Annotated in this window: 380 protein-coding genes, 1 tRNA gene, 4 pseudogenes and 4 riboswitches (2 of these 389 only partly in view); of the genes and pseudogenes, 177 read left to right on the forward strand and 208 right to left on the reverse strand. The window is 69.5% G+C overall.

The features are described 5' to 3' along the window. The 7 genes from A176_RS01430 to A176_RS01460 form a co-directional block, all read right to left on the reverse strand. Nucleotides 1-742, reverse strand: the 5' end (the start) of a protein-coding gene (locus A176_RS01430) for a peptidase MA family metallohydrolase (protein ID WP_044890522.1). 1,028 nt of this gene lie to the left of the window's left edge; 742 of the gene's 1,770 nt are visible here — the first part of the coding sequence; its start codon is at nt 740-742; the stop codon falls past the left edge of the window. Between the two features lie 11 nt (nt 743-753). Next, complete coding sequence (locus A176_RS01435) at nt 754-3,891, reverse strand: DUF4175 family protein (protein WP_002633262.1); 3,138 nt, start codon at nt 3,889-3,891, stop codon at nt 754-756. A gap of 250 nt (nt 3,892-4,141) precedes the next feature. Continuing rightward, nucleotides 4,142-4,705: a MarR family winged helix-turn-helix transcriptional regulator gene (locus A176_RS01440; RefSeq protein ID WP_002633261.1), complete on the reverse strand. Its 564-nt coding sequence runs from the start codon at nt 4,703-4,705 to the stop codon at nt 4,142-4,144. A 285-nt stretch (nt 4,706-4,990) separates the two neighbouring features. Beyond that, nucleotides 4,991-6,187, reverse strand: a complete 1,197-nt coding sequence (locus A176_RS39540) for an ADP-ribosyltransferase domain-containing protein (RefSeq protein ID WP_002633260.1) — start codon at nt 6,185-6,187, stop codon at nt 4,991-4,993. A gap of 182 nt (nt 6,188-6,369) precedes the next feature. After that, nucleotides 6,370-8,070 carry a dipeptidase gene (locus A176_RS01450; protein WP_044890521.1) on the reverse strand — a complete coding sequence of 567 codons (1,701 nt, stop codon included), beginning with the start codon at nt 8,068-8,070 and terminating at the stop codon, nt 6,370-6,372. Nucleotides 8,071-8,224: 154 nt separating this feature from the next. Further along, the gene (locus A176_RS01455) at nt 8,225-8,575 is read right to left on the reverse strand and encodes a ComEA family DNA-binding protein (protein ID WP_002633258.1); all 351 of its coding nucleotides are present in this window, start codon (nt 8,573-8,575) and stop codon (nt 8,225-8,227) included. Further along, on the reverse strand, nt 8,572-8,820 hold the full coding sequence (locus A176_RS01460; protein ID WP_002633257.1) for a hypothetical protein: 249 nt from the start codon (nt 8,818-8,820) through the stop codon (nt 8,572-8,574). The genes A176_RS01455 and A176_RS01460 overlap by 4 nt, the downstream gene beginning before the upstream one ends. A gap of 280 nt (nt 8,821-9,100) precedes the next feature. On the opposite strand from A176_RS01460, the gene A176_RS01465 reads away from it, so the two are divergent. From A176_RS01465 to A176_RS01535, 15 genes are all read left to right on the forward strand, one after another. Continuing rightward, complete coding sequence (locus A176_RS01465) at nt 9,101-10,351, forward strand: dipeptidase (protein ID WP_002633256.1); 1,251 nt, start codon at nt 9,101-9,103, stop codon at nt 10,349-10,351. 54 nt (nt 10,352-10,405) lie between these two features. Beyond that, complete coding sequence (locus A176_RS01470; protein ID WP_002633255.1) at nt 10,406-11,062, forward strand: hypothetical protein; 657 nt, start codon at nt 10,406-10,408, stop codon at nt 11,060-11,062. Between the two features lie 13 nt (nt 11,063-11,075). Then, on the forward strand, nt 11,076-11,372 hold the full coding sequence (locus A176_RS01475; protein WP_044890518.1) for a hypothetical protein: 297 nt from the start codon (nt 11,076-11,078) through the stop codon (nt 11,370-11,372). Between the two features lie 115 nt (nt 11,373-11,487). Next, complete coding sequence (locus A176_RS01480) at nt 11,488-11,955, forward strand: FHA domain-containing protein (protein ID WP_226994150.1); 468 nt, start codon at nt 11,488-11,490, stop codon at nt 11,953-11,955. Between the two features lie 6 nt (nt 11,956-11,961). After that, nucleotides 11,962-12,196: riboswitch (cobalamin riboswitch) on the forward strand. 59 nt (nt 12,197-12,255) lie between these two features. Further along, entirely contained in the window at nt 12,256-14,388 is a 2,133-nt protein-coding gene (locus A176_RS01485; protein ID WP_002633252.1) for a TonB-dependent receptor plug domain-containing protein, read from the forward strand. Continuing rightward, complete coding sequence (locus A176_RS01490) at nt 14,360-15,976, forward strand: MXAN_6577-like cysteine-rich protein (protein WP_002633251.1); 1,617 nt, start codon at nt 14,360-14,362, stop codon at nt 15,974-15,976. The genes A176_RS01485 and A176_RS01490 overlap by 29 nt, the downstream gene beginning before the upstream one ends. 14 nt (nt 15,977-15,990) lie before the next feature. Further along, nucleotides 15,991-16,896 carry an ABC transporter substrate-binding protein gene (locus A176_RS01495; RefSeq protein ID WP_002633250.1) on the forward strand — a complete coding sequence of 302 codons (906 nt, stop codon included), beginning with the start codon at nt 15,991-15,993 and terminating at the stop codon, nt 16,894-16,896. Continuing rightward, entirely contained in the window at nt 16,893-17,978 is a 1,086-nt protein-coding gene (locus A176_RS01500; protein ID WP_044890517.1) for a FecCD family ABC transporter permease, read from the forward strand. The genes A176_RS01495 and A176_RS01500 overlap by 4 nt, the downstream gene beginning before the upstream one ends. 20 nt (nt 17,979-17,998) lie before the next feature. Beyond that, nucleotides 17,999-18,210, forward strand: a riboswitch (cobalamin riboswitch). 145 nt (nt 18,211-18,355) lie between these two features. Beyond that, the gene (locus A176_RS01505; protein ID WP_021781423.1) at nt 18,356-19,738 is read left to right on the forward strand and encodes a hypothetical protein; all 1,383 of its coding nucleotides are present in this window, start codon (nt 18,356-18,358) and stop codon (nt 19,736-19,738) included. Next, nucleotides 19,735-20,499, forward strand: a complete 765-nt coding sequence (locus A176_RS01510) for a hypothetical protein (RefSeq protein WP_002633247.1) — start codon at nt 19,735-19,737, stop codon at nt 20,497-20,499. The genes A176_RS01505 and A176_RS01510 overlap by 4 nt, the downstream gene beginning before the upstream one ends. A gap of 44 nt (nt 20,500-20,543) precedes the next feature. Further along, complete coding sequence (locus A176_RS01515) at nt 20,544-21,035, forward strand: QcrA and Rieske domain-containing protein (RefSeq protein WP_002633246.1); 492 nt, start codon at nt 20,544-20,546, stop codon at nt 21,033-21,035. 143 nt (nt 21,036-21,178) lie between these two features. Beyond that, on the forward strand, nt 21,179-22,870 hold the full coding sequence (locus A176_RS01520; RefSeq protein WP_002633245.1) for an FHA domain-containing protein: 1,692 nt from the start codon (nt 21,179-21,181) through the stop codon (nt 22,868-22,870). 178 nt (nt 22,871-23,048) lie between these two features. Continuing rightward, on the forward strand, nt 23,049-27,059 hold the full coding sequence (locus tag A176_RS37575) for a protein kinase domain-containing protein (RefSeq protein ID WP_002633243.1): 4,011 nt from the start codon (nt 23,049-23,051) through the stop codon (nt 27,057-27,059). A 3-nt stretch (nt 27,060-27,062) separates the two neighbouring features. After that, nucleotides 27,063-27,845 carry an ABC transporter ATP-binding protein gene (locus A176_RS01530; protein WP_002633242.1) on the forward strand — a complete coding sequence of 261 codons (783 nt, stop codon included), beginning with the start codon at nt 27,063-27,065 and terminating at the stop codon, nt 27,843-27,845. A 74-nt stretch (nt 27,846-27,919) separates the two neighbouring features. Continuing rightward, nucleotides 27,920-30,169: a fused MFS/spermidine synthase gene (locus tag A176_RS01535; protein ID WP_002633241.1), complete on the forward strand. Its 2,250-nt coding sequence runs from the start codon at nt 27,920-27,922 to the stop codon at nt 30,167-30,169. 12 nt (nt 30,170-30,181) lie between these two features. Here A176_RS01535 and A176_RS01540 read toward each other — a convergent pair whose 3' ends face one another. Further along, nucleotides 30,182-30,532 (reverse strand): histidine triad nucleotide-binding protein, encoded by a 351-nt coding sequence (locus A176_RS01540; protein WP_002633240.1) that lies wholly within the window; start codon nt 30,530-30,532, stop codon nt 30,182-30,184. Nucleotides 30,533-30,693: 161 nt separating this feature from the next. On the opposite strand from A176_RS01540, the gene hprK reads away from it, so the two are divergent. The 4 genes from hprK to A176_RS01560 all read left to right on the forward strand — a co-directional run bounded on the left by hprK (nt 30,694) and on the right by A176_RS01560 (nt 34,019). Next, nucleotides 30,694-31,659: an HPr(Ser) kinase/phosphatase gene (hprK, locus tag A176_RS01545; protein WP_044890515.1), complete on the forward strand. Its 966-nt coding sequence runs from the start codon at nt 30,694-30,696 to the stop codon at nt 31,657-31,659. Further along, nucleotides 31,656-32,519 carry an RNase adapter RapZ gene (rapZ, locus tag A176_RS01550; RefSeq protein WP_002633238.1) on the forward strand — a complete coding sequence of 288 codons (864 nt, stop codon included), beginning with the start codon at nt 31,656-31,658 and terminating at the stop codon, nt 32,517-32,519. Before hprK ends, rapZ begins: the two co-directional genes overlap by 4 nt. A gap of 122 nt (nt 32,520-32,641) precedes the next feature. Further along, nucleotides 32,642-33,247 (forward strand): hypothetical protein, encoded by a 606-nt coding sequence (locus A176_RS01555; RefSeq protein WP_002633237.1) that lies wholly within the window; start codon nt 32,642-32,644, stop codon nt 33,245-33,247. A gap of 169 nt (nt 33,248-33,416) precedes the next feature. Beyond that, nucleotides 33,417-34,019 (forward strand): hypothetical protein, encoded by a 603-nt coding sequence (locus A176_RS01560; protein WP_002633236.1) that lies wholly within the window; start codon nt 33,417-33,419, stop codon nt 34,017-34,019. 23 nt (nt 34,020-34,042) lie between these two features. On the opposite strand, the gene A176_RS01565 is transcribed toward A176_RS01560, so the two are convergent. Continuing rightward, on the reverse strand, nt 34,043-35,050 hold the full coding sequence (locus A176_RS01565; protein WP_002633235.1) for a hypothetical protein: 1,008 nt from the start codon (nt 35,048-35,050) through the stop codon (nt 34,043-34,045). A 118-nt stretch (nt 35,051-35,168) separates the two neighbouring features. Between A176_RS01565 and A176_RS40845 the strand changes: the two genes are divergently transcribed. After that, entirely contained in the window at nt 35,169-37,916 is a 2,748-nt protein-coding gene (locus A176_RS40845) for a serine/threonine-protein kinase (protein WP_002633234.1), read from the forward strand. Nucleotides 37,917-37,985: 69 nt separating this feature from the next. On the opposite strand, the gene A176_RS01575 is transcribed toward A176_RS40845, so the two are convergent. From A176_RS01575 to A176_RS01655, 17 genes are all read right to left on the reverse strand, one after another. Beyond that, the gene (locus tag A176_RS01575; protein ID WP_226994151.1) at nt 37,986-39,443 is read right to left on the reverse strand and encodes a hypothetical protein; all 1,458 of its coding nucleotides are present in this window, start codon (nt 39,441-39,443) and stop codon (nt 37,986-37,988) included. A 314-nt stretch (nt 39,444-39,757) separates the two neighbouring features. Beyond that, on the reverse strand, nt 39,758-41,356 hold the full coding sequence (locus A176_RS01580) for a fibronectin type III domain-containing protein (protein WP_021781422.1): 1,599 nt from the start codon (nt 41,354-41,356) through the stop codon (nt 39,758-39,760). 219 nt (nt 41,357-41,575) lie between these two features. Next, the gene (locus A176_RS01585; RefSeq protein ID WP_226994152.1) at nt 41,576-43,123 is read right to left on the reverse strand and encodes a hypothetical protein; all 1,548 of its coding nucleotides are present in this window, start codon (nt 43,121-43,123) and stop codon (nt 41,576-41,578) included. Between the two features lie 232 nt (nt 43,124-43,355). Further along, nucleotides 43,356-44,720, reverse strand: coding sequence for a hypothetical protein (locus A176_RS01590; RefSeq protein WP_002633229.1), 1,365 nt, complete (start codon nt 44,718-44,720; stop codon nt 43,356-43,358). 184 nt (nt 44,721-44,904) lie between these two features. Further along, complete coding sequence (locus A176_RS01595) at nt 44,905-45,552, reverse strand: hypothetical protein (protein ID WP_044890512.1); 648 nt, start codon at nt 45,550-45,552, stop codon at nt 44,905-44,907. Beyond that, nucleotides 45,549-46,103: a hypothetical protein gene (locus tag A176_RS01600; RefSeq protein ID WP_002633228.1), complete on the reverse strand. Its 555-nt coding sequence runs from the start codon at nt 46,101-46,103 to the stop codon at nt 45,549-45,551. Before A176_RS01600 ends, A176_RS01595 begins: the two co-directional genes overlap by 4 nt. Nucleotides 46,104-46,113: 10 nt before the next feature. Next, nucleotides 46,114-49,440 carry a glycoside hydrolase family 2 TIM barrel-domain containing protein gene (locus A176_RS01605; protein ID WP_002633227.1) on the reverse strand — a complete coding sequence of 1,109 codons (3,327 nt, stop codon included), beginning with the start codon at nt 49,438-49,440 and terminating at the stop codon, nt 46,114-46,116. After that, entirely contained in the window at nt 49,437-50,807 is a 1,371-nt protein-coding gene (locus A176_RS01610; RefSeq protein WP_002633226.1) for a GH1 family beta-glucosidase, read from the reverse strand. The genes A176_RS01605 and A176_RS01610 overlap by 4 nt, the downstream gene beginning before the upstream one ends. Beyond that, on the reverse strand, nt 50,788-51,783 hold the full coding sequence (locus tag A176_RS01615; protein ID WP_002633225.1) for an ABC transporter ATP-binding protein: 996 nt from the start codon (nt 51,781-51,783) through the stop codon (nt 50,788-50,790). The genes A176_RS01610 and A176_RS01615 overlap by 20 nt, the downstream gene beginning before the upstream one ends. A gap of 301 nt (nt 51,784-52,084) precedes the next feature. Continuing rightward, nucleotides 52,085-53,839: a dipeptide/oligopeptide/nickel ABC transporter permease/ATP-binding protein gene (locus tag A176_RS01620; protein ID WP_002633224.1), complete on the reverse strand. Its 1,755-nt coding sequence runs from the start codon at nt 53,837-53,839 to the stop codon at nt 52,085-52,087. Then, nucleotides 53,832-54,812 carry an ABC transporter permease gene (locus tag A176_RS01625; protein WP_002633223.1) on the reverse strand — a complete coding sequence of 327 codons (981 nt, stop codon included), beginning with the start codon at nt 54,810-54,812 and terminating at the stop codon, nt 53,832-53,834. Before A176_RS01625 ends, A176_RS01620 begins: the two co-directional genes overlap by 8 nt. Nucleotides 54,813-54,815: 3 nt before the next feature. Continuing rightward, nucleotides 54,816-56,456 (reverse strand): ABC transporter substrate-binding protein, encoded by a 1,641-nt coding sequence (locus A176_RS01630; RefSeq protein WP_002633222.1) that lies wholly within the window; start codon nt 56,454-56,456, stop codon nt 54,816-54,818. Beyond that, nucleotides 56,453-57,304 carry a glycoside hydrolase family 16 protein gene (locus A176_RS01635; RefSeq protein WP_002633221.1) on the reverse strand — a complete coding sequence of 284 codons (852 nt, stop codon included), beginning with the start codon at nt 57,302-57,304 and terminating at the stop codon, nt 56,453-56,455. Before A176_RS01635 ends, A176_RS01630 begins: the two co-directional genes overlap by 4 nt. Continuing rightward, nucleotides 57,301-58,527, reverse strand: coding sequence for an ROK family transcriptional regulator (locus A176_RS01640; RefSeq protein WP_002633220.1), 1,227 nt, complete (start codon nt 58,525-58,527; stop codon nt 57,301-57,303). The genes A176_RS01635 and A176_RS01640 overlap by 4 nt, the downstream gene beginning before the upstream one ends. A 41-nt stretch (nt 58,528-58,568) precedes the next feature. After that, a complete protein-coding gene (locus tag A176_RS01645; protein ID WP_226994153.1) occupies nt 58,569-59,318 on the reverse strand; it encodes a hypothetical protein in 750 nt (249 codons plus the stop codon). Nucleotides 59,319-59,698: 380 nt separating this feature from the next. After that, complete coding sequence (locus A176_RS01650; RefSeq protein WP_021781420.1) at nt 59,699-60,418, reverse strand: imm11 family protein; 720 nt, start codon at nt 60,416-60,418, stop codon at nt 59,699-59,701. 184 nt (nt 60,419-60,602) lie between these two features. Then, entirely contained in the window at nt 60,603-61,310 is a 708-nt protein-coding gene (locus tag A176_RS01655) for a metallophosphoesterase family protein (protein ID WP_002633217.1), read from the reverse strand. Nucleotides 61,311-61,614: 304 nt separating this feature from the next. On the opposite strand from A176_RS01655, the gene A176_RS01660 reads away from it, so the two are divergent. Both A176_RS01660 and A176_RS01665 read left to right on the forward strand, forming a co-directional pair. Next, complete coding sequence (locus A176_RS01660; RefSeq protein WP_002633216.1) at nt 61,615-62,604, forward strand: SPFH domain-containing protein; 990 nt, start codon at nt 61,615-61,617, stop codon at nt 62,602-62,604. 20 nt (nt 62,605-62,624) lie between these two features. Then, nucleotides 62,625-63,545, forward strand: a complete 921-nt coding sequence (locus A176_RS01665; protein ID WP_002633215.1) for a diacylglycerol kinase catalytic domain-containing protein — start codon at nt 62,625-62,627, stop codon at nt 63,543-63,545. 48 nt (nt 63,546-63,593) lie between these two features. Here A176_RS01665 and A176_RS01670 read toward each other — a convergent pair whose 3' ends face one another. Then, nucleotides 63,594-64,187, reverse strand: a complete 594-nt coding sequence (locus A176_RS01670) for a hypothetical protein (RefSeq protein WP_002633214.1) — start codon at nt 64,185-64,187, stop codon at nt 63,594-63,596. 489 nt (nt 64,188-64,676) lie between these two features. Beyond that, entirely contained in the window at nt 64,677-65,171 is a 495-nt protein-coding gene (locus A176_RS01675) for a peroxiredoxin (RefSeq protein ID WP_002633210.1), read from the reverse strand. Between the two features lie 530 nt (nt 65,172-65,701). On the opposite strand from A176_RS01675, the gene A176_RS01680 reads away from it, so the two are divergent. From A176_RS01680 to A176_RS01710, 7 genes are all read left to right on the forward strand, one after another. Continuing rightward, a complete protein-coding gene (locus A176_RS01680) occupies nt 65,702-66,124 on the forward strand; it encodes a PTS sugar transporter subunit IIA (protein WP_002633208.1) in 423 nt (140 codons plus the stop codon). A 33-nt stretch (nt 66,125-66,157) separates the two neighbouring features. After that, on the forward strand, nt 66,158-66,643 hold the full coding sequence (locus A176_RS01685) for a PTS sugar transporter subunit IIB (protein ID WP_002633206.1): 486 nt from the start codon (nt 66,158-66,160) through the stop codon (nt 66,641-66,643). 4 nt (nt 66,644-66,647) lie between these two features. Then, the gene (locus A176_RS01690) at nt 66,648-67,364 is read left to right on the forward strand and encodes a PTS sugar transporter subunit IIC (protein WP_002633204.1); all 717 of its coding nucleotides are present in this window, start codon (nt 66,648-66,650) and stop codon (nt 67,362-67,364) included. After that, nucleotides 67,361-68,128 carry a PTS system mannose/fructose/sorbose family transporter subunit IID gene (locus A176_RS01695; protein ID WP_002633203.1) on the forward strand — a complete coding sequence of 256 codons (768 nt, stop codon included), beginning with the start codon at nt 67,361-67,363 and terminating at the stop codon, nt 68,126-68,128. The genes A176_RS01690 and A176_RS01695 overlap by 4 nt, the downstream gene beginning before the upstream one ends. Nucleotides 68,129-68,145: 17 nt before the next feature. After that, nucleotides 68,146-68,424: an HPr family phosphocarrier protein gene (locus A176_RS01700; RefSeq protein ID WP_002633201.1), complete on the forward strand. Its 279-nt coding sequence runs from the start codon at nt 68,146-68,148 to the stop codon at nt 68,422-68,424. A 46-nt stretch (nt 68,425-68,470) separates the two neighbouring features. Then, nucleotides 68,471-70,324 (forward strand): phosphoenolpyruvate--protein phosphotransferase, encoded by a 1,854-nt coding sequence (ptsP, locus tag A176_RS01705; RefSeq protein WP_044890510.1) that lies wholly within the window; start codon nt 68,471-68,473, stop codon nt 70,322-70,324. Between the two features lie 134 nt (nt 70,325-70,458). Further along, nucleotides 70,459-70,902: a hypothetical protein gene (locus tag A176_RS01710; protein ID WP_002633197.1), complete on the forward strand. Its 444-nt coding sequence runs from the start codon at nt 70,459-70,461 to the stop codon at nt 70,900-70,902. A 12-nt stretch (nt 70,903-70,914) separates the two neighbouring features. On the opposite strand, the gene rpsN is transcribed toward A176_RS01710, so the two are convergent. The 11 genes from rpsN to A176_RS01765 form a co-directional block, all read right to left on the reverse strand. After that, nucleotides 70,915-71,220 (reverse strand): 30S ribosomal protein S14, encoded by a 306-nt coding sequence (gene rpsN / locus A176_RS01715; protein ID WP_002633196.1) that lies wholly within the window; start codon nt 71,218-71,220, stop codon nt 70,915-70,917. Between the two features lie 32 nt (nt 71,221-71,252). Next, nucleotides 71,253-71,447 carry a hypothetical protein gene (locus tag A176_RS01720; protein ID WP_002633195.1) on the reverse strand — a complete coding sequence of 65 codons (195 nt, stop codon included), beginning with the start codon at nt 71,445-71,447 and terminating at the stop codon, nt 71,253-71,255. After that, nucleotides 71,447-71,683, reverse strand: a complete 237-nt coding sequence (rpmB, locus tag A176_RS01725) for a 50S ribosomal protein L28 (RefSeq protein WP_002633194.1) — start codon at nt 71,681-71,683, stop codon at nt 71,447-71,449. Before rpmB ends, A176_RS01720 begins: the two co-directional genes overlap by 1 nt. A gap of 11 nt (nt 71,684-71,694) precedes the next feature. After that, complete coding sequence (locus A176_RS01730) at nt 71,695-72,324, reverse strand: DUF1826 domain-containing protein (RefSeq protein WP_002633193.1); 630 nt, start codon at nt 72,322-72,324, stop codon at nt 71,695-71,697. Further along, nucleotides 72,324-73,565, reverse strand: coding sequence for a zinc metallochaperone GTPase ZigA (zigA, locus tag A176_RS01735; protein WP_002633192.1), 1,242 nt, complete (start codon nt 73,563-73,565; stop codon nt 72,324-72,326). Before zigA ends, A176_RS01730 begins: the two co-directional genes overlap by 1 nt. Next, nucleotides 73,562-73,726, reverse strand: a complete 165-nt coding sequence (gene rpmG, locus A176_RS01740) for a 50S ribosomal protein L33 (RefSeq protein WP_002633191.1) — start codon at nt 73,724-73,726, stop codon at nt 73,562-73,564. The genes zigA and rpmG overlap by 4 nt, the downstream gene beginning before the upstream one ends. 162 nt (nt 73,727-73,888) lie before the next feature. Then, nucleotides 73,889-74,377 carry an MgtC/SapB family protein gene (locus A176_RS01745; RefSeq protein WP_021781415.1) on the reverse strand — a complete coding sequence of 163 codons (489 nt, stop codon included), beginning with the start codon at nt 74,375-74,377 and terminating at the stop codon, nt 73,889-73,891. Between the two features lie 11 nt (nt 74,378-74,388). Next, entirely contained in the window at nt 74,389-74,985 is a 597-nt protein-coding gene (locus tag A176_RS01750) for an MXAN_6521/LA_1396 family lipoprotein (RefSeq protein WP_002633189.1), read from the reverse strand. 69 nt (nt 74,986-75,054) lie between these two features. After that, nucleotides 75,055-77,739, reverse strand: a complete 2,685-nt coding sequence (locus tag A176_RS01755) for an efflux RND transporter permease subunit (protein WP_002633188.1) — start codon at nt 77,737-77,739, stop codon at nt 75,055-75,057. 115 nt (nt 77,740-77,854) lie between these two features. Then, nucleotides 77,855-79,993 (reverse strand): site-specific recombinase, encoded by a 2,139-nt coding sequence (locus tag A176_RS01760; protein WP_044890509.1) that lies wholly within the window; start codon nt 79,991-79,993, stop codon nt 77,855-77,857. Nucleotides 79,994-80,095: 102 nt separating this feature from the next. Beyond that, complete coding sequence (locus A176_RS01765) at nt 80,096-80,671, reverse strand: Tgt2/MlaC family protein (protein ID WP_002633185.1); 576 nt, start codon at nt 80,669-80,671, stop codon at nt 80,096-80,098. A 238-nt stretch (nt 80,672-80,909) separates the two neighbouring features. Here A176_RS01765 and metK point away from each other — a divergent pair, with 238 nt between their 5' ends. Next, nucleotides 80,910-82,100 (forward strand): methionine adenosyltransferase, encoded by a 1,191-nt coding sequence (gene metK / locus A176_RS01770; protein ID WP_002633184.1) that lies wholly within the window; start codon nt 80,910-80,912, stop codon nt 82,098-82,100. 238 nt (nt 82,101-82,338) lie between these two features. On the opposite strand, the gene ahcY is transcribed toward metK, so the two are convergent. Together ahcY and A176_RS01780 are read right to left on the reverse strand one after the other, a co-directional pair. Beyond that, nucleotides 82,339-83,769, reverse strand: coding sequence for an adenosylhomocysteinase (gene ahcY, locus A176_RS01775; protein WP_002633183.1), 1,431 nt, complete (start codon nt 83,767-83,769; stop codon nt 82,339-82,341). A gap of 90 nt (nt 83,770-83,859) precedes the next feature. Next, a riboswitch (S-adenosyl-L-homocysteine riboswitch) is annotated at nt 83,860-83,930 on the reverse strand. Between the two features lie 88 nt (nt 83,931-84,018). Next, the gene (locus A176_RS01780; protein ID WP_002633182.1) at nt 84,019-84,501 is read right to left on the reverse strand and encodes a YchJ family protein; all 483 of its coding nucleotides are present in this window, start codon (nt 84,499-84,501) and stop codon (nt 84,019-84,021) included. 114 nt (nt 84,502-84,615) lie between these two features. On the opposite strand from A176_RS01780, the gene A176_RS01785 reads away from it, so the two are divergent. Next, entirely contained in the window at nt 84,616-85,509 is an 894-nt protein-coding gene (locus A176_RS01785) for an undecaprenyl-diphosphate phosphatase (protein ID WP_002633181.1), read from the forward strand. Nucleotides 85,510-85,527: 18 nt separating this feature from the next. Continuing rightward, a complete protein-coding gene (locus A176_RS01790; protein ID WP_002633180.1) occupies nt 85,528-86,121 on the forward strand; it encodes a CoA pyrophosphatase in 594 nt (197 codons plus the stop codon). Here the strand turns inward: A176_RS01790 and A176_RS39555 are convergent. From A176_RS39555 to A176_RS01810, 4 genes are all read right to left on the reverse strand, one after another. After that, a complete protein-coding gene (locus tag A176_RS39555) occupies nt 86,118-86,675 on the reverse strand; it encodes a hypothetical protein (protein WP_002633179.1) in 558 nt (185 codons plus the stop codon). The genes A176_RS01790 and A176_RS39555 overlap by 4 nt on opposite strands. Before the next feature lie 11 nt (nt 86,676-86,686). After that, nucleotides 86,687-88,051: a SitA5 family polymorphic toxin gene (gene sitA5 / locus A176_RS01800; RefSeq protein ID WP_021781414.1), complete on the reverse strand. Its 1,365-nt coding sequence runs from the start codon at nt 88,049-88,051 to the stop codon at nt 86,687-86,689. Between the two features lie 189 nt (nt 88,052-88,240). Beyond that, entirely contained in the window at nt 88,241-88,639 is a 399-nt protein-coding gene (locus A176_RS01805) for a YciI family protein (protein ID WP_002633177.1), read from the reverse strand. 32 nt (nt 88,640-88,671) lie between these two features. Beyond that, nucleotides 88,672-89,106: a YciI family protein gene (locus tag A176_RS01810; protein ID WP_002633176.1), complete on the reverse strand. Its 435-nt coding sequence runs from the start codon at nt 89,104-89,106 to the stop codon at nt 88,672-88,674. A 286-nt stretch (nt 89,107-89,392) separates the two neighbouring features. Between A176_RS01810 and A176_RS01815 the strand changes: the two genes are divergently transcribed. Beyond that, entirely contained in the window at nt 89,393-90,409 is a 1,017-nt protein-coding gene (locus tag A176_RS01815; RefSeq protein WP_002633175.1) for an HAD family hydrolase, read from the forward strand. Next, a complete protein-coding gene (locus A176_RS01820; RefSeq protein WP_002633174.1) occupies nt 90,372-91,652 on the forward strand; it encodes a threonine/serine exporter family protein in 1,281 nt (426 codons plus the stop codon). The genes A176_RS01815 and A176_RS01820 overlap by 38 nt, the downstream gene beginning before the upstream one ends. Before the next feature lie 61 nt (nt 91,653-91,713). Here the strand turns inward: A176_RS01820 and A176_RS01825 are convergent, their stop codons facing one another. Next, complete coding sequence (locus A176_RS01825; RefSeq protein WP_002633173.1) at nt 91,714-93,378, reverse strand: arylsulfatase; 1,665 nt, start codon at nt 93,376-93,378, stop codon at nt 91,714-91,716. Between the two features lie 43 nt (nt 93,379-93,421). Next, complete coding sequence (locus A176_RS01830) at nt 93,422-95,197, reverse strand: SulP family inorganic anion transporter (RefSeq protein WP_002633172.1); 1,776 nt, start codon at nt 95,195-95,197, stop codon at nt 93,422-93,424. A gap of 253 nt (nt 95,198-95,450) precedes the next feature. Here A176_RS01830 and A176_RS01835 point away from each other — a divergent pair, with 253 nt between their 5' ends. After that, nucleotides 95,451-97,328 (forward strand): SulP family inorganic anion transporter, encoded by a 1,878-nt coding sequence (locus A176_RS01835; protein ID WP_002633170.1) that lies wholly within the window; start codon nt 95,451-95,453, stop codon nt 97,326-97,328. 134 nt (nt 97,329-97,462) lie between these two features. Then, nucleotides 97,463-98,599 (forward strand): chemotaxis protein, encoded by a 1,137-nt coding sequence (locus A176_RS01840; RefSeq protein ID WP_144429482.1) that lies wholly within the window; start codon nt 97,463-97,465, stop codon nt 98,597-98,599. A gap of 4 nt (nt 98,600-98,603) precedes the next feature. Here the strand turns inward: A176_RS01840 and A176_RS01845 are convergent, their stop codons facing one another. The 3 genes from A176_RS01845 to A176_RS01855 form a co-directional block, all read right to left on the reverse strand. After that, entirely contained in the window at nt 98,604-100,028 is a 1,425-nt protein-coding gene (locus tag A176_RS01845; protein ID WP_226994156.1) for a DUF2254 domain-containing protein, read from the reverse strand. Between the two features lie 162 nt (nt 100,029-100,190). Further along, the gene (locus A176_RS01850; protein ID WP_002633167.1) at nt 100,191-101,606 is read right to left on the reverse strand and encodes an MBOAT family O-acyltransferase; all 1,416 of its coding nucleotides are present in this window, start codon (nt 101,604-101,606) and stop codon (nt 100,191-100,193) included. 1 nt (nt 101,607) lies between these two features. Beyond that, complete coding sequence (locus tag A176_RS01855) at nt 101,608-104,481, reverse strand: GDSL-type esterase/lipase family protein (protein WP_044890507.1); 2,874 nt, start codon at nt 104,479-104,481, stop codon at nt 101,608-101,610. 46 nt (nt 104,482-104,527) lie between these two features. Here A176_RS01855 and A176_RS01860 point away from each other — a divergent pair, with 46 nt between their 5' ends. The 6 genes from A176_RS01860 to tpx all read left to right on the forward strand — a co-directional run bounded on the left by A176_RS01860 (nt 104,528) and on the right by tpx (nt 111,410). Next, nucleotides 104,528-105,592 (forward strand): mannose-1-phosphate guanylyltransferase, encoded by a 1,065-nt coding sequence (locus A176_RS01860; protein ID WP_002633165.1) that lies wholly within the window; start codon nt 104,528-104,530, stop codon nt 105,590-105,592. A 201-nt stretch (nt 105,593-105,793) separates the two neighbouring features. Beyond that, nucleotides 105,794-107,851 carry a serine/threonine-protein kinase gene (locus A176_RS01865; RefSeq protein WP_044890506.1) on the forward strand — a complete coding sequence of 686 codons (2,058 nt, stop codon included), beginning with the start codon at nt 105,794-105,796 and terminating at the stop codon, nt 107,849-107,851. Between the two features lie 141 nt (nt 107,852-107,992). Further along, the gene (locus tag A176_RS01870; RefSeq protein ID WP_002633162.1) at nt 107,993-109,363 is read left to right on the forward strand and encodes a phosphomannomutase/phosphoglucomutase; all 1,371 of its coding nucleotides are present in this window, start codon (nt 107,993-107,995) and stop codon (nt 109,361-109,363) included. A gap of 1 nt (nt 109,364) precedes the next feature. Continuing rightward, the gene (locus A176_RS01875; RefSeq protein ID WP_002633161.1) at nt 109,365-109,916 is read left to right on the forward strand and encodes an NADPH-dependent FMN reductase; all 552 of its coding nucleotides are present in this window, start codon (nt 109,365-109,367) and stop codon (nt 109,914-109,916) included. A gap of 13 nt (nt 109,917-109,929) precedes the next feature. Continuing rightward, the gene (locus A176_RS01880; protein WP_002633160.1) at nt 109,930-110,862 is read left to right on the forward strand and encodes an ROK family protein; all 933 of its coding nucleotides are present in this window, start codon (nt 109,930-109,932) and stop codon (nt 110,860-110,862) included. A 32-nt stretch (nt 110,863-110,894) separates the two neighbouring features. Continuing rightward, complete coding sequence (gene tpx / locus A176_RS01885; RefSeq protein ID WP_002633159.1) at nt 110,895-111,410, forward strand: thiol peroxidase; 516 nt, start codon at nt 110,895-110,897, stop codon at nt 111,408-111,410. Between the two features lie 7 nt (nt 111,411-111,417). On the opposite strand, the gene A176_RS01890 is transcribed toward tpx, so the two are convergent. The 4 genes from A176_RS01890 to A176_RS01905 form a co-directional block, all read right to left on the reverse strand. Beyond that, nucleotides 111,418-111,954 (reverse strand): VOC family protein, encoded by a 537-nt coding sequence (locus tag A176_RS01890; RefSeq protein WP_002633158.1) that lies wholly within the window; start codon nt 111,952-111,954, stop codon nt 111,418-111,420. 200 nt (nt 111,955-112,154) lie between these two features. Further along, on the reverse strand, nt 112,155-112,703 hold the full coding sequence (locus A176_RS01895) for a M23 family metallopeptidase (RefSeq protein WP_002633157.1): 549 nt from the start codon (nt 112,701-112,703) through the stop codon (nt 112,155-112,157). Between the two features lie 50 nt (nt 112,704-112,753). Next, nucleotides 112,754-113,740: a HEAT repeat domain-containing protein gene (locus tag A176_RS01900; protein ID WP_002633156.1), complete on the reverse strand. Its 987-nt coding sequence runs from the start codon at nt 113,738-113,740 to the stop codon at nt 112,754-112,756. After that, entirely contained in the window at nt 113,740-114,912 is a 1,173-nt protein-coding gene (locus A176_RS01905; RefSeq protein WP_021781412.1) for a HEAT repeat domain-containing protein, read from the reverse strand. The genes A176_RS01900 and A176_RS01905 overlap by 1 nt, the downstream gene beginning before the upstream one ends. A gap of 124 nt (nt 114,913-115,036) precedes the next feature. On the opposite strand from A176_RS01905, the gene A176_RS01910 reads away from it, so the two are divergent. Continuing rightward, nucleotides 115,037-116,122 (forward strand): Gfo/Idh/MocA family protein, encoded by a 1,086-nt coding sequence (locus tag A176_RS01910; protein WP_002633154.1) that lies wholly within the window; start codon nt 115,037-115,039, stop codon nt 116,120-116,122. Nucleotides 116,123-116,157: 35 nt separating this feature from the next. On the opposite strand, the gene A176_RS01915 is transcribed toward A176_RS01910, so the two are convergent. Then, entirely contained in the window at nt 116,158-118,089 is a 1,932-nt protein-coding gene (locus A176_RS01915) for a CBM96 family carbohydrate-binding protein (protein ID WP_002633153.1), read from the reverse strand. 271 nt (nt 118,090-118,360) lie between these two features. On the opposite strand from A176_RS01915, the gene A176_RS01920 reads away from it, so the two are divergent. Next, the gene (locus A176_RS01920) at nt 118,361-121,189 is read left to right on the forward strand and encodes a cation-translocating P-type ATPase (RefSeq protein WP_002633152.1); all 2,829 of its coding nucleotides are present in this window, start codon (nt 118,361-118,363) and stop codon (nt 121,187-121,189) included. A 6-nt stretch (nt 121,190-121,195) separates the two neighbouring features. Here the strand turns inward: A176_RS01920 and A176_RS01925 are convergent, their stop codons facing one another. Beyond that, on the reverse strand, nt 121,196-122,092 hold the full coding sequence (locus A176_RS01925; protein WP_226994157.1) for a DUF547 domain-containing protein: 897 nt from the start codon (nt 122,090-122,092) through the stop codon (nt 121,196-121,198). A 111-nt stretch (nt 122,093-122,203) separates the two neighbouring features. Here A176_RS01925 and A176_RS01930 point away from each other — a divergent pair, with 111 nt between their 5' ends. Then, nucleotides 122,204-123,250, forward strand: a complete 1,047-nt coding sequence (locus A176_RS01930) for a Rieske 2Fe-2S domain-containing protein (protein ID WP_002633150.1) — start codon at nt 122,204-122,206, stop codon at nt 123,248-123,250. A gap of 30 nt (nt 123,251-123,280) precedes the next feature. Here the strand turns inward: A176_RS01930 and A176_RS01935 are convergent, their stop codons facing one another. After that, the gene (locus A176_RS01935) at nt 123,281-123,490 is read right to left on the reverse strand and encodes a hypothetical protein (protein ID WP_002633149.1); all 210 of its coding nucleotides are present in this window, start codon (nt 123,488-123,490) and stop codon (nt 123,281-123,283) included. A 123-nt stretch (nt 123,491-123,613) separates the two neighbouring features. After that, the gene (locus A176_RS01940) at nt 123,614-125,014 is read right to left on the reverse strand and encodes a TolC family protein (protein ID WP_002633148.1); all 1,401 of its coding nucleotides are present in this window, start codon (nt 125,012-125,014) and stop codon (nt 123,614-123,616) included. 184 nt (nt 125,015-125,198) lie between these two features. Here A176_RS01940 and A176_RS01945 point away from each other — a divergent pair, with 184 nt between their 5' ends. Then, entirely contained in the window at nt 125,199-125,684 is a 486-nt protein-coding gene (locus A176_RS01945) for a MarR family winged helix-turn-helix transcriptional regulator (RefSeq protein ID WP_044890505.1), read from the forward strand. A gap of 34 nt (nt 125,685-125,718) precedes the next feature. On the opposite strand, the gene A176_RS01950 is transcribed toward A176_RS01945, so the two are convergent. The 5 genes from A176_RS01950 to A176_RS01970 form a co-directional block, all read right to left on the reverse strand. Continuing rightward, entirely contained in the window at nt 125,719-126,525 is an 807-nt protein-coding gene (locus A176_RS01950; RefSeq protein WP_021781410.1) for an energy transducer TonB, read from the reverse strand. A 13-nt stretch (nt 126,526-126,538) separates the two neighbouring features. Next, nucleotides 126,539-126,973, reverse strand: coding sequence for an ExbD/TolR family protein (locus A176_RS01955; RefSeq protein WP_049872218.1), 435 nt, complete (start codon nt 126,971-126,973; stop codon nt 126,539-126,541). Between the two features lie 3 nt (nt 126,974-126,976). Further along, a complete protein-coding gene (locus A176_RS01960; RefSeq protein WP_021781170.1) occupies nt 126,977-127,696 on the reverse strand; it encodes a MotA/TolQ/ExbB proton channel family protein in 720 nt (239 codons plus the stop codon). Nucleotides 127,697-127,911: 215 nt separating this feature from the next. Further along, nucleotides 127,912-128,910, reverse strand: a complete 999-nt coding sequence (locus tag A176_RS01965) for an aldo/keto reductase family protein (RefSeq protein WP_002638709.1) — start codon at nt 128,908-128,910, stop codon at nt 127,912-127,914. 14 nt (nt 128,911-128,924) lie between these two features. Then, the gene (locus A176_RS01970) at nt 128,925-129,407 is read right to left on the reverse strand and encodes a DoxX family protein (protein ID WP_002638710.1); all 483 of its coding nucleotides are present in this window, start codon (nt 129,405-129,407) and stop codon (nt 128,925-128,927) included. Between the two features lie 177 nt (nt 129,408-129,584). Between A176_RS01970 and A176_RS01975 the strand changes: the two genes are divergently transcribed. Both A176_RS01975 and A176_RS01980 read left to right on the forward strand, forming a co-directional pair. Beyond that, nucleotides 129,585-129,884, forward strand: coding sequence for a hypothetical protein (locus tag A176_RS01975; RefSeq protein WP_002638711.1), 300 nt, complete (start codon nt 129,585-129,587; stop codon nt 129,882-129,884). 52 nt (nt 129,885-129,936) lie between these two features. Continuing rightward, the gene (locus tag A176_RS01980; protein ID WP_002638712.1) at nt 129,937-130,122 is read left to right on the forward strand and encodes a hypothetical protein; all 186 of its coding nucleotides are present in this window, start codon (nt 129,937-129,939) and stop codon (nt 130,120-130,122) included. Between the two features lie 26 nt (nt 130,123-130,148). Here A176_RS01980 and A176_RS01985 read toward each other — a convergent pair whose 3' ends face one another. Beyond that, entirely contained in the window at nt 130,149-130,973 is an 825-nt protein-coding gene (locus A176_RS01985; RefSeq protein ID WP_144429483.1) for a helix-turn-helix transcriptional regulator, read from the reverse strand. A gap of 362 nt (nt 130,974-131,335) precedes the next feature. Between A176_RS01985 and A176_RS01990 the strand changes: the two genes are divergently transcribed. The 9 genes from A176_RS01990 to A176_RS02030 all read left to right on the forward strand — a co-directional run bounded on the left by A176_RS01990 (nt 131,336) and on the right by A176_RS02030 (nt 145,745). Further along, a complete protein-coding gene (locus A176_RS01990; RefSeq protein ID WP_021781169.1) occupies nt 131,336-133,009 on the forward strand; it encodes a hypothetical protein in 1,674 nt (557 codons plus the stop codon). Between the two features lies 1 nt (nt 133,010). After that, a complete protein-coding gene (locus A176_RS01995) occupies nt 133,011-134,009 on the forward strand; it encodes an AAA family ATPase (protein ID WP_002637052.1) in 999 nt (332 codons plus the stop codon). Beyond that, entirely contained in the window at nt 134,002-135,747 is a 1,746-nt protein-coding gene (locus A176_RS02000) for a hypothetical protein (RefSeq protein ID WP_002637051.1), read from the forward strand. Before A176_RS01995 ends, A176_RS02000 begins: the two co-directional genes overlap by 8 nt. Beyond that, nucleotides 135,744-136,730 (forward strand): ABC transporter ATP-binding protein, encoded by a 987-nt coding sequence (locus A176_RS02005; protein WP_002637050.1) that lies wholly within the window; start codon nt 135,744-135,746, stop codon nt 136,728-136,730. The genes A176_RS02000 and A176_RS02005 overlap by 4 nt, the downstream gene beginning before the upstream one ends. After that, nucleotides 136,727-138,256, forward strand: coding sequence for an ABC transporter permease (locus tag A176_RS02010; RefSeq protein WP_002637049.1), 1,530 nt, complete (start codon nt 136,727-136,729; stop codon nt 138,254-138,256). The genes A176_RS02005 and A176_RS02010 overlap by 4 nt, the downstream gene beginning before the upstream one ends. A gap of 8 nt (nt 138,257-138,264) precedes the next feature. Next, nucleotides 138,265-139,113, forward strand: a complete 849-nt coding sequence (locus tag A176_RS02015; RefSeq protein ID WP_002637048.1) for a DUF58 domain-containing protein — start codon at nt 138,265-138,267, stop codon at nt 139,111-139,113. 37 nt (nt 139,114-139,150) lie between these two features. Next, nucleotides 139,151-140,917: a vWA domain-containing protein gene (locus tag A176_RS02020; protein WP_002637047.1), complete on the forward strand. Its 1,767-nt coding sequence runs from the start codon at nt 139,151-139,153 to the stop codon at nt 140,915-140,917. A gap of 133 nt (nt 140,918-141,050) precedes the next feature. Continuing rightward, complete coding sequence (locus tag A176_RS02025) at nt 141,051-143,807, forward strand: VWA domain-containing protein (RefSeq protein WP_002637046.1); 2,757 nt, start codon at nt 141,051-141,053, stop codon at nt 143,805-143,807. A gap of 627 nt (nt 143,808-144,434) precedes the next feature. Further along, the gene (locus A176_RS02030) at nt 144,435-145,745 is read left to right on the forward strand and encodes a PQQ-dependent sugar dehydrogenase (RefSeq protein ID WP_002637044.1); all 1,311 of its coding nucleotides are present in this window, start codon (nt 144,435-144,437) and stop codon (nt 145,743-145,745) included. 6 nt (nt 145,746-145,751) lie between these two features. Here A176_RS02030 and A176_RS02035 read toward each other — a convergent pair whose 3' ends face one another. Together A176_RS02035 and A176_RS02040 are read right to left on the reverse strand one after the other, a co-directional pair. Continuing rightward, complete coding sequence (locus A176_RS02035; protein ID WP_002637043.1) at nt 145,752-146,822, reverse strand: hypothetical protein; 1,071 nt, start codon at nt 146,820-146,822, stop codon at nt 145,752-145,754. 83 nt (nt 146,823-146,905) lie between these two features. Next, nucleotides 146,906-148,237, reverse strand: a complete 1,332-nt coding sequence (locus A176_RS02040) for a hypothetical protein (protein ID WP_044889781.1) — start codon at nt 148,235-148,237, stop codon at nt 146,906-146,908. Between the two features lie 176 nt (nt 148,238-148,413). Here A176_RS02040 and A176_RS02045 point away from each other — a divergent pair, with 176 nt between their 5' ends. Then, nucleotides 148,414-149,460 carry a hypothetical protein gene (locus A176_RS02045; protein ID WP_021781168.1) on the forward strand — a complete coding sequence of 349 codons (1,047 nt, stop codon included), beginning with the start codon at nt 148,414-148,416 and terminating at the stop codon, nt 149,458-149,460. A gap of 64 nt (nt 149,461-149,524) precedes the next feature. On the opposite strand, the gene A176_RS02050 is transcribed toward A176_RS02045, so the two are convergent. Beyond that, nucleotides 149,525-154,264 carry a translocation/assembly module TamB gene (locus A176_RS02050; protein WP_002637040.1) on the reverse strand — a complete coding sequence of 1,580 codons (4,740 nt, stop codon included), beginning with the start codon at nt 154,262-154,264 and terminating at the stop codon, nt 149,525-149,527. Beyond that, nucleotides 154,261-156,408, reverse strand: a complete 2,148-nt coding sequence (locus tag A176_RS02055; RefSeq protein ID WP_044889780.1) for a BamA/OMP85 family outer membrane protein — start codon at nt 156,406-156,408, stop codon at nt 154,261-154,263. The genes A176_RS02050 and A176_RS02055 overlap by 4 nt, the downstream gene beginning before the upstream one ends. Before the next feature lie 154 nt (nt 156,409-156,562). Between A176_RS02055 and A176_RS02060 the strand changes: the two genes are divergently transcribed. Continuing rightward, on the forward strand, nt 156,563-156,871 hold the full coding sequence (locus tag A176_RS02060; RefSeq protein ID WP_044889779.1) for a hypothetical protein: 309 nt from the start codon (nt 156,563-156,565) through the stop codon (nt 156,869-156,871). A 67-nt stretch (nt 156,872-156,938) separates the two neighbouring features. Here A176_RS02060 and A176_RS02065 read toward each other — a convergent pair whose 3' ends face one another. Next, on the reverse strand, nt 156,939-158,489 hold the full coding sequence (locus A176_RS02065; RefSeq protein ID WP_002637037.1) for a 4-alpha-glucanotransferase: 1,551 nt from the start codon (nt 158,487-158,489) through the stop codon (nt 156,939-156,941). A 58-nt stretch (nt 158,490-158,547) separates the two neighbouring features. On the opposite strand from A176_RS02065, the gene A176_RS02070 reads away from it, so the two are divergent. From A176_RS02070 to A176_RS39270, 6 genes are all read left to right on the forward strand, one after another. Next, on the forward strand, nt 158,548-159,132 hold the full coding sequence (locus A176_RS02070) for a DNA-3-methyladenine glycosylase (protein WP_002637036.1): 585 nt from the start codon (nt 158,548-158,550) through the stop codon (nt 159,130-159,132). 35 nt (nt 159,133-159,167) lie between these two features. Beyond that, nucleotides 159,168-159,782, forward strand: coding sequence for an RNA polymerase sigma factor (locus A176_RS02075; protein ID WP_002637035.1), 615 nt, complete (start codon nt 159,168-159,170; stop codon nt 159,780-159,782). Beyond that, on the forward strand, nt 159,779-160,087 hold the full coding sequence (locus A176_RS02080; protein ID WP_021781167.1) for an anti-sigma factor family protein: 309 nt from the start codon (nt 159,779-159,781) through the stop codon (nt 160,085-160,087). Before A176_RS02075 ends, A176_RS02080 begins: the two co-directional genes overlap by 4 nt. Beyond that, nucleotides 160,084-161,151: a radical SAM protein gene (locus tag A176_RS02085; protein ID WP_002637033.1), complete on the forward strand. Its 1,068-nt coding sequence runs from the start codon at nt 160,084-160,086 to the stop codon at nt 161,149-161,151. Before A176_RS02080 ends, A176_RS02085 begins: the two co-directional genes overlap by 4 nt. A 106-nt stretch (nt 161,152-161,257) precedes the next feature. Continuing rightward, complete coding sequence (locus A176_RS02090) at nt 161,258-161,878, forward strand: DedA family protein (protein WP_002637032.1); 621 nt, start codon at nt 161,258-161,260, stop codon at nt 161,876-161,878. A gap of 113 nt (nt 161,879-161,991) precedes the next feature. After that, nucleotides 161,992-164,436 (forward strand): hypothetical protein, encoded by a 2,445-nt coding sequence (locus A176_RS39270; protein WP_226994367.1) that lies wholly within the window; start codon nt 161,992-161,994, stop codon nt 164,434-164,436. Nucleotides 164,437-164,457: 21 nt separating this feature from the next. On the opposite strand, the gene A176_RS02100 is transcribed toward A176_RS39270, so the two are convergent. Next, nucleotides 164,458-167,604, reverse strand: a complete 3,147-nt coding sequence (locus A176_RS02100) for an ABC transporter substrate-binding protein (RefSeq protein WP_002637030.1) — start codon at nt 167,602-167,604, stop codon at nt 164,458-164,460. A 62-nt stretch (nt 167,605-167,666) separates the two neighbouring features. On the opposite strand from A176_RS02100, the gene A176_RS02105 reads away from it, so the two are divergent. Beyond that, entirely contained in the window at nt 167,667-168,689 is a 1,023-nt protein-coding gene (locus A176_RS02105) for a lasso peptide biosynthesis protein (RefSeq protein ID WP_044889857.1), read from the forward strand. A 9-nt stretch (nt 168,690-168,698) separates the two neighbouring features. On the opposite strand, the gene A176_RS02110 is transcribed toward A176_RS02105, so the two are convergent. Beyond that, nucleotides 168,699-169,724: an arginine N-succinyltransferase gene (locus A176_RS02110; RefSeq protein ID WP_002637028.1), complete on the reverse strand. Its 1,026-nt coding sequence runs from the start codon at nt 169,722-169,724 to the stop codon at nt 168,699-168,701. 433 nt (nt 169,725-170,157) lie between these two features. On the opposite strand from A176_RS02110, the pseudogene A176_RS41115 reads away from it, so the two are divergent. The 11 genes and pseudogenes from A176_RS41115 to A176_RS02155 all read left to right on the forward strand — a co-directional run. After that, nucleotides 170,158-170,643, forward strand: a pseudogene (locus A176_RS41115) (polysaccharide lyase family 20 protein); the annotation flags it as partial. Between the two features lie 314 nt (nt 170,644-170,957). Next, complete coding sequence (locus tag A176_RS41120) at nt 170,958-171,095, forward strand: MYXO-CTERM sorting domain-containing protein (protein ID WP_420811425.1); 138 nt, start codon at nt 170,958-170,960, stop codon at nt 171,093-171,095. Between the two features lie 797 nt (nt 171,096-171,892). Next, nucleotides 171,893-172,471 (forward strand): hypothetical protein, encoded by a 579-nt coding sequence (locus tag A176_RS02120; RefSeq protein ID WP_002637025.1) that lies wholly within the window; start codon nt 171,893-171,895, stop codon nt 172,469-172,471. A 142-nt stretch (nt 172,472-172,613) separates the two neighbouring features. Continuing rightward, on the forward strand, nt 172,614-174,209 hold the full coding sequence (locus A176_RS02125; RefSeq protein ID WP_044889777.1) for a serine hydrolase domain-containing protein: 1,596 nt from the start codon (nt 172,614-172,616) through the stop codon (nt 174,207-174,209). Nucleotides 174,210-174,284: 75 nt separating this feature from the next. After that, entirely contained in the window at nt 174,285-175,568 is a 1,284-nt protein-coding gene (locus A176_RS02130; protein ID WP_002637022.1) for a TIGR04013 family B12-binding domain/radical SAM domain-containing protein, read from the forward strand. 54 nt (nt 175,569-175,622) lie between these two features. Beyond that, entirely contained in the window at nt 175,623-176,294 is a 672-nt protein-coding gene (gene sitA6 / locus A176_RS02135) for a SitA6 family polymorphic toxin lipoprotein (protein WP_044889776.1), read from the forward strand. Nucleotides 176,295-176,300: 6 nt separating this feature from the next. After that, complete coding sequence (sitI6, locus tag A176_RS02140) at nt 176,301-177,026, forward strand: SitI6 family double-CXXCG motif immunity protein (protein ID WP_002637021.1); 726 nt, start codon at nt 176,301-176,303, stop codon at nt 177,024-177,026. Nucleotides 177,027-177,100: 74 nt separating this feature from the next. After that, nucleotides 177,101-177,772 (forward strand): SitA6 family polymorphic toxin lipoprotein, encoded by a 672-nt coding sequence (gene sitA6 / locus A176_RS37750; protein WP_082282667.1) that lies wholly within the window; start codon nt 177,101-177,103, stop codon nt 177,770-177,772. After that, nucleotides 177,769-178,497: a SitI6 family double-CXXCG motif immunity protein gene (gene sitI6, locus A176_RS02145; protein ID WP_044889775.1), complete on the forward strand. Its 729-nt coding sequence runs from the start codon at nt 177,769-177,771 to the stop codon at nt 178,495-178,497. Before sitA6 (A176_RS37750) ends, sitI6 (A176_RS02145) begins: the two co-directional genes overlap by 4 nt. A 59-nt stretch (nt 178,498-178,556) precedes the next feature. Next, nucleotides 178,557-178,898 carry a hypothetical protein gene (locus tag A176_RS02150; RefSeq protein WP_002637019.1) on the forward strand — a complete coding sequence of 114 codons (342 nt, stop codon included), beginning with the start codon at nt 178,557-178,559 and terminating at the stop codon, nt 178,896-178,898. Nucleotides 178,899-178,966: 68 nt separating this feature from the next. Then, complete coding sequence (locus tag A176_RS02155) at nt 178,967-179,209, forward strand: hypothetical protein (RefSeq protein WP_002637018.1); 243 nt, start codon at nt 178,967-178,969, stop codon at nt 179,207-179,209. Between the two features lie 12 nt (nt 179,210-179,221). On the opposite strand, the gene A176_RS02160 is transcribed toward A176_RS02155, so the two are convergent. From A176_RS02160 to aceB, 3 genes are all read right to left on the reverse strand, one after another. After that, nucleotides 179,222-179,629 carry a hypothetical protein gene (locus A176_RS02160; protein ID WP_002637017.1) on the reverse strand — a complete coding sequence of 136 codons (408 nt, stop codon included), beginning with the start codon at nt 179,627-179,629 and terminating at the stop codon, nt 179,222-179,224. Nucleotides 179,630-179,807: 178 nt separating this feature from the next. Next, nucleotides 179,808-181,094 (reverse strand): isocitrate lyase, encoded by a 1,287-nt coding sequence (gene aceA, locus A176_RS02165; RefSeq protein WP_002637016.1) that lies wholly within the window; start codon nt 181,092-181,094, stop codon nt 179,808-179,810. Between the two features lie 59 nt (nt 181,095-181,153). Continuing rightward, the gene (gene aceB, locus A176_RS02170; RefSeq protein ID WP_002637015.1) at nt 181,154-182,779 is read right to left on the reverse strand and encodes a malate synthase A; all 1,626 of its coding nucleotides are present in this window, start codon (nt 182,777-182,779) and stop codon (nt 181,154-181,156) included. Nucleotides 182,780-183,027: 248 nt separating this feature from the next. Between aceB and A176_RS02175 the strand changes: the two genes are divergently transcribed. The 4 genes from A176_RS02175 to A176_RS02190 all read left to right on the forward strand — a co-directional run bounded on the left by A176_RS02175 (nt 183,028) and on the right by A176_RS02190 (nt 186,168). Next, nucleotides 183,028-183,381: a PspC domain-containing protein gene (locus A176_RS02175; RefSeq protein WP_002637014.1), complete on the forward strand. Its 354-nt coding sequence runs from the start codon at nt 183,028-183,030 to the stop codon at nt 183,379-183,381. Between the two features lie 99 nt (nt 183,382-183,480). Continuing rightward, nucleotides 183,481-184,881 carry a class II fumarate hydratase gene (fumC, locus tag A176_RS02180; RefSeq protein ID WP_002637013.1) on the forward strand — a complete coding sequence of 467 codons (1,401 nt, stop codon included), beginning with the start codon at nt 183,481-183,483 and terminating at the stop codon, nt 184,879-184,881. Nucleotides 184,882-184,987: 106 nt separating this feature from the next. Then, nucleotides 184,988-185,599: an ATP-dependent Clp endopeptidase proteolytic subunit ClpP gene (gene clpP / locus A176_RS02185; protein ID WP_002637012.1), complete on the forward strand. Its 612-nt coding sequence runs from the start codon at nt 184,988-184,990 to the stop codon at nt 185,597-185,599. Nucleotides 185,600-185,745: 146 nt separating this feature from the next. Further along, the gene (locus A176_RS02190) at nt 185,746-186,168 is read left to right on the forward strand and encodes a hypothetical protein (RefSeq protein ID WP_002637011.1); all 423 of its coding nucleotides are present in this window, start codon (nt 185,746-185,748) and stop codon (nt 186,166-186,168) included. Nucleotides 186,169-186,258: 90 nt separating this feature from the next. Here the strand turns inward: A176_RS02190 and A176_RS02195 are convergent, their stop codons facing one another. Further along, nucleotides 186,259-186,714, reverse strand: coding sequence for a DUF3293 domain-containing protein (locus A176_RS02195; protein ID WP_002637010.1), 456 nt, complete (start codon nt 186,712-186,714; stop codon nt 186,259-186,261). A gap of 268 nt (nt 186,715-186,982) precedes the next feature. Here A176_RS02195 and A176_RS02200 point away from each other — a divergent pair, with 268 nt between their 5' ends. After that, nucleotides 186,983-187,690: a hypothetical protein gene (locus A176_RS02200; protein ID WP_226994159.1), complete on the forward strand. Its 708-nt coding sequence runs from the start codon at nt 186,983-186,985 to the stop codon at nt 187,688-187,690. A 40-nt stretch (nt 187,691-187,730) separates the two neighbouring features. On the opposite strand, the gene A176_RS02205 is transcribed toward A176_RS02200, so the two are convergent. Beyond that, on the reverse strand, nt 187,731-189,167 hold the full coding sequence (locus tag A176_RS02205) for a M48 family metalloprotease (RefSeq protein WP_044889855.1): 1,437 nt from the start codon (nt 189,165-189,167) through the stop codon (nt 187,731-187,733). Between the two features lie 150 nt (nt 189,168-189,317). Between A176_RS02205 and A176_RS02210 the strand changes: the two genes are divergently transcribed. Further along, the gene (locus A176_RS02210; protein ID WP_002637007.1) at nt 189,318-189,941 is read left to right on the forward strand and encodes a hypothetical protein; all 624 of its coding nucleotides are present in this window, start codon (nt 189,318-189,320) and stop codon (nt 189,939-189,941) included. A gap of 3 nt (nt 189,942-189,944) precedes the next feature. Here the strand turns inward: A176_RS02210 and A176_RS02215 are convergent, their stop codons facing one another. After that, entirely contained in the window at nt 189,945-190,457 is a 513-nt protein-coding gene (locus A176_RS02215; RefSeq protein ID WP_044889854.1) for an ester cyclase, read from the reverse strand. Nucleotides 190,458-190,521: 64 nt separating this feature from the next. Then, nucleotides 190,522-192,855 carry an acyl-CoA dehydrogenase family protein gene (locus A176_RS02220; protein ID WP_002637005.1) on the reverse strand — a complete coding sequence of 778 codons (2,334 nt, stop codon included), beginning with the start codon at nt 192,853-192,855 and terminating at the stop codon, nt 190,522-190,524. Between the two features lie 140 nt (nt 192,856-192,995). Here A176_RS02220 and A176_RS02225 point away from each other — a divergent pair, with 140 nt between their 5' ends. After that, a complete protein-coding gene (locus tag A176_RS02225; RefSeq protein ID WP_002637004.1) occupies nt 192,996-194,270 on the forward strand; it encodes a phospholipase D-like domain-containing protein in 1,275 nt (424 codons plus the stop codon). Nucleotides 194,271-194,272: 2 nt separating this feature from the next. On the opposite strand, the gene A176_RS02230 is transcribed toward A176_RS02225, so the two are convergent. Next, on the reverse strand, nt 194,273-194,956 hold the full coding sequence (locus A176_RS02230; protein ID WP_002637003.1) for an endonuclease III domain-containing protein: 684 nt from the start codon (nt 194,954-194,956) through the stop codon (nt 194,273-194,275). 201 nt (nt 194,957-195,157) lie between these two features. Further along, a complete protein-coding gene (locus A176_RS02235) occupies nt 195,158-195,664 on the reverse strand; it encodes a GNAT family N-acetyltransferase (protein ID WP_002637002.1) in 507 nt (168 codons plus the stop codon). 211 nt (nt 195,665-195,875) lie between these two features. Here A176_RS02235 and A176_RS02240 point away from each other — a divergent pair, with 211 nt between their 5' ends. From A176_RS02240 to A176_RS02250, 4 genes are all read left to right on the forward strand, one after another. Then, nucleotides 195,876-201,242 carry a hypothetical protein gene (locus A176_RS02240; protein WP_226994160.1) on the forward strand — a complete coding sequence of 1,789 codons (5,367 nt, stop codon included), beginning with the start codon at nt 195,876-195,878 and terminating at the stop codon, nt 201,240-201,242. Further along, nucleotides 201,179-201,421, forward strand: coding sequence for a hypothetical protein (locus tag A176_RS39565; RefSeq protein WP_226994161.1), 243 nt, complete (start codon nt 201,179-201,181; stop codon nt 201,419-201,421). Before A176_RS02240 ends, A176_RS39565 begins: the two co-directional genes overlap by 64 nt. Before the next feature lie 41 nt (nt 201,422-201,462). Continuing rightward, complete coding sequence (locus A176_RS02245; protein ID WP_044889772.1) at nt 201,463-202,299, forward strand: CHAP domain-containing protein; 837 nt, start codon at nt 201,463-201,465, stop codon at nt 202,297-202,299. A gap of 166 nt (nt 202,300-202,465) precedes the next feature. After that, the gene (locus tag A176_RS02250) at nt 202,466-202,747 is read left to right on the forward strand and encodes a hypothetical protein (protein WP_226994162.1); all 282 of its coding nucleotides are present in this window, start codon (nt 202,466-202,468) and stop codon (nt 202,745-202,747) included. 9 nt (nt 202,748-202,756) lie between these two features. On the opposite strand, the gene A176_RS02255 is transcribed toward A176_RS02250, so the two are convergent. Further along, nucleotides 202,757-205,249 carry a protein kinase domain-containing protein gene (locus tag A176_RS02255; protein WP_044889771.1) on the reverse strand — a complete coding sequence of 831 codons (2,493 nt, stop codon included), beginning with the start codon at nt 205,247-205,249 and terminating at the stop codon, nt 202,757-202,759. A 154-nt stretch (nt 205,250-205,403) separates the two neighbouring features. On the opposite strand from A176_RS02255, the gene A176_RS02260 reads away from it, so the two are divergent. The 7 genes from A176_RS02260 to A176_RS02290 all read left to right on the forward strand — a co-directional run bounded on the left by A176_RS02260 (nt 205,404) and on the right by A176_RS02290 (nt 220,884). Further along, a complete protein-coding gene (locus A176_RS02260) occupies nt 205,404-214,955 on the forward strand; it encodes a tetratricopeptide repeat protein (RefSeq protein ID WP_002636997.1) in 9,552 nt (3,183 codons plus the stop codon). Between the two features lie 20 nt (nt 214,956-214,975). Further along, nucleotides 214,976-215,581 carry a hypothetical protein gene (locus A176_RS02265; RefSeq protein ID WP_002636996.1) on the forward strand — a complete coding sequence of 202 codons (606 nt, stop codon included), beginning with the start codon at nt 214,976-214,978 and terminating at the stop codon, nt 215,579-215,581. Continuing rightward, nucleotides 215,581-216,273, forward strand: a complete 693-nt coding sequence (gene queC, locus A176_RS02270; protein ID WP_002636995.1) for a 7-cyano-7-deazaguanine synthase QueC — start codon at nt 215,581-215,583, stop codon at nt 216,271-216,273. The genes A176_RS02265 and queC overlap by 1 nt, the downstream gene beginning before the upstream one ends. Continuing rightward, nucleotides 216,270-216,908, forward strand: a complete 639-nt coding sequence (locus A176_RS02275; RefSeq protein ID WP_002636994.1) for a M15 family metallopeptidase — start codon at nt 216,270-216,272, stop codon at nt 216,906-216,908. Before queC ends, A176_RS02275 begins: the two co-directional genes overlap by 4 nt. A gap of 98 nt (nt 216,909-217,006) precedes the next feature. Continuing rightward, a complete protein-coding gene (locus A176_RS02280) occupies nt 217,007-218,353 on the forward strand; it encodes a YfbK domain-containing protein (RefSeq protein ID WP_226994163.1) in 1,347 nt (448 codons plus the stop codon). Nucleotides 218,354-218,362: 9 nt separating this feature from the next. Continuing rightward, nucleotides 218,363-220,186, forward strand: coding sequence for a sensor histidine kinase (locus A176_RS02285; protein ID WP_002636992.1), 1,824 nt, complete (start codon nt 218,363-218,365; stop codon nt 220,184-220,186). Beyond that, nucleotides 220,183-220,884, forward strand: coding sequence for a response regulator transcription factor (locus A176_RS02290; protein WP_002636991.1), 702 nt, complete (start codon nt 220,183-220,185; stop codon nt 220,882-220,884). The genes A176_RS02285 and A176_RS02290 overlap by 4 nt, the downstream gene beginning before the upstream one ends. Before the next feature lie 2 nt (nt 220,885-220,886). Here A176_RS02290 and A176_RS02295 read toward each other — a convergent pair whose 3' ends face one another. Together A176_RS02295 and A176_RS02300 are read right to left on the reverse strand one after the other, a co-directional pair. Then, nucleotides 220,887-221,810, reverse strand: coding sequence for a HEAT repeat domain-containing protein (locus tag A176_RS02295; RefSeq protein WP_002636990.1), 924 nt, complete (start codon nt 221,808-221,810; stop codon nt 220,887-220,889). Beyond that, nucleotides 221,807-223,657: a protein-arginine deiminase family protein gene (locus A176_RS02300; RefSeq protein WP_044889770.1), complete on the reverse strand. Its 1,851-nt coding sequence runs from the start codon at nt 223,655-223,657 to the stop codon at nt 221,807-221,809. The genes A176_RS02295 and A176_RS02300 overlap by 4 nt, the downstream gene beginning before the upstream one ends. Before the next feature lie 159 nt (nt 223,658-223,816). Here A176_RS02300 and A176_RS02305 point away from each other — a divergent pair, with 159 nt between their 5' ends. From A176_RS02305 to A176_RS02330, 6 genes are all read left to right on the forward strand, one after another. Then, on the forward strand, nt 223,817-225,421 hold the full coding sequence (locus A176_RS02305) for a DUF1800 domain-containing protein (protein WP_002636988.1): 1,605 nt from the start codon (nt 223,817-223,819) through the stop codon (nt 225,419-225,421). Nucleotides 225,422-225,620: 199 nt separating this feature from the next. After that, nucleotides 225,621-226,418, forward strand: a complete 798-nt coding sequence (locus tag A176_RS02310; protein ID WP_226994164.1) for an endonuclease/exonuclease/phosphatase family protein — start codon at nt 225,621-225,623, stop codon at nt 226,416-226,418. Then, complete coding sequence (locus tag A176_RS02315) at nt 226,415-227,077, forward strand: hypothetical protein (RefSeq protein ID WP_226994165.1); 663 nt, start codon at nt 226,415-226,417, stop codon at nt 227,075-227,077. The genes A176_RS02310 and A176_RS02315 overlap by 4 nt, the downstream gene beginning before the upstream one ends. A 173-nt stretch (nt 227,078-227,250) precedes the next feature. Beyond that, a complete protein-coding gene (locus A176_RS02320) occupies nt 227,251-228,870 on the forward strand; it encodes a Na+/H+ antiporter (RefSeq protein ID WP_002636985.1) in 1,620 nt (539 codons plus the stop codon). A gap of 42 nt (nt 228,871-228,912) precedes the next feature. Continuing rightward, the gene (locus A176_RS02325) at nt 228,913-230,487 is read left to right on the forward strand and encodes a serine hydrolase domain-containing protein (protein WP_044889768.1); all 1,575 of its coding nucleotides are present in this window, start codon (nt 228,913-228,915) and stop codon (nt 230,485-230,487) included. A gap of 83 nt (nt 230,488-230,570) precedes the next feature. Then, entirely contained in the window at nt 230,571-232,013 is a 1,443-nt protein-coding gene (locus A176_RS02330; protein ID WP_002636983.1) for a serine hydrolase domain-containing protein, read from the forward strand. Nucleotides 232,014-232,224: 211 nt separating this feature from the next. On the opposite strand, the gene A176_RS39025 is transcribed toward A176_RS02330, so the two are convergent. The 16 genes from A176_RS39025 to A176_RS02410 form a co-directional block, all read right to left on the reverse strand. Then, nucleotides 232,225-232,458 carry a hypothetical protein gene (locus tag A176_RS39025; RefSeq protein ID WP_049872219.1) on the reverse strand — a complete coding sequence of 78 codons (234 nt, stop codon included), beginning with the start codon at nt 232,456-232,458 and terminating at the stop codon, nt 232,225-232,227. Continuing rightward, nucleotides 232,407-233,864: a carboxylesterase/lipase family protein gene (locus tag A176_RS02340; RefSeq protein WP_049872220.1), complete on the reverse strand. Its 1,458-nt coding sequence runs from the start codon at nt 233,862-233,864 to the stop codon at nt 232,407-232,409. Before A176_RS02340 ends, A176_RS39025 begins: the two co-directional genes overlap by 52 nt. Nucleotides 233,865-234,021: 157 nt before the next feature. Further along, on the reverse strand, nt 234,022-235,353 hold the full coding sequence (locus A176_RS02345) for a hypothetical protein (RefSeq protein WP_021781162.1): 1,332 nt from the start codon (nt 235,351-235,353) through the stop codon (nt 234,022-234,024). Nucleotides 235,354-235,358: 5 nt separating this feature from the next. After that, the gene (locus A176_RS02350) at nt 235,359-236,102 is read right to left on the reverse strand and encodes an outer membrane lipoprotein-sorting protein (RefSeq protein ID WP_002636980.1); all 744 of its coding nucleotides are present in this window, start codon (nt 236,100-236,102) and stop codon (nt 235,359-235,361) included. 19 nt (nt 236,103-236,121) lie between these two features. Next, nucleotides 236,122-237,348: an ABC transporter permease gene (locus A176_RS02355; protein ID WP_002636979.1), complete on the reverse strand. Its 1,227-nt coding sequence runs from the start codon at nt 237,346-237,348 to the stop codon at nt 236,122-236,124. Further along, nucleotides 237,345-238,073, reverse strand: a complete 729-nt coding sequence (locus tag A176_RS02360; protein ID WP_002636978.1) for an ABC transporter ATP-binding protein — start codon at nt 238,071-238,073, stop codon at nt 237,345-237,347. Before A176_RS02360 ends, A176_RS02355 begins: the two co-directional genes overlap by 4 nt. A 5-nt stretch (nt 238,074-238,078) precedes the next feature. Then, entirely contained in the window at nt 238,079-239,308 is a 1,230-nt protein-coding gene (locus A176_RS02365) for a beta-ketoacyl-[acyl-carrier-protein] synthase family protein (protein ID WP_044889849.1), read from the reverse strand. A 26-nt stretch (nt 239,309-239,334) separates the two neighbouring features. Further along, nucleotides 239,335-240,570, reverse strand: a complete 1,236-nt coding sequence (locus A176_RS02370; protein WP_002636977.1) for a beta-ketoacyl-[acyl-carrier-protein] synthase family protein — start codon at nt 240,568-240,570, stop codon at nt 239,335-239,337. Between the two features lie 57 nt (nt 240,571-240,627). Continuing rightward, on the reverse strand, nt 240,628-241,401 hold the full coding sequence (locus A176_RS02375; protein ID WP_044889766.1) for an SDR family NAD(P)-dependent oxidoreductase: 774 nt from the start codon (nt 241,399-241,401) through the stop codon (nt 240,628-240,630). Continuing rightward, a complete protein-coding gene (locus A176_RS02380) occupies nt 241,398-242,147 on the reverse strand; it encodes an SDR family oxidoreductase (protein WP_021781161.1) in 750 nt (249 codons plus the stop codon). Before A176_RS02380 ends, A176_RS02375 begins: the two co-directional genes overlap by 4 nt. Then, nucleotides 242,134-242,583 (reverse strand): 3-hydroxyacyl-ACP dehydratase FabZ family protein, encoded by a 450-nt coding sequence (locus A176_RS02385; protein WP_002636975.1) that lies wholly within the window; start codon nt 242,581-242,583, stop codon nt 242,134-242,136. Before A176_RS02385 ends, A176_RS02380 begins: the two co-directional genes overlap by 14 nt. Next, nucleotides 242,576-243,580, reverse strand: a complete 1,005-nt coding sequence (locus A176_RS02390; RefSeq protein ID WP_044889765.1) for a beta-ketoacyl synthase N-terminal-like domain-containing protein — start codon at nt 243,578-243,580, stop codon at nt 242,576-242,578. Before A176_RS02390 ends, A176_RS02385 begins: the two co-directional genes overlap by 8 nt. After that, the gene (locus A176_RS02395) at nt 243,577-244,782 is read right to left on the reverse strand and encodes a beta-ketoacyl-[acyl-carrier-protein] synthase family protein (protein ID WP_002636974.1); all 1,206 of its coding nucleotides are present in this window, start codon (nt 244,780-244,782) and stop codon (nt 243,577-243,579) included. The genes A176_RS02390 and A176_RS02395 overlap by 4 nt, the downstream gene beginning before the upstream one ends. Then, nucleotides 244,779-245,549 carry an MBL fold metallo-hydrolase gene (locus A176_RS02400; protein ID WP_002636973.1) on the reverse strand — a complete coding sequence of 257 codons (771 nt, stop codon included), beginning with the start codon at nt 245,547-245,549 and terminating at the stop codon, nt 244,779-244,781. Before A176_RS02400 ends, A176_RS02395 begins: the two co-directional genes overlap by 4 nt. Before the next feature lie 20 nt (nt 245,550-245,569). Continuing rightward, the gene (gene fabZ, locus A176_RS02405) at nt 245,570-246,055 is read right to left on the reverse strand and encodes a 3-hydroxyacyl-ACP dehydratase FabZ (protein WP_002636972.1); all 486 of its coding nucleotides are present in this window, start codon (nt 246,053-246,055) and stop codon (nt 245,570-245,572) included. Continuing rightward, the gene (locus A176_RS02410; RefSeq protein ID WP_002636971.1) at nt 246,048-246,359 is read right to left on the reverse strand and encodes an acyl carrier protein; all 312 of its coding nucleotides are present in this window, start codon (nt 246,357-246,359) and stop codon (nt 246,048-246,050) included. Before A176_RS02410 ends, fabZ begins: the two co-directional genes overlap by 8 nt. A 256-nt stretch (nt 246,360-246,615) precedes the next feature. Here A176_RS02410 and A176_RS39570 point away from each other — a divergent pair, with 256 nt between their 5' ends. Genes A176_RS39570 through A176_RS02425 form a run of 3 tightly spaced genes read left to right on the forward strand, consistent with a single transcriptional unit; the run spans nt 246,616 to nt 248,777 of the window. Continuing rightward, nucleotides 246,616-247,413, forward strand: coding sequence for a cupin domain-containing protein (locus tag A176_RS39570; protein WP_002636970.1), 798 nt, complete (start codon nt 246,616-246,618; stop codon nt 247,411-247,413). 54 nt (nt 247,414-247,467) lie between these two features. After that, nucleotides 247,468-247,845 (forward strand): MerR family transcriptional regulator, encoded by a 378-nt coding sequence (locus A176_RS02420; RefSeq protein WP_002636969.1) that lies wholly within the window; start codon nt 247,468-247,470, stop codon nt 247,843-247,845. Continuing rightward, a complete protein-coding gene (locus tag A176_RS02425; RefSeq protein ID WP_002636968.1) occupies nt 247,842-248,777 on the forward strand; it encodes an alpha/beta fold hydrolase in 936 nt (311 codons plus the stop codon). Before A176_RS02420 ends, A176_RS02425 begins: the two co-directional genes overlap by 4 nt. A 9-nt stretch (nt 248,778-248,786) precedes the next feature. Here A176_RS02425 and A176_RS02430 read toward each other — a convergent pair whose 3' ends face one another. From A176_RS02430 to A176_RS02465, 8 genes are read right to left on the reverse strand one after another with little or no spacing between them, the layout of a single operon-like run. After that, a complete protein-coding gene (locus tag A176_RS02430) occupies nt 248,787-249,245 on the reverse strand; it encodes an acyl-CoA thioesterase (RefSeq protein ID WP_002636967.1) in 459 nt (152 codons plus the stop codon). Nucleotides 249,246-249,251: 6 nt separating this feature from the next. Beyond that, a complete protein-coding gene (locus A176_RS02435) occupies nt 249,252-249,560 on the reverse strand; it encodes a hypothetical protein (protein ID WP_002636966.1) in 309 nt (102 codons plus the stop codon). Continuing rightward, nucleotides 249,557-250,759, reverse strand: a complete 1,203-nt coding sequence (locus tag A176_RS02440) for a thiolase family protein (RefSeq protein WP_002636965.1) — start codon at nt 250,757-250,759, stop codon at nt 249,557-249,559. Before A176_RS02440 ends, A176_RS02435 begins: the two co-directional genes overlap by 4 nt. 22 nt (nt 250,760-250,781) lie before the next feature. Next, nucleotides 250,782-251,555, reverse strand: a complete 774-nt coding sequence (locus tag A176_RS02445) for a CoA-transferase subunit beta (protein WP_044889763.1) — start codon at nt 251,553-251,555, stop codon at nt 250,782-250,784. Next, nucleotides 251,545-252,453 carry a CoA transferase subunit A gene (locus A176_RS02450; protein ID WP_002636963.1) on the reverse strand — a complete coding sequence of 303 codons (909 nt, stop codon included), beginning with the start codon at nt 252,451-252,453 and terminating at the stop codon, nt 251,545-251,547. Before A176_RS02450 ends, A176_RS02445 begins: the two co-directional genes overlap by 11 nt. 17 nt (nt 252,454-252,470) lie before the next feature. Beyond that, nucleotides 252,471-253,850 carry an acetyl ornithine aminotransferase family protein gene (locus A176_RS02455; RefSeq protein WP_002636962.1) on the reverse strand — a complete coding sequence of 460 codons (1,380 nt, stop codon included), beginning with the start codon at nt 253,848-253,850 and terminating at the stop codon, nt 252,471-252,473. A gap of 20 nt (nt 253,851-253,870) precedes the next feature. Beyond that, complete coding sequence (locus A176_RS02460) at nt 253,871-255,430, reverse strand: aldehyde dehydrogenase family protein (RefSeq protein WP_002636961.1); 1,560 nt, start codon at nt 255,428-255,430, stop codon at nt 253,871-253,873. Next, a complete protein-coding gene (locus tag A176_RS02465) occupies nt 255,427-256,791 on the reverse strand; it encodes an aminotransferase family protein (protein WP_002636960.1) in 1,365 nt (454 codons plus the stop codon). The genes A176_RS02460 and A176_RS02465 overlap by 4 nt, the downstream gene beginning before the upstream one ends. A gap of 265 nt (nt 256,792-257,056) precedes the next feature. Continuing rightward, nucleotides 257,057-257,271: riboswitch (cobalamin riboswitch) on the reverse strand. Between the two features lie 371 nt (nt 257,272-257,642). On the opposite strand from A176_RS02465, the gene A176_RS02470 reads away from it, so the two are divergent. The 4 genes from A176_RS02470 (at nt 257,643) to A176_RS02485 (ending at nt 261,652) form a co-directional block, all read left to right on the forward strand. Further along, a complete protein-coding gene (locus tag A176_RS02470; protein ID WP_237076907.1) occupies nt 257,643-258,722 on the forward strand; it encodes a DUF1501 domain-containing protein in 1,080 nt (359 codons plus the stop codon). 202 nt (nt 258,723-258,924) lie between these two features. Next, complete coding sequence (locus A176_RS02475) at nt 258,925-259,749, forward strand: hypothetical protein (protein WP_044889762.1); 825 nt, start codon at nt 258,925-258,927, stop codon at nt 259,747-259,749. A gap of 173 nt (nt 259,750-259,922) precedes the next feature. Continuing rightward, the gene (locus A176_RS02480) at nt 259,923-261,344 is read left to right on the forward strand and encodes a hypothetical protein (protein WP_002636957.1); all 1,422 of its coding nucleotides are present in this window, start codon (nt 259,923-259,925) and stop codon (nt 261,342-261,344) included. A gap of 8 nt (nt 261,345-261,352) precedes the next feature. Then, nucleotides 261,353-261,652, forward strand: a complete 300-nt coding sequence (locus A176_RS02485; RefSeq protein ID WP_044889761.1) for a hypothetical protein — start codon at nt 261,353-261,355, stop codon at nt 261,650-261,652. 94 nt (nt 261,653-261,746) lie between these two features. Here A176_RS02485 and A176_RS02490 read toward each other — a convergent pair whose 3' ends face one another. Then, nucleotides 261,747-261,989 (reverse strand): mersacidin/lichenicidin family type 2 lantibiotic, encoded by a 243-nt coding sequence (locus A176_RS02490; protein WP_002636956.1) that lies wholly within the window; start codon nt 261,987-261,989, stop codon nt 261,747-261,749. Between the two features lie 85 nt (nt 261,990-262,074). Continuing rightward, nucleotides 262,075-265,266 (reverse strand): type 2 lanthipeptide synthetase LanM family protein, encoded by a 3,192-nt coding sequence (locus A176_RS02495; protein WP_002636955.1) that lies wholly within the window; start codon nt 265,264-265,266, stop codon nt 262,075-262,077. Between the two features lie 194 nt (nt 265,267-265,460). Between A176_RS02495 and A176_RS02500 the strand changes: the two genes are divergently transcribed. The 6 genes from A176_RS02500 (at nt 265,461) to A176_RS02530 (ending at nt 269,800) form a co-directional block, all read left to right on the forward strand. Next, nucleotides 265,461-266,270: an alpha/beta hydrolase gene (locus A176_RS02500; protein ID WP_002636954.1), complete on the forward strand. Its 810-nt coding sequence runs from the start codon at nt 265,461-265,463 to the stop codon at nt 266,268-266,270. Between the two features lie 115 nt (nt 266,271-266,385). Further along, nucleotides 266,386-266,613, forward strand: coding sequence for a hypothetical protein (locus tag A176_RS02505; RefSeq protein WP_144429486.1), 228 nt, complete (start codon nt 266,386-266,388; stop codon nt 266,611-266,613). Nucleotides 266,614-266,781: 168 nt separating this feature from the next. Continuing rightward, nucleotides 266,782-267,039, forward strand: coding sequence for a hypothetical protein (locus tag A176_RS02515; RefSeq protein WP_002636951.1), 258 nt, complete (start codon nt 266,782-266,784; stop codon nt 267,037-267,039). A gap of 105 nt (nt 267,040-267,144) precedes the next feature. Continuing rightward, nucleotides 267,145-268,029, forward strand: coding sequence for an S-methyl-5'-thioadenosine phosphorylase (locus A176_RS02520; RefSeq protein ID WP_002636950.1), 885 nt, complete (start codon nt 267,145-267,147; stop codon nt 268,027-268,029). Further along, the gene (gene mtnA, locus A176_RS02525; protein ID WP_002636949.1) at nt 268,026-269,132 is read left to right on the forward strand and encodes an S-methyl-5-thioribose-1-phosphate isomerase; all 1,107 of its coding nucleotides are present in this window, start codon (nt 268,026-268,028) and stop codon (nt 269,130-269,132) included. Before A176_RS02520 ends, mtnA begins: the two co-directional genes overlap by 4 nt. Next, nucleotides 269,129-269,800: a class II aldolase/adducin family protein gene (locus A176_RS02530; RefSeq protein ID WP_002636948.1), complete on the forward strand. Its 672-nt coding sequence runs from the start codon at nt 269,129-269,131 to the stop codon at nt 269,798-269,800. Before mtnA ends, A176_RS02530 begins: the two co-directional genes overlap by 4 nt. On the opposite strand, the gene A176_RS02535 is transcribed toward A176_RS02530, so the two are convergent. Then, complete coding sequence (locus A176_RS02535) at nt 269,754-270,977, reverse strand: metallophosphoesterase (RefSeq protein WP_002636947.1); 1,224 nt, start codon at nt 270,975-270,977, stop codon at nt 269,754-269,756. The two genes, A176_RS02530 and A176_RS02535, sit on opposite strands and share 47 nt — an antisense overlap. A gap of 159 nt (nt 270,978-271,136) precedes the next feature. Then, nucleotides 271,137-271,670: an FHA domain-containing protein gene (locus A176_RS02540; RefSeq protein ID WP_002636946.1), complete on the reverse strand. Its 534-nt coding sequence runs from the start codon at nt 271,668-271,670 to the stop codon at nt 271,137-271,139. Nucleotides 271,671-271,867: 197 nt separating this feature from the next. On the opposite strand from A176_RS02540, the gene A176_RS02545 reads away from it, so the two are divergent. Next, nucleotides 271,868-273,922, forward strand: coding sequence for a hypothetical protein (locus tag A176_RS02545; RefSeq protein ID WP_002636945.1), 2,055 nt, complete (start codon nt 271,868-271,870; stop codon nt 273,920-273,922). A gap of 96 nt (nt 273,923-274,018) precedes the next feature. On the opposite strand, the gene A176_RS02550 is transcribed toward A176_RS02545, so the two are convergent. From A176_RS02550 to A176_RS02580, 7 genes are all read right to left on the reverse strand, one after another. Then, complete coding sequence (locus tag A176_RS02550) at nt 274,019-274,801, reverse strand: Imm49 family immunity protein (protein WP_002636944.1); 783 nt, start codon at nt 274,799-274,801, stop codon at nt 274,019-274,021. Then, nucleotides 274,798-275,388: an imm11 family protein gene (locus A176_RS02555; protein ID WP_002636943.1), complete on the reverse strand. Its 591-nt coding sequence runs from the start codon at nt 275,386-275,388 to the stop codon at nt 274,798-274,800. The genes A176_RS02550 and A176_RS02555 overlap by 4 nt, the downstream gene beginning before the upstream one ends. A gap of 23 nt (nt 275,389-275,411) precedes the next feature. Further along, on the reverse strand, nt 275,412-276,254 hold the full coding sequence (locus tag A176_RS02560; protein ID WP_021781156.1) for an AHH domain-containing protein: 843 nt from the start codon (nt 276,252-276,254) through the stop codon (nt 275,412-275,414). Nucleotides 276,255-276,263: 9 nt separating this feature from the next. Then, complete coding sequence (locus tag A176_RS02565) at nt 276,264-278,768, reverse strand: TIGR02270 family protein (protein WP_049872221.1); 2,505 nt, start codon at nt 278,766-278,768, stop codon at nt 276,264-276,266. Next, nucleotides 278,765-279,235: a DUF4150 domain-containing protein gene (locus A176_RS02570; protein WP_044889758.1), complete on the reverse strand. Its 471-nt coding sequence runs from the start codon at nt 279,233-279,235 to the stop codon at nt 278,765-278,767. Before A176_RS02570 ends, A176_RS02565 begins: the two co-directional genes overlap by 4 nt. Nucleotides 279,236-279,453: 218 nt before the next feature. Further along, nucleotides 279,454-281,097 (reverse strand): long-chain fatty acid--CoA ligase, encoded by a 1,644-nt coding sequence (locus A176_RS02575; RefSeq protein ID WP_002636939.1) that lies wholly within the window; start codon nt 281,095-281,097, stop codon nt 279,454-279,456. A gap of 90 nt (nt 281,098-281,187) precedes the next feature. Next, nucleotides 281,188-282,225, reverse strand: coding sequence for a 6-phosphofructokinase (locus A176_RS02580; protein ID WP_044889757.1), 1,038 nt, complete (start codon nt 282,223-282,225; stop codon nt 281,188-281,190). A 302-nt stretch (nt 282,226-282,527) separates the two neighbouring features. Between A176_RS02580 and nagB the strand changes: the two genes are divergently transcribed. Next, entirely contained in the window at nt 282,528-283,256 is a 729-nt protein-coding gene (gene nagB, locus A176_RS02585; protein WP_002636937.1) for a glucosamine-6-phosphate deaminase, read from the forward strand. Nucleotides 283,257-283,723: 467 nt separating this feature from the next. Here nagB and A176_RS02590 read toward each other — a convergent pair whose 3' ends face one another. After that, nucleotides 283,724-284,458 (reverse strand): transglycosylase SLT domain-containing protein, encoded by a 735-nt coding sequence (locus tag A176_RS02590; protein WP_044889756.1) that lies wholly within the window; start codon nt 284,456-284,458, stop codon nt 283,724-283,726. A 10-nt stretch (nt 284,459-284,468) separates the two neighbouring features. Then, on the reverse strand, nt 284,469-285,200 hold the full coding sequence (locus A176_RS02595; protein WP_002636935.1) for a TetR/AcrR family transcriptional regulator: 732 nt from the start codon (nt 285,198-285,200) through the stop codon (nt 284,469-284,471). A 98-nt stretch (nt 285,201-285,298) separates the two neighbouring features. On the opposite strand from A176_RS02595, the gene A176_RS02600 reads away from it, so the two are divergent. Next, entirely contained in the window at nt 285,299-285,853 is a 555-nt protein-coding gene (locus A176_RS02600; protein ID WP_002636934.1) for a sterol desaturase family protein, read from the forward strand. A 20-nt stretch (nt 285,854-285,873) separates the two neighbouring features. Here the strand turns inward: A176_RS02600 and A176_RS02605 are convergent, their stop codons facing one another. From A176_RS02605 to A176_RS02615, 3 genes are all read right to left on the reverse strand, one after another. Next, nucleotides 285,874-286,419, reverse strand: coding sequence for a hypothetical protein (locus A176_RS02605; RefSeq protein WP_002636933.1), 546 nt, complete (start codon nt 286,417-286,419; stop codon nt 285,874-285,876). Nucleotides 286,420-286,436: 17 nt separating this feature from the next. After that, nucleotides 286,437-287,063 (reverse strand): autotransporter domain-containing protein, encoded by a 627-nt coding sequence (locus tag A176_RS02610; protein ID WP_002636932.1) that lies wholly within the window; start codon nt 287,061-287,063, stop codon nt 286,437-286,439. A gap of 143 nt (nt 287,064-287,206) precedes the next feature. After that, nucleotides 287,207-288,583 (reverse strand): M28 family metallopeptidase, encoded by a 1,377-nt coding sequence (locus tag A176_RS02615; RefSeq protein WP_044889843.1) that lies wholly within the window; start codon nt 288,581-288,583, stop codon nt 287,207-287,209. A 246-nt stretch (nt 288,584-288,829) separates the two neighbouring features. On the opposite strand from A176_RS02615, the gene A176_RS02620 reads away from it, so the two are divergent. The 3 genes from A176_RS02620 (at nt 288,830) to A176_RS02630 (ending at nt 291,131) form a co-directional block, all read left to right on the forward strand. Then, nucleotides 288,830-289,522: a hypothetical protein gene (locus tag A176_RS02620; RefSeq protein WP_002636930.1), complete on the forward strand. Its 693-nt coding sequence runs from the start codon at nt 288,830-288,832 to the stop codon at nt 289,520-289,522. Beyond that, complete coding sequence (locus tag A176_RS02625) at nt 289,522-289,926, forward strand: hypothetical protein (RefSeq protein WP_002636929.1); 405 nt, start codon at nt 289,522-289,524, stop codon at nt 289,924-289,926. The genes A176_RS02620 and A176_RS02625 overlap by 1 nt, the downstream gene beginning before the upstream one ends. A 113-nt stretch (nt 289,927-290,039) precedes the next feature. Beyond that, a complete protein-coding gene (locus A176_RS02630; protein WP_002636928.1) occupies nt 290,040-291,131 on the forward strand; it encodes a hypothetical protein in 1,092 nt (363 codons plus the stop codon). 12 nt (nt 291,132-291,143) lie between these two features. On the opposite strand, the gene A176_RS02635 is transcribed toward A176_RS02630, so the two are convergent. From A176_RS02635 to A176_RS02645, 3 genes are all read right to left on the reverse strand, one after another. Next, entirely contained in the window at nt 291,144-291,602 is a 459-nt protein-coding gene (locus A176_RS02635) for a hypothetical protein (protein WP_002636927.1), read from the reverse strand. A gap of 165 nt (nt 291,603-291,767) precedes the next feature. Then, on the reverse strand, nt 291,768-295,418 hold the full coding sequence (locus tag A176_RS37755) for a carboxypeptidase regulatory-like domain-containing protein (protein WP_002636926.1): 3,651 nt from the start codon (nt 295,416-295,418) through the stop codon (nt 291,768-291,770). 174 nt (nt 295,419-295,592) lie between these two features. Continuing rightward, a complete protein-coding gene (locus A176_RS02645) occupies nt 295,593-298,742 on the reverse strand; it encodes a carboxypeptidase regulatory-like domain-containing protein (protein WP_002636925.1) in 3,150 nt (1,049 codons plus the stop codon). A gap of 181 nt (nt 298,743-298,923) precedes the next feature. Between A176_RS02645 and A176_RS02650 the strand changes: the two genes are divergently transcribed. Beyond that, nucleotides 298,924-300,330 (forward strand): FAD-binding oxidoreductase, encoded by a 1,407-nt coding sequence (locus A176_RS02650; RefSeq protein WP_002636924.1) that lies wholly within the window; start codon nt 298,924-298,926, stop codon nt 300,328-300,330. Between the two features lie 12 nt (nt 300,331-300,342). Here A176_RS02650 and serA read toward each other — a convergent pair whose 3' ends face one another. The 5 genes from serA to A176_RS02675 all read right to left on the reverse strand — a co-directional run bounded on the left by serA (nt 300,343) and on the right by A176_RS02675 (nt 307,585). Further along, entirely contained in the window at nt 300,343-301,596 is a 1,254-nt protein-coding gene (gene serA / locus A176_RS02655) for a phosphoglycerate dehydrogenase (protein ID WP_002636923.1), read from the reverse strand. Between the two features lie 122 nt (nt 301,597-301,718). Beyond that, complete coding sequence (locus A176_RS02660; RefSeq protein WP_002636922.1) at nt 301,719-304,928, reverse strand: hypothetical protein; 3,210 nt, start codon at nt 304,926-304,928, stop codon at nt 301,719-301,721. Between the two features lie 2 nt (nt 304,929-304,930). Next, nucleotides 304,931-305,302 carry a hypothetical protein gene (locus tag A176_RS02665; RefSeq protein WP_021781153.1) on the reverse strand — a complete coding sequence of 124 codons (372 nt, stop codon included), beginning with the start codon at nt 305,300-305,302 and terminating at the stop codon, nt 304,931-304,933. A 155-nt stretch (nt 305,303-305,457) separates the two neighbouring features. Beyond that, entirely contained in the window at nt 305,458-307,092 is a 1,635-nt protein-coding gene (locus A176_RS02670) for a trypsin-like peptidase domain-containing protein (protein ID WP_044889753.1), read from the reverse strand. A gap of 115 nt (nt 307,093-307,207) precedes the next feature. Further along, complete coding sequence (locus A176_RS02675) at nt 307,208-307,585, reverse strand: SpoIIAA family protein (RefSeq protein ID WP_002636918.1); 378 nt, start codon at nt 307,583-307,585, stop codon at nt 307,208-307,210. Between the two features lie 216 nt (nt 307,586-307,801). Here A176_RS02675 and A176_RS02680 point away from each other — a divergent pair, with 216 nt between their 5' ends. The 3 genes from A176_RS02680 (at nt 307,802) to maiA (ending at nt 310,006) form a co-directional block, all read left to right on the forward strand. Beyond that, nucleotides 307,802-308,182, forward strand: a complete 381-nt coding sequence (locus A176_RS02680) for a hypothetical protein (RefSeq protein ID WP_002636917.1) — start codon at nt 307,802-307,804, stop codon at nt 308,180-308,182. 187 nt (nt 308,183-308,369) lie between these two features. Beyond that, nucleotides 308,370-309,350 (forward strand): fumarylacetoacetate hydrolase family protein, encoded by a 981-nt coding sequence (locus tag A176_RS02685; RefSeq protein WP_002636916.1) that lies wholly within the window; start codon nt 308,370-308,372, stop codon nt 309,348-309,350. After that, nucleotides 309,347-310,006, forward strand: a complete 660-nt coding sequence (gene maiA / locus A176_RS02690; protein ID WP_002636915.1) for a maleylacetoacetate isomerase — start codon at nt 309,347-309,349, stop codon at nt 310,004-310,006. Before A176_RS02685 ends, maiA begins: the two co-directional genes overlap by 4 nt. Nucleotides 310,007-310,085: 79 nt before the next feature. On the opposite strand, the gene A176_RS02695 is transcribed toward maiA, so the two are convergent. From A176_RS02695 to ygfZ, 5 genes are all read right to left on the reverse strand, one after another. Next, entirely contained in the window at nt 310,086-310,565 is a 480-nt protein-coding gene (locus tag A176_RS02695) for a hypothetical protein (RefSeq protein ID WP_002636914.1), read from the reverse strand. Continuing rightward, nucleotides 310,562-311,008 carry a hypothetical protein gene (locus A176_RS02700; protein WP_002636913.1) on the reverse strand — a complete coding sequence of 149 codons (447 nt, stop codon included), beginning with the start codon at nt 311,006-311,008 and terminating at the stop codon, nt 310,562-310,564. Before A176_RS02700 ends, A176_RS02695 begins: the two co-directional genes overlap by 4 nt. Then, entirely contained in the window at nt 311,005-312,501 is a 1,497-nt protein-coding gene (locus A176_RS02705; RefSeq protein WP_002636912.1) for a spermidine synthase, read from the reverse strand. Before A176_RS02705 ends, A176_RS02700 begins: the two co-directional genes overlap by 4 nt. 112 nt (nt 312,502-312,613) lie before the next feature. After that, a complete protein-coding gene (locus A176_RS02710; RefSeq protein ID WP_002636911.1) occupies nt 312,614-313,435 on the reverse strand; it encodes a hypothetical protein in 822 nt (273 codons plus the stop codon). 25 nt (nt 313,436-313,460) lie between these two features. After that, nucleotides 313,461-314,531 carry a CAF17-like 4Fe-4S cluster assembly/insertion protein YgfZ gene (ygfZ, locus tag A176_RS02715; protein ID WP_002636910.1) on the reverse strand — a complete coding sequence of 357 codons (1,071 nt, stop codon included), beginning with the start codon at nt 314,529-314,531 and terminating at the stop codon, nt 313,461-313,463. Between the two features lie 38 nt (nt 314,532-314,569). Here ygfZ and A176_RS02720 point away from each other — a divergent pair, with 38 nt between their 5' ends. The 5 genes from A176_RS02720 to A176_RS02740 all read left to right on the forward strand — a co-directional run bounded on the left by A176_RS02720 (nt 314,570) and on the right by A176_RS02740 (nt 318,780). Next, nucleotides 314,570-314,896: a cupin domain-containing protein gene (locus A176_RS02720; RefSeq protein WP_002636909.1), complete on the forward strand. Its 327-nt coding sequence runs from the start codon at nt 314,570-314,572 to the stop codon at nt 314,894-314,896. After that, nucleotides 314,893-316,299 carry a vitamin K epoxide reductase/DsbA family protein gene (locus A176_RS02725; RefSeq protein ID WP_002636908.1) on the forward strand — a complete coding sequence of 469 codons (1,407 nt, stop codon included), beginning with the start codon at nt 314,893-314,895 and terminating at the stop codon, nt 316,297-316,299. The genes A176_RS02720 and A176_RS02725 overlap by 4 nt, the downstream gene beginning before the upstream one ends. Nucleotides 316,300-316,317: 18 nt before the next feature. Next, nucleotides 316,318-316,707: a translation initiation factor gene (locus A176_RS02730; protein WP_002636907.1), complete on the forward strand. Its 390-nt coding sequence runs from the start codon at nt 316,318-316,320 to the stop codon at nt 316,705-316,707. A gap of 146 nt (nt 316,708-316,853) precedes the next feature. After that, nucleotides 316,854-318,197, forward strand: a complete 1,344-nt coding sequence (locus tag A176_RS02735; protein WP_002636906.1) for an AHH domain-containing protein — start codon at nt 316,854-316,856, stop codon at nt 318,195-318,197. A 16-nt stretch (nt 318,198-318,213) separates the two neighbouring features. Then, on the forward strand, nt 318,214-318,780 hold the full coding sequence (locus A176_RS02740; RefSeq protein ID WP_021781151.1) for an imm11 family protein: 567 nt from the start codon (nt 318,214-318,216) through the stop codon (nt 318,778-318,780). 79 nt (nt 318,781-318,859) lie between these two features. Here the strand turns inward: A176_RS02740 and A176_RS02745 are convergent, their stop codons facing one another. Both A176_RS02745 and A176_RS02750 read right to left on the reverse strand, forming a co-directional pair. After that, nucleotides 318,860-319,864 (reverse strand): isocitrate/isopropylmalate dehydrogenase family protein, encoded by a 1,005-nt coding sequence (locus A176_RS02745; protein ID WP_002636904.1) that lies wholly within the window; start codon nt 319,862-319,864, stop codon nt 318,860-318,862. A gap of 146 nt (nt 319,865-320,010) precedes the next feature. Further along, complete coding sequence (locus A176_RS02750) at nt 320,011-320,781, reverse strand: DUF2270 domain-containing protein (RefSeq protein ID WP_002636903.1); 771 nt, start codon at nt 320,779-320,781, stop codon at nt 320,011-320,013. 125 nt (nt 320,782-320,906) lie between these two features. Between A176_RS02750 and A176_RS02755 the strand changes: the two genes are divergently transcribed. The 4 genes from A176_RS02755 (at nt 320,907) to A176_RS02770 (ending at nt 326,910) form a co-directional block, all read left to right on the forward strand. Beyond that, nucleotides 320,907-322,955, forward strand: a complete 2,049-nt coding sequence (locus A176_RS02755) for a response regulator (protein WP_193409830.1) — start codon at nt 320,907-320,909, stop codon at nt 322,953-322,955. A gap of 684 nt (nt 322,956-323,639) precedes the next feature. Beyond that, complete coding sequence (locus tag A176_RS02760) at nt 323,640-325,232, forward strand: hypothetical protein (protein WP_002636901.1); 1,593 nt, start codon at nt 323,640-323,642, stop codon at nt 325,230-325,232. A 101-nt stretch (nt 325,233-325,333) separates the two neighbouring features. Next, the gene (locus tag A176_RS02765; RefSeq protein WP_002636900.1) at nt 325,334-325,576 is read left to right on the forward strand and encodes a DUF1059 domain-containing protein; all 243 of its coding nucleotides are present in this window, start codon (nt 325,334-325,336) and stop codon (nt 325,574-325,576) included. A 74-nt stretch (nt 325,577-325,650) separates the two neighbouring features. Then, entirely contained in the window at nt 325,651-326,910 is a 1,260-nt protein-coding gene (locus A176_RS02770; RefSeq protein WP_002636899.1) for a tetratricopeptide repeat protein, read from the forward strand. Between the two features lie 7 nt (nt 326,911-326,917). Here A176_RS02770 and A176_RS02775 read toward each other — a convergent pair whose 3' ends face one another. Continuing rightward, entirely contained in the window at nt 326,918-327,532 is a 615-nt protein-coding gene (locus A176_RS02775; RefSeq protein WP_002636898.1) for a DUF4230 domain-containing protein, read from the reverse strand. A 41-nt stretch (nt 327,533-327,573) separates the two neighbouring features. After that, nucleotides 327,574-328,131: a helix-turn-helix domain-containing protein gene (locus A176_RS02780; protein ID WP_002636897.1), complete on the reverse strand. Its 558-nt coding sequence runs from the start codon at nt 328,129-328,131 to the stop codon at nt 327,574-327,576. An 85-nt stretch (nt 328,132-328,216) separates the two neighbouring features. Between A176_RS02780 and A176_RS02785 the strand changes: the two genes are divergently transcribed. Both A176_RS02785 and A176_RS02790 read left to right on the forward strand, forming a co-directional pair. Continuing rightward, nucleotides 328,217-328,945 carry an SDR family NAD(P)-dependent oxidoreductase gene (locus A176_RS02785; protein ID WP_002636896.1) on the forward strand — a complete coding sequence of 243 codons (729 nt, stop codon included), beginning with the start codon at nt 328,217-328,219 and terminating at the stop codon, nt 328,943-328,945. Continuing rightward, entirely contained in the window at nt 328,942-329,967 is a 1,026-nt protein-coding gene (locus tag A176_RS02790; protein ID WP_002636895.1) for an S-adenosylmethionine:tRNA ribosyltransferase-isomerase, read from the forward strand. The genes A176_RS02785 and A176_RS02790 overlap by 4 nt, the downstream gene beginning before the upstream one ends. 7 nt (nt 329,968-329,974) lie before the next feature. Here A176_RS02790 and A176_RS02795 read toward each other — a convergent pair whose 3' ends face one another. The 6 genes from A176_RS02795 to A176_RS02820 all read right to left on the reverse strand — a co-directional run bounded on the left by A176_RS02795 (nt 329,975) and on the right by A176_RS02820 (nt 336,142). Next, nucleotides 329,975-331,195 (reverse strand): zinc-dependent alcohol dehydrogenase, encoded by a 1,221-nt coding sequence (locus A176_RS02795; RefSeq protein WP_002636894.1) that lies wholly within the window; start codon nt 331,193-331,195, stop codon nt 329,975-329,977. Between the two features lie 147 nt (nt 331,196-331,342). Next, entirely contained in the window at nt 331,343-332,860 is a 1,518-nt protein-coding gene (locus tag A176_RS02800) for a Ppx/GppA phosphatase family protein (protein WP_002636893.1), read from the reverse strand. 98 nt (nt 332,861-332,958) lie between these two features. Continuing rightward, nucleotides 332,959-333,858 (reverse strand): type VI immunity family protein, encoded by a 900-nt coding sequence (locus tag A176_RS02805; RefSeq protein ID WP_021781149.1) that lies wholly within the window; start codon nt 333,856-333,858, stop codon nt 332,959-332,961. After that, nucleotides 333,855-334,526, reverse strand: a complete 672-nt coding sequence (locus A176_RS02810) for a hypothetical protein (RefSeq protein WP_226994166.1) — start codon at nt 334,524-334,526, stop codon at nt 333,855-333,857. Before A176_RS02810 ends, A176_RS02805 begins: the two co-directional genes overlap by 4 nt. Before the next feature lie 176 nt (nt 334,527-334,702). Beyond that, the gene (locus A176_RS02815; protein WP_002636890.1) at nt 334,703-335,836 is read right to left on the reverse strand and encodes a phospholipase D-like domain-containing protein; all 1,134 of its coding nucleotides are present in this window, start codon (nt 335,834-335,836) and stop codon (nt 334,703-334,705) included. Between the two features lie 84 nt (nt 335,837-335,920). Continuing rightward, nucleotides 335,921-336,142, reverse strand: a complete 222-nt coding sequence (locus A176_RS02820) for a hypothetical protein (RefSeq protein WP_044889748.1) — start codon at nt 336,140-336,142, stop codon at nt 335,921-335,923. Between the two features lie 156 nt (nt 336,143-336,298). Here A176_RS02820 and A176_RS02825 point away from each other — a divergent pair, with 156 nt between their 5' ends. Further along, nucleotides 336,299-337,312: a serine/threonine-protein kinase gene (locus tag A176_RS02825; protein ID WP_044889747.1), complete on the forward strand. Its 1,014-nt coding sequence runs from the start codon at nt 336,299-336,301 to the stop codon at nt 337,310-337,312. A gap of 14 nt (nt 337,313-337,326) precedes the next feature. Here the strand turns inward: A176_RS02825 and queF are convergent, their stop codons facing one another. After that, nucleotides 337,327-337,695, reverse strand: a complete 369-nt coding sequence (gene queF / locus A176_RS02830) for a preQ(1) synthase (RefSeq protein WP_002636888.1) — start codon at nt 337,693-337,695, stop codon at nt 337,327-337,329. 162 nt (nt 337,696-337,857) lie between these two features. Here queF and A176_RS02835 point away from each other — a divergent pair, with 162 nt between their 5' ends. Then, a complete protein-coding gene (locus A176_RS02835) occupies nt 337,858-339,753 on the forward strand; it encodes a hybrid sensor histidine kinase/response regulator (protein ID WP_002636887.1) in 1,896 nt (631 codons plus the stop codon). On the opposite strand, the gene A176_RS02840 is transcribed toward A176_RS02835, so the two are convergent. The 3 genes from A176_RS02840 to A176_RS02850 form a co-directional block, all read right to left on the reverse strand. Next, the gene (locus tag A176_RS02840) at nt 339,737-340,486 is read right to left on the reverse strand and encodes a carbohydrate deacetylase (RefSeq protein WP_002636886.1); all 750 of its coding nucleotides are present in this window, start codon (nt 340,484-340,486) and stop codon (nt 339,737-339,739) included. The two genes, A176_RS02835 and A176_RS02840, sit on opposite strands and share 17 nt — an antisense overlap. Before the next feature lie 21 nt (nt 340,487-340,507). Continuing rightward, complete coding sequence (locus A176_RS02845; protein WP_044889837.1) at nt 340,508-341,527, reverse strand: extracellular catalytic domain type 1 short-chain-length polyhydroxyalkanoate depolymerase; 1,020 nt, start codon at nt 341,525-341,527, stop codon at nt 340,508-340,510. A 68-nt stretch (nt 341,528-341,595) separates the two neighbouring features. Further along, on the reverse strand, nt 341,596-344,088 hold the full coding sequence (locus tag A176_RS02850; RefSeq protein WP_144429487.1) for a protein kinase domain-containing protein: 2,493 nt from the start codon (nt 344,086-344,088) through the stop codon (nt 341,596-341,598). A 179-nt stretch (nt 344,089-344,267) separates the two neighbouring features. Between A176_RS02850 and A176_RS02855 the strand changes: the two genes are divergently transcribed. Both A176_RS02855 and A176_RS02860 read left to right on the forward strand, forming a co-directional pair. Then, complete coding sequence (locus A176_RS02855) at nt 344,268-345,557, forward strand: amidohydrolase family protein (protein ID WP_002636883.1); 1,290 nt, start codon at nt 344,268-344,270, stop codon at nt 345,555-345,557. A 43-nt stretch (nt 345,558-345,600) separates the two neighbouring features. After that, entirely contained in the window at nt 345,601-346,134 is a 534-nt protein-coding gene (locus tag A176_RS02860) for a peroxiredoxin (RefSeq protein WP_002636882.1), read from the forward strand. Nucleotides 346,135-346,156: 22 nt separating this feature from the next. Here A176_RS02860 and A176_RS02865 read toward each other — a convergent pair whose 3' ends face one another. Further along, a complete protein-coding gene (locus A176_RS02865; RefSeq protein ID WP_002636881.1) occupies nt 346,157-346,669 on the reverse strand; it encodes a GNAT family N-acetyltransferase in 513 nt (170 codons plus the stop codon). Between the two features lie 227 nt (nt 346,670-346,896). On the opposite strand from A176_RS02865, the gene A176_RS02870 reads away from it, so the two are divergent. Beyond that, nucleotides 346,897-348,117 carry a glycosyltransferase family 4 protein gene (locus A176_RS02870; protein WP_002636880.1) on the forward strand — a complete coding sequence of 407 codons (1,221 nt, stop codon included), beginning with the start codon at nt 346,897-346,899 and terminating at the stop codon, nt 348,115-348,117. An 80-nt stretch (nt 348,118-348,197) separates the two neighbouring features. On the opposite strand, the gene A176_RS02875 is transcribed toward A176_RS02870, so the two are convergent. The 5 genes from A176_RS02875 to A176_RS02895 form a co-directional block, all read right to left on the reverse strand. Further along, nucleotides 348,198-348,641, reverse strand: coding sequence for a hypothetical protein (locus A176_RS02875; RefSeq protein ID WP_144429488.1), 444 nt, complete (start codon nt 348,639-348,641; stop codon nt 348,198-348,200). A 65-nt stretch (nt 348,642-348,706) separates the two neighbouring features. Then, a complete protein-coding gene (locus tag A176_RS02880; RefSeq protein ID WP_002636878.1) occupies nt 348,707-348,886 on the reverse strand; it encodes a YjzC family protein in 180 nt (59 codons plus the stop codon). A gap of 396 nt (nt 348,887-349,282) precedes the next feature. Next, nucleotides 349,283-351,388: a chloride channel protein gene (locus A176_RS02885; RefSeq protein WP_002636876.1), complete on the reverse strand. Its 2,106-nt coding sequence runs from the start codon at nt 351,386-351,388 to the stop codon at nt 349,283-349,285. A gap of 179 nt (nt 351,389-351,567) precedes the next feature. After that, nucleotides 351,568-352,632, reverse strand: a complete 1,065-nt coding sequence (locus tag A176_RS02890; RefSeq protein WP_002636875.1) for an acyl-CoA desaturase — start codon at nt 352,630-352,632, stop codon at nt 351,568-351,570. An 82-nt stretch (nt 352,633-352,714) separates the two neighbouring features. Then, nucleotides 352,715-354,145, reverse strand: coding sequence for a M50 family metallopeptidase (locus A176_RS02895; RefSeq protein WP_002636874.1), 1,431 nt, complete (start codon nt 354,143-354,145; stop codon nt 352,715-352,717). 95 nt (nt 354,146-354,240) lie between these two features. Here A176_RS02895 and dusB point away from each other — a divergent pair, with 95 nt between their 5' ends. Beyond that, nucleotides 354,241-355,254, forward strand: coding sequence for a tRNA dihydrouridine synthase DusB (dusB, locus tag A176_RS02900; protein ID WP_002636873.1), 1,014 nt, complete (start codon nt 354,241-354,243; stop codon nt 355,252-355,254). Nucleotides 355,255-355,324: 70 nt separating this feature from the next. Here dusB and A176_RS02905 read toward each other — a convergent pair whose 3' ends face one another. After that, entirely contained in the window at nt 355,325-356,632 is a 1,308-nt protein-coding gene (locus A176_RS02905; protein WP_002636872.1) for a glycoside hydrolase family 1 protein, read from the reverse strand. 354 nt (nt 356,633-356,986) lie between these two features. Between A176_RS02905 and A176_RS02910 the strand changes: the two genes are divergently transcribed. The 4 genes from A176_RS02910 (at nt 356,987) to pyk (ending at nt 361,346) form a co-directional block, all read left to right on the forward strand. Continuing rightward, entirely contained in the window at nt 356,987-357,220 is a 234-nt protein-coding gene (locus A176_RS02910; protein WP_002636870.1) for a hypothetical protein, read from the forward strand. 96 nt (nt 357,221-357,316) lie between these two features. Further along, entirely contained in the window at nt 357,317-358,774 is a 1,458-nt protein-coding gene (locus tag A176_RS02915) for an NFACT RNA binding domain-containing protein (RefSeq protein ID WP_002636869.1), read from the forward strand. Between the two features lie 116 nt (nt 358,775-358,890). Next, nucleotides 358,891-359,811 (forward strand): hypothetical protein, encoded by a 921-nt coding sequence (locus A176_RS02920; RefSeq protein ID WP_044889746.1) that lies wholly within the window; start codon nt 358,891-358,893, stop codon nt 359,809-359,811. Between the two features lie 101 nt (nt 359,812-359,912). Continuing rightward, nucleotides 359,913-361,346: a pyruvate kinase gene (gene pyk, locus A176_RS02925; protein WP_002636867.1), complete on the forward strand. Its 1,434-nt coding sequence runs from the start codon at nt 359,913-359,915 to the stop codon at nt 361,344-361,346. A gap of 21 nt (nt 361,347-361,367) precedes the next feature. On the opposite strand, the gene A176_RS02930 is transcribed toward pyk, so the two are convergent. Then, the gene (locus A176_RS02930) at nt 361,368-362,870 is read right to left on the reverse strand and encodes a GAF and HD-GYP domain-containing protein (RefSeq protein WP_002636866.1); all 1,503 of its coding nucleotides are present in this window, start codon (nt 362,868-362,870) and stop codon (nt 361,368-361,370) included. A 174-nt stretch (nt 362,871-363,044) separates the two neighbouring features. Between A176_RS02930 and rpe the strand changes: the two genes are divergently transcribed. Then, complete coding sequence (rpe, locus tag A176_RS02935; protein WP_002636865.1) at nt 363,045-363,704, forward strand: ribulose-phosphate 3-epimerase; 660 nt, start codon at nt 363,045-363,047, stop codon at nt 363,702-363,704. 16 nt (nt 363,705-363,720) lie between these two features. Here rpe and A176_RS02940 read toward each other — a convergent pair whose 3' ends face one another. Continuing rightward, entirely contained in the window at nt 363,721-364,107 is a 387-nt protein-coding gene (locus A176_RS02940) for a response regulator (RefSeq protein WP_002636864.1), read from the reverse strand. A 258-nt stretch (nt 364,108-364,365) separates the two neighbouring features. Between A176_RS02940 and A176_RS02945 the strand changes: the two genes are divergently transcribed. Then, a tRNA-Pro gene (locus tag A176_RS02945) sits at nt 364,366-364,442 on the forward strand. Between the two features lie 279 nt (nt 364,443-364,721). Here the strand turns inward: A176_RS02945 and A176_RS02950 are convergent. Next, entirely contained in the window at nt 364,722-365,399 is a 678-nt protein-coding gene (locus tag A176_RS02950) for a beta propeller repeat protein (protein WP_002636863.1), read from the reverse strand. A 994-nt stretch (nt 365,400-366,393) separates the two neighbouring features. On the opposite strand from A176_RS02950, the gene A176_RS02955 reads away from it, so the two are divergent. Then, nucleotides 366,394-369,354, forward strand: a complete 2,961-nt coding sequence (locus tag A176_RS02955) for a S8 family peptidase (protein ID WP_021781145.1) — start codon at nt 366,394-366,396, stop codon at nt 369,352-369,354. Nucleotides 369,355-369,429: 75 nt separating this feature from the next. Next, nucleotides 369,430-369,672 carry a helix-hairpin-helix domain-containing protein gene (locus A176_RS02960; RefSeq protein ID WP_002636861.1) on the forward strand — a complete coding sequence of 81 codons (243 nt, stop codon included), beginning with the start codon at nt 369,430-369,432 and terminating at the stop codon, nt 369,670-369,672. A gap of 430 nt (nt 369,673-370,102) precedes the next feature. Here A176_RS02960 and A176_RS39575 read toward each other — a convergent pair whose 3' ends face one another. Together A176_RS39575 and A176_RS02970 are read right to left on the reverse strand one after the other, a co-directional pair. Beyond that, nucleotides 370,103-370,702, reverse strand: a complete 600-nt coding sequence (locus A176_RS39575) for a hypothetical protein (RefSeq protein WP_002636859.1) — start codon at nt 370,700-370,702, stop codon at nt 370,103-370,105. Between the two features lie 64 nt (nt 370,703-370,766). Beyond that, nucleotides 370,767-371,282 carry a MarR family winged helix-turn-helix transcriptional regulator gene (locus A176_RS02970; protein ID WP_002636858.1) on the reverse strand — a complete coding sequence of 172 codons (516 nt, stop codon included), beginning with the start codon at nt 371,280-371,282 and terminating at the stop codon, nt 370,767-370,769. Nucleotides 371,283-371,357: 75 nt separating this feature from the next. Between A176_RS02970 and A176_RS02975 the strand changes: the two genes are divergently transcribed. Continuing rightward, nucleotides 371,358-371,768, forward strand: coding sequence for a VOC family protein (locus tag A176_RS02975; RefSeq protein WP_002636857.1), 411 nt, complete (start codon nt 371,358-371,360; stop codon nt 371,766-371,768). Between the two features lie 29 nt (nt 371,769-371,797). On the opposite strand, the gene A176_RS02980 is transcribed toward A176_RS02975, so the two are convergent. The 5 genes and pseudogenes from A176_RS02980 to A176_RS40955 form a co-directional block, all read right to left on the reverse strand. Further along, a complete protein-coding gene (locus A176_RS02980; protein WP_002636856.1) occupies nt 371,798-372,361 on the reverse strand; it encodes a DUF1579 family protein in 564 nt (187 codons plus the stop codon). A 173-nt stretch (nt 372,362-372,534) separates the two neighbouring features. After that, nucleotides 372,535-372,684, reverse strand: a pseudogene (locus A176_RS40745) (hypothetical protein); the annotation flags it as partial. 395 nt (nt 372,685-373,079) lie between these two features. Continuing rightward, nucleotides 373,080-373,958: a hypothetical protein gene (locus A176_RS02985; protein WP_226994446.1), complete on the reverse strand. Its 879-nt coding sequence runs from the start codon at nt 373,956-373,958 to the stop codon at nt 373,080-373,082. Nucleotides 373,959-374,255: 297 nt separating this feature from the next. Beyond that, nucleotides 374,256-374,411, reverse strand: a pseudogene (locus tag A176_RS41125) (DUF4236 domain-containing protein); the annotation flags it as partial. Between the two features lie 537 nt (nt 374,412-374,948). Continuing rightward, nucleotides 374,949-376,247 carry a M57 family metalloprotease gene (locus A176_RS40955; RefSeq protein WP_021781143.1) on the reverse strand — a complete coding sequence of 433 codons (1,299 nt, stop codon included), beginning with the start codon at nt 376,245-376,247 and terminating at the stop codon, nt 374,949-374,951. 926 nt (nt 376,248-377,173) lie between these two features. Here A176_RS40955 and A176_RS37765 point away from each other — a divergent pair. Then, the gene (locus tag A176_RS37765; protein WP_226994369.1) at nt 377,174-377,662 is read left to right on the forward strand and encodes a GNAT family N-acetyltransferase; all 489 of its coding nucleotides are present in this window, start codon (nt 377,174-377,176) and stop codon (nt 377,660-377,662) included. A gap of 70 nt (nt 377,663-377,732) precedes the next feature. On the opposite strand, the pseudogene A176_RS41130 reads toward A176_RS37765, so the two are convergent. Further along, nucleotides 377,733-378,152 (reverse strand): annotated as a pseudogene (locus tag A176_RS41130) (DUF4304 domain-containing protein); the annotation flags it as partial. Between the two features lie 121 nt (nt 378,153-378,273). Further along, nucleotides 378,274-379,083, reverse strand: coding sequence for a hypothetical protein (locus A176_RS03000; RefSeq protein WP_002636852.1), 810 nt, complete (start codon nt 379,081-379,083; stop codon nt 378,274-378,276). 656 nt (nt 379,084-379,739) lie between these two features. On the opposite strand from A176_RS03000, the gene A176_RS03005 reads away from it, so the two are divergent. Both A176_RS03005 and A176_RS03010 read left to right on the forward strand, forming a co-directional pair. Then, the gene (locus tag A176_RS03005) at nt 379,740-380,801 is read left to right on the forward strand and encodes an endonuclease NucS domain-containing protein (RefSeq protein WP_226994370.1); all 1,062 of its coding nucleotides are present in this window, start codon (nt 379,740-379,742) and stop codon (nt 380,799-380,801) included. Nucleotides 380,802-380,923: 122 nt separating this feature from the next. Beyond that, nucleotides 380,924-381,760: a DNA alkylation repair protein gene (locus A176_RS03010; protein WP_002636850.1), complete on the forward strand. Its 837-nt coding sequence runs from the start codon at nt 380,924-380,926 to the stop codon at nt 381,758-381,760. An 86-nt stretch (nt 381,761-381,846) separates the two neighbouring features. Here A176_RS03010 and A176_RS03015 read toward each other — a convergent pair whose 3' ends face one another. After that, nucleotides 381,847-382,467, reverse strand: coding sequence for a tetratricopeptide repeat protein (locus A176_RS03015; RefSeq protein WP_049872224.1), 621 nt, complete (start codon nt 382,465-382,467; stop codon nt 381,847-381,849). A 408-nt stretch (nt 382,468-382,875) separates the two neighbouring features. Between A176_RS03015 and A176_RS03020 the strand changes: the two genes are divergently transcribed. Then, nucleotides 382,876-383,133: a hypothetical protein gene (locus A176_RS03020; protein WP_144429491.1), complete on the forward strand. Its 258-nt coding sequence runs from the start codon at nt 382,876-382,878 to the stop codon at nt 383,131-383,133. A 454-nt stretch (nt 383,134-383,587) separates the two neighbouring features. After that, the gene (locus A176_RS03025) at nt 383,588-385,078 is read left to right on the forward strand and encodes an endo alpha-1,4 polygalactosaminidase (protein ID WP_021781142.1); all 1,491 of its coding nucleotides are present in this window, start codon (nt 383,588-383,590) and stop codon (nt 385,076-385,078) included. A gap of 277 nt (nt 385,079-385,355) precedes the next feature. Here A176_RS03025 and pru read toward each other — a convergent pair whose 3' ends face one another. Continuing rightward, on the reverse strand, nt 385,356-385,895 hold the full coding sequence (pru, locus tag A176_RS03030) for a fruiting body development fimbrial-like coat protein PRU (protein ID WP_002636847.1): 540 nt from the start codon (nt 385,893-385,895) through the stop codon (nt 385,356-385,358). A 739-nt stretch (nt 385,896-386,634) separates the two neighbouring features. On the opposite strand from pru, the gene A176_RS03035 reads away from it, so the two are divergent. Beyond that, nucleotides 386,635-387,501, forward strand: a complete 867-nt coding sequence (locus tag A176_RS03035) for an MSCRAMM family protein (protein ID WP_002636846.1) — start codon at nt 386,635-386,637, stop codon at nt 387,499-387,501. 161 nt (nt 387,502-387,662) lie between these two features. Here the strand turns inward: A176_RS03035 and A176_RS03040 are convergent, their stop codons facing one another. The 3 genes from A176_RS03040 to A176_RS03050 form a co-directional block, all read right to left on the reverse strand. Then, the gene (locus A176_RS03040) at nt 387,663-388,289 is read right to left on the reverse strand and encodes a hypothetical protein (RefSeq protein WP_044889741.1); all 627 of its coding nucleotides are present in this window, start codon (nt 388,287-388,289) and stop codon (nt 387,663-387,665) included. Between the two features lie 33 nt (nt 388,290-388,322). Then, a complete protein-coding gene (locus A176_RS03045) occupies nt 388,323-389,819 on the reverse strand; it encodes a hypothetical protein (RefSeq protein WP_002636844.1) in 1,497 nt (498 codons plus the stop codon). Nucleotides 389,820-390,167: 348 nt separating this feature from the next. Then, nucleotides 390,168-390,944, reverse strand: coding sequence for a hypothetical protein (locus A176_RS03050; protein ID WP_002636843.1), 777 nt, complete (start codon nt 390,942-390,944; stop codon nt 390,168-390,170). Nucleotides 390,945-391,154: 210 nt separating this feature from the next. Here A176_RS03050 and A176_RS03055 point away from each other — a divergent pair, with 210 nt between their 5' ends. From A176_RS03055 to A176_RS03065, 3 genes are all read left to right on the forward strand, one after another. After that, complete coding sequence (locus A176_RS03055) at nt 391,155-391,586, forward strand: hypothetical protein (protein ID WP_044889829.1); 432 nt, start codon at nt 391,155-391,157, stop codon at nt 391,584-391,586. A 158-nt stretch (nt 391,587-391,744) separates the two neighbouring features. Next, nucleotides 391,745-393,553, forward strand: a complete 1,809-nt coding sequence (locus A176_RS03060; protein ID WP_021781141.1) for an RCC1 domain-containing protein — start codon at nt 391,745-391,747, stop codon at nt 393,551-393,553. Between the two features lie 355 nt (nt 393,554-393,908). Then, entirely contained in the window at nt 393,909-395,924 is a 2,016-nt protein-coding gene (locus A176_RS03065) for a serine hydrolase (RefSeq protein ID WP_226994168.1), read from the forward strand. Between the two features lie 87 nt (nt 395,925-396,011). On the opposite strand, the gene A176_RS03070 is transcribed toward A176_RS03065, so the two are convergent. Further along, entirely contained in the window at nt 396,012-397,739 is a 1,728-nt protein-coding gene (locus A176_RS03070) for a hypothetical protein (RefSeq protein ID WP_002636837.1), read from the reverse strand. Between the two features lie 168 nt (nt 397,740-397,907). After that, nucleotides 397,908-398,651, reverse strand: coding sequence for a hypothetical protein (locus A176_RS03075; RefSeq protein ID WP_002636836.1), 744 nt, complete (start codon nt 398,649-398,651; stop codon nt 397,908-397,910). Between the two features lie 156 nt (nt 398,652-398,807). Here A176_RS03075 and A176_RS03080 point away from each other — a divergent pair, with 156 nt between their 5' ends. Further along, nucleotides 398,808-399,281, forward strand: coding sequence for a hypothetical protein (locus A176_RS03080; RefSeq protein WP_002636835.1), 474 nt, complete (start codon nt 398,808-398,810; stop codon nt 399,279-399,281). Between the two features lie 30 nt (nt 399,282-399,311). Here the strand turns inward: A176_RS03080 and A176_RS03085 are convergent, their stop codons facing one another. The 3 genes from A176_RS03085 to A176_RS03095 all read right to left on the reverse strand — a co-directional run bounded on the left by A176_RS03085 (nt 399,312) and on the right by A176_RS03095 (nt 403,171). Next, nucleotides 399,312-400,490 carry a serine hydrolase domain-containing protein gene (locus tag A176_RS03085; RefSeq protein WP_002636834.1) on the reverse strand — a complete coding sequence of 393 codons (1,179 nt, stop codon included), beginning with the start codon at nt 400,488-400,490 and terminating at the stop codon, nt 399,312-399,314. A 165-nt stretch (nt 400,491-400,655) separates the two neighbouring features. Then, nucleotides 400,656-402,179 (reverse strand): PKD domain-containing protein, encoded by a 1,524-nt coding sequence (locus A176_RS03090; RefSeq protein ID WP_002636833.1) that lies wholly within the window; start codon nt 402,177-402,179, stop codon nt 400,656-400,658. 215 nt (nt 402,180-402,394) lie between these two features. Then, complete coding sequence (locus tag A176_RS03095) at nt 402,395-403,171, reverse strand: carbonic anhydrase (protein WP_226994169.1); 777 nt, start codon at nt 403,169-403,171, stop codon at nt 402,395-402,397. 398 nt (nt 403,172-403,569) lie between these two features. Between A176_RS03095 and A176_RS03100 the strand changes: the two genes are divergently transcribed. Further along, nucleotides 403,570-404,805, forward strand: a complete 1,236-nt coding sequence (locus A176_RS03100; RefSeq protein WP_002636831.1) for an FAD-dependent oxidoreductase — start codon at nt 403,570-403,572, stop codon at nt 404,803-404,805. A gap of 13 nt (nt 404,806-404,818) precedes the next feature. On the opposite strand, the gene A176_RS03105 is transcribed toward A176_RS03100, so the two are convergent. After that, nucleotides 404,819-405,121 (reverse strand): Mpo1-like protein, encoded by a 303-nt coding sequence (locus tag A176_RS03105; protein WP_002636830.1) that lies wholly within the window; start codon nt 405,119-405,121, stop codon nt 404,819-404,821. Between the two features lie 123 nt (nt 405,122-405,244). Further along, nucleotides 405,245-406,564 (reverse strand): KamA family radical SAM protein, encoded by a 1,320-nt coding sequence (locus A176_RS03110; protein WP_044889740.1) that lies wholly within the window; start codon nt 406,562-406,564, stop codon nt 405,245-405,247. Nucleotides 406,565-406,886: 322 nt separating this feature from the next. On the opposite strand from A176_RS03110, the gene A176_RS03115 reads away from it, so the two are divergent. After that, the gene (locus A176_RS03115) at nt 406,887-408,788 is read left to right on the forward strand and encodes a propionyl-CoA synthetase (RefSeq protein WP_002636828.1); all 1,902 of its coding nucleotides are present in this window, start codon (nt 406,887-406,889) and stop codon (nt 408,786-408,788) included. Between the two features lie 27 nt (nt 408,789-408,815). Here A176_RS03115 and A176_RS03120 read toward each other — a convergent pair whose 3' ends face one another. The 4 genes from A176_RS03120 to A176_RS03135 all read right to left on the reverse strand — a co-directional run bounded on the left by A176_RS03120 (nt 408,816) and on the right by A176_RS03135 (nt 412,285). Continuing rightward, on the reverse strand, nt 408,816-409,322 hold the full coding sequence (locus A176_RS03120) for a hypothetical protein (protein WP_002636827.1): 507 nt from the start codon (nt 409,320-409,322) through the stop codon (nt 408,816-408,818). Nucleotides 409,323-409,487: 165 nt separating this feature from the next. Next, on the reverse strand, nt 409,488-410,723 hold the full coding sequence (locus A176_RS03125; RefSeq protein ID WP_002636826.1) for a GAF domain-containing sensor histidine kinase: 1,236 nt from the start codon (nt 410,721-410,723) through the stop codon (nt 409,488-409,490). A 252-nt stretch (nt 410,724-410,975) separates the two neighbouring features. After that, nucleotides 410,976-411,494: a hypothetical protein gene (locus A176_RS03130; protein WP_002636825.1), complete on the reverse strand. Its 519-nt coding sequence runs from the start codon at nt 411,492-411,494 to the stop codon at nt 410,976-410,978. 29 nt (nt 411,495-411,523) lie between these two features. Beyond that, nucleotides 411,524-412,285 carry a DUF6585 family protein gene (locus A176_RS03135; protein ID WP_002636824.1) on the reverse strand — a complete coding sequence of 254 codons (762 nt, stop codon included), beginning with the start codon at nt 412,283-412,285 and terminating at the stop codon, nt 411,524-411,526. A 954-nt stretch (nt 412,286-413,239) separates the two neighbouring features. Between A176_RS03135 and A176_RS03140 the strand changes: the two genes are divergently transcribed. Next, on the forward strand, nt 413,240-415,330 hold the full coding sequence (locus A176_RS03140) for a TadE/TadG family type IV pilus assembly protein (protein WP_002636823.1): 2,091 nt from the start codon (nt 413,240-413,242) through the stop codon (nt 415,328-415,330). 28 nt (nt 415,331-415,358) lie between these two features. Here A176_RS03140 and A176_RS03145 read toward each other — a convergent pair whose 3' ends face one another. Beyond that, the gene (locus A176_RS03145) at nt 415,359-415,790 is read right to left on the reverse strand and encodes a VOC family protein (protein ID WP_002636822.1); all 432 of its coding nucleotides are present in this window, start codon (nt 415,788-415,790) and stop codon (nt 415,359-415,361) included. A gap of 53 nt (nt 415,791-415,843) precedes the next feature. Between A176_RS03145 and A176_RS03150 the strand changes: the two genes are divergently transcribed. Beyond that, nucleotides 415,844-416,431: a TetR/AcrR family transcriptional regulator gene (locus tag A176_RS03150; RefSeq protein WP_002636821.1), complete on the forward strand. Its 588-nt coding sequence runs from the start codon at nt 415,844-415,846 to the stop codon at nt 416,429-416,431. 194 nt (nt 416,432-416,625) lie between these two features. Here the strand turns inward: A176_RS03150 and A176_RS03155 are convergent, their stop codons facing one another. The 5 genes from A176_RS03155 to A176_RS03175 all read right to left on the reverse strand — a co-directional run bounded on the left by A176_RS03155 (nt 416,626) and on the right by A176_RS03175 (nt 427,540). Next, a complete protein-coding gene (locus A176_RS03155) occupies nt 416,626-418,026 on the reverse strand; it encodes a family 2B encapsulin nanocompartment shell protein (protein WP_002636819.1) in 1,401 nt (466 codons plus the stop codon). A gap of 36 nt (nt 418,027-418,062) precedes the next feature. Continuing rightward, complete coding sequence (locus A176_RS03160; RefSeq protein WP_002636818.1) at nt 418,063-419,472, reverse strand: family 2B encapsulin nanocompartment shell protein; 1,410 nt, start codon at nt 419,470-419,472, stop codon at nt 418,063-418,065. Nucleotides 419,473-419,498: 26 nt separating this feature from the next. Then, nucleotides 419,499-421,766 carry a family 2 encapsulin nanocompartment cargo protein terpene cyclase gene (locus A176_RS03165; protein ID WP_002636817.1) on the reverse strand — a complete coding sequence of 756 codons (2,268 nt, stop codon included), beginning with the start codon at nt 421,764-421,766 and terminating at the stop codon, nt 419,499-419,501. Between the two features lie 164 nt (nt 421,767-421,930). Continuing rightward, a complete protein-coding gene (locus A176_RS39590; protein WP_226994170.1) occupies nt 421,931-423,553 on the reverse strand; it encodes an OmpA family protein in 1,623 nt (540 codons plus the stop codon). A 36-nt stretch (nt 423,554-423,589) separates the two neighbouring features. Further along, the gene (locus tag A176_RS03175) at nt 423,590-427,540 is read right to left on the reverse strand and encodes an HYR domain-containing protein (RefSeq protein ID WP_226994171.1); all 3,951 of its coding nucleotides are present in this window, start codon (nt 427,538-427,540) and stop codon (nt 423,590-423,592) included. 252 nt (nt 427,541-427,792) lie between these two features. On the opposite strand from A176_RS03175, the gene A176_RS37580 reads away from it, so the two are divergent. From A176_RS37580 to A176_RS37775, 3 genes are read left to right on the forward strand one after another with little or no spacing between them, the layout of a single operon-like run. Next, nucleotides 427,793-428,443, forward strand: coding sequence for a TetR/AcrR family transcriptional regulator (locus A176_RS37580; protein WP_002636814.1), 651 nt, complete (start codon nt 427,793-427,795; stop codon nt 428,441-428,443). 42 nt (nt 428,444-428,485) lie between these two features. Continuing rightward, complete coding sequence (locus A176_RS03185; RefSeq protein WP_044889823.1) at nt 428,486-428,962, forward strand: VOC family protein; 477 nt, start codon at nt 428,486-428,488, stop codon at nt 428,960-428,962. A 59-nt stretch (nt 428,963-429,021) separates the two neighbouring features. Next, on the forward strand, nt 429,022-430,335 hold the full coding sequence (locus tag A176_RS37775) for a DUF2185 domain-containing protein (protein ID WP_002636812.1): 1,314 nt from the start codon (nt 429,022-429,024) through the stop codon (nt 430,333-430,335). On the opposite strand, the gene A176_RS03195 is transcribed toward A176_RS37775, so the two are convergent. The 7 genes from A176_RS03195 to bla form a co-directional block, all read right to left on the reverse strand. Continuing rightward, entirely contained in the window at nt 430,332-431,180 is an 849-nt protein-coding gene (locus A176_RS03195; protein WP_002636811.1) for a spermidine synthase, read from the reverse strand. The genes A176_RS37775 and A176_RS03195 overlap by 4 nt on opposite strands. Before the next feature lie 115 nt (nt 431,181-431,295). Continuing rightward, nucleotides 431,296-431,787, reverse strand: coding sequence for a hypothetical protein (locus A176_RS03200; RefSeq protein ID WP_002636810.1), 492 nt, complete (start codon nt 431,785-431,787; stop codon nt 431,296-431,298). A gap of 114 nt (nt 431,788-431,901) precedes the next feature. Continuing rightward, nucleotides 431,902-433,545 (reverse strand): right-handed parallel beta-helix repeat-containing protein, encoded by a 1,644-nt coding sequence (locus tag A176_RS03205; protein WP_002636809.1) that lies wholly within the window; start codon nt 433,543-433,545, stop codon nt 431,902-431,904. 109 nt (nt 433,546-433,654) lie between these two features. Next, complete coding sequence (locus A176_RS03210; protein ID WP_002636808.1) at nt 433,655-434,398, reverse strand: hypothetical protein; 744 nt, start codon at nt 434,396-434,398, stop codon at nt 433,655-433,657. Then, nucleotides 434,395-435,519: a hypothetical protein gene (locus A176_RS03215; RefSeq protein WP_002636807.1), complete on the reverse strand. Its 1,125-nt coding sequence runs from the start codon at nt 435,517-435,519 to the stop codon at nt 434,395-434,397. Before A176_RS03215 ends, A176_RS03210 begins: the two co-directional genes overlap by 4 nt. A gap of 177 nt (nt 435,520-435,696) precedes the next feature. Further along, nucleotides 435,697-436,935, reverse strand: coding sequence for an MFS transporter (locus A176_RS03220; protein ID WP_002636806.1), 1,239 nt, complete (start codon nt 436,933-436,935; stop codon nt 435,697-435,699). Between the two features lie 127 nt (nt 436,936-437,062). Beyond that, nucleotides 437,063-437,938 carry a subclass B3 metallo-beta-lactamase gene (bla, locus tag A176_RS03225; RefSeq protein WP_044889820.1) on the reverse strand — a complete coding sequence of 292 codons (876 nt, stop codon included), beginning with the start codon at nt 437,936-437,938 and terminating at the stop codon, nt 437,063-437,065. A gap of 373 nt (nt 437,939-438,311) precedes the next feature. Between bla and A176_RS03230 the strand changes: the two genes are divergently transcribed. The 3 genes from A176_RS03230 (at nt 438,312) to A176_RS03240 (ending at nt 442,595) form a co-directional block, all read left to right on the forward strand. Further along, nucleotides 438,312-438,596 (forward strand): hypothetical protein, encoded by a 285-nt coding sequence (locus A176_RS03230; RefSeq protein WP_044889737.1) that lies wholly within the window; start codon nt 438,312-438,314, stop codon nt 438,594-438,596. 99 nt (nt 438,597-438,695) lie between these two features. Continuing rightward, complete coding sequence (locus tag A176_RS03235) at nt 438,696-439,868, forward strand: sialidase family protein (protein WP_021781140.1); 1,173 nt, start codon at nt 438,696-438,698, stop codon at nt 439,866-439,868. A 120-nt stretch (nt 439,869-439,988) separates the two neighbouring features. After that, nucleotides 439,989-442,595, forward strand: coding sequence for an MXAN_6230/SCO0854 family RING domain-containing protein (locus tag A176_RS03240; RefSeq protein WP_002636802.1), 2,607 nt, complete (start codon nt 439,989-439,991; stop codon nt 442,593-442,595). A 28-nt stretch (nt 442,596-442,623) separates the two neighbouring features. Here the strand turns inward: A176_RS03240 and A176_RS03245 are convergent, their stop codons facing one another. Beyond that, nucleotides 442,624-442,992 carry a VOC family protein gene (locus A176_RS03245; RefSeq protein WP_002636801.1) on the reverse strand — a complete coding sequence of 123 codons (369 nt, stop codon included), beginning with the start codon at nt 442,990-442,992 and terminating at the stop codon, nt 442,624-442,626. Nucleotides 442,993-443,124: 132 nt separating this feature from the next. Between A176_RS03245 and A176_RS03250 the strand changes: the two genes are divergently transcribed. Then, a complete protein-coding gene (locus tag A176_RS03250) occupies nt 443,125-443,763 on the forward strand; it encodes a glutathione S-transferase family protein (protein WP_002636800.1) in 639 nt (212 codons plus the stop codon). 43 nt (nt 443,764-443,806) lie between these two features. Here the strand turns inward: A176_RS03250 and A176_RS03255 are convergent, their stop codons facing one another. The 6 genes from A176_RS03255 to A176_RS03280 all read right to left on the reverse strand — a co-directional run bounded on the left by A176_RS03255 (nt 443,807) and on the right by A176_RS03280 (nt 448,808). Then, nucleotides 443,807-444,268, reverse strand: coding sequence for a hypothetical protein (locus A176_RS03255; RefSeq protein WP_226994172.1), 462 nt, complete (start codon nt 444,266-444,268; stop codon nt 443,807-443,809). Nucleotides 444,269-444,294: 26 nt separating this feature from the next. Further along, a complete protein-coding gene (locus A176_RS03260) occupies nt 444,295-444,762 on the reverse strand; it encodes a hypothetical protein (protein ID WP_002636798.1) in 468 nt (155 codons plus the stop codon). A 4-nt stretch (nt 444,763-444,766) separates the two neighbouring features. Continuing rightward, nucleotides 444,767-445,819 carry a hypothetical protein gene (locus tag A176_RS03265; RefSeq protein ID WP_002636797.1) on the reverse strand — a complete coding sequence of 351 codons (1,053 nt, stop codon included), beginning with the start codon at nt 445,817-445,819 and terminating at the stop codon, nt 444,767-444,769. A gap of 76 nt (nt 445,820-445,895) precedes the next feature. Then, nucleotides 445,896-446,450 carry a response regulator transcription factor gene (locus A176_RS03270; protein WP_002636796.1) on the reverse strand — a complete coding sequence of 185 codons (555 nt, stop codon included), beginning with the start codon at nt 446,448-446,450 and terminating at the stop codon, nt 445,896-445,898. Further along, a complete protein-coding gene (locus tag A176_RS03275) occupies nt 446,437-447,786 on the reverse strand; it encodes an ATP-binding protein (protein ID WP_021781139.1) in 1,350 nt (449 codons plus the stop codon). Before A176_RS03275 ends, A176_RS03270 begins: the two co-directional genes overlap by 14 nt. A gap of 71 nt (nt 447,787-447,857) precedes the next feature. Then, the gene (locus A176_RS03280; RefSeq protein ID WP_226994173.1) at nt 447,858-448,808 is read right to left on the reverse strand and encodes an AraC family transcriptional regulator; all 951 of its coding nucleotides are present in this window, start codon (nt 448,806-448,808) and stop codon (nt 447,858-447,860) included. 131 nt (nt 448,809-448,939) lie between these two features. Here A176_RS03280 and A176_RS03285 point away from each other — a divergent pair, with 131 nt between their 5' ends. From A176_RS03285 to A176_RS03305, 5 genes are all read left to right on the forward strand, one after another. Then, the gene (locus A176_RS03285; RefSeq protein WP_044889818.1) at nt 448,940-449,677 is read left to right on the forward strand and encodes an SDR family oxidoreductase; all 738 of its coding nucleotides are present in this window, start codon (nt 448,940-448,942) and stop codon (nt 449,675-449,677) included. A 178-nt stretch (nt 449,678-449,855) separates the two neighbouring features. Next, the gene (locus tag A176_RS03290; protein ID WP_002636792.1) at nt 449,856-450,167 is read left to right on the forward strand and encodes a hypothetical protein; all 312 of its coding nucleotides are present in this window, start codon (nt 449,856-449,858) and stop codon (nt 450,165-450,167) included. After that, a complete protein-coding gene (locus A176_RS03295; RefSeq protein ID WP_002636791.1) occupies nt 450,167-450,430 on the forward strand; it encodes a hypothetical protein in 264 nt (87 codons plus the stop codon). The genes A176_RS03290 and A176_RS03295 overlap by 1 nt, the downstream gene beginning before the upstream one ends. Continuing rightward, nucleotides 450,427-451,953 carry a PepSY-associated TM helix domain-containing protein gene (locus A176_RS03300; RefSeq protein ID WP_002636790.1) on the forward strand — a complete coding sequence of 509 codons (1,527 nt, stop codon included), beginning with the start codon at nt 450,427-450,429 and terminating at the stop codon, nt 451,951-451,953. The genes A176_RS03295 and A176_RS03300 overlap by 4 nt, the downstream gene beginning before the upstream one ends. Before the next feature lie 31 nt (nt 451,954-451,984). Then, the gene (locus A176_RS03305; protein ID WP_002636789.1) at nt 451,985-453,214 is read left to right on the forward strand and encodes a hypothetical protein; all 1,230 of its coding nucleotides are present in this window, start codon (nt 451,985-451,987) and stop codon (nt 453,212-453,214) included. Between the two features lie 57 nt (nt 453,215-453,271). Here the strand turns inward: A176_RS03305 and mxcH are convergent, their stop codons facing one another. Continuing rightward, nucleotides 453,272-455,767 (reverse strand): TonB-dependent siderophore myxochelin receptor MxcH, encoded by a 2,496-nt coding sequence (mxcH, locus tag A176_RS03310; protein WP_002636788.1) that lies wholly within the window; start codon nt 455,765-455,767, stop codon nt 453,272-453,274. A 209-nt stretch (nt 455,768-455,976) separates the two neighbouring features. Here mxcH and A176_RS03315 point away from each other — a divergent pair, with 209 nt between their 5' ends. Next, on the forward strand, nt 455,977-457,347 hold the full coding sequence (locus tag A176_RS03315; protein ID WP_002636786.1) for a glycoside hydrolase family 26 protein: 1,371 nt from the start codon (nt 455,977-455,979) through the stop codon (nt 457,345-457,347). 113 nt (nt 457,348-457,460) lie between these two features. Here the strand turns inward: A176_RS03315 and ileS are convergent, their stop codons facing one another. Further along, complete coding sequence (ileS, locus tag A176_RS03320) at nt 457,461-461,204, reverse strand: isoleucine--tRNA ligase (protein WP_002636785.1); 3,744 nt, start codon at nt 461,202-461,204, stop codon at nt 457,461-457,463. A gap of 54 nt (nt 461,205-461,258) precedes the next feature. Next, nucleotides 461,259-461,373, reverse strand: partial view of a hypothetical protein gene (locus tag A176_RS03325; protein ID WP_002636784.1) — the 3' portion only. The gene runs 167 nt beyond the window's last position; the window shows 115 of its 282 coding nt (coding positions 168-282); its start codon lies beyond the right edge, outside the window — the gene reads right to left on this strand; the stop codon is at nt 461,259-461,261.

The raw sequence follows: 461,373 nt of genomic DNA on the forward strand, positions 1-461,373 counted from the left end.
CCAGGCCCTCGTGCAACCAGATGGGCACGGTGTTGCGGCTCATCTGACTGATGACCAGGTGGATGTACTCGTGCGCCAGCGTGTCCTGCCAGTCGTAGCCGCGCGCCACCGCCTTGGGACTGGTCACCATCAGCTTGTTGAACTTGCAGATGGCGATGGTGCCCGTGGTGCCAATCTGCTTCTCCGTCAGCGTGCTCACCTTCGACAGCTCACGCGCGTTGCTCACCACCTCCACGCGAATCTTGCCGCCCGGCGGCGTCCAGCCGAGGTCCTCCTTCATCGCCCGGTGGATGCCCTCCAGCGTCTCCAGCGCATAGGGCACCAGCACCTCTTCCTTCCCCTTGGGGTACTGGAAGATGAAGTGCTCGCTCTCCGCGCGCAGGTGCGACTTCGTGATGTCGCGCGTGTCCTTGGCCAGCCGGAGGTAGCTGCCCGGCTTGTCCTCGATTTGAGCGCCCTCCAGCAGCGCCACCGCGTCGTCGTAGCGGCCCTCCTCGAAGGCCACGCGGCCCTGGTAGTACTTCAGCGGCTCCACGTCGGAGGGGAGCAGCTTCTCCACCTCGGACAGCTCGCGGCGGGCGCCGGGGACGTCCCAGTCGTCCAGCTCCGTCTCCACGCGGCCCAGCCGCTCCTTCACCTCGTCCTTGAGCGAGCTGCTCTGAGCCCACGCCGCGGACGGCGCGCACAGCAGCGCCACGGCCAGCGCCGCGAGGAGCGCCCGGACTCCGGAAGCGTGTGTCATCGGATGGCGGCTCACTTCACCAGCTCCTCGTAGTAGCGCTTCACCTGCTCCCGGTACTTCTCCGGAGCGCCCTGCTTCATCGCGTCCAGCAGGTCCTTGCGGAACTCCTTCGGCGCCTGGAACGCGTCCTCGTCCGGCAGCTCCACCTTCTGCTTCGGGTCACGGCCATTGCCCTGCTGGCGCCGGCCCATGCCCATGGGCATGGGGAGCCCGCCCTTGCCGCCGCGCTGGCCTTCCTGCATCTGCTGCTGGAACTGACGCAGGCCCTCCAGCGCCGCCTGCTGCTCACCGTAGCCGCGGCCCGGGTCCTTGCCCTGCATCCGCTTGGCGGCCTCGCCCATGCGCTGACCCGCGCCCTCCATCTGCTGCGTGGCCTCCTCGCCGAAGATGGGCGCCATCTGCTGCATCTCGTCCATCTGCTGGCGCAGGCCCTGGGCGCGCTCCTCCAACTGCGACTGCTGCTGGCCGAGCTGCTGGAGCTGCTGCTTCTCCTGCTGCGACAACTGCGAGCCCGGAGGCGGGAAGAGGGACTGGAGCTGCCGGTTCACCTCCGACACGTTGCGCGCGTCGCGGCCCAGGCGCTGCGCCAGCTCGGTGGACTGCTTCACCACCTCTTCGGGGTTGCCGAACATCTCGTCCAGGTGGCGCTGCTGCTCGCCCATCATGGAGAGCTGCCGGGCCGCGTCCTCCGCGCGGGCCGCCGACTCCGCCGCCAGGTCGTAGTCATTCACCTTCAGCGCGTTCTCCACGTTCTGGAGCTCCGACTGGGCCTCCTCCAGCGGACGCGCGGCGCGGCTGTTGAGCTGGCTGGGCTCCAGCGCCTTGTAGCTCTCCTGGGCCTGCTGCACCTTGCGCAGCAGGTTGTCCTTCATGGACTCGCCCTTCTCCGCCAGCCGGTCGCGGTTCTGCGCGCGGGCCTGGTCGCGAAGCTGCTTCGTCTGGTCCGCGACGCGCTGCTGCTCCTGCACGGTGCTCTGCAGCTCCTCCATGAACTTGCCGAACTTCTCGGCCAGCTCCGGGTGCTGCTCGCCGCCGAACTCGTCGCCCGCCTGGTCCAGGTTCTGGAGCATCTCGTCCATCTGCATGCCCAGCTCCTGGAGCTTCGCCAGGGCCTCGTCCGCCTTGCCCTCGCGCATGAGCTTCTCCACGTCGTCGAGCGCGCTGCGCATGTCCTGGTCCTTCATCATCTCGGACAGGGCCTCGGCGTTGAGGTGCTCGTCGCGGATGCCCTTGCGCATCTCCGACATGCGCTGCATCAGCTCCTGGATGCGGGACTTGAGCTGCTGAATCTGCTCCATCACCGCCTGGCGCGAGGCCTCGTCCGGGTTGGATTTGTACTGCTCGATGAGGTTCGCCAATTCGCGCCGCTCGTTGGAGAGCTGCTTGGCCATCTCCTGGAGCGCCTCCAGCTTCTGCCGGTCGAGCAGCGACTCCAGGTAGAGGATGTCCTTCTCCAGCTCCGTGATTTCCTCGTTCACCACGGCGGTGAGGCGGTTGCCGGTGCCCCAGTCCTCGCCCCGGGCGCGCTGGGTGCGCAGGTACAGGCGGCGCAGCTCGGCGGTGCCGCGGATGTGGCTGCCCAGGGACTCGGAGATGTTGCTCAGCGCGGAGACGAGTTCGCTCGGCACGTCGCGCTCGCGCGCCAGCTCCTGCGCCAGCGTCTTCATGTCGGAGACGAGGCTCTCCCCGCTGGTGTCCACGGTGGCCCCGGCGGTGATGGCCTGCGGGTCCTTCTGCTTCGCGCGCTCCGGGCCTTCCAGCCGGTCCGCGAGGTGGTCCACCATCCGGCCCCAGAGCTGCTCCGCCTTCTCCAAGGCGGCGCGGCGGTGCTCGGCGGCCGAGTAGACGCGAAGTACCTGCGTGCGGCTCGCGCCCTTCTTGGGGCCCTCCACCGCGTCGTTGTCCTGCGCCTCCACGTAGTAGGTGATGCGGTCACCCGGGTCGAGCTTGAGGTTGCCCAGGTTCCAGTTGAACGTGCCCCGGTGGCGGCGGCCGTCCTCGCGCGGCAGCGGCACCCGCGTCTCCTGCTGGGCGCCGGGCGTGCGGAACACCAGCGCCATGCCGGACAGGCCGTAGTCGTCCGAGGCCTCGTACTTGAGCGCCACCTGGTCGCCGGGGTCGATTTCCAGCTCCACCGTGGGCGTGAGCAGCGACACCTCGGGCGCCTTGTCCGCCTCCACGTTGAGGGCGATCTCCGGCCCCACCGCGAGCTCCTTGCCGCGCGCGCCGTAGAAGGCGAAGCGGTAGTGGCCGGACTGCTTCGCCACGAAGCTGCCTTCGAGGTCGCGCTGGTCCGTCACCTTCAGCGGCAGCGCCTGTCCGTTGACCACGAGGTCCGCGCGCTCCACCGGGCGGTCCGAGCGCGTCTTCAGCAGGACCTCCGTCCCAGCGGGCACGCTCACGTCGCCGTTCGTCCCCGGCACCGTGCGCGGCGCCAGCCCCGTGTATGCGGGGTAGCGGAACGTCAGCTCGATGTCCCCGGTGATGGGCTCCACCTGGGCCTGGGCCTTGGGCGTCGCCGCCACCTCGCGGATGCGTGCCATGCCCGCGGACCAGCGATCGCCGAGCACGGCCATCACCACCACCAGCGCCACCAGCGCGCCGCCCGCGCCCAGCGCGAACTGACGCACGGGCTTGCTGTCCACCACCGACCGCGCGTCCACCGTGCGGGCGCGCGCGTCCATCTGCTCCAGGAAGGCGCCGGCCAGCTCCGGGGAGCCGTTGCCCGGCGCGTTCGGCTCGCGCATCAGCTCCACCGCGGCGAGCACGTCCAGGGACAGCTCCGGGCGCTTGTCGCCAATGAGCCGCGCCGTGAGGACGTCATCGCCCACGCGGCGCCTGGCCAGCCACAGGCCGAAGACACACGCCGCGGCCACGCCCAGGGGCAGCGACAGCCACAGCAGCGTGGCGCCCGTGCGCGGGGCCACCAGCGCGACGAAGCCACCGGCCACCAGCAGCAGCGCCAGCAGCGCCGCGCCCAACATGCCGCCCTGCAGCCACAGGTAGCGGCGCTGACGGCCGCGGACGGCGGCGAGCAGGGCCTCCACGCCCGGGGCTTCGGTGGTGGGTCGGATCCGCGAGGCGGAGGGCGGCGGAGGGGGCGGGGGCGGTCGCTCGGGGCCTGGGGTCTGCGGGGTGTCGAGGTTCACGCTGTCCTGTCCGCTCAGTGGCGAGGCAACCCGTGGTGGGGCGGCCTATTTCCCGATTTTCTCGCAGTCAGCCCCATCCTGCGAAACATAACGGCCCCAGGAGCCCATTCGAGGGGCTCCGGTGTCCGGCGCTGGAAGAAGGCGCGAGGGCGAGGGTCCGAGAGGTAACGCGGGAAATCGGACCCGCCCCGTCTACGTGCTCCGCCTCGAGCGTCCCCCATGGCGGCAGGGGAGCGGGCGGGCGGCGGGCTCAGCGAACTGCGGGCTTGGGGGCGTCCTGTTGGTCGAACTCGACCTCGGGCATGGGAACGCCACCCAGCTCCTGCGCGAGGATGGTCAGCACGTCCTGCGTGGCGAGGATGCGGGGGCGTGACAGGCGAGACAGGACGCGCTGCACCGCCGACTCCACGGTGCCCTCGGAAGGGATGTCGAGCGAGCGCCCTTCATCCGTCAGCGAGAACAGCGCCTTGCGCCCGTCGAGCGGATCCGCCTTGCGCTCCAGCAGGCCCCGCTTCTCCAGGCGCTTGAGCACGCCCGTCAGGGTGCTGGGATGCACGTGGAGAATCTGCGCGAGCATGCCCGCGGTGATGCCGGGAAAGCGCCCCACCAGGCGGATGACCAGTCGCTGCGGACCGGTGAGTCCGAGCGTGGACTCCATGCGCTTCGACGTGGACTGAAGTCCGTGGTCCACGGCCCAGAGCAGCCGCATGAACTCGAGCACCTCGCCGAGAGGAGGGCCCTTGTGGGCCCGCTCGCCTTCGTGGGGCTCCAGCGCCGCTTCTGCCGGGTCCTTCGTGGATTCTTCTGCCGTCACCTGCTGCCTCCGTGTCTCAACCGAAAGGTTTGAGTCGCAGCAGGTCTATCGCGTCGCGGTCCGGGCTGCTGGGGAAAAACCGTTGGCTGTTGACCGCCCCAGAGCTGGCCGCCAGGCCGGGTTCCGCGCGACGGGGCGGGCCGGACCCTGGCGGCGTTCAGGCCGTCCCGGGACACCGGTCCGTCTCAATCCATGACGCTGGAAGTCACCCGTTCCTCGGGGCGGTCGGGGGGAGGCCCGTCCGCACTCGGTGCCGTGTCGCCCGGGTGCGGGGCGGGCAGGCGCTCAAATCTCCTCGAGCTTCAGCCGGAGGATGGGGCCCTTGTCGTCACGCTCCAGGACCTTGAAGGTGGCGCCCGGCGGGATGAGGACCTCTTCCTCACCCGGCTTGAGCGAGGCGCCCTGGATGTCGCGGCCCGTCTTGGTCTTGATTTCGAGGATGGCGTCGCCGTCGAACTTCGAGTCCGGGTTCTTCGCCGTGCTGGTGAAGGCGTCCCGGGTGATGACGGCGTCCTTCGTGTACGCGTCGTAGTACTTCTTGCTGTCGCCGCGGAACACGGTGCCTTCGAACTTGGGCAGCTCGTTGAGCGCCGCGCGGGTGACGGCGATGCCATCCACGTTGTTGCGCAGCGCGGAACTCGTGGGGCCCGAGCCGCTCTGCGCCAACGGGAAGAGGACCTGTCCGTTGTACGGCTTGAACTTCTCCTGCGTGTATTTGTAGACGGACACCTTGCCCTCGTCGGAGAGCTTGTTGATGTCCGCCACGCTGGTGGCCGCCTTGGGGTACTCCGTCTTGTTCTGCGTCAGGTGGGTGTTCGCCATCTCCACGTAGGGCTCGAACTTCCCATCCGTGAGCGCGCTCATCTGCTTGCGGTAGCTCTGCACCGTGGCGTTGTCCACGGTGGAGCCCTCGTTGAGCGCGCCGGCCAGCTTGACGCGCTCGGCGTCACCGCTCTTCACGTGAGGGCCGCCCTGGGCGAACACCGCGCGGATGAGGTCAGCCTTGGGGCCGATTTCCTTCTTCAGGGTGTCGAACTCCGGGGAACTCGCGTCGCCCTGGTTGCGCTGCAGGCCCTGGAGCGCGGAGAAGCTCGCATCGCTGATGTTCTTGATGGCGCCGCGGGGAACGCCCTGGGCCACGAAGGGCGCGATGGCCGAGTCAGCCCGGAGGACGGCGGGGCCGGTGACGACCGTGTTCTTCGCGACCGTGGTGGTGACGGGCGCGGTGGTGCCGCCCACCACCGTCGGCTTTGGCCCACCCAGGGAGGGCGGCTTCGGCGGGGGCGGCGGCGCGAGGTTCGGCGTGCGCAGCGTGTTGGTGGGCTTGCCCGACACGAAGATGTCCGGCGGCTTCGGTGGCACCGGCGGCGGCGACTTGGCGGTGGTCGGAGGGGGCGGAGGCGGCGGCGGGCCACCCGTCGTCTTCGGAGGCGTGGTGGTGGTGCCCGTCGGCTTCGGCGTGACGTTCGTGATGCGACCCATGGTGGTCCCCCTCAACCTGGTAAGTCCCAGGAGGTTGATGTGCGCTTATTCCCCATTCTCGGCGCCGGTGGGGCCGAGGTTGTGTCCCATGGGGGGTGGAGCCGGAATCATCAGCCTGATGACGGATGCCGGGGGCTGCGGGGAGCGGGGAGGGGACTCCCCGCTCCAAGGACGTCGCGGGGTTACGGCGCGGGGGCCACGGTGGGCTTGGGCGCCGGCTTCTGCGCGGGCGGCTGCGCCGGAGCCGGAGCCGGAGCCTCGGCGGGCTTGGCGGGCATCGCCAGCGCCTTGCCGTTCTCCTGCACGATGCGGCGGTACCAGGCCTCCTGGTACTTGGGGTGGTTCACCTTGCCCAAGTCGTCGCGCACGTTGCCGTCGATGTACTTCACGAGCAGCGTCTCCCCGAGCTTGCGCCAGCGGGTGTGGACCTTCTCGCCCTGCTGGAGCGAGTAGTCCGTCAGGTACTGACGCGCCTCCTCCGGGCTGCGCTTGAACTGCTCCTGGGCGCGCTTCTCGACGTCGGCCTGGTCCGCGAGGAACTGGCCTTCCAGGTGGCCCTGCTCGCGCTGGACGTCCTGCACGATGTCGCTCCAGCGCGCGTAGGCCTGGTTCGACACCCAGTTGAAGACCCAGAAGGACGAGTCCCAGGAGAACTCGCCGCGGCTGGCCACGCCCTGCGCGAAGTTGCGCGGCACCTGCCGGATGCCGGCGTACATGGGCGTGTAGACGGTGGTGAAGGTGTCATCCACGCCGAACCAGAGCACGCCGCCAATGGGGGCCGGCAGCCAGTCCCGCATCTGCGCGACGAAGGAGAAGCCGGTCTGCTGCGTGGAGATGGCGCGCTCGTGGACGTACTGCTTGCCGTCCACCTCCCACGTCATGGGCCGCCAGCGGTAGGGCACCGCGTAGGGGCCCGCGCCCACGTCCTTCGTCATGTCCAGCGGGGTGCCCTCGAAGTGGTCGCGCATCAGCGCCATGGTGTCCTGCACGGACAGCTTCTTGTCCGGCTTCACCCACAGCGGCAGCCGCTTCTCCGGCGTGGCGCCGTTCGCGTACTCCGCGCCCAGCTTCATGGACGGCGCCGCGCGGCGGAAGATGCTCCACACGCGCGCCTCGGAGAAGCGCTGCCCGCCGAAGTCGATGGGGTTGTACGTCTCCGCGAAGTTGAAGTCCTTGTCGGCGCCCTTGAACCAGCCCTTCGCCCGGGCGAAGGAGATGACGTCCGGCGAGTAGAGCGTCGTCTGCTTGTCATTGAGCGGGAACGTGCCGATGCGCGCCTGGTTGGCGTGCGCGGAGAGGTACCCGTCCGGCAGCTTGCGGGCCACCCACACCGCGCCCTTCTCGCCCTTGCCCTTGCCAATCATCTCCAGCAGCCAGGCCTCCTTCGGGTCGGCGATGGAGAACGACTCGCCGCTGGAGGCATAGCCGTGCTCGGCGACCAGCGTCGTCATGACCTGGATGGCCTCACGCGCCGTCTTCGCGCGCTCCAGCGTGGTGTAGATGAGCGAGCCGTAGTCGACGATGCCCGCGGGGCCCGCCAGCTCCTCGCGTCCGCCGAACGTGGACTCGCCGATGGAGAGCTGGTGCTCGTTCATGTTGCCCACCACCGAGTACGTCACGGCGGGCTGGGGGATGCGGCCCAGGAACTTGCCGGTGTCCCACTCGATGATGTCGCGCATGGCGCCGGGCGCGTGGTGGCGCGCGGGGGTGTAGTACAGCTCGCCGTACAGCTCGTGCGCGTCCGCCGCGTAGGTGACGAAGGTGGCACCGTCCGTCGTGGCCCCCTTGGAGACCAGCATGCTGGTACAGGCGAGCACGGGCGGGGCAACCAGCGCGGCCGTGACGGGCACCGCGGTCAGCAGGTTCATGAGGCGTCGGTTCATGGCGGCGGATGGTACCAATCCACTCCCGGTTGGCTACCGCTCGCAGGGGGTGCCTTCCTGGTTGCCCCTCATGGGCCCGTTCACGAACCACGGGCCGCCGCCTGGGCCACGAGAGAAATCCCGAGCGGCGGCCCTCGTTCCGGAAGTCGCGTTCTCAGTCGTTCGTCGTGCTCACCTCCTTTCCCTCGGAGGGCACGGGCACCTGTTCGACTCGCAGCGTCGTGGGCCCGCTCAGCGCCAGATGCGCCTTGAGCTTGAGGAACTTCTTCTTGCCGAAGCCCTTCACGCGCACCAGCTCCTCCACGCGCTTGAAGGGCCGCTTCTGCCGATGCTCGATGATGCGCTGCGCCGCTTTCTCACCGACGCCCGGCAGCAAATCCAGCTCCGCCGCGGTGGCCTCGTTCAGGTTCACGGTGCCCGTGTGCTGCGTGCGCAGCTTCGCCGCCACCGCCACCCCGGGCCCGCACAGCAGCAGGCCCATCACCACCGCGCACAGGGCCCTCACGAGTGGCCGCCCACGGGGGCGTCCAGTCCCAGCTCGCCGGCGTAGCGGCCCCCGCTCATCCCCGGCGTGTCGCGCTTCTCCGCCGCCTCGCGCACGTGCAGCTTCCCGTCCAGCGGCAGCACGTCCAGCAACACATTGAGCGAGCCGTCCTTGTTCACGAACGCGCTCCCCGCCCGCACCCAGATGCTCCCGCCCTTGCCCTCGCGAATGGAGAAGACCGCCAGTCGCTTACCCGCCGTCAGCATCAACCACCTCCACGCTCCGCATCGCGCCACCACGGCGCGGCTGCCTCGTCGGCTTGACCGCCTGAGGTCGTGGGGAGCTTGAGCAGCCGGCGTGCCAACGGTGTTCTCCTCTGGGCCATCTCCACACACCGTGCGCGGATGTGAGAACCGTCCCGCCGCGAGGACGGACAGCGGGACTCCAGTGGCTTCTCAGGGGGCGAGAGGCCGCGGGCACCGCGGCTTCATGGGCTTCCGAGCCCATGGGAGAGTGCCCCCTGTCTGCCCATGCGGAGGTGTCCGAGTGAATCGCTTCGTCCTTGCCGCGGTGAGTCTGCTGGGGGCGCCCGTGCTCGCCGCCGAGCCTTCGGAGGTGTCCGCGAAGGCCCGCGCCATCCACGAGTCCGCGCTCATCATCGACACGCACCTGGACACGCCCTTGCGGATGCTGGACGAGGGCTTCGACCTGGGCTCGACATCACCCGAAGGCGTGGGCCACGTGGACCTTGCCCGGGCGCGCGCGGGCAACCTGGGCGCGGGGTTCTTCTCCATCTGGGTTTCGCCCCAGGAGCCCGCGGGTCGGTATACGCACCGCGCGCTGCGCCTCATCGACGCGGTGCTTCAGCAGGTGGAGCGTCATCCGGAGGAGATGGTGCTCGCGCTGTCCTCCAAGGACATCGTCGCCGCGCGCTCTGGAAAGAAGAAGCGGCTGGCCACCTTGATGGGCGTCGAGGGTGGGCACGCGATTGAAGATGACCTGGGCGTGCTCCGCCTCTTCTATCGGCTGGGCGTGCGGTACATGACGTTGACGTGGTCCAACTCCACCGGCTGGGCCGACTCCTCCGGGGACCTGGATGACCCGAAGGTGAAGCGCCATGGCGGCCTCACGGACTTCGGACGCGACGTCGTCCGGGAGATGAACCGGCTGGGCATGCTGGTGGACGTGTCCCACGTCGCGGATGCGACCTTCTTCGACGTGATGAAGGTGACGCGGGCGCCGGTCATCGCCTCGCATTCCTCCGCGCGCGCGTTGGCGAACCATCCGCGCAACATGACGGATGACATGTTGAAGGCGGTGGCGGCCAACGGCGGCGTGGTGATGGTGAACTTCTACGCCGCGTTCATCGATGACGACTTCCGAAAGGCCTCCGCCGCGATGGCCCCTGAACGAAAGGCCGCCTTCGACGCCGTCGAGGCCCGGCATGCGAACGCCGACGCCGCCACCCGCTTCCGCGCCACCTTCCTGGAGAACGCGGCGTGGGTCGAGAAGGCGAAGCGGCCTCCGTTGGAGGTCCTCATCAACCACATCGACCACATCGCCAAGGTGGCGGGTGTCGCGCATGTGGGGCTCGGCTCGGACTTCGATGGCATCGACGCCACGCCGCAGGGCATCGACTCGGTGGCGGACCTGCCGCGCATCACCGAGGCGCTGGTGGCCCGAGGCTACACCCGTGAGCAGCTTCACAAGATTCTCGGAGGCAACCTGCTGCGCGTCTTTCAAGAGGCGGAGCGTGTCAGTCGTGAGCTGCGCGCGGCTTCCGCAACGAACCGTTGAGTGGCCGGGCGGGGGGCTTCCGTCTCACCCAGCGTGGGCGGTAGCGTCCGCGCCATGGCAACGGGCACGGGTTGGCTGCGTCTCGGCGTGTTGGGAGGACTCCTCGCGGGCTCCGCCTCGTTCGCGGAGGACGTCGCGGATGCGCCTCGGGCCAGGGAGCGGCCACCGGCGTACGAGACGGAGTCCGTGCAGTGGCAGCTCCTGGCGGGCGGCATGGCGTCGCTCGATGGGTATAGCACCCTGGGCTATCAGGGGTGGATGCTCGGGTCCGGGTGGGAGTTCCCCCGGCTGCGCTTCCGCTTCCAGTTCATGGCGGACCTCCCGCGAAGCCTGGTGGACGACCGCACCGAGGTGCAGTTGGAGCAGTACGCCTTGGGCTTCTGGCTCGACACGCCGCTGCTGCGTTCCGGGGAGTGGCGGTGGAGCGTCGGCGCCGGGGCGGGACTGCTCGTCTTCCTGCGGTCCGCCTACGCGCTCGTGGGGGGCGTGGAGCCGGCGGGCCCTCGCATCCACCCCACGCTCATGGCCGGGCCCGACACCTCCCTGCGCTGGCGCTTCTCGCGGTACCTGGGCCTGGAGGGCACTCTGTCGATGGACGTCGTCGTCGGCCGTCCCATCTTCGGCTTCGTGGATTCGAGCGGGTTCGATCCACTTCGCGCGGGCTGGGTCGTCCGCCCCCGTTTGAACGTCACGCTGATGGTCTTCCCGTGAGAGGTGGATGCCGATGAGCCGCACCGTGTTCGCAGCACAGGCCCTGCGCGGCGGCGCCCGCTGGAGCGTGAAGCAACTGCTCGTCGTCTCACTGGCGGCCTGGGGCGGCGGCTGCGCTGTCGAGGACCCGGTGGCGAGGCTCCGGGGCGCGGACGCGGGGACGGGCTCCTTCTCCGACGAGGACGAAGAAGCGCAAGGTGTGTGGCTGGAGTCCGGAGATGTTCCTCCGGATTGCGTGCCCCCGGACGCGGAGCCCGACTCGGGCGTGGTGTGTGAAGACGCGGGGACACCCGACGTGCCGTCGCCCTGAGTGGGTGTTCGTCCCACGCGCCCCGCATCGAATTCGAGCGACCGAGGGACTGGCGGGACTGGAACCGCATGCCCATGTTGCGCGCGTCCATCCGGACTCGACGGGGAGGGTGCGCGTGTCCAAGACAGCGCAGTGCGACACGCGAACTCGTGAGGTGAGCTGGCCGGTGTTGTTGTGGGAGCTGGGGGCCTCCGCATCCCGCGCGGGAGGGGCGAAGCCTCGCGTCACGGACCCCATCGTGTTGGAGCTTCGCCCGCGCCTGGGTGCCACGGCATCCGAGGTGACGCTGGGCCGCGGCGCCGAATGCGACATCGTCCTGGCCGAGCCCTCCGTGTCGCGCCTGCATGCCCGTTTCCGTCGGGAGCCGCACACGGGGCTGTGGAGCGTGACGGACCTGGAGAGTGAGCGCGGGACGTACCAGGACGGCGTGTTGATTCTGCCGGGCCGCCCCGCGCTGCTGCTGTGCCGTTCGCGGCTCACGCTGGGCAACGTGGAGCTCCTGTTCCTCCAGACGTATGCCGCCGAGCAGTCCGTGCGTGCGTCCTGGACGCCGTCCCCGGTGCGCTTGACCCGCCGGAGGTGACCTCCTACAAAGGGCGCGCCCTTGGGTGCCCATGTCGGGCTTTCAAGAGGGAAGCCGGTGCGAGTCCGGCGCGGTCCCGCCACTGTGAACGGGCAGCCCTGAGGTCAGGGCCGGGGGCTTCAGTCTGTCGCCACTCCGGCCGCGGCCGGGGGAAGGTGGAAGTCCTCTTCTGGCATGACGCAGCGTGTGTCAGCCGCCGGAGTCCGTCAGCCAGGAGACCTGCCCAGGGGTGCGGCCGAGCCTTTCGCGGGCCCGGGCGGTGGGCCTTCTCTCTTCGTCGGAGGGAGCGGAAGGCGGAGCATGCGGTGGACCTTCCTCGCCGGGCCTGTCGTGTGCCTGGCGCTCAGCCTCCCACGTCCCGCAGGGGCGCAGCCTTCCGAGGCCGAGGCCACGCCTCCGTCGGTGGACGCCGCCGAGGAAGCGCCCAAGCCTCCGACGCAGGCTGGGACGTCGGCGGAGGACTCGCCAGCGCCCGAGGCCACGCCCGCCGTCGATACCTCCAGCGCTGACGCCACACCCGCGCGCACCACCGTGGTTCGCGGCCGGACACCCCCTCCGCCCGAGTCGCCCGAGCGCAGGGACCCCACGGGCGCCATCACCGTCATCGACGCGCGCGAGCGGGCGGGTGAGGCACGCGACACCGCGGAGCTGCTCGTGGGCTCGGTGGGGCTCGCGGTGCAGGACTCCGGCGGGTACGGACAGAGCAAGAGCCTGGTGGTGCGAGGCGCGTCATCCAACGGCGTGCTCGTGTTCCTGGATGGCATTCCGCTCAACGGCGCGGGCGGCCTGTCGGACCTGTCGCTCATCCCCGCCGCGTTGGTGGAGCGCTTCGAGGTCCTCCGGGGCGGCGCGGGCGCGCGGTATGGCTCGGGAGGACTTGGCGGCGCGGTGAACATCATCACCCGCGCGCCTGGACCGAACCTGCGCACCAGCGGCGAAGTCACCTATGGGAGCTGGAACACGGCGCTGGGCCACGTGGCCGCCACGGGGCCGCTGCTCGGTGGACAGGCGCTGGTGCTGGTGCACGGGGGCCGGTCGGATGGTGACTTCGCCTACGACGTGGATGACCTCCCTGCGGTGGATGGCAATCCTCCAGTCACCGAGCGCCGCGCGCGCAACAACGCGCAGGGCGGTGGCGCGCTGCTGCGTTACCGGCGACGGCTGGCGGGGGGCTCGCGGTTGGATGCGCTCGCGGAGCTGTCCGTGGAGAACCGCGCCATCCCGGGCACGGTGCAGAACCCCCAGTCCACCGGAGACCAGGAGCTGGGCCGGTTGGCCTTGGGGCTGCGCTGGTTCGGTGTGCTCGACGGGCTGGGGCAGGGCAGTGCGCGAGGGTTCTTCCGGCGTGACGCGTTGGAGGTGACGGGCCGCATTCCCGGCGCGGGCGGCGCGCAGCGGCACTCGGTGGGCGGCGTGGAGTTGGAGGGCCGCCGGCCGCTGGGCGAGCACCAGTCGCTGACCGTGACCGTGGCGACGTCGGGCGAGAGCGTCACGCAGGCGGAGAACGCACAGGCCGCCGCGTGGTGGCGCGCGAGCGTCATGGCCATGGACGAGCTGAGGCTCTTCGACGGCGTGTTGGACGTGGTGCCCTCGATGCGGCTGGAGCGGGTGGGGCCCTACTGGCTGTTGTCTCCGAAGCTGGGCGCCTCCGTGGAGTTGGGGCGCGGCTTCGGGCTGCGCGCCAACGCGGGCCAATCCCACCGCGCGCCTTCCTTCCTGGAGCTGTACATCCGCCAGGGCACGTTGCTGCCCAATCCGGGGCTGAAGCCGGAGCGCGCGCTCTACGCGGACGCGGCGGCGATGTGGCGTTCGGGGCGGGTGAGCCGCGAGGACGAGACGCCTCGCTGGAGCGTCACCGCCGGTGGCTTCGCGGCGCTGTATGAGAATCTCATCGCCTATGAGCTGTACCCGCCGTTGATGGCGCGGCCCTACAACTTCGACACGGCCCGGGTGTGGGGGCTGGAGCTGGAGGGGGAGGCGCGGCCCTTCCCGTGGCTTCTGGCCAGCACCGGCTACACGTGGTTGCGCACGGAGAACCGCTACGGGGATCCGCGCTTCTTCGGCAAGGACCTGCCGAACCGTCCCCGGCACAAGTGGGTGGGGCGCGTGCGCGCGGGGCCCGACTGGCTCAACGGCCGCGCGGAGGTGCTCTATCAGTCCGCGCAGCTCATCAATCGCACGGGCTCGTTGGATTTGCCGTCGCGCACGCTGGTGAGCGCGGGCGCGTCCAGCACCTTCCTCCACAAACCCGAGGTCACCGTGTCCGTCGAGCTGAAGAACCTCCTCGATGTGCGGACCTTCGACTTCACCGGCTTTCCACTGCCCGGGCGCGCTGTCTACGTGACGCTCGCGATGGCGCTCGAGCCGGGCGCTTCCTCCACCGCCACACCCCCTCATGAGCCCCATGCCTCGCCCGCATCCCCTGTCCCCTGAGTCGTTCCTTCCCACGCTGTTGCTGGCGGCCACCGCGGCGCTGTTCTTCACCGGATGCCCGGAGGAAGGCGCGGTGTGCACCTCGGGCCTCTCCGTCTGCGGTGAGGCTTGCGTGGACCTGCGCGGCGACGCCGCGAACTGTGGCGCCTGTGGCACGACCTGTGGCGACGGGCAGACGTGTGAGGCCGGTGCCTGCGGGTGTCGTCCCGGGACGGAGTCGTGCGGTGGCGCCTGTGTGGCCACGGCGAACGACGTCGCGAACTGTGGTGCGTGTGGCAACGCCTGTGACGCCGGGCTCGTGTGTGAATCGGGCGTGTGCCGCGAAGGGTGCTCCGAGGGGAGCCTGCGCTGCGGCGACTCCTGCGTGGACGTCCGCTCGGACGTGCTCAACTGCGGCGCCTGCGGCACCGTGTGCCCGGACGTGCAGTCGTGCCACGAGGGCCGCTGTGGCTACGACGTGGTGGCGGCCTGCTACACGAACGGGCAGCTCGTGGGCATCCAGGCGGGGACGGACCGGCTCGGGCCTCGCCGTCAGTTCGGCTCGGGCGTGCAGACGCTCGCTTCGTGGGACGGTTACGTGCTCGCGGCGGATGCGACCGCGTCCAAGCTGCTCCAGGCGTCCGCCGGCGCGCTGGGCACGGTGGTGGAAGAGGGCTCCCTGGGCGGCGTGGCGGGCTCGCCCAACGACATCCTGGTGGATCCGCCCTATGTCTACGTCGTGGACTCGGTGAACAACACCTTGCAGGTGCTCAAGCGGGAAGGCCCCACGCAGGGCGCGGGCCTGGGGCTGCGCACCGTGACGCAGGTGAACCTGGGGGCGAACACCAGTCCGCAGGCGCTCGCGAAGTGGGGCACCACGCTGTATGTCCCCTTGTTCGGCACGGGCGGGTCCATGTTCCAGTTCGGCAATGCCGTGGCCCGCGTGGACATCTCCAACCCCGAACAGCCGCGCAAGGTGGACACGATTTCCCTCACCGGCCTGGACCTGAAGCCCTTCGACGGGGGCACGGTGTTGCCGTTGCCGTACTCCGTCGCGGCGACCTCCACGGGCGTCTACGTGGCCCTCACCAACCTGAACCCCTACAACGGCTACCGGCCCAACGGCCCGGGCATGCTCGCGAAAATCAACCCGGCGGATGGGAGCGTGAGCGCCATCGACCTGGGGGCGACGGACTGCCTCAACGCGGGCTACGTGGAGGCGGTGGGTGACCAGCTCGTGGTGGCGTGTCTCGGGGAGTCCGAATACGACGAGGCCAACGGCCACAGCGCCAGCTCGGTGCGCGCCACGGGGCTGGTGCTGGTGAAGGATGACGCGCCCGTGGCCGCGTATGCGCTCCGGGTGGGCTGCGAGCCCGGGACGCCGGGGTGCCACATCTCCGTGGCCAGCCGCTTCGCCGTGTCGGAAGGCGCGGTGTATCTGGCGGACACGAACGCGGGCCGCGTCTTCGTGGTGGCGGTCGAGGACGGGCGGTTGGTGGAGCGGCGCGGCTTCTCCTCACCGCAGGCCGTGGGCCCCGCGCTGGAGGCGTGCCCGGTGGACCCCCGCCGGCCCGTGTCCAACGCCATTGACGTGACCGCCCTGAACTGAGGATGAGCGCACCCATGCCGATGACCACCATGACTTCCCGCTCGCGCTCCGGCGTCCCCGTGCTGCTCGTCGCGGTGCTGTGTTTGTTCGCTGGACCCGTGGAGGCGGCGGAGCAGGCCACCAGTTCGAGCCTTCGGACGTTGGGGCCGCCCGCGCCGGCCAAGGTCCGGCGGGTGGTGACGCTGGCGCCTTCGTTGTCGGAGATGGTGCTGGCGCTGGGCGCCGGGGGCACGCTGGTGGGCGTGTCCCGCTTCGACGAGGCGAAGGCGGTGGCGAAGCTGCCGCGCGTGGGCGGTTTCACGGACCCCTCGGTCGAGGCGGTGGTGGCGCTCAAGCCGGACCTGCTCCTGGTGCAGCCCGGACCGGGCAATCAGCGACCGGTGGAGAAGATGGCGGAGCTGGGCGTGCCCGTGCTGCTCCTTCCGTTGCACTCCGTGCAGGACGTCCTCGCGGCCCTCCGCGCGGTGGGGCAGGCGCTCGGCAAGCAGACGGAAGCCGACGCCATCGTGTCTGGCATCGAGGCGACGCGCGCGCGCATCCGTGAGGCGGCGAAGAAGCTGCCCGCGCCGCGCGTGTTGTTCGTCTATGGCTTCGAGCCGCTCGTGGTGGCGGGGCCCGGCTCCTTCGCGGACGAGCTGCTGCGGGACGCGGGCGGCATCAACGTGGCCGCGGACGCGGGCTCCGCGTATCCGGTGTACTCGGTGGAGCGCGTGGTGCGTGCCCGGGCCACCGTCGTGGTGGACGCGGCGGACGTGGACGTGGGCAAGGACAAGCTGCGGGCACTGCCTGGGGTGTCCGGCGCGCGCTGGGTGGACCTGCCATCGCTGGCGCTGCTGCAACCAGGGCCGTCGCTGGGCCAGGGGTTGGAGGAGCTCTTCCGGCTGCTGCACCCGGAGGGAGCGGGGAAGGGCGCGCCGTGAGCGAGCCCGCTGCATCGCGACGGACACACGGCGGCGCGGGAGGGTTTCGGGCCTCGCGGGCGGCGATGTTGTTCGGAGGGTTCTTCGTGCTGGCGGTGGGCTGTCTGGCCGTGGCGATGCGCTTCGGCGAGCAGTCCATCTCCCTGGCCGCCGCGTTGACGGAGCCGGACTCCACCGACGCCGTCATCTTCTGGTCGCTGCGGCTTCCGCGAGCGCTCCTGGGCGCCATCGTGGGCGCGGGGCTGGCGGCGTCGGGCGCGACGCTTCAGGGGCTCTTGCGCAATCCGCTCGCGGATCCGTTCGTGCTCGGTGTGTCCGGCGGCGCCGCGCTGGGCGCGACGTTGGCGCTGGCGGTGGGGCTCGCCACCGTGGGCGAGGTGGCGCCCGGCTTGGGAGGCGCCATGGCCCGGCTCTCAGCGCCCGCGCTGTGCTCCTTCCTGGGCGCGGGGGCGGCCATCCTCTTCGTCCTGTCCGCCAGCCGGGGGCCCGCGTCGCGCGCGCCCTACGCGGCGCTGCTCACGGGCGTGGTGTTCAACGCGTTCGCATCCGCGGCCATCACCTTGGTGAAGACGCTGTCCGACCCCGACCGGCTGGGAGAAATCCTGTACTGGCTCGCGGGCGCGCTGGGCTACGAGCGCGGCGCCACGCTGGTGCTCTCCGCGCTGCTCCAGGCCGTCGCGATTGGCGTCATGTGGGCCCTCTCCGCACGGTTGAACCTGTTGTCGTTGGGCGACGATGACGCGGCGTCCCTGGGCGTGCCGGTGGCGGCGACCCGCCGGTGGTTGCTCCTGGCCTCCAGCGCGAGCGTCGCGGGCGCGGTGGCGCTGACGGGCTTGATTGGCTTTGTGGGCCTCATCGTGCCGCACCTCCTGCGGCTGGCGTTTGGCCCGGACCAGCGCCTGCTGGTGCCGTTGTCCGCGCTGGGGGGCGCGGCTTTCCTCGTGCTGTCGGACTTGCTGGCGCGGCTGGCTTTCCCCCTCTTTGGCGCCGAGCCTCCCGTGGGCGTCGTCACCGCGCTGCTCGGGGGACCGTTGTTCCTCGCGCTGCTGCGGCGGCGTGTGCGCCTGGGTACCAGTCATTGACAATGGCTTGCACCCGCCATATCCCCGCCGGCGTCCTCGGTGTCGCCGTGATTCCACGGCGACTCAAGGGAACCCGGTGTGAATCCGGGACTGCCCCGCAGCGGTGAGCAGGAACGAAAGCCGTCACGAAAAGCACTGGCCCTGGGTGGGCTGGGAAGCGACGGCGAGTAGGTGGGTGCCCTGGGCACCCGCGCCTGCGAGTCCGAAAACCTGCCGAAGACCCGTGCCTTGCGCACGGACATCACCGAGGCCTCCGAGGGGAGGCGGCGGGGGCGGTGTCATCCGGCGTGCGTGTGGTGCGCCCGGGCTCTGCCTTCGGCCGTGTCCTCCTGGAAGCCCATCTGCCCGTGGGGGCGGAAGAGGGAGTGAGGACACCGATGAAGTACGCCGATGTGAAGCGTGTGGGCGCCCGCTCGAAGTCCCTGATGTTCGCCACGGCCAGCCTCGTGCTGGCGGTCGCCACCACGGGCTGCGGCTCCGAGTGCGTGGACGCCTTCGACTGCCGCAGTGAGAACGGCGCCGCGCCTGAGGGCCAGCAGTGGTCGTGCGTCGCGGAGAAGTGTGAGACGCGGCCCATCCAGCAGGTCCCGGAGGAGGACGCGGGCACGGAGCCCGAGCCGGATTCCGGCACGGAGCCGGAGCCCGACGCGGGCACGGAGCCGGATGCGGGTACCGAGCCGGACGCGGGCACGGAGCCGGACGCGGGCACCGAGCCTGAGCCTGACGCGGGCACGGGGCTCCCGTGCGAGGTGGCGACCCACGACCCCGTGCTCGGTACGCTTCAGCTCGGGGCGAGCTTCGTGGCGGCTGGCTCCGCGGCGCTTCCGGAAGACGTGCTCGCGCTCGCGACGTCGCCGGGTCCCGTCTACACGGTCTACGCGGTGCGTGGCAGCAGCATGGGTGTCGACCTCGGCATGTTCTCGCTGGGCATCTGGCCCGAGTTGCAGACGGACGGCACGAAGCTCTTCGACGTCGTCTCCCCCGCGGACCGCGCAGGCACGGCGACGGTGTTCTCGAACGGCTACCTGGTGAATGACGGCCAGCGCCTCTTCGCGGGCTACACCACGTCCGCGACGGGCGCGCCGGGTTCGGTGGCGATGTACGACCTCGCCACTCCCGCATCGTCTTCCTACCTCTCGTCGCAGGCCAACTACAGCGCGGCGTCCTTCGTCTCGGGCGCGACCCGCATGGTGCTCGTCAACGGCTTCTCGCTGGAGTCCACGACGGACGGCATGGGCATCTATGGCCTGGTGACTTCCGAGGAGCCTTTCCAGACGGCGCGGTTGGCGCAGTTCCCGGCGGGCGAGGCGGGGGCCAGCGGCTTCACCGCGGTGGCCGACAACGGCATCGCCTTCCTGGGCTACTCCAGCAGCGTGGACTACTCCAACAAGGGCCGCGTGGTGGCGCCCGTGGTGCTGACGGCGGCGCTGAGCAGCGGCACGCCCGTCGACCTGGGGACGCAGCCGGAGGTTGTCGTGGGCAGTGACTTCAACGCGACCTCTGGCTTCGGCAACGGTGTCGTCGTCAAGCGCGGTGGTTACGACGAGAACTGGGCCTTCGTCTCGACCGACGTGTCGCGCTACGCCCTGTCCCTGGGCGGCGAGCCGTCCGAGGTCGCCATTGGCGAGCGGACGCCGGTGCTGACGTTCGCGGACCAGTGCACCTCCGTGAAGCAGTTGTCCAACATGGGCCCTGACCTGCTGGTGGCCATCGAGGACAAGAACGGCCAGCGGCTGGTGCGCATCCAGGAGGCGCAGTGAGCCGTCGTCTCGGCCAGCGCTTCCCTTGGGGCACGGCGCTCGCCGTGCTCCTAGGCACCGCTGCCTGCGGTGACGGGGCCTCCATCGTCGACGAGGACGCGGGCACGGACCCGGTGCAAGACGACGCCGGTCAGCCGGATGGCTCCACGACGTTGGAGCCCGACGCCGGACTGAAGCCCGCGGACCCGTACGCCGACGAGGTCGTCTCCTTCACCCCCGGCCCCAGCGCGGGTTTCGGGCAGGACCGCTTCCCGGACGTCGTGCTCGGACCTCCCTCGGGATTGGGAGCGGACACCGGCTCGCTGGATGTGCTCTCACTGGGCCGTGGCGGCAGCATCGTCCTGCGCTTCACCGACATCGCCGTGGTGGATGGGCCGGGCGTGGACCTGCTCGTGTTCGAGAACCCCTTCCACATCGCGGGCGGACCGAACGTGTATTCGGAGAGGGGCATCGTCTCCGTGAGCGACGACGGCGTCACCTGGTTCGCGTTCCCGTGCGCAACCACTGACGCGGCGGGCGGCTATCCGGGGTGCGCGGGCGTCGCCCCCGTCTTCGCCAATCCGGCCAACGGCATCAGCGCCACGGATCCGGCGGTGGCGGGCGGTGACGGCTTCGACCTGGCGACGGTGGGCCTGAGCCGCGCGCGGTACGTGCGCATCGTCGACGCGGGGAACAACCGCTACGGCGGTACGTCCGGGGGCTTCGACCTGGACGCCGTCGCGGTGGTGAACGGCGTGTCCCTGGGAAGCGCCACCCCGTGAAAGGGCTCCCGCCACGGCCATGTCCCCTGTCGCTGAAGGGGGAGGTGGACCGCCGCGCCGCGCTCCGAACGCTGCTCGAGGGCACCTGTGCCTTGGCGGTGCTCGGGACGGGGTGCGGCGACGGGTGGCGGGAAGCCATCGTGCTCGACCCTCCCGACGCGGGAGGGCCGGGCGCGTCGTGTGATGACGCCCCGGTCCCTGGTGGGCCCGAGGACGGCTGGGTGGAAGTTCCCCTGGCGGACCATCCGGCGCTCCAGGTCCCTGGAGGCGCCGCGGCGGTGCGCATCCCCCAGGCGCTGCTGGACGTGGTCATCGTCCACACGTCACAGGGCTGTTACGCCGCGCTGTGGCGCATCTGCACGCACGGTGACTGCGCCGTGGATTGGGTGCCCGAGGACAGGGTGATGGAGTGCCCCTGCCATGGCTCCCGCTTCAGCCAGGACGGGCAGGTGCTGAATGGCCCCGCGACGCGTCCGCTCGCCACCTTCCAGGTGGTGCGGCGGGGAGCGTCCCTGTTCCTCCGCCGCCCGCGCTGAGCGAGCGTTCCGGGTTCGTTCATACCGCCGGTGAAATGACGCGGTGCGGGGGGCCCTCCAAGCGCCGGGTGGCCGCCAACCCGTACTGAGTCGCAGTCTCCTTCTCTCAACGCGCGGGAGACTCGTGTAAGGTCCGGCATTCGATGTGGCAGATCATCATCAACGGGCCCGGCTACTTCGATACGTCGTACGATCTGCCTGAGGGCGTGACGAGCCTCGGCCGTGCGGACGAGAACGACATCGTCCTGGGCGGCGACCTCGTGTCGCGCCGTCATGCACGGCTGTACGTCGACGGCGACGTGCTGCGAATCGAAGACCTGGGCAGCCGCAACGGCAGCCGCATCAACGGCGCGCCCTTGCAGGGTTCGAAGCAGCTCGTCGCTGGCGACTCGGTCGCGCTGGGCGAGAACACGCTGTCCGTCCGCCAACCCAACACCGTGGAGAACGCGGCCACGGAGATGGTGGACCTGAGCGCGGGCGGCGTCGTGCGCTTCGGGCATGGTCAGGACGTGGGCGGCTCCGTGCTGCTGGCGAAGAACGTGAGGGACGCCGACGTCCTGCGGCTCCTGGACAACGTGGGGCCCGTCTCCTTCGACGACAGCTTCTCCTCGGCCACGTCCGCGCCGCTGCCCGCGGCGAGCCCGCGCGTGGGGCAGGAGACGCTGGTGCTGTTGTTCCGCATCGCGGAGGCGCTCTCGTCGGCCACCACGCTGTCGTCCTTCCTGGACACCACCATGGACCGGCTGCTGGAGCGCACGGAGGCGACCACCGCGGTGGTGCTGCTCCGGCACTCCGTGGGCGCGCTGGTGCCCGCCGCCGTGCGCCACCGAGGGCGGCTGGCCCAGGGCGAGGTCCCTGTCTCGGACGCCATCGTCGAGGAGTCCCTGCGCCAGGGGCGCGCCATCGCCGTGGGCGACGTGCGCGATGACCGCCGCTTCGCGAGCCGCGAGAGCGTCATCCTCTACGGCGTGGACCGGGTGCTGTGCATTCCCATTGGCACCGAGCCGCCGTACGCGGGCGTGCTCTACGTCAACACCTCCGCCAAGGGCGACTCCAGCGTGGAGGTGATGCTGGATGCCTGCACCGCGGTGGCGCACCTGGTGGCCACCGGCGTGCAGAAGTTCGCGCCGCGCGAGACGGGCACCGTGGCGGACCGGCTGCGCCGCGACCTGGAGCGCTTCCACCCGCCCGACGTGGCCGAGCGCCGCGCCGCCGAGGCCCAGCGCCAGGGCGGAAAGCTGCCCGGGCTGGAAGAACGCAACCTCACCATCCTTCACGCGGAGCTGGTGGGCTTCTCCGTGCTGGCCATGCGCATTGGCGCGGCGCGGGCCACGCAGATGCTCAATGACTTCCACGCGCGGATGAGTGGCATCGTCTACAGCTTCGAGGCGACGGTGGAGGGCTTCCGGGGTGAATCCCTGCGGGCCCTCTTCGGTGTCCCGTACGCGAAGGGCGAGGACTCCGTGCAGGCCGTCCGCGCGGCGCTGGCCCTGCGGGCGGACTGGGAGCGGGCCATGAGCCGCCGGCCCCTGGATGAGCGCTGCGAATTGCGCATTGCGTTGCACAGCACGCGGGCCCTGGTGGGGATGATCGGCGCCGAGTCGCGCTCCGACTACACCGTGGTGGGAGAGGGCGTTAGCGTCGCGAGCTGGCTCGCCGGGACGGCCAGCCCGGGCCAGGTGCTCATCACCGGCAAGGTCCTGGCCACGGTGGGCGCCCGCTTCGACGTCCAGCCGCTGGGCGAGCGTCTCCTCCGCCCCCCGAAGGACAAGGTGGCGGCCTTCGAGGTCATCGAGGAGGATGTCGGCCAGTTGACCAACCCGGGGCTGCGCTGAAACCCTCGCGGCCGGTTGACGGGTTGCTGCGACGTACCGGGAAAGGGTTCAATACGGACCCCGTCGTGGTGAACCCCCGCACCGCATGAACTCGTCGAGCCAACCCGCCCGGTTGAGACCCTTCCGGCCCCAGCCCTTTGGTCGGTACACGCTCCTGTCGCATCTGGCGACGGGGGGCATGGGAGAGATCTACCTCGCGCGCCTGGAGGGAGCGCAGGGCTTCGAGAAGCTCTGCGTCATCAAGAAAATCCTCCCGCAGCTCGCCGCGGACACGGAGTTCGTCGAGCGCTTCGTGGGCGAGGCGCGCACCCTGGTCCGCCTGAGCCATGGCTCCATCGCCCAGGTGCTGGACATGGGGCTCCACGAGGACGAGGCCTACATGGCGCTCGAACACGTGGACGGCAAGGACCTGCGCAAGGTGGCCGCGCGCGTCAGGGACCGGCAGGTGCCGCTGCCCGTCACGTTCATCCTCTACACCATGGGCCGCGTGCTGGACGCGCTGGCCTATGCGCACCGCAAGAAGGACGACGACGGGGAGGACCTGAAGCTCGTCCACCGGGACATCTCGCCGCAGAACATCCTCATCTCCTACGAAGGGGAGGTGAAGGTCATCGACTTCGGGCTCGCGAAGAGCCGGCTGTCGGCGGCGAAGACGAACCCCAGCATCATCCTGGGGAAGTTCCTCTACATGTCGCCGGAGCAGGCGCGGCACCAGCCGGTGGACCGCCGGAGCGACCTGTACGCGGTGGGCTTGTGTCTCTACGAGCTCATCTGCGGGAAGAACCCCTTCGATGGGGTCCACCCGGGCGAGCTGATGTCCCTGGTGGCGAATCCGCGCATCGCGCCGTTGGACCAGGTGGAGCCGCTCACGCCGCCCGCGGTGACGGCGCTGGTGGCCAAGGCGCTGGCGGTGGATCCGTCGCAGCGCTTCCAGACGGCGGAGGAGTTCCGCGGGCGGCTTCAGTCCTGCCTGATGGAGATTGACGCGAGCGCGGGTCCGGAGAGCGTCAGCCGCTTCATGCGCGAGCTCTTCTCGTCGGACTTCCAGTCCGAGCGCCGGCTGCTCGCGAGCCTCAAGGACGTGCCCCGGTTGTCCACGGAAGAGGTCCGGGCCCTGGCCTCGATGCCGGATGACCCGCTGGCGCCGAAGATGGCGCACGCGATGCTGCCGGCGAAGACCATCCGCCTGGACGGTCCGGTGGAGCCGCTGTCGTTCTTCCCCACGCCGCGCAGCCGCGATGGCGGCGGGCCGGTGTCGGACGGAGAGACGCGTCCTGGCGTGCCCATCGACGAGTCCACGCGTCCCGGGTTCCCCATCGAGGAACTGGAGGAAGAGGCGCGGGCACGGGGCGTGCGTCAGGACACGGCCCCGTCCGTGGAGGTGGAGCCCGAGGCCTTCTCGCGTTCCGAGGCTGCCAGGCCAGGGGTGCTGCCCCGCGCGCCCGCGCTGACGCGGGAAGTCCAGATGACGGTGATGCCGCCGGAGGCGGTGCCGCCGGGCGTGGCCGCCGCGCGAGCGCTGTTGCCGCCGCACCTGCGGCCCACCGAGCTGGCGCTGCCGAGCCTGGGCGAATCATCCGAGACCGAGTCGCGCCCCGCTGATTCGACGGATCCCAAAATCTGGGCGCCGCGGAGTGGTGCGTCGTCGGCGCGGCATGAGGAGCTGGGGGCGCCTTCTATTGGAGCGCCGACGCCCGCGGTGCCGCCGCGTCCGCCCGCCGCTCTGGCGAATGCCCGCGCGGTGCAGGAGTCGGGGCCAGAGCCACAGACGGGTGGCGGGTCGTTTCCTCGCACCGGCGTGGTGGTGATGCCGGCGGTGTCGGTGCCTGCTCCCGCGGTCGATGCAGGTGCTTCGCAGTCCACGGCCTCCGCCGCTCACGGGGACTCGACAGCGCCGCGATGGTCGGAGTCGGACGACGACGCTTCGTTCGAGGAAGAGGACTTCGAGGAGCAGGCTGCTGCCTCCGATGCGGTTGGGGCGGACAGCGAGCCTTCGGTCGAGGTGGCCTCCTGGGCGAATGACGCGGATGCGCCCGCGGAGGATTCAGCCGAGCTGGACGCCGATGTGTTGCCCGCTTCGGGGATGACGCTGCCTCGAACGTCCGCGACCATGATGGCGGCCCTGCCCGCGCCTCCAGCACCTGAGCTGGAGATGCAGCACGACGCGTCGTCGCCCGTGGACAGTGAGGCGGCGTCGCACGCAGAGGACTTCTCGCACGGCGCGTCGACGGACGGTGCATCGCAAAGCCACTCATCGATGTCGGGAGCATCGCAGGCAGAGGGCTTTTCACGCGGCGCATCGACGGACGGTGCAGCTCGCAGCCCCTCATCGATGGCGGAAGCATCGCAGGCAGAGGGCTTTCCACGCGGCTCGTCGACGGACGGTGCGTCGCGAAGCCTCTCATCGATGGCGGCAGCATCGCAGGCAGAAGGCTCTTCACGCGGCTCGTTGACGCCCTCTTCGGATGACGGTGCATCGCGACGCCTGTCATCGCCAGGGGTGGCGGCGGTGCCGCAGGCAGAGGGATTCCCGTCGCGAAGCCTCTCATCCCAAGGGATGCCCGCGGTGCCTGCTTCCAGCGGAACGCCGTCGCGAACGGCCTCCGCCGTGATTCCCGCCGCGCCGCCGCCGCCGCCCGGTGCTACCCCTTCGCGGGCCGTGCCCTCCATCGGCGCTGCCTCGCCGAGGTCGAGCTCCGGGATGATGGCCGCCGTGTCCCCGCCGTCCGGAGCGACACCTTCCCGGTCGACCTCCTCGGTGGCGACGCCCGCCGCTTCACAGAGCCCCCGTGGCGTGCCGGCCGTCCCCGCTTGGACGGCCCCACACGACGACGCGCCCCTCGCGGACGCGACGCCCGCGCACGGCGGACAGGCTCTCTCGCCGGACGAAGAGGCCGCCGCTTTCTCCGAAGCTGAACCCTCCGCCCAGGGCGACGAAGCCGAGCACGAGGCTCACGCCGCCGAGTCCTCCGCGGACATGCCCGTCCTCTCCACCGACGACGTGGGCCACGAAGCCCCGGTGGCGAACATCGCTGACGTGGACACGCACCCGCGCATCCACCGCCCGTCGCGGACCGAGCGAAACGACGACACGCAACCTCGCGTCTCGCACTACAGCGACACCGACCCGCGCGTCACCCGCCACGACGACACGCATCCCCGAGTGGTGTTGGACGCCGGGCTCTTGAGTGACGAAGGGAGCGCCGACGACGACGACGAGCGGTCTGGCGTCTCGCGTCCCAAGACGCAATCACGCCGCGCGCGAACGTCTTCGCCAGGCATGACGTCCGCCGGGGCTCGGAGGACGGGTTCGGTCTCCGCGGTACGCCCCGCTCCCGCGCCCGTCGAGCCGGCCGAGGAGGATGATGAGGACGAGGATGTCCGCGTCTCCATCCCCGCGAGCGAGGAGACCCGCCGCACGACGATGCCCGTGCGGCCGGAGACGCGTTCGGCCGAGCGCCTCGCCAAGGAAGACACCCGCCGCACGACGATGCCCGAGCCTCCCGCGCGGCGTGGCAAGGGGCCTTTGTTCGCCGTGTTGACCCTGCTGCTCCTCGCGGTGGCCGCGGGAGGGGCGTTCTTCCTCGGCCCTCCCGAGCTGCGCGCGCAGGTGCTCAGCCTCGTGACAGGTCAGACGCCACGGGAAGGGCCGCCGCCCGCCGAGCCCATCACCCCCACGAAGCCGGCGCTCGCGGCCGACGGCGCGAACGCGAAGGGTGAGCCCGGCACGGGTGAGCCCTCGGCACCGCCTCCCGCCGGCACGGGGAGTCCCGCCCAGGCGGACGCGAAGTCTCCAGGCGCCACCGCGCCCTCGGCCCCGGGGGCCGAGGCCTCCGCTCCGAAGGGCACGCAGCCTCCGGAGGATGACGGGCTCGACGACTCCTTCCTCGCGCCGCTGGATGCGCCTCCAGGCACGGACACGTCCGCGAAGCGCTCGGTCGTCCGCAAGGTGCGAGCCGCCCGGAACCGGACGCTCACCACGCTGGAGAAGGAGTGGCGCGAGACGAACGCGCTCTTCAACAAGCTCAACTCCGAGCACTCGTGCGTGGTGCTGGGGCTCTGGTGCACGCGGTACGCCGAGGTGAAGAGCGAAGTGGAGGCCGCGGGCACCACGGACGACCCGGAGGCCCTGCGCAAGGTGCGCGCGATGAAGCGCTACCTGCTGCAGAAGCAGAAGGAGCTGTACTAGTCCGTGGAGCCGCTGCTCTCCACCCGGGCGCTGGTCGCGGGCTACGGGACGCGCCCCATCCTGCATGGGGTGGAGTGCGAGGTACGTCCCGGCGAGCTGTGGGCGGTGCTGGGCCCCAACGGCACGGGAAAGAGCACGCTGCTGCGCGCGGTGCTCGGCATGGGGCCGTGGACGCGCGGCGAGGTCCGTCTCCTGGGGCAAGCGCGAGGCGACTGGGCGCCGCGCGCGTTGGCGCAGAAGGTCGCCTGGGTGCCGCAGACGTTCGAGTCCGCCGAGGGCTTCAGTGGCCTGGAGCTGGTGCTGATGGGCCGCAGCCCGCACCTGGGCTTGTGGGGCCTGCCGTCCGCGGGAGACGTGGCGCTGGCGCACGAGGTGATGTCGGAGCTCGGCATCGCGCACCTGGCGGAGCGGTCCGCCGAGGCGCTGTCGGGCGGCGAGCGCCGCATGTTGATGCTGGCTCGGGGGCTGGTGCAGCGGCCCGAGCTGCTCCTGCTCGACGAGCCCACGGCCTTCCTGGACGTGGCCCACCAGGTGGGGGCGTTGGACCGCGTGCGCGCGCGCGTCGACGCGGGCCTGGGGGCGGTGGCGGTGCTGCACGACGTGAATCTGGCCGCGGCCTTCGCCACCCACGTGTTGCTGCTGCGCGACGGGCGCGTGCTCGCGCGGGGCCCCTCGGTCGAGGTGCTGGAGCGCGATGCCTTGGAGACGCTCTACGGCCTGCCCATGGAGACCGCGCTCGCTCCGTCGGGCGCCCGGCTCTTCGCGCCGCGAGCGCCGCCGCGCTGAGCGAAAACCTTCTTCACCTCCCGGCGCCGGAGAGTTGACCGGACCCGCCGAGCGCGAAAGCCTGAAGCCACGCCATGTCTCGCTACGCCATCGCCATCTTCGCCAGCGCTTTCCTCCTGTTCGGCGTGCAACCCCTGGTGGGGCGCTACTCGCTGCCGTGGTACGGCGGAACGCCGGGGGTGTGGACGGCGTGCATGCTGTTCTTCCAGGCGGTGCTGCTGGGCGGCTACGCGTACTCGCATGGGCTCGCATCCCGGCTGGCGCCCCGCACCCAGGCGCGCGTCCACCTGGGCCTGCTCGCGGTGGCGGTGGCGGTGCTGGGCGCCCGCGCGCTGCTGTCGGGCTCACCGGTGGCGCCGGGGCCCGAGTGGCGGCCGGAGGGCACCGCGTTCGCCGTGCCCCGCTTGCTGGCGATGCTCGCGGCCACCATTGGCTTGCCCTTCTTCGTGCTCAGCACCACCGGCCCGCTGCTGCAGTCCTGGTTCGCCCGTGCGCGGCCGGGCCGCTCGCCCTATCCCCTGTATGCGTTGTCCAACGCGGGCTCGCTGCTGGCGCTCCTGGGCTACCCGTTCCTCCTCGAGCCCTGGGTGGGGCGCGGCGCGCAGGCCTGGGCATGGAGCGTGGGCTTCGTCTTCTTCGCCGGCGCCTGCGCGGTGTGCGCGCTGGAGGTGATGAAGCAGCCCGCGGAGGCGCCCGCGCCCGCCACGGCGGCCACGCCCGTCACCGCCACGCCCGTGACGGAAGACGCCGGACGCGGCGAGAGCTTCGCCTCGGGAGCGCCCCCCACGGTGCGCGCCACGATGAAGTGGCTGGGGCTGAGCACCTGCGCCTCGGTGCTGCTGCTGGCGACGACGAACCAGCTCACCCAGGACGTGGCCGCGGGGCCCTTCCTCTGGGTGCTGCCGCTGGCCGTGTACCTGCTGACCTTCATCCTCGCCTTCTCGCGGGAGTCCTTCTACTCGCGCACCGTCTACGCCGTGCTGCTCATCGCCTCGGGAGCGGGCGTGGCGCACGCGCAGACGCAAGGGCCCCAGTCCTCGCTGGTGCTCCAGCTCGTGGCCTACTCAGGGGCGCTCTTCGCCGGAAGCATGGTGTGCCACGGCGAGCTGTACCGGCTGCGTCCCGCGCCCCGGTACCTCAGCGCCTTCTACCTGTGGGTCTCCGTGGGCGGCGTGCTGGGCGGGCTGCTCATCAGCGTGCTCGCGCCCGCGCTCTTCACGGCCTATTGGGAGTACCCGCTGGCCCTGGGCGCCTGCTGCGTCGTGGCGCTGGCGGGCATGGCGAAGCAGGCGGGGGAAGACGCGACGCGGACGCAGCGGCTGCAGCAAGTCCTTCGCGGCGCCATGTTGCTGCTGGTGGCCGGACACCTCACGTACACCATGGCCCGCGAGCAGGGCCGCGCGCGCTTCGCCTCGCGCAACTTCTTCGGTGTCGTCCGGGTGATGGAGCAGAGCGTGGGGGACCCGGAGCACCACCGCTTCAGCCTGCTCCACGGCGCCATCACCCACGGCTTCCAGCACGTGGCGCCGGAGCGAAAGTCCGTGGCCACCACGTACTACACGCCGGAGGCGGGACTGGGCCTCGCCATCGCCGAGCAACGCCGCCTGCGCGAGGCCCTGGGCCAGCCGCCGGGGCTGAACGTGGGCGTGTTGGGGCTGGGCATCGGCACGAGCGCGGCGCTGCTCCAGGCCGGGGACACCGGCCGCTTCTACGAAATCGACCCCGCGGTCATCGCCCTGGCGCGAGGGGAGGGCGGCTACTTCTCCTACCTGCGAGACACGCCCGCGAAGGTGGAGCTGGTGGAGGGGGACGCGCGCATCTCCCTGGAGCGGGAGCTGGAGGCAGGGGTGCGAGGCTTCGACGTGCTCGCGCTGGACACCTTCTCCTCGGACGCCGTGCCAGTGCACCTGCTCACGCGGGAGGCCGTGGCGCTCTACCGCGCGCACCTGGCGCCGCACGGCGTGCTGGTGATGCACATCAGCAACGTCCACCTGGACCTGGTGCCGCTGACGCTGTCGCACGCGCGGGCGCTGGGGCTGCACGCGGCCCTGGTCGTCAACGAAACGAAAGGCGACGCGCTTCGCAGCAACTGGATGGTGCTGAGCCCGGACCGCGAGTTCTCCTGGGGGCCCACCTTCACGCAGGCCACCTCGCGCGTGCGCAGGCTGGGCCTGCGGAGCGAGCCGGACTTCACCTGGACGGACGAGAAGAGCAGCGTGCTGCACGTGCTCCGCCGAGGCACCGGGCCGGCGGCGAGCGTGAAGGACGTGGAGGCCTCTTCCGGCCCCTCCGCCCCCGTCACCGCCGAGCCCGCCGCGGAGTGAGCCCGGGACGTCCTAGCCCGGCGGCCAGCCGAGCGGGCGTCCCGCCAGCAGGTGCAGGTGGATGTGGAACACCGTCTGGCCAGCGTGGGCGTGGGTGTTCATCACCAACCGGTAGCCACTGCTCGGGGCCGCGTGGCCGCGCTCCTCGGCCACCTTGGCGGCGGCGGTGAAGAGGTGGCCCACGACGGTCCGGTCCTCCGGCGAGATGTCGTTCACCGTCGCGATGTGCTTGCGGGGGATGAACAGCACGTGGGTGGGCGCCTGGGGGTTGATGTCCTCGAACGCCAGGCACTCGTCGTCGCGGTAGACGACCTTGGCGGGGATGAGCCCGTCGCGAATCTTGCAGAAGAGACAGTCGGACATGATTTCCGGCTTAGCAGCCACTGCGGGCCTGGGGAATGGGTTCGGTGGGCTTCCGTTGCCTGCCCGAAGCCCTGGGCCTCCCGCTGGCCCTCCCTATCGTTGAGACGCCAAGGAAGGCGGTCCCCGCAAAGGGGCCCACCGGTGATATCCACGGGCTGACGATGAAATCCATCCGCATCTCCCAGCTCCTCGAGGACCACGACTACGACCTGCGGCTGGTGCTCGTCGCCGGCCGGACCGGGTTGCCGCGGACCGTGGTGTCCTCGCGCATCCAGAAGCCGGGGCTGGCGCTGGCGGGCTTCACCGAGCACCTCCATCCGCACCGGGTGCAGGTCTTCGGCAACACGGAAATTTCGTACCTGGCCACCCTGCCGGAGCAGCGTCAGGTCGAGGCGCTGGCGCAGCTCTTCTCCGAAGAGGAGCTCGCGTGCGTGGTGGTGACCAAGGACCTGGAGATTCCCCAGGCCCTCGTCTCCGCGTGTGAAGGCGCGGGCCTGGCGCTGATGAAGACGCCGCTCTTGTCCAGCGAGTTCATCATGCGGGTGCAGACCTTCCTGGAAGAGGCCCTCACCGAGTCCAGCAGCCTTCACGGGGTGTTGATGGATGTGTTCGGCGTGGGCATCTTGCTGCTGGGCAAGAGTGGCATCGGCAAGAGTGAGATTGCCCTGGACCTGGTGATGCGGGCCCACCGCCTGGTGGCGGACGACATCGTGGACGTCACCCGCCGCAAGGGGGCCGTCTACGGTGCTGGCAACCCCGTCATCAAACATCACATGGAGATTCGCGGCCTGGGCATCATCAACATCAAGGACCTGTTCGGCGTCGCCGCGGTCCGCGAACAAAAGAAAATCGAGCTGGTCATCGAGCTCCAGGAGTGGGACCCCCACCAGGAGTATGACCGGCTGGGCGTCGAGGACCGGCACCTGCAGATTGTGGGGGTGGACATCCCCCTGTCGGTGGTGCCCGTTCGTCCGGGCCGCAACATGGCGACCATCATTGAAGTCGCAGCCCGCAACCAGTTGCTAAAGCTACAGGGACACCACTCGGCGAGAGAGTTCGCCGAGCGGCTCAATCGGGCCATCGCCGAAGGGGCGATGCGCCGCACCCTGGGAGAAGAGGTCGAGTGACCGCCCCCGCGAAACAGATCGTCATCATCACCGGCATGTCCGGCTCCGGAAAGTCCACTGCCATCCGCGCGCTGGAGGATTCCGGCTTCTTCTGCATCGACAACCTGCCGGTGCTGCTGCTGCCCAAGCTCACGGAGCTGGCGGGCGGTGGGCACTTCGAGCGCATGGCGTTGGTGGTGGACGTCCGCGAGGGCGTCTTCCTCAAGGACGCGCCGCGCATCCTCGCGGAGGTCCGCCGCGCCGGGCACCAGGTGGAGGTCCTCTTCCTGGACTCCAGCGATGACAGCCTCATCCGCCGCTTCAGCGAGACGCGCCGCCGCCACCCGCTGGCGCCCAACGGCACCGTCGCCGAGGGCATCAAGGCGGAGCGTCAGGCGCTGAGGGACTTGCGCGAGCTGGCCGACCAGGTCATCGACTCGTCCACGCTCAACGTGCACGACTTGAAGCGCATGGTGCAGGCCCGCTTCAGCCCGGAGCCCGCCGCCGGCCCCAGCCTGTCCCTGATGTCCTTCGGCTACCGCTACGGCGTGCCGCCGCAGGCGGACCTCGTGCTGGACGTGCGCTTCCTGCCCAACCCGTACTTCGTCCCGGAGCTGAAGGGACTGACGGGCAAGGTGCCGAAGGTGGCCGCCTACGTGCTGGACCGCGAGGAGACGCAGCAGTTCCTCGACAAGGTCGTGGACCTCTGCCGCTTCCTCTTCCCCCGCTACCAGAAGGAGGGGAAGGCGTACCTCACGGTGGCCCTGGGCTGCACCGGCGGCAAGCACCGCTCCGTCGCCATCGCCGCCGAGCTCACCCGGCGCCTGACGGACGAAGACACCCGCGTCCAGCTCTGGGACCGGGATATCGAGAAGGAGTAGCGCTGCGAAATTGCAATGCACTTGCATGGCAATCTGCTCCAGTTGAATGACAGACAGAAAGTCTGTCGGGTTCTGAAAGGGATGGGGTTGAATCCCCATCCCCTTCGAACTGGAGCCTCTCCATGCAAGTCTTCAAGTCCGTCGTCTGGTTTTGCGCCGCCGTGTCCCTGGCCGCCTGCGGTGCCCCCGAGGAGTCCGCTGGGGAGGAGGCGCTGGCGCAGCAGGACGCCGCGCTGACCACCGGCACCACGCAGGGCTGCACGTACTCCATCAACGCCGCGACCCTCCCGGGCACCGTGCCGCCGCGGTACAACGTGTCGCTGACGCGCGCGGCGTCCGCCACGTGTCCCTGGCCGGAGGCGACCGTGACGCTGGACTCGGGCTCCTACCTCTTCCCCGCCCGCGCGCTCCTGGCGAACAGCTTCGGCATCGCGGTGACGTACACCGGCAAGTACTCGCCCAGCGGCAGCTCACCCGTCTCCTGCGGCGTGCGGCAAATCGACCCGGAGACCCTGGCGGTGGTCCGCAGCTCGGGCATCGCGGTGTTCCTGGGCTCGGGCAACATCAATAGCTGCCACCTGGACCAGACGGACGGCGGCGCGACGCTCGTCGTCTACGGGACGAAGAATGGCCGCATCTACGGTGAGACGGGCAGCGGCAACAACTACGTCGCCACCTACTACGACTTCTTCACCAGCACGACGGCGCCTGTCTTCTTCGCCTACTGAGTCAAGGCATACGCGGTTGAACTGGACCCAGGCTGTGACAGGGAGCCGCGCTGCGAAATTGCGCTGCCAATGTGTTGCAGTTTGCTTCAGTTGAATGGCGGACAAGGACTCTGTCAGCTTTTGGGGAGGTGGGGACGCGTCCCCATCCTCTCCGTCCTGGAGTCCCATCATGCAAGTCTTCAAGTCCGCCGTTGGGTTGTGCGCTGTCGTGTCCCTGGCTGCTTGTGGCGCCCCCGAGGAGCCCGTCGAGCAGGAGGCGCTGGCGCAGCAGTCGTCCACGCTCGTGACGGGCACCACGCAAGGCTGCACGTTCACCATCTCCGCGGTGCCGGTGCCCGGTGCCATGCCGCCGCGCGACGAGCTCGTCGTGACGCGCGCCGCGTCCAGCACGTGTGCCTATGGCGCGGGCAGTGTGACGCTGGGCACGTCGTACGGCACCATGCACCGCGCGCTCCTGGCCAACAGCCACGGCGTGGCCACGGCCTACTCCTACAAGCCCACGATGAGCGGCAGCTCGATGAATCGCTGTCAGGTGAACCACATCGACCCGGCGACGCTCAGCATCGTCCGCACGCATGAAATCGCCGTCATGTACGGGACCCAGCACGTGCAGTCCTGCTCGCTGGACCAGACGGACGCCGGCGCCACGCTGGTCGTCTACGGCACGAAGGGTGGCCCGTTGCCGGGCGAGGTGGGCAACCGCCCCAACTACGTGGCCACCTATTACAACTTCTTCACCGGCACCACGCCGCCTGTCTATTACACCTACTGACGCGGGCTGCTGGCGGAGGCGCCTCAGCTCGACTCGCCCAGGCTGAGGCGCTTGCTGCCCACGCCGTTCTTGTCCGCGAAGGACGCCGTGCGCTCGCGGTTGAGCTGGGCCAGCGCGTCGCGCTCCGACGTGCTGCCCACGTCGGTCCGGTTCTCCAGCGCGAAGATGCCGCCGCTGCCGTGGTGCTGCTGGGCGGACTGGACGGCCTTCTCCAAGTCCCGAGCGGACACCCAGTACTCGCCGTTGACGGGGTCCTTCACGCGGAACAGGTCGTCCGACGTGTCCGCCGTCCCGTTGCTGTTGATGCCGTCGATGGTGACCCAGTGGAGCTGTCCGGGGCCGTCGCGCCGCTGCTCGGGCGAGAGCGCGCCGTTGAGGATGGCGTTGGAGTCCACCAGCGCCATGCCGAACTGGCCCGCCTTCAGCGCCTGGCTCGTCGCGTGCGCGCCGAAGTCGGCGAAGCCGCCGGTGATTTCGATGCCCAGTCCGCCCAGCGCCGTGGACATCTCCTCCGGCGTGGCGCCGTCATCCAGGTTCACCTCCACCTTCGCGCTCGTGGACCTGGGGCCGGTGACGGCCGCCGTGCTCGCGCGGACGGATGCTCGCTCCTGCTGCTCGCACAGCGAGCCCTTCGTCACGCTGCGGCTCGCCCGGCTCAGGAAGGCCAGCGTGGCCTCGCCGCAGCCCGTGTCCGAGTTCTGCGCGATGACGGACGCGGTGGGCGCCCATCCCTTGTCCGCCTGGGCCTGCGCCGCTTCGTTCTCGGGCGCCAGGTCCCGCATGAAAGGAAGCTCACTGACGCCCGTGGCGTCCGGCACCGTGAGCCGGGGCACGCCCTTGGGCGCGGGCCGCGTCTCCTGGAAGGAGTCGCGTTCCGGACGCGAAGCCGGAGCGCTCGCCGGACGGGCCAGCTCGGTGGGCGGCCGGGCGTCCTTCGGGATGGGCGCGGCTTGGATGGGTTGGGTCAGCGATTGGAACTTCGAGAGTGCCTGACGCACTGAGTTGAGCGTGGTGTTGTCATTCACGGTCATGGCGGACCCCCGTCCGGACTGCATTCGCCTGATTCCATTATCGGCGGCGTGTATGTGCGGTTGCGTGTGAATCCTTCATCCGCGCAGGAAGTGGCTCGTTTCCCGGTACACTCGCGCCATGGCCAACACCGATGACCGGGGCTCGGGTGCCGATGATTCGCCGGAGCTGTCGACGCAGGTCGTGTCCGAGGACGCGCACGGCGCGCCGCACACGGCGGAGCCCTCCTCCGCGCGCGCGGCGCCGGGACAGGCGTCATCGCGCAGTCCGCTGGGCCAGCGGGTGGGCCGCTTCATCCCGCTGAAGCTGCTGGGGCAGGGCGGCATGGGCGCGGTGTACGCGGCCTATGACCCGGACCTGGACCGGAAGGTGGCGCTCAAGCTGCTGAGCGTCGAGGCGCGGCACCTCGACGAGGAGGGCGGGCGCGTCCGGTTGTTGCGCGAGGCGCAGGCCATGGCGCGCGTCTCCCATCCCAACGTCATCCCCATCTACGAGGTGGGCACGTGGGACGGGCAGGTCTTCTTCACCATGGAGCTGGTGTCTGGCGGCACGCTGGCGGACTGGCGGCGGGAGAAGGTCCGCTCCTGGCGCGAGGTGCTGGCGACGTACCTGCAAGCGGGGCGTGGACTCGAGGCCGCGCACGCGGCGGGGCTGGTGCACCGGGACTTCAAGCCCGCCAACGTGCTGGTGGGCCGTGACGGCCGTGTCTGCGTCACCGACTTCGGGCTGGCCCGCCCCGTGGACAACCTGCCCCTGGACGAGCACCCCACGGTGGCGCGCGTGCCCATGTGCTCTGAGATTTCACGTCCGCTGAACGAGCCGCTCACCGAGACGGGCGTCGTCCTGGGGACGCCGCCCTTCATGTCTCCCGAGCAGTTCCGGGGCGAGGCGTTGGACGCGCGCTCGGACCAGTTCAGCTTCTGCGCGACGCTGTACCGGGCGCTCTACAACCAGCGTCCGTTCGATCCGGACGAACTCTCGCGGGCCGCGAAGGCGTTGCGCGCTGGCGCTTCCCTGGATGCGGCGTCGCTCATCCACGCGCCGCCCGCGGAGCCCCGTGTCCCCGCGTGGGTGAGCCGCGCGGTGATGCGCGGGTTGTCGCTGGAGCCCGACGCGCGCTTCCCCTCCATGGGGGCCTTGTTGGAGGCGCTGTCCCAGGACCAGCACCGCGCCAGGGCTCGTAAGGTGGGCGGCATGGCCGTGGCCACCGCGGCGTTGGTGGGCGTGGTGGGGGGCGCGCTGTGGTGGCAGTCCCGCGTCTGCGCGGGCGCGGAGGGGCTCTTGGCGAACAGTTGGGGGCCCGCGGCGAAGGCGCGCGTGTCCACGGTCTTCACGGCCACGGGGAGCCCCCTGGCGGGCGACATGGCGGCGCGCGTGGGGCAGGTGCTGGATGGCTACGTGAGCAGTTGGGCGCGGCAGCACACCGAGGCGTGCGAGGCCACGCGGGTGCACGAGGTGCAACCCGAGGCGCTGTACACCCAGCGCGTCGTCTGTCTGGAGCGGCGGCGCAAGGACCTGCACGCGCTGGTGGACGCGCTGGGTCGCGTGGAGGCGGCGGGCGTGGAGAAGGCGCTGGATGCGGCGTATGCGCTGCCCTCGCCCGACGACTGCGCGGACGTGGAGGCGCTGGCGGGTCAGCAACCCCGGCCCTCGGACCCGGTGCTGCGCGCGGAGCTGGAGTCGTTGGAGGGCGGGCTGTCGGAGGTGAAGGCGCTGGTGGACACCAGCCGCCATCCCCAGGCGCTGGCGACGGCGAATGCGCTGGAGTCCCGGGTGCTGGCCGCACGCAATCCACCGCTGACGGCGGAGCTGCGCTTCCATCAGGGGTGGCTCCAGGCCGTGCTGGGCGAGAAGGAGAAGGGCGCGGGCATCCTGGAGTTGGCCGTCTACGACGCCACGGTGGGACGGGCGGACCGGCTGGAGGTCCTGGTTCTCAACAAGTTGCTCTATGTCGAAGGGGAGCGCGAACGCTTCGAGCACGCCGCGCGGTGGGCACGGCTGGGGAAGGCGACGCTCGAACGGCTGGGCGGCGACGCGGTGTTGAAGGGCGACCTGCTGGTGAACGAGGCCAACCTCGCGCTGATGCAGGGGAAGACCGCGGACGCCCGCGCCTTGTTGGAGGAGGCCGCCGCGGTGCTGACGGAGGCGCTGCCACCTGGACACCCCAAGCGCGCGCGGGTGACCTTCTCACTGGGGCGCGTGCTGCTGGAGGACGGCGCCTTCGCGGAGGCCGTGCGGGTCATGGAGGAGGCGCTGCGGCAGACGGAGGCGGCGGTGGGGCCTCGTCATCTGGACGTGGCGCGGCGTCACCAGGGCCTGTCCATGGCGCTGCGGGAGCTGCGGCAATTCACGCGGGCGCTGGAGCACGCGCGTGCCTCGGTGGCGCTGCATCGCGAGCTGCTGGGCGCCAGCCATCTGAAGCTGGCGGAGGCGCTCGATGAGGAGGGCATGAGCCTGCTCGCGCTGGACCGCCACGAGGAGGCGCTGAAAGTCTACGAAGCCGCGCTGTCGGTGAAGCTCACTCAGCTCGCCCCCGACGACGAGGACCTCCAGTACTCCTACGACGGCGTGGGGCAGGCGCTGCTGGGGCTCGGGCGCACGCGCGAGGCACTGGTCCCCCTGCGCAAGGCGGTGGCCTTCACGGGGGCTCAGGAGGACTCGCTGGGCGAGTCCGGCTTCGCGCTCGCCCGCGCGCTGTGGAAGGAAGGGCAGGGCGTGGAGGCGAGGGCCGAGGCGGCGAAGGCCCGGGAGCGCTTCGCGGCGTCAGGCCGTACGTCCCAGGCCGACGCGGTTCGGGCCTGGTTGGAGGCGCTGCCGCCGGAGGTGAAGGCGAAGCCCGTCCGCGGCGCTCCGCGTCGGCGCCGTTAGCCGTGGCCGGCGCCAAGAACTCCCCGTTCCCAGCAGTGAGGAAGCTGCTGGGAACGGGCAGTGCGTTGTTTACGGCGTGGTGAAGAACGAGCTGAGGGTGTCCGCCATGTGGAGGGGCAACTGCTCGACCACGGTGAACGGCTCACGCGTCACGTCCGAGTTGGGACTGTCGATGGCCGTCACCGTCAATGCGTAGACGGCGCCGGGCGCCAGCACACCCGCGGGAAGGCGCAGCTCCGAGGCCGTGCCCGGCAGGTAGAACTGGTTCTGGATCCACAGCGAGGCATTGCTGACATTGTAGCGATTGAGGAGCACCCGATAGGCATTGGGGGCCCCCGTCACAGGCGGCGTCCAGGTGATGATGGGGCTGCTGTTGCTCACCTGTCGCTGCGTCGTCGCGGCGATGCCGTCGATGGCCAGGGCGCCGGCTGGCGTCAGCTTGGGCTCGATGGGGCTGGCGACCAGGTTGTCCAGGGTGTCCCAGCTCGCAATGGCGCCGCTTCGGGTCCGCGCACGGCTGGCACCAGGCGCGGTCTCGGAGAGGGAGAACGGATAATGGGCGCTACCCACCATCTGCCACGAAGCGGGGTAGGGATTGCCGTACGCCAACTGGTCCGTCAGGGTGAAGTTCGCTCCCGCGGGCAGCGTGAAGTTGAGGACCTCCCCCGCGTAGCCCACCGAGGATGACGCCGGGCTGTGCGGCGCGGGACTGATGGTGAAGCTGGGGGCGCGGGCCGTCGCATTCGGGTGGATGGCCAGGGCCTGCGCGGGGTAGCTCCCCATCCGCCACTCCAGGGAGAAGCTCTCCGAGGGGACGGACTGCATGGCGCCGCTGAGGGTGAAGACCGACGAGATGCCCGGGTCGAAGTCGAAGAAGGGCAGCTCCAGGCTCCGGGAGATGGTTTCGCCAACCAGGGGGGCTCCCGTCGGGAGCTGGGCCCCCTGGAAGCTCGAGAACTGGTTCACATACAGGCCATCCTGCTTCAAGCCGTCGAAGGTCGGGAAGGTGTTCGACAGGTTGTAGGCAAGGCCATAGCCATTCAGGTGTGTCATGCCGGGGGTCGTGGCGCTCCAGAGATACGTCTCCGCCACGAAGTCGAGTTGCCCGGAGACGAGTTGGAGTCGACTGCCCAGGAAGCTCCCGTCGGGGTCCTCCCAAGGCGCGACGTTCGTGAGGTTCACGGCCATTTCCGCGTCGAAGGCGGATGAGAAGACGGTGTCTTCCCGTCCCCGGAAATTCTGTCCCACCTCCACGTGTCGTTCATCGGTGACGACGAAGCTGCTCCCTCGCTTCAGGTAGAACTCCCCCTGGGGGACGCCCAGGAAGCGATACCCCCCCGCGTGCGGAGCCCCGGTGAACTGGGTGAATCCGCTGCTCGTGCGCACGAGGAGTTCGGGGGGATTGGACGACAAATCCAGGCTGCGGATGGCGATGCCCACGGAAGTGTGGAACCGCTCAGTGTGGGTGACGAGCACTGCGTCCGGTCCGTCGACTTCGTGACTGCCGGAGGTTTCGCTCACACTCACGGGTCCCTGGTTGTCTTGCAATGACTCACCGTTTTTCGGTTCGCCATCGGCGCAGCCAGAGAGAACGACAGACATCGAGACACACGCCAACCCAAGGCGATGCATTCGCATGGTGTTTCCGTACGGGGTACTGCGGTGTTGCCGGCCCGCGCGGATAGTCTGACAGCCAGGTTGCTTCTGCAACCTCTCATCTTCTTGTGGGGAGGGTACTTCTTAAATGAAGGGTATCTCTTTGTCAGGACCTGGGCCTGAAGCCTGACGGAGCCAACCCGCTCCTGGCGCGGACACTCCGCCAGGAGCGGATGGCTGTTCTGTTACGGCGTGTTGAAGAAGGAGGTGATCGCGGACGCAGTGGTCATGGGCAGCGAGTCATACGACCGGTGCGGCTCGCGCGTGACCTCTGCGTTGGGGCCGTCGATCGCCACCACCCGCACGTTGTAGACGGTGCCGGACTCCAGGGTTCCCGCAGGGATCCGCACCTCGGACTCCGTGCCCGACAGGTAGAAGGTCCCCTTGATAATCCCCGAATGAGTGCTGGTGTGCGAGATGAGGTCAACCCGATACGCGGTGGGGGCACCGTTCGCGGGCGGCTGCCAGGAGATGACAGGGCTGGAGTTGCCCACCACGCGCTGAGACGTCGCCGGAATGCCGTCGATGGCCAGGCTGCGCGGCGGCGTCAACGTCGGGGCGATGGGGCTGATGACCAGGTTGTCCAGGTAGTCGGTCACGGAGATGGCGCCGCTCATGGAGCGCGGGGCCCCCCCGATGACAGGCAGCACTTCCGCGGTGCTGTACGTGTAGTTGGCCGAGCCAAGCAGGCGCCAGTGGGACGGATACGGGTTCCCGTACTTCAGGTTCTGCGCCAGGGTGAAGGACGCGCCCTGCGGGAGTTGGGCGGTGAAGACTTCACCTGAATAGCCCACCCAGCCTTCGTCGGGACCATGGGCCGAAACCTCAATGGAGAACGTGGGCGTGCGCGGCGCCGCGTTGGGGTGGACGGCCGAGGCGTGGGCCGCATAGGCGCCCAGACGCCACTCGAGTGAGACGTTGGACAGGGGGACTTCCTGCATGGCCCCATTGATGATGAGGGGCGTCGCGCCGTTGGCGGTGAAGTCCAGGGCGGGGAACTCCAGACTCCGCACGATGGTGGCGGCGGTCAGGGCCTGACCATTCGCCATCATCCCCTGCGAGACCCCGGAGAGTTGCGTCACATACAGTTCGTCTCCCTTCGCTGCTTCGAAGACAGGGAGGGTGTCCCCCGCGTAATGATACATCTCCGCGTTGGTGGTGCTCATGCTCGTCGCTCCCTGCGCGACGAGGTCGTAGAGGGTGGCTGCGCCCGCGACACCCAGATTGCCTGAAACGAAGTGCAGGCGAGAGTTCTGGGCGTACGTCCCGCCCTGACGCCACGGCGCCAGGTTCGTGAGGTCGAGCTCCAGCGGGGTTTCGAAGTAGTCGGTGCGGACGGTATCCGCCCGCCCCAGGCGATTCGAGCCCAACTCCACGTGGCGCTCATCCGTGACGATGTAGGTATGCCACGACTTCAAATAGTACTCACGCTCGGGGACGTTGAGGAAACGGTAGCCGCCTCCGTACGGTGTCCCCGTGATACGCGTGAAGGTGTTTCCATTGGGGACGAGGATTTCCGGAGGGTTGTCCGACATGTCCCGGCCCCGGACGGCGACGCCCACCGAGGTGAAGTATCGCATGGTGTTCATGACAAACACCGTGCTGGTGCCCGCGATGTCGCGTTCCTCCGCGGGCGCCACGTCTTCTGAAGGGGTGGAGTCGTTCTGGTTGACGGGGGTTCGCTGGTCCTGTGCGTCGTGAAGGGTGTCGAGACCCTCATCGGCGCAGCCCGTCAAAACGGCACACATCGAGACACACGCCAATCCAAGGCGATGCAGTCGCATGATATTTTCCAAGGGTTGATTGCTGGCACGGACGTCCCTGGGGGGACGTTGGCTCAAGATATTGGGGAAGTCATGTGCAGGCCGCAACCCGGTTGCGGCAGCCCTTGGGAAATGCTTTTCAAATGAGGTGTATCTCTCCACCAATGATTTTGCGTGTCCCACCGCGCGCCTCCCATCCCCGGTGATGCATTCGTCGCCGGGGACGGGGGCTGTGCGGGGTTACGGCGTGGAGAAGAAGGAGCTGATGGCCTCGGCCTGGGTGCTGGGCAGCTTTTCGTACGAGGAGAACGGCTCGCGTGTCACTTCGTAGTGAGGGCTGTCGATGGCCGCCACCTTCATGAAGTAGACGGAACCCGGCGTGAGGAATCCGGGGGGCAGCCGCACGTCCGTCGTGGTGCCCGCGACGTAGAAGGCGCCGTGCGGCAACAGGTTTTGATATTCGGGGTAGAAGCGTTGGATTTGCACCCGGTAGGCGGTGGGCGCGCCGTTCGCGGGAGGCTGCCAGGAGATGACAGGACTGGAGTTGCCCACCACCCGCTGCGAGGTCGCGGCGATACCATCAATGGCCAGGCTTCGCGGCGGCGTCAGCGTCGGGGTGATGGGGCTGGAGACCAGGTCCTCCAGGTAGTCCACGGTGGAGATGCCGCCTCTGAGCGTACGGGGCGGTCCCCCCACGCCCGGCAGGGCCTCCGCGGTGGTGTACGAGTGGTAGACGGTGCCGACCAGCCTCCAGTGGGAGGGGAACGGATTTCCGTAGGTCAGGTTCTGCGCCAGGGTGAACGACGCGCGCTGCGGCAGCGAGGCGAAGAACACCTCCCCCGCATAACCCACCCAGCCTTCCTCGGGGCCATGGGCCGAGGCGTCGATGTAGATGGAGGCGGCGCGAGGTTCCGCGGCCGGGTGAACGGCCGAGGCGAGCGGCGTGTACGTGCCCAGCCGCCACTCCAGTGAGACGTTCGACAGCGGGACTTCCTGCATGGCGCCGCTGATGGACAGAGGCGTCATCCCGTCAGGGGCGAAGTCAAAAGCAGGCACTTCCAGGCTCCGCACGATGGTGCTCGCCGTCAGGAGTTGGCCCGAGGGCAGGTACCCCTGATTGACGGCTGTGAGTTGATTCACATACATCCTGTCGCCCTTCGCCGCCTCGAAGACAGGGATTTCCCCTACGAAGCTGTCGAAGGAGGCGTTCTGGGTGTTCAGGCTCGTTTCACCGTTGGGGACGGTGTCGAAGATGTTCGCCTCCCCGAAGAATTCCACCTCGGCCGAGGTGAGCTGCAGCCGCGAGTTGTTCGGGTACGGGTTGCTGGCGTTCCACGGGGCCAGGTTCGTGAGGTTCAGGTGCAGCGGGCTGGAGTACAGATCCGAGAAGACGGTGTCCTCCCGGCCCAGCCGGTTCCTGCCAATCTCCACATGCCGCTCGTCCGTGACGACGTAGGTCGTGGCGCCGGTCTTCAGGTAGTACTCCCCCTCCGGGACGTTGAGGAACCGGTATCCACCCGCATAGGGGGCGCCCCTGATGCGCGTGAAGGTGCTGCCACTGCGGACGAGGATGTCCGGAGGGTTGGCGGACATGTCCTTGCCGCGGACGGCGACACCCACCGCGGTGAAGAAGCGCTCGGTGTTCATGACGAACACCGTGCGGGTCCCCGCGATGTCGCGCTCCTCCGCGTCGGTCCCGTCTCCGGTGGAGTCGTTCTGGTCGACGGGGGTTCGTTGGTCCTGTTCGTCATGAAGCGGGCCGGCTTCATCTTCGGCACAACCCGTCAAGACAATGCACATTGAAACACACGCCAATCCAAGGCGATGCAGTCGCATGGTTTCTCCCAAGGGTTTGATTGCGGGCACGGACGTCCCTGGGGGGGACGTTGGCGTGTCAGTCTGGGGAGCCTTCGCGGGTGCTGCAACTGATTGGCGTGGTTGTCTTGGAATGCTTTTCAAATGAACGTCATCTCTCCGCCAGGACCTCGGTACGATGTCCTGGCGGAAAGTGAAAGCCTGACTAGCTGTCGTAGCCGTAGTTGCCCTCGAGCACGAGGACCTTGCCGCTCGCGGGATAGAACAGCACCACCCACGCCTTGTTGTCCGTGCAGTTGTGGCAGGAGATGGGGTACGTCGTGGTCCAGGCCTGGACCTCACCGCCGCCGGCAAAGACATCCATCGCGGCCAGCAGCGCGTCGCCGTCCCGCCACGGGCTGAAGAACAGCACCTGCGCCAGGTCCGCACGGCCAATGTAGCTGCCCTCGGACGGCTGCGAGAGCGCGGGGTACTGCGTGCCCAGCTTCGCCATGACGGACTGAATCGTCTTCGGCTCGGTGGGGCACTCCGGGATGCTGTACGCATCCACGGGCTCCAGGTGGTGCCAGCTCATGCCCGTGGAGGTGGAGTTCCACTGGAGGCGCTCGGGCTCCAGGACGGTGGAGTCAATGGCCGTGAGCGCCAGGGGCGTGGTCGCGCCGCCTTCGCAGACGCCCGCGTACATGCAGCGCGACACCTGCCGGTAGGTGCCACACGCGGAGAAGTCCGACGCGCCCTGCGGCTGCGAGGTGATGCAGGCGTGCACGGAGGGCAGGCACGGCTGGCTCGGCCAGGTCTCGTAGGCGTCGCCGGACGTGAGCGCCAGCTCGGTGACGCGCGCGACCAGCCGGGCCGTCTTACGCGCCATGCCGCCCCCGTGGAGGGCCGCGTCGAAGACCAGCGGCACGGTGTGCGGGTCCATGGCCTGCTGCACGCTGGGGTAGCGCCAGTCGAGCACGAACCGGCCCGCGCCCGCGGACGTCACCTGCGGGATGCCGTCCGGCGCCGTCACCGTGAACGAGCTGGCCGCGGCGTTCGCGTAGCCCCGGTAGACGAGGGCGTTATCACCGGAGCTCGCCCAGACGGGGTTGACGTCCGTCTCCACGAAGATGCCGCTGGCGCCACGGAAGTCAAAGAAGCGCGGCGCCACCACGATGCGCGCGGTGTACTGGTTCGGCACGCCCGTGAAGGTGTTGACGGTGATGAAGAGCGGCAGGCCGGAGAGCACCGTGTTCAGCTCGTACCCTTCCTTGAGCACGACCTCGAAGCGGCGCTCGCTGATGATGGTCGACGTGCCGAACGCGTCATCCGGAACGAAGCTGAACACGTGCTGCAGGTAGCGGTTCGCCGTGGCGCGCAGGACGAGCGCGCGGACGCCGTCACGCTCCTCGAACGTGCCCAGCGTCTCGAAGCTCAAATCGAGCGCGCCCTCGCTGGCGTAGATGCGCGTGGCGGTCGTCGCCTCCGCGGTGTGGGTGCCGATGTCCTGCGCGGACTCAGACTCCGTGTTGGAACAGCCCGGCGCCGCGATGGCGGTGAAACATGCGAGTGCAAGACCTCGAAACGTCATGAGTGCCTCCAAGGGTGAAATCCTTGGATAGCATGACGGTCTGATAGCCTCGGGAAACCTGTGTATCAGGTATGTGACGACAATCACGCCCGGCGCGGGTGCTCCGAGCTTGGATACACCCCGCGTCCTAGCCGGACCTCCACCGCCGCGGGCCGCCGTGCGCGGCCACGCGGCGGGGACGGTGTCAGTCCGCGGTGAAGTAGACGTTGTCGAGCAGCAGCGTGTCCGCGGCCGCGCCAGCACCGGCGAGGAAGACGAACGGCGCCCGCACCGCGCTGAGCTGCACCCCGCCCGCGGCGAAGTCCGCCAGGGGGATGGCCAGGTGGTGCCACTGCCCGTCATTCACGTAGCCATACCGCGCCGCGGGCAGCTCGACGGTCGCATCGTCGCTCATGGCGATGACCACGCTGGAGAAGCCCGGGTCGGCGGAGTTGAGGCTCACGTGCAGCGTCTTCCAGCCGTCCAGGTTGCGCGGCGTGTTCCAGTGCACGCCGAAGCCCAGCCACGCCTTGCCCGCGTGGACCACCAGCTCGGACTGGCGTCCTTCGACGCGCGTGCTGGAGGGCTCCAGCGTGAGGGTGCCTTCGTAGAGATAGATGTGCGTGTTGACGCCATCCACCGCCACGTCCTCGGAGCGGCCTCCCTCGTAGAAGCCCACGGCGAGCCGCCGCTGCCCTGCCTCGAACGGGAAGGGGCCGGGGAGCACCTCGTTGTCGGGGTCCACGCCCGAGTCGGGCCTGTCATAGCCCTGGTCCGAGTAGTCCGGCACACCCGGGTCGGGACGGCAGCCCGCCGCCAGGAACATGCACATCGCGAGTCCCGCGCGCTTCATGGCCGCACCGCCCTTTCCGTGCCGTTGGCTGTCTGCATCAGCACCCAGCCGCCCTGCACCATCCCGCCCATCTCGACGATGCCCTTGTAGGCGGGCGTCGCCAGGTCGTAGGCGTAGGTGCCGGTGGCGTCGTACGTCACCGCGGTCGGGAACAGGTCGAGCATGTTCTGGTACGCGCGAATGGCTTGCAGCCGGACCTGGGGCAGGTCCTCCTGCCGGGCCGTGCCGTTCTGGTAGATGCCGAGCAGGTTGCTGCCCACGTAGAACTGGGCCTCGCCTCCAGGCTCCCTCGCGAGCACGGTGGCCCACGAGTAGAACGCGGCCACGCTGCCCGCCTGGGCCTGGATGTCCCACTTCGTCTCCGCGCCCAGCGCGCTGCTGCGGAAGGGGTTGTTCGGGTCATCCAGCACGGACGTGTCGGGGTAGATGCCGACGTCCGGGCTGTAGAGCTGGAGCGTGAGCCCGTCCAAGGATTCGCCATACACGAAGCTGGCGGGGTCGTAGCAACCGGTGACAGCCCCGGCGCAGGCCAGCAGGAGCCACGTCTTCATACGTCCTCCACTAGAGAGACAGGATGGCATAGGCGCCCATTTCGAATTCACGGCCTTCGAGTCCGTCCGCGATGGCCATGGTGCTGAGGCCTTCCGAGTACTGGTCCAGCATGCGCACCAGCCCGCGCACGCCGAAGCGCGTCGTCACCATGCCCATGACCGGGCGCTTGAGGCCGTAGGACAGGTCTCCGCCGAGCTGGATGGGATAGGTGAGGTTGAAGACGCGGTGGTAGTCGTACGGACCCCAGTTGTTGAAGTGGAGCTGCGTCGTCAGCATCACCGTGTCCCACAGCACGGAGGCGTCCACGCCGAAGCGTTTCACCTGCCGTGAGTCTTCACCCGAGGACTGGTTGCTGCCCGCGAAGGCGGCGCCGAAGATCTTCAGCCGCGACATCGGGTTGGTGACGACGCGCAGCGTGGCCTCCCACTCGTCACGGGCGATGGGCGCGTTGCCGAAGGCCACCATGCTGCCGTCCGCGAGGATGGCGATGCCCGCGTCGCGAGACGTCGGCTGCCGCCGGTACACGATGTCCAGGCCCGCCGCGAAGGGCGCGTCCTCGCGCATGTCGCGGTCCCACTGCCAGAACCAGGTTCCGGGCGTGGGGTCGAAGGTGAGCAGCAGCTCGGCGCCCAGCGTCTCGCGGTTGTCGAGCACGGTGAAGGCATCCACCAGCACGTTGCGCGGACGCACGCCGGCGAAGTACCGGCCCGTCTCCGCGTCGTACCCGTCCTGGATGGTCGGGTTCGGCCCGATGAGGGGCTTCTGGTACAGCAGGTTGGGGGACACCTGGAACGAGCTGCCGACCTGGATGACGGCGCCCGCCTGTCCACCGAAGTGGTTGCCACGGCCGCTCTCGCGCAGGCTCCAGCCCGTCAGCAGGATGCCCTGCTCCGGACCGCCGTCCGCCACGAGGCCGCGGTAGGAGCCCTGGAGGAACGTGCGCACCGCGCCCAGGTCGTAGGTGAGCCGCGCCTTGGCGCCCAACGTGTCGAGCATCTGGACTTCGTCCCGCATCACCTCGTAGCCGCTGTTGAGGTAGCTGGGGCCATTGGTGGGCCGCGACCAGGTGAATTCCTCGCCCACGCGCTGCGGGGCCGCGAGGATGCCGCCGACCTCCAGGGACATGGGGCCCTTCGTCCAGCCGAGCGACAGCGTGGACCTGCGGGCCACGCGCTCGCGGATGACGGAGGCGGTGAGCTGGGTGGCGCCGCGGGCGATGTCCTCCTGGTGCATCAGCGTCAGGGTGACGGGGCCCACGTCGCGGCGGTACTTGGCGACGATGGACGGGTTGGCGCCCCAGTACAGCTCGGGGCCCAGGGCGACCTTGAGGCCCTCCAGGCCATTCTTGCCGGTGAAGACGACGCCGAAGGGCGCGTTGCCCTTGTAGATGTCCAGCGCGGGGCCGTAGTTCGCCTCGCGGTACAGGCCGAAGAAGTCGCCCTCCTCGCCCCAGTGGAAGTGGGCGGTGCGGTAGAAGCCCTCCAACTGGAAGTCCGCGCGGTCGAGCTTGAACTCGGCCTGGTACAGCGCGAGCCGGTCCAGGCCCAGCGGTTGCTGCTGCTGGCCGGGGATGCCGCCGACGCCGGGCACCGGTGCCTGTCCACCCACGGCCGGATTGCCGGCCGAGCCGGGCGCGGAGGGGATGCCGCGGTTCTCGTAGAAGATGTTGTTGAGGCGGTTCTGCGCCACGTTGCCCACGACGTTGAACGACGCGCGCCCGTACACGCCGGAGGTCGGCTGGAGCGCCAGGTCGAAGAAGACGGACTCCGTGTGGTCCACCGACACCTGGTTGGGCCGCACCGTGGCGATGCTGCCGCGCGACAGGGAGCTGTCCATCAGCAGCCGCAGGTTGGAGACGCGCACCGCGCTCAGCTCATCCGCGCGGGCCAGGGCGATGGAGGACTCGTAGCCGCGCGACATCTCCGTGGGGCGGATGGAAGCGAAGTGCTCGCGGATGGTGTCGGGGTTCGTCGTGGAGGCGTACGGGTCCATGCGGAAGGCCGCCTGGAGCACGTAGTAGGCCGTGCGCGGTTGGATGCGGGCGATGCCGGCTTCGTCCTCCGGCCCCAGCGCGCAGATGCCGAACCACTCCTCGTTCATGTTGTTCTGGCCGGGCACGTAGTCGGACGGGTAGCCGGCGTTGGGCCAGGACGCGGTGGTGTCGTGGATGGAGAGGTTGGCCTCCTGGTTGTACTTCCACCAGCCGTCCACCCACTGGAACACGAAGCCGCCCAGCGCGTTCTGCGCGCGGCCCTGTCCGTAGGCCTGGGAGTAGATCTCCTCCCACTGCTTGCGCAGGTACTCGGCCTGCGCCAGGTGGTCCTCGCGGCCCGCCTTGGCGTCGTAGGCGTCCGCGCCGAACTCGGTGAACATGACGGGCTTGTTCAGCTTGCGCAGCACCTCGTCGAACAGGTCGCGCGCGGACGGGCCGCGGTAGACGTTGGAGCCCAGGATGTCCAGCTCCGGCATCAATCGCGCGATGAGGTCGATGTACTGCAGGTCACCGTTGGCGATGGAGACGGGGTGCAGCGTGTCGCGCTGCTTGATGAGGCGGACGGCCTCGCCCATCATCGAATACAGGTGCTCGGCGCGGGCGGTGTCCTCCTGACCGGGCAGCGCCTCGATTTCGAAGCTGGTCCAGTGCAGGCCGTAGTTGTTCTCGTTGCCCAGCATCCACATCAGCACGCCGGGCACGTCCCGGTACTTCTCCACCTTCTGCGCCAGGTCGTTGAGCAGCGCCCGGCGGTGGTTGGGGTTGGAGTAGTCCGTGTTCGGCACCATGACGCCGTCCACGTTGGTGCCGTAGCGGCCCATCAGCGGGTTCACCACGGTGTAGATGCCGTAGTTCTTGTGGATGTACGTCACCCACTGCGGCGGGATGTCGTCGAACTGCCGGATGGCGTTGACGCCCATGTCGCGCAGGAGCGTCATCTCGCGGTGCAGCACCGCGCGGATGAAGTCCTCCTTCTGCGTCCACAGCGAGTACCGGTAGTTCTCGCCAATGGGCGTGTAGCCCCAGTTCATGCCGAAGATGGGGAAGTCCCGGCCGTTGACCTGGAGCTTGAAGCCGCGCTCGTCGCGGTAGACGCGGACGGCCTGGGCCTCCGCGTTGACGTTGACGGGCGGCACCCTCACCACCGGCGCGTCGGCGGGGGGCGGCGGCGTCTCCGGCACCAGGGGCTTGTCGGTGACGGGCTCGGTGGCGGTGGGTTCGGTGGGGCTGGGGCCCGCCACCGTGGGTGACTGGGCGGGAGGAACCGCTGTCTCCGGCCCGACGGGCGGCGGCACCTGCGTCAGCGCGACCGCGAGGCTGGTGATGAGGGCGAGCGAATTCACGCTGCGAGCTCCACGTCCAGCCCGTTCTTCTCGACCAGGGCCTTGTAGAGGTGGGCGCTGTCCTTCGGGATGCGGCGCTGCGAGTCGTAGTCCACGTAGACCATGCCGAAGCGCTTCTGGTACCCGAAGGCCCACTCGAAGTTGTCCATCAGGGACCAGGCGAAGTAGCCCGCCAGCGGCACGCCCTGGTGGATGGCCTCCAGCGACGCCTCCAGGTGCGAGCGCAGGTACGCCACGCGCTTCTCGTCATGCACCTTGCCGTCCTCACTGGGGCCGGTGGCGTAGGCGCAGCCGTTCTCCGTGATGTAGAGGGGGCCGGGCTGGTAGTGCGTGTGCAGGTGCTGGAGCAGGCGCGTGAGGGCGGGGGCGTACACCTCCCAGTCCATGTCGGTGCGCTCCGGCTCCGGGTGCACGGTGCGCGGCGCGTTCTTGGACTCGGGGATGCGGTCGCTGCGCATGATGGCGCGCGAGTAGTAATTGATGCCCAGGAAGTCGGTGGGGACGGCGATGGTCTCCATGTCGCCGTCGCGCACGAAGGGCAGCGTGGACGAGGCGAGGTGGCCATCCTTCACGTAGTCCTCCACGACGTCCGTCGGGTAGCCACGGCCGTAGAGCGGGTCGAGGTACCAGCGGTTGAAGCTGCCGTCATGACGGCGGCAGGCCTCGGCGTCCTCGGCGCTGGGGGACGCGGGCTCGGCGGGCGACAGGTTGAGGGTGATGCCCACCGACGCGTTCTTCACGTTGGCGCGGATGACGGGCACCGCCTGGCCATGAGACAGCAGCAGGTGGTGCGCGGTGGCCAGCATCTCGCCCCAGTTCTTGTGACCGGGGGCGTGCTCGCCGTTGCAGTAGCCCAGGAAGCTGATGCACCAGGGCTCGTTGTGGGTAATCCAGCGCGACACGCGGTCGCCGAGCTTGCGGCTCATCACGTCGGCGTATTCGACGAAGGCGCTCGCGGTGTCGCGGTTCGGCCAGCCGCCCAGGTCCTGGAGCACCTGCGGCATGTCCCAGTGGTAGAGCGTGACGAAGGGCTCGATGCCCGCCTCGAGCAGCCCGTCCACCAGCCGCGAATAGAAGTCGAGGCCCGCGGCATTCACGGCGCCGCGCCCGGTGGGAATCACGCGGGGCCAGGCGACGGAGAAGCGGTAGGACTTCACGCCCAGCCAGCGCATCAGCGCCACGTCTTCGCGCCAGCGGTGGTAGTGGTCGCAGGCGACCTTGCCGTCCGAGCCGTCGCTGATTTTGCCCGGCGTGGCGGCGAAGCGGTCCCAGATGGACTCACCGCGCCCATCTGCGTGGGTGGCACCCTCAATCTGGAAGGCGGAGGTGGCCACACCCCACAGGAAGTCATTGGGGAACTGCCGCATTGTCGGAGGCTCCTTTCGGGGATTCGAAATGGCAGCGGACCGTGTGGTCCGCGGGATGGACGTGAGACGGGGGAACGGTGTCGTGGCAGCGCGCGTCCGCGTGGGGACAGCGGGGCGCGAAGGGGCAACCGCCCACGGGCATCGGGCCGGTCGCCGGACGCACGGGGAGCGGGGTGTTCAGGAAGTCCGCGCCATCCGGCACGGCGGACAGGAGCAGGCGCGTGTACGGGTGCCGAGGCGCCGCGAGCACGTCGGCCGTCCGGCCCGACTCCACGACGCTGCCCGCGTAGAGGACGAGGACGCGGTCGGCCAGATGCCGGGCGCTGGCGAGGTCGTGTGTGATGAAGAGGATGCCGATGCCGCGCTCACGCGTCAGGCCGCGCAGGAGCTGGAGCACGCCCCGGCGCGTGGACACGTCCAGCATGGAGGTGGGCTCGTCCGCGATGATGACGTCCGGCTCCACCGCCAGCGCGCGCGCCACGGCCACGCGCTGGCGCTGGCCTCCGGAGAGCTCGTGCGGATGGCGTTGGGCCATCTGGTCCGCGGGCGTGAGGCCCACCGATTCGAGCAGGGCGTGGATGCGCGCCTTCACGTCGGCGCGCGTGGCCCGGCCGTGGCGCAGCAGCGGGCGCTCCAGGTGGTGGGCCACGGTGTGGACGGGGTTGAGCGAGGCGAAGGGGTCCTGGAACACCATCTGCACCCGGCCGCGGTAGGCGAGCGACGCGCCGCCGCGCTCCTGCGCGAGCACGTCCTCGCCGCCCAGCCGCAGGGTGCCCGCGTCAGGCGTGTCCAGGCGGGCCAGCACGCGGGCCAGCGTGGACTTGCCGCTGCCGGACTCGCCCACCAGCGCGACGATTTCACCGCGCTCCAGCGTGAAGGAGACGTGGTTGAGGAGGGTGCGGCGCTCGCGGGACAGGAAGCCGCCCACGGGCACCGTGCGCAGCAGGCCGGTGGCCTCCAGCAGGGGCTGGCTCATGGGTGCCTCCCAGTGAGGATGCTCGCGCGATTGCGTGTGGCGACGCCTTGGCGCGCACAGTGGCGGGGCGCGGTTGCTGCCTGAAGGGGAAGCGTCATCGTCCACCGCACTGGACCGTGGGCCTCGCCACCGAGCGCCCCGACTTGAGGGGCTCCTGTGCGCCCTCCGCACTGGGGCGCGGTTGCTGCCTGCGGGAGCAGCATCATCTTCAACTTCGCTTCGCCGTGGTCTGTGCCACCGAGCGACTCGTCTTGGGGGGCACCTCCGCGCCGGGGCGCGGTTGCTGCCTGAAGGGGAAGCGTCATCGTCCACCTCCCTGCGCCGTGGCCTGTGCCACCGCGTGCTCCGGCGCCACGTTGGCGGGCACCTGCTGCGCATCCGCCGCGCTCAGGTGCGGGAAGGCGGACAGCAGCAGGCGTGTGTACGGGTGGCGCGCGTCCGTGCGCAGGCGCTCGGCGGTGTCCACCTCCACCAGCTTGCCGCCTTGAAGCACGCCCACGCGGTCCGACAGCGCGAGCAGCAGCGGCAGGTCGTGGGTGATGAACAGCACCGCGAAGCCCAGCCGCTGCTTCAACTCCAGTACACGCTGGAGCAGCTCCTTCTGCACCACGACGTCCAGCGCCGTGGTCGGCTCGTCCATCACCACCAGCTTCGGCTCCAGGGCCAGCGCCAGCGCGATGCCCACGCGTTGCCGCATGCCACCAGAGAGCTGGTGCGGCCACGCGTCCACCAACTGCGGCGCCAGCCCCACCATGGCCAGCAGCTCCCTGGCGCGGGCATACGCCGCCGCGCGCGTCGTGCGCCCGTGCGCCGCGAGCGTGTCGTGGAACTGGTCTCCCAGCGTGAGCACGGGGTTGAGCGCGCTCATCGCGCTCTGGAAGACCATGGACACCTTGCTCCAGCGGTACGCGCGCACGGAGTCCTCGTCGAGCGCCGTGACGTCCGTGCCATCCAGCACGATGCGTCCCTGGGTGATGCTGGCGGCCGGAGGCAACAGGCGCAGCAGCGCGTAGCCCAGCGTGGACTTGCCGCTGCCGGACTCACCCGCGAGGCCGAACACCTCGCCTGGGGCGATGTCGAAGGACACGGAGTCCACGACCCGCGCCGGGCCGCGCTCCGTGGCGTACTCGATGCACACGTCACGGATGCTCAGCAGGGCGCCCGACGGAGCCGGCGCTTCCTCCGGCGCGGGTTGCGCCGAGCGCACCGCCGTGGTCGTCACCGGAGGCGCCTTCAGCGCCGGGTTGGTCACCTCGTCGATGGCGGAGCTCAGCAGCGTCAGCGAGAAGCCCACCAGCGCGATGCACATGCCCGTGGGCACGAAGACCCACCACGAGCGCGTCAGCAGCGCGGCGTCATTGCCCGCCCAGTACAGGTTGGTGCCCCACGTCACCGAGCCCACGTCGCCCAGCCCCAGGAACTCCAGGCCCACCTGTGCGCCCACCGCGTAGAGCGTGTTCCCGATGAACGACGAGCCCAGCAGCGACGCCATGTTGGGCAGCAGTTGCTGGACGACGATGCGCGAGCGGCTCTCACCCGAGACGAGCGCGGCGGAGACGAAGTCCCGGTTGCGCAGCGCCATGGCCTCGGCGCGGAAGACGCGCGCGTTCCAGGCCCAGCCCGCCAGGGACAGCACCACCACCATGCGGAAGGGGCCGGAGGGCAGGTAGGCGCCCAGGACGATGGCCAGCGGCAGGCCCGGGATGACGAGGAAGACGTTGGTGGTGAGCGTCAACACGTCATCCACGCGCCGGCCCAGGTACCCGGACGTCACGCCGATGAGCGCGCCCATCAGCGTGACAAGCGCTCCCACCGCGAAGCCGATGGCCAGCGTCTCGCGCGCGCCCACCACCGTCTGCGCCAGCACGTCCTGGCCCTGGCCCGTGGTGCCGAACCAGTGCGCGGAGGACGGGGGCTGGTGGGGACGGCCCGCCAGCTCCGTGGGGTCCATCACCAGCCACGGTCCGATGAGGGCCAGGACGATGAAGCCCAGGAGGATGCTTCCGCCCACCGCCGCCTTGCGCTGGCGCAGCAGCCGTCGAAGAAGGTCACGCATGGGCGCGGGTCCTCGGGTCCAGCCACAGACACAGCAGGTCCACGGCGAAGTTCGCGGCGAGCACGGCGAAGGTGATGGTCAGGAAGAGCCCCTGCATCAGGGGGTAGTCCTGGTTGCGCACGGCGAGGATGAGCAGGTAGCCGGTGCCGGGGTACGAGAAGACAATCTCCGTCAGCAGCGAGCCGCTCAGCACGAAGCCCAGCGCCATTCCGAAGCCGGTGACGTTGGGCAGCAGCGCGTTGCGCGCGGCGTAGCGCAGCATCACCTGCCGGGGCGGCAGGCCCTTGGCGTGGGCCAGCCGGAGCGTGTCGGTGCCCAGCGTGGCCACCATGGTGTTGCGCATGCTCAGCATCCACCCGCCCAGCGTCGCCATGACGATGGAGGCCCCGGGCAGGAAGGCGTGCCGCGCCACGTCCGCCGCGAAGGTGAAGGACAGCGCGGGTTCCAGGTCGTGCGAGTACGCGTGCCGCAGCGGGAACCAGCCCAGCCCGAACCCGAAGAGGTACAGGGCCAGCATGGCCAGCCAGAAGTAGGGGAAGGCCCCCAGGAAGGCGAGCGCTGGCGCCACTGTCGCGTCCAGCCACCCGCCGCGGTTCCACGCGGCGAGCACGCCCAGCATGCAGCCCACCGTGAAGCTGATGATGACCGCGCAGCCCGCCAGTCCCAGCGTCCACACGAGGCCGGTGCCAATCACCTCCGACACGCGCGCCGGGTAGTACGCGTACGACAGGCCCAGGTCGCCGCGGAACAGGTGCTTCAGGTACGTGCCGTACTGGATGTACCAGGGGGCGTCCGTGAAGCCGAAGGCGGCGCGCAGCGCCACCATGGCCTCGGGCTGCACGCGGCCCTCGAAGCGCGCGAACATGGCGGACGCCGGGTCACCGGGCGCCAGCCGGGGAATGACGAAGTTGAGCGTCAGCGACGCCCAGGCCGCCAGCAGGTAGAAGCCCAACCTCCGCAGGACGTAGGCCATGACTCAGGGTTCCCGGGGCGTGAGCGCCGTCAGCACCAGCAGGCTGTCGGGCTCGGCATGGGGGGACAGGCGCGCGTACGGGTTCTGCGCCGTGGGGAAGCCGGTGAAGCGCTTCGTGTTGGACTCGCCCCAGGAGGGGTTGGGGAAGAGCGGAATGGACGGCGCCGTTTCGGAGTAACGCCGCTGCACCGCCGCCATCAGCGCGCGCTGCTCCTCCTCGGAGTCCGCGCGCTCGAAGCGCGTGAGCAGCTCGTCCGCCTCCGCGTCACCGAAGCGGTGCCAGTTGGCCGCGGCCACCTCGCCCACCGGGCGCACCGTGCGCGGGGAAATCTGCCACTTGTAGAAGGTGTACGGCGTGGGGCCGTCCAGGGACCAGGAGATGGCCAACTGGAACTCGCCCTTCTGGAGCCGTGCGTACCACGCGCCGAACTCGTAGGTGCGAAGCTGCGACTGCACGCCCAGCTTCCGCAAATCCCTGGCCACCACCTGTCCGGCGCGCACCCAGTCGGACCACCCGCCGACGACCTCGATGTCCAGCGTGAGCGGCTGTCCATCCGCCTTGCGCCGCAGGCCGTCCGGGCCTTCCTTCAGGCCCGCCTCGTCCAGGAGCCGCTTCGCCGCCTCCAGGTCGTGCTTCACCCAAGCGCCCTGGGCCGCCTCCGCGTCGCGCCAGGCGGTGTACGCGTCGTTGAGCGCCGTGGCGTCCGCCGGCCGCGTGTAGCCGTACATGGCGATTTCGACGAGCCGCTCGCGGTCCAGCGCCATGCTCAGCGCCTTGCGCACGCGCACGTCATTCAGCGGGGGCAGGGTGGTGTTGGGGTAGAGGAAGACGGTGCTGCCGTAGAGCGGGAACCAGCGGCCGTGGTGCTCCGGGTCGCGGGCCACGAAGGTGCGGTCCACCGCGGGGACGAAGTTGCCCGCCCAGTCCACCTCGCCCTCCACCAGCGCCAGGTTGGCCTGGTCGTTGGTGGGGAAGGCCAGGAAGCGCAGCGCGGACACCGCGGGCTTGCCGGGCTGCCAGTAGTGCGGGTTGCGGCCCAGCTCGTAGACCTGGTTGCGGAAGAGGGTGACCTCCGTGAAGGGCCCGGTGCCCACCGGCTCCGGGTTGGTGAACGTCACCGGGTCAGCGACCTTCTCCCAGACGTGGCGGGCGACGATGGGCTGCTGCGCCAGCTCCGCGAAGCCGGGGATGTAGACGCGGGAGAACTGGAAGGCCACCGTGTGCGCGTCCTCCGCGCGCACGTCCTCCACGAAGCGCCACACGCCGCCCGCGTCCAGCGCGGCGTGCTGCTTGAGGAGCTGGAAGGTGAAGGCCACGTCGTGCGCGGAGAAGGGCTTCCCGTCCGACCAGCGCACGCCTTCGCGCAGCGTGAAGCGCAGCGTGCGGCGGTCCTCGGACCACGCGTGGCCGGTGGCCAGCCACGGCGTCCACTGGCCCACCGCGGGGCTGAAGATTTCAAGGCACTCGTACACGCCCGCGCGCGTGGGCCAGCGGGAGCCCGCGCCCGCGAACAGCGGGTTGAAGTTGCGCACCCAGGCGCTCTGTTGCTCCACGGAGACAAACAGCACTCCGGGCGGCCGCGGGCGGGGTTCCACCTTGCAGGCCACCAGCAGGAGTGTCAGCGCCCAGAGCGCGGCCTTCACGTGGGCCTCGCGTAGACGCGCACGTAGTCCACCTTCATCTGCTGGGGGAACACGGTGTCGCGGCCCACGGGGCCCACGAAGGTGCCGCCCACGGCGACGTTGAGGATGATGAACTGGGGGCTGTCGAAGACCCAGCGGGCGCCCGCGGGCAGGCGCGCGGGCGTCACCTCCATGTACATGGTGTCGTCGAGGAACCAGCGGATGCGGTCCGGCTCCCACTCCACCGCGTAGATGTGGAAGCCCTCGTTCAGCCGCTTGCCGCTGACGACGTACTCCTGCCCGATGTTGTTGCCGGCGGAGTAGCCCGGGCCGTGCAGCGAGCCCCGGAGGATGGAGGGGAGCTGTCCCCGGTACTCCATGATGTCGATTTCGCCGCACTCCGGCCAATCGACGGCGGCGATGTTGGCGCCCAGCATCCAGAAGGCGGGCCAGATGCCGCGGCCCACGGGGAGCTGGATGCGCGCCTCGATGCGGCCGTACAGGGGCTCATAGCGGCCCTGCGTCCGGATGCGCCCGGAGGTGTAGTCCCGGTTGCCGTAGCGCTCCTGGCGCGCGGTGATGACCAGGTGGCCCTCGCCGTCATGCGCCGTGTTCTCCGTCCGGTCGGTGTTGAACTCGAGCTGCTCGTTGCCCCAGCCATGTCCTCCCACGTCGTGCACCCACCGGTCCGAGGAGGGTGGGGTTCCCGCCGCGCCATCGAACTCGTCCTGCCAAACCAGCTCCCAGTCCGTGTTGGGTTGATGGGGCGTGGGGGGCGGCGTGTTGGGGCGGTTCACCCGGTTGGCGGCCGGGTCACAGGCGAGGCCCAGCAGGGCCACGGCCACGGGGAGGAGGCGGGGGAGCGTCATGCAGATTTGCCTATGTGTTGAAGGGGGAAGAGGGTTCGGTCACGCAGCGCCGCCTGGAGCACCAGGGTGGCCGCGCCCACGGCGATGGCGCGGTCTCCCAGCGCGGAGGTGACGATGCGCGTCTCCGCCATGGAGGTGGACAACGCCCGCTTGCGCACCGATGCGCGGAGCGGGTCCAGCAGCAGGTCTCCGACCGACGAGATTTCACCGCCCAGCACGACGATGGCGGGGTTGAGCAGGTTCAGCAGGCCGGCCACGGCGATGCCCAGGTAGTGCCCGAGCCCGTCGATGACCTGGCGCGCGGCCGACTCTCCCGCCCGGGCGCCTTCCACCAGCTCGCGCACCGTGAGCAGCCGCGAGTCCTTCCGGTCCATCAACTGCCGCGCGCGCTCCAGGAGCGCCGCCGAGCCGATGAGGGTGACGAGGCAGCCGCGCAGGCCGCACACGCACTGCGGCCCCGAGGAGTCCACCGCCATGTGGCTGATTTCGCCGGCGGTGCCTCCCGCGCCACGGTAGACGTCGCCGTGGATGATGTGGCCGGAGCCGATGCCCGTGGCCAGCTTGATGTACGCCAGGTCCTCGCCGTTGATGCCCGCGCCCCAGTAGCACTCCGACAGCGCGCCCAGGTTCGCGTCGTTGTCCACCAACACCGGCAGGCCGAAGGCGCCGCGCATCGACTCCTGGACGTCGTAGTCGCGCCACGCGGGCACGAGCAGCGGCGACAGCTTCCCCGGCGAGGCCGGGTGGACCGGGCTGGGCACGGCGATGCCCATGCCCACCACGGACCGGCGCGGCACGCGCTCGGCGTCCAGGACTTCCTGCACCAGCTCCCGCACCTTCTGGAGCGTGCCCTTGGGGTCCTCGCGGACGGCGTGGTCCTCGCTCCGGTTCGCCCGCACCCGGCCGCGAAGGTCGGTGAGGACGGCCGTCACGTGGGAGGCGCCCATCTCCACGCCGATGATGCTGAACGCGTCATCGCAGAAGCCGATGAGGGTGGGGCGGCGGCCGCCCCGGGACACCCCGGCGCCAATGCTGCGCACCAGGCCGGAGCGTTCCAGGTCCGCCACGATGGCGGAGACGGTGGACGGACTGAGCTCTGTCCGCCGGGCGATTTCCGCCCGGGAAATCTGGCGCTCACGCCAGATCATGTTGAGCAGCAGGCTGCTGTTCTGCGCGCGCATGCCTGCCGCGTCGACCGTCGTCACCGCCGTTCCCACTCGCATCGTTCTCTCGCTCCGTTCCGCCGCGAGGATGGAAGTGGGTGTCAGTGCCAGTGGATGTCGTCGATGAAGAAGACGAGCGGAGTCGTCCTTCCACCGGCACTCCATCCGAAGCCACCCACCACCAGCCCGTATTGGATGCTGCTGATGTCGATTGTGTACCGGGTCGGGGCGGTGGTGAGCGCGACATCCCGAAGCGGAACCTCGAATCCGTCAGCAGCGTTCATTCCCGCCATGAACGAGACGACTTCGCCGCCCTCGGTGCCCCAGGCGTAGAAGGACACGGAGGTGGCGCCAGCCGGGACCGCGAAGCCATCACGGTCACCCCAGTTGCCTTCCGGGTACTGCCAGAAGACGCCCGCCCAGCCCTCGCCGCCGGGCGTCCAGGTGAACCGGTGGCAGGCGCCCAGGCCCGTGCCGGCCCGGCTCGTACAGTCCGTGCCGCTGTACGTCACGCCGCCGCTGGAGCCGTCGCCCATGTAGCCGCTGGGAATCCAGCTACCGTCCACCGCCAGGGGCAGCGTCGGGGTGGTGCCCGCGTCCTCCTCGGTGCCGGCGTCGGGCTCGGTGCCCGCGTCTTCGTCGTTACCAGCGTCGGGCGTGTTGCCCGCATCCGGCGTTCCGGAGTCCGTCGTCCCCGAGTCAGGCCGCGTCCCGGAGTCCGGGTTCTGCTGCCCGGCGTCCGGTGTCGGCGTGGGATTCTCCTCGGGGTCGCACGCGGCGACCAGACCAGACACCGCGAAGACGCCCGCCGCCACCCACCCCACGCGAAACGCTTGTTCGGATGCATACACTCCCCTCCAAGGCTGGAAAACTTCGTTCTTACGGCGAAGAAACCAGAGAGCTTTGAGAGCCTTCGTCCAGATGGCGCGGCGCGTTGTGACGTGCTGGCGGCCGTGAATGGCGAAAAGTTCTTTCGGGCGGCGAAGAAAGTACCAGCGAGTTTCCGGAGATTGCAAGTCTGTGACTGTCCATGGCGCGTGACGCATTGCTTCAATGACTTGCGTCAGAGGCGTTGAGACGGCGTCGCCGCGGCCCGTCAGGCCTGGCTTGGAGGGGGGCAATTCCAGTCGGGGCCGGGTTTTCCCCGCGCGAGGAATTGGAGGCGCACGCGGGCGTGGAGCCCCACGTGGGCTCCGGCATGCCTGCGATGGGCGGAGGGGAGTCCGGCGCGTCAGCGGCGCTTGGGCCGGGACTTCTTCGCGGCGGTCTTCTTGCGACGGGGCTTCCGGGGTGGCTCCGTCACTTCGGCGAAGCGCGCGCCGGTGATGCCGGCGTGCTCCAGGGCTTCCTTGATGCCTTCGGACACGATGAAGCTCACCGGCCAGCCCCACGTGCGGAACACGCGGGCGCCGTTCGTCTTCGACGGGTCCACCCGCAGCCCCTGCACGTTGCGGTAGTGGCCCACGCGTTCGGGCGGGCTGTCCTCGGCCGTGTAGTGGACGACCTCGGCGCAGGCCCGCTCGTCGATGCAGCGCACCAGCCGGGTGGCGACGAGGATGAAGTACGGCTCGCGGCGATCCTCCACCTCCACCGGCAGCACCTGGACGTCATCCGGCGCCAGCTCGCGGAAGACAGAGGCCACGCGCGCGGAGACCACCGGCGTGAGCCCGGCGCCCGCCAGCGAGAAGTCGAGCGGCGGTCCAGGGGGCTTCACGGACAGGCGCAGCTTTCCCGCGCTCCGCACCCGGGCGCCGGAGGTGAAGAGCCAGACGGAGTCCAGCTTCTGGCGCGCGTCCACGGGCACGGGGTCGCTCAGCTCGGGCCGCCCGGGGATGCGGAAGTCATCGTGAAGGTCGAAGTAGCGCGTGGCCCGGGTCGTGCGCGGCGAGGCCCTGCGGGCGGCCGTCTTCGTCCGGGACCGCGGGTCCGCGGTCACGTCGGAGAGGAGCATCTGCCGGGGGGCATCCGGCAAGGGACCGGAGCCGCTTCTCGGGGTGCGTCGCGTCAGGACGCGGAGCGCCTCGGTGAGCCGCCTGAACATCCGCCAATGTTATGTCCCCGCCCCCGGTTTGGGGCGAGGAAGTAGCAGCGGACCGGGCTCCCCGCCGCCTTCCTGCCCGCTCGCGGGCCCAGGGCTACCAGGTGGTGTGCAGGGAGTAGTTCCCGGCGCGCGTATCCAGGCTGAGGAAGGAGAACTGCCCCTCCGAGCACGTCCCGCTGTTGAGGAACAGCTTGCTGCCGTGTTCCACGCGCAGGCCCAGGTGGGTGTGGCCGGTGACGACGATGTCCGCGTTGTTCGCGTTGGCGCGCGACACCGCCCAGCGCTGGAAGGTGCAGCGCTCCGGGTCCGGAAGCGCGTTGGTGATTTTCAGGTCCAACTCCTGGAACCAGCGGAACATCGCCCGCAGCCGCATCCGCCGCAGCCACGCGCCGGCCCACACCGCCGCTTCCGACAGGAGACGCGCCTTGCGAATCATCCAGTCGTGGTGGTGTCCGTGGGTGAACAGCATTCGCACCCCGTCCGCCTCCAGAATCATCTGCTCGGGGGCGCCCAGCACGGTGCCGGCCACCAGGTCGTGGTTGCCGTGGATGTAGTGGTAGCGGGGCAGCTCGAAGCGCCGGACGATTTCCGGGTGCGCCGCGCGAGCCGCCATCAGCTCCGCCACCTTCATCCCAGGCGCGCGGGGCGTGAGCGTCTCGAAGATGTCGCCCAGGAGCACGATTCGCTCGAAGTTACCTTCCAAGAAACGAAGGAACCGCAGGAAGCCGGAGTCGTCGTGCCCGAAGTGGTCGGCGGCGTCGCGCCGCCCGAGATGGAGGTCCGAAATCACCGCGATCCGCATGCGCTCTCCTGAAGTGCGAAGGAAAGGTAGGGATGGCGCGCGGCGGATGAATGGTCGGCGCGCGAAAATCTCGCTGCATCCAGATGCCATTCGTGTGTCGTCACCGTACGCCCTTTCCTCGTGGCCCGGCATCGCTGCTGTCTGATCCGGGGTTGTTCCCACGGTGCGCACGAGAGGCGATTTCGTCCATGCGACCCGCGTGCCTCGTGTCGCAACGCGGATGAATCCCGATTCGTTATCGGACATCTTGAAATCGTGTCGAAAGGACACTAAGAATGTGTCCAACAGACACGAAGAGGGGGCTATGGTCATCGGATACATGAAGGCGGCGCCGACGACGTACGTGATGCAGTTCGAGGGGGGAAAGGTGGTCCGGGAGGGGGCGGGGCTCTCGTTCTTCTATTGGAAGCCGTCGGCGACGCTGGTGTCGGTGCCGCTGTCGAGCGCGGACGTGCCCTTCGTCTTCAACGAGGTGACGCGGGACTTCCAGGCGGTGACGCTTCAGGGACAGCTCACGTGGCGGGTGACGGACCCGCGGCGGCTGTCCTCGCTGCTGGACTACTCGCTGGGGGCCACGGGGCGTTACCGCTCGGAGGACCCGGAGAAGCTCGAGGAGCGGCTCGTGCAGGTGGCGCAGGTGCGGGCGCGCACGGTGGTGCAGGGGCTCACGCTGCGCGAGGTGTTGGTGCGCTCGGATGCCATCGAGGCGCAGGTGCTGGCGGCCCTGGCGGAGGCGGAGCCGGTGAAGGCGCTGGGCGTGGAGGTCATGGCCTTCTCGCTGCTGTCGGTGAAGCCGTCGCCGGAGATGGCGCGGGCGCTGGAGGCCGAGGCGCGCGAGGCGTTGCAGCGCGGCGCGGACGAGGCCATCTACGCGCGCCGCAACGCCGCGGTGGAACAGGAGCGACGCATCAAGGAGAGCGAGCTGGCCACGGAGCTGGCGGTGGAGGCACGGCAGCGCCAGATTCGCGAGGCGAAGATGGCGGCGGACATCGCGGTGGAGGAGCAGCGCGCCGAGCTGATGACCCGCTGGGGCGAGAACGAGCGGCAGGCCGCGGACGCCCGTGCGTACGCGCTGGAGAAGACGCTGGCCCCCGTGCGCGGCGTGGACTGGAAGACGTTGATGGCCACGTCGGCGAGCGGCGGCGACCCGGCGCTCAACATCGCGCTGGCGTTCCGGGAGATGGCGGAGAACGCGCAGCGCATCGGTGAGCTGAATGTGTCGCCGGACCTGCTGCGCTCGCTGGTGGGGGCGTCGGGCTACCACGGCCAGGGCTCGGGGACGAAGGGCCGCTAGCGCTGCGCGGGGAGGGCGTCATGTACGAGAAGATCGTGCTCGTCACCCGCCGCACGCGGATGGCGGGCCTGGTGGAGCGCTTCAACACGAAGAAGCAGGCGAAGTTCTACGTGGAGCACGCCGGCCAGGACTTCGACGAGTTCTCCCGCGAGGACGAGGCGTACCGGCGCAACGTGGACACGCTGCGGGACTCGCTGTCCGTCGGTCTGCCGGTGCAGCAGGTGGACCGGAGCCTGGTGCCCACCTTCCTCTTCACGGGCAAGGAGGTCGTCGTTGTCGCGGGGCAGGACGGGCTGGTGGCCAACGTGGCGAAGTACGTGGGGGAGCAGCCCCTGGTGGGCGTGAACCCGGACCCGGAGCGCTTCGACGGCGTGCTGTTGCCCCATGCGGTGGCGGGCGCGCGCCGAGCGGTGCGACGGGTGCTGGACGGACATGCGGTCTACAAGCGCGTGACGCTGGCGGAGGCGCGGCTGGAGGACGGACAGCGGCTCTTGGCCTTCAACGACTTGTTCATTGGCGCCCGCTCCCACGTGTCCGCGCGCTACCGGCTGCGCACGGGGGACCAGGAGGAGTCGCAGTCCTCCAGCGGAGTGGTGGTGTCCACGGGCGCGGGCGCCACCGGGTGGCTGTCCTCCATCTTCAACCTGGCGCGAGGCGTGACGGCGCGCTCGGGCGGCGTGCCGGGCCCGGCCCTGCAGTTGGGGTGGGAGGACCCGCGGCTGGTCTTCGTGGTGCGCGAGCCCTTCGCCAGCCGTCACTCGGGCGCGAACCTGGTGATGGGCGATGTGACGGAGGCGTGTGAGCTGGTGCTGGAGTCGCGGATGGCGTCGGAGGGCATCATCTTCAGCGACGGCGTGGAGGAGGATTTCCTCCGCTTCGGAGCGGGGGCCACCGCGCGCATCCGCCCCGCGCAGCAGCGCGCGAGGCTGGTGGTGGGCTGAGCCCGGGGCCCCGCGCGGAGGTCTTCCGCCCGGGGCCCGGCCCGTGTTTCAGGGCGTGATGGTGATTTGCACCGTCGGGCACGACACGTCCGTCGCGCGGTATTCACCGTTGGGGGCGGGGACCGGCTGGCCCTCCTGCGCGACGTCCATCAGCGGGCCGCGGAAGGCGATGCGGTACGTGCCGGGCGCCCGCAAGTCGTAGTAGCGCGCCGCGTCCACCTTGCCCTCCGCGGACGCGCCGGGCTCCAGCGTGATGTAGCTGCTCGCCGTGGGCGGCGCGCGCTTCGCCATGGGCCCGCGGTATTCGAGCGCCGTGTTGTCACGGGACACGTCGAAGATTTTGTTGAGCACGCCCTCCAGGGGCGTGTGCCAGGTGAGCACGCGCACGGGCTTGGCCGTGGGGTTGCTCAACTGGAAGACCAGCTCCACCGGCTCGCCCGTGCGCACCAGGGCGGGGCCGCTCAGCGTACACGTCAGCTTCGTGGCCACCGCGGAGGCCTCCTGTTGCGTGTCGTCTTGGGGCGCGGGTGCGCCTTCCACCGGCGAGGATGGAGGTGTTTCCTGCCGCGCCGCACAGGCGCCCGTCATCATTCCCAGGCACAGCACCGCGACGCCAAACCGCCTACCACGTGAGAACACCATGGGCTCCCTTCCCGGAATCGGACGCGGGCCCGAAGGCCGCGTTCCTGGTCCGTTGCATGTTAACGCGTGGGTTTCGTGCGCACGGTGACGTTTTCGGTGGCGTTCAGGGGCGCGCATTTCCTGCACGGGCAGACCGGCGCGTGAATCAGAACGGGCGCACGTAGGCGGTGAGCAGCAGCACCACGCCCACCACCTTCATGGCCATCAACGGCCCCAGGTTGAGCACCACTTCGTCGAACAGGTTCTCGTCCGGAAAACGCATGACGCCGTTCCTTTCGCTCCGCGTGTATCGCGAAGTCGAAAGGGCATTGAGCAAGGCGCGGGCCAGCATGCGCGCACGGGCGGCGGCGCAGGCTCCCGAGTGCGTTTCTTGCGCGCGAGGCGCGCGGGGCCCTCGCGGACCGTTCGTGAATGGGACGGGCGCGTGCGGTGCTGGCACTCGCGTTCCTCCGCGCGCACGTGCCGCGCGCCCGTCTGGACAGCAAGCAGCTACTTCGCCGCGGACGCGCCTTCTTGCGCCAGCGTGCGCACCAAGTCCAGCGCGCGCCGCACGTGCTCGCCGACGCGAATCTGCGACTCGAAGCTGTCGCGCACGATGCCCGAGCGGTCCACCACGAAGGTGACGCGTCCGGGGAGCAGGCCCAGGAACGACGTGGACACGCCGAACGCCTCGCGGGCCTCGCCGCGCTCGTCGCTGAGCAGCTTGAAGGGCAGCCGGTGCTTCGTCGCGAAGCCCTCGTGCGATTCCGACGAGTCTCCGCTGATGCCCACCACGTCCGCGCCGGCGGCGACGAAATCCTCGTATTGGTCCCGCAAGCTGCACGCCTGCGCGGTGCAGCCCGGCGAGTCATCCTTCGGGTAGAAGTAGACGACGAGCACCTTCTGTCCCACCAGCTCGCGCAGCCGCACCGGCTGGCGGTTCGCGCCCGTGAGGGTGATGTCGGGTACCGCGTCGCCTTGCTTCAGCAGCTTCGTCTTGGCCATGCCGTCCTCGCGTCGCCCCGGAGTCGGCCGGTGCGTTCAACGCCGGGCACATCCCATCTGGCCCGCCGTGCGCCCACAAGTAATCCGCCAGTCGCCGCGCCACATGCCTCCCGCGCGGGGAATGCACGCGGGGATGCGTCACCCCAGGGAGGGGCGTCATCGTCGACCCGGGAACGCTTGCCTGCCTTCCGGGCAGACCACCCACCAGGACACATGTCGCAACGCCTGAACGGTGCATCAACTCGGATTGATACGGCGCCTAATATTTGATGCCGCGCCCTTTTGAATCTTCAGGGCGCGCGGCGCATCTCTAGAGTGTGGGGGATGCGATGGCGCTCCCCCGTCCGGCAGGCGACAGCCCTGTGCGCGGCCGGACCCGAAATTTCGGGCACCACCGCTGTGGTCGCCTTAGTTTTCGTTGCAGGCAGAGACAGCTTAGGTCAGAGGTCAGGGCGGAAACTTTCGCCGGAGTTGCGCTGCGCTTCGTTCAGGCGTAGGACGCAGCTTCGGGGGGTTGGTCAGGAGCGGACATGGTCGGCCTCGTCGTCGCAGCGCACGGACGTCTGGCGGAGGAGCTGGTCTCCACCGCTGAGCAGATCGTGGGAGAGCTTCCCGCGGTGGCAACCTGTAACATCGAGCCTGGGACTCCCGTCGAGGAACTCCGGGCGAAGATGAAGCAGGCGGTTGCCCGCGTGGATGAGGGCTCCGGTGTCATCATTCTGGCCGACCTCTTCGGAGGTACGCCCTGTAAGGAGTCGCTGATGATGTGTCAGCGAATGAATGTGGAGGTCCTTGCTGGCGTCAACCTGCCCATGCTGCTGAAGGCGAACTCGCTCCGTTCGGAGGAGTTGTCGCTACCGGAGATGGCCAACCAGCTGGCTTCCCATGGCCAGCGCAACATCACCTGCGCATCCGCCCTGCTTCGCGAGGCCCAGCAGCAGCCGCGAACTTGACGGACCCGCGCGGGTCGGCGATTCGAGACTGCCGTGATCACCCTGGTCCGCGTCGACAACCGCCTCATCCATGGTCAGGTCGTCGAGGCCTGGCTCCCGTTTCTCAAAGTCTCCCGGGTCGTCGTGGCGGATGACGAGGCGGCGTCGAGCCCGCTCATCCGCGCGGCCATGGCGCTGGCCGTCCAGAGCGCCATCGAGGTGCAGATTCTGCCCTTGTCCCAGGTGGACTTCGCCGCCCTGTCCAAGGACGGCGTGCGCACCCTGGTGCTGCTGCGGGACGTGGCCTCGGTGCCCTTCGCGCACGCGCACGGGCTCGCCATGGATGAGCTGAATCTGGGCAACGTGCACTTCGGCACCGGCCGCAGGCAGGTGTCTCCGTCCGTCTTCCTGGCGGAGGCGGAGCTGAAGACGCTCCAGCAGCTCTCCGACCAGGGCGTCCGCGTGGCGGCCCGCGCGGTACCGGCGGAGAAGCCCGTGGACCTGCCGGACCTCCACGAGCGGTGGGCAAAGGCCGGGTGAGCGCGTGAGCGTCGTCTGGACCCAGGTGGCGCTCGCGGGACTGTGGGGCGGACTGGTGGCGCTGGAGCGCAAGGCGTTCCTCCAGGCCATGCTGTCCCGGCCCCTGGTCGCCGCCACCGTCATGGGCGTTCTCCTGGATGACGTGGCCTCGGGGCTTGCCATTGGCATGCTCCTGGAGCTGTTCTTCCTGGGCACCGCCAACCTGGGCGCGGCCCTGCCGGAGAACGACACCCTGGCGGCCACGGGCGCCAGCGCCGCCGCGGCCACGTTGTCGGCGGCCACGGGCGCGGGCTCCACGCCGGCCATCTGGTCCCTGGCGGTGCTGCTCTTCATTGGCCTGGGGCGCGTGGGCCGCCGCGGTGACCGCTTGCTGGAGGGCTACACGGCGCGCCTGGCGCGGGTGGCGTTGGCCTCCGCGGAGGCGGGCGACCTGACGCGCGCGATGCGGCAGAACCTGTGGGGGATGTGGCCCCACTTCGGGGTGTACGGCGCGCTCACCGCGCTCTGCGCGCTCTTGGGCTTCTACATCGAGCCGCTGCTCCAGGCGCTTCCGCCGGTGGTGGTGCGCGGGCTGGCGTGGGCCTGGCCGGCCATGGCGTCCGTGGCGGCGGCCATCGCGGCCCAGGGCAGCCACGCCCGGCGCGCGCCGCTCTACGCGGGGCTGGGCGCGGCGGTGGTGACGGTGTCCGTCGTCAGCGTCCTGCTCCTGGAGGCCCGATGAGCACGGCCCCCGCGACGCTGGGCTTCGGGGTGCTGCTGCGCGTCTTCCTGCGCTCGCTCTTCCTGCAGGCGTCGTGGAACCCCAAGGGCATGCAGAACCTGGGGCTGGCCTACGCCGTCTACCCTGCCCTGGCCGCGCTGTACCCGGCGGGCGCCGCGCGCGAGGAGGCGGTGCGCCGGCACCTGGTCTTCTTCAACACGCACCCCTACGTGGCGGCGGCCATCGTCGGCGGCGTCATCAACCACGAGCAGCGCATCGCCCAGGGCGAGGAGACGCCGGACAAGGTGGTGGCCTTCAAGGCCGCGCTCATGGGCCCGCTGGCGGCGCTGGGGGACGGCTTCTTCTGGCTGTCGCTCAAGCCCGCGACGGGCGCGGTGAGCGCCGCGCTGGTGCCGCTCCTGGGCGTGTGGGCGGTGCCGCTGTTCCTGGTCCTCTACAACCTGGTCCACGTGCTGCTGCGGGTGCGCCTGTACTGGCTGGGCCTGACGCTGGGAGACCAACTGGTGGAGGCGGTGGCGCGCGCGAATCTCCCCGCCCGGGGCGCGCGGCTGCGGGCGGTGGCGGCGACCAGCGCGGGCGGTGTGGCCGCCTGGCTGGCGGTTTCGTTCGGGACCAACGCGGGTGGCCTGTATGCGCCCCTGCTGGCGGCCGGGTGCCTGGCCTTGGGGGTGGCGTCCTACGTGCTAGTGAGTCGTCGGGTGCCGAACTACGTGGTGCTCTATGTCGCGGCGGGCCTGGCCTGCGTGGCGGGAGCATTCCTTTAAGGAGAGTGGGAGTCGAGATGGCAAGCGTGGTCGAAGGGACGTACGAGATCATCAACGCGCTGGGGCTCCACGCCCGGGCCGCGGCGCAGATGGTCAAGGTGGCCAACCGGTTCAAGAGCGAGGTCACCATCGAAGCCCAGGGACAGCGGGCCAATGCCAAATCCATCATGGGCGTGCTGATGCTCGCCGCCGCGCAGGGCACCCAGGTGAAGCTCACCTGCAAGGGCGACGACGCGGATGCATGTCTCCAGGAGCTGGCGAAGCTCATTGGAGACCGTTTCGGCGAGGCGCAGTGACGGGCTGTTGGGATAACGCGGTAGCGGGACAGGAGCGGAAGGAATCGTGAGCAGCCAGGCCACCCCCACTCTGAGGTTGTTGGGCATCGGCGCCTCTCCCGGCATCGCGGTGGGGCATGCCTTCATCCTGGACCGCAAGCGCATCCGCACGCCCAAGTTGCGTCTGGCGGAGGCGGAGGTCGAGCCCGAGCGGATGCGGATGAAGACCGCCATCGACCTGTCGGACCGGCAGCTCGCCGAGCTGAAGGACCAGATTACGCGCACCGAGGGCAGCGACCACGCCCTCATCCTGGAAGCGCACCGGTTGATGCTCCACGACCCCATGCTCGTGGACGAGGTGAACCGGCTCATCATCGAGGACCGCATCAACGCCGAGTGGGCCGTCCGGCGCGTGGCGCGCAAAATCAAGCACCTGTTCGACAACATCCCGGACGAGTACTTCCGCGAGCGCCGCTCGGACGTCGACTATGTCGCCGACCGCATCATCCGCAACCTGATGGGGCAGGTGGTGGACGAGGAGGTGGAGGTCCCCGCCGAGGCCATCGTCGTCGCGCATGACTTGTCCCCCGCGGACGCCGCGCTGATGGCGCGCAGTGGCCGGGTGGCGGGCTTCGTGACGGACCTGGGCGGCCAGACGAGCCACACCGCCATCGTCGCCCGCGCGCGGGAGACGCCCGCGGTGGTGGGCGCCGGCCGGGCCAGCGAGCAGATTTCCCCGGGCGACCTGGTGGCCATGGATGGCATCCGGGGCGTGGTGCTGGTGAACCCCTCGGAGGAGCAGCTCGCCGTCTTCCGCGAGGAGCAGCGCCGCTATCAAGAGAGCGAGCGGCTGGCGCTCGCCACCAAGGATTTGCCCGCCGTCAGCACGGACGGCTTCCAGATTCGCCTCAACGGCAACATCGAGTTCCTGGAGGAGATCCCCTCGCTGCTGGCGCACGGCGCGGAGGGCATTGGCCTGTACCGCACCGAGTTCATGTTCCTGGACCGGAAGACGGCGCCCACCGAGGAGGAGCACTACCGCGCCTACCGGCAGGTGCTCGAGGCCATGGGCGGGCGTCCCGTCACCATCCGCACGTTGGATTTGGGCGGCGACAAGGTGCCGGGCAAGACGAAGCACGAGAAGGAACCCAACCCGGCCATGGGCCTGCGGGCCATCCGCTACTGCCTGTCCAACCGGGAGCTGTTCCGCACGCAGCTTCGCGCGCTCCTGCGCGCCAGCGTGCACGGCAACCTGCGGCTGATGTTCCCCCTCATCTGTGGCGTGAGCGAGCTGCGCGAGGCCCGCAGCGAGCTGGAGGCCTGCCGCACGGAGCTGGGCCGCGCGGGCGTGCCCATCGGCAAGCGTTTCCCCGTGGGCATCATGGTGGAGACGCCCAGCGCGGCCACCATCGCGGACCGCCTGGCCCAGGAGGCCGACTTCTTCTCGGTGGGGACCAACGACCTCATCCAGTACTCGCTGGCCATCGACCGCCAGAACCGCGAGGTGGCCTACCTCTACCGCCCCCTCCACCTGTCCGTGCTCCGGCAGTTGCGCGGCATCATCGACGCGGCGCGGGCGGCTAACATCCCCGTGGCCATGTGTGGGGAAATGGCGGGAGATCCGCTCTACACGTTGGTGTTGCTGGCGCTGGGCTTCGACGAGCTGTCCATGACGTCGGGGCAGATTCCGGTGGTGAAGCGTCTGCTTCGCCGGGTCAGCCGCACGGACGCCATGGAGCTCCTGCAGAACGCCATGGAGCTGACCACCGCGGAGGAAATCGAGCGGTACGTGCGCACGGAGATGGACCGCCGCTTCAGCGAGACGATGGAGCCGGAGGCCCCGGGTGTAGGGAACCCGGAGCCCGCCGACCATGAGCCGCGGGAGCACGGGGCACCGCCTTCCGGGCGCAACACGGCCTGAGCCCCCGCCCCCATGAGGGCGGGGTGTACGGCGATGGCTTGCCAACACGCCTACCGGACCCGAAGGGGATTCCGGTTGCGGACGGGCATGTGCAACTTGCTGGGACGGGCATACGGCTCGCCCCAGGAGCAAGCATGTTCAATCCCGCGAACATCCAGATGGGCATGACAGCGAGAGACCGGGATGGTGAGAAGGTGGGCACCATCATCGCCGCGGATGCGGCCGGGTTCTTCATTGGCAGAGGGCGCCTCTTCACGCGCGACTGCCGCTTGGCCTTCTCGGATGTGACGGACATCGACGGCGACGACGTCTACTTGCGCGGAGAGCTCTCGGAGCTGCCGGACCTGCGTCCCGAGGCGCTGGCGCCCTCGCGGCGCACCTCCACCACCGCGGGGCTGCCGCTCCAGCATGACCTCACGGGCGGGCTGGGTTGGGCGGACGAGGACGCCGACGAGGAGCCTTCGTCGCCCTCCGTGCGCCAGGCGTCCGGGATGGCGCAGCACTGGGCGGGCGGCGGTGATGACGCGGCGCCTCGCCGTGAGGCGCCGACGGATTCACGCCGGCACACGCGCCACTGAGCCGCGCCAGGCTCACCAGCTTGATTTGATGACGCCGGGAATCTCTCCCCGGAGGGCCTTCTCGCGCAGCGCGATGCGCGAGAGGCCGAAGCGCCGCAGGTTGCCGCGGGGCCGGCCGGTGAGCGCGCAGCGATTCGTCACACGGTTGGGGTTCGAGTCGCGGGGCAGGGACGCCAGGGCGTCCTGGGCCTCGCGGCGCTCTTCGTAGGACAGGGAGACGTCGCGGACGCGCGCCTTCAGCGCCGCGCGGCGCTTCGCGTACTTCGCCACCAGGGCCTTGCGCTGCTCGTTGCGCGCGACCTTGCTCTTCTTCGCCATGACGGTGTCTTTCTCGGTGCGAGGCCTCGTCGTCAGGAGACGGACTCGCTCAGGGGTTCGGGGGAGGGCACGACGTTGAGGTGGGCGGGCGGCGCTGGCGCTTCGTCCGAGTCGTCCCCGGCGACGTCCACCATCAGGGGCGGCGCGTACTCACGGCCATGCGGCCGGTGCCGCGCGGCGCACCGGAGCCTCGGCGCGCGGGTGGGACGCCCATCACGGCGGCGCATCAGAGCTTCACGCCTTCCGCGAGGAGCTCCCGCACGACGCGGTCGATGCCGCGCTGGTTGATGATGCGGATGCCGTGCGCGCTCACCCGCAGCTTCACGAAGCGGTTCATGCTGGGCACCCAGAAGCGGTGCCACTGGAGGTTGGGCAGCGAGCGCCGCTTGTGCCGGTTGTTGGCGTGAGACACGGTGTTGCCGACGAGCGGCCGCTTTCCGGTGACCTGGCAGACCTTGGACATGGTGGGGGCCTCTAGAGTGCTTCGATGGAGAGGAAGAGCCGCCGTCGGCCACTGCCGGCGATGGCGGGGGAGCGATGCACGGCGCCGTTGCCCCGGTTGTCGGGCCACGACTCGCCCTTGAGGAGCGCCACGTCGAAGCGCTCCAGCGCCCGCACGGGCGCCCCTGGCCTCGCGGTGGGACCCCGCGCGCCGCGCAGGACATGGGCGTTCTCCAGCCATTCGGTGGGCGGGCCCGCGTAGGTGCACAGCAGCCGGACGCCCACGCGGTCCACGTGGAAGCTCGGGCATATGTCTTCGCCGAGGATTTGGAGGCGCACTCCCAGCTCCGCCGCGCCGAACAGGTCCGCGTAGAGCCGCGCCAGGAAGTGCACGCCCGCGAGCCAGGCCTCGAACAAGGGCCCCTGGGGCAGCCCTTCGAGCCGGGGTCGCAGGTCCGGGGCGTCGCCGCGCACGCGCGCGATGACGTTCAATGCGTGCGTGGCCGTCACCTCGTTGAGCCAATGTGTCAGCGGTGCGTCGAAGCCCCTGCGCCAGACGCAGAGGTTGAGCCCTTCACGGTAGATGTCCGTGAGCGCCTCGGGCGTCCACACGAAGGCCTGGGTCTCCTCGGGGTGGGCGGGGAGGGCGTGCGCGGGTGGCATCAGGCGCCCTCCGCTTCCCGTGACGGTTCGGCCTCGTCGGTCCGCAGCACCACCCATTCAGGGAACGGGTCTTGGAGTTGCGCCCACTGCGCCGAGTCCCGCGCCAGCTCCTCGGGCGTGAGCAGGCAGGCCTCGAGCAGCCGCGCCATCTCCTCGTGGTCCGCGTCCTGGGTGATGAAGACGATTTCCTGCCGCCGGTCACCGTGGGGCCCCACGCACTCGCGCTCGATGTCGGCGCGGGACGCGGCGTCCTCTGGCCACTCCGCGCGGGGCATCGCGTCCCACCACATGCCGCCGGGCTCGAAGCTGCACGCGCCGCCCGCCTGGGCCCAGACGCCCGCGATGTCCATCCGCGACGCGAGCCAGAAGAAGCCCTTGGAGCGCAGCACGCCCCGCCAGCTCCCGTGGATGAAGTCCCACAGCCGGGAGGGATGGAAGGGCACGCGGCTGCGGAAGACGAAGCTGCGGATGCCGTACGTCTCGGTCTCCGGCGTGTGCTCGCCCCGCAGCTCCCGGAGCCAGCCGGGCGAGCGGCGCGCGCGTTCAAAGTCGAAGCGGCCGGTGTTGAGCACCGCCGTCAGCGGGACGCGCCCGCGCTCCGCGGGGACAAGCGCCGCGCCGGGGTTGAGCTTGCGCAGGATGTCCCGGAGCCGGGCGGCCTCCGCCTCTGGAACCAGGTCCAGCTTGTTGAGCACGAGCACGTCCGCGAACTCCACCTGCTCCACGAGCAGGTCCACCACGGTGCGTTCGTCCTCGTCCGCGGCGGCCAGTCCTCGCGCGGCGAGGTCATCCGCGGCGTTCCAGTCCCGCAGGAAGTGCAGGGCGTCCACCACCGTCACCAGCGTGTCCAGCCTCGCCACGTCCGACAGGCTCTGTCCGGATTCGTCCGCGAAGGTGAACGTCTCCGCGACGGGCAGGGGCTCGGAGATGCCGGTGGACTCGATGAGCAGGTAGTCGAAGCGGCTTTCCCGCGCGAGCCGGGAGACCTCCAGGAGCAGGTCCTCGCGCAGCGTGCAGCAGATGCAGCCGTTGGACAGCTCCACGAGCTTCTCGTCCACGCGGCTCAGCGCCCCGCCGCCCGCCTTCACCAGCCGGGCGTCGATGTTCACCTCGCTCATGTCGTTGACGATGACCGCCACCCGCAGGCCCTCGCGGTTCTGGAGGACGTGGTTGAGCAGCGTCGTCTTGCCCGCGCCCAGGAAGCCGGAGAGCACGGTGACGGGCAGCCGGGGTGCCGTCACGGTTTGCCCTCCACGAACAGCACGTGCTTGCGCACGCGCGGGTCGTACTTCCTAAGGTGGAGCTTCTCCTGCGACTTCCGCTTGTTCTTCGTCGTCGTGTAGACGAAGCCCGTCCCGGCCGACGACACGAGCTGGATGATGGTTCGGTTTCCCTTGGGCATGGTGGGCTCCGGTTGTGCGGACATGACGGGGCATGCCGCGGCCAGGGGCCGCCGCGATGACACGCCAGAATTCGATTTGGTGTCCGGAGTGTTGTTGTAACTAAGTTGCGTTATTGGCGCAAGGCTCGCTGCAGGCGGGCGTGCGCGGAAGCGTGCGCGCCGTCAGGCGGGGTCGTCCTCGTCCTGCTCGCGGGTGAGGCCCCGGCGGGCGCGGTACCGCTTGATGGCGCGCTCCAGCGGGCGCAGGCCCGCGAGGCACATCAAGGCGATGGCGGTGGTGGTGAGGGCGGCGAAGGGAAAGCCGAGTCCGGCGGCCAGGCCCACGGAGGCGGTGAGCCAGAGGTTGGCCGCCGTCGTCAGGCCCTTCACCTGTCCGTTCTGGCGGAGGATGACGCCCGCGCCCAGGAAGCCGATGCCCACCACCACCTGGCTGGCGATGCGGCTGATGTCGCCCCGGGTCCCCTCGGGCGTGTGCGGGCCCAGCGCCACTTCAATGAAGACGCTGGCCAGCGTGAAACAACAGGCGCCCAGGGAGACGAGGATGTGGGTGCGCAGCCCCGCGGCCTGGCCGCGCACCTCACGCTCCAGTCCCAGCACGCCACCCAACAGGGCGGCCAGGACCAATCTCAGGGCGACTGTTTGCTCATCCACGAAGGATGAACCTACTCACCCAGCTCGATTTTCTCGTCCTTGTCGGCGTCGTTCAGTTCGGGATTGGGCAGGGTGTCCAGCGTGGCCGTCAGCAGCTTGCTGGTGGGCACGACGTAGGGGGCCACCTCTTCGCCCAGCTCCTGGACGTACTGGCCAATGCGCTGCTCGTAGTCCGCGTCCTTGGAGTTCCAGCTCCCGGCGGCCTCGGCGGACCAGACCTCTTCGCCGTCGCGGCAGCGCACGAGCTTCGCCACCACGGCGGCCTCGGCGCCGCTGCCCCTGAGCGCGATTTGCGGCGACAGCCACAGCACGCCCTCGAGGCCCTCCACGCACAGCGCCTTGAAGGTGGCGTCGGTGGGGACGTCGGGGAGCGCCGCGCTCTCCTTCACCAGGAAGTCCCGGTTCTGGTTCACCCACTGGCGGGCGATGAGGCTCCACAGCTCGCCCACGGCGACCTTGCCGTCGGGCAGCGGCTGCGTCACCACCACCAGCCGCTTCACCTGGTGCTTGTCCACCGTGTCGTAGTCGGGGCGGAGCCGCTGGCTCTTCACCGCGGAGCATCCGGACAGCAGGCCCAGCCCGAGCACGGGCAACAGTCGCTTCATCATGATGTCCCTCTCCCGGCCCCCTTCTTTGGGAAGGGGGCCTCCGTCAGATGCACGCCCGGGCCAGACGGCTCAGGCCGCCTTCGGCTCGGAGTCCTTGCCACCGCCAGCCGAGCCGCCCTCACCCGAGGGCTTGCCCGACTCGCGCTGACGCCGGTCGTACATGAGCTGCATCACCGCGGCCAGCACGGTGAAGGACACCACCAGCGTGGTGATGAGGCCAATGCACGCTACCAGACCCATGGAGCGCAGGCCGTTGTGGGCCGCGGCCAGCAGCGCCGCGAAGGCCACCACGGCCGTCAGCGTGGAGGACGCCACGGCCGCGCCCACGCTGCGCAGTGCCACCAGGGGGGATGTGCCCTCCAGGAAGCGATGGAGCAGGTAGAGGCCGTGACTCACGCCGAAGCCCAGGAGGATGGGCAGGATGATGATGTTCATGAAGTTCAGGCGCAGCCCTGTCAGCGCCATGATTCCGAGCATCATCGCCACGCCCACGCCCAGCGGAATCACCGACGCCAGCGCCAGCTTCACGTTGCGGAAGTCCAGGAAGTGCATGGCCAGGATCCACAGCGCGGTGAGCACCACGGTGAGCTTGCCGTCCCAGAGGACGATGCGCGCCAGCCGCGCGTAGAGCTGCGTGGCGCCCGCGGCGCGGAACTCCTTCTCCACCGTGGGGGCCTTCGGGTCCCACGCGTCCTGGTCGAACTTGCCCGGGGTGTACGAGGCCTTGATGACCCGCGTCTCGTCGGAGAACGCCAGCATCTTCTGGCCGTCCATCAGGTCCACGCTGGCGTAGATGTACGTCAGGTAGCCGTGGTTCTCCGGCTTGGCGGAGGGCAGGTTGCGGAACTGGGCGGTGTAGTTGGCCGGCACGCCGTGGACGTCGAAGGGCTTGGCGTCCAGCACCTTCTGGAAGAACTCCGCGTTGGCCTGCATCTCCGGCGGCAGCGCGGCGACGGAGAAGCCGTCCGCCTCGAGCTGCGCCATCTCCGCCTTCCACTCCTCCAGCACCTTGGCGTTGGCCGCGGCCGTCTCCGCCGGAGGCACGAAGGTGAAGATGCTCACCACCTGGTCGATGGAGGGGTACTTCTCCGGATTCTGCGTCAGCTCCCGGTACACACCTTCGGCCTCGTCCAGGTCCTTGGTGTAGATGGCCATCGGGTCGCTGGAGATGTTGAAGCGCTCGTTGATTTCGTCCTGGAGCAGCACGGACGACATGCCGTCGGGGATGAGCGCGCGGGTGTTGTAGTTGAAGCTGACGCCGTACTTGAGGCGCTCGAAGAAGCCCAGCTCCACGCCTTTGGGCGGCTCCTCCGAACCGGCCCAGGGCACCGCGGCGGCGCAGATGAGCGCGACGATGGCCGTGCTGACGCCCAGCACCAGCTTCGGCTTGGGGATGCGCAGCTCCTTGCCCGTGGTGGCGGAGTTGGTGGGCGGCGGCTTCATGATGCCGATGAGCTTCTGCGGCAGCTCCGGGTTGATGCGGCCGGCCAGCGCCAGGATGGACGCGCTCCAGCAGAACAGCGTCAGGCCCAGGATGAGGGTGCCCGCGCCGGCCAGGAAGCCGAACTGGCTGAAGCCGCGGAACTCGCTGACCATCAGCACGAAGAAGGAGCCGGCGGTCACCACCGCGGCCACCGCGGCCGGACGGCCCGCGTTCATCACCGCGTCCCGGATGGCCACGTCGTACGGCTTGCCCGCGCCCAGCTCCAGCCGCGTGCGGAAGATGAAGTGGATGCCGTAGTCGATGCCGAAGCCGAGCAGGATGCCGCCCAGGATGGACGTAATCATGTTCAGCTCGCCCACCGTCGCGTAGGTGAAGCCGAGCGTGTAGAGCGTTCCCACCACCGTGCCGATGACGACCAGGAAGGTCGGCGCCAGCTTGCGGAAGAAGATGATGGTGATGAGGAAGATGGAGCCCAGCGCGATGAGCGTCACCGGCTCCAGCGAATCTTCAATCGCGTAGGAGTCATCCACCGTCGTCTTGTAGGAGCCGGTGAAGCCGTAGGCGATGGTCTTGTCATCGCCCATCAGCTTGTAGTCCTCGACCAGCTTCACCTTGCCGGGCTGCGCGGAGTACGCGTCAATCTGGCCCTTGAGCCGCTCCAGGTACTCCTTCGTCTTGCCAATCTCGGTGTTGTCCCACATCGGCTTGACGAGCAGCATCAACATCTTCTTGTCGTTGGAGATGTTGTAGTCGTCGCGGATGCTCTTCTTGCCAATGGAAGAGTACTTGTCGACCAGGTCCTGCATGTTCAGCTCGACGGGCTTGGAGCCGCCCAGGTCGATGAAGAACGGGTTGCTGCGCTTCAGCTTGTCGCGCAGGAACTCCATGATGCGGCGCTTGCCCTCGACCAGGTCCTCCGTCTTCACGAAGAGGACCATGTTCTGCTGGATGAACTCGACGGGCAGCTTGTAGGAGACGTTGCGCACGTTCTCCTTGTCCGCCTGGAGGATGGCCGCGAGGTCGTCCGCGGTGCGCTTCATCGCGGCTTCGTCCGACGAGCGCAGGGCGACCATGAGGAAGCCGCTGCCGCCCACCATGTCGATGACCTGCTTGACGTCCTTCACCTCTTCCAGGTCCTGGGAGATGAGGTCGAGCTGGTTGGAGTTGATGTGCAGCTTCGACGTTCCCCACAGGGATACGGCCAGCAGGGCCAGCATCACGAGGAGGACGGAGCCTGCCCGCTGGACCAACAGTCCGGCGAAGGCGTGGGCGAAACGGGAGTGGGAGTTCGAATTTCTATCGCCGCTCATGCGGCGGGGACCCTACCGGCAAAAGCCCTGGCCCGAAAGGCAAAGCCAAGCCGCCAGGCCGCTGCCCGGCCCCGGGCCCCCGGGGGCGAAAGCCGCGCCCCTTGGGGAATAAAACTCAGTTCGCGGGCGGCGCGGACACGCGCAGCACGTCGTTTTCCGGCTCCTTGGGAGGCAAGACGAACGAGCGTGGGTCCCGCGCCAGGTGGGTGAGCACGGCGCGGAGGAAGGGCAGGGCCTCGCGGCTGGGCACGTCCCGGGCGCGCGCGGCCACCCCCAGCGCCAGGGAGAAGGACACCCCGAAGTTGATGGCGCCCGTCAGGACCATGCCCGCCAGCGCCCACAGGAACGCGGGTTGGAGCACCACGTCGGCGCCCAGGGACGTGCCGGCCAGGGCGAGCGAACCGAGCACGAAGGTGACGTGTCGCACATCCAGCGTCAGCCCGAAGAAGCGGCCCACCACCGGTCCCAGCGCCAGCAGGAAGCCCAGCGCCACGTTGGCGCCCAGGCCCGAGGCCGCGTGCTGGAAGCCATCCGCCAGTCGTCGCGCGCGCTCCTCGCCCAGCAGCCGGCGCAGCATCGGGTGGTGGGCGAGCGCCTCCGGCAGCCGCCGGTACACGACGAAGTTCTCCAGCCAGCCTCCGGCCACGCTGCTCATCCACAGCATGACGCCGGTCATGGCCGCGAAGAGCAGCGTGCCGCTCTTCCAGGGGTGGAGCGAGGCCACCGTGGCCTGTGCCTTGGCGGGGCTCATGAACCCGTGGCCGGTGAGGAACTGGTACCCCAGCGCGAAGACGACGGCCGTGGGCGCCACCACGCCCAGGTTGCCCGCGAAGGCCGCGAGCTGGGAGCGGGTGATGCGGGGAATGAGCTCCACCAGGCTGGCCAGCCGCTCGCCCCGGGCGCCCTCGCCCACCGCGCCCGCCAGGGTGGCGGCCGTGACGGAGGGCTGCTTCGTGGCCAGCGTGAAGCCCAGGAGCTGGATGAGCAAGAAGGCCGCGGCGTAGTTCAGCCCCACGGCCATGAAGGTGAAGAAGGGCGCCAGCAGCAGGCCGGACAGGAACGTCTTGTTCGCCACCGCGACCGCGGTCACCAGGCCACCGCCCGCCGCGGAGTGCACCATGGCGTGGAAGCCCTCGCGGGTGCTGGTGATGTAGTGCTCGCCGGAGTGGCCCGCGCGCTCGATGATTTTGCGCGCCAGCATCCGCACGTTGCGCTTCACCAGCTCCACCACGGAGCGGTCCTCGTGCGCGCGCCGCAGCAGGTCCGACACGAGCGTCATCGCCTCGCGCCAGCGCGCCTCGCCCCGGGGGGAGCCCAGCACCCGGGCAATGGCCTCCATGCGCTTCAAGCCCCGGCGGATGCGCTCCAGCCGGTAGACGAGGTCCACGCTGACGCCCCGGTCCTCCAGGTGGCGCGACACGCTGGCCACCACCTGCCGGCAGTCCGCCACGCACGTGCTCAAATCCCGCAGGGTGTCTGGCGCGCCGTCTCGCGCGAGAACCGAGTCGCACAACATCCGCAGCCTCAGGAAGGGCGAGGCGCGGAAGGCCGTCTCCGGGCTGCGGTCCCGCACGTCTTCGGCCATGCCCAGCGCCGCCAACTGCACCGCCAGCAGCAGCAGGGCATCCATCAGGTCGGCGCGGACGCGGGCGGCGGGCGCGGGCTCGGGGGGCTTGGGCTCTCCCACCAGGGCCGCCAACTGCGCCAGGCGCGCGGGCGGCAACCGGGCGAGCCACTTCGCGTCGTCCGGGTGTGGGAACAGGCGCAGCAGCAGCTCCGACAACTTGCCGGGTTCGGGCACCGCGGGAAGCACGGTCCGGGCGAACCGGTCCGAGGCCTCGGCGAAGAAGCCCTGTCCGGCGGGCAGGCCCACCTGGGCGAAGAGCGTGAGTCCCCGGCAGCCTTCACAGACGGCGGCCACCAGCCGGGTGACGGCGGCGCGCATCGCGGGCTCGCCCTCGAGCACGCGCACCAGCAGGGCCAGGCGGCTGTCGGCGGGAGAGATTTCCGGCTCGGCGGCGTCCACCAGCCCGTGGGCGGGGATGCGCTCGCGCAGCCACTGCATCCAGCGTTCCACCCACTGGAGCCGCTGCTCCAGGGGGCCTTCGGGCACGTCGCACAGCAGCCGGTACAGGTCGCGCACGGCGGAGTGGCCGGGCGCCCGAGGCGCGTACTGCATGCAGAAGGCGTCCACCTCACGGGCGGAGGGCTGCGGCTTGGTCGCGGCGGGGTGGACGGGGGTGGGGTCGGTCATCGGCCAGGCAGGGGGGAGTTCGACTCTACGTGATGCGCCGCCGTCGCGAAAACCGCGGGGCGGCCGGGATGCCTGGTGGCCCGGCCGCCGGGCAGGTGCGGGCTACTTCTTCTTCACCTTCGCCAGCTCCGTGCGCATGCGCTCCAGCAGCAGATCCCAGCCGCCCTGCGCCACCAGCGGCTTGACCTGCGTGTCGCGGATGTCCTGCAGCATGGACGAGCCCAGCACCGTCACGTCCACGACCTTCCACGCGGCGGCCTCCTTCACCAGCCGGTACTTCAGCTTCATCTCCTGGGTCTTCAGCGGGTGCTTGATGAAGACGGTGGAGGCCACGGTCGCCTCGTTGCCCTGCACCTGCGCGGGCTCGTAGGTGATGGAGTCCAGGTTCTTGAAGTTGTCCCGCACGCGAGGGAAGGCGATGTTCGCGAACAGGTCCTGGAACAGCGTGACGAACTCCTTGCGCTGCGCATCGGTGCCCTTGGCCCAGTCTTCGCCGAGCAGGAACTTGCCCTGCTCCTCGCTGCCGAAGTGCTTGAGGGCCAGCGCGTCACGCTCGTAGCGCACGGACTGCACCACGGTCTTCACCGGCTTGGCGACGGCGTCGTCCTTCGCGGCGAGCGCGGGCATGGCGAAAGCGAGGGTGGCCAGGAAGGTGAGGGTACGGAAGCGGGCGTTCATGTCAGGGGTTCCTCCAGAGCGAATGCCGGACGTCTGTTAGCCCAAGGGAACGTCCGGCGCCTCGCGAAATTCACGCCTGTGGGGATGGCGGCCGTTCGGCCGAACCCGCCCGGTTGGTGGGCCCTGCCAGATTCCGAAAAGATGAATGATGGAGCCCTCTTGCGCGTTTGACTCCTCTAGGACGCGACGTTTAGTGTCCGCCCCCTGCGCGCACTCTCAGCGCAGCTTCTGAGACGACATGCCTACCGACTTCCTGTTCACGTCCGAATCCGTCACTGAAGGCCACCCGGACAAGATCGCCGATCAGATCTCCGACGGTGTGCTGGATGCCATCATCGCCAAGGACCCCCAGGCGCGCGTCGCCGTGGAGACGCTCGTCAAGACGGGCCTCGCCATCGTCGCTGGAGAGGTGACGACGAATTGTTACGTGGACATCCCGAAGATCGTCCGCAGCACCATCTGCCGCATCGGCTACACCGATAGCGCCATGGGCTACGACGGCAACACGTGCGGCGTCATGGTGGCCATCGAGGGCCAGAGCCAGGACATCGCCCGGGGCGTCGACAACAAGAAGGACCAGGGCGCCGGCGACCAGGGCATGATGTTCGGCTTCGCGTGCGACGAGACGCCGGAGCTGATGCCCGCGCCCATCCACTACGCGCACGCCATCACCCGCCGCCTGGCGGACGCGCGCCGCAAGGCGCACCCGTGGATTCGCCCGGACGGCAAGAGCCAGGTGACGGTGGAGTACCGCGACGGCCGCCCCGCCCGCATCGACGCGGTGGTGGTGTCCACGCAGCACTCCGACGAGGTCTCCAACAAGAAGATCCAGGAGGCCATCCGCGAGGACGTCATCGCGAAGGCGCTGCCCAAGAAGCTTATCGACAACAAGACGAAGTTCTTCATCAACCCCACCGGCCGTTTCGTGGTGGGTGGCCCCATGGGTGACTCCGGCCTGACGGGCCGGAAGATCATCGTGGACACCTACGGCGGCATGGGTCGTCACGGTGGCGGCGCGTTCAGCGGCAAGGACCCGTCCAAGGTGGACCGCTCCGCCGCGTACATGGGCCGTCACATCGCCAAGACGGTGGTGGCCGCGGGCCTGGCCCGCCGCTGTGAGGTGCAGGTGTCCTACGCCATCGGCGTGGCCGAGCCCGTCAGCGTGATGGTGGAGACCTTCGGCACCGCCACGGTTCCGGAAGAGCGCATCGCCCTGGCCGTCCGCAAGACGTTCGGCCTGCGCCCGCGCGAAATCACCGAGTACCTGGACCTGCTGCGGCCCATCTACCAGAAGACCGCCGCCTACGGTCACTTCGGCCGCACCGAGAAGGAGTTCACCTGGGAGCGCATCGAGGAGAAGAAGGACGCGCTCCGCGACGCCGCCAAGAGCGCCGCGCCCACGGGTGGCCGCCGCCTGAAGGCCGTCTGAGTCCGGCTGCCTGACGCCAGGCCCCGTGCTTCCTCCACGAAGCGCGGGGCCCGCAAGCACACGGGCCGTCTCCCACATGGGGAGGCGGCCCGTTGTGTTTCAGCGGATGTTTCACGCCGGTGCGCCCGCTTCCCGTCGCGGCTCAGCCGCGCATGCGGTGCTGGCCGGCCCGCGACTCTTCGGAACGGCACCGCGGGCCCTCACCCCGCGGCAGGCGGGCGAGGGCTGGTGCATCCGCTTAGTAGCGGTAGGTGTCCGGCTTGTACGGGCCGGCGGTCTTCACGCCGATGTAGTCGGCCTGCTCCTGGCTCAGCTCGGTGAGCTGCGCGTTGAGCTTCTTGAGCTGGAGGCGGGCGACCTTCTCGTCCAGGTGCTTGGGCAGCACGTAGACCTTGCCGACCTCGTAGTTGGCGCTCTGCGAGTACAGCTCGATCTGCGCGATGGTCTGGTTCGCGAACGAGCTGGACATCACGTAGCTGGGGTGGCCGGTGCCGCAGCCCAGGTTCACCAGCCGGCCCTTGGCCAGCAGGATGATGCGCTTGTTGTCCGGGAAGATGACGTGGTCGACCTGCGGCTTGATCTCCTCCCACTGGTACTTCTCCAGGGAGGCGACCTCGATTTCGTTGTCGAAGTGGCCGATGTTGCAGACGATGGCCTGGTCCTTCATCTTCGCCATGTGGTCATGGGTGATGACACCCTTGTTGCCCGTGGCGGTGACGAAGATGTCGGCCTTGTCCGCGGCGTAGTCCATGGTGACGACGCGGTAGCCTTCCATGGCGGCCTGGAGCGCGCAGATGGGGTCGATTTCGGTGACCCACACCTGGGCGGACAGCGCGCGCAGCGCCTGCGCCGAGCCCTTGCCGACATCGCCGTAGCCCGCGACGACGGCGATCTTGCCGGCGACCATCACGTCGGTGGCGCGCTTGATGCCGTCCACCAGCGACTCGCGGCAGCCGTACAGGTTGTCGAACTTGCTCTTCGTCACGCTGTCGTTGACGTTGATGGCGCGGAACAGGAGCGTGCCCTTGACGGACATCTCCTGGAGGCGGTGCACGCCCGTGGTGGTCTCCTCGGTGACGCCGAGAATCTTCGCGCTCTTGCGCGTGTACCAGGTCGCGTCCTCGGCCAGCTTCGCCTTGATGGCGGCGTACAGCTCGCGCTCTTCCTCGCTCTGGGGGTTGGCCAGGAGGCTGGCGTCCTTCTCCGCGCGCTTGCCCAGGTGCATGAGCAGCGTGGCGTCACCGCCGTCGTCCAGAATCATGTTCGGACCTTCGTGCTCGCTGCCCGCGGGGCCGAACTCGAAGATGCGGTGGGTGAAGTCCCAGTACTCCTTGAGCGACTCGCCCTTGTGCGCGAACACGGGCGTGCCCGTCTTCACCAGCGCGGCGGCGGCGTGGTCCTGCGTGGAGTAGATGTTGCACGACGCCCAGCGCACCTCGGCGCCCAGCGCCTGGAGCGTCTCCACCAGCACGGCCGTCTGGATGGTCATGTGCAGCGAGCCCGTCACGCGCGCGCCCTTGAGGGGCTGCGTCTTGGCGTACTCCTCGCGGATGGCCATGAGCGCGGGCATCTCGCTCTCGGCGATGCGGATTTCCTTGCGGCCCCAGTCGGCGAGCGACAGGTCGGCGATGGCGTAATCCTGCTTCTGGGACTTGGTTGCAGCGGTCATGGCAATGGCTCCTGGTCCAGCGGGCGCGGCGTCCGGGCGCGGGAAGTTCGGGTTGGCTTGCTGCGACGACTCACCCTCGCGAGAGACGCGGACAGGTGAGCGCCGTTGGGTGATTCCCTTCGAGCCTGGGGCCGTGTCCGGCCTCGCAGCGCTCCTCGAAGTCGTGCGGGAACCTATGAGAAGGGCCCCATCATTTCAACGAGAGACTGCCGCCCCCCAGGGCAGGCGGACAGCCTGCTTCATCCACTTTCAGACGCCCACCTGGCGGGGGAACGTGGCCAGGGTGAGGGACTCGGGCGGGACGGACAGCGCCTTGGGCTCCAGGGGGACACCGGACAGATAGCGCCAGCCGGTGCCGTCATGCCGGAAGTCGGAGCGCTCGACGAAGGAGCGGTCCTTTCCCTTCTCGAACACCTTCGCGAAGAAGAGCACCTGCGCCAGGCCGCTTTCATCCGGGGCCGCGCGGTCCATCACCACCAGCTTCGGGTACTGGTGCGCCTGGGCGAAGGCGCGCAGCTCGCGCAGCACCTCGTCCTGGGGCCGCGCGCGGTCCGGGTGGCTGGGGTGCAGCGTGTGCCACAGCCAGGTCACCTCGCGCAGGGCGAAGGCGCTGTAGCGGCTGCGCATGAGGCGCTCGGCGTCGGGCGGCTCGGCCTCGCCGCGGTGGAAGGGCGCGCAGCACTCGCGGTAGCGCTGGCCGGAGGAGCAGGGACAGAGGGGGGCAGGGGGCATGGTGCGGTCCGAGCCTACCCGTCCCGCGAGGGCCGTGGGTGTCCGTGCGTACAGAGACGGAGGAACACCCTTGCTGGAGCAAGGGAGCGGGCATACATCCGGGGGCCGCACCCTATGAGCCTCCTCGAAGCCATTGTCCTGGGTCTGGTCCAGGGTCTCACGGAGTTCCTCCCCATCAGCTCCACGGCGCACCTGCGCATCGCGCCGGAGCTGTTCGGCTGGAGGGACCCGGGCGCGGCGTACTCGGCGGTCATCCAGTTGGGCACGGTGGCCGCGGTGCTCATCTACTTCCGCAAGGACATCGTCTCGTTGGTGACGGCGTTCTTCCGCGGGCTGGCGCGGCGGGAGCCCTTCGGCACGCTGGAGGCGCGGCTGGCGTGGTTCGTCCTGGTGGGCACGCTGCCGGTGGGCATCGCCGGGCTGACGTTGAAGAAGTTCATCGAGAACGAGTTCCGCTCGCTCTACGTCATCTCGGGCAGCCTCATCGTGTTGGCCCTCATCCTCCTCGTGGTGGAGAAGCGGGCCTCGCACCAACGGACGCTGGCGGACATGCGGTGGAAGGATGGCATCCTCATTGGCATGTGGCAGGCGCTGGCACTGATTCCGGGCGCGTCCCGCTCCGGCACCACGCTGACGGGCGGCCTGTCGCTGGGGCTCAAGCGCGAGGACGCGGCGCGCTACTCGTTCCTGCTGTCCATTCCAGCCACCACGCTGGCGGGCGTCTTCGAGCTCAAGCACCTGTTGGAGGCGGAGACGCGGCCCTCCGCGATGGCGCTGTGGGTGGGGACGCTGGTGGCCTTCGCGTCGGGCATGGCGGCCATCGCATGGCTGCTGCGCTTTTTGCGCACGCGGACGACGCTGGTGTTCGTGGTGTACCGCGTGGCGTTGGGCTTGCTGCTGCTGGTGTTGCTGCAGACGGGGAAGCTGAGCCCGCTGTCGGGCACGGAGAACGTGGAGGTTCCGGGGCAGCCGGGGACGCCGCCGGTGGAGAAGCAGATTACCGACTAGCGTGAGAGGACGTGGGCCGTGAGTGTGGAGTCGCTGTTCCAGGCACTGGAGTCACGGTTGTCCTCGCGGCCCGCGCGTGAGGTGTACCTGCCGGGGTGGACCCTGCGGGAGGCCTCGGTGCTGGTGCCGGTGTTCGAGCGGGACGGCGTGCCCCATGTGCTCTTCACGCGCAGGCCCGCGACGCTGCGGACGCACGCGGACCAGTACAGCTTTCCGGGCGGCGGCCGCGAGCCGGAGGACGCGACGCCGTTGCACACGGCGCTGCGCGAGACGGAAGAGGAGCTGGGCATCGACCGGCGCGGCGTGCGGGTGCTGGGCATGCTGGACGAGGTGCCCACGATTTCGCAGTACCGGGTGCGGCCCTTCGTGGGCGTGATTCCGGGTGACGGGAAGTACGACCCGAGCGCGGAGGAGGTGGCCTTCATCCTGGAGGTGCCGCTGGCCGGCTTGCTGGACCCGGCCATCTTCCGCGTGGAGCGGAAGGAGATTCTCGGCGCGGAGCGGGACCTGTACTTCTACACGTATGGGACGCACGTCATCTGGGGCGCCACGGCGCGCATCCTTCGCGACTTCCTGAACCACGTGACGCAGGTTCCTGGCGGGTTGGGTTAGGGCAGGCGGGTTCGGAGCTGGAGCCAGGGCGTGAGCTCAGGGTGCTTCTGCTCCGCCTTCGTTTGGGGCAGGGCGTGGGCCAGGGTGTTGAGCCCGTGCTTGATTCTCCGCAGGACGCGGAGCTTCTCGACGGGGACGGCGCGGAAGTCTTCTTCCACCAGCGCCAACCATCGTGACGCCTCCTCCAGCGAAATGGTCGTGAGTCGTTGGATCCACGCGACGATGGGCTCCGAGTCGAGGACCGGGTCGCCTTCGCGCTCGCCCAGTTCGGAAATCAATCCTGCTCGCAGGTTCATTTCCGAGAGCTTGTAGGTATGGGCATCCGCGCCTGATGGAGGGTTTCGAGCGAGCGCCTCGTAGACGCGAAGCGCGATGTACGCCCAGTCCGGGCTCTGCTCTCTACGGGCCCGTGCGGCGATGGTGAAGGCGAAGACGTCCCAGTTGAAGGCGTCGCCTTCGACGGCCTCGCCAATGATGAGCCCATCGAGCCACTTCTTTACGTCCGCGAGAGACCACTCCAGGGTCGCATCCAGAAGGTCGCGAGTCGTAGCCATGCACCACAAGCTTAAGGGAAGATGATGCCTGCGCGGGCGAATGCCTGCTTGCCAATTTCGAGTGCGTTGGCGCTCACCGCAGCGGATGCCCTGTGGAGGTAGTGGCCGCTGTGCGACGTAATATTGAGTCCCGCACGAGTAGAGCCATACACGGCGATGTCCGCTTGGCCAGCGGCTAGAACGGGGTGCCCCTTGCTGGCAACCGCGTGCGAGATTTCTTTGGTGCGCCACGTGTGAGGAAGAATCAGCAACTCTCCCTCCGCGGTGACGACCCACTTGAGTTGCCCCTCGTTTGCGTAACGAACGAAGGCGGCATCTGTCACTCGCACTGGCTGAACTCCGAGTTGGCGTGCAGCCTCGAGTTCGAGCAAGAGCGCATCGGGCTTTTGGTTTTCGAGGAGTGTGGGGCGCTTGTTTGTCGCGGAATGTGCCGCGTCCTCACCTCGTGAGCCGCGCGCCGCCATGGCGACCGCGTTGGGGGCAAGGCCCACGGTCATGACGCCTTCGGCGACGGAGATGGAGCGAACGCCTCCTGCCATCGCCGCGGAGAGGCGGAAGCCCGCCTGGGTCTCCGCCGCGAGCGCCGCGCTGGCGAAGCCGGGCAGCATGGGCCCCTTGGAGGCCATGTTCGCGGCCCCTCCGCTCAACGCCGCCGTCAGCGCGAGGATGAGGACCCTGGCGCCGTTCTCCCCCATGACACGCCCGAAGCGGTGCCCCGCGTTCTCCAGCTCCTGGAACGACACGGCGCGCTCGGAGTCAGCGGAGAGTCGCTGCCAGCCCTGAACGAGATTCATGAAGGTGTCGACGCCGAGGTAGGCGACCACGTAGGCCGTCAGCGCGACAGCGACGAGCTTGGTGATGGGCTCCGGGGCGACGACGAGGAGCATGTACGCGGCCATCGCCGAGGTAATCATCGCCTTGAGCGCGAGTGGGTTGATGACTTCATGCACCGCGACCTGAGCGCCTTCCCAGACACCATCCCATGCGAAGGAGAGCGCCATCTTCCGCCGCGCGCTGGCGTCCATGAAGGAGAAGCCGTCCTCCAGGAGGGCGAGGCACTCGCCGGGGTCGCCCTGGCGGGAGCACCATGCGCCGTAGTCGCGTGCGGAGTCTGGGGGCGCCGCTGAACCCCATGACGCGTGCCGGACCCTTGGGCGCTCAGGCTCCCTGGCATCGAGAGAGAAGCGCATGTCCAGCACGAGCTGGGTCAGCACCTTTCGGAACGCGTCCTCGTCAATCTCGACGGGCTTCGCGTTCCTCGGGGGGAGGTAGACAAGGGGGTCGCCCTGTCCCGTGTCCAGGCGCACGGCCCGGGGCGTTGCGCAGCCGGCGAGGAGAACTGCCAGGAGCACTGCACCCGCGAAGCGCGATGTCATGCCACCCTCCGGAAGTGCCCGCCGCATGCGTGGGGGCACCTGTCAGGAGGTACCACCCGCCTCTGACGGCCTCGGGCCTCTTGCGTGGCCGTGGGTGGACGACACCTGCGACACCATCGAGCAGTCTGGCGGACTCCTCACGCCAAACTGTCTCGATGGCATCGCGGGCGGGTTGAAACCCGCGGCGGGTCACGTCTTCTGCTCAGGCTGCTCCGGCGTGACGTCCGTGCAGAACTCCTCTTCATCGAAGATGGGACGAAGCTCGAGTTCCGCCTCTTCGCCGGGCAACGGGGCCGGGCAACGGCGGGCCCACGTCACCGCCTCCTCCATCGACGTCACCTGCCAGAGCCAGTAGCCCGCGATGAGCTCCTTCGTCTCCGCGAACGGGCCGTCGATGACCGTCTCTCGCCCGCCCTGGAACCGCACGCGCTTGCCACGATTGCTCGGGTGGAGCCCCTCTCCGCCCACCATGATGCCGGCCTTCACCAGCTCCTCGTTGTACCTGCCCATCGCCGCCAGCGTCTGCTCGCTGGGTGCCGCCTGGGCCTCGGAGTACTTCGTCGCCTTCGCAATCACCATGACGCGCATCGCGTCCTCCTGTCGGTGCGGTCGAGCGCGGACTACGCCTTCTGCTTCCGCTCCATCTCCGCGCGCAGCTTCTCTTCCTGCGCGCGCAGCTCCGGCGTGAACTCGGCGCCGAAGTCCTCGGCTTCGAACACGGGGCGAATCTCGAGCTCGGACTCCTCGCCGGGCATCGGGTCCGGGCAGCGGCTCGCCCACTCCACCGCCTCTTCCATCGACTTCACCTGCCAGAGCCAGAAGCCCGCGATGAGCTCCTTCGTCTCCGCGAACGGGCCGTCGATGACCGACTTCTTGCCGCCGCCGAAGCGCACGCGCTTGCCACGGTTGCTCGGGTGGAGTCCCTCGCCGGCCTGCATGATGCCGGCCTTCACCAGCTCCTCGTTGTACTTGCCCATCTCCGCGAGCAGCTTCTCGCTGGGCATCACGTTGGCCTCGGAGTTCTTCGTCGCCTTCACAATGACCATGACGCGCATCGGTTCTTCCTTTGGGTTGGGGGAGGCGCTGCGTCCTCGTTCAAAATGGCGACGAATAAGCTCGGAACGGATCGACACGCGGCGAAAAAATCACGTGGCGAACCCGGCTGGGACCCCGGAAGTTTCAGCGAAACCCAGTGATATCCGCATGTTGAGGCCCGCCTGGCGCGGCGGCCGAGCCCAGCAGGCCCTCTCTGCATGCCCTCCAGGCGGCCTTGTGACGCGAGGGGGGAGCCATCACCGTCGTGGGAGTCGGGTTGGGTGCGCGGCGCGCCAGGAGGCGGACATGGTTCGTGGAGCACTGCATGAAGGGGGCCGGCTCCTCGCCGCGCTCGCGCGCTGGATGGAGGTGCCGCTCCAGGCGTTGGCGGCGGATCCGCTGCCGTCGTGGAACGAGGGGACGGTGAAGCACGCCATCATCGACTTCGTCACCCGCGCCACGACCGAGGGAGACGCCGGCTTCGTTCCCGTCGAGGCGCGCATCGCGACCTTCGACAACGATGGGACGCTCTGGCCGGAGCAGCCGCTCGTGCAGGGGGCCTTCCTTCTGAAGCCGCTCCGCTCCCGCGTGAAGGAGGACCCGACGCTGTCGAAGCGGCAGCCGTTCAAGGCCATCCTGGAGGGGGACCTCTCCGAGCTCTCCCTCATGGACAAGGCCCGGTTGACGAAGCTGCTCGGGGAGACCCATGCCGGCATGACGGAGGAGGCGTTCATCCGTGACGTCCGCACCTTCTTCCAGAACGCCCGCCATCCGAGATGGGATGTCCCGTACAACCAGCTCGCCTATGCGCCCATGCTGGAGTTGCTCCGGTATCTGCGCGCGAACGGTTTCCAGACGTGGCTTGCCTCGGCGGGAGGCATCGACTTCATGCGCGTCATCTCCGAGGCCACCTACGGCATCCCGCCCCAGCAGGTGATTGGCAGCCAACTGAAGAAGTCGCTCGACGAGGCGCACGCTCCCTCGGTGCTGCGCCGTGAGGCGCGCGTGTCCCACGTCAATGACAAGGCGGGCAAGCCGGTGGGCATCGACGAGCATATCGGCCGGCGGCCCGTCTTCGCGGCGGGCAACGTGCGCTCCGGTGGGGACATCCAGATGCTCCAGTACACGCGCAAGCGCGGTTGCCCGGGCTTCGCCTTGCTCATCCACCACGACGATGCGGTGCGCGAGTTCGCCTACGAGGAGAACGACGGCGCGTCGTTGAAGGCCGCGCGCCAGGGCGGTTGGACCGTGGTCAGCATGCAGCGGGATTGGAGGCGCATCTTCGATGGAACGCGAGTGCCCGATGAGAACGGAGGGGGATGACGAGGCGTCGTCCCGCTTTCTTCTGGACCTGGCCAAGGCCCTACATCTGGCCTACCAGCCATCGTTCCTCGTGGAGGCGCGCGTGCGCCGGGCCGCGAAGGCCTGGGGGCTGAAGACGGAGGTCTTCACGGTCCAGAGCCTGGCCATGACGCAGGTGGTGGCACCGCGACGCGCGCCCGCGGACTTCGCGCGGCTGCCCTTCAACCCGCACTGGAACCTGGGCCGCGCGGCGGCGCTCCTCCAATTGACGGATGACATCGCGGGCGGCGGCGTGGGCCTGCCCGAGGCCCGGACGAAGTTGGATCGCATCGTGGCCACGCGCTCGCCCTTCCCGAAGTGGCTCGTGCTCCTGGCTTATGGCGTGTATGGCGCGGCGGTCGCGGCGCGCGTGGGGGGCGGGTGGTGGGAGATGTTCGCGGCCCTCCTCGTGGGGGGCATCGCGGGCGTCATCCACTTCGGCACGTTGCGCTCGCAGCGGGTGGACCTGCAGAAGAGCTTCCTCGCGGCGTTCCTGGGAACGCTGGTGGCGTTCGGGCTCCGGTTCGTCTTGCCTCCCTTCGACGTGGTCCAGGCGTTGTTTGGCGGGGCCGTGCTGCTGGTGCCCGCAATGGTGGTCACGCTCGGATCGGTGGAGTTGGCGACGGAGTCCGTGGAGGCCGGCATGACGCGGCTGGTCTATGGCCTGCTGCGCTTCCTGATGCTGGGCGTGGGCATCATGGCGGCCTCGACGTTGTGGCGCTTTGTCGGTCCGCTGCCGGCATCCAGCGGCGCGCACGGATTTCCGCCTTGGGTCACCTTCTTGCTGCTGGCGGTCGGCGGCTTGGCGCTGGTGGTCTGCATGGCGGGCCGGCCGCGCGACGTGGTGGGCATCGTCGGTGGTGTGCTGCTCGCTTACGGAACGCAGGCGGGGATGAAGGCGGTGCTGGGGGAGCAGGGGAGCCCGATGGTGGCCGCGTTCGTGCTGGGCGTGGCCGGGTTGCTCTACGGCCGGGGCGGGCGGCGGATGCCGATGACCGTCATCATGCCGGGCTTGTTGCAGCTCGCGCCGGGCTTCATGGGGACGCAGGCCATCATCGCGTTGCTCGGCATGGGACGCCCGGGCACGGATGACGCCCGGTTGTTCGACGTGCTGCTGGTGGCGCTCCAGTTGGTGATGGGGCTGGTGTTCGCGACGCTGGTGGTGCCGCCGCGCACCCCCGTGGACGGCGACGGCACCGTGGCGTCGGGCTCCGGGAGCGCGTAGCGCGGCATGGAGCGCCTCGCCCGGGCGGCGGCGGTGCTCCGCCGCCCGGCGCCTCGCGTGACTACGCGTGCGACTGCTGGGAGCGGCGGACGAGCTGCTCCACCTGGTCAGCCAAGGCCATGACCTGGTCGCCGATGGCCGTCTCCTCCTGGCGCTCGCTCGCCTCCAACAACTGCCGCTTCACGCGCTCCTTGATGGGCCCGATGCTCAAGCTGCCCGGGGCCTGGCTGGGGTGGAAGTCGAGCAGGCTCTGCGCGAACTTCTGGACCAGCGCCTGCACGGGCACGAACGTGAACATCCGCTCCCCGTACCATCTCAGGTACTGGCCGGCATGGGGGCCGTACTCGAAGGGGTCCGAGCGCAGGTTGATGAGGTACGGCCACGCCGGGTCGAAGCGCTTGCCGCTGAACCACATGTCGGCGCCTTCGCCGTCCTGGTAGCTGAAGATGAGCTTCCAGTTGTCATACCGGACAGCCGCGAGGTTGCCGCTGTCGAGCACGTAGATGAACTCATGCCGGGCTCCCTGCTCCTTGCCCGCGAGCAGCCCCGTCTGGTCATACCCATCCAGGTAGACCCGGAAGGTCTTGTCGCCCACCTTGTAGCCGCGCTGGCACTGCGCCGCGAGGTCCTTGGGGCCGCCCGCCGCGGAGACCAGCGTGGGCATCCAGTCCTCGTGCGCGAAGATGTCGTTGATGACGCGCCCGGGCTCCACCACGCCCGGCCAGCGCACCATGCAGGGGACGCGCACGCCGCCCTCCCAGGTGGAGCCCTTCTCGCCACGGAACGGGCTGTTGCCGCCGTCCGGCCAGCCCATCTTCTCCACGCCGTTGTCGGTGGAGAACACCACCAGCGTGTTGTCCGCGATGCCCAGCTCATCCAGCTTGGCCAGCAGCACGCCGACGATGTCGTCCAGCTCCCGCATGGCGTCCGCGTAGAGGCCGTAGCCGGTGGCGTTCCGGTACTTCTCCTGGAGGTAGGTCCAGACGTGGGTGCGCGTGGTGTTGTGCCAGAGGAAGAACGGCTTGCCGTCCTTCACGGCGCGCTCCATGAAGTCCAGCGTCCCCTGGAGGAACTCCCCGTCCACCGTCTCCATGCGCTTGCGGGTGAGCGCGCCGGTGTCCTCGATGCGCTGCTTGCCCACCACACCCCATCGCTTGTCCTCGGTGGGGTCATGGCGGTCCGTGGCCCAGGTTCGCAGGACGCCGCGCGGGCCGAAGCGCTGCTTGAAGGTCGGGTCCTTGGGGTAGTCCGGGCACTCCGGCTCATTCTCGGCGTTGAGGTGGTAGAGGTTGCCGAAGAACTCGTCGAAGCCGTGCACGGTGGGCAGGTAGGGATTGGAGTCCCCCACGTGGTTCTTGCCGAAGTGGCCGCAGGTGTAGCCCAGCGGCTTCAGCATCTCCGCGATGGTGGGGTCGGAGTCCTGGAGCCCATACTTCGCCCCGGGCATGCCGATGGTGGTGAGCCCCGTGCGGAGCGGGTTCATGCCGGTGATGAAGGCCGCGCGGCCCGCGGTGCAGCTCTGCTGGCCGTAGCAGTCCGTCATCATCGCGCCCTCCTTCGCGATGCGGTCGATGTTGGGCGTCAGGTAGCCCATCATCCCGTGGTTGTAGGCGCTGACGTTCCACAGCCCGATGTCATCTCCCCAGATGACCAGGATGTTGGGCTTGCGCTGCGTCTGCTTGCCGTTGCCGTTTCCATTGCCCGTGGGTTTCGCCTTGCTTGCCATGTGTCGCCTCCTGGACAGGAGGTGTGCATGCGGAGCCGTGGTGTCATGGTCTGGGAGGAGGGGGCGTTCCAGCGCCGGGTCGCGGGTGTTCGGGATGGGCGCCACCGCTGTCCGTGTCTCTCAGGAAATGACGGACCGCTGCTCCCACGGTGGCGTGCACGTTCTCCGGGCCCAGCCGCTCCAGCAGTCCGGTGCGCCGCAGCAGCGCGCGCAGCGGCGCCCGGGCTTCGGCGATGCCCAGCACCACGCCTTCTTCCTTGAATTCGCGGCGCAGCTTCTCCAGCCCCTCCGCCGCGGTGACGTCCATGTCGAACACGGCGGACGCGTCCATCACGAACCACCGCACGGGTACGTCCGCGTTGGAGACCAAGGCCCGGGCTTGCTCCCGCAGATGTCGCGCGTTGGCGAAGAACAGCGGTGCATCGAAGCGGTAGATGATGAGCCCGGGCACCGTCTCCGCGTTCTCGGCCCGCTCGATGTCGTGGTAACCGGGGACGCCCTCGCGCTCGCCGAGCACCGCGTCGTGGGGCCTGGCGGCCCGGCGGATGAGGTCCGCCAGCGCGAGCGCCACCGCGACGAGGATGCCCTGGAGGATGCCCAACACCAGCACGCCCACCATCGTCACGCACGCGAGCACCGCCTCCACGCGCCGCACTCGCCACAGGTCGATGATGGCTTGGACTTCCAGCAGGTACACCGCGGCCACGAAGACGATGGCGCCGAGCGTCACCATGGGCAGGTCGTGCAGCAGGGGCGTGAGGAACAGGGCGAACACCAGCACCACGCCGGAAGCGAGCACGCCCACCAACTGGGTCTGCCCACCCATGGAGACGTTGACGGCCGTGCGCGAGTCGCTTCCCGTCACGGGGAACCCCTGGCTGAAGGCATTGGCGAGGTTGGCGGCGGCCTGCCCGAGGAACTCCTGATTGCTGTCCAGCCGGTAGCGAAACTTGTCGGCGTAGAGCCGGCCTGTCAGCACGGAGCTGGCGTAGTTGACGAGCGCCAGGCTGAAGGCGGCGGGGAGCAGCGCCCGCACGTCCTCGAAGCGCAGGGATGGCAGGCCCGGAGCGGGGGGCTCCGCTTCGAGAGGCCCCACGACCTTGATGCCCCCGTGCTCCAGTTGGAACAGCGCCCCCGCCGCCGTGGTGAGGACCACCAGGATGAGCGGACCGGGCGCCTTGGGAAGAAGCCGCCGCAGCAGCACGAGCGTGGTGATGACGCCCAACCCCAACAGGAGCGTTGGGACGTGGGTCTGGTGGAGGTGGGTGGCCACCTCGAACACCTGGCCCGAGAACGTGTCGGCGTGGCGTTCCAGCCCAAAGAGCCGCGCGAGCTGGCTGCCGATGATGATGAGCGCGGCGCCATTGATGTAGCCGATGAGAATGGGCTTGGACAGGAAGTCCGCGAGCGCGCCGACCTTGAGCAGTCCTCCGAGCAGGCTCAACACGCCGACCAGCAGCGCCAGCAGCGCCGCCAATGATGCGTAGCGAGCGGCGTTCGCCCCCGCCACCACCGGGGCGAGCGCCGCGGCGGTGAGGATGGCGGCACCGGCCTCCGGGCCGACGATGAGGTGCCGCGACGGGCCGAACAGCGCATAGGCCAGCATGCCCACCACACCCGCGTAGAGCCCCGCCGCCGGACGCACGCCCACGAGCTGCGCATAGGCCAGCCCCTGGGGGATGAGCATCGCGCCGATGGTGAGTGCCGAGAGCAGGTCCGCGCGGAACCAACGGCGCTGATAGCCGCGCGCCTGTCGCAAGCCCGGTGGACCCCGCCGCACCGTCCGCCATGTCCGCGCCACCAGGTCGCTCGCCACCATCCCCCCTTCGCGCGGGTGTCCCCGTGACACGCTGCGAACGCTGGGGCCGCTTCGCAATTCACGGCGTCGCGCGGGCGGCTCCTGGCATGGCCGCTCGCCCCTGGGGATTTGCGCGCTGGAAGCACCATCCCCATCTCCCAGGCGCGAGCACCGATGGCCCGGCTCGGACCGAAGGCCCAGGGAAGGAGCCGGACAGCCGCACCCTTCGCTCAAGGCCACCCGCCTTGACGCCCGTCCTGGGAGGAGCCTCCACATGCCAACGTCCGCGGTCTCCTGGCTCTCGCGCGCTGTCCCCTTCATCGCTTCGGTGCGCGGCTACCGCGCCGCGTGGCTGAAGCGGGACGCGGTGGGGGCGCTCACCGTCACCGCCCTGCTCATCCCGGAGGGGATGGCCTACGCGGAGCTGGCGGGCCTGCCCCCGACGGCCGCCTTCTACGCGGCGCCAGCGGGACTGGTGCTCTACGCGCTCTTCGGCAGCTCGCGCCAGCTCATCGTGGCGGTGTCTGCGGCGGTGGCGGTGCTGTCCGCCGCGACCGTGGGTGCGCTGGCACAGGTGGGGTCGCCCCGCTTCGTCGTCCTGACGGCGGCCCTGGCCATGCTGGCGGGGCTCATCTCGCTGCTGGCGGGCGTGCTGCGGCTGGGCCGAATCGCCCAGTTCTTCTCCGCTTCCGTGCTCACCGGCTTCGTCTTCGGCCTCGCGCTCATCATCGCCATCAAGCAGGTGCCCAAGCTCTTCGGCATCGAGGGCGGTGACGGAAACTTCTTCGAGCGGTCGTGGTTTCTCCTCACGCACCTGGGCGCCACACATCGCGTCACGCTGCTCGTGGGCGCTGGCAGCCTCATCGCGCTGTTTGCGCTGGGGCGCGTGTCGAAGCGCCTGCCCGCGGCGCTGGTGGTGCTGGCGCTGTCCATCGCGGTGACGGCGCTGTTGGGGCTGGACTCGCGTGGGGTGAAGGTGGTGGGCAAGGTGACGGCGGGCCTCGTTCCTCCCCAGGTGCCGCAGGTGGGTTTGGGAGATTTGCTGCGCCTGCTGCCCGGCGCGTGCGGTATCGCGCTGGTGGCCTTCGCCGAGGCCATTGGCCCGGCGCGGATGCTCGCCGCGCGTCATGGCTACGAGGTGGATGCCAATCGCGAGCTCGTGGGGCTGGGCGCCGCCAATGTGGGCGCCGGGCTCTTTCGGGGCTTCTCCATCGGGTGCAGCCTGTCCAAGTCCGCCGCCAACGACGCCGCCGGGGCGCGCACCGAGGTCTCGGCGATGCTTGCCTCGGGCTTCACGCTGCTCGTCGCCCTGTTCCTCACGCCGCTCTTCCGCCTGTTGCCGGAGGCCACGCTGGGCGCCATCGTGGTGGTCGCCGTGTCGGGAATGATGGACGTGCGGGAGGTTCGGCGGCTGTACCAGGTTCGGCGGGCCGACTTCCTCGGGGCCTTCGTGGCGCTCCTCGGCGTGCTCGCCCTGGACGTCCTGCCGGGACTGCTGCTGGCGGTGGGGGTGTCGCTCTTCCTCACGGTGTACCGCGCGAGCCTGCCGCGGCTGAGTGAGCTGGGCCGTGTCCCGGGGGCGCTTGCCTTTGGAGACGTGCGGCGGACGCCGCGCCCGCTGACGGTTCCGGGCATGCTCATCCTTCGCCCCAACGAGGGCATCTTCTTCGCCAACGCCACGTCGCTGCGCGATGAAATCATGACACGCGTGCGACAGGCCGGTCCCCACCTGCAAGCGGTGCTGTTGGATTTGGAGGTGACCGCGGACCTGGATGTCCCTGGCGCGGACATGCTCGCGGCGCTTCATGACGACCTGGCCCGGCGGCGGTCGACGCTGATGCTGACCCGGGTGATGGCCCCCACGGGCCGGATGCTGGAGCGCGCCGGGGTGACGGCGAAGGTGGGCGCGGAGAACCTCTACCCGCAGGTCCTGGACGCGGTGGTGGAGCACCTGGCTCGCGCTCCCGCGGTGACCCCCCAAGGGAAGGGGCTGTTGCGAGACGGCCTTCACCGATTGCGCCTGCTGGTGGATGAGGCCAGCGCCACGCTCGACTCGGACGAGGGCGCTGACCGCGAGCGGCTCCTGACGTTGGGGCGGCGCCTGAGCCGGGCGGAATCCGCGCTGGGAGCGATGCGGCCCGGGCAGCACTGAAGCGTCGCCCGCCGCGCTGGGAGAAGGCGCGCCCTGACCCAGGCGCTGGACCGGCGTCAGCGATGCAACGCGCGTTCGGACTTCCAGGGGGCTTGGTGGACGACGGGGGACGGCACACTGTCTGCCGCTGTCCCATGTCCCCCGCTCTCGCTCGCCCGTGGCGCCTGGTCGCGGCGGGCCTGATGTGCTGCCTCGTCATGGCGTGCGCCGCGGCGCCGCCTCGCTCGCCCTTGCTCGAGCGCGTCGGCCGGTCGGACCTGAGCGTCGCCGCGCTGCGGGTCCAGGTGAGGGATTTGGCGCGCCGCCTGCCTGGGATGCTGGAAGCGGCGGCGGACGGCATCGCCGCGGACTCGGACTCGCGGGAGGTCCACCGGGCGATGCTGGCGTTCAAGAGCAACGGCGTGCCCATCCTCCAGGCGACGCTGCTCCAGCCCGACCCGGTGGCGGGGCTGGTGGATGCCTGGGCGCTGCTCGCCCAGCTCCAGGACGCGCTGCCCCGGCGGGCCGCCCGCGCGCCGCCCGCGCAGGTGCGGCAAGCCCAGCGCGAACTGGAGGCCATGGAGTCGGAGGTCATGGCGCTCTGGGAGGACCTCTCCGGCCACGAGGACATCTCGCATGCGCGCGCGCTCATCCACCAGTGGGCCACCGAGCACCCCTTGACCGGCTCGCTCACCGCGCGCGAGTCCACCGCGCCGCTGCTGGCCACCGTCTCCACGCGCTCTGGTGTCAGCCCGCTGGGCGCGGCGGCGGTGCTGCTGGAGGACGCCCGCGACCTCACCACCCGGATGGACCTCTATGCCGCCAGCCTTCCCCGGCAGGCGCGGTGGCAGGCGGAGCTCGCGGCGAGCGATGCGGCGGACCTCCCCGTCCTGGGCGTCGCCCTGGGCGAGTTGAAGCGCGCGGTGGACCTCCTCGGTCAGCTCGACGCCCTGGCCGCCGGCGTCCCGGCGCTGGTGTCCCGCGAGCGGGCCGCCGTGCTGTCGGAGCTGGAGCAGGAGCGGCGGTCCCTCCAGGCGTTCGTCTCCGCTGAACGCCAGGCGCTCATGGGGGATGTGGACCGCGAGCGCGCGGCGGTGATGGCGGACCTGCGCGCGGAGCGCGTCGCCGCGCTCCAGCAACTGGATGGGCTGGCGCGAGGCTGGGTGGACCACGCCTTCGGACGGGCGGCGCGACTTCTGGGCCTCGTCTGTCTGGCGGTGTTCGTCCTGTTGCTGGGGGTGGGCGTGGTGCTCGCGGTCGCGCGAGGGCGGTGGGGGCGCGCCGCCGGGTGACGCCTCAGAACCCTATCGCGGGCAGCGGAGGAAGGGGCTTCCCCTCCAGCGCTGGCTCCACGTCCCGTGCGTAACGTCGGATGCCCGCGAGCCACGAGGCACCCTGCTGTCCCTGCTCCGTGGCCGCCAGGATGCGGTGCAGCGTCTCACGCGCTGTCCGGCGCGCCTCCGCCTTCGTCGCATGCTGGCCCACGGCGCCCGCTAGCCGCAGCAGCCGCAGCACGACGGCGGGCTCGGAGGCGCCGTAGCGCAGCGTCTGGTCCGTGACCAGGTCCAGGTAGTCGCGTAGCGACGGCGCACGAAGGAAGACGCGCGGGCGCCCGGACGTGTCCGCCACCACGCGGAGGCCCAGCCTCAGTTGGCTCAGCTCGCACATCAAGAAGGTGAGCTGGTCCAACGCCTCCACCACGGTGTAGGGGTCGTTGATGCCCGGAGAGAGCGCCTTGACGGCCACGTCCACCAGTTGGCGCACGCCCAACGCGACGTCCACGTCCTCGTCCCGCCAGCGGTCCGTGCGGATGGCGCGGAGCAGGAGGGGCTCGGCTTCCTCCCACGACGCGGTGGACTTGCCCTCATCCGGCGCGAACCAGCCCACCTCGCCGGCTTGAATCACCGGCTCTCCGATGGCGCGCTCCAGATGGACGACGAGCCGCCGTGTCGTCGCCACCTCCAGCAGCGCCCGCGCATCCACGGAGACGACGAAGCCGTGCCGCGGGGCGCGCAGCGGCCAACGCACGCCCATGGGCGCTGGCACCTCGGCGGGTGTCTCCAGGTCTCCTGTGCGCAGCCGCTCCATCCTGTGCGCGACGCGCAGCGTGTCCACGCGCACCCGCTGAACGATGTTCTCCACGCGCATGGCCTGGAGCGTATGGAGCACCTGGAAGACGAGCGCTCCCTCGCAGACGACGAGCAGCAACATGGCCAGACTGAGCGCCGGGCGTGGCGCGCGCTCGGCGCCCGCGACGAGCCCGAACTCGTGAGCGGCCACGAGGCAGAAGACGCTGGTGGCGATGAACACCGGGATGACCACGCGGATGCCCGCGCCCTGCACGAAATGGCGCAGCAGGCGGGGTGAGAACTGCCCGGCGGCGTTCTGCACCACGAGCATGGAGAGGGACAGGACGATGCTCAGGGAGGTCAGCGCGATTCCCAGCGCGGTGAAGAGCATGTCCCGCGCCTCGGCGGCGGTGGCCTGCCAGGCGACGCCGCGCAGGACCCTGGCCGCGAACGCCGGTGGCTCCACGAACACCACGCCCAGGCACGCCCCCGTCACCGCGCCCACCACGGGCGAGAGCCACAGCCGATGCCGCAGCCACCAACGGAGCGGTCGGGCACCGCGGGGAGGACCGGACCTGGGGACGCCACGTCCCATGGCCGTGCGGGAGAGTGTCTGGATGCCCGCCACGCGCAAGTCCCTCCGCCACGGCAAGGGCCCCGCGCCAGCGCGCTCAGGCCGACCGAGCACCGCCGTCGGGCCGGGTGCTCGGACCTGGGCGACGGGGTTGCCCCCAGAGACTGGGAACGCTCCCGCCTGGCGGCAAGGCGCAGGCGAGGGCCCGGGGACCTGGGGCCCGACAGCCTCTGTGCCCGCTCAGAACTGCAGGTACACGTACGGCCGCGTCTCCACGGCGGACAGGTGGCGGATGCCCAGGCCGAGCAGCACCAGCGCCGTGGCGCGCACCGGCACCGGCATGCGGACGAACAGCTCCGACGACACGGTGTAGAGCTTCATCGGCACCGCGTGGAAGAACACCGCCGCCGCCAGCATGCCCCACACCAGCGGGCTCACGTTGGCGATACCCGGCACGCCCGCCATCATCCGCTCGTAGAACTCCCCCGCGTGCGCCATGTCCGCGGCCCGGAACACCACGCGCGTCAGCACGACGATGGTGAACGTGGCCAACATCCCCAGCGCCAGGCGCGGGATGCCTGGGGACTCGGGCTTGCCCACGGACCACTCCCAGCAGCGGGAGATGCACAGCGCGACGCCGTGCACCAGGCCCCACACGGCGAAGCGCCAGTCCGCGCCGTGCCACAGGCCGCCCAGCACCATCACCGTCATCAGGTTGAACAGCACGCGCGGCTTGGACACGCGGTTGCCGCCCAGCGGCCGGTACAGGTAGTCGCGCAGCCACGTGGACAGGCTCAGGTGCCACCGGTTCCAGAACTCACCGATGTTCTTCGCCAGGTACGGCCGGTTGAAGTTCTCCGGGAACTTGAAGCCGAACAGCGCCGCCACGCCAATGGCGATGTCCGAGTACCCCGAGAAGTCGTAGTAGAGCTCGAAGGTGTAGGCCACCGCCGCGACGATGCACTCGGCGGAGGCGTACTTCTCCGGCGCGGCGAAGACGGGGTCCACCAGTCCCGCGCCCAGCACGTCCGCGATGACCAGCTTCTTCACCAGGCCCACCGCGATGCGGAAGAGGGCATGGCCGCCGGCCTCGGGCGTGAGGCTGGGCGTCTGGCGGAAGTGCACCATCAGCTCCGACGCGCGGACGATGGGGCCGCTCACCACGCGCGGGAAGAACATCAGGTACAGCAGGTGCTCCAGGAACGAGTGCTCCGCGCTCGCCTTCCCGCGGTACACGTCCACCGTGTAGCTGATGGCCTGGAACACGAAGAAGGACAGGCCCACCGGCATCAGCAGGTTGAAGGGCTCGGCGCGGACCTCGATGCCCCACGGCGCCAGCAGCGACAGCGCCGTCTGCCGCAGCATCTCCAGGTACTTGAAGCCCGCGAGCAGGCTCAGGTTGGAGACCACCGACACCGTGACGAGCGCCTTGCGCAGCCCCGGTGACTGCGCGCGGGCCATGCCCTTCACGCACAGGTGGTCCACCGTGACGCCCACCAGGAAGATGAGGATGGGGAAGGGCGTGAACGCCGCGTAGAAGAAGAGGCTGGCCACCAGCAGCACGCCCAGTCGCGGCCAGTAGTGCCGGTGCACCGCCCAGTAGAGGGCGAACACCGCGATGACGAAGACGAGGTACTGGACGCTGTGCGACAGCACGTCAGTTGTCCTCCACGCGCGAGGTGGGGCCCGCCTTGCGGTGGGCCTCGTACGCGGTGAGCAGCTCCCGGGCGAAGGCGCCCGCCAGCCGCGCGTAGCCTTCCGCGGTCAGGTGGACGCCGTCCGCGTGGCCCAGCGCCGGCTGCGCGCGTTGCCAGCGCAGCATGGAGCGCTCGCCGCCCATGGCCGCGCGCGGCGACCAGTACGCGCAGCCCGCGTCCTTCGCCACCTGCGGCAGCGTGTTGAGCACGGAGACCAGTGACGGCGCTTCCCGCCACGGGCCGCCCGCGTCCTGTTCCAGCCGGTCCGTGGGGCCCAGGAGCAGGCACTCCGCGTTGGTGGCCTGGCGCAGCCGCTTCAGCAGCGCGGTGTAGTCCCGGCGCAGCGCGGCGCTGTCCAGGTCGGGCCGGCTCGCCTCGTTGGTGCCGTACCAGAACACGAGCAGGTCCGGCCGCCGCGAGGCGAGCTGCGCGTCCACCGCCGCCGCGTCCATGTTCTTCAGCGCGAAGGACGTGGCGCCGGGCAGCCCCAGCGCGTCGTACACGATGCCCGGTGTGTCGTACTCCAGCGACGCCCCCAGCACCGTGACGTTGCCGTCCTTCGGCGCGGTGACCTCCACGGTGTGCGAGGGCCCGGTGACGGGGAAGGAGCGGATGCGCACGGTGGGCGCGGTGAGCGGCTCGGGCGGCGGGGCCTCGGGCGGCATGGCCTCGCTGTCCACCGTGATGTCTGGGGCGCGCGTGTCCGGCACGTCCAGGGCGTACAGGTCCAACCGGCCGGAGGGCTGCTTCGCGTCCGGGCAGTCCTTGCAGAACTGGATGCGCAGCTTCGCGCCCGGGCCCCCCACGGCGCGGACGCCCGTGAGGCCCCACGGTCCGCCGTGCGGAGAGGACAGCGCGTCCTCGATGCGCCATTCGCCTTCCAGCGCGCGCGTGACACCCGAGGGCTCCAGGCGGGGGGACGCCTTGCCCGCGGCGATGAAGCCCCGGCCGGCGTCACCGAAGCGCTTCGACAGCACGTCGCGCACCGCGTCCGTGAAGTAGTGCGAGGCCGTGTGCGAGCCGCCGAGCTGCGTGATGCCCACGCGCAGGGACTCGCCGGACTCGCGGCGTTGCAGCTTGTCGAACGTCCGGGTCAGCGCGGTGTCCGCGTGCTGCAAGCCCGTCGGGTCCGCCACGGTCAGCAGGGGCGCGCGGCTCTTGGCGAAGGCGCGCTGGACGGACATGTCGAAGAGGTGGCCCAGCAGGTCCGAGCCCCGGGCGCGCGGGTGGACGAGGTCGTCCAGCATCAGCCCTTCCGCGAACCAGCGCGCCGCGGATCCGTCGCCCCCCATGGCGGCGTAGGCGTCCCAGAAGGCGCACCCGGCCGCGCGGGCCTCTTCCCGGTAGATGTCGCCAATCTCCTGGGTGCCCCGCCGCGCCACCACCTCGCCGCTCATGGTGCGCACGCCCGCGTCGATGGGGGCCATGAGCAGGCACGCGGCGGACGGCACGTTGGCGCGGACGCGGGACATCAGCTCGCGAATCTGCTCGCGCACCGTCTCCAGCGTGATGCGGTCCCTCGAGTAGAAGAAGGCCTCGTTGCCGCCCACCATCATCACCACCAGCGACGGCTTGCGCTGACGGAGCTGCGCGCGGAACGCGGCGGGCTGGGCGCGCAGATACACCTCCGCCATGCCACCCAGCAGGCCCACCGTGTCGTAGACGACGCCCGGCGTGCCCGTCTCCAGCGTCATGCCGTGCAGCTCCACCTTGCCGGAGGTGGTGAGCGTCAGCGTCTTCGCGCCCTGGGGCAGCGTCACGCGGGCGAAGGCCGCCTCCGACTTGTTCTTGGAGAAGCCGCGCGTCTGGATGCGCTGGAGCGGCTTGCCGTCCACGGAGAACTGCACCGAGCCGCTCGTGGGCTGGGCCAGGAAGAAGAGCTCCGCCACGCGCGAGCCCTCCACGTCATAACGCGTGCTCTGCGGACCCTTGTCCGTGCTGAAGGCCACGCCCGTCCAGCCCACGCGGTCCCGGGGCCACTTGGAGTCCACCAGCCGCTCGATTTCCCAGCCGTCCGTGCCCCGTCCGGAGCGCGTCCAGCGGCCGGCGCTGGCGGGGCGGGTGATGAACAGGAAGCCCTTGCCGCCGGCGCCGAAGCGCTCCTGGAGCCGGTCCCGGACCAGGTCGGTGATGTGGTCGGACGCGACCAGTGAATCCCCCAGGTGCACCACGCGCACCGGCGCGCGGCGGGCGTCCGTGCGCAGCTCGGACAGCGCCCGGGTGAAGGGGGCCAGCCCATCCTCCAGGCAGTCTCCGTCCGGGCCTTCCTTGCGGCAGTTCAGCTCGACGTCCACGTGCTGGGCGCCCATGCGCTCACGCAGGGCCTCCAGCTCCTTCGCGCGGGCCAGGGTGGGGGCGCTCAGCTCTTCCAGGCCGATGCCCGGCGTGGTGGGCACCGCGGGCAGGGGGGCGGCCGCGAGTGAGCCGGCGTCGAGCTCCTGCTCCACCTCTTCGGTCTCCTCTGGCGGGCGCTGGGCGGCGCTGGCTCCCGCCGTCATCACCTCGCCGGGCGGACGGGTGGCGCGGCCTCCCGACATCGACGTCGGCAGGACGAGCGCCACCAGCTTCTCGTGCAGCGGGCCTCTTTGGAGACTCGGGAGCGGCCGGAAGGCGTCTGGAACCGGTGCAAGCGAGAGCCCCAACGCCAGTGCGACGGTGAGGATGAGCGTCAGCCCGGTGGATCTGGCCTTGAGGAAGTCCAACAGCGCGGCATGAGACTGGCTTTTTGGTGGCGGGTCAAAACTCTCACCACCCTTCATGGCCTCGCCGTCTGGAGGGCGGGCGGGCGAGTCCCCCTTTCCCGCCCAGGCCGAAACGGTATGGTGCGCCGCCATATGGCCGCCGGCTCGGTCCGGGGTCTTCAGGAGTGCAACACCCGAAATGGCCCTCTACCCCGTCATCATGGCCGGTGGTTCCGGCACCCGCTTCTGGCCGCTGTCTCGTCAGGCCCGGCCCAAGCAGTTCCTCCCGCTGGCGTCCAAGCTGCCGCTCATCACCGACACGTCCGCGCGCCTCAAGGGGCTCGCCTCCGTGAAGGACACCTTCATCGTCTGCGGCCCGCTGCACGCGAAGGCCGCGGCGAAGCTGGTGAAGGGTCTGCCCAAGGCGAACCTGCTGGTGGAGCCGGTGGCCCGCAACACCGCGCCGGCCATCGCCCTGGCGGCGGTGCAGGTGGCCGCCAGGGACCCGAAGGGCGTCATGGTGGTGCTGCCCTCGGACCACCACGTCGCGGACGTCGCGGGCTTCAAGCGCACGCTCGCGGACGCGGCGGACCTGGCGGAGGCGGGGCACATCGTCACGCTGGGCATCAAGCCGTCGCGCCCGGAGACGGGCTACGGCTACATCCAGGTGGGCGCGGCGCTGGAGGGCGGCGGCCGCAAGGTTCGGGCCTTCAAGGAGAAGCCGGACCTGGACACGGCGCGCGGCTACGTGAAGTCCGGTGACTACCTGTGGAACGGCGGCATCTTCGTCTTCCGCGTGGACGTCATCCTGGAGGCGTTCGCCAAGCACATGCCGGAGATGCAGAAGGGCCTGGACGCCCTGCGCAAGGCCGCGGGCAAGCGGACCTTCGGCGGGGTGTTGAAGAAGGTGTTCCCCAAGCTGCCCTCCATCTCCATCGACTACGGCGTCATGGAGAAGGCGGCGAACATCGCGGTGCTGCCCGGGGACTTCGGCTGGTCCGACGTGGGCTCGTTCGCGGCCATCCCGGAGGTGCGCCCCGCGGACGCGAACGGCAACGTGGTGTCCGGCGCGCAGGCGGTGGTGGTGGACTGCCACAACTGCGTGGTGCTGGCCGACAAGCGTCCGCTGTCCGTGGTGGGTCTCACCGACATGGTGGTGGTGGACTCCGGTGACGCGGTGCTCGTGGTGCCCAAGGACAAGAGCCAGGACGTCCGCAAGGTCGTCGAGGCGCTCAAGGCCCGCAAGCTGACGAAGTACCTCTAGGCGTCCAGGTGCGCCCGGGTGCGCTGGAAAAACGCCCGGGCGCGGCCCTGAAAGAATTACGGGACGCCCAACCCTGATTCACGGGCGACCTCGGCCACCTGGGGGCTTGCTCTGTCCAGGAGTGCACAAGGGTCCTCTGCACGCCGGTTGCAAGGGCCCCCACCGCCTGCCCCGCTCCGGGGCGATAGAGGGTGGTGGGGTATGGCGTGCGCTCAGTGTGACGTGAACCATCCGGCCGGCACGGCGTGCCTGGCCAGCGCCCGCGGTGGTGCGGTGTCCGCGAGCTGTCTGGAGGGGCAGCGGCACGGGCCGCTCGTCCTCCGTCGCTGGTTGGGCGCCGGTGCGCTGGGCACGGTGTACCTCGCCGAGTACCCGCCCACGGGCCACCGCTTCGCGGTGAAGGTGCTGCACCCGAACCTGGCCGCGCAGCCGGAGATGCAGCGCCGCTTCTACGCGGAGGCGCACGCGCTGCGCGCGCTGGTGCACCCGCATGTGGCCCGCGTGTTGGATGCGCGCCCGGGGCCCGGTGGCCTGCCGTGCCTGTTGATGGAGTACGCGGACGGCGAGTCCTTCTCCCGCCTTCCCATGCCGCTGGCGCCCGTGGAGGCGGTGGAGCTGCTGGCGCAGGCGTTGGAGGCCGTGGAGGCCGCGCACGCGCGGGGGCTGCTGCACTGCGACTTGTCCGCGGACAACCTGGTCCTCACCCGCGACGCGAAGGGGGAGCGGCGGGTGAAGGTGCTCGACTTCGGCGCCAGCGCGATTCTCAGCTCCAGCCTGTCTCCGCAGGCGCGCGAGCGCGGCATGGTGGTGGGCTCGCCGGCCTTCATCGCGCCCGAGCAGTGGTCGGGTGACGCGGTGGATGGCCGCGCGGACGTGTACGCGCTGGGCGTGGTGGGGTACCTGCTGCTCACGGGGCGGTTGCCCTTCGGCATTGGCCGCGCGGGGGAGCTGGCTCCGCCCGAGCCGCATGTCCTCAACCCCTGCGTGCCGCCGGCGCTGTCCTCGGTGCTGCTGCGGGCCCTGGCGTCGCGTCCGGGCGAGCGCTTCGCGAATGCCCGCGCGTTCCGTGAGGCCCTGGCGCACTGCATGGACCCGCGGGCCCGGGCGGCCGAGCGCGCGGCGGCGCTGGTGGACGACGTGGAGATGCTGTTGGACATCGACATCGTGCTGGACGAGGACGCGCCCGCGCCCGAGGTGCCCATCCTGCTGCTGCCGGAGATGCGGGTGCCCCAAGGCAACGTCACCATCTTCGGCCAGGCGATTCCGGAGGACGGCGCCACGCCGCTGCACCTGGCGCTGCGGGCGGCGGCCCACGCGGCGCCGGTGCTGGAGGCGCCCGCGCCCCGCGTCGCCGCGCCCGTGGGGCTCGAGGTGCGGCTGCTGCTCGAGGGCGAATGGGTGTCCGTGACGCCTGGCGACGTGTCGGTGGACGGCCTCTTCGCGGCCTGGGCCGGCGCGCTGCCGCCGCTGGCCGCGAGGCTGGAGGTGGCGCTGGCCTTCAACGGGCGCACCCTGACGTGCGTGGGCGACGTCGTCCGGCACGTGACGGGAGACGAGGCGCGGACGTGGGGCGTGGCCGCGGGCGCCTTCCTCCACTTCGCCGAGCCGGGCCCCGCGCTGCGCCCCTGGATGACGTGGATGCTGCAAGAGGGCTCGCGGCCGGAGCCGCTGCCGGACGGGGAGCTGGCGCGGCTGCTCGCGCGGGCCGCCGAGGCCGCGCAGGACCCGTACGCCTTGCTCGGCGCGCGCCCGGACGCCGACTTCGAGGAGATTCGCCGCCGCGCCAGCGCCGCCCAGCGCCGCCTGGAGGGCTTCCGCGCCCGCTCGCTGCCCTTCTCGCAGCGCCGGGCCTTGGACGCCCTGCGAGGCCGGGTGGAGTCCGCGCGCCGCACCCTGGGCGAGCCGTTCAGCCGCGCCGGCTTCGACGCCGTGCGGGGCAACCTCTCCGGGCTGGCCCGGTGCGTGGAAGCGGGGCTGCCGGACGAGGAGGTGGAGCCGCTGCGTCACGCGTTCCTGGCGGCGCGGCCCGGCTCGGAGGCCCGGGCTCGGGCGCTCTTCACCCAGGGGCACGCGCTGGAGGCGCAGCGGGCCCTGCGGGCGGCTTTGTCACGATATGCCAACGCCCTGGCCCTGGACCCGCTCAACGTCTCCTGGCTGCGGCACTACCAGGAGCTTCGCCAGCGGGCGCAGGGGCTGGTTCCCTCCATGCCCCCCGTGCTGCACGAGGGCCCTCGGGCCGCTGCGTCCCCGCTTCCGTAGCGAGGCTGGGTCCTTCCTGTCCCCTTGGCCCTCCAACGGGCCGGGGGCGTCCTCTGGCCGGGTGCCCCCCTGGCCCGCGCTCGTGTAGAGTCCGCCGCCCTCTGCCATGCCCTCCGCAGTCACGGGGGCGGGGACACCTTCATGAACGCGCACATCTTCCGCGAATACGATATCCGAGGCCTGGTCGATAAGGACCTCACCACCGAGGTGGTGGAGCTGCTGGGCAAGGGCCTGGGCACCATCATCCGCCGCCAGGGCGGGCGCTCCATCGCGGTGGGCCGCGACTGCCGCGAGTCCTCCACCCGCTTCCGTGACTCGCTCTGCGCGGGGCTCACGTCCACCGGCCTCAACGTGTTCGACGTGGGCGTGGTGCCGACGCCGCTGACGTACTTCGCCGCCAACACCCTGCCGGTGGACGGCCTGGCGATGATTACCGGCAGCCACAACCCGCCCGAGTACAACGGCTTCAAGATTGGCGCGGGGAAGACGACCTTCCACAGCCACGAAATCCAGGCCCTGCGCAAGCTCATCGAGGCCCAGGACTTCGAGGTGGGCCCCAAGCCGGGCACGGTGACGCCCTACGACATCATCACCCCGTACAACCACTTCGTCCGGCAGACGGTGAAGGTGGGCCGCAAGGGGATGCGCATCGTCATCGACGCCGGCAACGGCACGGGCGGCGCCATCGCGGTGCCGCTGTTCGAGAGCATGGGCTTCGACGTGGTGCCCCTGTTCTGTGAGATGGACGCGACGTTCCCCAACCACCACCCGGACCCGACGGTGGTGGAGAACCTGCAGGACCTCATCGCGGCGGTGAAGCGCGAGAAGGCCGAGGTGGGCATCGCCTACGACGGCGACAGCGACCGCATTGGCGTCATCGACGACCAGGGCAACATCCTCTGGGGCGACCAGTTGATGGTCCTCTTCAGCCGCTACGTGCTGAAGGAGAGCCCGGGCGCGGCCATCGTCGGCGAGGTGAAGTGCAGCTACACGCTGTACGACGACATCGCGAAGCGCGGCGGCAAGCCCGTCATGTGGAAGGCCGGTCACTCGCTCATCAAGTCGAAGATGAAGGAGACGCAGGCGGAGTTGGCCGGAGAGATGAGCGGCCACATCTTCTTCAAGAACCGCTACTTCGGCTTCGACGACGCCATCTACTCCACCGCGCGGCTGCTCGAAATCCTGACGCACGAGAAGGCGACCATGTCGGAGCTCCTGTCCGACGTGCCGAAGACGTACGCCAGCCCGGAGCTGCGCTTCGACACGAAGGAGGAGAAGAAGTTCGAGATGGTCAAGCGCGCCACCGAGACGCTGCGCGACGCGGGCCACGACATCATCGACGTGGACGGCGTGCGCGTGACGTTCCCGGACGGCTGGGGCCTCATCCGCGCCTCCAACACGCAGCCCATCCTGGTGCTGCGCTTCGAGGCGAACACGCCTGAGCGCCTCAAGGAAATCCAGGCCCTCATCGAGGGCACCGTGGAGAAGGTGAAGGTCGAGGTCGGGGGCTGACATGACGACGCCGCGCATTCTCGCCATCAGTGGCAGCCTCCGGACCGGGAGCTTCAACCGGAAGCTCCTGGACATCGCCGTCGCCCACGCCCGCTCGCTCGGAGCGGAGGTGGACGTGGTGGACCTGAAGACGCTGGATCTGCCCATCTACGATGGCGATGTGGAGGCCAAGGCCCTGCCCGCGCCGGTGGAGGCGCTGCGCGAGCGGCTGGGCAAGGCCCAGGGCCTGCTCATCGCCAGCCCGGAGTACAACTCCTCCATTCCCGGGGGCCTGAAGAACGCCATCGACTGGGTGTCCCGCCCGCCCGGTGGCCTCTTCAAGGAGAAGTGGGTGGCGATGATGGGCGCCACGCCCGGTGGCTTCGGCACCGCGCGCATGCAGCCGCACCTGCGTCAGGTGATGTCCTCCGTGGGGGCGAACGTGCTGCCCACGCAGGTGCACATGGCCCGGGTGTCGGACGCCTTCACCCCGGAAGGGAAGCTCAAGGACGAGGCGCGCCAGAAGGAAGTAGAAGCCCTGGCCGCCGCGTTGGTTTCCAAGCTGAAGGCCTGAGAAAGGACGCACCATGCCAACGCTTGGAATCGACCTGGGTGGCACCTTCGCCCGCGCCGCCGTCGTGGACGCGGGGGGGACCCTGATTGCCGCCTCGAAGGTGGCGCTGGTCGAGCGCAGCCCCGCGGGCGTCGTGGAGACCATCGCCCAGGCGGCCTCGGACGCCGTGAAGTCCGCGGGCGTGCCCTTGGGCGCGTGCGGGGTCGCCGCCGCCGGGCAGATTCACAAGGACTCGGGCGTGCTGTCCGTTGCTCCCAACCTGGGCTGGCGCAACGTGCCGCTGGGCGCGCTGCTCAAGGACCGGCTGGGCCAGCCCGTGCGCGTGGTGAATGACCTGGCCGCGGCGGCGTGGGGTGAGCTGCACGCCGGCGCGGGCCGGGGCGCCCAGGACATGCTGGTGGCGTTCGTGGGCTCGGGCGTGGGCAGCGCCATCATCGCCGGAGGCCACCTGGTGGATGGCGGCGGCGGCGTGGCGGGCGAGCTGGGCCACATCAAGGTGGTTCCCGGTGGACGACGCTGCGGCTGCGGCGAGCTGGGGTGCCTGGAGGCCTACGTCGGCGGTCACAACCTCATCGCGCAGACGCGCGAGCTGCTCGCCAGCGGGAACGCGCCCGAGGTGCAGCGGCTGACGGGCGGGGACCCGTCACGCATCACCCCGGTGACGCTGGAGACGGCGGCGGAGGCGGGGGACGCGGCCGCGGTGGAAGTCTATGAGCGCGCGGCGCGCTTCCTGGCGCTGTCCGTGGCCAACATGGTGACGATGCTCAACCCGGCGAGGCTGGTGCTGGGCGGCGGCGTGCTGATGCATTGTCCGGGCCTCCGTCGCCACGTGGAGGAGGGCGTGCGCCAGTGGTCCTCCATGACGTCGCGCGAGGGCTTGCTCATCGCCGACGCGGAGCTGGGCGACGACAGCGGTCTGATTGGCGCGGCGTTGCTGGTGAAGTAGGCCGCGCGCTACTCGAAGCGGGGAGGCATTCCATGGCCGAGCACAAGGGCATCGTCACGTTCAAGGGTCAGCCGGTGACGCTGGTGGGGGAGGAGGTGAAGCTGGGGGATACGGCCCCGGACTTCACCGCGTACAAGGGGCTCAACGACGCGCTGAAGTTGTCGGACACGAAGGGCAGCGTGGTGGTGTTGAGCGTGGCGCCCAGCGTGGACACGCGGGTGTGCGCGGCGCAGCTTCGCGCGTTCAACAAGGAAGCCACCGCGTTGGGGCCGGACGTGAAGGTCTGGTTCGTCACGCTGGATTTGCCCTTCGCGCTGGGGCGCTTCTCCGCGGCCGAGGGCATCCAGAACGTCACGGTGCTGTCGGACTACAAGGACCGCGAGTTCGGTGAGAAGTACGGCTTGTACATGAAGGAGCTGGGCCTGCTGGCGCGCAGCACCTTCGTGCTGAACCGCGAGGGCAAGGTCGTGTTCCGGGAGATCGTGAAGGAGATGACGCACGAGCCGGATTACGACGGCGCGCTGAAGGCGGTCCGCGAGTCGCTGTGACGGTGATTCAGTCGCGCTGGGGCGGTTTCCATCGCCGCAGCGCCGTCTGGTTTTCGTAGGGCTGGGGCGACGGGTAGCTGATGAACTCGATGACGGTGCCCCAGGGGGCCCGGGCGTAGCAGAAGGCGTTGCCTGGGCCCTGTTCCAACGGCGGTAGTTCGTGAGGGCGGGAGAAGACCTCGCCTCCGGCCGCCTGGAAGCGCGCGAGCGCCGCGTCCATGTCCTCCACGTAGACGGCGAAGTGTTGGAGGCCGAAGTCATTGGGCCGGGCCGGCGGGCGCTGCTCGGGGGCCGCGTACTCGAAGAGCTCGAGGCTGGGGCCGTTGCCCAGGCGGAGCAGCCGCATGGCGCGGATGCTGGAGCCACGGAGGAAGCGCAGGCGCCGTTCGAGGTCCTCGCCCTCCTGTGGCGGTTGTCCCTTCGCGAGCGTGTCGTAGAGCACCTTCGCACCGAGCGCCTGGACGAAGAAGGCGGTGGCTGCTTCGAGGTCGGGCACGGTGATGCCGACATGGTCGATGCCGCGGACGGGCGAGTCGGACGTCATGGCGCGTACGCTCCTGGGCCGAAGAGAACGCTGACTGCTGAGCCCACTCACGGTGCCGCCGGGCAAGGTGTCCCGTCAACCCAGGGGCCCCGGGGGATGGGATGGTGTTCACTCGTGGGCGGGCAGGGCTCCGGACACGAGAAGCCCCGTCCCGATGCGCCATCGCGCGCCAGGACGGGGCGGGGTGTGGGGACGGCGAATCAGAGCGTGGGCGTGCCGAGGCGGTTGCTGCAGTTGGCGTTGGTGCCGCAGGTGGTGCCGACGCTGGTGTACCAGGCCGTCTTGCGCGTGCCGTACTGGCGGTTGTCCGCGTGCACGTGCGCACCCGTGGAGTTGCCCGTGGAGCCCACGAGGCCCAGCGCGCAGCGGTCACACGTCTGGGAACGCGACGAGCCGTTCGAGTTCAGGTGGAGCTGGCGGAAGTCCCAGCCGCTGCCACCGGTGACGACGTAGTAGTTGCCCGCGCCGCCGTTGCAGCTCGTGCCGCCGCTGCAGTTGTTCGCACAGCCGCCGTAGTAGGCGTAGTGGCGGCTCACGTTGATCATCCCGCGGTGGTTCCACTCGCTGCACGTGCCGTTGCTGATATCGAGCGCGTTGTGGCTGCTACCCGAGCACGAGTAATACGTCGTGGAACCCACACGCGCGGCGGCATCACAGATGGGGCCCACGGCCGTGGCGGCCGTGACACTGGTGCCCCAGCCCGTGGCGGCGAGTACGGCCGCCGCCAGGGTCAGCTTCATCGTCTTCATCAAGAGACTCCCTCGTTGGTGTTGCGCTGCGTACTGCGGTGAAGCAGGCGTTACCTCCGGAGGCGCTGCTTCTCGCGCAGCACGAGCTCCCACTCCTGGAGGTTGAGCTTCAGGACCTTCAGCCAGGCGCCGATCTCCGCATCCATGGAGCGGTCCACGCCGCGCAGCGACTCCAGCACGGACGCCGCCTGGGATTGCCCCAGCCGGGCGATGCCCTGGAGCGCCGCCTTGCGCACCGCCGGGTCCTTGTCGTCCCGGTACAGGTCCACCAGCGAGCCGCGCGCCCCCGTCGCCTCGCCGCCGGGCACGCCGCCCAGCGCCGTGGCCGCCGCCGCGCGCAGCTCCGGGTTCTCCGAGCGGAGCTGGCGCGTCACCTGCTCCACCGCCTCGTGGCCCACGGCCTCCATGGAGACCTCGCGCAAGAGCTTCGCCGCCACCGCCGGGTCTTCCGACGCCGCCGCCGCGGACACCGCCGCCTCCGACACACCCCGGTCATGGCCGCTGTAGACGTCCGCGCTCTCCGCGACGAGGTTCTCCGCCACCGCCGCGCGGACCTCGGGAGACGCGTCGCGCACCAACTGTTCGTACGTCACCACGCCGCCGTTCTTCTCCATGAACTCGACGGAGGGCACGCCGCGCAGCCCGCGCACCGCCGCGGCGCGCAGGGCCGGGTCCGCGTCACCCACGGCCCGCGCCAGCAGCGGCTGAATCAAGCCCGGCGCGCCCGTGTTGCTGGCCTTGGTGGCCAGGGCCGCGCCCAGGGCCTCGAGCACCTCCGGGTCGCGCTCTCCCTGCCACGCCGCCAGCAGGGACTCCGCGGACATGGCGAGCGCGGCCTCCTTCAGCCGCAGCTTCACGTAGCGCTTCAGCGAGGGCGACCCATGTTTCATCGCCTGCCGCACGTCTTCCAGCATGCCCTGCACCGTGCACTGCGCGGGGCGGAGCGAGGCCTCGGCGCGCGCGGACAGGGGCGACAGGGACGTGAGGGCCATCAGGAGCGCCGCGCGCCCCGTCTGCTTCATCGACGCGGAGAACATCAGTGCGGCGCTCCTTCCTCGACGAGGCAGTTGTGGTGCTCGCGCTTGCCCAGCCAGATGCGGGCGAAGTCCACCGTGCCGGACGCGTAGAGCGCGCGGAACTCCAGGTAGTCCTGCGTGAAGCGCGGGTCCTTCGCGGCGAACTGCTCCAGCAGCGGCAGGGCCTTCTCGCCGGACGCGCGCACGGCGAAGCGGAAGATGGCCCAGCGCACGCACAGGTCGTGCTCCTTCTCGAAGGCGTCGCGGAAGATGTCCAGCGCCTGTTCCGGCTTCGTCGTGAGGCCCAGGCGGAAGGCCGCCATCTCCCGCACGTCCCGCTCGCGGTCGTTGGCGAGGATGCGCTTGAGCGAGTCGAAGGACTCCTCGCCGATGACGGGGTTCGAGTACGACGGCATCTCCAGCGCGAGCAGCCGCACGGCCATGTCGTCGGACGTCGAGCCGATGTCGAGCAGCTCCTTCCAATACGGCGCGTAGTTGCCGGTGAGGGCGAAGTCCTCCTTCATCACCCGGCCCAACGTGCGCGTGGCCACCCAGGCGGTGGAGTCCAGCGTCTCGTCCAGCGCCAGGGTCTTCAGCCGTTGGATGTCCCCGGCCGTCAGCTTGCGCTGCGTCTCCAGGGCATCCAGCGCGGCGGAGCGTTGTTGCAGGGTGGCACCCGGGTCCTCGCCCATCTTCAACAGGCGCTGCGCCACCTGCGAGGTGTGCACCGCGGGCGCGGCCTTCAGCGCGTCCATGTAGATGCCCAGCTCTGGCCCGCTGGCGCTCCGGGCCCACTCCAGCACCTGCAACGCGCGCGCGGGGTCCGTGCCCACCAGCTCCGTCAACCGCTCCTGCAGGTACGTCGCGAGGTAGTGGTCGCCGCTGCCAATGGCCGCCGCCAGCGCCTGCCGGAACGTGTCCATGGACACGGAGGCATCGAAGGCGTGGAGGCCGTCCCAGCAGCCGGGCATGGGCAGTTGCTCCACCGCGGGCTCACGCTCCGCGGGCGCCGAGGCACCCGCGCCGGCGCCGGGGGTGCCCCGTGGCGTCTGGGGCGCCGCGCCGCCGACAGCGAGCGGGGCGGTGTCCCCGGGAGATGGTGGTGGGGCGAGACGTGACCACAGCAGCGCCACGGCCACCGCGACCAGCAACGCGCCTACGGCCGCGGTCCAACGAAGCTTTTGGGAAGTCATCAGGGAGAATGTCCAACCGGTGATTCCTGCTAATTCTCGGATACTCTGAATTCGATGCTGTTGGCAATGGGGGTGGCCTCAAACACAACCTGCGCGTCGCGTCATCGGTTCAGAGGAGGCAGAAATGTCCACGGAGCGCAGGGTCCGGATGGGTGTCATTGGCGCGGGCTTCGCACGCACGACGCAGGTTCCCGCGCTGCGCACGTTGCCCGGTGTCGAGGTGGTGAGCCTCGCGAGCGCCCGGCCGGAGACGGCGGAGTCCGCGGGGCGTCAGCTCGGCATTCCGCACGTGACGACGGACTGGCGCGACGTGGTGTCACGGCCCGACGTGGACTGCGTCTGCATCTCCGCGCCGCCCGCGTTGCACCGGCCCATCACCCTGGCCGCGCTGGAGGCGGGCAAGGCGGTGCTGTGCGAGAAGCCCACCGCGTTGGACGCGGAGGAGGCCCGCGCCATGTGGCAGATGGCCCGTGAGCGCCGCGTCCTGGCGTTGATGGACCACGAGCTGCGTTTCCTGCCCGCGCGGCGGAGGATGCGCGACTTGCTGCGCTCCGGTGAGCTGGGGGCGGTGCGCAGCGCGCGCGTCGACTACCGAAACGACAACCGCGCCTCGCCGGAGCGGCCGTGGGACTGGTGGTCGGACGCGGCGCAGGGCGGCGGACTCCTGGGGGCCATCGGCTCGCACGCGGTGGACACGCTGCGCTTCGTGTTGGGGCGTGAGCCCAGCGCGGTGCTGGGCGAGCTGGCCACGCACACCGCCGAGCGCCTGGAGTCCCGCACCAGGAAGCCCCGCGTGGTGACGAGCGACGATGAATCCCGGCTGCTGCTGCGGTTCGGCGCGGCGACGGCGGCCATCGAAATGTCGATGGTGGCCCCCGGCAAGCCCGTGCACGGCGTCGAGGTGTCGTGCGAGCGCGGAGGACTGCGCGTGGAGGGCCGCGAGCTGTGGCGCTCCACCGTGGGCGCCCGTGCATGGGAGCGCGTGGCGCTTCCCGAGGAGCCGCCGCTGCCACCCGGGCTTCCCGACAACGAGTGGGCACGCGGCTTCCTGTTGTTCGCGCGCGCGTTCACCGACGCCCTGCGCGAAGGCCGCGCCTCGGTGGAGGACGCGGCCACGCTGGAGGACGGCTGGCGCAACCAGCAGGTGCTGGACGCGGCCCGGCGCTCCCATGCGGAGCGCCGGTGGATTCACCTGTCCTCCGGGCGTTGAGGTGATGCCAGCCCTCCCGGAGGACACGGCGTGTTTCAGGGCGACAGCCTCAAGAGGAGGGTCGTGCCACCGGCGGCGGAGTACTCCGTCTGGTCCACGCGGATGACCTCCGAGTCCAGGAGGGCGCCGCCGAAGAGCACCTCGCCGGAGGGCGTCAGTCCCAGCATCGACGGCACCAGCCCTTGGCCCATGGCGCGAGACCAGCGGTGGTTGCCGTCGGGCCCATGGCTGGCCACGTAGGGATTCACCTCGCCGGCCCGATAGGGGTTCAAGATGCCGCCGCCCAGGTCCGTCATGTCGTTGAAGAGGCCCATCGTCACCAGGTTGCCTTGCGCGTCCACGACGAGGCCGCGGCCGTACTCTCCCTCGACGCCGCCGTACAGGCGCGCCCAGCGGTCCGTGGAGGAGGACTCCAACACGCCCAGCACCATGTCGGGCCAGTGGCCGGGGCTCGTCAGCGGAGCGCCCGCGAAGGTGAAGGTGTTGCGGACATGGCCGCTGAACGCCACGGCGTCACCCGGCATCGCCGCCACGCCCATGATGGCGCCCCGCGCCCCGTCGAGCCGGCGCACCCAGTGGCGCTCGCCCGTGGGAAGGAAGCGCGCGATGAAGGGCGTCTGCGACGGGGCGGAGCCCAGGGGATTGGTGCCGCTCGTGGTACCGCCCACCAGGATGTTCCCCAGGCTGTCGGTCGAGAGGGCCTGTCCCTGCGTGTTGCCTTCCGCGCCCGCGGCGAAGGCGTGGGACCACAGGTGCGTTCCTTCCCAGGAGAACTTCGCGAGGAACATTCCCCAGCGTCCGCCGGAGGGATGTGTGGAGGGCCCCGCGTCCAGGGGGCTTCCTCCCAGCGTCATGCGGCCCTGGAACTCACCGGTGAGGATGAGGCTGCCGTTGGCATCGGTGGCGATGTCCACGGCCCTGAGCTGGCCCGGCGAAGTCGTGCCCTGGTCATGGACGACGGAACGGAAGGACCTGGCCCAGACGAACTGCCCCGTGGGGCTGAACTTCGCGATGAAGAGGCTGTGCGGTGTGCCAGCGTCCGTCCCGGGGATGGGGCCCGTGCCGAAGTCCAGCGCGCCCGAGTGGTGTCCGTACACGAGCAGATTGCCCAACGGGGTGTGCACGAGCCCTCCGAGCGTCAGCGACATCCCGGACGAGGGATGGGTCCTCGTCCACTGGATGGTGCCATTCGCGTCGGAGTGGGTCAGGTGCAGGCTCGAGCCGTAGGGCGGGGCGTCATGGAAGCGCGTGCTCAGGGTGGTGAAGCCGCCGCTGCCGTCCACGGCCAGGTCATTCGCCTGGTGGGGGCCTCGGAGGACCTGGGTGACGGCGCCGCCCGTCCCGAAGTGCTGACACCGGGGCCGGGTCTCTCGCACCCGCAGGCGCAGCTCCGGGCGCAGGGTGGAGTTGGGATGCCGGTCGGCGGCGAAGTCCGTGCCGTCTCCCACTTCAGGGAGGAGGACGAAGCCGTACAGCCCACTCGCCGTGACGTGCGCCGTGACGTCGTACTCCACGAAGGTCCCGGAGGCGATGGCGCCCACGTTGGCCAGGGGAGGACCCATGGGCGGGGGACGGGTGTTCCAGGTCAGCGAGTGCTCGTCCCAGTCCGGGCTGGTGGCATACAGGGCGGGGCCGTTGCTGGAGCCATCCTGCGCATAGAGCCGCAGCGTCGCTTGGATGACCGTGGACTCCGAGAGGCCATCGACCCTGAAGCGCAGATAGGCTTCCTGCCGGGGATTGCCGTCCGAGATGATGACTTCGGATGCGGGATTCGGCGTATCCGGTGCCTCCTGCGTGACGTAGGTGTCTCCGGCGGGGCGCCCGGTGGCGTTGAACTCCGTGCCCAGGACTTCGCAGCCGGGTGGAGGCGTCGCTGCTTCCATCTCCGCTGCCTGGGGCCGCCGCGCTCCGGCCTCCTCCGTCACCGCGCCGCCGCACCCCACCGTCATCCCCAGGAGCGGCAGCAAGCCCCAGCCCTTTCTCCAATGCCTCACACTCACTCGCGCCTCCCGGACCCATTGTCCGTCGCGAAGTGATTGCACCCCTGGTGCCAATGAAAGACGTCCCGTGGGTGCGGAAAACCGTGAGGGATTCAGCGGACCCACGCGTGTGCCGAGCGCCGCTATTTCCCAGCCGTGCCGGAACAATGGCCCTGGAGGGCAATGCGCTGTCCACCTGCACTCCGCCCAGGTGGAGATGCGCGCGACCGTTGCCAGATTGCAGGGAAGGAGCCCACGGATGAAAGACCAGCCCTCTTCGCCGTCACAGCCGGATGCACCAGCGCCCGCCAGGTTGCCTGCCGGTTCGAGGCACCCGTGGCATGCGCTGTCGCCGGACAAGGTGCTGACGGAGCTCGGCAGCACGGCCGAGGGGCTGACGGACGAGGAGGCACGCGAGCGGCTGGCCCGTCATGGGCCCAACGTGCTGGAGCGCGCGAAGCGGGACGGGCCGCTGACGCTGCTGTGGCGGCAGGTGAACAGCCCGTTCATCTGGGTGCTCATCGCGTCCGCGGTGCTGGCCGTCATCATGGGGAAGGTGACGGACGGGTTGGTGGTGGCGGCGGTGGTGGTGCTCAACACGTTGATTGGCTTCGTGCAGGAGTACCGCGCGGGGAAGGCGATTGAGTCCCTCAGCCGCATGGTGCCGGAGACCGCCACGGTGATTCGCGCGGGCCGCAAGCTGCGGGTGCCCGCGGCGCAGGGGGTGCCCGGTGACGTGATGGAGCTGGCGCCTGGCGACAAGGTCCCCGCGGACATGCGGCTCTTGTCGGCGCGCAACCTCTCGGTGGAGGAGGCCGCGCTCACCGGTGAGTCCGTGCCCGCGCAGAAGGCGGTGGCGCCGGTGCCGGAAGAGGCCGAGCTGGGCGACCGCGCCAGTCTGCTCTTCGGCGGGACGCTGGTGACCTCCGGCTCGGCGCAGGCGGTGGTGGTGGCCACGGGGCAGGCCACGGAGCTGGGGCGCATCTCCACGCTGCTGCGCGAGGCCACCGACCTCCAGACGCCGCTCACCCAGGCCCTGGCCGTCATCGGCAAGTACATCACCGTGGGCATCCTGCTGATTTCCGTCGCGCTGCTGGGCGTGGGGCTGGTGCGCGGCTACGCGTTGAGCGAGGCCGTCGTCGTGGCCATCACCCTGGCAGTGGCGGCGATTCCAGAGGGACTGCCCGCCATCGTCACCATCGCCCTGGCCATTGGCGTGCAACGCATGGCCGCTCGGCGCGCCGTCATCCGCAAGCTGCCCGCGGTGGAGACGCTGGGGAGCACCACCGTCATCTGCTCGGACAAGACGGGGACGCTCACCCGCAACGAGATGACGGTGCAGGCGCTGTGGACGTCCGCCGGGACGTACGCGCTCAGCGGCGTGGGGTACACGCCCAAGGGCGAGCTGACGCGAGACGGACAGCGCGTGGAGACGCCGCCGCAGGATGTCCAGGCGCTGCTGCTGGCGGGCGCGCTGTGCAACGACGCGGCGCTTCAGCATCGGGACGGTCAGTGGGAGATGACGGGCGACCCGACCGAAGCCGCGCTGCTGGTGGCGGCGGAGAAGGCGGGGATGTCCATGGAGGCGGTGCGCGAGGCGCATCCGCGCCTGGATGCCATCCCCTTCGAGTCCGAGAACCAGTTCATGGCCACGCTGCACGCGGCCGGAAATGCAGGCCACCGCATCCTGCTCAAGGGCGCGCCAGAAGTCGTCCTGCGCCGCTGCGGGGGGGAGGAGGACCACGTCACCTCCAGCAGCGTCCTGGCGGAGGTGGAGCAGATGGCGCGGCGGGGCATGCGCGTGCTCGCGGTGGCGTACCGGGAGGTGTCCAGCGCACACACCGCGTTGCGGATGGAGGACGTCGAGAGCGGGCTGCGGCTGCTCGGCCTGCAGGGGATGATTGACCCGCCGCGCGAGGAGGCGAAGGCGGCGGTGCGCGCCTGTCACGAAGCGGGCATCACGGTGAAGATGATTACGGGTGACCACCCCGCGACGGCGGTGGCCATCGGCGCGCAGCTCGGGTTGCTGCAACCCGACGAGGAGGGTGTCACCGGCGCGAAGCTGGCGGCCACGGATGACGCGGCGCTGGAGGCGGTGGCCCACCGCTCGAACGTCTTCGCGCGCGTGGCGCCCGAGCACAAGCTGCGGCTGGTGCGCGCGCTCCAGCGCCAGCAGCACGTGGTGGCCATGACGGGGGACGGGGTGAACGACGCGCCCGCGCTCAAGCAGGCCAACATCGGCGTGGCCATGGGCATCACCGGCACGGCGGTGGCCAAGGACGCGGCGGACATCGTGCTGACGGACGACAACTTCGCCTCCATCGTCGCGGCGGTGGAGGAGGGGCGGCGCGTCTACGACAACCTCATCAAGTCGCTGGCCTTCGTGTTGCCCACCAACCTGGGCCTGGCGCTCATCCTGCTTTTCGGCGTCTCGCTGTTCCCCATCCAGGACGTGGGCGGACGGCTGGTGCCGCTGATGGCCATGCTCCCCACGCAGTTGCTGTGGATCAACCTGGTGGCCACGGTGTCCCTGGCGTTGCCGTTGGCCTTCGAGGCCCGCGAACCGGATGTCATGCGCAGGGCGCCCCGGGCCCCTGGGGCACCGGTGCTCAGTCACTTCGTGGTGATGCGCACCGGCCTGGTGGCGCTGCTCATGGCCGCGGGCGCCATCGGTCTCTTCTGGTGGGAGTACCACCGGGACCTCACCGGCAGCGGACACACGCAGGCGCTGGCCGAGGCCCAGACGATGGCGGTGAACACCGTCATCAGCTTCCAGATGTTCTACCTGTTCATGTGCCGCAGCCTCATGGGCTCGGTGCGCAAGGTCGGCCTCTTCAGCAACCGCTCGGTTTTCGTGGGCATGGGTCTGCTGGTGCTGCTCCAGGTGGCCTTCATGTACCTGCCCTTCATGCAGCGCGTGTTCGGCACCGCGCCGCTGGGCTTGAAGGACGTGGGGCTGTCCATCCTGATGGGCGCGGTGGTGCTGCCGGTGGTGGGACTGGAGAAGTGGCTGCGGCAGCGCAAGAAGGACTCGGACACCCCGTCGAGACGCGGCGCCGCGCGGCTGGGCGAGCGCGTGCCGGCGTGAGGTCCTTCAGGGGCGCGCCGCGCGCGCGGCGGCGTCCGGCAGCGTCCAGTCCCGCGCCATGAAGGCGATGCGGCACTTGTCCAGGCGGGGGCCGCAGGCGCGGTCCAGGTCGCTCCGGGTGTCGCAGCCCGGGCGCTCCTCGCAGGTGTCCGGCAGGAAGGCCCAGACGAACTGGAGCACGTTGCCGCCGCGGCCCTCGGGCAACGCGGCGAGGAAGTCCTCCCGGCGCTCCTCGAACAGCGACGCCAGGTAGACGGTGTCCCGCTCCAGCCTCACGTTGCGCCGGTCTCCCACGAAGCGGCGGCCCGCCTCGTTGAGCTGTGAGTCGAGGAACTCCGGCTGGAAGTGCGAGCCATCCAGCCGCGCACCGCCGCGCGCGGCCTGGAAGAGGGCCAGGTGGATGCGCGGGTCGGCGAACTCGCGGCGCAGCACGCGGTGCTCCAACGCCCACAGCGTGAGCCGCTCGCCGCCCACCGGCCAGGAGCGGCCCCAGAAGAAGCGCCCCAGCCAGGGCTGCTGCACCGTCTCCAGATAGGGGTAGCCGTCCACGACCTGCTGCAACACCAGCGCGTTGTAGGTGTTGAGCCAGTACGCCAGCGCGTCCTCCGGCGTGGGGAAGACGTCCGGCCGGTTGTGCGGGGAGAACGACGCCAGCGAGTCGATGAACGCGTCCAACGTCTTGCGCTCACGCCCCATGGACGCGAAGTCCACGTCACCGTTGGCGCGCACGTGCCGCAGCGCCTTCGCGTAGTCGTGGTAGTCGAAGGGCGTGGACGGCGAGGGCACCCCTGCGGGAAGCAGGCCCTGCACGTGGAGTGCGCCCCCCGCGCCCGCCAGTGCGGCGACGACGAGCAACACGGCGGTCACCGGCAGGCGACGGCGAGGAGCGGAAGGGGTGTCCACGGGCGGGCAGCATAACCCAGCGGGAAGGGGGCTGCCCGGCCCTCGGGTTCACCCCGCGTAACGTGGAGGCCACTGCAAACGGGGATAGCCACCGATTTATACTGGGCGCACATGGAGCCTACCCCCAAGGTCATCCGTCACTTCCATCCCGTTCTTCCCGCCCGCTCCCTGGGCACCTCACCTGTCCGTGTGGAACTCGCGGGCCGCGCCTATGCGCTGTTCCGGGATGCCGCGGGACAACCGGCCGCGCTCGCGGATGCGTGTCCCCACCGCTTCGCGCCGCTGTCCAAGGGCAAGGTGCGTCCGGACGGGCGGCTCCAGTGCCCGTACCACGGCTGGCGCTTCGACGCGCAGGGCAAGGGCAGCAACCCCAGTCAGCCGGAGCTGCGTCACTGCGACGCGCGCAGCTTCCAGGTGGTGGAGCGCTACGGCTACCTCTGGCTGGCCGAGCGGGACACGCCGCTCTCCGCGATGCCCGACATGGGCGACGAGGGCTACGTCTTCGGCGGCGCGTTCTCCACGCACTTCCCCGCGCCCCTGCACGTGTCGCTCGACAACTTCAGCGAGGACGAGCACACGCCCTACGTCCACACCCGGCTGGGCTGGGATGACGCGAACGCGAGCCGCGTGGACTTCGAGGCGCAGAACCTGGAGGACCGCACGGTGATTCGCTACCGCGCCCCGCAGCGGCCCGCGCCGATGATGGTGGTGCTGGGCGTGCGCGACGGCGACTTCTTCCAGAACGAATGGGTGACGCGCTTCGACCCGGTGCGCAGCCAGTACACCATTCAATGGACGGCGCCCGACGGACGTCCGCGTCCCTTCATCACCCGCGCGAACATCTTCTTCGTGCCGGAGACGGCGCGCACCACGCGCCTGCACGTGTTCTCATTCCTGCGGACGGAGCAGCCGCTGCTGCGCCCGCTGCTCCCCGTGGCGGCGCGGGCCGCCATGGCGCTGACGTGGTGGGAGGTCCGCGACGACGCGCAGTTCATCGCCACCGTGGCGGACACGCCGTACAGCCACAAGGGCATGCGGTTGGACCGCTTCGACACGCCGCTGGTGCACCAGCGCCGGCTCCTGGAGCGCATCTACTACGGCGCTGGCGCGAAGCCGGCGGCGGTGGTGCCGCTCACGCGCGAGGCCCCGGGCCTGTGACAGTGTGAAGGCGCGGGACGGGGTCCGCGCTCAGTGCATCGACGGTGAGGGCTCCTCGTAGACGGGGGTGCCCACGCTGGCGCGGGCCTCGTAGGCGTTGCAGCCGCTTTCGCCAGAGACCTCCAGCTCGAACTCGGACAGCTCCGGCTGCATGCAGCGGTGCGTCTCGCTCGCGCTCTGGGGGTTCTGGTTGGCGAAGTAACGGCAACCCTTGCAGTTGCCAAACTGTCCTTCCGCCATGACGTCCTCCTCGGGAATGGGTGTGATGCCTCCCCTCGAGGGTGCTGCCGGGTTGGGACGTCCACAACCGGCGCTCGGCCCGGCGCCCGGAGAACAGACGGGCGCCGAGCGGAGGCGCTGGGATTACTGCTGACGGGGCGCGTCCTGCGGCCCTGGCTGCGCGGGCTGCGTCGGCTGCGTCTGCGCCGGCAGCGGCTGGAGGAACGGCGCCGCCGACTGCTCCACCATCAGGTCCGAGGTCAGCGGCCGGGCGCCGAAGGCACCCACGGCGCGCATCAGCTTCAGCGCGGCGAGCGAAGCCTGGAGCCGCTCGGCCACCAGGCCAATCTCCGCCTGGGTGAGGGCGGTGTTCGCGTCCGCCACTTCCAGGTAGGTGGCCACGTCCGCCCGGAAGGCGGCCTCCGTGAGGCGCTGGGATTCACGGGCCAGCTCCACGGCCTGCGCGGCCTTGAAGCGGTTGGCCAGGGCGCTCTCGAGGTCGAGCTGCGCGGTGTTCACTTCCTGCCGCGCGGTGAGCTCCGCCTTGCGCTGCAGGGCCCGGTTCTCCGCGATGACGGCGGAGGCCTCCGCCAGGTTGGCCTCGCGCAGACCGCCGTCCCACAGCGTCCAGCTCGCGCCCAGCGTGATGAGCCAGATGCGGTTGGAGCCGACGAGGCCCGCCGCGTTGTTGATGTTGTACGTGCCGCTCAACTGCACGTTGGGCAGGTAGCTGAACCACACGCCGCGCTTGTTGGTCTGCGACAGCTCCACCCGCTCACGCGCCGCGGCCACGTCCGCGCGCTGCTCGAGCGAGCGCTCCACCAGCACGTCGGTGTCCGTCTTCTCCGGCACCTGCGGCTCCGGCGGCATGGCGACGTTGAAGTTCGGGTCGTCCAGCGCCAGCAGGGTGGACAGCACCAGCTTGGCCGAGGCCTCCGCGTTGCGCGCGCGGATGAGGTCCTGCTCGGCCCGGGCCAGGTCCTGCTCGGCGCGCAGCAGCGCCACGCGCGTCACCGTGCCCGCATCGAAGCGGACCTTCGTGTCCTTGGCGCGCGCGGTGTTGAGCTCCACCAGCCGCTCCTGCACCGTCACCGCCTGGGCCTGCGCCGCGGTGCCGTAGAACGCCTGCGCCACGCCGAAGAAGATTTCGCGCCGGGCCTGCTCCACGTTGAGGGCGGCCACGCGCTCCGCCTGGTAGGCGGCCTGGATGCCGGCCCACAACTGCGGCGCGATGAGGGCCTGCCGCACCTGGCCCTGGGCCTGGATCTGCACGCGCGGCTGGATGACGATTTCGACCGGCGCGAGCGGACCCGCGGGGATGACGGCCTCGATGGAGTTACGGATGATGGCGCCGCTGACGCTGACCTGGGGCAGGTAGTTCGACCAGGCCTTGCGGGACGCGGTGTCCGCCTGGGCAAGGCGGGCCTGCGCGGCCTTGAGGTCCAGGTTCTCCTGGCGGGCGCGGTTGAGCGCGTCTTCCAATGTCAGCGTGGGCGGTGCCGCGGCCAGGGTGGCCGCCAGGGACAGCGCCAGGAATGAACTCATGACCGCCTCTACCTCCTGAAGGGCCCGCGCCGGCGCGGGGCCACTGCGTCCGGAATGGACTTGCTACGGGTTGAGCCTCGGGTCGGGAGCCATAGTCCATGACGTCCGAATTTGGAAGCTCCGGAATGTAGTAACCCTCAATAGTTGATGAAGTCAATTGTTTAGGTGGCTCAGGTGAATTACCATGTCGGGTATGAACGGGAGCAGCGAGCACCTGGAGAAGAAGCCCGCGGATGTGCGCGGGCGGGCCGAGCCCGCGGGAGACCTGCCACGCCAGGCATGGACGCTCCTCTTCGAGCTGATGCACACCCACATGCGGAACTTCCCCGCGCTGGCGGCGGAGTTCGACCTGTCACCGGTGCAGGCACACGTGCTGCGGCAGCTCGGTGAAGGCCCGCTGGCCATGAGTACGCTGGCCGCCTACCTGTCGTGTGACGCGTCCAACGTGACGGGGTTGGTGGACCGGATGGAGGCGCGCGGGCTGGTGGTGCGGCGCAGCTCCGAGCAGGACCGGCGGGTGAAGCGGCTGGTGCTGACGGAGGAGGGCGCGGCGCTGCGCGAGCGGCTCTTGCAGCGCATGTCCGAGCCGCCGGAGGCCATCGCCGGCATGGCGGACGAGGACTTGTGCGCCCTGCGCGACATCATGCGCCGGGCGCTGTGCTCGCAGTAGGCGGGCCGTGCGGGGCCCGCCAGCGGCGAGGCCCTCAGTCCAGCAGGAAGGTGTAGGAGTACTTCATCTCCGTGGCGACGGGCTCGCCGCCCTTGATGGCGGGCTTGAAGCGGAAGCGGCGGATGGCGTCCCGCGCGGCTTCGTTGAGGCCGTAGCCGGGGCCCTTGAGAATCTTCACCGAGGACACCTTGCCCTCGTGGTCGATGGCGATGGACAGCGTGACGGTGCCCTCGACGCCCGCGCGCCGCGCCTCCTCCGGGTAGGGAATCTTCACCTCGGAGGCCACGGTGGGCTCGGAGTCCACCTGGTAGATGGGCGCGTACTTGGGCGCGCTGTACCCCTTCACGTCCTTGGGGTCCTTGGCGGTGTTGCCCGTGCGGCCGTAGGCGGTGTTGCCCACGGGCGCGGCGAACGAGCCCGCGCTGGTGGTGGACGACATCGTCATGCCCACCACGAGCGGCGGCGGCTTGGCAGACGGCTCCGGCGGCGGCGTGTCGTTGGGCGGCGGGGGCGCGTCCACGGGAGGCGGGGGCACCGGCTTGGGGGCCTCGGCGACCTTCACGGGGGGCGGCTTCACCGCCTTGGGCTTGGGCGGCGGCGGCTTGGGCGGCTCCGGCTTGGGCTCCTCGGGAGGCGGCGGGGGCGGGGGCGGCTTCTGCACCTCCACCATCACCATCTCCACCGGCTTCACCGCGGGCGGACGGGCGCGCGAGGCGCTGTCGCCCAGCGCCCAGAAGCCGCCGACGTGAATCCCCAGCGAGACGAACAAGAAGACGCCCACCACGGCCAGCGAGCGGTCGCGTCGGGGTGTCGGAGCGTTGTCGAGGGCCGCCTGACTCATGAACGGACTCGCTTCAGGGCGCGGCGGGCGCGGCCGCGGGGGCTGCGTCCTTCTCGATGTTGAGCGCGAACTTCGCGATGCCCTGGCCCTTCACCACGTCGATGAGCCGCATCACGCGGCCGTAGGGCAGGGACTGGTCGGCGCTGATGATGGCGCGCGTCTCCTTGTCCTTGGCGATGGCCTCCACGACCTTGGCCTCCAGCTCCTTCTCCGTCACCTCGGTGCCGTCGAAGAAGAGCTTGCCCTCCTTGTCCAGCACCACGTTGACCAGGCCCTGCACCGTCTCACCGCCATTGGCGGCGCGGGGCAGGTCCACCTCCACCGTCTCGCGGACGATGAAGTTGGCCGTCACCATGAAGATGATGAGCAGCACCAGCACCACGTCCACCAGCGGGGTGACGTTGATGCCCGTGATTTCCTCGTCGTTGTCCTGCGCGCCGCCGGCCATGGACTAGCGGGCCTCCGCCGCGCGCGCGGCCGAGGCGCCGGACGCGGGACGTTCGGCGCGCATGCTGCCCACCAGGGCGTAGCCCAGGGCGTTGGCGCGGCTGGTGAGCGTCTTGAGCTGCCGGTTGAAGACGTTGAAGGCCACCACGGCGGGAATCGCCACCGCCAGACCCACGGCCGTGGCGACCAGCGCCTCGGAGATGCCGGCCATGACCGTCTGCTGCATGCCGCCGCCACCGCCCTGGGCGTTCATCTGCCCCAGGTCGTGGAAGGCCTTGATGATGCCGAGCACCGTGCCGAACAGCCCGATGAAGGGCGCGTTGTTGCCCAGCGTGCCCAGGTACGACAGGAAGCGCTCGTACTGGGGGCGCTCGCGCGACAGGGTGGAGGCAATCACCTGCTCCACGGTGTCCGCGCCCTGGTCGGCGGAGGCGAGCGCCTCGCGGATGATGGCGGCCTCCATGCCCGTCTTGCCCTCGATGGCCTTGCGCGCGATGTCGTACTCACCGCGGGCGAGCCGCACCGCCAGGGCCTCCGAGTCCGGCAGCCGGTGGCGGGCGAAGTACACCGTGCGCTCCAGCATGATGGCGATGGAGAGCACCGAGAGGACGACGAGCACCCAGAGCACCCACTCGGCGGAGGTGAGCGTCACGCTCAGGAGCTTGGTGCTGAGCCAGCCAAGCTCGGAGTGACCCATCTGGGCCAGGGATAGGAAGGGCATCATGAGGGGAAGCCTGGGTAAAGGTGGGTTACGGGTTACTCGCAACCCGGTTGCCAACTCGCGGGCCCATCTGTTGTTCCCTTGGCGCAGAAAGTCAAATGGAACGGCTGGGACCGCCGGTTACCCTCCCCCTACGGTTCAAGCCCCAAAGTGTTTCCAGGGGGCGCTCCCGGAAGCGGACGGTTTCCCGCCCGCCCGGGTCGGCGCGCTGGCCGGGCTCAGGGGCGCCGGGCTGGGACTTCGGTGAGGGCGGGGTTGCGCTCGATGACAGGGCCCAGCACCGCGTCGATGTGCCGCAGCAGCTCGGGGTCGAGCTTCACGCCCGCGGCCTTCACGTTGTCGTGCACCTGCTCCGGGCGGGAGGCGCCGACGATGGCGGAGGCGACGTTGGGATGCTGGAGAACCCACGCGACGGCGAGCTGGGCCATGGAGAGCCCGGCCTGCTTCGCCAGCGGGACGAGCTGCTGCACGCGGGTGAGCACGTCATCCGTCATGAAGCGGTTGATGCCGTAGCGCGCGCCGTTGGCGTCGGTGGCGCGGCTGCCCTCGGGCGGTTTGTGGCCCGGCAGGTATTTGCCCGTCAGCACGCCCTGGGCGATGGGCGACCAGACAATCTGCCCCAGCCCTGCTTCCTCCGAGGCGGGGATGACCTGGGCCTCGATGACGCGGTGGAGCATGGAGTACTGCGGCTGATTGGAGATGAAGGGCACGCGCAGCTCGCGGGCCAGCGCGGCGCCCTGGCGAATCTGGTCGCCCGTCCATTCGGACACGCCGATGTAGAGCGCCTTGCCCTGGCGGACGATGTCGGCGAACGCGAGCATCGTCTCCTCCAGCGGCGTCTCCACGTCGAAGCGATGCGCCTGGTACAGGTCCACGTAGTCCGTCTGGAGCCGGCGCAGGGAGCCGTCGATGCTCTCGAAGATGTGCTTTCGCGACAGGCCCCGGTCGTTCTTTCCGGAGCCGGTGGGGAAGTACACCTTGGTGAAGAGCTCGTAGCCCGCGCGGCGCTGACCCTTCAGGGCGCGGCCGAGCACCTCCTCGGCCCGGGTGCCCGCATAGACGTCGGCGGTGTCGAAGGTGGTGATGCCCACGTCCAGGGCCGCGCTCACGCAGGCGAACGCGGTCTCCTCTTCCACCTGGGAGCCGTGGGTGAGCCAGTTGCCGTAGGAAATCTCACTGACGACGAGGCCGCTGCGGCCGAGATGACGGAAGTTCATAGGTGCGCGCGAGCCTAACCGTGGGCTACCACGCGCGCACGGCCTCCGACTCGCCACGGACCGCCGGCCCAGGCCACCCACGCGATGTAGACGAGCTGGAACGGGAGGCGCAGCCAGAAGTACCCGTCCGGGAAGGGCAGGACGTGGGAGGCGGTGTTCGCCTGGGCCTCGTGGAGGTTGGCGGGCAGGATGGCCAGCAACAGGACGATGAGCCCCAGCGCGGCGAGGCGGCGGGTGCGCGGCAGCAGCAGGCCCAGCCCTCCCGCGACCTCCGCGACGCCGGAGAGGAAGACCCAGAAGTCCGGAGACGGAAGTTGGGGCGGAATCATCGCCGCGTACTTCGCGGGCATGACGAAGTGCATGACACCGGCGCCCACGAAGAAGAGTCCCGCGGCCACGGCGGCGCGGTCCCGAGGCGACGACAGCGCGGGCCGCCGGCGCAGCGGAGGTAGGTGGAGCAGCGCGAAGAAGGACACCAGGATGATGGCGAAGGACATGGGGGCTCCTCGAAAGCGGCGCGGGACTCGGTGGCCCCGGCGCCGTGACGCTCAAGATGGAGCGCCGAGTCGGCCGCGCGCTTGAACGAACTGGCTGTGTCGTTGAGGCGCCGCGCGAGGGCCTTTGTCGCCTGGCTCGGTTTGACAGACCCCGATGAATGGCCATGCTGAGCGCGAATGCGTGACCGGCCGCATCCCTTCCTGCGCTGGCTGAGGCTCGTCCTCACCTGCCTGACGCTCGCGAGCAGCGGTGCCTCGGCGCTGCCTGTCGCGGAGGCGGCTGTCGTCTGCAGGGTGGAGGCCCAGGCGCCACGCCCGCCTCGGGCCGTGCTCGATGTCACCGTGGCCTGGTCCTCGGTGGCGGGGGCTTTTGATGCGGCCCCGCTGTCGTCCTCGGCGCCGGAGGTTTGCGCCGCGGCGGATGCGCCGGCCCCGGCTCGCCGTCTCTATCTGCTCCATCGAGTGCTGCTCCACTGAGTCGGCCGGAAGCCCCTCCTTCCGGTCCTTCACTCAAATCTTGGAGCAACCCATGCCCTCTTTCTTCAGGCGCATGAGCGACGTCGCGTGGACGCTGACGCGCTTCATCGTGCGTGCCTTTCGTTTCCTGCTCATCCTGGTCCTCGTCTCCCTCCCGATTCCCGTCGCCCCCGCCGTGGCGGCGTTGCTGCGGCCCTTCCGGAAGAACCTGCCCTCGGAGGTGCTCCGCAAGGACTGAGCGCGCGCGTGGGTCCTCGGGCTGCGTCAGCGTGTGGCGCGGCTTCGCGCCTGGGCTTGCATGTCGGGGCCTCGCCGCTGAAGTGACGAAGGCGTCGTGCCGAACATCCGCCGGAAGGTGCGCGTCAGGTGGGCCGCGTCCGAGAACCCCGCCGCGTGGGCTGCTTCCCCCAACGTGCGGCCCGCCGCGATGGCACCCGATGCGCGCTGGAGCCGGAGCCAGAGGAGATAGGGGCGCAAGGGAACGCCGAGCGATTCACTGAACACGTGCATCAGCCTGCTCGGTGACAGGCCCACGAGCTGGGCGAGCGCCTCCAGTGAGGTGTCCTCCGGCGCGGGCTCGGCGCGCAAGTGGCGCAGGAGTTTGCGCACGCGGGGGTGGATGCGGCGGGGCGTCTCAGGCGTGCCGGAGAGGGATTCGAGTGTGCGCTCCATCCACTGTCCGACGGCCTCGTGTCCCAGGGGCGCGGACGCGGGAAGGTGGGCGAGGAGTGTGTCGCGCCGCGCGCTGTCGAACAGGCGCATCGGTCCGTCGAGCGCGGCCATCAGCCGCTCACCGTCGTGGCTTTCGGGCTCGACGAAGAGGATGAGGACGTCGGTGCCTCGCGCGTCGAGTGCATGGGGCGCATCGGGGGCCACGAGCACTCCGGCTGCCTGCTCGGCGGCCTTCATGCCGGGTGCGCGGATAGCGAGCGTGCCTGTTCGGCAGAGCACCAGGTGCATGGCGTGGTGGGCATGCCGGGTGGTCGCGTCACCGGGGCCCCACATCGCGATCGCCGTGGGCCACACCACCAACGGCATGTCGGGCCACGGTGCCTGAGGCGCGAGTTCTGGCGGACGCGCGAGGAGCATTCTCGAAACGGGTTCTATCAGGGCGCCAAGCGGTGGTGGCGGGGGCCTCGCGGACCGTTCTTGGCGCGACGGTGCTGGGGACGGGAACGCCGGGATGCGGCCCCGCGCGAATGTGCCGGATGGCACCCGAGGACGGTGCGCGGGCTGCATGTCCCGCTCATTCCGACACTTCGGGCAGCCTCGCGCAGAGGTGGTGGCGTGGGCACTTCCTGCCGGGGCGGGATGCGGATGGGGGCGAGCTGGGCCGCGAAGGGAGGCGACACCCATGGCTGACCGAAGTCGACCGCTCGCCCTCGTGCTTCGACGGGTGGGGCTCACGTCGCTTGTGGGGAGTGGGCCTCGTAGTCGACACTCATCGTTCCATGGCTGCCAGTGAAGAACGCCGCTTCCAGGCTCTCGTGCTCGCGCCCATCCGGCGCGTTCAACGGCGGCTCAACGCGGTGGCCTGGGCGGAGGCCGGCATCGTTCCGGTGTGGGCCACCGCCACCGCCTGCGTGCTGGCGCGGTTCCTCCTGCGCGAAGCCTTCGTGTGGGCGTTGCCTCCGTTGCTCGTCGTGGGGCTCGGAGTGTGGTTCTGGCGTGCCCGCTCCCGGGGCGTCTCGCTGGAGCATGCCGCGGTGCTCGCGGACCGCTCGGCGAACGCGGGGGGCTTGCTGCTCACCCGGCTGGAACGCCCGGTGGGCGCGTGGGAGCTGTCCGTCAACCAGCTCGCGAGCGCGGTCACGCTGCCCGAGGTGAACTGGCGGCGTCCCGGCGGTGCGCTCGCGTGTGCGGTGCTGTTCGCGTGTGTCGGCCTCCTGCTGCCCTTGCCCACGCCACGGAGCCGACCGGTGAACGCGGCGGCGGCCGCGAAGGTGGCCTCGGTGCAGGCGCAGGCGGAGGCGCTCTCCCAGGAAGAGGCCCTGGAAGAGTCGGTCGCGGATGAGCTGCGCAGGCTGGCCGAGGAGGTCGCGGAGGGGCGCTTCGACTCGGGCGACTGGGAGGCCGCCGATGCGCTGGAGAACCGGCTGGCGGAGAAGGCCGCGGAAGCCGCCGCGCAACTGGCCAACGCTTCCGAGGCCGCGCGCGCCTTGGAAGAGGCGCTGGGCGCGGCGGGGGGCGCGGAGTCCGCCACGCGCGAGCGCGAGGAGCTGGAGCGCGCGCTGATGGCCCTGGACGGCTCGGAGGCGCGAGAGGGCGGCGAACAGCCCGAGGGCTCGTCACCGTCCGACGAGGATGGACCGTCGGCACAGACGGGCGACTCGCAGCAGGGACAGCAGGACGCTCAGGGTTCGCAATCGCAGCAGGGCGCGCAGGGTTCGCAATCGCAGCAGGGCGCTCAAGCACAGCAAGGCACTCAGTCGCAGCAAGGCGCGCAGGCGCAGCAGGGCGCACAGGCGCAGCAGGGCCAACAGGGCGCTCAAGCGCAACAGGGCGCCCAAGGCACGCAGCAAGGTGACGCGCGGGCGCGAGCCCGTGGACAGGCCGCTGGCTCACCGGACCAGATCGCCGACTTGCGCAAGTCCCTGGATCGGCGACGTCAATCGCTGGAGAACCGCTTCGACACGAACGGCCAGAACGGCTCCCAGGCCCAGGCTCGCCGTCCCAATGGGGGACGTGATGGCCAGGGCGGCCAGGGCCGGAGCGGCGCATTGCGTGGCGGCTCCGGCGAAGGTGGGGCCGAGGGCGACAGTCAGGGCGGCGACGGCGAGGGGACGCGAGGCCACGCGAGTCGGGGTGTGGGGGAGGGCGCGGGCGTGTCGCGAGGGGGCGGCAGTCGGCCGCTCGTCTTCGGGGACGAGGCGGAGATGGACCCGGAGCGGCTCGCCTTCGAGCCGTTGCCGCCAGGTCAGGGTGGTGATGAGGGGGACGAACTCTGGGGGCTCAAGGCCGCGGACCCGAAGCGGCACGCAGGAGCCGCCGGGGCGGGGGGCTCGCAGGGCACGCAGGCTCGGGGCGCGGCGACAGAGGGGGCTGGCGCGGCGCCGCTGCTTCCTCGCAACCGGGACATGGTGAAGCGGTACTTTGGTGGCGAGTCGTCTGGAAGGGGGCAATGACGTGGCAGCGGAGCTTCTCAGTCCCGCCGAGGCACAGGGAGCGGCGGAGGTGGCGGCACGGCTCAAGGATGGGCTGAACACCGTCATGCTGGACCAGGAGTCGGTCGTCGAGCAGGTCGTGGTGGCCGTGCTCGCGCGCGGACACGTGTTGCTGGAGGGCCTGCCGGGCCTGGGCAAGACGGAGCTGTGCAAGGCCCTGGGGCGGCTCTTGTCGCTGCCTTTCCGCCGCATCCAGTTCACCCCGGACCTGCTCCCCGGCGACATCACCGGCACCTACGTGTTGGAGGGCGAGGGCCGCCGAGACTTCGTGTTCCGCGAGGGGCCTCTCTTCGCCAGCCTCGTGCTCGCGGACGAAATCAACCGCTCCAGTCCGAAGACGCAGTCCGCGCTGCTGGAGGCGATGCAGGAGCGCAGCGTCACCGTGCTCGGACAGACGCGGCGGCTGCCGGACCCGTTCTTCGTGCTCGCCACGCAGAACCCCATCGAACTCGAAGGCACGTATCCCTTGCCGGAGGCGCAGCTCGACCGCTTCCTCTTCCGCATCCAGGTGCCGCCCGTGGGCGCGAAGACGCTGCGCACGCTGCTCACCACGCGCGTGCGCGGCACGCCGCCAGACCTGACGCCCGTGCTGGACGCGGAAGGGCTGGGGCAGCTCTTCGCCGCAGCGGACCGGGTGCACCTGCCCGGACCCGTGGCGGACTTCATCGGCCGGCTGGTGGAAGCCACCGACCCTCGCCAGCCCTCGGCGCCCGACGCCGTGCGCCGCTTCGTTCGGTATGGCGCCAGTCCTCGCGCGGCGCTCGCGCTCGCGGCCTCCGGGCGCGCCCTGGCCCTGCTGCATGGCCGGCCCAACGTGGGCTTCGACGACGTCGTGTCCGCCGCGCCCGCCGTCCTCAACCACCGGCTGGTGCTGGCCTACGAGGCCTCCTTGGAGAAGGTCGGCGCCACGGACGTGGTGCGCGCGCTGCTCCAGGCGGTCCCCGAGGTGCCGCGTGCGTAGTCTCCTGGTGGCGGTGGGACTCCTGTCGTGCGTCCTGAGCGCATCGAGCGCCTGGGCGACTTCCGTCGAGGTGGAGGTGGAGGACGAGTCCTCGGGACGTGGATACCGGGACGCCTCCGGCCACGCGGACGCGCGGACGATGGGCGACTTGCGCGTCTCCATCCGGACGGGCCAGTTGCGGCCCCCGCGTGGCTTTGCGCCGGTGGATGTCGGGCTGCAGAACACGGGGCCCGTGCCCCTCACCGTCCGGCTGGCGTTTCGTGGGCATTCCGGCGGAGGGACGCGTGTGACCGAGCGCGTCGTGGAGGTCCCTCCCCGGCAGCGGCTCGTCACGTGGGTCCACGTGCCCGCGTCACTGTATTCGGGCAACCTCCATGTGGATGTCGCCGGCCAGGACGCGTTGGTGAACCCCGTCTATCTGGATGGGGTGAACAGCGCCACGATGCTGGTGCTGGGGTCCCTCAAGGACTTCGACGGCACGGCGGGCGTACCGGTGGCGGATTCGAGCGTCGGCCCGCTCTTCTCCCTGCGCACCATTGACCCGAAAGATGCGCCCCGGGAGCTGGCGGCCTACGTGGGGTACCCCGTGGTGATGGTGCCCGGAGACCCGCTCGCCGTGCCCGCGGACGTCTGGGCCACGCTGGAGTCCTATGCCGCCACGGGAGGCCGGCTCGTGCTGACCGAGCTGTCGAGCGGCGTGAGAGAGCGGCTGCCGCTGCTCGATACGAACGACACCGCCGCGGGTGCGGATTATGGCTTTGGCCAGGTGTGGCTGTGCCCCTCCTCGCTCGAGTGTGGCCACGTCTTGAAGGGCCTGCTGCGGATGCCCCTCCCGGGCCCGGTGAATCCGGCGGGGCTCGCGCCCCGGTGGGAGCGCGGCAACATGCTCGCCGGTGGTTTCGCGCCGCTGCTCGACAATGCACGGGCGCCCGTGGGGCGGTTCCTGTTGCTCATCTTCCTCTTCGTGCTGGCGGTGGGGCCCGGGAGCTTGATGTTGGCGCGCCGCCGGGGGCCGGTGGCGGTGCTGGTCGCCGTGCCCATGGTGTCGGTCATCACCTGCGCGGCCTTGGTTGCCTGGTCCGTGCTCGTGGATGGCTTCTCCGTGCACTCCTTGCGTTACAGCCTGACGTTGCTCGACTCGGAACGTTCGCGCGCGGTGACGGTGGGGGTCGCGGCCTGGTACGCGAACATGTCCATGGGCGCCGTGAGCCTGCCCGCGACCAGCGCGCTACTCGCGCCGGACACCGTCGGCGCCGACGACTCCACCCTGGAAATGGACTGGACCCACGGTTTGACGGTGAAGAACAACTTCCTCCCACCCCGGACGTATCGCGAGTGGGGCGAGGTGTCGGTGCTGCCATCCCGTTCCCGGCTGTCCATCCGCCGTGACGGTGACGGGGTTCGCGTCCAGAACGCGCTGGGGGCGCGGCTGGAGGAGGGCTACCTCCGGCTGGGCGGTCAGCACTACGCGGTGCCCGAGATGACGGACGGCGCGGAGGTGACGCTGGGCGCGCCGCTGCCCGAGGGTGAGACGCCGGTGAACCGGCTGTTGTCGGATGCGGCGTTGGGCGCGGGCCGACTGTCGGTGGGCAAGGAGCGCTTCCAGGCGCCGCTGTCCGAGGGTGGTTTCATCGTGCGGCTGGGCGGCGTGGGCATGTCGCCCACGTCCACGGTGAAGATGGAGCTGGAGGGGGGCGCGCACGTGGTGCGAGGGCAGTTGGAAGAGGTGCGGCCATGAGTCTGCTGGAGGTGAAGGGCCTGCGGCGCGATTACGGGCCGCTGCGCGCGGTGGATGATGTGTCGTTCTCCCTGGAGGCGGGCAGCATCCTGGGCTTCATCGGCCCCAACGGCGCGGGCAAGAGCACCACGCTGCGCATCCTCGCCACGCTGGACGTGCCCACGTCGGGCGAGGTGCTGCTGGACGGGCACTCGCTCGTGGACACGCCGGACCGGGCGCGTCCGCTCATCGGCTACATGCCGGACCGGTACGGCACCTATGACGACGTCACCGTCTTCGAGTTCCTGGACTTCTTCGCGCGCGCCTATGGCTTGAAGGGCGCCGCGCGCCGGCAGCGCGTGGAGTCGGTGATGGGCTTCACCGGGCTCACGCCGCTGGCGAGCCGGCTCACCACCGCGCTGTCCAAGGGCATGCGGCAGCGCGTGGCGCTGGGGCGCACGCTGCTGCACGACCCGCGCTTGTTGCTGCTGGATGAGCCGGCGGACGGCCTGGACCCGCGCGCGCGCATCGAGCTGCGGGAGTTGCTGCGCGCGCTCGCGGACCAGGGCAAGGCGGTCATCATCTCCAGCCACATCCTCACGGAGTTGGCGGAGATCTGCGACACCTGCGCCATCATCGAGCAGGGCCGCCTGCTGGCCACCGGGAAGGTGGAGGACCTGCTCCAGCAGCAGGAGGCGGGCGCGGTGGTGACGCCCGAGCTGACGGTGCGGCTGGCCCCGGGCGAGGCGGGAGAAGCCGTGTGGGCGCGCGCCGAGCGCCTGCTCCTGGAGCAGCCGCGGGTGACGCGGGTGGCGAGGGAAGGCGAGTCGCTGCGTGTGCGGCTGGAGCTGGAGGCGGGCACGGGCCCCGCGCAGGCGGACGCGGCGGCGGCGGTGCTGCTGGCGGCGCTGGTGAGCGCGGGGATTCCCGTGTGTGCCTTCAGCGCGCGGGAGCGGAACCTCGAGGATGCCTTCATGACGGTGACGAAGGGGAGGGTGGCGTGAGCGTGCCCGTGGATACGGCGGTGAGTCCGCCTGCTCCGGAGCCCACGGCGTCGGGTGGACGCTCCGCCGCGGGGGCCGGCTCCTGGACGGAGCGGTGGGGCGACCGGCTCAACCCGCTGGTGGTGAAGGAGGTCCGCCAGGGACTGCGCACGCGCGTCTTCTGGGTGTGCTTCGGGTTGATGCTGCTGGCGTGCTTGATGGTGTCGTTGATTGCCTACGTGGACACGCGCGAATCCGCGAACGCGCGGCATGGCCAGGGGTACTTCTTCGCCTTCTTCGTGTGCCTGGGGCTCGCGCACTTCTTCGTCATTCCGTACAGCGCCTACCGCTCCCTGGCGAGGGAGCGCGAGGACGAGACGTGGGTGTTGCTGGTGCTGACGGGGCTGGGGCCACGTCGAATCCTGCGCGGGAAGGTGACCTCCTTCCTGGTCCAGGCGGCGCTGTACGCCTCCGCGGTGGGGCCCTTCCTCCTCTTCAGCTATTTCCTCAACGGCATCGCGCTGCCCACGATTCTCATCGTGCTGGGGCTGGGCGGCGCGTGGCTCGTGTTCGTCACGGTGGCCGGCGTGTGCGCGGCGACGCTGGCGGATGGGCGCCTGGGCCGGGCGTTCGTCCACTTCGGTGTGCTGGCGATGCTGGGCCTCGGGCTGCTGCAGGCCCTGGGCGCGTCCTATGCGATGACCGAGTTGGGGGACCGGATGCTGCGCGAGTCCGAGTTCCTCTACCTGGTGGGCACCGCGCTGGCGCTGATGCTCCTGGACGGATGGCTGCTTTTCGAGGCCGCGGCGTCACGGCTGGCGCTTCCCACGGAGGACTACACGCGGGGCCCTCGCCGCGCGGTGGGCATCCAGGTGGCGATCGCAATGCTCCTGGGCCTGTCCGTCTGGTGGTTCGAGGGGCGGAATCACTCGGTGGCGGAGCTCTTCGGCCTCCTGGGCGGAGCGCACCTCATCGTCGTGGGCATGTTCGTGGTGTCGGACGTGGACGGGCAGGCGCGGGCCCAGCGTGCCGTCTCCCAGCCCTGGTCCCTGCTCCGGCCCGGCGCGCTGCGAGGCTTCCGCTGGATGGTCCTCCTGCTCACCGCGTGGGGCTTGTTCTTCTGGGGGCTCGAGTGCCTGTCCGCGAACCCTCCGCTGCGGCACCTGCCCCTGCGGATGGCCACGCTGGCGATGCCGGCCTATGGGGTGCTCTTCCTGTCGCTGGCGGTGGGCCTGGGCCGCAGGGTTCGCCAGGACCGGCTGGCCACGCCCGTCGCGGTGCGCGTGTCGTTCGTGGCGTCGGTGGCGCTGGCTTCGGCGTTGCCTCCCCTGGCGGCCGTGTTGACGGGCTTCGATGGAGATGACCCCATCATCAACCTCGTCAACCCGCTGGTAGGGCTCGTGAACTTCTCGTCGTACGACTACAGCGGGGGCGGGCCGAAGATGGCCTTGGAGCTCTTGTACTTCGTCGTGGGCGTGGCGCTCCTGGCCGCGTTCGCCACGGACCGGATGCTCGCGGAGCGTGAGCGGCGGGCCCACGCGTCGTGAGTGAGCGGATGGACGTGGCCGCCGTCGCGCGGTTGGTGCCGGGCCTCGCCCTGGCGCTGCCGAGGGTCCCCCACCGGGGGCTCGTGGGCGAGGTGCGCGCCACGTCCGCGGGCAGCGCGTTGGAGCTGCACGACTTTCGCGCCTACCAGCCCGGGGATGACCTGCGGCAGGTGGATTGGAACGCGGTGGCGCGCACGGGTGAGTTGGTGCTTCGCATCCGCCAGGACGAGGTGGCTCCACGGGTCGAGGTGGTGCTGGATGGTTCGCGCTCCATGGCGCTGTCCCCGCGCAAGGCCGCGTGCGCCCGTGAGGTGGCGCTGCTGACCGCGGAGGTGGCGGCACGGCAGGGGTTGGCGCCCACGTTGCTGGTGGCCGGTGCGAGGCCCGAGCGGGCCCAGGGCCCGGCGTGCAGGGCCGTGCTGGAGGCCGCCGGCTTCGACGCGCACGATGGCCTGCCGGAGTCCCTGGGACGGTTGCCGCCGCTGCGGCCGTGTGGCGTGCGCGTGGTGGTGAGTGACTTTCTCTTCGAGGCGGACCTGCCCGGGCTGTGCGCGCGGCTGGCGCGAGGCGCCTCCGCGTTGTTCCTGGCGCAGGTGCTGGACGCGGAGGACCTGGACCCGTCGGGCGGCGAGGGGGCTCGGCTGGTGGATTCGGAGAGCGGCGCGGCGCTGGAGGAGTTGCTGACGGAGGACGTGCTGGCCGCGTATGCGCGCCGGTTCGCGGAGCACCAGCGGGCCCTGCGGGGCGCGGCGCTGCGGGCGCGGGGCGCGCTGCTCGTCGCGCCGGCCGAGGACTCCCTGGTCACGCTGGTGACGGGGCCCTTGCGGCCGCTGTTCGTCGCGGCGGGGGCCTCTTGATGCGTCGTCCGGCGAGGCACGCCACGGGAGGTGGCGGGTGAGCTTCGGGTTCCCGTGGGGATTGTTGGCGTTGGGGGCGCTGGTGCCCCTGGTGGCGGCCTATTTCCTGCGGCGCCGGCAGAAGCCGGTGGTGGTGAGCGCGTTGTTCCTGTGGCGCCGGCCGAGCCCTCGCGCGGAGGCGGGGCCCCGGTGGGAGCGCTTCACGCGTGAGGCTTCGTTGCTGCTGGAGGTGTTGGCGGTGGTGGCCGCCGCGCTCTTCCTCGCGGACGTTCGCTGGGGCGATGCGGCGCGCGCACGGCATCTGGTGTTGGTGGTGGATGGCAGCCTGTCCATGTCCGCGCGAGGGCCGGACGGCGTGACGGTGTTGGAGCAGGTGCGGCGTGAAGCGGCGAAGCGCGTGGAGTCGGAGGCCGCCACGCGGGTGACGGTGCTGGCCAGTGGTGGGGCGCCTCGCATGCTCGCGGGGCCGGAGGCGGAGCCTTCCCGGGCGCTGGCGGCGTTGGAGTCGTTCCAGGCGCTGGGCGCGGACCATGACCCGATGCCCACGCTTATCTGGGCGCAGGAGCTGGCGGGGGCGGAGCGCCGCGTGGCCTTCTTCACGGACGTGCCGCCGGAGAATGAAGCGCTGGTGCCCGCGTCGGTGCGGTGGACGGCGCTCGGGACGGCGCGGCCGAACGTGGCGCTCGTCTCCGCGCAGCGGCGGGACGAGGGCTCGGTGGCGACGGTGACGCTTCGGGTGGCGGGCTTTGGTGACGGGCTGGAGGACGTGGAGGTCCGCGTCCGGGCGTTGCCGGGTCCCGGCGCGAAGGAGGGCACCGAGAAGGTGGAGCGGGTGCGCCTTCCCGAGGAGGGCACCGCGACGCTCCGGCTCACCTTCCAGGGCGCGGGGGACGTGGAGGTGTCGCTGCCCGACGACGCGCTGCTGGAGGATGGCCGGGTTCGGCTGCCTCCCGCGCCTGCGCGTCCCGTGGCGGTGGTGTTGGCGGAGGGGTTGGGGCGCACCGAGCAGGCCGCGCTGGCGCGGTTCCTCGCGGTGTCTCCGGAGGTGGCGCATGGCGTGGGGAGTTCGGGGGCGGAGTTGCTGCTGGGGCCGCCGGGGACGGACGCACGGGTGACGGTGGGGGCGGGTGGCAAGCCGCGCACGTTCCTGGGGCCGTTCTTCTCGGAGAAGGGGCATCCGCTGCTGGACGACGTGCAGTTGTCGGGCGTCCGGTGGACGGCCGGTGACAACCCGCCGGGCAAGCCGCTGGTGAGCGCGGGTGACGCGGTGCTGGTGTCCGAGGAAGAGGGCGGACGCATCCATCTCAACGTGGACCTGTCGCGCTCGAATGTGCAGCGGGTGTCCGCGTGGCCGGTGTTGTTGAGCAACGTGATTCGTCAGGCGCGCCGGGCGCGGGAGGGGTTTCCCCGGCAGCAGGTGTTGTTGGGCGAGCCGCTGCCGGTGGTGACGCTGGCGGGGGCGCGTTACACGCTCGTGGGGCCGGGGACGCGCAGGCCGGTGTTCGGCGCGGGAGAGGTGAGCCTTTCGGCGCCCTCCGAGCCTGGGACGTACGTGCTGGAGCGTGACGGCGATGCTGTGGGCGCGGCGCAGGTGTTGTCGCTGGATGCCCGCGAGTCGGACCTGCGAGGCCGTGGCAGCGTGGACCTTCCCGCGCGTGAGGCAGGGACAGACGACGCGCCGAGCGACGGTGCAGGCCGGGCACGGTGGCCCCTGGTCCTGCTGCTGGCCGCGCTGGTGGCGGACTTCTACCTGACGCGTCGGGAGCCAGCATCCACGGCTGCCGCGAACACAGGGGGACGGTGAGCCTCATGCGTGCGCTGACTGTGGGTAAGCGTGGATGGATGGGCACGCATGCCGTGAATGCGTGGGCTTTGAGTTCGCAGCAGGTGCGAGCTGAAATGGATTTCGCTATCTGCGATGGGAGTGGGGAGCGCGAATGACCTTCTCCCTTCCCCAGGCGTGGGTGCTGCTCCTGCCGTTGGGCCTCTTCCTCTGGAAGTATGGCCGGCGTCCCGGTCCGCCCATGTGGCTGCGCGCCGCGCTGCTGGTGCTCACCGTGGGCGCACTCTCCGGTCCCGAATTGCGACTGGCGGACGCGGGCAGTGACGTGGTCGTGGTGGTGGACCGTTCCGCATCCATGCCTCGCGACGTGGACCGCACGGCCCAGGAGCTCATCACCTTGCTGGAAGCCCAGCGCCGTCCGGGTGACCGGGTGGGCGTCATCACCTTCGGCAGGGAAGCGCGTGTCGAGAAGCCACTCTCCCACAGCGGCGGTTTCGGCGGCTTCACCCGTCCCGTGGATGTCGAGGCCTCCGATGTGTCCACGGCACTCGATGCCGCGGGCGCGCTCATCCCCGACGAGCGCATGGGCCGTGTGCTCGTGCTGTCCGATGGTCGCGCCACCGGCGTGGATGCTCGCGGCGCGGCGCGGCGTCTCGCGGCCCGAGGGCTCGCCGTGGACTGGCGGCACGTCGCGCGTCCCGAACCGCCACTCGATGTCGCCGTCGTTTCCGTGGACGTGCCCGCCGCGGTCTCCATTCGCGAGCCCTTCCAGTTCTCCGCCGTGGTGCATGCCAGCGCATCGGTGACCGGCACCGTTCGCCTGGAGCGCAACGGCCGCGTCCTGCTCCAGGGGCCCTTCGACTTCCAGCCCGGTCCCAACGTGCTCCCCCTGCGCGACCTGGTCGATGAGCCCGGCCTCATCCGCTACCAGCTCTCCGTGGCCGCCCCTGGCGACGGCGTGGTGGAGAACGACCGAGGCGTCGCGGTGCTGCGCGTGGAAGGTCCGCCGCGCGTGCTGCTGCTCACGAACCAATCCCGAGGCACGCTCGCGAAGGCACTGACGGACGCGGGCTTGCTGCTCGATGTCCGTGCGCCCTTCCGCCTCACGCTGGATGACCTGGATGGCGTGGGCTCCGTGGTGCTGGAGAACGTGGACGCCAATGCGCTCGGCGAACCGGGGCTCAATGCCCTGGCGGCCTACGTCGAGGAGGCCGGAGGCGGGCTGGTGATGACGGGCGGTCGCGGCAGCTTCGGCGAGGGCGGTTACCGTCGCTCGCCCGTGGAGCCGCTGCTGCCCGTGTCCCTGGAGATGCGCGAGGAGCAACGCCGCGCCTCGCTGGCCCTCAGCGTGTTGATGGATGCGTCGTGCTCCATGGGCGTCACTGTCCCGGATGGACGCACGAAGATGGAGCTGGCCGCTGAAGGCGTCGTGGCCGCGCTGACGCTGCTGAACCCCAAGGACGAAGCCTCCGTGCACATGGTGGACACGGCGGTCCATGAAATCTTCCCGCTCAGTCCGGTGGAGAAGGGGCTGCCGCTCGACGCTGTCGCGCGGGGCTTCAGCGGAGGTGGTGGCATCTACGTTGGCGAAGCCCTCCGCGCTGGGCGCGGTGAAATCCTTCGCAGCGAGAAGCACACGCGGCACGTCCTCCTGTTCTCCGACGCCGCGGACTCCGAGGAGCCCGAGGACTACGAGAACACGCTGTCCACCCTGCGCGCGAAGAACGTGACGGTGTCCGTCATCGGGCTCGGCCAGCCCACGGACGCGGATGCGGAGCTGCTGCGCGACGTGGCCCGACGAGGCGGCGGGCGCGTGTACTTCGCGGAGGACGCGATGAGCCTGCCGCGCATCTTCAGCCAGGAGACGCTCACCGTGGCCCGCGCCACTTTCGTGGACGAGCCTGCGTCGGTGGAGGGCGCGCCCGACTTGCCGTTGCTCGGCCGACTGTCCCCGGAAGGATTGCCGCAGGTGGGCGGCTACAACCTCACGTACCTCCGACCCCAGGCCAACGTGGCGCTGCGCACCCTCGACGCGAACGGAGCGCCCATCCTCGCGATGTGGCCCCGGGGCGCGGGCCGCACGGTGGCGTTCACCGCCGAGGTGGATGGCCCGTATACCGGTGAGCTGCGCACCTGGAGTTCCCTGCAAGCGGCCTTGGAGGGGATGGTGCGCTGGTCCCTGGCGGGGTCGACGCCTGTCGGTGAGTCGGTGGTGCGCACCGAGCGGCGAGGCCACATGCTGCGGGTGACGCTGGACCTGCCTCCCGGAGATCCGCTCCCCGGCGCGGCGCCGACGCTGGTGTTGCTGCCCGGAGATGGCCGCACCGCGCCCGTGGAGCGGCCCATGCGATGGGAGGACGAGGACCGGCTCGTCGCTGAGTACCCGTTGGAAGGCAGCGGTACGTGGCACCCGGTGGTGCGGCTGGGGTCGAAGGTGTTGCGGGCCCCGCCCGTCACGCTGCCCTATGCGCCGGAGTTCGAGCCCGGCTCCGCGAAGGAAGGGCGGGCGTTGCTGCGCGCGCTCGCGGCCGTGGGGGGCGGCGTGGAGCGCCTGTCCATGACGGGCCTCTTCATGGATGCTCCCGAGTCCTTGGGCCGGGTGCCCCTGGCCCCGTGGCTGGTGGCGCTGGCCCTGGCGGTGCTCCTGGCGGAGGTGGCCGTGCGGCGCTTCCTCTCTGCGCCCAGGTTGCGAGCCGCTCGCCCCGCCCGCGCCAGCGAGCGGCCCGTGACGCCGAACGTGGAGGCGCCGAGGCCTCCCGCGACGGCGGCGCCCTCCGCGCCACAAGGCACACAGGCCGCCGAGCGCCCTGCTCAGGCACAGGAAGCGGAGAAGAAGCCCGCCGAGGGCGGCGGCATGGACTCAGCGCTGGATGCCGCGCGTGCCCGTGCCCGTCGCCGGATGGACCGTTGAGAAGCCCGCCGTAGGCGGCATGGATGTCGCGCGAGCCTGTGCCCAGATGGTTCGCTTAGAGGCCCGTCGTAGGCGGCATGGATGCCGCGCGAGCCTGTGCCTGGATGGACCGTTGAGAAGCCCGCCGTAGGCGGCCTGGATGCCGCGCGAGCCCGTGCCCGTCGCCGGATGGACCGTTGAGAAGCCCGTCGTACGCGGCATGGATGCCGCGCGAGCCTGTGCCCGGATGGACCGTTATGCGGCCCGCCGCAGAGGGCGCCGTGGCCTCCGCGCGAGGCCGTTCCCGTTGCGCCGGAAGTGGCAGGGAGGTGCGAGCCGCCCCGGTCAGGAAGGGGCAGACACGGTGAGGGCGACTGACCGCGGTGGGTACGAGCCGCCCCGAACTAGAAGGGGGGATCTGAGATGTGGGGCGACCCGCGCCCTGTGAAATTCACAGGGTGAATCCATGGATACACGAGGAGTGTATCCCTTGCAACACTGGTCCAAAATTACTCCAGAGTGGAATCGAAGCCGAGGCCCGGGCCCGCGGTGTCGGGCATCGAGCAACCCCTGTCCGCGTCTCTCACCACTCAACACCCGATGGGACGCGAGGCTCGCCGCGCGGCGGTGGCTTCGTAAAGAGGGCGCATGAACCTGCTCTCTCGACTCTTCTTCAGCGCGGTGGCCATGGTGTTCCTGGTGGACTGCGCGCACCGCGCGCCCTCGGCCTCGCCGGAGCCCTCCGTGCCCGCGCCGGCGCTGCCGCCTCCGGACCCCAGCTTCGATGTGAAGCGCTACAGCCACGTCATCGGCTGGCCGGAAGGCACGCAGCCCCGGGCGCCCGAAGGCTTCGAGGTGACGCGGTACGCGGACGGGTTCAGCAACCCTCGGTGGACGTACGTGCTGCCCAACGGGGACGTGCTGGTGGCGGAAGCCGCCTCCCTGTTCAAGAACGACGAGGACCGCGAGAAGGCCCTCCAGACGGGCAAGGCGCGCTCGCAGAACATCGGCACCAGCGCCAACCGCATCACCTTGCTCCGCGACGCGGACGGCGACGGCCGCCCCGAGGTGCGCGAGGTCTTCCTGGAGGGGCTGAACCAGCCGCTGGGCATGGCGCTCCTGGGCGACCAGCTCTACGTGGCGAACACGGATGGCGTCTGGCGCTTCCCCTACGAGACGGGCGCGACGGTGCTGCGCGCGCAGGGGCAGAAGGTGCTCGACCTGCCCGCGGGGGGCTACAACAACCACTGGACGCGCAACCTGCTGGCGAACGCGGAGGGCTCGAAGCTCTACGTGTCCGTGGGCTCGGCGAGCAACAACGCCGAATACGGCCTGAAGGAAGAGGAGCGGCGCGCGAACATCCTCGAAATCAACCCGGACGGCAGCGGCGAGCGCATCTTCGCCAGCGGCCTGCGCAACCCGGTGGGCATGGCCTGGGCGCCGGGCACGGGCGCGCTGTGGACGGTGGTCAACGAGCGCGACAACCTGGGCGAGGACCTGGTGCCGGACTACCTCACGCACGTGGTGGACGGCGCCTTCTATGGCTGGCCCTACGCCTACTTCGGGGCGAATGAGGACCCGCGCATGGCCGGTCAGCGGCCGGACCTGGTGCGCAAGACGCGCGTGCCGGACGTGGAGCTGGGCTCGCACACGGCCTCGCTCGGGCTTGCGTTCTACGAAGGCCAGGCGTTCCCGAGCCGGTACCACGGCGGTGCCTTCATCGGGCAGCACGGCTCGTGGAACCGGAAGGTGCTGTCTGGCTACAAGGTCGTCTTCGTGCCGTTCAAGGACGGGCGGCCCAGCGGCCCGCAGGAGGACTTCCTCACGGGCTTCATCGCCGATGAGCCCTCCGCGCAGGTCCATGGCCGGCCGGTGGGCATCACCGTCCTGCCGGATGGCTCGCTGCTCGTCGCCGACGACTCCAGCAACACGCTGTGGCGCGTGGCCGCGAAGCGCTGAGGCCGCTCAGGGCGTGTTGGGGTCCGCGCCAATGCCCTTGAAGGGGTTGAACGTGTACGTCGTGGAGAACTGCGACGACGGACTGAAGTAGTGGGCGGCGAGCTTCGCCGGGTCGGTGGCGATTTCGCCCCGGTAGCTGGGACCGTCGTCATGGTCGTCCCAGCCCCACGGCGCGTTGGCGGCGTTCGTGGTGCAGTTGCCCGCGACGAGGCCACAGCCGCCGCTCGTGTCGCCCCGGAAGGTGCCCCAGGAGGAGAACAGGGAGGAGAGCTCCCTGCGCGGCCACAGCCCCTCCACGCCGTAGATGTCGAGCAGCTTGTAGCGCACGTCGTGGTCCGAGGCGGACGAGGGCTGCTCGGCGAGCGTGAGGGATGGGAAGTACTTCAATCCGTCGCCGACGATGTCGTACGCGGGCCACGCCTTGAGGCCATGGCCCTTGGCCTCCTGGGCGGTGATGGGGTGGAGCTGCCCCTCGAAGGAGGCCATCGACAGCGTGCCGTCAATCGACTCCGCGCCGGAGCGGAGCGGACTGCCCGCGGGGACGTAGGAGAAGAAGTCCCGGTGCGCCACCGTCACCGCGCCGACCAGGGCCCCGTATTCGCTGCCGTCGCGCTGGACGATGAGCAGCACGCCCTCGCTGTCGTTCTCGTGCTCCTTCTCGAAGATGTTGTCGGACCAGTCGCGCGGGTGGAAGAAGGTGTAGACGAGGTACCAGTGCGAGGGCGTCTCCACCACCGAGTGGTACGCGTGCGCGCTGAGCACCCGCGAGCCGGTGTTGTCCCAGTTGTTGGTGCCCACCCAGTCCCCGTCGAAGTCCACGCGGGTGATGAAGTCGGAGCGGCCACCGAGCGCGTGCGCGCCCGTCACGTCCACGTCCTGATAGTGGATGGGCGCCCACCGCTTCGCCAACGCCGCGCGCGCCGCCGCCGAGCCGACGCCCTGGAGCAGCGCGCGCTGGGCCTCGCCGAAGGGGTCATCCTCCGAGGCGCCTTCACCACACGCGGAGCAGAGTGCCAGGGACAGGGCGGCGGCCGTGGACCTCAGGACGCCGGGAGCACGACGAATCGGTGAGGCCATGCGGTTCCTGCCTTTCGGGGGACGGGAACCGGATGGTGCCTGTGTCTGGCGTTGCGTCTAGTTTTGCGTGTCTGGTTTGGAGTTCACGGCGCCAGCGTGGGGAGGCACGGCGTCTGGCCACCCGACTCCGCGTAGGCGCGCACCCGTCCGACGAGGTGTCCGTCATCCGTCTCCGGCGTCGTCTGCCGCCCCTCGCCCGCGCCGAAGGAGAAGCCCAGCGAGTGCGCCGCGGCCAGCTCCGCCGTGTGCGAGAAGAAGTAGTCCGCGCGGTTGTCCCGCCAGCGCTGATTCACGTTGGGCAGGGCCATGTGGCCCACGGGCAACTGCCACCACAGGTTCGGCCGGTTCAGTTGCTCCGAGAGGGCCCGGGCCCAGGCGAACGCCTGATGGAAGTTCGGCCGGGTGGCGTTGGTGGTGTCCCACCACACGCCTTCACCCTGGGACTCGTAGAAGCCCGCGTCGCGGTCGGAGGCCTCCACCACCACGAAGTCCGTCTCATTCGCGCCCACCTGCAGGAGGAAGTCGGCCACCTTGCGCGCCTCGCCCGCGATGTCGAAGGAGGCGCTCGTGTTGAGGTACACGTCGTAGCGCGTCGCCCAGGGGCTGGCGTGCAGGCCCACCTTCGCGTTGGGCGCGTACTTGCGGGCCATGGCAATCATGCAGCGTCCCAGGCCCGCGGCGTTGTTCTCCATGCCGCCGCAGTCGGTGGCGTTGGCGCTGGCCACCTGCGCGGGCAGGCTGCTCGCGGTGCCGTGGTAGAACTGGATGTAGCCCCACAGGTCCGGCTCGATGTGGAGGAGCGCCTGCGCGTCGCCCACCTGCTGCAACACGAAGCGCCAGTCCGCCAGATAGCGCCGCATGAAGGCCAGCTCGTTGAGCGCGCCGAGCTGCTGTTCGCCCTCCGCGCGTCCGCTGCCCAGGAGCTGCTGGTAGTAGGTGATGAGCGGAATCTGCGCGGGCTGGCGTCCCTGGGCCCGCGATACGAAGCCGCGCACGTAGTCGCCGGGGGGCCGTGACGTGTCCTGCCAGCAACCCCACCACGCACACGCCCCGCCCTGACACGAAGTCCCCGACGCGCTGCACCCCGAGTTGCAGGACGTGCAGGCGTTGTTCGAGTCGAAGAGGCCGCCCGCGATGTAGAGGTAATGGATGTCGAACGGCGCGCGGGCCGCGGTGCCGTCCTGCATCTGCGCGCCCACGAGCAGCCGGTTCTTGCCCAGCGACGTCAGGATGGGCCCCGGGAGACATTCGCCGGGCTCCACCACGCCGCCGCCACCGTCCGGCTGTTGCGTGCCCGCGTCGCCCGAGGGCCGCTGGCCGTCATCGTCCGAGCTGGAACAGCCCGCCACCAGCAGCAGGCCCAACGTCAGGGAAAGGAGTCGCCTCGGCCTCTTGATCGCGTGGATGTTCTTCATGACCCGCACGCTACTCTCGCGGCCACGCACCGTCTGTGTGGGCCATGCGACGAATGCTCGTGGGCATAATAATCCGCTAATCATTTAAAATGAGAAATCCTTGAATGATGTTTCACGCGGCTGGAGCCTCGGGCTCCCCCTGGCCGCGTCCGCGCGGCCCATCCCCCGAGGTCGCGATGAAGACGCGATTGTGGTTGTTGCTGGTGCCCGCACTGGTCGCAGTGGGCTGTGGTCCCATTGACGCGCAGGAAGAGCCTGTCATTGACGAGCTGACGGGCCAGGTGCTGCTGGAGGCCACGACGAAGTACGACATGCACCGGCTGCTCGAGGACGCCGACATCACCGGTGGCCAGTGGATTACGACCGCGCAGGTGCAGGCCTTCCTCCAGCAGAACCGCTCGTTCCTGGCGAACTACCGGGACCCGGCGTTCAGCAACAAGACGGCCGCCGCGCTCATCGTCGAGCGCTCCAAGGCGTTTGGCATCAGCCCGCTGTACATGCTGGCCCGCATCCAGGTGGAGTCCAGCCTCATCCAGAGCGGAACCTCCAACAACCTGGCGAAGGCCACCGGCTGTGGCTGTCCGGACACCAGCGGCTGTGACGCGCAATACGTGGGCTTCGGCAAGCAGATTGACTGCTCCGCCAAGAAGCTGCGCGGCTACCTGACGGACCTGGACGCGGGGCGGCCCACCATCTCCGGCTGGCGCGTGGGCGTGCTGAAGTCCACGTCGGACCCGTGCTCGGTGCGGCCCGCGAACAAGGCGACGGCGGCGCTCTACACGTATACGCCGTGGGTGGGCGCGTATGCCCTCCAGTGCGGCCGGACCACGGTGGGTGGCTCGTCGTTGGTGTCCGTCGTCTTCCACCGCTATGAATCGGCCTACGCCTGGGGCTCCGCCTCCGGCTGCTTCTCCGAGACGGCCGGCCGGGACGTCCCCGAGCTGGGCTGCGTGCAGAGCTCGTCGGATGCCGTCTGGAGGCAGTGCCAGTCCGGCGCCTTCACGTCGGGCACCGCCACGCAGCCCACGAACTGCACCGTGTCCTATGGGTGGTGCTCGTCGGCCACGCTGGGCCGCTCGGTGCCGCCGCGCACCTGCGTGCAGTCCACCGGGGACCGGCAGTGGCACCAGTGCGGCGCCAGCAGCGCGTGGCTGAGCGCGCCGTCCGCGCCCACCTCCGGCGCGGGCCCCGCGGGCTCCTGCTTCGCGATGTACGGCCTCTGATTCCAGCCGCGGCGGCTCCCGTCTCCAAGGACGGGAGCCCGCTGTGTCGCCGCGGACACGGGCCTCAGTACTGGTTGGTCCAGATGAGGTCCAGGCCGCCCGAGCGCGCGTCGCCGTACTGGCCCTCCAGGCTCCAGCGCGTGCCGAGCTGATACTCGAAGCGCACCGCGTTGGCGTTCTCGCCCTGCTGGAGGTTGGCGCCCACCCGGCCGGTGTAGCCGACGTAGATTTTGTCCGTCACGTACGTGCCGACCTCCAGCTTGGTGCCCGCGATGCCGGAGTCACCGGCCTCGATGGAGACCACGTCCAAGGGCAGCTTCGCCGCCAGGGCCTTGCGGGCCTCGTTGGCGACCAGCGAGCCCACCACGGACGCGGCCTGGGCGCTGGCGTTCATGGACGCGCCGGAGCCGCGCTCCAGCGTGCGCCGGCCGGTGGCCAGCAACGTGTAGATTTCCGACTCCGGCAGCGGCGGGTCACTGGTGGGCTTGAGCGTGATTTCACGCCCCTGGCCCCGGATGGTGACGAAGACGGTGACCTTGGCGTTGTCGTTGCGGTGCTCGGCGGTGACGTTGATGTACGGCGTCGCCGGCGGGCCCGTGAAGCGCACCTGGCTGTCGCGCTGGATGTCGAAGCGGCGGCCGAGCACGTCCACGCGCCCGCGCAGCACGCGCACCTCGCCGAACAGGCGCGCCACGTCCGTGTATTCGACGCGGAAGTCCTCGGACAGCCCCAGCTCCGCGTTGATGTCCGAGCCCTTCACCCAGAGGTTGCGCGGCGCATTCACGTTCATCCAGACGACCATGGGCCGCGACGTGGGCTCCTCGGTCTCCGCCTCCGCGCCCGCTGCCCCCTCCACGGGAGGCCCGCCGCCCCCTTGCGCGGTGCCGGGCGCGGCCGTGGGAGGCGTCTGGGCCTCCTTGCGCTTCTTGCGGTCCAGCGGCTCGCCGTTGCGCACGAGCACCACGTCGCCAGGGCGCTCCAGCGGCTGCAGGTCCTTGCGCTTGGCCTCCGGCAACTCGATGGTGGCCTCGGGGATGGCGACGTTGCGCAGGTTGATGAGGCGCGGGGACACCGTGCCCTCCACCTTGCCGCGCAGGCTCACCAGCGCCATGAGCTGGTCGTCGACGATGATGGGGAAGTTGCGCATCACCAGCGGCGGGTCGGAGGTGCCCGGGCTCGACACGTCGTATTCGCCGCGCACGTTGCGCACCGCGGTCAACGGCGAGTTGAGGTCCAGCCGGCCGTTGCCGGCCTTCGCCGACAGCGTGGTGATGGCCAGGGACTCCCGGCTGGCCTTCAGGGCGAGCTGGATGTCGCGGTACTCGCCCATGCCCATCACCCCCAGCTTGCCGTCCTTCCACTCCAGGCTTCCGTTGAAGGTGGGCTTGCCCAGGGTCCCCGCAAGGCTGGCGTCCGCCTGGAGGATGCCGCCGATGCTGCGCAGCATCTCCACCGTGCCGGACAGGAAGGCCGGGTTGAAGTCGCGGGCCTTGAGCGCCACCTCCACCGGCGCGTTGTCCGTCTTGAGGCCCCGGGTGATGGCGGGCAGCGACACGTCCAGGCCCAGGCCACCGTTCACCAGCATGGTGCCGCCGCCGGGCTCGGTGAAGAGCAGGTCGAAGCGGGAGCGGGTGTTCTTGTACGCGTAGTTCAGCCGCACCTGGCCCAGGCCCGTGTTGCCCATGCCCAGGCCCTGCACGCCCGCGGTGAGCTCCAGTTGCGGCGTGTCCAGCGTGCCCCGGGCGCCCAGCTCCATGGCGAGGACGCCCTGGATGCCCTTGGACCGGCCGCCTTCCGGAGGCGGAGCACCCTGCGCCACGGCGGTGGGCGGCGTGGCCAGGCCAGGCAGCTCCTGGAGCGGCACCGGGCCCACGCGGCCCACGATGTCGAACGGGATGTGGCCGTACACCTCGCGGTCCTGGAGCGCGCCCAGCGGGGCGTCCAGCTTCGCCGTCAGTTGGGCCAGCGGGCCGTCCTGGCGCTGCGCGGCCAGGGTCAGCTTCACGTCGCGCTCGTTGCCCACGACGCTGAGCTGGCCGTTCATGGGCGGCAGCCCGTTGGCCGTCACCGCGTCCGCCTTCAGTCGCAGCGTCGCTTGCGGCACCAGCACGGAGCCCTCGAAGTCGAGCTGCGCCGACACGGTGCCGCCCGGCTGCTGCACGCCGCTCATGCCTTGCAGCAGCGTGAGGGGCAGCTCCGTCACGCGGGCCTCCACGCCGAGCGTCGTCGAGAAGATTTCGTCGGGCGTGGGCGGCTTCGTGATGAGCCCGCCCAGCGTGAAGGGCGTGCGCACGGCCACGTAGGTCTGCGGGCTGAGGCCCTGCACGTCCAGGCGCGCGGACAGCTTCTGGTCCTCGCGGTGGGAGGCGGCGCGCAGCTCGAAGTCCAGCGGCTTCGGGAGCGAGAAGCCCGGAGGGGGCACCTGGTAGCGCACGTCCCGGCCGCGCAGGGTGAAGTCCAGCAGGGGCTCGCGTGCGGAGCCCTCCACGGTCAACGTCCCCGACATCTGGCCGCTGGCGCTCTCGGGTTGCCCCGCGAGCTTCATCACCCCGGCCACGTCCAGCGACTCCAGATTCACCTTCAGGGACAGCGTGTCGCGGCGGCGCTTGAGGACGGCCTGCACCGGCACGTCGAACTCGGCGTCGAGCTTCGCCACGGGCAGCCCGGCCGTCAGCGTGCCGGTGGCGCGGTCCTTCACGTAGCGCGCCTTCAGCTCCGTCTGGAGCCCTTCGTAGCCTTGCGCGCGGCCATCCTCCAACCGGAGGTCGACCTCCGCGGCGGGGCGGGCCATCGTCCCGCTGGCGGCGGCGTAACCCGTCAGCGTGCCGCCCAGACCCAGCGACTCAGGGACGAAGGCGGCCGGCAGCCGGGACAAGTCGAAGGCGCCCAGCTCCACGCGCGCCGCGATGCGCTGGCCGCGCATCGAGCCTTGCAGCGACAGCGTCTGGCCCTCCGACGCGAGCACCAGCGGCGGGGCCACCTCGACGTTGCCTCCACCGAAGCCCACGTGGGTGGGCTTCTGGAGCGTCCAGGTGGCCTCGGGCCAGAACAGCGCCAGCTCCCGGATGCCCAGGCCCTGGCCGTTCTTGTCCACCTGGCCCTTCATCGTGAGGCCAAGCTCGGCGTCGCCCTGCACGCGCACGCTGGCGCTCAGGTCGCGCTCCTGCGTGGCCAGCGTGACGGCGACATCCCGCAGGTCGCGTCCGCTCGCGCGCAGGCGGGACACCACCAGCGTGACGTTGGAGGTGAGCGGCTGCGTGGCGTTGGGCATCTCCAGCTTCAACGCGAGGTCCTGCGCCACCACGTCGCCATAGCGAAGCGCGGGGAAGCCGCCGTCGACCTTCACGGCGGGCGTGCGCAGCGGACCCTTCACGGAGAAGTCCAGCGTGCCGTTGCCCGCCATGGGCGCCACCGTGCCCGGCATCAGCTTGGCCAGCATCTGCGACAGCAGGGCGAGGTTGCCCGTGGTGAGCCCACCGGTCAGTTGGATGGACTCGGCCGTGCCGTGCCCCTTGGCCTGCAACGCCACGCCGGGGGCGAGCATGCGCAGCCGCATCAACGAATAGCGGCCTTCCTTCGCGCTGGCCTCCAGCTCCACCGGCCCCAGCGGCTGTCCCAGGTACTCGGAAGGGGAGACGGTGAGCTTCACCTCGCCCTCGGCGGACTCCAGGCTGGTGCCTCCGCCCTTGGCGTCCAGGTCCGCGGAGATGCGCGTCTTGGGGCCCTGGGCCATCAGCTCCGACAGGTCCACGTTCCGGGCCTTCACGGCGAGCCCGTCGGTCATCATCCGCTCCAGGTCCAGGCCGCCCTTCACGGACAACGTGGCGCTGGCCGCCTTCGCGGAGACGTCCACCTGGGCCGCGTCGCCGTCCAGTCCGGCGGTGCCCTCGGCGGACACCGGCACCAGGAGCGGCCAGGTGGGGACGAAGGCCTTCAGCAGCTCCGGCGGCGCCGTCAGCCGGCGCAGCTCCAGCGAGGCCTTCAAATCACCCGGCGGCGTGCCCGGAGGCGTCTCGGGCGGAAGCTGCGCGCTGCCGCTCGCGTCCAGCAGCAGGCCGGCGAGCGCCATGCCCACGTCACCCTGGAAGGCGTTCTCCTCGCCGCTGGCCTTCAGGTTCAGCTTCACCGGGCCGGGCACCGGCCGCGTGAGCTGGGCGGTGGCCTCCAGGTTCGCGCCCACGCCCACCGTCGCCGCGGCGAAGCGCGCCGAGCCCCGGGCGTCCAGGTCCTCCAACCGGACCTGCCGCTCGCCGCCCTCGGGCAGCTCCTGCCGGAAGTCGACATAGCCGTCCTCGAGGACCAGCTCGCGCAGGTCCAACACCAGCGAGCCGCGCCCCGACGGCGGCTTCTCCGGGCTGGGCGTGCGGGGCTCCAGCGCGCGGGTGAGGTTGAGCCCGCGCTCATCCTGCGCCAGGTACAGGCGCGGCCGTTCGATGCGCGCGGAGGGAAGGTCCACGTGCTGACGCACCAGCCCCGCCAGCCGCGCGCGCACGTCCACCCGGGCGATCTCCGCCACCAGCTCGCCTTCGGGGTCGTACAGCTTGATGTCCTCCAGGATGACGCCGCTCAGGGACAGGTCCAGGCGCCCCAGCTCCAGGCGGCCGGAGAACTGCTCGTTGGCGAGCGCCAGGCCCTTCTCGACGAGAAACGCCTCGCCGCGCGGCGTGGTGGCGAAGATGAGCGCGCCCACGACGACGAGCACGATGAGGCCCATCAGCCCCAGCAGGCTCCACAGCACGCGGCGGCCCCACCGCGCGCGGCGGCGGGGCGGAGGCGGCGAGGCGGTCGAGGTGGATTCCGTCAAAACGCCTCTCCAATCGACAGGTGCAGCGCGCACTGCCCGTCAGGCGCACCCGCGAAGGCGCCGCTGGGCGTGGTCGGGCCGGAGGGACGCCACCGGCTCCCAATGCCGAAACAGCCTCCCGCTTCGGGATAGATGTACCCCGGGGTGGATACGGGCAATCCCCCGCCGATGTTCAATCGACGGGCGATGTCCAGGCGGATGGGCCCCACCACTGTCAGGTAGCGCAGCCCCATGCCCACGGCGTGGTAGTGCTCGGGGCCAAAGAGCTTGGGCCGGTTCGCGCTGGCGAAGCTCTCCACGCCCACGAGGCCGGAGTCATAGAAGGCCGCCACCATCACGCTCTCGGAGACCTGGTAGCGCATCTCGATGGAGGTCTCGAAGAGGCTGTTGCCACCCACGGGCACGGTGTTCCATTCCTGGTCCTGGATGGGGTCCGGAATCCCGTCACCGTCCCGATCCTCCCCCGTGCGCTGCAGGGCCGCCATGGGGGACAGGCGCTGGCTGTTGAAGCCGCGCATGAAGGTGCCACCGCCGGAGAAGAAGCGGGTGACGATGGAGCTCTGCCCGTCCGCGGGGTTCAGCGTGCCCGCCCGGACCTTCGCGGCCAGGATGAAGCGCTTGTCCGCGCCGAAGGAGCGGTAGGCGCGCAGGTCGGGCAGCAGGCGGATGTAGTTGAAATCGCCCCGCAGGAGCTTGCCGCCGCCCTTCTGGATGGAGAAGGAGACGTAGTAGCCGTCGCGCGGCTCGATGACGTCGTCGCGGCGGTCCCAGGTGAAGGCCAGCTCCAGGAAGCTGAGCGCCGTGTTGCACTGCTCCTGGCCCGCGCCGCAGCCCAGGACGATGGGCGGCACGCGGGCGTCGGCGCTGACGCGGCCGGTGAGCCGGTACACCTGGAGGTTGTACGAGGGGAAGATGGAGAAGTCGGGGTGCGGCTGCCAGATGACACCCGTCTGGAGCCTGCCGCCCCAGAAGTCATAGGCCTGCTCCAGGCCCTTCTCCACCGTGAGCGAGTTCTGCGCCCGCAAGTCCCGGAAGAGGAAGCGGGGCTGCTCGTATTCGGCGGTGACGTCGAAGACGGGCCCGTCCTTGTTCCAGTTGAGGACGTTGGGGATGAAGGCGTAGCCCAGCCGGCCTCGGACGGTGAAGCGGCGCAGGCCGCCGCCGAAGTTGCGGTGCGTCCACTCGCCCACCACGCGCGCTTCCTGCCGGGCCGCGTCCACGCCCAGACCGCCGCCCAGCCGCACCGAGCGGAAGGGCGCCTCGCGCACGTCCACCACCACCGGCACCGTGCCCGTCTCGCGGTCCGGCGCGCCGCGGTTCACCTTCACCGCGCCGAACACGCCCATGCGGAAGACGCGCGCCTGGGCGTTGGCCAGCGCCGTCTCGCTGTACCAGTCCCCCTTCTTCAGCGCGCCCGTCACCTGTTCGATGATGCGGCGCGGGGGCACCTGCGGGTTGGCGTCGGTGGCGACGAAGGTGTTGCCGAAGCGGTAGCGGATGCCGGGCCGGGTGTTGAGCCGCACGTTGGCCTTGCGGGTGTCCACGTCCACCTGCACCTCGCCGTCGACCTCCGCCTCGGCATAGGCCAGCTCGCGCAGCCGCTCCTGGACCCGCGTCTTCGTCTCCTCCCAGGCGTCTTCCTTGAAGATGTCGCCTTCGCGCAGGGGCAGGTCGTCCAGCACGTACTTGCGGTGCTCCTCGCGCACCTCCTCCGGCAGGGTGTCCAGGCCCGTCACCTGGACTTCGCCAATGTGGGTGGGCTCGCCCTCCTGCACCTGGATGTCGATGGCGACCTTGTCGTCGCCATCCGGCTTCACCTCGGCGTTGACCACCTGGGCCTGGTAGTAGCCCTGGGCCTGGTAGTACCGCTCGATGCGGCGCAGGTCCGCCTGCCACGCGTTGGCGTCGAAGTAGCTGGGACCTCCGAACGGCCAGAAGCCCCAGAAGGGCGTCGCGGTGGTGAGGATGCGGTCCTTGATGGCGCCTTCGCTCACCTGGTCCGTGCCCTGGATTTCCAGGTCGGTGACCTTGGGACCCGAAGGGGGCGGCGCATTGGTGGTGGCGCAGCCCGCGGTCAGCAGGAGCGCGACGGAAGTGGCGAGGCGGAGGTGTCTGAGAAGGGCGGCGGCCACGGGATGTTTCATAGCCGGAAGGCTCGGCGCCCCAACACTTCTTCTGCCCGAAGGTGCGCGGCAGTGTCGCATACCGGGTTCTCCGGCCCGCGCGCAGTGTCCGCTGTCCCGAAAGGAGCCTCGGCGAGGACGTGCAAGCCGGTCCCACCTGGCCCAAGATGGGGCCATGGCTCTGTCCCGCCGAATGAGAAGCTGGGTGTTCTCCGTGCTCGCGGTCTACATGTCCTCGTGTGGCGTGTCCGAGGACGAGGCGGTGCGCCTCCGGGAGGGCGAGAGCTTCTCCGACGCGCCCTACTGCGGCTCGTTCGGCTGTGTGAATCCGTACCAGTTCTGCACGGAAATCTTCCTGGAGTTCGGCCGCTCGCCGCCCATCTGCGTCTTCGACGATGTCTGCGAGCGGCTGGAGTGCGCCAACTCCAACCGGACCTGTGCCCTGTTCGACGGTTTCCCGGCCCAGGTGAAGTGCATCGACTGAGCGGCCGCCGGCCGCCGCGTTCAACCGGGAACAATGGGGTTCCCGGGAGCGGCGGCCGACGCGGACTTCAGCGCCGCGCGGAGGCGGTGAGCCAGGCCAGCCGCTCGGCGGCCTCCCGCGTGCGCGCGTCGGTGAGCAGGTCGCTCACGTTCTGCTCGATGCGGTAGGCCCAGTTGGAGTCGCTCATGGAGCCGGGCAGGTTGATGCGGTCCCGGGTGCCGAGCACGTCCTGCCAGGGCAGCACGCACAAATCGCTGGCGGCGTTGAGCGCCGAGGCGAGCATGGCCCGGTGGACGTCGGGGCTGAACTCGCGGGAGATGTGCACGCCGTGCAGCTCCGGCCACGAGCGGGCCGCGGCGTGGCGCTCGTGGTCGCCCGCGCCCTCCCACCACTCGGCCACGGTGTCCGTGTCATGGGTGCCTGTGGTCACCAGCGACACCGTGGGGAACTGGCGCGGGTCGCGGTAGCTGTTGTCGTCGCGCTCCCAGCGCATCACCCGGTAGCCGGGCAGCTTCAGGTCCGCGAGGATGTGCCGCACGAAGGGCGGAATCACGCCCAGGTCCTCGGCGACGATGCCCGCGCCCTCGGAGAGGAGGCGGAACGTCTTCTCTCCGAAGTAGCGGTGGCTGGCCTCGTCCTGGGGGATGAAGCGCCCGGTGGGCGTCTGCTCGTCGCGAATCCACTGGCGGAAGTAGCCCACCGCGTGGTCCACGCGGCGCAAGTCGTAGTAGCTGGCCGCCTTCTTCGCGCGCGTCTTCAGCCACGCGAAGTCGTCCTTCTCCATGGCCGCGAAGTCGAAGTAGGGCAGGCCCCAGTCCTGGCCCGTGGCGGAGAAGTCATCCGGCGGCACGCCCAGGCGGGCGTCGCGGCGCAGGATGTCCGGGTGCGCCCAGACGTCCGCGCTGTCCTGGCCGATGATGAAGGGCTCGTCGCCGCACAGGAGCACGTCGTTCGCGCGCGCCTGGGTCCGCGCCTCGTTCCACTGCTGTTCGGCCACCCACTGGAGCCACGCGTGGTAGCGCACGCGCCGCTCCAGCTCCCGGGACTTGGCGGCCAGGGCCTCGGGCTGGCGGGTGCGCAGCCCCTGGGGCCACTCCCACCACGCGCGGCGGTCCTCCTGCTCGCTGATGGCGGTGAACAGGGCGTAGCTCTCCAGCCACTCGCCCTGGGCCTCGCGCCACTGCTGGAAGGCCTTGGCGCGCTCGGACTGGGGCGCCCAGTGCTGTTTCTCGAAGACGTCGAAGGCGCGCGCGAAGGCGGCGTCCTTGAGGGGGAACACCAGGTCGTAGCGCACGCGCGGGGCGCCGCGGGCCTCCGCGAGCTGGGCGCGCTGCGTGTCCGACAGGGCCGCCTCTCCGCCCGAGGCCGCGAACTCCGGCAGCTTCTGCAGGTCGATGAAGAGGGGGTTGAGGCCAAAGGCCGAGCGCGTGGCGTACGGGCTCGAATCCCCCGGCGCCGTGGGCAGCAGCGGCAGCACCATCAGCATCCGCTGGCGGGCGGCCTTCATCCAGGTGAAGAGGCCCTCCATGGCGCCGAAGTCGCCAATGCCAAAATCAGTCTGCGAGCGGAGGGAGAAGAGCGGGAGCAGGAGACCGGAGAGCCGGCCGGGCGTGGACATGGTGCGATGCAATCTGCACCAGCCCCGCGCGCCAGGGAACTGCCGTTATCATCGCTGCGTGAACTGGTTGCCGGAGTCCTTCTACGCCCGTCCCGCGCTGGTGGTGGCTCGCGAACTGCTCGGCACCCTGCTGGTGGTGGAAGAGGCCGGGCGGCGCCGGGTGGGCCGCATCGTCGAGACGGAGGCCTATATCGGTGAGCACGACCTGGCGTGCCACGCGGCCAAGGGACTGACGCCGCGCACCGAGGTCATGTTCGGCCCGGCCGGGGTGGCGTACGTCTATCTGATTTATGGCATGCACCACTGTTTCAACGTGGTGACGGATGCCACGGGGGTGGGGGCGGCGGTGCTGGTCCGGGCCCTGGAGCCGCTGGAGGGGCTGCCGCCCGGGACGCGCACGGACGGGCCCGGGCGCCTGTGCAAGGCCCTGGGGCTGACGCGGGAGCACAACCGGCGGGGGCTCTGCTCGCCGGCGCTTCACTTGCGACCCGGGACGCCCGTTCCCGAGTCAGCCGTGTCCCGGGGGCCCCGGATTGGGGTGGATTACGCCGGTCCGTGGGCCGCCGAACCCTTCCGCCTGTGGGTCCGGGACAGTCAACACGTCAGCAAGGGGCCGTCCCCCGGGCGCCGCAAGCCCGCTTGACGCCGGGCTTTCTGGCTGGTTGGGTGCGCCCCGCCATGTCCGACGAGGCCGTCAGGGAAGAGGACCGTCAGCTCCTCGCCCGCGCACAGGATGGGGATGTTTCCGCCTTCGAGGCCCTGGTGGATGCCCACCGGGACAAGGTGTACGGCCTGGCGCTCCGAATGACGCGTTCGGAGGCCGATGCGGCCGAAATCACCCAGGACACCTTCCTGTCCGCCTACCAACATCTGAGGGATTTCCGGGGGGACGCGGCCTTCGGGTCCTGGGTCCACCGCATCGCGGCCAACCATGCGCTCATGCGCCTGCGCCACCGCCGCGTGGCCCAGGCAGCCGAGCAGGAGCTCCAGGGCCCGGAGTTTACCGAGCGAGGCTCCCTGGCGGAGTACCCCCAGACGGATTGGAGCCGGGACGCCGAGGAGAAGGCCCTGGACGCCGAGCTGGGGAGCGCCATCCAGCAGGCTTCGGACCGCCTGCCCGAGGGGTACCGGGAGGTGTTCCTCTTGAAAGACGTGGAGGGCCTCAGTTACGAACAGATTGCTGAGGTGACGGGGGATTCCATCCCCGCCATCAAGAGCCGGTTGCACCGCGCACGGCTCGCGCTCCGTGAAGCCATCGACGCTTTCTACAACCGGGACAGTCGCGAGCTGTGAAACGCGACAAAGCGCTCGGCATCATCGAAAGAGACGAGGGCGCGCCGCAGCCAGCCGAGGTTCGGATGTACAACTGCAAAGACTCCATCAACCTCCTGCTGGAATACCTCGACGGAGAGATGTCTCCAGAGGACGCACAGCATCTGCGTGAGCATCTGCGGGGGTGTAGCCCCTGTGTGGAGTTCCTGCGCACCTACCGAGCCACGCCGGGGCTCTGCAAGAAGGCCCTGGTGGCGAGGATGCCGAAGGAAGTCTCCGAGAAGCTCACCGAGTTCCTTCGTTCCAAAATCAAGTCCGCCTCGTGAACCTGAAGTCCCTTTCGCTTCCGGAGCTGGAGGCCGCGCTCGCGCCGCTCTCCCCGTCGCCCACCGCCATTCGCAAGGTGTTCGCGGCCGTGTTCGCCCACGGTCTGCAGAGCGTCGAGGACGTCGCCTCGGCCCGCCAGGTGCCGCGCCGGGTGGGAGACCACCTCCGGGCCCACGCGCAGATGCCGAAGCTGGAAATCGTCGAGCGCCGCCGCGCGGACGACGGCTTCGTGAAGTACCTCTTCGACTCCCCGCTGGGCGGGCGCATCGAGGCGGTCCGCATCCCCATCTTCGATGAGAAGTACGTCATCTGCGTCTCCAGCCAGGTGGGCTGTGCGCTGGCGTGCGACTTCTGCATGACGGGCAAGTTGGGCTTCAAAAGGAATCTGCAGACCTGGGAGATTCTGGACCAGGTGCTCCAGGTCCGGGCGGAGGCGGACCGGCCGGTGCGCGGCGTCGTCTTCATGGGGATGGGCGAGCCGCTCCTCAACTACAAGGAGACGCTGCGCGCGGCGGACATCCTGCGCCACCCGGCGGGCTTCTCCATCGCGGGGGAGTCCATCACCTTCTCCACCGCGGGCCACGTGCCGGCCATCCGCCGCTACGTGCGCGAGGGCCATCCGTACCGGCTCGCGTTCTCCGTGACGAGCGCCATCGCGGAGAAGCGCGCGAAGGTGCTGCCCATCGAGAAGACGCACCCGTTGCCGGAGCTCATCGCCGCCATCCGCGAGTACAGCGAGGTGCGGCGCGAGCGGGCGATGATCGCCTACGTCGCCATCAGCGGCTTCAACATGGGCCTAGAGGACGCCGAGGCGCTGAAGGCCGCGTTCGAGGGCATCCGCATCAAGGTGGACCTCATCGACGTGACGGACCCCACCGGGAAGTACCTGCCGCCCACGCCGGAGGAGCTGAGCGCGTTTCGCGACCACCTCCAGATTCTCAAGTCGCCGGTGGCGCGGCGGTACTCGGGCGGCAAGGAGATTGGCGCGGCGTGTGGAACGCTGGCGGCCACGCAGTACGGCGGCACGGTGATGCCCCGGCCTCCCGAGGCGCCGACTCCCTGACCTCCGGTTCGGGGCCCCTGTGAAGGCCCCGGGGATGTTCACCGGTGGCGGTGCCGGGCGGATGCCGCTTTCCCCTGGGCGACATCCGACTTAAATCCAACGCCGCATGGTGGAATACATCGACCAGCTCATCTCGGCCCTGGGGCCCCTGGGCCTGCTGGTGCTGGGGTTGGCGGCGATGTTGGAGTACGTCGTGCCGCCGTTCCCCGGGGACACCATCACCCTGCTGGGGGGCGTGTACGCGGTGCGCGGCTCGCAGCCGTGGGTGCTCGTGTTCCTCGTCGTCACGGTGGGCAGCGTGGTGGGCGCGGCCATCAACTACGCGGTGGGCCACTGGCTGGCGAAGCGCTTCGAGGCCCAGCCCGAGCGGAGCTTCTTGGGCATCACCCACGCGCGGCTGGAGCAGGTGCAGTCGCGGATGCGGGTGAACGGGCCGTGGCTGCTGCTGGTGAACCGTTTCCTGCCGGGCATTCGCGGGCTCATCTTCGTCGCCGCCGGGGCCTCGCGCATGCCGCGCTTCAACGCGCTGGCGCTGGGCGCGGTGTCGGCCATGGCACATACCGCGCTGGTGCTGGGGCTGGGGGCCATGGTGGGCGGCAACCTGGAGCGGCTGACGGTGCTCATGGCGCGCTACCAGTACGCGGTGGTGGGGCTTGTCGTCATCGCGGCGATTGGCGTGGGCATCCGGATGCTCGCTCGCCGCCGTGCCCCCGCGCCGGGGCCCTGAGTTCGTCGTAGGACGGCGCCTCGGCGTCGCATTGCGGCGGCAGGGGGCGTCCGGTTGATTCCGCCGCCATGCATCCGCCTGTGCGTTCCTGGACTGCGTGGCTCTTGGCGCTCGTGCTCGCCGTGGCGGGGTGTCAGCCGGAGGGCTCGGGCACGGGGGGCTCGCGTCAGGGCTTTCGGCCTCGGGATTCGGTGGTGGATTTTGGCCGCGTGCTGGAGGGCTCGCAGGCACGCCGTGGCGTCTCGTTGCTGGCCACGGGCCGCGCGGGGGTGACGGTGGTGGCGGCGGTGGATGGGCCCTTCGCCGTGGTGGCGCCGGAGGTGGGTGTTCCCGGCAGCGGCGTGGCCGACGTGGAGGTGGTGTTCACCGCGGGCCATGGCGTGGCGGAGGGCACGCTGGTGCTGGAGGGCGCGGGTGTGACGGAGTCCGTGCGCCTGCTGGGGACGGGCGTGCGGCCGTCGCCGTGCCCGGAGCGACCCTGTTCGACGTTTCACTTCGATGTGGCGTCGGGTGCGTGCGTGGAGACGCCGTTGGAGGAAGGCGCCGCGTGCACGGCGGAGAGCCGCTGTGAGGTGGATGGACGGTGCAATTCCGGGGCGTGTGTTGGCGAGCCTCGGACGTGTGATGACAACAACCCGTGCACGGTGGATGCGTGCTCGCCCACGCGCGGGTGCGTGACGACGCAGGTGGCGTGTCCCGCGCCGCGGAACCCCTGTGAAGTGGGCGTGTGCGACCGGGACAAGGGCTGCACGTCGGTGAACGTGGATGACTTCGTGCCGTGTGGTCCGGTGAGCTGCCAGACGGCGCGGCTGTGTCTGCGGGGCACGTGCCGGGAGATGCCGCCGCCGGAGGGCTTCGTCTGCGCGCCGGCCACGGCCTGTCAGGACGAGGGGCGGTGTCGGGCCGGGGCGTGCGAGCGCCCGGAGCCTGCGGAGTTGGAACCGGCGTTCCGCCAGGTGCTGGAGGGCGCTCCGGTGGCGGAGGACGGTGGCCCGGTAGTCCTCGTGGATGGGGATGCGGTCTTCACGTCGGTGTGTGGTGGGGACGCGGGGTGCCAGTTGGTCGCGTACACGGGCTCGGGGTTGCTGCGGTACGCGTCGGTGTATCCGGATGGTGGCGCGCGGACGTTGATCGCGGCTTCGGACGCGGGCGTGGTGGTGCGCGCGGCGGAGGGGCTGGAGGGCTACGCGCACCGAGGCGCGGGGGAGCGGCTCTGGGAGGCGACCTGGGGGGCGCTCGGCGCAGATGCTGGAACGTGGGCGGGTGGGCCCGGGACGGGGCATGTGGCGCTTACGGAGACGGGTGACGTGCTCGCCTATGTGTCCTGGGGCGCTGCCGTGGCGGACGCGGGCGTTGCGTCGACGGAGTCCGCGCGGCTGGTGTGGCTCGCGGGCCGTGAGGATGCGGGCACCTTGCTGGGCGCATCGCCGGTCGAGGCGTGGAATGGCGAGGCGCGGCTCGCTCTCGGCGCGGACGGCGCGGCCTATGTCTACACGGGGGATGGACGGCTGCGGCGCGTGGAGTCCGTGGATGCTGGCGTGCCGCAACAAATCAGGGGCAGGGTGCTCACGGAGCTGGGAGCGGCGGCGTCAACGCACGAGGCATCTGTCATCGCGTCGGAGCGTGAGCACCTGCGGCCGTGGGCAAGTCGTGAAGCTGCGCGAGAGGGAGTTCGCCCACGAATCGACATGGGGGCGCACGTTGCCTCCGCCATCGCGTTGTCGCGTGAGCACCTGCGGTCGTGGGCAAGTCGTGAAGCTGAGCGAGGGAGAGTGCGCCCACGAAGCGATATGGGGGCGCAAGGGATGTTGGTTGCTCCGTCGGATGCGCGCGCCGCCGAGTCCGTGGGTACACGTGCGCGGGGTGACGCGGAGGCCTTGGGCGCACTAACGGAGACGGAACTTTCGTTGACGTCGCTACTCGATGGCGGTGTGCCGGACGGAGGCGCGGCGTTGGCGGTCGCCAATGGCGTGCTCTTGGTCGGCGGCAGCGCCTTCGTGCATCCCGATGCCGGTGCACTGACGTCCGTGGATTGGACCAGCGGCACCGGTACAAGCGCGCCGCTCATGGAGCCCGCCTTGATGTCGAGTGGCGGGACAACGGCCTATCTCTTCGCACGCGCGTGCGAGCGCACGGACGGCGTGCCCTGTACGGCCGACGAGGAGCGCGTGGTGCTTCGCGCGGTGGAGGCGGGCACGGGACACACGGCCTGGGAGGTAGATGCCCTGCCGGATGAATCACTCCCAGGCACCGTGTACGAGGCGGCGTTGCTACAGGGGAACGTGGTGGGCGTGCTCGCGGACGCGGAGTCATCCGAGGGCCGTCAGTCCTGGCTCCAGTTCTTCTCCCGAGGCGAGCGCGTGGGCATGTGCCCATTGCCAGCGCAGCCTCGCGTCGTGGGCGCGGCGTTCGCGGGAGCGTCCCTCTATGTCGTCCTGGAGCGTGACGGCGCGTGGACGTTGGAGTCGTACGGCCTGGGCCCCGAGATGCGAGTAGATGACCGCGGCTGGCCCCAACGACATGGCGGTCCAGGTGGAGCGCGCCGCGAATCGCCGTGAATCAGCCGCGCGCCTGTACCCTCACGTGCTGGCGCTCGGGTCCACCCAGAGGTCATCGAAGCGCACCTGCGGCGGTGTCTGGTGCAGTCGCAGGGCCTGCACGGCCGGGGTCGCCGCCGCGTGGGCGCGGTCGTGGTACAGCGGGATGAGCGGGCAGTCCTCCTGGAACAGCTTCTCCGCGCGCAAATAGAGCTGTCGCCGCAGCTCCGGGTCGATGGACACGCGCGCCTCGGCCGTGAGCCGGTCCAGCTCCGGGTTCCGGTACCCCATGGGGAACACCGTCTGTGCGCTGGAGTGGAGCAGGAAGTGGAGGAACGTGTCCGGGTCCGGGTAGTCCGCCAGCCAGCGGTTGCGGAAGGCCGGCAGCTTCCCCTCCGTCACCTGCGCTGTGTACTCCTCTCGCGACATCTCCACGTAGCGCAGCTCCAGCAGCCCCGCCTGGAGCAGCGGCCGGAAGAGCACGGCGTCCTCCGCGGAGTGGTCATTCCCCGTAGGCCGGTGCAGCGTCAGCCGCACCCTGCGCAGGCCCACCTCGCGCAGGAGCTGCTCCGCGAGCGCCACGTTCGGCGCGGGCATCGGGCCCATGTCCGCGTCGTCCAGCAGCTCCGGCGGCGTCAGGGAGCGCGCCACACGGGCGCCGGGGTGGAACTGGTTCACCATGGCCTGGACGTCCATGCCGGCCCGAAGCGCACGCCGGACGCGCACGTCGTCGAACGGCGCCTCGCGGTGGTTGAGCACCAGGAACGCGGTGGAGGGCGTGGTGCTGGCGGCCACCTGGAAGGCCTCCAGGCCCGGCAGCTCCACGTGCTCGGTATCGAGGAACGACACCAGGTCCACCGCGCCCTGCCGCAACAGTGACACCGCTTCCTTCCGCGAGCCGCTGAGCACGAACTCCAGCCGGTCCACCATCGTCCCGCTGGTGCGCCAGTAGGAGGGGTTGCGCTCCAGCACCACGCGCTCGGGCTCCAGGGAGAGGAGCCGGAAGGGGCCGGTGCCCACCAGCCGTCCGCTCGCGTCCGTCCGAGCCACCGCCGTGGCGGTGAGCGCCATGAGCTGGAGGAAGAAGGCCTTGGGCTCGCGCAGGCGAATCTCCAGCGTGTGGTCGTCGAGCACCTCCAGGCCGGACACGTCGCGCGCCATGCCGGCGGCGTACTCGGGAGCGCCCTCCACGTCCTCCAAGAGACTCCGGTCGGGAGAGCGGAGCGCCGGGTCCAGCAGCCGCTCCAGGTGCCGTTTCACGTCGGTGGCCGTGAGCAGCGTGCCGTCATGGAAGGTGACGCCCCGGCGCAGGTAGAAGCGGTAGCGGCGCGCGGACGGGTCGGCGTCCCAGCGCTCGGCGAGGTCAGGCTCCAGTCCACCGTCCTGCCGGCGAACGAGCGTGGAGAACACGCACGCGGTGAGCTCGGAGACCTGGTTCTCGACGCTGAAGAGCGGGTCCACCGCCTGCCGGTTTCGCAGCGAGGCCGTCTGATGCAGGCCCACGCGCAGCGTGCCGCCAGGGCGGGGCGTGGGCAGCTTGAAGTGGTACACCTCGGCTTCCAGGCCCTCGGCCTCGTGGGCGAGCTGGTCCACGGTGCGCGTCAGCCCATCGCCAATGCGGATGACCCGGCGCGCGTCCTCGCGCACCTGCGCCACTTCCTCGCGGATGGCGGCGTCGGCCTTGGTGAGCACCACGTTGGCGGAGCGCAGCTCCTCGAGCGCTGCGCTCAAGCGCACCACGGACTCGGACAAGTCGCGGCCCGTGCGCGCCTGGGCCTCGGCCTTCTGCGAGGCGCCCTGGCCCACGCGGGCCATCTCCTGCGTCTGCCGCAGCAGCTCGCGCGCGTGGCCGGACTGCTCGATGGCCATGCGCGTGACGTCCTCCACCCGCAGGGCCACGCGGCGGCTGGCCTCGACGACGGTGGCGCCCTGGGCCTCCAGTCGCTGCGTCTCCGCCACCGTGGCCTCCACGGCGGTGAAGGTGCGCTGGGTGATGGTGCGAATCTCCACCAGGGCCTCGGCGGCGCGGTCGCCCAGCGCGACGCCCGTGGTGGCCTGCTCGCGACCTTCCTGCACCAGCGTCACGGCGGTCTGCACCGCGTCGCGGACGCCCGCGACCATGGCGCCGATTTCGCGCGTGGAGCGCGTGGTGCGCTCGGCCAGGTTGCGAATCTCGTTGGCCACGACGCCGAACGGGCGCCCGTGCACGCCGGCCTGGGCGGCGATGATGGCGGCGTTGAGGGCCAGCAGGTTCGTCTGGTCGGCGATCTCCTGGATGACGTCGACGATGCGCCCGATTTCCGTCGAGCGCGTGCCCAGCATCTCCATCAGCTCGGCGGCCTTCCGGACCGTCTCCTCCACCCGGTACATGCCCTTGACGCTGTCGCCCACCAGCACTTCCCCGCGCTCGGCGGTGGCTGTCACGGCGATGGCCAACTGGTTCGTCTCGTTGGCGCGGCGGCGCACCGAATCGATGCCGCCTTCCACCGCGGCCACGAAGTCCTCGGCCTCGCTGGCGAAGCGGCCCAGCTCGTCGCCGGACGCGGCGATGTTGGCCATGCGCTCGGCCATGGCCTGCATCAGCGACGTGGTGTTGTGCGCGAACGTGTTCACCTGCGCGAGCGAGTCCACCACCTGCTCCAGCCGCTCGGTCATCTCCAGCAGCGCGCCGGTGGTGTCGACGGCGAAGACCTCCAGTTGGTGCACGCGCTTGCCGGCCACCTGAAGGCTGCCGCCCATGCCGCTGACGGCCTCCAACGTGCGCTCCACCGCGCCGCCCTGGCGTCGGGCCGCCTCCAGCAGCATCCGCGCCTGTCCGCTCACGTCCGTACTGGTGCGGTGCAAGTTGGCCGTCACCCGCTGCACCTGCGCCAGGGCGCGCCGCAGGGACAGGATGAGCCGGCGCACGTCCTCGTGGCCCTCGTAGCGGGGGCCCACGGTGGTCGTGAGGTCGCCCTCGGCCAGCCGCGCCATGACGTGACGCCGCAGCCGCCGCCGCTGCGCGGCCCAGCGGAACCACGCGACATAGCCGCCGGTGAGATAGAGCGCGGGCGTGGCGAGCAGCACCACGGCCCAGGTGGTGTTTGGCAGCGGCGCCCCGGACACGGCTCGCAGCAGTCCTCCGAGGAGGAGCGCGGAGACCAGCCCTGCCGCCAGGCCGAACGTGAACAGGTACCGTTTGGCGCCCATGAAGGATGGGAACGCTACTCCGCCTTCTCGCGCCGGTCCTCAAAACGCCGCACACTGGCGCCGTGGCCCCCCTGCTCGCGATGCTGCTCCTGACTCTCCCGGTGAAGTCCGAAAATCCCGGAGGGGCGCAGGGACCCATGGAGGCGTCGACGCGCTACGTCTTTTCCTGGCGCGGCGTGCCAGTGGGCACGGTGACGCTGACGCTGGAGCCCGGCCGTTTCACCTACCTCAGCCAGCACCTGCACACGCGGGCCGGGAAGGCGGGCGAGCGCCGCCGCGAGCAGACCTTGGAGGTGGACGCCCAGGGCCGGGTGCAAGGCTCCCAGGCGGTGCCGCAGGCGCTGTGGCTCTGGCGGGGTGTGCCCCCCGTGGGCTGCGCCGTGGGCCGCGAGGAGCTGACGGGCCGCGAGGGCCCGCACTGCGTCACCACCGTGGAGGACGGCCGTGTGGAGGGCACGCTGCTGGGCACGGCCTTCGTGGCGCGTTACGGCGCCGACGGCCGGATGGCGTCCTTGGACGTCGGGGACTCGCGCTTCACGGTCGCCAGGCCCGGAGAGCGCCTGCGAGCGCCGCCGGAGCTCTTCGCGGACGGGCTCCCCGTGGAGGGCTCGGGTCCGCGCGGGGCGCTGGCGTTGGAGCCGCCTCTTCCGGTGCCCGCACGCCTGGAGGGCATGACGCCGTGGACGGCGGGAGCGGCTCGGGCGCTGTCGGCGGAGGTCCACGCGGCCTTCCCGGAGAAAGGCCCCGGCGGGGCGGACTGGAACGAAGCCGGGGAGGGCGAGGCGGGAGGCTGCCTCGCGCACGCGCTGCGCTTCGCCGCGAAGGCCCGCGCTCGAGGCATCCGCGTGGCGCTGGTGCACGGGCTGCTGGTGGTGGACGGCGGGCCCGCGAGGCCCCACGCCTGGGTGCGCGTGGCGCTGAAGTCCGGTGGGACGCTGGACCTGGACCCCACCTCGCTGGACCCCGTGATTCCGCGCACCCATCTGCCTGTGGCGCTGGCGGACTCCCAGGGGCCGGCGCTGGAGGCGGGGGCTCGGTGGCTGTCACTGCTTCAAGGGGCACACCGGGTGGTGCGCCAGCCTTGAAGCGAGGCGCTACTCGAAGGGGATGATGGACACCTTCGAGCCGGGCTGGATGTCCAGCACCTCCTTGGCGCGCGCGGGCAGGAAGGCCTGGGTGTTCTCGAGGCGGGCCTGGCAGCGCACGGAGCGGAAGCGGTTGCGGCCGGTGTCGCTCTCCACCGCGACGAGCACGTCGTCCCCCTCCATGTCGAAGTCCCCGTCCGCCACCTTGAGCGTGCGGAACTTGCGGACCAGGGAGATGTCGGCGGTGTCGGCCTCGAAGTGGGGGCCGCCGTCGAACGGGTCGATGCGCTCCATGTACTTGAAGCCGATGCGCTCCAGCATGCGCTGCACGCCGCGCGTCTGCGGCCCCACCTCGCCCAGCACCTTCTGCACGCGCGCGGGGAAGAGCGACGCGTAGATGTCCGAGGCGGGGAAGAGCTCCTTGATGAACTCCTTGTTCTGCCGGCTGAGGCGGTCCGCCTCCTGGTAGGTGAGGCCGGTGAACTTCTTGCCGCAGGCCTCCCACAGCAGGCTGCGCCCGTCGGGCATCAGCGGGGGCAGCAGCTCCGCCAGCACGCGGGGGCGGAACAGCCGCCGGTGCATGGCGATGAAGAGGAAGCGCCCATAGGACAACTGCTTGCCGGGCTTGTCCGGCGTGGCGCGGTAGGGCGGGTCCACCACGAGGCCGCCCACTTCCGTGGGGCCTTCGTAGTTGTAGGCGATGGAGAGGACCTTGTGGCGAAGGTGACGGGAGAGGGACGCGGAGTAGTGCTCGCGCTCGCTCACCTCGTAATAGATGTGCGGGGCCTCGAAGGTGCCGTGCTGCGCGATGATCATCGACGTGCCGATGATGAGGCTGTTGCGCACGTCCTCCAGCACGAACAGGTACTCGCGCTCGAAGGGGTTCTTCACCTTGCCCGCGAAGCTCTTCACCGACGTGTCCACGATGGCCGAGAGCGTTTCCTCGTTGTTCGGCAGGTTCACCGTGTTCAGCACGGCCGCGAGCCTTTTGAGCCCGGGCAGGTCGGTCTTCTGGACGTCACGCAGGACAAGCATGGGGACACTCGGGACGCCCCTGTGATGGAGCGCCGGAAAGGGGAGACCATACCCCACACCTGCCGCCAGTCAGCTTGAAGGTTGCCCGGCGTGTTGATGACGCGACGTGTTGCGGACGGCTTGCCAGGACGGCCGGAGTGTGTCAGCCGCACCGCGCGCGTCATGAAACATGGCGTGAAACATTCAAGGGCTTGCATGTCTGGCTGCTCACTTGCCGGGCCAGTGGGAAGCTTTTGCGGGGGGAATGAAGCAGCGAACGCTTTGCTGTACGGTGCGCTGGTCGTTGCATTCCAAACCTTTGCGAGGATGTATTTTGAGAGCCTTTATCCCCGTATGGCTTGTGATGTGGTGCGTCCCAGGGCTCGCCATGGCAGGCGTCGTGTGGCGGGGGGACTTCGAGACGGGTGACCGCTCGCAGTACTCCCGTGCGCAAATGGTCAACGCGAACCGGCTCCAGGTGGTGACGTCACCGGTGGCCGAGGGCAAATACGCGCTGAAGGCGACGGTGCATCAAGGCGACGACCCCATCAACGCCAGCGGGAACCGCAACGAGCTCGTCTACATCAGCAACGAGCCGGTGGGCTCCGAGTACTACTACCGCTGGAAGGTGATGTTCGCGAACGACTTCCCCAGCGTGGACACGTGGCAGCTCTTCACGCAGTGGCACCATGACGGGTGCTGCGGCTCGCCGCCGGTGGAGTTCTACGTGCGGGGCGAGCAGATCCTGCTGTCGCTGCCGGGCACCAGCGAGATTCCCTGGCGCACGAAGCTGACCCGCGGCGTGTGGCACGAGTTCATCCTGCGCGCCAAGTGGTCGTCGGACCCGAAGGTGGGCTTCGTCGAGCTGTGGCACAACCAGGAGAAGGTGCTGCCCAAGCGCGCCGCGATGACGATGTACAAGGGGCAGCGGAACTACCTGAAGCTCGGCCTCTACCGGAGTGACACGGTGAAGCCGGTGGGCGTCGTCTACCACGACGGGTTCATCCAGGCGACGGCGCTGTCGGACGTGCTCGAGCAGAAGCCGGACCCGGTGCCGCCTCCCGTGGACGCGGGGACGCCGGATGCGGGCTCACCAGTGGACGCGGGTTCGCCGGTGGATGCGGGCTCCCCCAGGACGCGGGTTCGCCCGTGGATCCGGACCCCGTGGACTCGGGGGAAGGTTCCGAGGAGCCACAGCCCGAGGCGGACGCGGGGACGCCGCAGGAGGACGCGGGCACGGGCTCCTGGCCGAACGTGCCTCCGCCCGGCGGCATCTCCTCGGATGACAACGCCGCCGCGCAGGCGGGGTGCAGCAGCACCGGTGGTTCAGCGGCGGCGTTCGCGCTGCTGGGGTTGATGGGTCTGGCGGGTTACCGCCGCCGCAGGAGCTGAGCCATGGAGGGCGCGCGGGCTTCGAGTCCGCGCGCCTTCGTGGTGCGGTGTGGGGTGCGAGTCTCGACCTTCGTGTCTTGATGGCTCGCACCCACCCGCGACGTGGGATTGCCAGCGCGGGCCTGCCTGGCTCCGAGACGGCGCGCCGCTCTCGTCTGAGTCAGAGACCCAACGTGGCGCGTCCGCATCCTTCACCGCGCCGAGTCCTTCGCACCGCTGCCTGACGCGTTGATGGCACGCCTGACGTGTCAGCCGTGCCTCGCGTCGGTCCGTTTCGCGCGAGCGGCTGGAGTCATCACCTCACAGGTCATGCCCCGGGCCCGTCGTTCCGAGGGAGGTTCGGTGGGCCTCGGGCTCTGCGTCCCTCGTGGGGTTCGTTCCGCCGCCATTCGGGCCTCGGGGGTTTCTTCTAGGCCTCGCTTTCGCCGCGCGTCGTCGTGGCCCTTGGGCTCGCCGCGAGACCTGGCGACCGGATGAGGCGGGTCCCATCACTCCCGCTGGTTCCATGTGCTGGTGCTGGAATGGATGTGGATTTCGTCTGTGATTGCTGTGGAGTCAGGCGGGATTTGCGTAATGGCTTTCATGTGAGGCCGGAACGGGGGATGTCGGGCCTGACGTGTCAGGCGTCAGGTCCTGTCTTCTGTCTTGGCGTGGCCTTCAGAGGGAGCGAGGGATGGGCAAGTGCTGGCATCTGCATTGCTCTGGTGTTGGTCAGGCGGGATGAACTCCTGGCCGTGAACCCGATGTGAGGGTTCAGCAGTGCCACACCTCAACCACATGAAGGAATGGGTGCTTCCATGGCGAAGATCGTCTACCTGATTGATTCCAGTGCGCTCCCCAAGAAGGGCGGGACTTCCGTTGCCACGGCGGTCGCGGTCGGGCATCCGCCGTTCCTCCTGAACGACAATCCCGAGGGTGCCGACTACAAGGTTCCCGTCAAGAAGGGGGAGAACATCCGCATCTACACGGAGGAGAAGAACCACCTCTCGTCCGTGAAGATCGCGCCCAATGGCATCATCGTGCACACCTTCAACAAGGATGCGCTGACGGTCGCGTACATGAAGGACTCCTCGAAGCGGCCCATCGACATCCCCAACTTCGACATGGATCCGGGCCCGGTGCCGGACTTCGTCGCGTACAGCGATAACGACGCGCAATGGGAGCCGGCGCCGTCCTCCTGGTCGAACTGGGCCACCAACCCGCTCATCGACGAGGACCTCACGGCGAGCATGACGCGCAGCTACATTCCCTACGTCACCTTCAATGCGAGCACGATCGTGAGCGGTGAGCTCGTGTACGGCGTGGTGTTCGGCCTGACGCGGGACGGGGAGAACATCGAGTACTTCTACTTCGACCCGTCCATCGTCATTTCTTGAGCCCGTGGATTGATGGGCTGAGCGCAGGTGCCCGGCGCGCTTGATGGGCGCCCGCTTCGTTCCTCGCTCTGTTGAACGCGCCGTGCAATATCGGTGGTCCAGGGGCGTTGGGCATGTTCCGACAACGCCCCTGGGACCGCCCATGCGAATCCGACTCTTCCTTCCGCTCTGCTCCCTGCTGGCCTGTTCCCACGCGCAACAGGCGAGCGCGCCCGCTGCGGCTCCCGTCACCACGGCGCCGCCCGCGCCAGCAGACCCTGAAGCGCAGTTCCGAGAATCGCTGCAGCGGGCGGGCAGGGCGATGGAGGCCGGGCAGTTCGACTCCGCGCTCGCGGAGATGCAGCGGCTGTGGGACGGCGGTCATCAGTCGGACGATGTGGCCTGGTACGCCGCCTATGCCTCGTTGGGCAAAGGGGACGACGCCGGTGCCTTCACGTGGTTGGAGCGTGCCGTCGAACAGGGGATGAGTTCCCCGGGGGACCTGCTGCACGACAAGTCCCTGGCGCCGCTGCGGCGGATGCCGGGCTTCGACGCGCTGGTGGCGCGGGCGAGGGAGAACGCGCAGAAGGCCCGCGTCGAGGGCAACGTGGGCGCGGGGTTGGAGAAGGTGACACCCGCGGAGGCGGGGCTCTCGGAGCCCGCGCTCGCGGCCTTCGTGAAGGCGGCCGAGGACGCGGGGTCCTCCGCGTTGGTGGTGCTCCGCCACGGCAAGCTGGTGGGGGAGTGGTACTTCGGCGGCGAAACGCAGCGCATCGAGTCCATGTCCGCCACCAAGGGCGTGACGGCGCTGGCCATCGGCCTGCTCATCGACGAGGGCAAGATTCCCTCGCTCGATACGCCTGTGTCCGCCTTCTTCCCCGCGTGGAAGGACGGCATCAAGGGCAAGGTCACCCTGCGGCATCTGCTCAATCACACCTCGGGGCTGGCGGCGAACGCCCACGCGATGGACATCTACGAGTCGCGGGACTTCGTCCGCTACGCGCTCGACAGCCACGTGGTGGACGTCCCGGGCAGCCGGTTCTTCTACAACAACAAGGCCACCAACCTGCTGGCGGGCGTGGTGGAGCGCGCGTCGGGCGAGAAGATGGACGCGTACCTGATGCGCCGCCTCTTCGAGCCGCTCGGCATCCGAGACGTGTTCTGGCAGAAGGACCCTTCCGGCAATCCGCTGGGCATGTCCGGGTTGCGGCTGCACCCCGTGGACTTCGCCAAGGTGGGGCAGTTGATGCTCCAGAGGGGCGTCTGGAACGGGCAGCGCATCCTGAGCGAGGCGTGGATTCGCGAGTGCACAGTGGCGCCGTCCCAGGACCACAACCCGACCGCGGGGCTGCTCTGGTGGCTCGTCTATGAGAAGTCGTTCCGGGTGCTCGGCCAGGACATGGTGAATGAGGCTCGCCGCAACGGCATGTCGGAGTCGTCGCTGTCGCGCCTGAAGGATTTGGTGGGGAAGCCGCTTCCCTCGGATGCCTTCGCGAAGACCCTCACGGAACGGCTGGGCGGCGAGAATGGCGTTCGGGAGCTGATGGAGAAGACCGCCCGGGTTCCGCTGCTCACTCATGTGGAAGGGGCGCCGAAGGCGTACTCCGCGCGAGGCTCGTTCGGGCAGTTGCTGCTGGTCGCGCCCGCGCAGGACCTGGTCGTCGTGCGCATGGCCGTCCCGGATGGGCGTGTGCCTCCCGAGGTCATGGGGTTCCCCGGCTTCGATGCCCTGGCCCTGTCGCTGGTGGCGGCTCCCTGACCCGTCCGGTGCCCGAGGGGGGGCCGCCGCCTGTGTGCTCGCAGGGCGGGGGCTGTGGCATAAATCACGTCCAGCATGCAGCCACCTCGCCGCGTTTCGCTCGTCATGAGCTACCAGTACCCGGGCAAGTACGCCTTCACCGTGCTGGCGGGCGCGGTGGAGTCGGACCCGGCGCTGTCGGATGTGACGCTCCACTTTCCTCGCAGCCGCGAGACGCTCCTGGACACCGTGCGAGAACGCGCGGATGCCGGAGACACGGTGGTGGCCGCGTGGTCCTTCTATTCGGCCAGCTTCGCGCCCGCGGTGGCGGAGTTGGCGTGGGTGCGTGAGCGCCTGGAGGGCCGGGAGGTGCTGTGCATCGCCGGTGGGGTGCATGCGACGGCGGAGACGCTCCAGACGCTCCAGGCGGGCTTCGACCTGGTGGCGGTGGGCGAGGGTGAGTACTCGCTGCGGGCGCTGCTGGGCCGCGTGCTGCGAGGCGAGGAGCCGCGGGACACGCACGGCGTCGCGTATCTGAAGGATGGGAAGATGGTGCAGCACGGCCGGGGTGAGGGCGTGCAACTCGACGACTTCCCGCCGTTCGCCGCGCGCAACGCGCAGTACGGCGCCATCGAAATCACGCGAGGCTGCATCTACGCGTGCCGCTTCTGCCAGACGCCATTCATGAGCAAGGCGCGGTTCCGGCATCGCTCCGTGGCGAACGTGGCGCACTGGGCGCGCGAGCTGCGGCGCTCGGGCCGGCGTGACATCCGCTTCATCACGCCCACGTCCATGTCCTACGGGACGGCGGATGAATCGGTGAACCTGGAGGCGGTGGAGGCGCTGCTCGCGGCGGTAAAGGAGGCGATGGCGCCGGACGGGCGCGTCTACTACGGCACCTTCCCATCGGAGGTCCGGCCCGAGCACGTGACGCCGGAGGCGCTGGCGCTGCTCAAGCGCTACGTCCACAACGACAACCTCATCATCGGCGGGCAATCCGGCTCCGAGCGCATCCTCCAGAGCACGCGTCGGGGGCACGACGTGGAGACGGTGGTGCGCGCCACGCGCATCGCGGTGGAGTGCGGCTTCGTGCCGAACGTGGACTTCATCCTGGGACTCCCGGGCGAGGAGCCCGCGGACGTGGATGCGACGGTGGCGCTGATGGAGAAGCTGGCGGCGCTGGGCGCGCGCGTGCACGGGCACACCTTCATGCCACTGCCGGGCACGCCCTTCCGCGATGCACCGCCGGGTTCGGTGGATGAAGAGACACAGCGCAAGCTGGACCGGTTGGCTTCACAGGGCCGCCTGTATGGACATTGGAAGCAGCAGGTCACCCTGGCGGAAGGCATTGCCTCACGTCGCCGTCCCCGTGCGGGGTAAAGGCAGGGGCAGCGCGGCGCGGAAAAGACAGACCTGAAGCCTAGGCTTCAGGGGATGCGAATCTGTCTGTCCCGAGGGCTTTCGGTGCTCGCAGTGCTTTGGCTGGGGTGCGCCACCTCGGTCAAGCCGCCCATGCAGCAGGTCTGGGACGAGGCGGAGCTGGAGTGCTCGACTCCGCACGAGGACCAGTGTGTCTCCCTTCTGTGTCTGGAGGACGCGTGCGGTTTCTACCCCTGCGCGGACTCGCCCGGAGAGGTGGAGCTGGCGCGCTTTCCTCCCGCGCGACCTCCGGCGGCCGCTGCGGCTCCGGGCCGAGGTCCCCGGCGGAACTGGGGCGGCGGTCAGCAGCTTCCTCGGGGCGCGGTCATGGTGTTTCCCCACTGGGGTGGGGCGCCCGAGCGACTCATTCCGCCGTCACATCGGCTGCCGCCTGGACGTTGGGAGAAGCATCACATCTTCCCCCAGGCACAGGACCTCGCCGCCTGGTTCGTGCAGCAGGGCGTCAAGATTCACAACTACACCATGCCGATACCGAGAGAACTCCACCAAAGGATTCACCAGGGAGGCAACCGCGGTGGCGCGTGGAATCAAGCGTGGCGCGAGTTCAGGACCCGCAACCCGGGTGCATTGCCCGAAGAGATCTTCAAGCACGCAGGGGAACTCATTTACCGCTTCCAGCTCATGGGTGGACCGATCCGACCCTATTATTCTCGGCCTGGAACGTGAGGATGCATGCCCCGCTACTTCTGGCTCTTGGAGGATTGGACGGCGTTGGCCGCTTACAAAGGGGACTTCAATGCCGCGCACAAATGGGGCCTGCCTGGGTTGGCGAAGTGCCCCGGCTGCGGCGCAACCTGGGCCTCTACCGGTCATAACTACCCCGCGGTCGATTTGTCCGCGTTGCCAGAGCAGCACGAGTTCCTGAAGGCCCGGCCCGAGCCATTCGCCGAGTTCATGCGCCTTCAGGCGTTGGTTCGCCCGCTGGCCCCTCCTGGCGTCGCCCTCCCTCCGGGGACGTTGTTTGGCCCATTGGTGGGGACCGCGCGGGGCGATCTCGGGCCGCTGACGTGGCAGGGCAGTTATCTGCTGTTGCTTCGCCGGGACGCCTTCGAGGCGCTCCAAGCCGAAGGCGTCCTAGACCCCGCGAGCCGGAAGGCGGAGCTGCGCTTCCGCCAGAAGGCAGCGCCCGAATACCTGGAACCGCAAGTCGAGCTGCGTGGTCAACTTCACTCGGACTGCTACCCGCCGGATCAACGGCCCCCTTGCACCACTTGTGGCCGGTTTGGAATGACACTGCCCGACGACCCCATCCTCGACGCGGCCTCGCTGCCCACGGACCGGGACCTCTTCCGCGTGGGCAACTTCGCGACCGTGCTCATCGGCACCGAGCGCTTCAAGGACGCAGTGCAGCGCCTGGGCCTGGAAGGCATCGCCTTCCGCGAGATTCCCACCCGGTGACGCGGGTGCCTTCACTTCAGTGTTAGCTGCAGGGCGGAACGGAAAAGACAGACCTGAAGCCTAGGCTTCACGGAATGCGAATCAGTCTGCTCCGATGGCTTCCGGTGCTGGCGGTGCTTTGTCTGGGGTGTGCCACCTCGGTCAGGCCGTCCATGCAGCAGGCCTGGGACGAAGCGGAGTTGGAGTGCGCGGCTCCGCACGAGGACCAGTGCGTCTCAATGCTGTGTCTGGGAGACGCGTGTGGCTTCTACCCCTGCGCGGACTCGCCCGGAGAGGTGGAACTAGCGCGCTTCCCTCCCGCGCGGCCTCCGGCGGCCGCTGCGGCTCCGGGCAGAGGTCCCCGGCGGAACTGGGGCGCTGGACAGCAGCTTCCTCGGGGCGCGGTCATGGTGTTTCCCCACTGGGGTGGGGCGCCCGAGCGACTCATTCCGCCGTCACATCGGCTGCCGCCTGGACGCTGGGAGAAGCATCACATCTTTCCCCAGGCCCCCGAGCTTGCTGGATGGTTCACGCAGCAGGGCGTCAAGATTCACGACTACACCATGCCGATTCCTCTCGAACTCCATCGGCGCATTCATGGTGGGGCAGGCGCTGGCGGCGCTTGGAATGAAGCGTGGCGTGCGTACATGCGGCGAAACAGCGGGGCGACCCCTGAAGAGATTTTCAAGCACGCGGGGGAGCTGATCTACCGCTTCCAACTGATAGGCGGGCCGATTCGCCCGTACTATTCCAGGCCAGGAACATGACCCTTCGCCTGTTTGAACTCTCCCAGGACAGCACGATGTGGCCCCGAATCAACGGGAGCTTCAACGCCGCGCACAAGTGGTCGCTGCCTGGGTTGGCGGGCTGCCCTGGCTGTGGGGTGACCTGGGCCTCCTCGGGTCATCAGTATCCCGCGGTCGATCTGTCGACGCTGCCTCAGCAGGGCGAGTTCCTGGAGGCCCGGCCCGAGCCGTTCGAGGCGTTCGCGAGGCTGCGTGAACTCGTCCGCCCTCTGGCCCCACCTGGAGCGCTGCTGCCACCAGGGACATCGTTCGGCCCTCTGGTAGGAACCGCCTCGGGGCGATTCGCCGCTTTCGAATCGCAGGGGAGCATGCTGCTCGTCGTCCGCCGGGAGGCGTTGGAGCAACTCGTGACGGAGGGCGTGCGCGGCCTCGTGGGGTGCAAGACGGAGCTTCGCTTTCGGCAGAAGGACCCGCCGGAGCTCCTGGAGCTGCAACTCGAGCCCCGAGGCCAACTTCACCCGGACTGCTACAAGCCGGATACGCCGCCTCCCTGCACCACCTGTGGCCGCTTCAAACTCACGCTGCCCGACGACCCCATCCTCGACGCGGCCTCGCTGCCCACGGACCGGGACCTCTTCCGCGTGGGCAACTTCGCGACCGTGCTCGTTGGCACCGAGCGCTTCAAGGACGCCGTGAAGCGTCTGGGCCTGGAAGGCATCACCTTCCGCGAACTCCCCACCCGGTGACGCGGGCGCCTTCACTTCCACGGGCCTCCGCCGACCGAGACGCTTAGGATGGGAGCGCGATGTCCTCCGACGATCAGTCACCTCCCTACTGGCTCCTCATCTCCGTCCTCTTCAGCAACCAGCCGCTGTCGCCCTCGCTGGCGATGACGCTGCACCAGGCGGCCTACGAACTCCACGCACGGGGTGACGGCGCCAAGCAGGTGGCCGGGGACATGATGAGCGGCCGCGTGGTGAACCTCCGCAAGGAGGTCTCCTTCGGCGGCATCTCCGGGCCCGCGTTCGAGGCCGAAATCGAGACCGAGCGTGGCTCCGGCGCCGTCCGCTTCGTGCTCACCCGCCAGGGCCTGGAGATGATGAAGCAGCAACCCGCCGAGCCGCCGCGGCCCAAGTACCTCAACTGAGGCACCCACCGCCCGCCTGCCCGTCCGCCCTCTGCGCGCGAGCGGCCGCCGTCGCCACCTTGGAGGGCATGGACCCCAAGGACTACCTCAAGCGCGGCGCGGGCATCCCGCTGGACCCCAAGAAGCAGAAGGACCCGGAGGAGGACGGCGACAACGTTCCCGCGGAGGGGCGCGCCGAGTTCCTCAATGACGTCGGGGAGCAGAACGGCGGTCAACGCACGGACGTCGACCTGCCGTGGAGGAAAGGCCCCGAATTGCAGCGGGGCCAACGTGACGCCTACAACGCGGAAAGCGACAAGAAGAAGGGCTGACGCCCCGCGCGATTACTCGCGCTCCATGTCCACCTTCATCTTGTTGCCCATGTGGATGATGGAGTTCGACAGCGTCGCGGCGGACATCTCCGCCAGCTCCATGAGGACCTGCTCCTGCTGCGCCTGCTCGGAGCCGGCGGGGGCCTGGGACACCGGGCCCCGCGAGCCGTCCTCGGAGATGGGCCCACGGCCCACGGCGGAGAGGTAGGAGTTCAACATCCCGTTGTTCGGCGAGCTGCCCACCGACGCCAGCGCCGAGGCGACCACCGCGCCCCCCGACACCATCGTCGGGTCTCCAGGCCGGTTGGCCGGGGCCATCGGGTTCACCAGCGAGCCAAAGCTCGTGCTGGCCGCGCGGCTCTGCGCCTGCGTGGCGGCGGGCTGAATCATGGGGCCGTTGAAGGAGTTGATGCGGGTCATGGCGCCTCCGTCTCGGCCCGGGACGCGCACCACGCACGTGTCGGACCTCTCGAACCCCATTATCGCCCAGCGGCCCCGCGAAGTTGCGCGGAAGGCCCAAAACGCCCGAAAGCCGCGGACTTACGGGCGCACTCCCCGTCAGCCGCGGCCTTCAAGTGACTTCAAGAAGCGTTGAATCCTAGAACTGGTGGGCCTCGGTGGACTCCGTCAGGGCCAGCGTGCTGGCGTTGCCGCCGGAGATGACCTCGGCCACCTGGTCGAAGTAGCCGGTGCCCACCTCTCGCTGGTGGCGCGTGGCGGTGTAGCCGTCCTTCTCCGCCGCGAACTCGGCCTGCTGCAGCTCGCTGTAGGCCGCCATGCCGCGGTCCTTGTACTTCCGCGCCAGCTCGTACATCCCGAAGTTGAGCGCGTGGAAGCCGGCCAGGGTGACGAACTGGAACTTGTAGCCCATGGCGCCCAGCTCGCGCTGGAACTTGGCGATGGTGGCGTCGTCCAGGTTCTTCTTCCAGTTGAAGGACGGCGAGCAGTTATACGCCAGCAGCTTGTTGGGGTACTGAGCGCGGATGCTCTCGGCGAACTTCTTCGCCTGGGCCAGGTCCGGGGTGCTGGTCTCGCACCACACCAGGTCCGCGTACGGCGCGTACGCCAGGCCGCGGGCGATGGCGCAGTCCAGGCCGCCGTTGAGGCGGTAGAAACCCTCCGCGGTGCGGCCGGCCTTCTTGTCGATGAAGGCGTGGTCGTACTCGTCCGAGTCGCTCATCAGCAGCTTGGCGCTGTCCGCGTCCGTGCGCGCCACCAGCAGGGTGGGCACGCCCATGACGTCCGCCGCGAGGCGGGCCGCGGACAGGGTGCGGATGAAGTGGCTGGTGGGCACCAGCACCTTGCCGCCCATGTGGCCGCACTTCTTCTCGCTGGCGAGCTGGTCCTCGAAGTGAACGCCGGCGGCGCCCGCTTCAATCATGCCCTTCATCAGCTCGAAGGCGTTGAGCGGGCCACCGAAGCCGGCCTCGGCGTCCGCGATGATGGGCGCGAACCAGTACCGGTCCTTGCGGCCCTCTGCGTGGTCAATCTGGTCCGCGCGGCGCAGGGAGTTGTTGATCTTCCGCACCACGGTGGGGACGCTGTCCACCGGGTAGAGGCTCTGGTCCGGGTACATCTGCCCGGCGGAGTTCGCGTCCGCCGCCACCTGCCAGCCGGACAGGTAGATGGCCTTCAGGCCCGCGCGCACCATCTGCACCGCCTGATTGCCGGTGAGCGAGCCGAGCGCGTTGATGTAGTCGTCCGTGTGGAGCAGCTCCCACAGCTTCTTGGCGCCCATCTCCGCGAGCGTGTAGCTGATGGTGATGGAGCCGCGGAGCTTCTCCACGTCCTTCTGCGTGTAGTTGCGCTTGATGCCCTCGAAACGCTGCGCGTGGAGCTTGGCGTGAGGGGAGGCATCGGTCGTGGTCGGCGTGGCGTCGTACATCGTGGGCTCCTCGCTGCGGTAAAAGTGGTGTGTTGCGTGCTGCGAAAGTCAGGAAAGCTTCAGCGCTGGGCTTCCAGCGCGTCGTAGGCGGGCAGGGTGAGGAAGTCCTCGAAGGTGCCCGCGGTGGAGAGCTGCTCGAAGAGCACGCGCGCGCGCTCCAGGTGGGCGGCGCCGTAGCGCTCCTTGGCGCCCTCCTTCTCGAGGCGGTTCATCTCCTCGCCCAGCGCGTCGCGGAAGAGGGCGGGCGTCACCTTGCGGCCGTCCTCCAGCGAGGCGCCGTGGTGAATCCACTGCCACACCTGCGCGCGTGAGATTTCGGCGGTGGCCGCGTCCTCCATCAGGTTGTAGAGCGGCACGCAGCCCAGGCCGCCCAGCCACGCGGCGGTGTACTGGATGCCCACGCGGATGTTGTGGCGCAGGCCCTCCTCGGTGCGCGTGCCGGAGGGCACCTTGAGCAGCTCCGCCTCGCCAATCTTCACGTCCTCGCGCTTGTTGGAGAGCTGGTTGGGGCCCTTCATGTGCGAGTCGAAGATGTCGCGCGCGATTTCCACGAGGCCGGGGTGGGCCACCCACGTCCCGTCGTGGCCGTTCTTCACCTCGCGCAGCTTGTCCGCGCGCACCTTGTCCATGACGGCGTCGTTGGCCGCCGCGTCACCCTTGATGGGGATGAAGGCCGCCATGCCGCCCATCGCGTGCACGTTGCGGCGGTGGCACGTCTGGATGAGGAGCTGCGAGTAGGCGTTGAGGAACGCCTTGTCCATGGTCACCTGGCCGCGGTCGGGCAGCACCACGCTGGTGTCGGACTGGAGCGTCTTGATGAAGCTGAAGATGTAGTCCCAGCGGCCGCAGTTGAGGCCGGCCGAGTGCTCGCGCAGCTCGTAGAGGATTTCGTCCATCTCGAACGCGGCGGGCAGCGTCTCGATGAGGACGGTGGCCTTGATGGTGCCGCGCGGGATGTTGAGCTCCGACTGGGCCAGGTGGAACACGTCGTTCCACAGCCGGGCCTCCAGGTGGCTCTGCATCTTCGGCAGGTAGAAGTAGGGCCCGGTGCCGCGCGCCAACTGCTCGCGCGCGTTGTGGAAGAAGAAGAGCCCGAAGTCGAAGAGCGAGCCGGAGATGGGCTTGCCGTCGATTTCGACGTTCCGCTCCGGCAGGTGCCAGCCGCGGGGCCGCACGAAGAGCACGGCGCGCTTCGGGTTGAGGGCGTAGTGCTTCCCGTTCTCCGCGGTGAAGGAGATGGTGTCCTTCACCGCGTCACGCAGGTTGATTTGCCCGCGCACCACGTTGTCCCAGGTGGGGCTGTTGGCGTCCTCGAAGTCCGCCATGAAGACGTTCGCCCCGGAGTTGAGGGCGTTGATGACCATCTTCCGGTCCACCGGGCCGGTGATCTCCACGCGGCGGTCCTGGAGGTCGGCGGGCAGGGGCGCCACCGTCCAGTCGCCCTCCCGGATGGACTTCGTCTCCGGCAGGAAGTGGGGCCGCTCCCCCTTGCTCCAGGCGGCCTGGACCACCTTGCGGCGCTCCAGCAGGGCCTCCCGGCGCTCCCCGAAGGTGCGGACCAGCTTCGCCACGAAGTCCAGGGCCTCCGGGGTGAGCACCTCCGCGTAGTCGGGGTGCCAGGGCCCCTTCACCACCACGCCCGGGCCGAAGGCCGGGGGCTTCACAGAGGGGGCTTGGTCCGACATCGAGGCTCCTTTGGCTTGGCGCGTTGTAAATCTACTGGAACGGCTCGGAAAATGAGTCCCGAGAGGGCAAAAAGGAAGTGCGGCGAGGATCTTTGCCTGCTTGCCTGTAACTCTGTCAACAAGCGGCTTGTTAAATCTGTAAATCAACAAATCGCCCCCAGGGCGTATGCAATGGGGAGCGCCAAGGCGCGTAGGTAGGAATGAGGCCCGCGGCCGCCAAGTGGGAATGGGCCCGGAAGGGAGACGTGATGGACGCCAAGAGACGCTGCGCCACCTGCACGGAGGAAGTGAGCCTGGAGGTCCGGAGGTGCCCGAGCTGTGGCGCGCGCACGGAGCCGCTGCACCGGGGCGTGGAGGGGCGGCTGTTGACCGGGGTGTGCGCGGCGCTGGGGCGCGAGACGGGCCTGGACGTGGCGCTCATCCGCGTGGGCTTCGTGGTGGCGCTGGCGGTGTCCGGGGGCACCGCGCTGATGGTGTACCTGCTGCTGTGGGCCTTCACGCCGCCGTCGGCGACGGGCACCGCGCCCCTGCGGCGCACGTACAACTGGCTGTCCGGCCTGGGGAACTCGGAGACTTCGCCCCGCGTCGAGCGCCGGGTGTAGTGCTCAGCGTCCAACGAAGAAAATGACGCCGGAGCCGCGCGCGGGGGCTCCGGTTTGTTATCGAAGGGGCTCGACTCGAGACTCCCAGGAGCCCCCCGCGTGAGCACGAAGAACGTTCGCACCGAGAAAGACACCTTCGGTCCCATCGACGTCCCCGCCGACCGGCTGTGGGGCGCGCAGACGCAGCGCAGCCTCCAGAACTTCGCCATCTCCACCGAGCGCATGCCGCTGGCCCTCATCCGCGCGCTCGTGCTGGTGAAGAAGGCCGCCGCGCTGGTGAACGTGGAGAACGGCACGCTGGCGAAGGAGAAGGGTGGCGCCATCGTCCGGGCCGCGGACGAGGTCCTGGCCGGCCAGCACGATGACGAGTTCCCCCTGAGCGTGTGGCAGACGGGCAGCGGGACGCAGTCGAACATGAACACGAACGAGGTGCTCGCCAACCGCGCCTCGGAGCTTCTGGGCGGCGAGCGCGGTGAAGCGCGCAAGGTCCACCCCAACGACGACGTCAACAAGGGGCAGAGCTCCAACGACGTCTTCCCCACCGCGATGAGCGTGGCCGCCGTGGCCGCCATCACCGGGCAGGTGCTGCCCGAGCTGAAGTCCCTGCGCGACGTGTTCGCGGAGAAGTCTCGCGCCTTCCAGGACGTGGTGAAGGTGGGCCGCACCCACCTGCAGGACGCCACGCCCCTGACGCTGGGGCAGGAGCTGGGCGGCTTCGTGGCGCAGTTGAATCACGCGCAGTCCCACCTGGAGCGGACCCTGCCGCACCTCCTGGAGCTGGCGTTGGGCGGCACGGCGGTGGGCACGGGCCTCAACGCGCCCAAGGGCTACGCCGAGCGCGTGGCGAAGGAGCTGGCCCAGCTCACCGGCCACCCCTTCGTCACCGCGCCCAACAAGTTCGAGGCGCTGGCCGCCAACGACGCGCTGGTGCAGGCGCACGGGGCGCTCAAGGGGCTGGCGGCGGTGCTCTTCAAGGTGGCCAATGACGTGCGTTGGCTGTCTTCCGGGCCGCGCTCGGGCCTGGCGGAAATCATCATCCCGGAGAACGAGCCGGGCAGCTCCATCATGCCGGGCAAGGTGAACCCCACCCAGAGCGAGGCGCTCACCATGCTGTGCGCCCAGGTGATGGGCAACGACGTGGCCGTCACCGTGGGCGGCGCGTCCGGCAACTTCCAGCTCAACGTCTTCAAGCCGCTCATCGCCCACAACCTGCTCCAGAGCTGCCGGCTGCTGGCGGACGGCATGCGCAGCTTCCGCCTGCACTGTGCGGTGGGCATCGAGCCGAACCGGGCCCGCATCCAGGAGAACCTGGAGCGCAGCCTGATGCTGGTGACGGCGCTCAACCCCCACATCGGCTACGACAACGCGGCGAAAATCGCGAAGACGGCCTACAAGGACGGCACCACGCTCAAGGAGACGGCCGTGGCGCTGGGGCTCGTCACGCCCGAGCAGTTCGACCAGTGGGTCCGCCCGGAGGACATGACGGGCCACAAGGGGTAGGCCCCCTGGGGACCAGGGGAGCCGGGGCCCCGAAGCGTGGGGCAGCGTACGCTCCGGGAAGAAGGGACGGGCGCGGCGGCGGAAGGGCGATTAGGGTAGGGGCGTCATGAACGTCCCCTTCGTCATCGAGACCACGCACCGCGGCGAGCGGGCGTACGACTTGTACAGCCGGCTCCTCAAGGACCGCATCATCATGCTGGGCACGCCTGTCAATGACGACGTGGCCAACATCATCGTGGCCCAGCTCCTGTTCCTGGAGTCGGAAGACCCGGACAAGGGCATCAACCTCTACATCAACTCGCCGGGCGGCTCCGTCACGGCGGGCCTCGCCATCTACGACACCATGCAGTACGTGAAGTGTCCGGTGTCCACCATCTGCGTGGGGCAGGCCGCGTCCATGGGCGCGCTGCTGCTGCTGGCGGGGGCGAAGGGCAAGCGCTACGCGCTGCCCAACAGCCGCATCATGATTCACCAGCCGCTGGGCGGCGCGCAGGGCCAGGCCACGGACATCGACATCCAGGCCAAGGAAATCCTCCGGCTGCGCAGCTACATCAACGGCCTCATCGTGAAGCACACCGGCCACACCGTGGAGCGCATCGAGAAGGACACCGAGCGCGACTACTTCATGAGCGCCGAGGACGCGCGGCAGTACGGCCTCATCGACGAGGTGGTGGAGAAGCAGCGCGTCATCACCCCGACGCCCGCTCCGGCGAAGTGACGTAGCCTGGCCGCCCCGGCTCGTCCCGGGGCGGTGTGCTTCCCTGGCGTGGTGCCACCCGGGCGCCGCGCCGGAAGCACGTCCTGCACAAAACATTCGGGGTGCTCTTGCCTGCAGGTGGCACGCGGCGTGCTCACCATGGGCATATGACGCCGATTCGATTTCGCATCGTCCCCCGGTTCCTCTTGTCCGGCGCCATCCTGGCCTCAGTGGCCTGCGCGACGGGCCCCACCGGCCGTCCCCCCGTGCCACCCAGTTCGGCCGCCGTGCAGGCGGAGCTGGGCTCGCGGGACGCGGTCCAGGCCGGCGAGGAATACGCCCGCAACAACTCGCTTGTGCTGGCGGAGGCCGGGGAGGCGGTGGAGATTCGCCCCAACTTCTGGCGCATCCGCTTCGGCCTCGCGGACCAGCCTGGCCGCGTCCTGGAGGTCGAGTTCGACGAGCTGGCGCGCCGGGTCATCAATGCCCGCGAGCTGGACATCATCCCGGAGAACCTGGGTGACTCCGCGGTGGGCGGCAGCGGCTCCTCGGTGCCGGCCGCGGGTCAGCCTCGGGGCCCCATTCCCTGAGCGGGAGCGGGCCCTTCGGCGCGGGTGCCCAGGGCACGGGCTCCCGGTCGCCAATGACCCGCCGGAACGTTTGAACGGGCGGGTGAGGCGTCACGGCGCTGGCGTGTGCGCCTCCTCGCAGAACATCAGCTCGGCCTGTCCTCCCGTGCGTCCCACGAGGACGGCGACCTGTCCGTAGGCGCGTCCGAAGCGTGCGGCCTCCTCGCGGGGCAGGCCCGGGACGAAGAGGCTCTGTTCGCACCAGCTTCCGTCATCCGCCTCGCCCAGGGCGGAGGCGACTGCCCATCCCCCCGCGACGAGCTGCGCGATGAGCCGCTCCTGTTCGCGGCGGTTCTCCTCGGCGCTCCGCCACTGGGAGCCGGGGTTCCACGCCGTCAGGAAGGCCCACTCCCGGTGGCCGCGGGCCGCAAGCGTTGCGTCCAGGGCCGGGTGCAGGGCGCCGGCTCGCAGGATTTGCTCGACGCCACCCGTGCTGGGGTGGGGCCGGATGACGTAGCGCGTCGCCGTGTAGGCCGCCGTCAATCGCTCGCGTTCGTGGGGGCTCATACCCCGCATGATGCGCCGCCCGCCCGCACCGGAAAATCGAGTTTCGGATAATCCAATGTGAATGTTCGATTCCGTTCGACGTCCATGCCCTTCGCCACGTTCCAGAACGGAATGAAAGGCTTTGGAGGGGAACATGTTTCGTCGCTCTGTTACTGTTGTATCTGCGTTGATGGGTATTCTTGGGACGGGCTGCGCGTCGGTGAGCCATGTCCAGACGGCGGACACGTTGGGCGCGGGCCGGTTCCAATTCGGAATCGAGCCGGGCGTCATGGGTGCAGCGGTTCTGGGCGGGGACGACAACAACCCCACGGCGGGTGGCTATGTCCCGCACTTCGACATGGCGCTTCGCTATGGCGTGGCGGAGCGTGTCGACCTGGGCGTCCGCGTGGGCTCCTCGCTGGCGGAACTTCAGACGAAGTTCCTGCTGACCGAGCCTGGTGACCCCGTGAAGGCCATCTCGCTGGCCCCGTCCATCTCGGGCGCCTCCATCGGCTCGGGGACGAACTCGGAGGGTGAGTCGGCCTCGACGAGCTACCTGAACGTCTCCGCGCCGCTGCTGGTGGGCTTCAAGACGAAGGGCGGCTCGGAGCTGGTGCTGGGGCCTCGCGTGATGTGGACGCGCATCGCCGGCAACGTGGGCAACGACGGCGCCGCGCTCAACATCCTCAGCGTGGGTGCCTCGGTGGGTTACGCGCTGCGCGTCACCGAGGGCTTCCGCCTGATGCCGGAGGTCGGCCTCTCGTTCCCCGTCGTGGGACATGCGAGCGCCACCAACAGTGACTCGGAGGCCATCGCGGGCTTCAACGGCGGCTTCGCGCAGTTCAAGCTGGGCTTCCTGTTCGGCGCGGGCCGCCCCATCCGTCGCAACACCGACGCCATCCCCTCCGACTACGTGGAGGAGACGGACCGCCGGCAGGGACGCGCGGACGACGGCGAGAGCACGCCCGAGCGCGGCAGCAGCGACATCGACTACTGAGTGGAACCTCGGGCTCCGGTGTCCCCCGCCGGAGCCCGGCTCAGGGCGTGGATTTCACCCCACCCGTCACGCGCTTCACCGTGCGGCCCGCGGGCAGGGTGTCCCCGGGCTGTACGCCGTTGATGATGGACAGCTCCTCCACGGAGATGGTGGATGGGTTCTGCTCGTTGAACTGCTGCAGCGTCATGGGCGAGGCGATTTTCGCCAGCTCGATGCGCGCGGGCTGGACGGCCAGCGCGGAGGCGTCCGTCAGCGCACCGAAGCTGGAGAAGGTGGCGCGGAAGGCCTCCTCGTACGCGGGGAGCTGCTGCGCCCCGGTGTAGCCCAGGAGCTGGAGCGTGGTGCCGCCCTGGCTCACGAAGGCGGTGACGCCCGCGATGACGCCTTGCTCCGTCTGCGCCTGGAAGAACGCGGCGCCCGGAGGAAAGCCAGCGGGCGCGGCATTGGCGGGCTGGATGCCTTCCTGTGCCATGAAGCGCTGCATCGCCTCTTGCGGCGCGATGTTCCCGGTGGGCACCAGGCCGACGATGGCATCCTCCTGGGGGCTGACGCCCGCCACCTGCTGGGGCTGGTTCGCCGTCTTCCATCCCTGCGGGAAGGTGAGCTGGAAGCGCAGTCCCGGGTGCATGAAGACATTGCCCCGGAAGAAGCCCTGCCGCGGGTCGTTGCCGTAGGCCATGCCCTGGAGCATGGCGAGGTACTCCTCGCGCCCGTCCTTGAGCTTGTTGAAGTCCACGTGGGCGTTCGCGGCACGCTCCTGCGCGGTCTTCACGCGGTCACCCGGGTCGGGGTGGGTGGACAGCCACGCGGGGAGGCTCTGGCCGCCCGCGGCCTTGCCCACGCGGTCCAGCGTGGCGAAGACGTTCGCCGCGGCACGCACGTCGTAGCCCGCGTTCAACATGTACTTGAAGCCCAGCTCGTCCGCCTGGCGCTCGTCGTCGCGGCCGTACTTGAGGAACAAGAGCTGGAGTCCCGCGGCGGCCAGGCCCCCGAAGCGGGCCACGTCCTCGCTCAGCACGCTGCCCAGCAGGAGGCCGGCCTGCGCGAGCTGCGCCTGGGAAATCTGCTCCACGGAGTGGCGCGCGGTGATGTGGGCGACCTCATGTCCCAGCACGGAGGCCAGCTCCGCCTCGGAGTTGAGCGCCGTGAGCAGGCCGCGCGTGACGAACACGGGGCCGCCGGGGAGGGCGAAGGCGTTCACCACCGGGTCGTCCACGGCCTGCACGGTCCACGGCAGCTCGGGCCGCTCGGACGCCTTGGCCATGGGCAGGCCCACCCGGGCGACGTAGTCCTGGACCTTGGGTTCCTGGATGAGGCCAATGGACCCGCGGACCTCCTCCGCGCTCTGTTTGCCCAGGGCGATTTCGTCGTTCTGGGACACGAGCGACAGCATGCGTTTGCCCGTCGCGGGGTTTCGCACGCAGGTCGTCACGGAGAGCAGGGCCAGCAGTGGCAGCAGCCTGAGGCGTGAGGTCATGGGGCCTTCCTGAAGGGACTGCATGCCCAGGTAGGGCGCGAGCAGCGGAGCGACCACGGCCGGTGTGGGGGTTGCGTCACTGGTGGACAGTCCAGCGCGCACCGCGGCGCCACATCCGTTAGCTTGTGCCCTGGAGCAGGAGGCTCTCGAATGGACGACTCGCTCGAAACACGGATGGCGCGGCTGGAGCGCCGTTGCCGGCTCTGGCAGGGACTCACCTTCGCGGCGCTCGCGCTCGCGGGCCTCGGCCTGGGGACGGCGGCGCTCCCGGGAGAAGATGTGTCCACTGGCACACTGGTGACGTCGCGCCTGGTGCTGACGGACGCGCGCGGCCAGACGCGGGCCACGCTGGACACGGATGCGCAGGGCAACGCGGGCCTGGTGCTGCGGGATGGCCAGGGCCGGCCCCGGGCGCTGCTCGGCGTGGGCGAGGATGGCGCGCCCCGGCTTCGCTTCTCCACCGCGGACGGCCAGTCCCTGGCGGAGTTGATGGTGTACTCGGATGAAGCGCCGCGGCTGACGTTGTCCAAGCCGGGCGGCGGGGAGCTGTTCGCCGTGGGCCTCCAGGTGGACGGCTCGTCCCGGCTGGAGCTGTCGGACGCGGATGGTCGGCCCCGGGCCATCCTGGGCGCGGACGAGCATGGCTCGCCCGGCCTGGTGCTCAGAGATCGCAAGGGGCTGCCCCGCGTGGCGCTCCGCGTCTCGCCGTCGGATGACGCCAGCCTGTTCGTGGAGGGCCAGGACGGCGAGGTGTTTCGCGCGCCGGGCGGGTAGCGGCTACAGCGTGGGCGGCACCACCTTGTAGCCGCGCTGGAGCAGCGGCGAGAGGCGGTCGGAGATGTCCCACGACTCCACCACCTTGCCGTCGCGCAGGCGGTACAGGGAGTGGCCCCGGAGCTGGAGCGTCTGGGGCTCGCCGGTCGGGTCCAGGTGCTTCGGGTCCGGCCCGGTGGCCTTCCAGTGCACCAGCACCAGGTCGCCGTCCGCCACCAGGTGGAGGATGTCGAACTTCAGCTCGGGGAAGCTCTGGAAGCTGGCCTCGGCCTGCTGACGCAGGGCGGCCGGTCCCACCACGCCGCCAGGGGCGCCGTGGGAGCGGTCCACGAAGTCCTCGGCGATGTACTCCGGGATGCGCTCCAGCTTGCGCAGGTTGTAGAGCTCCTCGGTGAGCTGCTGCACCCGCTGCTTGTTCTGGGCCTCCAGGGCCGCGGCGCGCTCCACGGGAGACATCGTCGCGCAGCCCGCGAGCCACCCGAGGGCACACATCAGAAATGTCACGTGTCGTGTCATGGCCCCCAGAAGCTGCACATGGGGCAGGCAGGCGGGCAGTCCCGCCTGCCTGGAAACGTTCACCTCATGGCGACAGGTGGCCCAGACCGATGGGCGCGGCGAGGCAGGTGTCCGGAATCCCAAACGCGTCCACCAGCGCCACGGCGTCCGGGCGGAGCTCGGCGCACAGCCGCGTCACCTCCTTGCGGATGGCCTTCGCCTTGGCGCCCTCCAGCCACCCGTGCTCCTGGAACCAGCCACTGGCGGCCTCCAGGCAGGACAGGCCGTAGAGGTCGCACAGGCGGCCCAGCACCGTCTTGAGGCCCGGGTCCTTCACCTGGGCCACGCCCTTGAGGAACTGCTCCAGCGCCAGCCGCTCCACGTGCGCGTGGGCCAGCTCCAGCATGTGGACCTGGACCTGGTTGAAGGCCTCGAAGGCCTCCACGCCCGCGCCCAGCCGCTTGCGGATGCGCTTGGACACGGTGGCCAGCAGCTCCTCCTCGCGGAAGCGCAGCGCGCGCAGGTGGTAGTCGTTGTCGCGCAGGTGGTCGCTGTCGGTGCGTCGCGCGGCGAAGGGGTTGCGGTCCACCACGCTGGTGGCCCGGTCCGCCAGAATCCGCAGCACGGCGAAGACGCGGTCGTCCTCGAAGCGCTGCCGGTAGCCCGTGAGCAGGCCCTTGGCGACCAACTGCATCAGCACCGTGTTGTCGCCCTCGAAGGTGGTGAACACGTCCGTGTCCGCCTTCAGCGCCGCCAGCCGGTTCGCCTCCAGGTAGCCCTGGCCGCCGCACGCCTCGCGCGCCTCCTGGAGGACGGCGGTGGTGTGCCACGTGCTGTACGCCTTGAGTCCGGCGGCGAGCGACTCCACCTCGCGCGCGTCCTCCTCGGAGCGATTCACGTAGCGCTCCACGAGGTACTCGAGCGCGAAGTCCATGGCGTACGTCTTCGCCAGGGGCTTGAGCAGGCGCCGCTGGTGCGCCTGGTGGTCCAGCAGGCGGAACTCCTTGTCGCCCGCGGGGCCGAACTGGCGCCGCAAGTCGCCGTAGCGCACGGCGATGGTGAGCCCGCTCTTGGCCGCGCTCAGCCCCGCGCCGGCCACGCTCACCCGGCCCGCCACCAGCGTGCCCAACATGGTGAAGAAGCGCTTGGAGTCGCCGGTGATGGAGCTGGTGTACTCGCCCTGCTCGGTCACCTGGCCGAAGCGGTCCAGCAGGTTCTCCCGGGGCACGCGGACGTGCTGGAACCAGATGCGGCCGTTGTCCACGCCGTTGAGGCCCAGCTTCTCACCGCAGTCCTCGATGCGAACCCCGGGCAGCACGCGGCCGGCCTCGTCGCGCAGCGGCACCAGCAGCGCGTGGACGCCCAGTGAGCGTCCGCCGACCTCCAACTGGGCGAACACGGTGGCGATGCGCCCATGCCGGGCGGCGTTGCCAATCCACTCCTTGCGCGCCGTCTCCGTGGGCGTGTGCACCACGAACTCACCCGTCTCCACGTCGTAGCGCGCCACCGTCTCCACGTCGCGCACGTTGGAGCCGTGGCCCAGCTCGCTCATGGCGAAGCAACCCGGCAGCTCCAGCGAGGCCACCTGGGGCAGGTACTTCTGGTGGTGCTTCTCCGTGCCCAGGAAGAGGATGCTCGCGCCGAAGAGACCGAAGTGGACACCGGCCTTGATGACCAGGCTCAGGTCGAAATAGGCCATCGTCTCGAACGCGGTGAGGAAGGGCCCCAGGTCCGAGCGCGTCTCGTTGTCCTTGGGGAAGGCGATGCGCCCCAGGCCCTGGTCGGCCAGCGCCTTGAGCCACGTCAGCACCTGGTCCCGGTACTTCGTGGTGTCGCGCGTGTCCGTGTAGCGGAAGGCCGGGTCGGCCAGCCACTTGCGCACCTGGGCGCGCGTCTCCGGGTACGTGCGGTCCAGCACCTGGCGCAGGGCCTCCGGGTCGAAGGACGTGGGCGCGCGCGGCTCGACGCGGCTGGGCGAGGCCGCGGGGACGAGCGAGCGCACCGCCTCACTGCCGGAGACGCCCAGGGACTCTTCCAGCTCGTTCAGCGCGCGCGTCAGCTCCGGCATGGGCGCGGGGAGGCCCTCGTCGCCGTTGCCCACCTGGGCGAGCTGCGCGCCCAGCTCCGCGAGGTTCTTCTGTCCGCTATGGGACAGGCGCTCCGCGGTGCGGCGGATGTGCTCGCGCACCTGGGCCAGCTCGGCGGGGGTGGGAGGGACCAGGGGGTCCAGCCAGCGGGCCAGCACGGTGTTGGAGCGCAAATCGAGCCAGGGCTGCGCGCGGGCGGCGGTGCCCATGGCGCGAATCTCCTCTGGCGTGAGCTCCCCGTCCGTCCAGGCCACGTACAGCATGGGGACGAGCGGCGCGAGGCGAGGAAGGGACAGCAGCTCGTGGGCTGTCGGGCGGGTGTCATCCACCATGGTTGGCGCTCCTGGAAGTGAGAGGACGGGCGCAGTGTGGCCAGCATGGCGCCGCGCGGCAACGAGAAGCGTGTGTCTTCCACGGGCAGGCGGCCGGGCGCGCCGTTCCATGGGGAGGGGGGCATCCCTAGCTTGCCCGTATGGACGAAATGCAGGAGCTGGAGGACCTGATTCCCAAGCCCGGTGCCTTGGGCTTCTCCGGCGGCGTCGAGCGCGCGCGCCATGAGATGCAAGGACCCTTCCTGTTGCCCCCGGGCCCGGATGCCTTCTCCTTCGCGTTGTACCAATCCACCGGGGTGGGGCTGGTGCCCGGACACTCGCTGGAGTTGCTGGAGAACAGCGCCGTCTTCGAACGCATGCTGGCGGACATCCGCGCCGCGCGCAGCAGCGTCCACGTCCTCGTCTACATCTGGCGGCCCTGTGAGCTGTCGGACCGCGTCGTGGAGGCGTTGGTCGAGCGCGCGCGGGCGGGCGTGGCGTGCCGCGTGGTGGTGGACCCGGTGGGCAGCGAGGAGATTCGCGGCAACCGGGACTTCGACCAGAAGGTGGAGCGGGTGCTCACGGACGCGGGTGTGGAGGTCCACTACTACCGGCTCCTCGCGGGCAAGGTGCTGGGGCGCCTGTTGGGCCGCAGCCATCAGAAGCTGGTGATTGTCGACGGGCGCATTGGCTACACGGGCGGCTTCGGCATCTGGAAGGTGTGGGAAGGCGACGGCATGAAGCCGGATGAGTGGCGCGACACGCACCTGCGCGTCGAAGGGCCCGAGGTTCGCCGCATGCAGCTCTCGTTCTCCCGGCACTGGCAGGAGTCGGGCGGCGGGTTGATTCCCCCCAGCGCCTTTCCTGAACCGGAGGAATCAGGGCCCTGCGCCGCGGGCTTCATCGACAGTGCGGGCAAGCTGGGCCTCACCGACGCGGAGCGCATGATTCGCGTCGTGATTGGCGCCGCGCGCGAGCGCATCTGGATTGCCAACGCGTACTTCTCACCGCCCAACGCGATTCTGGAGCAGTTGGAGGAGAAGTGTCGCCAGGGCGTGGAGATTCGCATCCTGGGACCCGGTCCCTGCCATGACGTGCCCATCATGCGGGCCTCCCAGCGTTCGACCTACGAGCGGTTGCTCGCCGCGGGCGTGCGCATCTGGGAGTACCAGCCGTCGATGATGCATTCGAAGACGCTGCTCGTGGACGACTGGCTGTCGGTGGTGGGCTCCACCAACATGGACTCGCTGTCGCTCAACAAGTTGAAGGAGGGCTCGCTCGTCATTCATGACGCGTCCTTCGTCCGCAAGCTGGCGCGGTGCTGGGCCAAGGACCTGCGGCACTCGAAGGAAATCACGCTGGAGAATGGCGGCCGGACCAACCCGTGGCGGCGGCTGGCCCGCAGGGCGACGCAGCTCGTGGGGCAGGACCGGTAGCGTCAGCGCGCGTCCTTCACGCCCACCTGACGACAGGCGTCCAGCACGGGACACGTGGAGCACTTCGGCCGCGTGCCCGTGCAGATGTGCTTGCCGAAGGGCACCAGCAGTCGGTTCAGCTCCACCCACCAGGCGCGAGGGAGCTGGGCCTCCAGCGCCTCCATCGTGGCCTCGGGCGTGCGGGCTTGGACGTAGCCCCAGCGGTTCGTCACGCGGTGGACGTGGATGTCCACGCTGATGGCTTCATGTCCGCAGGCGATGCCCAGCGCCAGGTGCGCGCATTTGGGGCCCACGCCCTTGAACGACTGGAGGACCTGGGCATCACACGGCAGCGTTCCGCCGAACGCGTCGCGCGTGCGCACGGCGATGGCGTGAAGCTGCCAGGCCTTGGCTTCATGGAAGGTGACGGGCTGGATGAGGGCGTCGATGGCTTCGGGCGTCAAGCTCGCGAGCGCCTGAGGCGTGGAGGCTCGTTGGAGCAGGGCGAGCGAGACGGGCAGGCTCACCTCGTCACGCGTTCGGATGGAGAGGATGCAGGCGACGAGCTGCTCGAAGAGGCTGTCATGGCCTCGGGCGGCGAGCGCGAACATCGCGGCGTCCGGGAAATGGCGCACCGCCTCGCGGACACGGCCGAGCACTTCGTCGATGTCGAAGGGGCGCTTGTCCGGACGGGGTGGCGGTTCCACGACGTGGCCCGGTGCGGAGGGCGCGCGCGTCGTTCTCGGGCTCTCGCTCCTGGGCGCCCGGCGGCTGGGGGCGGACGGACTTTTTCGCGCCATGCCTGTTCGAGCCTCTCCGTCACCAGTTCCCTCCAAGGGTGGTGACGCGGGCGAGGCGGGGTCCAGGCCTGCCCCCTCGGTTGCTGACAGGGCAGGGCGCCGTCCGCGTCAGGTGAGCGGCAGGGACAAGTCCCGGGTGTACCAGTGGTCGCAGCCGAAGTGCCCGGTGTTGCCCAGGGGCGCGTCGAGCGGCTCGAAGCCCATGCGGCGGTAGAGCTTCTGCGCCTGGGTCATCCCCGCCAGCGTTTCGAGGTAGCAGGTCCGGAAGCCCGCTTCGCGCGCGAACTCCAAGCAGTGCCGCAGCAGGCGCTCGCCCAGGCCGAGTCCTCGGGCCTCGGGGAGGAAGTACATCTTCCGCAGCTCACAGACGTTGGGGTCTCCGCCTTCCAGCGGGGCGATGCCAGCGCCGCCGATGACACGGCCCGAGCGCTCCACGACGAAATAGGCATGCCGGGGCCGGGCGTAGGCGGCGGTCATCGCGGACACCTCGGGGTCGTGGATGGCGAACCCCGGGCCGTCCGCGCCGAACTCCGGCATCACCGTCCGGATGATGTCCGCCACCGCGGCGTCATCCTGGGGGCCCATGTGTCGCAGCGTCAGCGCTTCCGTGCTCATGGGCGCAACGTTTCACATGAGGGGGAGGAGGACCAGCGGCCGGAGCCCGGACGGCCTGTGTGTTTCCCGTATGTCCGGGTTGTGCAGCCGGATGCACACGTGTGCCACGGCACGGAGGCTCCCCGTGGCCATGTGTGCATCCCTGGCGGAGGGGCCGTGTCTGTACTTGGGACCGGGAGGGGTGGCATGTTCGTTGTAACGAGGGGGATGCATGTATTGCCCTGACTGCCGTGAAGAGCGGCGTGGCAAGGATGTCTTTTGTGCGCTCTGCGGTTCGCGGATGGCGGAGCGCTCACGCGCCGTGGTGGAAGCCGAGCTCGCCCACGTCCACTTCCTGTTGGGTGAGTTGCCGCGCTGGGAGCTTTCCGACGTCCCGCTGAATGCCCGGCGCTTCATCCTCGAGCGCTACGAGCGGCAGGCGCGCATCCTCCTGGCGGTGCTGACGGAGCTGCCCCAGGACGGCGCGGAGCACGTGCCCGCTCCAGCGCTGGACGACGTCACGGCGACGCACGCGGAGCAGGTCACGCCACCCGAGCCGGCTGTCGCCGCGGCGGTCGAGGCCGCCGCGAGCGCGGTCATGGCCACGGCGTTGGAAGCAGAGGCCCCGACCGCCACCGCCGCTCATGCCGAGCCCCCGTCGGTCCCCTCCGAGGCCACCGCGCAAAACGCAGAGGCCGAGTCCGTAAGGGACGAAGGTCCGTTCCACGGCTTCGAGCCCACCCCCGAGATGCCAGCGGAAGCCACGGCTCGGGCGGCGGAGCCGCGGACCGAGGAGACCGGCGCCGAGCGCCACGAAACGTTCCTCCCGCTGCCTCCGAATCCGGCCGAGCCCTACGCGGAGCCGCCGCAGCCGCGCAGCCTCACCGCGCGCCTCGTCGAAGAGACGTCCACCTGGAACCGCGTGTGGAGGCCGTTCCTCTACGAAAGCATCATGTGGTTCGTCGGTGCCTTCCTCATCCTCTCGGGCACCCTCTACTTCGTCTTCGAGAGCTGGGCGGGGATGTCGTCCAGCGTCCGCTCGCTCACCGTGTTCGGGATGACGGCGGGATACTCCGCGGGCTTCGCCGTCTGGGGCGCGTTCCTCGCGAGGCGCGAGGCGTTGCGCAAGCCCGGTCACATCCTGGGGCTCATTGGCGCCGCGGTCGCGCCGCTCGCGGGCATCGCGCTGGGGCCCCTGGGGCTGGGGGATTTGTTTCAATTGGGGGGCGTGGGCACGGGGTTGCTCGTTCCCGCGTTGGTGGTCTGGTCCGGTGTGGCGGCCTTCCTGGCGCGCAAGCCGCTGGAGGCCATCGACGCACCGTCGCGGCCCTTCATCCAGTTGGCGCTCGTGGCCAGCACCTGGATGATGGGGCTGGCGCCGCTCGCCGCGCGGTTGGGAGACCATGCGCTGTGGCTCGACGTCCTGCCATGCGCGCTCTACTTCCTGATGGCCTCGCGTCCCGCGCCCACGCCGCGTGAGGACACGTCGCTCGCCTTCGTCATCGCCGCGCCGCTCTACCTGCTGTTCCTCTACTTCGCGCGGTTGCACGTCGCGCTCGCGGGCGCGGAGGTCGAGGTCTCCGTCGGAGCGTATGCCCCGTTCTGTGCGTTCCTGCTGGCCACCGCGCTGCGCTTCCGGACGTTGGACTCCGAACGTGGCGCGGACGGGCTGTCCATTGGCGCGGTGTCCCTCCAGGCCGCGTGCCTCATCGCGGCGTCGCTGTCACCGCCGCCGACCTTCTTCGTCACCGCGGCGGTGATGGCCTGGACCTTGGTGTCGCTGGCGCGCGGGGGGCTGGCGCGCGTCCGTTGGGCCTACGCCGCCTACGCGGCGCTGTACTTCGCCTACGCTTCGTTTTCCCAGCTCTTCCCCGGGCTGGCGCTCCGCTGGCTGAACGTGGTGAGGGACCGGTTCGGCTACGCCGTCACGGAGCCGCTCCCCTTGCAGTTCGGCGCGCTGTCCGCGCTGCCCTTCATCTTCGCGGGCGCGGTGTTCGCGGTGTCGCGGCTGTGGCGGGGCGAGCGCGCCGGAAACCCCAGGGACTCGGCGCTGGCGGAGGTGCTGCTGCGGGCCACCGCCGGGGCGAGCGTGCTCTTCATCTTCCTGAGCATCACCGGCCCCGACGCCCGGCCTGCCTTCTGGAGTGCCCTGGCGCTGGCCGTGCTGTGCCTGACGTTGGGCCTGCTGGTGGAGCGCTTCTTCCTGACGGTCGTCGGGGCGGGGCTGTGCTTGTTCCTGCCCTTCCAGGCGCTCGCGGTCCTGGGGGCCTCCCGTGGCTCGGTCGCGGCGGGGGCGATGGCGCTGGTGCTCGCCGCGGTGGCGCTGGTGTGCACGGCGAGGACGCGGCAGTTGCTGGGCGTCATCGTGGGCGTGATGTCCCTGGTAGGCTTCCTCATGGGCCTGGCGATGGGGAGCGGCTTCACGGCCGTGACAGGCATCGCCTTGTGCGCGGCGGCGGCCGTGCTGACCGCCTGGTCGTTCCAGAGCCCCGTGCTCGTGGCCATGGCGGCTGTGCTCGCCGCGGCCGTGGTGCCGTCGCTGGCGGGAGAGGTGGCCTCGAAGTCGGTGGCGCCCGCGCTCGCCGTCACGGCGCTTGGCCTGGCGCTGCTGAGCCTGCGGGGTGGGCTGGTGCGGTGGGTGGGCCTGCCCGCGGTGTTCTACGCGCTGCTCGCGGTGCCCTGGGGCATGCTGGCCCAGGTGCCGGGGTTGGGCGTCGTCATCCTCGTCGCCGCCGGGGCGGTGGCCGTGGCGTCGCGGGTGCTTCCGTGGGTGCGCCCCATGGCCGTGGGCATCGCGTCCCTGGCCTTGATTCAGGACATCTCGGGCATCTATTCGCCGTGGGGCGGATGGATGTCACCGGGCTTGTCGGTGACGCTGTTCTGCGGCTGGGCGCTGGGGGCGTCCGTGATCTCCGCGAGGTGGGGCCGGAGCGTCAGCACCGTGGTGGCGGGGCTCATCGCGCTGGTCTTCCCGCTGACGGCCCTGATTGGCGCGGACTCGTCGCTGCAGTCGCGGGTCTTCCTGGGCGCGGCGTTCGCGGCGCTCCTCACCGCCCGCGCCTTGCCCGCGACCTTGAGCGTCGTGATGGCCGCGTTCTATGCCGTCTTCGCGCTGTCGGCCTGGGGCGGCGTGGGCCTGTTGGGACTCGCGGCGGTGCTGAGCCTCCTGGCGGTGCTCGAGGAGGTCCCCTGGGTGTCGCGTGTCTGCGCGGGCGGTGCGCGCTTCGCGCTGGCCGCGTCGCTGTGCGCCGCCGGGGTGCTCGGCATGGTGGTGGTGAAGTGGGATGACGCGCCGCTGCCGCTGCTGCTCGCGGGAACGGGCACGCTGCCCCTGCTCTGGACGCGCGCCACGCGGCAGCCGTTCTTCGCCTCGCTCGCCGTGCCCTATTCCTTCGTGAGCATCGTCGTGGTGGGGGGCGAGCTGCCCGGGTGGGTCCAGGCGCTGCCCGTGCTGGCCCTGGTGCTGGTGCGCGCCGTGGCACACGTCCCCGTCGTGGCCTCCCTGCTGCTGCGCTCGCGGGAGGAGGCGCCCCGCAACGCGTTGTCGTTGTGGGTGCAGGGGTGGCTCGCCGTGGCGATGGTGGTCATGGACATCCCGGCACTCGGCTCGGCGGAGTACCGCACGCCGCTGTACGTGTTGGCCGCGTCCGTGGCGCTGATGCCGGGGCCGCTTCCTTTCATCCGGGTGTGTGGCGCCGCGCTGGCGCTGCTGCCGTTCCCGGTGGCTCGGTCCACCGCCATGGGCTTGTTGCTCGCTTTGGCCATCGCGGAGAGTCACTGGCCGGAGCGCGTGTGGGCCTTCTTCCGCAGCGGGCGGGACGCGGCCCTGCGGCTTGCTTGTGTCGGCACGGCGCTGGCCATGGCGGTGCTGCCCACCGTGGAGGCTCCCACCCCCGCGAACCTGGGCGTGTTGGCTGGCGTGCTGGCGCTCTCCGCGTTCCTGCTGTCGAACCGGTGGCTGCTCGCCCCCGCGGTCTGGGCGCTGGCGCTGGCGCCCATGGGCGCGGCGGGCCTGGAGGACCTCCTCTTCCGTCGGGACGGGGACGGGCTGTCGAGCTTCGTCGTGGCACTGGGGGCCGCGGCCCTGGCCGCCGTGTGTCAGGTGGGCGCCATCCAGCGCGGGCTTACCCGGGCCTTCGCGAAGGTGTTGCCGCCGCTCGAGGACTCCTGGAGCGAGCCGCTGTGGGTGGGCGGCGCGGGTGCACTTGGCGCGCTGTTGGTGCAGCGGGTGCTGACGTCGTGGGCGGGGACGCTGTCGCTGCCGGTGACGCTGGTCGCCGTGGCGACGTCCTGTCTGCTGATGGTGGCGCGCGAGCGGTGGATGGCCAACGTGGCCACCGGGTTGTTGGGGGTGTCGCTCGTCGCGGCCGTGGACCCGCTGTGGTTGCCCGCGATTCTCGGTGGCGTCGGGCTGGCCCTCTGCCTCCTGGGCATGTGGCTGGACACGCGGGAGGTCCGCGTGGGCGCCTCACTGCACCACGGTGGCTGGGTCTTGTCGCTGTTGTCGCTCACGGCCATTCGGGAGCTGGGGCACGCGGGAATGCCGCTGTCCCTCCTCTTCGCGTTGGGGGCGACGTGGGCGGTGGTGTACCGGCGCCGGGAGCGGGAGCTCCTGGGGTGGTTGGCCTCGCTCGTCGCCGTCCACGGGTTGCTGATTCACCTGGGGGTGGTGTTCTCCAGCGGCCGGGGCGCGGCGTTCCTCCTGCCGTATTTCGGCGCGGGCAGCGCGCTGCTGGCCGCGCTCGCGCTCTTCGTGGCGGGGAAGGCGCAGCGCCAGGCCGTGGGCTTCGGCTTCACGGTGGTGGCGCTCCTCGAGGTGGTGACGGGCCTGGCGTTCGTGGATGCGTCCCTGGGCGCGCTGCGGGAAGGGCTCGTTTCGAGCGTGTCGTTGGGCGTGCTGCTCATCGCGCTGGTGCGCCGCGCGGCCGTGGAGAAGGAGGCCTCGTCCGCCTATCTGGCCCAGGGCGTGCTCGCGCTGGGGTACCTCTCCGTCCGGATGTTGGGGATGGGGGCGACGCCGGTGGCGGGGGACAGTCTGGCGGCCCTGGTGGGCGGCGCGCTGTTCACGGGGCTCTACTTCTTCGTGCAGCGCGAAGGCAGCACCCTGGCGTGCTTCCGCGGCCCCGCCGTGCTGGGCGCCTATCTCTTCCCGCTGGCCGGTCTGCTCTCCGCGCCCTGGCGCGACCCGCTGGACGCGGCGGCGCTGCTGGTGGGGCATGCCGCGCACTTCGCCGCGCTGGCCTCACATCCGGCGCGCCGCACGCTGGCGTCGCTGGTGTCCGTGGTGGCGTTCAACGTGGCGCTGGTGCTGGTGTGGCAGTGGACCGGCGAGGGGAGGCGCAGTTCTACATCATCCCCGCGGGGCTCTCGTTGCTCGCGCTGCTGCGCGTGTTCCGAGGTTCCCTCGATGCATACACCTACGCGCGGCTGCGTGCGTTGGCCGTCACGGTCATCTACGTGGCGGGGGCGTGGAAGCCGCTCATGTTCAGCGATGGCAGCGCCATGCTGCTGTGTGTCTTCTTGTGTGTGGTGGGCGTGGCGTTCGGCATCGGGCTGCGCATCCGCTCCTACGTGTACCTGGGCACCGGCTTCCTGGTGACGTGCATCGCCGCCAACCTCGTGCGCTTCGGCATGAGAGACCACCGCATCGCCGCGGCGTCGCTGTTCATCCTGGGACTCATCGTCATTGGTTCCATGGTGATGCTCAGTGCTCACCGCGCCACCTTGCTCCAGAGGTATTCACGGGTGCGCGAGCTGCTCGCGACCTGGGAGGGCTGATACCGACAGTTCTTGGCGGACGGCCCAAGAGGTGGTTTTGAATGCGGCCCCTCATGCCGCTCCGCCTTCGACTGCTGTCCGCCATGCCCCTCTGCGCGCTCGTGGGGTGCGCCACCGTGAAGACGCGCGCCCCGGAGCCCAGCGGGAGCGCGGAGGCCGTGGTGGTGACCGCGCCCGCGGCCCGCGTCGACACGGTGCCGGTGACGGCGGTGGAATTCGGGGCGCCTGTTCCGGTGGAGCCCCAGTGGGTGACGGCGGGCGTCATCGAAGCCACGCTGCGCGCCGCCGAGCAGGTGACGGGCCCCGCGAGCACGTCCGGCCGGTTCTGGGACGTGCTGCTCACGCCGTCGCAGATGGCGAGCTCCATCGTCCAGCGCTCGGTGCAGCTCGTGGGCATGCGGACCCTGCGCAAGGTCAGTCGCGCGGTGCCGGATGACTGCTCTGGCTTCGTGCGCCTGGCGTACCGCTCCGCGGGCATCGACCTGGTGGCGCATGGTTTCCTGTCGGGAGAGAACGCCGTCTCCGCCATCTTCCGCCGCGCGGTGGAGGTGGGCTCCGTCCATCACCAGCCGCCGCGTCCGGGAGACCTCGTGTTCTTCCGCGAGACGTACGACCGCAACCGCGATGGCCGCCGCAATGATGGGATGACGCACATTGGTGTGGTGGAGGGCGTGGACTCACACGGCACCGTCACCTTCATCCACCGGGGTGGCAGGGGCGTGGCGCGTGGCCGCCTGAACCTGTCCTTCCCCGCGCGGCACCAACTGGAGCAGGGCGGGCCCGTGGTGAACGACTTCATTCGTCCCGCGGCGAAGGGCTCGCGTGCCTATCTCGCGGGAGAGTTGTTCGCGGCCTTCGCCTCGCCGGAGAAGCTGTAACTTTCCAACGCCAGCTCGCACCCTGCGTGGCTTTGAAGATGTGCCACGGTGATGCGTCATGGGTGGCATGCGACTCGCCCTTTTTATTGGCTGTCTGCTGCTGGCTCCTGGTTGTGTCGTGCACTCGCGCAATCCCCCGCCGAGGCAGCAGCCACGTCCCACGGCCATGTCTCACAGAGAAGCGGTGAACCTGGGCTTCAGCCAGTGCCGCGCGCGTGGCTACGAGTGCCGCCTGAAGGACGCCGACCGGAAGGGGCGTGACGTGTGGCGGGTGAAGTTCCACGCGTCCACGCGCAACGCGAAGGGGCACCTGCACCTCGACTTCGACGCGTACTCGCGCAGCCTCCTCCGGGTGGACGAGAAGGTGAAGGCGCGCCGGGATGACTGGGATGACGACCGTCACAAGGGGCGCGGCAAGAAGAAGGGCCACGCGCGGCGCGACGACTGAGAGGCTGCGTCAGTCGCGCTTCTTCTTGAGCGACTTGATGGCGAGGGCCGCGGCCTCGTGGCCGCAGTCCTTGCCCCCGAACACGCCCTTCTCCTTGGGCAGCTTGGTGACGCGCTCCAAGGCGGTGATGGCGTCCGCGTCGCCCAGCCCCGCGAGCCGGTTGGCGGCCAGGGTTCGGATGCCGCAATCCTGGGTGTTGAGGGCCTCGCTGTAGGCGCGGACCAGATTCACGCCGTCCGCGGCCTTGGCGAACTCCAGGTAGCGCAGCGCGCCCCACTGGCGCGGCGAGTGGGGCTCCTCGGCCAGGTCCTCGTAGCGGGCGCGCACGCGCTCCTTCGGGAGCCGCGCCATGGCCTTCTCCAGGACGTTGAGCTGCTCCTTGCCGTAGTCCTCCGCGAGCCCGTCGAGAATCAGCTCCTCTACGTCCGCGATTTCGTCGTCCTTCAGGTTGTTGAGGGCGGACCGCTCGCTGATGTGGTGGCCCTTGAGGTGGTGCGCGGCCACGCGCGCGCGGCGCACGGAGGGCAGCTCCTTCTCCTCGGCGGTCGCGCCGTCCAGCAGCGCCAGGGCTTCGTCCAGCTTGCCGTCCTGGAGCATGGCGAAGGCCTGGGTGCCGGGGTTGCTCCGCTGGCCCAGCCACGCGGCGCCACCCACCAGCAACACCACCGCGCCGGCGACCATCATGGCTTCGCGCTTGCGGGTGCGCAGGAGCGCGGCGCCGCCTTCGGGGAGCTTCACGGCCTTGAGCCGCGCCAGGAGGGGCGCGAGTGCGTTCCCCCGGCCACCCTGCGAGGCGAAGCGATCGCCGAAGGGCGGCCCCTCCGAGGCGCGCTGGCAGCGGTAGAGCTGGAGCTGCTCCTCGCGGCCGGGCAGGGTGATGGTGCCGCAGGGCTCGGCGACGACCTCGGCGCGGTTGCGCGCCAGGTTCACCGCTTCGGTGAAGGTGACCTCGCCGGCGCTGGCGACGTGCTCCACCGTCTCGACGACTTCCATGGGCTCGCCCATCACCGTGTCGGTGGTGGCGAGCACCTCGCCCGCGTGCAGACAGACGCGCACGTTGAGGCGGTCCACCTCGGGCACCGTCTGGTTGTGGCGCCACAGGCGGTCCTGCATGGCCATGCCACACAGCACGCCCGCGGTGGGGGAGCGGAACACCACCAGCAACGCGTCACCGCGCTTCTGGACGAGCCGGCCGTCGTGCTCCTTCACCAGGGGCATCAGCAGCCGGTCGTGCGTCTCCAGCATCCGCGCGTTCTCTTCGTGCGTCTGGCGGCTGGTGCGCTCGGTGAACCCCTGGATGTCGGTGAGCATCACCGTGAGGTTCTGCGGCTTCACCACCGGCGCGCCGCTACCCGTCACGGCGGCCATGCTGCCGGAGACCTTCAGCCCGAAGGACGCGGTCCCCGTCCGCAGCGCGGCGGCCAGGGGCATGGAGTTCGAAGGCGCGTTGCTGGAGGCCGCGCCGAACGCGGCCGTGCCACTGCTCGGCTGGGGCGCCGGGGCGTTCCCCGCGAAGGCCGCCGTGCCCGTCGGGCCCGGGGTGCCTCCCGTCACGCTCCCCATGCCGAAGACGGAGGTGCCGGAGGAGGGCGTGGCGCCACTGCCCGGCGGCGGGACATAGGTGGGCGTGCCCAGGCCGGGGGTGAAGGCGGAGAGGGCCGAGTGCGCGGCGGCGAGCGCGTCCGCCAGCTCGTGCGCGCTCTGGGGGCGCTTGCTGGGGTCCTTCTCCAACAAGCGCATCACCAGCGACAGCAGCCCCACGTAGCGCGACAGCGTGGGGGCGGCGCGGTCCAGCGGGAGCGGCGCGGCGGAGGCGTGCTGCGACAGGAAGTGCCGCGGCAGGGGGCCGTCGAAGGGCAGCCGCCCGGACAGCACGCGGTAGGTCAGCACGCCGAAGGAGTACAGGTCGCTGCGCGTGTCCACCTTGGCGCCCACGGCCTGTTCCGGTGACAGGTACTCGGGGGTCCCCAGCACCACGCCCACCTGGCTGACGTTGCTGGAGGCGTCTGGCTCCACCAGCCGGGCGATGCCGAAGTCCAGGAGCCGGGCCTGCTCGCCCCGGGGGCTCTTGGAGATGAAGACGTTCTCCGGCTTCAGGTCGCGGTGGATGATGCCCTTGTCGTGGATGGCGGCCAGGCCCTCCGCCAACTGCTGGAGCAGCGGCAGCCCGCGGCCCGGGGGCATGGGGCCGGGGGTGAGGACGTCGTACAGGCTCTCACCCTCGACGAACTCCATGACGAGGCACGCGTGGTCGCCGGACTCGCCGAAGTCGACGATGCGCACCACTGCGGGGTGCTCCACGGCGGAGAGGAGGCGGGCCTCGCGCTTGAACCGCTCCGCCATGCCGGCCTGGGCGTGGAGGTCGTGGTGCAGGACCTTGATGGCCACCTTGCGGCCCAGGGAGACCTGTTCGCCCAGGTAGACCTCTCCCATACCGCCTGAGCCCAGCGGACGGAGAACCCGGAAGCGACCGTCGAGGACGAGGGAGTCAGGAGCCAACACGCGGGGCGCATCTTGTCCGACTTCGATGCGGGGCGCAGCCCGTTCCTTCACGCCGAGGGCAGGCGGCCATCACGTCTCGTTGCTTGCTCCACAAGCGGGGGTTTGCCAGAAATTTCGAGGGCTTGGCCCCCGTGCTAACGTCCCTGCTCCCGCGATGGCCACCGAAAGCGATTCTCCCAAGCCCGCCACGGCGCTCGATGCACGCGCCGCCGCTCCTGAACTGCGCCTGCTGGACCGCAGGGCGTTCGTGGGCTTTCCGGCGCTGGAAGTCCTGCCGGGCCTGCGCATCTCCGACTTCGCGCTGCAGATTCCGGACGTCAGCTTCCCCTTCAACGTCAGCGCGGGCGCCACGCGCTACCAGCGCAAGAAGCTGCTCTTCGGCTTCCTCGAGCTGTCCGTCGACGCGGACCTGGTGACGCGCCGGGTGGCCGAGCTGGCCGGGCGGCTGGCGGGCATCGAGGAGCTCCGGCTGCACTTCCGCCCCGGCTACCTCGAAGGCCAGGGCCGGCTGCCCGCGCCGGAGCGCACGCCGTTCACGTTCAAGGTGGCGTTCGACGCGGATGGGGAACGGCTCGCCGTCTACCTCTACGACGTGCGCCTCTACGGCTTCTCCTCCACGCCGTCCGTGCAGGTGCCCGGGCTGCTGTCCGCGGCCGTGGGCGCGCTCGCGCTGGTGCCCGACGTGGAAGTGCGTGGGGCCACCGGGTTCTCCACGCGCGTGCTGCCCGCGCTGTGTCAGCTCGCGGCCGTGAGCCGCGGGTACAAGATGCCGATGCTGGACACCGCGCGCCTGTCGGCCGCGGAGGTCTCCAGCACGGGGCTGCGGCTGCGGTTCTCGGCGGGAGGTCTGCCTCCGCCGTCGCCCCCGGACGAGGAGCTGCTGCTGGCGTTGGAGGGCGCGCGCGCCTTCGCGGACGCGGAGGGGCTCATCGCGCAGGGCCGTCTGGCCGATGCGCGTCAGGCGTATCTCCAGGCCGGTGACGCGCAGGACGCGCACCCCTTCGCCGCGGAGCGGCTGCTGTCGCTGATGGTGGCGGATCCGCAGGCGCATGACCTGGCGCTGGACGTGGCCGCGACGCTGCAACGCCGCCGTGATCGCAGCCCCGCCGCGCTCTGGGGCGAGGCCGTGGTGCGCGAGCGCCGGGGTGAAGGTGCCCGCGCCGCCGAACGCTACCTGGCGCTGTGCGCGCTCGCTCGCCGCACGTCGGAAGAGGCCGCGGCCTTCTTCGCCGCCGAGGCCGCCGCCCGCTGCTCGCGCGACACCGCGCCGCAAGTGGCGGTGAAGGCGCTGCACGAGCTGCTGGGGCTCAAGCCCGACCACCTGCCTTCGCTCAAGGCGCTGGCGCGCGCCTCGGACCAGGCCAGGGACCGCGCGGGTGCGGTGCGGGCGTACCGCCGGCTCGCGGCGCTGGCCCGGGACCCGGCCGAGGCCGCCGACGCGCACGTGCATCTGGCGCGGCTGTGCGCGCAGACCGAGGACGACATCGCCGGTGCGCGTCTGCACTGCGAGGCCGCGCTGCGGCTGGCGCCGGACCATCCGGACGCGCTGTTGCTGTTGGGCGAGCTGTGCCACCGCGGCGGGGAGCACCTGCGCGCGCTGAAGGCCCTGGACCGGCTGCGTGAGGTGGCCATGGGCCGCCACGAGCTGGACCGGGTGGGCCATGCCGACCTGATGGCCGGCCGCGTGTGGGACGAAGGCCTGAAGCAGCCGGAGAACGCGCTGCTGCGCTTCCGCGAGGCGGTGTCGCTGCTGCCCGGTGAGCCGGAGCCGCTGTTCGCCGCCGCGCGCGTGGCGGAGGGACTGGGCCGGTTGCAGGAGGCGCTCGCGGGCTACCAGCAGGCGTTGGAGTTGGCCGGGCCCGCGCCGCGCTCGGAAGGGGTGCGGCACGCCGCACACGCCAGTCATCACGCCCTGGCGCGGCTGTACCGCACGCGGCTGGGCGACCCGGCGCGCGCGCGCGAGCACCTGGAGTCCGCGCTGGCGTTGGACCCGCGCGACGCGGTGGCGCTGGAGGAGCTGATTCCGTACTTCCGCGCCACGGGCCGCTCTCAGGAGCTGGCCGAGGCGCTGGAGAAGGCCGCGGCGCTCCAGGAGGCGCCTGGCAAGCGCGCGGCGGCCTGGGCCGAGGCGGGCGAGCTGTACCGGGGCAAGCTGCAACAGCCCGAGAAGGCGGAGCGGCTGCTCCTGCTGGCGCTGGAGGCGGACGGCGACCACCGGGCCACGCTGGAGTCGTTGCTGGCGCTGGCGGAGGCCCGCCGGGATGGCGCGCTGCTGACGCGCTGCCTGTCCTCGCTGGCGCGGCTGGCCACGGACCTGAAGGAGCGGGCGCAGAAGTACCGCCGCCTCGCGGTGGCCGCGCGCGACCTCGCTTTCGATTTGGACCTGGCCGTCCACGCGCTCCAGGAAGTGCTGCGCGCGGAGCCGGATGACCTGCCCGCGCTGGGCGAGCTGTGCGCCTTGCAGCGCAAGCGCGCCGACATGGCGGGGCTGGCCGACGCGTTGGAGGTGCGTGCGCGGGTGGCCGAGGCGCAGGGCGACAAGCGGCTCGCGGCGGCGGCGCTGCGCGAACTGGCCGGTGTGTTGGAGGCGCGGCTGGGCCGCGTGGGCGACGCGCTGGTGGCGCTGGAGAAGGCCGCGCGGCTGGCGCCGGACGCCGCCGTGCTGCTGGACCTGGCGGACCTGTCGCTGCGTTGCGAGCGCCCCGAGCATGCCCGGCGCGCGCTGGAGACGCTGCTGTCCACGCTGCCGCGCACGGCGGCGCCGGAGAAGCTGGCGGACGTGCGCTCGCGGTTGGGCCGCGCGTGCGAGATGTTGGGCGACCGCGAGGGCGCCATCGCCGCCTACGCGCAGGCCTTCCCGCTGCGCCGGTTGGACGACGCCCTGGCCGCGCGCCTGGAGGCGCTCTACTCCGAGGCGGGCGAGTCGCAGGCGCTGGCGGAGCTGTGGGCAAGCCGCGCCCAGGCGCTGATGGGCGCCGACCGCGCCGAGGAGGCCGCGCCGCTGTTCCTCCAGAGCGCCCGCGCGCTGCTGGAGCGGGACGAGAAGGCCGCCGCGCTGATGCGCCTCACGGCCGCGCTGGAGGCCAGCCCCGAGGGCCCGCTGGCGGCCGAGGTGCTGGAGTCGCTGGCCGAGCTGGAGCTGGAGCGGGGCGAGAAGCTGGAAGCCGCGCGCCTGTACGCGCGCCGCGCGTCGTTGGTGCCGGAAGCGCGCGCCGGGGCGAAGCTGCTCTTCCGCGCGTCGCTGCTCGCCGCGGGCACCAGCCGCGAGGAGGCCTTCCTCGCCGACGCGCTGGAGCGAGACGCCACGTTCGCGCCCGCGCGGCAGCGCCGGGGTGAGCTGCGTCTGCCCACGGACGCCCGCGCCGCGCTGGAAGACTTCGAGGCCGTGCTGGCCCTGCCTCCCGCGGACAGCGACGCGCCGCGCGAGACGGAGCGGGTGGCGCTGACGCGCAAGGCCGCCACCGCGGCGGTGCGCGCGAGCCGCACGGACGCCGCCCGACGCCTGCTGGCCGAGTACAGCGCCCGCGCACCCGAAGACCTGGATGCCCGGGTGGAGCTGGCCTCGCTGCACCGCAAGGCGGGCGCTCGCGAGGCGCTGGCCGACCTGTTGGTGGAGCTGTGGCCGCGCCTGTCCGGTGAGCCGCGCCGCGCCGCCCGCCGTGAGCTGGCCGAGCTGTCCCTGGTCCTGGGCCGCGCGAACACCGCCGTGGACGCGCTGCGCAGCCTGCGCCTGGAAGAGCCGCACGACACCTGGGCGGCGCAGGCGCTGTTGGACTTGCTGCCCCCGCCGGGCACGGGCACGCCAGAAGAAGAGTCGGAGCGGCTGGAGCTGCTGAGCACCCTCGTGTCCGCCGCGTCGGGCGAGGCGCGCGCGGAGCTGCTGGCCCGCCGTGCCGTGCTCCACCGCGCCGCGGGCCGTGTGGCCGCCGCGCGCGACGACTTCTCGGAAGCCGCGAAGGGCTCACGCCGTCCCGCGCCGTTGCTGCTCGCGCTGACGGAGCTGGCGCGCGAGACGGGTGACGAGGCCGCGGAGCTGGCGGTCTGGCGCCGCGCCGTGTCCTCCGACGCGAACCTCTCCACGCGCGCGCGGGAGCGGCTGCTGTCCCTGGCCTCCGTGCTGGTGGAGAAGGACGAGCGCGTCCTCGCCCGCGAGGCCCTGGACGCCGCCATTGGCCTGGAGCCGCCCGCGGCGGAGCGGTGTGACGCCTTCTTCGCGCTCGCCGAGCTGGCTCGCCGCGACGGCAAGGCCGAGGACGAGGCCGCCGCGCTCGCCGAGGCGGCACTGCAGGGCCCCACGCCTCGCCGCGTGGAGGCGCTGCTCGCGCGCGCCACGCTGCTGGAGTCCGGTGGCCGGCTGCAAGACGCGGGGCAGAGCCTGGAGTCGGCGCTCGCCCTGGCGCCGCGACACGCTCAAGCCACCACGGCGCTTCAGCGCGTGCTGCGGGCCCGCGAGGACTGGGCCGCGCTGGCCGAGCTGCTGTCCACCGAGGCGCCGCACGTTCCGCCCGCCGAGGCGGCCGCGCTGTACGCGGAGCTGGCGGGACTCCATCTGGACCGCTTGTCGCAGCCAGTGCCCGCCGAGGCCGCGTTGCGGCAGGCGCTGCGTCTGGCGCCGACCGACGCGGCCGTGCGCCGCCGGTTGGTGTCGTTGGTCGCGGAGCGCGGCGAGCTGCGAGAGGCCGCGGCGCTGCTGGAGACGGCGGCGGAGAGCGCCTCGCCCCAGGACGCCGCGCTGCTGCTGCGCGAGGGCGCGGGCTACGCGCAGGGCGCGCACGACCTGGACCGCGCGCTGAAGCTGGCGCGCAAGGCCCATTCGCTGGTTCCCGCCCAGGGCGCGGAGCTGGCCTCGTTGGCGGAGCTGCTCTACCTGCGCGGCGCCGTCATCGAAGCGCTGCCGCTCCAAGACGCGCTCGCGTCCGCCGCGGACTTCCGCGCCGCGCCCGAGGCCGCCGAGACCACGTGGCTGCGGCTGGCGGAGCTGGCCGAGCAGTCGGGGGAGTCGAAGCGCGCGGTGGCCGCGTACCGGAAGCTGCTCGTCGAGCGGCCGCTGTGCGAGCCCGCGGTGCTGCGGCTCGCGGCGTTGCTGGAGAAGGAAGACCCGCGCGGCGCCTTCGAGGTGCGCGTCACGCATGCGCACGCGCTGGCGCCTTCCGAGGACACCGTGCGGCGGCTCGTCGAGCTGGCGGCGCGGGCCCGCGAGGTGCTCGCGGACGCCGGTGTGGCCGCTTCGTTGTTGTCGCGCGCGGCGTCGATGGCCGCCGAGCCCCTGCCGCTGCGCCGCCGCCTCGCCGCCCTGCACCGCGAGACGGGCCGGACGGTGGAGTTGCTCGCCGAGCTGCGCCAGGTGGCCACGCTGAGCCTCCAGGCGGGAGCCCAGGAGGATGCGCTCGCCGCGTATCAGGAAGAGTCCCGGCTCGCGGTCGACCTGGGGCGCGCGGACGACGCGCTGCGGGCGCTCGCGGATGCCCGTGACTTGCTGGAGACGCAGGGCCAGCACGCGGAAGCCGCCGCGTGCGAGCGCTACCGCGCGAAGCTGCTGCGCGACGTGAAGCTGGACCCCGCCGCCGCGGAGGTCGCGCTGGAGCGCGCGTTCGCCCTGGCGGTGGACCTGGGGACGGCGAAGCTCGGCGCGGCCCTGGCCGAGCGCCGCGACGACGCGGAGGCGGAGGCCCGCTGGCTGGAGCGCGCGCTGCCGTTGCTGGAGGCGGGGCCCGAGGCCGCGGCCGTGCTGCTGCGCCTGGCGCGGCTCCACCTGGGCATCCTGTCGGACGTGGCGAAGGCCGAGGAGTTGCTGCGCTCGGCGCTGCGCAAGGACCGGGCCCTGTCGGAGGCCGAGGGGCTGCTGGAGAAGCTCCTCGAGGACGACGGCCGCCTGGGCGAGCTCGCGGGCTGGTACGAGGAGTGCGCGGAGGGCGAGCCGGACGCGGAGCGCCGCGCGGACCTGTTCCTGCGCGCCGCCGTGTTGTACCGGGACCGGGCCGGGCGCCCGGATGCCGCCGCCGCCGCGTTCATCGCCGCGCGCGCCGCGCGTCCGGATGACCTGGAGCTCACCGCGCAGGCGGCGGAGTTGCTGCACGAGGTGAAGCGCCACGCGGACGCCGCGGAGTTCGACGCGGTGCTGCTGGAGGCCGACCCGTTCCGCGAGCCCGTCTTCGGCCGCCACCTCGCGTTCCTGGAAGAGGCCGAGGACCACCAGGCGCTCGCGGAGCTGATGTTGCGAAGGGCGCAGCGGCAGGATGCCGCCGCCGCCGCGGAGAGCTACCTCGCCGCCGCCCGCGCCTTCCTCGCGGCGGGTGCCCGGGAGCGGGCGCTGTTGTGCGAGGACCAGGCCTTCGAGCTGAGCCCCGCGAGCGCGGAGGCGTTCGAGCGCGTCCGGGAGCGCGCGGCGGGCGACGTGCGCCGGCTCGCGGAGTTGCTGTCCCAGCGCGCCGCGGCCCTGTCCGCGCAAGACGCGCTGCCGCTGCTGCGCGAGCGCGCCACCCGCCTGCTGGACGCGGGTGAGGCGCTGCTGGCGGCGGAGGCCTTCGACGAGTACCTCGCGCTGGCCGGGGATGACGTGGAGGCCCTGTCCGCGCGCGCCGAGCTGGCCGCGAAGGGCGGCGGCCCCGTCGCCGCGCGCCCGTACGACCGCCGCCTGCTGGACGTGGGCGGGGACGCGCTGCCGGTGCCGGTGCGCACGCGGACCTGGCTGCGGCTGGGGCACGCCTCGCTCGGTTCGGGCGCGTTCCACGACGCGGCGGATGCCTTCGAGGCCGTGGTGTCGTTGGAGCCCGAGGGCGAGCGGGGCCAGGAGGCGCTGTCGCTCCTGGCCGAGGTCCATTCGCGCACGGGCAACGCGCCGGGCCTGTACCGGGCGTCGCTCCAACTGGCGCGCAAGGCGGAGGACACCGCCACCGCCGAGGTGCTCTACCGCCGCGCGGCGGACCTCTTCGACGACCCGAAGGATGCCATCGACGCGCTGCTGCCCCTGGCGCGGCTGCGTCCCGCCGACGCCTCCGTCATCGACCGGGCGGTGGCGGGGCTGCACGCCCTGGGGCGTCACGGTGACCTGCTGGACGTGTACGCCGCGGGCGCGGAGGCGGCGGGTGGCCGCAGGGCCGCGGAGCTGCTCCTGGCCGCTGCGTCCGTGGCGTCCAGCTCGCTGGCGGACGAGGACGCGGCCTGGACGCTCACCCAGCGTGCCGCGGAGGCCGCGCCGGAAGACCTCACGGCGCTTCACGCGCTGGTGGAAGGGCTGCGGCAGCGCTCCGAGCCCACGCGGCTGCTGGAGGCGCTGGAGCGGCTGGTGCCTCGCGTGGAGGACGCGGACGAGGCCGCCGTGCTGCGGCTGGAGCTGGCCGGGCTCGCGCGCGACGCGGGCCGCGAGGACGTGGCGCGCGAGGCGCTGGAGGCGGTGGCCTCCCGAGGTGCCTCGGGCGCGGGTTATGCGGACGCGCTGGAGGCGCTGGAGCCGCTGCTGACGGAGGCCCCCGCGCGCCGCGCCGAGGTGCAGGTGGCGCGCGCGGAGCTGACCTCGGGCCGCGAGCGGCAGGCGCTGCTCCTGTCGGCCGCGCGAGGCTTCGAGGCCGCGGGGCAGCTTTCCGACGCGTTGAAGGCGGCGAAGGACGCGGCGGCCGTGGAGCCGGACGTCGACGCCGCGCTGCGCGTGGCCCACCTGTACCGCGCGTCGGGCGAAACGCCGCGCGCGGCGAAAGCACTGCTCCAGGCCGCGCGGCTGGCGGCGCCCGAGGAGCGGCCCCCGCTGCTGCTGGAGGCCGCGGGCCTCTGGGAGAAGGCGGGAGAGCACGGCGAGGCGCTGGAGGTGTTCGAGCGCATCGCCACCGAGGCGCCGGACATGCTCGCGCCGTCGGAGCTGGCGGAGCGTTTCGGCCGGCTGGGCGCCTTCGCCCGCGCGCTGGAGGTGGGCTTCGCGCCCGCCATGGCCGCCGGGGAGCTGACGGACGCGCTGGCCATGGCCGCGCAGGCGGGCGACAAGGCGCGCACGCGCGAGGCCCTGTGGGCCCTGGCCGCGATGGCGGACGCGGACCCGGCGCACGCCGCCGCGCTGGCGGACGGCCTGCGCGCCGAGGAGGACGCGGAAGGCCTGCTGGAGCTCGCGGGCCTGTCCGCCGCGCGCGACGCCGCGTTCGCCGTCACGTTGCGAGACGAGGTGCTCCGGACGGCCTCCGCACCGGTGCTGCCGCGCCTGCGCGCGCTGGAAGAGCTGGCGCCCGAGCCTGGCTTCGCGGCCCGGCTCACGCTGTTGCTGCCGAGCCTGGAGCAGCTCCCGGAAGCGCTGGCGGAGGCGGTGCTGGCGCAGGTGCAGGCACAGCCCGCGACGGTGCGCGTGGAAGCGCTCGCCATGGCCGCGGATGGCTGGTCCTCGCGGCGCAAGGCGCTGCTGCGCGAGCGTCACGCATTGGAGCTGGAGCTGGGCCGCTTCGAGGCCTGCGTGCGCACGTTGTCGCAGCTCGTCGAGGCGGAGTCGGACGCGGGCGCGCGCGCCGTCCTGCACCTGGAGCGCGGTGAGCTGCTCCTCAGTCCGCTGGAGCAGCTTCCGGAAGCGCGCGCGGCCTTCGAGCAGGCCCTGGTGGAGGACCCCGCGCAGCTCCACTCGCTGCGGCACCTGCTGTCGTTGGTGGACCTGGTCGACGAGCCCGCCGTCTTCGTGTCGCTGGTGGAGCGCGTGGAGCAGGCGGCCGGCACCGACGCCTCGGACATGTACCGCGAGCGGTTGGCGGACGCCTACGAAGCCCTGGGCATGGTGGGCGACGCCGCTGCGCAGTTGGAGCGCCTGCCGGAGACCGATGACCGCCTGGCCCGCCGTGCGCGGTTGGCGGAGGAGCGGGGCCTCACGGGCGAGGCGCTGCGCCTGCGCGAGCGGCTCACCAACGAGCCCGCGGTGCTGGAGGCCATCCTCCGGGGCTACCTGGACGCGCAGCTCGTGTCCCCGGCGGCCCGGCTCGCCGCGCGCCTCTTCGACGCGGGGGAGCTGTCTTCCGAAGTCACGCGCATGTCGGCCGAGCACCTCTCCGCGGTGCCCGAAGGCGTCGCCCTGGCCGTCCGCATCTGGCCGCACCTGCTCCGTGAGCGGCCGCTGGACGTGGACGGCTGGACGCTCTACGCGGAGGCCTTGAGGGCGCTGAACCGGACCGAGGACTCGCAGCGCGCGGATGGCATTGGCGCGGCGCTGTCGTCCAGCGACGCGGCGGCGCCCCAGTCGTCGGTGTCGGCGCTGCCCTCCCTTCCTTCCGGCTTCGAGCACCCGGTGCCGCCGGGCGCGGTGCCCGTCACGGCGGAGCGCCTGCCCCGGCTCGCCGCCGCGCTGCGGCCCGTCCTGTCCTCCCTGGGCGCGGGCGCGTTGCAGCTCCTGGTGGACCCAGTGGGCGGCGTCGAAGCGTACCTGGCCCGCGGCGATGTGCTGGTGCTGGGCGCCGGCGCGCTGTCCTGCTTCGGCGCCTCCGAGCTGAGCTACCTGTGCGCCCTGGCCGTGGCCCTGGGCGAGGACGGCATCCACCTGGCGCGGCCGGGCCCCGTGAAGGGGTTGGACGCGGCGGCGGTGGTGGCCTTCCGCGCTGTCCCGGCATCCCTGGCGGCGGGGCGCGTCCTGGCGCGGCTCGACGCCGAGGTGCGCGGTGGGGACCCGGCGCAGGTGGATGTAGGCGAGGTGCTTGCCCGGGGGGACACCTTCCGCGCGCTGGCCCTTTGTGTGCTGGACGGCGTGTAGCCGTGTAGCGTTGCCGCGCCATGCACGTGAAGCGTCTTGCTCTCGCCGTCCTCCCCATCGCGGCCGTCGCCGTGGCGATGGCCTGCTATTCCGAGCCGGTGTACCCGGGTGACCAGGTGCTCGGCTCCTTCCGCTTCGAGGCCCGCATCGACCCCGCGCGCACCACGTGCGACGCCTCGGTGCCGGACTTCGCGCAAGTGAACGACGCGGGGGTGTTCCTCTTCGAGGGCACCTTCTCGCGCGACACGGACGCGGGCTCGGGCTTCTTCACCGTGCAGGGGTACTCGCGCGACGCGGGCTACGACGGGCAGGAGGCCACGTCCACGCTGCGGGCCGTCGCGCGCCGCACTTCGTGTGGCACCGGGTGTGAGGACTCGGCCATCGAGGAGACGCTGCGGGTGACGCTCTTCAGCGACAGCCAGGCGCGCTCCCTCAACCGCGACTGCCGCCAGTTCGACGGGGGCATCCCCGACGGCTCGGTGCCGGGGCCCACGGAGAACGGCTACGACGTGTCGCTGGCGTGTGGCTCGCTCACGGACATCTTCCTTCCGGGCACCCGCAACTGCAATTGCCAGCCGTCGACCTGCACGACGGTGTACACCCTCCAGGGAGAGCGGAGGGATTGATGGTGAAGCGCGCGGTGGTGTTGATTTCGGGCGGGCTGGATTCGACGACGTGCCTGGCCATGGCCAAGGCGAAGGGCTTCGAGCCCGTCTGTCTCGCGGTGGCCTACGGCCAGCGGCACGCGGTGGAGCTGGAGCAGGCGAAGAAGGTCTGCGCGGCCATGGGCGTGTCGGACTTCCGGGTGGTGTCCATCGACCTGCGGCAGGTGGGCGGCTCCGCGCTGACGGCGGACATCGAGGTCCCCAAGGACCGGCCCGCGGACGAGATGAGCCACGGCATCCCCGTGACGTACGTGCCCGCGCGCAACGCGCTGTTCCTCTCGCTGGCGTTGGGGCTGGCGGAGGTGGTGGGCAGCACGGACATCTACATCGGCGTCAACGCGGTGGACTACAGCGGCTATCCGGATTGCCGGCCGGAGTTCATCCGCGCCTTCGAGTCCATGGCCAACCTGGCCACCAAGGCGGGCGCGGAGGGCGCGCGCTTCACCGTGCACGCGCCGCTGTCCGGCCTGACGAAGGCGGACATCATCCGCGAGGGCGTGAAGCTGGGCGTGGACTACGGGCTGACGCACTCCTGCTACGACCCGGACGCCCAGGGCCGCGCGTGTGGGCGCTGTGACAGTTGCGTGCTGCGCAAGAAGGGCTTCGAGGACGCCGGCGTGCCGGACCCCACGCGCTACACGGAGTCCGCATGACGCCGCGCGCGCGCTGGGGTGGGGCGGTCGCGCTGATGCTGGCCTCCAGCGCCGCGCTCGCCGAGGACGCCGGGACGCCGAAGGCCGCCTCGCCGCTGGTGGACGCCACCACGGTGGTGGCGGACCTGGTCGTCGACCTGCGCTACGCGACGGAGGACAACTTCCTCAAGCGCAAGGTGTACCCGGACAGCGCGCGGTGCCTGCTGCTGCCCGAGTCCGCGCAGCGGCTGAAGAAGGCCGCGGACGCGCTGCGCGCGAAGGGCTACCGGCTGAAGGTGTACGACTGCTACCGGCCGCGCGCGGTGCAGTGGGAGATGTGGAAGATCATGCCGGTGCCCGGCTACGTGGCCAACCCGCGCACGGGCTCCAACCACAACCGGGGTGGGGCGGTGGACCTCACGCTGACGACGCTGGACGGCCAGGAGGTGGAGATGCCCACCCCCTTCGACACCTTCAGCCCGTCCGCGCACCACGGCTACGCGGGGGGAACCGAGGCCTCCCGCAAGCACCGCGAAATCCTGCGCGAGGCCATGGAAGGCGTGGGCTTCAAGCGCAACCGCATGGAGTGGTGGCACTACGATTTGCCGGACGCGAAGACACGGCCGGTGCTGGACGTGCCGTTTCCTCCCCCATGACATGATGAAACCATGATGAACGGCGGGCCCGCCTGCGGCACGCTGTGAGGACCTCCCAGCAGTGGCCACGGTGCGCGTGGTCCGGGATGGCGCCCACGATGAAGCCCGCCTTCTTCCACGTCCTCTGTGCCCTCTCCCTGCTGGTGGCCGCGCCCGTGCTGGCGTCGGGCGGGCCACCCCAAGGCCTCAGCGCCTTGGGTGTCGTCGTGCGCGCGGGTGCCCGGACGCCCCTCGCGGGAGTGAGCGTCGTCGCCACCTCGCCCGTGCTGGCGGAGCCTCGCACCACGGTGACGAACGCGGAGGGGGCGTATGGGTTCTCGAACCTCGCGGAGGGCGTCTACTCGCTCCGCTTCGAGAAGGAGTCCTTCCAGACCTTCGTTCGAGCGGACCTCACGGTGATGCCCGGCAAGCAGGTCCGCGTGGACGTGGCGCTCTCGCCAGTCACACCCTCCCAGCCGCTCGTCCTGGCGCAGCCCTTGCCTGACGACCGCGAGCGGGCGCCCGCGTGGACGTTGCAGCACCTGCCCGTGCTCGTGCCGGATGGCGCGTGGCAGGCCATCTTCCGCGCCTCGCTGGGCAAGCCGGTCTCCGGCATCGAAACCCGGGGCTTCGGGGTGAACCCCACCATCGACACGGAGGAGTCCCGCGTCTCGGAGTACCCCGTGGCCGCGGACACCAGCACCTACGCGGTGGCGCGCGACTACCTGTCCCGCGACATCCTGCCCGGTGAAGGCGTGGTGCGGACGGAGGCCTTCATCAACAGCTTCGACCTGGGGAGTGAAGGCGAGCCATATGGTCCCTTCCTGCTCCACGTCGAAGGCTTCCCGTCGCCCAGCCGCAAGGGCTACCACGTGGTGCGCGTCACCGTGACGGCCCGCGAGGCCGTTCGCGAGGTGGGCGTCCAACTGGAGTTCAACCGAAAGGCCGTCGCCCGGTACCGGTTGGTGGGCTACGAGTACCTGTCCCCGTCTCCGGAGCCGCTCGGCAGTGGCGAGGAGATGAAGATGTTCCCGTTGGAGGCGGGGCAGTCCATCACCGCCATTCACGAGGTGAAGGTGCAGGGGCCCTCCATCGCGTTCGGGCTGCTCCGGGTTCGCTACGAGCAGGGCACCTCCCGGAGCTGGCGCCGCGTGCAGATGTTGATGCCGTCCAGCACGTTGCGCTCGGAGTACAGCCGCGCCACGGCCTCCACGCGTCTGGCCTACGTGGCCTCCGCGTTCGCGGAGAAGCTGCGGGGCTCCTTCTGGACGCGCACGCTGGACTGGCCCCGCCTGCTGTCCTTGTGGGAGGGCATCGGGGAACCGCTGCGGGGCCGCAAGGACGTGGTGGCGCTGGGCTCGCTCATCCGCAAGGCGCAGGCGCTGGACACCCGCAAGGAGCGCTTCGAGCGGCTCATGCCCTCCGGAAGCTCGGACTTCGACGACGTGCCGTCCCTGGGGAACTGAGCCGCTCCAATGCTCCGCCGGCTCCTGCCTACACTCATCGCGTTGCTGCTGGGCTTCGTCGGGTTGGCCTGGGGCCTGGGCTATCTCCAGCGCATCTTCGCCGCCGAGCGCGACGACGCGCAGAGCTCCCTCGACTCCCGCCGCGAAGCGCTGGAGCAGTACGCCCGTGCCTCGCTGGCCCAGTCGCTGAGGGACCGGTTGGAGTCGGCCCGCGCCGCGTTGGAGACCGCCGCGCAGGATCCGCTCGCTCCGGCCGCGGGCCTCTACCTGCGCGAGCGCGGCACCCAGCTCCTGCCCCGGCTGGCCCTTCACGACACGGCGGACGACACGCCCGCGAAGGAACGTTACGCGGGCCTGCGCGCCGGAACGGAGCGGGCGGACGAGGTGGAAGACCCCTGGGCGGAGCGGCTCGCGTTGATTCGCGAGGTCGACCGGGCGCTGACCCGGGGCGACCGCCGCGCGTCCACCGTGGCGCTCATGGCGCTGCTCCAGCACCGCTCGCAGTACGTCCTCGCCTCCACGCGCGACGTGCCCGGCTTCCTGGTGGTGCTGGAGTCGCTGGCGGAGCGCGGCGACCCCGTGCCGCAGTTGATGCACTCCCTGGTGCGCGACGGGCTGGCGGACGGACGGAGCGGAAGGCTGGATGGGCTCCAGCGCCTGCTGCTGCTGCGCCGCGCGCGCTTCACCCATGCGGACTTCGCCTTCCTGCACGGGCGCATCGTGGCGCTCTCCAAGAAGGTGGGCGTACCGGTGGCTGACTTCGAGGCCCGCGCCGCCGAACTCGCCGCCGAGCCCCTGCCGCTGCCCGAATCCCTTCCGGGGCCCGTGTTGGTGCGCAGCGGGTGGTACCTGGAGCCGCGCGGCGGCCGTCACGTGCGAGGCGTGGCGGTGGACGCGGGCGCGCTGCTCCAATCCCTCACCCAGGAGATGCGGGAGCGCGGGCTGCTCGAATCAGACGGGCAGGTGCGGCTGCTGGCGGACGCGGAGGTGCTGCCCCTGGAGGCGCTGCCGCTGTCCGTGGACACGCCGGAGTGGGCGCGGGCGCAGGGCGCGCTGGAACGGCGCTACCGGTTGAAGACGGGCATGGTGGCGCTGTGCGCGGTGCTGGCGCTGGGCATCGCCGCGCTGGCCTTCGTGGCCCAGCACCGCAAGCTGCGCTTCCTCGAACTCAAGAGCGACTTCGTGGCCACGGTGTCGCACGAGCTGCGCACGCCCCTGGCCTCCATCCGGCTGCTGGCGGAGACGCTGGAGTGGCGTCTGGCGGAGGGCACGGACGCGCGCGACTACCCGTCGCGCATCGTCCGGGAGGCGGACGGGCTGGGCTTCCTGGTGGAGAACCTGCTGTCCTTCAACCGCATCGACAAGGGCCGCTGGGTGCCCAGGCTGGAGCCGGTGCGCCTGGACGAACTGGTGGCCCAGCTTCGCCGCGACCTGGAGTCCTGGTCCAAGGTGCCGGTGGAGTTGGAGGCGGACGTGGGCGAGCGCACCCTGCGCGCGGATGGGCAGCTCCTGCGCCTCTTGCTCTCCAACCTCGCGCGCAACGCCTGTGCCTACAACACGCGCAGCCCGGTGCGCCTGCGGGTGGAGGCCCTGGACGACGGACGGGTGCGCTTCTCCGACAACGGCGTGGGCATTCCCCAGGCGCAGTGGGAGCGCGCCTTCGAGGAGTTCGTGCGCCTCCCCGGGCAGGGCGTCAATGCCCCCGGCAGCGGCCTGGGACTGGCCCTCTGCCGCCGCATCATGCGCGTTCACGGCGGCACCCTTCGGGTGGCCACCTCCAGCCCCGAAGGCACCACCTTCGAGCTTCGTTTCCCCCACACGGTGACGACATGACCTCATCCGTTCCGGCGCTCCTCCTGGTGGAGGACGACGCCAACCTGCGGCTCGCGCTGCGCGACAACCTGGAGAACCAGGGTGGCTACCGGGTGGAGGAAGCCACCTGTGTCCGCGAGGCCCGCGAACACCTGGGCCGCGGTGACTTCCAGCTCATCCTGCTGGACGTGATGCTGCCGGACGGCGACGGCTACACCCTGTGCCGCGCGCTCCGCGAAGAAGGCGTGACGACGCCCGTGCTGATGCTCACCGCGCGCACGCTGGAGGACGACGTGGTGCGCGGCTTCGAGTCCGGCGCGCAGGACTACCTGGGCAAGCCCTACCGGCTGCGCGAGCTGCTGGCGCGGGTGGGCGCGTTGGTTCGCCGCTCGGGCGCGGCGCCCGTGAAGGGCCTGCGCTTCGCGGGCTACCGGTTGGATTTGGACCGCCGCAAGGTGGAGACCCCCGAGGGCACGCCGGTAGAGCTGACACGCAAGGAGTTCGACCTGCTCGCCTTCCTGGTGCGTGAGCGCGAGCGCGTGCTGCGCCGGGATGAAATCCTCGACGCGGTGTGGGGCCGCGACGTCGTCGTGGACCCGCACACGGTGGACAACTTCGTCTCCAGCTTGAAGAAGAAGCTGGGTTGGAACAGCACGTCGCGCTTCGCCATCCAGACGGTGCGCGGCGTCGGCTACCGCATGGAAATCGAAGCGGCCTGACGTCAGCGGAGCGGGTTGCGGCGCAGCCGCTCGGACAAGGCATCCAGCTCCGCCTGCTGGGGCGGCTCGGCGCGCGCGCGGGCCGCGTCGATGAGCGCCGGCGTCTCCGGGGCGTCCACGCGGAGCAGCGCGTTGGACACCGCGCGCCGCACGTCTCCGTCGGTGCCCAGGTACACGCGCACCAGGGCCTCCGCGGCCACGCGGCGGATGGCCCCTTCCTCCGAGCGAGCCTTCACGCCCGGCGTCTTCCAGGCCCACACCGAGCCGGCATCCCCCAGCGCGCGGGCGATGTGCCGCATGCGCTCGCGGTCCGGCCGGGCATCCAGGGCCTCCGCCAGCGCGCGCGTCGCCACCAGCCGCCGGCACAGGCCCAGGGCATCGAGCGCTGCTTCACCGCGAGGTCCCTCCTGTCGCGCGAACGCGATGAGCGCGTTCGCCGCATCGAGGGTCTCCAGCCGCGCCAGCGCCCCCGCCGCCGCGTGCAGGACCAGGGGCGGGGTGTCCCGCGCCTCGAGAAGCTCCATCCACAAGGGCGCCAGTCGCGCATCCCGCAGCGCGCCCGTGGCCTCCACCAGTCCCACCGTGAGCGCCAGTCGCGCGGACTCCCGCATGGGAAGCGATGACTTGTCCTGGGACGGAAACGCGAGCCGCTCCACCATGGGCCACAGTGCCTCGGGGCCGAGCGCCCGCAGCCCCGGCGCCGTCGCGGCCAGGGTGGCCTGCTTCTTCGCATCCATCGCGTCCACCCGCGAGGCGGCGACCGCCAGACGGAGGAACGCCTGGGGATGGGTTCGGCGGGCCCGGGTGATTTGCTCCTGAAGCAGGTGCTTCCACGCCGGGTGCGGCGTGGGGGCTTCGGTGGCCTGTGCGCTCAGCGCGGCCAGCAGCACGGCGGCGCCAAGTCCCAGTGGCAATCCGCGTCTCATCGGCCGCCCTCCCACCACTTCACGTTCGGAACCTGCCGTGCCGCCTGGGTGGCGCAGTGCACGTCGCCTTGCATCAGGTGGAAGGGGTCCCAGGCATCCACCCAATGCACGTGGATGCCGTACGCGCCGAGCGCCTGCTCGAACTGGACCTTGAACAGGTCCTGCCCGTCGATGATGGGGCCATGGGGGTCGGGCGCGACGACCTGCGTGGGCGTCAGCGACAGCAGGTTCAACGTCGCGGGTTGATACGCCGTCACGCCCTCCATGGCGTTCTGGAAGAGGAAGGGGACGCGGACGATGTCCTCCTCGGTGAGGCCCGTCGCCTCCTGGAGGATGGAGAGCTGCGTGTCGATTTCCAGCGCGGCCACGGCGCTCGCGTCCATCAGCTCGGGGTTGTCGAGCACCTCGGCGATGCGCGTCTCGGCGGGAACGGAGTACGCCCAGCTCAACCCCTCGAAGAGCTTCGCGTCCCCATGTCCCCGCGCCTGGGCCTCCTGGAGCATGCGCCGCGCGAGCGCGGGGTCGGCCACCAGCGCAATCCATCCGCGCGACGTGGGCGCGGGCAGGAAGCTGAAGGTCTCGTCCACGTGGTCCACGAACAGCCACGACGTGTCCACGTAGACGGGCGGCTGCATGCCCTGGGCCTCCAACAGCTTCGTGAAGCTGGGGTCGGGCTGGTAGTCGGGCCGGGTGTCGGGGCCTCGGCCACGGAACATCCGGCCCAGGGGATAGCGCACGCCGTCCTTCTCGTAGGGCGGGATGACCTCCGTGTTGCCGAAGGAGTTCAGCGTCTGGGAGGCCAGTGACATGCCCGGCTGGTACTGCTGGACGGCGGCGCGGTCGGGGCCTCGCAGCCAGAAGGCGATGCGGCCCGCGGCCCTGAGCGGCGCGTTCTCCGAGGTGTCGTAGAAGTGAGGACCCCGGTAGTGGACCTGGATGACGTGCTGGCTCCCTCCCGGGGCGGGCATCGACATGTAGGCCGGCTCGAAGTAGTCCTGGGGCCAGAGGTCGTCGACCGCGAACTCCGAGTACACCATCCGCTCACCGGTGCTCGCGAGCACGCCGCCCAGGTCCTGCCGGAACTGCGTGGCCCCGGTGCTGCCCAGGGGCTTGGAGACGAAGACGTTCCACGCGGGCGTGAGGTGATGGAACAACACCACCGGCGCGACCCGCATGCGGACGGTATCGGTGAACACCGGGTCGTGCGGATTGTTGCGGCCAATGGTGAGCACCACGTCCGCGAACCCGTCCCACTCCTCGAGGTCGCGGACGATGTCACGCCCTTCGATGGCCAGCTCCACGCCGCGCCGCACCTCGGCCGTCGTGAGGAACACCGTGTCGGGGAAGGCGCCGGAGACGAACTCGCCCCGGACGCGCTTGAACAGCCGCACCTTGCTGCTCGCGGCGCCCGACACGCTGACGGAGCCCACTGTTCCGGCGGGCGCCTTGCGCCAGGGGACGGTGCGCAGCCGCGCGAGGTCCTCCAGGTCCGCCTCGCCGTTGACCACGTCGTCCGCGGCGTCGTTGCACTGCGCCAGCGCGGTGTCGCTGATGCGGTCGGGGTCCATCGAGAAGGGACAGGCCCGCTCATCGTCATCGATGTTGGCCAGGAAGATGGCGCCGCGCTCGGCGGTCCAGGTGTCCTCGCCCTCGTCTTCCGAAGGGTTGTCGAGTTCGACGATGCCGTTGCGATTCACATCCGCGCGCAGGTCGACCACGGGCCGGAAGGGGCCTTCGAGCGGGTCCTGGGCGCCAGAGCCCGGTCCTGTGTCATCGGCGGTGGGGACACATCCGCTCGCCAACGCGAGGACCAGCGGCAGCGCACGGAGGGGCGGGGGTGGCGACATGAGGGGTCTCTCGGCCAGGGGACGCCATCCTGCAAGTCACGAAGGCGTGGGCCGAAAAGCCGTTGCGCCAGGAAACAGTCCTTTGACTTCGAACCCACCTGCCAGGTCCGCATTCCTGTGGCGTAACCTCTGACGCCCCGCGGTGTTCCCCCTGGTGTCATGCGCCTTCTGTCTGTCGGATTCCTGGCGGTCGTCGTGCTCTCATGTGCGAGCACGCCTCACCCCGCACCTGGAGGCGCGCCAGCTCGGCCCGCCTTTGATGAGGCGCGCGCGGTCCACGTCCTGCGGCGCCTGGCGTTCGGGCCATCGGCGCAGTCGCTGGCGGAGATGCGACGGTTGGGCGTGGAGGGCTGGATGGCGTCACAGCTCGCCCGTCCGGGAGCGCCCTTGCCGCCGGAGCTGGACGCGAAGCTCCAGGCGCTGCCCACGCTGACGATGTCCATGGCGGAGCTGGCGCGGGACTATCCGCCCAAGAAGCAGCGGGAGCAGGCGCTGCTCGACGGACGCGAGCTCCAGCGCCCCGCGCGCATCGGCCTGGAGCAGTCGGCCGCGAAGCTGCTGCGCGCGGTGGAGAGCCCCAACCAGCTCGAAGAGGTGCTGGTGGACTTCTGGTTCAACCACTTCAACGTGTCCGCGGACAAGGGCGCGGTCCGGTGGATGGTGACGTCCTACGAGCGCGACGCCATTCGCCCGAATGTCTTCGGCAACTTCCGGGAGCTGCTCGGGGCCACGGCGCGCCACCCGGCGATGCTCTTCTACCTGGACAACTGGCGCAGCACCCGGGACGGCATGCCCGAGCGCATGTCGCGCGACGCCCTGATGGAGGACGACGAGGCCCCGGAGCCCACCGAACCGAAGCCCGGCCTCAACGAGAACTACGCCCGCGAGCTGCTGGAGCTGCACACGTTGGGCGTGGAGGGTGGCTATACCCAGCAGGACGTGCGCGAGGTGGCGCGGTGCTTCACCGGCTGGAGCATCCGCCAGCCGCGCAAGGCGCCCGCGTTCTTCTTCCGCCGCCGAGCGCATGACGCGGAGGACAAGCAGGTGTTGGGGCAGCGCATCCCGGGGAGCCGGAGCGAGGCGGACGGCGAGCACGTGTTGGACCTGCTCGCGCGGCATCCCTCCACCGCGCGCCACGTGGCGACCCGGCTGGCGCGGCGCTTCGTCTCGGACGCGCCTCCGCCCGAGCTGGTGGAGCGGGTGGCGCAGGTGTTCCTCGCCTCGAAGGGCGATTTGCCCACGGTGTATCGCGCGCTCTTTCAGTCCCCGGAGTTCTTGGCGGAGGCGGCACGTGGCACGAAGGTGAAGACACCCTTCGAGTTCGTGGTGTCGGCGCTGCGCGCCACGGACGCGGAGGTGACGGTGCGGCCCCGCCTGGTCCAATCGCTGGCGAAGATGGGCGAGCCGCTCTTCCGCGCACCGGCGCCCACCGGCTTCCCCGAGGTGTCCGCGCCCTGGGTGAACAGCGGCTCGTTGGTGGCCCGGCTCAACTTCAGCCTGGAGCTCGTCTCCGGACGGATGCCGGGGACGAAGGTGGCGCTCCAGGCCCTGGCGACACCCGCCGCGCCCACGGAGGAGGCCTGGGTGGACGCACTGGGTCATGCGTTGCTGGGCGCGCCCCCCTCACACGAGACGCGCGCCACCATCCTGGACGCACTCTCCCAGCGAGCGGAGGCCGCCAGTGCGGTGGGCGAGCAGCGTCCGGTGGACGTGCCGCTCATCGCGGGGCTGCTGCTCGGGTCCCCGGAGTTTCAGAAGCAGTAGGCATGCGCTTCCTCCGTGGCCTTGCCTCCGCCCGAGGAAGCGTTGAATTCCCTCACACGGATATCGGCGGAATCTCTTTCGCGCTCTTTCGTTCACGTGCGCGATGAGTTGCTCTTTGAAGTGCGAAGTCGAATGGAAGCGCTGGCCTGGTGTGGAAGCAGGCGGCAGGCGGCCCATTGCCCGGTCGTGGGCACTCCTCGTGCTCGTGCTCCTGACGGGCTGCCCGCTCGCGGAGAACTACACCGACGATGCGGGGCCAAGGTACAGCGGGGACCACCGGCCACCGGGCCCCGTCGCGACCGAAGTCCCTTCCTCGGTCACCTTCGTGGCCTTCAACCTCGCCTTCTCCGAGAACGTCACCGAGGCCATCACCGCCCTCAAACGCCCGCCGCTCGCGGGGGCGGATGTCATCGCGATGCAGGAGATGGACGCGCCCTCCGTGGACCGCATCGCGAAGGAACTCGGGCTCACGTACGTCTACTACCCGGCCTCCGTGCAGGTGGATGGCGGTGACTTCGGCAACGCGGTGCTGAGCCGGTGGCCCATCACCGAGGATTGGAAGATTCACCTCCCTCATGATGACCCGTACCACCAGCGCCGCCGCATCGCCGTGGTCGCGACGGTCGACATCCAAGGGTCGCTCGTTCAAACGGTCTCCGTTCACAACGCGACGCCCATCGTCGGGCTCGGCGGACGGCTCGACCAGACGGAAGCCCTCATCGACGGGGTGGACGGAAGAGGGCCGCTGCAAGTCATTGCTGGCGACTTCAACACCTCCGACCCGGGGAGCCTCCGGCAGACCGTGAAGCTGTTCTCGGACCGGGGCTACCAATGGGCATCACAAGGCGTGGGTGACACCGTCGACTCCGTGATTGGCGGCTTGCCGCTCGACTCCATCTTCTCCCGAGGGCTCTCCCCGCTGGAGCGGGGCGTGGACAGACGTCCCTCGGGAAGTGACCACTACCCGGTCTGGGTGCGCTTCGCGTGGCAGCCATGACGCCGCGACGCGCACTGTGTCTGGGTGGGCTGCTCCTCTGCACGCCGGGTTGTCTGAGCGGACCTCGGAACCTGGGCGCGGCCACCACCCCAGTGGGGACGACGGACATCGGCGTCTCCGTGAACGGGCTTGCCTTCGAGCACGGACGGGAGCGGGCCTACCTGCCCAACCCCGAGCTCACCTTCCGCAAGGGCGCGGGCGACAACTGGGATTGGGGCGGCCGCCTCACGCTCCTGGGGCTCGAGCTCGGCACCCGGCATCGGCTGCTCGATACGGCCTCGTGGACGCTGGCCGTCGCCCCGAGCGCGGGCCTCTGGTACGTGCCCGTCACCAACAACTACTCGGAGCCCGTCAACTTCCGCTTGGGGGCGCAGGCGCTGCTCGACTACCGCCTCCATCCCCGGTGGACCCTCACCGGCGGCGCGTCGTTGATGGGCGCCGTCGCGGGGCCACTCACCGCCTTCCAAGGCCGGTTCAGCGGGACGAACCTGCTGGCCGCGCCCGGCGGCTCGCTGGGCGTGGCGTTCCGACTGAGCCCGTCGCTCGAGCTGCGAGCGGAGGGCGGCTTGGAGCTGCCGTTCGACCTGCGCGGCGACCGCCGCCAGACGACGGGCCATGCCGGGTTGACGCTGCGCTGGCGCCGCGCCGACCGGCGGTGACGCAGGGGCGCCGCGCCCGTGGCGTCGCGCGGCGCTACGCGGACCCCTGCTGAAAGTTCAACTCAGTGACGTTGGGCCCGGGATTGCCAGGCTGTGAGGCACTGGGCTCGGCCCGCGGGGCATGAGAGGCGGCGGCGCCGTCCTGCTAGGGACGGGGAGGGGCTCGCCGCCGCATGCTCGTCTTCGAAATCATCGTGGGGCTCCTGCTCGCGGGGGCGGGCCTCACGGCGTTGTCGCGGCGCCTCGGCACGCCCTATCCGGCGATGGTGGCGCTCGCGGGGGCCGTGCTGGCGCTCGTCCCCGGGACGCCGACGCTCGTCCTGGACCCCGAGCTCGCGTTGACGCTGTTCGTGGCGCCCGTGCTGCTGGACGCCGCGTTTGACGCGTCCCTGCGCGACCTCCGGGCGAACTGGCGCACCGTCGCGGGGCTCGTCATCGGCGCGGTGGCCTTCACCATCGTCGTCGTCGCGGTCGTGGCCCACCTGTTGGTTCCGGGAATGCCGTGGGCCGTGGCGATCGCGCTCGGTGCCATCGTGGCTCCGCCCGACGCGGCGGCGGCGACGGCCGTGCTCAAGCAACTGCGACCTCCGTACCGGCTGCTCGTCATCCTCGAAGGGGAGAGCCTCTTCAACGACGCGAGCGCGCTCCTCGTCTACCGGCTCGCGGTGGGCGCCGCGCTCGCGGGGACGCTGTCGCCGGGACATGCCGTGCCGCTGCTGCTCGTCGTCACGGTGGGCAGCGTTCTGCTCGGGCTCGTGTTGTCGCGAGTCGTCCTCCGGGTGACCGCGAGGATTCAAGACGTCGCCATCGCGGTCGTGGTCCAGTTCTGCGGGACGTTCGCCGTCTGGTTGCTCGCGGAGCGGCTCCACCTCTCCGGCATCCTGACCGTCGTGGTCTTCGCCATGGCCACCGCGCGCCGCGCGGCGGAAGTCACCCCGGCCCGCGTCCGGCTGCCTTCCTATGCCGTCTGGGAATTCGCCGTGTTCGTGCTGAACGTCCTGGCCTTCATCCTGGTGGGCTTTCAATTGAAAGACATCCTGGGCCGGTTGGATTCGCGCACGCTGCTGGAGTACGTGGGCATCGCGGCCACCCTCTGCACCGCGACGATGGTGGCCCGCATCGCGTGGGTGTCCGGCGCCTCGGCGTTGGCCCGCTGGCGAGCGCGCCGCTGGGGCGGGCGCAACGCCGCGTCCGCGCTGTCGAAGGAAGCCGCGGCGGTCGTCGGGTGGTGTGGCATGCGAGGCATCGTGACGCTCGCGGCGGCGCTCGCGCTGCCCACCGGAGGGCCCGATGGACCGGCGTTTCCCTTCCGCGACCTGATTCTCTTCACGGCCTTCTCCGTCGTGCTCGGCACGCTCGTCGTCCAGGGCATGACGCTGCGCCCGTTGATCAACGCGTTGGAACTCGAGGTCGACGATTCCGTGGAACGGGAGATACGGCTCGCCCGGGTCGAAACGCTGCGGGCCGCGCTCCAGGCCACGTCCGAGCGGCCTGACGCGGAGATGTCCGGACTGCTGCGCCGCCGCTACGCCGTCCTCCTCCATCGCGCCGAGGCGGACCTCGCCAAGGGGGGCCGGGGGGCACACGGCGACGGCACGGACGCGGGGCGCGCCTTCGAGGTGGACCTGTCCATTGCCCGCGGCGTCTCCGCGGCCGCGCGGCACCGGCTCGTCACGCTGAGGGCGGCCGGCACCATTGGCGACGCGGCCTTTCAGCGCATCGAGCAGGAACTCGACGTGGAGGAAATGGACCTACAGTTGCTCACCACGGGCGCGGCCACGGAAGAAACATGAGGGGCGGCAATCATCTCCGAATCTTTTCGTACATCCGCCACCATGTCCCGAATGCGCCCCCTTCGTCTCGCAGCGGTCCTTGCATTCCCTTTGCTGCTCACCGCGGCGGCCCCGGTGGAGCCCACCACGCAGTGGCTGGCGCGTCCTTCGGAGGCCGCGCGCATCACCCGGGTGGAATCGGGCCTGCCGCCGCTCCAGATCCCGGGCGAGGCGCCTCGCACGTTGTCGCTCCAGGAGTGGATGGCGCTCTACAAGATTCCCGGTGTGAGCATCGCCGTCTTCGACAAGGGCGCGCTCGTGTGGGCGAAGGCCTATGGCGTGCGCGAGGCGGGAGGCAGCGCGCCGGTCACGCTCGAGACGCTGTTCCAGGCGGCCTCCATCAGCAAGCCCGTGACGGCGCTCGCGGCGATGCACCACGCGGAGAAGCGCAAGTGGTCGCTCGACGCGGACATCAACGACAACCTCGTCTCCTGGAAGGTGCCGCAGAACGCCTTCACGCAGGAGCAGAAGGTGACGCTCCGTCGGCTGCTCTCCCACAGCGCGGGGACGACGGTGCATGGCTTCGCGGGCTACGCGGCAGGCGCACCGGTTCCCACGACGCGGCAGGTGCTCGACGGTGAGGCGCCCGCGAACAGCAGCCCCGTGCGGGTGGACACCGTGCCGGGCACCCTGACGCGCTACAGCGGCGGCGGGACGACCATCGTCCAGCAGATGCTGGTGGACCAACTCCAGAAGCCCTTCCCGCGAATCATGCGGGACACGGTGCTCGCGCCGCTGGGGCTCAAGAACAGCACCTATGAGCAGCCCTTGCCCAAGGCTTTGGAGTCCCTCGCCGCCGTGGGGACTCTCTCCGATGGCACGAGCGTGGAAGGCCGGTGGCACACGTATCCGGAGTTGGGCGCGGCGGGGTTGTGGACCACACCCTCGGACCTCGCCCGCATCGCGCTGGAGGTCTCCAAGGCGTCGAACGGCAAGTCGCGGCGCATCGTGTCCCCCGCCATGGCGAAGCAGATGCTCACGCGTCAGTCCGAAGCCTTCGGCATTGGCTTCATGCGCCGAGAGGGGAAGGCGTGGTTCGGGCATGGCGGCTCCAACGCGGGGTATCGCGCCACCCTCATCGCCTTCGCGGAGTCGGGCAGCGGCATCGCCGTCATGACCAACGGGGAAGAGGGCTCGCGCCTCATCGACCGAATCCTGGTCAGCGCGGGGGCGGAGTACGGCTGGAAGGACATCGAAGCCCAGGATGAAAGCCCCGGCGGGACGGTGGACCTGCTGGTTCGGGCGAAGGGCGCGGAGGCGGCCATCGCCTGGTACAAGGCGCAGAAGGCGGCAACGCCGGAGGCCGCGAACCTGTCACCGGCCATCCTCAACGACGTGGCCTACTCGCTCCTGCGGTCGAAGAAGCTCGACGATGCGCTGAAGGTCTTCGAGGCCAATGTCGCGTTCTACCCCGACGACTCCAATGCCCATGACAGCCTGGGCGAGGGCTACGCCGAGGCCGGGCGGAAGAAAGAGGCCATCCACCACTACAAGAAGTCGCTGGAGCTCAACCCGAAGAACGACAACGCCGTGAAGCAACTGAAAGTGCTGGGGGATGGGGGGCGCGACCTCCACTGAGTCGAGGCCGCGCGTGTTCGCGGATTGCCCCCGCGCCAGACGCCTTCATAAGGTGCGGGCTCACCTCTAGAAGGAACCTCGGGATGCCTCACCGGTTCGTTGCCGCGCTGGTCTGCGCGCTCGTTGTTGCTCCGTTGGCCGCACCGGCGGCCAACCCGGAGCTGACGACCCGCCTCGACGCCCAACTGGAGCGCAACCGCGCTCGCTACGGTATCGCCGGGCAGGCGGTCCTGATTCGCCACAACGGCGAAGTCGTGTATCAGGCCGCCCGTGGCGAGAAGGACATCGAACGCCACGCGCCAGTCTCCGCCGACACCATTTTCGACGCGTATTCGTTGGCCAAGCTGCTGGCCAGCACCTTGGTGTTGCAGTTGGTCGAGCAGGGGCACCTCGAACTGGATGCACCGGCCGGCCGCTACCTGCCGAACCTGCCCGTGGCGTGGCAGGACATCCGCGTGCGCCACTTCCTCAACCACAGCTCCGGTGTTCCGGAGTACTTCGAGATTCACCAGGGCGCGGTGGTGTCGAAGGTCGGCGTCGGTTTCCCACCCACGCTGGACGCCGTGTTCGCGAGCCTGTCCGACACCCCGATGCGGTTCGCCGCCGGCAGCAGCAACCGTTACACGCAGACCAACTTCCTGGTGCTGACCGCGCTGCTGCAAGCGCACCATCGCCAGCCCTATGCGACCATCGTGCGCCAGCGCATCCTGAAGCCACTGCGCCTGCGCAATACTTGGCTGGGGCCCGCCGGTGTGCCAGCCGCGCGTCTGGCCACCGCCTACATCGGCAAGGACGGTGCTCTTCAACGAGAAGAGGATGTCGCCTGGCCCGCCTATGCGCGGGGCCACGCGGGCCTGCACACCACCGTCGGCGATCTCGATCGCTTCCTGCAAGCGCTGGTCGCCGGCAAGCTGGTGAGCCGGGCGACGCTGCAAACCCTGCTGCAGCCGCACCCGCTCAGCACGGGGCGCGACAGCGGGTTTGTCAGTGGTTGGGAGCTGGGGCAAAGCGGTGCTTACCGGCAGGTGAGCCACGACGGCGGCACCCGCGTCCGCGCTCGCGTGTTGTTCAAGGACACGTTGGACGGGGACACCTGGACCTTCGTCTATTTCACCAACGGCAGCGCGCGCAACGCCTGGTCGCGCACGCTGGTGGACAGCACCATGGCGCAGGTCGCGCCAGCGTTGTTTCCGCGCGAGACGCTGTCCGAGCGCATGTTCACCCATGCCCTCGCCGATGATGGCGGCGACGATGCGGCGCTGAATGCCTGGCTGCGTGACAGCAGCGGCATTCCGGCGAAGGAGCTGGAGCGAGAAATCAACGGCGCTGGTTACGCCATCCGGGAGAATCTCGGCAATGGCCCGGCGCTGAAGGTGTTCTCCCTCAACACCCAGCTTCACCCGAAGTCGGCCAATGCCTGGGACAGCCTGGCCGAATGCCACGCCGCATTGGGCGATGCGGAAACCGCGGCCACGCTGTACGCGAAGTCGCGGCAACTGGCCGAGGCCGCGAAGGCGAAGCCGTGACCGAGCGAGCGTCGCGCACCTCGGTTGACGACGGTGCTCACGGACGTTGAGCGATGGCCCTTGGTGGACGTGGGCCCAGCCCCAGCGTGACGAGCAGGGCCCGTCACACCGGGGCCGATGGAGGTCAAGACATGCATGCGGGCCATCGGTGCCCGCACGCAGGTGGCGCTCCACGACGCGATGAGAGAAGCCCTGGCGAGACCGTGTGGCCTCAGGACGCCGCGGCCAGGTTCTCCTTCTGCGGCGACCCGCCGTGCTCATCGCCGGAGGCACCCCGGCTGGCGAAGGTCGGCACCTGCGCCACGTTCGACTCCACCTCGTCGAAGGTGCCCAGCTTCACGGCGGACGCCGCGAGGCCCATGAGTCCCGACTTGAAGTTGGATTGCGCCGCAATCACCTCATCCAGCAGGAGCAGCCGGTCCTGGGGGAAGAGGAGCGCCTCCACGTGCCGGGGCCAGGCGACTCCACCCACGGCCGACTTGGGCTCACCGTTGCTGGCGAAGCTGACCACGTAGTCCAGCACCTTGCCGGCGAAGGCGCGGTCCGCGTCGTTGAAGGCCTCGTCCGTGGGGGGCACCGCTCGCAGGTTCCCAGGAAGTACGGGACGTCGCTGCCGTGGGGGACGCCCTGGGGCTGCTGGCTCGCGAGCGCGTCGGGGACGTAGGCGAATTCGTATCGCCACATCATGTTGCTGCCCCCGTCCTTCTTGCTGTGCAGGTCCCCGAAGTACTTGGGCGTGATGACGAACACGAAGTCCAGCACCACCCGCCGGGCCAGCTCATCGTCGCCCTCGACGCCGGAGTACACCAGCTTGACCGCATCGTAGAGCTTCTTGCTCTTCAACAGGTTGATGATGACCTCGGTGGTCATCCCGAACGCCGCCGCGACGCTGGCGTCGTTGCTCGTGCTGCCCATGATGAGCGGCAGTTGCTTCTGCTCATGGGCCTCGAACGTGGCCCGAAGGCTCTTGGGGAGCACCGCGTCTCCAACGATGGGGCTGGGGGCGTTGAAGGTTCCGGGCGAATGACGCCAGAACTCGTCCCCGGGCACGTTGCGCAGCTCCTCCAGGGTGAATCCCTCCTTCAGCAGCCCCGCCGTCACCAGGTCCTGCGTGAACTGCACGCCGTTGGCCTGGGCCAGGGACAGGGGCTTCTCCCCGAGCACGTACGCGCTCTGGGCGATGCCCCGGTGGAACAGGGTCCGGCCCGCGTGGAGCGGGGAGCTGAAGTGCGCGAGCACGCTCTTGGCGCCCGCGGACTCACCGATGAGGGTGACGTTGCCCGGGTTGCCGCCGAACTTCGCGATGTTGTCCTGCACCCACTCCAGGACCATGATCTGGTCCATGAGTCCGAAGTTGGCATGCGCCTGGGGCGCGCCGTCCGCCTGGTTGAGGAGCGGATGGGCGAAGAACCCCAGGTGGCCCACGCGGTAGTTGAACGTGACGAGCACCACGTCCCGCTGGGCCATGGGGATGCCGTTGTAGGGCGGCACACTGCCGGTCCCCACGACGAAGGCGCCGCCGAAGAGCCACACCACCACCGGCTTGTTCGCCGTCTCGTCCAGGGAGGGGGTCCAGACGTTGAGGGAAAGGCAGTCCTCGGACATGACGCCGGGGTCCCCGCCACCGCCCTCGATGCAGCCCTGCCGCGACTGGAGGGGCGACGCGCCGAACGAGAAGGCCTCGAAGGTCGCGTCTCCCAGCGACGTCTTGCGCACGGGCGGGCTCCAGCGCAGGTTGCCCACGGGAGGCTCTCCGTAGGGGATTCCCCTGAAGATGGAGATGCCCTCCTCGATCGTCCCCTTCACCGTTCCTTCTTGGATCTTCACTTCCCGCGTCACGTCGCTCGACATGCGTTGTCTGCCTTTTTGGGGAGGGATTGGACTTCACGCGGGGTGATAGATGAAGCCCGCCTGACAGACAATGAGTCATCGGTGTCCTGGTGAGGTCTTGCGCCACCCTGTGAACACATCATGGAAAGGTAGGGTGTCTTCCCATGCGGGGTAAGCGCTAAAGGACATAGCCCTTGGCGCCCACGAGGATGGACCGGCTCTGCAATGCATTGAATTCAGAGCGAGGGCTTCCGTGGTGCAGGACCCCCACCGCGAAGAAGGCCAGCCGTTCCCACACGTGCCACTCCCCGTAGGCGGAGGCCTGCCCGCTGCCGTCCACCAGGTTGAGCGAATAGCGCAGTTGCCAGATGGGGCCGGCGTCCGCCGGGTTGTTCTGCACCTGCAAGAACAGGTAGTGCCTCCCGAGCAGCGCGAGCCCGTTGTTGAGCGCGGTGCCCAGCGTCTGTCCCGCCAGCGGCGCATCCAGGGAGGGCGCCGAGAGAAGCGCGGAGGCCCTTGCCGCGATGTCGAAGTACCGCGCCTCATCCGCCCACCGGTAACCCTCGTTGTTGGCGAGGTACTCCAGGGACACCGTGTGGCCTGAGTTCAGCGTGTAGCCGCCTCCAACGAGGGCGGAATAGAAAAGCCTGCCGTCGGCGGCATGGCGGGGAACGAACGCGCCCCCCACGGGGGTGGGCCGCGGCTCCGGGTACAGCGCTGGCGTTCCCTGCCGCAGCCCGGCCTCCGCGTACACGAGCAGCGCCTCGTTGACGGTGGCCTGGGCGAAGGCGCCGAAGCGGGGACGCTCATGGGCCCACCGTTTCGACGCGTTCACGCTCGCGACATAGACGTCCGCCGTGTAATCCACCTTGAGCAGCGTCAACGCCCTGAAGCCGTCGTCCCGGTCCCACTGCCAGCCTCCGCGGCCGTCGCCCCATTGGTGCATCAGGGAAACGGACAGCGCCTGCGAGGGCGCCCAGGTGGCCTGCGCCATGTCCACGCCGCGAAGCTCTCGCAGCGGGATGATTCGGCCGTTCTCGAAGTAGATGGGATTGCTGGGCGAACGGAAGTTGGATGGCCCCCAGGTCAGGATGTCCCTGCCCGCGGACAGGGTGAGGGATTGCGCTGGATAGAGCGTCACCGTCCCCTGATTCAGCCAGGCCTCCAGGTGTGTCTCCGGCTTCCCATTCCCAAAGCGGAACCATTCAAAGCGGGCGCGAGGCTTCACGCTCAGTTCGAACGCGTTCAGGCTGAGCTTCAAATCCAGCCGTGCCTCCAGCTCCGTCTGTCCTTGGGAGAGGCGGGCGACGCGGTTGTTGGGATTGAGCAGGCTGTTCGTCTGAAGCCCTCGCTCGGTGTCGAGGGCGAACACCTGGAGGTTGGCCGAGCCCTGGTCCAAGAGTCCCTGGAGGTCCTGGGCCTTCGCGGTGTCTCCAAACCCGCCCGCCAGCAGGCCCAGGAGCAACGACAGGCCTGCCGGCGGTGTGACGGTGAATCGTCTGGCGCGCATACCACTCAGTTCCCGAGCCGGTTGACGTCGAACGTCCCCCGCGGCAGCTCCGCCACCTGCACGTCGGAGTACTCCAGGGTGGTCTTCGCGGAGGTGAGCGCGTCCTGGATGGTCATCCTGCTCACGAAGGGAAACGTCTTGCCGTCGTGGCTGAGCTGGTTGGCGTACTCGAAGGTGGCGGACTTCAGCCGCTTCCCGGACAGGGAGATGAAGTCCGCCTTCACGCCGACGTGCCGCGCCTTGGACACCCAGTAGGTGATGCGGTCGTAGGTGCAGAACGTGTTCACCGCCGTCAGCTCCAGGACGTAGGTGGCCTCGCCTTCAATCTCCTCCTCGCGCAGCAGCTTGGCCTTGTAGTCGGTGGCGTAGTTCGTGGATGCGATGTCCCCTTGTGACGCCTGCCCGGAGAGCTTCTGCCTGGGGGAGATGGGGATCGGCTTGCGGAGTCCGGGACGGCTCATCCACATGTTCCGGTCCACTTGCAGCAGCTTGGAGCCCTTGAAGCGCACGGGCTCGCGCGTCTCCGCGAGGCTGGCGGTGGCGTGGGCCTTCAGCAGGAGCACCCGCTCGGGCTCCGCCTCCGCGCCGTTGACGGGGGTGATGCGGACCGTCCACCGGATGCCTGGAAGTCCTCCGCCGCGTGCGCGGTCGGATGTCTTGAGAATCTCGGCCGCGTCCGGCTCCGTGGCGTGCGCGGAGCCGGAGAACAGGAGCAGCCAGCCCGTGACGAGTGCAAGAGCGTGTTTCATGAGGGTGTCTCCCACGGCTTCAGGCGTGACCCAGTGAATCGATGACGAGCTTGCGAGCAGCGGCCCGCGCCGGGAACCAGGCCGCGCCAATGCCAAGCACCGAGAGCATGACGAAGGTCCGCGCCATCCGGGGGATGTCGAGGTCGACCATGAGGCTGACGACATTGGACGAGTTGGGCGGCGTGTACGTGATGCCCGCGCCGTTGACGGCGAAGCGGACCAGCAGCGTGAGGAGCAAGCCGCCCGCGCAGCCCAGCACCACGAGCATGAAGGCCTCCGTGGTGAAGAGCCGCAGGATGCCCGAGCGCCGCAGACCCATGGCGCGCAGCGTGCCAATCTCCCGCGTCCGTTCCACCACCGTCATGCTCATGGCGTTCACGATGCTCATGACGACCACGATGAAGACGTTGCTGAAGATGAAGGCGAAAATCATGTCGAACAGCCGCTTCACCTGGGCGTAGAAGCTCGACAGCTCCAGCCACGTCTTGAGCTCCACGTCGAAGCCCGCTTGCTGAAGCTGGGCCGTGAGCTGCGTCCGGGCTTGCTCAGTGAAGGACTTGTCATCCAGCAGCACGATGAGCCGCTCGGCGCCGTCGAAGTCATACAAGGACTTCGCCAGGTCGAAGGGCAGGTACAGGAACTTGTCGTTCGTGCCCACGTTGCCCGTGTTGAAGTCGTCCACGATGTCCACGTCCAGCGCGTTGGCCTGACCCGTCACCGTGCTGACCAGCAGCGCGGCCGAATCGCCGGGCTTCAGGTTGAGAATCCTCCCGAGGTCCTGCGCCGTGGCCACGCCGATGGGGTTGTCCGCCTTCAAGTCTCCGGAGAGCTTCCGCTCGAAGCCTCCCTGGAGCTTCTTGACGTCCTCGGGGACCATGCCTTCGCCCACGAAGACGGTGGACGCGGTGCCGTTGGAGACCATGCCGCTGAGGGACATGCGCGGCGTCACCAGCCGCGTGTGCGGGTATTGCCGGAGGATGGGGGTGACCCGTTCCAACTCCTCCTTCGTGAACATGTACTTGGCGGGGTGCAGCCGGCCCTCGGTGCGCAGGCCGCGCTTCATCACCGTCAGGTGTCCCAGCAGTTCACCATGGATGGCTTGCTTGGCCAGACCGCCGTACACGTATTGGATGTAGCCCGCGAAGAGGCTGATGGACGCGAAGCCGATGCCCACCGAGAGGAGGGTGACGAGGCTGCGCCGGCGATTCTTCAGGATGTTGCGGAAGCCGATGGAGAAGTAGTTCATCGCACAGCCTCATCGCTCTGGAGCAGGCCGTCCTTGAGCAGGAGCTTCCGGTCGACCAGGTCCAGGAGCCGTGGGTCGTGGGTGGTGAAGATGAAGGTGACGTGCTTGGAGCGGTTGAGCTCACGCATGAGCTTGACCACCATGTAGCTGTTCTCCGAATCCAGGTTGGCGGTGGGCTCGTCCGCCACGACGATGGCGGGGGCGGTGACGAGCGCCCGGGCAATGGCCACGCGCTGACGCTGTCCGCCGCTCATCTTGTCCGGCAGGGCGTTGGCCTGGTTCTCCAGGCCCACGTCCTTCAGGGCCTGGCTCGCACGCGCGCGCGCCTCGGCTGCGTTGACGCCCTGGATTTGCAGCGGCACCTGGACGTTCTCCAGGGCGCTGAGCACGGGGATGAGGTTGAAGCTCTGGAAGACGAAGCCCACCTTGCGGCTGCGCAGGTCGGACAGCGCGTTGTCGGACAGCTTCGAGATGGGCGTGCCCTCCAGCGTCACGTCTCCAGAGGTGGGTGCATCCACCAATCCCAGGATGTTCATCAGGCTGGACTTGCCGCTGCCCGAAGGCCCCCAGACGGCGACGAACTCCCCCCGGTGGATGCGCAGGGAGACGCCCTTCAACGCCTCGACTTTCGCTTCACCCAGGACGTAGTCACGCCGGATGTCGTTCAGGGCCAGGAGCACGTCCGTTTCCGGTGGGCTGCCCGCCGCCACTTCCAACTGGCTCATTGAAGTCATTCCTGTGGTTCGAGCGCTCGGACCAACGCCGCTCCGGCGTTGCCTCCGAACGAGTAGGAGTGCGCCAGGGCCGCCCGAACAGGCGGGTGTCCCTGGGAGGTTCGCACCAGATTGAGTTCGAACTCCGGTTGCTCGGTGCCGGCCTGGACGGGCAGACCGCCACCCCGGACCGCGCCAACACACGCGAGCAGGTTGAACATGTCGCTGGCGGACTCCGCCTCGCCCATGAGCCCCTTCACGCTGCTGAGGGGCACGGTGCTCGCCGCGTCGCCCATGACCATCCGCAGGGCGGCCACTTCCGCCTTGTCCAGCGACGGCGTGGAGTTGCTCGCGGCGGCGATGTAGTCCACCGCCGACGGAGACACGTTCGCCGCCTGGAGCGCCTGCCGCATCGCGGAGGCGAGCCCCCGTCCCTCCGGGTGATGGACGCCGAAGGCGTGCCCGTCGTGCGCGACGCCCAGCCCCGCCACTTCCGCCAGCACGGCGGCGCCGCGTGCCTTCGCGGAGGCGAGCGTCTCCAGCACCACCACCGCCGCGCCCTCGCCCATGATGAAACCATCCCGCCGGGTGTCGAAGGGACGGCTCACGTTGGCGCCGCTCAGCACGCCAATGTCATCCATGTCGAAGTGCGTGGCCGTGGTGAACAGGTCGAACGTCCCCGCGATGATGGCGTCCGCCCGCCCAGCGCGCAGCGCCTGCGCCGCCAGGGTGAGCACCTGGAACCCACAGGCGTTTCCCGCGCTGATGGCGTAGTTGGTGCCACGCCAGCCCCAGCGGATGCTGAGCGCGCTCGCAACGGCGTTGGTCACCGTCTCCTGGAAGAGCAGGGGCTGCACGAAGCGCGGCTCGCTGGTGATGATGCGGTGCCAGATGTCCTGGCTGACTTCGGCCATGGCCCGGTACGTGCCCAGGAACACGCCCACCCGCTCCGGCTCCCATGTCGATGGGCTGTAGCCCGCCATCGTGAGCGCCTCCTCCGTGGCGAGCATGGAGAACTGCGTCCCCCGGGGCGCGCGCCGCAGGTTGTTGGAGCCTGTCAGCGCGGTCAGGCTCCCCTGGGGCACGCGAGCGCCGTGCGTGCAGCCGCACCCCGAGGTGTCGAAGTCCTCGATGGGGCGGATGGCGCTGCGTCCTTCGGTGAGGCCTCCCAGCAAGGCGGGGACGCCGGCCCCATAGGGGGACACGGCGCCCATGCCGGTGATGACGATGCGAGCTGCGTCTGCCATTCGGGTGTCCATGTCGTCGTGCCGCATCAGCCCTCCCACCGGCGGAAGACCATGGCGGCGTTGTTGCCCCCGAAGCCGAACGCGTTCGTGAGCACGGCCTCCAGCGCCGCGGGGCGGCTGCGGTGGGGCACGTAGTCCAGGTCGCATTCGGGGTCGGGGGTGTCCAGGTGCAGCGTCGGGGGCAGGAAGCCGTCGTTGAGCGCCACCACCGCCGCCGCGGCCTCCGTGGCGCCGCTGGCGCCCAGGCTGTGTCCGACCATCGCCTTGATGGAGCTGACGGGGACCTGCGTCCTTTCGCCAAAGAGCTGCTTGATGGCGCGCGTCTCGATGACGTCGTTGGCGGGGGTGCCCGTGCCGTGCGCCTTGATGTAGCCAATCTGTTCAGGCTTCATCCCCGCGCTCGTCAGCGCGGCCTGCATGGCCCTGGCGGGGCCCCGGCCCGTCTCATCGGGACGGGTCATGTGATACGCGTCCGTGGAGCCGCCGTACCCCGCGAGCTCCGCCAGGACGCGCGCGCCCCGCCGCTTCGCGTGTGCTTCACTCTCCAGCACCCAGAGCGACGCGGACTCCCCCAGCAGCGTCCCATCCCGGTCCTTGCTGAAAGGGCGGAGCTTGTCGCTGGCCAGGGAGCGCAGGACGCCGAAGCCGGCCTGGGGCATCTCGCTGAGCGGGTCCACGCCGCCCGCGAGCATCACCTCACTCTGTCCGGAGCGAATCGCATCCATCGCCACGCCCAGGGCATGCAGGCCCGCGCTGCACGCGGTGGACATGACCAGGCTGAGGCCCCCCAATCCATACTGGCAGGCCACCTGGTCGCTCATGGCGCAGATGAAGCTTTCGAGCACCCGGGCCCGCCAGGGCTCCTCGGGCTTCGCGCGGCCTCGCCGGTACGGGTAGTGGAGCGCGGCGTAGCCCGCCTTGTCGGCGGGCATCCCGCCCAGGTTGGTGCCGAGCACCACGCCGATTCGCGAGCGGTCCTCCACGCTCAAGTCGAGCCCGGACGCCGCCAGCGCCTGCGCCGCCGCCACCCGAATCATCCGGGAGCCACGGCTGAGGTAGGGCAGCTCCTCGGCGTTGAAGTGCGCCGAGAAGTCGATGTTCTTCAATTCTCCCGCGGACTGACAGCGATGCTTGCTGGCATCGAAATGGGTGACGGGCGCAATGCCATCACGCCCCGAGCGCAACCCGTCCGAGAACTCCTTCAGGTTGTTGCCGATGGGCGTGAGGACGCCAATGCCGGTGACGACGACCCTGTGACTCATCCTGTATCTCTCCACCGTGTTGCTGGATTCCCGAGACACGCCGCCTGGGGCGGCGCGCTACATCACCAATCCGCCGTTCACGCGCAGCACGTCGCCCACCACGTAGGCGCTCTCTGGCGAGGCGAGGAACAGCGTGGCGTTGGCGACGTCCTCCACCGTCCCGAGCCGGCGGATGGGCGTGGCTTGGATGAAGCCCTCGCGCACGCCCGGGCGGCCCATCAGCCCGGCCACCATGTCCGTCTCCACGAAGCCGGGGGCGACGCAGTTCACCCGGATTCCGTGCGGCCCCAGCTCCGCCGCCAGCGTCTGCGTCAAACCAATCAACGCCCCCTTGGTGGCCGCGTAGGGCACCTGTCCCGCGCGTCCACGAAGTCCCGCGGAGGAGGACATGTTGATGATGATGCCGTGGCCCTGCTGCTTCATGGCCGGGATGACCGCCTGGCAGCACGCGAGCGTGCCATGGAGGTTGACGTCCATCGTCTCGCGCCACGCCGCGGGCTGAAGCATCATCAGGTGTCCGTCCCGGCTGATGCCCGCGTTGTTCACGAGCACGTCGACACGGCCAAAGCCCTCGAGCGCCGCCTCCCGGAGCTGGTCCGGGACGTCCGGACTGGCGACGGAGCCAGGCACCAGCACGCATTTGCGGCCCAGTGCCTCCACCTCCGTGGCGGCCCGCCGCGCCGCCTCTTCATTGCTGCCGTAGTTGAGGACGATGTCCGCGCCCTCGGCCGCGAAGGCCAGGGCAATGGCCTTGCCGATGCCACGCGAGGCGCCCGTGACGATGACCGCCTGCCCCTCAAACCGCTGACGTGTTGCCTTGCGCTCGCTCATGCCGGGCCTCCGGTGGCGGACAGGCGCTGGCCCGTCGTGAGGTTGGCCGCGCTGGAGGCCAGGAAGAGCGCCGCCTCCGCGACCTCCTCCGCGCTCCCGAGCCTTCCCAGCGGCCCCAGCTCGCCGTCGAGCCGCTTGCGCTGCTCCGGGGAGAGATGCCGCGCTTCCTCCTCGAGGAAGTGGACCGCCAGCGTGTTCACGGAGATGCCCTGCCGCGACAGCTCGTTCGCGAGCGCACGGGTCATCGCGGTGAGGCCCTCGGCCACCACCCGGCGCGTGCCCCCGGAGGTGGCGTCCACCAGGTTGATGATGCGCCCCGAGCGCTGGCGCATCATCGGACGGATGACCTCCTTGCAGAACCACGCCGGCCCACTCAGTTGGCGCTCGAGCAGGGCCTTCCACTGCTCGGGGGGCAGCTCATTCAAGGGGCCCGGCTCGCGGCTCAAGTCCGCGTTGATGAGCAGGTCGATTCGCTCCAGCTCCGTGGCGGTGCGGCGGACCACCGCGCCCACCGCCTGGGCATCCGCCGCCTCGCAGCCCATGAGCAGCGTCCCGCCCAGCTCCTTGGCGAGCGCGGCCGACTCCCGCGTGTGCTCCGGGGAGGAGACCAATGCCAGACGTGCGCCCGCGCGCGCCAGCCTCCGCGCGATGGCATTGGCGACGGGTTGTCCCGCGCCCGTGACGAGCGCCACATGCGCGTGGAGCAATCCCTGTACGAACGGTGTGGATGTTTCAGCGTGATTCATCTGACTTCGATCCTCTCTGGGAAAGCACCATGACGCCGTCGGCTGCGGGCCCGGATTCGAGCCAGGCCTTGACCTCGACCCGGGCCGTGGTCCGCCACCGCTTGAGAATGTTTGCCTCCATCCGCAGGACGCCGCCGGCCGGGATGGGGGCGTGAAAGTGCATCGCTTCGATGCCGCCGAGGTACCAGACGGACGGCGCCTCTCCGTCGGGGCCCTTGAGGAGCAGGATGGCCACCTGTCCCAGCGCATCCACGAGGAGGCACGAGGGCAGGGCGGGAGGCGCGTCACCGAAACGTTCGAACAGCACCTCGTTGGCGGAGACCTGCTTCGAGGCGCGGCCCGTGCCCGGTGAAAGATGCTCCACGGTGTCGATGAGGAGCATGGGGAACCGGTGCGGCGTTCCGTTCCGGATGCGTGCGAAGGCGTCATCACCCATGGCTGCACCTGCGCAGCACCACGGCGAGGGCACTGCCTTCCCCGCCCAGGGCGGTGACCAGGACCCAGTCGGATTCGAGCCGCCCTGAATCGAGCGCCCGCGCGGCCTGCATCACGGCCAGCGTGCCCGCCGCGCTGAAGCTCTCACCCAGGGTCTCCTTGATGCCGACCACTTCCACGCGCGCCGCGTGGGTGCCGAGCGCTTCGTGCAGCCCGCGATGCTCCCACCCGTCGAACGCCTTTCGGGTGTTCTCACAGGTGAAGACGGTCCCCAGTCGCTCGGGCGCGATGCCCGCCGCGTGCAGCGCGTCCTTCACCGCGCGGGCCAGGGTGCGGGCCTGCTCCGTGAGGGAGCCTCCCCGGTGTCCGCTGCCGGCGACCTCCGCATGACCTCGCGCGCCACGGCTTCGCGCGGACGCCTGCTCTTCGACGACCAGGGCGCAGGCCGCCTCGCTCACGCGCGGTCCGGTGGGGAGCTTCAGTCTCGCGAGGAGTCCGGGCTGAAGTGTGTCCGCGCTGCACACCACCATTCGCTCAGCGTGGCCGTCCCCGATTTGCTGACAGCCGAAGCGCAGCGCCTCCAAGCCCGCGGCCCAGCCCGAACACAGCGTCGCCGTGGGGCCTCGGAGGTTGTGCACCATGGAGATGGCGCCGGTGGCCGCGTTGGTGACGGTGTTCTGGAACACCACCGGGTTTCCGTAGCGCCCGCCGCGCTCCAGGATGCCCTCGAGGTACTCCTCGTTCGTGGGCAGACACCCGTAGCCCGAGCCGAACGCGATGCCCGTCTGGAGCGCGTCTCCCGATGAGGCGTCCAGCCCGGCGCTCTCCCAGGCAAGCGTGGTGGCGGTCAGCGCGATGCGTCCCAGCCGGTCCATGTGCCGCAAGGAGGCGGGCGGTTTCACCAGCGCCGCGTCCGGGATGCGCTCCCAGGTGCTGTCGGCGTCCGAGGGCTGAGGACAGACCGCGCCCAACCCCGTGATGACGAAGGTGCGGCTCATGCGCCCACCCCCGCGACGTCCGTGAGGCGGCGGGCGACGAGGGCGACATTGGCCCCGCCGAATGCGGACTTGGTGCTCAACAAGATGTCCACACGCCGGGCCAGCGCCTCGCCGCGCACGACGGCGACATTGCACTTGGGGGCCAGCTCCTCGCAATTCAGCGTGGGCGGGATGAAGTCCCGCGCCATGCCCACGAGCGAGCCAATGAGCTCCAGGACCCCCGAGGCGCCCAGGGTGTGCCCGAAGTAGGGCTTGAGCGAGTTGACGGGCAGCGAGGCGGTCCGGGCCCCGAAGACCTGGTGCAGGGCGTGGCACTCCGCGGGGTCGTTGGCCGGCGTGCCGGTGCCGTGCAGGTTGACGAAGTCGATCTGCTCCGTGGACAGCGCGGCGTGCCGCAGGGCCAGCGTCATCGCCTGCTGGAGGCCCCGTCCCTCGGGATGGGGGCTGGTGGGGTGGTGGGCATCCCCCGCCGTTCCCCAGCCACACAGCTCCGCGTGGATGCGCGCGCCGCGCTGGCGTGCGTGATTCAGCTCCTCGAGCACGATGATGCCCGCGCCTTCGCCCAACACCATGCCGTTGCGCCGGTGGTCGAAGGGCCGGCAGACGGTGGGTGTCATCGCGCGCAGGACGGAGAACCCGCTGAAGCTGAGCTGGGTCAGCGCGTCGGCGCCTCCCGCCAGCATCACCGAGGCCCGGCCGTTTCGGATTTCATCCAAGGCCCTGCCGATCGCGAGGCTGCTGGAGACGCAGGCCATCGTCACCGTGGACAGGATGCCACCCAGGCCGAACCGGTCCGCGACGTTCCGGGCGATGGACGAGAAGGGCAGCTCCCCCGCGAGCCGGCCGCGCACGTCGTCGTCGCTCGAGCGCATCGCCCGCTCCAGCGACAAGGCGGGCCCACGGCTGGTGCCAATCATCACCCCCGTCTCCGCCCTCCAGTCCGGATGGGTCTCCAGCCCGCTGTCGCGCAGGGCCTGCTCGGCGGCATGGAGCGCCAGTTGCGACACCCGGTCCATGCCGTCCGGGTCGAAGCCGGGCAGGTCCACCACGCCCGCGGACGAGGCCCGCCCCTCGATGCCGAAGGTCGCCGTGGGACGGACGCCGCCGCGGCCTTCCATCAGTGCATGCGCCAGCTCCTCGGCGGAGAGGGCATTGGCGGCCGTGACCCCCAGGCCCGTGATGACGACTCGACGCGCGCTCACGGGAGGACCTCCAGGGGATGTCCTGGCGCCGTGTCCACCAGCCCGTCATGGCCCGGGATGATGTGGCGGTACGTGCTCAGGAGCTTCTGGCGGGTGTCGCTGTAGCGCTCGACGTCCTGGGCGAGCTGCAGCTCCCGCTCGGCGTTTTCAACGAGGGACTTCCGGGTGAAGAGGGCGTCGCCCGCGACGAGAATCTTCTTGGGTGGGCCCTCGCTCTCCGTGCGAGCGCGGTGCGCGACGACGGAGATGTGTCCATGGGTGTGGCCTGGCGTCGGGAGCACTTCGACCTCCTCGGTCAGCCAGTGGCTGCCTTCCACGGGGACGAAGCGCGCGTCTTGTTCGAGCACCCGGTTGTAGAAGTCGATGTTTCGCGTCACCTCCCGGACGATGGAGCGGACATAGAACTCCTTCACCGTCTGGTAGTTTTCGCGCAGCAGCTCCGACGTCGCGGCCTTCCCGGGCGTGCTGTCCTGGTGATAGGCCCGGATGAAGTGGGCGTTCTCGACGTAGTCCTTGGCACCCACGACGTACTTCGCGTTGCGGAACAACAGGTGGTTTCCGCAATGGTCGTAATGGAGGTGGGTGGCGACGACGACGTCCACGTCATCCGGCGTGAGGCCACGTTCCGCGAGTGCTCGCACCAGGCGGTCCGCGTCGTCGCACAGCCCGCTGTCCACCAGGATGTTTCTCTTTTGGGATTGCACCAGGGTGACCGTGGCGCGCAGCCGTGGAAAGCCGCTCCCCTGGAGCAGCACATTCAGGAACATGGTGTTGGGTTTCCTTGCGCTTAGCCGCCGCCGAGCATCAGCTCGCCGTCCGCGGCGAGTTCGTCGCCCACACGTGCTTCGACTTTCACGTGATGGAGGCCGCCAAGGCTCTTGAGATGCGTGGCCCGGATACGGAGCTGGTCTCCGGGAAGGACGGGACGTCGGAATCGCATTCGCTGGATGTTGGCCATCAACCCCGGACGGGCCGGCGCCGATGACGTCTGTCTTTCAGGCACTTCGGCCACGCGGGGCCGGGTGCGCAGCATGACCCCCGCCACCTGGGCCATCGCCTCGACGATGAGCACGCCCGGCATGATGGGGTGCTCGGGGAAGTGCCCCTGGAAGAACGGCTCGTTCACCGTGACGCATTTGACGCCTTCGGCGAACACGCCGGGTTCCAGTTGGTCGACGCGGTCGACCATGAGCATGGGATAGCGGTGCGGCAGCAGCCCGAGGAGTTCTTGAATCCCCAGCGAGGTGGGCGCCGCGGACGGCGCGCTAGGCACAGGCGGCCTTCTTTCCACCTTCCGCGAGCAACCGGCTCACCAGCGCGGCGAGCGTCTCGATGGAGTGGAACTCCTTGGCGACGCTGTCATCCGCGATGATGACGCCCCACTTCTCCTCGATACCCACCACGATCTCCAGGGCCTCGACGCTGTCGAGCCCCAGCCCGCCGGCCTCGCCGTCCTGCGAGTCACTCCCGAACAGCGGTGCTCCGTCCGGGATGCTCTCCGGCTCGATGTCCAGCCTCAGGCGGTCCACGATCATGACCTTCAAGCCGCTCTTCAGTTCCGTGCTGTCGGTGTGCATCAACCTCTCCCGTGTTGTGAATTCAACGTAACGGGAAGGTCTGACATCGCCGGACAATGAGGGCAGGGGTGATGACGGGTTTGTTTTCTTGGAAGTCGGCACGGCGGGAGTCGCGGCGGCGCAATGACATACATCCATGAGACGTGGCGGGTTCCGCGCCGTGACTCACGGAGTGTGGCTTGACACCACCGCATGCCGGGGCGACGGTCGACGCGGTGCGACTGGCTCCCGCCCCCATCCACCGAGAGGCCCCGAGATGACCGTGACGAAGCGCCTGCTCCTCTGCTGTGTGACGCTGCTGACGATGCCCCTGGTTGCCTCCGCGCAGGTCGTGGCCAAGGACGGGTTCGACTATCCGCCGTTGAAGGAGGCCCAGAACTTCGTGGGTCCGGTGGGGCGCGCGAAGCTCCCGGCGGGGTGGCCCGCGGAGGACGACAACGTCCGCATCTCCGAGGTCAAGTTCGGCCGAGGCGCGATGACGCGCTGGCACCGGCATGAGGGCAGCCAGTACCTGATCGCCACCGGAGGTCAGGGCCGTTTGGAGTACTTCAACGCGGACGGGAAGGTCGTCAGCGTGCCCATCACCGGCCAGACGAAGGTCCACACGCCCGGGGGCACCTGCCATCGCCACGGCTCGGATGGCACGACCGAGGTCTTCTCACACGTCTACGTCACGCTGGGAGACACCCACTGGGACGAGTGCGACCGTGACTACCAGGCCGGTGCGCCGGCCAGGCCTCCCGACGACACGCTGCTGCTGACCGTCTTCCTGCGGCACGATCAGACGAAGAACCTCCAGCAGATTCAGGCCCTCCAGAAGCAGCAGGGCTTCTTCCAGCAGTTCCCGCCACCGGGCGTTGAAATCGTGAGCTGGCACGTCGTCATGGGGATTGGCCAGGTGGTGACGCTCAAGGTGCCCGCCGCGCGGCTGCGTGACGTCAACGTGGCGCTGGAGAAGTCGGCCTGGGGCGCCTTCCGCACCGAGTTCTATCCCACCTATGACTTGTACCCGGTCATCCACACCCAGCTCGCCAATCCGAAGCGGGCGCGCTGAGGGCTTGACCTTGACACTGGTGTCAGGCGCTAGCGTTCGTTTCAGGAGAGCGGGATGAACATCGGAGAGCTGGCCTTGCGCACGGGATGCAGCGCGCGCTCCATTCGTCACTACGAGAAGGCGGGGCTGCTCGTGCCGAACCGGCGCGAGAACGGCTACCGGGACTTCGACGCGGAGTCGGTGCCCCGGGTGATGCAGGTGGCCCACTTCATCCGGATGGGGTTCTCGCTGAAGGACATCTCCTCCTTTCCGCGCTGCATGGTTCGCGAGGCCACGCGGGCCATCTGCCCGGAGGCGCTCGCGCTCCACCGTCAGCGGTTGGCGGAGCTGGACCGTCAGATGCTGGAGCTCGCGCGCCGGCGAGAGCGGCTCGTCCAGTCGCTCGATGCGAATGCCCCCAGCCGTCCTCGTCACCGCGTGAGCCACCCATGAACCGTCGCGACCTGATGAAGTCCGCCCTCGTGGGCGCCGGAGCGCTCCCGCTGCGAGGAGCGCTCGCCGCCGCTCCTGAACGGAGCAAGCGCCCCCGGCGCGCCTTTCTCCTGGTGCACGGCGCCTGGCACAACGCCCTGCACTGGACGCGTGTCGCGGAGGCGCTCGCCGCGCGGGGACATCAGGTCGTGGCCATCGACCTGCCGGGCCATGGCCTCAACGCACGGTTCCCCAGTGCCTATGTCTCGGGCAACGCGGCGGGCTTCGGTGAGGAACGCTCGCCGCAGGCGGAGGTGACACTGGAGGACTGCGCCGCCGCGGTGGTCACCGCGTTGGAGAAGCTGCGCCGTGGCGCTGGAGGCACCAGGCCCGTGCTGGTGGGGCACAGCGTGGGTGGCGCGGTCATCACCCGGGCCGGGGAGCTGGCACCGCAGCTCGTGGAGCGGCTCGTCTACCTGACCGCGTATTGCCCGCTGCGGCTGGGGAGCGCCGGCGGCTACGGCGCACTGCCCGAGGCGCATACGGGCTACGGTGAGACGCTCTTCATCGGAGACCCCGCGAAGCTGGGCGCGGTGCGCATCAACCCGCGAGGCGCCCCCGCGTACCTGGAGGCCCTCCGTGAGGCGTACTACCAGGACGTGGCGTCCACGGACTTCCTGCCCTTCGCGCTCACGCTGACGCCGGACCTGCCCCTGTCCCTCTGGACGTCGAAGGTCGGCGCGACGAAGGAACGCTGGGGACGCGTTCCTCGCAGCTACATCCGCTGTGCCCAGGACCGCGCCATCGCTCCGGCGCTCCAGGACTTGATGATTCGCGAGGCCAATGCCTTCACGCCGGGCAATGCCTTCACGGTCGAAACCCTGGAGGCCTCGCACTCGCCCTTCGCATCGCAGCCGGAGAAGCTCGCCGCGCTGCTGGATGGACTGCGCTGAGCCACGGCGTCAGGGCGCGGAGGCTGCCTGTTCCGTCGTCGCGGGATGCAGCAAGGGCGGTACTCCGGTTGGCTTGCCGTGGGCATCGAGCGCGACGAGGACGAAGCGGCCCCGCGTGCCGAGCTGACGGTCTCCGGTGAGCAGGTCCTCCGCGTAGAGGTCCACCTCCACCGTCATCGACGTGCGGCCGGTGGCGACGATGCGCGTCTCCAGCTCCACGAGCTGGCCCTGTCGGACGGGGACATGGAAGTCGACGCGCTCGCTGCTCGCGGTCACCACCGTGCGCCGTGCGTAGCGCGAGGCGCCGATGAAGGCGGCCTTGTCCATCAGCGCCAGGGCCTGGCCTCCGAACAAGGTGCCGTAGTGGTTCGTCTGCTCCGGGAAGACCATCTCGATGAGACGGACCTCGGTGATGCTGCCTGCTTCGATGCGCTGCGAGGGAGACGTCTCGGTGGTCATGGAGGGCATGGGGGCTCAGGTGGAAGACGGGTCTCGTGGAATGAGCCGGAGCAGTCCGGGCCGCGTCCCCACGAGGAGGCGCCGCGCGTCCCAGCTCCACACCTCCGTGGTGCGAGAGGGCGGAGGTCCGCCGAAGGTCGGCAGCTCGGTCCAGGGCAGGTCCGCCAGCAGCTCGCCATGGTGACCGAGGACCTGCGCGAGCGTGTCCAGCGAGTCGATGGCGCCGCCTTCGGGCGTCGGGCCCTGGCCGGTGAGGCTGTAGCTCCAGGTCCGCGGCGTGGCCTGGGTGTCGAAGTAGATGTGGAGGGAGGCGCGCGCGCTCATGCGTCACGCTCCAGCGTCAGGGCCAGGCCCTGGCCCACGCCCACGCACAAGGTCGCGAGACCTCTCCGGGCACGCTCTCGCTTCATCGCATGCACCAGCGTGGTGACGATGCGCGCTCCACTGGAGCCCAGCGGGTGACCCAGGGCGATACCGCCACCGTGGAGGTTGACGCGCTCGGGAGGAAGCTTCAGCTCCCGGATGCAGGCGAGCGCCTGCGCGGCGAACGCCTCGTTCAGCTCCACCAGGTCCACCGAGTCGTGTGCCCAGCCCGCGCGCTCCAGCGCCTTTCGGGAGGCGGGCACGGGGCCGATGCCCATGTAACGCGGGTCCACGCCCGCGCTCGCGCTGCTCACGTAGCGCGCCAGGGGTGTGGCCCCGGAGGCACGCAGCGCCTTGGCGCTCATCAGCAGCAGCGCCGACGCGCCGTCATTGAGCGTGGAGGCATTTCCCGCCGTCACGCTGCCGCCCTGTCGGAACGCGGGCTTCAGCGTGGACAGCCGCTCCAGGGACGTGTCCGCGCGGGGACCTTCGTCCGTGTCCACGCGGAGCATCGTGCCCTTGGGTTGAGGTGCCTCCACCGCGACCAGTTCGTCCGCGAAGGCCCCCAGCGTCTGGGCCGCCACGGCCTTGCGGTGAGAGGCGAGCGCGAAGCCATCCTGCGCTTCACGGGAGATGCCCCACTTCTCCGCCACGTTCTCCGCCGTCTCGCCCATCTGCTCCAGCGGGAAGCGGGCCGCGAGGCGCGGGTTGGGGTAGCGCCAGCCCAGCGCGGTGTCCCAGGACTCCCATTTGCCAGAGGGGAAGCCGTCCTCCGGCTTGGGCATGGACCAGGGGGCGCGCGTCATGGACTCCACGCCGCCCGCGAGGACGATGTCGGCCTCGCCCACCTGAATCATGCGACAGCCCTGGATGACGGCTTCCATCCCGCTGGCGCACAGCCGGTTGACGGTGACGCCGGGGACGGTGTCCGGCAGCCCGGCGAGCAGCAGCGCCATCCGGGCCACGTTGCGGTTGTCTTCGCCCGCCTGGTTGGCGCAGCCGAGGAACACCTCGTCCACGCTGGCGCCCTCCAGGGCGTTGCGCTGGAGCAGCGCGCGGAGGACGTGCGCTGCCAGGTCATCCGGCCGGACACCCTTGAGGGCGCCCCGGAACCGGCCAATGGGGGTACGGACCGCGTCGACGATGAAGGCCTCGTGCATGGGGGGCTCCGTGAGTCGTTCGCTAGAGGTAGAGGCGCTGGGGGTCGAGCTTCTCGCGCAGCAGCCGCAGCACGGACACGTCCGGCTCGGCGGCGGTCCGCAGGGCGTCGGCCGTGCGCAGCGGCCAGCCACAGGCGGCGCGCACCTGTTCGGGTGTCACGCCGGGATACACCTCGGCGAGCACCGCTTCGCCCGTGGCGTCGAAGTCGAGCACGCCCAGGTCGGTGATGATGCGGGTGGGGCCGCCGCCGGGCATGCCCAGCTCCGCGCGGCTCTTTCCGTTCACCCGGTGCCCGGGGCTGGTGACGAAGTCACACGTCTCCACGAAGGTGCGCTTGCTCATCCGCATGACGATGAGCAGCCGCCGCGCGTGGACGGCGATTTCACACGCCCCGCCGCTGCCCGGCAGCCGGACCTTGGGGTTGGCGTAATCACCGATGACGGTGGTGTTGATGTTCCCCCAGCGGTCCACCTGCGCGCCGCCGAGGAAGCCCACCTCGATGAGCCCGCGCTGGAGCATGCACTGGAAGATGTCCGCCTGACCCACGACAGCCAGCGAGTCCGTTACCAGTGACGGGTCGCCAATGGACACCGGCAGCCGCTCTGGAATGGCGCCCACCGCGCCGGACTCGTAGATCATGAACAGGCCGGGCGCATGGGTTGCCCGCGCCAGGTTGCAGGCCAGGTTGGGCAGGCCGATGCCAACGAAGACGACGTCCGCGTCTCGAAGCTCCTGCGCGGCGCGGTAGGCCATCCGCTCCGAAGCGGTGGGCGTCGCCGAAAGCTCAGTAGCCATAGTCCACCCCCTCACAGACGCGGGCCTTCGCTCGCAGCTTGTCGAGCAGCCCGGTTTCGAGCCGCGCGAGATAGCCCTGCCGGTCCTTCACGCCGTGGACGAACTCCTCCAACCACGCGCGGTACGTCTCGGGCTGGCGGGAGATGTCCTCCCACTTCACGTAGAAGTCGTTGTCCCGGTCGTGGAAGCCCTGCACGAAGCTGGGGTGGCAGCCCCACGGCTCGTGCACCACGTGGCTGACGATGATGCCGGGCACCAGCGTGCGGTTGGGGTCCTTGCGGATGCGCTCGGTGGAGACAATCTCCTCGGCGACGACGACGACCTTCTTCGCGGCGAAGGCCACCTCCTTCTGGGAGCCGAGCAGCCCCCACACCTGCGCGTTGCCCTCCGCGTCCGCGCGCTGGCAGTGGATGATGGCCACGTCCGGACGGAGCGCGGGGACGGCGGCCAACTCCTGCCCGGTGAAGGGACACGTCACCGTCTTGATGGACGGATTCACGCGGGCGATGTCGCCCCCCGCGTAGTTGTTCAGCGGCCAGAAGGGCAGCCCCGCGCTGCCCGCGAGCAGGCGCGACAGCAGCCCGAAGTGGGAGTACTCCTCCAGCTCCAGGCGCTCGGGCGAGGACGCCTCGCTGCGCCGGCGCAGCGCATGGAGGCTGCCCACGCCGGGGTTGCCCGCCCAGCTAAAGACGAGCTTTCGAACCGCGCCCGCCTCGATGAGCTGGTCATAGACGAGGTCTGGCGTCAGGCGGATGGCCGTCAGGTTCCTGCGCCCCTGCCGGATGATTTCGTGTCCGGCCGCGAAGCAGATGAGGTGCGTGAAGCCATCAATCACCAGCGAGCATCCGTCCGTCACGGATGCGGCGATGGCTTCCTTCATCGAACAGAGCTTGTTCATCGCGCGTGCCCCCGGCCTCAAATCTTCACGCCCGCGGCGGCGGGCCGAGGGAGGGTGGAGGCGACGGGGAGGGCCAGCTCCTGAAGGCACGTCTCGAGGATGCGCAGCATCACGTCCACCTCGTGCTTGCCCACGACGAGCGGGGGCGCGAAGCGGATGGTGGACTTGCCACACGACAACAGGAGCAGGCCCTTGAGGAAGGCGAGCTGCTCCAGCTCGGACACGTAGGCGCTGGCGGGCTCGCGCGTCGCCGGGTCGACGAACTCCGCGCCCACCATCAGCCCCACGCCCCGGACGTCCCCGATGACGGGGAAGCGGGTCTGCAGGTCGCGCAGCCCGCGCAGCAGGTGCTCACCGGTGTCGCGTACGGAGTCGAGCAGCCCCTCCACCACGTCCAGCGTGGCGAGCGCCGCCGCGCAGCACACGGGGTTGCCGCCGTAGGTGCTGCCGTGGGAGCCGCGAGGCCACGTCATCACGGATTCACGGGCGATGATGGCGCCCAGCGGCATGCCCGAGGCAATGCCCTTCGCGGACAGGAGGATGTCCGGCATCACCCCGAAGTGCTCCGCCGCGAACATCTTCCCCGTGCGGCCGATGCCCGACTGCACCTCGTCGAAGACGAGCAGGATGCCGTGGGTGTCGCAGATGCGGCGCAGGTGCTGGAGGAAGCTCGCCGGTGGGATGACGTAGCCGCCTTCGCCCAGGATGGGCTCCACGAAGATGGCGGCGACCTCGCGCGGGTCCACGTGGTTGACGAACCACTCGCGCTCCAGCATCAGCGCGGGATTGCACGCGTCGCCACAGGCATGGGGCGCGCAGCCGTTCGCACAGCGGTAGGGGTTCGCGTAGGGGATGTGGATGACCCCGGGCAGCAGGGGGCCGAAGAAGGCGCGCTGGGCGACCTTGGACGAGTTGAGCGAGATGGCGCCCATGGTGCGGCCGTGGAAGCCACCCTTGAACGCCACCACGTACTGGCTGCGCGTGTGGTGCCGCGCCAGCTTGAGCGCGCCCTCCACCGCCTCCGTGCCGGAGTTGGTGAGGAAGACGCGCTTGGGGCCCATCTCCGGCAGGACGCTCGCCAGCCGCTCGCACAGCCGCGAGAAGGCGTCGTAGTAGAAGTCGGTGCCGCAGATGTGCAGGAAGCGGTCCGCGGCGTCGTGGATGGCCTTCACCACGGTGGGGTGCGAGTGGCCGGTGGAGGCCACGGCGATGCCCGCCATGAAGTCGAGGAAGCGGTTGCCGTCGACGTCGTAGACCCAGGGGCCCTCGCCGCGTTCGACGACGAGCGGGTACTCCTTGATGTACGAGGGCGAGCTGTAGCGCTGGTCCACCTCGATGATGGCGCGCGCGTTGGGCCCCGGAGGAGCCACCTTCACTTCGGGATAGAGCATGGTCATGGGGTTTCCTCTCGGGGGCTTCAGCCCATCCGGGTCTGCGCCTGCTCGCGCATGAACTGGGCGACGTAGTAGGGGCCGCAGCCGCCCTTGCCGGACGCGCCGCTGCCCTTCCATCCGCAGAAGGACTGCACGCCGGGCCAGGCGCCCGTGGTCGCGCCCGTGCGGCGGTTGGCGTAGAGGACGCCGGCCTCGGCCTCGGCCATGAATCGCTCCACGTCCGCGGCGTCGCGGCTGAAGACGCCGGCGGTGAGGCCGTACTCGCAGTCGTTGGCCATCCGCAGCGCCTCGTCCAACGTGCGGAAGCCCGTCACGCCGACGAAGGGGAGGAACAGCTCGTCCCGCATCAGCCGGTGCCCGTGGGACAGCGCCACCACGGTGGGGGCGACGAAGTGGCCCTGGGCCAGCGCGCCGTCCAGGCGCAGCCGCTCGCCGCCCGTCACGATGGCGCCATCGCGGCGCGCCTCGTCCACCGCGCGCTCGAAGCGCCGCACCGCCGCCGCGTTGATGACGGGGCCGGTGAAGACGGAGGCGAGCGACGGGTCTCCCACCGCCGCGGACCGGGCCTTGCTCGCCAGTCCTTCCGTGAAGTCGTTCAGCAGGGACTCATGCACGTAGATGCGGGACAGCGCGCTGCACTTCTGGCCCGACAGCCCGAAGGCGGAGCGGAAGCACCCCTCGATGGCGGCCTCCAGGTCCGCGTCGCGGCAGACGATGGCCGGGTTCTTCCCGCCCAGCTCCAGGAAGCACGGCCGCACGCGGCCCGTGGACAGCTCGCGGTGGATGTCCATGCCCACGGCCTTGCTGCCGGTGAACGAGACGCCGTCCACGCCCGGGTGACGCACCAGCGCGGCGCCCAGCGACTCGCCTTCGCCGTGCACCACCTGGAAGACGCCGGGCGGCAGGCCCGCGTCGGTGAGCGCCTGGTGCAGGCCCTCGGCGCACCACGGGGCGTCTTCACTGGGCTTGAGGATGACGGTGTTGCCACCCAGCAGCGCGCCGCCGCTCATGCCCGCGGCGAGCGCCAGCGGGAAGTTGAAGGGCGAGATGACGGCGAACACTCCGTAGGGCCGCAGGACGCTGCGCGTGTCCTCGTTCGGGGACAGTCGCGCCATGGGCCGAGAGAAGCCCTCCGCCTGCTCCAGTTGGCTGGCGTAGTAGCGCAGCAGGTCCGCGGACTCCTCCACGTCTCCGAGCGACTCCAGGCGGCTCTTGCCCACCTCCAGCGTCATCCGTGCGGACAGCTCCAGGCTCCGCGCGGAGATGAGGTCCGCGGCAGCGCGGAGGATGCGCACGCGCTCCTGCCAGGGCGTGGCGCCCCAGGCGCGCTGGGCTTCGCGGGCCACGCGCACCACCCGGTCCAGCTCGCTGACGGGCGTGCGGTGGAACGTGGCGAGCAGCTCGTCCGGCTTCGCCGGGTTGCGGCTCTCCAGCAGGTCGCCGCTCCGGAACGCCTCCCCCGCAATCCATGAAGGAAGCGCCGCGCCCAGCGAGCCGCGCACGGTGTCGAGTGCTTCGTCGAACCGCGCGTGCAGCTCGGACATGTCGGCATCCAGCACCGAGTAGGTGATGCGGAAACTCATGGCTCCCTCCGGAAGTAGTGGTTGATGCCTTGCGCGAGCGTGTCGACGAGCACGTCGACCTCGGCCTCGGTGATGACCAGCGGGGGCCCGAGCATCAGCAGGTCCCCGTTCGTTCCATCCGCGTGGCCGGTGTTGGACCAGAGGACGAGGCCGCGCTCGAACAGCTCGGCCAGCAGGCCCTCCACCACCTTGCGTGCGCGGGGGAAGGGCCGCCGGGTGGGGAGGTCCTCCACGAACTCGATGCCCGCCATCAGGCCCACGCCCTGCACCGAGCCCACGTGGGGCAGGGACAGCAGCGCCTCGCGCAGCCGCCGCTGGAGGTGCTCACCCACGCGCGCCGCATGCGCCACCAGGTCGTGCCGCTCGTAGTAGTCCAGCACCGCGAGCCCGGCCGCCGTCATCGCGGGGGCCTGGAGATACGTCTGCGCGTGCATGAAGCCGCCCGAGCCGAGCCGCATCTCCTCCAGGTGTGTCTGCTTCACGAGCAGCGCGCTCAGGGGCGCATAGCCCCCGCTGATGCCCTTGCCGAGCACGAGCACGTCCGGGGTGAAGTCGAACAGCACACTGGCGAAGAAGCGACCGGTGCGGCCGCAGCCGCACATGACCTCATCGGCGATGGTGAGGATTCCGTACTCACGGCACAGCGCGCTCACGCGCTCGAAGTAGCCGGGCGGCGGCGGCGAGGCGCCGGCCGAGGAGCCAATCACGGGCTCCGCGATGAAGGCGGCGATGGTGTCCGGCCCCTCGCGCTGGAGCGTCTCCTCCAACAGCCGGACGTAGTGCTCCGCGCCGTCGCGCGCGTAGTCCTCCAGGCCGGAGCGGTACGGGTAGGGCGCGGGCGTGGTGACGACCTCCGCCAGCATGGGGCCGAAGAACGTCTTGTAGTGAGGCCGCCCGGACAGCGAGAGGGCATACAGCGTGTTGCCGTGATAGCCGGGCACGCGCGCGATGACCTTCGTGCGCTGCGTCTGCCCGCGCTCCACCCAGAGCTGGCGGACGAACTTCACCGCGGCCTCCACGGCCTCGGAGCCCGAGCCCAGGAAGGCGGCGCGGTCCAGCCCTGGCGGCGCGAGCGCGCACAGGCGTGACGCGAGCTGCTCCGTCACCTCGGTGGTGAAGTGCGTGCCGTTGACGTACGCGACGCGGAGGAGCTGCTCGTGGATGCGGTCCACCACCTCGCGGTTGCCGTGGCCCACGCTGGCGACGAGCGCGCCGGCGGAGGCGTCCAGGTAGCGCTTGCCGCTCGCGTCGAAGAGGTGGACGCCCTGTCCGTGCGTCACCACGGGGAAGTCGCGCGCGAGGTTGCGCAGCAGGACATTCCCGTCGGGGTAGCGCACCGCCTGTCGGCCTTCGTCCCGCATCGTCCGTCCTCCACGCAGCGCGGACGACCGAGGTCGCCCGACAGGGCTCCCGCGTGGAAGAAGGGCTGTCACGGTGCGCGCGCGTCAGCGCACACCAGGCTCGTGAAGAGCCCACGGACCGACCTTCGCCCCCACGGGCGACTGGAGGCACGAATGGAAAGGGGTCGGAAAAGCCGAGGCGCGCGAGGACTCGTCGAGTCGTCAGCACTGCTCGGACCTTCCGGCCGTCCCACGCGGCTCCAGGTCGAAACCGTCCGTGGATTTCTCCCACGGGCGGATGCGGGCAGGTCTTCGGACTCGTGAGCGTGTCGGCCAGGGGCCGGCTTCCTACTGCTCGTCGCTTCCCAGCTCCCAGGGGGAACCAGTGCGTGTGACGAGGTTCGTTCTCACTTACCGCTGCGGGGCAGTCCCGGATTCACACCGGGTTCCCTATTAAGCCTGGGCCAACGTGGCTCAGGCACCAGCACGGGGCGGTTTGTACTGTCGGGCTTCTTGGACTGTCAAGGCGCGTGGACTCGCCGCGAGGGAAGGACGACAGCGGGGCCGTGCGAATTAACCTCTGTCGCGGTCAGGTGTTTCACCCCCGAAGACGGCGCGTTCATGGGCTGCAACTTTCATCGCGATGCCGGTGTTGGAGGCCAGGATGATGACCGTGGGTGGGATACTTCCTTCGGCTTCCTGGAGCTGCTGACGCCATGACCGCACCGTTGACTCGCCGTCACTTGCTGCGCGCTCTGGGAATGACGGGCGCGGGGCTCGCCTTGGCCCCGGGCTCTTGGAGTCGCGCGTTCGCGGCCAGTGTGCAGCCTCCCGCGCGTCGCACATTGGTGACTGTCTTCCTGCGCGGAGGCGTGGATGGTCTCTCCCTGGTGCCGCCGGTGGAGGATGCGGCCTACCACCGGGCGCGTCCCACGCTGGCACTCCAGGCAAGGGGGCCGGGCGCCGCGTTGAAATTGTCGGGGCCCTTCGGGCTGCACCCGAGACTCGAAGCGTTGATGCCGCTATGGCGTGAAGGCCAGCTCGCGGTGCTGCATGGCGTGGGGCTTCCGGAGCCGGTGCGCTCCCACTTCGATGCGCAGGACTTCGTGGAGTCTGGGACGCCGGGGCGCAAGTCGACGCCGGATGGTTGGCTCAACCGCGCGTTGGACGAGGCTGACGGCGCCGCGCTGCGCGCCGTGGCGTTGCAGCCCACGTTGCCTCGGGCGTTGTTCGGTGACGCGGGCGCGGTGGCCATGGGGCGCTTGGAGGAGTTTCGTCTGCGGGGCGGGCGCCGGGAGGAGGAGGCAGCGCAAGGCTTCAACGCGCTCTATGCCGGTGCGGTGGATGAGGCGCTGCGCATGACAGGGCAGGGCGCCTTCGATGCGATGTCCCTGCTGGATGAGGACCGGCTCGCGAAGCTGTCCTCGCGCTCACAGGTCGACTATCCGAAGGGCCCACTGGGGGCGCGGCTGCGTGACATCGCGCGGCTCATCCACGGTGAGGTGGGCCTGGAGGTGGCCGCCACGGAGCTGGGGGGCTGGGATACCCACGCCGCCCAGGGCGTGGCGACAGGCACCTTCGCCAATCGCTGTCAGGAACTCGGCGGCGCGCTGGCAGCTTTCGCGCGGGACCTGGGACCTCGGCTGGAGCAGGTCACGGTGGTGGTGCTCACCGAGTTCGGCCGCACGGTGAGAGAGAATGGCAGCCGTGGCACGGACCACGGCGTGGGCAGCGCGATGCTCGTCCTGGGCGGTGGCGTGAAGGGTGGCAAGGTCTACGGACGTTTCGAATCCTTGGAGCCGGACCGTTTGCAGGACGGGCGAGACGTGCCCGCCTGGACGGACGTGCGCGCACCGCTGGCGGAAGTCCTGAGCGCCTGTCGGCCCGGTGTGTCACTGGCCAAGGTGTTTCCAGGTTTCACGCCACGGTCATCGCTGGGGCTGTTCGGTTAGCGGGTTCGCGATGAGGTGAGTCATTTCCCCTCCAGATGTGCAGGTGGCGCTGGCGTGACACGCGGGCCGTTCTGTTGCGCGTCGGAGAGGCCACCCGTATGCTCGTTCACTCGGAGTCGTGGCGGCTGGGGTGTATCGCGTCGTGGCCGCCCGAGGGGGAATCGTGAATGGCTTTACACGGTGGCTGGGGTTGCTTCCCGTCATGGCTTTGCTGGCCTGCGTGGAAGACCGCTCGGCGCCGGCGAGTTCGTTGGTGACGCGGTTTCCGGCGGAACAGCCGCTCAAGCTTCAGCCCTCGCAAGAGGGCGCGTTCGTCGTCCAGGCGATGAACGAAGACGCGTTTGCGGTGGATGACGTCGAGGTCATGTTCCTCGAACTGGATGATGACCGTTTTGAATTGTTGGAGGCGCAGGATTCCGGCCCGGTGGTCCGGACCACGGCCGTTGATGAGGGAACCGGACTGCGAGGCGCCGCGCGACTGCGCTTCCGAGTGAAGCCGGATGCTCCATATGGCGTCGCGCAGCTCGCCGCTTCACTTGTCCGGCCGGAGCATGGCGGAGCGACAGATGCCGCCACGGCCAGCAGCCTGGCCCAGGTCTCGGTGGAGATCGTCCCCGACATCTTGAAGGTCCGGCTCACGCCCCATCCGGTGGAGCCCCTCGTCTTGAAGGTCGGCGCGACTGAGAAACAGTACGTCTATGTGCAGGCCGTGGATGACCAGGGCCAGCCCATCGACAAGCTGGAAATCTACGCGGAGGTCTTTGGCGGTGTGGATTCGCCCGTGGCACTGATGGATGGCGATACAGCGCACGCCCGTTCCACGCGGACCACGGACGTCGACATCGTCATGGGGATGGTAACGGTCGGCGTCGTCCGGTGGGAGGTCCGCCTGAAGGGGGCTGTGACGACGCCCACCACGGCGCAGGTGCGGTTTGGACTGGTGGGAGGCGGAGGGGCAGGCGCCGAGTCGCGGACAGGCAAGTTCGACATCCAGATTGTTCCCGCCGACGCGGAGCCCGCGCGATGAGCACGCTCCGCATGATTTCGCGCAGGTTGGCGAGGTTGTTACCCACGGCGCTGTTGTTCCTTTCGACTGGCGCCGGGGCATCGGAGACGCCGGCTGATGGGACGCTGGGGCCGGCGCTCTGCAAGTTGTTCGAGAGTGGTACTCGGGGATACACCCTACGGTGCCCCAAGCGCGTGGACCCCTACCGAGGTGAGAACACGCGGCTTCATGCCACGTACAAGATTGACGGTGGTGAGCCCAAGCAGGCCGAGGTCTTTGGCGACGCGACTTCGTGGATGGTGCACATCTCCCATCGCGTGAATCCTGGGGATGAGGTTCGGGTCGGGCTCACCTACTACTTCACTCCGACTGAAGCCGTGAAGCAGGCGCTCCGGGAAGAGCTTCGGAAGTTCGACCTGTCGCTGGTGGAGAAGATCGAGCAGGCACTGGTTCTCCATAAGAGTCGGTGGAAGGAGCAGTTCTCCATCGACCCAGCGGAGGGCCCCTTCGAGCTGCTCAAATCCTCCCGCCTGCGAGACGATACTCCAACCATCCCAGCCCTGTTGGCGGAGGTGGGGTTCAAGCAGGACGCCTCCACTCGGCGGTGGGCTCCGACGGACGTGACGTTGAGCCGTCTCAACCTGAGGGCCATGCAGGAGGCGACGTCAGGTGTGCTCGACTCAGAGGAGTTCGAGCTTGCCGAGGGCGGCTCCCGTCATTGTCTGGAGCTGCTTGAAGAGGGAACACTGGGCACCACCCCTCGAGGGCTCATCGATACGGCCACACGTTGTCTGGTCAAGGCCGAGTCGCTGGCCCCTCCACCCGAGGGCGCCGCGCCGAAGACCGCGTGCAAGGACCTCTTCAGTGTCCCGCTCTCGAAGATGAAAGCGCAGGGATGGCCCGCCTCGGGCAAGGCCATTGAGGATGTGCTCAAGGACTTGGGCGACGCTCAGTCCAACGGCGTGAACCAAAAGTGTGAAGAGAAGACGCTGACGGGACTGAGCTCCTCCGGACATCTGCTGGTGCTGGCTCGCCATCAGGCAGCCCTTGCCCCAGCGGAGGCCGCGCATCGCGAACGCGTGGAGCGGATGGCTGCGGTCATCGTGGTCACCGATGAGTGGGCGGATGGCAAGGAGGACATCTTGAAGGCCGAGGCAGCGCGGCGGGGGTACTCGTTGTCGTCCGGCGCCGTCTATCTCACGAGGATGGATGACCTCGTCTATCCTATCGCGGTCTCTGTATGTCCTTTTGACTGTCTCAGGGGCGACGAGCAGTTCTGGCATGGGGGCCTCCAGCGAGATCGGATTCTTCGCTCCCTTTCCGTGGAGATTGGCGTCGCGGCGTTGACCGCGGACAACCATGGTGATGCGCGACGGAAGGGGGGGCCGGGATTCCTCCTGGGGGCGAGTTGGCAGGTGCTCGCGCCCTTCAAGCTCAGTGGCGGGACGCTGTTCTTCGAGAACCAAGAGAACCGAGGATGGCAGTTCGACGGCTTCGTGGGCGTGACGCTGGATGCGGCGAAGGCCGTCGAGATGATGGGGATTCTGGGTGTGACGGTCCCCGTGCAGCTCACGAACACCGGGTCCCGGTCTGTTCCTGCGAACCCTACCCGCTAGGAGTCACCATGCTGGCCATCAGAATCCTCCAGAACACCCTGACGAGCGGGGCCCCGTTTTCGATTCGAGTGATGAATGGGACGATCAGCGATGTCACTTTCACGCTGGAGGTCGAGGGGCAAGCCCGGAGTTTCGCCATCGATGGTGGTCAGCCCCAGGCTCGCATCACGCTCCAGGTGCCGGGCGGTGTTCCGACCATTTTCCAGGTGGAGGCGTGGGGAACCGCCGACGTTGGGAGCCAGGTCACGGTGACCGCCGAGTCGCCTGGTAAGCCGACGCGCTCCAAGCGCGCGACGGTTGGTATTTGAGAGCAGCCCTGGCGCGTTGACAGCAAGGGAGCGGCACTCCTCCGCCGCTCCCTCGGGGCCGTGTTCCTGACCTCGATTCACGGCCCGACGGACATCAGGCGCAGCAGTGCGACGTACCGCAGGGCGTGAACAGACAGCTTCGCTGCGTGGGCGTGGGGTTGCTGGGGCACGTGGCTTCGGTGTCGCCACCGGTGATGAACGCCAGCGTCGCGTCGTCCAGCTCCATGACGGAGGCGGGGCTGTCGGGCAGCGCGGCGCGCTCCGCGTCGGTCAGGCTGTCGTAGTAGTCGGCATCACGCCAGGCGCGGAGGATGTGCTTCTTGTCGCTGTGGCTCATGGTGCTGCTCCTCGTGGGTTGTTGAGGGACTGCCTGCGGACCGCCAACCCTTGCGGTGCCGGAGTTCGTTGGAGACGCGGCCGTGTCAGGTGCCGGGTGGGGCCACGGACAGCAGGTCTGGCAGTGGCTCCGGGGCCGCGAGCCGCGCCAGGCCGTAGGCGATGCCCGAGAGCCCCACCATCAACCCTGGCGTCTCGATGCTTCCGGGCAGGCCGTGGAGCGGGCCATGGGCGTCGAGGCTTTGGAGGATGCCGCCGGCGATTCGATACGTGCGGTGCAGGAGGTCGTCGTCGCGCAGGGCACGCGCCGCCTCCAACAGGAAGAGGGCGTTGCCCAGGTCTCCGTGACAAAGGCCATGGTTGGAGCCGAAGCCTCTTTCGAGCGTGACGCTGACGGCCGCGGAGACCTCCTCGCGCACGGTGGCATCATCGAGCAGCGGAAGCCCGGCCACCCGCGCCAGCCCGATGCCCGGGGCGCCGTTGCACCAGCCGTACATGAAGCTCGGGCCGCCTCCACCACCGTGCGTGCCCGTGTTTTCGCGCAGGTCGGGCCAGTTTCGCGCCACGGGCGAATAGAGGCTCCGCTCGTACTCCAGCGCGGCGAGGGCCGTGGCGCGAAACCTCGCTTCACCCGTGGCGGAGGACAGCCGCAGCAGCGCCAGGGCGATGCCCGCTGTTCCGTGAGACAACCCGCAGAGGGCCTGTCCTCCCGAGGATGGCGCGGGCCAACCCACGCCGTGTGCCTGGGGCTGTGCTCGCTGGACCAGCCGTTCCCCGCAGGTTCGCGCCAGACGCAACGCTTTGTCTGAAGGACACAGCGCCAGGAGCGCGAGGATGCTGCCCGCGCTTCCCGCGCCCAGGTCCAGGTGTTCGTCCTGTTCCACTTCCGGCGCGACATGGTCGAGGAGCGCATCGGCCAGCTCGTGCAGCGACGCGTCTCGCCACAGTGCGCCCAGATGCGCCAGGGCGTAGAGGATGCCGCCCCAACCATTGAGAATGCCGATTCCACGCACCTGCGTGGGGGCTTCCTCCAGTCTCCAGGCCAGGTGACGGACGGCGCCACGCGCGGCGTGGGTGAGCCGTTCATCCGATGTCAGCGCGCCGAGATACCCCAGTGCCAGTGCGATGCCGGGGAGCCCCTGGTACAGGTCCACGCCGGCCTGGACGAGTTGCAGCTCCTTCGATGGCATGAAGTCGAGCGACAGCCAGTGGGAATGGCCTGCTCCCGAGAAGGACAGGGCCACCACCCGCTCGCTGATGCGCCGTGCCGCCGCCAGGAGTGCTTCGGGATGGGCCGGCTCGGAGGCTTCCCGGAACGCATAGGAGGGGCGCGGCGCGGCGGGTGGGTTCGTCAGTCGGACCCGGTCCAACGTGCTCCGCAGCAGGGCGGTCTGTCTCAGGTGGTCCTCTGGTGACAGGTGCTCCAGTCTGCGTCGCGCGCGCTCCAGGCCGGTGTCGTCGAAGAAGCCTGGGAGGTGCCGGCCCGTGCCCGACCACAAATCGCGGGAGCCGGGCAGGGTGGTGAAATGCGGGACGTCACCGCGCTGCAACTCCTCCTGCTCCAGCGGGATGAGCGTCTCCAGATACGGGCGCTCCTTCACCGTGAGCCAGAGGTGGTCGAAGAAGCGCTGGCGGTCCAGTGCGTCCCCCAGGGCGTGGGGATGCAGGCTCTCGTGGAGCAGGGCGCCGTAGCTGGTCGTGTCGCGGAAGAGCACGCGCGTGGGCGCGCCCGCGAAGGCATCCAGGGGGCCTTCAGAGGCGAGGAGTGCGTCGCGGTGCTCGGTCAGCAACCGGTACATGTGCGTGAAGCCCGTGCTGAGCGCTTCCATGTGCTCGGCCGCGGCGAGCGACTGGCCGTCATGCCGAGGGCGATTGTCCGCGGCGGGAATCTCCAGCCGCCGTCGCTCGAAGCGCAGCCGGTCCGTGCCGTGCTCCTTGGGCATGAGGTAGCCCAGCGGCGTGAGCTGGGGAGCGCTGTTTCCCAGCGCGCTGAAGTCCACCTCCGTGCCGTCGCGCGAGCGCCAGATGGGCTGGGGCAACAGCCCGCTCTTGAGCACCGTTCCATCCAGCACCGTGCCGGGCTGGGACTCGACCTCCCGCATCGAGCGGGCGAGCGTGTACGGATGAAAGAGCGTCTCCAGGTCCACCAGGACGGGGTGCTCGCCCGCCGCGATGAGGTTCTCGTAATGCATGTCGATGACGTCCATCGCGTACAGCAGTGCGATGAGGCCGCCCTGCCGCTCGTGGAAGCGCCGCACCGCTTCAGCCGAGTCACAGGGGGCGGCTCGAACGAACTCCATCCACCCGTAATCATCGCGGGGGAGGACCTCCACCGTGCGCAGCGAAGGTGTGAGTCCTCGCGCGTTCAGCCACGCGAGGAGGTGCTGGAACGCGGCCTCCGCGGCGAGCGGGCGGGGCTTGTACACAAGTTGGAGTCCTGACTCGAAGCGCAGCACGGACACGCTCCGCCCACCTCGATGTGGGTCGGACAGGCCGCCTTGTACCTCCACCAACCTCCCGGGTGCTTCGCCGCCGTTGAAGTGACGCCACAGCGCGGGGGCATCCTGGGCCAGCCGCTGCATCAGCTCCAGGCTCGCGTGTTCCCAAGAGGCGATGCGTTCGACGGCCTGTCGCGCGAGCACGGGGTAGCGGCCGAGGATGTCGAGCGCCACCGCCCGGTGGCGGAGCTGGCGGACGAAGTCCTGGAAGCGGGCTTCCGATGTGGTTCCCTGAAGCCTGTCTTCGAGTTGCGCCGCGTGAAGCTCCACTGCGAGTGCGCGCCCCAGCAACGGCAGCAGCAGCCGGGGCAGCGGCGCGAGCAGCATGTGCGCAGCGCGGTCAGGGGTGAAGGGTGCGTCAGGCGTCTTGCGCGCTTCGTCGGCCAATGCGGACAGGAGTCGTGCATGGGCCGTGTGAACCAGCGGCTCCACCAGCGCGAGGAGCGGCGCGCCCGGTGGCGTGGGCTGTGGCCACGTCAGGGGCTCCGCGGGTGGACCGGCATACGCGCGTTCAATGTCAGTCATCCAGGGAGGAGCGCTGCCCATGCGTTCACGCAGGGCTTCGGCGGGCTCTCCGAGCAGGGTGTGCAACTCCTGCTCCGTGACACTCGACGTCCGCAGCCGCTGGGCCCAGATGGAGTCAAGTGACAGCGGCTCTTGCCTGCGCCAGCGCTCCAGGCGGCGCTTCGCGCGGGCCTCGTCGACAGGGGGAGACGCGGCCACGTCACGCAAGGACGGAAGCCGCTCCTCCAGGAAATGGCCCAGCACCCACTGCGACATCACGCCTGCTCCCATCCAGGTCGAGGCCTGGCGTGTTCGAGTCGTTCGACGGCGTGTCTGTGACGGAGTTGCTCAATGACTATCGTGCACCTTCATCGCCGCCTGTGCCAGGGGGGGCTTGGCGGTGGTGCTGGCGTGCCACGCGGCGTCATGGCCATGTCGCTTCGCGTTGTGGACTGAGGCAGACTGGCGCCATGCTTCGCCTGCGCCGCATGCTCATCATCGCACTCGCCACCTTCGGGACGTGTTACCTCGCGTTGTGCATTGCGGTGTTCGCGCTGCAACGCTCCTTGCTCTATCCGGCGCCGAAGGGCACGCCGCCGTTGTCGACCATCAAGGACTTCAGCCGCCTTCCCCTGAGCGGAGGCCTGTACGTGGACCTGTTCTATCTGCCGGCGTTTCCTGGCGCGCCCACGGTGGTGCACTTCCATGGGAATGGTGAAGAGGTCCTGACGCAAGTGGGGCTGGGGTCCTTGATGGAGGAGCGCGGCCTGGGCTTCCTGGCCGTCGAGTACCCGGGCTACGGCGCGTCACCCGGCAAGCCCACGGAGGAGGGCATCTACGAGGCCGCGGAGGCCGCGCTGCGCTGGCTGCGTGAGCAGGGCGTGACGGTGCAGCAGACCGTGCTCAGTGGCCGCAGCCTGGGCACGGGCGTGGCGGTGGAGATGGCGCGCCGAGGGCACGGCGCCCGGGTCATGCTGGTGAGTCCGTACACCTCCATCCCCGACATCGGCGCCTCGGCATTCCCCTACTTGCCCGTGGGCCTGCTCGCGCGTGACCGGTACGACACCGCGTCCAAGGCGGCCTCGGTGACGCTGCCCGTGCTCATCATCCATGGCGAGGAGGACGACCTCATTCCGGTGGCCATGGGCCGCAAGCTGGGGACGCTCTTCCCCCATGCCGTGGTCGAGACAGTGGCCGGGGCGGGGCACAACGATGTCCTCGAGGACCTTGCCAAGGTGTACAAACACCGCATGGCGTCATTCGCGCTCGGAGAGCCTTGACGCTGTCTGTCAATGTCTCCAGCCTGACAACGCCTGTTGCGTGTCTGGTTTGTGAGGATTGGGAGTGGAAGGCTGCGCGGCGCTTCAATCCCCCTTCGAGTGCAAGGAGATGCCCATGCGAAGCGCCATGGCCGTGTTGGTGTCGTTGAGTGCGTCGTTCCTGATGGCTTGCGGACCGGTCGCGGAGCCGGGTGAAGATGAGCTGACGGCCGAGTCCCTCGAACTCATCTCCCCGGTCTGTGGCGACGGCGTGTGCTGCATGGAGTACCAGTCGGAGTGCCCTATCGACTGTCCCTGGGGGGATGGCGGCATGGGCGACCGGATGTGTTACGTCGCCTGGTAGGCCTTGGGTAGCTTGCCCTTCGCGGCCCGAAGCACGGACCCCTTGGGCGTGGCCGATGACGTGAGGTGTTCCTCGAGGCAGTCGAGGAACACCGTCAGGCGGCGGCTCGGGCTCCGGCCGGCGGTGTGCACCGCGTGAAGCTCCGTCGCGGAGGCGATTGTCGGGCTGTTGCTGCTGGTGGGCATCCAGGTCCGGAGCGTGCTCGTATCGGGCGCGCTGCTGATGCTGGTGCTGATTGGCGGCGCCTGCTCCGCGCAGAACTGGAGCGCCGCGAGCATCCAGATGATCTACCTCGGGTTCTGCGTCGTCCTCCTCGCCACGGTGCATCTCGACCATCTCTCGGTCGATGCGTGGATGCGTGGCAGCGGCCCGTTGCGAGGCATCCCTCCGTGGGGGCGCATCACCGGTTGTTGGCGGGCTCGGTGAGTCGGGCGGACGTGTCATCCACGTGCTTGCCGGGGCTTGTCCGGGCTCCTACGCTCCCCGCCGCTGGCACGGCGTTCGTGTTGGCGCTGACTGGGAGCCCGCCGCATGTCCTCCTCCACCTCGCCCGTCATCGGCATCATTGGCGGCAGTGGCCTGTACCAGATTGACGGCCTGACGGACGTCGAGTGGAAGAAGGTGACGTCGCCCTTCGGCGAGCCTTCAGACGCGCTGTGCTTCGGCACGCTCGAGGGCCAACGCATCGTCTTCCTGCCGCGTCACGGCCGCGGGCACCGGCTGGCTCCCACGGACATCAACTTCCGCGCGAACATCGACGTGCTCAAGCGGAGCGGTGTGACGGATTTGCTCTCGCTCTCCGCGGTGGGGGGGCTGCGGGAGGAATGCCCGCCTGGCACCTTCGTCGTCGTGGACCAGTTCATCGACCGGACCTTCGCGCGGGAGAAGAGCTTCTTTGGCACAGGGCTCGTGGCCCACGTGTCGATGGCGAAGCCGGTGTGCTCGCGCCTGGGAGACGCGGTGATGTCCGCCTGCGAGCGCGTGGGCGTCGTCGCGCGCCGGGGTGGCACGTACCTGGCCATGGAGGGGCCACAGTTCTCCTCCATGGCGGAGAGCCACATGTACCGGAGCTGGGGCTGTGACGTCATCGGCATGACGAACATGCCGGAGGCCAAGCTCGCTCGGGAGGCGGAGCTCTGTTACGCGACCGTGGCCATGGTCACCGACTTCGACTGCTGGCACTCGGACCATGCGGCTGTCACCGTGGACCAGGTCGTCTCCGTCCTGCTGGGCAACGCGAGCAAGGCGAAGGGGCTGGTGAAGAACGTGGTGCCGCTGCTCGGCGCGCACGGGGGGCCCTGCCCGCACGGCTGCCACCAGTCGCTGGAGCACGCCATCATCACCGGACGGGAGGCCTGGGACGCGGGCATGGTGGAGAAGCTGTCCGCCGTGGCCGGACGGGTGCTGCGCCGATGAAGGTCCATGGCTCGCCGATGCGCTCCATCTGGCTCGCGGCTGACGGTGAGGCGGCGGAGGCCATCGACCAGACGCGGCTGCCACATGCGCTCGTCACGGTGCGGTTGGCGACGCTGGACGCCGCCGCCCATGCCATCCGGAGCATGCAGGTTCGGGGTGCCCCGCTCATTGGCGCCACCGCGGCCTACGGCGTCTGGCTCGCCCTGCGCGCGGAGGCTTCCGATAGCGCGCTGGAGCACGCGCTCACGGTGCTGCGCGGCACGCGTCCCACGGCCGTCAATCTGCACTGGGCGCTGGATGACATGCGGACGGTGCTCGCGCCGCTGCCGCCGCCGGAGCGCGTGGCCGCCGCGCTCCAACGCGCGGAAGCCATCAGCGACGAGGACGTGGCCATCAACCGCGCGATTGGCGCACACGGCCTGAAGCTCCTGGAATCGGCTTGGGAGCGCAAGGGACGTCAGGGGCGGTTGGAGGTGCTCACGCACTGCAACGCCGGTTGGCTGGCCACCGTCGATTTCGGTACCGCGCTTTCGCCCATCTATCAGGCGCACGACGCGGGCATCCCGGTCCACGTCTGGGTGGACGAGACGCGTCCTCGCAACCAGGGCGCGCAGCTCACCGCGTGGGAGCTGGGACAGCACGGTGTCCCGCACACCGTCATCGCCGACAACGTGGGCGGCCACCTGATGCAGCACGGGCAGGTGGACCTGTGCATCGTCGGCACGGACCGCACCACGGCCCAGGGCGACGTGGCGAACAAGATTGGCACTTACCTCAAGGCGCTGGCGGCGAAGGACACCGGCGTGCCGTTCTACGTGGCGTTGCCTTCGCCCACCATCGACTGGACGCTGAAGGACGGTGTCCGGGAGATTCCCATCGAGCAGCGTGACGGCACGGAGCTGAGCGACGTCACAGGCCGGCTGGCGTCGGGTGAGGTGGCCACGGTGCGGATTACGCCGGAGGGCAGCCCGGCCGCAAACTACGCCTTCGACGTGACGCCCGCGCGGCTGGTGACGGCGCTCATCACCGAGCGGGGCGTGTGTCCCGCCAGTGAAGCGGGCTTGCTGTCGCTCTTCCCTGAGCGGCGGGGGAGGGGCGCATGAGCGGCGCGTGGGAGCACCTCGCCTTGCGCGAGCAGATGATCGCCACTGCGCGGCGGATGAACGCGTCGTCGCTCAACCAGGGCACGTCCGGCAACCTGAGCGTGCGCGTGGCGGATGGCTTCCTGCTGACGCCCACGGGCATGGACTACGACGCGCTGGTGCCCGAGGACCTGGTCCTGATGCGCTTCGACGGCAGCCACGAGGGCCGGAGGAGTCCGTCCTCGGAGTGGCAGCTCCACCGGGACCTCCTAGCCGCGCGGCCGGAGGTGGGCGCGGTGCTGCACGCGCACTCCATGTTCTGCACCACGCTGGCCTGCTTGCACCGGGACATCCCCGCGTTCCACTACATGGTGTCCGCGGCGGGCGGGACGGACGTGCGCTGCGCGCCCTACGCCACCTTCGGCACGGCGGAGCTCGCGGGCCACGTGCTGGCGGCGCTGGAGGGCCGCAAGGCCTGCCTGATGGCCAACCACGGCATGGTGGCCGTGGGGGCGGACCTGGCGGCGGCATTCAAGCTGGCCGTCGAGGTGGAGACGCTGGCCGCCATGTACTGGCGAGCGCTCCAGGTGGGCGAGCCGGTGCTGCTGGACGGCGCCGAGATGGCGCGCGTCCTCGAGAAGTTCAAGACGTACGGCCAGCAGCCGACGCTTCCGTCGCGCGAAGGGTGAGGACCGTCACCTCCGTCGGAACGCCGATTCGGAAGGGCAGCCAGTGCCCGGTGCCACCCGACACGTAGAGCTGGTGGTCCCCCTGCCGGTAGCGGCCCAGCATGTACTTGAAGGCGAACCAGAAGGCGGAGACGCCCAGGAAGGCCACCTGCCCGCCGTGGGTGTGGCCCGCCAGCGTCAGCCGAGCGCCGCGCTCGGCCGCGAGCGGGAAGAAGTCCGGGTGGTGCGTCAGGCAGAGCACCACCTCGCCCGGTGCCACGTCCCGGAAGCCCGCCTCCGCGGAGGCCTGCATGCGCTGGGTCTTCACGCGGTGGCTGCGCCCCGACATGGGGTAGTCCACACCCACCACGCGCACCGTCTGTCCGGCGTGCTCGAAGGTGTGGGACGCGTCCACCAGCAGGCGCACGGGGCCGCCGCGCGCTTCGACATCGGCGTAGGCCTGGAGGATGGGCTCCAGGCCGCGCCAGTGCTCGTGGTTGCCCAGGATGGCGAGCATGCCGTGGCGCGCCTTGCACTCCGACAGCGCGGCCATGGTGCCGTCGAGCTGGTCCAGGTCGTCGATGAGGTCACCCGTCATCACCTGGAGGTCCACCTTGGCGTTGTTCATCGCCTGCACCGCGTCCTGCAGGTAGCGGGTGTCGATGAAGGTGCCCACGTGGACGTCGGTAATCTGGCCAATGCGGAAGCCGTCCATCGCGGGCGGCAGGCCGGGCAACCGGATGTCGACTTCGCGGACGGTGAACTGGGTGTAGCCGTTGGCGAGCCCCACCGAGCTCGTTCCAGCCGCCAGCAGCGGCACCGCGCGGCCGGCGTTCGTCAGCAGGTTGCGGCGCGCCAGGTTCACTTGGGGCGGATTGGCCGGGGGTTCGACCTTCGTGGCCTGCTTCTGGGCGCGCCGGTCCAGCCAGCGGCGCAGCAGAATCAGGGGGCCGCCGATGAGGACCACCATGATGATGGCGACGGACCAGCCCACGGAGAAGATGCGCAGGGACGCATCGCCCACGGGGAGCTGCGCGTGACGGCCCGCCACGGCGGAGTACGCCCACGGCATCAGCGACAGGAGCGTTCCGCTCGCGAAGACGGCCAGGCGCCACCTCTGGAGGAGGCCGGGCCACAGCGACCGGAGCACGGCCCAGGCACCCACGTTGAAGATGAGGAGGATCAGCAGCCTGCCCATTGACGGTGCTCCCTTGACGTTGGGGGCAGCAGTCATAGCTGGTGCAGGTGACGCGCGCCGCAGGAAGCGACCGAATGGCGGGAATCCAGGCGTTATCGGTCGGGAGCGTGGGGTGACCGCCAGTGGAGGGCCCCTCTGCCGGGCCGCCCACCAGGGAGGTCACTCCCGGCCAGGGCTGGCCATGCGCAGATGTGCGTGGAGCGTCTCCGTGCGCAGGTAGAGGAACTGAGCGTCACCGAAGGCCAGCGCGTCACCGTCGTTGAGCGGCTGCTCCTGCTCCTGGTGCAGCGACGAGGCGTTGACCCAGGTGCCGTTCATGGAGCCCACGTCACGCACCGAGCAGTCCCCCGTCGCCGCGTTCCACCGCAGCGTCGCGTGGTGCTTGGACACGGATGGGTCGGGGACCACGAGGGCGCAGCCTTCGATGCGCCCCACGGAGAACTCTTGCCCGTCGGCCTCGGGCCGGAGGAAGTGGACTTCCAGTGCATCGAAGGCCCGCAGCATCACGAGCAACCGGTCCACGAGCCGGCTGCGGTGGGCCATGCCCACGGTGCGTGCTTCGCCGAGCCGCATGGCCACTTGTTGGAAGACGGGCTCGGGCGGTTGCTGGACCAGCACGACGCGACCCGAGGCGTCGATGAAGGCCTCCAGGGTTGCCAGGGCGAACGGGCGCAGTTGCTTGACGGACGGCATGGTGCCCGCACCTTAAACCGCGTTGCGAAAACAGGGGACTCAACCGCCGCGTGCCCCCGCGAACTGTCCACCGTTTGTCGGGAGCCGCGTCCCGCCCGCGCGATGACGCATGAGACCTTTCTCATGAAAGGGGCGTCCGCTTTCATCGAACCGGGGGGACTGACGGGCACTCCGCGAGACCAACCAGGAGCGACGACATGACGATGCGGATGAAGCGGTATGGCGCTGGGCTGTGGGCGGTGTTGCTGTTGGCGGTGACACCCGCCTGCGGCGATTCGGACGAAGGCACGCCGCCACTCCCGGACGCGGGCACGGGACGCCCCGACGCGGGGCAGCCCGATGCGGGCGGCGACAGCGGCACGCCCGACGCGGGGAGTGAGGAGCTGCCTCCACTGGTGGTGCCTGCCGGCTGCAATCCGCTGGCGTCCGAGCATGACTGCCTGCTGCCGTACCCCTCGGACTACTACCTCGAAGAGGACGCGGTGCTGCCTTCTGGCCACCGCGTGCGGCTGTCGGAGGCGGCGAAGCTGAAGGCGCCGGATGGCACCGCGTTCGACTTCACGGACCTGCACCCGGCGGACGGGTATTCGCATGGCACGCAGGTGCTCGCGCTCTTCCCGGGTGGTGTGGATGACTCGGGCCTGCCCTCGGTGTCGAGCCCCACGGCCGGGACGAGCGGCAACACGGTGTTCATTGACGCGGAGTCGGGCGAGGGCGTGCTCCACTTCGCGGAGTTGGACCCGCGTGCGCCGGATGATGCGCGTCGTGCATTGCTTCTGCGGCCGGTGGTGCGACTGCGGAACACGGCCCGTTACATCGTCGCGCTGCGAGGGCTGCCGGCGAAGGACGGGACGCCCGTGCCGGTGCCCGAGGGCTTCCGGCGCATCCGGGACGGACAGACGGCGGGCGACCCGCTGCTGGCGCCGCTGGCCGCTCGGTACGAAGCGGACATCTTCCCCGCGCTGGAGGCCGCTGGCGTGCCGCGCGCGGAGCTTCAGCTCGCGTGGGACTTCTCCACGGAGTCCGAAGCGAACGTCACGGGAGACATGCTGGAGGTCCGGCGTCTGGCCCTGGAGGCGATGGAGGCCACGCCGCCCGTCGTCACGGTGACGGAGGTCCTGGATGACGTGGATGTGAACGTGGCCCGGCGCATCCGCGGCACCTTGCGGGTCCCGCTCTTCCTGGAGAGTGACCAGCCTGGGGCGTTGCTCGCGCGAGACGAAGCGGGGCGCGTGCGCCGCAACGGAGAGGCGGAGGTGCCCTTCACGCTTCAGATTCCTCGCAGTGTGTGGGGGCAAGGCGTGGCGCCGGTGCGCTTCGTCCAGTACGGGCATGGGTTCTTTGGACGGCAGGCGGAGGCGGACGGCTCATTCGTCCGGCCCTTCATCCAGGCCACGCGCATGGTGGTGCTGACGGTGGACTGGTGGGGCATGTCGCAAGCGGACGCGCCCATCGTGCTCCAGGCGATGGCGGCGGCGCCCAGCCTGACGATGCGCTTCACTGACCGCGTCCACCAGGGCATGGTGAATCAGCTCGCCGTCACGTACGCGGCTCGGACGACGCTCGCCGCGTTGCCGGAGCTGCAGGACGGCGGCGTGGCCGTCTACGACCCGGAGCAGACGTACTTCTACGGCATCAGCCAGGGGCACATCCTGGGTGGCACGTATGTGGCGCTGTCACCGCACGTGTCTCGCGCGGTGTTCAGCGTGGGCGGCGCGGACTTCACGTTGATGATGTTCCGGGCCCGGCCCTTCAGCATGTTCCTGGATGCCATCTCGCAGACGGCGCCGGATGCGCTGGACCAGCAGAAGTTCGCCGCGCTGACGCAGACGGTGTTCGACCGTATCGACCCGATTACGTACGCGCCGCACGTGCTCAATGACCTGTACCCCGGAGCACCCGCGTCGCGGAGCGTGCTGGTGCAGTACGGCCTGGGGGATGCGCAGGTCCCCAACGTGGCCACGGAGCTACACGCCCGGGCCATGGGCCTGACGCAGCAGCTTCCGGCCACGTGGCGTGTGCCCATGCTGCCTGCGGAGGAGGGGAGTGTGAATGGCTCGGCGCTGGTGCAGTTCGACTACGGCCTGCCCGCGCCGCTGCCAGGGACGTTCGCGGACCTGCCCGCCGCGGACAACGCCGTCCACGAAGGCGTGCGCCGGGATGCCAACGGCCGCGAGCAGGTGGACCGCTTCCTCCGGCCAGGAGGTCAGGTGGAAGGCACCTGCGGCGGTATCTGCTTCGGCGGTAATTAGCGGCAGTTGAACCGGGCAGGTGGCGCGCGTTTGAAGCGGCACCTGCCTGGTACTATCTGTGTGAGGGGACCAGCAGTGGGACTCATCTAATCGGAATCATGGGCGAAGCCAGGCATCCTCGGGCAACGGGGGGCATGACGCCTCGCGGGCCGGGCGCGGAATCAACTCAGGCCGCTCGGGCACTGCGAGTTTCTGGGCCTGTGCGAGCCGCACCAGCGCGAGCCCATTGAGGTACACTTTTCCTTCCGTCGCTCCGAACTCCTGGTCGAAATCAAGCTGCTTCCGGTACATCCGAAGTCGCTCTTTTCGCGTCTCGAGCACCGCGTCGAACGCGGAGCAGAACGCGGCCTCGTCTTGTTCCAGCAGTGCCTGGCAGACACAGAGGTATGGGGTCGGCTCGTCTTCCACCACGCGAATCCAGCGGTCGAGGATGCCCTGGAGCGCGACCTGGTTCGTGGGCGTGCTCAGCAGCCGCTGCTGGAAGTGGAAGAAGAGGAAGTCCTCCTCATACTCAACACCGTCGATGAATGCTCCAGGAGAGAGCTCGGCGATGCGAGTCGCGGTGTCGAGGTCCCCTGCGGCCAGAGCGGCGGTGAAGCCGGTGTCCTTGCTGATGGCCAGCACGTGATGGGGGAGAGGGACTTGTGCGGAGCGCTGCTTCAGCAAATGCAAGCGGGCCAGACCTGACTTGCGCAGTGCCCTGGTGAAGTACTCCCCGTCCATGTCCCGCAGCAGGGCGCAGATTCCCAGGATGCGGTAGGAGAAGGTAATGGTGGCCAGGTCGTCTGCGTCGGAGTCGCCGTCCTCCACCGCTTCGAGGGCGCGCTGAAGCTGGTAGCCGTAATTCTCCTGTGCCAGCTCCAGCGGGTCATGCCTCATTGGATGTCGACCTTTGTTCCCAACGGGAAGAAGGCCGTTCCCGTCATCCCCTGCGCCTCCATCAATGCCTTGAGGTCCTCCCTCACCAGGATGACCCGGGGCATCATGGTGAGACGGAAGAGGTTGACGTTCGCGTCCACCTCCTCGCCCTTCAGGTAGAGGCGTCGCAGGCGGTCGAATTGCTGGTCGCCACTGGGTGCCGTGATCCTTGCGCCCATGCTTCGCTCCATGTCCCCCCAAGGGCGCGTTCCGAGCACGTTGACGATGTAGCACTCGTCGCTGGCAGGGCGTCCCTTGTGGTTGAGCAGCGTGAAGCGAAGGAACTCGATGGGCTCTGTGGCGTGTTGGGCCAGCAGGTCATTCATCCGGGCGGACACCAGCAGGTATCCCAGCGTGTTGGGGATGACATCTGGGATACGGACTCCCGAGACCTCGGGCGCCATTTGGAAGCTGAGTCCCTGCGGGTACTCGGTGCCCAGAGGCTTGCCGACGGTGGGCTTGTAGAAGTTGGACAGCGCGCTCGGGTACTTCCAGATCTGGCAGTACTCCGGCTTCGTTGCGTCAGCTCTGAAGATGAAATGGCTCATCACTGTCATCCAGGCGCGAGAGGCTACATGGTCAGGGTGGCAGGCAATTTATTGATGTGCGCTTTCCGTCCCGCCTGCGCCTCGGCCCGTCCCCACTTCACGAGGAGCCAATACAGTTCCTGCTGCATGCGCTCAAGCTGCCTCTTGGTCTCCGCCGTGATGGCCTCCTTGGTGTCCGGGCATTTTTCGTTCTGAAGCTGGTTGAACTTGGCTCGAAACTTGTTCAACTCAGTCACACAGCGTGCCGCGTAGGCCGTCTCCTTTCCGTGCCGGCCCGCGTGTCTGGGAAGCCCCAGGACTTCGGCCACATCCCAGGTGCACGGGAGGATGATCATGTTCAGCCGTGAGTTGATGTTGTACTTGATGTGAGTCTGGAGAATGTCCCGCTCCTCCGGCCGTTCGAGGCAGTCGAAGACGGTTTCCTCCGGCAGGATGTGGTGGTGCTCATGTTTGAAGGGGCGAAGCTCACTCTGGTAATTCTGCCCCGTGTCGAAGTTCCAGGCGCCCTTCTCCTCCGCGGGATTGACGGGTTTGTGGGCGTCCTTCGTGCCGCTCTTGGGCGTGCGGCCCCGGGCCGTCTTCTTGATGAAGTCCTTGTCCTTCAACCGCTGCGAGGCGGTCAGCCGCTGTTTGGGGCCAATGCGCCAGGAGCCCTTGAGGGGGGCATCCGGGTCCAGTTCATAGAGGGATCGTTTGCGAGGGACGCTCTTCGACTCCTCAACGCTGTTGTACTGGTAGCCGCAGGCTGGGTAGGTCGAACTCTTCGCGTGCCCGATGACGTGCTTATAGAGGCAGCCCGTGGAGGCATCGCGCTCCGGATGCTTGTCCTCATCAGGGAGTTCTGGCCAGTGCCGTTTGGAACTCATGGACGTGCCTCATGCCATGGGAGTGGGAGGGTGTATCAGGAGTGAGCCGCGGCTGCCGTCATCACCGCTGACCCAGAGCAACACGCCGGTTTCCGGGAGGTAGCCACGCTCTAAACCGCGGACTGCCATGCAGATTCCGAGCAGGCCAGTCGCCGCGCCCGTCTCGCCAAAGGATGCGGCGGGGTACCACGCAGGCGCCTCCGGCAAGTCGTCCTGTGCTCGGAGGGTGACGAGGGCATGGCCCCAGTCGGTCGCGCGGTAGCTGTCACCGTTCAGTGCCGCAATGACTCTGAGCGCCTGCTTCCGCGGGCCGCCAAGCGGGGCCATGGTCCGACGGATACAACGCACGAGCGCTTCGCCCATCGCCGGTGTGCGTGACATGCGGTGGAACGGTTCTGTGTCGACACTGGGCGCCTCGAGCGTCGCCAAGACCCTGGCTCCTCGTCTGACGGCGGCGTCCCATCGCTCGACTTGCATGAATGCAGCGGCTTCCCCGGGGAGCATCCCCACTGGATTCCCTGGCGTCTTCAGCAGGCGCAACTGGTCGAGCGCTTCGACGAGCCTTGGCTCCACGAGGCTGTCGACCCCTCCAATGATGCATGAGTCAACCTCGCCCGCGTCAAGCTGACGATGCGCGGCTTGCAACGCGAGCAGGAATCCCGTCTCCCCGAACCAGAGCGGTTGTGCTTTGACGGCTTGGAGTTCCGCGGCCCGGAGTACTGCGGGAATCAGGCGCTGCTGGTACCGAACGATCCGCTCCTCATGACGCGAGGGAGGGTTGCCTTCTCGAGCATCCATCTGGTGTAGGTAATAGCCCCCTGGGGCGCAAAGATGGAACGCGCACAACGTGTTGGGGTGTTGGTAGGTGTGTGAGCGCAAGTCCAGCAGGGCTTCTGTTGAAAGCGCCGCGAGGCGGCCGTTGCCGGAGAATCCGTCCGTGAGCCAGGGGATTGCTGCGCCTCGGGCCGATTCGGGCTTCCGACTGACGGGATCCCAAACCTGGACCTCCTCGAGCGAGGAGATGCGGGACATCCCTGCACGGCTGGCGGCACAGCTTGCGATGACATTGTCGCCAAGCGCGGAGACCATCCCCAAGCCTGTGATGGCCAGCCGCCCCGCATGTGGGCGCGGGGGCTGTCGTGCGCGGCCTGGGCTCCGCTGTTGAGGCGCTGCGGGCGGGGGCCTCGCGACGGCAATCAGGTGTTGGAAGGGCTGGCTCATGCTCGTCCGTTCCAGCACTTGCCGGCCGGCCAGAATTTCAGCTCGCTGCCGCGCGCTGAAGCATTGGGACTGGATCGTGAGTCGGCCTCGGTTACGCAATCCGAGTTCCCGGGACAGGACATGCCGCCGCCGCATGGGCAGGAACTCCAGGGCTTCCACGAGCCAGGCCCCGCTCAAGGGCCTTCCCTGCAGGTATCGCCCGCCGCGCTCGAAGTGGCGCTGGTGCTCGCGCCACCACGCGTGGACCCTGTCCGGCGCCGCGAGCGGCAGTTTGTCTTCGGGACTCGACGCTACGACCTCCTCACGAGCCTCCTCTTCCTCGGAGGAGGTGGGGGGAGGGCGCTCATAAGGGCCCGAGATGCGCAGACCCGAGATGGCGCAGAATGCCTCCGCCGCAAGCCTTCCCAGTGTCGAGTCCTCCAGCAGGTTCAGACAATACTCAGCCGCCTCGACGCGTCCGCTGAATCCCAAGGCCCATAGCGCCTCCGCGCGGCTGCTGGATGATTTCGCGGCTTCCAGCAACCGCTCCAGGTCGGCATCGGTTCCTCCGAGCCCCAGGAAAAGCAGGGCCGCGCCATCCGGAGAGGGACCCTCCGCCAGCTTTCTGCACAGAGGCCACGCAGAGCCCAATCCCAGGGTCAGTGCAGTCCATAGCGCCTCGGTGCGCACCTCCGCGCTGGATGATTGCAGTCCATCAAGGACGGCGTGTTCGGAAACAGGCGCGCGTGTTACGCGAGCGGCCTTCAGTGCCGCGCTCACGACCCGAGGGTCTGAATGTGAGAGAAGGGCCCCGAGACGGGGCCCTGGCTCTTCGCCCCAGAAGGTCAGTACCTCCAGGCTGGCGGCGAGCACATTGGCTTCAGTCGAGGCCAACATGGGGGAGAGGGATTTCAGAACGCGTGGGGTCGCGCCCAGTTCCAGGGCCCGGAGTGGAGAGGGGGCCGCTGCGGGCTCGGCCTGCTTCAGGGCCTCGAGAACCGTCTCCTCCGCTTCCTCTTCGCCAGAGAACAGCAAGGCCAGCGCCGAAGCGGTGACGACGCCCACTTCATCACTGGTGAGCCCGGGAAGCAGCAGTTTCTGGCGTGTATGAGCGCCGCCCAGTGTCAGCGCGTCCAGATGTGCCAGCAACCGCGCTTCGGGACCTTCGGCCAACTCCATCAAGGTGTAGGCAGGAGAAACCAGCGCGTCCTCCCACAAGGTCCAGAGGAAGGAGGCTTCGCCGAGGTGATCTTCCAGAAGCTCCTGTTGTGCCTTGGAATGTGCGAGTCCCATGTCGCGCTCGGATGCGCTCACTCATCCACGGGGTCCTTGCAGGTCAGGCACAGTGGTTTTCCGTCGCTCTGCCCAAGTGCTATGACAGGAGGTTGCATCAAGGGCGCGGGCGGCGTGTTCTTGTCATTGTGGAACATGAGGTCCAGTGCCCGGGCGACGTTCTTGCCCTCGAACTTCACGTCGAATGAGAAGTTCGCGAACTCCGCCTTGCCCTTGGTTTTCCCAGACACAACGCCGCCACCAGCAGTTCCTGCCTCATCGCCTGTACTGGTGCTGAAGTTCGAGTCCTTCACGCAAACGGGGTTGCCCTGAACGCTGACGCCCTTGGTGCCATTGTCGGTGTCTGCAGACCTGGCGACATTGGGGTAGGGAATGGGCACGGGGCCAGCCGGGCTTGGCGTCTTGCAAACGTCGGGAAAGGCGACCGATACCCCGTTGGAATCCTTGGTCACCACAGACATCTTGTTGACGCCGACGGTGTTGGCCATGGGGTGACTATAGTTTTTGGACTTTGCGCAGAGCAAGTCCGGCGGTCACTTGGAGTGTTGTGATGGGGTTGGTGTATGTGATTGTGGCTGTTCTTTGGGAGACATTGGGTGTGGCCATTCGAATTCCAGTGGCATCAGGACTGATGCTTCAAGCACCCGATGCGAAGCACGTGGCTCCTCGGAGGAGCCGCGTGCTCTCACCTTGAACTTCGCGTGGCCTACGTCGCGGCGTCCGCCTGGGAATTCTTCATCAGGTGGTCGCCGTACTCCTCGCGCAGCTTCGTCTTCAGGAACTTGCCCGTCGACGTGCGCGGCACCTGCGGGACGAAGACGTAGTCATCCGGCAGCCACATCTTCGCGAACTGGCCCGCCAGGTGCGTGGTCAGCTCCTCCTTGGTGACGCGCTGGCCTTCCTTCAGCGCCACCGCGGCCAACGGGCGCTCGTCCCACTTCGGGTGCTTCGCGGCGAAGACGGCCGCCTCCAGCACCGCCGGGTGCGCCATCAACGCGTTCTCCAAGGCCACGGAGGAGATCCACTCACCGCCTGACTTGATGACGTCCTTGCTGCGGTCGCAGATGCGCACATACCCGTGCTTGTCGATGGTGACGACGTCTCCCGTCTTGAACCAGCCATCCTTCGTGAAGCGGTCCGCACCCTCATCGCTGAAGTAGGACGAAGCCACCCACGGGCCGCGCACCTCCAGCTCGCCCATCGTCTCGCCATCCCAGGGCAGCAGCGTGCCGTCATCGGCGGCCACGCGCGTCTCCACGAAGGGCAGCGCGAAGCCCTGCGACGCTCGCGCCGAGGCCTGGGTCTCCGGCGCCGCCTGCCGCGTGGGCCCCTTCACCTTCGCCATGGTCCCCACGGGGCTCATCTCCGTCATGCCCCACGCGTGGACCACCTCCAGGCCGTGCCGCTGGCGGAAGCCCTCAATCAACGCCGGAGGCGCCGCCGAGCCACCAATCAGCATCGACCGCATGCTGCTCAGGTCCCACTTGCCCGGTGACTGGTCCAACAGCGCGAGGATGCCAATCCAGATGGTGGGGACGCCGCCCGCCATCGTCACCTTCTCCGCCGCCATCAAGTCCAACAGGGACGGCGGGTCCAGGTGCGGCCCCGGGAACACCAGCTTCGCGCCCGTGAGCACCGCGTCGAACACCAACCCCCACGCCGCGGCGTGGAACATGGGCACCACCGGCAGCACCGCGTCCACCTCGCGCATGCCCGTCACATCCGTCATGCAACACGCCAGCGCGTGCAGCACGGTGGAGCGGTGGCTGTAGAGCACGCCCTTCGGGTTGCCCGTCGTGCCCGACGTGTAGCAGAGCATCGACGCGGAGTTCTCATCGAGCTCGGGAAAGTCATACCGCGGCGACTCGGCCGCCAGCAGCGCTTCGTAGTCGAGTGTCCCCTCGGGCGCGGGCCCTGAATCCGGTACGACGATGACGTGGCGGATGCCAGGCACCGCGTCCTTGAACTTCTCGTACAAGGGCAGCAGCGAGCGGTCCACCACCAGCACGGAGTCCTCCGCGTGCCGCGCGATGTAGCCCAAGTCATTCGGGTGCAGGCGCAGGTTGAGCGTGTGCACGACGGCGCCCATGCAGGGCACGCCGTAATACACCTCGAGGTGCCGGTAGTGGTTCCAGCTCAGCGTGGCCACCCGGTCGCCCGGCTTCACGCCCAGCCGCGTCAGCGCGTTGGCCAGCCTGCACGTGCGCTCGTAGAAGTCCGCGTACGTGTAGCGGTGCAGCGACTTGTCCGGGTTGCGGCTGACGATTTCCGAGTGGGGGAAGAACGTCCGCCCACGTTCCAGGAGATGGCTCAGCGTGAGCGGAAAATCCATCATGCGGCCTGGCAGCATCGGCACCATTCCTTGTGAACGAGGAGGGGTACCGATGCTAACGGAGCGCGCGGGGCCGCATCATCCGCGCTTCGTGGATATCGCGAGGCGTCAGCCGAAGAACACCTGGGCGACCTCGAAGAACTCCTGCGGCACGCGCTTCAGCTCGCGGGTGGCGTCGGCCAGGTCCACGCTGATGATGTCGTTGCCACGCAGGGCGGCCATCTTCCCGAACTCGCCGCGCGCCACCATGTCGCACGCATGGACGCCGTAGCGGGTGGCGAGCACGCGGTCATGCGGCGTGGGCGCGCCGCCGCGCTGGATGTGACCCAGCACCGACACGCGCGTCTCGAAGCCCGTCCGCCGCTCGATTTCGTGCGCCAGGATGGTGCCCACGCCGCCGAGGCGCGGCCTGCCTGCCTCGTCGAGCGCCCCGCTGGTGACGAGCTGCTCCTGCTGGTCCGCGGACAGCTTGATGCGCGTGCCCTCCGCCACCACGACGATGGAGAACGTCCGTCCGCCCGCGTGGCGGCGCTGGATGTGCTCGGCCACCTTCTCCATGTCGGCGGGAATCTCCGGCACCAGGATGACGTCCGCGCCGCCGGCGATGCCCGCGTACGTGGCAATCCAGCCCACGTGACGGCCCATCACCTCACAGACGATGACGCGCTTGTGCGACTCGGCGGTGGAGTGCAGCCGGTCGATGGCCTCCGTGGCGATGGACACCGCCGTGTCGAAGCCGAAGGTGAAGTCGGTGGCGTTGATGTCGTTGTCGATGGTCTTCGGCACGCCGACGATGCGCAGCCCTTCGTTGGACATGCGCGTGGCGGCCGACAGCGTGCCCTCGCCGCCGATGGCGATGACGGCGTGGATGCCATTTCGCTCGATGGCGCGCTTGACGCGCTCCAGCCCGTTTTCGACCTTGAACGGGTTGACGCGTGAGGTGCCCAGGATGGTGCCACCCCGGTGGAGGATGCCGGACGTGGTTTCACGCGTGAGGCGGAAGTGGTTGTCCTCCAACAACCCCTTCCAACCATCTCGGAGGCCCATCATCTCGAAGCCGTGGGCGTTGGCGCGGCGGACGACGGCGCGGATGACGGCATTCAGGCCGGGGCAGTCGCCCCCGCCGGTGAGCACGGCGACTTTCATGAAGAAACGTTCTACCGCGCCCGCAGGTCCGCGCGACCCCCAAGTTTTCCAGAGCGCTCACCCGGGGACCTTGCGGCCATCCGTCCAGGAGCCCGTGAGGGCATGCCCCACGGACGCGAGGCGGCCCTGGAACGTGAGGTGTTGACCAGTCGCGTCATCCCGCGCGCGAGGCGCGACGCCGGCTCCGGCCGCACGGTGGCGGACAGGCGCGGGGTTTCAATGGCGGCGTGTCTCGTGCGCCCTGGATGGGACTGGGCCGCGTGCCTATGTTTCGGGCTCGCCTTTGCCGGAGTGAGCGCCTGTTGAACATCCGCGTCTTCGATTCCGAACGGGAGGCCGCCGCCGCGTGCGCCCAGCGAATCGCTCGCGCGGTGGCGGAGCGTCCGTCGCTGGTGCTGGGGCTCCCCACGGGCCGCACGCCGCTCAACGTGTACCGGGAGCTGGTGGGCGCGTTCCAGCAGGGCCGGTTGGACCTGTCCCAGGTCCGCACCTTCAACCTGGACGAGTTCCTCGGCATCTCCGCCGACGACGCGGGCAGCTTCCGCGCGTACATGGACCGGCACTTCTTCCAGCACGTCAACCTGGCGCCAGAGCACATCCATTTCCTGGACGGCACCACGACGGACCCGGCGGCGGAGTGCGCGCGCTACGACGCTCGAATCGCCGAGGTCGGAGGCCTGGACCTGGTGCTGCTGGGGCTCGGGACCAACGGGCACCTCGCCTTCAATGAGCCCGCGGAGGGCCTGGTCTCACGGAGCCACCGGGTGCGCTTGAGCCGTGCGACACGCGAGGCGAATGTGATGCTCTTCGGGGACGACGCCTCGCGCGTTCCGCTGGAGGCGCTCACGTTGGGCATGGCCGGCATCCTCCAGGCCCGCCGGGTGGTGTTGCTGGCCTTTGGCGCGTCGAAGGCGGAGGCGGTGCGCGCCATGGTGCACGGCCCCGTGTCACCGCGTTGTCCCGCATCCTTCCTCCAGCTCCATCCGGACGCTGAGGTGTGGTTGGACCCAGCGGCTCACGCGCACGTGTGACGAAACTCGGGAAAATGCTTTCACGATAACTTTACACAGGGCTCTTCCTCCGCATCCGAACCGTGGATGCGGATGCCTCGCAGCCCGCCCCTCGCCTTGAAGCAGCGAACAGTTCTCGATGGAAAGCGCCAGCGTCCGTCCTTCGTCCTCCCCCCGGGTCGAACGGCGAGTCTGTGTTGGCGCGGCGGTTTCCGTGGGAGGTCCGTCCGCTGTCTCGAGGAATGCCGTGAACATCGCGGTCGCTGAGTGCTTCCGCGACGGCTTCGACACCGCGCAGCGCGGGGCGGCCCCCTCGTGCAAGCCGGTGTCGTCGGAGGGGTTGGTGACGCAACGGGGGTGGGGCAGAGGGAGGATGCCCCCGTGTCGGTTCGTCCTTCGTCCAAGGTCCGGACGGAGGCGCTCGAGGTCGCGACAGGCCCGGCATCAGCCCGTGAGCGTCACGCGTTGCGCCAGCAGCCGCGCCGCGCTCAGCCCTGTCCCTTCGCCGTGGGCGCCGCCGGCTTCTTCGCATCCTTCGCCGCGGAGGCCGGGGCCTTTGTCCGCGCGGGCGCCGCCGGCTTCGGTTTGGCCGCGGGCTTGGTGACCACCGGTGCCTTGCGCGGCGGCGGAGGGGGCCGAGTCAGCTCCCACGCCGCGAGCACCTTGGGCACGTAGTACTCCGTCTCACCGTTCTTCGGCACGCGCCCGTTCACGGAGCCCGGGCCCGCGTTGTACGCGGCCACCGCGAGCGACACGTCCTTGAAGCGCCGGAGCTGCCCGGCCAGGTACCGCGCGCTGCCATCAATCGCGGGCTCCGGGTCGAACGGGTCCTTCACGCCCAGCATCGCCGCCGTGCCCGGCATGAGCTGGCCAGGGCCCATGGCCCCCGCGGGCGAGATGCGATGCACCCGCGACTCCGACTCCACCTGCACCAGCGCCCGCAGCAGGCCCGGCGGAAGTCCGTGCCGGCGCTCGGCCGCGTCGATGATGGGCTCCAGCGGCGCGTGGCCCTCCATCCAGCACGAGGGCCGGTGCGCCAGGTACGCGCGGACCGCGCCGGCCTTGGCCTCCAGGAAGGAGAAGGACAGCGGCGACACGAAGCTGCTGCCGAACCACGCCACCGCGACGTTGAGCAGCACCACGGGGGCGAACACGCACGGGAGCCACCATGCCCAACCGGGCACCGTCATCCCCGTCCGCCGTGCCGCCCGCTTGCGTCCCACCCCTTCACCCTTAGGGGCGCTTGGGGCCTCCGTCCAACTTCCGGCGCCCGGGACGGGGCTCCGTCGGGGGCAGCCGCAACCCATCCAACACCAGCGTGGTGAGCGCGTCCGGCAGCTCCAGCGGATTGCCGATGTCCTCCTCGCTCAACACCGCCAGGAGCAGCCGCTCCACCGCGCCCACCACCGCCAGTCCGCTCACCGCCGGACGAATGGGGCGCAGCAGGCCGCTGGTGTGGGCCTTCTGCGTGATGTCCACCGCGTGACGCGCGACCAGCCGGGCCAGCTCCGCCACCTTCGCCCGCGCCCCCACGGCTGGGCCGCGACACTCCTGAAGGTACAGGCGCACCACGCCCGGATACTGGAGCAGCGCGCTGGCAATCACCGCCGCCATCGCCCGGTACGCGTCGAACATGGCCTCCACGTTGTGCGCGTCCGCGAGCGCATGCCCGCACGTCTCCAGCCCCGCGAGCAGCTCCCGGCGCACCGGCTCCAGCAGCCCGTCCACCAGCGCCGCCTTGTCCTCGAAGTACCGGTAGAACGTCCCCTTGGCCACGCCCGCCGCCTGGGTGATGTCGTCGATGGTGACGCCGTCCAACCCCCGCGCCAGGAACAGCGTCAGCGCGGCGTCTTCCAGCTCCTGCATCCGCTCGCGGCGGTGGGCCTCGCGGCGACTGCCCGGACGCCCGGGCCGCTTGTCCGTTGCGCGGGCGGCATCCCCCCGCGTCCCACTCCGGGTCGACATCGGCGTGCGCTCCAGTCCGTTGCGCGGTAGAAAAAGAGTGACCAAATAGTCACTTATTGGCCGTGGGGCGTCGGCCGGGCGCTCCGCCGGAGGCAACCATGATCGGCATCCCCCTGGGCTGGGTTTACTCCAATTTTGGTGAATGGGTGCTGCACAGGTCTGTCCTGCACGGCCTGGGCAAGAACCGGAAGAGCTTCTGGAGCTTCCACTGGCACGAGCACCACCAGAAGTCGCGTCGCAACGACATGGTGGACGACCAGTACATGCGCTCGCTGTGGACCTGGTCCGCGCAGACGAAGGAGCTGGTGGGGCTGGCGGTGCTCGCGCTGGCGCATGCGCCGCTGCTGCCGGTGGCGCCCTTCTTCGTGGGCACGGTGTGGGCGTGCGCGGCGAACTACTACTTCGTGCACCGGCGCGCCCACCTGGACCCGAAGTGGGCGCGTGAGCACCTGCCGTGGCACTACGACCACCACATGGGCAAGGAGCAGAACGCGAACTGGTGCGTGACGCACCCGTTCTTCGACCTCGTCATGGGCACGCGGCGTGAGTTCCTCCACGTGCAGCCGCCCGCGGCGAAGGAGGCGCTGCCCTCCGCGCCGGTGCCCGTCCCCGTGGAGACCCGGAAGCACGTGGCGGCTTCCGGGCTCCTCTGAAGGACGGACGCGGGTCCGGCTCAGAACACCAGGTCGAAGTAGTTGGCGTGGGCCTTCACGCCCGCGCAGGCGCGCACGTTGGCTGACCAGTCCTGGGAGGGCAGCGAGCCGCGCGCGTCGAAGATGAGCTCGAGCTCGGATTCCCGCGCCAGGTCCAGCAGGTCCACCGGTCCGGTGCTGACCAACTGGATGATGCGCGTGGGCGCGGTGCCGGTGCGCGTGTACTCCCCAATGACGTGGGTGTCATTGGAGCCCGGCCGGCGCACGGACACGCTGGCGCGCTCGACGCCGCTCAGGTCCGTGTCGGCGGTCACCTCGAAGAGCCGCAGCCGCAGCTCCGTCTCCACGGTGGTGTCGTCGGGCAGCGGATCCGCCAGGTCGCCCAGCGGGAAGTTGATGCTCCGCTGCACGTTGGCCGTAAGCGGCACCGCGGCGGGGAAGGACAGGTCCCGCTCCGTCTTGCAGATTTCCTCGGCCTCGGCCTCGATGAAGAAGAGGGACTCGCAGCCGGTGGCGAGCAGCGCGAAGCTGGAGAGCAGCAGGGCGCGGATGGAAGTCTTTCGCATGGTCATCGGCTCCTGGCTCAGAAGAAGTAGAGGATGAAGCCCAGCTTCACGGAGGGCATGGTGGCGCGCACGGACAGGTTCCGCGCGGTGACGTCCGGATCCTCCGTGACGTCCTGGAGCAGGGCGCTCGCGTCGTCCACACCCGCCCTCACGTAGCTGAGGCCCACGTGGAGGAAGAAGTTGAAGCGGCTGGCCGCGCCCACTTCCAGGCCCACGGTGCCGGTGACGTAGTTGTACGTCACGTCGCGGATGGCCGCGCTGCGGCTGCTCGGCGTGGCGCCCAGCCAGTCCACCACCTCGTTGTAGTCCGAGCCGAAGTAGTGGCCCGCCTCCACGTTGAAGGACGGCGACAGGAAGGTCTGCATCGGCAGGATGCTCAGTCCGCCGCGCAGGCCGAAGCTGAGCGTGTTGGTGGTGGGGCCGCCTTGCAGCCGCAGCCAGGGCAGCGGCTTGAGCACGGCGGACAGGCCCACGCCGTGCGGCGCGCCCGCGTCCAGCATCAAGCCAAAGCGGTAGGGGCTGTCTCCACCATCGGCCAGGGCCGGGGTCGCTGCCCCCAGTCCCACGGCGAACGCGAGTGCAGCGCCGTGCCGTCCCAGGGGAAATACCCTTCGTCGTCTCGTCGAGGATGTCGGCTTCGTCATGTCGTGTTCCAACGTGTTTCCGGCCCGGTGGCCATCATTCGCGCGACCGGGCGGAAAAAGAAGCGGCGCCGTGGTGATTCACGGAAGAATCACGCCGCTTCCTCGCGGATATCCGACATTGGCGGCCCCCGCCGCCTGAGAATTCAAGACTCCGGAGCACTCCGGTTGGCCGCGAGTTCGATGACGTTGACCATCAAATCCTTCACGCGGCGCGGCTTCTCGCCGCCGTTGTCACGGAGGATGAGGTCGATGTCGTCGTCGGCCCGGTGGTACTCGGGGATGAGGTCGCCGCCGCCGTTGGGATTGGAGAGGCCCTCGAAGAGGAAGAGGACGTCCTCACCCTTGCGCCCGAAGGACGCGCCGTCCTGGCGGTCGCGGAACACGTTGATGTCGCGGTTGATGCGGTCGAACGGGTCGTCGAGCTGCGCGTTCGCCTGGTCCAGCACGTCGCGGAAGTAGTTGGGCTGGCCGCGCGAGTTGGTGTCCACCACGGACAGGCGCTGGTCATCCCAGCGGCCCACCATGTCCACGTTGATGACGCCGGTGATGGCCTCCAAATCCAGCCCCGGAATCGGGTGGTCCACGAAGTACTGCGAGCCCACCAGGCCCTTCTCCTCCGCGCCCGTCCAGAGGAAGAGCACGGAGCGGTCCAGCTCGCCGCGCGCCGCCGCCTCCGCCAGCTCCGGCACCGCCGCCATCAGCACCGCGCTGCCGGACGCGTTGTCATCCGCGCCGTTGAGCACGTTGCCCCGGCGGTCCACGCCGTCGTGGTCCAGGTGGGCCATCACCACGATGACCTCGTCCTTGTTCGGCCCTGAACCCGGCAGCAGCGCCATGGTGTTCACCGCCTGCCCGGACGCGGTGGCGAGCTGGCGCAGCTCCTCCACGCCGCGCTGTGCGCCGTCTCGCGGCGGGGCCAGGGGCAGGCCGCGCGCGCCCATCGCCTTCTCGTACTTCTGGTTGAGCAGGTCGATGGTCTCCGCCGGCATCTTGTCGTCGAGGTAGAAGCCGCCCTCGAACAGCTCGTGCCCGTAGGTGCCCGGCTTGTGCACGTGCCCGCCCGTCTCGCCGCGCACCCCGGGGCGGCCCGCGAACGAGTACACGTCGAAGCGCTGCTCGAAGGGGTTGTCCGGGTTGTTCGTGTTGGGGCCCACGAGGCCGTACTTCTGCACGTGCTGCTGCACGTACGTGGACGCCGCGTCCAACCCGGCCGACGGGCTGTCACGGCCCTGGAGCTCGTCCGAGGACAGGTACGCGATGTGCGTCATCGGGTCCGCGTCCACCGCCCGGGTGTCGACCTCCGGCTCCGGTGTGGGCTCCACGGGCGCGGTGGGCGGCGGCGTGGGGACGTTGCACAGCAGCGGCCGCGGCGCGCGGGCGGACTCGAAGCGGTCCGCGTTCCAGCCCGGCGGCGCGCTGGGGGGCTTCGCCGCTTCCGGCGTCTTGGCGTCCCTGGCCACGGCGGCGCGAGGCGGAAGCGAGGGGAGGGGACGCGGGCTGTCGCTGACTTTCGTGGCCATGGAAGAGGAATCCCGGTGCGGCGCGTGGGGGTGGCGCGTCATGGAATTATCCGCCGCCGCTGGCCGGGAGTTGTGTGGCTTCTTTTCGCTCGGGATTCCCGGGGCGTTCCGAGGGGTGTTGAGGGCCTGACGTCCCGCCTCCCTGCCGGTCAATACCTGCACCTGGGGGCCAGTGACACCTTGCAAGTCCGGAAAGCACCGGGGCTGCGATGGCCCGGGTCTACCGGCCCAGGACGGGGGGTCCGGATGATCGACGAAGTCGATCAACGATTGAAGGCGTGGGTAGGCCGCATTGCCGGTGATGTCCCGGTGTTCCTGGGAGTCCCGGATCGCGAATCGCTCGAGCGAGGCGTCTGCCTGTACCTGCTGGAGCTGGGGCCTCCGCCACCAGTCCGCAGCGGGGGCGGCAGTCGCGCGCCGTTGCAGATTTCGGTCTGCTACCTCATCACCGCGGGGGCGGAGTCCCCGGAGCGGGCGCACCGCCTGCTGGGCGAGCTCGTCTTCGCGGCGATGGAGGAGGCGGACTTCGAGGTGGAGCTCACGCCGGTGCCCACCACGGTGTGGGCCGGGCTGAGGACCGCGCCACGTCCGTGCTTCCGCCTGCGCGTTCCCGTGCGGCGCGAGCGCGCCACGCCCGTCATCCACCGGGTGCTCTTCCCCGCCGTGCCCCAGGCACCGACGCCCGCGGAGGCGCTGCTGGGCTGCGTCGTCGGACCGGGCGACGTGCCGATTCCGGGCGCGCTGGTGGAGCTGCCCACGCTGAAGCTCACCACGCGGACGGACGCCCAGGGCTGCTTCCGGTTCCCCCGCGTTCCCCCCGTGGCGACGGTGGGCCCGCTGGAAGTGCGCGCCAAGGGCGAGTTGCTGGAGCTGGGGCCGGAGGTGCTCGCCGCCGAGCCGCAGCCCCTGCTCATCCGTTTGCCGTTGAAGGAGGAGTGATGATGCCGCCAAGCCACCTGCCACCCTTCGTCACCGAGGAGGCGTCGCGCACCGACGTCTCCGAGGCCTCACCGTGGCCCGTCGCGCCGCCGCCCGCGCGCGTGACGGTGGACCCGCTGGAGCCGGAGGTGTTCGCCTCGTGGGGCCTGGGGCCGGAGCAGTTCGCGGCCCACGTGTCGCCCGCGGCCCGGGCCCTTCATGCGGCCGTCACCGCGGCGGATGCTCCGGCGTCATCACGGCCCGGTGTGGCGCCGTCGCCTCGCGAGCCGCGGGCCGCGCTGGAGGCCTCGGCGGCGTCGACGACGGAGTCCGTGCCGGGGCTGGATGACGGCGCGTGGGAGGGCGCTCAGTCCCTGCTGGAGGGCGGGCGGGTGCCGCCGCGGGGTCGCTGCCCGGCGGAGTGAGGGAAGGGGACAGGCTTCCGAGGCAGGCCGGCGGGACGGGGGAACCGCCGGGCCTGAGGGGGAGTGCTGGGTTGACGCGCTGATTCCGCACACTCCTCCAAGAGAGCCGGTTGATGTCTCGCGCCTTCGATGTCTCCGCAATCACGGACGCCCTCCGTCTGTCCTCTCGTGGGACGGGCGAGGCCGTGTTCCTCGTCACCAACATCCTGGACGCGCCGGTGCGCGCGAGGGTGACGGTGGTCCCTGGCCCGCAGGCCCGGCGTGAGTGGTTCGTCCTGGAAGAAGCGCCCGAGCGCGAGCTGCCGTCGAAGTCCGCGCAGCGGTTCACCGTCCGCCTTCGCGTGCCGCCGGGCATGCCCGCCGGGCGTTTCAGCTTCCACCTGCGCGTGGAGGATGTCGCGCTTCCAGAGACGCGGTTCGCGGAAGGGCCGGCCCTGGCCTTCGAGGTGCCGGCCTCCGTCTCCACCGCGAAGGCCTTCCCGATGAACTGGGCGGTGATGGGGGTGGGCGCCTTCATCCTGGTGGGCACGGTGATGTCGCTGCTCGCCGCGCACAAGTCGGGAGAGCCCGGGCCGGGGGCGCCGTGTCCGGATGGGCATTGTGGCCGGGGGTTGAGCTGCCAGCAGCGTGAAGGCGGAGGCATCTGCCTGGCGTCACAAGGGCAGCCCTGCGACGCGGGCACCCAGTGCATCACCGGCTTCTGTGCGCCGGGCGTGGGCTGCACGGTGCCGCTGGGGATGACCTGCGCGACGGAGGCGGATTGTCCGGGGCTCTTGACGTGCGCGGACGCGCTGGACATGCAGGTCTGTCTGCTGGAGCCGGAGCAGCCCTGCGAGCAGGACAGCGAATGCGCCAGCTTCTTCTGCAACGCGGAGCGCCACTGCAACCGGGATGATGGCCGCTGCGGCAGCGACGCCGAATGCCACAAGCCCGCGCAGTGCGGCGCGACGAAGCTGTGCCAGCTCCCGGACGGGCAGCCCTGCATGCAGCACGAGGCCTGCCTCTCCGGCTACTGCGACAAGACGTGCCAGGTGTCTCCAGAGTCCTTCCAGTGCACGTCCCCGTGCCCCGACTACTCGGCCTGCGTCTCCGGCAAGTGCGTGCCGGTGGAGGGGAAGGTGCTCAACGAGAACCTGCTGCTGAACGCGCCGAGGATTCGCAAGGGCATCGAGGAGCGGAGCACCCAGCAGGGCGTCGAGCCCTAGTCCGCGGCTGTCCTAGGCGCCCGCGGGCCGAACCGCCTGGGCGACGTCCACCAGCCGCTGCACCTGCGCCTCGCTCATGCGCAGGTGCCCGGCGGCGGCGGTGATGTCTCCGGGGACGAACGCGCGCATGGAGCGCGGCGTGAACCAGTTGAAGAGGGACACCACGCCTCGCACCAGCGCGGACCGGGTGAACACGGCCGTGGGCGGAATCACATACTCCTTGGGGACCTGATTGAGCGCCTGCTGCCGCTGCGTGGCGCTGGGGCCCGGTCCTTCCGCGAGGACGAGCTGCGCGGTGGCCGTGTCCTTGTGGCGGGCGATGAGCTCGCAGTAGCGCGCCCAGTCCTCGGCGGAGGGCGGCTGCGTGTTGTGCGCCACCACCAGCACCGTGCCCACGTACGCCAGCCCCAGCGTCCGGGTCCGAATCACGTCCTGGATGTCGGGCGCGTCGAGCTGGACCGGGGGCGTCATCGCCGCGTCTCTCCGTTGGGCTGCGTGCATGCCGGAGTGTTCTCCGGCATACGGGCATGTGCAACCTGTAATTCTAGGAATGCTTGCTATGCGGCATGTGCGCCCGGGAGGCGCGACGCGCTCCGTCTCCAGACGGTGGAGACGGAGCGACGCCGTGAGTTGGGATTAGCGGGCGGGGACGCGGAGGACGAGTCCCGCCGGGGGCCGGTTCCAGGATTGGAAGGTGCCCCAGGTCGCGAGCGTGCCGTTCTGCCTGAGCGCGATGCTCTTGTCCCAGGCCCAGCCCGCGACAGCCGCCGCATCCGTCAGGTTCGCGGGCGGCGCTGCCTGGCCATGCTCGTTGTTTCCCCACGCGATGACGGTCCCGTTGGAGCGGAGCGCCATGTAGTGGCGGTCTCCTTGTGCGATTTGAACGACATCGCTGAGGTCCGGCGTGCTCGCGAGGTTGTGATACGACGCTCCAAAGCCCCAGACGGCCGCTGTTCCATCCGCTCGCAGCGCCAGGGCGCTGCTGTCCGTCAGCGAAATGGCGACCACGTCGTTCAGCCCCTCCGGGACGTCGAGCATCCCGGAATCGGCTCCTCCCCAAATGACGACGGTGCCATCCGCCTTGAGCACCAAGGCGTTGTGGTAGCCCGCGGAGACCGCCACGACATCCTGGAGCCCTTCCGGCACATTCCAGGCCTCCGAAGCCCCTTCTCGGATGATGCGGACCACCGTCCCATCGCTTTTCAGGGCCAGGAGCAGGGTTCCGTACGCGCTGATGTCCACGACGTCCCTCAGCCCCGCGGGAACCGGCGCTTGGTCCATGGTTCCCCACTTGACCACGGTGCCATCCGCCTGCAGCGCCACGGCGAAGAGCAGCCCCGTGCCAACGCTCACGACGTCGGAGAGGTCCTCGGGGATGAGGGAGAAACCGAAGCTGCTGGTGGATCCCCAGACGGTGACCGTGTTGTCCGGCAGCACGCCAATCCCCCAGTGCGTGTCATACGCCAGGGTCCGTTGCCGGAGCACGCGGAGCGAGGCCGTCACGGTGGGACGCCAATCCACGCCCGTCACCATGGCCAGCTCGTGCACGCCCGGGGCGAGGTGTCCGGGCACGCGGACCACCACTTCCGTGTCCGACCAGCCGAGGTATTCCTGGACGTCCACACCGCCAATGGAGATCCGGACGTCTCCACGCTCCTGCCCGAAGTGGGCGCCCTCCAGCCGCAGGTGGCCGCGCTGGACCGCGAGCTTGGGCGCGGTGAACACCGGGGCTCCCAGCCGATTCAGGGACAGGTCGGCGGACGCGGTCTCGTTCAGCCGGACCACCACCTGCGCCTGCGCCCGCGTGTAGTTGGAGCGGCGGGCCGTCACCGTGTACGTCCCCACGGGGACGTTCTCGAAGAAGAAGCGGCCCTGGTCGTTCGTGGTCGTCTGGCCACTCAGGCCGGAGAGAAAGACTGTGGCGCCGGAGTGGAGCGCCTCGCCTTCGAGCCGGACCGTGCCCTCCACCGTGCCGCGCTCGCGCCGCAGCGTCACGGAGAGGGATGTGCTCTGCTCGCTACGGACCTCCACGGCTTGCTCATGCCGCAGGTAGCCCGCGCGCTGGAACTCCAGCGAGTAGGTGCCCGGGATGAGGTCGTTCAGCGTGAAGCGCCCCGCGCCATCCGTGGTGAGGGTGCGGCCCAGCTCCGCCACGGAGACCGTGATGCCGGAGGGGAAGGCGCCGTCGTCCAGCGCGACGGTGCCCGCGATGCTGCCTCGCGCGAAGCGGAGCGTCAGGTCGACGGAGGTCTGCTCATCGGGGCGCACCTCCACGGCCTGCTGCACGGAGGAGAAGTCCTGCTTCTGGGCGTTGAGGGTGTACGGACCCGCGGGGATGCGACCGAAGGAGAACTGTCCCTGCGCGTCCGTGGTGGCGCTGAGGCTCGTGCCGGTCAGCGTGACGAGGATGTCTCCCGGAGCGCCGCCGCCCTCGAGCTGGATGACGCCCGCGAGCTGGCCGTACAGGTGCTCCAGCGTGAAGGAGACGGCGGGCGTCACGCCCACTTGAATCTCCACGGTCCGCTGCACCTGGGCGTAGAAGTTCCGGCGGGCCGTGAGGGTGTAGGTCCCCGGGGTCACGTTGTTGAAGGCGTACTGGCCCTGCGCATTCGTGGTCGAGGTGAGTCCCGCCTCGTCCAACGTGACGGTGATGCCGGCGTGGTTGCTCGCGCCCTGGAGCTGGATGGTGCCGGCGAGCTGGCCGTACAGGGGCTCCAGGTTGAAGGAGACGGAGAGCGTCACGCCCGCGCGAACCTCCACCGTCCGCTGCACCTGGGTGTAGGCGTTCCGGCGGGCCGTGAGGGTGTACGTCCCCGTGGGCACGTTGCTGAACGTGTACCGGCCCTGCGCATCCGTGGTCGAGGTGAGTCCCGCCTCGTCCAACGTGACGGTGGTGCCGGCGTGCTGGATCGCGCCCGTCAGGCGGATGTTCCCCTGCAGGTTCCCGCGCAGGCGGGCCAACGTGACGGAGACCGTGGCCGTCGCGCCGGCGCTCACCACCGCGGAGCGCTGGACCTGTGCATACAAGTCCCTCTGGATGACCAGCGCGTGGGTGCCCACGGGGACGTTCTCGAAGGCGTAGCGGCCCTGGGCATCCGTGGTCGCGGTGGCGCCGGACGCGGTCATGGTGACGGTGGCGCCGGAGTGGTCGCTCGCGCCCTCGAGCTGGATGACGCCCGCCACGCGACCCTGCGTCCGGGTCAGCGTGAAGGAGAGGGTGGCCGGGGCCGCATGCCGCACGGAAACGGGCTGCTCCGCCGTCGCGTAGCCTTCCTTCTGGGCGCGCAGCGTGTCGTCGCCCTGCGGCAGGTTGGTGAAGGAGAAGCGGCCCTGCGCGTCCGTCGTCGTGGTGGCGCCCGAGCGCACCAGGGTGAGGGTGACGCCCTCGGGGCTCGCGCCATCCGAGAGCTGGACGGTGCCGGACACATCACCGCGTCCAAGCGACATCGTCAGGGTGACTGCGCTCTCCTGGTTCGCGCGCACCTCCACCGTCTGCTCCGCGTCCAGGTAGAGGTTCCGCTGCGCCAGCACGGTGTACGTGCCCGTGGGCACGCCCTCGAAACGGAAGTGCCCCTGGGCATCCGTCGTCGTGGAGGCGTTCGCACCCACCAGCGTGATGAGGACGCCGCTGGGGTCGTCCGAGCCTTCGAGTTGGAGGACGCCCGTCACAACGCCGCGCTCACGCAGCAGGGTGACGCTGACGAAGTGGTGGTCTCCCGCTTCCACGGTCTCCGTCAGTTGGGCGGAGACGTAGCCCTCCTTTTGGAACTCGAGGGTGTACGTGCCGGCGGGCAGCCCGCTGAAGCGGAAGAGGCCCTGCGCGTCCGTCGTGGTGGTGGCGCCCGACTCCACCACGCTCACAGTGACGCCCGAGACGTCCTCGCTGCCCTCCAGGTCGACAGAGCCTTCCAGCTCGGTCCGTGACCTCTGGAGTTCGAGTGTCACGGAGGCCGTCTCACCGGCCCGGACTTCCACGCTCTGCCGGACGTCGCCGTAGCCGGACCTGCGCGCGACCACGGTGTGGGTGCCCGGGGTGACGTCCTCCAGGCTGAACTGGCCTTCGGCGTCCGTGACGGTCGTCAGCGTGGTGCTTTCGAGGCTGACGCTGATGCCGCCGTGGTCCGTGGCGCCCTCGAGGAGGGCCTCTCCCGTCACGCGTCCAATCTGCGTCCCGGAGTCGGGCCGCGTGCCGGCGTCGGGTGTGGGGTTTGTTGGCGTGGATGACGGCTCACACGCGGAGAGGGCCAACAGCAGGGCCCAGAACAACGAAGGTCTGGCAAGACGCATGGGCAAACGGTCCCGATGAGGAGGACAAGAAGACCCAGCTTCGGCCTGGCAGGTCCTCGGGGTGGCGCTGTGACGGCGGCCCGTGCGTTTGATTCACACAGCGGACGTTTTCACCCCGGCCCGTGCGTCCGGCTCCGTCCCCAGGAGGGACGGAGCGGCGACGTCACGCATGGACTACCAAGCAGGAACGCGCAAGACCAGATCAAACGGTGGCAAAGCGAAGAGTGGGCCCGTGTAGCCCCAGAGCTCGAGATGGCCATCGCGCCGGATTGCGATGTTCAGCCAGTTGGCCCGGCCCGCGACCGCGGAGATGGGGCCCAGGTTCGCTGGAGGCGTGGCCTGGCCATGGTTGTCGTTCCCCCACGACACGACGGTGCCGTCGGCGCGGAGGGCCACGTAGTGAGACAGGCCGCCCGCGATGGCGACGACGTCGTCGACCTCGGGCATGCGCGTTGATTGCGGCGGCAGCTCGCCCCAGAACACCAGGGTGCCGTCGGCGCGGACGGCCAGGCTGGAGCTGTTCGTGGAGGCGATGCCCACCACGTTGCTCAGGCCGGCGGGGACGTCGGACTCGCCCCAGATGTTGGCGCCCCACGACACCACGGTGCCGTCCGCCTTGAGCGCGAGCGTGTGGTTCTCACCCGCGGAGAGGGCCACCACGTCCTGGAGGCCCTCGGGGACCGAGGACTCGCCGAGGCCATTCGTCCCCCACGCGACGACGGTGCCGTCCGCCTTGAGCGCCGCCGCGAACAGATAGCCCCCTTCAACGGCCACGACGCCGGAGAGCCCCGCGGGGGCACCCAGGGCGTGGAGGCTCGCGCCCCACGACACCACGGTGCCGTCCGCCTTGACCGCGAAGGCCGTGCCGCTGGACGCGCCCACGCTCACCACATCCGAGAGCCCCTCGGGGACCTGCTGGATGTTGCCCAGCGGGTAGGACTCGCCCCAGACGAACACTTCGTTGGAGGGACGGATGCCCATGCCCCACGACTCGCGGTAGGCGAGTGTCTTCTGCGGCAGCACCCGCACGGAGGCCGTGGCGCTCCGCCGCCAGGAGACGTTCGGCGTCATGACGACGTCCAGCGCGCCCGGTGCCACGTCGTGCGCCACGCGCGTCACCACCTGGGTGTCCGACCAGGAGATGAAGTCGGTGACGCTCCTCCCGCCCACGGTGACATCGATGGCGCCGGGCTCATCGCCAAAGCCAGCGCCCGTCAGCGTCATGTGGCCGCCTTGGACCGCGAGCATGGGCGCGGCGACCTGGACGTCACCCAGGCGTGCCAGGGACAGGTTGACGGAGGCGGGCTGCTCCCCGCTCACGTCCAGCGAGGTCTCCGCCCGCGTGTAGTGCGGCCGCCGAGCCGTCAGCGTGTGGTGCCCGTCCCGAACGCCTTCGAGCACGAAGCGCCCCTGGGCGTCCGTGGTCGCGGTGACGTCCTGGCCCGCGAGCGAGACGGCGACGCCCTCGTGATTGCTTGCGCCTTCGAGCTGCACGGTGCCGGCGACGATGCCCGCCGAGCGGCGCAGGGTGATGACGACGTCCGTGGTGGCCTGGCTGCGGACCTCGACGGACCGCTCCGTCACGTTGTAGCCGTTCCACCAGGCGGTCACCGTATAGGTGCCAATGGGGAGGTTGCTGAAGGCGAAGCGGCCCTGCGAATCCGTCAGCATCGAGGTGTTGGTCTGCACCACCGCCACCGAGATGCCCGACGTGGTGGGGGCGTCCTCCAGTTGGACCACGCCGGAGATGTGTCCCCGGGCGATGGACATCGTCAGGAGGAGCTGCTCCGTCGCGCCCGCGCGCACCGTCACCGAGCGCTGAATCGTGGTGAAGCGGTCCTTCTGGGCCTCCACGGTGTAGGCGCCCGTGGGGAGGGCGTTGAAGGAGAACTGGCCCGAGGCGTTCGTGCGCGTGGTGTAGGTCGTCCCCACCAGGGTGACGGTGATGTCCACGGGCGAGGCCGAGCCCTCCAATTGGATGACTCCCGCGATGCCACCCCGCTCGCGCGCCAGCGACAGCGACACGGTGGCGGCCTGGTTCTCCGTCACCTGCACGGTCTGCTGCGCCAGGGCATAGCCGCTCATCCGCGCCTCCACCGTGTGCGAGCCCGCGGAGATGTTGGTGAGGGTGAAGCGCCCCTGACTGTCCGTCGTCGTCGTGGCCCCCGTGCCGGCCAGCGTGATGGTGATGCCCGAGTGGATGCTCTGTCCTTCGAGCAGGGCCGTGCCTTCCACGCGGCCCCGGGCGATGACCAGCGTGAAGGCGACGGTGGCCGCGGCGCCCGTGCGCACCGTCACGGCCTGCTGCTGCGTGGCGTAGCCCACCCGCTGGGCGGTCAGGGTGTAGTTGCCCAACGGCAGGCCGTTGAACGTGAACTCGCCCTGCGAGTTCGTGGTCGTGGTGGTGCCCGTCTGCGTCACGGTGATGGTGACCCCTGAAGGCGTCGCGCCGTCCGCCAACTGGACGGTGCCCGCCACGTCCCCACGCACCAGCACCATGGACATGGTGACCTGGCTCGACTGGCCCATGCGCACCGTCACGGGCTCCTGCACGTCCACGAAGAGCTCTCGCCGGACGCGCAGGGTGTACGTCCCCGTCATGATGTTCTCGAACCGGAAGTGGCCCTGGGCATTCGTCGTCGCGGTGGCGCCCGCCTCCACCAGGGTGATGACGGCGCCGCTGTGGTTGGTCGTGCCTTCGAGCTGGATGGTGCCCGCGATGCTGCCCCGCTCACGGGTCAGCGTCGCGTCGAACAGGGTGGCGCCGGTGCCGCGCACCTCCACCGTCTGTCGCGCCGTGACGTAGTCCGTCCGCTTCAGCTCCAGGGTGTAGGTGCTCGAGCCCAGGCCGGACAAGGTGAAGTGCCCGGCCGAGTTCGAGGTCGCGGTGGCGCCTGTCTCCACCACGGTGACGATGACACCCGAGGAGTCCAGGACCCCTTCCAACCGGACGGTGCCTTGAATCGAGCCGCGGCCCCGCTGGAGGTCGAGCCGCACGGAGGTGGCCTGCCCCGCCTGCACGGTGATGGACTGCCGGGCCTCCGAGTAGCCCGCCATCCTCGCCACCAGCATGTGGGTGCCCACGGGCGCGCTCTCCAGGGTGAAGCGGCCGTCGGTGGCGCTGGTGGCGCTCTGTCCGGAGCCTTCCAGCGAGACGCTGACGCCTCCGTGGGACGAGGCCCCTTCCAGGTAGACCTGGCCCGTGACGCTGCCTGCCTGCGTGCCTGAGTCGGGCGTGCCCGCGTCGGAGGGGGTGGAGACCGAGCTACAGGCGGAGAGGGCCAGCAGGAGGGCCCAGAGCCAGGAAGGGCGAACGAGGCGCATGAAAGGGTGGTCCGTTCGAGGAAGGAGTCAGGGGTGAAGGCCCCCCGGAATCCAGGGGCGGCCGCCGAGACGGTACCTGGATTCCGGAATTTACGATGCAGGGTGTGTTGGACGGCGTCGGGCCCCAGCCTACCCTTGCTGCACCTTGTCAGGGCGGTGCGGCTGCAATACGCCTAGAGGCATGTCCACCGCCGCGCTCCCCGCCGACTTCCTCCAGGCCATCACCGAGGGCTTCCCCTCAGACTTCCTGACCCGGGAGCCCGCGGAGCTCCTGGAGTACGGCCGCGACTGGACGCGCGTCTACACGCCCGCCCCGGCGGCCGTGGCGCTCCCCCGGACGACGGAGGAGGTCGCCCGCCTGTTGGCCCTGTGCCACCAGCACCACATCGCCGTGGTGCCCTCGGGCGGCCGGACGGGGCTGGCGGGCGGCGCGGTGGCGACCCGGGGCGAGCTGGTGCTGTCGCTGCGGCGGATGACGCGCATGGGGCCGGTGGACCTGCTCGGCAACACGGTGCGCGTGCAGGCGGGCGCGGTGACGGAGGCGGTGCACCACCACTGCGCGGAGCACGGCCTCACGTGGCCGGTGGACTTCGCGTCCAAGGGCTCCAGCACGGTGGGCGGCAACATCGCCACCAACGCGGGCGGGGTGAAGGTCATCCGCTACGGCCTCACGCGGCAGTGGGTGCTGGGGCTCCAGGTCGTCACGGCGCAGGGCGAGGTGCTGGAGCTCAACGGCGCGCTGGAGAAGAACAACACCGGCACGGACCTGCGGCAGCTCTTCATCGGCAGCGAGGGCACGCTGGGCGTCATCACCGAGGCCACGCTCAAGCTCACCCAGCTTCCCGGCAAGCAGGACGTGTTCCTCTTCGCCGTGCCGGACGTGGCCGCGGTGCTGCGGCTGTTCCGCGACGCGCGCCGCCAGCCCGCCTTCAGCATCTCCGCCTACGAGTTCTTCACCGACAAGTGTCTGGCCCGGCTCCAGCGCCACCGCACGCTGCGCCCGCCCTTCGAGTCGCCCAGCGGCTGCTACGTGCTGCTGGAGGTGGAGGCGAAGGACGCGGCAGCGGCCGAAGGATGGCTGGGCTCGCTGTTCGAGCGCGAGCTGGTGACGGACGGCGTGCAGGCCCAGGGCGCGGCGCAGGCGGCGGAGCTGTGGGCCCTGCGCGAGGGCATCAGCGAAAGCCTGTCCGCCACCGGCCTGCCGCACAAGAACGACATCTCCCTGCCGGTGGCGGGCCTGGAGGCCTTCTGCGCGGAGCTGGAGGCCGTGTTCAGCGCGCGCTACCCCGGCTGGGAAATCTGCCTCTTCGGCCACATTGGCGACGGCAACCTGCACGTCAACGTGATGAAGCCGGACGCCATGGACAAGGCGGAGTTCCTGGCCCACACGAAGCAGGCGGACCCCACCATGTTCGCGCTGGTGCAGAAGCACGGCGGGAGCATCTCCGCCGAGCACGGCATCGGTCTTCTGAAGAAGGACTACCTGGGCTACTCGCGCGCGCCGGCGGAGCTGGCGCTGCTGCGCGCCCTCAAGCGCACCCTGGACCCCCAGGGCATCCTCAACCCGGGCAAGGTCGTGGATGCCTGAGGGCGCCGGGCGTCAGGACAGGATGCGCGTCTTGATGTCCGTCTCCAGCCCGGCGATGGCCTCGCACACCGGGGTGGAGACGTCCTGGTCCAGGTCCATCAGCAGGTAGCCGATGTTGGCGTCCGTGCTGAGCACCTGGGCGTGGATGTTGGCGTTGAGGTCGGAGACGATGCGGTTGATGTCGCGCAGCACGCCCGGGATGTTGCGGTGCACGTTGAGGATGCGGTGCGTGCCCGGGATGAGCGGCGACTCGACGTTCGGGAAGTTGACCGCGCCCGTGCTCGCGCCCGCCTTGAAGTACTTCAGCAGGCTGGTGGCCACCTCCTTGCCGATGGAGGCCTGGGCCTCCTCGGTGGAGCCGCCGATGTGCGGCGTGAGGACCACGTTGGGCAGCCCCTGGAGCGCGGTGATGAAGCCGTCCGAGTTGCTCTCCGGCTCCTCCGGGTAGACGTCCACCGCGGCGCCGCCCAGGTGCTTGGACTGGAGCGCGCGCGCCAGCGCGTCGATGTCCACCACCGTGCCGCGGCTGGCGTTGATGAGGCACGCGCCCTTCTTCATCTGGGCGATCTGCTCGGCGCCCATCATCATGTGCGTGGTGGTCAGCGCGGGCACGTGGAGGGTGACGAAGTCAGACGCGCCGAGCAGCTCCTCCAGCGTGACGGCCACCTGCGCGTTGCCCAGCGGCAGCTTGGTCATCACGTCGAAGTAGAGGACGCGCATGCCCAGCGCCTCGGCGATGACGCCGAGCTGCGAGCCGATGTGGCCGTAGCCGATGATGCCCAGCGTCTTGCCGCGCACCTCGTGGCTGCCGGTGGCCACCTTGCGCCACTGGCCCGCGTGGACCTCCTGGCTGCGGTCGAAGAGCTGCCGCGTGAGCACGATGATTTCCGCGATGACCATCTCCGCCACGCTGCGCGTGTTGCTGAACGGCGCGTTGAAGACGGGGATGCCGTGCGTGTTGGCGGACAGCAGGTCCACCTGGTTGGTGCCAATGCAGAAGGCGCCAATCGCCAGCAGGCTCTCCGCGTGCTCCAGCGCGGCGACCGGCACCGTCGTCTTGCTGCGGATGCCCAGCAGGTGCACGCCCTTGAGCCGCTCCGCCAGCTCCTCCGGCTTGAGGGCGGAAGACGCGCGCTCCACCTGGAAGCCCTCGGCGGCCAGCATCTCGCCCGCGGACGGGTGGATGTTCTCCAGCAGCAAGGCACGGAAGGGACCGTCACTGCTGATGGGGCGCGTCGGAGAGGGCGGGAACAGGGGAGTGCTCATGGCGCCTTGCGTTAGACCTGGGCCTCGGGGCTGTCAAGGGTGGGATGGGGCGGCGGCGCCCGAGGCGTCCGCCAGCCACCGGCACGTCCAGGCACGGCGGGCGGCCTTGCCTGGACGGGGCGTCATGAGGTGGGGAAGCGGGGCTCTTCGAAGGCGTCGTCCTTCCACGTGTGCTGGGTGAAGGCGGCGGTCCCCGCCCGGGTCGTCGCCGTGCAGCGGGTGATGTTCGCGGCGGTGAAGAGGCACGGCTCCGCGTGGGGGAAGGACAGGGCGGCGGCGGTGAAGGCGCCGTTGATCATGCCCGCGTCGAACTGACCCGCGCTGAGCAAACGGTAGAACTCCCGGCTGAAGGGCAGCGCCTGGGAGGTCTGGTAGCGGCTGCGGAAGGCGATGACGTAGCGGGTGCCCTGGTCGATGAAGAGCTTGGCGAAGCGTCGCTCCCAGCCAATCAGACAGGAGCTGAAGAAGGCGAGCAGCCGAGGCGCGTTCTGGCCGCGTTTGAAGGCCCGTTGGACCTGCTCGTAGGTGAACTCGACGTCCCGGCTGGAGTCGTTGATGTCCACGGTCCACTGGATGACGCTCGTCAGGTCATGCCAGTACGTCTGCGGGGTGATGAAGTTCTTCTTCGCCCACGCGGTGAGGGACTGCGCGTCGAAGTTGGTGCGCACGCAGAGGTCCTGCTCCTCGGTGGTGAGCCTCTGCACCTTGGTGTTGTCGCTCCGGCACCATGTGGGGTAGCGCGGAATGGCCATGTCCATGGACGCGAGCCGCGAGCCGTGCCGGGAGCAGCGGACGTTGCCGTGGGTGACGTGGTGGTAGATGTCGCAGTCCCCCAGGTCCGTCATCCACGTGTCGAAGTTCGCGTTCTGGTTGAAGTGGCGCTCCCGGAAGGGGCCCCGTGAGACGCGGGTGAACGCCTCACTCACGTTGGACAGCTCCACGTCCCACTGCAAGCCAGGGTCGGCGCGGTCGTAATAGAAGAGCGTCTTTATCTGGTCGGGCGGGGTGGCCGTGTCGAGCGTGAGGATGTCGGCGTGGGTGATGTCCCAGCCGCGCAGCTTGAGGTTGCACTTGCCGCAGAAGTGAGGGTCGTAGGTGTTCGCCGCCTGGTGCGGGTATTGCGGCCGGGCCCCGTCCCAGTCGGGGTAGCTCATCATGCAGTTGTGGTCGAACTGGTCATGGTGCTGTTTCACCACGCCCATGGATGCCTCGTGGTGGGTCAGCCAGAAGCAGTGTCCGACCTCGTGGGTGAAGACGAAGTCGGCGTTCGCGTTCACGCGCTGGTCAATGATGCCCAGCAGGTCATTGTTGCCATTGGAGGTCGTGGGGACCTCTCCAATCTCCGACGTCTCGAGCGCGTTCCGGATGTCGTCCGACAGCATGTATTCCAGCATGACGATGCCGCCGCACGGCGCGTGGCCGGTGCGGATGTTGTCGGAGATGAGCGAGAGGAGGAATCCGCCGGCGCTGGCGACATTCGGCGTGGTCACCATCTCGTTGAACATGTCGCTGACGAACATGAAGATGTTGTCTTTGTCGGTCGAGGAGAGCACCGCGACGGGGTTGAGCCGCACGACGGGGCTGGCGTCATGGACGTTCAGGGTGTCCAGCAGGCCGACGACACTGGCCACGGACGGTTTCACATTCGTCCGGATGTGGTTGAACCAGTTCGCGTAGTCCGCGTTGTTGATGACCTGGGAGATGCGCCGGTACAGCGTGTGGGTGAAGTCGACGTCCAGGTAGGACTCCGCGTAGCGGGCCCGGCATTTCTGCGGCAGTTGCCCATGGTTGCGCAGGGGCCAGCCCACGACGCCGAAGACCTCCACCCGGCGCCAGACGACGATGGGCTTCGTCTCGAACTTGCAGACGGGATTGGCGATCTCGAGCGCGGCGGCGTTGCCGCGGCCCTCGTAGCTGAGCCGCGCGCGCACCTGGTAGCGGTCGCCGCCAATCAGCGAGGGCTGGAGGTAGATGCCCGAGCGCCCCACGCGGGCCAGATGCTGGCCGGTGTCCGTGCAGGCCGGCGCCCAGAGCACCTTGTTTCCGGCATCCTCCGTGGGCACCGCGTAGGGCGCGTAGGGCTGGGGCTCGCGCCAGAAGGGGTTGCGGAAGTTCTGCGCCCGGGTGCGGATGCCGCCGTAGGCCGCCGGGCAGTTGGTGCTGCCGAGGTTGCGCTCGAGGTCGACGTAGTCGCTGCGCAGGACGCGGTTGATGTAGGCCCGCGTTCCCGAGTGCAAGCGGTCGTTCATGGGCAGGTGGGACACGTCCTCGCCGGGTTCGAGCGCGGACCAGTCCACCCGCACCGCGCCCACGGCCTGGGGGGCGACGACGCGGCGGTTGTCATGGCCCTTGAGGTAGATGACGGCTTCGAGCGGCACGAGCGGGCGGTTGAGCTTGCCGGCCTCGCTCGCCGTCTTGTTGTGCAGCGCGGCCCAGTTGACGGGGGCGTTGCCCCGGCCGGGCGGAAGCTGCCGCATGAATTCGTCGGTCCGGTTGGCCAGGTCCTCGTCGAAGCCCACGGCCTCCACGTAGACCCGCAGCGGAGCGCCGTTGCCGCCCAGGGCCGTGCCGTCCGGGACGGGGACGCCCTGGTCGTCCGCCAGGGTGGGCCGCGCGCCATGGTGGTGTGCCAGCGCGCCATCCAGCGCATCCTCGAACTCGAGGTTCGTGGGCGCGGGGAGGATGCGCAAGTCGCCGTGGTTCCGCCGGAAGCGCTCCTTGGCCTTGTTGAAGTAGTCCGGCGTGACGGACGCGCGCGCCGGCGGCCCCGCGTAGTACCCGAGCTGGTTGAGCTTGTGGCAGATGCTGTCCACCGTGCCGCGGACGAACACCGCGCCCGAGGCCAGCCAGGGGCCGCGGACGACGTCCACCGAGTGGTAGAGGACGTTGACCTGCGCGGTGCTGGGGGGCGGGGGCGGGAGGACCACCACCACGTCCTCACGGCGGGGCTCGTCGTCGTGCCGGAGGGCCTCACAGGGCACCACGCTGTCCAGCTCGCTGTTGGGCAGGTCCTCGGGTTGGCGGAGGTCCTCGTCCTCGTCCGCCGCGATGACGGCGTCCACCCGGAGCGTGTACGGCGCGCGCAGGGGCGTGGCGAAGGGTTCGTGGACGGCGTCGTTGCCCACGTTCAGCGCGCCCGTCCAGTCCAGGGGCGCCGGGCCGCCCTGACAGTCGAGCGCGGCGGAGCGGTACACGACGGCGCCCGCGTAGTCCCTCACCTCCAGTTGGACGGAGACGAGCCGGCCCGCGTCGGGCGGGTCGTAGGTGACGGCGAGCGTCTCCTGGGAAGGTGCGAAGTGCGTCCAGGCGCAGCGCAGGGGCAGGTAGGGCATCGTCAGGTCGCGGGAGTGGAGCGCCTGCGGTACGGCCGCAGGTAGTGGCGCTCAATCCAGTCCATCTTTCGGGAAGGGGTGAGGTACGGCCGCGCGAGCACCGCTTGCGGCCAGACGTGGACGGGGTCCGTGTCGAAGTGCTCGCCCAGGCACACCTGGCAGGCGATGAAGCGCGCCACGTCCCAGCGGCGGGTGAGGCCATGCGTGCTCGCGGCGGTGATGCCGCGCTCGGTCCGGGCGCGCAGCTCCGGCTCGCCCAGGTCCGCGCATTCTCGCGGGAGCTGCGCGCGCAGGAAGCGCATGACGCTGGCCACGTAGACACCGCGTGCCGAGCTGTCGAGGCACGCCATCTGCTCGGTTCGAATCCTCAGCACCGCGCACACCCCGGGACTGAACGTCGGAATGTGCTGAATTTAACGTTTTGCTGGGATGCGCTTCAACGGGCGAGGGCGCCAGACGCAGCAGCGGGGCGGCCCCTCCGTGAAGGAGTGACGCGCCCCGCCGTGCTCACGTCCTGGGTGAAGCGTGACTACTCGATGGTCCAGGCCACGGTGCCCGTGCAGCTCGTGTTGGCGTAGCAGCCCGCGCGAATCTGGTACGCGCCGCCCGCGCCGGCCGGCACCTTGTAGCTGGCGCTGGACAGCTTGCCGCAGCCGGTGCCGTCGTCGTTGGTGGCCACCTGGGTGCCCGCGGCGTTGTACAGGCGGATGAAGGTGTCTCCGGTGCCGGAGGCGCCCGCCACGTTGCAGGTGCCGAAGGAGAGGCGCTGGCCCGCCGTCAGGTTGACCGTCTCGTTGGTGGTGTTCTGCCGCGCGCTGTTGGAGTTGACGGCGCTGTAGTTGAACGTGCCGGAGGTGGCCGGCGGCGTGCTGGTGCCAATCGTCCACGCCACGGTGCCGCTGCAGCTCGTGTTGGCGTAGCAGCCCGCGATGATTTCGTAGGCGCCCGCGGCCACGGCGGTGAGGGTGACGTTGGAGCCACGGCCCGAGTCGCAGCCGTCATCGTTGGAGGCGACCTCGATGCCGCTGGGGCCATTGACGCGCAGCCAGGTGTCGCCGGTGGCGGCGGCGCCCGCGACGCCGCAGGTGCCCACGGTGAGGCTCTGGCCGGCCGTGAGCTCCACCACGTGACGGGTGGTGTTCACGGTGGCGTTCTGGGTGTTGCCGGCCGTGAAGGGGAAGGTCGTCTGCGGCGGCGGCGTGCTGTTGCACAGCCGGACGCTGGTGTTGGCGGCGCAGAAGGCCTCGATGGCCGGACGCACGTAGGTGATTTCCTCGCCGGCGCACCCGTTCTCCGGGCACGTGTTCACGACGAAGCAGCCACCCTGCTGCACGTAGTCATCATCACCCCGCACCAGGATGCCGGCGATGGTGTGGTTCGCCATGTCATAGACGGCGGAGCCGGAGTTGCCGCCGAAGGTGTCGGTGGTGGCGACGAAGTAGTCCACCGTGTTGGGGCGGCCGTTGCGCACCCGGCCGCCGGAGTCAATCTTGAGCGGAATGCCGCTGCCCGAGCCGATGACGGCCACGTTGGTGCCCGTGGCGAGGGCGGTGTTGCCCGGCCGGATGGGGGCCGGCGTGAAGCGCGGCGTCGCCGGACGGTCCAGGCGGATGATGGCGTAGTCCAGGGTGCGGCCGTTCGACGTGTTGTCGCGGCGCACGACAATCTCCCGGCAACTGAAGATGTCCTGGGTGGTCATCGTCTGCACGGAGTTCGCGTTGGGCCGGTAGAAGTTGAAGGCCCACTTGAAGGACGCGCAGTCGCTCGCGTTCTCCACGCAGTGGCCGGCCGTCAGCAGCAGGTCATCGTCGATCAGCGTGCCCGAGCAGTAGCCCGGCGACGGGTCGTTGTAGAAGCGCTGGCTGGAGCAGACGCCCAGCTCGCCCAGCGTGGGGCTGTCGAAGACGACGTTGTTGGGGTTCGTGTCGTCGATTTCGTACGGATCGACCATGACGGCGCTGGCCTGCATCGCGTACTGCCGCAGGACGGCGTCCGGGTGCTCGTAGACGTCCATGCGGTCGTCGTTGCCATAGACGACCGGCTGCTCCGTGGTCCCGCCTCCAACGGAGTCGGACGCTTGCTCCGGCCCGCAGGCCGTGGCGGAGAGGGTACACAACAGCGCGCCGAGCAGTTTCCTGCTGGCGCCGGTCCGGGGGATACGCATGAGACGACCACTCCTACGGGAGATGTGAGGCCCGGCCCCTTCCGGGGTGGGCCGCCGCAATATATGTGAAAAAAGGCGGCCCTGCTGTCGAGTGGACGTCACAACTCCGGGGCGCTCAGTCCGCGTCGGGGTTCCGCAGCCACTGGAGGGCCTCCCCCCGCGTTTCGAAGGTCCGTGTAGGGATGTTCAGCATGGCCCGCTTCGTCATGCGCCAGGCCTGGAGGCCGGAGGGGGCGTCGCTGACCACCCGGGCCGAGCGCTTCATGCCATGGAGCTGGGCGTAGGCGTTGAGGCTGGCCATGGCCGTCACCACGTCGCTGGGCATCACGCGGAGCTGGGACTGGTCCACCAGCGCCGACCACTCGCCGGCCAGGGCGGTGATGGCCTTCTTCACGTCGGCCAGGTACTCGGACAGGTCCGCGGTGGTGACTTGCGGGGGATAGACGACCTCGAGGATGCGGTCCTGCGAGTGAACGGTGATCTGGAATGGCATGACGGTGACAGGCTCCGGGCGGGGCGCGCCATCCTAGCCGCCGCTGGTGACACGTCTAGAGCGGGGGGACAGAAGGCCTCGCGGAACCCGCCTTGCCCGAACCTGTCCGGAAGGGCCGGGAATGTCAGACCCACCTGGTACTGACGTCCTTGCCGTTGCTCCGGTACCGGCGCGCCGAAGGGGTGCGCCGGCGGTGGCAACCGGCAAGGGGGTTTCATGAACACGAAGTTGTACGTCCTGGGCGCGGTGCTGGGCGCCGCCCCGGGCCTGCTGCCGGTGGTGTCGGCACCGCCGGTGGCTCCGTCGCAGGAGTCGCGCCAGGACTCGCGCGGGACTTCTCGCAAGGGCCGGGGAGGCGCCGCGGGCGCTCCTGGCAACCACGCCGTGGTGGCACCGCCGCCGCCGGCGGAGGACGCACCCAAGCAGGATGCGTCCGTTCCCAACGAAGGCCGCACGAGGGGCGGAGGTGAGCTGGAGGCACCCCGTCACCCCTGCGAGGCCATCACCATCATCCAGGTGCCCTGCGACGCCGCGCAGGAGTCCTGTGAGTACACCTACTGGCACTGCCCCGAAGCCGTGAATCCGCTCCGGGCGTGATGAAGTGAGGAGCGCACGGGCGGCCACATTCCGCCCGTGCGTTTTCTTTTGGGCGCGCTGTCCGCCGTGCGCATTTCCCGGGCAGCGCGTGTCCGTCTTGCTTGACACCCCCGGTGCCCCGGCGGAAAAGCCCGGAATCACAGGCGGTCCGGCCATTTTCCTCAGAGGCCGCCAGGGGAGCCCGGCATTGAAGCTCGCGACGCTCAAGGACGGAACCCGTGACGGCCGCCTCATCGTCGTCAAGCGGGACAACACGGCCTATGCGCTGGCCACCAACGTGGCGCTCACGCTGCAAGCCGCGCTGGACGACTGGGAGACGAAGGAGCCGCAACTGCGCGCGCTGGACGCCCAGTTGGAGGCGGGCACGGTGCAGAGCCGGCCGCTGGATGTGGGCGGGCTGATGTCGCCGCTGCCGCGCGCGTATGAGTGGGTGGACGGCAGCGCGTACCTCAACCACGTCATCCTGGTGCGCAAGGCGCGCAACGCCGAGCCGCCGGAGACGCTGAAGACGGACCCGCTGGTGTACCAGGGCGGCTCCGGTGATTTCCTGGGGCCCACCGACGACATCCCGCTGGCGGACGAGGCCTGGGGGTTGGACTTCGAGGGCGAGGTCTGCGCCATCCTCGGCGACACGCCGCAGGGCACGCAGGCGGCGGACGCGGGGCGCCACGTCAAGCTGTTGATGCTGGCCAACGACGTGTCCCTGCGCAACCTCATCCCCAACGAGCTGGCCAAGGGCTTCGGCTTCTTCCAGAGCAAGCCGGCCACGGCCTTCAGCCCGTTCGCGGTGACGCCGGACGAGCTGGGCTCGGCGTGGCATGACGGGCGCATCCACCTGCGGCTGCGCTCGGTGCTCAACGGGCAGCAGGTGGGCGACACGGACGCCGGCCCGGAGATGCACTTCTCCTTCTTCGACCTCATCCAGCACATCAGCAAGACGCGCAGCTTCACGGCGGGCACCATCCTGGGCAGCGGCACGGTGTCCAACGCGGACCGCGAGCGCGGCATCTCGTGCCTGGCCGAGCGCCGGATGATCGAGACGATTGAAGAGGGCGGGCCCAAGACGCCGTTCATGAAGCCGGGCGACACCATCGACATCGAGATGTCGGACGCGGCGGGCAACAGCGTGTTCGGCCGCATCTCGCAGAAGGTGGTGAAGGGGCCATGACGGGCCTTCGGCTCTACAGCTACTGGCGCTCGTCGGCGTCGTGGCGGGTGCGCATCGGTTTGCACCTGAAGGGGCTGAAGTTCGACTACGTGCCGGTGCACCTCGTGAAGGACGGCGGGGAGCAGCACGGCGCCGCGTACCGGGCGGTCAACCCCATGCGCTCGCTGCCCACGCTGGAGTGGACGGAGGCGGATGGCTCGGTGCGCCGGCTGTCGCAGTCGCTGCCGGTGCTGGAGTATCTGGAGGAGCGCTTCCCGGCGCCGGCGCTGCTGCCCGCGGACCCGTTCCTGCGCGCGAAGGCGAGGATGCTGGCGGAGATGGTGAACTCCGGCATCCAGCCGCTGCAGAACCTGTCGGTGATGCAGCGGCTCAAGCAGGAGCTGGGCGCGGACGACAAGGCGTGGTCGGCCTACTGGAACGCACGGGGGCTGGAGGCGCTGGAGGCGGCGGTGCAGTCCACCGCCGGGCGCTTCTGCGTGGGCGACACGGTGTCGCTCGCGGACGTGTGCCTGGTGCCGCAGCTCTACGGCGCGCGCCGCTTCGGCGTGGACGTGGCGGCGTACCCGACGCTGCTGCGCATCGAAGCCGAGTGCCAGTCGCTGCCCGCGTTCCAGGCCGCGCAGCCCGACCGGCAGCCGGACGCGGTTCCCGCCTGAGTCCCATGGAGCGGTCGCGCCTGTTCGGGCGCGACCGCTGATGGGGGCTGCGTGGTGGGCGCCCTGGTTTCGGGAGGGCTCAGCGCGGGGTGAGCACGGCCTGGCAGGTGTGGACCTCCTGCTCGGGGGAGGACGTCTCGTGGGCCGTGCACGCGAGTCGGAGGACGCCGTCTTCCTGGGTGGGTCTGCAGGTCCGGTTGACCCGGTGGTGGCGGGGCTCCTCGTCTTCCCTGGGCTCGGTGGTTCCGTCGCTGTTCAGGGAGAGGACGACGTCGTACTCCGCCAGGTACCAGGAGCCTTCCGCCAGGGCCACGCGGCCGAAGGAGGTGTCTCCCGTCGCGGGCAATCCCATCCGTTCCTCCACCTCCACGTCGAGGGTGCAGTCCTCCTTGGGGGTGCTCACCCGGAGGACGCCCGGCTCGCCGCAGGTGTTCTCACTCACGTCGTAGATGACTTCCTGGGCGGCATGGTCGCAGCGCCGTCCACCGTCCGCGACGAGCAGCACGGCGGTGGTGGCGAGCGCGGCGGTGGCGGCGAGGTTCGACAGGATGATTTTCACGTGGAGGCTCCAACAGGTGGGGACTGCGCTTCACGGGAGGCGGCTCGGCTGAAGCGCACCGCTCCCCAGACAAGTGGCAACACGATGAGGTCGGTCGGGTCGGCCCAGGCGCGGAAGGCCGTGATGCCGAGCGGCGCTCCAACGGGCGTCAGCAGCGCGGAGAAGAGGTCCGCGGCGGGTTGGGACACCTTCAGCGCGGTGAAGAGGCACGCGGTGATGCCCGCCCCCACGGCCACCCGGCGCTCCCTCGGCCAGCGCGTGAGCAGCGCCAGCATCGCGGACAGGTAGAGCGGCAGGAAGAAGCAGAGGGCGACATCGGACAGCTTGCCGGTGAGCGCGTTGTGGAATGCGGGCTTGAGCCAGCGGTCATTCACGGCCATCAGTGCCACCGCGCCCAGCGGCAGCGGCGCGAGGAACTCCGGCATCGCGGGAAGGCGCTTCATCGGATGCCCAGGTCGCTGGTGAGGGTGCGCAGGATGATGGCGTCCGTGAGGAACTCCACGGGGGCTTTGTCGTCGGTCAGCGGCTCGCCCGGGGGCACGGGCTTCAGCTCTCCCGCCACGCGCTTCGCCAGCGAGCGCAGTGACGCGGGCAACGACGCCGCGCGGGTCTCGAGCCGCTTCGAGAGCCCCGGCGCCCCGGCGAAGAGCAGCGTGTTGCTGTGGTTGCGTGCGTCGGCGGCCTGGACCTCCGGAAAGACGGTGGCCAGCGTGGCCCCCACCGCGTCCACCACCGCGCGCTCCTGCTCGTAGCGCCCCACGTTGAAGCAGGCCACGCCGCCGGGCTCGAGCCGCGCGGCCACGGCGGTGGCGAACTCGCGCGTCGTCAGGTGGAAGGGGACGTAGGGGAAGCGGAAGGCGTCGACGAGGATGACGTCGTACTGGCGGGTGTCGCTCGAGAGGAAGGCGCGCGCGTCCCCCACGTGGACCTCCACGTCGGAGGGCAGGCCGAAGTGGCTACGGCCCAGCCGCACCACCTCTGCGTCCAGCTCCACCCCCACCACCTCGACGCCGGGATAGGTCGCACGCAGCCCCTGGGCGCTCGTGCCCGCGCCCAGGCCCAGAATCAGGACGCGGGGCGCCCGAGGCTCCTTCTGCGCCATGACCGGCGCCAGCAGGTAATGCCCGAAGACTTCTTCATGCACGGGCATCCCGTGCCGATGGATGCTCTGCACCGCGTAGCCTTCATCGAAGACGAGGTGGCGCGTCCCGGTTCGGCTCTCCAGAACCTGGATGAAGGTGTAGGGAGACTCGGCCACGGCCACCGTCCCGGGCCGGTAGGGGAGGGCATGGGCCCCCAACGCGAGGGCCGCGACGGGCACGCCCACCGCGGGCAGTCGCCACCGCCACCCCAGTCGCCACGAGGCCGTCAGTCCCAGCACCATCGCGAAGAGGGCCATGGTGCGCGCGGTGCCCAGCAGCGGCAGCACGACGAAGGCGGCCAGGAGTGTTCCCGCGATGCTGCCCACCGTGGACGCCGACGACAGCCGCCCCGCGTGTTCGCCCGCGGAGGTGACACCCGCGAGCCCCACTCGCAGCGCGTAGGGGCCCACCGCGCCCAACACCAGCAGCGGAGGCAGCGCCACCAGGACGAGCAGCGCCACGCGGCCCAGGGACTCCGCGACACGTCCCTCCAGCACCGCGCCCATCGCGCCGGGGAGCAGCACCCTCGCGAGGAAAGGCAACAGGGCCAGGGTGAGCGCGGACAGGCAGAGGGCGCCCAGCAGGGGTTCGAGCCGTCCCGTGCGGTCCGCCGCGCGGCCTCCCAGATGGGCCCCGAGCGCGAGGCCCCCCAGCACCAGGGAGATGAGAGCGGCCCATACCGGCGTGCTGCCGCCGAAGTAGGGCGCCACCAGCCGGGACGCCGCCATCTCCGACGCCATGACGGTGGTACCGGTGACGAAAGACAGCCATGTCAGCGATGACGTAGGTCGCATGTTCGGACGCTTGCTTGAGCAAGGTCCGTTCCAGTGCGAAGCCCTTGAAATAACATAGCTACAATGACAGCCATGGCAGGGCTGTCATGACAGGAAAGTCAGGACAGGCGTGCTATCGGGCGGCCGCTCGACGCCGGTTCCTGGCGGCGGAGAGGGTGAGCAGCAGCACCGCGACGGGCACGCCCAGGACCACGGGCCACAGCCAGAGCGGCGCGCTGTCATGGATGACGGCGCGGAACTCGCGGCCCTCGGCGGGGGCGTCCATCAGCTCCGCGAGGTTGAGCTTCCACTCCACGGTGTCCTTCTTCTCGTTCACCGTGCCGTTCGTCTCACCGATGCTCGGCCCGTGGATGCGCAAGGTGAGGCGGTTGTTGCCGAGCGTCGCCCTCAGGAAGCCCTTCGCGAACGCCTGGGCCGCCGCTGGGTCCACGGCTTCATTTCCCGGTGCGCGCGGTCGGTCCAGGAGCTTGTCGATGTTGAAGCGCTGGGTGAAGACGTATTGACCGCCCTGCCGCTCGATGCCGAAGTCCCAGACACCCCTGGGCTGCCAGGGCACATGCTTGTTCTGCTCGGCGGTGCGCCGGTAGAGGTCTGGGAGCCGGGTGACGTCTTTCACCGTCACGTCGTAGACGAGGTGGTCTCGTCCCTCCTTCTCATAGTCCCGGAGCATGACCTGGGCGACTTCCGGGGCCTCACGAAGGGCCTTCTCGATGTCTCCAGCCGCCACGAAGAGCAACTGCCGGGGACTCAGGCTGCCGCGAATCTCCCTCAGGTCCATTCGGGCCTGCGGAATGGAGACATCCACCACCAGCCGTGCCGAGCCTCCGGGTTCAATCCAGAGGTCTTGCTGGACGTCGAAGCACCCCGTCGCCGACAGAAGGAGCAGAGACAGTGCTGTCAGCAGCAGCGGTGAACGGGGTGAGCCAGGAAGCATGGCTCACCAGTATGCTGGGTCTGTTTCACGCGGAGAAGGGCAGCGGCGCCACCTTCGCCGTGGCGGGGCCGCCGGCCAGGGACAGCTCGGTGCCGGGCTCCAGCGAGTCGCGGTGCACGTAGCCCAGGGCCACGCGTTGTCCCGCAACCGGTGACTGCACCACGCTGGTCAGCCAGCCCACCTTCTTCTCACCGCGCCGCAGCTCGGTGCCGGGGGCCACGTCCGCGTCGCCCAACAGCAGGCCCGCCAGCTTGCGGTTCATCTGGCCGCGGAAGGTGGCCCGGGCGATGACCTCCTGCCCGATGTAGCAACCCTTGTTGTAGGAGATGGCGTTCGCCAGGTTGGCTTCCAGCGGAATGGTGGTGTCCACCATGTCCTTGCCGTACCGGGGGACGCCGGCCTCCACGCGCAGCAGCTCCAGCGTGTCGTAGCCCAGGGGCTTCAGGCCGTGGGCGGCGCCGGCCTCGGTCAGGGCCGTCCAGGCGGCCTCCAGCCCTGCGCGCGGCACCCACACGTCCACCCCATGCGCCTCAATGGCGGTGTTCCCGAGCAGCCAGACGTCCTGGCCCGCAAGGGTGGCCGTCCGGGTGGTGTGGTGCGACAGGGGGGCGTGGGGGCTGCTCAGGGCGGCGGACAGGAGGGCCTCCGTCTGGGGTCCGAGCAGCCGGAGCAGGGCCCACTCCTCCGTGGCCGGGTGCAGCTCGGCGTCCTCGGAAATGAGGTATTTGTCCAGGAACTCCCGCACCTTGGCGCCGGTCCCCGGCTCCAAATCCAGCAGGAGGTCTGTCTCCCGCTTGAGGATGCGGGCATCCGCCACCATGGCCCCCTTCACGGTCACCATGGCGGCGTAGGTCGCGGTGCCCACGGGGAGGTTGTTCACCTCCTGGGTGACCATCCCATGTAGGAAGGAGGCCCGGTCCTCCCCAGTGATTCGGAGGGTTTCGCGGTAGGAGGCATCATGGAGGGCCACGGACTGTCTTGCCGCCCGGTACGCTCCTTCCGTGTCCTCGTACCCGGCCACGGTTTCCCGGCCGCCCACGTCGCCGAAGCGGGCGCCCGCCTTCTCGTGAAGAAAATGCAGAGACAGCGGTTCCATGTCCGTCGCTATATAGAGGCGAAGGAGCGAATGCCACGATGGATGTGAAGCACCTGTCGTCCTTTCAGGACTTCTCGCCAGAGAAGCTCCTGAAGCACAACGTCTTCCAGTCCGGCCGTTTCTTCCTGGACGTGTACTGCCTCCAGCCCGGGCAGGCGCAGAAGCCCCACCACCATGCGGCGTCGGACAAGGTGTATGTCGTCCTCGACGGCCGCTGCCGATTCCGCGTGGGGGCTGAAGAGGAAGTCCACGGCCCTGGCGCCGCCATTTTCGCCCCCGCGGGCGCCGAGCACGGCGTCACCAATGACGGCCCCGATGCCGCCCGCCTCCTCGTTTTGATGACCCCGCCCCCGGAGCATGCATGAGCTCGAAGTCTTCCTCCTCGCCCACTCCCGTGGCGACTCGCGGCGCGCTGGTGCTGCTGGTCCTGGGCCTCGCGGAGAGTGGCCTGTCCATCTTCCAGTGGATGCAGCTCCTCACCCTGCGCGGTGGCGGCTCCACCGTGTGCGGCGTCTCCGAGACGGTGAACTGCGAGACGGTGTGGAACTCCGCCTTCGCCAGCCGCGTGCATGACCTGGTGGGCATCCCCGTCGCGGGCCTGGGCCTCGTGTGGGGTCTGGCCGCGGTGGGCCTGTCCGCGCTGTTCCTGACGTGGGCGAGCGCGGGCAAGGATGTGCGTCCCGCCGTCAATGGCCTGCGGCTGGTGGCCGCCGCGGGCATCGTGTCCGTGGTCGTCTTCGGCGTGGCGAGTGCCCAGTCGGGCGCGCTGTGCCCCACGTGTCTCGCGACGTACGCGCTGGTGGCGGTGTTCGCGGGCGTGGCCGTGAAGGGGCTGCCCGGGCCGGTGCTGCCTGGCGCGGGCGAGTGGGGCGCCACGCTGAAGTGGACGGTGGGCATCACGGCGGCTGTCTTCATCGCGGCGCTGATGCCGGGCCGGGCCACGCCGAAGGCGTCGGACGCCTCGGGGGCCTCGCTGTTGCCGCCCCCGCCGCCGGTGGCGAGCACGCCGATGCCGGGTGTGACGCCGCGCGAGCCGCCGCCTCCGCCCGCGTCGCTGGAGGAGTTCCTGCGCTCGCTGCCGCCGCAGCACCAGCAGTTCCTGTCGGATGCGCTGGCCGCGTACCGCGCCGAGACGCCGCAGCCGGCGGGCGCGCCCGCGCGCCGCCGCTACGGGCCCGTGGACGCGCCGGTGAAAATCGTCGAGTGGACGGACAGCAAGTGCCCCCACTGCAAGTCGCTGGTGGAGGAGCTGTCCGCGCTGAAGAAGCGCGTGCCCGAAGGGAAGATATCGCTGGAGGCGCGGCAGTTCCCGCTGGATGGCGCGTGCAACCCGGCGATTCCGCGCCGCGGGCCGGATGCGCCCAGCGTTCGCTGCGTGGCGGCGCGCGCGCAGATTTGCCTGGAGGGGGCGCCGGACTACTGGGAGCTGCGCGAGAAGATGTTCGCCGCGCAGGCCGTGTTGGACACGGAGCGGGCGGTGGAGATCGCCTCGTCGGGTTCGGTGCCGCGCTCGCAGCTCGAGGTGTGCATGAGCAGCCCGGCCACGGCGGCGAAGCTCCAGGAGGACTCCCGCTACGCCATGCGCCACCACATCCAGGGCACGCCGCTGGTGCTGGTGAATGGTCGCGAGGCGATGCCCTCGGCGCCGTTCCTCTATGCGTTGGTGATGGCGGACGGCAACCCGAGCGCGCCCGCGTTCAGCATGCTGCCGCCGCCGCGTCCGCGTCCGGCCGGTGGTCACGACGACCACGCGGGCCACAACCACTGAGGACGTTGGACTCGCGCCATGGGCAAGCGTGACAAGAAGGGTGAGCCGCCAGTGGCACCGGCGGCTCCGTTCAACAATCCGTTCGCCGCGCTGTCGGCGCAGCGCGAAGCCTTGCCCCAGGCGCCCGCTGTGCCCGTGGCGGCTGCTCCGGTGAAGGCCGAGCCCAAGGGCCCCGCGCGCGCCGTGGTGCGCATGGAGCGCAAGGGCCGGGGCGGCAAGGAAGTCACGGTGGTGGAGCACCTGGAGCTGCCCGCGCCCCAGCGCGAGGTGTGGCTCAAGGCGCTGAAGAACTCGCTCGGCTGCGGCGGCGTGGTGGAGGACGACACGCTGGTGCTCCAGGGCGACCAGCGTGAGCGGCTTCCCTCGCTGCTGGAGGCCCGGGGCGTGCGCAAGGTGACGGTGGGCTGACGGGCGCTTGGCGGGTGGTGGGCGCAGGCACATGAGCGTCCCTCGTTGGTCTGCGCATCAGGGACCCGCGTCTCCGCGTCCTGTCAGATTCTTCTGCTAGTCCTGGCCTGGTTTCGTGGCTTCGAGAGCGAAACCGGAGGACTGGGATGCGCGTGCGCGACGTGCTCTGGCTGGTGCTGGTGCTTGCGGTCACAGGCTGTTCGACCACTCGGTGGGTCCGCTTGGAGACGGGGGAAGGGACGTCGTTTGTCCACACGCCTTTCGAGGAAGCGGATACCGGGCCCGTGGAGCTGGACGCGGACGAATTCGAAGGCGCCGTGGCTCGGTTCGCCCAGGATGTCCGGCCCTTCTCCAATCCCTTGCGAGAGGCCCGTCAGCTCTTCGGGGTGCCTGCAAGGGGCGGGATGTATCTGTTCCAGCACGACACCTCTCGCCTCATCCCTCAGCAATCCGAGTCGGACCCAGACGGTCCTCGGCTTCTGGAGTCGTACTCTGATGATGCGCTGACGCGTGCGTATGGCCGTTGGTGTGAGCGCAAGTCCCAGCCCGGTGACTGTTTGCGTTTGCTCGCCGAAGGTCCGTTGCTGGCCAGTGACGGTAAGTACACGCTGGCCATGGCCATCGCCATGGACTCTGTCTGGCTGGAAACGGCCGAGGCGCTTCGGGATTTGGCGGACCCCCAGGCGCTGCTGGCGACAGTGAGCGCCTCCGTCAGCATGTATCTGCTCCTATGGTCGTTGCCTGAACCCGTGAGTAAAGGGCTCGCGGCGCTGGTGACGGCCACGGCGATTGCCTACCTGGGCGTGGACACGGTGTGGCGCATTCTGGACGGGTGGAGGGTGTTGGTTCGTCAGGTGGACCAAGCCAGAACCTTCGAACAGGTTCGCGACGCCGGAGATGCGTACGGCGAAGTCCTTGGAGAGAGCGCGGCGCGAATATTCGTCCTGCTGACCACCGCGGCCATTGGCAATACCGCGGGTCTGGTCGCGAAGGCCCCCAAGTTGCCGGGCTCCGCGCAGGCCGCGCTCGCGGTGGAGTCGCAGGCCGGTTACTCGTACGTCGCGATGGGAGGCGTGCAGTCGGTCGCGATGGCTGCCGAGGGATTCACCATTGCGCTCGCGCCCCATGCAGTCGCCATGGCGGTTCGGGGCAGTCGGAGTGGGCGCCCCGAGAACCACCATCTCGCCACCAACAAGAACAGCGTTTCCTCTGCACGCGGAGGGCCCTGGACGCCACGGTTCAGGCGGATCTTCAAGAAGGCAGGAATGGAGCTGAAGGACCCTGAGAACATCGTGCCAGTCAAAGGTCACAAGGGTCCTCATCCACAGGCGTACCACGACCGGGTCTACGAGCGATTGAACGGGGCAACCGAGAACTGTCGCAAGGTGGAGGAGTGCCGTGAGGCACTGACGAAAGCCCTGCGGCAACTGGCCAAGGAGGTCGTCACGCAAGGGACGGAGCTCAACAGGCTCGTGACCCACGGCAGGTAACGGTTAGAACCGCATCATGCCGAGCCGCTTCTTCAGGATTGCCGAGAACATCCAGGCGGGTAACTGGTACCTGGGGGACCCCGAGGACTCGCGGGGACAGGAAGTCGAAGACCCTTGGCTGTTCAGGGCAGGCCGGCCCGTTCAGGTCGAAGGCCCTTTGATCGTTCCCATCGACGAACCGGGCCGGGCTCTGGACTTCTCCCTGGCAGGCGTGGGGCTTGCTCCCATCGTCCATGTGAACGTAGCCACCCTCTTCGTGGAGCTGGCCCCAGACGATGTGCAGACCCTGCCTGTGGTCATCAAAGGCCAACCGGACCAGTACCTCCTCCTGGTGGCGACGAAGCTCATCCGCTGCATCGACGAGAAGGCGTCCAAGGTGCAGTTCTGGAAGCCGGAAGACGGGCTGCCCGCGAAGGTGGGGCAGTACTACGCGGTGGATGATTTGCGCATCGACACCACCAAAGTGGGCGGAGCCAAGGTGTTCCGCACGGAGGGCTGGACCCAAGCGCTCATCGTTTCGGATGACCTCAAGCAGGCCCTGGAGCGAGCGCGGGCCACCGGTGTGAAGTTCACGGCGGTGTAGCTCTGCCCCGGACACGAAAAAGCCCGGGCCGCCGTGAAGGCGCCCGGGCTTCGTGTGACACAGGGATTCGCCGTGACGACTACAGCGCGGCGATGATGGCGTCGGTGAACTCGCGGGTGGTGGCCTTGCCACCGATGTCGCCCGTGCGGACCTCGCCGGAGCTGTACACCTTCCAGATGGCGTTCTCCATGCTGCGAGCCGCCGCGCCCATGTCCAGGTGGTCCAGCATCATCACCGCGGACATCATCAGCGCGGTGGGGTTCGCGATGCCCTTGCCCGCGATGTCCGGGGCGGTGCCGTGCACGGCCTCGAAGACGGCGGTGCGCTCGCCGATGTTGGCGCCGGGGACGACGCCCAGGCCGCCGACGAGGCCCGCGCACAGGTCGCTGAGCACGTCGCCGTAGAAGTTCTCCGACACCAGCACGTCGAAGCGGGTCGGGTCCTTCACCAACTGCATGCAGAGGTTGTCGATGATGACTTCCTCGTACGTCACGTCCGGGAACTCACGGCCGACCTTGCGGCAGCAGTCCAGGAAGAGGCCGTCCGACAGCTTCATGATGTTCGCCTTGTGCACGCCGGTGACCTTCTTGCGGCCGTGCTTGCGGGCGTACTCGAAGGCGAAGCGGGCGATCCGCGTCGAGGCCTTCTCGGTGATGATCTTCAGCGACTCCACGACGCCCGGGACGATGATGTGCTCCAGGCCGGCGTAGAGGCTCTCCGTGTTCTCGCGCACCACGACGAGGTCCACGCCCTCGTAGCGCGTCTTCACGTTCGGCACGCTCTTCACGGGCCGCAGCGACGAGTACAGGTCCAGCCGCTTGCGCAGGCCCACGTTGGCCGACGGCAGACCGCCGCCCACGACGGTGCCCGTGGGGCCCTTGAGCGCGATGCCGCTGCGCAGCACCGCCTCCACCGTCTCGTCAGGCAGGTTGGTGCCGTACTTGGCAATCACCTCCGTGCCTGCGTCCTTGTACTCGAAATCGAGAGGGACCTTGAGCGCCTCGAGGACGCGCACGGTGGCCGCCATGACTTCGGGGCCGATGCCATCGCCGTTGATGATCGTGACAGTGCGGGTGTTCGCCATGGGTGCGGATTCACAGCACAATTTCCCTGTTGTCGAAAGAACGAAAACACCCGGGATTCAGCCGGAGGCATGGCGGCCATGAGGAAGGCGCACCCTTCGCGGGCCTCCAGGCGCCGTCCAGGCGGGGCGGCGGCCGCCGGGGCGGCTCAGTGCTCGGCGGAGGACGAGGGCCGGGGGCGCCGCGTGGGCCTCCGGCGGGTGTGGATGGCGTAGGGCCGGTAGAAGGACTCCCACAGGGCCGCCCGCCGGCCCCGAGGCCGCGTGCGCAGCTCTCCCAGGGGCGCCCGGATGAAGAACGAGGAGAGGAACAGGTAGGACGCCGTCAGGGTCAGCAGCATCAGGATGGCCGTCACGGCCTCGCCGGGAATCCAGGCCACGCGGGCGCGCAGCAGGAACTCGTTGAAGTCCACCGGCGGCTTCGGATGGCTGTAGACCTTCACGAACCACGTCATCATCAGGACCATCAGGATGGGCCCATAGGCGCGGTTCAGCCGGGTGGAGATGGCGGAGAAGAGCGAGAGCTGGATTTGCGGCCGTTCCAGCTCCAGCGCCAGCTCTCGCAGCGCGTCCGGATCCACGGGCTCGCGGCGGAGCATGGGGGCCCACCAGCCGTCCTCCAGCAGGCGCACCCGGCGGTTCCACAAGTCGTAGTACCGGTAGCGCCGCGCCTCGATGAGGAGGAACGACACCACCATCCAGATGCCCACCAGGAAGGTGACGTGGGAGCTCTGCGAGGACGCGAAGCCGAAGGAGATGACCGCCGCCGTCGTCGTGAGCGCCCAGTTGGTGGTGGTGTCCAGGCGCGTGCGCCACGTATCGGAGCGGCTCAGCTCGCCACGAAAAAGCTGCGCCATCGCCTGCTGGGACAGCCAGGGCGACTCCAGCACGTCGTTCTTGTCGTGTTCACGCCCGGGCATCCTTCTCTGGAAGGTGGGCTGGGCACTGGGCGTTTGCAACGCCTGGAAGTGTCCTGACGGCGAGCAGGCGGGCAGGCGACCGGGTGGCAACAGCGGGCGGGCGTGCCCACCTTGCTGCCTTGAACGTGTCCGCCGTCAATCCCATCCAGGCCTTGTGCAAGCTCCTTCAGGAGGAGCGCGAGCGCCTCGCGCGCCTGTGGGCCAAACGCCTGCGCGCGGAGACCTATGACGTGGAGGTCCCTGGCCGGGACCTGCGCGCGCCGCTGCGTCGGTTGCTGGACGAGTTGGCCCGGTTGCTGAGGGATCGGCCCGACGATGCGGTGCGGCTGTGGCCAGAGGTGGTTCGTCCACATGGGGCCTATCGCTACAGCCAGAACTTCGACCCCGAGGACCTGACGCGCGAGTTCAAGTCCCTGGAAGAGGTGATGCTGCACGTCTACGGCCGCCGCAACGGGGGCTACATCGAGCCCGAGGTCGCGGAGCTCATGGCGGAGCTCGTGTGGGAGGCGGACGCGGCGGCCCAGGCGTCCTACGCGCGCATCCTGAAGACGGAGGAGGTCCGCTTCCGCGAGGCCGCGGTGATGGAGTCGGTGCTCAACCAGGTGGACGTGGGCATCCTGCTGGCCGAGGTCGACGGCACCGTCTCCTTCGCCACACCGCCCGTGAGCCGGCTCATGGGCGTGCCCATGCGCGCGGTGATTGGTGCGCGGGCAGCGAACACCATCAACCCCGTGCTGACGCAGGTGAACGCGCGCCATCTCACGGGCGAGCCGTTCAAGCTCGCGGACATGCCGTTCCTTCGGGCGCTCAAGGAGAAGGGGCCGGTGCGCGGCGTGATGATGGTGGTGGAGCGCCCAGGAGGGGACTCCGCCACGCTGGAGCTGAGCGCCACGCCCGTGTGGGAAGAAGAGGGCGAGCTGGCCGGCGCCATCCAGACCTTCACCGACCGCACGGAGGCGGTGAACAAGACGAAGGCGCTCCAGAGCGCGCACGGGGAGCTGCGCCGGTTGCAGGGGCGGTTGCTCCAGCGCACCCGGCAGCAGGCGCTGGGGCAGCTCGCGAGCGGCGCGGCGCACGCGCTCAACAACTTCCTCAACGTGCTGCGGCTGCGCATCACGCTGCTGCAACGCGAGTTCAAGCCTGAACACCTGGACGCGCTCGACAAGACGGTGCAGCAGATTGGCGAGCTGGTGGCTCGGCTGCAGGAGTTCAACATCCAGCGCACGCAGGAGCAGCCCACGGACGTGCCGGTGGACCAGACGGTGCGCGAGGCCCTGGAGCTGGCGCGCGGCGAGCTCGAGCAGCGCGAGCACCCGGTGTACGTGGACCTGGACCTGGCGGGGCCCGGCAACGTTCACGCGGACGCGGGCTTCTTCCGTGAGCTGGTGGTGAACCTGTTGCTCGTCGCTCGCGACCGGATGGAGGCGGGGGGCCGGTTGCATGTCTCCACCCGAGCGGATGGTCTGTCGTGGCTGACGTTGCGCATCGAGGATGAGGGGACGCCTTACTCCGGGGAGGAGCTGGCGCGCCTGTTCGACCCGTTGCGCAGGGATGCGGGCGCACCGCAGTTGTCCCTGTTCCTGGCGGTGGCGCGGGCGCAGGTGGAGCGCTGGGGCGGTGAGCTGACGGCGGAGGTGCCGGCCTCGGGGGCGGGGGCGGCGTTCGTGGTGCGGTTGCCGCGCGCGCACAACGGCACGGTCGCCGCGTCGCAGCGCGCGGAGTCGCAACGCGCGGAGGTGATGCGGCCCGTGGGCCCCCGGCGGTTCCAGCAGACGCGCAGCGTGCTGGTGGTGGATGACGACCTGGACAATGCCCGGATGATGGCGGAGGTGCTGGGCGAGGAAGGCTACGAGGTCCAGGTAGCGCACAGCCCCGCGGTGGCGTTGGGCATGTGGGACCGGCGCCGCTACGACGCCGCTTTGCTGGACGCGGTGATGCCGGAGATGAGCGGCTGGGAGCTGGCGCGCGAGCTGCGCAAGAAGACGCCCCAGGCACTGCTGGCCATCGTCACTGGCATGGACGTGCGCGGGCAGAATCGCTCCAACCTCGCGCTGGTGGACGCGGTCTTCCGCAAGCCCATCGACGTGGGCGCGCTGGATGACTTCCTGGCGCAGGCCGAGCCGGGTGGGCCGGAGAACGGAGCGACAGGCTCGGGCGCGCCGCCTCCGGCGTGAGCCGCCCCACGGGCGCGGACCGAGCCCCGCGTGAAGGTGCACTGCGCTACCGGCTGGGCGCGCCGCCTCCGGCATGAGCCGTCCTGCGGGTGCGGACCGAGCCCCGCGTGAAGGTGCACTGCTCTACTGGCTGGGCGCGCCGCCTTCGGCGTTGGCCGTCCTGCGGGCGCGGACCGAGCCCCGCGTGAAGGTGCACTGCTCTACTGGCTGGGCGCGCCGCCTTCGGCGTTGGCCGTCCCGCGGGTGCGGATCGCGCCCCTCGTCGAGAGGTGCGCTGTGCTCTACCGGCTGGGAGCGCCGCCTCCGGTGTGCATCACCCTGGAGGTGTCGACTGCGCCGCTCGCGAAGGAGTAGCGGCCTGCACGAACTGGCTCGGCGCCTTTAGCGTGCATCACCCTGGTGGGGGCGACTCCGCTGCTCGCGGAGGAGCAGGGGCCTGCACGAACTGGCGCGTCGCCTCCTACGTGAGACGCCCTGCCAATCCGGTTCGCTCCCGGAGGGCGCCATGGGGGCGAAGTCGGTGGCCTGCAAAAGTGGGGGCTCTTCACGAGGAGCCGATGCGGCTTCGGGCGTTGTCCGAACGGGTCGCCGTGAGTCCGAGTCGTGCTTGCATCCTCCTCCCGGCGTGCTTGGCTGTCCGTCGGTGCGGCGCTTCCCGCCGCGTTCGTTTCATGGAGGCCGTGCTTGCGCGTCGATGACCTGTGCCTGGTGCTGGTGACCTCACTGTTGCAGGGCGACCGTGCCCGGTGGCCGGAGCGGCTCGAGGCGCTGGAGAAGGAACTGGGCGAAGGCTGGTCGCTGCGACGGCTCGCGGTGCCTCGGGTGTATTCGCTGGGGGTTCAACGCCGGGACGGGCGTGAGCTATCGCTGGCCGATTGGCTCGAACAGCTCGCCCCGAATGAGCCCGTTTCCGCCCGGGTGGTGGACTTCGGCTCCGCCGCTCCTGATGCACTCCCCGCGCACATCGCCGCCGCGTTCGCCAACACAGGGGGCACGGTGATGGAGGTGACCTCGGGAGGGGCGTCCTCGCACTTCCTGCTGCGAACGCACCCCAGCCGTCCGTATCTGCTCACGCCGCAGCGGCTCGTGGAGTTCGCGCGCGCGCAGCCCCATGCGGACCGCATCTTCGAGGCCTGGGCGGCGTCTGTCTCCGAGAACAACGAGATGAATGGCCGGCCCGCGGTGCCGGTCTCGGAGGTGGCGGACTACCTGGCCTCGCCCGCGGGCTTCGTTCACTACGACCTGCGCGGCAATGAGTTGCTGGAGGAACTCCAGGTCGCGCTCCGGAAGCAGGGCTCGGCGGTGAGTGTCCCCGACGCGTTCAAGGCGGCGTTCTACACGAGCGATCCGGACGAGATGATGCGCGGCTTCATGTCGCCGGAGCAGCAGGCCGAGTACGTCCCGAGAGAGGAGCAGCTCCGCGTCACGGAGGCGACCACGCCCCAGCAGTTCGCGGACCTGGTGGATGCCCAGCCCTTCGCCCAGGACGCTTGGAGTCGCATCGTCCAGGACCTGAACCAGTTCCTGCCGGAGGGCACGCCGCCCGACACGGTGGAGTCTCTCCCTGCCCGGCTCAGGGCGATGCCGTCGGACGGGCTCCAGTCGATGTTCACCGGAAACATGATGGAAGCGCTTCAACGCGCCGGCCGTGCTCAGGGCGCGACGCTGACCCTTCCCGAGCCCCTTCGCGGGTGCGTGGACCTCATGTTTCCGGTCGACGCGGACGCCATCCCCGAGAAGGACCTGCTGCGCCTCCAGTCGAACCCCGACGTGTACCAGATGTTCCTGTTCCACGAGCTGGGGGACGGCCTTTCTCCTGTCTCCAACGGACCGGCTTGGGACGACGCGCGGCGCGCTTTCATCGAGGTGCTCCGGGACGCGGGCCGCTTCGCCTCCGAGCAGGGGTCGAACTTCGCGCCCGCCTTCAAGCTCGCGCTCTTCGCGCTGGAAGGGCAGTCGCCGAGCTATGGCAGCCTCGCACGAGAGCCCATGCAGGCCCATCTGGACGCCGCGAAGGCCGCGGGCTTCGACGACGAGCCGTTGGAGGTCTTCGGGCGCAAGCTGGGGTCCCTGTCGTTGTTCATCCCGCTGGGGCTGTCCGAGGAGAAGCTGCGGGCGCTGCTCGCCTACCTGCTGTGCGACATCTTCGGCGGCATGGGCTCGTGGAATGACCAGTACTTCGAGACGCCCGAGGCACAGCAGCAATATGAGGCCCTGTCGCCGCGGCTGTTCGCGGCCTTGAGTCGGTTCTTCGTGGCCACGCTCAACGCACGCTGAGCACGGGCCAAATCGGCGCGGCAGCCAGGCCCTGGCTGCCCGCCCATCCCTTGTGGTGCTGGGCGTGGGTGTCCACCTCTGCGGAAGGAGGAGGCACCACCATGTCACGCAAGATGATGGACTGCCGGAAGGCGCCCAGCGACACCCACTGCACGCTCACGATTTCGGGCGAGGAGGACGAGGTCTTCCAGGCGGCCATCGCGCACGCGGTCTCCGTGCACGGCCACGAGGACTCCGCCGAGTTGCGCGAGATGATTCGCGGGATGCTCGACGACGAGGAGCCCACGGCCAGCATGGGCATGCCCATGTCGATGCAGGAGCCGCAGCAGCCGAGCAGACACTGACGCCTGGAAGCCTCTTCGTCTGAGCTGGCTGCCAGTGGTTGGGCTGGCCTCAAGAGGGAATTAGAGTCCCTCGGGTGAGTGCCCCACTGAGCCTGGAGCGCGTCCGCCGGAAGGTGGAAGCGGGTGAGACGTTGAGCGACGCGGAGCTGTCCCTGCTCCGCGCCGAGGCGCAGCGTGATGCGGGCCCCGTCTTGCGGCTGGCCCTGGCGCATGCCCTGGTCAACGCGGGCGCCGAGCGCGACGCGCTGCCCCTGCTGGAGTCCCTGCGCCGAGACTTCCCGCGCGACTTGCCCGTCCGGCTCGGGCTGGCGCGGGCCTTGTTGGGCCTGGAGCGGCATGGCGACGCGGAGCGACTGCTGACGGAGGTCCTGGCGCAATCGCCCGACGACCCCGAGGTGCTCAAGGTCCTGGCCGTGCTGGGCCTGCGGCGCGGTGAGACGGACAAGGCGCGCGCCTATGTCGCGGATGCGCTGGCCCGGGACCCCTTCGACGCCGAGGCGCGACTGCTGAAGGAGGAGTTGGAGGCCGTGGACCTGCCGCCTCCGCCCGTCCCCCAGGAGCAGGTGCTGCGTCCGGAGTTCACCGCCGCGCTCACGGCCGCGTTGGGCCGCGCGCGGGTGGTGTTTCGGAGGCAGGGCAAGGACCTGCTCGTGAAGCTCGCCACGGGGGGCGTGGGGCGCGTGGATGTCGGCTCGTTGTATGCGGCGTACCTGGAGGCTCCAGGCTCACAGGGGCTGACGGCCCACGCGGAGGCCCTGGCGGCACAGCTCGGCGGCTTGTCCTCGGGCCTGGGGGAAGAGGGCGCGTCGTTGGAAGCCCGTCTGCGTCCGGTGCTGCGCCCGGCGGGTTTCGAAGCACGGGCCGTGGGCGCACTGCACCGGCCGGGCCCCGCGGGCCTGGAGATTTTCTACGTCCTGGAAGACGCCGAGTTCGTCCGCTACCTGCCGGAGTCCGCGTTGGCGCCAGCGGGACTCACGCCCGATTCAGCGGACGCGGCGGCCTGGCGCAACCTGTCCTCACACGTGGCCAAGGTAGGGTGCGTGCTCATCGACCAGGGGCAAATCCGGCCGTCGAAAGCCCTCACGGGTCTGTGGGCGGTGGCGGAGGGGGACGGTCATGATGCCGCGCGTCTGCTCTTGGCGCCGCAGCGGCAGGCGTTGGCGGAACTCGTGGGAGAAGGTCCCTACCTCGTGTCCCTGGCCCGACGAGAATGGGTGCTGGTGTGCCTCGAATCGGACGCCAAGGCCCGCGCGTCGCTGGCGCGGCTCGTGCCCTCTCCGGATGGAATCCCGGGCACCTTCCGCCTGACGGAGGAAGGCCTGTCCCCGGTGTGAGCCGCGCTCAGCCCGTGGTGCCCATGGGCAGGCTGTCCACGAACACCACCTCGCGGTAGCCCAGCGTGAGCAGCAGTGCCCGCAGCGAGCGCTCCGCCGACTCGCGGGCCCGCCGCTGGAGGCGCCCATCCGCGCGGACTTCCTGCTCGAAGGCGAGCCGGGCCTTCTCCAACAACTGCGCCGTCTGCTCGCTGTCCAGGTTGGAGTCGATGATTTCCGTCTCCCCCGGACGCAGCTCCACCTTCACCTCCATCGGCGGCAGCACCACGGAGACGCGGGTGCCCGTCACCTGGAGGTGGGAGCGGTCGAAGCGCTGGAAGTCGAAGCCCAGGTGCGCGTTCGCGAAGACAATCGCGCGGCCGTGGGGATTCTGGAGTGCGTAACGTGCCCAGTTCAGCACGTCCTTCCAGAGCGCATCGGTGGCCTGCGGCTCGGGCGTGAAGGTCACCTTCTTGTAGAGGGCGACCTCCAGCGTCTCCAGCCTCGCCACGTCCCGCATCTGCTGCACCACGGCGGGCGTGTCCGGCAGCGACGGCGAGGGGGGCTTCATCAGCAGCCAGGCCCCCACCGCGCCAAGCGCGGCGCCCAGGACGACGGTGAGGACTCGCGAGAGGTGCGCCATGGCACCCAGTCTAGCGCTCCCGCTCGGTGACGCCGGTGCGCTCATATCGAGGGCGCCAGCAGGACGACCGAGTAGCCCACGGCCGTCCGGGCTCCAGGATTCTCGTAGGAGTGCTTCTGGTCTCCCCGGAACACCACCACGTCACCGGGCTGGAGGACGAAGCGCTCCCCGCTGGCGATGAGCACCAGCTCGCCCACTTCGCACGCGAGGTACTCGCGGGTGCCCGGTGTGTGGGGAACACCGGTGACGCGGACCTGCGGCGGCAACTCCACGCGGTCAAACTCCATGCCCGGCAGCGGGTCCGGGAGCAGCTTGCGCAGCATGCCGCCGCCGCGCGTCCGGACGGGGAGGGTGGCGCGAGGGTAGTGCCGAGCGCTCGCGCGGGGCTTCGCGATGAGCTCCTCCAGCGACACCTGGAGCGCGGCGGCCACGCGGTGCAGCACGGTCAGCGTGGGGTTGGCGGCCCCTGACTCCAGGTGGGCCCAGGTGGCCCGTGGCACGCCCGCGAGCCGGGACAGTTGCGCCTGGGTGGCGCCTCGCGTCTCCCGGAGCGAGCGGATGTTCCGGGCCAGTCTGCCAGGCAGGTCATCGTCGTTCATGGATTGGCAATCTGCCAAGCCTTTGGCCTGGCTGCCAACGGAATGGCGGAGGCCGTGTATCTCCAGACACAAGGAGGACACACGAATGGTCCGCATCGACAAGAGCATCCTGATTACCGGCGCGAGCCGGGGCCTGGGACTGGCGCTGATGAACGGCTTCGCTCGCAGAGGCGCGCGGGTGGTGGGCGTGGCCCGGCATGCCGCGGAGATGGAGGCAGTCGCTGAGGCCCTGCGCTGGGAGGGCCTGGACGCCCACGCGCTGGCCTACGACGTGGGAGACAAGGAGGCCATCTACCCGATGGTGGGCGCGGCCACGGCGCTGGTGGGCCCGTTGGACGTGCTGGTCCACAACGCGAGCACGCTGGGCCCCACGCCATTGCCGCTGTTGCTGGACACCGCGTGCGAGGACCTGCAGCGCGTGCTGGAGGTCAACGTGGTGGGCCCCTTCCGCCTCACCAAGGCGGTGGCGGGGAACATGGCGGTGCGAGGGAAGGGGCTGGTGCTGCACATCACCTCGGACGCGGCGGTGTCCGCCTATCCCCGCTGGGGCGCGTATGGCGTGTCCAAGGCGGCGCTGGAGCACCTGGGCCGCGTCTGGGCCGCGGAGCTGGAGGGCACGGGCGTGCGCTTCTTCGCGGTGGACCCCGGGGAGATGGACACGCGGATGTACCGGGACGCGGTTCCGGACGGGGACTACTCGCAATTGAGCAAGCCGGAGGCGGTGGCGGCGCGGCTCATCGAGTGGGCGGCGTGGCAGGCGGAGTCGCAGCCCTCGGGAGCCCGCCTGGAGGCGGCGAAGCTGGAGGCCGCATGAACCCCGCGCGTTGGCCCTCGGAGCGTCCCGAGGAAGGGCGCCTGCTGCATGTCGAACCCCGCGCCCGCCGTTTCCAGGACGCGCGGGTGGCGGACCTCCCGTCGCTGCTGCGCGCGGGAGACCTCCTGGTGGTGAACGACGCGGGGACCCTGCCCGCGTCGCTCCCTGGCCGCACGACGTCGGGAGAGCGCATCGAGCTGCGCCTGTTGTCCCGCGAGCCGGATGGCACCTGGACGGTGGTGCTGTTCGGCGCGGGAGACTGGCGGCGGCGCACCGAGGACCGGCCGCTGCCCCCTTTGGTGTCCGAGGGCGAGGGCCTGTTGATAGGCGGCCTGAAGGCCCGGGTGGTGCAGGTGTTGCCGCCGTCACCGAGGCTCTTGCGCGTGGCGTTCGACGCGACGGGCGCGGCGCTCTGGTCCGGGCTCTACCGAAGCGGTCGCCCCGTGCAGTACGCGTACACGGAGGCGCCGCTGTCGCTGTGGCACGTGCAGACCGCGTACGGCGCGCGTCCCTGGTCCGCGGAGCCGCCCTCCGCGGGATTGCCCCTCACGTGGAGCGTGCTGCTGGCGCTGCGGCGTCAAGGCGTCCGGCTGGCGTCGCTCACGCACGCGGCGGGGTTGTCCTCCACGGGGGACGCGGTGCTGGACGCGGCGCTGCCCCGGCCCGAGCGCTCGGACATCCCCGAGGCCACGGTGGAGGCCGTCCTGCACACGCGGGCCTCGGGCGGGCGCGTGGTGGCGGTGGGCACCACCGTGGTGCGAGCCCTGGAGGGCCGCGCGGCGCAGCACGGCGGCTGGCTGGTGGCGGGAGACGAGGTGACGGACCTGCTCCTGGGCCCAGGCTTCGTGCCGCGCATGGTGCATGGACTGCTCACCGGCGTTCACGAGCCCGGTAGCAGCCACCATGCGCTGCTCCAGGCCTTCGCGCCGCTGCCGCTGCTCCAGGAGGTGGCCGCGCACGCGGAGGCGCGCGGCTACCTGGGGCACGAGTTCGGGGACTCGTGCCTGCTGTTGGACGCGTGAGCGGGGGCTACTGGAGCTGCGTGGGCTCCAGCTCCACCTTCACCCAGCCGGGCTTGCGCACGTCGAAGTTGCGGTACGCGTCAATGGCGCTGCCCATGGGCTCCACGTGGGACAGGATGGCGGTGGGGTCCACCACGCCGGTGCGCACCAGCTCCAGCAGCTTGGGGATGTACTTGCGGTGGTTGCAGTTGCCCATCTTCATCGTGAGGTTCTTGTTCATCGCCATGCCGATGGGGAACGTGCGCACCTGCGGCGGATAGACGCCGATGATGGACAGCGTGCCCGCCTTGGCCAGGCCCTCCACGGCCCACAGCAGGGCCTGCGCGGGCGCATCACCGGGCACCCAGTTGTCGCCCTTGGGGTTCGTCTTGGGGGCGGCCTCCTTCACCTCTCGCTTGAACTCGGCCTTCTCCTGGTGGGCCTTCTTCGCCGCGGGGCCGTGGTGCGGGTGCATGGCGTCCACACCCACCGCGTCGATGGCGCGGTCCACGCCAATGCCGTTGGTGAGGCGCTTGAGCGTCTCGAGCGGGTCCTCTTCGTCGAAGTTGATGATTTCGGCGCCTTGGGCCCGGGCCAGCTCCAGCCGGTCCTCGTGGCAGTCGATGGCGAAGACGCGGCCGGCGCCGAGCAGCTTCGCGCTCACGATGGCGAAGAGGCCCACGGGCCCGCAGCCGAACACCGCCACGGTGTCACCGGGTTTGATTTCCGCCAGCTCCGCGCCCATGTAGCCGGTGGGGAAGATGTCCGAGATGAGGATGGCCTGCTCGTCGGTGACGCCTTCGGGAATCCGCACGAGGCCCACGTTGGCGAAGGGCACTCGCACCTTCTCCGCCTGCATGCCGTGGAAGGGCCCCGTCTCCTGCGGGCCACCGAAGAAGGCCGTGCCCGCGCTGGGGCCGTTGGGGTTCGCGTCGTTGCACTGGGCATGGTACCCGGCGCGGCAGTACGAGCAGTTGCCACAAGCGATGGTGGAGGGGATGACCACCCGGTCGCCGATGTTGAAGTTGCGGACGTCATCACCCAGCGCTTCGATGACGCCCACTCCCTCGTGGCCCAGGATGGTGCCCGGCTTCATGCCCGGCATGGTGCCGCGAATCATGTGGAGGTCGGTGCCGCAGATGGCGCTCGCCGTGATGCGGACGACGGCATCCGTGGGCTTCTCGATTTGGGGCTCCGACACGTCGTCGAGCCGGATGTCCCCAATCCCATGGAAAACGACAGCCTTCATTGCGCGCGCTCCTGCCCCCTCGGGGCCCCAAGACGAAAAGGGCCTGCGCGGACGCAGACCCGCGTGACTTGGAGCCTGGGCATCGCCCGGGGCGGGGGCAAAGCGCGCGCCGCCCCCTCTTCCGCCCAGCAGCCGGCGGTGCGAGGGCTAACGGCTGCTGGAGGTGTGGTGGACGTGGAACGTGAGGCGCTTGCCGAAGACGCGGCGGAAGTTCAGCACCTCGCGGTCGGCGTTCCACAGCTCCAGGTCCACGGGGTGCTTGGTGTGCAGGTGCAGCGCCACGCCCTCGCGGCCATTGGTGGCCTTGAAATCCTTGATGGGCTGGTGGTGGCTGACGTCCAGCGAGTTGGCCACGCGCAGCAGGGTGGCGAGCTTGCGCACCGTCCGCGCTTCGACGGGGTTGAGGCCCGCCATGCCGGAGTGGGCCAACTCGGGCGGGCTGCGCCGGTGGTAGCGGGCGACGCGCGCCACGATTTCACGCTCGCGGTCGGCGAGGCCCGGCAGGTCGGCGTGGCGGATGAGGTAGTACGTGTGCTTGTGGTGCCGCTCGTAGCTGACGGCGTGGCCCACGTCATGGAGGAGGGCGGCGACCTCCAGGTAGGGACGCACGGACAGCGGGAGCTGGTGCAGGGCGGCGAGGTTGTCGAACAGGCCCAGGGACAGTCGGGCCACCTGCCGGGCGTGCTTCTCGTCGAAGTAGAAGCGCTTGCCCATGGCCAGGGCGGCGTCCGCGAGGCTGTGGTCCTCGCGGTGCTCGTCCTGCTTGTAGAGCAGGTCCACGAGGATGCCGTCGCGCAGGCCGCGGTTGACGACGCTGACGGACTCGACGCCCAGGTACTTGGCCACGGCCTCCAGGATGACGGCGCCGGAGACGATGATGTCCGCGCGGCGCGGGTCGAAGCGCTTGCGGCGGCGCTCGGGCGGCATCTGCGCCAGGGTGTCCACGGTCTGCGTGAGCTGACGGACGGTGGCGTTGCCGCTGTTCTCCGCGGCGGCGAAGGACACCACGGCGCTGATGGTTCCCGACGAGCCGAGCGCCACGCGGGGGACGTTGGCCACCGTGGGTGGCAGCGTCTTGTGCAGCACGTCGGAGACGAAGCTGCGCATCAGGCGCAGTTGCTTGGGGGGCACGGTGCGCGAGGCGTCGAAGACCTCGGTGAGGCGCACGGAGCCGAGCGCGAGGCTCCAGAGGTTGTCGGGCTTCTCGCCCACGGCGGTGGCGATTTCGGTGCTGCCGCCGCCGATGTCGATGAGCAGCGAGCGCGTGTGGGGCGGCTTGCGGTGGAGCACGCCCAGGCAGATGAGGCGGGCCTCTTCCTTGCCGCTGACGACCTCCAGGTTGAGGCCGGACTCCTCGCGAACGCGGCGGACGATGTCGGCGCTGTTCTTCGCCTCGCGCAGGGCGCTGGTGGCCACGGCGCGCACGTGCGCCTTGTGACGGCGGCAGAGGGCGGAGTAGCGGCGCAGGGTGGACAGCAGGCGCTCGGCTGTCTCCTCGGGCATGGAGCCGGTGGCGAAGACGCCCTCACCAGGACGGATGGCGTCACGTTCCTGGTGCAGGGTTTCGAGCGCGCCGTCGGCGTCGGGCCGGGCCAGCTCCAGGCGGACGGCATTGGTGCCCACGTCAATGGCGGCGAGTACGGGCTGAGGGGGGCGAGGAGGCATGAGCGGTTCTGGCGGGAGTGTACGGTCCCTGGCCACAAGGTGCAGCGGGAACCGCACCGGAAGTCCTCCCTCGGATGTGACAAGCGCGTGGCAGCTTCTCAGTCGAGGAAGCGGCGCTCCCAGCGGCGTGCCTCTTCGGGCGTGAGCCCGAGAATGGATTCGCCCTCTCCCCACAGCATCCAGGGTTCCAGGACACGCGCGAGTTCCCGGTAGGCAGGCAGTGGCTCACCGTCGCCCATTTCGGGCCATTCGCCCAGGGTGACAACCGCGCTTGCCTGCTCCAGAGCCTGCACGGTGATTCCGGGCGTCGTGAGCCGTGCGCGGAGTGCGTCGACCCCTCCGAGTTGGCCCAGGACAGGTGTTCCCAAGAAGGTCAGCCAGGAAGGACCCCGGACGCGTGTGCCAATGTTCAGCGAAGTGATGCCGGGCCTGAGCACATCCAGCCCCGGATATCGAAGGCAGGCACGACGCACCTGACGGACGTTGGCCGACACGTCGAGAGCGGCGCTGAAGGCCAGGCCCGCGTTGCCTGAGGAGAAGGGGAGGGGCTCGGCGAGGGCTACCATCAACTCACGGGCCTCCCGTGGTCCGTGCTGTTCCAGGAACCCGGTGGAGAGCCAGAACGTAACGACGCTGACTTCGCCGACCCCGCTTTCAAGGGGCCCGTCGACACGATCACGCCTCACATACTCGAATCGGAAAGGCGCCTCTGGGGAGGCATCCGAAAGAAGGACGTTGGCCCATGGCGCATCCTGCATCTCTCGGCGGACCGCCGCCCAGCCCCGCGAGTCCAGGTGTTGCCACTCGCCATCCTCGCCTGCGTACGACGTCAGCACCTGGGGACCCACGGCCCGTTGGTAGCGCTCCAGCGACTGCAGGACCACGGGTGCCAGGGGCGCGTGGGCGTAGGGCAGGTAGAAGGTCGCGCTGAGTCCCACGGACACGCCCGTCGCATTGTCTCGGTCCTGAAGCTGAAGCTTTGGAGGTGGGATGCTCATGGCAGGGTTCCCAGTCGAGGCGTGATTTGGAGGGGGGCCTGCTTTGGCTTCAACGCACGTTGGTACATGGCGTCTTGTTGCTGGCCCGCATGGGGATGCCCTTGTGGATACCGGGGCCAGGCCGAAGGACGGGTGGGCGTCACGCACGGGAACTTGAAGTCGTAGATCGCCAGGATCTGGGTCTCGAGCCCCGCGTGGATGACCACGTCCGGGACGAGCGTTCCCTTCAATTCACTGCCCCGGCCCTGTTTCAACAGTGCGCGCACGGCCTCCTCCCGCATGGGTTCCCATCTGCCTGAGTCCGGGTTGTAGCGATAACGGGGCTCAAGCCGGAAGCCTCCTGGCCAGAGTTCGCTCAGGTGTCTGTGCGCGCAGGGGAGCGCGACTTTGTGCATCTCGGTGCCAAGCTTCATCGCGAGTGTGATGGGGCGCCCCTGCGCATCCATGGAGACCTCCGATCGGCATTCTTCCGGAGTGGGACTCCTCCCGTTGAACAAAGCGATGAGCACGGTCGAGCGTGCATCGTCGGCACAGGCTTCCAAGGCCTCCTCGATGGCATCCCGCTCCGCGGCCTTCAGCAGCCGCAGTGCCGCGTTACCCGCTGTGCCAATGGAGGCCGCCACCCGCAGGGCCTGGGACCCGGGGAGGAGGGCCTCCTCGCCCGCCATCTTCGCGCACGCGGCGGGATTGTGTCGGCACGCACTGGTCGCGGAGTCGAAGCCGTAGCGCTCCGGTCGCCCCGCACACCCAGCGACCACGGTGCCGACCCACAGTGCCCACCACGGATGTCGCGGCATGTCCCCTCCCGAGCGGGCCAGGACGGCCGCGCCAACACAGGGACACGCTACCGCTTGCGCCGCCGGCCCATGAAGCTGGCGAAGTCCTCCGCGAACCGGGCCACGGCGAGCCCCACGACGTCCAACAGCCACTGCTGGAGCCCCGAGCGCGCGCAGTCCTCCAGGAACACGCGCCGGGCATCGCGCACGTGCTTGTCCAGCCACTGCTGTGCCTGCGCCGCGACGCCGGGCTCCACCACCTCCACCAGCGTCTCCAGGTTCACGAGCGACAACGGGTCCAGGTTGAAGCTGCCCACCAGGAGCTTGCGCCCATCCACCAGCGCCGCCTTGGCATGCAGCGTGGAGGCCGTCCACTCGTGGATGCTCACCCCGGCGCGGAGGAAGTCGCGGTACAGCCGCATCGTCGCCGCGCGCGCGAACATCACATCGCTGCGCCCGGCCAACATCAGCCGCACCGACACCCCCCGCCGCGCCGCGCGCTTGAGCGCCCGCATGAAGCCCTTGTCCGGCAGGAAGTACGCGTGCGCCAGCACCACCTCGTGCCTGGCGCCGTCAATCGCCTGGAGGTACCGCTTTCGAAGCCGGTGCCCGCCGCCGAAGCCCGACAGGAACAGCTTCACCGCGCCCGACTCCAACGCGGACGTCCCCGCATGCAACGTGGCCCCGAGCTGCCGGCAGATGTCACCCCGCAGCTCCAGCGCCAGGTCGGCCCAGCCGGGCTGGTCGCCATTCGCCGCGTAGGCATCCCCGATGTTGATGCCCCCGAGGAACGCCACCGCGTCATCCACGAGCAGAATCTTCCGGTGGTTGCGCCACGAGCGGCCGGTGAACAGCGACGTGAGCGGGTTGTACACCCGCACCTTCGCGCCCGCGGCCTTCATCGTCTGCGTCAGGTGGCGGCTGGCGCCAATGCTGCCCCAGCCGTCCACCACCACCTTCACCGCGACACCGCGCCGCGCCGCCGCCACCAAGGCCTCCAGGAAGCGCGCGCCAATGCCCTCGCGCTCGAAGGTGTAGACCTCCAGGTGGACCCGCACCTGCGCGGAGGCGATGGCCTCCAGCATCCGCGGGTACGCCTCCGTCCCGCCGTCCAACAGCGTGAAGCGCTCGTCACGAACCTCGTTGGACGCGAGGGCGGCGGCGGGCGTGTTCATCAACGGCAGCGAGGCTTCGGCACGCATGGACACCCGCCACCCTACCGCTCCCGGCGCGCCCACGGGACGGCCTCACCGTGTCACCGGGATTGAGACGCCGCCGAGCCCACGTCACCCGTCGTGCTTCCTCGCCCCCTTGCCCTTCCCCTTGTGCTTGCACTGGTCGCCATCCCAGTACTGGCTCGGGTGGCACTGTTTGCTGTTCCGCTTGGACTTCTTCGCCTTGGACGGACGCGGCTGGTAGGGGTGCTTGCTACCGACGCAGGCACTGAACGTGAAGAGCGCGAGAACAGGGAGGAGGAATCGGGCTTTCTTCAGGGGAGACCAGAGCATATCGACTCCGACCCGGCTCGGCGGCGGCCGGCCACGCCCCCATCGACGCTGTGCGCGCGCTTCGATAGCCTGCGCGCCGTGCCCCCTGCTGCGAAGCCCGTCCGTCATCGGAAGATTGGTGCCTACCGCGTACTCGGAGAGCTGGGACGTGGTGGCATGGCCCTGGTGTACCGGGGCCTGCACGAGATGATTCAGCGCGAAGTCGCCATCAAGGAGCTGCTCCCGGATGGCCAGCGCGACCGCGAAACCCTGTCGCGTTTCCGGCGCGAGGCGCTCGCGCTCGCGGCCTTCCGTCACCAGAACATCGTCACGCTGTATGACATGGTGGAGAAGGGCGAGGGCCTCTTCATGGTGATGGAGCTGGTGGATGGGCCCACCCTCCACACGCTCATCAAGGAAGGCCCGCTGCCAGCGGACGTCACGGGCGTCATCGCCGCGCGCATCGCCAGCGCGTTGGACCACGCGCACTTCCGCCACATCATCCACCGCGACCTCAAGCCCGCCAACGTCATGCTCACCAAGTCCGGTGAGGTGAAGCTGATGGACTTCGGCATCGCCAAGGACGTGGGCCTGGAGGCGCTCACCCAACTGGGCATGGCGGTGGGGACGCCGTCGTACATGTCCCCAGAGCAGGTGACGGGCGTGCCGGTGGATGGCCGCACCGACATCTTCTCGCTCGGCGTGCTGCTCTACGAAGCCCTCTCCGGCGCGCGGCCGTTCCACGGCAAGACGGCGGGCGAGGTGTTCGCGAAGATTCGCGACGGCAAGTACACGCCGCTCCCCAAGGTGGCGCCCAACGTCCCCGCGCCCCTGGTGCGCATCATCCAGCGCGCCATGGAGGTGAGGCCGGACGACCGCTTCCCGGACGCCGCGGCCATGCGGCGCGAGCTGGACGTGTTCCTCGCGCAGGAGGTGCAGGTGTCACACGCGGCCCTGCTCGTGGCCTTCCTGCGTCACCGGCAGAAGCTGACGGAGACGGAGGCCCAGCAGCTCATGCGTCCGCATGAGTTGGATGCCGCGGTGGAGGTGTTCGACACGGGGCGCTCCCGCCAGGGCGGGAAGCTGAAGTGGGCCGTGGCCGCCGCCATCGCGCTGCTGACGGCGGCGGGCACCGGCCTCTACTTCACCCAGGCCCAGTGGGCGCCGCTGGTGGAGCAGCTCACCCGCTGAAGGCCCGGCGCGGTTCAGGCCTGCTGCTTCGACTTGTCGTGCGTGACGGTGACGATGGTGCCGATGCCGCCGCGCACGAAGAAGTCGCCCACCACGGTGAGCTTGCGCGGCTGGATGGCCTTGATGATGTCGTCCGCGATGGTGTTGGTGACCTTCTCGTGGAAGGCCCCCTCATTGCGGTAGGCCCACATGTAGAGCTTGAGGCTCTTGAGCTCGATGCAGCTCTGGTCCGGCACGTACGTAATCTTGAAGCGTGCGAAGTCCGGCTGGCCGGTGAGCGGGCAGAGGCAGGTGAACTCCGGCACGTCGAACGTGATTTCGTAATCGCGATCGGCGGCGGGGTTGGGGAAGGTCTGCAGTTCCTTGGACGGCTGCGAGGGCATAACGCTGTCGTCTACCACACCAACGCCGCGTGTCATCCCTCCCATCGATGTCCGCCTGCCAACGCGGCGGGTGTCCAGCAGGGGTGAATCCGAGGGGGGGCCCGGTTGCCGTCCTGGCGGGGACCCATAATCAAGGGACGTCTCTTCCCCCCGCCCGAGCACATGCCGCTTCCTTCCGACGTCGAAGATGCATTCTCGTGCCTTCCGCTGGCCCTGGTTCGTGTCGGTCCGGACCTGCGCGTGCAGTGGTGCGAGGAGGGGTTCACCCTCAAGACGGGCGTGGCGCTGCACGCGGGGGGCGACCTGCGGGACGCGCTCGAGCGCACCCGGAGCCTGGACGGGCTGGAGCGCGCCATCCGGGAGGGTGTGCCCCACACGGGCCACGTCATCACCCGAGGGCTGCGGCAGGTTCGGGTCCAGGTGAAGCCGGCGGCGGCGAGCGAGACAGCAGGCGCCTGGCTCGTCGTGGAGTCCTCCGGGGTGGACGACGAAGGGGCCTTCTCCCAGGCGGTGCAGGAGATTGCCCGCTCCGTGGGCGAGACGCTGGAGGTGGACAGCGTCTGCGCCGCCGCCGTGGTGGCCCTGGTGCGCTGCGCCCATGTGCGCCGCGCCGAGGTGTTCCTGTGCGAGGAGGACGGCGACCTGCGCCGGGTGGCGGTGTCGGACCTGGCCGGCTCGGAGGCGCCCGAGGCGAGCTTCGACTCCCAGGCGGACCCGTTCCGGCAGGCGCTGGCGCTCCGGCAGGCGCAGTTGGGCATCCAGCGGGGCTATGGGGATTCCATGGGCTCCATCTTCGCCGCGGTGCCGCTGTGCGCGCCGCGCCGGACGGTGGGCCTGCTGCTGCTCTACAAGGAGCCGGGGACGTCCTTCTCCGTGCGGGAGCTGGACTTGTGGAGCGCGGCGGCGAACCAGCTCGCCGTGGCGGTGGAGAACGCGCGCCTGCTGCGCGAGGCCAAGGCCGCGCTTCAAGTCCGCGAGGAGTTCATCTCCATCGCCAGCCACGAGCTGAAGACGCCGCTCACGCCGTTGAAGCTGGGTCTCTTCACCATGGAGCGGCGCCTGACGGCGGGACATCCGGTGGAGCTGGCCACGGTGCTCAAGTCCAAGCGGCAGGTGGACCGGCTGGTGGGATTGGTGGAGGACCTGCTGGACGCGTCGCGCCTGGACGCGGGGAAGCTGGCGTTGGACCTGGCCCCGCTGGAGGTGGGGCAGTTGGTCGCGGAGGTGGTGGACCACTTCCGCGCGGCCTTCGAGCGGCCCTTCACGGTGGAGGTGCCCCGCGAGCGCGTCTGGGTGCGCGGCGACCGGGACAGGCTGGAGCAGGTGCTGGTGAACCTGCTGGAGAACGCGCACAAGTACAGCGCCTCGGAGGAGCCCATCGTCGTGACGGTGGAGCGCTTCCACAACGAGGCGCGCATCCACGTGAAGGACCACGGCATCGGCATCCCGGGCGCGGACCAGTCGCAGGTGTTCCAGCGCTTCTACCGGGCGCGCAACGTGTCGCACCGCAACTTCGGAGGGCTGGGCTTGGGGCTCTTCATCAGCCACTCCATCGCGCGGCTGCACGGTGGCGGGCTGACGATGCGCAGCGCGGAGGGGCAGGGCAGCACCTTCACCCTGGGCCTGCCGCGCATGGCGCCTCACGACGTGAAGCGGCTGCCGCACCGGTTGCTGCTCCTGGACGAGGACCGGGCCCAGGAGGCCGCGGCGGAGCGGGTGCTGCTCGCGGAGGGCTTCGAGGTGCTCACCGCGCGTGACGGCGCCGAGGCGCTGCGGCGCGCCACGCACCTGCCCGTGGACCTCATCGTCCTGTCCACCAGCGCCACGCAGGGCCAGACGGGCGTCTTCCTGGAGACCTTCGCCACGCTGCCACGCGCGCGGCCGGTGCCCATCCTGCTGGCCGGTGACGAGCGGCCCTGGTGGGCGCAGGAGGGCTCGTCGCTGTGTCCTCGCCCCTATCGCCCGGAGGAGTTGCTCGCGCGGGTGCGCAACGCGCTCTCCGTGGAGCGGCGGCCCTTGGGGGACCTGTCGATGGACCTGCTCAGCTCCCGCCCGTGAGGACGCGGAAGTCCGCGGGCACGACGCCAGCGCGCGCCAGGACCTCTCGGGCGCGCGGGTGGAGGAAGGTCTCCAGCTCGACCTCCCGCTGGGCGGCATAGCCGCTCTTCAGCGTCTCCGGCCGGTAGCCCGGGTGGCACATCAGCTCGATGACGCCGTCACGGGGCAGGGCGGCGAGCTCCGACTCGAAGCGCTCCATCGTCCAGTAGGCCTCCGCGCCCGCGTCACCCAGGAAGTGCGCGTTGGTGGCGACGCCGTGGGACTCCAGCGTGCGGCGCATCTCCACGTTGATGGAGCGCACCGGCGCCCCCACGCGCTTCGCCGCCCGGGCCAGGCCCTCCAGCACGCCCGCGTGCAGGTGCAGGTGTTTGTGCACGTCCACGTGGGTGGCGGGCTGGCCCAGCAGTCCGGCGAGCCGCGCGAGCTGCGCGAAGGACTCCGCCTCCACCACGTTCGCGGGGAGGTGGCTCGCGCGGGCCTCCACGAAGCCGCCGTCCTCGCCGAGCAGCTCGCGCGGGAAACCGCTCCACACGGGCAGTCCCCGGGCGAGGTTGAGGTGCAGGCCAATGGCGAGTCCCCGGGCCTCGCGCGCGGCGGCCTCGGAGAAGGGCGTGTTCACCATGAAGGTGGCCGACGAGACGACGCCCTCGCGCATGGCGCGGAGGATGCCTCGGGTGACGGCCGGGTCGTAGCCCAGGTCATCGGCGTTGATGATGAGGGCGGGGGACGTCATGGCGGAGTGCTCCTCGCGAGGCTAGGGCCGGGGACGGGCCTGGAAGAACTTCCACGCCTCGCGCGTGGCGTCCAGGTTCGGCGTGCCGTTGTTGTAGCCCGCGAAGCCGGGCCACGCGTGCAGGCCCCCCTGCACGGTGCACAGGGACGCGGTGGCCGTCTCCGGCACGCAGCCGGTGGCGGCGGTGCAGGTGCTGTCGCCCTGCTGGTACGTCTCCACGGTGGGGCCGGTGCAGCCGTTGCGCTCGGCGAAGCGCCGCACGGATTCCTCCGCGGACGGGTAGGGGGCGCCGAAGGGGCCCAGGTTGTTGCCCCCCTCGTAGCGGATGACCGAGTCGGCGGTGCCGTGCATGTGCAGCACCGGCACGGGGCGCGAGGGGTTGCAGGGCTCGGTGCCGTCCATGCCCGCCACGGGGGCGATGGCGGCGAAGCGGCTCGCGCGCTCGCAGGCCAGCCGGTACGAGAAGAAGCCGCCGTTGGAGAGGCCGGTGGCGAAGGTGCGGCGCGTGTCCACGCAGACGCGGGTGTCCAGGTCCGTGAGGAGCGTGTCCACGAAGCCCACGTCATTCACCTTGGCCATGAAGGCGGGGCCGCAGCACGCGTCCGCGTTCCATCCCCGGGTGGTGGTGTCAGTGCCCCTGCCGTTGATTTCAGAGGCGCTCAGGCCCACGGGATACACGGCGAGGAAGCCCTCCGTGTCGGCCAGGGTGGACAGCCGCGTGAGGCCCTCCATCTCCCGCTCGTTGGAGCCGTAGCCGTGGAACGCCAGCACGGCGGGGGTGGGGCGCGTGGCGTCGTAGCCCGGTGGGACGTGGACGCGGTAGTGGCGCGTGCGGCCGTCGTGCTCCACCGTCCAGTCGTAGGTGCCGGGGCCGAAGGTGAGGCCGGTGCAGGCGGTGCGCTCCGGGACGGTGGGCTCCTCGTCCACTGGGAGGTTGACGCCGGAGTCCGGGTCATCGGGGCGTGCAGGGCTCGAGGACGAGCACGCCGTGGCACCCGCGAGCAGGGCCACGAGGGCGAGGCGAGGACGGTGAGAGCGCATGGGCTGGAAGGTAATGGGCGCGGTCCGGCGTGGCTTGGAGGAACGGCGGTGCGGCTGAAGTGTCCGCGTCATTTCAGTGGGACGCACTCCGCGGCCAGGGCCTCGGCGCGGGTGGGGAATCGTTCGGCGAGGGCGCGCTTCACTTCGGTGACACCCGCCGCGTTGCCCGTGTGGGCGTGGAGCTGGCAGCGGGAGGCGAGCGCCCGCGGGTCCTCGGGGGAGAGCCGGTCCGCCTCGACGTACGAGCGCTCGGCGCCGGATGTGTCGCCCTGCCGGAAGAGGACGGCCCCCAGGTAGTAGTGTGCCACGGCGAGACGGTCGTCCTTGCGCAGCGCGCGCTTGAGCAGGGTGGCGGCCTCGTCCACGCGTTGCTGGCGGAAGCGGACGAAGCCCAGCTCCGCGAGGCTCGCGGCGTCGTCATTCGCGCGCGTCCAGGTGGAGAGCACGGTGGCGGCTTCGTCCAGCCGGCCGCTCTGGGACAGCATCCGGCCGTAGCGCGGCGTCACCTCCGCCGAGCGCGGCGTGCGTTTGTGGGCCGTGGCCAGTGCGTCCAGAGCGCCCGGCACGTCACCCTGGCGCTCGCGAAGCTCGGCCAGGGCCAGGGTGGGGCGAAGGTCCTTGGGGGCCAGCGTGGAGGCGGTTTCGATGGCGCGCTCGGCGCGTTTGCCCTGGCGCAGCTCCGTGGCGGCGCGCGCGGCGAGCAGATGCCCTTCAATGTCTTGAGGGAAGCGCGTCACGAAGCGCTCCGCCAGCTCCAGGGCCGGGGCGTGCGCGCCCGCTTTGAGCAGGAGCGCTCCGGCCTGGCTCAGGTCCTCGGCGCTCGCGCGTTCGTCCGACCCGAGCCCCTGGAGGGCCGCGGCCTTGGCGCCCGGCGTGGTGGCGCTCTGGGCTCGGGCCAGTCGCTCGGCGGGGGGCGGGGTGGGGCGCGTGAAGAACCAGGCCGCGCCCGCGATGATGACGCCCACGGCGACCACGGCCGCGAGCAGCGGGACACGCCGGGAGCGACGGGGCCCACCCTCGCTGATTCCGGAGTCCGATGCGCCACGCTCCCGCTGCATCGTCCCGGAGGGGGCCGCGTCGAGCTGGGACCGCGCCGTAGGCCCAGGTGCGGAGGTCTGCGCGGCGTGCCCGTGCGCGGAGCTGGCTGGGGCCCGTCCGGCATGCCCAGGCGTCGAGGTCGCCGGGTGTGGCGCGGCAGGCCCATGCGCCGAAGCAGATGGATGCTGAGCGGCGTGCCCATACGCGGAGATGGCTGGGGCCCGCCCGGCATGCCCAGGCGTCGAGGTCGCTGGGTGTGGCGCGGCAGCCCCATGCGCCGAAGCAGATGCATGCTGAGCGGCGTGCCCATGCGCCGAGGCGCCCTGTGCCGCGAGCCCAGCCCCATGCGCCGAAGCTCCCGCCTCCGCGGCGCGAGCCTCCTCCGCTCCCGGGGTGGCCGCACCCGCGAGGCCTTGCCGCGTCGCCCCCGCCACCGTCGCGGCATCGGGGCTCGTGGTCCTCTTGATGGACGGCCACGCGGCGGGGACCTCCACCGCGCTCAAGAGGGGCCGTGCCTGCGGAGGCGGCGTGCCCCCATGGGACGGGTCCGCGAGCCGCGCGCGGCGCAGGGCCAGCCGCTTGATGTCCCGGTCCGGCGGGAACAGCGAATCCACATACGCGGCCAACTGCTCGGCCGAGGCGATCTCCGCGGCTCCGCCAATGGCCTCGATGGCGCCGATGAACGATTCGAGGCTGTCGAACCGCGCCCCTGGCTCCTTGGCCAGCGCGGTGAGGCACACCAGCTCCAGCGCGTTGGGCACGGACGGGTCGAACGCGGTGGGCGGCCGGGGGCGGCCCTCGGCGATGCGGCCCACCACCTCGTCCGCCGTGAGCCCGGTGAAGGGCCGGCGCCCACAGAGCTGCTCGTAGAGCATGACGCCCGCGGCGAACAGGTCCGCGCGGTGGTCCACCGGCTTGCCGGCAATCATCTCCGGCGACATGTAGAAGAACTTGCCCTTGAGGACCCCGGGCTCCGTGCCCGACCCGAGCGCGTCCGCCTTGGCGATGCCGAAGTCGATGACCTTCACCGCGCCATTCACCCCCACGTGGATGTTGTCCGGGGTGAAGTCACGGTGGACGATGCGCAGCGGCCGGCCGGCCTCGTCCACGGCACGGTGCGCCGCGTCGAGCCCTCGGCACGCCTCCACGAGCACGCGCAGCGTGATGCCCAGCGGCACGCGATGTCCGTGCTCGGCGGCTTCCTGCCGCAGCTCGGCGAACGAACGTCCCTCCAGCAGCTCCATGGCGATGAAGGGCTCGTTGCCCTCCATGCCCAGCTCGATGATGGTGACGACGTTGGGGTGTCGCACCTGCGCGGTGATGCGTGCCTCGTTGAGGAACATCTGCACCACGCGCCGGTCCGACGCGAGGTGCGGCATCAAGCGCTTCACGGCGACCGCGGGCCCTCGGCTGCCGTCATCATCGATGCGGCGGCCCAGGTACACCTCCGCCATGCCGCCCGTCGCGATACGCGCGGACAGTCGGTAGCGACCCACCTGATTGGGGTTCTGCTCCAGCACCAAAGTGCGCGCAGTCTACGTGTAGGCGCGCGTCCGCGCACAGTGTTGTGGCCATTACGGCGGGTAGGGGTCCGCTACCTGCCCGCTCGCACAGGCGAGCGACAGTGTTAACGTCCGGCCTGTTTCGTGGGCCTGGCGGGAGGTGGCCCAGACACGCGCACGCGCTGCGTCCGGAGGGATGGTTGGGCACAGTCCTCAAGGGTGGTTACGTCGTCGAGCTGGAACCGGCGTTGGTCGAGCGTGTGGACCTGCGCATCGAAGGAGAACGCATCGTCGCCCGGGGGCAGGACCTGACGCCCCTCGCGGACGATGAAGTGGTGGCGCTGTCGGGCAAGCTCGTCTTCCCGGGGCTGGTGAGCGCGCACCACCGCCTGCACACGGTGCTGGGCCGGGGCATGCCGCGCCCCTCGCTGGAGACCTACCAGGACATCCTCGAGAAGGTCGTCTGGCCCTACGAGAACGCGCTCGACCTGGACGCGGTGCAGGTGGCCGCGTGTGCGAGTGGTCTGGAGGCGCTCCAGTGTGGCACCACCACCGTGTGCGACCTGCACTCCTCGCCCAAGGCGATTTCAGGCTCGCTGACGCGCGTGGCGCGCGGGCTCCATGAGGTGGGTGTGCGGGGCTTGCTCGCCTATGCGGTGTCGGACCGCATGGGCGCGGTGGGCCGCGAGGAAGGGCTGGAGGAGACGGTCGCCTTCGCGAAGAAGGCCAAGGGCCGCTTCCGGGGACAGGTGGGCGCGGCGCCCAGCTTCACGCTCGGGCCGGACGCGCTGACGGGCCTGTCGGAGGCGCTCAAGTCGCTGGGGACGGGCGGGGTGCACCTGCCGCTCGCCGAGGACCCGCTGGACGAGCGCCTCTGCAACGAGAACTACGGCGCCTCGCCGGTGTCGCGCTTGCTGGAGGCGGGCCTGTTGTCGCCCAAGAGCCAGCTCGCACATGTGGGGCATCTGGACTGGGCGGACCTGGCGCAGGTGATTGCCACGGGCGCGTGGCTGGTGCACACGCCGCGCGCGAACCAGGGCCTGGAGGTGGGCTACGCGCCCGCGTTGAAGTTCGGCGCCCGGGCCACGCTGGGTGCGGACGGCGTGTCGGCGGACCTGTTCGCGGAGGCGCAGGCGGCGTACCTGCGCTCGCGCGAGGCGGGGCAGCCCATCGACGTGCTGCGCTACCTGGCCAACGGGCATCGCATGGCGTCGCAGATGTTCGACGCCTCGGTGGGCCCCATGCGCGAGGGCTCCATCGCGGACCTGCTCATCCTGGACTACCTGCCCGCCACGCCGCTCACCGCGGAGAACCTGGCGTGGCACGTGGTGTTCGGCCTGGGCAGCCGGCACGTGGAGGCGGTGATGGTGGACGGTGTCTGGCGCATGTGGGCGCGCCGGCCGCTGTCGGTGAGCCCCACCGTGGTGGCCGAGCAGGCGCGCGAGGCCGCCTCGGCCGTTTGGGCCCGCATGGCGGAGGCGGCGAAGTAGGCCCGCCTTGCCCTGGGGGCATGAACCCTGTCTAGTCCGCCGCATGCTCGTGCCATTGATTGTTGCGGGACTCTTCAGCGGTGCCATCCCCCAGGCCGGTGAGACGGCGCCGGACTTCACGGCGAAGGACACCGCCGGCAACGTCTACACGTTGTCGGAGATGGTGAAGCAGGGGTCGGTCATCCTGGCCTTCTTCCCCAAGGCCTTCACTGGGGGCTGTACCAAGGAGCTCAAGGCCTACCGGGACCGCTACGCGGACGTGGAGAAGGCCCAGGGGCAGGTCCTGGCCATCAGCATGGATGACGCGGAGACGCTCGCGCGCTTCAAGGCGGACCTGAAGGCGCCCTTCGCCTTCATCCCCGACCCGGAAGGGCAGATTGTCACCGCGTATGACGTGAAGATGCCGGTGGTGTCGGTGCCCAAGCGCTACACGTTCGTCGTGGGCGAGGACCGGAAGATTCTCAAGGTCGAGTCCGGCAGCGACGCCATCGACCCCAACGGCGCGATTGTCGCCTGCCCCCTGCGCAAGCCCGCGGGGACGAAGCCGGCCGAGCCCAAGGCGCCCGCCACGAAGTAGGGCGTCCCCGGTGGCGCGCGGGTTACCGCCCCTCGAGGAGGGGCGCGCGCCGCCGGCTGTCGAAGACCTGGGCCGGTGCGCCGTCGATGTACGTGTCCTGGAAGGCGCCCCCCGTGTACTCGTCGATGACGCTCCGCCAGAAGGCGATGGCCGCGCGGTTGCTGGGGAGCTGTGACATCTCCCAGATGCCGGGGAAGCGGTCGAACACCGCCCTGGCCGCGCGCCGACCCAGCCCGTTGCGCCGCTCGCTTCGAAGGATGAAGAACTCGCTCATCCGGTAGTCGCGTCCGGGCGTCATGTACGGGAAGGGGGACTGGCCCACGAAGGCGAAGCCCACCACGCGGCCCTCCCAGCGCAGCAGCAGGGGGTGGACCTCGGGCGCGGGAATCAGCCACGTGGGCAGGAAGTCGGGCCGCCAGCGGCCTTGCTCGTCCAGGCTGTACTCCACGCCGAACTCGCTCAGGTCGTGCAGGTAGAGCGGGTAGAGGTTGCGCAGCAGCGTGTGCTCGGACGGAGTCGCTCGGAGAATCTCCATGGAGGGCCTCTCGTGTTCCCAGCATGACCCTTTGGGGGCCCGGCGGCCAGGGTGTGCCGAGCGAATCCCCCGTGCGCGGCGAACGGACGAGGAGGGGCCCGGGTGTGTCCTCGTCCGGCCGCATCCATCGGATGCCGTGCAGCGGAGCGGTGCGCTGGGGCAATCCTCCCGTGAGGGGGCTTGGCCTACGTTGCCCTCCAAGCGTCTGGGTGCGGGGCGGGGGAGCCATGAACGGTCGGCGGAAGGGCATCGCGAGCGAAGCGGAAGGACGGGACACCGGCGCCGTGCCACGCGAGGGCTCGCGCGCACCGGGAAACGACGTCACGCCGGGCCGCGTGCGGCGCGTGCTGATGACGGCCGACGCCGTGGGCGATGTGTGGACGTACGCGCTGGAGCTGACCCGCGCCCTGGCGCCGCATGGCGTGGATGTGACGCTGGCGACCATGGGCGGGCCGCTCTCCCAGGCGCAGTGGGCCGAGGCGCGGGGCATCCCCAACCTCGTCATCGAGGAGGGCCGCTTCCGGTTGGAATGGATGGAGGACCCCTGGGAGGACGTGCGCTCCGCGGGGGAGTGGTTGCTCGACCTGGAGCACCGGCTTCGCCCGGACGTGGTGCACCTCAATGGTTATGCGCACGGGGCACTGCCCTGGTTGCGCAAGCCGCTGGTGGTGGGGCACGCGTGCAGCCTGTCGTGGTGGCGGGCGGTGCGAGGGGAGGGAGCCCCGGTGAACCATGCCCGCTACCGCGAGGCCGTCTCGGAGGGACTCCGCGCGGCGGGGCGGGTGGTGACGCCCAGCATGGACCTGCTCACCTCGCTCCAGTCCCACTATGGGCCGTTGGCCGGCGCGGAGGTGATTCCGCATGCCCGGCGCGCGGACCGTGTGCCGCCTCGCTCGGAGCGGGAGCCCTTCATCCTGTGTGTGGGCAGTCCGTGGGATGAGGCGAAGAACATCGCCGCGCTGGAGGCCGCCGCGCCTCGCCTGGGGTGGCCGGTGAAGCTCGCGGGCGACGCGAGGCACCCCTCCGAGCGGAAGGCGGAGCCACGCGGCCTCCAGTGGATGGGGCACCTGGAGCCTCATGTCCTGGCGGAGTGGATGTCACGGGCCTCGGTGTTTGTGCTGCCCGCCCGGTATGCGCCCTTTGGCCTCACGGCGCTGGAGGCGGCGCTGTCCGGCTGCGCGCTGGTGTTGAGCGACCTCCCGTCCCTGCGCGAGGTGTGGGGGGACGGGGCCGCGTGCTTCGTTCCACCGGATGACGTGGAGGCGCTGGTGGAGACGCTGGAGATGCTTCGCAAGGACCCGGCGCTGCGCACCCGGCTGGCCCTGCGCGCACGGGCATGGGCGCTGACGTACACGCCCCGACGGATGGCCAGCCAATACCTCTCCGTCTATGCGCGCCTCGCGGAGACGGAGAACACGGTGTCGCCAGCGGGGCGCTCCATGCACTGAACGCTCGCACGGGCGACAGGGCGCCTCTGTCCTCGTCCACGAGGCGCTCGGATGGCCGTCCGATGTCGATCCATGACGGCTCAGGATGTAGGCGCGGGCGCCAAGGTGGCGCGTCCTCGAAGGCTCCAGAGGACGACGCCCTGGACGACGGCGCCCACGGCCTCCATCACGAGGAAGGAGCCAATGACCTGGGACGCGCCCTGAACGAGCGCGAGGACCATCCAGGTGGAGACGAGCACGCGGCCCGCGGTGTCGATGGCGCCATGGAGCGCGGTGGGCTGGAGGATGCGGACCAGCGCCCAGATGACGGCGAGCACGCCGAACAGTGTGACGAAGAACACGTGCTGGAGCGTGAACGCGGGCATCGGCTCACCGCCCAGCGACAGCGACAGGTGGACCTCGCGAAACGTCCGGAGCAGCCAGTCCGCCGTCCACGGCGTGAGAAATGGCAGCGTGATGACGAGGTCATACGCCGCGAAGCCACGGACGACGCGGCGAAGCATGGAGGAGGAGTCAGGGCTCATGGATGGAGAACCTACTTGGCCTCCCACAGGGAGTTGGGACCCCAGGCGGGAGGCCAATCTCCAACCTACTTCCAGTAGGCGCCCTTCTTCGAGGACTTGATGGGAGGGAACGTCTCTCCCTTGCTCAGGGGAATGATCCGCTCCTCGGCGGTCACCGGAGGGCTGGTGGTGCCGTCCGTGTAGCCATCGAACGTATAGCGGCCCGTGCTCTCGCAGATGTCGCCAGTCTTGTACCGCTTTGCCATGACGCTTCCTTTCGCTCCCGGAATCGGGAGCCAGGAACGTCTGTCGAATCTGTGGGAGTGGCCATTCCCCTCGGGAGGTATTGCGCGCGGCCCTGCCGCGACCGACCCTCAAGCCGACAGCGGCATGCCGTAGTTCGGTTGGCCCTGCTTACCGGACACCCAGCGGTAGACCTCCGGCACCTGCTCCTCCGTCGCGCGCCATGCGGAGTGCGCCACGTGGAAAATCCACGTCCGCGCGGCCTTTACGCCCCGATTCACACCCGCGTATCGGCGTGCCTCCGCGGCTCGTCCCCCAAGTCCCCCCCGCGTATCAGCGCGCCTCCGCGCCCCAGGCCCCGAGTGCCCCCCGCTTATCCGCGCGCCTCCGCGCCCCAGCCCCCGAGTCACCCCCGCGTATCAGCGCGCCTCGGACGGGCTGACCGGGTAGTTGCCCTCCGCGTGGGCCTGCGCGTGTTGCGCGAAGAGGAACCGCCGCACCGCGGCGCGGGTGAGCAGGCCGCACGTCTGACTTCCCGGCGACGCGGTAACGGGCAGCGCATCCACGTCCTCGTGGTCCATGACGTGGAGCGCATGCGCCAGATTCGAATCGGGGGCCAGCGCGGGCAGCTTGCGCGCCAGGTCGCTGGCCACCAGCAGGGGGTACACGGACTCGTCGCGCCACACCTCGCGCAGTTGCTCCACCTGCACGGTGCCGTAGAGCTGGCCCACCGTATCGAGGACGGGCAGCGTGCCCGCCTCGGAGGTGAGCAGCAGGTCCGTCAGGGCGCGCAGCGGGGTTCCTGCGGGCACGGGCGTGAGCTGGACCGCCAGCGCGCGCACGGGCGTGGCATCCAGCAGGTCTGAATCGCTCTGGACCTTCGGAGCCTTGCGCTCGGTGAGGTAGTGGCAGAGCGCGGAGGCGATGGTGCACGTCACCATCAGCGGCAGGATGATGTCGTGGTTTCCGCTCAGCTCGTACAGCATCATCATGCCGGTGAGCGGCCCGCGGGTGAGCGCCGCCACCGCGCCGCCCATGCCCACCAGGGCGTACGCCCCACTGGGCCCCGTGCTCTCCGGGAAGAAGTAGTGCACCAGCGTCCCGAAGGCGCCGCCGGCCATGGCGCCGATGAGGGCCGCGGGGAAGAAGGTGCCGCCCGAGCCGCCCGAGCCAATGGTGATGGCCGTGGCGACCAGCTTCAGCAGGCACGCGGTGATGAGGAAGACGAACGGGAGCCGTCCCAACGCGGCCAGGTTGATGTAGTCGTGCCCGCTGCCCCACACGGTGGGGCTGGCGAAGGCCAACACGCCCGCGCACAGTCCGCCCAGGCCGGCGCGCAGCGGCAACGGCTTGCTCCCGAGCCACACGGAGAGCCGGTCCTTGCCATGCCCATGGAAGTAGTGCTCCATGCCGTGCAGGAGCTGCACGAAGGTGAAGGCCAGCAGGCCGCAGCCAATCCCCAGGCCCGCGTAGGCCAGCACCTCGCCGCCACTCACGAGCTCGTAGGGGACGTGCCGAAGCATGGCGGACTCGCCCATGACGCCCTGGCTCACCAGGGTGCCGGCGACGCTGGCCAGGATGATGGGCGAGAAGACGCGCAGCTCGAACTCGCGGAGGATGATTTCCATCGCGAACACGGCGCCCGCGATGGGGGCGTTGAAGGACGCGGAGATGCCCGCGCCCGCGCCACACGCAAGGAGGATGGACAGCTCCCTGCGGCTGAAGCCCAGCACCCGGCCCACGGTGGAGGCGAACGCCGCGCCGCCATACACGATGGGCCCCTCGCGCCCTGCCGAGCCACCGCTGCCAATGGTGATGGCGGAGGCCACCAGCTTCAGCAGGCCCCGGTCCGCGGGGAGCGCGTTGGCGCCACTCTTCACCGCGCGCACCACCTCGGGAACGCCGTGGCCGTGCGTCTCCGGCCTGTCTCTCAGCAGCCGTCCCACCGCCATGCCACCCAGCGTGGGCGCGAGCAGCATCAGCCACCAGGGCAGGTGCGGCAGCGCCTCCGGCAGGTTGTGGGAGTGGCCGAACACACTGTTGAGCGCCGCCAGCGCCACCAGGGGGTAGTAGAGCGACAGTCCGCCCAAAGTCAGCAGGGCGAGCAGCCGCAGCCGGCGCTTCACCTCGTCGCGAGGGCCTCCCGGCTCGATGAAGCGGGCCAGCAGCAGCGCGCCCGACGCCAGCGGCACGCCGATGAACGCGTACTCCGGATGCCAACGGGCTGCGGCGAACGCCTCCATCAGGGCCTTGAACTGGTCCTGCCGCAGCGTTTCCTTCAGCGTGGCCGCGCCGAAGGTGACGCCGCTCACCAGTCCGATGAGGTTGGAGAAGATGCCGGCGGCCAGCCCGCTGTACAGACCCACCACCGCGCCCGCCACGGGGAGGACGGAGGGGCCGGGCAGCCGCAACCGGTTGGAGGCTTGAAGGGTCGCGAGGAAGAAGCGGCTCAGCGCGGCGCGCAGACGAATCCAGACTGCGCGCCGCAGCACCGGGCCAGAAGCGGGTGCATCACCTGCCATCATTGCAGGTCCCACTAACAGTGGGGTGACCGTGACTCAAGGTTCGCGATGCCAGATGTGTGAAGGGGCGTCCTGGCACGGTGCCGTCCATGACACGCACGTCGCGGTTTGGATTCGGAGCGCACGAATCGCTCGGGATGCCGGCCCCGTGGCGAGCCGGCAGGCACCCCGTCGACGGCGCGCTAACGCCGCTTGAGCACGGCCGACGGCGGCGGTGCGGACGTCGGCAGATGGTCGGCGGCGGCGGTCAGCGCCTCGCGCACCTTGTCACCCGCGGCCCTCGCCGCGTCCCCGGCCGCGCGGGCAGCGTCACCCGCGGCCTTCGTCGCCACGAACTGGGCCCGTGCGCCGGAGGCACCCCAGAAGCGGGTGGGGGCTGCCAGCTCCGCGCGCTCCGCCTCGGTGTACTTCCGGAAGGCGTACTTCGTGGCCTCGGAGGGCATCCGCAGTCCCTCCACCACCTTGAACCAGGAGAGCACCTTCAAGGCGTAGTAGCTGAGGTCCACCTCCCACCAGAACCAGCCCTGGTTGGCGGTGTTCTGATGGTAGTGGTGGTTGTTGTGCCAACCCTCGCCCAGGGTGACGAGCGCGAGCAGCCAGTTGTTCCGGCTGGTGTCCGTCGTCTTGTAGCGGCGCTTGCCGAAGATGTGGCTGAGCGAGTTGATGGTGAAGGTGCCGTGCCACAGCAGGGTGGTGCTGACGAAGAAGCCCCACACCAGCATGGAGAAGCCGCCGATGAAGTAGACGGCGACGGCCAGCATCACCGTGGGCACCAGGTGGAAGCGGTTGAGCCACACCAGCTCCGGGAAGCGGGCGAAGTCCTTGATGCCCTCCATGCGGGTGTCGTTGTACTTGTCGGAGAGAATCCAGCCCACGTGGCTCCACCAGAAGCCCTTCTGCAGGGGCGAGTGGATGTCCTCCGCCTGGTCCGAGTGGCGGTGGTGGTGCCGGTGGTTCGCCGCCCACCAGAGCACGCCCTTCTGAGCGGACATGCTGCCCACGAAGGCGAGGATGAACTGGAAGACACGTCCCGTCTTGAAGGCCCGGTGGGAGAAGTAGCGGTGGAAGCCCGCGGTGATGCCCCACATGCGCAAGACGTACAGGCCGACGCACACGGCCACGTCCACCGGCTTCGCGCCAACGGCGAAGACGAAGAGGCACATCAGGTGGACGGCGAAGAAGGGGATGGAGGAGAGCCAGTTGAGGCGCTCATCCGCCGCGGGCAGGGCTTGGGACGGTGTCTGCAAGGGAGCCTCGTGCGCTGGGTGGGCCGAGCCGCAACCTGCTCAGCCTCACCCCGCATCAACACCCCCGCCTGTCATCCCTCTGTCAGGAGGCCGCGGATTGGCGCAGCTCCGTCAACCACTCCTCGAATGCGGGGTACCCGTGGAGCGGCGCGAGGTCCTCGTCCGAGGCGGCATACGCGCCATCGTTGAAACCCAGCTCCGTGGCGCGGCGCAGCAGCCGCATCGCGTCGGGCACGTTGCGTGCGCGGGCGTACGCACAGGCCGCGTCGTAGGCGAGCGTGGCGCTGGGCGCGTGCTTCAGCGCCGCCTCGCCCACCGCCGCCGCTTCCGAATACGCCCCGCGGATGAACAGCACCCGCTCCGCGCAAGAGAAGGCCGCCTCCGGGTCCACGCGAGGCAGCTTCATCGCCTCCGCCTCCCGGCCCATGCGGATGAGCGTGCCGGCGTACTCGTGCATGACGGTCCGGTCCGAGGACGTCTGCCACGCCTGCTTCCACCACTCCACCGCGCGGGCGTCGTCACCCACCAGGGAGAAGGAGGCCGCCACCGCGTGGGGCTCCACGGGCAGGCCCTGCACCTGGGAGAAGTGGTCCAGCGCCTTGCGGCCGTGGCCCTCCTTCAGGGCAATCCAGCCCATCAGGTGGTGGGCATGGCTGGCCAGCGTCGGCGTCAGGCCCTCGGGGGCCTCCAGGACGGAGGCGCCGAGCCGGCGCGCGTCGTCCATGCGGCCCGCGTCGAGCGCCTCGCGGGCCTCGCGCAGCTTTTCCGCCAGCGGTCCGGTGAGGGGCGCGCTCTCGGCCGTGCCGCCCTGGAAGGACGCCAGCAGGGCGCGGAAGGCCTGCATGCCGAACATCGCGAACATGATGACGAGGATGAACTGCCGGGCGACGAGACCCAGCAGCACGAGGCCGACGCACGCGAGCACCGCCAGGCCTTGGGCCAGCATGAAGCCCCTGCGGGGACCAAAGACCCGGGTGGCCAGGGCGGTGGTGATGCGGCCGCCATCCAGTGGCAGCACGGGCACCATGTTGAGGACCGCCCAGAAGAAGTTGGCGATGGCGAACGTCTGCAGGAAGAAGACGAGCCCGGGCGGCTCCAGGAACCGCTGGCTGGCGGCGTAACTCGCGAACCCCAACATCAGGCCGAAGAACGGGCCGGCCGCGGTGATGAGGACATCGCGCTTCCAGGGCAGCGGGCCCGGCGCGTCCGTGGGCAGGGTGTGTCCACCCATCCAGGCGAGCGCGATGCTCGGCCGGTAGCCGAACATCCGGCTGGCGAGGGCGTGGCCCAGTTCATGGACGAGCACGGAGACGAAGACGATGAGCATCCACGACAGGATGTAGATCGCCACCGCGCTGGCGTGGCCGCCCGCGGACTCCGCGGCGCTCGACCCGAAGGGCCAGCGCGTCGAGGTGCCGCGCTCGGGAATGCCCCCGAGGGCGAGCATGCCGGAGACCAGCAGGTGGCTGGGATGGACTTCGACGGGAATGCTCCCGAGGCGAAAGCGGAACATGGGGACGGACCTTAACCGTTAGGTCCCCCGAGCGCAGGCACTTGAACACCGTCTGCGCCATCTCCTTGGCAAATCCGCTAGGTTCCCCGCCCTTCATGCCGCAGCTCGGTCCCTACAACCTGCCGAATCCGTACATCCTGGCCCCCATGGCCGGGGTGAGCGAGATGCCCTTCCGCGTCCTCGCCTTCCGCCTGGGCGCCGCGCTCTGCCCCACCGAGCTCGTCAGCTCGCAGGGCCTGATGCGCGCCAACCAGCGGACATTGAAGTACCTGCGCTACGACGCCGAGGTGGAGCGGCCCTACTCGCTGCAAATCTACGGCGGCGAGCCGGAGGCCATGGCCCGCGCGGCCGTGGTGGGGAAGGAGGCGGGCGCCCAAATCATCGACATCAACATGGGCTGCCCGGTGAAGAAGGTGGTGAAGAACGGGGCGGGCAGCGGCCTGCTCTGTGACGTGCCCCGCGCGGCCGACATCGTCCGGCGCATCCGCGAGGCCACCGACCTGCCCGTCACCTGCAAGATTCGCTCGGGCTGGGACGCCAAGAGCCTCAACTACCTCCAGGTGGCGGGCGCGCTCCAGGAGGCGGGCTGCGCGGGGCTCGCCATCCACCCCCGCACCCGTGAGCAGGGGTACTCGGGGCAGGCGGACTGGCGCGTCATCGCGGACCTGAAGCGTCACTTCCCGGAGCTGCCCATCATCGGCAACGGGGACGTGAAGGCGCCCGCGGACGCGGCGCGCATGTTGGAGACCACCGGCTGCGACTTCGTGATGATTGGCCGGGCGGCGCTGGGCAACCCGTGGATTTTTCGCGAGCTGTCGGGCGGCCCGCCCGCCACGCCGCGGGAGCGCAGCGAGCTGGTGCTCGCGCACTTCCGTTCGCACCTGGAGTTCGTCGGGGACCCTCTGGGCGCGGTGCGCTCCTTCCGCAAGCAACTGGCCTGGTACGCCCATGGCCTGTACGGCGCCGCGTCCTTCCGTGCGGAGGTGAACGGCCTCGACGCGCCGGAGGCCGTGGAGTCCTGCGTGCGTCGCTTCTTCGCCGAGGCCCAGGTGGACCTCGCGGGCCCGGGCGAAGAGCAGGACGTGGACTACCGGGCGGCGCTGGGCTGAGCGCGCGTCACCGCCACGGCGCGGCACCTCTATATATAAGGAGGTGGACCGCGCCCCGGCGACGCTGCGCTCACCCGCTCGAGGGGCGCACGGCGTCGGGCGGCACCAGCCGGCGCTGGGTGGCCACGGCCCGGAAGTAGTCGCACGCGGGCGTGGGGCTGCGGCGGAGCGTGTCGAAGTCGACATGGTAGAGCCCGAAGCGCGGGCCCCAACCCTCCAGCCACTCGAAGTTGTCGAGCAGGCTCCAATAAAGGTACCCGCGCACGTCCACGCCCTGCGCGCGCGCCGCCAGCACCTGGGCCAGGTGGGAATGGAGGTAGTGGGGCCGGCGGGCGCCACCGCGGTCGTCGATGCCGTTCTCGGTAATCCACACCGGCTTCCCGTAGCGCTTCACGTCGCGCAGCGTCTGGAGGAAGCCCTCCGGCCAATCCTCCCAGCCGATGTCCGTGAGCCCTCGGCCGTGGATGTCCCGGTACTTGAACTCGATGAAGGGCGGGCGCGGCACGAAGCGCAGGTGCGCGCGGGTGTAGTAGTTCACCCCGATGAACTCCACGGAGTCCCTGGCCCCGGGGATGTCCACGCGGGTGGAGGCCACGCCCGGCATGGTGACGCGCAGCTTCCCGGTGGCCAGCGCTTCGTGAAACGCATGGTTGTAGGCCTGGGCCCCGAGCCTCACCAGCGCGCGGTCCAACGGGTGCCACCACCGGTCCGGCGCGAAGGCGAGCATGTTCTGGGAGATGCCGAGCTCCACGCGGCCCAGCCGGGACAGCAGCTCCTCCCGCGCGGCCACGTGCGAGCGCACCAGGTTCTCCATGGCCCTCATGGTGGTGGGGCCGTCCGCGATGCCCGGAGGAATGGCGCCCTGCAGATAGCCCCCCAACAGCAGCACCATCGGCTCGTTGAAGGAGATGACCAGCGCGTCCATCCCCTCCAGCAGCGCCGCGCACCGCTTCGCGTACCGCCGGAAGACGTCCACGCTGGCCGGCTCGTGCCAGGGCGTCTCCCGGTGGAACCAGGTGGGGTGCGTGAAGTGGTGCAGCGTCACCACCGGCCGCAGGCCGTGGGCCTTCATCTTCAGGAGCCGCTCCCGGTAGGCCTCCAGCGCCGCCTCGTCGAAGCGCCCGCGCTCCGGCTCGATGCGCGCCCACTCCAGGGAGATGCGGAACGCCGTCGCGCCCACCGCCCGCGCCAGGGCGTAGTCCTCCTCGTAGCGGTTCCAGTGGTCCACCGCGGGGCCGCAGCGAGCGTCCGGCTCCTTCAGCCGTCCGGCGCGCTCCCACTCGGCCCAGTCGTTCTCGATGCCGCCCTCCACCTGGTACGCCGCGGTCGCGACGCCGAAGGTGAAGTGCTCGGGGAAGGTCTGCTCGGTGGCGCTCATGTGGTGGCGCACCGTAGACGCCGCACCCCACGCCGAAAAGCGCCGCGTGCCGCGTGCGCATGCGCCGCGTCGTGCATCCGAAGCCGGCGCGAAAGTGGCCCGAACGTGTCCGGAGCCGGAAAATCGGCCTCGCGCGCGACACCCCGGATGCGCTCGCGAGTGTCCGCGAGGTGGCGTTCGGGACCTTCGGAAGCGCTCGATGCCGAAAAATCGGCCTCGCACGCGATGCAATACATCACCATGCGTTGACACACTGGCATGTCGCCCGTACCATTCACTTCAAGCACTCACTCCCATCAAGAAGAGTGCAGGGCCTCGGTTGACTGGGGCCAACCACTGAACCGGAGGATTCTGATGGCCGCTAAGAAGAAGACCGCTGCGAAGTCCGCGACCAAGAAGGCTGCCAAGACGGCCAAGACGGCCAAGGCCGCGAAGTCTGCGAAGAAGACGACGGCCCGCAAGACGGCCGGCAAGACCGCGACCAAGAAGGCGGCCGCCAAGAAGACCACCCGCAAGGCGGCCAAGAAGGCTCCGGCTCGCAAGCGCGCCCCCAAGGCGGCGGCGGCCCCGGTTACCCCGGAGTCCTGAGCAGTCCCGTCGTCATGAGCGGACGGAAGTTGACGTCCGGTGAACGGCTCGGCGAAACCCGCCGGGCCGTTTTCATTTTCAGGACCCGGAGTGCTCATGTCGCTGCGTCCCGTGGAGCTGGAGCAGGTGGTGGCGGAGGTGGGAGCACGCCTCACCGGGGCGGTGGCACAGAAGGCCTGGTGCCCCCTTCCCAGGCTCGCCTACGTGGAGCTGCGCGTCCCGGGCAAATCCGTCCTGCTGTGCCTGTGCGCGGAGGGAGACCTCTCGCGCGTCTCCATCGCGGATGATCGCTTCCCCACGCCGGGCGAGCCCGCCCCCTTCCAGCGGTGGCTGCGCCAGGAGCTGACGGGCTTCAAGCTCCAGGGGGCCCGCTTCCTCGAGCCGGAGCGGGTGGTGATCCTCGACTTCGAGCGCGAGGACATCCGCAGACGTCTGGTGTTGGAGGTCGGCGCGCCCGGGGGCCTGCTGCTGCTCAGCGACAATGGCCGGGTGTTGATGCTCTCGGGGGAAGGCTTCGGGTCGCGCCGGAATCTCTATCCAGGCGCGACGTGGGCGCCGCCGGAACCGCCGCCGCCCGAGGCGCTCGCGAAGGCCCGGAGCCAGCCGTCACGGCTCGCTCCCGAGGAAGCGGACGCGCTGCCGTATGCCCAGGCCGCGGAGCGTCTGCTGGGCGCGCGCGACAAGGCCAGCCGCTCGGAGACCATCCGCCGCCGCCTGGCGCAGCCGTACCGCGCGCGCCTCAAGCGCTCCTCCCGCACGCTGGAGAAGGTCCGCGCCGAGGCCGCGCGCGGTCCGGAGGCGGAGCAGCACCGCGAGGTGGGCGAGCTGCTCGCGCAGAACCTCTTCCGCCTCAAGCGCGGCGCCACCGAGGCCGTGCTCACCGCCTATACAGAGGAGGGCGTGAAGGAGGTCCGGGTGACGCTGGACCCGAAGCGCACGCCGAAAGAGGAGGCGGACTGGCGCTTCCACCAGTACCGGCGGCTCCTGCGCGGCGTAGCGCAGGCGCGTCACCGCGAGGCGGAGATGGCGCGCGAGGTGGCCCACGCGAAACAGGCGCTCGAACAGATTGAGCGGATGGATGACGCCGCGCTGCTGTCCCAGGCGGAGGTGCTCCAGCTCCCGTCCAGCGGCGAGGGCGCGCAGGAGGGCCGGCCCTTCAAGGAGTACGTGGGCCATGGCGGCGCGCGCATCTGGGTGGGGCGCGGCGCCGAGGACAACGACGCGCTCACCTTCAAGGTCGCGCGGCCCTGGTACCTGTGGCTCCACGCGCGCGGCGTGCCGGGCAGCCATGTGGTGCTGCCGCTGGAGAAGGGGCAGGAGGTGGTGCAAGAGGCGCTGTTGGACGCGGCGCACCTGGCGCTACACCACTCGGGGGCCAAGGGCGAGCCGCGCGGCGAGGTGAGCTACGTGCCCGCGAAGTTCGTGCGCAAGGTCAAGGGTGGGGCGCCGGGGCAGGTGACCTTCACGCGCGAGAAGACCTTCGTGGTGCGCATGGAGCCCGAGCGGCTGGAGCGGCTGCTCAAGTCCCGTCACACGGAGCCCGCCGCGCCGTGAGGACGTCGTACGCCCGCCCGCCTTCCACTCCGGTTAGTGGACGCTGCGTGCGAGCGCGGTTGACGGGCTGACGGTGAGGAGGCGAGCGGGGGGCCGCCGCCCTTGAGTCCCCAGAAGTGCGGGGTACGATGCGCAGCCGCGTGTCCCCCGAGCCATTCCGCCAGACGTCGCTGTTCCCCCGAGGTCTCTCTGCGGCCACCCGTGCTGCGGAGAGCGCGGCCGCACCCCGGCCCGAGGGGGGACCTGCCGCGGCCGTGGCGCCCGCGCCGAGGCCGGTCGCACCGCCCGTGCCGTTGCCGCCGCGGGGACTTCCGTTGGAAGAGGCGCCTCGCATCCTCACGCGCCCGCCCACGCGCGAGGAGCTGTGGACGCGCGCGGAGTCGTTGGCGTGGCGTCTGAGCGCCGAGCTGGGCATGCCGGTGCGGCTGTCGGTGACGGACAACCGTTCCACCATGGTGTCGTTCCGCCGTGGCTCCACGGTGCTGGCGCTGCGGCTGCACCACATGTTCCTCGACGCGCCGGAGCCGGTGGTGCGCGCGGTGGCGGACTACGCGGGCCGGGGCCACCGCACCGCGGGCGCCATCCTGGACGAGTACATCCGCGGGCAGCAGCCGCGCATCCGCCAGATGCGCCGCGAATCCGACGCGGACCTCAACCCGCGCGGGCGCTGTTTCGACCTCCAGGAACTTTACGACGCGACCAACCGCGAATTTTTCCAGGACCTCATCCAGGCCCGGATTGGTTGGGGGCGCATGCCTCCGCGCCGTCGCCGCAAGTCCATCCGGTTGGGCGTCTACGACCACCAGACGCGCGAGATTCGCATCCACCCCACGCTGGACAGCCCCGAAGTGCCGTCCTTCTTCGTGGAGTTCATCGTGTTCCACGAGATGCTCCACCAGCTCTTCCCGAGCACGGGCCGAGGCGGCCGTCGCGTGCATCACCCGCGCGCATTCCGCGAGCGTGAGCGGACGTTCCCGCATTACGCCGCCGCACTGCGTTGGGAGCGGGAGAATCTGGGCATGCTGTTGCGCGGTTGAGCGCCGCTTCGTCCGCTGGCTCATTTACCGTTTTACCGAGCGAAGCGACCCATGCAGCACGCTTGACGCTGCCGTAAGGGAAACCCATCCTCACGGGCTCTATGCGAAGAGCGAAGATTGTCTGCACCCTCGGTCCCGCCAGCCAGAGCCAGGAGATGCTCGAAGCGCTCCTGGAGAACGGCATGGACGTCGCGCGCCTCAACTTCTCCCACGGCAGCCACGAACAGCACGCGGAGAACATCGCGAAGCTGCGCGCCGCGTCGCTCAAGGTTCGCAAGGCGGTGGGCATCCTCGGTGACCTCCAAGGCCCGAAGATCCGCACCGGCCGCTTCGTCAAGGGGAGCACCGAGCTGAAGGAAGGCGGCACCTTCCACATCACCACGGACGAGACGGTGCCGGGCACGGACGAAATCGTGTCCACGACGTACCCGCTGCTCGCCGCGGACGTGAATCCCGGTGACCGCATCCTGCTGGATGACGGCTTGCTGGAGCTGAAGGTCCTGGAGACGGACAAGCAGAAGCTCATCCGCACGCAGGTCATCCACGGCGGCACGCTGAAGAACAACAAGGGCATCAACCTGCCCGGCGTGGCCGTGCGCGCGGACGCCCTGACGCCGAAGGACCGCGAGGACCTCATCTTCGGCATCAAGGCCGGCGTGGACTACATCGCGCTGTCCTTCGTGCGTCAGCCGTCCGACCTGGACACCGCGCGCCAGGCCATGGCGGAGGTGGGCCGCACGGTGCCCATCATCGCCAAGCTGGAGAAGCCGGAGGCCATCGCCCGGCTGGACGCCATCCTCGACAAGACGGACGGCGTCATGGTGGCGCGTGGCGACCTGGGTGTGGAGATTCCCCCCGAGGAGGTGCCGGCCGTCCAGAAGGACATCATCCGGCGCTCCAACCTGCGCGGCCTGCCCGTCATCGTGGCCACGCAGATGCTGAACTCCATGATTGACAACCCGCGCCCCACGCGCGCCGAGGCCAGCGACGTGGCCAACGCCGTGTTCGACGGCGCGGACGCGGTGATGCTCTCGGGCGAGACGGCGAGCGGCAAGTTCCCCATCGAGTCCGTGCAGATGATGGAGCGCATCATCCTGGCGGCCGAGTCCTCCGCGCGCACCACGCAGTCGCTGATGCGCGTGCTGGAGACGCCGCTGGGGCTGCCCCACCACTTCCCGGACGTCATCGCGCGCGTGGCGTGTGAGGCGGCCAAGGCGAGCAACGCCTCGCTCATCGCCGCCTTCACCCTGTCGGGCGTGACGGCGCGGCTCCTGTCGCACTACCGGCCCACGGTGCCCATCGTCGCCTTCAGCCCCAACCAGGAAGTGCGCCGCCGGCTGGCGCTCCTCTGGGGCGTGGTGCCGCGCGTGCTGGAGCCCATCCAGGACACCGAGGCCATGGTGAAGCGCGTGGAGGAGGAGCTCCTGGCGCGCGGCCTGGGCCAGAAGGGCGACCGCATCGTCATCGTCTTCGGCGCGCCGGTGGGGCAGCCGGGGAAGATCAACAGCCTCCGCCTGCACACCATCCAGGGTTGAGACGGAACCCCGGGCCCAGGGCTACTTGATGCCCTGGAGCACCCGCCGAGGGATGTCGGCCTCGATGAAGACGGTGTAGAGCGCCGGGTCCAACTGACCGGCGTCGGATTCGCGCTTGAGGATGTCGAGCGCGAGCGTGTGCGGCACGGCCTTCTTGTAGGGCCGGTCGCTCGCGGTGAGCGCGTCGTAGATGTCGCAGATGGACATCATCCGGGACTGCACCGGGATGTCCTTCTCCGCGCGGGGGTAGCCAGTGCCATCCAGCTTCTCGTGGTGGGCGTAGGCAATCTCCGGCACGCGACGCAGCGTGCGCGTCCACGGAATCTGGGACAGGAAGCGGTAGGTGTGCTCGACGTGGCTCTCGATTTCGCGGCGCTCCTCGGGAGAGAGCGTGCCGCGGGCGATGGAGAGCGACTGGATTTCGCCGGGCAGCAGCAGCGGCTGGGCCTGTCCGTGGGCATCCACGAAGCGCAGCCCGCCCAGCTCATGGAGGCGCTCGAAGTTGCCCTGCGCGAGCACCGTGGGGCGGTTGCAGGAGAGGATGAACGCCATCACCTCGTCGAGCTGCCCTGACTCGCGCGCGAGCCGCTCCTCCTCTTCGGCCTCGATTTCCGCCAGGTTCGCCTGACCGCGCACCTTCACGGCCTCGATGCGGCGGCGGTAGCTCTGGAGCTGCAGGTCCTTGCGCGCGAGCTGGAAGCGGGCGCGCAGGCCCTCGAGTTCGTGCGGGTAGAGCTTCTCCGCCTTCACCAGCACCGGCTCGCGCACGCCCACCTTGCCGAAGTCGTGGAGCAGGGAGGCGTAGCGCAGCTCCTGAAGCTCGCCCGCGGAGAATCGGGTGTGCGCGTAGGGGCCGGTGGACAGGTGCTCAAGCGCCTGGGCCATGGCGACGGTGAGGTCGGCGACGCGGCCGGAGTGTCCTGCGGTGGTTGGATCGCGAGACTCGATGGCGACGACGGAGGCGGAGACGAAGCCCTCGAAGAGGCGGTTGATGTCCTCGTGAAGGAGGGCGTTCTCGATGGCGCCCGCGGCCTGGGCGCCCAGGGCGAGCAGCAGCTCCTCGTCCTCGGCGTTGAAGCTGGCGTCGCCCAGCTTGTTGAGGGCCTGGATGACGCCCGTCACCTCGCCGCCGGCGTCGCGCATGGGGACGCAGAGGATGGTCTTCGTCTGGTAGCCGCTGGAGATGTCGAACGAGCGGTTGAAGCGGGCGTCGGCGTAGGCGTCGGGGATGTTGATGACGGCGCCTGTCTGCGCCACCTGCCCGGCGACGCCGCTGCCCACCGGGAGGCGGATTTCGTTCTTCGAGCCCTGGGCCACCTTGCTCCACAGCTCGTTGCGCTCGCGGTCCAGGATGAAGAGCGAGCAGCGGTCCGCCTCCACCACCTTGGTGGCCTCGAAGAGGATGAGGGGGAGCAGCAGGTCGAGGTCGCGCTCGGCGCTCATCGCCTTCGCGACATCCAGGATGGACGTGAGCTTCGCCAGGCGGCGGTTGAGCTCGGGCTGTGGGGCAGGTTGAGCGAGCACCAAGCGGCTCCGTGAGAAGCGGCCAGCGGGCCGCGAAGGGCTTCAAAGTTCTAGCACGGGTACACACGTCACTGCCTTGGGGGGCCCACCTGACAGGTCCCCGCCTGTCTGGTGGACGTCGCGCGGCTGTGTTCGGCCTTAGCGCGGGCGCGGGTTGCGGTTATGAAGCGCCGCATGAGCCGACGCCCCGTTCGCATCTCTCCGTCGCTTTTGTCCTGTGACTTCGGCCGCTTGGCCGAGGAGGTCCGCGCCATTGAAGCCGCCGGCGCGGATTGGGTTCACGTGGATGTCATGGATGGCCGCTTTGTACCGAACATCACGATTGGCCCCGTGGTGGTGGAGGCCATCAAGCGGGTGGCGACGAAGCCGTTGGACGTACACCTGATGATTGTGGAGCCGGAGCGGTACGTGGACGCCTTCGTGAAGGCGGGGGCGGACGTGCTGACGGTGCACGTAGAGGCCAGTCCGCACCTGCACCGGACGCTTCAGCAGATTCGCAACGCGGGGGCGAAGCCGGCGGTGGTGTTGAACCCGGGCACGCCGTTGTCGGCCATCGAGGAGGTGCTGGGCGACGTGGACATGGTGCTGCTGATGAGTGTGAATCCGGGCTTTGGCGGCCAGGGTTTCATCGAGTCCACGGTGGACAAGGTGCGCCGGCTGCGCGGGATGTTGGATGCGCGCGGGCTGACGAACGTGGACATCGAGGTGGACGGCGGCATCAACGCCACCACGGCGAAGCGGGTGGTGGAGGCCGGGGCCACGGTGCTGGTGGCGGGCAGCTACGTCTTCGGTGCGAAGGACTACGCGGAGGCCATCCGCTCGCTGCGCTCGTGAGGCGGCGGGCGCGGCGCTAGATGCGGGCGCGCGACACGGAGGAGGCGAGCCGGGCGACGCGGGTCATGAAGGTGGGGTCGAAGGGCTTCACCTCGTAGTCGTCGGCGCCGAGCTCGAAGCAGACGTGGCGGGTGAACTGGTCCTCGACGGCGCTGAGGATGATGACCTTGCAGTCGCGGGTGCTGGGGTCCTGCTTGAGCTGGGCGAGCAAGTCGCGCCCGTCCTGGTGCTGGTTGATGTCCAAAATGATGACGGCCGGCCGGTGCTCACGGGCGAGCTCCAGGACGCGCTCGGACGTGGTGTCCGAGATGCAGTTCAGCCCTGAGCGCTTCCCCTCGCGGGCGAGGGCGGAGACGATGAGGGGCTCGTCATCGGAGATGAGGACGACGGGGGGCGGCGTCATGGCTTCGAGGTGCAACAATGCTGTGCCTGCCTCGTGAAATGAAGCGAGGGGGGGGGAATTATCCGGGAGTACAGGAATTTCTTGGTCTTGTGAAGCAGAGTCGGGACCCACCCGGGAGGGGCAAGGCTGGTGGGTCGCTCGGGGCGGGGCGGGGCGGAAGAAAAGGTGATCCGAGGACGTTGACTCGGCTGGGCGGCTCGGGTACTACCGCCCGCACTTCGCCGGTCCCGAGAAGGACCGTCCGGCGAGGCGACATATCGGGGAGTGGCTCAGCCTGGTAGAGCACTTGGTTCGGGACCAAGGGGTCGCAGGTTCAAATCCTGTCTCCCCGACCACGTCATGAAGCGGGCTGGAGATCGCAAGGTCTCCAGCCCGTTTCTTTTTGGGCTCCCTGCTGTGGTGCCGCTGGCATCCCGATGGATGTCGACCTGGCCGCCGGATGGTTCCACAAGCTGCGCCACCGCGTCCGCGACAAGCTCGCGTCGCGGACGCAGCCAGCCCCCGCCTCAGACGCTGTCGGGCCAGACGAACTCGGACCAGTCGGCCTTGTCGAAGCGCAGCACACGGCCGGTGCCGGTGGTCGCCCACGAGAAAGCCTTGTTGCTGGCCAGCCGTTAGAAGGAGCCCGAGCCATTTGCGCTGACCGGCACCTCCTTGAGCGTGCCATCCACCACCCTGTAAAGCGTGCGGTAGGTGCAGAGGTAGATGGTGCCGTCCAGGGTCGCCATGCCCCAGAAGTCTTCGGTGTGTTCGGCCGTGTTCAGGGGCTGCCAGCCCTGCGTTCCACCGCGAAGCACGGTGCCGGCGCCGCATGCGTACACGAGTCCGTCGTCGTGGCACACCACTTGATGCTGCGCTGCGTGGGTCGGCGTTTCCGGTGAGCGCCATGCCGCGCCATCGAAGTGAAAAACGGCGCCTGCATGGCCCACGGCATAAAGGTCATTCGTCGCGAAGCCATCGATTGCATTGAGGGTCGGGTCGCTCGGGCCGCTGTAGGGCTGGCGCAGCGGTCCCGCTAGGTCCACCCAGCCGCCGGCATCCAGGCGGTACACGGTGTTCTGGCCGCCGCAGGCGTACACGCTCTGGCCAATGCGTCGCAGACCCGAGAGAAAGCCTGCGTGCGGCGGCCGACCCAGCCTGGTGCGTTGCAGGACGTCGTAGCGATAGGTGTCGCCGCTCGCGTAGACACTGATCAGTCGCCGCTGGCGGGCTTCCTCGATGAAGTCGCCGCCACAGGGCGGGTTGTTGATGTCCCGGTTACTCACCACGCCCCACTTGTTCTGCGGCGCCATGATGACGGTCCGCGTCAGCGGCGCATCAGGGTCGGGCGGGTGTTAGAAATGGCAGTACAGCACGCAGCGCTCGTCGGCGCCGTGCAGGGGCGCGAGCTCGTTGAAGTAGAGCGCGGCTGGATGTTTGGGAGTGGCGGGCTTGTTCATGCTCCAAGTCCCGCGCCCGTCGTGGGCACGCTGCTGATTGCACCCTGCAGGCTCGTTCCGTGGGCGCCCGTGCGGTTGACGGTGTCGCCCTCAAGTATAGGACGGATAGGAGCCCTGTTGAGGGCGGTGTGCGGTGGCACGCGGGCTGTGCTCCGTGCTGGAGCAGCGGCTGTACCGCGCGTCGGGGCACATGCTGGCCCAAGTGGCCCATCCATGCGGCACGCCACAGGGACACGGGCTTCCAGGTAATTGGGGATGCTTGAGCTCGACACCACGCGCTCAGGGGTGGACGCTGTTCCGGGGCCCGCTTCGCAGGGCGTGTGGACAATGTCAGGTGCTCGAGAATGGCGCGCGCCCACCGGGGCCGTCAGGTATGCCAGCACCCTTCTACGGCCTCCACACCGAGAATTGGCGAAGACTTTTGGCGCAGCAGTCCGGCCCAATCCAATCGCGGCGTGTGCTCCACCGTCGCAGCCTGGGCCGGGCTCTCCTCCGCCAGTCCCGCCCTGGGCACGGACCTGAGAAGCAGAGGGATGACGAGCTGCTGCGCTTCAAGTCACTGCTGGAGCGGGGACGGGCCACGGGCCACGGGCCACGGGCCGCAAGGCGAAGGCGACGCGCGAGCAGCTCGTGCCGCGGCGAAGGGGAGCCCCGGACACCGTGACGCACCAGGCCACGTGGCTGCGGGGCTCGGTGGAGGAACAATCGCGCGGAGGATTCGAATAAAAATCCCCGGTGGTTCGTCGCGGCGAACCGACGCCGCAGCTGCCAATCGGGGGGACGCAAAGTGACACGAGCCTTGGAGTCGGTGCCACGCGGTTGGGGGCGGATGGGGTGCCTCCTGGGAATGGGGCTGCTGTTGGGCTGTGGAGAGCGCGCCAGCTTGGAGCCTCCACCTCCCACGGCACCACCGGCGGTCGCGCCGACGTATATCGAGGGCGAGCTGCTGGTGAAGTTCCGCGGCGACGTCCAATCGATGTCGCATGCCGCCTCAGCGGCGCTTCCCGGGGCTCAGGTTGTCCACGCGTTTCGCAGGGTGCCGGGCCTTCAGCATGTTCGGCTCCCGCCTGGGATGAGCGTCGATGAAGCCCTGGCGCGCTACCGCGCGGACCCCCAGGTGGCCTTCGCCGAGCCGAACTACGTGCTTCAGTTCGCGGGGCAGCCCAACGACGCGCGTTGGCGTGAGCAGTGGGGCATGCACAACACGGGGCAGACGTTGGGTGTGCCGGACGCGGACATCAACGCGCCCGAAGCGTGGGCGCTGACGCAGGGGCGGCCCCAGGATGTCGTGGTTGTCATCGACACGGGCGTGGACTTCACGCACCCGGACCTCGCCGGGAGCATGTGGGTCAACCCCGGCGAGATTCCGGGCAACGGCATCGATGACGACGGCAACGGCTATATCGATGACATCCACGGCATCGACGCGGCGGATGAGACGCGGACGGCGACGCCCATGGATGTCGACGGCCATGGCACGCACGTGGCCGGCATCATCGCGGCGAGCGCGGGCAACCGCTTGGGCGTCGCGGGGGTGAGCCCGGGCGCGAAGTTGCTGGCCTGCAAGATTGAGACGGCCGAGGGCTATCTCGAGACGGCGGCCGCCATTCGCTGCCTGGACTACATCCTCGACCTGAAGTCGCGCGCAAACCACCCGGTGAACGTCATCGTCGCCAACGCGTCATGGGGCGGCGGATGGTGGGATGCGGCCCTGCTGGACGCGCTCACCCGGATCTCCGCCGCAGGCGTGCTGTTCGTGGCGGCCGCCGGAAACAGCGCCATGGACATGAGCGAGGGCTGGAACTTCCTCCCAGCAGGCTACCACCTGCCCAACATCATCAGCGTGGGTGCCTCCGACGCGCGCGACCGACGGGCGGACTTCTCGAACACCGGACGGCAGCGAGTGGACATCTTCGCACCCGGCGCCTCCATCCTCAGCACGGTTCCGGGAGGGGGCTACGCGATCCATGGCGGCACCTCCATGGCCGCGCCTCACGTCTCCGGGCTGGTGGCGCTGCTGTATGCCCAGGCACCTGAGCGGGACTGGCGCACGGTCCGCAACCTGGTGCTGAGCGGGGGGCAGGAGGTGCCGGAGTTGAAGGACCTCAGCGTCACCGGCCGCCGCATTCGTGCCGTTGACGTCGGTGGCGTGGGCTCGATGAGCTGTGAGAACCAGACGGTGACCCGGCGGTTGGAGCCCTCGGGGGAGGTGGTCAAACTCAGGTGGAGCTCTTCGGTCGACGGCAACGTGGTGACGCTGGCCGCGTTGAACATCCGCTGTGGTGAGTCCGCGGGCCCCGTCACCGTCCAGTTGAGCGCTGCTCCAGAAACCTTGGTGTTGCTGGATGATGGGCAGGGTGCGGACCTGGTCGCGGGGGACGGCATCGCCACCGCGCAGTGGACCCATCCAGGAACGGAGCCCGTGACGTTCTCCTTTCCAGACGGAGACACCTTCACCGTGCTTCCCATGTTCCACCGCCTGTCTGTGTGGAGCGCGGGTGTCTACTGGTTACCCGCAGTCAGGGAGAATGCGTCCTTCATCGCGGAGGTCTGGGGAGACCGGGGGCCGGGGACCTGGGAGATTCAGTGGGACACGAACTTCACCGGTCGCTTCGTCACGGAGGCCAGGACGCGCGTCGAGGCACCCGTTGAGTACGTCTCCGACCCTGTCCGCACGTACACGTTCCTGGTGCCCCACGCGGTCGAGGCGCGCACCGCCGCGGTGCGAATCGTCGGAACGGATGGGGTTGTCTCGGAGATGTTCCAGTTCTCGCTTGATTACGTGCCGGAGTTCCCGTCTCCCGTCGTCCTCGGCGCGGACCCCTTGGTGCCGCAGGTGGGCCATCCTGTCACCCTGAACGCGGCATTCGTTGCGCAGATCCTGACACACCCATGGACGGTTGAATGGGATGTGGCCTACGACGGTGAGACCTTCCGCCCCACGCTGTCGGAGGAGATCACGGAGTACGCCCCCTATGACTCTTGGCGGCGGGGGCTCGCGCATGCCTCCCGCCAACACGTCTTCACCACGCCGGGCATCCACCGCGTGGCCATGCGTGTGGTGGGCGCGGACAGCAATCCTTCGTTCATCAAGACGTGGGGCGCCGAGGTTGTCTGCGGAACACCGTATGTTGAACGGGTGGACGTGGAGAGCGACGGCGTGATGGAGCCCGTCACCGCGACGCTCCGGGCGGAGGCGCACCCCGGCTGTGACACCATCCAGCGCTACCACTGGGATTTTGACGGAGACGGCCAGTTTGATGTCTCCACGGGTGAGCCCTCTATCGTCCATGTCTACCCGGGCAATCCGAAGGGGGCGTCCGTCCAACGCGGACGCGTGCGCGTGGAGTCCGGGGCGGGCACCTTCGATCGGGACTTCGAGGTCCCCATCCAGAACGCCGCGCCGACGGTTGCCCCCATTCCTCGATTGCGCGTGGAGACCCTGGAGACGATGACATACCAGGTGGTTGCCACCGACCCGGCTGGCAATGGGGATGTGCTGACGTACCGAGTGCAGGATGCGCCCGTCTGGGTTCACATCATGCCCACGGGCGTGCTGATCTGGCACGCCCCCCTGACATGGGCCACGGGGCTCGCGAGCGCGACGTTTGAGGTCGTAGTGACCGACGATGAAGGCGCCACGGCACGCACCTTGGTGGAACTGGTGCCTGCCTACAAGCACCCGACACCGCCGCCACCGGTCAAGAAGTCGGGCGGCTGCTCCTCGACAGGTGGTGCGGCGCCCGTCGTCCTGGCCTCGCTGGTCATCCTCCTTCGCCGCAACAGGGAAGGGGCCGCGTCGGTGTGACGCCCTAGCGCCTCGAGCGCCAAGGGCCTTGATGCTTCTTTCGTCGATCGATTCCAGACGACCGGAGCCGCCTTCATGCCCACGGAGTCCACATCGAGTCGCAGCACCCAGACGCCTGTCGCTTCCGAGCTTCCTCGAGGCATCGGGAGGCCTGCGACGAGCTCGCTCGCCGAGGAGGGCATCACGCGGCTCGACCAGGTCACCCGCTTCACGGAACGGGAGTTGCTGGCGCTTCATGGCGTGGGCCCCAAGGCCGTGGGCATTCTCAAGGCGGAACTGGCCGCGCGCGGGTTGTCGCTGGCCCTCGGGAAGAAGTAACGCGGCGCGGTCCGTCACGATTGAGGAGGTACGCACGTCCACTTTCATGCCGTGGCTGACCTGGATGGTCTGCGGTTCTCTCCTCTTCCTGGGCCTCCTCTTCGTCAGTGGGTGGATTCAGGAGAGGGCACTGCGAAGCCGTATCCGCTCGCTACGCTGTCCCGACTGTGGTGGCGGCTACGACCATCCTGATAAATCCTGCCCCTGGAATGAAGATGCCCCCGAGTCCTCCTCCTCCCTCGTTCAAGGTGACCTGCACCGTGTGCGGGCACGTCACCGAGTATGGGGAGGACAGTGCGTCACCTCGGAGCAAACCGCTGGACCGGGCCCGCTGACCTGCTTCCCGTGTTGCTGTGGGAGGCCTGTATCGCACCGAATTGTTGCGACACTCCGTGGGACGTCGTCCGTCCGCGTGGTTCCGTGCCCTTGTCTAGAACGGGGACTTTCCCATGTTCGTGTTGTCCTCGAGGAGCACTTGGACGCGCTTCAGCTCCTCGGGATGTTGCACGCCCACGCGGAGGTTGAATTGAGGGCTGCCAGGATGACGGTACAGCCGTGCCGCCGCTCCTTCCCGTTCGAAGAGCATGTTGTACCGGGGGAAGTGGAGTTGGACGAAGCCCATCTTCTCGAGGAGACGCGCGAGGTCCTCGGCAGTGGGCGTCGAATCTCCGTCCCGGCGCACATAGGGGTCTTGATGAGGGAGCGTCGGCATGCGGACGTGCTCCATGGCCCAAAGGAAGAGCAACTCCCGGAGGCCGATGGCCTCTCGGCGCAGCTTCGTCTTCCAGGAGTCCGCGCCAAATGGCATGCGCACGACCTGGCAGTTTCCTTCTTCTGAAGGAGATTCCAGGTTGAGCCAGTCGTGATGAGGCGCGAGCGGGTCGCGGTCGCCGAAGCTGAAGAGAAGACGATGGGGAGGCAGCTCGCTCTTGGGCGCGACCCGATAGCGTTCGGCCACATCAAGGATGGGGTTGAAGGAGGGCACATGGGCCAGGAGCGGCCAACCAAAGATGTCCTCCAGTTCGTCCATGGCTCAGGCTCATCCCTCGCTGTTGTCACGTCGCGGTTCCGAAATCCGGCGCGCCTCGGAGCCCTCACTCCTCGCGCCCGGGGAGCTCCAAGCTCAGCGCCAGTTTCCGCAGGAGCGCGGCCAGTGCCGTCCGGTCGCTGCGTGACAAACCCTTGAGCAACTGTGCCTCGACGGCCATGTCGGCGCGGAACGCCGCTTCGGCTCGGCTGCGCCCCTCCTCGGTCAGCTCCACCGGCAGGCTCCGCGCATCTCCCTCCGAGGCGGAGCGCCGAATCAGGCCCGCACGGGTCAGCCGCGCCAGCCGGTCGGTCAGTCCCCCCGAGGAAATCATCAGCGACTTGAAGAGCTCCGTGGGGCGCATCCGATAGGGCGGCCCCGAGCGCAGCAGCGTCGCGATGACATCGAACTCGCCCGTGTCCAGGCCCTGCTCCGAGAACACCGCCTCGATGGGCGGGCGCACGCGCAACGTGATGCGGCGGGCGCGCCCCAGGACTTCCATCCCCTGCGTATCGACGTCCGGCAGCTCCCGTGCCCACTGGGCACGCAGGCGGTCGACGTGGTCCTCGGCGCTCTTGCTCATGGTTCGACTCCATTGTCTTGACGTCGAGATAAGTCGACTGCACTATCTCGACATCAAGATAAAGGAGCTTCGGCCATGAGTCTTCGTCCCTTCGAGCCGGCGACAGTCGACCACCTCGTCCTGCGGGTGGCCGACATGGCGCGCATGTCGTCCTTCTATCGGGACGTGATTGGCTGCACGGTCGACCGAGAGGTGCCGCACCTGGGGCTGACGCACCTGCGGGTGGGCACCGCGATGATCGACCTGGTGACGCTGGATGGGAAGCTGGGGCGCGCGGGAGGGGCCGGGCCGGGGCGGGAAGGGCGCAACGTCGACCACTTCTGCATCACCGTGAAGCCATTCAACGAGGCGGCGATTCGCGACCATCTCTCCGCCCAGGGCGTTGCCGTGTTTGCTCCAGGGGAACGCTACGGCGCGACGGGCGATGGCTTCTCGTTCTACATCCACGACCCGGAAGGCAACACCATTGAGTTGAAGGGGGCGTAGGGGCTGTCTCTGATTTCGATAGCGCAGTCCTACTTCCTGCAGTCCAGGTCGTAGCCCGTGCTCCAATCCTGGCCATCCATCTGGTACTGGCCCCGCATCTTCATCACGCCCGGCGAAACGACCCGCTCGGTGTCCCTGATGTTCATCGCACCCATGGGGCCGCTCGACGTTCCGAGCCAGGTCACGCCGTCCGTGGACGAAGACCTGGCGTCACCGCCCATGTTGTCGACGATGACATTTCCCCATTGGCCAGCGGCCGCATCGAACGTGCGATACGCGGTGAACTTGTAGGGGTACTCACCGGAGACCACCGCGAAATCGGCTCGCAGCCAGGCTTTGTCGAGGTCGGGCTTGATATCGAAGGTGACCTCGCTGGGACTCGCGCCGCCGGGCCCATGAACCGAGCCGCGACAGGTCCACGTCCCCACCAACTCCTTGGCGGCATGCGACAACGCGGACTCGGCGGTGACAGGAGGTTCGACCACGGAGGGCTGTCCGGCCTTGAAACCTTCCGGCCCCTTCGCGGAACTGCCTCGACATCCCAACAGACCGACCATGGCGGCGAAGACGACGGCGAACGGGCGGATGAACATGCATTCCTCCAGCAGAATGGCTGTGCAATCCACTGTCATCTAAAGCATGGGCTCCCCCTGAGGTAGAGCGCCGCTTCCGCAGGGATCGGCGGATCCTCCGGTGCGCTTGCATGAAATAAGATGGGCCGCCCGGTCCAGAGAGGGACCAGGCGACCCGAACACGGCTTCGCGGCTCAGTACGTCAGCGAGGACGCCGGCGCCGTAATTCCCGCCGCGACCTCCAGCGACAGGAGCACATCGCTCGTTTCACCCTCGACCACCGTCACCGACTCCGACTGGCTGACGTAGCCCTCCTTGGATGCCACGAGGGTGTAGGTCCCCGGGGCACGTTCTTCAGGGAGAACAGGCCATCGCTGCCCGTGGTGGTCACTGCCCCGGTGTCAAACAGCCTGACCATCACCCCTTCTGGAGGGGCCCCATCTTCCAGTGAAGTCCTCCCCGCGATGCTCCCTGGAATGACCTCGGGGGCTTCCTCGTCTCCATCACAGGCGGGGAGGGTGACAATCGCCAACATGAGCCCAGCAAGCGCGCCCAGTTGATTCAGCTTCAGGGTGTCTTCTCCTGGTCGATGCGCCACGGCCCTTGCGCAGTCCACCCTGCCAAGGTGCGCAACCGGCCTTGCGCACGTGACAGGTGGCGCGATTGACGCGCGAGTTCCGTGGAAACTCGCACTCGCAAGCCAACTTCCCCGGCGGGAGGCGCACCCGAGCGGTGCGACTCACAGCGACGTGGAGAGCTCCGCCATCCACTCGGGTGGATCGATGCGCTTCAGCTCACCGTTGTCCCGCAGGTCGAGACGGCTTTTCGCTGTAGCCAGCAGCACCTGCGCGGGGTCGACCGTGGCGGGCGACCAACCCGTGACCTCCTGTCGCTCGAACACCACCTCATACACATATTCGTCGGCGATGAGCCCCGAGCCCCGTCTTCGCCGCTGCGTGTACGCGGCAACATGAACACGCCGGAGCGTCGGTCCCGCGCCGATGGCGGTGCGCGCGAGGAGCAGCGAGATTCCCGCGATGAGGTGCAGGTAGTCCGCGTTCCGCTCCGCCTTCGTGCGGCGTACGTCTTTGAGCGTGCCGTTCTTCAGCGCGCGTTGCCGCACCTCGGGAATGACATCTTCGATCTCGGGCAGGTCCACGACGACGAATGCACGCGCTGAATCCGGAAGGGCCACCCTGCACTGTGCCTCGAAGGGAAAGTCGAGCTCCTCCAGGGAAGAGGAAACGGTCTCCTCCAGCGCCTCCGGGTCTCCCGCCACAAGCTTTCTGGCCCACGACGCGCGCTCGCGCTCCTGTTCGGGCCATGCAGTGAGCGCTTCTTGAAAGGCCTGATGGTCGCTTTGAAGCGCACGCCAGTGCTCTGGCCATTCTCGCTCGAGCGTCTTCGCCATCAACGCCCGAGTCCCCCGCCTCCAGGGAACCGTGCAGAGCATGACGAAGCCTACGTAAGCCAGGAGGGCAACGAGGACGGACCCGCCCCCCATGGATTCCTGCAGCGCGGCTCCGACTCCGCCAAACACACATGGGAACATCGCCACGGCCAACACCCAGAGCCCAATGGCTGTCCCGCGCCGGTCCTTGCGGATGCGCGCCTCCATGTCATCGACGAACCGACGATGTGCCTCTGCCTCCACGGGCACAGGAAAGGGCGCTCCCTCGAAAGGGCGCTCGGTGCAGGCACGCGCGTAGTCCTCCGAACTTGGCACGAGCGGCATGTCCCGCCAGCAGTCGAGCAAATCCTGCCGGGCGGATTGCGCCGCCGCGACCTGGGCTTCCGCCGCGGCTTGAAGTCGGAGCTGGTTCTCGCGCCGTGCGGTCGCCTCGAGCTGTCTCTGCGTGGGCCCGCGCGCTCTTCCGGAAGAGCGGCTCCCGCCCGAGCTCGAGGTCCAGGACAACCCCGTGCCGGGGATGCCAAGCGTCGTGCGAGTCCCCCGCGACGACAGATTGACCGTCGCGCCTCGACCGCCCAATGACAGTGAGGAACGCCCCAATCCGACATTGAGGCGCACGCCGGGCATCAGCTTCACGCTTCGACGAAATCGGAACGCCATCCGCTTCTCCTGAGGGAATCATGGACCGAGCTCGCTGGGCGAGCATCAAGTCCATCTCCTTTACCGGAACTTCGCATGCGCAGCGTCGCCGCGCGTGCACAGCCGCGCAAGGGCGCCCTCCCTGAGGGGCCTACCACTGCAGGGTGATTCCGCGGCCCAACTGTCCCGGGAGTCAACGCGGAGGGGGCCCCAAGCCCCGGCCAGCAGGACTGTCTGCCTGAGCCGCGTCAGTCGCCTCGTCGTTTCGCACGACCGTCAATGCCAAGCCCCGGCATCCTGTGGCAGTGGCCTCATGCCGTAGATGTGCAGCATTCATGTCCAGGGGCTTCGGCCGGGCTCTGGTCCTCGCCGGCAAACCAAAGCTGGCGAAGATACCGTCGCAGTGATTCTTCCCGCCCAGCACGCCCTGGGGGAGGTCCTGCCGGCGCATTCGCGGGGGGGACGGGCATCGTGGCGGAGGTGTCGGCACGGGCTGTCTCCGGAGTTCACCGAAGCCAGCCCGCGTACGTCTATCCACGCCGACCTACGGATGCTTCGTCACGGGCTGCAGCAGAGCAGCGCGTGGGGCGCGCCATCGGTGGTGCCACGGGAGAGCCCTCCGACGTACCGGCCGGGACCGCACTCGCCCTTCCAGTTGTCGGGGTCCCAGTCACCCGTGGAGGAGGACTCGCGGGAATCCTGGCCGTCGAAGACGCGAGCGGTGCAGGAGTTGTGGGCGACGTTGCCCGGGCAGCACAGCACGGCGGTGATTTCGTTCGTGGTGGTCTGGGCGACACCCGCGACGAACTCGTTGGTACCGCACTCTCCCTTGTAGTAGCCGGGATCCCAGTCGCCGGTGGCCGAGGTGCCGCGGCTGTCGCCGGTGGAGAAGGACCGGGCGTAGCAGCCGTCGTGCGGATAGCGCGAGTCACCGCCGAGGCGGCAGAGCGCGACGCGGGCATTCCGAGAGGTGGGGTTGAGGGACAAACCCGTCACCGGCTCACCGCTGGCGCACTCGGCCTTGTAGGAGCTGGGGGCCCAATCGCCCGTGGAGATGGTGCGGCGCGCATCTCTGTTCTCGAAGTTCATCGTCGCCGGCGCATACAGGTAGACCAGCGCGACGCGGTCGCTGGGGGTGAAGTGTCCTGATTCGACCGAGCGGAAGCAGGAGTTCATGAGCGAACCGCCGACGGACGCCGTCGTCGGCGTGCCCGGGATGTGGATGGCTCCGACTCCTGCGGGACCCTCGTTGCCGCCACTGCCACAACTGATGTTGCGGTTGTAGTAGTCCGTGTGGCGGAAGCCGATGGTGTGGCCAAGCTCGTGCTTGATGACGTGCTTGATGACGTCGACGCCGTAAGAGGAAAGCCCGCCACCGATGTTGACGGTGGGGTACGGCAGCCCGCCCGAGGGGAATCCCGCCGAGCCTCCAACGACACCGGGCTGGATGACCGCGTTGATGGTGGTGCTGCAGCCGGCGCTCGGCGTGCGCGCCATGCTGAAGGTCAGCGGCAGCTCGTTGTACTCCTGGATGGCCAGGTCGAGTGCCGTGCTGAACGCGCCGGTGAACGTCGATCCGCTGATGCAGATCTTCGTCACCGACGAACCGACGAGGTTCGTCGTGCGGTACTGCTCCTCGGTGGTGCTGTCCTGTGCGAGCATCTCGCGTGACGCTGTCAGTGAGACCTCGGCGTCTCGCCCGACATACACCTTCCCATCGACGACCATGATGTCATCGGCCGGAAACCCGGCCTCGACCAGGTTGTCGACGATCTCCTGCGTCTCATCGGGTTGTCCGGCACACCCCAACATCAACGCACCACATCCCACTGCAAGGACGAGACTTTTCGAAAACATGGATGCTCCTTGGGTTGGGGAGAAGTTCACCGGCCCGCGAATGATGTTGAGACTGGAGTTGGTGTATTCGTTCGTGGAATTGCCGCGCCCCCTCGCGCGACAATCATTCCCGGCGGTCTCGCACGGTACGCTGAATGCAGACGACAAATCGACAAAGTCGTATAAGCTGAGCAGGATTTCTATCGAGAGACAGCCGGAGAGGATAGGCACGGTGTTGAGCGCGCTGGTCAGGTGAAACGGGTCCAGGAAGGGGCGCGAGAGGGGACACGTGGGCTGTGCGCCAAGCGGTGGCGGAGGCCGAGCTGCATTTCGGAGCACATGCCATGGAGGAGAATTGCATTGTCCTCGTCTCTGGGCTCTCGGGCGCGGGCAAGTCCACAGTGGCACGACGGCTCGCGGAGCACTCCCCTTGGTCGCATGCCGGCCCAAGCGGCCCAGGGGGGGCGAGGCGGCCTCGTGCGTGGGCGCGAAGTCGTTGGCGTCGAGACCACCGGGAACTTCACCCGGGAGCAGGTGATACTGGCGGCCATGAACTTGTCCGCGAGCGCTTCGGCTGTGGCACCAAGACTTTCGAGGCGCCGCCGCGCAGCCCGGCGCCCGGCTCGGCTTCAGCGAGCAGTCTGAGGCCGAGGACAACGCCCATCAGGTCCGCGAGCGGCTCCTGGCGGCCCTGGGCACTGAGGCCGACTCCGATGACCTCGGAGGCTCCGGCCGGGTGTCCAGCCGTTGCCCGATCGTTGGCCCACTGAATACTTATCTGAGGGCGGTTGAGGCATCGCCCCGAAAGATGGGAGTTTGGAGCTGTGGTTTCCAGCGTAAAACGAGGCCCCGAGAGTTCATTCTCAGGGCTCCGTGATGTTTCGTCAGCGTCGTACTGGTCTGAACTGGCCTTGGTTCGGTAATTGGAAGGATTGGATTTGGCTGTGATGCTTAATACACCTCGCATCCTGCTCCGCGAGCTCACCCTGGCGGATGCCGAGAGCCTTTATCGGCTCAATGCCGATCCCGAAGTCATTCGTTACACGGGGGATGCGGCATTTGCTGATGTTGAAGCGGCAAAAGAATTCCTGAAGAGCTATGACCACTATGAGAAGTACGGCTTTGGTCGCTGGGCAGTGATCCGAAAAGAAGATGGCGAATTCTTGGGCTGGTGCGGAATCAAATACACTCCAGAGGTCGACGAGTATGATGTTGGCTTCCGGTTCTTCAAGAAGTGCTGGGGTGGCGGCTATGCTACCGAGGCTGCGAAGGTCAGTCTCGATTATGGGTTGAACGAACTGCGAATAAAGACCCTGGTTGGCCGTACCATGAAGGCCAATACTGCATCCGTGAGAGTGCTTGAGAAGCTTGGGATGACCTATTGGAAATCCATGGATTTTCATGGTGGTGAATGGGTTGTTTATAAAACGCCCTGAGTGATGGCGAAGAAGGGCCGCAGGAGGGCGATGCCATGTGCGTGCCCTCCACAGGGGACCGTCAGGTATGTCAGCACCCTCCTGCTGCCCCTGCACCGAGAGCAGTCGAAGACATCCCGCGCGAACGTCTGGCGCAGCAGTCCCGCCCAATCCAATCGGGGCGTGCGCGCCCTCGTCGACTCCTCCGTCGCGGCCGGGTGGGGCGCTGCTCCTTCCGCCCTGGCTCCGCCCCTGCTGGAGGGAGCGCGACAGCCTGCGCACGCAGCGTCGAGGGATGCCCCGTGAGCGCCTCGTCCTCGGCCCTCGCGCCAACCACCCAGACCGACGGTGCCTTGGGTTCGAGCTGTTCCAGACGCTCGCGGAAGTGGCACGCGTGCTCACGCGGTAGTGCATCCGGAATGGACTGCTCTTCCAGGTGAAAGAGCGAGTCAACAGCGATGCCCACGTTCACGCAGAAGCGGGCCTCGTACACGGTGTTTCCGTGCGAGCGCTGAACATTAACCTGGGTGGTCTACCCATGGCGGCGAGGAGGGTCATCCGCTGGGTGGCGTCCCTGCAGCGAAGCGAAGACGCTCCCTTAACGAGGTCTGCCCGCTTCGCCACCGGCATCCTCACCGACGGCGCGAGGCAGGCGCCTTCCCGCGCGGAGAAGGCGAAGGCGCGCTCGGCTTCGCTTCGCGGAGCTTCTGGACCATGTCCCAGACCTGGAGCGCCATCCGGACGCTTTTCACGATCCGGTAGCCCTTCTCATTCATCATCGGCGTCCGCGCACGAAGCTGGGCGAGGCCATGCAGCTCCGACTGCTTCACCGAGGATGGCCGACCGAGCCGCCCCTCGTAGACGCGGTAGTGCGTCCCCTTCGTCCGCTCTTGGAGGATGAACTGCGTCGACTTGGGGACCATGAACACGGTGACGTTCTTGGGGTACTCCAGCGGAGGACGACGAGGCGCACTCACGGGCGCGCGCTTCGCCGGAACTTTCATTGTGGGCACAGGCGGCACGTCGGGAGGAGGGTCGACGGTGATGGTGCCCTGCTCGTAATCGACCACGAAGGCGTAGGCGGTTCCGGCTTCATCGATGAAGTCCGCCCGGCCTTGAGTCCGCCCCGGACGCTTCACGACGAAGCGTCCCAACTCATTCAGCAGTTGGCGCAACTGCTTTCCACCAGGGCGCGCCCAATACCCTTGCATGCCGCAACCGTCGAAGACGGAGAAGGTGAAGCGAGGAAGCCCATCCGCATGCCGCTTGAGCGGCACGTCCAGTTCTGCCGACTGGTAGTCCTTGGGCCCCGGGTCCTCGTACCAATCGCAGACCAGCTCGGCCCAATCGTTCTTTCGTCGGAAGGGCTCCAGGTGTGCGCGGAGCGCGTGGTCATCGAGGTGGATGTTTCGCTCACGCTGGAAGTAGCTCAGGTTCGACATGCCGTGAAGCTACTCGTACGCAGAGACTCATGCCGAGTGGAAAAGCCCAGCAAACACTCCGGATTGCTGTGAGCTTGGCCCGGTTCTGTGTCCCTCCCGCACTGCGTGTGGTTCCCGTCGGACGCAAGGGCGGAGGCGGCAGACGTCCTGCAGGGCGAATGCACCCTGGGAATGGAAACGCTGTATTCCCTTCCTGGCTGTCGCCTGGAGCGGGTGACGCTCAAGTCCTCAAGATGGATGAGGTAGGTGTCGAACCTCTCGTCCCAGGGCTTCAGCGCGCCGCTCCCCTTCATGCCACTCCCTCCTGTCCTTCTTCTACAGTGCCAGGTAGGCGTGGACCAGGAGTGGCCACGCCTACAGCCCGTCCTTGCAGAAGTGCGACTCGTAGTCGTCGGCACAATGGCGACGAGCGGCTGCGACACGACCTCGGGGCACATGACGGCCCACTTGGCCCACCCAGGCAGCAGGCCGCAGGGACGCGGGCTTCCAGGTCACTCGCGTTGGGGGCCTGGATGCCCCCTCAGGTGCAGCCCTCTCCCTGGCTCCAGTTGACCCCGCTTCCTCGTATTGCGCGGAGGCACACCTCCTGGCACAAGGTCTCGTAGATGCCGATCCAGCATGAGATTTGGAAAGTGGGAGCGTCCCCGACTCCCTTGGTGCGGACCCGCCTCGACTCCGAGCAGCAACTTGAAGAGATGATCGTCAAGGAGCCGCGCATCCTCTCGGATCAGTGGATGCTCATCGGTCGGCAGGAGGCCACGTCGCATGGGGGGCGAATCGATTTGCTGGCCATCGCGCCGGACGCATCCCTCGTGCTCATCGAATTGAAGCGGGACCGGACACCGCGTGAGGTCGTCGCACAGGCGATTGACTATGCCTCATGGTTGGCGGACCTCGGCGCCGACAGGCTCGCCCAGATGTATGAGCGGTTGTCTGGAGGTGGCAACCTGGGGGAAGCGTTCAAGCAGCGATTTGGCAACGAACTGGATGAGGGCGCGCTGAATCAATCTCACCAGATTGTGATTGTCGCCGCTGAAATGGATCCCTCCACTGAACGAATCATCGACTACCTCAATGCGCGCGACATCGCGATCAATGCGGTCTTCTTCCAGGTGTTCCAAAACGGGACCGAACGCTTGCTCAGTCGCGCCTGGCTCATCGATCCGGGGGAAACACAGGCAAACGTTGCCGCTTCCACTCGAAGTCAGCGCGAGAGGGAGCCGTGGAACGGGGAGTTCTACGTCTCTTTCGGCGACGCGAGTTCGCGGAGCTGGGAGGATGCGGAGAAGTATGGCTACGTGAGTGGCGGCGGCGGAAGCTGGTACAGCCAGACGCTCAAGCTGCTGTCCCCCGGAGACCGCGTCTGGGTCAAGATTCCCAGGAAGGGTTACGTCGGTGTCGGCCGGGTGGTGGAGTCTGCCCAGCCTGTGGGTACCTTCGACGTGCAGACAGTCGAAGGTCTGCGGCCTGCCCTCGAGGTGCTACAGCACGCAGAGAGGTACCGGGCGACAGCCGACGACCTCGAGAAGGCGGAGTATTTTGTCAGGGTGAAGTGGCTGGACACCGTTCCTGACTCGCGCGCGATCAACGAACTCGGGCTGTTCGGCAACCAGAATACGGTGTGTCAACCGACCACGCCGAAGTGGCGCTTTACTGTCGAGAAGCTGAAGGCGCACTTCCCTCGGTGGAATGCCCCGGCCGATACCGTTGGCCCGTGAGGGGCATGCTTGACCGCGATACCGCTGCTCGATGGCACTGTTCGGCTGCGCCCATGGACCGTGGGCGCCCGTCGTGCCACCCTTCCGGTCGCGGTATCTCCCCGCCCGTCGAGGTGCTCCCCATGCCGAAAACGATGACGCTGTCCCAGGTGATGAAGCAGCTCGAGAGCGAAGGCGATGAGAAGGTGCGCCAGCGCTACGTGCGAGATGGGGTGGTCGACAATGTCTTCGGCGTGCTGCTCGGCAAGCTTCGTGGGCTGGCCGCGACGTTGGGGACGAACCACGGGCTCGGACTGGAGCTGTGGGAGACCGGCAATCACGATGCGCGCATCCTCGCGTGCATGCTGCTCGACCCAGCGGCGCTCACTGAGAAGGAGGCGCGCGGGCTTCTGGAGCCACTCTCGAACGCAAACCTGGTCGACGAACTCGTCAGTCGTCTGCTCGTGCAGTCGCCCGTCGCTCCCAAGCTCCAGCAGAAGTGGAGAGACAGCCGCAAGGAACTCCCGCGCCGCGCCGGATGGAAGCTGCTTGCCGGGCGCATCGCGCGAGGACTCGAGAAGGAGCTCGACGTCGGCGCGACGTTCGCTCGCATCGAGCGTGAACTCCCGGATGCACCGTACCGGGTGAAGGAGGGTCTCAACTTCTGCCTGGTTTGGATCGGCCTCCACCTGCCCGAGTACACCGCGGAGGCCATTGCCATTGGCGAGCGTCTCGGTCGCTGGGACCCGCGACCGATTCCGAAGGGGTGCACTTCGAGCTACGCACCGGAGTGGATCGCCGCGTCGCTCGCGCTGCGGAAGGGCGAGAAGACCGAAGCCCGAAAGACGATGGAAGCGGCATCCGCGAAGGCGAAGGTGAAGCGCAAGGAAGGGACGCCGACGGCGGCGAAAGCGAAGGTTGCTTCGGCAAGGAAGAAGAGCGCGGCGAAGAAGCCATCCACCAGCGCTCGAGCGCGTTGACGTCAGCGTGCGCAGGGGATGGCCAGGGCAGGGGGCGCTGCCCATTCGCCTTGAGGCTCACGAGTGCTCTGTCCGTCCTTCGTGAATCAGAGGGCCTGGCGCGACTCCTTCAAGAGCTGGGACTCCGGCACGGCCCGGAGCCCTTTGTCCAGGATCCGCCGGGCCGAAAGCGTCTTGCCTTTCCTGCTGAGCAGATATGCCAGCGCCCAGTATCCGCGAATGTTCTGGGAGTCCAACCGCAGACATTGGACGAACTGGCGGGCGGCGGCGCGCGGCTTGTTGGCCAGGTCCAAGGCGTGCCCGAATTCAAAGCGAAAGCCTGCTTGCTCTGGCTGGAGTGACACGGCTCGCTCGTGCGCGACGACAGCCTCCTGGGTCTGACCCAACGCCAGGAGTGCCAACCCCAAACCATGCCACGCCTCGGCTGGAGGCCGGGGCTGATGGATGAGCGACTGATAGAAGAGGCGGGCTCCGGCAAAGTCGCTTCGCGAAACCGCCGCCGCGGCGCGCACCAACGTGACTTCCTGCTGGACCGCCGCCCCTTTCACCCTCGACAGGAGTTTCTCTGCCTGTTCAGGCCGGGACTCCAGGAGGGCCACCTTGGCGGACACCAACAACGACTCCTCATGGCCTGGATTCTGGGCGAGTTGGTGCGTTGCGGCATCCAATGCCTCTTTCCAGCGTCCCTCCTGCAAGAGCCGACTCATGGTGGACAAAGACAGTCTCCCAGGTGGACGTTTCCGTCTGGCTGATTTGCGTGGCTGGATTCTATATGGAAGCCTGGGGTCAAACCAGCCAGAGGAGAGGACATGCCGTCATCCGTAGGACGTTCCCCTGGACCCCGCCCCGTGGTCTCCACGGCCCCGGTCTCGACACCGCGTGCGGGCCGTCCGCCCACCGCCCAGACCGCCGCTGCATCCCCTCGAGCCGCCTCATCGGCCCGCAACCAAGACGTGTCCGACTTCACTCATTCGGATGCACGGCGTGCAGACATCGCCCGGCAAGCGAGGGAGAATCCGAGCTGCTACGCAGGCATGGTCACCCCTGTCAATGGCACGTTGCACATTCTGAGAGTTGGCATCTCACCCACCTCGCACGGGAGTGTCACGGACAACTTGCAGCAGGTGCACCGGGGAACCATTCCTCAGTACGAGGCGCACAATCGAGAGGCCCGCACGTTCGCCAATGACATGGTCCAGAGCTATCTTCGCGGGAACATCGTGCAAGGTAAGGTTGAAGAGATGGGCGTGATGCTCAATCTCTTGGCTGGCGTTGGAATGAGGGCGCTGGATGCAGCCCAGTCCGCGGGCGTTCCACTGGCCGACGACGTCGCCAGACTGGTCTGTGCCCCATTCAGCCAGAGAGCGCCCTAGTTGAGCCTGCGGTCGTAATGACTCTGGGCACGGGCGCGCGCGAAGACGTGCCCCCGGCAATGTCATCAACTCGCCCCCTTCTGTTGGAGTCAGGTTGGTGCTGCTCCGGTGAATGCGCTGGAGCAGCGCCTTCGCCTGCTCGAGGTGCGGCGCTGCGCTCCCTCGCGCGTCACAGCCTCCAGGGCTGGCAGGTCCTCGCCCCGTGGAACATGCGCGTGAGGGTACGGCGCACACCTCATCACGCGGGCTTCAGATTTCCATCCAAGGCCGGGCCACATCACCTGGGCTGCACCACCCCATTCAGACAGGAACGAATGTTCCAGCCCCTGGGTGAATGTCGCGTGGCGCGCGCCGGTTCGCGTTGCTGCTGCATCGCGACTGACGCTAAAGCCCGTCGCGTTCGCGGAGCGCATCGACCTCAGGGCAGGGCCCGGCTCCGGCGACGGGAGAGCACATGCGAATCTCGGCAATAGGCTGGTCCAGTCTGTGGTGCATCGCGCTGTTCGCCTGTGGTGGCTCCTCCGGAAGCGCGGACACCGCGGAGCGGAGCGGGGGCACGGAGGTTCTCGCGGAGGCTCGGACCTTGACGTGCGCCACGCTCCAGGTGGAGAGCGGCGCCATCGGCTCGGGGCAGAGCGTCCAGGGGCTCCACACGCAGACGCTGTCGGGCACGCAGGACCGCTGGACGGAGTACGTCGAGTTCTTCCCCGGTACCTCCGCCACGTGCACGTACGCGCTCCCCGCGGGCGTGGGGCCCTCGGACGTCCTCTCCGCAGAGGTGGGCATCAACTATCGCGGCCCCGCCACGGCGCAGATGCGCTGGCTGTTCGAGGCGTGGGACTACACCGCGGGCGCCTGGGTGCTGGTGGGCGACAACGCCTTCGCGCAGTCCTGGCGGTGGACCGCCACGTCGCTCGCGCTGACGACGCCCCAGCGCTTCGTCAGTGGAGGCCCGGTGCGGCTTCGCTACCGCACGACGTCCACGGCGGATGCGTCGCTGCTGGACCTGCTCGTGGTGCGCATCCAGGTCGCGGCCTCGGACGCGGGGACTTCCACGGACGCGGGAACCTCTGTCGACGCGGGGACGTCCACGGACGCGGGAACGGGGACCGACGCTGGCATGCCGCCCGTGCAGTGGGAGGGCGTCAACAGCTTCACCTACCAGCTCACGAACTACCCCCAGGGGCGGCTGGACATCATCGCCAACTCGAAGTTCGACCTCGCCATCGTCGACCTGGCGCGTGACGGCTACACGAACTGGTTCACCGCCGCGGAAATCACCGCGCTCAAGAGCCGGGGCAAGCAGGTGCTCGCGTACTTCGAGATTGGCGCCATCGAGGACTTCCGTCCCGAGTGGTCCCAGGTGCCCGAGGACTTGAAGCTCGGCCCCGTCAGCGGCTGGCCCAACGAGCAGTACGTGAAGTACTGGGACGAGCGCTGGTGGCCCATTGTCCAGGGCCGCATCGACCAGGCGCTCGCGGCGGGCTTCACCGGGTGTTACATGGACATGGTGGTGACGTACGAGGAGATTCCCGCGAACTCCGCGGGCACCAACCGCGCCGACCTCGCGCGAAAGATGGTGGCCCTCATCGAGCGCATCAGCCTGTACGCCAAGGCGCGCAATCCTGCCTTCAAGGTGATGCCCCAGAACTCACCGGAGCTGGTGGATGTCCCCGCCTACCTGCCCGCCATCGACGGCCTGGGCATGGAGGACATGTATTGGTCCGACGACAGCCCTTGCAGCTTTGGCTGGTGCGAGGAGAACCGGACCAACGCCGCCCGGGTCCGCGCGGCGGGCAAGTTGGTGCTTTCCACGGACTACGCCGTCCAGCCCGCGAACATCGCGGACGCCTATACCCGCTCGCGCGCGGCGGGTTTTGTCCCCTACGTCTCGGTGCGCGCGCTGAATCAGATGACGGTGAACGCGGGGTGGGACCCGCAATAGCGGCGCTGTCCGTCCGGCGCTCCTCCACGGAGAGGTGGGGCGCCGGTCCGTACCGTCAGCGTGCGCCCGTCCCCGTACGGGGCCGGGCCCTTCCTTGAGGCGGGCTGCCCGGCTCGCCAGCTTCGATGGAGGAGGGCGGACGGCGTGTGTTGGGGGCCTTTGGAGCCGAGGAGCTGACCACCCGGCTGGGGCCGAACTCCCCGGGCTCCAGCCTCAACAGGACGGTATGAAGAACGGAGCTTGAGCCGGTGCTGTGGAGAGGTTCCCGGCTTCGACCTCAGAACGTGATGGTGGCGACCACGGTGTCGTTGTAGGTGCCAGAGGGGACGTTCTGGCCGCGCGGAACCGTGCCGTACACCAGCACGGGGACGGGCAGGCCCGTGCCGAGGTACGCGAGGCCCGTGCCGGCCGTGTTACCCCACACGATGAGCCGGGTGACGTCCTGGTACAACTGGTACGCGAGGTAGTCCGCCGACGCCGAGTTGCGCATCCGGCGCAGCGGCGCGCCGTCGACGGAGCCCGGGGCCGGGAACAGCCCCTGGCCCAGGGTGATGACCGCGGTGCGGAGCAGGGTGCACTGCACGCTCAGCGTGCCCGTGCCGAACAGGTCGATGCCCAGCGCGGAGTTCACGACGATGGGGTCGTACGTGCCGAAGTTCAGCGTGCCGCCGCCCGTTCCGGAGCCAATGCTGCAAGCGCCTCCGACGTTGGCCGTGACGTTCAGGTTGGCGGTAGCGGTGGCGGCCTCGGCGGGGGAGAAGGCGACGAGGGACGCGGCGGCGGTGACGGCGGCAACGGCAGTCTTGATTGCGTTCATTGATAAGTCTCAGTCGAGGGACCGGTTGATTCCGGCTGCGACAGGGCATTGCAACGCGCTCGCCAGCCCTGGAGCCGCCCCCCGTGCCCCTCCCTCCAGTGCAGGTCGCACACCTGCCAGCCATGCGCTCCCGGTCCATTCGTGAAAAAGAATCCTCGTCTGTTATTTGAAGCAAAACACAGACATGTCCCCGCGGGGAGCCATCGATAATGGGTCGAAGAGTCGTCGAGGGGCGCGTGAATCCGGTGGCATGAGCCATCCAGGGGAGGCCTATGCTCAGCCGGGAGAACTTCGTTTCCTCGGCGGTGGAGAGAAGTGCCCACTGCGGGTAGCCCTTGTGAATCCATGGGTGGTGGCGTCCATCTGATGACGCCGCCACGCCCGCTTCCTCGCGGCAGCAACCGCCTTCCGGGTCGTGCACGAACGCCTGCCCCACGGATGCGCGATAAGCCCCACCCGCCATGCCCGACAGTCGGCGGCCGGCGTGGATGCGCTTGTCCGCCTCCGGGTCCGCACCTCGTGGAACGCGTCGCTTGGCGTCGTCTTCCGCGCCGAGGGCGCGCCAGCGGTGACGTGACGCCCGCCCACGGCACCGTTTCGAAAGAGCGGGCGCGCGGGTGTGAATTTCCACGAGCCCCGCACGTCAGTGGGCCACCTGTCGCGCTGGCGAGGCCGGATGTCCATGTCGGCAGGGTTGGACTGCGCAAGGGCCGTGGCGCATCGACCTGGAGAAGACACCATGAAGCTGAATCGACTGGGCGCGCTCGCCGTGCTCGTGCTGGCGTTTGTCGCCCTCCCCGCGTGTGATGGGGAAGAAGAAGCGCCCGATGTCCGTCCGGGCAGCATCGCGGGGCAAGTGGAGCTGGACGATGGCGCCCCGCCGGAGGGGGTGTCCGTCAGACTCTTCGACACTGGAGCCGAGACGACGACGGGCGAGGACGGCGCGTTCACCTTTGCGAACCTGCCGCCCGGGACCTATACCCTCTCCGCTTTCGCCGTGGGCTATGAGGTCCTGCAACAGGAAGTGGAGGTCGAAGCCGCCAAGGCCACCTCCGTTCCCCTCACGCTGAAGCTCGTCCGGAGTCAGGTGTCGGGCACCATCCTGCTGGAGGGGGCCACCACACACGAGGGCATCACGGTGGCATTGCAGGATTCACCGTTCACGACGACCACGGACGCGGCGGGACACTTCGTCCTGGAGGGCGTGCCGACCGGAGCCTACATCCTGGAGGCCTCCAAGGAGGGCTACGACACCGTGCTGGAGGTGGTCGCGCTCACGTCCGAGCCCGAGACGGTGTCGCTCACGCTCGAGCCCACGGGCCACATCTCCATCTCCGGCCTCATCATCCTGCAGAGCGGGTCGGACAGCTCGGGCGCCACCGTGATGCTGGAGGGGACCGCGTTCAGCACCACCACGGTGAACGAGTACGGCTCCTTCTCCCTGAAGAACGTGCCCCCGGGCGTCTACACCCTGGTGGCCTCGAAGGAGGGCTACGTCACCCAGTCGGAGCAGGTGACGGTGGTCGAAGGTGACACGGCCTATGTGTTGTTGTCGCTGGAGGTCGCGGCCGGGCTCATGGCCCCGGACTCCTCGCTCACGTACTGAGCCGTCCGGTTTCATTTCGGGTCGCCCGGTCCGTCTGGACGGGGCGGCCCTTTCTGGCTTCACGCCAGGCCGCCAGGCGGACGCCCGTGAGCAGGCCATCCGCGTGGCTTGAGTCGCGCACCGGCGAACTCAACGACGCCCCCCGCATCCGCTGTACGCGCTCAGTGGCTCCGGCGCTCGCGCTCCTTCGTCGCGGCGTCGAGCAGCGCATCCGCCAACTCCAGGGCTGGCACCACGAACGACTCCAGCGTGTCGACATTGTCGGGCATGCCGCGCTTATCCACCTGAAGCGCCTCGTTGTGGATGGAGAAGTGCGAGCTGTGCTGTTGCAGCAACAGGAGCTGTTCGCGCACGCGTGGCGCGCGCAGCACCCGCCGCGCCGCGTCGCTCAGGTTCCTGATTTCAAGCGCCTCATCCAGCGCCGCGTCGCCGACTTCGTCGTCCCCTTTGCCGAACACCTTGAGGAGCTTGTCCCCGAATCTCTCGGGGACGATGCGCAGCTCGGCCGGAAGCGAGTCGTTCAACGGCAGCCGTACCACCGTGAAGAACTGCGAGCTGTTCCCGATTCGACGATGTTCCGTCTGCATCGAGAAGGAGATTCCTCGATGGAATCCCCAGACCCTGAAGGTCCCTCCGGTCTCGGAGTACTCCCAGCCATGCTGGTTCGCGAAGTCTCTCCAGGCCTGGAGTCGCTTGTTGTGGGTTTTCCAGTAGTAGAACCCAAAGGCAATCGCGGCCACGAAGATGCCGACGTGCAGGAGAACGGACGATGGGTCACTGGAATTCATGGGAGGGTCCAATCCTGTACGTCATTCAAAGTCTCACAGCCATTCGACCCGTGTATAGACGGTGGCGGCCGTGCGGAGGTGCGCCATGGCGGGGGTGGAGAGCTGGCGCGTGCCACGAAGGACGAGCTCCTGGGAACCCAGCGCCACGGCGGCGCGGAGGGCCTCCGCGAGCCCCCGCGCCCCGCTGGGGCTCACCAGGGTGGCCTGCACTGGCGCGTCCGAGCCGGGCCTCACCGTGAGTGACCACTCTCCCTCGTGCGCGGCCGCGAAGTGCTCCAGCCTGGGCGCGAGCCGGGACTGGGCACACGCGGCGATTTGGGGCGCCGTGGCGTCCGCCAGCGCCAGTCGGGAGAGTCGCGGCAGTGTCGCCAGGGCGTCGAACAACTCGACGTCGCAGGGCTCGGAGCCTTGTGACAGTCCCAGGTGCCGCATGGGCACCGGGTGGTCCGCCAGCAGGCGCGCGATGTAAGGCGATACGCGCTGATGCCGGGTTACACCGCGCAGGTGGGGGTGCATGAGCCACTTCCCCCAGTCCTCCGCGTCTTCGGCGCCCCAGTGGGCCCGGACCGCGCCCTTGTTCCAGTCAATCTCCTCCACGGTGCCCCAGGCGGGGCCGGGCTCGGCGATGCCAGAGCGGGCGCCGGTCCCTCTCAACTGGACCGACACAGGGAAACCCCGCTCGAAGCGGGTCCACCCGCGGGTGATGGCGGGGCCGAGGCACCCTTCCCACCGGACTCGGTTCGCCTCGAGCAGGCGGGCGATGCGCGCCGTGTCGGCACGAGGGGTGAATTGGAGCGCGATGAACTCCCCGAGCGGGTCTCCCACCGCGAGCAACTGGTCCGCGAGAACACATCGCGCCTCATCGTCTCCTGGCGTGGCGTGGATGCGCGCGAGCAGGGCCTCCCGGGTAGGGGACTCTCGCTGCTCAGCGGCGGTCCGCTCCGAGATGGCGGCCCGGAGGGCATCACAGTGGGCCTGGGTCTCGGCATCGAGGTCAGGGGGCCTTCGTGACAGTCCGGAGTGGATGGCCTGTTCGAGCCGACTGGCCATGATGGGCCAGTTGGCGAATTGGGCTTGCCGGTCCCGCAGGGGTTGCACGTCGTAGAGCACCCCCACGTGGTCGAGCACGGCGCAAAGCGCCTTCAGGACCTGGGCGTCCTCCCCCACGGGGAGCTGGAGGAGGGTCATCAGCGGGGGAAGCATCCTCGGGTCGCGAGGCCACCGCAGAACGGTCTCCAGCCCTTCTTGCACCGCATCGGGCAGTGTTCGCTTCGAGTCCTCGACGAAACCCGCGAGCAGCCGTGGGACATCCAGCGGATGCCAGCGCGTGAAGTCATACAGCCAGGAGCCGATGTCGAGCGGAGTGAGCCCGGTGCAGAGCCGGTCCGAAAGCTGTTGGATGACCTCCGCGAGAGGCCGGGCACGGGTCTCGCGCCAGGCTTCCAGCAGCGCTTCGAGGGTCGCTTCCTCCTCCCTCCGTGCGAAGGCTTCCTGCGCGCGGACGAGGAGCCCGTCCAGGACGTTGCTCACCGCGCCAGCCTAACGAAATTCCTGCCGCTTTGACGCGGGCGAACGCACAACGGCTGACACCGTCCCGAGCGTCCGTCACTTGCGCGCTGCCTCCAGCAATTCGCGGAGGGCATCGGCGTGTTTTCCCGTGGTCGGCGCCCAGTCCGCAGCAGGCTCTCGACCTCGATGACATCGCACTGCTCGATGGCCGCGAACAGGTTGCCTGGCGTGTCGATTTTCATGGGCGCTGTTGGAGGGCGTTGGGCTGGAATCCAGCGTATCGCAGCCGCCCTGAGGATGTGCGGGGAACGCGCCTCGGACTTCAGCGTGTCCCCCGCACTCGCGCCCCACGGAGGGTGGCGGGAAGGACTACTGCGACCAGGTCATCACTTCGATGAACCGGACGGAGTCGCGGTCCTCGTTGACGGACGCCACCACGTAGCCGCCGATGTCACCGGGGCCCGTGCGGCCGTAGGTGTCCACCCACGTGCTGACGTAATAGCGCGCGCCTTCGCCCGCGTTCGCGCTCAGGTAGAGCAGCGCGCCGATGACCTCGGCGGAGCTCGGCGCCTGGCCGAACACCGGCGAGTTCAACTGCGCGACGAGTTCAGCGAGCGTCACCACGGAGAAGGTGCTCGGGGCCGGTCCGAACGCGCTGTAGTAGGTCCACTGGAGCGTGGTCTGGTTCATCACCCCATCGCGCTCCAGGATGCCGCCCGCCTGAATCCAGGCGTTGTTCACCAGCCGGCCGGTGGCGCCCAGAAGCTGCGCTGGCGTTTGCGCGGGCGTGGACACGTCCGTCGTGAAGGGCGTGGCCACCGCGTCGTTCAGCTCGTGGTAGCGGAGTAGGTAGTCCCGCGCGGGGGCGTCGAGCTCCGCGAGGAACGCGGGCGTCGCGATGCGGCCCGCCAGATAGGCGTGCTCCGCGGCGTCCGTCCGGCCGTCATCGGCGCTCAAGAAGGAGTCCAGCGCCGTCTTGATCTCCGACCGCACCACCGTCGTCCCGCCGGGGCTGCCGCTGGCACGGGCGGTGGCCATCTGCGACTCGAACAGCGGGATGGAGTGCGTGCTGCCCCAGGCGAGGGCGGCGGGCGCGGCGAGGAGGGAGAGACCACAGAACGCGGTGCGCAGCGAAACGAGTTTCATTGTGATTCACCTTGGGAGGTGGAAGGTCAAACGTCGTTCGGCGCCAGGGATGAATCATGATTCGCATGCACACCCGCTCACGTTTTCGTAACGAAATTCAGACTTTGCATGTCATGGAAGTTTTCCTGAGCAGTCCGGGGCGTGCGAATGATTCATGCTCACGAAGCTGTCGAGGCTGCTACATTGCCCAGGCACCAGTTGGAGGACGACATGCAATCGCACGCGCTATCCGACACGGACCGTCGCTTTCGCCTGGCATTCGAAGCCTGCACCATCGTGCCGGCGGACTTCAGCCATGAGGCGCATGTGCGGCTGGCCTACGTGTACTTGTCGGAGCACGGCACCGAGGAGTCGATCGCGAGGATGCGCACGGCGCTTCAGCGGTTCCTCGTGCACCACGGAATCCCCGCGACGAAGTTCCACGAAACGCTCACCCGGGCTTGGGTCCTCGCGGTCGAGTACTTCATGGGCAAGGCGCCCAGCGGGTCGTCCAAGGACTTCATCGAGAAGAATTCGGAGCTGCTCGACAGTGGAATCATGCTGACCCACTACTCGGCGCAGGTGTTGTTCTCGGCCGATGCCCGGGGGGCCTACGTCGAGCCGGACCTGGAGCCGATTCCGGTGCCGGGCAGGGCGGTCTGAGCGTCCCCGGTCGGGTTTCCTTCCCGGGCGCATCGTCGTCGTCGCGACGCGGAAGCCACCGGGGGGCAGTCCCCCGGTGCGCCGTTCGCTGCCAAGGGGGCGATTTGCGCCGGCCCGCCCTTGCGCGGCGTACGCCTCGGCGATAAGAGGCGACGCAAATGTTGACTCTGCAAATCAATCTCAATTCAGGTCGTTCGAGCCGTTCCCGGAGTTTGCGTGCGTGCGCCACGGCGCTGGTCGCCCTGGTGCTTGCCGCCTGCGGCTCCGAGGTGGCGTTCGTGCCGGGAGTCCCCGCCGCGCCGCGAGTGACCGTCATTGCCCCAGTGTCCGGCTTCGAAACCGAAGAGCCCCGGTTCCAACTGAAGGGGACGGTGAATGCCCCGGGGACGCTGGTCCGCCTGACGGCCCGGTTGAATGACGACGAAGCCGTGCCCGTGGAGACGGCGGTCGTGGGCGCCCTCTGGACTTTCACGGTCGAGGTCACCCTGCGGGCAGGGGACAACACGGTGCGGCTGGAGGCCGTCGACCAGGAGGGGGCGACGGGCTCGCACGTGACGACGGTGCGTCATGTCCCGGACACGGAGGCGCCCCAGGTGCAGGTGGTGTCTCCAGACGAGGGGCTGGCCATCACGGTCCGCCGCGTGCGCGTGGAGGCCGTGGCCACGGACAACAAGCGCGTGGTGACGGTGGGGTACTCGCTCAACGGTGGCGAGGAGCAGCCCGTGGACGTCCCCACGGACGTCGAGGGCACGCTCGCCTTCGAGGTGGCTCCGAGGCCGGGCTCCAACGTCGTGACGGTGAAGGCGCGTGACGCGCGGGGGAACACGGGCGAGTCGACGGTGTCCTTCCACTTCGGTGGTCTGGCCTCCGCGGGCGGACTGCACAGCGGGACGGTGCGCAACGGCCGTGTCTATACGTGGGGCCGCAACAACCGGGGCCAGTTGGGCCTGGGGGCGGAGGTGACGACGGACCAGCGGCAGCCCCAGGTGGTCCCCGGTCTGGAGTCCGCGACGTCCATTGCCTTCAATCAGAACTTCGCCATGGCGCTCAGCGCCGACGGCAGTGTGTGGACGTGGGGGGAGAACGCGGACAGCCAGCTCGGGCTGGGGACTCCGCCCGTGGAGGGAGCGCCGCATGCGCCCGACGTCACCCCACGATACGCGGCGACTCGGGTTCCCGGCCTGACGGGGGCGGTCGCGGTGGGCAATGGCTTCCGCCATGGGCTGGTCCTGATGGAGGACGGCACGGTGCGCGCCTTCGGCAACAACCAGAACGGGCAGCTCGGAGACGGCACCACCACGTCGAAGGACTACCCGGTGGAGGTGGTGGGGCTGACGGACGTGGTGAAGGTTGCGGGAGGCTCCATGCACTCGGTGGCGCTCAAGCGGGACGGCACCATCTGGGTGTGGGGCCGCAACGACTACGGCAACCTGGGCACGGGCGTCGCCGACGGTGACAGCCACCCGCTCCCCCATCAGGTGCCGGGCGTGACGGACGTGGTGGACATCGCGAACGGCCGGGACCACATCCTCGCCGTGCACGCGGACGGCACGGTGTCCGCGTGGGGGTTGGATGTCAGCGGCCAGCTCGGGCAGGGAACGCTCACCCCGGGCGGCGAGAGCGCCACGCCGGTGAAGGTGAAGAACGTCACCCAGGCGCGCGCGGTGTTCGCCAACGGCAACTACAGCTTCGCGAGGCTCGCGGATGGCTCGCTGATGGCGTGGGGGCAGAACTTCAACGGGCAGCTCGCCCTGGGCTTCACCGTGCAGACGCACCCGGAGCCCACGGCCTCCTCGCCCGAGGTGGCACCGCTGTCCTCCATGGGCATGGGGGCCACGCACGTCATCGCGGTGCGCGCGGATGGCTCCGTCTTTGGCTGGGGCTGGAACCTCAATGGCTCGCTCGGCCCCGACGCCGTCATCGACAGGTGGTCCTACACAGGCCCCATCCCGATTTCATTGCCCTGAGACGACCGCGGTACCCTCACGCTCCGGGAGCGAGAAATCCTCCCGGAGCGGTGGTGATGGCCCGCCCACTTCCGTGGCGGGGCCTCCCTGGCGAGCCGCGCCATGAAGACTGCTGTGCATTTCGGCTTCAGCGGCGAATTCCACCCCAATTCCTCTCTCCGCGTCGAGGGGGCGGCACGATGTAGGGCCGTCTGCCGGAAATCGTGTGGGTTTGCCCCTACGCGCGAACCTGGAATTGCTGAGTTTTGCTTTCCGGATGACGGGTATCTCTTTTCGCTGCTCGCGGCCGGGCTGAAATGCGCCTGGAGTGCGTTTCCTGTCTGCATTACCCCCAATTCAGCAGGAGCTTTCGAAAATGATGACTTTCAGAGCGATGCCGCTTCAGGCGGTCCTGTCAGCGCTGGTCGTGTCCCTCGTGGCATGCGGGGTTCCAGAGGAGCCGGTCCCAGACGCTCCGGGTGCCGCCACGCAGGCACTGGCGGGCCCCTATGATGCCTGGGTTGCCCGCCATGGGCTCACCGCTGCCCAATATCAGACGGAGTTCAATACATGGGTGGGGCAGGGATACCGGCTCTCCTCCATCAGTGGCTACGAAGACGGGGGCAGCGCCCGTTACGCGGCCATCTGGGAGCAGACGAGCGGCCCGGCCTGGCGTGCCTTCCATGGCCTGACGTCCGCGCAGTACCAGTCCACTGTCGTCAATCAGCAGTCGCAGGGTTACCGCCCGGTGGTGGTCAACGGGTACAGCGTGGGCGGCGTGGCCTACTTCGCGGCCATCTTCCATGTCGGCGGCGGTGTGGCCTGGGCGGCCCGGCATGACCTGACCGCGTCCCAGTATCAGGCGGAGTTCAACACCTGGACGGGGCAGGGCTACCGGCTCGTGCACGTCAGTGGTTACACGTCCAGCGGCGCGGAGCGCTACGCGGCCATCTGGGAGCAGACGAGCGGCCCGGCCTCGCGGGCCTACCACGGACTGACCGCCGCGCAGTACCAGTCCACGTTCAATACCAACGCGGCCCAGGGGTACCAGCTCGCGAAGGTCAGCGGCTACAACGTGGGCGGCACGGACCGGTATGCGGCCATCTTCCATGCCTCCTCGGGGATTCCGACCGCCGCGCGCCACGGGCTCTCCTCCGCCGCGTATCAACAGGCTGTGATGGACCTCAAGAACCAGGGGTATCGCCCGGTTTTGGTGGCGGCGCACCACAATGGCAGCCAGCCTGTGTTCGCCTTGGTCTGGCAGAACCTGACGTTCAGCGGGGCCGACCTGCAGCACATCGACGACACCGTCCAGCAGGCGATGGCCGCCTCCAACACCGTGGGCCTGTCGCTGGCCATCACCCACCAGGGGCGCCTCGTCTTCGCCAAGGGGTATGGCCTGGCCGACCGGACCAACAACACCCCTGTCCACTCCTCCCACCGCTTCCGCGTCGCCAGTGTGTCCAAGCCGCTGACGTCCATTGGCATCATGCGGCTGATTGAGAGCGGGCAGGTCCGCCTGACGGACCGCGTCTTCGGCCGGGCGGGATTGCTGGGGGAGACCTACGGTGCGCAAGGCACCTACGTGGACAGCCGTGTCCTCAACATCACCGTCCAGCACCTGCTCGAGCACACCATGGGTGGTTGGGACAATGACGGCAACGACGGTTCGGGCGACCCCATGTTCATGAACCCGAGCATGACGCACGCGCAGCTCATCCAGTGGGTGTTGCAGAACGTGCCGCTCGAGTTCGCGCCTGGGACGACCTACCAGTACTCGAACTTCGGCTACAGCGTCCTTGGCCGCATCATCGAGCGCGTCACGGGCCAGACCTACGAGGCCTACATGCGCGACCACGTCTTCACGCCCAGCGGCGCCACCAGCCTCGCCGTGGGCGGAGACACCCTGGCCGCTCGGCTGTCGAATGAGGCGGTCTACTACCAACTGGGGACGGGTGCCTTCAACCCGTACGGCATGCCGGTGCGTCGCATGGATGCGCACGGGGGCTGGGTTGCTTCGCCCATCGACCTGTTGCGCGTCGCCGTGCGGGCGGATGGGTTCTCCACCGTTCCGGACCTGCTGAGCGCGAGCGCAATCACCACGATGACCACCCGCACGACGGCGCCCGACACCCTGGGCAACCCCGTTGGCTACGCCCGGGGCTGGGAGGTGAACAACATCCCCAACTGGTGGCACACCGGCGGCCTCCCGGGCACCCTGGCGCTGATGGTACGGACCGATGACCGCTACGGGCCCAGCCGCACCGGGGCGTTCACCTGGTCCGTGATGACCAACTCCAACAACAGCGGCACGTCCAACATCAACCTCGACGCGCTCATGTGGAGCGTCGTGAGCGGCGTCAGCGCCTGGCCCACGCACGACCTGTTCTAATGAAGCCCGCCACGGGTCGCTGAGCGAGGACTTCAGGGACCGGCGGGGCTCACAAGGGCCTCCGCCGGTCCGGGGTTCAACGCGCTGCTAGTCCCGCGTGCAGACGACGTCGTCGACCTGGAGGTGGTCGCGGTCGGCTTCGCTGCGGCTGGGGTAGAAGAACAGACGCCAGTCGCGCACGTTGCCGGTGAAGCGGAAGAACACCGGCTGCCACTCGTCGCTGTCCACGAGGAGGAAGTCGGTCTGCGGGTTCCATCCCGCGCTCGAGTAGATGCGGTGGCGGATGCTGCCGTGGCCGCGCACCCGGTACGAGCAGGAGTAGTTGCCGCTGGGGACGTTGAACTTCTCCGTCGTGAAGCGCTCGGCGATCTGGATGGGGACGATGAACTGCAGCGCCGACGAGCCGCCATGCACCGACGCCGTGTAGCGCGCCAGGCGCGTGGGCCGGATTTCCGTTCCCGGGTCCGCGACGCCGTTGTCCATGCCGTACCAGTAGTCCGGGATGAGGTGCTGCCCGTGGTAGGGAATGTTGTAGGTGTTCCAGCTCTCGAAGCCGCCGTTGCGGATGATGTTCGAGGCGTGCTCGGCGGAGACGCAGCGCTTGGTGGCCGGGTCGCAGGCGGGCAGGTCGCCGACGCAGTCGTACGTGGTGAAGCACGCGCCCGCGGAGAGCTCGCACGCGCCCGTCGTGGGGTTGCAGCTCGTCGCGGGGTTGCTGCACGTCACGCCCGCGCAGGGGTCTCCCGCCACGCAGAGGTGCGAGGCGGTCTCGCAGACCGGCGTCTCCGGGGTGCCCGCGCAGTCCACATGACGGGTGCAGCGGTTCTCCGCGACCACGCAGGTGTTGGTCGCATCGCAGGCCTCCCACTCGTTGCAGTCCAGGGCGTCGTTGCAACGGCCGGAGAGCGGCTCGCAGGTGGCGGTGGCGTTCACACAGCGCTCCCAGGACTCGCAGCTCACCGCGTCACAGGCCTCGGGGGTGCGCAGGCAGCGCACGTCGTCGATGAGCAGGTGCTCGCCGCTGGTGTTGCGGACGCTGAAGATGAGCTCGAAGGTGTCGAAGACGTCGTTGGCGAGGTTGAAGCTGTACGCCAACTGCCGCCACTCCGCGGAGTCGACCGACGTGTAGCCCGTGTAGCTGGAGTAGTCGGAGGCGAAGAAGGCGTTGCGAACCTCACCCGTGCCGCGCGCCTGGTAGGTGCAGGCGTACCGGCCGGCGGGCATCGACTTCTCCAGCGTGGTGAAGCGCCGGTGCGCCGTCGCGGCGTTGACCAGCCGGACCGCGTTCACGCCCTCGAACGGATGCGTCGTCTCCTTGCGCACGTCGCTGGAGGGGATGTTCGACTTGCTGCCGAACCACATCGTGGGAAGCGCACCGGGCCACTCCTCGAAGCCCCAGTTGTCGATGACGCTCACCGTGGGCGGCGGCCCACCCGCGTCAGGCGTCTCGGAGCCGGCGTCAGGCGTCTCGGAGCCCGCGTCGGGCGTCTCGGAGCCGGCGTCAGGCGTCTCGGAACCCGCGTCGGGCGTCTCGGAGCCCGCGTCCGGAGTCTCTTCACCCGCGTCGGGCGTCTCCTCGCCGGCGTCCGGCGTCTCTTCTCCTGCATCGGGCGTCTCTTCTCCTGCATCGGGCGTCTCTTCGCCCGCGTCCGGGAGCTCTTCTCCGGCGTCAGGGACCTCTCCGCCCCCGTCGGGGACCTGCGTGCCCGAATCAGGACGGGGCTGCCCGGCATCCGGCGCGACTACGGGATCCGAACCACCACAGGCGACCACCAACGCCAGCAGCGAAGCGAGACACACTCGAAACAACGTCACAGCAAACCTCCGGCTTTCAGAATGGGCACTCTCGTACCACAACTTTCCGCGCAGGCCGCCTGAGTGCCCGCTCCGGAATGGCTCCACGCGTTGATGAGGCCGCACTCTGCAACATCATCGCAACTTGCAAGTCGTTAAGCACGGGAAGCCAGGATTAACGCTTGTGCATCAAGGGGCGCGGGACACCCAGAGTTGACGGAAGATGAGCGCGTGTCCGAGGAGTGCCGAGCCCACCAGGACCGTGGGCAGCCACACGTACGGCGCGAACAACACCCACGTATTGAGCTGGGTGGGTGCGGTGCCGAAGCCCGCGAACAGCGGGGTGCTCGCGACGCCAATGGCCAGGATGGTCAGCAGGAGCGCGCACCCCAGCGTGTTCCATGCGGTGATGACCCCGCGGGGCACGTTGCCTTTGTACAGCCAGAGGGCCAGGGGCAGCGCGGTGATGCCCGTGACGATGTCGTAGTTCAGGCCCGTGGTGTCACGGACCTCGCCGAAGGTCATCTGGGCGGGCATGACGCCCTCGAGCGCAGCCTGGTGCATCACCACCTCGAGCGGCAGTCGGAACGCCTGCACGCCGACGAGGAGCCACAGCGGCGTGTGCCGCGCCAGCAGATGGCCCTCACGCGCCCAAAGCAGGAGTCCTGTCGCGAGGAAGAGCGCGGGAGGCAGGAGCGCCGACGGCGGAGGACGCACGTCCAACCGGGAGAGGAGGCCGCTGTGCGCGAGCACCAGCCATCCGCCTGCCCAGGAGAGCAGCGCCACGGTGAACCGCACCCGGACACGCGTGCTGTCGGGCTGCCCGCGAGAGGCCCTCCAGGCCAAGGCGAGCCAGGCGGCCAGCATCAGCAGGGATACCCCCGCGATTCCGACGAAGGCCAGCGTGGACGCGGTGGGGGCGGGGGCCGTCATGCGCGGAGACGTTATCGCGACGCGACGGGCACCGCATTCCCGGTGGGGAGTCCGGCCGTCATCCGGAGCCGAGACTCGGAGGGCACGGGTCGGTCATTCGTCCTACGGACGAACGGCCGATGCGCGGAGCCGTTCGCGTTTCGTAGCGTCGTTTCCATGGACACACGTTCCCTGGTGGACCGGCTCACCATCGCGACGCCCTGTGAAATGCGGTGGGACGACATGAAGGGAGACGCGCGTGTCCGACACTGCGAAGCTTGCAAGCTCTCCGTCCACAACGTGAGCGAGATGACCACGGATGAGGTGGAGACCCTGCTTCAGCCCGGCGGGCGGGTCTGTGCCCGGCTCTACCGCAGGCCGGATGGGACGGTCGTCACGGGAGACTGCCGCCGCGTGTGGCGTCAGCAGCGGGCGGAGGCCGTCACGCTGCTCGGCACGGCGGTGACCGTGACGGCCGCGCTCTCGTTGATGGCCTTGATCGCCCTGCTCACGGTGACGCTCTTTGGCGACAACCTCCGGCGCATGTTCGGCGAGTCCACCGCGGGTGCCCTGGCCGTGGACCCATCAGGGTATCCGGCCTCGCTGGCCCCGCCTCGCCCCATCAAGGCGAATGGGCAGTACCGCGACTGAGGTGCTGGCGAGAACTCCCGCGCCGCGCGCTCAGCGTCCGTCCCAGAACGTCTTGGGGCCGTACTCCCAACCCCACGGGACTCCGGCGTCACCCAACACGAAGCGCACCAGACGGGGGAAGGCGGCCTCGGCACGCACGTCGTTGGCCAGCAGCAGCACGCAGCGCCGTCCTCGCGACACGCACACGAGTGTGTTGCCGGTGCTCTCGTTGTGGCCGCCCTTGAAGAACGCGGGCCCCTGCGGGCCTTCGAACACCACCAAACCCAGGCCCGCCGCCAGGTCCTTGCGCCGCGCCGCTTCGGGCAGCTCCGCCTGCAGCGTGGGGAACTGACTCCGGGTGGTGATGGGCAGCCGGGGCGCGGTCATGGCCGCGAAGGCCTGGGGTGACAGACCCTCGCCCCGCACGAGCGCGGCGGCGAAGCGCGACAGGTCGTCGATGGTGGTGTCCATGCTCCCAGCGGCGCGCACCTTGCTGCGTTCATCGTGGGGTTCCACGCCGCCTTCGGCGGTCCACCCATCCGCCAGGTTATGCGCGAAGTCCGGCCGCCACGTCATGCTGGTGTTCCTCATGCCCAGCCGGTCGAACACGCGCTGCTGGAGTTCGGTGCCCACGTCCAGCCCCAGGCCGCGCTCCAGCACGAACTGCATCAGGATGATGCCGTCTCCGGAGTACGCGTAGCGGCTGCCCGGCGCGAAGTGGATGCGCAGCTTGCCGTCGGGCTCCAGGAACCCGAAGTTGGCGAAGCCCGCGCTGTGGGTGAGCAGGATGCGCGGGGTGATGGCCTTCCAGCGCGAATCGCCCGTCAGGTGCGACCAGGTCGAGTACCGGTCCTCGTCCGCGTAGTCGGGCAGGGGCCTGTCCAGGTAGCGCTCAATCGAGGTGTCGAGGTCGAGGCGCGCCTCGTCCGCCAATTGCGCCACCAGATAGGCGAAGACCGTCTTGGTGATGGAGGCACCGTACATCACGGTGTCCGTCCGCAGCGGCTCGCCCTGCGCATTGCGCCAGCCATGGGCCCGGGTCGCCACCACGCGTCCGTCGTCGATCACCGCGAGGGCCAGCCCCTTCGCGCCCGTCGCGGCCATGGCCCGCTTCATTTCGCCATCCAGCGCGGCTGCGTCTGGGATGGGCGGCGTCTCCCGCGGCGCGGGCGCCGTGGCGCAACCGGCGGCGAACAACACACTCAGGCTCCAGACACGCAACGCGTTCATGCAAGCGGCTCCCGGCCGGTCCTGCTTCGTCAGCGAAACAGGACGCGGTGCTTACCGTGCCGCCCGGGGCCCATCAACGGCGCCGCGCCGCCGCCGCCGCCAACAACGGCTGGCGGCGACAGGGCGGTCTCCTCCGCATCACGGGCGGTGGTGCCCGTGCGCGCGTCAGCGGTGCTGGCTGACGAGCCAGCTCTGGGCTTCGGGGCGGCTCCAGAAGTCGTCCCAACCCGAGTGCCCGCTGCCGAGCGTCACGGTGACGGTGACTTCACCCGAGTAGCCAGGGCACTGCCGCACGAGCGGATGGTAGCCATCCGTCGCGTTGAACCACCCCCAGGCGCCGAAGGTGCCGTCGCTGTAGTGGCCGGAGGTCCAGATGGGAAAGGCCTCCAGGTCGCAGTAGTTCGTGGGGCGGGGGGCGAAGTAGGCCAGGGGCATGGCTCCGGCGTACGTCGTGCGGTACTTCAGAATCTGGTCGTTCACGCCGCTGCCGCCCGAGGACAGGCCCGTCAGCGTCACTCGGTCCGGGTCGATGTCATAGACGGTCAGCGCCTGCAGCACGAGCGCGTGCGTCGTGTCCACGTTCCACCACGTGTCAATCGCGCCACCCACGCGCGGGCCGTTGGGCGCGATGACGATGCCGGGGAACGTGTCGACCAGCGCCTTGCCCGGCGTGAGCTGCCGGATGAAGCCCTCCGGATTGGCGAGCACCTCCGTATGCGCCGCGTTGAGCGTGGTGCCACCCCGCCCATGGAGGGACAGGACGGCCGGGTACTTCTTGCCCGGCTGGGTGCCGTAGTCCTTCGGCAGGAAGACGGCGGTGTCGTAGGTGCCGCCCCGGTTCCAGACGTGGAACCGCCCCGCGCGTGCATCCGGCGATGCGCTCGTGGGGTGCACGGTGACGCGCATCGTGTCGGAGCCCGTGGCGCCGCCATTGTCGGTGGCGACGAGCCGGAACACGTACACGCCCGCGGCCAGGCTGCTGGCCGTCGCGTTGGCGGACGTGGCGCTCGTGAGGACCGCGGTGGTGGGGCCAGAGACCTGCTCCCAGCGGTAGCTGGCGATGGTGCCGTCGCTGTCGCTCGCGGTGCCTCGGAGCTGCACGGTGTTGGAGGGCAGGAGGATGACCGCGTCATTGCCCGCGGCGGCGGACGGCGGCTGGTTGGCGAGCCGGGTGCCGAACACCTGGAACTCCCGCACCCGGCAGATGTTGTCGTCCGTGGACCGCTTGCACTGGAGCCGCACGTGGCGGGCATTCACGGGCTGCGCGAAGGTCAGCGTCCGCGTCGTCTGGGGGTTGTCCGTGATGGCGCCGCCCGGCACCACCTGGAAGTCCACCGTGGTGCTGGGCCGGGCCAGCACGTCGAAGTCGAGCATCCGGCCAAAGGTGGCATCCCGGCTGACATACACGGTGATGCTCGTGATGGCGTGCACGGCCTGGAGGTCCACCTCCACCCATTCCGGGTTCCAGGGCACGGGCGGGATGGACGAGCCCCACCGGTCTTCCGTGTTGATGATGCCGTTGAAGGCCTTGGCGTGGCCGAACTGCGTGGGAAAGCCATTGGCGTGCACCGAGGACGCCGATGACGGCTTCCCCTGAGCGACGTTGGTGGCTTGTGCCTGGGCGGACAGGGCAAGCGACAGGGAACCGAAGCACAGCGCTTTCGCGAGACGTCGTGGATTCCAGAACATGGCGCACCTTTCGTGGAAGGCGCGGCAAGACTGGCAGGTTTTGAATGGCAGATTTGTAAATTGCTAAGTGCTTGTTATCCGGGATGTGTGCTTGCCTCTGGATTGCAAATGTTTCCCGCAATCAGAAAACAGGCGATTCCCAGCGCGAGGAGGGGAGACCCGCGTGCGGCGAATCCCCCCTCCCCAGCCGGACACGCCAGGCGTGTCCGCGGAACTCAGAAGCCGTGCTTGGTGCTGACCACGCGGCCGTTGAGCGGCTGCAGCGGACGGTTGTTCGGGTTCAGGTAGGGCAGACGCTGGAACGAGGCGATCTGCGAATCCGACATTTCAATCGGGTTCTTCATCACGTACCACTGGAGCCCCTCGGTGCACGGGGGCGTGGTGAGAGAACCGGCGTACTTGAAGAAGGCCCTGTTGAGCGGCAGCAGGGAGCTGGCGTTGATGACCGCGCCAATGGGCTGGCTGTGCTCACCCGCGTGCTTCGGCAGGTTGCGGAACGCGGTGAACAGCGCCGGATGCACGAAGCCTTCCTTGATGAGGACGCCCACGACCAGCGCGGGGGTGCCATTGGCGTCGGTGTGCACCAGGTGCACCTCGAGCGGGTACTCCACGCCGTCCTTCGTGTGCTCGCTGGGCGTGTGGAAGTGGAACTGCGCCAGGTGGTACGTGTTGCCATCCACCTGAATGGTGCTGCCGGCGTCATACGTGAACTGAACCGTATGGCCGTTGTTCGTCATCCGAACGCGGCTGGTGCGGTAGTTGAAGTTGGGCGCTTCGTGATGACCGCGCTCCGCCATCGACGTCACCAGTGCGATGGGAGACTGGTCCAGGCCCGCGGCGCAGATGGCGTTGCCGGGGAGCTCGCCCCAGCGCTCGGGGCTGACCGTCTGTGAATAACCCCAGTGAGCGTCTTCGCTGGTCAGGAACACCGGCGCGGGCGTGCCGCGCAGGTCCTGAGCGAAGGCGCTGGACGCAAGACAAACGGATGACACCAACGCGCTCTGGAGAGCGCGCACAGAGGCAGTGCGGAAAAACGACATGTGATTGATTCCTTTGGGTGCGACGTCGAACACAAGCCGGGCGTCCCTGGCACTGAGTCCAGGCACACCCTGCTCACGCGGGCGCTCGCCGGGTTTGGAAGAGGCGACCGGCGCCCACGAATTACATCATAAATTTAAAATACCTTGTTCGCCATGATTTCGGACATTTCTTGTCGGAATCTCCAGACGCTTTGTCGGTGGATTGAGACGGGGTGGGGCTGACCCGCCCCCTCTCGGTTTCCAAGAAAGCTCGGTGTCTCGCCCTCATGTCTTGGACATACGTTGGCGAGTGGAAAACCGGGTTGTCGGGCGCGCCGTTCGTTACGGTCCGGCGCGAGGGGAGGGGCGCAATGGCTGACGAGGTTCGCACCACGCAGTGTTGCATCGCGGGGGGAGGCCCCGCGGGGATGATGTTGGGCCTGTTGCTCGCGCGAGCCGGCGTGGATGTCACCGTGCTGGAGAAGCATCCCGACTTCTTGCGTGACTTCCGGGGCGACACAATCCATCCGTCCACGTTGGAGTTGATGCATGAGTTGGGGTGGCTGGAGGAGTTGCTGGCATTGCCTCACCAGAAGGCGCCCATGCTGCGTTTCCAGAATGGCTCACACGACGTGGTGGTCGCGGACTTCACGCACCTGCCCACCCACGCGCGTTACATCGCGTTCATGCCGCAGTGGGACCTGTTGGATTTCCTCGCGCGCAAGGCTTCCGCGTACCCGGGCTTCCACCTGCGACGGTGCGCGGAGGTGACGGACGTGCTGCGTGAGAAGGGCCGTGTCACCGGCGTCCGGGCGCGGACGCCCGAAGGCACGTTGGAGGTGCGGGCGTCGCTGGTGGTGGCGGCGGATGGGCGCACCTCGGTGGTGCGTCAGCGCGCGGGCTTCGAAGTGGAGGCCCTGGGCGCGCCCATGGACGTGCTGTGGTTTCGTGTCGCGCGCAAGCCCACGGACCCCGTGGACCCGATGGGCCGCTTCGAGCAGGGGCAGATTTTCATCCTCATCAACCGGGGCGATGCGTGGCAGTGCGGCCGGGTCATCGCGAAGGGGAGCTTCGACGCCCTGCGCGAGGCGGGCTTGCCGTCCTTCCGCGAGGACTTCGCGCGGATGGCGCCCTTCCTCGCGGACCGGACCCAGGACCTCACGCACTGGGACGACGTGAAGCTGCTCACCGTGCGGGTGGACCGGCTGCGCACCTGGTATCAGCCCGGGCTGCTCTGCATTGGTGACGCGGCGCACGCGATGTCACCCGTGGGGGGCGTGGGCATCAACCTCGCCGTACAGGACGCGGTGGCCGCGGCCAACCTCCTCGCGGGTCCCTTGCTGGCCCGTCACGTGACGCCCATGGACTTGCGCCGCGTCCAGGAGCGCCGGGAGTGGCCCACGCGCCTCACGCAGCGGGCGCAGGTGCTCATCCAGAACCGCGTGCTCACGCCGGCGCTGCGGAGGCCCGCGCCGTCCCGGCGGTTGCCGCTGCCGTTGTGGCTCGTTCAGCACGCGCCCGTGCTGCGCCGCATCCCGGCGCGGCTCGTGGGCATGGGCCTGCGGCCCGAGCACATCCGAACGCCGGTGGCGCCGACCTCGCCGTGACGCGGTGCCGGGTTTACGCCCGGCCCGCCATCTTCGCCGCCCACCAGCGCAGGCCCACGAAGAGGAAGCGCCAGTCCTTGAGGAACTCGGGCGGCTTGCGCTCGAAGGCGTGCCCCACGAACTGGAAGCCCCACCCCACGGCGAAGAGCGTGGCGGGGACCTTCCACAGCCGGGGGATGAACGGTGAGGCGGCGGCCAGGGGCACCGACGCGGCGATCATCGGAATGCCCACGGTGTGGCACAGGCGATTGACGGGGTGGGTGTGGCTTTTCGCGTACTCCGAAATCCACTCCCCCCAGGGGCGGTTGCCGAGCATGAAGCCACGGTATGCATCCGCCCGCCCGGGAGAAAGGCGCCGCGGGGACGGCTGCTTGCCTGGCCCCGGGGATGCTTCGAGACGGGAGGCCCGTCATGGGCGCTCCCGTCTCGGGGGCACGACTCAGGTCGCCGGGGTCTCCCACGGGAAGTGGGTGGCGCCCAGCGCGGGCTTGAGGTCGAAGAGCCAACTGGCCTTCTCGTCGTACTTCGCGAAGAAGGGCTTGCCCACCAGCTCCGGGTCGCGGGACTGGATGAAGTGCAGGACGAAGACCTTCTCGCCGGCAATCTCCGTCACGCCGTCCACGCACACCTTGCCGGGCGTCGCGGACATGGACGGGCCGCGCACCGTGCGCGCCAGTCCGGACACCTTCTGGTACGCGCCCCGGAAGATGTCGTAGGCCTGGGCGAGCGGCACCGCGAAGTAGTCCTGCGGGCCGGTGTCGCGCTCCACGAACATGTAATACGGCACCATGCCGTGGCGCAGGTGCGTGCGCCACATGCTCTCCCAGATGGCCGGGTCGTCGTTGATGGTGCGGATGAGCGGCGCCTGGGTGCGGATGACGGCGCCCGTGCTGCGGATGCGGCGCACCGCCTCCTGGACAATCTCCGGCACCATCTCCGTGGGGTGGGAGAAGTGCGCCATGAAGGCCAGGCTCTTCCCAGAGGCGACGACCTTCTCGAACAGGCGGAGGGTGTCGTCGGCGTCCGCGTCGGTGACGAAGCGCTGCGGCCAGTAGGCCAGCGCCTTGGTGCCGATGCGGATGGCCTCCAGGTGCTCAATCTCCAGCAGCGGCTCGATGTACTTGGCGAGCACCGCCTCGCTCATGATCATCGGGTCGCCGCCCGTGAAGAGCACGTTGGTGACCTCGGGATGCGAGCGGATGTACTCCACCAGCGGCGCGATTTCCCGCGAGGCGAACTTCAGGTCCGCGTCACCCACGAACTGCGCCCAGCGGAAACAGTATGTGCAGTACGCATGGCACGTCTGTCCTTGCTTGGGGAAGATGAGCACCGTCTCCTTGTACTTGTGCTGCAGCCCCGGGACGGGCTCCTCATTGGCGAGCTTGGGGACGTTGAGCTCCATCTGCCCCGCGGGGTGCGGATTGAGCTTCGCGCGAATCTGATTGGCGGCCGCGTTCAACTCCAGCGTCGGCGCGCCCGAACGCAGCAGGTCGACCATCCGTGACACGTCCTCGGCGGGCAGCATGTCCGCCTGCGGGAAGACGAGCCGGTAGATGGGGTCATCGGGGGCGGCGTCCCAGTCGATCAGCTCGTCGACGACGTAGCTGTTGGTCCGGAAAGGCAGCACGTGCGCCACTGCTTGCACCGCGAGCCTTTCGTCCGCCGCCAGTCCAGCGCGCGTCGTCAGCTCCTCCAGGTGCCTCGTCGTGAAGGCACGGTAGCGACGTCCAGTGGACAGGGCCAGTGCCGCGTTTGACATGACGCTCACGCTTCTTCTCTCCTGTGGTAAGCAGGACGGCCGCGAGAGTGCACAACGGCCACCCTGGGCGGGTGGCCGGGGCGTGGTTACACACCGTTTGACCACCAACGAAGGGAGAGTCCGGTTACCACGCCGCGTGGGCCAGTGTCATCTCTCTCCTCCATGCGGGCAGGCGTGTTTCCACGGAGCGTCCAGGCGCTTCATGACGCCGCGTGTTGACGTGAGGGAATGACGCAGGGTGCCTTGAACCGCGAGGAATGCGGGCCGTCACCGCGGGTGGGGGCCGGCGCGCGGCTCGCGCACCAACAGGGGAGGGCACCGCATGACGGGGACGTACCGCGCGCTGCATGAGCGCTCACTCCGGGACCCGGAGGGGTTCTGGTCCGAGGCCGCCGAGGGCATCCATTGGTACCGGAAGTGGGACACCGTCCTCGATGATTCGCGGGCGCCCGTGTACCGCTGGTTCTCCGGAGGTCAGCTCAACACCTGTTACAACGCGCTCGACCGGCACATCGAGCAGGGGCGCGGCGAACAGGCGGCGGTCATCTACGACAGCCCGGTGACGGGCACGGTCCAGACGTACACCTACGCGGCGCTGCGTGAGCGCGTGGCGCGCTTCGCGGGGGCGCTGGTCCGCCAGGGCGTGACGAAGGGTGACCGCGTCATCCTCTATCTGCCCATGGTGCCCGAAGCCGTGGTGGCCATGTTGGCGTGTGCCCGCATCGGCGCCATCCATTCGGTGGTGTTCGGCGGGTTCGCGCCGCATGAGCTGGCGGCGCGCATCGACGACGCGACACCCAAGGTCATCGTCTCCGCGTCCTGCGGCATCGAGCCGAGCCGCGTCGTCCCCTACAAGCCGCTGCTCGATAAGGCTTTGACGCTCTCCCGGCATCAGCCGTCGGCGTGCATCATCCTTCAGCGCCCCCAACTGGCGGCCTCGCTCGTCCGGGGCAGGGATGTGTCGTGGAGCGAGGCCCTGGAGGGTGCCGAGCCCGCGGACTGCGTTCCGGTGGAGGCGACGGACCCGCTCTACATCCTCTACACCTCCGGGACGACGGGGCAGCCCAAGGGCATCGTCCGGGACAACGGCGGCCACGCGGTGGCGCTGCACTGGTCCATGAAGAACATCTACGGCGTGGCGCCCGGTGAGGTGTACTGGGCCGCGTCGGACGTGGGCTGGGTGGTGGGGCACTCGTACATCGTCTATGCGCCGCTGCTGAACGGGAGCACCACCGTGCTCTACGAGGGCAAGCCGGTGGGCACGCCGGACGCGGGGGCTTTCTGGCGCGTCGTCGCCCAGCACGGGGTGCGCGTCATGTTCACCGCGCCCACCGCGCTGCGCGCCATCAAGCGGGATGACCCCCAGGGCGAGCTGCTCGCGAAGCATGACGTGTCGAAGCTCCGCACGCTGTTCCTCGCGGGGGAGCGGTGTGACCCGGACACGCTCCGCTGGGGTGAGGCGCGGTTGCAGCGGCCCGTCATTGACCACTGGTGGCAGACGGAGACGGGCTGGGCCATCGCGGCCAACCCCATGGGCGTGGAGCCCCTGCCGGTGAAGGTGGGCTCGCCCACGGTGGAGATGCCCGGCTACGACGTGCGCATCTTCGACCCGGAGGGCCACGAGCCCGACCCGGGCACCATTGGCTCCATCGTGGTGAAGCTGCCCCTGCCGCCCGGGTGTCTGCCCACGCTGTGGCACGCGGAGGCGCGCTACGTGAGCGCGTATTTGAGCGCGTTCCCCGGCTACTACCTGACGGGAGACGCGGGCTACAAGGACGCGGACGGCTACCTGTTCATCATGAGCCGCATCGACGACATCATCAATGTCGCCGGGCATCGGCTCTCCACGGGCGCCATGGAGGAGGTGCTCGCCTCCCATCCCGACGTCGCCGAGTGCGCCGTCCTGGGCGCGGCGGACACCTTGAAGGGTGAAGTCCCGGTGGGCTTCATCGTGCTCAAGGCGGGCGTGCGGCGCCCGCACGAGGACATCGTGAAGGAGGTCGTCCAACTCGTGCGCGACCGGATTGGCCCGGTGGCCGCGTTCAAGACGGCGGCGGTGGTGCCCCGTCTGCCCAAGACACGCTCGGGCAAGATTCTGCGCGGCACGATGAAGAAAATCGCCGATGGCAGCGAATACAAGACACCCGCGACCATCGACGACGAGGCGGTGCTGGGCGAAATCGCCGAGGTCTTGCGAGGGATTGGCTACGCCCGGAAGGCGTAGACCGTGCCTGGCTGAAGCCCCAGGGGCTCAGCCGATATAGGAAGGCGGGTCGCTCGCGGGGAAGGACTCCATGGACCCCTCCGCGACGACGTCCCGCTTCCCGTTCGCGTCGCACGACTCACCGGGCCGGATGTTCCAGCGCCCGAGCTCGCCCGCGCCATACCGCGAAGGGTCGCGGTTGCCTGGCCGGACATCGATGGTCCGAAGCGGGCCGGTGCGCGCGCGGTATTGGGCCACGAACAGGGCGGCCTGGATGGCCGCATCCCCCAGGTAGAAGGCCGAGCGCCGCCCGCTGGCGTACAGCGACACATCCGCCACCAGCAGTGACAGCGAGCTCCAGGCGCCCAGGTGTCGCAGCTCGGGGGTGACACGGCCGCGTCGATGCGCGGTCAGCAGCGTCGCGCCCAGCGCGCAGACCAGTCCCCCCACCGTCCTCATCAGCCAGGGTTCGCGGATGGGCCCCATGCGCCGGGCGATGCTCTTCGGGCGGACCAGGGGCCACAGGCCCTTCAGCACGAAAAACGCGCCCTGCACTTCGGCTGGGTCTCTTCGGACAAGCGCACCGAGTCGTCTGTTCATCCGCCCTCTCCCTCCCGCGCTCAAGGTGCGTCCTGGCGTGGCGATGGGCACCCGTGCTTCGCGGCGGAGCGGCAGGCGCCTCCCTGGCTGACTGCTGGGGAGGGCGCCTGGGCCGCCAGTTCAGCGGGAGGGCGGCGCTGGCGTCCGGGGCAGGTGGACACGGAACGTGGTGCCCGCCTCCTTCGTGGAGGCCACGTCCACCTGGCCCCCATGGGCGCGGGCAATCTGGTCCACGATGAACAGCCCCAGGCCCACGCTGCGGCGTTCGACGCCGGCGGTGGTTCCGCGGGTCATCGGCTCGAAGAGGGTGGGCAAGAGCGCGATGGGGATGGGCTCGCCCGCGTTGCTCACACTCAGGATGACCTGGTGCGGCTCGCCCCGCACCGTCACGCGGATGGGGGAGTCGGGCGGGCTGTATTGCTGGGCGTTGGTCAACAGGTTGGTGAGTGCCTGGGTGATGCGGTCCGGGTCCCATGTGCCGTGGGGGTCACCGTCACAGGTCACCTCCGCGATGCGGTTTCCGTCCGGGGTCTGGACTTCCTCCACGGCTTGTCGGGTCAGCGCATGCAGGTCCACGGGCGTCGGATGGGTGGGAATGGGCCGCCCGGTGCGGACATAGGTGAAATCCAGCAGGTCGCGGATGAGCCGGTGGGCCCGGTCCGAGGCGCCGAGGATGCGATTGAGACCTCGCCGGACGCCGTCGTCCAGCGGCTCGGGCCGTTGCATCAGCCGGTGCGCGGACAGCGTGATGACGTTGAGCGGGTTGCGCAGGTCGTGACTGACAATGCCAATCAACTGCTCGCGCAGCAGCGTCGCTTCGCGTTCAGTCAGCAGGCGCGCGTCTCGTTCCTTCAGCGCGTCCTCCTGCTCCAACTGATGGCCCACCAGGTCTCCCAGGTGGCGGAAGACCTCGAGATGGCTTTCGGGCAGGGTGATGGGGTTGGCATCCAGGGCGCACAGCACCCCGAAGTAATCCCCGTTCCTCCGGTACAGCGGCACCGCGATGTAGCTCTCCACGCCATAGAGCCGGGGGGCGGGGTGGTCCTTGAAGCGCGGGTCCTGGCTCGCGTGGGTGATTCGCAGCGGCGCCAGGGTGCTGCGCACCGTGTTGCAGAACGTGGTGGTGATGGCCAGCGTGTCGCCCGGCTTCAGGCCGAAGTTCATCTCATCCAGCACGGCGCAGCAGGTCCAGTTGTCCTCGGTGACGCGGGCGACGACGGCCAGGCGCAGCCCTGTCGTCTGCGTCAGCACCCGGAGGACCGACTGGATGGCGGCGATGCGACCCACCGACTCGACGTCCGCGGTGAGCGGGGCGGTGTTGCGGATGTGGGGGTTCGGCGGCGGGGGGCTGTTCATGGGGCGCGGTCGCGACCCTACACCGCGCCTTCGCACCGCGCAGTGAGGACGGGGCGGACGAACGTCCAGCGGCTTCCACCGCACGCGAGGAGTGCCGCGGGTCCGTCCTGGAGTGAACGCCCCCTCGCGCCGGGAGGCATGTTTCGCGAGGACGCGCGTCGACGCGCTTGCGGGCGTCGACGCGCATCACGTCGCGGAGCCACTCCGTCGTCGGCGCGCTCCCGTGCGGGGGCGTCCTCCGAGGGGCGGGGCCTACCGCCGGGCCGGCGCGGGCGCCGGGGCCGCGCGCATGGCGGCGCTCTGGCTGTAGGCGTCGCACAGCTCCAGGTACTCGTCGCTGTCGATGTCGAGCGCCGCCGCCCGCATCTTCTTGACCTTGGGCTTCTTCAGCGTGGTCTTGATTTGAATCAGCTTGAGGGTGGGGATGCCCATGTAGGACTGGCTGTAATACATGTTCTCCTGCATGTCCTCCCAGGCGATCAACAAGCCATCCGCGAAGCGGATGCCCTCGCGTCCGATGATGAGCGCGGGCTTGTCCAGGCTGGTCAGGCCGCGGATGCAGCCGACGAGCATCCACACCATGCAGGCCGTCAGAAAGCCGCACAGCGCCATGGCGCCGGTCTGGCCCAGCAGCCGCAATGTGAGCGCTCCGAAGAAGGTGGACGCGAGGGTCCAGATGACGGCGCCCACGATGAGCTTCGTGCGCGAGTAATAGATTTCCCGAGGCTTCTGCGCCTTCTGCCTGTTCTGAGCCGAGCTGTAGATTTCCATGACGTAGGACCTGTGAGGGTAAAAGGGGTTCAGGCGGCCAGCCGCTGGGACAAGAAGGCCAGGAGGACGGGGGCGTTGACGATGCGGGCCTCATCCACCTTGATGGACCTGCCGTCCGCGGTGATGATCAGCTCGCGGGTGGAGACGCCCTGGTCGAACTCATCCTGGAAGCGGATGTTTTCGATGTCGTCCCAGCGCATCAGCCGCTTCTTGTGGGTCAGCCCCGCGTTGCTGAGGGAGAGCGGACCGAACGGCACCTGCTTGCCCGCGGCGACCTGGCGGTGCACGCCCGTGAGCAGGACCTCGACGACGTGGTCCGTCACGTATTCGTACAGCGAGTCCGCGTCGTCCCACAGGTTCAACCGCAGCCGATAGGTGCCCCCGCGGTGCTTCAACACGAGCCGGTCGTGGTTCTTCACCGGGGTGATGGCGCTCACGTTCCGCCACGCGATGCGCGTGGTGCCGGCGCGCAGCCCTTCCGAGCCCACCTCCAGGACCTTGGGCGCCAGCATCCAGGCGATGAAGTCGCTGGCGCGCCAGAAGATGAAGTAGAGCCCGCAGGGGACGCCGAGCAGCATGAACACGGGCCCGAAGTGGGACCGGAACATGCCCTTGATGAAGTCCGCCGGCAGCAGGTAGATGCCCCCGAACGAAAGAAACGCCGCGAGCACCAGGTAGATGAGGACGCCGCCAGCGGCGAGCCAATACAGGGTGGGCTTGGGAAAAACCCGGGTGTGAAAGTTCTTCAGCGGAGCCTCCGAGGCGTCCTGGATCGGCTTCGGGAGCCGCATCGAACAGGACGCGCACCTATAAACAATCGCGTGTGTCTTTGCGACGAGATTCGCGCTCGCGCTGGGAGTGCGCCCGGCATGGCTCGGAAACGCGCATGTTTCATACGCCGCGTGATGCTTCGATTTGCTCAGGTGCGGCGAAATCGAGAATCGAAAGAGGTGTTCTCAGTTCGTGAGAGGCGATGGTAGGTGTCTTCGTGAAACACAGCCTTTTCGTGCATGTCATGGCTGAGGCGCGGTTCTCCCCGGTGATGTCACTGAGTGGCGTGTGATGCTTCCCCGGAAGTCCGGGGCAGGGCGCGCCGGCCGCGCATCCAGGGGACGTGGACGCCGGTGGTCCGGAGCCAGGGCGGCCGCGGCTGGTGGCACGTCGAACTGGTGGCGCCGACGCGAACCTGGGGGCACGGCCGCGCGCGGCGACCCGGGCGTCCGTGCGGCCGCGCAAGGCCACCTGCGCGTCAGTAATGCCTTGCACGGCAACCTGTGTGCAGCGAGGCCGCGCAAGGCAATGGGTGCGTCAGTGACGCGGGCCCGGCAGCCTGTGCGAGGCGACGCCACACAAGGCAATGGGTGCGTCATTGAGGCCGTGCGGAGGACCTGACGGGCATGATGCGTCTTTGCCCTCAACCCACGCCGCGCCGCCTGCTTCGGTACCTCCATGGCCCAATCCGCGGCAAGCCCCGGGCAATGAAAAGGCCCGGCCTTGAATGCACGCCTCTGAAAATGCCGCGGTGCAGGATGCCCATGTCTGGGAGGGCATCCCTGGGATGCCAGGTGTGGGAAAAGGTGCCGACGGCGGGTGGGTGTCTTGCCCGATGACATTCATTGTCATAGGGTCAAGGACTTACGGGGGGGCGGGGCATCGGCGGGCAACGCAAGTCCTTCCCGTCGGACACGTCCATGACGCCGGCCTCCCCTGGGCCTTCATCCCAAGCGAGGAGCTGTCGCCACGTCATGTTCACCCGGACCCTCCGACAGAGTTTCCGACGCCAGGAAGGGCAGGCGCTGGTCCTTGCCGCGTTGATGGTGCTGGTGATGTCCCTGGCGGTGCTGGCCACCGTCAACATCGGCCATACCGTGCATGAGCGCATCCGCCTCCAGAACACGGCGGACGCGGCGGCGTACTCCATGGCGGCCATGGAAGCCCGGGCGTTCAATTTCTACGCATACGCCAATCGTACACAGGTGTCGCACTACGTGTCGGCGATGATGTGGCAGTCCCTCCTGTCGCTCATCTACTCCGCGGAGGCCTTCCTGACGGACCTGTACGGGTTCATGAAGACGCTGAACCCCTGCGCGGGGCGGCCTCGAGGACTCTGGGCCATCGTCTGTCCCTTCCTGCAACTCGTGCCCGTGGTCGGCGCCATCATCCGGGTCGTCAGCCGCGTCATGACGCTCTACCGGGATATGGTCCTGAAGTTCGTTCAGGGCGTCATCAAGGCGGCGGATCCGGACTACTGGATTGGGCAAATCATCGTCCCCGCGCACCGGGTGCTGAACGGGGTGATGTACTTCGCGTCCCAGTCGATGATGATGTCGGCCTCCACCCACGTGGTGCAGTCCACGACGACGGTCATCGACGACAACGACAGCAACGTCAATTCGATGATGAGTCAGCTCGCGACAGGCGCCTACAGCCAGTGCCTGTTCAGTCAGGCGCACAATCCGCACGCGGGTGGCAGCCCCCTGAATCCCGGCTCCTGGAAGAATCCCTTCAGCGCGCTCGACGTGACGAAACGGGCCAAGAACGACCCGGTGGCCCGCGTCAAACGCGCCATGGGCGGCATCTCCAATGCCACGCGGTATGCGTGTGACGCCGGGCCCTCGGCGGGGCCGTTCGACTGTCCGGAGGGCTTCGTCACCAACCGCGGGCTCGGCTCCGTGCTGCCGTTCCCCGCGGAGCTCGACTTCCTGCAGGACTTCCTCGACCGAGGCGTCGACATCCCGAACGTCATGCAGTTTGGAAAGCTGGGCCAGACGCGGATGCTCTCGTCGGGCTTCCCCACCGCGAACTCGCTCCGGCAGGGAAGTGGGCCTGGCAACGAGGGGCGGAACTACATCCGCGATTGGAATGACAATGCCCAGCCGTGGGGGATGATGGCTCAGGGCGACAACATCGGGGCGGATGACCCGTATTGGATCAACATCGGCCCCCCCGAGGCGAACCTGGGCATCATCAAGCTGGACAACCCCCTGGCTTGCACCAAGGACGACGACTACTGGAAGTGCTTCGGGGACAACCGCCGGCGCAAGGGGGACAACAACACCGCCAAGTTGCCCTACCGGCACATGATGAAGACGAGCGTCTGGGCCCTCAACGACGTGGACAGCGGCAGCCGCCGAGGCGGGCTCCACTGGCGGGTCAACTACTCCAACTATGGCCGGGGCTGGGGCGGACACGTGCGCCCCCGGGGGCGGGAGGGGGACGTGGGCATCCACGCCGAGGAAATCTGCGTGGTGAGAATCCTGGGGAGCTGCCGGCTGCACATGGATGTCCATACGGCGAACGTCCGGCCCGTGCAGGACGGCAACCACCGCTGGGTGGGGCTGGTGCCCTTCATGCACTTCGAGCCGGGACAGCTCGGCTCGGTGTGCAACCCCATGGCGAACGCGAACATGCAGAGCGCCGCCACGCGTCAGGTGGACTTCAACCAGCCCTCCACCTGGGTGGCGTTGAACAAGTCTCCGGACCAGGTGGTCAACCGGGACAACCGGGACGGCACGGGCACCAACGCGCCCGCCCTGCTCAACGACGAGGGGAAGGTGAAGTTCGCCTTCACCCCACAGAGCGAGGGCCTGGAGATGATGAACAACCGCAAGAAGTTCCTCGGCATGGTCGAGGGACTCAACGTCGTCTCCCGCGGACAGGCCTACTACCACCGGCCTGGGAACTGGACGGAGCAGCCCAACTTCTTCAACCCCTACTGGCGCCCGCGTCTGGCGTCCGTGTACCAGGGCCGCCACTCCCTGCCCGCGCTGGGCGGAATGATGGACGCGCTGCCCGGGCCGCTTCGGGGCATTGCCCCGAAGATCGTCACGCACTGAGGCCGCGTCCTTCGTCCCCGTGGGGGTCTCAGCCCACGGGGAGCGCGCTGGCCTCGTACTGCTTCGCGAAGTCCTCGCTGGGCGGGATGGGCTTGATGACGTCGATGAGCACGCCATTGGGGTCGGCGGTGATGAAGTGCCGCTGGCCGAACGCCTCGTCCCTCAGCGGCAGGAGGATGGGGAGCCCGGCGGCCTGCACGTCCCGGTAGACGGCGTCCGGGTCCTCGACCTCGAAGTTCAGAATCGTCCCGGCCACCGTGCCGCCCCGGGCCGACGCGGGCACCGTCTCATGCCGTCCGTCGAGGATGGCCAGGGCCACCTGCTCGGCGTCGTCCGACTGGAGGTGGACGTACCAGTCGCTGGTGAACCGGGCGCTGAAGCCGAAGTGCTTCGTGAAGAACGCCGCCGTGCCCGCCACGTCGTTCGTCATGATGACCGGGTAGTAACTGGTGATTTTCATTGGGTTTCCTTTCAGGCCTTGCCTTTCATTGAGGTAACATACAGGCTGCGTGTATGCAATCCCGCAAGCATCGAAGCAACGATGAGCGCAGCGCCGCCACGCGGCACGCCCTGGTGAGCGCGAGCAGGGCGCTGTTCGTGGAGAAGGGGTACGCGCAGACGTCGACGCCGGAGGTGGTGGCGGCGGCCGAGGTGACGCGAGGCGCGCTCTACCACCACTTCGCGGACAAGCAGGCGCTGCTGCGGGCGGTGCTCGAACGGGAGTTCGCGGAGCTGCGCCAGGCCATCGACGCGTCAACGCCTGCCTCCTTGCCCCCCAGGGAGGCGCTCATCGCGGGGAGCCTCGCGTACCTGGACGCGATGGCCGTCCCAGGCAGGACGCGCCTGCTGCTCGTGGACGGGCCCGCGGTGTTTGGCCACGCGGAGATGATGGCCTTGGATGAGGCCTCCGCCGCGGGCTCACTGCGGGAGGGGCTGGCCGCGCTCCTGGGCGACGGGCCGTTGATTGCCGCGCTCGCCAGTCTCTTGTCGGCCGCGTTCGACCGCGCGGCCCTGGCCATCAGCGCGGGCGGCGACGCGAAGGCCTACCGCGCGGCCATGCTCGCGCTCATCGAGCGCGTCACCGTGGGCGTCGGTCCTTGAGCGGCAGGGGCTCCAGGGTGGTCGGCTTCGGGGCGCCGGACAGGGCCGAGAGCAGGGAGACCCGGATGCAGGTCGCCACCACGCCCAGGTAAGCAACGCGGGCCGCCGGTTGACGTACGCGGCCCGCGAGCGTTCCAGGCGACACGGCGGGGACAGGCATTGCGCCGGGTCCCGCCGCGCCACCCGTTGAGACATCAGCCGCCGATTTCGACGTTCTCCATCACACCCAACGCGTCGGGGATGAGGAGCGCGGCGGAGAAGTAGGTGCTCACCAGGTAGTTCGTGAGCGCCTTGTCGGTGACGTCCATGCGGCGCACGGAGAGACCGGGCTCCACTTCGTCGGGGAGGCCGGTGCGCCGCAGGCCCACGACGCCCTGGTCCTCCTGGCCGGTGCGCAGCACGAGGATGGAGCTGGTGCGCTGCTCGGTGACGGGAATCTTGTCACACGGCAGCATGGGCACCCCGCGCCAGGCCATGCAGGGGCTGCCCTGGACGTCGACGACGGTGGGGTAGATGCCCCGGCGCGTGCACTCCCGGCCGAACGCCGCGATGGTGCGCGGGTGGGCCAGGAAGAAGCGGGACTTCCGGCGCCGGCTGAGCAGCTCATCCATGTCGTCGGGCGTGGGCGGGCCGTGACGGGTGTGGATGCGCTGCTTGAGGTCGGCGTTGTGCAGCAGGCCGAAGTCGCGGTTGTTGATGAGCTCGTGCTCCTGCCGCTCCTTCAGCGCCTCGATGGTCAGCCGGAGCTGCTGGTCCGTCTGGTCCATGGGGTCGCTGAAGAGGTCGGAGACGCGCGTGTGGACCCGGAGCACCGTCTGGGCCACGCTCAGCTCGTACTCGCGCGGTGACAGCTCGTAGTCCACGTAGCCACCCAGGATGGACGGCTCGCCGGCATGGCCCGCGGCCATGGGGATGGCGGCCTGGCCCATCTTGTCCTGGGGCTTCTTCAGCCGCTCCCGGAACTTCTCCACCTGGACGCGCAGCGTGGCGGACCGTGTAATCAGGTCCTCGAAGTCCTTCTGGGGCAGGGACATCACCGTGCACGGCGTGGTGGCCTTCACGGTGAAGTCCCACACGTCGTCGGACTCCGCCACGGCCTGGTCGCCGAAGTGGTCGCCGTCCGCCAGCACGTCCAGGGTGACCTGCTCGCCGTAGAGCCCTTCGCGCAGCTTGCGCGCCTTGCCGTGGGCCAGCAGGAACACGTGCTCCGCGGAGGTGCCCGCGGTGACGATGACGTCACCCGCCTTGTAATGCGTCTGGGTGAAGCGGTTGGCCAGGGCCTGAATCACCTCGTCATCGGCGCTCAGGCCGCGCAGCAGCGGCAGCTTGAGCAGCTCCTGGGGGATGATTTGCACCTTCGCGCCGATGTTGCTGAACACGAGGCGGTCGTCCGCCACCGCGTAGCTCAGCCGCCGGTTGACGCGGTACGTGCCGCCCGTCACTTCCACCCACGGCAGCATGCGCAGCAGCCACCGGGGGCTGATGCCCTGCATCTGCGGGACGGTCTTGGTCGTCGTCGCGAGCTGCCGAGCCCCGGCGGTGCCGAGGCTCAGCCGCGCCGCGTCGTCAGCGCCCGTCTTCAATGGATTCGCCATGTGAAACCTCTCCACGTCGTCCGGATTGAAGGGGGATTAGTCGCCGCGGCCGATTTCGACGCTCTCCAGGATGCCGAGCGCGTCGGGCACGAGGACGGCCGCGGAGAAGTAGCTGGTGACCAGGTAGTTGATGATGGCCTTCTCGTTGATGCCCATGAAGCGGACGTTGAGGCCGGGCTCGACCTCGTCCGGGATGGCGCCCGGGTGCAGGCCGACGACGCCCTGGTTCTTCTCACCGGCGCGCATCAGCATGATGGACGTGGTGCGCGAATCGCTGACGGGAATCTTGTTGCAGGGGAAGATGGGGACGCCGCGCCACGAGGGCACCATGTTGCCGTTGAAGTCCACGCTGGTGGGGTAGATGCCCTTGCGGCTGCACTCCTGGCCGAACGCGGCGATGGCGCGCGGGTGGGCCAGGAAGAAAGACGGCTCCTTCCACACGGTGGCCAGCAGCTCGTCCATGTCGTCCGGCGTCGGCGGGCCGTGGCGGGTGTGGATGCGCTGCTTGAGGTCGGCGTTGTGCAGCAGGCCGAAGTTCTTGTTGTTGACGAGCTCGTGCTCCTTGCGCTCCTTCAGCGCCTCGATGGTCAGCCGGAGCTGCTGCTCCGTCTGGTTCATGGGCTCGTTGAAGAGGTCGGCGACGCGGCTGTGAATCTGGAGCACCGTCTGGGCCACGCTCAGCTCGTACTCGCGGGGCGACGTCTCGTAGTCCACGTAGGTGCCCGGCAGCACCGGCTCGCCGGAGTGGCCGGCGGCCAGCTCGATTTCGGCCTGGCCGGTGGTGTCCTGCTTGCGCTTGGAGCGGGCCTTGAACTGGTCGATGTGCTTCTGCAGCGACGGCGCCTGGGCCACCACGGCCTCGAAGTCCGACTGCTGGAGAATCAGCACGGTGGACGCCGTGACGGCCTTGGCCGTGAACTGCCAGTAGTCCTGCGACTCCAGCAGGGCCTCGTAGCTGTAGTGGTCACCGTCCGCCAGCACGCCCAGCACGGTGGCGTCGCCGTACTTGCCGGCGCCAATCATGTTCACCTTGCCGTGGGCGATGAGGACGATGCAGTCGGCCTCCTTGCCCACCTCGGTGATGACCTCACCGGCCTTGTACGTCTTCTGCTCGAAGCGGTTGGCCAGGGCGGTGAGCACCTCCACGTCGTCGTAGCTGCGCAGCAGGGGCAGCTCGCACAGCTCCTGCGGAATCACCTGCACCTTGGCGCCGGTGGTGGTGAAGGTGACGCGGCCGTCGCCCACGGCGTAGCTCAGCCGGCGGTTGACGCGGTACACGCCGCCGGACACCTGCACCCAGGGCAGCAGCTTGAGCAGCCACCGCGACGAGATGCCCTGCATCTGCGGAACGGACTTGGTCGTCGTCGCGAGCTGCCTCGCCGCGGCCGTTCCGAGGCTCAACTGGGACTTCTCGGAATCGCCACCCGGCTTGATGATGTTCGACATGACTGGCCTTTCGATTTGACTGGAAATCAGGCGCCGGAGCGCGTGCTGGTGAAGAAGGAAGCGATACGTGCGGCGGAGGTCCCCAGGCCCGTGGGGCCCGGCGGGATGCGCAGCCCCAGCTTGTGGGACGCGCGCAGCTCGAACTCCTTGTAGCGGTCCACCGTCTGGTGCCAGATGAGCACGCCGCTCATCCACTGCTGCAGCTTCTGGACGTACTGGCGCAGCTTCTCCTGGGCCTTGCCGTCCAGCCCGAAGTTGCGCGCCAGCGGCTCCAGCTCGTTGGCGATGATGTATTCGAACTGGTTCATCCGCGCGGTCATCAAGTCGTTGACGACGTTGACGGCCTGCGCCGGCTCCAGGTCGAGGAAGCGCTGGACCACCAGCACGCCGTTGTTGAGCTCGCCCTCGAACTCAATCTCCTTCTGGTAGGAGAAGACGTCGTTGGTGAGGCAGGCGTAGTCCGCGGCGGAGTTCTCCAGGCTGCGGATGGGGCGCGTGTGGAAGATTTCGGCGGGCAGCGCGTCGCCATGGGCCAGGCGGGACAGGCTCATGGTGAGGTCCGAGCCGAACGTCTGGCGCCGCATCTCCACGTAGTCGATGGGGTCCGGGATGCGGTTCTGGATTTGATTGGCCAGCTCCCACAGCCAGCTCTCCGTCATGTCCAGGACGGCCTTGCGGAACAGGGCGCGGGAGGTGGTCGTCACGCCCTCGGTGGTGCGCGCCCACAGGTCCGCGAGGCCCTTCTCCACCGGGTTGGTGGGCGGCGGCGCCGGGGTGCCCGGGTCCTCTGGCATGAACAGCGCCAGCCGGGCGTTGAACACCTTGGCGCCCGCCATGTCCCGGGTGTTGCCGTAGAAGGCGGGGAAGTAGTCGTCCGCGTAGGTGCCCCAGACGAGCCAGCACGCGGACAGGTTGAGCTGCTCCACCGTGGCGTTGGGATGAATCAGCGCGCCACAGAGCGCCACGTCCGCCACGTCGAACTTGTGGTCATCCCAGATGTAGCCGCCCGGCACGCCGGGGAGCACCTCCAGCATGCCCATCCGGCGCGCCCACGCCTTGGACTCCCGCCGCGAGGTGTCCAGGTGGGGGCTCGGCTTGGTGGTGTACGGCATGTAGAACTTCGGCGGCTTCATCGGGCCCACGTGCTGGAACGGCACGTGGCTGAAGCTCTTGAGCCGCGTGAGGCCCAGGGCCGTGGGGGACTGCGGCAGGCGCGCCGCGGACGTGCCCAGGCCGTTGGGGCCCAGGAAGAAGCCGCCCGCGCCGCCGCCGCCCTTGTTCATGTAGCGGCTGGAGCGCATGTGCCACTCGTGGCCGCCGGACTGCCAGTCCTGGAGGCCGCGGGCGTAGGTGAGCACCTGGGCCTGCTCCACCGGATTGAGGCCGTGCTCCAGGAAGAGCATGGGCAGCTCGGTGAGAACGGTGTTCTCGAACTGCTGGAGCCGGGAGGTGAGGACCTCGTTGACGAGGTGGGCGGCGCGCTGGGGGGAGATGTCGAGGAACTTCTCCATCACCAGGACGCCGTTGGACAGCTCGCCTTCCTCCAGAATCTCCCGCTCGTAGGAGAACAAGTCATTGCGGAGGTGGACCGCGTCGGAGAACGTGTCCTTCAGCACCCGCATGGGGCGGCTGGCGGCGACGCGGTCGGGGACCTCGGCGAAGACGGCGTGCTCCACCAGGTTCGCGGACCAGGGGGCCCCGCCCACCTTGCGGCGCATCTCGATGTATTCGATGGGGTTGGAGACGCGGTGGGCGCTGATGTTGGACAGCTCCCAGCTCGACTCGTCCAGCAGGTGCTTCGTGCTCTCGAAGAAGCGCTTGCGCCACGCCAGCGAGCGGCTGGGCACGGTCCGGGTCCACAAATCCCAGAGGCCCGCCTCGACGGGGTTGGTGGGCACCGGCGGCGTGGACGGCATGTCCACGGGCATGAACAGGGGCAGCCGGTCCAGGTAGGCCTTCGCGCCCACCTGGTCCTGTGAGCGCTTGAAGAGCTCCAGGAAGTGGTCGTCGAAGTAGAAGACCCAGACGTACCAGTCCGTGATGAGGTCCAGCTCCGGGCCCGGTGCCTCCGGATGGGTGTAGGCACAGAGCAGGGCGTAGTCCATGGCATCGAACTTCGCCTCGCTCCAGATTTCCGGAGCGCTGCCGTCCTTCGGCTTGCCAATGATTCCAAACTGATAGGACCAGGCCTTCGAATGGACCCGGGCACCCTCGAGGTTCGGATTCAACCGCGCCGGCCAGGGCACGTAGAAGTCTGGCAATTCAAACGGTTGCTTGTTGCTCGCCTTGGCCATGGACGCCCCTCGTTGAACTCAGGGCGGCTTTATAGTTAGGCGTTGAACACTTATCCAAGCACTTCGTGCATAAAATCTTTTGCGATGAAGTCCTGATTTACCCCTTGGCGCACGGGACCGCGCTGCTCCCGTGTGCCATTCCCGTCTCGCGATAAGTCTCGTTTTTATTCACCAGTAGTGCTGGTGACGAACTCCACGCGGCGGTTCGCGCTGCGTCCCTCGGGTGTTTCATTGGACGCAATGGGTTGGTCGGGGCCGAAGCCCTTCGCGGTGAGACGGCGGCTCTCAATACCTTGCTGAATGAGATATTGGCGCACCGCGTCCGCGCGATCCTGGCTCAGTGTGCGATTGAGCTCGTCGGGGCCTGTATTGTCCGTGTGCCCTTCGATGCGAAGCGAGACGCTGGGGTTTGCCTTCAGGTAGTCCGCAACGGCATCCAGATTCCGACGCTCTGAGTCGGACAGCGTCGACTGACCCACTGGGAATTGGACGTGGTGTTCCGTGGGCAGGCGCGAGGGTGCCGCCGGCGGGGGCGCCTGGGGCACGGGCTTGGGCTCCGGCTTGGGTTCGGGGCAGCCACGGTGGGCGGCGACGCCCGCCACATTCGGGCACGCGTCCTCGCGGTCGACGACGCCGTCGCCATCCGAGTCGGTGTCCGGGCAGCCCTTGTTCTCTGCGACGCCGGCTTCGTTCGGGCACGCGTCCTCGCGGTCGACGACGCCGTCGCCGTCCGAGTCGGTGTCCGGGCAGCCGTCATTCTCCGGCGGGCCGGCCTCCAGCGGGCAGCGGTCCTGGCCGTTGGGCACCGTGTCGCCGTCGTCGTCGTTCGCGGGGCACTGCTCGGGCGTGTGGCTCCGTCCGCTCCGGCACACGTCCTCCTTGGCGGCCGTCTCCGGGGCCCAGGCGATGCCCGCCGCCGCGCGGATGGACGGCGTGCCGGGGATGTCGGTGAAGCCGTGGCCGACGATGCCAAAGGCCTCGAAGCCGCCGCCGAAGGGCATCCGCACGCCGCCGAGCAACTCCAGCGCGATGTCCGGCTCCACCAGGGATTCGGCCGCTTGCAGCGCGACCTCGGCGCGCAGGCCCTTGCCGCGCGTGGAGACGACGATGCCCTGCTCCAGCTCGGTGCCGAAGTCTCGGCCGGGCTCGTTCTCCGTGGAGCGGATGCGCACGCCGGCGCTGGCGCCCAGCACGATGGGACCCAGCTCCCGGCTCACCGCCACGCGGGGCGCGACCTGGAGGCCCGCCCAGCCCTGCTGCCGGCCAAAGGCGCTCGCCGTACCGCCGGGCGTGCCCACGTCCAGGCCCAGGCTGAGGAACACCGGGGCGCCCTCCTCTCGCCGCAGCAGTGCGTAGCGGGCGCCGAGCTCCGGCGTGCCCAGTCCAAAGGACCTGGGCTCGGAGATGCCGACCAGCGAGTCAGCGCCGCTGCCACCCTGGTGGATGATGACTGGCAGGCGCGCGGACAGCTCCAGGCGGTCGGTGGGAGACCACGCGCCCGCGAGCCAGCCCGCGACGCGATAGTCGATGATGGAGCGCTCCGGTCCGTCGCTGCCCTTGAGCAGGAGGATGCCGCGCTCGTAGTTGGCCATGAGCATCAACCGGTAGGCGCCCTCGGGGAGCACGTTGCCGGTGTCCACGAGCATCGAGTCCGTGGCGGCGGGGTTGAAGCGCAGCCGCTCCAGGTCGATGGGGATGAGGGGGCCCGTGGTGCTTTGGGCCAAGGCATTGGGGGCGACTGACGCCAGGAGCGCGGCCAGCGCCCAGCTCCGAACCTGAGTACGCAAGGTGAGGTCCATTCTCGAAAGTGGGAGTCGTACGGGTCAGCGCGAGACGTGACGTGAGCGGCGGCGCAGTCCGCTCCACGAGGCCAGGGTCACCAGGAGGGCCAACGCGGACGCGGTGCCGCTCCCCGTGCTCTGACAGCCACCTCCGGCGATGGAGATGACCGTCGCCTGGACGGTGACCTGGAAGGTGCACCGGGCTTCGTTGCCCGACGCATCCGTGGCGGTGACGGTGACGGTGTTGCTGCCGTGCCGGAAGGTGCTGCCGGAGGGAGGCGACGCCGTGACGGTGGGCGTCGAGACGTTGTCCGTGGCCTGCGGCAACGTGAAGGTCACCGTCGCGCCCGACGCGTCGTCGGAGGTCTGCCGGATGTCCGAGGGGCACGTCAGCGCGGGCGGGGTGGTGTCGCGCACCTCGACCTGGAAGGTGCAGGTGACGCGGGCGCCGGAGCTGTCCTCCGCCGTGGCGGTGACGGTGGTGGTGCCCAGCGGCAGCGTGGCGCCTTCCGCCGGTGAATAGGTGATGGTGGGCGTGCCGCCCTGCGAGGAGGCGGTCGCGGTGGCGGGCGGCCACTGGCCGGGCGCGCCGTCAGGGCCGGTGGCCTCGAGGACCTGGTCCTCGGGACACGTGATGGCCAGGGGCTGCTCCGTCTCCACGATGACGTCCGCGGTGGCCTCGGTGCTGTCCAGGCCGCAGTCGCTGGCGCGGTAGGTGAAGCTGTCCGCGCCCACGTAGCCCGCGTTGGGGGTGTACGTGAGGTTCGGGGGCGTCCCGCTCAGCGTTCCATGCTGGGGCGGCGTGACGATGGTCCACGTCAACGGCTGGTTCTCCGCGTCCGTGGCCGTGAGTGTGACGTCCTGGGGCAGGCCGGCAATCGTGACGATGCGCACGGCGTCGACCGTGGGGGCGGTGTTGGCGAGCACCGTCACCATCCTTCCGCCGGGAATCGCGTTGGCGAAGACGGACAGGGCATGGGGGCCCGGACGTGTCTCCGCGGGCAACCGCACCGTCGCGCTCGTGGCGGACATGCCCGTGGCGGGGAGCGTCCAGAGCCGCCCGCCCTCGGCGGCGCGCAGGCGCACCAGCGGGAAGTCCGTGGGCGAGTCCAGGTAGCTGCCGTTGGACGCGCCCGAGATGCCTCGGAAGCCCCGGCCCGTGATGACGAGGGGACAGGTCTGGTAGGCCTCATCCGGCGTCTCGACGACCGGGCGCCAGGAAGCGAGCGGGAGGCCCTCCTCGTAGCGCTCGGCCGTCGTCGCGGCGGTGCCTCCCGCGAGCAGGACCTCTCCGGAGGGCAGGGCGACGGCGGCGACCCCTCCACGCGCATTGGGGGCGCTGACCGGCGTCCACACCCGAGAGGGGGCGCCGTAGGCCTCGGCCGAGGCCACGTAGGTGGCCGGCGCGCTCAGGCCGCCCGCGACGAGCAGCGTGCCGGAGGGCATCAGCGTGGCGGTGTGTCGCCAGCGGGCTTCCGTCAGCGGACTGTCCGGCGTCCAGGCGTTCGAGGTGGCGGAGTACCGCTCCGTGGATGCGAGCGCCACACCTCCCGCGGCGCCGCCCGCGGCGAGCAGCTCGCCGGTCGGCATCAGCGTCAGCGTGAAGTGCTCGCGGCCCTGGGCGAGGCTCCCCACGGGGGTCCAGGTGTTGCTGACGGGGTCGTACACCTCCGCCGATGCCAAGGCCGCGCCGCTCGTATTGCGTCCACCCGCGACGAGCACCCGGCCATCCGGCAGCAGGGCGGCGGCATGTGCGGCGCGCTCCACGGCCGGGGGGGACGCGGAGGACCACGTCTGGCTGGCCGGGTCATACAGCTCCGCGGAGGCGAGCGCGCTCACGCCATCATGGCCTCCGACGGCGAGCACCCGTCCATCCGTCAGGCGCGTCGCGGTGTGTGAGTGTCTCGCGCGAGCGAGTGACCCCGCGGCGTTCCAGGCGTTCGTGGTCAGCGCATACCGCTCGGTCGTGGCCAGCGCGCCACCCGCGGTCGTGCCGCCGACAACGAGCACCTCGCCCGAGGCCAGCGTCGTCGCCGTCGCATCCGCTCGCACGGTGGAGAGGCCCCCCGTCGCGGACCAGGTGTTCGCTGCCCGGTCATACTGCATCGAGGTCGCCAGGGCGGTGCCCGCGCCGTCACGTCCGCCCACCACGAGGACCCGTCCGTTGGGCAACAGCGCCATCAGCGGGTCCACTCGAACCATTCCCAGGACGCCCGCTGGGAACCAGCTCTGGACGCCAGGGTCGTAGACGTCCGTGTCCGCGTAGAACGTGAGCGACGGATCGGAGTGGAAACCTCCCGTGGTGAGCACCTTGCCGGAGGGAAGCAGCGTCGTCGCGCCGTTCTCGCGGCCTGTCGCCATCGCGTCCGCGACAGTCCATGTTCCGGTGGCGGGGTCGTACAGCTCGGAGGCGGTCTGGGTGTTCCGTGCGAAGTCGGAGCCGCCTGTGACGAGCACCCGTCCGTTGGGCAGCAGCACCGCGGTGTGGCCACTGCGCGGGAAGTTCAGGCTGCCCGTGGCCGTCCACGTGTTTGCCAATGGGTCAAAGATCTCCGCCTGCGTGATGACGTCGCCTGTGATGCGCCCACCCGCGAACAGCACGCGGCCATCCGGGAGCAGGGTGCCGGTGGCGTAGTGCCTGGGGACCAGGGGCGGCGCGGCGGGGGTCCACGTTCCCGACGCGGGGTCGTAGAGGTCGGCGCCCGCGACCTCGCCGACCGCGGGGTCGAAGCCGCTCACCGCGAGCACCCGCCCGTCTCTCAGCCGCGTGGCGGTGTGGGCTCGCCGGGCCAGGGACATGCTGCCGGTGGGCAGAAAGGTGTTGCTCACGGGGTCGTAGAGCTCGGCGGTCGCGAGACTGCTTCCACCCGCGACCAGGAGTTGGCCGGAGTCGAGCCGCGTGATCGTGGACAAGGAACGCGTCGCGGCCATGGGGCTCGTGGCGGACCAGGTGTCCGTGGCGGGGTCGTAGATGCGCCCCGACGTGGAGCCGTCCATCATCACGAGCACCCGGCCATCGGCGAGGTGCGCGGAGGAGGAGATGTTGCCTGTGATTCCAGGCGCGGCGGCCGCGCTCCAGGTCGCCGTGTCGGGGTCGTAGAGCTCGGCCGTGGTCACGAAGCCCGTCCTGTTGACGCCACCCGCGACCAGCAGCTTTCCGGTGCCCAGCAGGATGCCGGTGTGCTGGCCTCGGGCGGTCGCCATGGCTGCAGTGGAGGACCAGCCCGGGTCGACGACGAGCGGCGCGGTGAGCCCGGCGAGTGCAACCTCCGTCGTGATGCGCACCTGTCCGCCTTCCACGTCGAACGTCCGCGTGCTCGGATTCACGCGTCCTCCAGAGAGCCTCGTGCTCCCCTCACGGGACTGGCCGTTCGCGTCGCGCACCACCGCGGGGTGGAAGCGGAGGACGGGGCGCGCGTTCTCGTCGAGGAACTGGAGGGAGTCGCCCGTGTCCAGGATGCGCCGGACGGACGACGGCAGCGTGACGGTGTACTCCGCGCGGTGCGTCTGCTCGGCGCCTTGGGACATCGCCTGTGCGTCCAGGATCCACGCCTCCTCGACGCGCGAGGTGTGCCAGCCCTGGGCCGTGGACGTCGTGGGGCCCACGGGCCACCACAGGTGTCGGTCGCCCTGGAAGGCGGCGGCGTCTTCGCGGCGGAGCGCTCCCGCTGAGTCGCTCGTGGACTGGACGTGGAAGGTCAGCCCGCGCGTGGACAGCGTCAGGGCGCCGTCGCTCGCGAGCTGGGCCTGGAGCTGCAGGGACGACGGCACGGTGGCGCCCGGCTGGGTTTCGAGGCCCGGGAAGTAGGCCTGTGTCAGCGCCAGCGCGGTGGTGGCGGACGGGGCCTGCTTCCATTGCGCCAGGGCATGGCTACGTGCGGCGGCCCCAGCGTCGTCGCCTGGGGGCGGCGCGCCCTCCTTCCCGCATGACAGGAGGATGACGCTCCCCACGAGGAGCAGACACCTGCTCCAGACCGCGCGATGTGACTGCATCCAAGGGCTCCGGTTCCAAGGAGCGGCGGGCCGGCGGAGCCAGACCCGTCCGCTGTGAGACAGACGGGGTTGGATTATCCGGCTCCCGCTCTCATGGGCAACGCAGACCGTGTCTCCATGACGCAACGCACGGGGTTTCATGCTTGCGTTGCTGAAAGCTTCCGCTCTGCCTGTTGCTTATGTCTCGCGTGACCCACCTTCTTGACGGGTTGGGTGGAAATCACTACATACCAACCAGTTTGTATGAGCCGAGTGTCCACCAAGCGAAGGCGTGATGCTCCCGAGACGCGGCGCCAGCTCGTCGAAGCCGCGGTCCGTCTGATGATGCGTCAGGGGTACTCCGCGACGACGGTGGACCAGGTCTGCGCCGAGGCCTCGCTGACCAAGGGCAGCTTCTTCCACCACTTCGAATCGAAGGAGGCGATGGGCCTCGCGGCGATGGGTGCCTTCGCGGAGATGGGAATGGCGCTCTACGCCGAGGCGTGGGGCGGCCAGGGTGGGGACCCGCTGGTAAAGCTGCACCGCCTGCTGGACGTCATGACCGACCTGGCCCGGCAACACGGCGAGATGCTCACGTGCATGGTGGGCATGCTGTCCCAGGAGCTGGCGTTGTCGAACGCGACCGTGCGCGAGGCGGGCGATGGGCACATGCGGGCCTGGGTCGATGTGGCGGCGGGGCTGCTCGCGGACGCGAAGCGCGTGCATTCGCCGCGCGCGAGCTTCGACCCGGAGGCCGTCGCCTGGATGCTCTACAGCACGTGGCAGGGCTCCATGCTGGTGGGCAAGACGCGCCAGCGGCCGGAGATGGTCATCGAGAACCTGCGCCAGATGCGGCTGTTCATCGACGGGCTCTTCGCGCCACGCGCCTTGAAAGTGAAATCAACGAAGTCGGCTCGGGCGTGACGCCGGGCGTTTCAAAAACCGAGGAGCTTCAACATGCATGCGATGCAGAAAATCACCCCGTTCCTGTGGTTCGACGGCAACGCGGAAGAGGCCGTGAAGTTCTACGTCTCCGTCTTCAAGAAGGGCTCGAAGATCATCAGCCTGCATCGCGCGGGGGACACGGACTCGGCGCCGCTCATGTCCGCGACCTTCCAGTTGCATGGTCAGCAGTTCATGGCCCTCAACGGGGGGCCCCACTACAAGTTCACGGAGGCCATCTCCCTGTTCGTGGACTGTGAGACGCAGGCGGAGGTGGATGAGCTGTGGTCCAAGCTCCTGGAGGGCGGTGGCCAGACGCAGCAGTGTGGCTGGCTCAAGGACCGGTTCGGCCTGTCCTGGCAAATCGTTCCGTCCGTGCTGGGCAAGCTGCTGGGAGACAAGGACCCGGAGAAGTCCCGCCGGGTGATGGAAGCCATGCTGGGCATGGTCAAGCTGGACATCGCGGGGCTTCAGCGCGCGTACGACGGGACGGGGACGTAGCCAGGAGTGGAGCACGTCCGCAATCGATGGCGAACGCGCGGCCGCGTTAGACTGGCGCCATGGCGAAGTCCAAGAAGCCGCAGGCGCCCGTGCTGCTGGGCGAAGTCGACCTCCCCGAAGGCGTGCTCCTCATTCTCGACCCCGGGCTCGGTCGCTTCTGGCGACATGACGCGGAGCCCGCGTCGCCCCGGAAGAAGGACCCTCCGGAGTTCGACTTGCGCCTGACGGGCCCGGATGCCGCGGCGGCGGGGAGCGCCTATGAGCGGGAGTTCGACACCCGGTACCTGTTTGACCGGCGCGACCCCCAGGACGCGGCGGAGCACTTCGCCCGTTTCGCCCAGGAACACGGCTTCGATGCGCGCGCCGAGGTCCTGCCCGCGCGCATTCCGCACACGGAGCGTGCCCGGCTCGCCATCGAACACGGCAGTGGCCTGGGCGTGGTGAAGTACAACGGCCTCTGGGCCGTGGCGGTGGGTGGCCTGCCCCGTGGGACGGGCCTGCGCGTCGTGGGCATGCCGATGCCCTCGGGTGAGTTCGAGGGGCGCTGGGAGTCCATCGACCTCGTCGTGGACGACACGGTGGAGCCCGTCGGCACGGAGTCGGTGGACGGGGTGATGGTGGAGCACGGCCAGTTGCTGTTCGCGGGGCTCGGGCCGCTGGGGCACTTCCGGATGTGGGAGCCGCTGGACGGGCTGGCGGACTACGTCTTCTCCGGTGAGGACGCGCCCGCGCTCGCCAACGCGGTGGGTGCCAGGGACCTGGGCAATGGGCTGTTTGGTTGGAAGGATGTGCCCATGGCGCAGGTGGGCGAGAAGGCCACGCCGTTGCAGGAGCGCATCGAACGCGAGTCGCTGTCCGTGGGCGTCGACTACCGGCCGCACTGCAACCTCGAACGGCTGAATGCGCGGCTGCGCGAGAGCGAGGAGGACACCGCCTCCCTGGTCCTGGATGGCGCGCGCGTCGTCGGGTGTGGGAACCGCTGGGGAGACGGCGTCTTCACCGTCAGCCGGGACGTGGACGCGCAGGGGAGGACGCTCCGCGTCCGGGTGGAGCTGGGCACCGAGGAGCGTCAGCGGATGATGCGCCGCGTGCGGCTGCTCCAGCAGGGGGCCATCGTGAGCCGCACCATCCTGGATGACGGTGAGCCCATCCGCTTCGCCGAGCGAATGGCGCCGTCGAGGCCCGAGGACAGCGGCTGGGCCTTCTCCTCCGGTGTCGAGGACGAAGCCTACATGGACGAGCCGTCGAACTTCGCGGTGGTGTCCCTGCGCTACCTCGTTGACCGGTTCAAGGCGTTGGAGCCCATCCTGGAGGCACCAGAAGGGGCGCTGTTCCGGCTCGACGGCGCGCGCTTCGTCGCTGACTCGGATTAGGGCTGCTCGGGCCCGGTGGCCGGGCGTGGCGCGCGCAGGCGCATGGGCCGTGGCACCCGGGCGCGCAGGTTGAACACCATGCCCCATTCGCGTGCGAGCTTTCCGGCGCGGGCGAGCAGCTCCCGCCGTGGGGTCTTCCTCGGATGGGTGAGCCCCACCAGGATGCGATTGTCCGAGGCCTCCACGTCGAAGGCGTAGAGCTGGGGGAAGCTCGCCTGCCAGAGTGGGTCCATGAGGGAGCCCGGCCGTCCCGACTTCCTCAGCACGTTGCCCACCACCGCGCCGTCTGGCGTCAGCCGCGCCAGCGTGGCCTGGAAGAACGCCGGTGAGGCCAGGGCCGGCGGGATGCACCGCGCGCCGAAGGCATCCAGGATGATGAGGTCATACGCGGGCCCCGGCGTTTCGATGAAGCGCCGTCCATCCATGAGGTGGGCGTGCAGGGTCGCGTCCTCGTGGAATCCGAAGAAGCGCCGGGCCACGTCGAGGACTTGCGGCTGGATTTCCACCGCGTCGATGTGGGCCTGGGGCCGCACCGCGTGGAGGAAGGTCGGGATGGCGCCGCCGCCCAGACCCACGACGAGGATGCGCGAGGGCTCCGGCACGAAGGCCAGCGTGGCGGCGATGGCGCGCGTGTAGTCCAGCTCCAGCCGCAGCGGGAAGCCGGGCCACACCGCGCTCTGGAAGGCGCCAATCCACCCGAACTGGAGGTAGCGGCGGCCCTCGTCATCCTCGCTGACGATGATGGGACCGCCCGCGGACCGCGCGACGTGCAGCACCGCGCGGGGGTACTCGAAGGCTCGGGAGACGCGCGCCAGCGCCGTCACCGTCCGGTGCGTCTTCCTCATGGAAGCGAGCGCTCGGGGTCTCCGCTCGCGCGGGAGGGCGAGGGCCCTTCTCCAAAGCCCTGGGCCCCACGCGTGTCCTCCCTGCCGCATCCACCTCACGCCGCGAGCATACGGGCTACTCGGCGCAGGGGAAGGATGTGTCGAGCGTCTTGCTGCCCTTGAGTCCGCCGCCCGTCAACGTGACCGTCACCTTGACCTTCGAGGCGCACTGGTAGGGAACGATGAAGGGCACCTGCGTGACACCGTTCTCGGAGAGGGCGGCCAGGTCGCGCGTCTGCGTCACCTTCCACGCGGGCCGGTTTCCCGCGGCCTCCGAGGACTCCTTCGGAGCGCTCACCAGGAGCTTCAGCTTCAGCGGCGCGTTGCCTTCATACGTGCCCTGGAGCTTCACGACGATGAACGCGTCCACGTTCATCCCATAAGGGTCGGACGCGGCATCCGTCGCCACGATGGCGCCCTGTTGCCGGTCGTAGACCTGGGCTTCGATGGCGCTGATGGTGACGGCGGGGGCCGCGGCCTTGGGGGCGGCGGAGACGCTCTGGGTGGCGGGTGCCAGCAAGAGCGCGAAGCCCAGGGCCAGCGGGCGCAGGTCAATCCGGGATGTCATGGGCGCGCACTGTATTCCGGCTGCTCCGCCTCCCGACAAGGCGGGAGGCGTCATCACCCTCCGGGCGTGGACGGCCCCACGGGATGGGCTCGGTGCGTTGAGTGTGTCGTGGCGTCAGCGCCGGGCCGCGCCGCGACGCCGTCCGAGCAGTCCGAGGAGCACGAAGGCGAGCGAGCCGGTGGCGCTGGCTCCCGTGGCGCCGCAGCCGCTCGACTCCTCGGGCGGCTGTTGCCCCGTGCCCGAATCCGGCGTGTCGGTACCCGCGTCCGTGCCAGTACCCGCGTCCGAGCCGGTGCCTGCGTCCGTGCCAGTACCCGCGTCCGTGTCCGTGCTGGTCCCCGCGTCCGTGGGGGTGCCCGTGCCCGCGTCGGGCGTCTCCGTCCCGGGGCCCTCGGCGTCACCGTACGCGCCGATGTGCGTCGGGCTCGCCGCGGCGCGGGGCTCGGCCTGGGTGTGCTTCGCGTACTGCCAGGACACGGGAGACGCCGTCGCCTCCGAGGGGAGCGACACGCCCTGGCCTCTCAAGGGGGAGTCCGGGCTCAGGTGGAAGTCCTGCCCGGCGAGGTTGACGAAGCCCGGAGTGTTGCCCGTGATCGTCCCCCCGGTATCCGTGACGGAGCCGGTGAGCGTGCCGAAGGTGCTCACATAGCCGGGCTTGAACCAGTTGCCACCATGGCGGAGCGTCCCGGCCGCGTCGGTGAGTGACAGGGTGTTGCCATTGGCCGCGGCCACCATCACCACGTTGTTCGTCACGTGCGCCGTCTGGTTCTGATGGGACAGGCGCAGCAGCGTCGTGCGGTCGGTGCGGCTGGACACCACGGTGTTGTGGAAGAAGTAGAGCGTGCCCCGGTAGTTGCCAGTGGTGCCGGAGTCGCCGCCGAAATGGACGATTTGCCGGTTGCCCGCGCCCTCGGGCTCCAGCAGCACGTTGCCGTAGACGAACGTGCGCTCATACGACGGGTCGTTGCGCAGGGTGGTGCTGGAGGAGTCCACCAGGTCAATCTGCCGGTTTCCGCCCTCAATCCAGTTGTAGCGGATGACACTGCCCGCCGAGCGGTCCTTCAGGTTGTTTCCCAGGCAGCCGTCGCACAGCGGCCCGAAGCGGTTGAACTGGTACGTGAGGCCCAAAGCCTCGGTGTACGTGTTGTGTTCCAGGATGCTGCCGGGATTGCCATTGCCCAGGATGTGATTGCGCTCGACGGTGATGTTCGATGCCTGGTTGGCGATGAACAGGCCATTGCCGCTGTCCTCCAGGACGCAGCCCCGGATGGTGATGTGCTCACCCTTCTCGATGAAGATGGCGGCAGCGTTGTCCAGATAGGAGGACGCGCCGTTGCGGCCGGTGAAGGCGCCGCGCGCCCGTCGCAGGTGAAGGTTCTCCACCACCAGGTGCGCGGGCATCGTGTCCGCGGGCCGGTTGGAGCCACCAATCTTCAGGATGCCGCGCTCCTCGCCCCAATAGTTGAGCTGTGAGCGCGTGGTGGCGTTCTCTCCAACGATGACAGGCAGGTTGCCCTGCGCGTCTTTCACGCCTCGCACGGTGATGGGCGCCGTGGCGGTGCCGCGCCTGCCCAGGACCCACTTTTCCGCGTAGGGGGTGGACCGCGCATGGACGAGGACGGTGTCCCCGGGTTCGAGTGACTCCCAAGGTACCTCGCCCAGGCGGGTGTATTGCTGGCCGGGGCCCACGCTGTATTCAGCGGCCTGGACGGCCAGCGGCTGGAGCAAGGCGAAGAGCGCGATACGCGAGAGGTGCATGTCTCGCAGTCTGACGCCTCCTCCCGGCGCAGGTCCACGACGACTCACGTTCTCCGTGGTGCTCGCTGAAGTGGCTCGGGAGTTTTATAGGCGCAGCGTTCGTGGAGGCTCACGCCGCCGCGCTGAGTGCGTGCAGACTTTCCCGCGAGGCGTTCATGCAGTCCGCGAGGAACCGCAGGTAGCAGTCCAGTCCGCGTGCGCCGTAGGCCGCCAGTCGAGGGCCCGCCTCGGGGTGGGCGCGGAGCACCTCGGTCAGCATCCGCTCGTTGAGCGCGGTGTGGCCCACGTCCACCTCGGCGTGCTCGGTGAGGAAGGTCAGTCGGTCCAGCGTCTCCTGTCCGAGCACCTGCTTCACGTTGTCGAGGATGCGTGGCACCAGCGCCACGGCGAGGTGGCCGACCTCGTACTCGATGGCGGCCTGGCCCATGGGGAGGTCGCTGGTGATGACCTCGTCATGGACCTGCCGGTACTGGCGCATGGCCTCCGTGGGCGCCTGGGCCACCAGCGCATCCGCGTCCAGTTGCGGCACATGGCGCGCGTTCCACCGGCGCGCGAGCCCACGCGCGTCTTCGATGGTCATCAAGTGGTGGCCCGCCTCGTGCCGCGCATGGGTGACGAGCGCCTGCCCCAGCCTCTCCTGTCCCAGCGCGATGCTGCGCTCACCCGCGCCGCGAATCCAGCCGTCCACGGGCTCCGTCATGTAGGCGCCTCGCGCGGACCACTCGATGAGGAAGCGCTCCAGGAGGAGCGGAGCGATGTCGGGCGACAGCAGGGTGCGCATGACGGCCTCAGTCTCCAGGCGTGCGCGGGTCTGCTTCACATGGGGCAGGTACAGCGAGTCCATCAGGGTCATGACGGTTCCTTTTCGTGACTTGGGGGCAGGCGGCTTCCCGTCTGCTCGTGGAGGTGTTGGAGAAAGTCGGCGGCGCGGTGCGCGGGGATGAGCCACAGATAGGGCCGTGCTTCCGAGCCGTCGTCCGGGAGGCCCGCGGCGGTGTCATCGCCGTCTGTTTCGACGAGGAACACGAAGCTCTCGCGGCCTCTCGACGCGTACCAGCGGCGCGCCTCATTCAGCAGCGCGGGGAAGGCGTCGCGTCCGGTGTCGCCCCACGCGAACAGCCGCGTCGTGTCGAGGAGCTGGAACGGGTTCGCCCCGCGCGGCCCGAGCTCCATCACGGCCATGGCGAGCGGCGTGTCGCCTCGCCGCGCCAACACGAGGTGCCGCTCGCGCGCCAGGCCCGCCGCGCGCCAGGGGCGGGCGGCCTCGTCGAAGCCCAAGGAATTGGGGCCCAGGTCCAGGGCTTCGACGTAGCAGCCGGGCCGGGTCCGGGTGAGGTGTTCCCCGAAGGCGGCGCGCTCCCGGGGCGTTGGAGGGTGCAATGTCCATCCGGACGGGCAGGCGTGTGGCGCGGCTCCGCTGGGGATGTCTCGCATCCTCAAGGGCAGCAGCAGCCCCTGACCTTCCCGGACCACGCGTCTCCCAAAGCCCATGTGGGTTCGCTGGACGAAGGGCACCGTGGATTCGACATAGGACGCGAGCCACCGGAAGGACGGGTCGCGTTGGGCATGCGCCACGCTGTGGACGTAGAGGTCCTTCAGCATCTGTCCTGGGACGGATTCGAAGCGTGCGCCGCCCTGGCGCCGGGCCAGTTGATGCACCAGCCAGGTGGCGCGGTAAGGCTTCATGATGGAGAGCGTGGCTTCCAGGCCGCGCTCCGAGTGCCATCCGGTTTGCTTCAGAATCTCCGGAAGGTGAGGCGTCCGGCGGCTCAGTTCGAGGAAGCTGTCCTGGCGCGACGCGAACTCCTCGACGGACCTCCCCGCGAGGTGGAAGTAACCGGAGTCGACGAGCAGTCTCCAGAGCTGCTCGGGCGCGTCCGCATCGCAGGCCGGCGTGCGTCCGGCCGTCTCAGGCCGTGAGCATGGCTCGAACGTGGAATGGACGCGGGCCGTCCATGCGGGAAGCGCACTCAAGGAAGACTCTTTCAGTGTCAGACGCGAGCCGCACGGGATGCGACAGGGGCGAAATGCCGCGGCTGTCGTTCATACGTAGCGCGGCCCGGAGACTGGTCGCCCTGGGATGAAACACTCGCGCACGTGTCGAGGGGGGCCACCTTGAGGCACTGCATGGTTTGGGGCGGCGCGACGGCTTTATTCGGACGGGCGTTCCAGTGTCTCGGGCATGGCCTTCGCGAAGAGTACGAGTGCGACCGTCGCGACCGCCGCCAAGAACAGGAAGCCTGCGGGGTAGCCCAGGCGATGCACGACCGTGCCGGCGATGACCTGGCTGAGGGAGGCGCCAATTCCCACGGCCATGGTGATGGCGCCAAGCGTGACGTTGAACCGGCCCGTACCGCGGGTCAGGTCCGCGATGACGAGCACCGAGACCACTCCGAAGATGCCCGCGCCCACGCCATCCAGCACCTGGATGGCCACCCGCAGGGCGGGGTCATGCGTCAGCGTGTAGAGCACCCCTCGGATGGGCAGCACCGCGAACGCGAGCAGCAGGAGCGGCTTGCGTCCCCACGTCCCGGCGCGGCGTCCGGTCCACGCGGCCAGCAGGGTGATGACGAACTGGGTCGTCACCACGCAGGCGGACATGAACAGCATGGAGTCGCGGCCCCGTCCCTTCGCGAGCATCTCGCCTAGCAGGGGCAGCATGGCGGCGTTGGCGAAGTGGAACATCACCGCGCAGGCCAGGAAGGTCCGGAGCCGTGCGTCCTGGAGCAACTGCCGGAAGCTGGCGGTGTGCGCGGGTCCACCGTCCGGCTTCGCGCCGCGGGCCCGCTCGAAGTCGATCTCCGCTGGATGGATGAATCGCAGGCTGAGGAGGGTGGGCACGGTGAGGGCCATGACGAAGTAGAAGACGGACTGGTTCGTGACGAAATGGCCCAGCAACCCCGCCACCACCGCGGCCGTCACGTTGCCGGCGGAGTTGAAGGTTTGATTCCGGCCCTGACGGCGGTCGAACAGGGTGGGGCCCACAAGCCCTAGGGAAATGGCGCAGGTGGCGGGGATGAAGATGCTGGAGACGCCTCCCACGAGGACCTGGGCCAGAAGCTCCGGCCAGAATGTCGGGAAGCTCGCGATGAGCCAGGCGCCCACTCCCAGGAGCGTCACGCCCACGGCGACCAGGGCGCGCTTGGAATGGACGCGGTCGGCGAGCTGGCCTGCCGGTAGCTGCGTCCCGATGCCCGCGATGCCGCCCACCGTCAGCGCGAGCCCGACGTGCTGTTCATTCCATTGATGGGTCGCCAGATAGATTGCGAAGAAAGGGCCAATGCCGGTTTGCACGTCGGCGAGGAAGAAGTTGAGCCAGTCCAGCGCACGAAGCGACGTGCGGGAGGGGCTCGGAGTGGCCTCTGCGGGCTGGATGGAGGCCGATGGCATGGGCGCCTTGGCGAGAGCGTACCCGCGAAGGCAAGCACCTCTGCCCCTCCCCCCAGGGCCAACGTGAGCCAGACCACACACGTGCTCAGGCGTGAGGTCCCACCCAGCCGGTGCGGTACCTCATGATTCAGCGGGCCTTGCGGTGCTCTTCGGCCAGTTGTGCGTTGAACCCACGCTCGGCGGCATCCGCGTAGGCCTTGCAGCTCATCATCTTGGCCCCGGCCGCGTCCTTGGCCGCATATTCCCAACCACTGGAGCCCGGATGCGGTGTCAGCAGGACATCGCAAGGCAGGGCGCGCACGGTGGCGAAGCTGCGCCGGTAGTCGCCGACGATGTTCGGATAACGCGGATTGGCCAGCAGTTGATAACCGGGGGCGCCGAGGCTGTCGACGTAGGCAATGCGTACCGGCTTGCCATCGCGGGTATCATTCCACGTCCAGGCGATGCTGCCCGGCGTATGCCCCGGCATGAAGTGCGCGGTGAAGTCGACGCCGCCCTGCGAGACGACCTCGCCGTCCATGACCACGCGATCCGCCACGGCTGGCGGGTAGGTGATGTCATCGCCGAAGTGCAGGTCATCGCTGCCTCCGCGCGCCAGCAGAACGGCTGACTCGGCGCTGGCCACGATTCGCGCGCCGGTGCGGCGCTTCAGTGCGGCGAAGGGGCCCGCGTGGTCGGCGTGTGCGTGACTGCTGAGCAGCAGGCGCAGGTCCTGCGGCTTGAAGCCGCGCCGCCGCAGGTTGGCCAGCAGATGGTCGGCCATTTGCGGCATGCCACCATCGAGCATCACGACGCCGTCCTGGGTGACCACCAGCAGGGCGGTCAGCTTCTCGGTGCCAATCTGCCAGGTGTGGTCCGCGATGCGCAGCGGCTGCATGGGCCGCAACCAGGACGCATCAACGGTGTAGGCCTGCAACTGAGGGAGCGTCGGCGGCTCCGCGACAGCGGTGGTCGAGTTCAGCAGGCAGGCGGAGAGGGCGCAGGTGAATGTCTGGAAACGCATGTCGAAGGAGGAGGTGGAGAGGAGACAAGACGCTAGCATGGTCCCGAATGGGCGTTCCGCGGTTCCTCCGCGGCACGCTCAATCATCTGGAGGGCCCTTCGGCCCGGCGCGGATTGCCATGAATCATCGATAACTTGAGCCATCTTGTTTTTTTCAAGGCGCGCAAGCCGAGCCCGGTGTCGATGTCGTCACGGCGCGGTGCGAGGTCACGCTGTCAGGCCCATGTACGTGGAAGCCGCGATGTAATCGTTCTCAGGACTGGTATGGTGTTGCGGCATTCACAGGCCAGGGAGGTATCACGTCGTGGAGTTTTTCAGCCGTGCTGCCTGCCCTTGTGCCGCGCTGGTCCTGGTCGCTACGTCTGGAGGTTCTCATGTTGCGATTTCTCGTTGTGACGAGTCTGTGTGTGTTGGGGCTCACCGCGTGCGGTAGCGACAAGGCCGACGCCGTCGAGGAGCTCGGGAGCGCGCAGCAGGGGCTGGCCTGTGAGTGGGGCACGGGCGCGTGCCCGGGTAACACGGTCTGCGCCTACTTCCCCGACACGTGGGAGGAAGGGCTGTGTCGGCCGCCCTGCATCAATGGCGGATGTGAGTCTTCGGCGAACGTGTGCTGCACGCAGCGCAATGGCGCGCCGTACTGCAACAGCAGTTGCTTCTAGCCAGATTCTGGATTGATGTGTTTCGCGCGTTTCGCGAGGACGGGCTTGCGATTGGCTGAAGGCTCCTCGCAGGCTGTCGCGATGACAACTCCTGGGCGGATGCTTCCTCGTGGTTCGCGGTCCCATTCCTGGCGAGCGCTGGCGCTGATGTTCCTCGTGGTGTCCTTGGCGGGGTGTGCTCCGGAGGAGACCCAGGAGGGTGAGCTGGAGCTGGCGGCGCGGGAGGATGCGCTGCCGCCTGGAGGCTGGCGCGTCCTGATGCCGGGCGGAGGCGCGCCCATTCGCAACATCACGCGGCGCTCGGATGGCGTCTTGATTGGCGGTGCGAGCGCGGGCACGCGCATCGACGTCTGGACGAGCCGCAACAACGGCGCGACCTGGAGCCCGCACGGCTCGGTGGCCAACAACCCGGCGGTGCAGTTCGGGGACGTGATGATGCGCGCCATCCCCGGGACGCGGACCCTCTTCTGTGCCTTCCGTGAGTTCGCCAACGGCCAATACCGCGTCACCGTCACGCGCAGCGACAACGACGGCGACCACTGGGTCTATGACAGCACCGTCGTTGGGCCGACCTCGCGCTTCGTGGGCGCGCCGCACCTCTTCCAGCGGGCGAATGGCGACCTGCAAATCTATTACGACTCCGAGCTGCTCGCCGCGCAGCGGGGCTACCCGGGCCACCAGTGGATTGCCATGCAGGGCCGCAATGGCATTCATGGCCCGTGGACCGCGTATGGCGTGGTGGCCGTGGCCTGGGACAAGCGGGCCGGCGCGCTGAACCGCGAGGGCATGCCCACCGTGGTTCAGCTCGGTGGCGACCGGCTCATGGCGGTGGTGGAGGGCGTGGAACCCTTCGCCACGGGCGGCGCTCGCGCCAATGTCATCAATGCCGTTCAGTCCTGGGATGGCGGCCGGACGTGGGATGAGTCGATGCGCCGCACCGTCTACCGCTCGCGCATCGACCCGGGTTCGGGGCGTCGCTACAACGCCTACGTGCCCTATGGCATCCGGGTGGGCAATGGCCCGGTGGGCGTCGCCTTCTGCACCGACGAGGACAAGCCGGGGGCGCCCGACCTCTCCAGCACGCCGCCGCATCTGCGGCACTGCCACGTCGGGTACGTCAGCACGACGGTCAACTTCGAGACCTGGTCCGGTGCGAGCCCGGTGTGGACGGCGTCCTCGCGCAACTACACCCCCGGGCTCTACGAGCGGGCGCCCAACGATGTCATCGCCGTGATTGACGCCCTGGGCGACAACCGCGTGCTTCATCGATAGCGGAGCGGCGTGGGGGCTGATACGGTTCCCACCGGGGCGGCCCTGGGTGTGCTTCCTTCTCCACTCGATAGGTAGTGCATCCGCTCTCCGCCCCGTTTTTTCTCCTCGCTTGGAGTCACCATGGGCTCCCCTTCGCTCGACCTCACGGGCGACACCGCCGCGCTGCTGCTCCGGAGTACGGGGCTGGTCTTCCTTCCCACGGGACTCCCGCTGAGCGACGATGCGCAGGCGCGGGAGCAGGCCGTGGACGCGCTGGAGGCGGACCTCGCGGGCGTGGGGTATGTCCTCGCGAGCGACCTGCGGAAGGCGCTGCTCGCGCTGCCCACCGAGGCCCTGACGGCCTCGGGCCGCTTCCTCTTCGACACCGTGGCGGCGACGGTGGGGAGCAACCGGCCCTTCGTTCCCTTGTTCCGGAAGTTCCCCGAGAGCGTGCCTCACGACACCCAGCAGTTGTTCGTGCAGCGGGTGCTGGGCTGGTTGTTTCAAGCTCCGGAGCAGCCCTGTCTCCACTGCGGTTCGGAAGGCACGGTGCACGCGGTGTCGCCGTGCGCCCATCTGGTCTGCGACCGGTGCTACGACGGGCGTGACTACAGCGCGTGTCCCATCTGCAACCGCCGTCTGTCGCCCTCGGAGCCGTTCCTCAAGCCCACGGAGGGCAACATCCGCGGGGGCGTGTATGTCCAGCGCTCCGGCAGGCTGACGCGGTTGTCCCTGGGCACCGACCCGGAGCCCGTGGCGAGCGACATGGTGCGGCGCCTGGTGTCCCGGTCCTCCGTGCTGCGCCCTGCGGAGGTGACGGCGCTGAAGATGCTCGTCGCCTCCTTCGGGACGCGCGTGCTGGGCTGGCTCCCACCCCGCATCCCGGTGAAGGAGACCCTGGCGCACGTCATGGGGCTCCTGCTTCGGGATGCCCGCGCCGCGGGTGACGTGCTGGCGCACGCCGCCACGCATGTGAAGACGGCCACGGACGTGCTCCGGGTGCTCGTCGCGTGGGCGGACGGAAACCCCGACCTGTCCGTCAAGGTTCCGTTGAAGAGCCCTCCGCGTCCGGTGCGGCGCGCCGTCTTGCGGATGCTGGAAGGCTTCTCCCTGCTGAACCTCACCGAGGACCTCCAGCGCCACCCGGGCCTGTGGAAGGCCCAGGCGAAGCTCCTGCACGTCTTCGAGGAGTGGCAGCGTCACCCGAAGGTCGCGCTCGCGTTCGCCGTGCTGCGCGAGACGGTGTTGGCGCCGGAGACGCCGTTCGGCGCGGCGGTGCTGGGGCTGGCACAGGAGCATCCGGCGGCCTTCGAGCGGCACGAGGTCGACGGGGGCGTCCGTCTGTATTTCCGTTCCTGGGCCTCGCAGGTGGAGGCGGCGCTGGAGGCGGGCGACATCCGGGGCGCGCTGCGACTCCTCCGGCAGCGGCCCGGCGAGTTGCTGCGCCGGTTGGACCATGTGAGCCGGCTGGCGATCGCTCAATCGGGCTTCGCGCCGCTCGAACCGGAGTTGCTCGCGTCGCTCGAGGGCGTGTTGCCCCGGGCCGCGCCCGCGATGCTGTTCGCCGTGGCGGCGCACCTGCGTCAGCGCCACAAGCCGTTCGCCCGGCGGGTGTTCTTCCCCAAGGGCGAGGCCACCCACGCCTGGGGCATGGAGGACCGGCGTCCCTTGCTGCCGGGGGACGCCATTGGCCAGCTCGTGGCGCCCCTGGAGCGGGAGCTGCTGCGTCGGGCGGAGCGCCTGCCGTCCTTTCCCGTGGCGGTGCTCGACGAGGCCCTGGTCGACCTGCTGATGCCCATGTCGGAGAAGACGGCCTCGCGGGCGCTGGTGGCGGTGCCGCGCGGGAGTCTGCTGCCGCTGCCGGAAGGGCAGTTCCTGCGCTTCTTCGTCCATTGGACGGAGCCGAAGGACACCCGGGTGGACCTGGACTTGTCGGTGGCGCTCTACGACAAGAATTGGTGGCTGGTGGACCTGTGCGACTTCACGAACCTGCGCCTGGCGGACGACGCCGCGGTGCATTCAGGAGACGTCACGTCAGCACCGCCGCCGCAGGGGGGCGCCGAGTTCCTGGATGTCCATGCGGCACGCCTGTTGGCGCGGGGCGTGCGCTACGCCGTTCCGGTGGTGTTCTCCTTCAACAGCGTCTCGTTCGACCGCATGGAGGACGCTTTCGCGGGCTTCATGGTCCGGGACGAGGAGGGCGGGGCCCACTTCGATGCGCGCACGGTGGAGCAGCGCTTCGACCTGCAGGGGAGCGCGCAGATTTCGGTGCCGCTCGTCATTGACCTCGCGGAGAAGCAGCTCCGCTGGGTGGATGTGAAGGTCCCTCCCGAGGATGGCTTCCAAAGCGTGCGCCGCTCACGGGGCGAGCTCGCGCACCTGGGCAAGGACACCCTGGCTTATTTCGGCACCGGTGCCCGGCCCACGCTCTGGCAGTTGGCCTCGCTCCATGCCGCCGCGCGCAGCCGCACGGTGCAGGTGCGGCGCCGGGATGGCTCGGTGTCCGTGCTGAAGCGGGCCGAGGGCGAGGACACGGCCGCCTTCCTGCGCCGGCTGCGGGGCCTCGAGGCGGATGCCACCGCTGCGCACGTCGCGCCCGGCACGGCGCCCGTGTTCTTCGCGGGGATGACGGACGTCCCTGGGCTCCCCACGGGCAGCGAGGGCTACGCGCTGCGGTTCCTGAACACCTCCGCGGAGGCGGTCACCCGGCTGGGCGCGGGCGACCTGGTGTCGGCGCTGAAGGGTTGAGCGGCTGCTTCGGCGATACGTCCCGAGGTCAGGCCACCGGCTCTTGGCAAACCGCTTCGATGTTGTGCCCGTCTGGACCGATGACGAACGCCGCATAGTAGTTCGCGTGGTACCTCGGGCGCAGCCCGGGCGCTCCGTTGTCCTTGCCGCCCGCTTCCAGCGCCGCGCGATGGAATGCATCGACCTGTTCGCGATTCTCGGCCATGAACGCCAGGTGCAGATGCGCTGGCTTCTCCTGGGTCGGAATGAGAATCAAGGAAGGGACACCCTTCCCGGCAAGTTCGATACCCTCGGCCGCCTCCATGTGGATGGTGACGCCGAGCGGTTCGAGCGCCTTGAGGAAGAAAGCCCTGCTGGCCGCAAAGTCGCTGACGCCGAATTTGACGTGGTCGAACATGGTTTCTCCTGATGTGAAGGGGGGCGCGTGAAGCGCACCTGCTGAAGCAGTCGCCTGGAAGGTTGCCAGGAGGACGCCGTTCTCAACATCCACGATGCGTGAACGGGCGACATCGCCCACCGGAGATGCCCAATGGCCGACTGTGTCCTCTACACCTTCGATTGGGTTCCCGAGCTGCCTCGGGGCTTCGTGCGGGACCTGCGTGTGCGTTGGGCGCTGGAAGAGGCGGGGCTGCCCTACCGGGTGCAGGGCGTCCCGTTCAAGAACCGCGGCGACCCGCACTTAGCGCACCAGCCGTTCGGTCAGGTGCCCTGGCTGACCGACGGGGACATCTCGATGTTCGAAAGCGGTGCAATCCTGTTGCACCTGGGGGAGCGGAGCCAGACGCTGATGCCCTCCGACCCTCGTGGCCGGGCGGAGACCCAGCAGTGGCTGTTCGCGGCGCTGAACTCCGTCGAAATGCCGAGCTTGCCGTGGGCGCTGTTCAAGTTCGCCGGTGATGAGACCGACACGCCGGGACGTCGCCACCTGGAGAAGTTCCTCGCGTTGCGGCTGGGGCACATGGAGACGGTGCTGGCCTCGCGTGAATGGCTGGCCGGCCCCTTCACCATCGCGGACATCGCCATGGCCGACGTGCTTCGCCTCGTCGACCGTTTCGACGGGCTGGCGGCGTATCCGTCCTGTCGTGCCTACGTCGCCCGCGCCACGGGGCGGCCAGCGTTTCAGAAAGCGCACGCGGACCAGATGGCGCATTTCGCCGCGGCGGACTGAGCCGCTTCTCACCTGCGCCGTCAAATCCGGACGGGCTCAGGCGTCAGGGGGCCTGCGTGGCGTGCACGATTTGCTTCTCGCCCGGGCTCACCGTGAACATGGCGTCATCCTGGCCGAAGCGGCGCTGCTTCATGTTCGAGAAGTCGCCCTGGTGGCGGGGGAAGCTGAGGTCCAGCACCACGTCGCCTCCCTTCACGAAGACGAGCAGGCACTCCGTGTCGTAGACCTCCCGGGCGCCGGACCAGTCCATGCCCAGCCTGTCCTTGATCAGCTCTTCACCGATGTAGGGCGTGAAGACGTGGAACGTGTCCCATTCGAAGTCCGTCAGCTCCGCCAGGTGGAAGGTGCCGCCCGCCGCCGACACGGCGCTCACGCGCTGCACCAGCTTCGCCGTGAGGGCCTCACGCGCCTTGCTCTTGCCGCAGCCGAACAGCCCCACGCTCCAGGTGAGCAGCACCGCCGCCGCAATCGCTACCGTGCCTCCGGGTATCCCTTGTCTGTGCATGGGCGTCAGTCTACCTGTTCGTCTGGCTAGAAACCCCGAATCAGGGGACGGCCCACGGACATCGCGGGCCAGGGGATGGCGAAGGCGATGAGCAGCGCGGCGATGAGCAGCCCGATGGCCCAGGTGCGATGCCGCTGCTGGGCCGGGCCGTCCCGCCTGGACATCGCGGAGGCCGCGTGGGCGGCCGTGAGGGCCAGGAGCATCATCAACGGGTGGTCCAGTCCGAAGAAGCGCAGTTGGCTGATGCCCATGTTCATCCGGAATGCCTCGAAGCTGCGAGGCGTGAGCGGGCTGAGCGCGAAGTAGAGCGTCATCCCGAGCAGCATCTGCAGGTCGAAGGCGGAGACGAAGGCGACCTGGACGCGGCGGTCCACGGCCGTCCATTCCCGGCCGCGCATCCAGCCCCACAGCGACTTCCCGAGCGCGAACGCGCCCAGCACCACCACGCCCCAGCGCAGCCAGGAGTGGAGGAGGAGGACCACGGAGTACAGCATGTCGTTATCCGCCCTTCTTGGCCGCCGGCATGGACTCAATCCACCGCTGGATGAGCGCCCGGCCGTGCTCATCCACCACCCGTGTCCCCAGCGGCGGCATCTGAATGGCGCCGCCCCGTTGGCTCATGCGGTGGAGCACGGAGCTGCGCGCCACGTCACCCGGGGCCACGCGCTGCGAGGTGTCACCGAACAGGCCGGACGTCTGGAAGAACGCCTTCACATCCACCGACGTACGCCACGTGTCCGTGGCCTGCACCGTGCCGAGCTCGGCGGCCTCCAGGCGCACGTGCAGCCCGGAGCTGCTGCCCAGCGCCATGCGGTTGGCGCTGTGGCACGACACGCCGCAGTTCATGTGCAGGTAGCCCAGCGCGGCTTGCTCCACGGGCGTGCCGGGAATCTTCGGGACGTCCTTGGGCGGATGGCTCAGCAGCCCTTCTTCCACCAGCTTGGACAGCGTGAGGCCGCGCGCGCCCTCGTGGGCCAGGGCCACGGCCTCGAAGCCGAGCACCTCGTCCGCGCGCCCGCGGTGGCAGGACTGGCAGTCTACCTGGCTGGGGATTTCGTATTCCTCCGTGCCGGGCACGTTCTTCTCGCCGCCCGTCAATTCGAGCGCGGTCTTCTGGTCCTCGCTCCAGCGGTAGGTGGTGCGCAGCCAGCTTCCGTCGGGGCGCTTCCAGAGGAAGCGCGTCTCGATGCGCCGCCCCTTCCAGCGGAACTCCTTCCAGAGCTTGGTGCCCACGGGAAAGCGCCACTCGTCGGCGTTCGACGTGTCCACCTTCGTGCCCGGGGGCAGGTGGATGAAGCGCACCTTGTCCAACCCGTCGCTCCAGAGCTGGAGGCCGGGCTCGTAGGGGCGTACGTCGGTGGGAATCTTCTTGTCCGCCCAGCCGGTGCCCCCCTCGCCGTAGAGCCCCGTGCAGGCCAGGTGTTGGAGCTCCTGGCACCGGATGCCACCGTTCTCCTCCTTCCACCCACCTTCGGCGGGCGCCCGGGTGCAGCCTCCGGCGGATGCCACGGTGATGCTGAGCAGCAGCGCACTCCAGCGGGGAGCGGACATCGAACCTCCTGACACGGCCTACCCTAACGGTTCAGGGCCGGCGCTTCGTGCGTCTTGCTGACGCACCCCGCGCCACTCATTTGGGAACGGGATACTTGGCCAGCTTGCGTTGCAGGCTCCGCCGCTGGATGCGCAGCAGCCGGGCGGCCTGGGAGATGTTGCCGCCGCAGTCGGCGAGCACGCGTTGGATGTGCTCCCACTCCGCGCGCGCCAGGGAGGGCACTTCGTGGGTGAGCGCGGCCTCCTGGCCCGAGGGCAGGGTGGCGCCCGCGAAGGCGAGCAGGATGTCATCCACGTCCGCGGGCTTGGCCAGGTAGTGCGTGGCGCCGCGCCGCACCGCCTCCACGGCCGTGGCGATGCTGCCGTAGCCCGTCAGCACGACGATGATGGTGTTCGCGTCCAGCGCCTTCAGCTCGCGCACCACTTCCAGGCCGGAGCCATCCGGAAGCCGGAGGTCCACGACGGCGTGACTCGGACGAAAGGCACGGGCGGCCTCGTGTGCTTCCTCCGCGCTGGCGGCGCCCTGGGCATCGAAGCCATGCCGCACGAAGGCACGCACCAGCCGCTCGCGGAAGCGCGCGTCGTCGTCGGTGACGAGCACCCGGAGTGGCGGCGTCTCACCCGGTGGCATCGGCGGTCTCCCGTCGCAGCGGCAACTCCAGCAGCACACGCGTGCCCCGGCCTTCCTCGGAGTCGAGCTCCAGGCGGCCCCCGCACAGCTCGGCGTAGGTCTGCGCGAGGAACAAGCCCAGTCCCATGCCCTGGCCCGCGGGCTTGGTGGTGAAGAAGGGTTCTCCCAGGCGGGGCATCAACGCGTGGGGGATGCCGGTGCCCCGGTCCTCCACGACGAAGCGCAAGCGGTCCGCCTCGTGGTGGGCGGACACGACGACGGGCGTCTGCGTTGCCTCGCTGGCGTGCAGTCCGTTGCGCACGAGGTTCGTCAGCACCTGCACCAATCCGCGCACGGGGCACCAGATGGCGATGTCGGGCCCGGGCTCGAGCCGGAGCCGGGCCTGCTCCGCCGCGCCGAGCTGTTCCCGGAGCCGTTCGAGGATGGCGCCGGGCGTCGTCTTCTCGGGCACCTCGCCCAGCGTCTGGCCCGAGCGGGCGCTCATGCGTTCGAGGATGTCCCGGCAGCGCTCGACCTCGTCCCGGATGAGGCGGGCGTCTTCCAGGGCCTCGTGGGGCGCGTCGAGGATGAGGCTGTCCAGCTCGTTGGCCGCGATGGCGATGGTTCCCAGCGGCGTGCCCAGCTCATGCGCCGCGCCCGCCGCCAGCGTGGACAGCGATGCGAGCTTCTCCGCGCGCGCCGCCAACCGCTGCGTCCGCGCCAACGCGGCTTGCCGGTCGCGCAGCGCGGAGGCCACCCGCGCGACGACGAAGGCGATGATGAGCGCGGTGAGCGTGAAGGCGACCCACATGCCCACGACATGGAGCGACCCCAGGCCGTGGTGGCCCGGCTGATTCACCGTGTCCGGCAGGGGGACATGAAAGGCGAAGAGGCTGGTGGAGCCCATCACGGACATGAGCGCGATGAGCACCGTCCAGCGCGTCCCCAGCACGATGGCGGCCAGCGTCACGTGGACCAAGTACAACATGCCAAAGGGATTGGCCGGCCCACCCGACAGCGCGAGCAAGCCGGTGAGCAGCGCGGTGTCGAACGCGAGCACGGCGCCGAGCACCCCGGGTTGGACGGACGGCGACCGCCGCAGCCAGAGCGCGAGCATCAGGTTGGACACCGCCGTCGTCGCCACCAACGCGAGCAGCGGCGCCACCGGCAGTTCCAGCTCCAGGCCACGGACCGCGACGGCCACCGTTACGGCCTGCCCGGCGACGGCATGCCAGCGCAGGCGGACGAACCAGCCGAGCGCGATGGCGCTGGAGGACAGCCGCGCCACCATGTCGTCGGGCGTGCGGCGGAACGCAGCGGCGGGCTGTCGCGGGGGCGCGGCCAGCGCGTCGCTCAACGGCGCTCCTGCGTGGGTCGGCGCGGGGGACACCGCATCCTCATATCCCGGAGGTGCGGTGGGGGTGTGCGTCAAGTTGACGCATTGGGCTGGGGTGCGAGCGTGCCGCGGAGCCGGGCAATGTCTCGCGCGGGCGGCGCGCCGAACAGGCGGCTGTACTCCCGGTTGAACTGCGAGGGACTTTCGTAGCCCACCGAATGGCCTGCCGATGCCGCATCCAGCGCCTGGCCCAACATGAGCCGCCGGGCCTCCTGGAGCCGGAGCTGCTTCTGATACTGGAGCGGGCTCATGGCGGTGATGCTCTTGAAGTGGTGATGGAGCGCGGACGTGCTCATGTGCGCCTGGCGCGCGAGCTGCTCGATGCGCAACGGCTCCGCGTAGTGGTGCTTGAGCCAGGCGATGGCGCGGTTGATGGAATCGAGCCGGTCTTTCGCCAGGGCGATGTGGCGCAGCCGCGCGCTGTGCTCGCCGGACAGCAGCCGGTAGAGCATCTCGCGGATGAAGAGGGGCGCGAGGATGGGGATGTCGCGAGGCGTCTCCAGCAGCCGGACCAGTCGGGTCGCCGCGTCGAGCAGGGATGGCTCGGCGGGCGTGAGTGACAGGCCGGGACCCGGCGGTGCTCGCCCCTGGGGCTCCAGTCCCGCCTCCAACATCAGGCTTCCAATCTGGCCCGGGTCCAGGTCAACGCGCAGGCACAAGTAGGGCGCCGTGGCCGTGGCTTCAATGACCTGTCCCACGACGGGAAGGTCCACCGACACCACGAGGCATTGGTCCGCCCCGTAAACGAAGACTTCCTCTCCGAGCATCACCTGCTTGCGGCCCTGGGCGACGATGCAGAGGGCAGGTTCGTGCAAGGCATGCACGGGCTCGGAGGGGCAGGCGGCGCGAATCAGGAGCACGCGCGGAATGGCGGTGGCATGAAGACCGTCAGCGGGCGCGTGCCTCTGAATCAACCGGGCCAGCTCGGCGGGCTGCTTCGATGGTGGACGTTCTGTCATCAGGGGGAGAACGTAGGCGAGCAAGCCCTTCCATCCCGAGTTTTTCTGGCGGATGCGCAGGATTGGGCAAGAACCCGGCAGCATCGGAGTACCGCCCCGGCGGGGTGCGCGGCCACATTGCATCCATCCACATCGCAGTCACGGGGCGCATCCACATGTCTGGAATCCAAGGGAAGGTCATTGCCATCACCGGTGCGAGCAGCGGCATTGGCGAAGCCACCGCTCGGCTGCTCGCCAGCAGGGGCGCGCACGTGGTGTTGGGCGCACGCCGCGTGGACCGGCTGGAGTCGCTGACGTCCGCCATCCGCGCCCAGGGGGGCTCGGCGCGCCACCAGGCGCTGGACGTCGGGAAGCGGGAGGACATGGAGGCCTTCATGCGCTTCGCGCGCGAGGAGCACGGCCGCATTGACGTCGTCATCAACAACGCGGGCGTGATGCCCTTGTCGAAGCTGGAGGCGCTCAAGGTCGACGAGTGGGATCGGATGATTGACGTCAACATCCGGGGCGTCCTGCATGGCATCGCCGCGGGGCTGCCCATCATGCAGGCCCAGCGCTCCGGCCAGTTCATCAACGTCTCCTCCATTGGCGGCCACACGGTGGTGCCCACCGCCGCCGTCTATTGCGCGACGAAGTACGCCGTCATCGCCATCTCCGAGGGCTTGCGGCAGGAAGTCGGCGGCGACATTCGGGTGACGGTCATCTCACCCGGCGTGACGACGTCGGAGCTCGCGGAGTCCATCTCCGACGAAGGCGCTCGCGACGCCATGCGGGAGTACCGGCGCATCGCCATTCCACCGGAGGCCATCGCGCGGAGCATCGCCTTCGCCATCGAGCAGCCCGACGACGTGGACGTGAATGAAATCATCGTCCGTCCCACGGCGAGCCCGAACTGAGCGTCAAATGACCCGGGGCGGAGCCGTGTACGGCTCCGTCCCGCTGTGCGTGAAATGCCGTGCCGGCGCGCGTTCCGAGTCTGTGCGCCCACCTTGACTTCGATGCGGAGCCAGGGTTGATATGGGGTCGTTCCGATATTGAGATTGATTCTCAATAGCGCTTTGTTCCGAGGAGAACATGGCGGTTTCGACCCTGCTCATCGTACTGGGCATCGCCGTGCTCCTGCGGGTGACGGCCCGCGCTCCTGAAAGCGTGCTCACGCGTCACCGCACGTGGGCGCGGGTGGCAGGGGCCGCGGCGTGTCTGGTGGGCGTGGCCGTGGGGATGAAGGCCCAGGGCCTGGGCGTCGGCCTGACGACGGCCACGGTGGTGGCGATGCTGGCCACGCCGCTGCTCGCGTTGTGTGGGCCGCTGTGGCCGCGCGTCACGCGGTGGGTAGTGCCGGTGAGCGCGCTGGGCGTCGTGGTGGCCTGCGTGGGGGCGCTCTGATGGCGCAGAAGCACGAACACGGCGCCGCGCGGATTGGCGCGGCGGTGACGGCGGCGCCCGCGGCCGCGGTGCTGGCGACGTTGGCGCTGATGGCGGTGCTGCCCGCGGCCCGGGACGCGCGTTACCTGCTGGCGCAGCTCCTCGCGCTGCCTGCGATGGTCGCCGCCACCTGCTTCGCGCTGCTGGCCCGGAGTGGCACGCGGGCGTGGGTGGGCTCGGCGCTGGTGGCCGCCGTGTCGGCCGCCATCCTGGTGCTCTCGTGAAGCTGTCACCGCGTTCGTACACCATCCTCTGGGACGCTCACGCCTGGGCGGGTGTCCTGTCCTCGTTGATTCTCTTCGTGCTGTTCTTCCTGGGGTCCTTCGCGCTCTTCGCGGAGGAGCTGGCGCCCTGGCAGGAGCCCACGTTCCGCGCGCCGGGCGTGGTGACGGAGGCGGAGGCGGTTCGCATCGCGCAGCGGCTCGCGGAGCAGGAGACGGCCGCGCGGCCGGTGTGGTTCGGCATCTCCCTGCCCACCGCCGAGGAGCCGTGGATGAAGCTGTGGCGCATGACGCCGGAGGGCGCCATCCACTCCACGTGGAGGGACCCGGTGTCGGGGCGCGAGATTGGCGAGCGCAGTGATTTGGGCGAGTTCCTCAACGCCATGCACTTCCTGGAGCCAGTGCCCTTCGGCAAGCACCTGGCGGGCATCGCGTCGGTCGTGCTGCTGCTGCTCGTCGTCACCGGCGTGCTCATTCAGTTGGGGCGGCTGGTGCGGGAGTTCGTGCAGTTCCGGCCGGACGGTTCCCGGCGCGTCTTCTGGTCGGACGCGCACAAGGCGGTGAGCGTGGTCAGCTCGCCCTTCCTGTTCGTCTTCGCCATCACGGGGGGCATCCTCTGTCTGGCGGACTGGTACGCGCCCGGGGTGCAGGCCGCCGCGTTGGATGGCGACCCGAAGGCGCTGGAGGCGGTCGTGGACTGGCCCACGCCGCAACCCGCGTCGGGGCAGCCCGGTGGCGCGCCCGACCTCGCCCACGCGCTGGCGTTGGCCAAGGCGCGCTTCCCGCAGTCGGAGCACAGTTGGTTCTTCTTCGACCACCTGGGGGACGCGAACGGCACCGTCCATCTTCCGGGAGAAATCGAGGGCTCGCTGCATGCCTTCACGCACCTGCGGGTGTCGCGCGAGGGGGCGGTCCTCTGGGAGCGCGAGACGGGCGGAGGCACGCTCTACACGCAGGTGATGGACCCGCTGTACGGGCTGCACTTCGCGACGTGGGCCAGCCTCCCCGCGAAGGTCGTCTACGCGCTGCTCTCCTGGCTGATGGCGTTCGGCATCCTGTCCGGCAACCTGCTCTGGCTGGAGCGGCGGCGCCTGCAGGGCAAGAGCCGCTTCGACACGGTGCTCGCGCGGCTGACGGCGGGCGTCTGTGCCGGGCTGCCGCTGGCGGTGGCGGGACTCTTCCTGGCCAACCAGTTCCTGCCCGCGGAGCTCGCGGACAGGCCTCGCTGGGAGCACACCGTCTTCTTCGTCGTCTGGGCCGTGGGGGTGGGAAGCGCGCTGTTGGACGGCGCACCCGCGGCGGCCTCGCGGCGCCTGCTCATCCTGGCGAGCGCGGGGCTCTTCGCCGTGCCGCTCATCGACGCGGCGCGGATGCAGCGGCTGCCCTTCGCCTCGGGCTCCGGTTTCGTCCTCGGGGCCGAGCTGGGAATCCTCGCGCTCGCGGTGCTGCTCGCCGGCGCCGCCCGCGCCATTCCCCGACTTCAGCAGAAGGCCCCCGCGACGATGCCCGCCGCGGTGGCGACCTGAGTTCACGCTTCACTTCACCTTGGAGAACCCCATGCGCAAGCGCAGCCGTCTGGCGACTGCATCCACCACGTCCCTCATGTTCCTCGCCGCCTCGCTGACGGCGTGTGGCTCGTCCGACCCGGACCCCACGCCGACGCCGGACGAGACGCAGACGGGGCCCATGTACAGCCTGGCGACGTCCGTCTTCGGCGAGTCCGGGTCGGCCACCTACGTGAGTGTGTTCAACTCGCTGGACGTGCGCAGCCTCGACCTGGAGCAGGCGAGCGAGCACTCCGGCTTCGCGACGATTGGCGCGGTGGACGGGAAGCTCTTCGTCGGCGCGGGCGAGGCGCCCGAGCTCACCCGCTACACGGTGTTCGACAGCGGCCGCTTCCAGGAGGCGGGGAAGATCAGCTTCGCCAGCTACGGCCTGGCGACGGCGCCGCTGTACCACAACCACTTCGTGGACGGGACGTCGGCGTACATGCAGTTGGAGGAGTCGCGGCGCATCGTCTGGAACCCCGAGGCGATGACCATCTCCGGCCCCGTCGCGTCGCCGGGACTGGCGGCGGAGCGTGACGGCCTGGTGGTGAAGGCCAGCTTCGACCGCGGCGTGGCGGCGCGGGATGGCTTCTCGTTCCAGCCCTTCTACTGGACGGACGGCAGCTACTACCGCTTCCTGCCCAGCTCGCAGATCGCCGTCTACTCCCACGCGGATGACAGCCTGGTGGAGCTGCTCGAGGCGCCGTGCCCCGGCCTGGACGTGGCCACGAAGGACGAGGCGGGGAACATCTACTTCAGCAACTGGGTGTTCAGCGCGGGCGCGCCCGTGGTGGACGACACGGCGCCGGAGACCTGCGCGGTGCGCATCCGGGCGGGGCAGCGCGCCATCGATGCGGACTGGACGCGCTCGCTGGCGTCCATGGTGGGCGGGCGCCAGACGGCCGCGTTCCGCTACCTGAGCAACAACGTGGGCGTGGTGGCGGCCTTCCACGACGACAGCCCGACGCTGAGCTCCTCGCCGACGGCGGCCGACGTCACCAACGGCACGCACTGGAAGCTGTGGCAGGTCAACCTGGAGACGGGCGAGGGCGCGCCCATCGAGGGCCTGGACTGGATTGCCGGTGGCTACTACGCCTTCACCATCGAGGGCCGGACCTTCCTGCTGCTGCCCACGGCGGACTACGCGTCGACGGCCGTGTGGGAGCTGAACGGCAACGGCGCCGCGGTGAAGCGCTTCGACACGCTGGGCTGGGCCTATCAGTTCGTGAAGGTGCGCTGAGTTCCCGCCGCACCTGGAGCCGCCCGCGCATGCTGGCGCGGGCGGCGCCGGGCGGCCTCAGTACTCCACGGTGGCCTTGAGCCACCCCGAGCGGCCCGGCCGCTGCACCCCGAAGAAGTCGAACAGCCGCGCGTTGGTGACGTTGTCGAGCTCGGTGCTGAGGCCCAGGGAGAAGCCCTGGAGCCGGACCCGGTAGCCCACGCCCGCCGCCTGCGCGAACTGGTTGTCGATGGTCTCCTTGGTTCCCACCGCGCCCAGGCCTCCCCAGTTGCGGAAGAAGCCGTGGACGTAGCGCGCGGTCCAGAAGGGCGACAGCTCGTCCTCCGCCGTGGCCACGCCCCGCAGCGACAGGCGCGCCGTGGCGTTGAGGAAGAACCAGGGCCGGTTGGGCAGCCGCTGGTTTTCGAACGCGCCGAAGGTCCCCTGGCCGGACGTGTTGCGGATGTCCTGGAACGTGGCGTTCGCGTCCAGGTGGAACCAGCCCGCAGGTGAGCTCCAGCCCGCCGCGCCCTCGATGCCCAGCGCCCGCGCGCCGTACACGTTCTGGTACCTCCAGTCGCGGTCTCTTCCGGAGAGCAGGATGAGGTCCTGCGCGAGCCGGGCGAAGCCGGTCAGCTCGCCCCGGAACACGCCGAGCCCCGTGCGCAGCGGCGCCGTGGCGAGGCCCGCGTTCACGTTGTGGCTGGTCTCCGGCGCCAGGTCGAGGTTCTCCCGGACGAGGACGCCGTTGCCGAACAGCTCGTCCATCCGAGGCAGCCGCGTGGCGCGCTCGTAGCTGACTTTCAGGTAGACGGGCTCGGCCACGCGCAGCCGCAGGGCCGCGCCGCCGCCCAACTGGTTCAGGGTGCGGTCCTTGCTCTGCCACTGCCGGGTGGGCAGCAGTTGCTGCGCCCGGGCCGCGTAGAGGTAGTCCTTGGCGAAGACAATCAGCTCCACCGCGTCGTTGAAGGCGTTGAGCTGGTACTCCAGTCCGGTGACGGCGGTGAGGATGTTCCGGTCCGCGGAGAGCGGGTCCACGTCACTGGGGCTGGCGAGCCGCCGCTGCTCACCGGTGCGCCGCGTGAGCGTGGGCGCGATGGCGAGCCGGAGCGTCTGGGCCGGGCTCAGGGCCCAGCTCGCGTTGGCGCGGCCATAGAAGGACTGTTGCCAGAGCGTCTGGTCGGTGGCGTCGCCGCCCAGCTCGCCCGGCTGCGTGCGCTCCCGCACCCGGTTGCCGAACCAGTCGTAGACCCACTGGGATGTGTCCTGGAAGTCGGTGGCCTGCCACGCGTAGCCCGCCAGCGCGTCCACGCGCACCGTGTCGCCAAGGGCCTTCTCGTAGAGGAGCTGGGTGCCGAGCGCGGTGGCGCCATAGCGCGCTTCTCCGAACGGGCCGCCGCTCATCACCAGGTTGTGCTGCAAGTCCTTGTCGTAGCCGGAGCCGAAGGCGCGCAGGGTGACGCGGTCCGCCCAGCCGAGCTGCTCGAAGCCCGCCTCGAGCCCGCCGCCCAGCGCCTGGTAGCCATCATGGAAGCGGCTGACGGTGGCGGGGCGAATCTGCCCGGTGTCATCGGCGGTCTGCACGTCCACGCGGTAGTCGTTCCGGGTGGTGTCCGCGAAGAGGTGGGCCCGGGCGAAGAAGCCGCCCGACGAAGGCCGGTAGCTGCCACCCAGCGTCAGCCGGTACGTCCCGAAGGCGCCGCCCTGGAGCGACGCGGCGCCATGGACGCCGTCCTGGATGGGCGCGGAGGTGAGATTCACCGCGCCGCCCAGCGCGTCCGCGCCGAAGCGCGCGGGCACCACGCCCCGGTAGATTTGAATCGAGTCGACCAGGTTCACCGGCACGTTGGCGAAGCCGAACGGGTAGCCGGAGAGGTCGAGCGGCACGCCGTCCAGGAAGAAGCGAATCTGGTCGTCGGTGAGGCCGTTGAGCGAGAAGCGGATGGTGCTGCCCAGACCGCCGCTGCGGCGCACCTCCACGCCCTCCTGGGCCGCCAGCACCTGCCCCATGTCCGCCGAGCGGGCGCGGGCGCGCGTGGTGCTGACGACGCGCACGGCCTCCGCCGACTGCCGCATCCGCTCCGCCTCCGAGCGGCCGGACACCGTGGTCTCCATCGTCTTCGTGTCAGGAGGGGCCGACTCCGCCGGGGCTGCTTCCTCCGGAGGCGGTTCGGCGACGGGCTCGGGCTCCGGGGGGGCCTCGTCCGCGCCCAGCCGGAAGGCGTGGAGCAGCTCAATCTGGCAGGCGACCGCTTCTCCGCCGACGCGGGCGGGCTCGAAGCGGAAGTCGAACGCGGCGGTGCGAATCGCCGCGTCGAAGGCCTCGCCCGCCGACTGGACGACGTCCGCCTCCGTCACCACGCCGTGCTCGTCGATGGTCAGCCGCAGCACCACGTCCGCTTCACGCCCCGCGGCCAGCTCCACCTCCGGATAGGGCACGGTGACGCTGTCGATGCGACTGGGCGGCTGGACCTGCGCGGGCGCGGTTTCAGAAGGAGGGGGCGGCGCCGCGGATGCCGGCTCCGCGGGGGCCGCCGAGAGCAGCAGGGCGAACGAGGTGAATGCCGAGAACATCCGCAATCCAGTTTTTGGTTTTGCTTCGCAGTCTCAACTGTGGCGCGGGCCGTATATCGAGGATTGCGAAGGGCGGGTCAAGGCAGGGGCCCGTGCCTGCACGGCGCGTCATGCACGGAGAGTGGGTCTGGATTGACAGCGTGTCTCATGATTCGTTAATCGAGTAAAAGCTGTATCTTGAGAAAGACTCGGTATCGGAGACTGCGGTCATGAAGCTGGGATTCCAGAAGCTGTTCCGCGCCGCGGTGTGGTGGGTGGCGGTGGCTGTCGCGCTGCCCGCGAGCGCGCCGGCCCAGCCGCTGACGGGCGTCTACCGCGGTGAAATCTACAACGTGCCCCACCTCGTCAACGCGTACTCCGCGTGGCTCGGGCACGACGTGCCCATGGGGCAGGGGCACCAGCCGAAGGACTCCTGGGCCAACATCGAGAACCCGTCCTGGCAGCTCAACGCCTGGGGCACGTGGGTGAAGGCGAAGGCGGGCCGCCGGCTCAACTACTCCGTGTCCATGTTCCCCTCCGGGCAGGGCTCGCTGTCGCAGTGCGCGACGGGGGCCTACGACTTCCGGTTCCGGAACCTGGCCAACAACCTGGCCAACGCGGGGCTTCAGCGCAGCATCATCCGCCCGGGCTGGGAGTTCAGCGGGAGCTGGATGCCCTGGTACTCCGGCAACGGCCAGCAGGCGAACTTCGCCGCGTGCTTCCGCCGCATCGTGACGGCCATGCGCACCGCGCAGCCCAACGCGGGCTTCGAGTTCGACTGGAACCCGAACTACGACATCTCCGCCAGCGACCTGGCGGCGACGTACCCGGGTGACGCGTACGTCGACTACATCGGCTTCGACCTCTACGACCAGGGGTGGAACGGCCGCTATCCCATCCCTTCCGGGTGCACGGGGACGTGTCAGCAGAACCGGTGGCAGCAGAACTGGGACATCCAGTTCGCGCCGGCGCTGGCGAAGTTCCGCAACTTCGCGGCGCCCCGTGGCAAGCGGCTGTCCGTGCCGGAGTGGGGTGTGAATGACGCGGCCACCATGGGCGGCGGCGACAACACCTACTTCGTGCAGCAGATGCTGTCGTTCATCTTCGATCCGGCCAACAACGTCGGCTACCACTCCTACTTCGACTACCAGGCGCCGGACGGGCTGCACCAGTTGTCCAACGTGGACAACGCCGGGGGCCACACGTTCCAGACGCAGTTCCCGAACGCGGCCGCGCTGTTCAGGAACTTCTACGCCAACCTCCCGACGGCGGGCACGCTCAGCACCTCCAGGGCCACGGTGACGCCGTCCACGGTGACGCGGGGGCAGGGCTTCCAGGTCTCCGGTTCAGTGACGTCGCCCACGGCGCAGACGCTAATCGTGAAGTACGAGATTCGCACCGCGGCTTCGCCCTTCACGCTGGTGGCCGAGCAGTTCTTCAGCCAGGCCTTCACCGCGGGCCAGACGCGCACCTTCACGCCGGCGCTGGTGATTCCCACCTCGCGCCCGGCCGGGACGTACCGCGTGGACACGCTCGTCTACACGTCCAACTGGTCTCAGACGCTGCTGTACCGCAACGACACCACCTTCACCGCGAACTGAGTGACGCGCGGCGCGGCCCTTCTTCACGTGGGAGGGCCGCGTCCGCTTCAGTGCCGTACCCGGCGGGCTGCCTCATCGAACGGGGGTGAGGCAGCCTGAACCTTCCGGGACGCTCAGGCCCGTTCCACGCGGATGCGCGCGGGCAGGCCGTTGATGCTGACTTCCTCTTCCTGGCCGGTGAGGCCCTCGGGGCCCACGAGGATGCTGGAGGCCAGCGTCTCCCGGGCAATCAGCTCCCGCGCCTCGTCCGTGACGCGCTTCACCCGCGCGTCGCCGTCCACCCAGACCTGGATGCGGTCGGTGTAGCCCAGCTCCATGTCCTTGCGCGCGCCCTGCACGCGGGCGAGCAACTCGCGCACCAGGCCCTCGTCCACCAGCGACTCGGTCAGCTCGGTGTGGAGCACCACCACGCCCACGCCCATGCCCGCGGCGGCGTAGCCGGGGTTGGCCTCCACCAGCGTCTCCAGCTCCTCGCCGGTGAACACCAGGTCCTCGCCCGCCACCGTCAGGGCCACGCGGCCCGTCTGGAGCAGCTCGCGGTGCAGCGCCGCGCCGTCCCCGGTGTCGAACGCCTTGCGCACCGGCGCCAGCTTGGGCCCCAGCCGCCCGCCCACCGCGCGCAGGTTGGGGCGCACGCGGAAGCGCACCACGTTGGCCTCGTCGCTGCCCGGCTCCACGAAGCGCACCTCGTGGACGTTGAGCTCGTCGGCAATCAGGTCGCGGTACACCGCCACGCGCTCCGTCAGCTCCTTGCGCGCGAGGATGACGTCCGCGCGCGCCAGCGGCTGGCGCACCTTGAGCCGGTTGTCCGTGCGCACCTTGAGGCCCAGGGACACCAAATCCCGCACCGCGCCCATCTCCGCCGCGAGCCCCTCGTCGATGAGGGCCGCGTTCACCGTGGGGAAGCCCGCCAGGTGCACGCTCTCCGGCTGCGTGGTGGGCCAGGGCTTGCGCACCAGGTTGCCCCACATGTCGTCGGTGAAGAAGGGGATGAAGGGCGCCGCCAGCGCGGTGATGGTGGTGAGGGCCTCGTAGAGCGTGAAGTACGCGTCCTGCTTGTCCTGCTCGAAGCCGGGCGCCCAGAAGCGCGAGCGGCTGCGGCGCAGGTACCAGTTGGACAGCGCGTCCACGAGCGCGACCATGCGCTGGGCCGCGTCGTACACCTGGTAGGTCTCCAGCGCGCGGGTGACGTCGCGCAGGGTGAGGTGGACCTCGGAGAGAATCCACCGGTCCAGCACCGGCCGCGCCTTCACCTCGCGCCAGCCCTGGCTGCGGCGGACGGCCTCCCACGGCGCGTCGGTGGCGTCGGCGTTGCCCGCGGCGGGGTTGAAGCCGTCGATGTTCGCGTAGATGGTGAAGAACGAATAGACGTTGCGCAGCTTGACCTGGAAGTCCTTCTGCAACAGCCGCACGTTGCCCAGCGAGTGGCGCGTGTTCGACCAGGTGGGGCTCGCCGCGTAGAAAAACCAGCGGAACGCGTCCGCGCCCGGAGCCTTGGCGGCCGGGTCCTTCACCACCACGCGCTCGGAAGGCGCCAGCCGGGGGACCTCCACCGGCATGACGTTGGCGCCGCGCGCGGAGGGGGCCACGCCCAGCGTCTGGAGCTCGGCGGGGGCCAGCAGCACCACGCGGCGCTTGAGCTTCTTGTGGACCTTCACCGTGGCGGTGACGGAGACCTCCGGCCGGTCCGGGCGGAAGAGCTGCACCTTGGCGCCCTCCTGGATGTCCAGGCCCTCCAGGTCCTCCCGCGCGATGAGCGCCACGCCGGGCTCACCGGGCACGCCGGCCTCCGCGGCCGTGAGGACGGCGAAGTCCATGCGCACCTCGTCCAGGATGATTTCCGGCGGGGTGTAGTTGCCCTTGGACTTGGACTCCTTGCGGCCCTCCTTGTCGGAGACGTGGCCCAGCACGATGCAGCTCTTGTACGGCCGAGGCCAGTTCCGCTGCGGCGTCAGGCCGATGCGCGCCTGCGTCTCCTCGTCGAAGAGGAGCGTGCTCACCATCAGCAGCGAGTAGAACCAGCCGCGCGTCTGGTCGATGGCCTCGGAGATGAAGTCCGCGGGGAAGGCGCGGTTGAAAATCTCCTGCGAGCCCGGCGCGTGTGGGAAGCCCCACTGCGCGAAGGGCATGCAGCCGGAGTCGAACCACACGTCCACGACTTCGGGCACGCGCTGGAAGCGGCCGGAGCTGCCGGGCTTCTCGAAGGTGATTTTGTCGACCCACGGCTTGTGGACGATGAGGTGCTGGGCGTTGGCCTCGTGCGGCTTGCCGGCGAGGAAGGCGTTCAGCTCCGCCTCGACCTCGGCCACGTTGTTGCCCGGCTTCTCGCGCAGCGCCTGGAGCGAGGGCACGGCTTCGACCTCGCCCGTCTCCGAGTGAATCCACAGCGGCAGCGGCGTGCCCCAGTAGCGTTCGCGCGACAGGGCCCAGTCCACGTTGTTGGCCAGGAAGTCGCCGAAGCGACCTTCCTTGATGTGCTCGGGCACCCAGTTGACGGCGCGGTTGTTGGCGATGGCCTGGTCCTTCACCGACGTGGTGCGGATGTACCAGGCGGGCCGCGCGAACTGGATGAGCGGGTCGTCATCCGCGCGCCAGCAGAACGGGTACTCGTGCTTGTACTGCTCGGTGAAGAGAACCAGCCCGCGCTCCTTGAGGTGGCGCTGGATGTCCTTGTCCGCTTCCTTCACGAAGCGGCCCGCGACCAGCGGCACCTCCTCGGAGAAGGTGCCGTCCGGCTTCACCGCGCAGAACAGCTCCAGGGCTTCGGGCTGCGCGAAGCGGGCCTTGTCCTTGCGGAAGGCCTCGTAGTCGTCCTCGCCGAAGGCCGGGGCGATGTGGACGATGCCCGTGCCGCTGTCGAGCGTGACGAAGTCCGCGCCCAGCACGCGCCACGCCTGCGCGTCCTCGCCGCCGTCCTTCAGGGGCAGCCGCGTCTCACCCGCGCGCTGGTGGTAGAGGTCGAAGGGCGGCTGGTAGCGCTGGCCCACCAGGTCGCTGCCCTTCTGGGTGGAGAGCACCGGCAGCTCCACCTTGAGCTTCTTGGCCAGCGCCTCGCGCAGCGCCGCGGCGACGATGAGCTTGCGCTCGCCCGCGTCCACGGTGACGTAGTCCACGCCCGGGTTGACGGCCGCGTACATGTTGGACGGCAGCGTCCAGGGCGTGGTCGTCCACACGACGAGCGCGGTGTCCGGCGTGTCGCGCAGCGGGAAGGCGACGTAGACGCTCGGGTCGTCCACCGTCTTGTAGCCCAGGCCCACCTCGGCGGCGCTCAGCGCGGTGCCACCCTGCGGCCACCACCACACCACCTTGTGGCCCTGGTACAGCAGGCCCTTGCGGTGCAGCTCCGACAGGGCCCACCACACGCTCTCCACGAAGGGGCGGTGGTAGGTGACGTAGGCCTGATTCAGGTCCACCCAGAAGCCGATGCGCTCGGTGAGCCGCTCCCACTCGGAGGTGTAGCGAAAGACGGATTCGATGCAGCGCTCGGTGAAGGGCTCCACGCCGTAGCGTTCAATCTCCGCCTTGCCGTGGATGCGCAGCTCCTTCTCGACCTCCACCTCCACGGGCAGGCCATGGGTGTCCCAGCCAGCCTTGCGGGGGACGTAGTGGCCCGTCATCGTCTTGTAACGGGGGAACAGGTCCTTGATGACGCGCGTGAGGACGTGGCCGTTGTGGGGCAGGCCGTTGGCGGTCGGCGGGCCCTCGTAGAAGACGAAGCTGGGAGCACCCTCACGCGCTTCGAGCGAGCGCTCGAAGATGCGGCGGTCCTTCCAGAAGGCCTGGACGCGGCGCTCCTCGGAGGGAAAGTCCATCTCCGCGGGCACCGCATCGAACAGGGAGGGGGGCGTTTCAGGCATGGTGCGGTGCTTGATAGCACCGCACGCGGTCAATGGATGCCCCGTCCTGTGGACTCAGAACGGGCAGATGGGCTGGCTTCCGCCGCACGCGAAGCGGCCAATGAAGTAGCCCCATTCGGCGCTGTAGTGGGCATACGCCTGGGGCTGGCCGGGGCCGCAGTCCACGTAC

It is taken from the genome of Myxococcus hansupus (assembly GCF_000280925.3).
Lineage (GTDB): Bacteria > Myxococcota > Myxococcia > Myxococcales > Myxococcaceae > Myxococcus > Myxococcus hansupus.

Bases quoted from the DNA above. Each gene is read 5' to 3' on its own strand.
- A176_RS39540 (WP_002633260.1), bottom strand. From the start codon at position 6,187: ATGGGTCGCATCACGAACGTCACGCCGAAGCCGACGGGCACCACCACC.
- A176_RS01450 (WP_044890521.1), bottom strand. From the start codon at position 8,070: ATGAACCGACGCCTCATGAACCTGCTGACCGCGGTGCCCGTCACGGCC.
- A176_RS01460 (WP_002633257.1), bottom strand. From the start codon at position 8,820: ATGCTGACGGCGGGTAAGCGACTGGCGGTCTTCTCCATTCGCGAGGGC.
- A176_RS01470 (WP_002633255.1), top strand. From the start codon at position 10,406: ATGGCAACGGGCACGGGTTGGCTGCGTCTCGGCGTGTTGGGAGGACTC.
- A176_RS01475 (WP_044890518.1), top strand. From the start codon at position 11,076: ATGAGCCGCACCGTGTTCGCAGCACAGGCCCTGCGCGGCGGCGCCCGC.
- A176_RS01485 (WP_002633252.1), top strand. From the start codon at position 12,256: ATGCGGTGGACCTTCCTCGCCGGGCCTGTCGTGTGCCTGGCGCTCAGC.
- A176_RS01490 (WP_002633251.1), top strand. From the start codon at position 14,360: ATGCCTCGCCCGCATCCCCTGTCCCCTGAGTCGTTCCTTCCCACGCTG.
- A176_RS01495 (WP_002633250.1), top strand. From the start codon at position 15,991: ATGCCGATGACCACCATGACTTCCCGCTCGCGCTCCGGCGTCCCCGTG.
- A176_RS01505 (WP_021781423.1), top strand. From the start codon at position 18,356: ATGAAGTACGCCGATGTGAAGCGTGTGGGCGCCCGCTCGAAGTCCCTG.
- A176_RS01520 (WP_002633245.1), top strand. From the start codon at position 21,179: ATGTGGCAGATCATCATCAACGGGCCCGGCTACTTCGATACGTCGTAC.
- A176_RS37575 (WP_002633243.1), top strand. From the start codon at position 23,049: ATGGGAGAGATCTACCTCGCGCGCCTGGAGGGAGCGCAGGGCTTCGAG.
- A176_RS01535 (WP_002633241.1), top strand. From the start codon at position 27,920: ATGTCTCGCTACGCCATCGCCATCTTCGCCAGCGCTTTCCTCCTGTTC.
- A176_RS01540 (WP_002633240.1), bottom strand. From the start codon at position 30,532: ATGTCCGACTGTCTCTTCTGCAAGATTCGCGACGGGCTCATCCCCGCC.
- hprK (WP_044890515.1), top strand. From the start codon at position 30,694: ATGAAATCCATCCGCATCTCCCAGCTCCTCGAGGACCACGACTACGAC.
- A176_RS01555 (WP_002633237.1), top strand. From the start codon at position 32,642: ATGCAAGTCTTCAAGTCCGTCGTCTGGTTTTGCGCCGCCGTGTCCCTG.
- A176_RS01560 (WP_002633236.1), top strand. From the start codon at position 33,417: ATGCAAGTCTTCAAGTCCGCCGTTGGGTTGTGCGCTGTCGTGTCCCTG.
- A176_RS01565 (WP_002633235.1), bottom strand. From the start codon at position 35,050: ATGACCGTGAATGACAACACCACGCTCAACTCAGTGCGTCAGGCACTC.
- A176_RS40845 (WP_002633234.1), top strand. From the start codon at position 35,169: ATGGCCAACACCGATGACCGGGGCTCGGGTGCCGATGATTCGCCGGAG.
- A176_RS01580 (WP_021781422.1), bottom strand. From the start codon at position 41,356: ATGCGACTGCATCGCCTTGGATTGGCGTGTGTCTCGATGTGTGCCGTT.
- A176_RS01590 (WP_002633229.1), bottom strand. From the start codon at position 44,720: ATGACGTTTCGAGGTCTTGCACTCGCATGTTTCACCGCCATCGCGGCG.
- A176_RS01595 (WP_044890512.1), bottom strand. From the start codon at position 45,552: ATGAAGCGCGCGGGACTCGCGATGTGCATGTTCCTGGCGGCGGGCTGC.
- A176_RS01600 (WP_002633228.1), bottom strand. From the start codon at position 46,103: ATGAAGACGTGGCTCCTGCTGGCCTGCGCCGGGGCTGTCACCGGTTGC.
- A176_RS01610 (WP_002633226.1), bottom strand. From the start codon at position 50,807: ATGCGGCAGTTCCCCAATGACTTCCTGTGGGGTGTGGCCACCTCCGCC.
- A176_RS01615 (WP_002633225.1), bottom strand. From the start codon at position 51,783: ATGAGCCAGCCCCTGCTGGAGGCCACCGGCCTGCTGCGCACGGTGCCC.
- A176_RS01620 (WP_002633224.1), bottom strand. From the start codon at position 53,839: ATGCGTGACCTTCTTCGACGGCTGCTGCGCCAGCGCAAGGCGGCGGTG.
- A176_RS01625 (WP_002633223.1), bottom strand. From the start codon at position 54,812: ATGGCCTACGTCCTGCGGAGGTTGGGCTTCTACCTGCTGGCGGCCTGG.
- A176_RS01635 (WP_002633221.1), bottom strand. From the start codon at position 57,304: ATGACGCTCCCCCGCCTCCTCCCCGTGGCCGTGGCCCTGCTGGGCCTC.
- A176_RS01640 (WP_002633220.1), bottom strand. From the start codon at position 58,527: ATGCGAGTGGGAACGGCGGTGACGACGGTCGACGCGGCAGGCATGCGC.
- A176_RS01650 (WP_021781420.1), bottom strand. From the start codon at position 60,418: ATGCTCCTCTCCGACGTGACCGCGGACCCGCGGTCCCGGACGAAGACG.
- A176_RS01655 (WP_002633217.1), bottom strand. From the start codon at position 61,310: ATGCGGATCGCGGTGATTTCGGACCTCCATCTCGGGCGGCGCGACGCC.
- A176_RS01660 (WP_002633216.1), top strand. From the start codon at position 61,615: ATGGTCATCGGATACATGAAGGCGGCGCCGACGACGTACGTGATGCAG.
- A176_RS01665 (WP_002633215.1), top strand. From the start codon at position 62,625: ATGTACGAGAAGATCGTGCTCGTCACCCGCCGCACGCGGATGGCGGGC.
- A176_RS01670 (WP_002633214.1), bottom strand. From the start codon at position 64,187: ATGGTGTTCTCACGTGGTAGGCGGTTTGGCGTCGCGGTGCTGTGCCTG.
- A176_RS01675 (WP_002633210.1), bottom strand. From the start codon at position 65,171: ATGGCCAAGACGAAGCTGCTGAAGCAAGGCGACGCGGTACCCGACATC.
- A176_RS01680 (WP_002633208.1), top strand. From the start codon at position 65,702: ATGGTCGGCCTCGTCGTCGCAGCGCACGGACGTCTGGCGGAGGAGCTG.
- A176_RS01695 (WP_002633203.1), top strand. From the start codon at position 67,361: ATGAGCACGGCCCCCGCGACGCTGGGCTTCGGGGTGCTGCTGCGCGTC.
- A176_RS01700 (WP_002633201.1), top strand. From the start codon at position 68,146: ATGGCAAGCGTGGTCGAAGGGACGTACGAGATCATCAACGCGCTGGGG.
- A176_RS01710 (WP_002633197.1), top strand. From the start codon at position 70,459: ATGTTCAATCCCGCGAACATCCAGATGGGCATGACAGCGAGAGACCGG.
- rpsN (WP_002633196.1), bottom strand. From the start codon at position 71,220: ATGGCGAAGAAGAGCAAGGTCGCGCGCAACGAGCAGCGCAAGGCCCTG.
- A176_RS01720 (WP_002633195.1), bottom strand. From the start codon at position 71,447: ATGCGCCGCCGTGATGGGCGTCCCACCCGCGCGCCGAGGCTCCGGTGC.
- rpmB (WP_002633194.1), bottom strand. From the start codon at position 71,683: ATGTCCAAGGTCTGCCAGGTCACCGGAAAGCGGCCGCTCGTCGGCAAC.
- A176_RS01730 (WP_002633193.1), bottom strand. From the start codon at position 72,324: ATGCCACCCGCGCACGCCCTCCCCGCCCACCCCGAGGAGACCCAGGCC.
- rpmG (WP_002633191.1), bottom strand. From the start codon at position 73,726: ATGCCCAAGGGAAACCGAACCATCATCCAGCTCGTGTCGTCGGCCGGG.
- A176_RS01750 (WP_002633189.1), bottom strand. From the start codon at position 74,985: ATGATGAAGCGACTGTTGCCCGTGCTCGGGCTGGGCCTGCTGTCCGGA.
- A176_RS01755 (WP_002633188.1), bottom strand. From the start codon at position 77,739: ATGAGCGGCGATAGAAATTCGAACTCCCACTCCCGTTTCGCCCACGCC.
- A176_RS01760 (WP_044890509.1), bottom strand. From the start codon at position 79,993: ATGACCGACCCCACCCCCGTCCACCCCGCCGCGACCAAGCCGCAGCCC.
- A176_RS01765 (WP_002633185.1), bottom strand. From the start codon at position 80,671: ATGAACGCCCGCTTCCGTACCCTCACCTTCCTGGCCACCCTCGCTTTC.
- metK (WP_002633184.1), top strand. From the start codon at position 80,910: ATGCCTACCGACTTCCTGTTCACGTCCGAATCCGTCACTGAAGGCCAC.
- ahcY (WP_002633183.1), bottom strand. From the start codon at position 83,769: ATGACCGCTGCAACCAAGTCCCAGAAGCAGGATTACGCCATCGCCGAC.
- A176_RS01780 (WP_002633182.1), bottom strand. From the start codon at position 84,501: ATGCCCCCTGCCCCCCTCTGTCCCTGCTCCTCCGGCCAGCGCTACCGC.
- A176_RS01785 (WP_002633181.1), top strand. From the start codon at position 84,616: ATGAGCCTCCTCGAAGCCATTGTCCTGGGTCTGGTCCAGGGTCTCACG.
- A176_RS39555 (WP_002633179.1), bottom strand. From the start codon at position 86,675: ATGGCTACGACTCGCGACCTTCTGGATGCGACCCTGGAGTGGTCTCTC.
- sitA5 (WP_021781414.1), bottom strand. From the start codon at position 88,051: ATGACATCGCGCTTCGCGGGTGCAGTGCTCCTGGCAGTTCTCCTCGCC.
- A176_RS01805 (WP_002633177.1), bottom strand. From the start codon at position 88,639: ATGCGCGTCATGGTGATTGCGAAGGCGACGAAGTACTCCGAGGCCCAG.
- A176_RS01810 (WP_002633176.1), bottom strand. From the start codon at position 89,106: ATGCGCGTCATGGTCATTGTGAAGGCGACGAAGAACTCCGAGGCCAAC.
- A176_RS01815 (WP_002633175.1), top strand. From the start codon at position 89,393: ATGGTTCGTGGAGCACTGCATGAAGGGGGCCGGCTCCTCGCCGCGCTC.
- A176_RS01820 (WP_002633174.1), top strand. From the start codon at position 90,372: ATGGAACGCGAGTGCCCGATGAGAACGGAGGGGGATGACGAGGCGTCG.
- A176_RS01825 (WP_002633173.1), bottom strand. From the start codon at position 93,378: ATGGCAAGCAAGGCGAAACCCACGGGCAATGGAAACGGCAACGGCAAG.
- A176_RS01830 (WP_002633172.1), bottom strand. From the start codon at position 95,197: ATGGTGGCGAGCGACCTGGTGGCGCGGACATGGCGGACGGTGCGGCGG.
- A176_RS01835 (WP_002633170.1), top strand. From the start codon at position 95,451: ATGCCAACGTCCGCGGTCTCCTGGCTCTCGCGCGCTGTCCCCTTCATC.
- A176_RS01840 (WP_144429482.1), top strand. From the start codon at position 97,463: ATGTCCCCCGCTCTCGCTCGCCCGTGGCGCCTGGTCGCGGCGGGCCTG.
- A176_RS01855 (WP_044890507.1), bottom strand. From the start codon at position 104,481: ATGGCGGCGCACCATACCGTTTCGGCCTGGGCGGGAAAGGGGGACTCG.
- A176_RS01860 (WP_002633165.1), top strand. From the start codon at position 104,528: ATGGCCCTCTACCCCGTCATCATGGCCGGTGGTTCCGGCACCCGCTTC.
- A176_RS01865 (WP_044890506.1), top strand. From the start codon at position 105,794: ATGGCGTGCGCTCAGTGTGACGTGAACCATCCGGCCGGCACGGCGTGC.
- A176_RS01870 (WP_002633162.1), top strand. From the start codon at position 107,993: ATGAACGCGCACATCTTCCGCGAATACGATATCCGAGGCCTGGTCGAT.
- A176_RS01875 (WP_002633161.1), top strand. From the start codon at position 109,365: ATGACGACGCCGCGCATTCTCGCCATCAGTGGCAGCCTCCGGACCGGG.
- A176_RS01880 (WP_002633160.1), top strand. From the start codon at position 109,930: ATGCCAACGCTTGGAATCGACCTGGGTGGCACCTTCGCCCGCGCCGCC.
- tpx (WP_002633159.1), top strand. From the start codon at position 110,895: ATGGCCGAGCACAAGGGCATCGTCACGTTCAAGGGTCAGCCGGTGACG.
- A176_RS01890 (WP_002633158.1), bottom strand. From the start codon at position 111,954: ATGACGTCCGACTCGCCCGTCCGCGGCATCGACCATGTCGGCATCACC.
- A176_RS01895 (WP_002633157.1), bottom strand. From the start codon at position 112,703: ATGAAGACGATGAAGCTGACCCTGGCGGCGGCCGTACTCGCCGCCACG.
- A176_RS01900 (WP_002633156.1), bottom strand. From the start codon at position 113,740: ATGTTCTCCGCGTCGATGAAGCAGACGGGGCGCGCGGCGCTCCTGATG.
- A176_RS01905 (WP_021781412.1), bottom strand. From the start codon at position 114,912: ATGACTTCCCAAAAGCTTCGTTGGACCGCGGCCGTAGGCGCGTTGCTG.
- A176_RS01910 (WP_002633154.1), top strand. From the start codon at position 115,037: ATGTCCACGGAGCGCAGGGTCCGGATGGGTGTCATTGGCGCGGGCTTC.
- A176_RS01920 (WP_002633152.1), top strand. From the start codon at position 118,361: ATGAAAGACCAGCCCTCTTCGCCGTCACAGCCGGATGCACCAGCGCCC.
- A176_RS01930 (WP_002633150.1), top strand. From the start codon at position 122,204: ATGGAGCCTACCCCCAAGGTCATCCGTCACTTCCATCCCGTTCTTCCC.
- A176_RS01935 (WP_002633149.1), bottom strand. From the start codon at position 123,490: ATGGCGGAAGGACAGTTTGGCAACTGCAAGGGTTGCCGTTACTTCGCC.
- A176_RS01940 (WP_002633148.1), bottom strand. From the start codon at position 125,014: ATGAGTTCATTCCTGGCGCTGTCCCTGGCGGCCACCCTGGCCGCGGCA.
- A176_RS01945 (WP_044890505.1), top strand. From the start codon at position 125,199: ATGTCGGGTATGAACGGGAGCAGCGAGCACCTGGAGAAGAAGCCCGCG.
- A176_RS01950 (WP_021781410.1), bottom strand. From the start codon at position 126,525: ATGAGTCAGGCGGCCCTCGACAACGCTCCGACACCCCGACGCGACCGC.
- A176_RS01955 (WP_049872218.1), bottom strand. From the start codon at position 126,973: ATGGCCGGCGGCGCGCAGGACAACGACGAGGAAATCACGGGCATCAAC.
- A176_RS01960 (WP_021781170.1), bottom strand. From the start codon at position 127,696: ATGATGCCCTTCCTATCCCTGGCCCAGATGGGTCACTCCGAGCTTGGC.
- A176_RS01965 (WP_002638709.1), bottom strand. From the start codon at position 128,910: ATGAACTTCCGTCATCTCGGCCGCAGCGGCCTCGTCGTCAGTGAGATT.
- A176_RS01970 (WP_002638710.1), bottom strand. From the start codon at position 129,407: ATGTCCTTCGCCATCATCCTGGTGTCCTTCTTCGCGCTGCTCCACCTA.
- A176_RS01975 (WP_002638711.1), top strand. From the start codon at position 129,585: ATGCGTGACCGGCCGCATCCCTTCCTGCGCTGGCTGAGGCTCGTCCTC.
- A176_RS01980 (WP_002638712.1), top strand. From the start codon at position 129,937: ATGCCCTCTTTCTTCAGGCGCATGAGCGACGTCGCGTGGACGCTGACG.
- A176_RS01985 (WP_144429483.1), bottom strand. From the start codon at position 130,973: ATGCTCCTCGCGCGTCCGCCAGAACTCGCGCCTCAGGCACCGTGGCCC.
- A176_RS01990 (WP_021781169.1), top strand. From the start codon at position 131,336: ATGGCTGCCAGTGAAGAACGCCGCTTCCAGGCTCTCGTGCTCGCGCCC.
- A176_RS02005 (WP_002637050.1), top strand. From the start codon at position 135,744: ATGAGTCTGCTGGAGGTGAAGGGCCTGCGGCGCGATTACGGGCCGCTG.
- A176_RS02015 (WP_002637048.1), top strand. From the start codon at position 138,265: ATGGACGTGGCCGCCGTCGCGCGGTTGGTGCCGGGCCTCGCCCTGGCG.
- A176_RS02025 (WP_002637046.1), top strand. From the start codon at position 141,051: ATGACCTTCTCCCTTCCCCAGGCGTGGGTGCTGCTCCTGCCGTTGGGC.
- A176_RS02030 (WP_002637044.1), top strand. From the start codon at position 144,435: ATGAACCTGCTCTCTCGACTCTTCTTCAGCGCGGTGGCCATGGTGTTC.
- A176_RS02035 (WP_002637043.1), bottom strand. From the start codon at position 146,822: ATGGCCTCACCGATTCGTCGTGCTCCCGGCGTCCTGAGGTCCACGGCC.
- A176_RS02040 (WP_044889781.1), bottom strand. From the start codon at position 148,237: ATGAAGAACATCCACGCGATCAAGAGGCCGAGGCGACTCCTTTCCCTG.
- A176_RS02045 (WP_021781168.1), top strand. From the start codon at position 148,414: ATGAAGACGCGATTGTGGTTGTTGCTGGTGCCCGCACTGGTCGCAGTG.
- A176_RS02055 (WP_044889780.1), bottom strand. From the start codon at position 156,408: ATGAAACATCCCGTGGCCGCCGCCCTTCTCAGACACCTCCGCCTCGCC.
- A176_RS02060 (WP_044889779.1), top strand. From the start codon at position 156,563: ATGGCTCTGTCCCGCCGAATGAGAAGCTGGGTGTTCTCCGTGCTCGCG.
- A176_RS02065 (WP_002637037.1), bottom strand. From the start codon at position 158,489: ATGTCCACGCCCGGCCGGCTCTCCGGTCTCCTGCTCCCGCTCTTCTCC.
- A176_RS02075 (WP_002637035.1), top strand. From the start codon at position 159,168: ATGTCCGACGAGGCCGTCAGGGAAGAGGACCGTCAGCTCCTCGCCCGC.
- A176_RS02090 (WP_002637032.1), top strand. From the start codon at position 161,258: ATGGTGGAATACATCGACCAGCTCATCTCGGCCCTGGGGCCCCTGGGC.
- A176_RS02100 (WP_002637030.1), bottom strand. From the start codon at position 167,604: ATGGGCGCCAAACGGTACCTGTTCACGTTCGGCCTGGCGGCAGGGCTG.
- A176_RS02110 (WP_002637028.1), bottom strand. From the start codon at position 169,724: ATGCTTGTCCTGCGTGACGTCCAGAAGACCGACCTGCCCGGGCTCAAA.
- A176_RS02120 (WP_002637025.1), top strand. From the start codon at position 171,893: ATGGCGAAGATCGTCTACCTGATTGATTCCAGTGCGCTCCCCAAGAAG.
- A176_RS02125 (WP_044889777.1), top strand. From the start codon at position 172,614: ATGCGAATCCGACTCTTCCTTCCGCTCTGCTCCCTGCTGGCCTGTTCC.
- A176_RS02130 (WP_002637022.1), top strand. From the start codon at position 174,285: ATGCAGCCACCTCGCCGCGTTTCGCTCGTCATGAGCTACCAGTACCCG.
- sitA6 (WP_044889776.1), top strand. From the start codon at position 175,623: ATGCGAATCTGTCTGTCCCGAGGGCTTTCGGTGCTCGCAGTGCTTTGG.
- sitI6 (WP_002637021.1), top strand. From the start codon at position 176,301: ATGCCCCGCTACTTCTGGCTCTTGGAGGATTGGACGGCGTTGGCCGCT.
- sitA6 (WP_082282667.1), top strand. From the start codon at position 177,101: ATGCGAATCAGTCTGCTCCGATGGCTTCCGGTGCTGGCGGTGCTTTGT.
- sitI6 (WP_044889775.1), top strand. From the start codon at position 177,769: ATGACCCTTCGCCTGTTTGAACTCTCCCAGGACAGCACGATGTGGCCC.
- A176_RS02150 (WP_002637019.1), top strand. From the start codon at position 178,557: ATGTCCTCCGACGATCAGTCACCTCCCTACTGGCTCCTCATCTCCGTC.
- A176_RS02155 (WP_002637018.1), top strand. From the start codon at position 178,967: ATGGACCCCAAGGACTACCTCAAGCGCGGCGCGGGCATCCCGCTGGAC.
- A176_RS02160 (WP_002637017.1), bottom strand. From the start codon at position 179,629: ATGACCCGCATCAACTCCTTCAACGGCCCCATGATTCAGCCCGCCGCC.
- aceA (WP_002637016.1), bottom strand. From the start codon at position 181,094: ATGTACGACGCCACGCCGACCACGACCGATGCCTCCCCTCACGCCAAG.
- aceB (WP_002637015.1), bottom strand. From the start codon at position 182,779: ATGTCGGACCAAGCCCCCTCTGTGAAGCCCCCGGCCTTCGGCCCGGGC.
- A176_RS02175 (WP_002637014.1), top strand. From the start codon at position 183,028: ATGGACGCCAAGAGACGCTGCGCCACCTGCACGGAGGAAGTGAGCCTG.
- clpP (WP_002637012.1), top strand. From the start codon at position 184,988: ATGAACGTCCCCTTCGTCATCGAGACCACGCACCGCGGCGAGCGGGCG.
- A176_RS02190 (WP_002637011.1), top strand. From the start codon at position 185,746: ATGACGCCGATTCGATTTCGCATCGTCCCCCGGTTCCTCTTGTCCGGC.
- A176_RS02195 (WP_002637010.1), bottom strand. From the start codon at position 186,714: ATGAGCCCCCACGAACGCGAGCGATTGACGGCGGCCTACACGGCGACG.
- A176_RS02200 (WP_226994159.1), top strand. From the start codon at position 186,983: ATGGGTGCAGCGGTTCTGGGCGGGGACGACAACAACCCCACGGCGGGT.
- A176_RS02205 (WP_044889855.1), bottom strand. From the start codon at position 189,167: ATGACCTCACGCCTCAGGCTGCTGCCACTGCTGGCCCTGCTCTCCGTG.
- A176_RS02210 (WP_002637007.1), top strand. From the start codon at position 189,318: ATGGACGACTCGCTCGAAACACGGATGGCGCGGCTGGAGCGCCGTTGC.
- A176_RS02215 (WP_044889854.1), bottom strand. From the start codon at position 190,457: ATGACACGACACGTGACATTTCTGATGTGTGCCCTCGGGTGGCTCGCG.
- A176_RS02220 (WP_002637005.1), bottom strand. From the start codon at position 192,855: ATGGTGGATGACACCCGCCCGACAGCCCACGAGCTGCTGTCCCTTCCT.
- A176_RS02225 (WP_002637004.1), top strand. From the start codon at position 192,996: ATGGACGAAATGCAGGAGCTGGAGGACCTGATTCCCAAGCCCGGTGCC.
- A176_RS02235 (WP_002637002.1), bottom strand. From the start codon at position 195,664: ATGAGCACGGAAGCGCTGACGCTGCGACACATGGGCCCCCAGGATGAC.
- A176_RS02240 (WP_226994160.1), top strand. From the start codon at position 195,876: ATGTATTGCCCTGACTGCCGTGAAGAGCGGCGTGGCAAGGATGTCTTT.
- A176_RS02245 (WP_044889772.1), top strand. From the start codon at position 201,463: ATGCGGCCCCTCATGCCGCTCCGCCTTCGACTGCTGTCCGCCATGCCC.
- A176_RS02250 (WP_226994162.1), top strand. From the start codon at position 202,466: ATGTCTCACAGAGAAGCGGTGAACCTGGGCTTCAGCCAGTGCCGCGCG.
- A176_RS02260 (WP_002636997.1), top strand. From the start codon at position 205,404: ATGGCCACCGAAAGCGATTCTCCCAAGCCCGCCACGGCGCTCGATGCA.
- A176_RS02265 (WP_002636996.1), top strand. From the start codon at position 214,976: ATGCACGTGAAGCGTCTTGCTCTCGCCGTCCTCCCCATCGCGGCCGTC.
- queC (WP_002636995.1), top strand. From the start codon at position 215,581: ATGGTGAAGCGCGCGGTGGTGTTGATTTCGGGCGGGCTGGATTCGACG.
- A176_RS02275 (WP_002636994.1), top strand. From the start codon at position 216,270: ATGACGCCGCGCGCGCGCTGGGGTGGGGCGGTCGCGCTGATGCTGGCC.
- A176_RS02280 (WP_226994163.1), top strand. From the start codon at position 217,007: ATGAAGCCCGCCTTCTTCCACGTCCTCTGTGCCCTCTCCCTGCTGGTG.
- A176_RS02285 (WP_002636992.1), top strand. From the start codon at position 218,363: ATGCTCCGCCGGCTCCTGCCTACACTCATCGCGTTGCTGCTGGGCTTC.
- A176_RS02290 (WP_002636991.1), top strand. From the start codon at position 220,183: ATGACCTCATCCGTTCCGGCGCTCCTCCTGGTGGAGGACGACGCCAAC.
- A176_RS02295 (WP_002636990.1), bottom strand. From the start codon at position 221,810: ATGAGACGCGGATTGCCACTGGGACTTGGCGCCGCCGTGCTGCTGGCC.
- A176_RS02300 (WP_044889770.1), bottom strand. From the start codon at position 223,657: ATGTCGCCACCCCCGCCCCTCCGTGCGCTGCCGCTGGTCCTCGCGTTG.
- A176_RS02305 (WP_002636988.1), top strand. From the start codon at position 223,817: ATGCGCCTTCTGTCTGTCGGATTCCTGGCGGTCGTCGTGCTCTCATGT.
- A176_RS02315 (WP_226994165.1), top strand. From the start codon at position 226,415: ATGACGCCGCGACGCGCACTGTGTCTGGGTGGGCTGCTCCTCTGCACG.
- A176_RS02320 (WP_002636985.1), top strand. From the start codon at position 227,251: ATGCTCGTCTTCGAAATCATCGTGGGGCTCCTGCTCGCGGGGGCGGGC.
- A176_RS02325 (WP_044889768.1), top strand. From the start codon at position 228,913: ATGTCCCGAATGCGCCCCCTTCGTCTCGCAGCGGTCCTTGCATTCCCT.
- A176_RS02330 (WP_002636983.1), top strand. From the start codon at position 230,571: ATGCCTCACCGGTTCGTTGCCGCGCTGGTCTGCGCGCTCGTTGTTGCT.
- A176_RS02340 (WP_049872220.1), bottom strand. From the start codon at position 233,864: ATGTCGAGCGACGTGACGCGGGAAGTGAAGATCCAAGAAGGAACGGTG.
- A176_RS02345 (WP_021781162.1), bottom strand. From the start codon at position 235,353: ATGCGCGCCAGACGATTCACCGTCACACCGCCGGCAGGCCTGTCGTTG.
- A176_RS02350 (WP_002636980.1), bottom strand. From the start codon at position 236,102: ATGAAACACGCTCTTGCACTCGTCACGGGCTGGCTGCTCCTGTTCTCC.
- A176_RS02355 (WP_002636979.1), bottom strand. From the start codon at position 237,348: ATGAACTACTTCTCCATCGGCTTCCGCAACATCCTGAAGAATCGCCGG.
- A176_RS02360 (WP_002636978.1), bottom strand. From the start codon at position 238,073: ATGAGCCAGTTGGAAGTGGCGGCGGGCAGCCCACCGGAAACGGACGTG.
- A176_RS02365 (WP_044889849.1), bottom strand. From the start codon at position 239,308: ATGGCAGACGCAGCTCGCATCGTCATCACCGGCATGGGCGCCGTGTCC.
- A176_RS02370 (WP_002636977.1), bottom strand. From the start codon at position 240,570: ATGAGTCACAGGGTCGTCGTCACCGGCATTGGCGTCCTCACGCCCATC.
- A176_RS02375 (WP_044889766.1), bottom strand. From the start codon at position 241,401: ATGAGCGAGCGCAAGGCAACACGTCAGCGGTTTGAGGGGCAGGCGGTC.
- A176_RS02380 (WP_021781161.1), bottom strand. From the start codon at position 242,147: ATGAATCACGCTGAAACATCCACACCGTTCGTACAGGGATTGCTCCAC.
- A176_RS02385 (WP_002636975.1), bottom strand. From the start codon at position 242,583: ATGGGTGATGACGCCTTCGCACGCATCCGGAACGGAACGCCGCACCGG.
- A176_RS02390 (WP_044889765.1), bottom strand. From the start codon at position 243,580: ATGAGCCGCACCTTCGTCATCACGGGGTTGGGCGCGGTCTGTCCTCAG.
- A176_RS02400 (WP_002636973.1), bottom strand. From the start codon at position 245,549: ATGTTCCTGAATGTGCTGCTCCAGGGGAGCGGCTTTCCACGGCTGCGC.
- A176_RS02410 (WP_002636971.1), bottom strand. From the start codon at position 246,359: ATGCACACCGACAGCACGGAACTGAAGAGCGGCTTGAAGGTCATGATC.
- A176_RS39570 (WP_002636970.1), top strand. From the start codon at position 246,616: ATGACCGTGACGAAGCGCCTGCTCCTCTGCTGTGTGACGCTGCTGACG.
- A176_RS02420 (WP_002636969.1), top strand. From the start codon at position 247,468: ATGAACATCGGAGAGCTGGCCTTGCGCACGGGATGCAGCGCGCGCTCC.
- A176_RS02425 (WP_002636968.1), top strand. From the start codon at position 247,842: ATGAACCGTCGCGACCTGATGAAGTCCGCCCTCGTGGGCGCCGGAGCG.
- A176_RS02430 (WP_002636967.1), bottom strand. From the start codon at position 249,245: ATGCCCTCCATGACCACCGAGACGTCTCCCTCGCAGCGCATCGAAGCA.
- A176_RS02435 (WP_002636966.1), bottom strand. From the start codon at position 249,560: ATGAGCGCGCGCGCCTCCCTCCACATCTACTTCGACACCCAGGCCACG.
- A176_RS02440 (WP_002636965.1), bottom strand. From the start codon at position 250,759: ATGCACGAGGCCTTCATCGTCGACGCGGTCCGTACCCCCATTGGCCGG.
- A176_RS02445 (WP_044889763.1), bottom strand. From the start codon at position 251,555: ATGGCTACTGAGCTTTCGGCGACGCCCACCGCTTCGGAGCGGATGGCC.
- A176_RS02450 (WP_002636963.1), bottom strand. From the start codon at position 252,453: ATGAACAAGCTCTGTTCGATGAAGGAAGCCATCGCCGCATCCGTGACG.
- A176_RS02455 (WP_002636962.1), bottom strand. From the start codon at position 253,850: ATGACCATGCTCTATCCCGAAGTGAAGGTGGCTCCTCCGGGGCCCAAC.
- A176_RS02460 (WP_002636961.1), bottom strand. From the start codon at position 255,430: ATGAGTTTCCGCATCACCTACTCGGTGCTGGATGCCGACATGTCCGAG.
- A176_RS02465 (WP_002636960.1), bottom strand. From the start codon at position 256,791: ATGCGGGACGAAGGCCGACAGGCGGTGCGCTACCCCGACGGGAATGTC.
- A176_RS02475 (WP_044889762.1), top strand. From the start codon at position 258,925: ATGGCTTTGCTGGCCTGCGTGGAAGACCGCTCGGCGCCGGCGAGTTCG.
- A176_RS02485 (WP_044889761.1), top strand. From the start codon at position 261,353: ATGCTGGCCATCAGAATCCTCCAGAACACCCTGACGAGCGGGGCCCCG.
- A176_RS02490 (WP_002636956.1), bottom strand. From the start codon at position 261,989: ATGAGCCACAGCGACAAGAAGCACATCCTCCGCGCCTGGCGTGATGCC.
- A176_RS02495 (WP_002636955.1), bottom strand. From the start codon at position 265,266: ATGTCGCAGTGGGTGCTGGGCCATTTCCTGGAGGAGCGGCTTCCGTCC.
- A176_RS02500 (WP_002636954.1), top strand. From the start codon at position 265,461: ATGCTTCGCCTGCGCCGCATGCTCATCATCGCACTCGCCACCTTCGGG.
- A176_RS02505 (WP_144429486.1), top strand. From the start codon at position 266,386: ATGCGAAGCGCCATGGCCGTGTTGGTGTCGTTGAGTGCGTCGTTCCTG.
- A176_RS02520 (WP_002636950.1), top strand. From the start codon at position 267,145: ATGTCCTCCTCCACCTCGCCCGTCATCGGCATCATTGGCGGCAGTGGC.
- mtnA (WP_002636949.1), top strand. From the start codon at position 268,026: ATGAAGGTCCATGGCTCGCCGATGCGCTCCATCTGGCTCGCGGCTGAC.
- A176_RS02530 (WP_002636948.1), top strand. From the start codon at position 269,129: ATGAGCGGCGCGTGGGAGCACCTCGCCTTGCGCGAGCAGATGATCGCC.
- A176_RS02535 (WP_002636947.1), bottom strand. From the start codon at position 270,977: ATGGGCAGGCTGCTGATCCTCCTCATCTTCAACGTGGGTGCCTGGGCC.
- A176_RS02540 (WP_002636946.1), bottom strand. From the start codon at position 271,670: ATGCCGTCCGTCAAGCAACTGCGCCCGTTCGCCCTGGCAACCCTGGAG.
- A176_RS02545 (WP_002636945.1), top strand. From the start codon at position 271,868: ATGACGATGCGGATGAAGCGGTATGGCGCTGGGCTGTGGGCGGTGTTG.
- A176_RS02550 (WP_002636944.1), bottom strand. From the start codon at position 274,801: ATGAGGCATGACCCGCTGGAGCTGGCACAGGAGAATTACGGCTACCAG.
- A176_RS02555 (WP_002636943.1), bottom strand. From the start codon at position 275,388: ATGAGCCATTTCATCTTCAGAGCTGACGCAACGAAGCCGGAGTACTGC.
- A176_RS02560 (WP_021781156.1), bottom strand. From the start codon at position 276,254: ATGAGTTCCAAACGGCACTGGCCAGAACTCCCTGATGAGGACAAGCAT.
- A176_RS02570 (WP_044889758.1), bottom strand. From the start codon at position 279,235: ATGGCCAACACCGTCGGCGTCAACAAGATGTCTGTGGTGACCAAGGAT.
- A176_RS02575 (WP_002636939.1), bottom strand. From the start codon at position 281,097: ATGCTGCCAGGCCGCATGATGGATTTTCCGCTCACGCTGAGCCATCTC.
- A176_RS02580 (WP_044889757.1), bottom strand. From the start codon at position 282,225: ATGAAAGTCGCCGTGCTCACCGGCGGGGGCGACTGCCCCGGCCTGAAT.
- A176_RS02595 (WP_002636935.1), bottom strand. From the start codon at position 285,200: ATGTCGACCCGGAGTGGGACGCGGGGGGATGCCGCCCGCGCAACGGAC.
- A176_RS02600 (WP_002636934.1), top strand. From the start codon at position 285,299: ATGATCGGCATCCCCCTGGGCTGGGTTTACTCCAATTTTGGTGAATGG.
- A176_RS02605 (WP_002636933.1), bottom strand. From the start codon at position 286,419: ATGCGAAAGACTTCCATCCGCGCCCTGCTGCTCTCCAGCTTCGCGCTG.
- A176_RS02610 (WP_002636932.1), bottom strand. From the start codon at position 287,063: ATGACGAAGCCGACATCCTCGACGAGACGACGAAGGGTATTTCCCCTG.
- A176_RS02615 (WP_044889843.1), bottom strand. From the start codon at position 288,583: ATGGCCACGAAAGTCAGCGACAGCCCGCGTCCCCTCCCCTCGCTTCCG.
- A176_RS02620 (WP_002636930.1), top strand. From the start codon at position 288,830: ATGATCGACGAAGTCGATCAACGATTGAAGGCGTGGGTAGGCCGCATT.
- A176_RS02625 (WP_002636929.1), top strand. From the start codon at position 289,522: ATGATGCCGCCAAGCCACCTGCCACCCTTCGTCACCGAGGAGGCGTCG.
- A176_RS02630 (WP_002636928.1), top strand. From the start codon at position 290,040: ATGTCTCGCGCCTTCGATGTCTCCGCAATCACGGACGCCCTCCGTCTG.
- A176_RS02635 (WP_002636927.1), bottom strand. From the start codon at position 291,602: ATGACGCCCCCGGTCCAGCTCGACGCGCCCGACATCCAGGACGTGATT.
- A176_RS37755 (WP_002636926.1), bottom strand. From the start codon at position 295,418: ATGCGTCTTGCCAGACCTTCGTTGTTCTGGGCCCTGCTGTTGGCCCTC.
- A176_RS02645 (WP_002636925.1), bottom strand. From the start codon at position 298,742: ATGCGCCTCGTTCGCCCTTCCTGGCTCTGGGCCCTCCTGCTGGCCCTC.
- A176_RS02650 (WP_002636924.1), top strand. From the start codon at position 298,924: ATGTCCACCGCCGCGCTCCCCGCCGACTTCCTCCAGGCCATCACCGAG.
- serA (WP_002636923.1), bottom strand. From the start codon at position 301,596: ATGAGCACTCCCCTGTTCCCGCCCTCTCCGACGCGCCCCATCAGCAGT.
- A176_RS02660 (WP_002636922.1), bottom strand. From the start codon at position 304,928: ATGCCCTACCTGCCCCTGCGCTGCGCCTGGACGCACTTCGCACCTTCC.
- A176_RS02670 (WP_044889753.1), bottom strand. From the start codon at position 307,092: ATGCGTATCCCCCGGACCGGCGCCAGCAGGAAACTGCTCGGCGCGCTG.
- A176_RS02675 (WP_002636918.1), bottom strand. From the start codon at position 307,585: ATGCCATTCCAGATCACCGTTCACTCGCAGGACCGCATCCTCGAGGTC.
- A176_RS02680 (WP_002636917.1), top strand. From the start codon at position 307,802: ATGAACACGAAGTTGTACGTCCTGGGCGCGGTGCTGGGCGCCGCCCCG.
- maiA (WP_002636915.1), top strand. From the start codon at position 309,347: ATGACGGGCCTTCGGCTCTACAGCTACTGGCGCTCGTCGGCGTCGTGG.
- A176_RS02700 (WP_002636913.1), bottom strand. From the start codon at position 311,008: ATGAAGCGCCTTCCCGCGATGCCGGAGTTCCTCGCGCCGCTGCCGCTG.
- A176_RS02705 (WP_002636912.1), bottom strand. From the start codon at position 312,501: ATGCGACCTACGTCATCGCTGACATGGCTGTCTTTCGTCACCGGTACC.
- A176_RS02710 (WP_002636911.1), bottom strand. From the start codon at position 313,435: ATGCTTCCTGGCTCACCCCGTTCACCGCTGCTGCTGACAGCACTGTCT.
- ygfZ (WP_002636910.1), bottom strand. From the start codon at position 314,531: ATGGAACCGCTGTCTCTGCATTTTCTTCACGAGAAGGCGGGCGCCCGC.
- A176_RS02720 (WP_002636909.1), top strand. From the start codon at position 314,570: ATGGATGTGAAGCACCTGTCGTCCTTTCAGGACTTCTCGCCAGAGAAG.
- A176_RS02725 (WP_002636908.1), top strand. From the start codon at position 314,893: ATGAGCTCGAAGTCTTCCTCCTCGCCCACTCCCGTGGCGACTCGCGGC.
- A176_RS02730 (WP_002636907.1), top strand. From the start codon at position 316,318: ATGGGCAAGCGTGACAAGAAGGGTGAGCCGCCAGTGGCACCGGCGGCT.
- A176_RS02735 (WP_002636906.1), top strand. From the start codon at position 316,854: ATGCGCGTGCGCGACGTGCTCTGGCTGGTGCTGGTGCTTGCGGTCACA.
- A176_RS02740 (WP_021781151.1), top strand. From the start codon at position 318,214: ATGCCGAGCCGCTTCTTCAGGATTGCCGAGAACATCCAGGCGGGTAAC.
- A176_RS02745 (WP_002636904.1), bottom strand. From the start codon at position 319,864: ATGGCGAACACCCGCACTGTCACGATCATCAACGGCGATGGCATCGGC.
- A176_RS02750 (WP_002636903.1), bottom strand. From the start codon at position 320,781: ATGCCCGGGCGTGAACACGACAAGAACGACGTGCTGGAGTCGCCCTGG.
- A176_RS02765 (WP_002636900.1), top strand. From the start codon at position 325,334: ATGTCACGCAAGATGATGGACTGCCGGAAGGCGCCCAGCGACACCCAC.
- A176_RS02775 (WP_002636898.1), bottom strand. From the start codon at position 327,532: ATGGCGCACCTCTCGCGAGTCCTCACCGTCGTCCTGGGCGCCGCGCTT.
- A176_RS02780 (WP_002636897.1), bottom strand. From the start codon at position 328,131: ATGAACGACGATGACCTGCCTGGCAGACTGGCCCGGAACATCCGCTCG.
- A176_RS02785 (WP_002636896.1), top strand. From the start codon at position 328,217: ATGGTCCGCATCGACAAGAGCATCCTGATTACCGGCGCGAGCCGGGGC.
- A176_RS02790 (WP_002636895.1), top strand. From the start codon at position 328,942: ATGAACCCCGCGCGTTGGCCCTCGGAGCGTCCCGAGGAAGGGCGCCTG.
- A176_RS02795 (WP_002636894.1), bottom strand. From the start codon at position 331,195: ATGAAGGCTGTCGTTTTCCATGGGATTGGGGACATCCGGCTCGACGAC.
- A176_RS02800 (WP_002636893.1), bottom strand. From the start codon at position 332,860: ATGCCTCCTCGCCCCCCTCAGCCCGTACTCGCCGCCATTGACGTGGGC.
- A176_RS02805 (WP_021781149.1), bottom strand. From the start codon at position 333,858: ATGAGCATCCCACCTCCAAAGCTTCAGCTTCAGGACCGAGACAATGCG.
- A176_RS02810 (WP_226994166.1), bottom strand. From the start codon at position 334,526: ATGGCGGGCGAGGAGGCCCTCCTCCCCGGGTCCCAGGCCCTGCGGGTG.
- A176_RS02815 (WP_002636890.1), bottom strand. From the start codon at position 335,836: ATGCGTGCCGAAGCCTCGCTGCCGTTGATGAACACGCCCGCCGCCGCC.
- A176_RS02820 (WP_044889748.1), bottom strand. From the start codon at position 336,142: ATGCTCTGGTCTCCCCTGAAGAAAGCCCGATTCCTCCTCCCTGTTCTC.
- A176_RS02825 (WP_044889747.1), top strand. From the start codon at position 336,299: ATGGCCCTGGTGTACCGGGGCCTGCACGAGATGATTCAGCGCGAAGTC.
- queF (WP_002636888.1), bottom strand. From the start codon at position 337,695: ATGCCCTCGCAGCCGTCCAAGGAACTGCAGACCTTCCCCAACCCCGCC.
- A176_RS02835 (WP_002636887.1), top strand. From the start codon at position 337,858: ATGCCGCTTCCTTCCGACGTCGAAGATGCATTCTCGTGCCTTCCGCTG.
- A176_RS02840 (WP_002636886.1), bottom strand. From the start codon at position 340,486: ATGACGTCCCCCGCCCTCATCATCAACGCCGATGACCTGGGCTACGAC.
- A176_RS02845 (WP_044889837.1), bottom strand. From the start codon at position 341,527: ATGCGCTCTCACCGTCCTCGCCTCGCCCTCGTGGCCCTGCTCGCGGGT.
- A176_RS02860 (WP_002636882.1), top strand. From the start codon at position 345,601: ATGCTCGTGCCATTGATTGTTGCGGGACTCTTCAGCGGTGCCATCCCC.
- A176_RS02865 (WP_002636881.1), bottom strand. From the start codon at position 346,669: ATGGAGATTCTCCGAGCGACTCCGTCCGAGCACACGCTGCTGCGCAAC.
- A176_RS02870 (WP_002636880.1), top strand. From the start codon at position 346,897: ATGAACGGTCGGCGGAAGGGCATCGCGAGCGAAGCGGAAGGACGGGAC.
- A176_RS02875 (WP_144429488.1), bottom strand. From the start codon at position 348,641: ATGAGCCCTGACTCCTCCTCCATGCTTCGCCGCGTCGTCCGTGGCTTC.
- A176_RS02880 (WP_002636878.1), bottom strand. From the start codon at position 348,886: ATGGCAAAGCGGTACAAGACTGGCGACATCTGCGAGAGCACGGGCCGC.
- A176_RS02885 (WP_002636876.1), bottom strand. From the start codon at position 351,388: ATGATGGCAGGTGATGCACCCGCTTCTGGCCCGGTGCTGCGGCGCGCA.
- A176_RS02895 (WP_002636874.1), bottom strand. From the start codon at position 354,145: ATGTTCCGCTTTCGCCTCGGGAGCATTCCCGTCGAAGTCCATCCCAGC.
- dusB (WP_002636873.1), top strand. From the start codon at position 354,241: ATGCCGCAGCTCGGTCCCTACAACCTGCCGAATCCGTACATCCTGGCC.
- A176_RS02905 (WP_002636872.1), bottom strand. From the start codon at position 356,632: ATGAGCGCCACCGAGCAGACCTTCCCCGAGCACTTCACCTTCGGCGTC.
- A176_RS02910 (WP_002636870.1), top strand. From the start codon at position 356,987: ATGGCCGCTAAGAAGAAGACCGCTGCGAAGTCCGCGACCAAGAAGGCT.
- A176_RS02915 (WP_002636869.1), top strand. From the start codon at position 357,317: ATGTCGCTGCGTCCCGTGGAGCTGGAGCAGGTGGTGGCGGAGGTGGGA.
- pyk (WP_002636867.1), top strand. From the start codon at position 359,913: ATGCGAAGAGCGAAGATTGTCTGCACCCTCGGTCCCGCCAGCCAGAGC.
- rpe (WP_002636865.1), top strand. From the start codon at position 363,045: ATGAGCCGACGCCCCGTTCGCATCTCTCCGTCGCTTTTGTCCTGTGAC.
- A176_RS02940 (WP_002636864.1), bottom strand. From the start codon at position 364,107: ATGACGCCGCCCCCCGTCGTCCTCATCTCCGATGACGAGCCCCTCATC.
- A176_RS02950 (WP_002636863.1), bottom strand. From the start codon at position 365,399: ATGGCGCCGCAGAACAAGTGGGGCGTGGTGAGTAACCGGGACATCAAC.
- A176_RS02955 (WP_021781145.1), top strand. From the start codon at position 366,394: ATGGGGCTGCTGTTGGGCTGTGGAGAGCGCGCCAGCTTGGAGCCTCCA.
- A176_RS02960 (WP_002636861.1), top strand. From the start codon at position 369,430: ATGCCCACGGAGTCCACATCGAGTCGCAGCACCCAGACGCCTGTCGCT.
- A176_RS39575 (WP_002636859.1), bottom strand. From the start codon at position 370,702: ATGGACGAACTGGAGGACATCTTTGGTTGGCCGCTCCTGGCCCATGTG.
- A176_RS02970 (WP_002636858.1), bottom strand. From the start codon at position 371,282: ATGAGCAAGAGCGCCGAGGACCACGTCGACCGCCTGCGTGCCCAGTGG.
- A176_RS02975 (WP_002636857.1), top strand. From the start codon at position 371,358: ATGAGTCTTCGTCCCTTCGAGCCGGCGACAGTCGACCACCTCGTCCTG.
- A176_RS02980 (WP_002636856.1), bottom strand. From the start codon at position 372,361: ATGTTCATCCGCCCGTTCGCCGTCGTCTTCGCCGCCATGGTCGGTCTG.
- A176_RS02985 (WP_226994446.1), bottom strand. From the start codon at position 373,958: ATGGAGGCGCGCATCCGCAAGGACCGGCGCGGGACAGCCATTGGGCTC.
- A176_RS40955 (WP_021781143.1), bottom strand. From the start codon at position 376,247: ATGTTTTCGAAAAGTCTCGTCCTTGCAGTGGGATGTGGTGCGTTGATG.
- A176_RS37765 (WP_226994369.1), top strand. From the start codon at position 377,174: ATGCTTAATACACCTCGCATCCTGCTCCGCGAGCTCACCCTGGCGGAT.
- A176_RS03000 (WP_002636852.1), bottom strand. From the start codon at position 379,083: ATGTCGAACCTGAGCTACTTCCAGCGTGAGCGAAACATCCACCTCGAT.
- A176_RS03010 (WP_002636850.1), top strand. From the start codon at position 380,924: ATGCCGAAAACGATGACGCTGTCCCAGGTGATGAAGCAGCTCGAGAGC.
- A176_RS03015 (WP_049872224.1), bottom strand. From the start codon at position 382,467: ATGAGTCGGCTCTTGCAGGAGGGACGCTGGAAAGAGGCATTGGATGCC.
- A176_RS03025 (WP_021781142.1), top strand. From the start codon at position 383,588: ATGCGAATCTCGGCAATAGGCTGGTCCAGTCTGTGGTGCATCGCGCTG.
- pru (WP_002636847.1), bottom strand. From the start codon at position 385,895: ATGAACGCAATCAAGACTGCCGTTGCCGCCGTCACCGCCGCCGCGTCC.
- A176_RS03035 (WP_002636846.1), top strand. From the start codon at position 386,635: ATGAAGCTGAATCGACTGGGCGCGCTCGCCGTGCTCGTGCTGGCGTTT.
- A176_RS03040 (WP_044889741.1), bottom strand. From the start codon at position 388,289: ATGAATTCCAGTGACCCATCGTCCGTTCTCCTGCACGTCGGCATCTTC.
- A176_RS03050 (WP_002636843.1), bottom strand. From the start codon at position 390,944: ATGAAACTCGTTTCGCTGCGCACCGCGTTCTGTGGTCTCTCCCTCCTC.
- A176_RS03055 (WP_044889829.1), top strand. From the start codon at position 391,155: ATGCAATCGCACGCGCTATCCGACACGGACCGTCGCTTTCGCCTGGCA.
- A176_RS03060 (WP_021781141.1), top strand. From the start codon at position 391,745: ATGTTGACTCTGCAAATCAATCTCAATTCAGGTCGTTCGAGCCGTTCC.
- A176_RS03065 (WP_226994168.1), top strand. From the start codon at position 393,909: ATGATGACTTTCAGAGCGATGCCGCTTCAGGCGGTCCTGTCAGCGCTG.
- A176_RS03075 (WP_002636836.1), bottom strand. From the start codon at position 398,651: ATGACGGCCCCCGCCCCCACCGCGTCCACGCTGGCCTTCGTCGGAATC.
- A176_RS03080 (WP_002636835.1), top strand. From the start codon at position 398,808: ATGGACACACGTTCCCTGGTGGACCGGCTCACCATCGCGACGCCCTGT.
- A176_RS03085 (WP_002636834.1), bottom strand. From the start codon at position 400,490: ATGAACGCGTTGCGTGTCTGGAGCCTGAGTGTGTTGTTCGCCGCCGGT.
- A176_RS03090 (WP_002636833.1), bottom strand. From the start codon at position 402,179: ATGTTCTGGAATCCACGACGTCTCGCGAAAGCGCTGTGCTTCGGTTCC.
- A176_RS03100 (WP_002636831.1), top strand. From the start codon at position 403,570: ATGGCTGACGAGGTTCGCACCACGCAGTGTTGCATCGCGGGGGGAGGC.
- A176_RS03105 (WP_002636830.1), bottom strand. From the start codon at position 405,121: ATGCTCGGCAACCGCCCCTGGGGGGAGTGGATTTCGGAGTACGCGAAA.
- A176_RS03110 (WP_044889740.1), bottom strand. From the start codon at position 406,564: ATGTCAAACGCGGCACTGGCCCTGTCCACTGGACGTCGCTACCGTGCC.
- A176_RS03115 (WP_002636828.1), top strand. From the start codon at position 406,887: ATGACGGGGACGTACCGCGCGCTGCATGAGCGCTCACTCCGGGACCCG.
- A176_RS03125 (WP_002636826.1), bottom strand. From the start codon at position 410,723: ATGAACAGCCCCCCGCCGCCGAACCCCCACATCCGCAACACCGCCCCG.
- A176_RS03130 (WP_002636825.1), bottom strand. From the start codon at position 411,494: ATGGAAATCTACAGCTCGGCTCAGAACAGGCAGAAGGCGCAGAAGCCT.
- A176_RS03135 (WP_002636824.1), bottom strand. From the start codon at position 412,285: ATGCGGCTCCCGAAGCCGATCCAGGACGCCTCGGAGGCTCCGCTGAAG.
- A176_RS03140 (WP_002636823.1), top strand. From the start codon at position 413,240: ATGTTCACCCGGACCCTCCGACAGAGTTTCCGACGCCAGGAAGGGCAG.
- A176_RS03145 (WP_002636822.1), bottom strand. From the start codon at position 415,790: ATGAAAATCACCAGTTACTACCCGGTCATCATGACGAACGACGTGGCG.
- A176_RS03150 (WP_002636821.1), top strand. From the start codon at position 415,844: ATGCAATCCCGCAAGCATCGAAGCAACGATGAGCGCAGCGCCGCCACG.
- A176_RS03155 (WP_002636819.1), bottom strand. From the start codon at position 418,026: ATGGCGAATCCATTGAAGACGGGCGCTGACGACGCGGCGCGGCTGAGC.
- A176_RS03160 (WP_002636818.1), bottom strand. From the start codon at position 419,472: ATGTCGAACATCATCAAGCCGGGTGGCGATTCCGAGAAGTCCCAGTTG.
- A176_RS03165 (WP_002636817.1), bottom strand. From the start codon at position 421,766: ATGGCCAAGGCGAGCAACAAGCAACCGTTTGAATTGCCAGACTTCTAC.
- A176_RS03175 (WP_226994171.1), bottom strand. From the start codon at position 427,540: ATGCAGTCACATCGCGCGGTCTGGAGCAGGTGTCTGCTCCTCGTGGGG.
- A176_RS03185 (WP_044889823.1), top strand. From the start codon at position 428,486: ATGCAGAAAATCACCCCGTTCCTGTGGTTCGACGGCAACGCGGAAGAG.
- A176_RS37775 (WP_002636812.1), top strand. From the start codon at position 429,022: ATGGCGAAGTCCAAGAAGCCGCAGGCGCCCGTGCTGCTGGGCGAAGTC.
- A176_RS03195 (WP_002636811.1), bottom strand. From the start codon at position 431,180: ATGAGGAAGACGCACCGGACGGTGACGGCGCTGGCGCGCGTCTCCCGA.
- A176_RS03200 (WP_002636810.1), bottom strand. From the start codon at position 431,787: ATGACATCCCGGATTGACCTGCGCCCGCTGGCCCTGGGCTTCGCGCTC.
- A176_RS03205 (WP_002636809.1), bottom strand. From the start codon at position 433,545: ATGCACCTCTCGCGTATCGCGCTCTTCGCCTTGCTCCAGCCGCTGGCC.
- A176_RS03210 (WP_002636808.1), bottom strand. From the start codon at position 434,398: ATGACCCTGATGGACTCGCTGTACCTGCCCCATGTGAAGCAGACCCGC.
- A176_RS03220 (WP_002636806.1), bottom strand. From the start codon at position 436,935: ATGCCATCGGCCTCCATCCAGCCCGCAGAGGCCACTCCGAGCCCCTCC.
- bla (WP_044889820.1), bottom strand. From the start codon at position 437,938: ATGCGTTTCCAGACATTCACCTGCGCCCTCTCCGCCTGCCTGCTGAAC.
- A176_RS03230 (WP_044889737.1), top strand. From the start codon at position 438,312: ATGTTGCGATTTCTCGTTGTGACGAGTCTGTGTGTGTTGGGGCTCACC.
- A176_RS03235 (WP_021781140.1), top strand. From the start codon at position 438,696: ATGCTTCCTCGTGGTTCGCGGTCCCATTCCTGGCGAGCGCTGGCGCTG.
- A176_RS03240 (WP_002636802.1), top strand. From the start codon at position 439,989: ATGGGCTCCCCTTCGCTCGACCTCACGGGCGACACCGCCGCGCTGCTG.
- A176_RS03245 (WP_002636801.1), bottom strand. From the start codon at position 442,992: ATGTTCGACCACGTCAAATTCGGCGTCAGCGACTTTGCGGCCAGCAGG.
- A176_RS03250 (WP_002636800.1), top strand. From the start codon at position 443,125: ATGGCCGACTGTGTCCTCTACACCTTCGATTGGGTTCCCGAGCTGCCT.
- A176_RS03255 (WP_226994172.1), bottom strand. From the start codon at position 444,268: ATGCACAGACAAGGGATACCCGGAGGCACGGTAGCGATTGCGGCGGCG.
- A176_RS03260 (WP_002636798.1), bottom strand. From the start codon at position 444,762: ATGCTGTACTCCGTGGTCCTCCTCCTCCACTCCTGGCTGCGCTGGGGC.
- A176_RS03265 (WP_002636797.1), bottom strand. From the start codon at position 445,819: ATGTCCGCTCCCCGCTGGAGTGCGCTGCTGCTCAGCATCACCGTGGCA.
- A176_RS03270 (WP_002636796.1), bottom strand. From the start codon at position 446,450: ATGCCACCGGGTGAGACGCCGCCACTCCGGGTGCTCGTCACCGACGAC.
- A176_RS03285 (WP_044889818.1), top strand. From the start codon at position 448,940: ATGTCTGGAATCCAAGGGAAGGTCATTGCCATCACCGGTGCGAGCAGC.
- A176_RS03290 (WP_002636792.1), top strand. From the start codon at position 449,856: ATGGCGGTTTCGACCCTGCTCATCGTACTGGGCATCGCCGTGCTCCTG.
- A176_RS03295 (WP_002636791.1), top strand. From the start codon at position 450,167: ATGGCGCAGAAGCACGAACACGGCGCCGCGCGGATTGGCGCGGCGGTG.
- A176_RS03305 (WP_002636789.1), top strand. From the start codon at position 451,985: ATGCGCAAGCGCAGCCGTCTGGCGACTGCATCCACCACGTCCCTCATG.
- mxcH (WP_002636788.1), bottom strand. From the start codon at position 455,767: ATGTTCTCGGCATTCACCTCGTTCGCCCTGCTGCTCTCGGCGGCCCCC.
- A176_RS03315 (WP_002636786.1), top strand. From the start codon at position 455,977: ATGAAGCTGGGATTCCAGAAGCTGTTCCGCGCCGCGGTGTGGTGGGTG.
- ileS (WP_002636785.1), bottom strand. From the start codon at position 461,204: ATGCCTGAAACGCCCCCCTCCCTGTTCGATGCGGTGCCCGCGGAGATG.